The organism is Streptomyces sp. NPDC104226 (genome assembly GCF_055584085.1).
In genome coordinates this window covers 1-451200 of record NZ_JBVJMS010000008.1, presented here as the reverse complement: position 1 = coordinate 451200, position 451200 = coordinate 1, and the positions used below count along the sequence as shown (strand labels likewise).

416 protein-coding genes, 8 tRNA genes, 1 rRNA gene, 3 pseudogenes and 1 riboswitch (1 of these 429 only partly in view) are annotated in these 451200 nt (G+C 72.2%); of the genes and pseudogenes, 146 read left to right on the top strand and 282 right to left on the bottom strand.

The features are described from left to right. Together ACZ60J_RS26440 and ACZ60J_RS26435 are read right to left on the bottom strand one after the other, a co-directional pair. On the bottom strand, positions 1-37 hold the start of the coding sequence (locus ACZ60J_RS26440; protein ID WP_469685518.1) for an SPW repeat protein. 389 nt of this gene lie to the left of the window's left edge; only the first 37 of its 426 coding nucleotides appear in the window; the start codon lies at positions 35-37; the stop codon falls past the left edge of the window. 85 nt (positions 38-122) lie between these two features. After that, positions 123-1520 carry a peptidase C39 family protein gene (locus tag ACZ60J_RS26435; protein WP_469685516.1) on the bottom strand — a complete coding sequence of 466 codons (1398 nt, stop codon included), beginning with the start codon at positions 1518-1520 and terminating at the stop codon, positions 123-125. A 502-nt stretch (positions 1521-2022) separates the two neighbouring features. Here ACZ60J_RS26435 and ACZ60J_RS26430 point away from each other — a divergent pair. The 3 genes from ACZ60J_RS26430 (at position 2023) to ACZ60J_RS26420 (ending at position 6359) form a co-directional block, all read left to right on the top strand. After that, positions 2023-3279, top strand: coding sequence for a serine hydrolase domain-containing protein (locus ACZ60J_RS26430; protein ID WP_469685514.1), 1257 nt, complete (start codon positions 2023-2025; stop codon positions 3277-3279). A 55-nt stretch (positions 3280-3334) separates the two neighbouring features. Next, a complete protein-coding gene (locus tag ACZ60J_RS26425; protein ID WP_469685512.1) occupies positions 3335-4006 on the top strand; it encodes a uridine kinase family protein in 672 nt (223 codons plus the stop codon). A 400-nt stretch (positions 4007-4406) separates the two neighbouring features. Continuing rightward, positions 4407-6359: an AAA family ATPase gene (locus ACZ60J_RS26420; RefSeq protein ID WP_469685510.1), complete on the top strand. Its 1953-nt coding sequence runs from the start codon at positions 4407-4409 to the stop codon at positions 6357-6359. Between the two features lie 7 nt (positions 6360-6366). Here the strand turns inward: ACZ60J_RS26420 and ACZ60J_RS26415 are convergent, their stop codons facing one another. The 11 genes from ACZ60J_RS26415 to ribD all read right to left on the bottom strand — a co-directional run bounded on the left by ACZ60J_RS26415 (position 6367) and on the right by ribD (position 15756). After that, a complete protein-coding gene (locus ACZ60J_RS26415; RefSeq protein WP_469685509.1) occupies positions 6367-6801 on the bottom strand; it encodes a hypothetical protein in 435 nt (144 codons plus the stop codon). Between the two features lie 99 nt (positions 6802-6900). After that, positions 6901-7980: a hemolysin family protein gene (locus ACZ60J_RS26410; protein WP_469685507.1), complete on the bottom strand. Its 1080-nt coding sequence runs from the start codon at positions 7978-7980 to the stop codon at positions 6901-6903. Beyond that, on the bottom strand, positions 7977-9401 hold the full coding sequence (locus tag ACZ60J_RS26405) for a hemolysin family protein (RefSeq protein ID WP_469685506.1): 1425 nt from the start codon (positions 9399-9401) through the stop codon (positions 7977-7979). The genes ACZ60J_RS26410 and ACZ60J_RS26405 overlap by 4 nt, the downstream gene beginning before the upstream one ends. 200 nt (positions 9402-9601) lie before the next feature. Continuing rightward, positions 9602-10066, bottom strand: coding sequence for a PH domain-containing protein (locus ACZ60J_RS26400; protein WP_469685504.1), 465 nt, complete (start codon positions 10064-10066; stop codon positions 9602-9604). Positions 10067-10131: 65 nt separating this feature from the next. Further along, positions 10132-10980 carry an ATP phosphoribosyltransferase gene (gene hisG / locus ACZ60J_RS26395; RefSeq protein WP_469685502.1) on the bottom strand — a complete coding sequence of 283 codons (849 nt, stop codon included), beginning with the start codon at positions 10978-10980 and terminating at the stop codon, positions 10132-10134. Between the two features lie 121 nt (positions 10981-11101). Continuing rightward, positions 11102-11383: a phosphoribosyl-ATP diphosphatase gene (locus tag ACZ60J_RS26390; protein ID WP_250741528.1), complete on the bottom strand. Its 282-nt coding sequence runs from the start codon at positions 11381-11383 to the stop codon at positions 11102-11104. A 46-nt stretch (positions 11384-11429) separates the two neighbouring features. Continuing rightward, positions 11430-11927: a 6,7-dimethyl-8-ribityllumazine synthase gene (ribH, locus tag ACZ60J_RS26385; protein ID WP_250741527.1), complete on the bottom strand. Its 498-nt coding sequence runs from the start codon at positions 11925-11927 to the stop codon at positions 11430-11432. Positions 11928-12020: 93 nt separating this feature from the next. Beyond that, positions 12021-13325, bottom strand: coding sequence for a bifunctional 3,4-dihydroxy-2-butanone-4-phosphate synthase/GTP cyclohydrolase II (locus ACZ60J_RS26380; RefSeq protein ID WP_469685500.1), 1305 nt, complete (start codon positions 13323-13325; stop codon positions 12021-12023). Continuing rightward, on the bottom strand, positions 13322-13978 hold the full coding sequence (locus tag ACZ60J_RS26375) for a nicotinamide mononucleotide transporter family protein (RefSeq protein ID WP_382969785.1): 657 nt from the start codon (positions 13976-13978) through the stop codon (positions 13322-13324). The genes ACZ60J_RS26380 and ACZ60J_RS26375 overlap by 4 nt, the downstream gene beginning before the upstream one ends. Continuing rightward, a complete protein-coding gene (locus tag ACZ60J_RS26370; RefSeq protein ID WP_469685498.1) occupies positions 13975-14598 on the bottom strand; it encodes a riboflavin synthase in 624 nt (207 codons plus the stop codon). Before ACZ60J_RS26370 ends, ACZ60J_RS26375 begins: the two co-directional genes overlap by 4 nt. Further along, positions 14599-15756: a bifunctional diaminohydroxyphosphoribosylaminopyrimidine deaminase/5-amino-6-(5-phosphoribosylamino)uracil reductase RibD gene (ribD, locus tag ACZ60J_RS26365; RefSeq protein WP_469685496.1), complete on the bottom strand. Its 1158-nt coding sequence runs from the start codon at positions 15754-15756 to the stop codon at positions 14599-14601. A 152-nt stretch (positions 15757-15908) separates the two neighbouring features. Continuing rightward, positions 15909-16039: riboswitch (FMN riboswitch) on the bottom strand. 343 nt (positions 16040-16382) lie between these two features. On the opposite strand from ribD, the gene ACZ60J_RS26360 reads away from it, so the two are divergent. Both ACZ60J_RS26360 and ACZ60J_RS26355 read left to right on the top strand, forming a co-directional pair. Then, complete coding sequence (locus ACZ60J_RS26360) at positions 16383-18752, top strand: chitinase C-terminal domain-containing protein (protein ID WP_469685494.1); 2370 nt, start codon at positions 16383-16385, stop codon at positions 18750-18752. A 201-nt stretch (positions 18753-18953) separates the two neighbouring features. Continuing rightward, positions 18954-19700, top strand: coding sequence for an SDR family oxidoreductase (locus ACZ60J_RS26355; RefSeq protein ID WP_469685613.1), 747 nt, complete (start codon positions 18954-18956; stop codon positions 19698-19700). A gap of 37 nt (positions 19701-19737) precedes the next feature. On the opposite strand, the gene ACZ60J_RS26350 is transcribed toward ACZ60J_RS26355, so the two are convergent. Continuing rightward, a complete protein-coding gene (locus ACZ60J_RS26350; RefSeq protein WP_469685492.1) occupies positions 19738-20937 on the bottom strand; it encodes an ROK family transcriptional regulator in 1200 nt (399 codons plus the stop codon). Positions 20938-20991: 54 nt separating this feature from the next. On the opposite strand from ACZ60J_RS26350, the gene ACZ60J_RS26345 reads away from it, so the two are divergent. The 5 genes from ACZ60J_RS26345 to ACZ60J_RS26325 all read left to right on the top strand — a co-directional run bounded on the left by ACZ60J_RS26345 (position 20992) and on the right by ACZ60J_RS26325 (position 25948). After that, positions 20992-22209, top strand: a complete 1218-nt coding sequence (locus ACZ60J_RS26345) for an MFS transporter (RefSeq protein WP_469685490.1) — start codon at positions 20992-20994, stop codon at positions 22207-22209. An 81-nt stretch (positions 22210-22290) separates the two neighbouring features. Beyond that, positions 22291-23694 carry a uracil-xanthine permease family protein gene (locus ACZ60J_RS26340; protein WP_469685489.1) on the top strand — a complete coding sequence of 468 codons (1404 nt, stop codon included), beginning with the start codon at positions 22291-22293 and terminating at the stop codon, positions 23692-23694. Between the two features lie 85 nt (positions 23695-23779). Continuing rightward, positions 23780-24421, top strand: a complete 642-nt coding sequence (locus ACZ60J_RS26335; RefSeq protein ID WP_274551699.1) for a DUF5995 family protein — start codon at positions 23780-23782, stop codon at positions 24419-24421. 42 nt (positions 24422-24463) lie between these two features. Beyond that, positions 24464-25252: an alpha/beta fold hydrolase gene (locus ACZ60J_RS26330; protein WP_469685488.1), complete on the top strand. Its 789-nt coding sequence runs from the start codon at positions 24464-24466 to the stop codon at positions 25250-25252. A 42-nt stretch (positions 25253-25294) separates the two neighbouring features. Continuing rightward, entirely contained in the window at positions 25295-25948 is a 654-nt protein-coding gene (locus ACZ60J_RS26325; RefSeq protein ID WP_469685487.1) for a hypothetical protein, read from the top strand. 69 nt (positions 25949-26017) lie between these two features. Here ACZ60J_RS26325 and ACZ60J_RS26320 read toward each other — a convergent pair whose 3' ends face one another. From ACZ60J_RS26320 to ACZ60J_RS26305, 4 genes are all read right to left on the bottom strand, one after another. Then, complete coding sequence (locus ACZ60J_RS26320; RefSeq protein ID WP_469685486.1) at positions 26018-27715, bottom strand: flavin monoamine oxidase family protein; 1698 nt, start codon at positions 27713-27715, stop codon at positions 26018-26020. An 81-nt stretch (positions 27716-27796) separates the two neighbouring features. Beyond that, the gene (locus ACZ60J_RS26315) at positions 27797-28597 is read right to left on the bottom strand and encodes a carbon-nitrogen hydrolase family protein (protein WP_469685484.1); all 801 of its coding nucleotides are present in this window, start codon (positions 28595-28597) and stop codon (positions 27797-27799) included. Between the two features lie 178 nt (positions 28598-28775). Continuing rightward, a complete protein-coding gene (locus ACZ60J_RS26310; RefSeq protein WP_469685483.1) occupies positions 28776-29258 on the bottom strand; it encodes a hypothetical protein in 483 nt (160 codons plus the stop codon). Positions 29259-29302: 44 nt separating this feature from the next. Then, positions 29303-29473 (bottom strand): hypothetical protein, encoded by a 171-nt coding sequence (locus tag ACZ60J_RS26305; RefSeq protein ID WP_469685481.1) that lies wholly within the window; start codon positions 29471-29473, stop codon positions 29303-29305. Positions 29474-29628: 155 nt separating this feature from the next. Here ACZ60J_RS26305 and ACZ60J_RS26300 point away from each other — a divergent pair, with 155 nt between their 5' ends. The 6 genes from ACZ60J_RS26300 to ACZ60J_RS26275 all read left to right on the top strand — a co-directional run bounded on the left by ACZ60J_RS26300 (position 29629) and on the right by ACZ60J_RS26275 (position 34994). Next, a complete protein-coding gene (locus ACZ60J_RS26300) occupies positions 29629-30336 on the top strand; it encodes a GNAT family N-acetyltransferase (protein WP_469685480.1) in 708 nt (235 codons plus the stop codon). A 105-nt stretch (positions 30337-30441) separates the two neighbouring features. Beyond that, a complete protein-coding gene (locus ACZ60J_RS26295; protein WP_351439380.1) occupies positions 30442-30552 on the top strand; it encodes a putative leader peptide in 111 nt (36 codons plus the stop codon). Between the two features lie 61 nt (positions 30553-30613). Further along, entirely contained in the window at positions 30614-31843 is a 1230-nt protein-coding gene (locus ACZ60J_RS26290; RefSeq protein ID WP_469685478.1) for an LLM class flavin-dependent oxidoreductase, read from the top strand. Between the two features lie 26 nt (positions 31844-31869). Further along, a complete protein-coding gene (locus ACZ60J_RS26285) occupies positions 31870-33237 on the top strand; it encodes an NtaA/DmoA family FMN-dependent monooxygenase (protein ID WP_469685476.1) in 1368 nt (455 codons plus the stop codon). A 97-nt stretch (positions 33238-33334) separates the two neighbouring features. Further along, on the top strand, positions 33335-34480 hold the full coding sequence (locus tag ACZ60J_RS26280; protein ID WP_469685475.1) for an LLM class flavin-dependent oxidoreductase: 1146 nt from the start codon (positions 33335-33337) through the stop codon (positions 34478-34480). Between the two features lie 133 nt (positions 34481-34613). After that, on the top strand, positions 34614-34994 hold the full coding sequence (locus ACZ60J_RS26275) for a WhiB family transcriptional regulator (protein ID WP_469685473.1): 381 nt from the start codon (positions 34614-34616) through the stop codon (positions 34992-34994). Here ACZ60J_RS26275 and ACZ60J_RS26270 read toward each other — a convergent pair. Both ACZ60J_RS26270 and ACZ60J_RS26265 read right to left on the bottom strand, forming a co-directional pair. Beyond that, positions 34972-35427: an Lrp/AsnC family transcriptional regulator gene (locus tag ACZ60J_RS26270; RefSeq protein WP_243334460.1), complete on the bottom strand. Its 456-nt coding sequence runs from the start codon at positions 35425-35427 to the stop codon at positions 34972-34974. The two genes, ACZ60J_RS26275 and ACZ60J_RS26270, sit on opposite strands and share 23 nt — an antisense overlap. A gap of 10 nt (positions 35428-35437) precedes the next feature. After that, positions 35438-36931 (bottom strand): amino acid permease, encoded by a 1494-nt coding sequence (locus tag ACZ60J_RS26265; RefSeq protein WP_469685471.1) that lies wholly within the window; start codon positions 36929-36931, stop codon positions 35438-35440. Between the two features lie 309 nt (positions 36932-37240). On the opposite strand from ACZ60J_RS26265, the gene ACZ60J_RS26260 reads away from it, so the two are divergent. From ACZ60J_RS26260 to ACZ60J_RS26220, 9 genes are all read left to right on the top strand, one after another. After that, positions 37241-38365: an LLM class flavin-dependent oxidoreductase gene (locus ACZ60J_RS26260; protein ID WP_469685469.1), complete on the top strand. Its 1125-nt coding sequence runs from the start codon at positions 37241-37243 to the stop codon at positions 38363-38365. Beyond that, on the top strand, positions 38362-39195 hold the full coding sequence (locus ACZ60J_RS26255; protein WP_469685467.1) for an SDR family NAD(P)-dependent oxidoreductase: 834 nt from the start codon (positions 38362-38364) through the stop codon (positions 39193-39195). The genes ACZ60J_RS26260 and ACZ60J_RS26255 overlap by 4 nt, the downstream gene beginning before the upstream one ends. Continuing rightward, a complete protein-coding gene (locus ACZ60J_RS26250; protein ID WP_469685465.1) occupies positions 39192-40271 on the top strand; it encodes a GDSL-type esterase/lipase family protein in 1080 nt (359 codons plus the stop codon). Before ACZ60J_RS26255 ends, ACZ60J_RS26250 begins: the two co-directional genes overlap by 4 nt. A gap of 138 nt (positions 40272-40409) precedes the next feature. Continuing rightward, positions 40410-41360, top strand: a complete 951-nt coding sequence (locus tag ACZ60J_RS26245; protein ID WP_469685612.1) for an SCO0930 family lipoprotein — start codon at positions 40410-40412, stop codon at positions 41358-41360. Between the two features lie 169 nt (positions 41361-41529). Further along, positions 41530-42384 carry a LytR/AlgR family response regulator transcription factor gene (locus ACZ60J_RS26240; RefSeq protein ID WP_469685464.1) on the top strand — a complete coding sequence of 285 codons (855 nt, stop codon included), beginning with the start codon at positions 41530-41532 and terminating at the stop codon, positions 42382-42384. Between the two features lie 65 nt (positions 42385-42449). Continuing rightward, entirely contained in the window at positions 42450-42611 is a 162-nt protein-coding gene (locus tag ACZ60J_RS26235; RefSeq protein WP_469685462.1) for a carbohydrate-binding protein, read from the top strand. 214 nt (positions 42612-42825) lie between these two features. Then, positions 42826-43101, top strand: coding sequence for a hypothetical protein (locus ACZ60J_RS26230; protein ID WP_469685460.1), 276 nt, complete (start codon positions 42826-42828; stop codon positions 43099-43101). 189 nt (positions 43102-43290) lie between these two features. Continuing rightward, the gene (locus tag ACZ60J_RS26225; RefSeq protein ID WP_469685458.1) at positions 43291-45066 is read left to right on the top strand and encodes a sodium/solute symporter; all 1776 of its coding nucleotides are present in this window, start codon (positions 43291-43293) and stop codon (positions 45064-45066) included. Between the two features lie 178 nt (positions 45067-45244). Further along, positions 45245-46480, top strand: coding sequence for a sensor histidine kinase (locus ACZ60J_RS26220; protein ID WP_469685456.1), 1236 nt, complete (start codon positions 45245-45247; stop codon positions 46478-46480). Here the strand turns inward: ACZ60J_RS26220 and ACZ60J_RS26215 are convergent. The 30 genes from ACZ60J_RS26215 to ACZ60J_RS26070 all read right to left on the bottom strand — a co-directional run bounded on the left by ACZ60J_RS26215 (position 46407) and on the right by ACZ60J_RS26070 (position 76883). After that, a complete protein-coding gene (locus tag ACZ60J_RS26215; RefSeq protein WP_469685454.1) occupies positions 46407-47009 on the bottom strand; it encodes a sigma-70 family RNA polymerase sigma factor in 603 nt (200 codons plus the stop codon). The two genes, ACZ60J_RS26220 and ACZ60J_RS26215, sit on opposite strands and share 74 nt — an antisense overlap. 127 nt (positions 47010-47136) lie before the next feature. Then, positions 47137-47943: a VOC family protein gene (locus tag ACZ60J_RS26210; RefSeq protein WP_469685452.1), complete on the bottom strand. Its 807-nt coding sequence runs from the start codon at positions 47941-47943 to the stop codon at positions 47137-47139. A gap of 127 nt (positions 47944-48070) precedes the next feature. Further along, positions 48071-49513 carry a GuaB1 family IMP dehydrogenase-related protein gene (locus ACZ60J_RS26205; RefSeq protein ID WP_469685451.1) on the bottom strand — a complete coding sequence of 481 codons (1443 nt, stop codon included), beginning with the start codon at positions 49511-49513 and terminating at the stop codon, positions 48071-48073. 136 nt (positions 49514-49649) lie between these two features. Further along, on the bottom strand, positions 49650-50813 hold the full coding sequence (locus tag ACZ60J_RS26200) for an XdhC family protein (RefSeq protein ID WP_469685449.1): 1164 nt from the start codon (positions 50811-50813) through the stop codon (positions 49650-49652). Beyond that, positions 50813-52117, bottom strand: coding sequence for an IS701 family transposase (locus tag ACZ60J_RS26195; RefSeq protein WP_469685447.1), 1305 nt, complete (start codon positions 52115-52117; stop codon positions 50813-50815). The genes ACZ60J_RS26200 and ACZ60J_RS26195 overlap by 1 nt, the downstream gene beginning before the upstream one ends. A gap of 72 nt (positions 52118-52189) precedes the next feature. Then, a complete protein-coding gene (locus ACZ60J_RS26190; RefSeq protein ID WP_469685446.1) occupies positions 52190-52837 on the bottom strand; it encodes a TMEM175 family protein in 648 nt (215 codons plus the stop codon). Between the two features lie 101 nt (positions 52838-52938). After that, positions 52939-53280: a nuclear transport factor 2 family protein gene (locus ACZ60J_RS26185; RefSeq protein WP_243334431.1), complete on the bottom strand. Its 342-nt coding sequence runs from the start codon at positions 53278-53280 to the stop codon at positions 52939-52941. A 26-nt stretch (positions 53281-53306) separates the two neighbouring features. Beyond that, positions 53307-54830, bottom strand: coding sequence for an ATP-binding protein (locus ACZ60J_RS26180; RefSeq protein WP_469685445.1), 1524 nt, complete (start codon positions 54828-54830; stop codon positions 53307-53309). Then, a complete protein-coding gene (locus ACZ60J_RS26175; RefSeq protein ID WP_469685443.1) occupies positions 54827-56134 on the bottom strand; it encodes an MFS transporter in 1308 nt (435 codons plus the stop codon). Before ACZ60J_RS26175 ends, ACZ60J_RS26180 begins: the two co-directional genes overlap by 4 nt. Positions 56135-56169: 35 nt before the next feature. Next, complete coding sequence (locus ACZ60J_RS26170) at positions 56170-56994, bottom strand: FAD binding domain-containing protein (protein WP_469685441.1); 825 nt, start codon at positions 56992-56994, stop codon at positions 56170-56172. Further along, positions 56991-59405 carry a xanthine dehydrogenase family protein molybdopterin-binding subunit gene (locus tag ACZ60J_RS26165; RefSeq protein ID WP_469685439.1) on the bottom strand — a complete coding sequence of 805 codons (2415 nt, stop codon included), beginning with the start codon at positions 59403-59405 and terminating at the stop codon, positions 56991-56993. Before ACZ60J_RS26165 ends, ACZ60J_RS26170 begins: the two co-directional genes overlap by 4 nt. Positions 59406-59410: 5 nt before the next feature. Further along, positions 59411-59959 (bottom strand): (2Fe-2S)-binding protein, encoded by a 549-nt coding sequence (locus ACZ60J_RS26160; RefSeq protein ID WP_469685437.1) that lies wholly within the window; start codon positions 59957-59959, stop codon positions 59411-59413. After that, complete coding sequence (locus tag ACZ60J_RS26155) at positions 59944-60558, bottom strand: NADPH-dependent F420 reductase (RefSeq protein WP_469685435.1); 615 nt, start codon at positions 60556-60558, stop codon at positions 59944-59946. The genes ACZ60J_RS26160 and ACZ60J_RS26155 overlap by 16 nt, the downstream gene beginning before the upstream one ends. A 38-nt stretch (positions 60559-60596) precedes the next feature. Then, positions 60597-62090 carry an aldehyde dehydrogenase family protein gene (locus tag ACZ60J_RS26150; RefSeq protein WP_469685433.1) on the bottom strand — a complete coding sequence of 498 codons (1494 nt, stop codon included), beginning with the start codon at positions 62088-62090 and terminating at the stop codon, positions 60597-60599. Positions 62091-62298: 208 nt separating this feature from the next. Next, positions 62299-63048, bottom strand: a complete 750-nt coding sequence (locus ACZ60J_RS26145; RefSeq protein WP_469685432.1) for a type 1 glutamine amidotransferase domain-containing protein — start codon at positions 63046-63048, stop codon at positions 62299-62301. An 88-nt stretch (positions 63049-63136) separates the two neighbouring features. Further along, positions 63137-63892 carry a MinD/ParA family ATP-binding protein gene (locus tag ACZ60J_RS26140; RefSeq protein WP_469685430.1) on the bottom strand — a complete coding sequence of 252 codons (756 nt, stop codon included), beginning with the start codon at positions 63890-63892 and terminating at the stop codon, positions 63137-63139. After that, positions 63892-65151: a PP2C family protein-serine/threonine phosphatase gene (locus ACZ60J_RS26135; protein WP_469685428.1), complete on the bottom strand. Its 1260-nt coding sequence runs from the start codon at positions 65149-65151 to the stop codon at positions 63892-63894. Before ACZ60J_RS26135 ends, ACZ60J_RS26140 begins: the two co-directional genes overlap by 1 nt. Further along, positions 65133-65597: an ATP-binding protein gene (locus tag ACZ60J_RS26130; protein WP_469685426.1), complete on the bottom strand. Its 465-nt coding sequence runs from the start codon at positions 65595-65597 to the stop codon at positions 65133-65135. The genes ACZ60J_RS26135 and ACZ60J_RS26130 overlap by 19 nt, the downstream gene beginning before the upstream one ends. Before the next feature lie 5 nt (positions 65598-65602). Beyond that, a complete protein-coding gene (locus tag ACZ60J_RS26125) occupies positions 65603-65914 on the bottom strand; it encodes an STAS domain-containing protein (protein WP_469685424.1) in 312 nt (103 codons plus the stop codon). 16 nt (positions 65915-65930) lie between these two features. Further along, positions 65931-68066 carry a glycogen debranching protein GlgX gene (glgX, locus tag ACZ60J_RS26120; protein WP_469685422.1) on the bottom strand — a complete coding sequence of 712 codons (2136 nt, stop codon included), beginning with the start codon at positions 68064-68066 and terminating at the stop codon, positions 65931-65933. Continuing rightward, entirely contained in the window at positions 68063-68437 is a 375-nt protein-coding gene (locus ACZ60J_RS26115; RefSeq protein ID WP_469685421.1) for an STAS domain-containing protein, read from the bottom strand. Before ACZ60J_RS26115 ends, glgX begins: the two co-directional genes overlap by 4 nt. A 36-nt stretch (positions 68438-68473) precedes the next feature. Next, positions 68474-70294, bottom strand: coding sequence for an AGE family epimerase/isomerase (locus ACZ60J_RS26110; RefSeq protein ID WP_469685420.1), 1821 nt, complete (start codon positions 70292-70294; stop codon positions 68474-68476). 1 nt (position 70295) lies between these two features. Then, the gene (locus ACZ60J_RS26105; RefSeq protein ID WP_469685418.1) at positions 70296-70730 is read right to left on the bottom strand and encodes a VOC family protein; all 435 of its coding nucleotides are present in this window, start codon (positions 70728-70730) and stop codon (positions 70296-70298) included. After that, on the bottom strand, positions 70730-71344 hold the full coding sequence (locus ACZ60J_RS26100) for a DJ-1/PfpI family protein (protein WP_469685417.1): 615 nt from the start codon (positions 71342-71344) through the stop codon (positions 70730-70732). The genes ACZ60J_RS26105 and ACZ60J_RS26100 overlap by 1 nt, the downstream gene beginning before the upstream one ends. Further along, the gene (locus ACZ60J_RS26095) at positions 71337-72956 is read right to left on the bottom strand and encodes a GMC family oxidoreductase (RefSeq protein WP_469685416.1); all 1620 of its coding nucleotides are present in this window, start codon (positions 72954-72956) and stop codon (positions 71337-71339) included. The genes ACZ60J_RS26100 and ACZ60J_RS26095 overlap by 8 nt, the downstream gene beginning before the upstream one ends. An 11-nt stretch (positions 72957-72967) precedes the next feature. Beyond that, complete coding sequence (locus ACZ60J_RS26090; protein ID WP_469685414.1) at positions 72968-73348, bottom strand: nuclear transport factor 2 family protein; 381 nt, start codon at positions 73346-73348, stop codon at positions 72968-72970. Between the two features lie 4 nt (positions 73349-73352). Further along, a complete protein-coding gene (locus ACZ60J_RS26085) occupies positions 73353-73808 on the bottom strand; it encodes a nuclear transport factor 2 family protein (RefSeq protein ID WP_274547901.1) in 456 nt (151 codons plus the stop codon). A gap of 20 nt (positions 73809-73828) precedes the next feature. Continuing rightward, positions 73829-74260 (bottom strand): nuclear transport factor 2 family protein, encoded by a 432-nt coding sequence (locus tag ACZ60J_RS26080; RefSeq protein WP_469685413.1) that lies wholly within the window; start codon positions 74258-74260, stop codon positions 73829-73831. Between the two features lie 107 nt (positions 74261-74367). Then, positions 74368-76023: a thiamine pyrophosphate-binding protein gene (locus ACZ60J_RS26075; protein WP_469685412.1), complete on the bottom strand. Its 1656-nt coding sequence runs from the start codon at positions 76021-76023 to the stop codon at positions 74368-74370. Between the two features lie 35 nt (positions 76024-76058). Continuing rightward, positions 76059-76883 carry a type 1 glutamine amidotransferase domain-containing protein gene (locus tag ACZ60J_RS26070; protein ID WP_469685410.1) on the bottom strand — a complete coding sequence of 275 codons (825 nt, stop codon included), beginning with the start codon at positions 76881-76883 and terminating at the stop codon, positions 76059-76061. Positions 76884-77171: 288 nt separating this feature from the next. On the opposite strand from ACZ60J_RS26070, the gene ACZ60J_RS26065 reads away from it, so the two are divergent. The 5 genes from ACZ60J_RS26065 to ACZ60J_RS26045 all read left to right on the top strand — a co-directional run bounded on the left by ACZ60J_RS26065 (position 77172) and on the right by ACZ60J_RS26045 (position 80698). Next, entirely contained in the window at positions 77172-77444 is a 273-nt protein-coding gene (locus tag ACZ60J_RS26065) for a UBP-type zinc finger domain-containing protein (protein WP_469685408.1), read from the top strand. Positions 77445-77551: 107 nt separating this feature from the next. Further along, complete coding sequence (locus tag ACZ60J_RS26060; RefSeq protein ID WP_469685610.1) at positions 77552-79195, top strand: FAD-dependent oxidoreductase; 1644 nt, start codon at positions 77552-77554, stop codon at positions 79193-79195. 88 nt (positions 79196-79283) lie between these two features. Next, a complete protein-coding gene (locus ACZ60J_RS26055; protein WP_469685406.1) occupies positions 79284-79793 on the top strand; it encodes a hypothetical protein in 510 nt (169 codons plus the stop codon). 87 nt (positions 79794-79880) lie between these two features. Further along, positions 79881-80210, top strand: a complete 330-nt coding sequence (locus ACZ60J_RS26050) for a putative quinol monooxygenase (RefSeq protein ID WP_469685404.1) — start codon at positions 79881-79883, stop codon at positions 80208-80210. After that, entirely contained in the window at positions 80207-80698 is a 492-nt protein-coding gene (locus ACZ60J_RS26045) for a group II truncated hemoglobin (RefSeq protein ID WP_469685403.1), read from the top strand. The genes ACZ60J_RS26050 and ACZ60J_RS26045 overlap by 4 nt, the downstream gene beginning before the upstream one ends. 55 nt (positions 80699-80753) lie before the next feature. Here the strand turns inward: ACZ60J_RS26045 and ACZ60J_RS26040 are convergent, their stop codons facing one another. The 6 genes from ACZ60J_RS26040 to rpe form a co-directional block, all read right to left on the bottom strand. Further along, on the bottom strand, positions 80754-82247 hold the full coding sequence (locus ACZ60J_RS26040; RefSeq protein ID WP_469685402.1) for an MFS transporter: 1494 nt from the start codon (positions 82245-82247) through the stop codon (positions 80754-80756). A gap of 133 nt (positions 82248-82380) precedes the next feature. Next, positions 82381-82824, bottom strand: coding sequence for a barstar family protein (locus ACZ60J_RS26035; protein WP_469685401.1), 444 nt, complete (start codon positions 82822-82824; stop codon positions 82381-82383). Next, the gene (locus ACZ60J_RS26030; RefSeq protein ID WP_469685399.1) at positions 82821-83300 is read right to left on the bottom strand and encodes a guanyl-specific ribonuclease; all 480 of its coding nucleotides are present in this window, start codon (positions 83298-83300) and stop codon (positions 82821-82823) included. The genes ACZ60J_RS26035 and ACZ60J_RS26030 overlap by 4 nt, the downstream gene beginning before the upstream one ends. Positions 83301-83349: 49 nt before the next feature. Then, the gene (locus tag ACZ60J_RS26025; RefSeq protein WP_382969930.1) at positions 83350-83574 is read right to left on the bottom strand and encodes a hypothetical protein; all 225 of its coding nucleotides are present in this window, start codon (positions 83572-83574) and stop codon (positions 83350-83352) included. A gap of 136 nt (positions 83575-83710) precedes the next feature. Continuing rightward, positions 83711-84724, bottom strand: coding sequence for a sugar-binding transcriptional regulator (locus tag ACZ60J_RS26020; RefSeq protein ID WP_250741550.1), 1014 nt, complete (start codon positions 84722-84724; stop codon positions 83711-83713). Between the two features lie 138 nt (positions 84725-84862). Continuing rightward, positions 84863-85549, bottom strand: coding sequence for a ribulose-phosphate 3-epimerase (gene rpe, locus ACZ60J_RS26015; protein ID WP_469685397.1), 687 nt, complete (start codon positions 85547-85549; stop codon positions 84863-84865). A 145-nt stretch (positions 85550-85694) separates the two neighbouring features. Here rpe and ACZ60J_RS26010 point away from each other — a divergent pair, with 145 nt between their 5' ends. Continuing rightward, positions 85695-86399, top strand: coding sequence for a bleomycin resistance protein (locus ACZ60J_RS26010; RefSeq protein WP_469685395.1), 705 nt, complete (start codon positions 85695-85697; stop codon positions 86397-86399). A 22-nt stretch (positions 86400-86421) separates the two neighbouring features. Here the strand turns inward: ACZ60J_RS26010 and ACZ60J_RS26005 are convergent, their stop codons facing one another. The 3 genes from ACZ60J_RS26005 to fmt form a co-directional block, all read right to left on the bottom strand. Further along, positions 86422-87396, bottom strand: a complete 975-nt coding sequence (locus ACZ60J_RS26005) for a helix-turn-helix transcriptional regulator (protein WP_469685393.1) — start codon at positions 87394-87396, stop codon at positions 86422-86424. 10 nt (positions 87397-87406) lie between these two features. Next, positions 87407-88873, bottom strand: a complete 1467-nt coding sequence (locus ACZ60J_RS26000) for an RsmB/NOP family class I SAM-dependent RNA methyltransferase (protein ID WP_469685391.1) — start codon at positions 88871-88873, stop codon at positions 87407-87409. A gap of 77 nt (positions 88874-88950) precedes the next feature. Beyond that, positions 88951-89895, bottom strand: coding sequence for a methionyl-tRNA formyltransferase (gene fmt, locus ACZ60J_RS25995; protein ID WP_469685389.1), 945 nt, complete (start codon positions 89893-89895; stop codon positions 88951-88953). Between the two features lie 261 nt (positions 89896-90156). Between fmt and ACZ60J_RS25990 the strand changes: the two genes are divergently transcribed. Then, complete coding sequence (locus ACZ60J_RS25990; protein WP_469685387.1) at positions 90157-90672, top strand: hypothetical protein; 516 nt, start codon at positions 90157-90159, stop codon at positions 90670-90672. A 411-nt stretch (positions 90673-91083) separates the two neighbouring features. Here the strand turns inward: ACZ60J_RS25990 and ACZ60J_RS25985 are convergent, their stop codons facing one another. From ACZ60J_RS25985 to pyrR, 16 genes are all read right to left on the bottom strand, one after another. Next, positions 91084-93207 (bottom strand): primosomal protein N', encoded by a 2124-nt coding sequence (locus ACZ60J_RS25985; RefSeq protein WP_469685385.1) that lies wholly within the window; start codon positions 93205-93207, stop codon positions 91084-91086. Between the two features lie 230 nt (positions 93208-93437). Beyond that, on the bottom strand, positions 93438-94646 hold the full coding sequence (metK, locus tag ACZ60J_RS25980) for a methionine adenosyltransferase (RefSeq protein WP_469685383.1): 1209 nt from the start codon (positions 94644-94646) through the stop codon (positions 93438-93440). Between the two features lie 195 nt (positions 94647-94841). Continuing rightward, positions 94842-96056: a bifunctional phosphopantothenoylcysteine decarboxylase/phosphopantothenate--cysteine ligase CoaBC gene (coaBC, locus tag ACZ60J_RS25975; RefSeq protein WP_469685381.1), complete on the bottom strand. Its 1215-nt coding sequence runs from the start codon at positions 96054-96056 to the stop codon at positions 94842-94844. A gap of 110 nt (positions 96057-96166) precedes the next feature. Continuing rightward, positions 96167-96439, bottom strand: coding sequence for a DNA-directed RNA polymerase subunit omega (gene rpoZ / locus ACZ60J_RS25970; protein WP_004948662.1), 273 nt, complete (start codon positions 96437-96439; stop codon positions 96167-96169). An 80-nt stretch (positions 96440-96519) separates the two neighbouring features. Beyond that, positions 96520-97083 carry a guanylate kinase gene (gene gmk / locus ACZ60J_RS25965; protein ID WP_469685379.1) on the bottom strand — a complete coding sequence of 188 codons (564 nt, stop codon included), beginning with the start codon at positions 97081-97083 and terminating at the stop codon, positions 96520-96522. 61 nt (positions 97084-97144) lie between these two features. Continuing rightward, entirely contained in the window at positions 97145-97468 is a 324-nt protein-coding gene (mihF, locus tag ACZ60J_RS25960) for an integration host factor, actinobacterial type (RefSeq protein WP_243334344.1), read from the bottom strand. A 245-nt stretch (positions 97469-97713) separates the two neighbouring features. Then, positions 97714-98697 carry a dihydroorotate dehydrogenase gene (locus ACZ60J_RS25955; protein ID WP_469685377.1) on the bottom strand — a complete coding sequence of 328 codons (984 nt, stop codon included), beginning with the start codon at positions 98695-98697 and terminating at the stop codon, positions 97714-97716. Next, positions 98694-99551: a dihydroorotate dehydrogenase electron transfer subunit gene (locus ACZ60J_RS25950; RefSeq protein ID WP_469685375.1), complete on the bottom strand. Its 858-nt coding sequence runs from the start codon at positions 99549-99551 to the stop codon at positions 98694-98696. The genes ACZ60J_RS25955 and ACZ60J_RS25950 overlap by 4 nt, the downstream gene beginning before the upstream one ends. Positions 99552-99885: 334 nt before the next feature. Continuing rightward, entirely contained in the window at positions 99886-100728 is an 843-nt protein-coding gene (gene pyrF, locus ACZ60J_RS25945; protein WP_469685374.1) for an orotidine-5'-phosphate decarboxylase, read from the bottom strand. After that, on the bottom strand, positions 100725-101834 hold the full coding sequence (locus ACZ60J_RS25940) for a quinone-dependent dihydroorotate dehydrogenase (RefSeq protein WP_469685372.1): 1110 nt from the start codon (positions 101832-101834) through the stop codon (positions 100725-100727). The genes pyrF and ACZ60J_RS25940 overlap by 4 nt, the downstream gene beginning before the upstream one ends. Before the next feature lie 79 nt (positions 101835-101913). Next, positions 101914-105222, bottom strand: a complete 3309-nt coding sequence (carB, locus tag ACZ60J_RS25935; protein ID WP_469685370.1) for a carbamoyl-phosphate synthase large subunit — start codon at positions 105220-105222, stop codon at positions 101914-101916. Next, positions 105215-106363, bottom strand: a complete 1149-nt coding sequence (gene carA, locus ACZ60J_RS25930; RefSeq protein WP_469685369.1) for a glutamine-hydrolyzing carbamoyl-phosphate synthase small subunit — start codon at positions 106361-106363, stop codon at positions 105215-105217. Before carA ends, carB begins: the two co-directional genes overlap by 8 nt. Then, complete coding sequence (locus ACZ60J_RS25925; protein WP_469685367.1) at positions 106360-106941, bottom strand: PH-like domain-containing protein; 582 nt, start codon at positions 106939-106941, stop codon at positions 106360-106362. Before ACZ60J_RS25925 ends, carA begins: the two co-directional genes overlap by 4 nt. Then, positions 106938-108224: a dihydroorotase gene (locus tag ACZ60J_RS25920; protein ID WP_469685366.1), complete on the bottom strand. Its 1287-nt coding sequence runs from the start codon at positions 108222-108224 to the stop codon at positions 106938-106940. The genes ACZ60J_RS25925 and ACZ60J_RS25920 overlap by 4 nt, the downstream gene beginning before the upstream one ends. 2 nt (positions 108225-108226) lie before the next feature. After that, entirely contained in the window at positions 108227-109216 is a 990-nt protein-coding gene (locus ACZ60J_RS25915) for an aspartate carbamoyltransferase catalytic subunit (RefSeq protein WP_266959199.1), read from the bottom strand. Positions 109217-109322: 106 nt separating this feature from the next. Further along, complete coding sequence (gene pyrR / locus ACZ60J_RS25910) at positions 109323-109916, bottom strand: bifunctional pyr operon transcriptional regulator/uracil phosphoribosyltransferase PyrR (RefSeq protein ID WP_469685364.1); 594 nt, start codon at positions 109914-109916, stop codon at positions 109323-109325. Positions 109917-110156: 240 nt separating this feature from the next. Here pyrR and bldD point away from each other — a divergent pair, with 240 nt between their 5' ends. Beyond that, positions 110157-110657, top strand: coding sequence for a transcriptional regulator BldD (bldD, locus tag ACZ60J_RS25905; RefSeq protein WP_028814075.1), 501 nt, complete (start codon positions 110157-110159; stop codon positions 110655-110657). A 177-nt stretch (positions 110658-110834) separates the two neighbouring features. Here the strand turns inward: bldD and nusB are convergent, their stop codons facing one another. The 13 genes from nusB to ACZ60J_RS25840 all read right to left on the bottom strand — a co-directional run bounded on the left by nusB (position 110835) and on the right by ACZ60J_RS25840 (position 123650). After that, a complete protein-coding gene (nusB, locus tag ACZ60J_RS25900; RefSeq protein WP_469685362.1) occupies positions 110835-111272 on the bottom strand; it encodes a transcription antitermination factor NusB in 438 nt (145 codons plus the stop codon). 2 nt (positions 111273-111274) lie between these two features. After that, positions 111275-111841 (bottom strand): elongation factor P, encoded by a 567-nt coding sequence (efp, locus tag ACZ60J_RS25895; RefSeq protein WP_266876513.1) that lies wholly within the window; start codon positions 111839-111841, stop codon positions 111275-111277. A 59-nt stretch (positions 111842-111900) separates the two neighbouring features. Further along, entirely contained in the window at positions 111901-113010 is a 1110-nt protein-coding gene (locus ACZ60J_RS25890; RefSeq protein ID WP_469685360.1) for a M24 family metallopeptidase, read from the bottom strand. A gap of 104 nt (positions 113011-113114) precedes the next feature. Beyond that, positions 113115-113882: an AAA family ATPase gene (locus ACZ60J_RS25885; protein ID WP_469685359.1), complete on the bottom strand. Its 768-nt coding sequence runs from the start codon at positions 113880-113882 to the stop codon at positions 113115-113117. A 152-nt stretch (positions 113883-114034) separates the two neighbouring features. Then, complete coding sequence (gene aroB, locus ACZ60J_RS25880) at positions 114035-115126, bottom strand: 3-dehydroquinate synthase (RefSeq protein ID WP_469685357.1); 1092 nt, start codon at positions 115124-115126, stop codon at positions 114035-114037. After that, on the bottom strand, positions 115123-115605 hold the full coding sequence (locus ACZ60J_RS25875; RefSeq protein ID WP_469685608.1) for a shikimate kinase: 483 nt from the start codon (positions 115603-115605) through the stop codon (positions 115123-115125). The genes aroB and ACZ60J_RS25875 overlap by 4 nt, the downstream gene beginning before the upstream one ends. A 44-nt stretch (positions 115606-115649) precedes the next feature. Next, positions 115650-116834, bottom strand: coding sequence for a chorismate synthase (aroC, locus tag ACZ60J_RS25870; RefSeq protein WP_469685355.1), 1185 nt, complete (start codon positions 116832-116834; stop codon positions 115650-115652). A gap of 191 nt (positions 116835-117025) precedes the next feature. After that, entirely contained in the window at positions 117026-117853 is an 828-nt protein-coding gene (locus ACZ60J_RS25865; RefSeq protein ID WP_469685354.1) for a shikimate dehydrogenase, read from the bottom strand. Positions 117854-117859: 6 nt separating this feature from the next. Next, positions 117860-119587: an endolytic transglycosylase MltG gene (mltG, locus tag ACZ60J_RS25860; protein WP_469685353.1), complete on the bottom strand. Its 1728-nt coding sequence runs from the start codon at positions 119585-119587 to the stop codon at positions 117860-117862. A 127-nt stretch (positions 119588-119714) separates the two neighbouring features. After that, positions 119715-120185, bottom strand: coding sequence for a Holliday junction resolvase RuvX (gene ruvX, locus ACZ60J_RS25855; protein ID WP_469685351.1), 471 nt, complete (start codon positions 120183-120185; stop codon positions 119715-119717). A gap of 2 nt (positions 120186-120187) precedes the next feature. Beyond that, positions 120188-122857, bottom strand: coding sequence for an alanine--tRNA ligase (alaS, locus tag ACZ60J_RS25850; RefSeq protein WP_469685349.1), 2670 nt, complete (start codon positions 122855-122857; stop codon positions 120188-120190). Next, complete coding sequence (locus tag ACZ60J_RS25845) at positions 122857-123201, bottom strand: DUF6167 family protein (RefSeq protein WP_469685347.1); 345 nt, start codon at positions 123199-123201, stop codon at positions 122857-122859. Before ACZ60J_RS25845 ends, alaS begins: the two co-directional genes overlap by 1 nt. A gap of 8 nt (positions 123202-123209) precedes the next feature. Next, entirely contained in the window at positions 123210-123650 is a 441-nt protein-coding gene (locus tag ACZ60J_RS25840; RefSeq protein WP_469685345.1) for a DUF948 domain-containing protein, read from the bottom strand. A gap of 169 nt (positions 123651-123819) precedes the next feature. On the opposite strand from ACZ60J_RS25840, the gene ACZ60J_RS25835 reads away from it, so the two are divergent. Further along, positions 123820-126096 (top strand): ATP-binding protein, encoded by a 2277-nt coding sequence (locus ACZ60J_RS25835; RefSeq protein ID WP_469685343.1) that lies wholly within the window; start codon positions 123820-123822, stop codon positions 126094-126096. Between the two features lie 37 nt (positions 126097-126133). Here ACZ60J_RS25835 and rpsD read toward each other — a convergent pair whose 3' ends face one another. Then, positions 126134-126745, bottom strand: a complete 612-nt coding sequence (gene rpsD, locus ACZ60J_RS25830) for a 30S ribosomal protein S4 (RefSeq protein ID WP_008740451.1) — start codon at positions 126743-126745, stop codon at positions 126134-126136. 55 nt (positions 126746-126800) lie between these two features. On the opposite strand from rpsD, the gene ACZ60J_RS25825 reads away from it, so the two are divergent. Next, positions 126801-127691 carry a DUF2470 domain-containing protein gene (locus tag ACZ60J_RS25825; RefSeq protein WP_469685341.1) on the top strand — a complete coding sequence of 297 codons (891 nt, stop codon included), beginning with the start codon at positions 126801-126803 and terminating at the stop codon, positions 127689-127691. Between the two features lie 4 nt (positions 127692-127695). On the opposite strand, the gene ACZ60J_RS25820 is transcribed toward ACZ60J_RS25825, so the two are convergent. The 3 genes from ACZ60J_RS25820 to ACZ60J_RS25810 are packed head-to-tail and all read right to left on the bottom strand — an operon-like array spanning position 127696 to position 130488. Then, the gene (locus tag ACZ60J_RS25820) at positions 127696-128403 is read right to left on the bottom strand and encodes an HNH endonuclease family protein (RefSeq protein WP_469685339.1); all 708 of its coding nucleotides are present in this window, start codon (positions 128401-128403) and stop codon (positions 127696-127698) included. Positions 128404-128458: 55 nt separating this feature from the next. After that, positions 128459-129814 carry a replication-associated recombination protein A gene (locus tag ACZ60J_RS25815; RefSeq protein WP_469685337.1) on the bottom strand — a complete coding sequence of 452 codons (1356 nt, stop codon included), beginning with the start codon at positions 129812-129814 and terminating at the stop codon, positions 128459-128461. Between the two features lie 53 nt (positions 129815-129867). Beyond that, complete coding sequence (locus tag ACZ60J_RS25810; RefSeq protein WP_469685335.1) at positions 129868-130488, bottom strand: vitamin K epoxide reductase family protein; 621 nt, start codon at positions 130486-130488, stop codon at positions 129868-129870. Between the two features lie 136 nt (positions 130489-130624). Here ACZ60J_RS25810 and ACZ60J_RS25805 point away from each other — a divergent pair, with 136 nt between their 5' ends. From ACZ60J_RS25805 to ACZ60J_RS25790, 4 genes are read left to right on the top strand one after another with little or no spacing between them, the layout of a single operon-like run. Further along, positions 130625-131503, top strand: coding sequence for an ABC transporter ATP-binding protein (locus tag ACZ60J_RS25805; protein WP_469685333.1), 879 nt, complete (start codon positions 130625-130627; stop codon positions 131501-131503). Then, positions 131500-132369, top strand: a complete 870-nt coding sequence (locus ACZ60J_RS25800; RefSeq protein WP_469685331.1) for an ABC transporter permease — start codon at positions 131500-131502, stop codon at positions 132367-132369. Before ACZ60J_RS25805 ends, ACZ60J_RS25800 begins: the two co-directional genes overlap by 4 nt. Further along, complete coding sequence (locus ACZ60J_RS25795; RefSeq protein ID WP_469685330.1) at positions 132345-133565, top strand: sensor histidine kinase; 1221 nt, start codon at positions 132345-132347, stop codon at positions 133563-133565. Before ACZ60J_RS25800 ends, ACZ60J_RS25795 begins: the two co-directional genes overlap by 25 nt. Before the next feature lie 13 nt (positions 133566-133578). Then, positions 133579-134211, top strand: coding sequence for a response regulator (locus tag ACZ60J_RS25790; protein ID WP_469685328.1), 633 nt, complete (start codon positions 133579-133581; stop codon positions 134209-134211). Between the two features lie 220 nt (positions 134212-134431). Here the strand turns inward: ACZ60J_RS25790 and hisS are convergent, their stop codons facing one another. Then, positions 134432-135691, bottom strand: coding sequence for a histidine--tRNA ligase (hisS, locus tag ACZ60J_RS25785; protein ID WP_469685327.1), 1260 nt, complete (start codon positions 135689-135691; stop codon positions 134432-134434). A gap of 10 nt (positions 135692-135701) precedes the next feature. Next, the gene (locus ACZ60J_RS25780) at positions 135702-136412 is read right to left on the bottom strand and encodes an MBL fold metallo-hydrolase (RefSeq protein ID WP_469685326.1); all 711 of its coding nucleotides are present in this window, start codon (positions 136410-136412) and stop codon (positions 135702-135704) included. 154 nt (positions 136413-136566) lie between these two features. On the opposite strand from ACZ60J_RS25780, the gene ACZ60J_RS25775 reads away from it, so the two are divergent. After that, the gene (locus ACZ60J_RS25775) at positions 136567-137349 is read left to right on the top strand and encodes a peptidylprolyl isomerase (protein WP_469685324.1); all 783 of its coding nucleotides are present in this window, start codon (positions 136567-136569) and stop codon (positions 137347-137349) included. Positions 137350-137558: 209 nt separating this feature from the next. Beyond that, entirely contained in the window at positions 137559-138788 is a 1230-nt protein-coding gene (locus tag ACZ60J_RS25770; RefSeq protein WP_469685322.1) for a DUF349 domain-containing protein, read from the top strand. A 69-nt stretch (positions 138789-138857) separates the two neighbouring features. On the opposite strand, the gene ACZ60J_RS25765 is transcribed toward ACZ60J_RS25770, so the two are convergent. From ACZ60J_RS25765 to pgsA, 18 genes are all read right to left on the bottom strand, one after another. Next, complete coding sequence (locus ACZ60J_RS25765) at positions 138858-141293, bottom strand: RelA/SpoT family protein (RefSeq protein WP_469685320.1); 2436 nt, start codon at positions 141291-141293, stop codon at positions 138858-138860. A 262-nt stretch (positions 141294-141555) separates the two neighbouring features. Further along, positions 141556-142110, bottom strand: a complete 555-nt coding sequence (locus tag ACZ60J_RS25760; protein ID WP_469685318.1) for an adenine phosphoribosyltransferase — start codon at positions 142108-142110, stop codon at positions 141556-141558. Next, a complete protein-coding gene (gene secF / locus ACZ60J_RS25755; protein ID WP_469685316.1) occupies positions 142107-143159 on the bottom strand; it encodes a protein translocase subunit SecF in 1053 nt (350 codons plus the stop codon). Before secF ends, ACZ60J_RS25760 begins: the two co-directional genes overlap by 4 nt. 3 nt (positions 143160-143162) lie before the next feature. Continuing rightward, entirely contained in the window at positions 143163-144947 is a 1785-nt protein-coding gene (secD, locus tag ACZ60J_RS25750) for a protein translocase subunit SecD (RefSeq protein ID WP_469685314.1), read from the bottom strand. A gap of 153 nt (positions 144948-145100) precedes the next feature. After that, a complete protein-coding gene (gene yajC / locus ACZ60J_RS25745) occupies positions 145101-145568 on the bottom strand; it encodes a preprotein translocase subunit YajC (protein WP_469685312.1) in 468 nt (155 codons plus the stop codon). A 165-nt stretch (positions 145569-145733) separates the two neighbouring features. Further along, entirely contained in the window at positions 145734-146795 is a 1062-nt protein-coding gene (gene ruvB / locus ACZ60J_RS25740) for a Holliday junction branch migration DNA helicase RuvB (protein WP_469685310.1), read from the bottom strand. A 267-nt stretch (positions 146796-147062) separates the two neighbouring features. Next, the gene (gene ruvA, locus ACZ60J_RS25735; protein WP_469685308.1) at positions 147063-147695 is read right to left on the bottom strand and encodes a Holliday junction branch migration protein RuvA; all 633 of its coding nucleotides are present in this window, start codon (positions 147693-147695) and stop codon (positions 147063-147065) included. Further along, positions 147692-148228: a crossover junction endodeoxyribonuclease RuvC gene (gene ruvC, locus ACZ60J_RS25730; RefSeq protein WP_469685307.1), complete on the bottom strand. Its 537-nt coding sequence runs from the start codon at positions 148226-148228 to the stop codon at positions 147692-147694. Before ruvC ends, ruvA begins: the two co-directional genes overlap by 4 nt. Positions 148229-148358: 130 nt before the next feature. Further along, positions 148359-149111 carry a YebC/PmpR family DNA-binding transcriptional regulator gene (locus ACZ60J_RS25725; protein WP_254384884.1) on the bottom strand — a complete coding sequence of 251 codons (753 nt, stop codon included), beginning with the start codon at positions 149109-149111 and terminating at the stop codon, positions 148359-148361. A gap of 57 nt (positions 149112-149168) precedes the next feature. After that, positions 149169-149762: a pyridoxal 5'-phosphate synthase glutaminase subunit PdxT gene (gene pdxT, locus ACZ60J_RS25720; protein WP_469685305.1), complete on the bottom strand. Its 594-nt coding sequence runs from the start codon at positions 149760-149762 to the stop codon at positions 149169-149171. A gap of 8 nt (positions 149763-149770) precedes the next feature. Beyond that, entirely contained in the window at positions 149771-150688 is a 918-nt protein-coding gene (gene pdxS, locus ACZ60J_RS25715) for a pyridoxal 5'-phosphate synthase lyase subunit PdxS (protein WP_469685303.1), read from the bottom strand. Positions 150689-150841: 153 nt separating this feature from the next. Beyond that, the gene (locus ACZ60J_RS25710; protein ID WP_469685301.1) at positions 150842-151381 is read right to left on the bottom strand and encodes a LemA family protein; all 540 of its coding nucleotides are present in this window, start codon (positions 151379-151381) and stop codon (positions 150842-150844) included. An 18-nt stretch (positions 151382-151399) separates the two neighbouring features. Then, positions 151400-152428 carry an aminoglycoside phosphotransferase family protein gene (locus ACZ60J_RS25705; RefSeq protein WP_469685299.1) on the bottom strand — a complete coding sequence of 343 codons (1029 nt, stop codon included), beginning with the start codon at positions 152426-152428 and terminating at the stop codon, positions 151400-151402. Continuing rightward, complete coding sequence (locus ACZ60J_RS25700; RefSeq protein WP_469685297.1) at positions 152416-153423, bottom strand: phosphotransferase family protein; 1008 nt, start codon at positions 153421-153423, stop codon at positions 152416-152418. Before ACZ60J_RS25700 ends, ACZ60J_RS25705 begins: the two co-directional genes overlap by 13 nt. Next, on the bottom strand, positions 153420-155921 hold the full coding sequence (locus ACZ60J_RS25695) for a hypothetical protein (protein ID WP_469685295.1): 2502 nt from the start codon (positions 155919-155921) through the stop codon (positions 153420-153422). The genes ACZ60J_RS25700 and ACZ60J_RS25695 overlap by 4 nt, the downstream gene beginning before the upstream one ends. A gap of 150 nt (positions 155922-156071) precedes the next feature. After that, positions 156072-157235, bottom strand: a complete 1164-nt coding sequence (locus tag ACZ60J_RS25690; protein WP_469685293.1) for a glycosyltransferase family 4 protein — start codon at positions 157233-157235, stop codon at positions 156072-156074. After that, positions 157232-158179 carry a phosphatidylinositol mannoside acyltransferase gene (locus ACZ60J_RS25685; RefSeq protein ID WP_469685291.1) on the bottom strand — a complete coding sequence of 316 codons (948 nt, stop codon included), beginning with the start codon at positions 158177-158179 and terminating at the stop codon, positions 157232-157234. Before ACZ60J_RS25685 ends, ACZ60J_RS25690 begins: the two co-directional genes overlap by 4 nt. Next, positions 158179-158877 carry a phosphatidylinositol phosphate synthase gene (gene pgsA / locus ACZ60J_RS25680; RefSeq protein WP_469685289.1) on the bottom strand — a complete coding sequence of 233 codons (699 nt, stop codon included), beginning with the start codon at positions 158875-158877 and terminating at the stop codon, positions 158179-158181. The genes ACZ60J_RS25685 and pgsA overlap by 1 nt, the downstream gene beginning before the upstream one ends. Before the next feature lie 345 nt (positions 158878-159222). Between pgsA and ACZ60J_RS25675 the strand changes: the two genes are divergently transcribed. Further along, positions 159223-161436: an elongation factor G-like protein EF-G2 gene (locus ACZ60J_RS25675; RefSeq protein WP_469685287.1), complete on the top strand. Its 2214-nt coding sequence runs from the start codon at positions 159223-159225 to the stop codon at positions 161434-161436. A 202-nt stretch (positions 161437-161638) separates the two neighbouring features. After that, the gene (locus tag ACZ60J_RS25670; protein ID WP_469685286.1) at positions 161639-163309 is read left to right on the top strand and encodes a hypothetical protein; all 1671 of its coding nucleotides are present in this window, start codon (positions 161639-161641) and stop codon (positions 163307-163309) included. A gap of 68 nt (positions 163310-163377) precedes the next feature. On the opposite strand, the gene ACZ60J_RS25665 is transcribed toward ACZ60J_RS25670, so the two are convergent. Next, entirely contained in the window at positions 163378-163938 is a 561-nt protein-coding gene (locus tag ACZ60J_RS25665) for an HIT family protein (RefSeq protein WP_469685284.1), read from the bottom strand. Between the two features lie 67 nt (positions 163939-164005). On the opposite strand from ACZ60J_RS25665, the gene ACZ60J_RS25660 reads away from it, so the two are divergent. Further along, positions 164006-164671, top strand: coding sequence for a potassium channel family protein (locus tag ACZ60J_RS25660; RefSeq protein WP_469685282.1), 666 nt, complete (start codon positions 164006-164008; stop codon positions 164669-164671). 39 nt (positions 164672-164710) lie between these two features. Here the strand turns inward: ACZ60J_RS25660 and thrS are convergent, their stop codons facing one another. After that, positions 164711-166687: a threonine--tRNA ligase gene (gene thrS, locus ACZ60J_RS25655; protein ID WP_469685280.1), complete on the bottom strand. Its 1977-nt coding sequence runs from the start codon at positions 166685-166687 to the stop codon at positions 164711-164713. A gap of 169 nt (positions 166688-166856) precedes the next feature. Here thrS and ACZ60J_RS25650 point away from each other — a divergent pair, with 169 nt between their 5' ends. Then, positions 166857-167480, top strand: coding sequence for a histidine phosphatase family protein (locus tag ACZ60J_RS25650; protein ID WP_469685278.1), 624 nt, complete (start codon positions 166857-166859; stop codon positions 167478-167480). 188 nt (positions 167481-167668) lie between these two features. Here the strand turns inward: ACZ60J_RS25650 and ACZ60J_RS25645 are convergent, their stop codons facing one another. Continuing rightward, entirely contained in the window at positions 167669-168889 is a 1221-nt protein-coding gene (locus ACZ60J_RS25645; protein ID WP_469685276.1) for a hypothetical protein, read from the bottom strand. Then, positions 168889-169479, bottom strand: a complete 591-nt coding sequence (locus tag ACZ60J_RS25640) for a DUF4365 domain-containing protein (RefSeq protein WP_469685274.1) — start codon at positions 169477-169479, stop codon at positions 168889-168891. Before ACZ60J_RS25640 ends, ACZ60J_RS25645 begins: the two co-directional genes overlap by 1 nt. 257 nt (positions 169480-169736) lie before the next feature. On the opposite strand from ACZ60J_RS25640, the gene ACZ60J_RS25635 reads away from it, so the two are divergent. After that, a complete protein-coding gene (locus ACZ60J_RS25635; protein ID WP_469685272.1) occupies positions 169737-170462 on the top strand; it encodes an exonuclease domain-containing protein in 726 nt (241 codons plus the stop codon). A 112-nt stretch (positions 170463-170574) separates the two neighbouring features. Here the strand turns inward: ACZ60J_RS25635 and ACZ60J_RS25630 are convergent. Further along, a tRNA-Val gene (locus ACZ60J_RS25630) sits at positions 170575-170646 on the bottom strand. 38 nt (positions 170647-170684) lie between these two features. Further along, positions 170685-171206, bottom strand: coding sequence for an SRPBCC family protein (locus ACZ60J_RS25625; protein ID WP_469685270.1), 522 nt, complete (start codon positions 171204-171206; stop codon positions 170685-170687). Between the two features lie 114 nt (positions 171207-171320). Between ACZ60J_RS25625 and ACZ60J_RS25620 the strand changes: the two genes are divergently transcribed. Continuing rightward, on the top strand, positions 171321-173840 hold the full coding sequence (locus ACZ60J_RS25620; protein WP_469685268.1) for an SCO7613 C-terminal domain-containing membrane protein: 2520 nt from the start codon (positions 171321-171323) through the stop codon (positions 173838-173840). A 136-nt stretch (positions 173841-173976) separates the two neighbouring features. Here ACZ60J_RS25620 and ACZ60J_RS25615 read toward each other — a convergent pair. After that, positions 173977-174048 (bottom strand) — tRNA-Val (locus ACZ60J_RS25615). Positions 174049-174106: 58 nt separating this feature from the next. Further along, positions 174107-174589 (bottom strand): TIGR02611 family protein, encoded by a 483-nt coding sequence (locus ACZ60J_RS25610; protein ID WP_469685266.1) that lies wholly within the window; start codon positions 174587-174589, stop codon positions 174107-174109. 177 nt (positions 174590-174766) lie between these two features. Between ACZ60J_RS25610 and ACZ60J_RS25605 the strand changes: the two genes are divergently transcribed. After that, entirely contained in the window at positions 174767-175180 is a 414-nt protein-coding gene (locus ACZ60J_RS25605; RefSeq protein WP_030011909.1) for an SsgA family sporulation/cell division regulator, read from the top strand. 230 nt (positions 175181-175410) lie between these two features. Next, positions 175411-176037 (top strand): CGNR zinc finger domain-containing protein, encoded by a 627-nt coding sequence (locus ACZ60J_RS25600; protein ID WP_469685264.1) that lies wholly within the window; start codon positions 175411-175413, stop codon positions 176035-176037. Between the two features lie 235 nt (positions 176038-176272). Here ACZ60J_RS25600 and ACZ60J_RS25595 read toward each other — a convergent pair whose 3' ends face one another. Further along, positions 176273-176716: a hypothetical protein gene (locus ACZ60J_RS25595; protein WP_469685262.1), complete on the bottom strand. Its 444-nt coding sequence runs from the start codon at positions 176714-176716 to the stop codon at positions 176273-176275. Positions 176717-176926: 210 nt separating this feature from the next. Here ACZ60J_RS25595 and ACZ60J_RS25590 point away from each other — a divergent pair, with 210 nt between their 5' ends. After that, positions 176927-177424 carry a DsbA family protein gene (locus ACZ60J_RS25590; protein WP_469685260.1) on the top strand — a complete coding sequence of 166 codons (498 nt, stop codon included), beginning with the start codon at positions 176927-176929 and terminating at the stop codon, positions 177422-177424. A gap of 21 nt (positions 177425-177445) precedes the next feature. Here the strand turns inward: ACZ60J_RS25590 and ACZ60J_RS25585 are convergent, their stop codons facing one another. From ACZ60J_RS25585 to ACZ60J_RS25575, 3 genes are read right to left on the bottom strand one after another with little or no spacing between them, the layout of a single operon-like run. Beyond that, complete coding sequence (locus ACZ60J_RS25585; protein WP_469685258.1) at positions 177446-178270, bottom strand: GNAT family N-acetyltransferase; 825 nt, start codon at positions 178268-178270, stop codon at positions 177446-177448. A 57-nt stretch (positions 178271-178327) separates the two neighbouring features. Next, positions 178328-179155 (bottom strand): aminotransferase class IV, encoded by an 828-nt coding sequence (locus ACZ60J_RS25580; RefSeq protein ID WP_469685256.1) that lies wholly within the window; start codon positions 179153-179155, stop codon positions 178328-178330. Next, the gene (locus ACZ60J_RS25575; RefSeq protein WP_469685255.1) at positions 179152-180273 is read right to left on the bottom strand and encodes a chorismate-binding protein; all 1122 of its coding nucleotides are present in this window, start codon (positions 180271-180273) and stop codon (positions 179152-179154) included. Before ACZ60J_RS25575 ends, ACZ60J_RS25580 begins: the two co-directional genes overlap by 4 nt. Before the next feature lie 180 nt (positions 180274-180453). On the opposite strand from ACZ60J_RS25575, the gene ACZ60J_RS25570 reads away from it, so the two are divergent. The 5 genes from ACZ60J_RS25570 to ACZ60J_RS25550 all read left to right on the top strand — a co-directional run bounded on the left by ACZ60J_RS25570 (position 180454) and on the right by ACZ60J_RS25550 (position 180938). Continuing rightward, positions 180454-180526 (top strand) — tRNA-Gly (locus ACZ60J_RS25570). A gap of 45 nt (positions 180527-180571) precedes the next feature. Next, a tRNA-Cys gene (locus tag ACZ60J_RS25565) sits at positions 180572-180645 on the top strand. 1 nt (position 180646) lies between these two features. Next, a tRNA-Val gene (locus ACZ60J_RS25560) sits at positions 180647-180718 on the top strand. Positions 180719-180737: 19 nt separating this feature from the next. Beyond that, positions 180738-180809: transfer RNA gene (locus tag ACZ60J_RS25555), tRNA-Val, on the top strand. 54 nt (positions 180810-180863) lie between these two features. Beyond that, positions 180864-180938: transfer RNA gene (locus tag ACZ60J_RS25550), tRNA-Val, on the top strand. Between the two features lie 60 nt (positions 180939-180998). On the opposite strand, the gene ACZ60J_RS25545 is transcribed toward ACZ60J_RS25550, so the two are convergent. The 3 genes from ACZ60J_RS25545 to ACZ60J_RS25535 all read right to left on the bottom strand — a co-directional run bounded on the left by ACZ60J_RS25545 (position 180999) and on the right by ACZ60J_RS25535 (position 183105). Next, a complete protein-coding gene (locus ACZ60J_RS25545) occupies positions 180999-181319 on the bottom strand; it encodes a TFIIB-type zinc ribbon-containing protein (protein ID WP_382974478.1) in 321 nt (106 codons plus the stop codon). A gap of 65 nt (positions 181320-181384) precedes the next feature. Further along, the gene (locus ACZ60J_RS25540) at positions 181385-182569 is read right to left on the bottom strand and encodes a phosphotransferase family protein (protein WP_469685253.1); all 1185 of its coding nucleotides are present in this window, start codon (positions 182567-182569) and stop codon (positions 181385-181387) included. Between the two features lie 350 nt (positions 182570-182919). Then, a complete protein-coding gene (locus ACZ60J_RS25535; RefSeq protein ID WP_382757518.1) occupies positions 182920-183105 on the bottom strand; it encodes a hypothetical protein in 186 nt (61 codons plus the stop codon). A 553-nt stretch (positions 183106-183658) separates the two neighbouring features. Between ACZ60J_RS25535 and ACZ60J_RS25530 the strand changes: the two genes are divergently transcribed. Then, a complete protein-coding gene (locus ACZ60J_RS25530; RefSeq protein WP_469685251.1) occupies positions 183659-184906 on the top strand; it encodes a serine/threonine-protein kinase in 1248 nt (415 codons plus the stop codon). A 15-nt stretch (positions 184907-184921) separates the two neighbouring features. Here the strand turns inward: ACZ60J_RS25530 and ACZ60J_RS25525 are convergent, their stop codons facing one another. From ACZ60J_RS25525 to ACZ60J_RS25480, 10 genes and pseudogenes are all read right to left on the bottom strand, one after another. After that, positions 184922-185734, bottom strand: coding sequence for a TrmH family RNA methyltransferase (locus ACZ60J_RS25525; RefSeq protein ID WP_469685250.1), 813 nt, complete (start codon positions 185732-185734; stop codon positions 184922-184924). Between the two features lie 66 nt (positions 185735-185800). Then, positions 185801-187015, bottom strand: a complete 1215-nt coding sequence (gene cobA / locus ACZ60J_RS25520; RefSeq protein WP_469685249.1) for a uroporphyrinogen-III C-methyltransferase — start codon at positions 187013-187015, stop codon at positions 185801-185803. A 181-nt stretch (positions 187016-187196) separates the two neighbouring features. Further along, positions 187197-187628 carry a hypothetical protein gene (locus ACZ60J_RS25515; protein WP_469685248.1) on the bottom strand — a complete coding sequence of 144 codons (432 nt, stop codon included), beginning with the start codon at positions 187626-187628 and terminating at the stop codon, positions 187197-187199. A gap of 113 nt (positions 187629-187741) precedes the next feature. Further along, positions 187742-191023 carry a nicotinate-nucleotide--dimethylbenzimidazole phosphoribosyltransferase gene (cobT, locus tag ACZ60J_RS25510; protein ID WP_469685246.1) on the bottom strand — a complete coding sequence of 1094 codons (3282 nt, stop codon included), beginning with the start codon at positions 191021-191023 and terminating at the stop codon, positions 187742-187744. A gap of 229 nt (positions 191024-191252) precedes the next feature. After that, complete coding sequence (gene cbiE / locus ACZ60J_RS25505; RefSeq protein WP_469685244.1) at positions 191253-192470, bottom strand: precorrin-6y C5,15-methyltransferase (decarboxylating) subunit CbiE; 1218 nt, start codon at positions 192468-192470, stop codon at positions 191253-191255. Between the two features lie 269 nt (positions 192471-192739). Continuing rightward, positions 192740-193357: pseudogene (locus ACZ60J_RS25500) on the bottom strand (GNAT family N-acetyltransferase); the annotation flags it as partial. Positions 193358-193599: 242 nt separating this feature from the next. Beyond that, positions 193600-194463, bottom strand: coding sequence for a MetQ/NlpA family ABC transporter substrate-binding protein (locus ACZ60J_RS25495; protein WP_469685242.1), 864 nt, complete (start codon positions 194461-194463; stop codon positions 193600-193602). A gap of 100 nt (positions 194464-194563) precedes the next feature. After that, positions 194564-195232 carry a methionine ABC transporter permease gene (locus ACZ60J_RS25490; RefSeq protein ID WP_469685240.1) on the bottom strand — a complete coding sequence of 223 codons (669 nt, stop codon included), beginning with the start codon at positions 195230-195232 and terminating at the stop codon, positions 194564-194566. Continuing rightward, complete coding sequence (locus ACZ60J_RS25485) at positions 195229-196272, bottom strand: methionine ABC transporter ATP-binding protein (RefSeq protein WP_469685238.1); 1044 nt, start codon at positions 196270-196272, stop codon at positions 195229-195231. Before ACZ60J_RS25485 ends, ACZ60J_RS25490 begins: the two co-directional genes overlap by 4 nt. Before the next feature lie 374 nt (positions 196273-196646). Continuing rightward, positions 196647-197321 (bottom strand): HAD-IA family hydrolase, encoded by a 675-nt coding sequence (locus ACZ60J_RS25480; RefSeq protein ID WP_469685236.1) that lies wholly within the window; start codon positions 197319-197321, stop codon positions 196647-196649. Between the two features lie 68 nt (positions 197322-197389). Between ACZ60J_RS25480 and ACZ60J_RS25475 the strand changes: the two genes are divergently transcribed. Both ACZ60J_RS25475 and ACZ60J_RS25470 read left to right on the top strand, forming a co-directional pair. After that, positions 197390-197758 (top strand): hypothetical protein, encoded by a 369-nt coding sequence (locus ACZ60J_RS25475; RefSeq protein WP_389437424.1) that lies wholly within the window; start codon positions 197390-197392, stop codon positions 197756-197758. Continuing rightward, positions 197751-198185 carry a hypothetical protein gene (locus ACZ60J_RS25470; RefSeq protein WP_469685235.1) on the top strand — a complete coding sequence of 145 codons (435 nt, stop codon included), beginning with the start codon at positions 197751-197753 and terminating at the stop codon, positions 198183-198185. Before ACZ60J_RS25475 ends, ACZ60J_RS25470 begins: the two co-directional genes overlap by 8 nt. Before the next feature lie 17 nt (positions 198186-198202). Here ACZ60J_RS25470 and ACZ60J_RS25465 read toward each other — a convergent pair whose 3' ends face one another. From ACZ60J_RS25465 to ACZ60J_RS25455, 3 genes are all read right to left on the bottom strand, one after another. Further along, positions 198203-198709, bottom strand: a complete 507-nt coding sequence (locus ACZ60J_RS25465; protein ID WP_469685234.1) for a GNAT family N-acetyltransferase — start codon at positions 198707-198709, stop codon at positions 198203-198205. Between the two features lie 37 nt (positions 198710-198746). Beyond that, a complete protein-coding gene (locus tag ACZ60J_RS25460) occupies positions 198747-199271 on the bottom strand; it encodes an RNA polymerase sigma factor (protein ID WP_469685232.1) in 525 nt (174 codons plus the stop codon). A gap of 87 nt (positions 199272-199358) precedes the next feature. Further along, positions 199359-200546 carry a glycerophosphodiester phosphodiesterase gene (locus tag ACZ60J_RS25455; RefSeq protein WP_469685230.1) on the bottom strand — a complete coding sequence of 396 codons (1188 nt, stop codon included), beginning with the start codon at positions 200544-200546 and terminating at the stop codon, positions 199359-199361. A gap of 318 nt (positions 200547-200864) precedes the next feature. Here ACZ60J_RS25455 and ACZ60J_RS25450 point away from each other — a divergent pair, with 318 nt between their 5' ends. Both ACZ60J_RS25450 and ACZ60J_RS25445 read left to right on the top strand, forming a co-directional pair. Further along, positions 200865-201485 (top strand): lysophospholipid acyltransferase family protein, encoded by a 621-nt coding sequence (locus ACZ60J_RS25450; protein WP_267756847.1) that lies wholly within the window; start codon positions 200865-200867, stop codon positions 201483-201485. A 58-nt stretch (positions 201486-201543) separates the two neighbouring features. Next, positions 201544-201954 carry a VOC family protein gene (locus ACZ60J_RS25445; protein WP_469685228.1) on the top strand — a complete coding sequence of 137 codons (411 nt, stop codon included), beginning with the start codon at positions 201544-201546 and terminating at the stop codon, positions 201952-201954. An 8-nt stretch (positions 201955-201962) separates the two neighbouring features. Here ACZ60J_RS25445 and ACZ60J_RS25440 read toward each other — a convergent pair whose 3' ends face one another. The 3 genes from ACZ60J_RS25440 to ACZ60J_RS25430 all read right to left on the bottom strand — a co-directional run bounded on the left by ACZ60J_RS25440 (position 201963) and on the right by ACZ60J_RS25430 (position 205603). Next, on the bottom strand, positions 201963-203441 hold the full coding sequence (locus ACZ60J_RS25440; protein WP_469685226.1) for a membrane-associated oxidoreductase: 1479 nt from the start codon (positions 203439-203441) through the stop codon (positions 201963-201965). Between the two features lie 69 nt (positions 203442-203510). Continuing rightward, on the bottom strand, positions 203511-205055 hold the full coding sequence (locus tag ACZ60J_RS25435) for an MFS transporter (RefSeq protein ID WP_469685225.1): 1545 nt from the start codon (positions 205053-205055) through the stop codon (positions 203511-203513). Continuing rightward, on the bottom strand, positions 205052-205603 hold the full coding sequence (locus ACZ60J_RS25430; RefSeq protein WP_469685224.1) for a TetR/AcrR family transcriptional regulator: 552 nt from the start codon (positions 205601-205603) through the stop codon (positions 205052-205054). Before ACZ60J_RS25430 ends, ACZ60J_RS25435 begins: the two co-directional genes overlap by 4 nt. 85 nt (positions 205604-205688) lie before the next feature. Here ACZ60J_RS25430 and ACZ60J_RS25425 point away from each other — a divergent pair, with 85 nt between their 5' ends. Then, positions 205689-206204 carry an HAD domain-containing protein gene (locus tag ACZ60J_RS25425; RefSeq protein WP_469685223.1) on the top strand — a complete coding sequence of 172 codons (516 nt, stop codon included), beginning with the start codon at positions 205689-205691 and terminating at the stop codon, positions 206202-206204. A 99-nt stretch (positions 206205-206303) separates the two neighbouring features. Here ACZ60J_RS25425 and argH read toward each other — a convergent pair whose 3' ends face one another. Further along, the gene (gene argH, locus ACZ60J_RS25420; RefSeq protein ID WP_469685221.1) at positions 206304-207734 is read right to left on the bottom strand and encodes an argininosuccinate lyase; all 1431 of its coding nucleotides are present in this window, start codon (positions 207732-207734) and stop codon (positions 206304-206306) included. Positions 207735-207829: 95 nt separating this feature from the next. Then, positions 207830-209023 carry an argininosuccinate synthase gene (locus tag ACZ60J_RS25415; RefSeq protein ID WP_469685220.1) on the bottom strand — a complete coding sequence of 398 codons (1194 nt, stop codon included), beginning with the start codon at positions 209021-209023 and terminating at the stop codon, positions 207830-207832. Between the two features lie 110 nt (positions 209024-209133). Here ACZ60J_RS25415 and ACZ60J_RS25410 point away from each other — a divergent pair, with 110 nt between their 5' ends. From ACZ60J_RS25410 to ACZ60J_RS25400, 3 genes are read left to right on the top strand one after another with little or no spacing between them, the layout of a single operon-like run. After that, a complete protein-coding gene (locus ACZ60J_RS25410) occupies positions 209134-212163 on the top strand; it encodes a hypothetical protein (RefSeq protein ID WP_469685218.1) in 3030 nt (1009 codons plus the stop codon). A 44-nt stretch (positions 212164-212207) separates the two neighbouring features. Beyond that, complete coding sequence (locus tag ACZ60J_RS25405; RefSeq protein WP_469685216.1) at positions 212208-212789, top strand: pyridoxamine 5'-phosphate oxidase family protein; 582 nt, start codon at positions 212208-212210, stop codon at positions 212787-212789. A gap of 33 nt (positions 212790-212822) precedes the next feature. Then, entirely contained in the window at positions 212823-213491 is a 669-nt protein-coding gene (locus ACZ60J_RS25400) for a L,D-transpeptidase family protein (RefSeq protein WP_469685607.1), read from the top strand. Here the strand turns inward: ACZ60J_RS25400 and ACZ60J_RS25395 are convergent. The 6 genes from ACZ60J_RS25395 to argC all read right to left on the bottom strand — a co-directional run bounded on the left by ACZ60J_RS25395 (position 213478) and on the right by argC (position 219553). Further along, entirely contained in the window at positions 213478-214404 is a 927-nt protein-coding gene (locus ACZ60J_RS25395; protein WP_469685214.1) for a hypothetical protein, read from the bottom strand. The two genes, ACZ60J_RS25400 and ACZ60J_RS25395, sit on opposite strands and share 14 nt — an antisense overlap. Before the next feature lie 98 nt (positions 214405-214502). Then, positions 214503-215039 (bottom strand): arginine repressor, encoded by a 537-nt coding sequence (locus tag ACZ60J_RS25390; RefSeq protein ID WP_250744663.1) that lies wholly within the window; start codon positions 215037-215039, stop codon positions 214503-214505. Positions 215040-215061: 22 nt separating this feature from the next. After that, a complete protein-coding gene (locus ACZ60J_RS25385) occupies positions 215062-216261 on the bottom strand; it encodes an acetylornithine transaminase (RefSeq protein WP_469685212.1) in 1200 nt (399 codons plus the stop codon). After that, positions 216258-217181, bottom strand: coding sequence for an acetylglutamate kinase (gene argB, locus ACZ60J_RS25380; protein ID WP_469685210.1), 924 nt, complete (start codon positions 217179-217181; stop codon positions 216258-216260). Before argB ends, ACZ60J_RS25385 begins: the two co-directional genes overlap by 4 nt. Next, positions 217178-218344, bottom strand: a complete 1167-nt coding sequence (gene argJ / locus ACZ60J_RS25375; protein WP_469685209.1) for a bifunctional glutamate N-acetyltransferase/amino-acid acetyltransferase ArgJ — start codon at positions 218342-218344, stop codon at positions 217178-217180. Before argJ ends, argB begins: the two co-directional genes overlap by 4 nt. A 180-nt stretch (positions 218345-218524) precedes the next feature. Next, a complete protein-coding gene (gene argC, locus ACZ60J_RS25370; RefSeq protein ID WP_469685208.1) occupies positions 218525-219553 on the bottom strand; it encodes an N-acetyl-gamma-glutamyl-phosphate reductase in 1029 nt (342 codons plus the stop codon). Positions 219554-219711: 158 nt separating this feature from the next. Between argC and ACZ60J_RS25365 the strand changes: the two genes are divergently transcribed. Continuing rightward, positions 219712-220422 (top strand): DUF6215 domain-containing protein, encoded by a 711-nt coding sequence (locus ACZ60J_RS25365; RefSeq protein ID WP_469685206.1) that lies wholly within the window; start codon positions 219712-219714, stop codon positions 220420-220422. A gap of 33 nt (positions 220423-220455) precedes the next feature. On the opposite strand, the gene ACZ60J_RS25360 is transcribed toward ACZ60J_RS25365, so the two are convergent. The 3 genes from ACZ60J_RS25360 to ACZ60J_RS25350 form a co-directional block, all read right to left on the bottom strand. Continuing rightward, the gene (locus ACZ60J_RS25360) at positions 220456-220872 is read right to left on the bottom strand and encodes a VOC family protein (RefSeq protein WP_469685204.1); all 417 of its coding nucleotides are present in this window, start codon (positions 220870-220872) and stop codon (positions 220456-220458) included. A gap of 9 nt (positions 220873-220881) precedes the next feature. After that, on the bottom strand, positions 220882-221313 hold the full coding sequence (locus ACZ60J_RS25355) for a helix-turn-helix domain-containing protein (protein ID WP_469685202.1): 432 nt from the start codon (positions 221311-221313) through the stop codon (positions 220882-220884). Positions 221314-221397: 84 nt separating this feature from the next. Beyond that, positions 221398-221805 carry a DUF5997 family protein gene (locus ACZ60J_RS25350; protein ID WP_469685200.1) on the bottom strand — a complete coding sequence of 136 codons (408 nt, stop codon included), beginning with the start codon at positions 221803-221805 and terminating at the stop codon, positions 221398-221400. A gap of 58 nt (positions 221806-221863) precedes the next feature. Here ACZ60J_RS25350 and ACZ60J_RS25345 point away from each other — a divergent pair, with 58 nt between their 5' ends. Next, on the top strand, positions 221864-222643 hold the full coding sequence (locus ACZ60J_RS25345; protein ID WP_469685198.1) for a LysR family substrate-binding domain-containing protein: 780 nt from the start codon (positions 221864-221866) through the stop codon (positions 222641-222643). 296 nt (positions 222644-222939) lie between these two features. Next, positions 222940-223533: a chitin binding peritrophin-A domain-containing protein gene (locus ACZ60J_RS25340; RefSeq protein ID WP_469685196.1), complete on the top strand. Its 594-nt coding sequence runs from the start codon at positions 222940-222942 to the stop codon at positions 223531-223533. On the opposite strand, the gene ACZ60J_RS25335 is transcribed toward ACZ60J_RS25340, so the two are convergent. The 3 genes from ACZ60J_RS25335 to ACZ60J_RS25325 form a co-directional block, all read right to left on the bottom strand. Beyond that, positions 223530-224312 (bottom strand): N-acetyltransferase, encoded by a 783-nt coding sequence (locus ACZ60J_RS25335; protein ID WP_469685194.1) that lies wholly within the window; start codon positions 224310-224312, stop codon positions 223530-223532. The two genes, ACZ60J_RS25340 and ACZ60J_RS25335, sit on opposite strands and share 4 nt — an antisense overlap. 72 nt (positions 224313-224384) lie before the next feature. Beyond that, on the bottom strand, positions 224385-224960 hold the full coding sequence (locus ACZ60J_RS25330) for a histidine phosphatase family protein (protein ID WP_469685192.1): 576 nt from the start codon (positions 224958-224960) through the stop codon (positions 224385-224387). A 31-nt stretch (positions 224961-224991) separates the two neighbouring features. After that, complete coding sequence (locus ACZ60J_RS25325) at positions 224992-226425, bottom strand: aminotransferase-like domain-containing protein (protein WP_469685190.1); 1434 nt, start codon at positions 226423-226425, stop codon at positions 224992-224994. Here ACZ60J_RS25325 and ACZ60J_RS25320 point away from each other — a divergent pair. After that, positions 226424-227365 (top strand): DMT family transporter, encoded by a 942-nt coding sequence (locus ACZ60J_RS25320; protein ID WP_469685188.1) that lies wholly within the window; start codon positions 226424-226426, stop codon positions 227363-227365. The two genes, ACZ60J_RS25325 and ACZ60J_RS25320, sit on opposite strands and share 2 nt — an antisense overlap. 49 nt (positions 227366-227414) lie before the next feature. After that, positions 227415-227612, top strand: coding sequence for a DUF1918 domain-containing protein (locus tag ACZ60J_RS25315; RefSeq protein ID WP_250744647.1), 198 nt, complete (start codon positions 227415-227417; stop codon positions 227610-227612). Positions 227613-227647: 35 nt separating this feature from the next. Here ACZ60J_RS25315 and ACZ60J_RS25310 read toward each other — a convergent pair whose 3' ends face one another. Continuing rightward, positions 227648-228913 carry a glycoside hydrolase family 10-like protein gene (locus ACZ60J_RS25310; RefSeq protein WP_469685187.1) on the bottom strand — a complete coding sequence of 422 codons (1266 nt, stop codon included), beginning with the start codon at positions 228911-228913 and terminating at the stop codon, positions 227648-227650. Between the two features lie 151 nt (positions 228914-229064). Between ACZ60J_RS25310 and ACZ60J_RS25305 the strand changes: the two genes are divergently transcribed. Further along, positions 229065-229961, top strand: a complete 897-nt coding sequence (locus ACZ60J_RS25305) for a 3-hydroxybutyryl-CoA dehydrogenase (protein WP_469685186.1) — start codon at positions 229065-229067, stop codon at positions 229959-229961. Between the two features lie 24 nt (positions 229962-229985). Here the strand turns inward: ACZ60J_RS25305 and ACZ60J_RS25300 are convergent, their stop codons facing one another. The 9 genes from ACZ60J_RS25300 to infC form a co-directional block, all read right to left on the bottom strand. Then, positions 229986-230507 carry an NUDIX hydrolase gene (locus ACZ60J_RS25300; RefSeq protein WP_383944901.1) on the bottom strand — a complete coding sequence of 174 codons (522 nt, stop codon included), beginning with the start codon at positions 230505-230507 and terminating at the stop codon, positions 229986-229988. A 110-nt stretch (positions 230508-230617) separates the two neighbouring features. Further along, entirely contained in the window at positions 230618-231955 is a 1338-nt protein-coding gene (locus ACZ60J_RS25295) for a tetratricopeptide repeat protein (protein ID WP_469685184.1), read from the bottom strand. 651 nt (positions 231956-232606) lie between these two features. Further along, positions 232607-235135 (bottom strand): phenylalanine--tRNA ligase subunit beta, encoded by a 2529-nt coding sequence (pheT, locus tag ACZ60J_RS25290; RefSeq protein WP_469685183.1) that lies wholly within the window; start codon positions 235133-235135, stop codon positions 232607-232609. Continuing rightward, positions 235135-236262, bottom strand: a complete 1128-nt coding sequence (gene pheS, locus ACZ60J_RS25285) for a phenylalanine--tRNA ligase subunit alpha (protein ID WP_469685181.1) — start codon at positions 236260-236262, stop codon at positions 235135-235137. Before pheS ends, pheT begins: the two co-directional genes overlap by 1 nt. Positions 236263-236413: 151 nt before the next feature. Then, a complete protein-coding gene (locus ACZ60J_RS25280; RefSeq protein ID WP_469685180.1) occupies positions 236414-237667 on the bottom strand; it encodes a sensor histidine kinase in 1254 nt (417 codons plus the stop codon). Positions 237668-237723: 56 nt separating this feature from the next. Beyond that, the gene (locus ACZ60J_RS25275) at positions 237724-238584 is read right to left on the bottom strand and encodes a TrmH family RNA methyltransferase (protein WP_385377318.1); all 861 of its coding nucleotides are present in this window, start codon (positions 238582-238584) and stop codon (positions 237724-237726) included. 135 nt (positions 238585-238719) lie between these two features. Then, entirely contained in the window at positions 238720-239106 is a 387-nt protein-coding gene (gene rplT / locus ACZ60J_RS25270; RefSeq protein ID WP_330295526.1) for a 50S ribosomal protein L20, read from the bottom strand. 103 nt (positions 239107-239209) lie between these two features. Next, positions 239210-239404 carry a 50S ribosomal protein L35 gene (rpmI, locus tag ACZ60J_RS25265; protein ID WP_030157249.1) on the bottom strand — a complete coding sequence of 65 codons (195 nt, stop codon included), beginning with the start codon at positions 239402-239404 and terminating at the stop codon, positions 239210-239212. 104 nt (positions 239405-239508) lie between these two features. Continuing rightward, positions 239509-240282 carry a translation initiation factor IF-3 gene (infC, locus tag ACZ60J_RS25260; protein WP_469685179.1) on the bottom strand — a complete coding sequence of 258 codons (774 nt, stop codon included), beginning with the start codon at positions 240280-240282 and terminating at the stop codon, positions 239509-239511. 323 nt (positions 240283-240605) lie between these two features. Here infC and ACZ60J_RS25255 point away from each other — a divergent pair, with 323 nt between their 5' ends. Beyond that, entirely contained in the window at positions 240606-240995 is a 390-nt protein-coding gene (locus ACZ60J_RS25255; protein ID WP_469685178.1) for a DUF1844 domain-containing protein, read from the top strand. Positions 240996-241089: 94 nt separating this feature from the next. On the opposite strand, the gene ACZ60J_RS25250 is transcribed toward ACZ60J_RS25255, so the two are convergent. The 3 genes from ACZ60J_RS25250 to ACZ60J_RS25240 are packed head-to-tail and all read right to left on the bottom strand — an operon-like array spanning position 241090 to position 243893. Continuing rightward, positions 241090-241830 (bottom strand): SseB family protein, encoded by a 741-nt coding sequence (locus ACZ60J_RS25250; RefSeq protein WP_469685177.1) that lies wholly within the window; start codon positions 241828-241830, stop codon positions 241090-241092. 12 nt (positions 241831-241842) lie between these two features. Then, on the bottom strand, positions 241843-243027 hold the full coding sequence (mycP, locus tag ACZ60J_RS25245; RefSeq protein ID WP_469685176.1) for a type VII secretion-associated serine protease mycosin: 1185 nt from the start codon (positions 243025-243027) through the stop codon (positions 241843-241845). Continuing rightward, on the bottom strand, positions 243024-243893 hold the full coding sequence (locus ACZ60J_RS25240; protein WP_469685175.1) for a hypothetical protein: 870 nt from the start codon (positions 243891-243893) through the stop codon (positions 243024-243026). The genes mycP and ACZ60J_RS25240 overlap by 4 nt, the downstream gene beginning before the upstream one ends. Before the next feature lie 252 nt (positions 243894-244145). Between ACZ60J_RS25240 and ACZ60J_RS25235 the strand changes: the two genes are divergently transcribed. Then, positions 244146-245348, top strand: coding sequence for an amino acid deaminase/aldolase (locus tag ACZ60J_RS25235; RefSeq protein WP_469685173.1), 1203 nt, complete (start codon positions 244146-244148; stop codon positions 245346-245348). Between the two features lie 31 nt (positions 245349-245379). Here the strand turns inward: ACZ60J_RS25235 and ACZ60J_RS25230 are convergent, their stop codons facing one another. The 4 genes from ACZ60J_RS25230 to ACZ60J_RS25215 form a co-directional block, all read right to left on the bottom strand. Then, entirely contained in the window at positions 245380-246687 is a 1308-nt protein-coding gene (locus ACZ60J_RS25230; protein ID WP_469685171.1) for a haloacid dehalogenase-like hydrolase, read from the bottom strand. Positions 246688-246796: 109 nt separating this feature from the next. After that, positions 246797-247609, bottom strand: coding sequence for a 3-oxoacyl-ACP reductase (locus tag ACZ60J_RS25225; RefSeq protein ID WP_469685170.1), 813 nt, complete (start codon positions 247607-247609; stop codon positions 246797-246799). 5 nt (positions 247610-247614) lie between these two features. Further along, the gene (locus ACZ60J_RS25220) at positions 247615-248979 is read right to left on the bottom strand and encodes an aldehyde dehydrogenase family protein (protein WP_469685168.1); all 1365 of its coding nucleotides are present in this window, start codon (positions 248977-248979) and stop codon (positions 247615-247617) included. Between the two features lie 102 nt (positions 248980-249081). Beyond that, positions 249082-250461, bottom strand: a complete 1380-nt coding sequence (locus ACZ60J_RS25215) for a glutamine synthetase family protein (protein ID WP_469685166.1) — start codon at positions 250459-250461, stop codon at positions 249082-249084. A gap of 77 nt (positions 250462-250538) precedes the next feature. Between ACZ60J_RS25215 and ACZ60J_RS25210 the strand changes: the two genes are divergently transcribed. The 3 genes from ACZ60J_RS25210 to ACZ60J_RS25200 all read left to right on the top strand — a co-directional run bounded on the left by ACZ60J_RS25210 (position 250539) and on the right by ACZ60J_RS25200 (position 253651). Beyond that, positions 250539-251285 carry a FadR/GntR family transcriptional regulator gene (locus ACZ60J_RS25210; protein ID WP_469685164.1) on the top strand — a complete coding sequence of 249 codons (747 nt, stop codon included), beginning with the start codon at positions 250539-250541 and terminating at the stop codon, positions 251283-251285. Between the two features lie 135 nt (positions 251286-251420). Beyond that, positions 251421-252893: an ethanolamine permease gene (eat, locus tag ACZ60J_RS25205; protein WP_469685162.1), complete on the top strand. Its 1473-nt coding sequence runs from the start codon at positions 251421-251423 to the stop codon at positions 252891-252893. Between the two features lie 47 nt (positions 252894-252940). Further along, the gene (locus ACZ60J_RS25200; protein WP_469685160.1) at positions 252941-253651 is read left to right on the top strand and encodes a gamma-glutamyl-gamma-aminobutyrate hydrolase family protein; all 711 of its coding nucleotides are present in this window, start codon (positions 252941-252943) and stop codon (positions 253649-253651) included. A 591-nt stretch (positions 253652-254242) separates the two neighbouring features. Here ACZ60J_RS25200 and ACZ60J_RS25195 read toward each other — a convergent pair. After that, positions 254243-255184 (bottom strand): LysR family transcriptional regulator, encoded by a 942-nt coding sequence (locus ACZ60J_RS25195; RefSeq protein ID WP_469685158.1) that lies wholly within the window; start codon positions 255182-255184, stop codon positions 254243-254245. Between the two features lie 70 nt (positions 255185-255254). Here ACZ60J_RS25195 and ACZ60J_RS25190 point away from each other — a divergent pair, with 70 nt between their 5' ends. Then, entirely contained in the window at positions 255255-256403 is a 1149-nt protein-coding gene (locus ACZ60J_RS25190; protein WP_469685156.1) for a TDT family transporter, read from the top strand. On the opposite strand, the gene ACZ60J_RS25185 is transcribed toward ACZ60J_RS25190, so the two are convergent. Next, on the bottom strand, positions 256400-257113 hold the full coding sequence (locus tag ACZ60J_RS25185) for a helical backbone metal receptor (RefSeq protein WP_469685155.1): 714 nt from the start codon (positions 257111-257113) through the stop codon (positions 256400-256402). The two genes, ACZ60J_RS25190 and ACZ60J_RS25185, sit on opposite strands and share 4 nt — an antisense overlap. A gap of 4 nt (positions 257114-257117) precedes the next feature. Next, positions 257118-257771, bottom strand: a complete 654-nt coding sequence (locus ACZ60J_RS25180) for a helix-turn-helix domain-containing protein (RefSeq protein ID WP_407839944.1) — start codon at positions 257769-257771, stop codon at positions 257118-257120. A gap of 213 nt (positions 257772-257984) precedes the next feature. On the opposite strand from ACZ60J_RS25180, the gene ACZ60J_RS25175 reads away from it, so the two are divergent. From ACZ60J_RS25175 to ACZ60J_RS25160, 4 genes are all read left to right on the top strand, one after another. Continuing rightward, positions 257985-258890 carry a 5'-3' exonuclease gene (locus ACZ60J_RS25175; protein ID WP_469685605.1) on the top strand — a complete coding sequence of 302 codons (906 nt, stop codon included), beginning with the start codon at positions 257985-257987 and terminating at the stop codon, positions 258888-258890. Positions 258891-258951: 61 nt separating this feature from the next. Next, positions 258952-259800, top strand: a complete 849-nt coding sequence (locus ACZ60J_RS25170; RefSeq protein WP_469685153.1) for a siderophore-interacting protein — start codon at positions 258952-258954, stop codon at positions 259798-259800. A 420-nt stretch (positions 259801-260220) separates the two neighbouring features. Then, on the top strand, positions 260221-261753 hold the full coding sequence (locus ACZ60J_RS25165; RefSeq protein WP_469685152.1) for a serine hydrolase: 1533 nt from the start codon (positions 260221-260223) through the stop codon (positions 261751-261753). 18 nt (positions 261754-261771) lie between these two features. After that, the gene (locus ACZ60J_RS25160; protein ID WP_469685150.1) at positions 261772-262731 is read left to right on the top strand and encodes an RluA family pseudouridine synthase; all 960 of its coding nucleotides are present in this window, start codon (positions 261772-261774) and stop codon (positions 262729-262731) included. A gap of 10 nt (positions 262732-262741) precedes the next feature. Here the strand turns inward: ACZ60J_RS25160 and ACZ60J_RS25155 are convergent, their stop codons facing one another. The 13 genes from ACZ60J_RS25155 to ACZ60J_RS25095 all read right to left on the bottom strand — a co-directional run bounded on the left by ACZ60J_RS25155 (position 262742) and on the right by ACZ60J_RS25095 (position 275899). After that, complete coding sequence (locus ACZ60J_RS25155) at positions 262742-263389, bottom strand: TetR/AcrR family transcriptional regulator (RefSeq protein WP_469685149.1); 648 nt, start codon at positions 263387-263389, stop codon at positions 262742-262744. Positions 263390-263479: 90 nt separating this feature from the next. Then, positions 263480-266326 (bottom strand): DEAD/DEAH box helicase, encoded by a 2847-nt coding sequence (locus ACZ60J_RS25150; RefSeq protein WP_469685148.1) that lies wholly within the window; start codon positions 266324-266326, stop codon positions 263480-263482. A gap of 65 nt (positions 266327-266391) precedes the next feature. Beyond that, positions 266392-267312, bottom strand: a complete 921-nt coding sequence (locus tag ACZ60J_RS25145; protein WP_469685147.1) for a diacylglycerol kinase — start codon at positions 267310-267312, stop codon at positions 266392-266394. A gap of 36 nt (positions 267313-267348) precedes the next feature. Continuing rightward, positions 267349-268314 carry a twin-arginine translocase subunit TatC gene (gene tatC, locus ACZ60J_RS25140; protein WP_469685145.1) on the bottom strand — a complete coding sequence of 322 codons (966 nt, stop codon included), beginning with the start codon at positions 268312-268314 and terminating at the stop codon, positions 267349-267351. 60 nt (positions 268315-268374) lie between these two features. Next, a complete protein-coding gene (gene tatA / locus ACZ60J_RS25135) occupies positions 268375-268671 on the bottom strand; it encodes a Sec-independent protein translocase subunit TatA (RefSeq protein ID WP_469685143.1) in 297 nt (98 codons plus the stop codon). Between the two features lie 169 nt (positions 268672-268840). Then, a complete protein-coding gene (locus tag ACZ60J_RS25130; protein ID WP_250740369.1) occupies positions 268841-269041 on the bottom strand; it encodes a hypothetical protein in 201 nt (66 codons plus the stop codon). Between the two features lie 26 nt (positions 269042-269067). Next, a complete protein-coding gene (locus ACZ60J_RS25125) occupies positions 269068-269280 on the bottom strand; it encodes a CpXC domain-containing protein (RefSeq protein ID WP_243334037.1) in 213 nt (70 codons plus the stop codon). Positions 269281-269303: 23 nt separating this feature from the next. Beyond that, on the bottom strand, positions 269304-270317 hold the full coding sequence (locus ACZ60J_RS25120) for a helix-turn-helix transcriptional regulator (RefSeq protein WP_469685142.1): 1014 nt from the start codon (positions 270315-270317) through the stop codon (positions 269304-269306). A gap of 102 nt (positions 270318-270419) precedes the next feature. Continuing rightward, a complete protein-coding gene (locus ACZ60J_RS25115; protein ID WP_469685140.1) occupies positions 270420-271382 on the bottom strand; it encodes a helix-turn-helix transcriptional regulator in 963 nt (320 codons plus the stop codon). A gap of 158 nt (positions 271383-271540) precedes the next feature. Further along, positions 271541-271918, bottom strand: coding sequence for an FKBP-type peptidyl-prolyl cis-trans isomerase (locus ACZ60J_RS25110; RefSeq protein ID WP_469685138.1), 378 nt, complete (start codon positions 271916-271918; stop codon positions 271541-271543). Positions 271919-271967: 49 nt separating this feature from the next. Then, positions 271968-272906 carry an FKBP-type peptidyl-prolyl cis-trans isomerase gene (locus tag ACZ60J_RS25105; RefSeq protein ID WP_469685136.1) on the bottom strand — a complete coding sequence of 313 codons (939 nt, stop codon included), beginning with the start codon at positions 272904-272906 and terminating at the stop codon, positions 271968-271970. 125 nt (positions 272907-273031) lie between these two features. Beyond that, a complete protein-coding gene (gene pafA, locus ACZ60J_RS25100; protein ID WP_371615091.1) occupies positions 273032-274393 on the bottom strand; it encodes a Pup--protein ligase in 1362 nt (453 codons plus the stop codon). A gap of 201 nt (positions 274394-274594) precedes the next feature. Next, positions 274595-275899 carry an MFS transporter gene (locus ACZ60J_RS25095; RefSeq protein ID WP_469685135.1) on the bottom strand — a complete coding sequence of 435 codons (1305 nt, stop codon included), beginning with the start codon at positions 275897-275899 and terminating at the stop codon, positions 274595-274597. A 145-nt stretch (positions 275900-276044) separates the two neighbouring features. On the opposite strand from ACZ60J_RS25095, the gene ACZ60J_RS25090 reads away from it, so the two are divergent. Then, positions 276045-277055 (top strand): LacI family DNA-binding transcriptional regulator, encoded by a 1011-nt coding sequence (locus ACZ60J_RS25090; protein WP_469685134.1) that lies wholly within the window; start codon positions 276045-276047, stop codon positions 277053-277055. Positions 277056-277121: 66 nt separating this feature from the next. Here ACZ60J_RS25090 and prcA read toward each other — a convergent pair whose 3' ends face one another. The 6 genes from prcA to arc form a co-directional block, all read right to left on the bottom strand. Next, on the bottom strand, positions 277122-277886 hold the full coding sequence (gene prcA, locus ACZ60J_RS25085) for a proteasome subunit alpha (protein ID WP_469685132.1): 765 nt from the start codon (positions 277884-277886) through the stop codon (positions 277122-277124). Between the two features lie 51 nt (positions 277887-277937). Next, positions 277938-278777 (bottom strand): proteasome subunit beta, encoded by an 840-nt coding sequence (gene prcB / locus ACZ60J_RS25080; RefSeq protein WP_469685131.1) that lies wholly within the window; start codon positions 278775-278777, stop codon positions 277938-277940. Then, complete coding sequence (locus ACZ60J_RS25075) at positions 278729-279328, bottom strand: endonuclease VII domain-containing protein (protein ID WP_469685129.1); 600 nt, start codon at positions 279326-279328, stop codon at positions 278729-278731. The genes prcB and ACZ60J_RS25075 overlap by 49 nt, the downstream gene beginning before the upstream one ends. Before the next feature lie 46 nt (positions 279329-279374). Next, on the bottom strand, positions 279375-279587 hold the full coding sequence (locus ACZ60J_RS25070; RefSeq protein WP_133898495.1) for a ubiquitin-like protein Pup: 213 nt from the start codon (positions 279585-279587) through the stop codon (positions 279375-279377). Between the two features lie 193 nt (positions 279588-279780). After that, positions 279781-281292 (bottom strand): depupylase/deamidase Dop, encoded by a 1512-nt coding sequence (gene dop, locus ACZ60J_RS25065; RefSeq protein WP_469685127.1) that lies wholly within the window; start codon positions 281290-281292, stop codon positions 279781-279783. Positions 281293-281573: 281 nt separating this feature from the next. After that, on the bottom strand, positions 281574-283340 hold the full coding sequence (gene arc / locus ACZ60J_RS25060; RefSeq protein WP_469685125.1) for a proteasome ATPase: 1767 nt from the start codon (positions 283338-283340) through the stop codon (positions 281574-281576). Positions 283341-283604: 264 nt separating this feature from the next. Here arc and ACZ60J_RS25055 point away from each other — a divergent pair, with 264 nt between their 5' ends. After that, entirely contained in the window at positions 283605-283937 is a 333-nt protein-coding gene (locus ACZ60J_RS25055; protein ID WP_469685123.1) for a ferredoxin, read from the top strand. A 4-nt stretch (positions 283938-283941) separates the two neighbouring features. Here the strand turns inward: ACZ60J_RS25055 and ACZ60J_RS25050 are convergent, their stop codons facing one another. From ACZ60J_RS25050 to ACZ60J_RS25040, 3 genes are all read right to left on the bottom strand, one after another. Further along, the gene (locus ACZ60J_RS25050) at positions 283942-284568 is read right to left on the bottom strand and encodes a hypothetical protein (protein ID WP_469685121.1); all 627 of its coding nucleotides are present in this window, start codon (positions 284566-284568) and stop codon (positions 283942-283944) included. 243 nt (positions 284569-284811) lie between these two features. Continuing rightward, positions 284812-285744 carry a tRNA (adenine-N1)-methyltransferase gene (locus ACZ60J_RS25045; RefSeq protein ID WP_469685119.1) on the bottom strand — a complete coding sequence of 311 codons (933 nt, stop codon included), beginning with the start codon at positions 285742-285744 and terminating at the stop codon, positions 284812-284814. Between the two features lie 18 nt (positions 285745-285762). Next, positions 285763-286962 (bottom strand): site-2 protease family protein, encoded by a 1200-nt coding sequence (locus ACZ60J_RS25040; RefSeq protein ID WP_469685117.1) that lies wholly within the window; start codon positions 286960-286962, stop codon positions 285763-285765. 176 nt (positions 286963-287138) lie between these two features. On the opposite strand from ACZ60J_RS25040, the gene ACZ60J_RS25035 reads away from it, so the two are divergent. Both ACZ60J_RS25035 and ACZ60J_RS25030 read left to right on the top strand, forming a co-directional pair. Next, positions 287139-288068, top strand: coding sequence for a RecB family exonuclease (locus ACZ60J_RS25035; RefSeq protein WP_469685115.1), 930 nt, complete (start codon positions 287139-287141; stop codon positions 288066-288068). A gap of 76 nt (positions 288069-288144) precedes the next feature. Next, positions 288145-288819, top strand: coding sequence for a response regulator (locus tag ACZ60J_RS25030; protein ID WP_469685113.1), 675 nt, complete (start codon positions 288145-288147; stop codon positions 288817-288819). A 107-nt stretch (positions 288820-288926) separates the two neighbouring features. Here the strand turns inward: ACZ60J_RS25030 and ACZ60J_RS25025 are convergent, their stop codons facing one another. The 4 genes from ACZ60J_RS25025 to metH all read right to left on the bottom strand — a co-directional run bounded on the left by ACZ60J_RS25025 (position 288927) and on the right by metH (position 297046). Further along, positions 288927-290507, bottom strand: a complete 1581-nt coding sequence (locus tag ACZ60J_RS25025) for an ABC transporter substrate-binding protein (protein WP_469685111.1) — start codon at positions 290505-290507, stop codon at positions 288927-288929. Positions 290508-290584: 77 nt separating this feature from the next. Then, on the bottom strand, positions 290585-292189 hold the full coding sequence (locus ACZ60J_RS25020; RefSeq protein ID WP_469685109.1) for an ABC transporter substrate-binding protein: 1605 nt from the start codon (positions 292187-292189) through the stop codon (positions 290585-290587). Between the two features lie 482 nt (positions 292190-292671). Then, the gene (locus ACZ60J_RS25015; protein ID WP_469685107.1) at positions 292672-293373 is read right to left on the bottom strand and encodes an HAD family hydrolase; all 702 of its coding nucleotides are present in this window, start codon (positions 293371-293373) and stop codon (positions 292672-292674) included. Positions 293374-293536: 163 nt separating this feature from the next. Next, the gene (metH, locus tag ACZ60J_RS25010; protein WP_469685105.1) at positions 293537-297046 is read right to left on the bottom strand and encodes a methionine synthase; all 3510 of its coding nucleotides are present in this window, start codon (positions 297044-297046) and stop codon (positions 293537-293539) included. A 298-nt stretch (positions 297047-297344) separates the two neighbouring features. Between metH and ACZ60J_RS25005 the strand changes: the two genes are divergently transcribed. The 5 genes from ACZ60J_RS25005 to ACZ60J_RS24985 all read left to right on the top strand — a co-directional run bounded on the left by ACZ60J_RS25005 (position 297345) and on the right by ACZ60J_RS24985 (position 303608). After that, positions 297345-298112, top strand: a complete 768-nt coding sequence (locus ACZ60J_RS25005) for an IclR family transcriptional regulator (RefSeq protein WP_469685103.1) — start codon at positions 297345-297347, stop codon at positions 298110-298112. 329 nt (positions 298113-298441) lie between these two features. Beyond that, a complete protein-coding gene (locus ACZ60J_RS25000) occupies positions 298442-299224 on the top strand; it encodes an MIP/aquaporin family protein (RefSeq protein ID WP_469685102.1) in 783 nt (260 codons plus the stop codon). 78 nt (positions 299225-299302) lie between these two features. Continuing rightward, on the top strand, positions 299303-300829 hold the full coding sequence (gene glpK / locus ACZ60J_RS24995) for a glycerol kinase GlpK (RefSeq protein WP_469685101.1): 1527 nt from the start codon (positions 299303-299305) through the stop codon (positions 300827-300829). A gap of 44 nt (positions 300830-300873) precedes the next feature. After that, on the top strand, positions 300874-302481 hold the full coding sequence (locus tag ACZ60J_RS24990) for a glycerol-3-phosphate dehydrogenase/oxidase (RefSeq protein WP_469685099.1): 1608 nt from the start codon (positions 300874-300876) through the stop codon (positions 302479-302481). Positions 302482-302609: 128 nt separating this feature from the next. After that, the gene (locus ACZ60J_RS24985; protein WP_469685097.1) at positions 302610-303608 is read left to right on the top strand and encodes a PAC2 family protein; all 999 of its coding nucleotides are present in this window, start codon (positions 302610-302612) and stop codon (positions 303606-303608) included. Positions 303609-303684: 76 nt separating this feature from the next. On the opposite strand, the gene mshC is transcribed toward ACZ60J_RS24985, so the two are convergent. The 4 genes from mshC to ACZ60J_RS24965 all read right to left on the bottom strand — a co-directional run bounded on the left by mshC (position 303685) and on the right by ACZ60J_RS24965 (position 307234). Continuing rightward, positions 303685-304914: a cysteine--1-D-myo-inosityl 2-amino-2-deoxy-alpha-D-glucopyranoside ligase gene (gene mshC, locus ACZ60J_RS24980; protein WP_469685095.1), complete on the bottom strand. Its 1230-nt coding sequence runs from the start codon at positions 304912-304914 to the stop codon at positions 303685-303687. Positions 304915-305034: 120 nt separating this feature from the next. Further along, the gene (locus ACZ60J_RS24975) at positions 305035-305847 is read right to left on the bottom strand and encodes an SCO1664 family protein (protein ID WP_469685093.1); all 813 of its coding nucleotides are present in this window, start codon (positions 305845-305847) and stop codon (positions 305035-305037) included. Beyond that, a complete protein-coding gene (locus tag ACZ60J_RS24970) occupies positions 305844-306434 on the bottom strand; it encodes a DUF3090 domain-containing protein (protein ID WP_243333987.1) in 591 nt (196 codons plus the stop codon). The genes ACZ60J_RS24975 and ACZ60J_RS24970 overlap by 4 nt, the downstream gene beginning before the upstream one ends. A gap of 77 nt (positions 306435-306511) precedes the next feature. Beyond that, the gene (locus ACZ60J_RS24965) at positions 306512-307234 is read right to left on the bottom strand and encodes a histidine phosphatase family protein (RefSeq protein ID WP_469685092.1); all 723 of its coding nucleotides are present in this window, start codon (positions 307232-307234) and stop codon (positions 306512-306514) included. 62 nt (positions 307235-307296) lie between these two features. Here ACZ60J_RS24965 and corA point away from each other — a divergent pair, with 62 nt between their 5' ends. Next, positions 307297-308280: a magnesium/cobalt transporter CorA gene (corA, locus tag ACZ60J_RS24960; protein ID WP_469685090.1), complete on the top strand. Its 984-nt coding sequence runs from the start codon at positions 307297-307299 to the stop codon at positions 308278-308280. A 103-nt stretch (positions 308281-308383) separates the two neighbouring features. Here corA and ACZ60J_RS24955 read toward each other — a convergent pair whose 3' ends face one another. Together ACZ60J_RS24955 and ACZ60J_RS24950 are read right to left on the bottom strand one after the other, a co-directional pair. Further along, complete coding sequence (locus ACZ60J_RS24955) at positions 308384-309172, bottom strand: ferritin-like domain-containing protein (RefSeq protein WP_469685089.1); 789 nt, start codon at positions 309170-309172, stop codon at positions 308384-308386. A 212-nt stretch (positions 309173-309384) separates the two neighbouring features. Further along, positions 309385-310434, bottom strand: coding sequence for an LLM class F420-dependent oxidoreductase (locus ACZ60J_RS24950; RefSeq protein ID WP_469685088.1), 1050 nt, complete (start codon positions 310432-310434; stop codon positions 309385-309387). A gap of 100 nt (positions 310435-310534) precedes the next feature. On the opposite strand from ACZ60J_RS24950, the gene ACZ60J_RS24945 reads away from it, so the two are divergent. Together ACZ60J_RS24945 and ACZ60J_RS24940 are read left to right on the top strand one after the other, a co-directional pair. After that, complete coding sequence (locus ACZ60J_RS24945) at positions 310535-311527, top strand: aldo/keto reductase (protein ID WP_250740338.1); 993 nt, start codon at positions 310535-310537, stop codon at positions 311525-311527. 437 nt (positions 311528-311964) lie between these two features. After that, positions 311965-314127 (top strand): helix-hairpin-helix domain-containing protein, encoded by a 2163-nt coding sequence (locus ACZ60J_RS24940; RefSeq protein ID WP_469685603.1) that lies wholly within the window; start codon positions 311965-311967, stop codon positions 314125-314127. Between the two features lie 93 nt (positions 314128-314220). On the opposite strand, the gene ACZ60J_RS24935 is transcribed toward ACZ60J_RS24940, so the two are convergent. Next, positions 314221-314883, bottom strand: coding sequence for a hypothetical protein (locus ACZ60J_RS24935; RefSeq protein ID WP_469685086.1), 663 nt, complete (start codon positions 314881-314883; stop codon positions 314221-314223). Between the two features lie 236 nt (positions 314884-315119). Here ACZ60J_RS24935 and ACZ60J_RS24930 point away from each other — a divergent pair, with 236 nt between their 5' ends. Further along, a complete protein-coding gene (locus ACZ60J_RS24930; protein WP_469685084.1) occupies positions 315120-315308 on the top strand; it encodes a DUF5703 family protein in 189 nt (62 codons plus the stop codon). 39 nt (positions 315309-315347) lie between these two features. On the opposite strand, the gene ACZ60J_RS24925 is transcribed toward ACZ60J_RS24930, so the two are convergent. From ACZ60J_RS24925 to ACZ60J_RS24910, 4 genes and pseudogenes are all read right to left on the bottom strand, one after another. Beyond that, positions 315348-315512 (bottom strand): hypothetical protein, encoded by a 165-nt coding sequence (locus tag ACZ60J_RS24925; RefSeq protein ID WP_469685617.1) that lies wholly within the window; start codon positions 315510-315512, stop codon positions 315348-315350. A 465-nt stretch (positions 315513-315977) separates the two neighbouring features. Continuing rightward, positions 315978-316169: pseudogene (locus ACZ60J_RS24920) on the bottom strand (chaplin); the annotation flags it as partial. Positions 316170-316395: 226 nt separating this feature from the next. Then, the gene (gene chpH, locus ACZ60J_RS24915; RefSeq protein ID WP_250740333.1) at positions 316396-316629 is read right to left on the bottom strand and encodes a chaplin ChpH; all 234 of its coding nucleotides are present in this window, start codon (positions 316627-316629) and stop codon (positions 316396-316398) included. Positions 316630-316799: 170 nt separating this feature from the next. Beyond that, entirely contained in the window at positions 316800-318125 is a 1326-nt protein-coding gene (locus ACZ60J_RS24910) for a M20/M25/M40 family metallo-hydrolase (protein ID WP_469685082.1), read from the bottom strand. A gap of 168 nt (positions 318126-318293) precedes the next feature. Between ACZ60J_RS24910 and ACZ60J_RS24905 the strand changes: the two genes are divergently transcribed. After that, a tRNA-Leu gene (locus ACZ60J_RS24905) sits at positions 318294-318381 on the top strand. A 91-nt stretch (positions 318382-318472) separates the two neighbouring features. Continuing rightward, the gene (locus ACZ60J_RS24900) at positions 318473-318832 is read left to right on the top strand and encodes a zinc ribbon domain-containing protein YjdM (protein WP_469685080.1); all 360 of its coding nucleotides are present in this window, start codon (positions 318473-318475) and stop codon (positions 318830-318832) included. A gap of 71 nt (positions 318833-318903) precedes the next feature. On the opposite strand, the gene ACZ60J_RS24895 is transcribed toward ACZ60J_RS24900, so the two are convergent. Further along, positions 318904-320475, bottom strand: a complete 1572-nt coding sequence (locus tag ACZ60J_RS24895) for an APC family permease (protein WP_469685078.1) — start codon at positions 320473-320475, stop codon at positions 318904-318906. A gap of 124 nt (positions 320476-320599) precedes the next feature. Beyond that, entirely contained in the window at positions 320600-321547 is a 948-nt protein-coding gene (locus ACZ60J_RS24890; RefSeq protein WP_469685076.1) for a hypothetical protein, read from the bottom strand. Positions 321548-321784: 237 nt separating this feature from the next. Here ACZ60J_RS24890 and ACZ60J_RS24885 point away from each other — a divergent pair, with 237 nt between their 5' ends. Further along, a complete protein-coding gene (locus tag ACZ60J_RS24885; protein ID WP_469685074.1) occupies positions 321785-322210 on the top strand; it encodes an ASCH domain-containing protein in 426 nt (141 codons plus the stop codon). An 87-nt stretch (positions 322211-322297) separates the two neighbouring features. On the opposite strand, the gene ACZ60J_RS24880 is transcribed toward ACZ60J_RS24885, so the two are convergent. Together ACZ60J_RS24880 and ACZ60J_RS24875 are read right to left on the bottom strand one after the other, a co-directional pair. Continuing rightward, complete coding sequence (locus ACZ60J_RS24880) at positions 322298-322513, bottom strand: DUF6243 family protein (RefSeq protein ID WP_469685072.1); 216 nt, start codon at positions 322511-322513, stop codon at positions 322298-322300. A gap of 10 nt (positions 322514-322523) precedes the next feature. Further along, positions 322524-324176, bottom strand: coding sequence for an FAD-binding dehydrogenase (locus ACZ60J_RS24875; protein WP_469685070.1), 1653 nt, complete (start codon positions 324174-324176; stop codon positions 322524-322526). Positions 324177-324258: 82 nt separating this feature from the next. Here ACZ60J_RS24875 and ACZ60J_RS24870 point away from each other — a divergent pair, with 82 nt between their 5' ends. From ACZ60J_RS24870 to ACZ60J_RS24835, 8 genes are all read left to right on the top strand, one after another. After that, the gene (locus ACZ60J_RS24870; protein WP_469685068.1) at positions 324259-324780 is read left to right on the top strand and encodes an NUDIX domain-containing protein; all 522 of its coding nucleotides are present in this window, start codon (positions 324259-324261) and stop codon (positions 324778-324780) included. 118 nt (positions 324781-324898) lie between these two features. Next, positions 324899-325297 (top strand): YidH family protein, encoded by a 399-nt coding sequence (locus ACZ60J_RS24865; RefSeq protein ID WP_450908426.1) that lies wholly within the window; start codon positions 324899-324901, stop codon positions 325295-325297. Then, positions 325294-325635, top strand: coding sequence for a DUF202 domain-containing protein (locus ACZ60J_RS24860; protein ID WP_469685066.1), 342 nt, complete (start codon positions 325294-325296; stop codon positions 325633-325635). Before ACZ60J_RS24865 ends, ACZ60J_RS24860 begins: the two co-directional genes overlap by 4 nt. 92 nt (positions 325636-325727) lie before the next feature. Then, positions 325728-326030 (top strand): hypothetical protein, encoded by a 303-nt coding sequence (locus ACZ60J_RS24855; protein WP_469685064.1) that lies wholly within the window; start codon positions 325728-325730, stop codon positions 326028-326030. A 131-nt stretch (positions 326031-326161) separates the two neighbouring features. Beyond that, positions 326162-327073 (top strand): MBL fold metallo-hydrolase, encoded by a 912-nt coding sequence (locus ACZ60J_RS24850; protein ID WP_469685063.1) that lies wholly within the window; start codon positions 326162-326164, stop codon positions 327071-327073. A 111-nt stretch (positions 327074-327184) separates the two neighbouring features. After that, positions 327185-328294, top strand: a complete 1110-nt coding sequence (locus ACZ60J_RS24845; RefSeq protein WP_469685061.1) for a phosphotransferase family protein — start codon at positions 327185-327187, stop codon at positions 328292-328294. Between the two features lie 10 nt (positions 328295-328304). Beyond that, positions 328305-329525 (top strand): acyl-CoA dehydrogenase family protein, encoded by a 1221-nt coding sequence (locus ACZ60J_RS24840; RefSeq protein ID WP_469685060.1) that lies wholly within the window; start codon positions 328305-328307, stop codon positions 329523-329525. A 155-nt stretch (positions 329526-329680) separates the two neighbouring features. Further along, positions 329681-330310: an acetate uptake transporter gene (locus ACZ60J_RS24835; protein WP_469685058.1), complete on the top strand. Its 630-nt coding sequence runs from the start codon at positions 329681-329683 to the stop codon at positions 330308-330310. A gap of 15 nt (positions 330311-330325) precedes the next feature. On the opposite strand, the gene ACZ60J_RS24830 is transcribed toward ACZ60J_RS24835, so the two are convergent. Further along, positions 330326-330697, bottom strand: coding sequence for a MerR family transcriptional regulator (locus ACZ60J_RS24830; protein ID WP_469685056.1), 372 nt, complete (start codon positions 330695-330697; stop codon positions 330326-330328). 63 nt (positions 330698-330760) lie between these two features. On the opposite strand from ACZ60J_RS24830, the gene ACZ60J_RS24825 reads away from it, so the two are divergent. Beyond that, positions 330761-331939, top strand: a complete 1179-nt coding sequence (locus ACZ60J_RS24825; protein ID WP_469685054.1) for an alkene reductase — start codon at positions 330761-330763, stop codon at positions 331937-331939. Here the strand turns inward: ACZ60J_RS24825 and ACZ60J_RS24820 are convergent. From ACZ60J_RS24820 to ACZ60J_RS24810, 3 genes are all read right to left on the bottom strand, one after another. Continuing rightward, positions 331878-332486: a TetR/AcrR family transcriptional regulator gene (locus tag ACZ60J_RS24820; RefSeq protein WP_469685052.1), complete on the bottom strand. Its 609-nt coding sequence runs from the start codon at positions 332484-332486 to the stop codon at positions 331878-331880. The genes ACZ60J_RS24825 and ACZ60J_RS24820 overlap by 62 nt on opposite strands. 64 nt (positions 332487-332550) lie before the next feature. Then, entirely contained in the window at positions 332551-334353 is a 1803-nt protein-coding gene (locus ACZ60J_RS24815) for a class I adenylate-forming enzyme family protein (RefSeq protein WP_469685602.1), read from the bottom strand. Positions 334354-334397: 44 nt separating this feature from the next. After that, on the bottom strand, positions 334398-335162 hold the full coding sequence (locus ACZ60J_RS24810; protein WP_469685050.1) for an SDR family oxidoreductase: 765 nt from the start codon (positions 335160-335162) through the stop codon (positions 334398-334400). Between the two features lie 143 nt (positions 335163-335305). Here ACZ60J_RS24810 and ACZ60J_RS24805 point away from each other — a divergent pair, with 143 nt between their 5' ends. The 4 genes from ACZ60J_RS24805 (at position 335306) to ACZ60J_RS24790 (ending at position 339705) form a co-directional block, all read left to right on the top strand. Next, complete coding sequence (locus ACZ60J_RS24805; protein WP_469685048.1) at positions 335306-336598, top strand: exo-beta-N-acetylmuramidase NamZ family protein; 1293 nt, start codon at positions 335306-335308, stop codon at positions 336596-336598. A gap of 81 nt (positions 336599-336679) precedes the next feature. Beyond that, on the top strand, positions 336680-338038 hold the full coding sequence (locus tag ACZ60J_RS24800; protein WP_469685046.1) for a serine-threonine protein kinase: 1359 nt from the start codon (positions 336680-336682) through the stop codon (positions 338036-338038). A 165-nt stretch (positions 338039-338203) separates the two neighbouring features. After that, on the top strand, positions 338204-338926 hold the full coding sequence (locus ACZ60J_RS24795) for a hypothetical protein (RefSeq protein WP_469685045.1): 723 nt from the start codon (positions 338204-338206) through the stop codon (positions 338924-338926). After that, positions 338923-339705 carry a 3-keto-5-aminohexanoate cleavage protein gene (locus tag ACZ60J_RS24790; protein ID WP_469685043.1) on the top strand — a complete coding sequence of 261 codons (783 nt, stop codon included), beginning with the start codon at positions 338923-338925 and terminating at the stop codon, positions 339703-339705. The genes ACZ60J_RS24795 and ACZ60J_RS24790 overlap by 4 nt, the downstream gene beginning before the upstream one ends. Here ACZ60J_RS24790 and soxR read toward each other — a convergent pair. After that, positions 339683-340129: a redox-sensitive transcriptional activator SoxR gene (gene soxR, locus ACZ60J_RS24785; protein ID WP_469685041.1), complete on the bottom strand. Its 447-nt coding sequence runs from the start codon at positions 340127-340129 to the stop codon at positions 339683-339685. The two genes, ACZ60J_RS24790 and soxR, sit on opposite strands and share 23 nt — an antisense overlap. Before the next feature lie 123 nt (positions 340130-340252). On the opposite strand from soxR, the gene ACZ60J_RS24780 reads away from it, so the two are divergent. Beyond that, the gene (locus ACZ60J_RS24780; protein ID WP_469685039.1) at positions 340253-340714 is read left to right on the top strand and encodes a MaoC family dehydratase; all 462 of its coding nucleotides are present in this window, start codon (positions 340253-340255) and stop codon (positions 340712-340714) included. Here ACZ60J_RS24780 and ACZ60J_RS24775 read toward each other — a convergent pair. The 3 genes from ACZ60J_RS24775 to ACZ60J_RS24765 form a co-directional block, all read right to left on the bottom strand. Further along, the gene (locus ACZ60J_RS24775) at positions 340705-341340 is read right to left on the bottom strand and encodes a TetR/AcrR family transcriptional regulator (protein ID WP_469685037.1); all 636 of its coding nucleotides are present in this window, start codon (positions 341338-341340) and stop codon (positions 340705-340707) included. The two genes, ACZ60J_RS24780 and ACZ60J_RS24775, sit on opposite strands and share 10 nt — an antisense overlap. A gap of 63 nt (positions 341341-341403) precedes the next feature. Then, a complete protein-coding gene (locus tag ACZ60J_RS24770) occupies positions 341404-341715 on the bottom strand; it encodes a YiaA/YiaB family inner membrane protein (RefSeq protein WP_469685035.1) in 312 nt (103 codons plus the stop codon). A 94-nt stretch (positions 341716-341809) separates the two neighbouring features. Next, positions 341810-342961: an acyl-CoA dehydrogenase family protein gene (locus ACZ60J_RS24765; RefSeq protein ID WP_469685034.1), complete on the bottom strand. Its 1152-nt coding sequence runs from the start codon at positions 342959-342961 to the stop codon at positions 341810-341812. Between the two features lie 94 nt (positions 342962-343055). Here ACZ60J_RS24765 and ACZ60J_RS24760 point away from each other — a divergent pair, with 94 nt between their 5' ends. After that, positions 343056-343703, top strand: coding sequence for a TetR/AcrR family transcriptional regulator (locus ACZ60J_RS24760; protein ID WP_469685032.1), 648 nt, complete (start codon positions 343056-343058; stop codon positions 343701-343703). Between the two features lie 43 nt (positions 343704-343746). Here the strand turns inward: ACZ60J_RS24760 and ACZ60J_RS24755 are convergent, their stop codons facing one another. The 4 genes from ACZ60J_RS24755 to ACZ60J_RS24740 form a co-directional block, all read right to left on the bottom strand. Further along, positions 343747-344826 (bottom strand): zinc-binding dehydrogenase, encoded by a 1080-nt coding sequence (locus ACZ60J_RS24755; RefSeq protein ID WP_469685030.1) that lies wholly within the window; start codon positions 344824-344826, stop codon positions 343747-343749. Between the two features lie 29 nt (positions 344827-344855). Further along, the gene (locus ACZ60J_RS24750) at positions 344856-346268 is read right to left on the bottom strand and encodes an aldehyde dehydrogenase family protein (RefSeq protein ID WP_469685028.1); all 1413 of its coding nucleotides are present in this window, start codon (positions 346266-346268) and stop codon (positions 344856-344858) included. 89 nt (positions 346269-346357) lie between these two features. Next, a complete protein-coding gene (locus ACZ60J_RS24745) occupies positions 346358-347788 on the bottom strand; it encodes a CitMHS family transporter (RefSeq protein WP_469685026.1) in 1431 nt (476 codons plus the stop codon). 74 nt (positions 347789-347862) lie between these two features. Then, entirely contained in the window at positions 347863-350193 is a 2331-nt protein-coding gene (locus ACZ60J_RS24740; protein ID WP_469685024.1) for a molybdopterin oxidoreductase family protein, read from the bottom strand. A gap of 414 nt (positions 350194-350607) precedes the next feature. On the opposite strand from ACZ60J_RS24740, the gene ACZ60J_RS24735 reads away from it, so the two are divergent. Continuing rightward, positions 350608-351987: an AMP-binding protein gene (locus ACZ60J_RS24735; RefSeq protein ID WP_469685022.1), complete on the top strand. Its 1380-nt coding sequence runs from the start codon at positions 350608-350610 to the stop codon at positions 351985-351987. Between the two features lie 55 nt (positions 351988-352042). Here the strand turns inward: ACZ60J_RS24735 and ACZ60J_RS24730 are convergent, their stop codons facing one another. From ACZ60J_RS24730 to ACZ60J_RS24715, 4 genes are all read right to left on the bottom strand, one after another. Beyond that, entirely contained in the window at positions 352043-352663 is a 621-nt protein-coding gene (locus tag ACZ60J_RS24730; RefSeq protein ID WP_469685600.1) for a TetR/AcrR family transcriptional regulator, read from the bottom strand. 49 nt (positions 352664-352712) lie between these two features. Then, positions 352713-353987, bottom strand: coding sequence for a hypothetical protein (locus ACZ60J_RS24725; protein ID WP_469685020.1), 1275 nt, complete (start codon positions 353985-353987; stop codon positions 352713-352715). Beyond that, positions 353984-354799, bottom strand: a complete 816-nt coding sequence (locus tag ACZ60J_RS24720) for a cupredoxin domain-containing protein (protein ID WP_469685598.1) — start codon at positions 354797-354799, stop codon at positions 353984-353986. Before ACZ60J_RS24720 ends, ACZ60J_RS24725 begins: the two co-directional genes overlap by 4 nt. 242 nt (positions 354800-355041) lie before the next feature. Continuing rightward, positions 355042-357189: a right-handed parallel beta-helix repeat-containing protein gene (locus tag ACZ60J_RS24715; RefSeq protein WP_469685018.1), complete on the bottom strand. Its 2148-nt coding sequence runs from the start codon at positions 357187-357189 to the stop codon at positions 355042-355044. A gap of 238 nt (positions 357190-357427) precedes the next feature. Between ACZ60J_RS24715 and hmgA the strand changes: the two genes are divergently transcribed. After that, positions 357428-358750, top strand: a complete 1323-nt coding sequence (gene hmgA / locus ACZ60J_RS24710; protein WP_469685016.1) for a homogentisate 1,2-dioxygenase — start codon at positions 357428-357430, stop codon at positions 358748-358750. Positions 358751-358760: 10 nt separating this feature from the next. Further along, positions 358761-359564: a GntR family transcriptional regulator gene (locus ACZ60J_RS24705; protein WP_469685014.1), complete on the top strand. Its 804-nt coding sequence runs from the start codon at positions 358761-358763 to the stop codon at positions 359562-359564. A 52-nt stretch (positions 359565-359616) separates the two neighbouring features. Here ACZ60J_RS24705 and ACZ60J_RS24700 read toward each other — a convergent pair whose 3' ends face one another. Continuing rightward, the gene (locus ACZ60J_RS24700) at positions 359617-359778 is read right to left on the bottom strand and encodes a hypothetical protein (protein WP_469685012.1); all 162 of its coding nucleotides are present in this window, start codon (positions 359776-359778) and stop codon (positions 359617-359619) included. A 192-nt stretch (positions 359779-359970) separates the two neighbouring features. Here ACZ60J_RS24700 and ACZ60J_RS24695 point away from each other — a divergent pair, with 192 nt between their 5' ends. Then, entirely contained in the window at positions 359971-361116 is a 1146-nt protein-coding gene (locus ACZ60J_RS24695) for a type ISP restriction/modification enzyme (protein ID WP_469685596.1), read from the top strand. A gap of 277 nt (positions 361117-361393) precedes the next feature. Next, entirely contained in the window at positions 361394-362602 is a 1209-nt protein-coding gene (locus tag ACZ60J_RS24690) for a CaiB/BaiF CoA transferase family protein (RefSeq protein ID WP_469685011.1), read from the top strand. 72 nt (positions 362603-362674) lie between these two features. Here ACZ60J_RS24690 and ACZ60J_RS24685 read toward each other — a convergent pair whose 3' ends face one another. Further along, entirely contained in the window at positions 362675-362944 is a 270-nt protein-coding gene (locus ACZ60J_RS24685) for a hypothetical protein (protein ID WP_030720225.1), read from the bottom strand. A 299-nt stretch (positions 362945-363243) separates the two neighbouring features. Here ACZ60J_RS24685 and ACZ60J_RS24680 point away from each other — a divergent pair, with 299 nt between their 5' ends. After that, entirely contained in the window at positions 363244-364944 is a 1701-nt protein-coding gene (locus ACZ60J_RS24680; protein ID WP_469685009.1) for a serine/threonine-protein kinase, read from the top strand. Positions 364945-364993: 49 nt separating this feature from the next. On the opposite strand, the gene ACZ60J_RS24675 is transcribed toward ACZ60J_RS24680, so the two are convergent. Beyond that, positions 364994-365794 (bottom strand): SGNH/GDSL hydrolase family protein, encoded by an 801-nt coding sequence (locus ACZ60J_RS24675; RefSeq protein ID WP_469685595.1) that lies wholly within the window; start codon positions 365792-365794, stop codon positions 364994-364996. A 217-nt stretch (positions 365795-366011) separates the two neighbouring features. Here ACZ60J_RS24675 and ACZ60J_RS24670 point away from each other — a divergent pair, with 217 nt between their 5' ends. Both ACZ60J_RS24670 and ACZ60J_RS24665 read left to right on the top strand, forming a co-directional pair. Beyond that, positions 366012-367112: a DUF5925 domain-containing protein gene (locus ACZ60J_RS24670; RefSeq protein WP_469685008.1), complete on the top strand. Its 1101-nt coding sequence runs from the start codon at positions 366012-366014 to the stop codon at positions 367110-367112. A 155-nt stretch (positions 367113-367267) separates the two neighbouring features. Further along, positions 367268-367810, top strand: a complete 543-nt coding sequence (locus ACZ60J_RS24665; protein ID WP_469685006.1) for a heme-binding beta-barrel domain-containing protein — start codon at positions 367268-367270, stop codon at positions 367808-367810. Between the two features lie 108 nt (positions 367811-367918). Here ACZ60J_RS24665 and ACZ60J_RS24660 read toward each other — a convergent pair whose 3' ends face one another. Further along, positions 367919-368311: a GntR family transcriptional regulator gene (locus ACZ60J_RS24660; protein WP_469685004.1), complete on the bottom strand. Its 393-nt coding sequence runs from the start codon at positions 368309-368311 to the stop codon at positions 367919-367921. A 71-nt stretch (positions 368312-368382) separates the two neighbouring features. Between ACZ60J_RS24660 and ACZ60J_RS24655 the strand changes: the two genes are divergently transcribed. The 3 genes from ACZ60J_RS24655 (at position 368383) to ACZ60J_RS24645 (ending at position 371086) form a co-directional block, all read left to right on the top strand. Further along, positions 368383-369315: a GNAT family N-acetyltransferase gene (locus tag ACZ60J_RS24655; protein ID WP_469685002.1), complete on the top strand. Its 933-nt coding sequence runs from the start codon at positions 368383-368385 to the stop codon at positions 369313-369315. A gap of 25 nt (positions 369316-369340) precedes the next feature. Continuing rightward, positions 369341-369823 (top strand): ribonuclease FAU-1 family protein, encoded by a 483-nt coding sequence (locus ACZ60J_RS24650; RefSeq protein WP_469685000.1) that lies wholly within the window; start codon positions 369341-369343, stop codon positions 369821-369823. Between the two features lie 240 nt (positions 369824-370063). Next, the gene (locus tag ACZ60J_RS24645) at positions 370064-371086 is read left to right on the top strand and encodes a lytic polysaccharide monooxygenase auxiliary activity family 9 protein (RefSeq protein WP_469684999.1); all 1023 of its coding nucleotides are present in this window, start codon (positions 370064-370066) and stop codon (positions 371084-371086) included. Positions 371087-371212: 126 nt separating this feature from the next. On the opposite strand, the gene ACZ60J_RS24640 is transcribed toward ACZ60J_RS24645, so the two are convergent. After that, a complete protein-coding gene (locus tag ACZ60J_RS24640; protein ID WP_469684998.1) occupies positions 371213-372073 on the bottom strand; it encodes an esterase/lipase family protein in 861 nt (286 codons plus the stop codon). Positions 372074-372322: 249 nt separating this feature from the next. On the opposite strand from ACZ60J_RS24640, the gene ACZ60J_RS24635 reads away from it, so the two are divergent. The 3 genes from ACZ60J_RS24635 to ACZ60J_RS24625 are packed head-to-tail and all read left to right on the top strand — an operon-like array spanning position 372323 to position 375280. After that, positions 372323-373426 carry an ABC-2 transporter permease gene (locus ACZ60J_RS24635; RefSeq protein ID WP_469684997.1) on the top strand — a complete coding sequence of 368 codons (1104 nt, stop codon included), beginning with the start codon at positions 372323-372325 and terminating at the stop codon, positions 373424-373426. Beyond that, the gene (locus tag ACZ60J_RS24630) at positions 373423-374088 is read left to right on the top strand and encodes an acetate uptake transporter (protein WP_469684995.1); all 666 of its coding nucleotides are present in this window, start codon (positions 373423-373425) and stop codon (positions 374086-374088) included. The genes ACZ60J_RS24635 and ACZ60J_RS24630 overlap by 4 nt, the downstream gene beginning before the upstream one ends. A gap of 7 nt (positions 374089-374095) precedes the next feature. Beyond that, positions 374096-375280 (top strand): AAA family ATPase, encoded by a 1185-nt coding sequence (locus tag ACZ60J_RS24625; RefSeq protein ID WP_469684993.1) that lies wholly within the window; start codon positions 374096-374098, stop codon positions 375278-375280. A 22-nt stretch (positions 375281-375302) separates the two neighbouring features. Here ACZ60J_RS24625 and ACZ60J_RS24620 read toward each other — a convergent pair whose 3' ends face one another. Next, positions 375303-376958: an amidohydrolase gene (locus ACZ60J_RS24620; RefSeq protein ID WP_469684991.1), complete on the bottom strand. Its 1656-nt coding sequence runs from the start codon at positions 376956-376958 to the stop codon at positions 375303-375305. A 58-nt stretch (positions 376959-377016) separates the two neighbouring features. Next, entirely contained in the window at positions 377017-378414 is a 1398-nt protein-coding gene (locus ACZ60J_RS24615) for a purine-cytosine permease family protein (protein ID WP_469684989.1), read from the bottom strand. A gap of 217 nt (positions 378415-378631) precedes the next feature. Between ACZ60J_RS24615 and ACZ60J_RS24610 the strand changes: the two genes are divergently transcribed. After that, the gene (locus ACZ60J_RS24610; RefSeq protein WP_469685593.1) at positions 378632-379189 is read left to right on the top strand and encodes a TetR/AcrR family transcriptional regulator; all 558 of its coding nucleotides are present in this window, start codon (positions 378632-378634) and stop codon (positions 379187-379189) included. A 116-nt stretch (positions 379190-379305) separates the two neighbouring features. Here the strand turns inward: ACZ60J_RS24610 and adhE are convergent, their stop codons facing one another. After that, complete coding sequence (gene adhE, locus ACZ60J_RS24605; protein ID WP_469684987.1) at positions 379306-381942, bottom strand: bifunctional acetaldehyde-CoA/alcohol dehydrogenase; 2637 nt, start codon at positions 381940-381942, stop codon at positions 379306-379308. 300 nt (positions 381943-382242) lie between these two features. Between adhE and ACZ60J_RS24600 the strand changes: the two genes are divergently transcribed. The 7 genes from ACZ60J_RS24600 to ACZ60J_RS24570 all read left to right on the top strand — a co-directional run bounded on the left by ACZ60J_RS24600 (position 382243) and on the right by ACZ60J_RS24570 (position 393454). After that, entirely contained in the window at positions 382243-383145 is a 903-nt protein-coding gene (locus ACZ60J_RS24600) for an alpha/beta fold hydrolase (protein ID WP_469684985.1), read from the top strand. Between the two features lie 559 nt (positions 383146-383704). Beyond that, entirely contained in the window at positions 383705-383869 is a 165-nt protein-coding gene (fxsA, locus tag ACZ60J_RS24595; protein WP_250740270.1) for an FxSxx-COOH cyclophane-containing RiPP peptide, read from the top strand. A 29-nt stretch (positions 383870-383898) separates the two neighbouring features. Further along, positions 383899-386181, top strand: a complete 2283-nt coding sequence (fxsBH, locus tag ACZ60J_RS24590; protein WP_469684983.1) for a radical SAM/SPASM protein FxsBH, inactivated beta-hydroxylase extension form — start codon at positions 383899-383901, stop codon at positions 386179-386181. Next, entirely contained in the window at positions 386178-386963 is a 786-nt protein-coding gene (locus ACZ60J_RS24585) for an AAC(3) family N-acetyltransferase (protein ID WP_469684981.1), read from the top strand. The genes fxsBH and ACZ60J_RS24585 overlap by 4 nt, the downstream gene beginning before the upstream one ends. Positions 386964-387006: 43 nt before the next feature. Further along, positions 387007-388464, top strand: coding sequence for a TIR-like protein FxsC (locus ACZ60J_RS24580; RefSeq protein ID WP_469685591.1), 1458 nt, complete (start codon positions 387007-387009; stop codon positions 388462-388464). Further along, positions 388448-392464, top strand: coding sequence for an FxSxx-COOH system tetratricopeptide repeat protein (gene fxsT, locus ACZ60J_RS24575; RefSeq protein WP_469684979.1), 4017 nt, complete (start codon positions 388448-388450; stop codon positions 392462-392464). The genes ACZ60J_RS24580 and fxsT overlap by 17 nt, the downstream gene beginning before the upstream one ends. A 93-nt stretch (positions 392465-392557) precedes the next feature. Next, positions 392558-393454, top strand: coding sequence for a DUF4231 domain-containing protein (locus ACZ60J_RS24570; protein WP_469684977.1), 897 nt, complete (start codon positions 392558-392560; stop codon positions 393452-393454). Positions 393455-393474: 20 nt separating this feature from the next. Here the strand turns inward: ACZ60J_RS24570 and ACZ60J_RS24565 are convergent, their stop codons facing one another. The 5 genes from ACZ60J_RS24565 to ACZ60J_RS24545 form a co-directional block, all read right to left on the bottom strand. Then, on the bottom strand, positions 393475-393954 hold the full coding sequence (locus tag ACZ60J_RS24565) for a hypothetical protein (protein ID WP_469684975.1): 480 nt from the start codon (positions 393952-393954) through the stop codon (positions 393475-393477). A 116-nt stretch (positions 393955-394070) separates the two neighbouring features. Beyond that, positions 394071-394895 carry a S1 family peptidase gene (locus tag ACZ60J_RS24560; RefSeq protein ID WP_469685589.1) on the bottom strand — a complete coding sequence of 275 codons (825 nt, stop codon included), beginning with the start codon at positions 394893-394895 and terminating at the stop codon, positions 394071-394073. A gap of 199 nt (positions 394896-395094) precedes the next feature. Beyond that, complete coding sequence (locus ACZ60J_RS24555; RefSeq protein ID WP_469684974.1) at positions 395095-395328, bottom strand: hypothetical protein; 234 nt, start codon at positions 395326-395328, stop codon at positions 395095-395097. A gap of 337 nt (positions 395329-395665) precedes the next feature. Then, on the bottom strand, positions 395666-396499 hold the full coding sequence (locus ACZ60J_RS24550; protein ID WP_469685587.1) for a S1 family peptidase: 834 nt from the start codon (positions 396497-396499) through the stop codon (positions 395666-395668). 446 nt (positions 396500-396945) lie between these two features. After that, positions 396946-398106: a DUF5685 family protein gene (locus ACZ60J_RS24545; RefSeq protein ID WP_469684973.1), complete on the bottom strand. Its 1161-nt coding sequence runs from the start codon at positions 398104-398106 to the stop codon at positions 396946-396948. Between the two features lie 283 nt (positions 398107-398389). On the opposite strand from ACZ60J_RS24545, the gene ACZ60J_RS24540 reads away from it, so the two are divergent. Next, the gene (locus ACZ60J_RS24540; RefSeq protein WP_254384678.1) at positions 398390-398842 is read left to right on the top strand and encodes a cell division protein SepF; all 453 of its coding nucleotides are present in this window, start codon (positions 398390-398392) and stop codon (positions 398840-398842) included. 67 nt (positions 398843-398909) lie between these two features. On the opposite strand, the gene ACZ60J_RS24535 is transcribed toward ACZ60J_RS24540, so the two are convergent. After that, positions 398910-400079: an acyl-CoA dehydrogenase family protein gene (locus ACZ60J_RS24535; protein WP_469684971.1), complete on the bottom strand. Its 1170-nt coding sequence runs from the start codon at positions 400077-400079 to the stop codon at positions 398910-398912. Positions 400080-400199: 120 nt separating this feature from the next. Here ACZ60J_RS24535 and ACZ60J_RS24530 point away from each other — a divergent pair, with 120 nt between their 5' ends. Continuing rightward, complete coding sequence (locus ACZ60J_RS24530) at positions 400200-401192, top strand: helix-turn-helix transcriptional regulator (protein ID WP_469684970.1); 993 nt, start codon at positions 400200-400202, stop codon at positions 401190-401192. Between the two features lie 329 nt (positions 401193-401521). Here the strand turns inward: ACZ60J_RS24530 and ACZ60J_RS24525 are convergent, their stop codons facing one another. Beyond that, positions 401522-402724 carry a phosphatase PAP2 family protein gene (locus ACZ60J_RS24525; RefSeq protein WP_469684968.1) on the bottom strand — a complete coding sequence of 401 codons (1203 nt, stop codon included), beginning with the start codon at positions 402722-402724 and terminating at the stop codon, positions 401522-401524. A gap of 259 nt (positions 402725-402983) precedes the next feature. Further along, the gene (locus ACZ60J_RS24520; protein ID WP_469684966.1) at positions 402984-404099 is read right to left on the bottom strand and encodes a hypothetical protein; all 1116 of its coding nucleotides are present in this window, start codon (positions 404097-404099) and stop codon (positions 402984-402986) included. A gap of 242 nt (positions 404100-404341) precedes the next feature. Between ACZ60J_RS24520 and ACZ60J_RS24515 the strand changes: the two genes are divergently transcribed. Next, a complete protein-coding gene (locus tag ACZ60J_RS24515) occupies positions 404342-406030 on the top strand; it encodes an MFS transporter (RefSeq protein ID WP_469684964.1) in 1689 nt (562 codons plus the stop codon). 379 nt (positions 406031-406409) lie between these two features. Here ACZ60J_RS24515 and ACZ60J_RS24510 read toward each other — a convergent pair whose 3' ends face one another. Then, positions 406410-407222 carry a transglycosylase family protein gene (locus ACZ60J_RS24510; RefSeq protein WP_469684963.1) on the bottom strand — a complete coding sequence of 271 codons (813 nt, stop codon included), beginning with the start codon at positions 407220-407222 and terminating at the stop codon, positions 406410-406412. 284 nt (positions 407223-407506) lie between these two features. Here ACZ60J_RS24510 and ACZ60J_RS24505 point away from each other — a divergent pair, with 284 nt between their 5' ends. Next, positions 407507-408310 (top strand): hypothetical protein, encoded by an 804-nt coding sequence (locus ACZ60J_RS24505; protein ID WP_469684962.1) that lies wholly within the window; start codon positions 407507-407509, stop codon positions 408308-408310. Between the two features lie 223 nt (positions 408311-408533). Next, positions 408534-409019: a hypothetical protein gene (locus ACZ60J_RS24500; RefSeq protein WP_469684961.1), complete on the top strand. Its 486-nt coding sequence runs from the start codon at positions 408534-408536 to the stop codon at positions 409017-409019. Positions 409020-409037: 18 nt separating this feature from the next. On the opposite strand, the gene der is transcribed toward ACZ60J_RS24500, so the two are convergent. From der to ACZ60J_RS24475, 5 genes are all read right to left on the bottom strand, one after another. Then, positions 409038-410495: a ribosome biogenesis GTPase Der gene (gene der, locus ACZ60J_RS24495; protein ID WP_469684959.1), complete on the bottom strand. Its 1458-nt coding sequence runs from the start codon at positions 410493-410495 to the stop codon at positions 409038-409040. Between the two features lie 75 nt (positions 410496-410570). Then, entirely contained in the window at positions 410571-411269 is a 699-nt protein-coding gene (locus ACZ60J_RS24490; RefSeq protein WP_469684958.1) for a lysophospholipid acyltransferase family protein, read from the bottom strand. After that, positions 411215-411931: a (d)CMP kinase gene (gene cmk, locus ACZ60J_RS24485; RefSeq protein ID WP_469684956.1), complete on the bottom strand. Its 717-nt coding sequence runs from the start codon at positions 411929-411931 to the stop codon at positions 411215-411217. Before cmk ends, ACZ60J_RS24490 begins: the two co-directional genes overlap by 55 nt. A gap of 174 nt (positions 411932-412105) precedes the next feature. After that, on the bottom strand, positions 412106-413194 hold the full coding sequence (locus ACZ60J_RS24480) for a prephenate dehydrogenase (protein WP_469684955.1): 1089 nt from the start codon (positions 413192-413194) through the stop codon (positions 412106-412108). 187 nt (positions 413195-413381) lie between these two features. Beyond that, positions 413382-413828: a YidB family protein gene (locus tag ACZ60J_RS24475; RefSeq protein ID WP_469684953.1), complete on the bottom strand. Its 447-nt coding sequence runs from the start codon at positions 413826-413828 to the stop codon at positions 413382-413384. 136 nt (positions 413829-413964) lie between these two features. Between ACZ60J_RS24475 and ACZ60J_RS24470 the strand changes: the two genes are divergently transcribed. From ACZ60J_RS24470 to ACZ60J_RS24460, 3 genes are all read left to right on the top strand, one after another. Next, a complete protein-coding gene (locus ACZ60J_RS24470; protein ID WP_469684951.1) occupies positions 413965-414315 on the top strand; it encodes a DUF952 domain-containing protein in 351 nt (116 codons plus the stop codon). An 83-nt stretch (positions 414316-414398) separates the two neighbouring features. Continuing rightward, a complete protein-coding gene (locus ACZ60J_RS24465) occupies positions 414399-414869 on the top strand; it encodes a Rieske (2Fe-2S) protein (protein ID WP_469684949.1) in 471 nt (156 codons plus the stop codon). A gap of 28 nt (positions 414870-414897) precedes the next feature. Next, the gene (locus ACZ60J_RS24460) at positions 414898-415617 is read left to right on the top strand and encodes a nucleotidyltransferase domain-containing protein (protein ID WP_469684947.1); all 720 of its coding nucleotides are present in this window, start codon (positions 414898-414900) and stop codon (positions 415615-415617) included. Positions 415618-415639: 22 nt separating this feature from the next. On the opposite strand, the gene ACZ60J_RS24455 is transcribed toward ACZ60J_RS24460, so the two are convergent. The 14 genes from ACZ60J_RS24455 to ACZ60J_RS24390 all read right to left on the bottom strand — a co-directional run bounded on the left by ACZ60J_RS24455 (position 415640) and on the right by ACZ60J_RS24390 (position 431112). Beyond that, entirely contained in the window at positions 415640-416392 is a 753-nt protein-coding gene (locus ACZ60J_RS24455; protein ID WP_469684945.1) for a nucleotidyltransferase domain-containing protein, read from the bottom strand. Between the two features lie 3 nt (positions 416393-416395). Next, positions 416396-417418 carry an ADP-ribosylglycohydrolase family protein gene (locus ACZ60J_RS24450; protein WP_469684943.1) on the bottom strand — a complete coding sequence of 341 codons (1023 nt, stop codon included), beginning with the start codon at positions 417416-417418 and terminating at the stop codon, positions 416396-416398. Continuing rightward, positions 417415-418224 carry an NUDIX hydrolase gene (locus tag ACZ60J_RS24445; protein WP_469684942.1) on the bottom strand — a complete coding sequence of 270 codons (810 nt, stop codon included), beginning with the start codon at positions 418222-418224 and terminating at the stop codon, positions 417415-417417. Before ACZ60J_RS24445 ends, ACZ60J_RS24450 begins: the two co-directional genes overlap by 4 nt. Continuing rightward, entirely contained in the window at positions 418221-419369 is a 1149-nt protein-coding gene (locus tag ACZ60J_RS24440) for an AAA family ATPase (RefSeq protein ID WP_469684940.1), read from the bottom strand. The genes ACZ60J_RS24445 and ACZ60J_RS24440 overlap by 4 nt, the downstream gene beginning before the upstream one ends. Continuing rightward, positions 419366-419968 carry a nicotinamide riboside transporter PnuC gene (gene pnuC / locus ACZ60J_RS24435; RefSeq protein ID WP_469684938.1) on the bottom strand — a complete coding sequence of 201 codons (603 nt, stop codon included), beginning with the start codon at positions 419966-419968 and terminating at the stop codon, positions 419366-419368. Before pnuC ends, ACZ60J_RS24440 begins: the two co-directional genes overlap by 4 nt. 140 nt (positions 419969-420108) lie before the next feature. Next, positions 420109-421539: a pseudouridine synthase gene (locus tag ACZ60J_RS24430; protein WP_469684936.1), complete on the bottom strand. Its 1431-nt coding sequence runs from the start codon at positions 421537-421539 to the stop codon at positions 420109-420111. Continuing rightward, entirely contained in the window at positions 421539-422171 is a 633-nt protein-coding gene (scpB, locus tag ACZ60J_RS24425) for an SMC-Scp complex subunit ScpB (RefSeq protein WP_469684934.1), read from the bottom strand. Before scpB ends, ACZ60J_RS24430 begins: the two co-directional genes overlap by 1 nt. Next, on the bottom strand, positions 422168-423172 hold the full coding sequence (locus tag ACZ60J_RS24420) for a segregation and condensation protein A (protein WP_469684933.1): 1005 nt from the start codon (positions 423170-423172) through the stop codon (positions 422168-422170). Before ACZ60J_RS24420 ends, scpB begins: the two co-directional genes overlap by 4 nt. A gap of 170 nt (positions 423173-423342) precedes the next feature. Further along, the gene (locus ACZ60J_RS24415; protein WP_469684931.1) at positions 423343-423834 is read right to left on the bottom strand and encodes a hypothetical protein; all 492 of its coding nucleotides are present in this window, start codon (positions 423832-423834) and stop codon (positions 423343-423345) included. Further along, positions 423819-424856 (bottom strand): ParA family protein, encoded by a 1038-nt coding sequence (locus ACZ60J_RS24410; protein ID WP_243340996.1) that lies wholly within the window; start codon positions 424854-424856, stop codon positions 423819-423821. Before ACZ60J_RS24410 ends, ACZ60J_RS24415 begins: the two co-directional genes overlap by 16 nt. Before the next feature lie 449 nt (positions 424857-425305). Further along, complete coding sequence (gene ald / locus ACZ60J_RS24405; protein WP_266876781.1) at positions 425306-426421, bottom strand: alanine dehydrogenase; 1116 nt, start codon at positions 426419-426421, stop codon at positions 425306-425308. A 152-nt stretch (positions 426422-426573) separates the two neighbouring features. After that, positions 426574-428565: an AAA family ATPase gene (locus ACZ60J_RS24400; protein WP_469684929.1), complete on the bottom strand. Its 1992-nt coding sequence runs from the start codon at positions 428563-428565 to the stop codon at positions 426574-426576. 182 nt (positions 428566-428747) lie between these two features. Beyond that, positions 428748-429380, bottom strand: coding sequence for an NUDIX domain-containing protein (locus tag ACZ60J_RS24395; RefSeq protein WP_250753394.1), 633 nt, complete (start codon positions 429378-429380; stop codon positions 428748-428750). Positions 429381-429459: 79 nt separating this feature from the next. Further along, a complete protein-coding gene (locus tag ACZ60J_RS24390; protein WP_469684927.1) occupies positions 429460-431112 on the bottom strand; it encodes a CTP synthase in 1653 nt (550 codons plus the stop codon). Positions 431113-431583: 471 nt separating this feature from the next. Here ACZ60J_RS24390 and ACZ60J_RS24385 point away from each other — a divergent pair, with 471 nt between their 5' ends. The 3 genes from ACZ60J_RS24385 to ACZ60J_RS24375 all read left to right on the top strand — a co-directional run bounded on the left by ACZ60J_RS24385 (position 431584) and on the right by ACZ60J_RS24375 (position 436668). Beyond that, positions 431584-433389, top strand: a complete 1806-nt coding sequence (locus tag ACZ60J_RS24385; protein ID WP_469684925.1) for a glycoside hydrolase family 15 protein — start codon at positions 431584-431586, stop codon at positions 433387-433389. A 69-nt stretch (positions 433390-433458) separates the two neighbouring features. After that, positions 433459-434841: an FAD-binding protein gene (locus tag ACZ60J_RS24380; RefSeq protein ID WP_469684923.1), complete on the top strand. Its 1383-nt coding sequence runs from the start codon at positions 433459-433461 to the stop codon at positions 434839-434841. Positions 434842-435042: 201 nt separating this feature from the next. Continuing rightward, positions 435043-436668, top strand: a complete 1626-nt coding sequence (locus ACZ60J_RS24375; protein WP_469684921.1) for a PucR family transcriptional regulator — start codon at positions 435043-435045, stop codon at positions 436666-436668. A 492-nt stretch (positions 436669-437160) separates the two neighbouring features. Here the strand turns inward: ACZ60J_RS24375 and ACZ60J_RS24370 are convergent, their stop codons facing one another. The 5 genes from ACZ60J_RS24370 to ACZ60J_RS24350 all read right to left on the bottom strand — a co-directional run bounded on the left by ACZ60J_RS24370 (position 437161) and on the right by ACZ60J_RS24350 (position 442340). After that, positions 437161-438267 (bottom strand): glycosyltransferase family 4 protein, encoded by a 1107-nt coding sequence (locus ACZ60J_RS24370; protein WP_469684919.1) that lies wholly within the window; start codon positions 438265-438267, stop codon positions 437161-437163. Between the two features lie 169 nt (positions 438268-438436). Then, entirely contained in the window at positions 438437-440164 is a 1728-nt protein-coding gene (gene recN, locus ACZ60J_RS24365) for a DNA repair protein RecN (RefSeq protein ID WP_469685585.1), read from the bottom strand. Positions 440165-440285: 121 nt separating this feature from the next. After that, entirely contained in the window at positions 440286-441254 is a 969-nt protein-coding gene (locus tag ACZ60J_RS24360; protein WP_469684918.1) for an NAD kinase, read from the bottom strand. Further along, positions 441251-442066: a TlyA family RNA methyltransferase gene (locus tag ACZ60J_RS24355; protein WP_469684916.1), complete on the bottom strand. Its 816-nt coding sequence runs from the start codon at positions 442064-442066 to the stop codon at positions 441251-441253. The genes ACZ60J_RS24360 and ACZ60J_RS24355 overlap by 4 nt, the downstream gene beginning before the upstream one ends. Before the next feature lie 7 nt (positions 442067-442073). After that, positions 442074-442340 carry a hypothetical protein gene (locus ACZ60J_RS24350; protein ID WP_469684914.1) on the bottom strand — a complete coding sequence of 89 codons (267 nt, stop codon included), beginning with the start codon at positions 442338-442340 and terminating at the stop codon, positions 442074-442076. Between the two features lie 66 nt (positions 442341-442406). On the opposite strand from ACZ60J_RS24350, the gene ACZ60J_RS24345 reads away from it, so the two are divergent. Continuing rightward, positions 442407-442754, top strand: a complete 348-nt coding sequence (locus ACZ60J_RS24345; RefSeq protein ID WP_469684912.1) for an SCP2 sterol-binding domain-containing protein — start codon at positions 442407-442409, stop codon at positions 442752-442754. A gap of 104 nt (positions 442755-442858) precedes the next feature. On the opposite strand, the gene ACZ60J_RS24340 is transcribed toward ACZ60J_RS24345, so the two are convergent. From ACZ60J_RS24340 to ACZ60J_RS24325, 4 genes are all read right to left on the bottom strand, one after another. Beyond that, on the bottom strand, positions 442859-443680 hold the full coding sequence (locus tag ACZ60J_RS24340; protein ID WP_469684910.1) for an ABC transporter ATP-binding protein: 822 nt from the start codon (positions 443678-443680) through the stop codon (positions 442859-442861). Positions 443681-443730: 50 nt separating this feature from the next. Then, a complete protein-coding gene (locus tag ACZ60J_RS24335) occupies positions 443731-444732 on the bottom strand; it encodes a FecCD family ABC transporter permease (RefSeq protein WP_469685583.1) in 1002 nt (333 codons plus the stop codon). Positions 444733-444803: 71 nt separating this feature from the next. Beyond that, positions 444804-445847: a FecCD family ABC transporter permease gene (locus ACZ60J_RS24330; RefSeq protein ID WP_469685582.1), complete on the bottom strand. Its 1044-nt coding sequence runs from the start codon at positions 445845-445847 to the stop codon at positions 444804-444806. Between the two features lie 168 nt (positions 445848-446015). Then, positions 446016-447077: an HAD-IIA family hydrolase gene (locus ACZ60J_RS24325; protein ID WP_469684909.1), complete on the bottom strand. Its 1062-nt coding sequence runs from the start codon at positions 447075-447077 to the stop codon at positions 446016-446018. Between the two features lie 88 nt (positions 447078-447165). On the opposite strand from ACZ60J_RS24325, the gene ACZ60J_RS24320 reads away from it, so the two are divergent. Next, positions 447166-448437 carry a DUF1015 family protein gene (locus tag ACZ60J_RS24320; RefSeq protein ID WP_469684907.1) on the top strand — a complete coding sequence of 424 codons (1272 nt, stop codon included), beginning with the start codon at positions 447166-447168 and terminating at the stop codon, positions 448435-448437. Between the two features lie 82 nt (positions 448438-448519). Here ACZ60J_RS24320 and ACZ60J_RS24315 read toward each other — a convergent pair whose 3' ends face one another. The 3 genes and pseudogenes from ACZ60J_RS24315 to rrf form a co-directional block, all read right to left on the bottom strand. Then, positions 448520-449374 carry a tetratricopeptide repeat protein gene (locus ACZ60J_RS24315; RefSeq protein ID WP_469685581.1) on the bottom strand — a complete coding sequence of 285 codons (855 nt, stop codon included), beginning with the start codon at positions 449372-449374 and terminating at the stop codon, positions 448520-448522. Positions 449375-449671: 297 nt separating this feature from the next. Next, positions 449672-450772 (bottom strand): annotated as a pseudogene (locus ACZ60J_RS24310) (hypothetical protein); the annotation flags it as partial. A gap of 141 nt (positions 450773-450913) precedes the next feature. Continuing rightward, a 5S ribosomal RNA gene (gene rrf / locus ACZ60J_RS24305) occupies positions 450914-451030 on the bottom strand. Positions 451031-451200 lie beyond the last annotated feature (170 nt).

Below are 451200 nucleotides of genomic sequence, written 5' to 3'. Positions count from 1 at the left end.
CGTCGGGGTGGTGTTCGATTCTCGGTTGGGTGGTCATGGCGGGCTGCCTCCTATGAGAAGCTCCTAATGCCCTTTTGCCCTTTATGTTCCACTTACATGCCGTTCCGGTCAACGGCAAAATCTCAGAGCACGCCGACCGCCCGCAGCGCGAGGACCTGGGCCGCGTTGGGCCGGATCGGACCGTAGAGGTAGCAGACGCCTCCGGTGCCGGAGACGACCTTGCCCGCGGCGTTGTGGCGCTTGGTCCGGAGCCAGTTGTTCTCGAACTGGCGGCGGGCGTAGACACGGCGCACCGCGGCGTTGTCGGCCGAGTTCGGGTCGTTGGCGATCACGTCGCCCGAGGCGGTGAAGCCGATGACGGTCATCAGGTGGCCGGCCGTACCGTAGCCCGCGCCCGTGAGCTCCTCGGCCGTGAAGGACTGCGAGGTGATGACGGGGACTCCGGCCCGCACCAGGGTCTCCAGGTCCGCGAGGGAGCCGAGGCGGGTGACGACGCCGGCCATCTGCCGGTACGTGGCGGCGTAGGCGGCGTTGAAGGGCCAGTTTCCGCAGCCCTTGTAGGCGGCGTCGTAGGTGGAGCGGGCGGCGTGGCAGACCTGGGGGTCCGCGTAGTCCTTCTTCACCCAGGCCACCGAGGAGGCGCTGGCCCTGCGGCCCCAGAACTCGATGATCATCTGCGAGGAGGTGGGGCTGCACCAGGCCTCGCCGCCGTTGTCGTACTCGGGGTACTGGCCCGCATGCGTCTCCTGCGAGTACCTCGGCACCTTCAGCTCGTGGGCCCCGGCAGCGGAAGGGACGGACGCCGGGACCGAGAACCGGTCCGGGACGTCCGAGGCCATGGCGCCGGCCAGCCACACCGTGGGGCCCCGGCTCGCGCCGGGCTTGCGGTACAGGGTCAGGCGCAGCCGCCAGTCCTTGATCCGCAGCCCGCTCGCGGGGGCGTCCACGGCCAGGGTGTCGGTCCAGACGGTGGACTTGCCGTCGGTCTGCCCGTCCACGGAGGTGCGCCGGATGTCCCCGTCGCCGGAGGCCCAGCGGCCCATCACGTACCAGGGGGTGGCGGCGCCGTCGGTGTAGGTGCCGCGCAGTTCGGCCTGGATCCAGGTGCCGGCCGGGGTGCGGGCGTTCCAGGAGGCGATGGCCTCGGTGGCGGGGACGGTCGAGGTGTGGACCGGGGAGGTCCACGTGGCGTACTCCCAGGTGCTCTTCCTGGCGGTGTGCGGGTCCGTGTACTCGGTACGGCCCGTCGGGGTCTTGATCTCCAGGCCGGGGCGGGCGCCGCCGATGGCGGTGGTGCCCTGGTGTTGGCCTGCGGTCCAGTGGGCGTACGAGTACCAGAAGCGGTTGTCCACCGTCTTGCGGGTGGCTTCGGCGGCGGCCTCGGAGGCGGCGGCTCCGGCCGGGGGCGGGGTGGCGGGCTTCGGCCCGGCGGCGGAGGCACGGCCGCCGGGGACGGTGGCGGCGGTGGCTGCCGCCAGGGCTACCGCCAGGAGGGCGCGGCGGGGTGTGGGTGCGGTCATCGGCGTGGCCCCCAGGGGTCGGTGCGGCGGGTCGGCTCCCGCCCACCCTTCCAGTTCCCGCGTCCGGGGCCGTGAAGCCGGGGCGCCGTGTCGGGGTGACGGGGCGCGGCCCCCGCTCCCCCGGTCGGTCCCTGCGGGGCCGTCCCCTCTCCACCCTTCCACCGTTCCCCGGGGCTCCGCCCCGGACCCGCTGCCGGGGGCCCGGCAGCGGTGCCGGGGGCGGCGCCGAGGTCCCGCCGTTGCCGAGGGCCGCACCGCGGCCAGGGGACGCATCGCTGCCGGGGGGGGCGCCGTTGCCGGGGGCCGCACCGCTGCCGGGAGGGGGGACCGCTGCCGGGAGGGGGGACCGCTGCCGGGAGGCGGCAGCGGCGGCGGCCCCGGGCGCCCGCTGCTCGGGTGGCGGAGGGGCTGGACGTGCCTGCGGCGTGGGTGGCCGGGGGGCGGGAGCGTTCCTACGATGGTGGGAGTGGACTCGGGGTGCCGCGTTCAGGGGTGATGCGTGATGCGCAGCTTCCGGGCCGCCGCCGTGGCGGCCGCCGCTTCCCTGCTGTTGACCGGGCTGTGTGCGGCGGCCCCGCCCGAGCGCGCGACGGCGGACGTCGACGCCGCCACCGCCGAGCGCCTCGACGAGGCGATCACCGCGGCCATGAAGAAGGCGGACATCCCGGGGGTCGGCGTCGGCCTGTGGTTCGAGGGCGGGGGTTCCTACGAGCGCGCCTTCGGCACCGCCGACACCGCCACGGGCACGCCGATGAAGACCGACCTCCACACCCGGATCGGCAGCGTCACCAAGACCTTCACGATCACTGCCGTCCTCCAGCTCGTCGACGCGGGCAAGCTCCGGCTCGACGCACCCGTCCTGGAGTACCTCCGTGGACCGCTCGCCACCCGGCTGGAGCGGGTGGCCGGCGCGGAGCGGGTCACCGTGCGCCAGCTCGCGGAGATGCGCAGCGGGCTCTTCGACTACACCTCGGACACCGCCTGGCTGGCCGAACTGCAAGCCGATCCGACCCGTGAATGGACCCCGCAGGAGGTCCTGGACATTGCGTTCGCGCACCCCATGGACTTCGCGCCGGGTGCCAAGTGGGAGTACAGCAACACCAACACGGTGCTGCTCGGCGTGCTCGTCGAGCAGCTCAGCGGCCAGAGCCTGACCGACTACCTGCACGACCACGTGCTCCGACCGGTCGGCCTGGCGGACACCACACTGCCGAAGGGCGCCGAGATCCCGAGCCCGTACGCCCACGGCTACACGACGTTCTCGCCCGGCGGGAAGGTCGTCGACGCCTCCTCGTGGAACCCCTCGTGGGGCTGGGCCGCCGGGGCCATGACCTCCACCCTGGACGATCTGCACACCTGGGTGCCCGCGCTGACCGGGGGGCGGACGGCGGACGGCGCCGCGCTCCTGCGGCCGGACACCCAGGCGGACCGCATGCGGGTCCTGCCCACCGGCTATCCCGGCGTGGCCTACGGCCTCGGGATCGCCGAGGTGAACGGCTGGCTCGGGCACAACGGCGAGCTCCCGGGCTACGAGACGATCGCCGCCGGGCTCCCGAAGGAGCGCGCGGTGCTCGTCGTCATCGTCAACTCCGACGAGGACGGGCCGGCCGGGGACGAGGGGAGCCTCAGCACCATCATCGGCAGGACCGTCACCGAGATCGCCACTCCGGACCACGTGTGGTCCCTCCCGGCCGCCGCGCAGCCCAACGCCACACCCGACGCGACGTCCGGCGCCTCCGCCCCCGCCTCCGGTGGATGAGAGCGGCCGAAGGGCAGCCGAGGGCGACTGCGGGCCGAAGCCATAGGCTGGGTCCGTGGAGAACCAGCCCGCGCTTCCGTCGCTTCCGTCGCCTTCGCCCCTCCCCTCGCTGCTGCCCCTGGCGCGCGAGCTCGCCGCGCTGCCTCCCTCCCTCGGGCCAGTCCGGGTGATCGGGATCGACGGGCACGCCGGGTCCGGGAAGAGCACCTTCGCGGGGGCGCTCGCCGAGGCCCTGGGCGGGGTTCCCGTGCTGCGGCTGGACGACGTGGCCAGCCACGAGGAGCTCTTCGAGTGGGTCGGGCGGCTGCGCGCGCAGGTGCTGGAGCCGCTCGCCGCGGGGCGGGCCGCGCACTGGGCCGCGTACGACTGGGTCGAGCGGCGGTTCGGGCCGGAGCGGGTGCTGGAGCCCGGTCCGGTGCTGCTCGTCGAGGGGGTCGGTGCCGGGCGGCGCGCCCTGCGCCCGTGCCTGGCGCGGCTGCTGTGGATGGAGACTCCGCGTGCGAAGTCCTGGGGGCGCGGGCGCAACCGGGACGGGCGCGAACTTTCCGACTTCTGGGACGGATGGGAGCGCGCGGAGCTCGCGCACTTCTCGGATGATCCTTCGCGCCCCTTCGCCGACACCCTGGTGCGGCAGAGCAGTACGGGATACGAGTGGACTTCCGGGGCGTCCGGGGCGGCGGGAACCGGCGCTTGCGTGACGGAGGGTGACGAGGCCCCCCACGCCTGAAGGACGGGCGAGAGGCCCTCTCCGCGGGTGCCTCCGGGCCGCTTGACCCGGGGCCCGGGGCGGCCTTACGTTCTGAACAGGCGGCCCTCACCGGCCGTCACGGACGCGAAGCCCCCGATTGTTCCCCCGTGATCGGGGGCTTCGTTCTGTCCCCCGGCCCCCCGCGCGTCCCCGTCCGGCACTCCTCCGCCCTGGCGTCGCACAGGGCGCATCCCGGCCGTTTTCTCACCCTGAGTCACCGTGGATCGTCCGGATCGGCGCCCGGCCGGTCTTCGACGCACCCTACGTAAGGTGCGTAACCGCAGGTACGATGCACCCCTGATTTCATCGGCGCAGGAACAACTCGCGGATGCATCGCGGGGGTTGCTGGGCACCACGGGGGCAGCTTGTGGGGGATGTGATGGACTTCGCCGCGCACGGAAGCAGCGCGCACGCCCCGGCCGAACTCGCCTGGCTGCGCGGAGTGGACGCCTGCACGATGGGCGCCTACCCGCAGGCCGAGGAGGAGTTCCGGGCGGCCGTACGGCTCGATCCCGGGATGGCCGATGCCTGGCTGGGCCTGCACGCGCTCCGCGTCGACACCACCAACGCGTTATTGCGCATGTACGCCCACCGGGACCGCTTCGGGGAACAGCGGGCCCGCCACCGGCGGACGCTGAACTCCTGGTACTGGCTGGGCTGGTGGGTGCAGCCGGTACTGGAGACCCGCCGGGACCTGCTGCTGGCGCACGCCTCGCACTGGCTGGACGGGCGCCACGTCCCCGAGCTGGACCAGGCGCTGGCCGCTCTGCCGCCCGTGGACACCGACCCCCAGGTGCGCTTCCTGCACGCCTGCCGGGCGTACCTGGTCAAGGACTGGGAGCAGTTGGTGCGCTCCACGGAATCGCTGGTCGACGATCCGCTCCTGGGCATCGAGGCGGGCCTGTTCGGCGGAATGGCCCGGGTCCGGCTGGAGATGTACGGGCAGGCCGAGCCGCTGCTGGCGGCCTCGCTGATGCGCTGCCGCAGCGAGCAGCCGCAGCGCAAGGAGCTGCGGTACTGGCTGGCGCGGGCGCACGAGGGGACCGGGCGCAGCGCGGCGGCCCTGCCGCTGTACCGGGCGGTGCACCGGGTGGACCCGGCGTTCATGGACACGGCGGCCCGGCTGACGGCGATCGAGGACAGCGAGGACGCCGACGGCCTGGCCGGGTACGCGAGCGGCGCGGGCTACGAGGCCTTCGGCGGGCACGGACCGGCCCCTTCGGGCGGCGACTTCGCGGCGGTGGCGCTGGGCGGAGGCGGTCCGGTCCAGGGGATCGCCGCCGACGGGCAGCCGGATACGGACCCGCCGGCGGCGGCCGACCCGCCGGAACCGCGGCACGGCCCGGGGTCGCCGGGGCCCGGCGCGGGTCTGCCGGCCGGGGTGCGGCGCAAGGCCTCGCTGCCCGCGCAGCCGGGGCCGGTGGGCCTGCCGGCCGGGCCGGCGGATCCGGCGGCGCTGGCCGAGGCGCTCGCGGAGCTGGAGCGGATGGTGGGCCTGGAGCCGGTCAAGCGGCAGGTGAAGGCGCTCTCCGCGCAGCTCCACATGGCCAGGCTGCGGACGGGGCAGGGGCTGCCGGTGCAGCCGCCGAAACGGCACTTCGTCTTCTCCGGGCCTTCGGGCACGGGGAAGACCACGGTGGCGCGGATCCTGGGCCGGGTCTTCTACGCGCTGGGCCTGCTCGGAGGCGACCATCTGGTGGAGGCCGGGCGCGCCGACCTGGTCGGCGAGTTCCTCGGGCAGACCGCGGTGAAGGCGAACGAGCTGATCGACTCGGCGATCGGCGGGGTGCTGTTCGTGGACGAGGCGTACAGCCTCTCCAACTCCGGCTACAGCAAGGGCGACGCGTACGGCGACGAGGCCCTGCAGGTGCTCCTGAAGCGGGCTGAGGACAACCGCGACCACCTCGTCGTCATCCTCGCGGGCTATCCGGCGGGGATGGACCGGCTGCTCGCCACGAATCCGGGGCTGTCCTCGCGGTTCACCACGCGGGTGGACTTCCCCAGCTACCGGCCGCCGGAACTCACGTCGATCGGCGGGGTGCTGGCGGACGCCAACGGCGACCGGTGGGACGAGGAGGCCCTGGACGAGCTGCGGAGCATCAGCGGGCACGTGGTGGAGCAGGGGTGGATCGACGAGCTGGGCAACGGCCGGTTCCTGCGCACGCTGTACGAGAAGAGCTGCGCGTACCGGGACCTGCGGCTGTCGGGCTTCGCCGGTGATCCGTCGCGGGAGGACCTGTCCACCCTGCGGCTGGCGGACCTGATGCAGGCGTACGGGGAGGTCCTGTCGGGCCGCGGCCCCCAGGAGCGGCAGGAGCCGCCACCGCTGTGAGGGCTCCCTAGGGTATGTCCGGCGGCGGGCCTGAGCAGGCCGCGAAGGCGGAGAGGACCAGGAAGGCGAGGGCCGCGGCGATGAAGAACCAGCCCGCCCAGAGGGGCCGTCCGCCGTACTGCTCGGCCCACCGCTCGTCCGCCTCGCCGTCGCCGAGCCCGCCTTGCAGCAGGGCCCGGACGCGGCCCTCGAACTCGGGGTCCGCCGCCGCGCGCCGTGTCAGGACCTCTTCGAGGGCCTGGGCCTCGGCCGGTGCGTGCTCGAAGGCGGCGACGACGGCCACCTGTTCGGGCGGCAGCCCGTCGAGGAGGATCTCGCGCAGCCGGCGTGCCACCGGGGAGGGGGCGTCGGGGTCCTCCGTCAGCCGGTCCAGCACCTCGCGGGCCGCGTCCCGGAAGTCCGGTTCCCCGTCTTCGTGTTCGTCCTGTTCACCGGATCGCATGAACGCCCCTCCCGCCGCCTCCTCACGAGTATGGCGGCACGACGCCGCCGCCGGACCCGTCGTGCGAAGGGTCCGGCGGCGGCGGGTCCGGCGGGCGCCTCAGCCGGCGAGCGCGCCCTCCGAACGGAGTTCGGCCGTCCGGGAGTGCGGTGCCGTGCGGTGCGCGGGGTCGCGCACCTCACCCACCAGCGTTTCCAGTACGTCCTCCATGGCGACCAGGCCGAGGACCCTGCCCGAGGGATCGGCGACCTGCGCCAGGTGCGTCGCATCGCGGCGCATCACCGTCAGGGCATCGTCCAGCGGGAGCGTGGAGCAGACCGTGGTCATCCGGCGCCAGACCCGCTGGGGCACGGCCCGTTCCCGGTCTTCCAGGTCCAGGACGTCCTTCACGTGCAGGTAGCCCATGAAGGCACCGCTGTCGGCGCGGACGGGGAACCGGGAGTACCCGGTGCGGACCGTCAGCTGCTCGATCTGGCGCGGGGTGACGGCCGGTCCGACCGTGACCAGCCGGGCCGGGGCGAGGAGGACGTCGGTGACCGGGCGGCTGCCCAGTTCCAGCGCGTCCTCCAGGCGCTCCTGCTCGACCGGCTCCAGCAGGCCGGCCTGCCGGGAGTCCTTGAGCAGGCGGCCGAGCTGGGCGGAGGTGTAGACGGCCTCGACCTCGTCCTTGGGCTCCACCTTGAAGAGCCGCAGGATCAGCGTGGCACAGGCGCCCAGCGCGGTGGTGACCGGTCCGCAGACCCGTGCGAAGGCGACCAGTCCGGGGCTGAACCACAGGGCCGTCTTCTCGGGGGCGGCCATGGCGAGGTTCTTGGGGACCATCTCGCCGATGACCAGGTGGAGGAAGATCACCGCGGTGAGGGCCACCGCGTAGCCCAGCGGATGGATCAGCCCCTCGGGCACGTGGGCGGCGTGGAAGAGGGGCTCCAGGAGCCGGGCCACGGTGGGTTCGGCCACGGCTCCGAGGGTGAGCGAGCACACGGTGATGCCGAACTGTGCGGCGGCCATCATGCGCGGCAGGTTCTCCAGGCCGTGGAGCACCTGGCGGGCCCGCTTGGATTCGGCGGCCAGGGGCTCGATCTGGCTGCGGCGGACGGAGACGAGTGCGAACTCGGCGCCGACGAAGAAGCCGTTGGCCAGGACGAGGAGCAGGGCGAACAGCAGTTGGAGCGCGTTCACCGGCCACCCACCTGAGCCAGCTCGGAGGACGCCGCGGCGTCCGGGGCCAACCCGTAGGAGCCCTGCCCGTAGAGGCCCGGCCCGTCGGAGCCCGGCGTGCCGGGGCCCGCGGGAGCGGTGCGCACGAGGCGGACCCGCTCGGCGCGGTAGCGGCGGACCTGGCGCACGGAGAGCTTCCAGCCGGGGAGTTCGGCGCGGTCCCCGGGGGCGGGGATCCGGCCGAGCAGGTCGGCGACGAGGCCGGCGACGGTCTCGTACGGGCCTTCGGGGACCTCCAGGCCTATCCGGCGCAGGGTCTGCACGCGGCAGCTGCCGTCGGCCTCCCAGGAGGGGCGGCCGTCCTCGGCGGGTACGGCGGCCAGTTCGGGGCTGCCGTCCTCGGCGAGGTCGTGCTCGTCGCGGACTTCGCCGACGAGCTCTTCCACGATGTCCTCCAGGGTGACGACGCCGGCGGTGCCGCCATACTCGTCGACGACCACGGCCATGGGCTGTTCGCTGCGCAGCCGTTCCAGCAGCGGCTGCACCGGCAGGGAGCCGGGCACCAGCAGGGGGGCCACGCAGATCCCGCCGACGCTGGTGCGGGCGCGCTCGGACTCGGGCACGGCGAGGGCGTCCTTGAGGTGGACGACCCCGGTGATCTCGTCGATGCGCTCGCGGTAGACGGGGAAGCGGGACAGGCCCGTGGCGCGGGTCAGGTTGAGCACGTCGGCCGCGGTGGCCGTGTGCTGGAGGGCGCTGACCTTGACCCGGGGGGTCATGACCAGCTGCGCCGTGAGCTCGCCCAGCGACAGGGTCCGTACGAAGAGGTCTGCGGTGTCCTGTTCCAGGGCTCCGGCCTGGGCCGAATGGCGGACCAGGGAGACCAGTTCGCCGGGGGTGCGGGCGGAGGCCATCTCTTCGGTGGGCTCCACGCCGAGCGACCGGACGAGCCGGTTGGCGACGGCGTTGAGGCCCGCGATGACGGGCCGGAAGACCCGGGAGAAGACGTGCTGCGGGCCGGCCACGAAGCGGGCCACCTGGAGCGGCCGGGAGACGGCCCAGTTCTTCGGGACGAGCTCGCCGACGACCATCTGGACGGCGGAGGCGAGCAGCATGCCGATGACGACGGCCGCGCCGGGTACGGCGCCCTTGGGGAGGCCGGCCGCTTCGAGCGGCCCGGCCAGCAGGGCGGCGAGGGCGGGTTCGGCGAGCATGCCGACCACGAGGGAGGTGATGGTGATGCCGAGCTGGGTGCCGGAGAGCTGGAAGGACAGCTCCCGAAGGGCTGCGACGACCGTGCGGGCACGGCGGTCGCCCTCGGCCGCGGCGCGTTCGGCCTCGGGTCTCTCGACGGTGACGAGGCCGAATTCGGCTGCCACGAAGAAGCCGTTGGCGAGGATCAGGGCGAATGCCGCCACGAGCAGAAGTAGCGGGATGGTCATGCCGCCGCCCCTGTGGGGAGGGCGGCGCGTGTACTACCGGACGATCCGTCCATTGCTGGAGGGAGTCACTCCTCGAGTCGCAGGTGCCCACGGGCCTCGGGGTCCCGGGGCCGGTGGGAGGGCGCACGGTCGCGCCCCCACACCAGGTTAGTCATTGAGATCGCCGCCGCAATGGGACGCAGCGACGAGGTCGGCCGGGCTCAGTCGTTCTTTGAGCCGGTTCCGTGGGCTTCGGCCAGGGCGCGCAGGGCGCGGGCGTCGGCGATCGCCTGGGCCTTGGCGACCCCGGGCTGGATGCCGAGGGCGGGCAGGCTGGTGCCGTCGCTCAGGTCGAGGAACACCCAGGCGTCGCCGGGGCGGAGGTTGACGCGCAGGATCTGCGCCCACTCCAGGCGGCGGGTGGTGGTGAGGTTGACGACCGTGACCCCGGTCTCCTCGGCGACCACCTTGGGGCGGCTGAGGAGGACGAGGACGGAGGAGAGCAGGACGGCGACGAAGACGAAGCTGATCCGCTCGCCGGGCTGCAGGCGCTCCAGCATCACGGCGATGGCCGTGATGGTGAGGAACATGGCGGCGCCCACGCCCAGCAGGACGGCCCGGGTGCGGGTCGGCCGGAAGGTGACCGGCAGGGCGGGCGGTGCGGGCTGGGCGGTGGCGTCGGCCATGTTCTTCGGTGCCTTCGGGTGGTGCCGGCTGGTGGGGGTACGTGCGGCGGGTGCCGTCGTACGCGTCAGAGGCGGCAGGCGTGGATCGAGGTGGTGAGGATCGCCCGCGCGCCGAGCTCGTACAGGTCGTCCATGATCCGCTGGGCCTCCTTGGCGGGGACCATGGCGCGGACGGCGACCCAGCCCTCGTTGTGCAGCGGGGAGACGGTCGGCGACTCCAGGCCCGGGGTGAGGGCGACCGCGCGCTCCAGGTGCTCGGCGCGGCAGTCGTAGTCCATCATCACGTAGCTGCGGGCGACCAGGACGCCCTGGAGGCGGCGCAGGAACTGCTGGGCCCGGGGGTCTTCGGGGTCGGCGGCGTTGCCGCGGATGACGACGGCCTCGGAGGTCATGATCGGCTCGCCGATGACCTCCAGTCCGGCGTTGCGCAGGCTGGTGCCGGTCTCGACGACGTCGGCGATGATCTGGGCGACGCCGAGCTGGATGGCGGTCTCGACCGCGCCGTCGAGGTGGACGACGGAGGCTTCGATGCCCTTGTCGGCGAGGTGCTTCGCGACGATTCCCTCGTACGAGGTCGCGATGGTCATCCCGTGGAAGTCCTCGGGGCCCTTCGCGGTGCCGGGGATGGTGGCGTAGCGGAAGGTGGAGCGGCCGAAGTTCAGCGGCAGGATCTCCTCGGCGCTGGCGCCGGAGTCGAGCAGCAGGTCACGGCCGGTGATGCCGATGTCGAGCTTGCCGGAGGACACGTAGATCGCGATGTCCTTGGGGCGGAGGTAGAAGAACTCCACCTCGTTCTCGGGGTCGACGACCACGAGCTCCTTGGACTCCTTGCGCATCCGGTAGCCGGCCTCATGGAGCATCGCCGACGCCGGTCCGGAGAGTGAACCCTTGTTGGGGACGGCGATGCGCAGCATGGGGCTTCCTTTGGTGCGTAGGTGCGAAAGGGTGTGCTGGTGTACGGGTACCGGGCGCGCGGACGCCCCGGCAGTGTGTGCCGGGGCCCGCGCGGAACTGCTGGGGTCCGAGGACCGCGGCCTAGAGGTGCGCGTAGACGTCGTCGAGGGAGATCCCGCGCGCCACCATCATCACCTGGACGTGGTAGAGCAGCTGGGAGATTTCCTCGGCGGCGGCTTCCTTGCTCTCGTACTCGGCGGCCATCCAGACCTCGGCGGCCTCCTCGACGACCTTCTTGCCGATGGCATGGACGCCCTTGCCGACCAGCTCGGCGGTTCGGGAGGTGCTGGGGTCGCCGTTGGCGGCCTTGAGCTGGAGCTCGGTGAAGAGCTCTTCGAAACTCTTGGAGGGTGTGTTCGCCATGATGTCCCTAGGGTACGGGCTCACCCCGGTGTCCCAGCGCCTGGGTTCACCCCTTGGACTGGCGCCAGGGTTCGCTGACGGTCCGCAGGGTCATGGCGGTGGACACGGCGGCGGTGACCGCTTCGTGCCCCTTGTCCTCGTTCGACCCCTCGAGTCCGGCGCGGTCCAGCGCCTGCTCGTCGTTGTCGCAGGTCAGTACGCCGAAGCCGACGGGGACTCCGGTGTCGATCGACACCTGGACCAGGCCCTGGGTGACGCCCTGGCAGACGTAGTCGAAGTGCGGGGTTCCGCCGCGGATGACCACGCCGAGGGCGACGATGGCATCGTAGCCGCGCCCGGCCAGGACCTTCGCCACGACCGGGAGCTCGAAGCTGCCCGGGACGCGCAGCAGGGTGGGCTCGTCGATGCCCAGCTCGTGCAGGGCCCGCAGGGCGCCGTCCACCAGGCCGTCCATGACCTTCTCGTGCCACTGGGCCGCGATCACTGCGACACGCAGGTCTCCGCAGTTCTTCACGCTCAGTTCGGGTGCGCCCTTGCCGCTCACAGCTCTGCTCCTCGGTGCGATTCGTGTGGTGTGGTGTGGTGTGTGATGGTGTGTGGTGCTTGGGGATGGTGCTACTGGTTCGCCGGCCGCCGGCTACTGGTTGCCGCAGGCGGACGTGGTGACGGTCCCTTCGAGCCACGGCAGGTCGTGGCCCATCCGGTCCCGCTTGGTGCGGAGGTAGCGCAGGTTGTGCTCGCCCGCCTCCATGGGCATCGACTCCCGGTCGGAAACCTTGATGCCGTGGTCGACGAGGGCTTCCGCCTTCTCGGGGTTGTTGGTCAGCAGCCGGACGCTGTGGACGCCGAGGTCAGCGAGCATCTGGGCGCCGGCCCCGTAGTCGCGGGCGTCGGCCGGCAGACCCAGTTCGAGGTTGGCGTCGAGGGTGTCGCGGCCGCGCTCCTGGAGCTCGTACGCGCGCAGCTTGGACAGCAGTCCGATGCCGCGGCCCTCGTGACCGCGCAGGTAGACGATCACACCGCGGCCGGCGGCCTGGACCCGCTCCATGGCGGCGTGCAGCTGGGGGCCGCAGTCGCAGCGCTGCGACTGGAAGATGTCCCCGGTCAGGCACTCGGAGTGCATGCGGACCAGGACGTCCTCGCCGTCGCCGATCTCGCCGTGGACGAGGGCGACGTGCTCGACGCCGTCGACGGTGGAGCGGTAGCCGTACGCGGTGAAGTGGCCGAACGTGGTCGGCAGGCTGACCTGGGCCTCGCGGCGCACGGTCGGCTCGGCGGAGCGGCGGTAGGCGATCAGGTCCTCGATGGAGATGATCGTCAGGCCGTGCTTGCGGGCGAAGGGGATCAGCTCGGGCAGTCGCAGCATCACCCCGTCCTCGCCGGCGATCTCCACGATGGCGCCGGCGGGGCGCAGGCCCGCGAGGCGGGCGAGGTCGACCGCGGCCTCGGTGTGGCCGTTGCGGACCAGGACGCCGCCGGGCTTGGCGCGCAGCGGGAAGATGTGGCCGGGGCGGACGAAGTCGGCGGGGCCGGAGACCCCGTCGGCCAGCAGCCGCAGGGTGGTGGCGCGGTCGGCGGCGGAGATGCCGGTGGTGACGCCGTGGGCGCCGCTCGCGTCGACCGACACGGTGAAGGCGGTCTGCATCGACTCGGTGTTGTGCTGGACCATCTGCGGCAGTTCGAGGCGCTCCAGCTCGTCGCCCTCCATCGGGGCGCAGATCAGGCCGCGGCACTCGCTCATCATGAACGCGATGATCTCGGGGGTGGCCTTCTCGGCCGCGATGACGAGGTCGCCCTCGTTCTCGCGGTCCTCGTCGTCGACGACGACCACGGGACGCCCGGCCGCGATGTCGCGGATGGCCTGCTCGACGGGGTCGAGGCGGAAGATCTCTTCGTGCTCGACGTCGGGCACGGGCTTCAGGACGGGGTTCGGGGTGTTCATGCCGTTGCTCCTTCCAGAGCCGGGGCGGTGGTGGTGGTGCGCGAACGCTGGTACCAGTCGTAGGCGCCCCAGACGACGAGGGCGAAGTAGACGACGTAGACGAGGCCGGAGAAGGCCAGTCCGCTGTTGAAGGCGAGGGGGACGCCGACCAGGTCGACGAGGAGCCAGGCGAACCAGAACTCGACCAGGCCCCGGGCCTGGGCGACCATCGCGACGATGGTGCCGACGAAGATGTAGGCGTCGGCCCACGGGCTCCACGACAGGCTCGGGTAGAGGGTGAACAGTCCGCCGACGGCCAGGGTCCCGGCGGCCGCGCCGGCCAGCAGCAGCCCGCGCTCCTTCCAGGAGGCGGTGCGGACGGCGATGGAGCCGTCCTGGGCGTCCTGCTTGCCGCGCTGCCAGGCGCGCCAGCCCCAGACGGCCACACCGATGACGAGGAGCTGCTTGCCGACCCCGCCCGCGAGGTGGGCGGAGGCGTAGGCGCCGACGAGGATCAGGCCGGAGAGGAGCTGGGCGGGCCAGGTCCATATGGAGCGCCGCCAGCCGAGCGCGAGGGCGCCCAGGCCGATCAGGTTGCCGATCATGTCGGACCAGATGACCTTCTGGCCGAAGACCTCGAAGGCCTCGGTGTTGAGCCAGGTCAGGGCGCTCACTGGGCCGTCTCCTGGGGGTGCAGGGGGTCGACGCCGGCGGCCAGCAGCCGCTCCACGTACTTCGCCAGGACGTCGACCTCGAGGTTGACCGGGTCGCCGGGCTTCTTGATGCCCAGGGTGGTCAGCGCGAGGGTGGTGGGGATGAGGCTGATGGTGAACCAGTCCGCGGCGGCCTCGACCACGGTGAGGCTGACGCCGTCGACCGTGATGGAGCCCTTCTCGACGACGTACCGGGAGAGGTTCTGCGGGAGGGCGACCTTGACGATCTCCCAGTGCTCGGAGGGGGTCCGCGAGAGGATCTCGCCGGTACCGTCCACGTGCCCCTGCACCAGGTGGCCGCCGAGCCGTCCGCCGAGCGCCATCGGGCGCTCCAGGTTGACCCGGGAGCCCTGGGTGAGGGCGCCGAGGCTGGAGCGGTTCAGGGTCTCCTGCATGACGTCGGCGGTGAACTCTCCGTCACCGGTCTCCACGACCGTCAGGCAGACGCCGTTCACGGCGATGGAGTCGCCGTGCTTGGCGTCGTCGGTGACGACGGGGCCGCGCAGGCGGAAGCGGGAGGCTTCGGCGAGCTCCTCGACGGCGACGACCTCGCCCAGTTCTTCGACGATTCCGGTGAACACTCAGTGCTCCTTGAGGGCTGTGGGGGCGGTGGGGGCCGGCGCGGGGACGGCGGTGACGCGGATGTCCGTGCCGATGCGGACGGTTTCGGTGATCCGGAGCCGGAGCGCATCGGCGAGGGTGCCGATGCCGGCGTCGGCGAGGGCCAGGGGGCCCGCGCCGAGGAGGACGGGGGCCAGGTAGCCGACGACCTTGTCGACGGCCCCGGCGGCGACGAAGGCGCCGGCCAGGGTGGGGCCGCCTTCGAGGAGGACGGAGCGGATGCCGCGTCCGTACAGCTCGCGCAGCAGGGCGTCCACGGAGATCCCGTACTTGTCGTACGGGAGCCGGGCCAGCTCCACTCCGGCGAGGTGGCGGGTGTCGGCATCCTCGGCGACGACGATCAGGGTGGGTGCGGCCTCGTCCAGGACCCGGGCGGTGGGCCGGATCGTGGCGTGGGTGTCCAGGACCACGCGCAGCGGCTGGTCGGCGGCGGTGAAGCCGTCGATCCCCCGTACGGCGAGGTGCGGGTCGTCGGCGCGCAGGGTGCCGGAGCCGACGACGACGGCGTCGGACTCGGCGCGCAGCCGGTGGACGTCGGCGCGGGACTCGGGGGAGCTGATCCAGCGGCTGGTGCCGTCGGCGGCCGCGATGCGGCCGTCGAGGGTCGCGGCGTACTTCCACAGGATGTACGGGCGGCCCAGGCGTACGGAGGTCAGCCAGGCGGCGTTGCCCGCCTCGGCCTCCTCGCGGAGCAGTCCGGCCGCGGTGTCGATCCCGGCGGCGCGCAGGGTGGCTCCGCCGCCGCTGGCCTGCGGGTTCGGGTCGGAGACCGCGTAGACCACGCGGGTGATCCCGGCGGCGATGAGCGCCTGCGCGCAGGGTCCCGTACGGCCGGTGTGGTTGCAGGGTTCGAGGGTGACGTAGGCGGTGCCGCCGCGGGCTGCGGCGCCGGCCGCGTTCAGGGCGTGGACCTCGGCGTGCGGGCCGCCGGCCCGCTCGTGCCAGCCTTCGCCCACCACGGTGCCCGAGGCGTCGGTGATGACGCAGCCGACGACGGGGTTGGGGCTGGTGGAGCCGAGTCCGCGGGCGGCGAGCTCGATGGCTCGGCGCATGGCGCGGATGCCCGCGTCGGGTGCTGCGTGCGCGGCGTGTGTCGCCACCGGGTCCTCCTGCCTCATCGGGCACGGACTCCGGGGCCTGTCGGGATACGACAGATGAAGCGGGTAGCACACGCGGGGACGCCGAAGCCGGAAGAACGGTCCGTTCGACGGCACGTCCCGAGGGATGTGCCCGATGGACCGCCGACGGCGGCGTACCGGTGACTGGCCCGCCGCGCACTGCCTCCCATCCGGACTTTAACCGTCGGTCCAGGAATTTCACCTGGTCAACCGGCCGCTGGCTGCGGACGGGTCGCGGACTATAACCGCCGGTTCGGAATTACACCGACCCCGGAGTGCGCTGCTACTGGTACTGAAACCAGTGTGCCACGGGTGATCCTCGGCCATACAGGTGAGTCAACGTGTCCTGGGTCACACATTCGACGGGTTTCAAGTGCACCTGCTGCGCCACTCGGCCGATTCACTCCCCCATGCGCACCCGGAGGCCCCCGACGGGTGGAACGCGCGCCAAACCTTGCCGGATCGCGCACTTTGGTCCAGACCTATTGACGGGTTGGTCTAGTCCTCTTAACGTTCCCTTCATCTTCCCCGGGAGACAGCCCGTCAGATGTGCGCACGTCACGGGCCAACACGCACCACCTTTCAGCCTGTTGTGTCCTGCCATCCTCCCCTCCCCAGGAGGCACAATGCTGTCCCCCACCAAGACGAGGGCCATGCTCCTGACGTCCGGCGCCGCAATCGCCGGGCTGTTGGTCGCGGGGCTCTCGGCGGGCGTCTCGCACGCCGCCGACAACGAGTCCTGTCGCCCCGACGGTCTGTACAAGACCCCGGGCGTCGACGTCCCGTACTGCTCGGTCTACGACACCGAGGGCCGCGAGAAGATGGGCGCCGACCACCAGCGCCGCGTCATCGGCTACTTCACGGGCTGGCGCACGGGCAAGGACGGCACGCCCGCCTACCTGCCCAACAACATCCCGTGGTCCAAGGTCACCCACCTGAACTACGCCTTCGCCCACGTCGACGGCAACAACAAGATCTCGGTCGGCTCGGACAACGCGAACAACTCCGCCACCGGGATGACCTGGCCGGGCGTCGCGGGTGCCGAGATGGACCCCGCCCTGCCGTACAAGGGCAACTTCAACCTGCTGAACAAATTCAAGAAGCAGTACCCGAACGTCAAGACGCTGATCTCGGTCGGCGGCTGGGCGGAGACCGGCGGCTACTTCGGCGACGACGGCAACCGCGTCGCGTCGGGCGGCTTCTACTCGATGGCCACCAACGCCGACGGCTCGGTCAACACGGCCGGCATCAACACCTTCGCGGACTCCTCGGTCGAGTTCATCCGCAAGTACGGGTTCAACGGCGTCGACATCGACTACGAGTACCCGACCACGATGAAGGACGCGGGCAACCCGCTCGACTGGCAGCTCTCCAACGCCCGCCGGGCCGGACTGGTCCAGGGCTACGACGTCCTGATGAAGTCCCTGCGCGAGAAGCTCGACAAGGCCGGCGCCGCCGACGGCAAGCACTACCTGCTGACCGTCGCCGCCCCCTCCTCCGGCTACCTGCTGCGCGGCATGGAGACCTTCCAGATGCAGAAGTATCTGGACTACGTCAACATCATGTCCTACGACCTGCACGGCGCCTGGAACGAGTACGTCGGTCCCAACGCCTCGCTCTTCGACGACGGCAAGGACGCCGAGCTGGCGGCCGCCAACGTCTACGGCAGCTCGCAGTACGGCAACATCGGCTACCTCAACACCGACTGGGCCTACCACTACTTCCGCGGCTCCATGCCGGCCGGCCGCATCAACATCGGCCTGCCCTACTACACCCGCGGCTTCAAGAACGTCCAGGGCGGCACCGACGGCCTGTGGGGCAAGGCGGCGGCGACCACCTGCCCGGCCGGCGCGGGTCTGACCAAGTGCGGTGACGGCGCGGTCGGCATCGACAACCTGTGGCACGACAAGGACACCAACGGGGTCGAGTCCCCCGCCGGTTCCAACCCGATGTGGCACGCCAAGAACCTCGAGAAGGGGATCGTCGGCGACTACGTCACCAAGTACGGCTTCCCGGCGAACACCACGCTGACCGGCACCTACGTCCGCAAGTACGACGCGAACCTGGTCGCCCCGTGGCTGTGGAACGCGCAGAAGAAGGTCTTCCTCTCCACCGAGGACGAGCAGTCGGTGGCGGCCAAGGCCGACTACGTGGTCGACCGTGGCATCGGCGGCACCATGGTCTGGGAGATGGCCGGCGACTACGGCTGGAACGCCGCCAAGGGCCAGTACGAGATCGGCGACACGCTGACCTCCGTGATGTACGACAAGTTCAAGGCGGCCGCCCCGTACGGCGCCAAGAAGTCCAACACCGCGCTGCCGACCCAGGCCGTGGACATCAAGACGGAGTTCAACGAGTTCAAGCTCGGCGACTCCAACTACCCGATCACCCCGAAGCTCAAGATCACCAACAACACGAACACGACGCTTCCGGGCGGCACGGAGTTCCAGTTCGACTACTCGACGGCGGCTCCGGCCAACGCCTCCGACCAGTCGGGCTTCGGCACCAAGGCGATCAAGAGCGACCACACCGGCAGCAACGTCGGCGGCCTGAAGGGCGACTTCCACCGGGTCTCGCTGAAGCTCCCGGCCTGGCAGACGCTCGCCCCGGGCGCCTCGGTCGACCTGGCCTTCAACTACTACCTGCCGGTCTCGACGCCCTCCAACTGGACGGTGAACATCTCCGGCACGACGTACGCCCTCGCCGGTGACCTGGCGCGCGGCACGACGGTGGTCCAGCCGGGCAGCACCACGCCGCCCACGACCCCGCCGACCACGCCGCCGACGACTCCCCCGACCACGCCGCCGACCACCCCGCCCACGACCCCTCCGGGCGGCACGTGCACCAACCCCGCGTACGTGGCGGGCACGGTCTACAACAGCGGCAACGTCGTCTCGCACCAGGGCCGCAACTGGAAGGCCCAGTGGTGGACGCAGAACGAGACGCCCGGCACCACGGGCGAGTGGGGCGTCTGGAAGGACCAGGGCGCCTGCTGACACCCCACGGGGTGACCGCGTAGGTGAACAGACGTGAGGACCCGGTGGCCCGGCGGCCACCGGGTCCTCGCACGTCCCGGACCGCCCGGCGATCTTGCCGCGTCCCGCCAACTCCCCTGTTTCCGCAGGCTGTACGGTCCCACGTGGCGGGCTCGCACGGGAGCGCGCCGGCCTGCGAAGGGAGCGGACACCATGGGCGGCATCGGCGGCATCCTGGTCACGGGAGGCACGGGGAACCTGGGGGCGCTGGTCGTCGCCCGGCTGCGGGAGGCGGGGCACGAGGACGTCCGCGTGCTCAGCCGGCACGCACCCGTGTACCCGGTGGACCTGACGAACGGCGCCGGACTCGACGCGGCGATGGCCGGCGCCGAGGTGGTCGTGCACTGCGCGACCGCGACGCGCGGCGGTGACGAGGTGGCCGCCGGGCACCTGATCGAGGCGGCCCGGAGGGCCGGGACGGTCCGGAACATCGTCTACATCTCGATCGTGGGGGTGGACGAGGTCCCGCTCGGCTACTACCGGAGCAAGCTGGCGGTGGAGCGGCTGCTGGAGGCCTCCGGGCTCGGCGTGACGATTCTGCGGACCACGCAGTTCCACGACCTGGTGGCCCGGGTGTCCGCAACGGCGGCGAAGCTGCCGGTGGTCCTGCTGCCGAAGGGGGTGCGGGTGCAGCCGATCGCCGCCGGGGAGGTCGCGGACCGGCTCGCGGGCCTCTCGGTACCGGATCCGGCGGGCCGGGTCCCCGACATGGGCGGCCCCGAGACCCACGCGCTGACGGACCTGGGTCGCGCTTACCTGGCGGCGCGGGGCAGCCACCGGCGCGTCGTACCGCTCCCCCTGGCCGGCAAGGCGTACGCCGGGTTCGTCCGCGGCGGCAACCTGGCACCCGCGCACGCCGTGGGCACGCAGACCTTCGCGCAGTTCCTGGCCGGCCGCGGAGCCCGCTGAGGGCGGTCGGCCGTCCGGGGTCCGGGTCAGGCCCGGGTCAGGCCGTGAAGAGGACGGCCTGGGCCGACTCGCGGGCGGCGAGCCGCGCCCCCGTGAGCACCGCCGCGCCGCCGAGGGCCCCGGCGCGGACCTCGGTCGGGACGGGGCTCAGGGTGCCGAGGCGGCGGGCGACCCGGTCCGCCAGGGCGGGGCCTCCCGCGCAGCCGAGCTCCCCGCCGAGCACGACGCAGCCCGGGTCCAGGATCGCCGCGACGGCCGCCGCCCCGACGGCCAGCCGCTCGGCCAGGGCGTCGAGGAACTCCGGCCCGGCCGCGCCCGCTACGGCCGCCTCGACCGGCCCGTCGTAGCCGTGGGCGCGGGCGAGCGCGGCCACCGCGGACCGCCCGGTGAGCTGGTGGAAGCCGCCGTCGCAGTTCGTGGCCGAGGGGAGGCCGCCCGTCCCGGGCACCGGCAGGAAGCCGATCTCGCCCGCTCCGCCGGAGGCGCCCCGGCGCAGCCGCCCGTCCAGGACCACGGCGGCGCCGACGCCTTCGCCGAGCCACAGCAGGACGAAGGAGTCCAGGTCCCGGGCCGCGCCCGCCCGCTGTTCGGCCAGGGCGGCCAGGTTGGTCTCGTTCTCCACCACGACGACCGCGGGCAGCCGCCGCTGCACGGCAGCCACCAGGTCCCGGTGCCAGGCGGGCAGGCCCGCGGTGTCGCGGAGCTCCCCGGTGCCCGGGGCCACCAGCCCCGGCGCTCCGATCACCACCGTGTGGAGCCGGTCGGCGTCCGCTTCCCCGACGAGCTGCTCCAGCCGGTCCACCGCTTCCTCCACGGCGTCCACCGGCAGGTCGGCCTGGGCCAGCGGCCGGCCGAGGAGGTCGGCGACGACCGCCGTGGCGCTGTCCGTGCGTACGTCGAGCGCGGCGAGGTACGCCCGGCGCGCGACGATCCCGTAGAGCTTGGCGTTGGGTCCGCGCCGCTGTTCGCCGGATTCCCCGACGACCTCGATCAGTCCGGCGCCGGTGAGCCGTTCCACCAGGTCGGCCACGGAGGGGCGGGACAGGCCCGTCAGCTCCTTGAGCTGGGGCGCCGTCAGGGGTCCCTCCTCCTGGAGGAGTTCGAGGGCGAGCCGGTCGTTGATGGCCCGGGCCGTGCTGGGCGAGGCGGGGGACGGGGCGGGGGACGCGGCTCGGACGGTGGCGGCAGCGGTGGCGGCGGTGGCGGTCAGGGCCTTGGCAAGGGTCACGGCGCCCATCCTATGAGTTCCGGGGACTAACTATCAGGCAGGCTCCCTGATAGTTTACGTGTCATGACCGGGGAAACCGACCTCAGCCCGGCGCGACTGCGCCACGCCCGCTTCGCCATCGCCGGCGCCTTCTGCGCGCACGGCGCCGTCACCGGCTCCTTCGCCACCCGCATCCCCTGGATCCAGGAACACGCGCAGCTCAGCGCGGGCGCCCTGGGCCTGGCCCTCGCCTTCCCCGCGCTCGGCGCGGCCTTCACGATGCCGCTGGCCGGCCGCATCAACCACCGGTTCGGCGCACGCGCCGCCCTGCGGATGCTGCTGTCCCTCTGGACGCTCGCCCTCATCCTGCCGAGCCTGGCCCCGAACCTGTGGACGCTCTGCTTCGTGCTCTTCGTCTACGGAGCCACCGCCGGCATGTCGGACGTGGCGATGAACGCGCTGGGCGTGGAGACCGAGAACCGGCTCGGGCGCTCGATCATGTCCTCGCTGCACGGCATGTGGAGCGTGGGCGCCCTGATCGGCTCCGCCGCCGGCACGCTCGCCGCGCACTCCGGCGTCGACGCCCGCCTGCACCACCTGGCGGCCGCGCTCACCCTGACGCTGGTCGCGCTGCTCGTCGTACGGCGCGTCCTGGACCTGCGGACCGACACCGGTGGGGAGGAGGCGCCGCCGCACTTCGCGCTGCCCCCGAAGTCCGCGCTGTTCATCGGCGCGATCGGCTTCTGCGCGGTCTTCGCCGAGGGCGCCAGCCTCGACTGGTCCGCGGTGTACCTGCGGGACGTGCTGCACACGGACGCCGGCCTGGCCGCCGCCTCGACCACGGCCTTCGCGCTGACGATGGCGCTCGCCCGGCTGGCCGGGGACAAGGTCGTGGACCGGTTCGGAGCCGTACGCACGGTCCGCGCGGGCGGCGCCCTGGCCACCGCGGGCGGGCTGCTCGTGGTCCTGGTCCACCAGCCGGCCGCGGCCCTGGCCGGGTTCGGGCTGATCGGGCTCGGCATCGCGGTGGTGGTCCCGCTGGCCTTCGCGGCGGCCGCGCGCAGCGGGCCGGCCCCGGCGCAGGCCATCGCCGGTGTCGCGACGATCACGTACACCTCGGGGCTGATCGCCCCCTCGGCGATCGGCGCGGTGGCCGACGCGACCTCGCTGGTGGTCTCCTTCGGCCTGGTCACGCTGCTGTCGTTCGCGCTGATCGCGGGGGCGACCGTACTGCGGCAGCGGCCCGTGGCGGCCGGGGCCCCGGCCGCCAACCGGGACGAACCTGCCCCTATCCGGCCGTAATATGGCGCCTGGTCACCTACGGCCTCGTGGCGTGACCACGCTCCCGACGAACGACGCAGTACGAACGAAAAGCGGTGGAACATGGGCCTCGGCGTGCGCTGGACCCTGCACGGAGACGGGCGGACCCCCGCCCCCGGCGCGGTGGTGCGGCCGGACGAGCGGCTGTCGTGGCCGCGGACCGCCGGGCTGGGCGCCCAGCACGTCGTGGCCATGTTCGGGGCGAGCTTCGTGGCCCCGGTCCTCATGGGGCTGGACCCGAACCTCGCCATCATGATGTCCGGCGTCGCCACCGTCATCTTCCTGCTGGCCACCCGTGGCCGGGTCCCCTCGTACCTGGGCTGCTCGCTCTCCTTCGTGGGGGTCGCGGCGGCGATCCGGGCGAGCGGCGGCGACAGCGCGACGGTCACGGGCGCGGTCTTCGTCGTCGGTGCGGCCCTCTTCCTGGCGGGGCTGGCGGTCCAGCGGTTCGGGGCCCGGATCATCCACGCGGCGATGCCGCCGGTGGTCACGGGCGCGGTCGTGATGCTGATCGGTTTCAACCTGGCGCCCGTGACGGCGTCCACGTACTGGCCGCAGGACCAGTGGACGGCCCTGCTGACGATGCTGTTCACCGGGCTGGCCGTGGTCTGCCTGCGGGGCTTCTGGTCGCGGATCGCGATCTTCCTCGGCCTGATCTTCGGGTACGGCATCTCCTGGGTCTTCGACCTCGTCTTCGGCAAGATCCACTCGACGACGGGCGGCCCCGAGGCCGTGGACCACTGGCGGCTCGACCTGTCGGGGGTCGCCAAGGCCGACTGGATCGGACTGCCGACCTTCCACGCGCCGCAGTTCGAATGGTCGGCGATCCTGATCGCGCTGCCGGTGGTCATCGCACTGATCGCGGAGAACGCCGGACACATCAAGGCCGTCGGCGAGATGACGGGCGACCCGCTCGACGACAAGCTGGGCACGGCCATCGCGGCCGACGGCGCCGCGTCGATGCTGTCCACGGCGGTGGGCGGCCCGCCGAACACCACCTACTCCGAGAACATCGGCGTCATGGCCGCCACCCGCGTCTACTCCACGGCGGCCTACTGGGCGGCGGCCGGCTTCGCCCTCCTCTTCGGCCTGTGCCCGAAGTTCGGCGCGGTCGTCGCCGCGATCCCCGGCGGGGTGCTGGGCGGGATCACCGTGATCCTGTACGGCATGATCGGCCTGCTCGGCGCGCAGATCTGGATCAACGGCCGGGTGGACCTGCGCAATCCGCTGAACCTGGTGCCGGCCGCGGCGGGCATCATCATCGGCGTCGGCGGGGTCAAGCTGAACATCACCGACAGCTTCGAGCTCGGCGGGATCGCGCTCGGCACGATCGTCGTGATCACCGGCTACCACGCCCTGCGGTACTTCGCCCCGGCGCACCTGAAGCAGCAGGAACCGCTGCTGGACTCGGGCACCTCCGCGTACGACGACACGGCTGCCGGGGAGCCCGGCGACAAGCGGGGTTGACGGAGTTTCGCCCGAACCGGGGAAGCGTACGGCCAAGTTCCCCTGATCCCGGCCCGCGGCTGCGACGCTGCGTCCCATGGTCCCCATGGAAGCGGTGCTGGCGCGGATGCGCGCCCTGGACGAGCGGCTCCCCGAGCGGGACGGCGTCGCCGTCTTCAACCGGGTGTACCTCACGGTGACGCAGACCCTGCACGAGGGGATCGCGCACGGCGCGTTCCCCTCGCCCCGCCGGGCGGAAGCGCTCAGCGTCCGCTTCGCCGAGCGCTACCTGACGGCGGTGGAGGCCGACCGGGCCCCGGCGTGCTGGCGGCCGCTCCTCCAGTACCGCCGCCACCCCGGGATCCGGCCCCTCCAGCACGCACTGGCCGGGATCAACGCGCACATCGGCCACGACCTGGCCCTGGCGGTGGTCGCCACCTGCCGCTCGCTCGACTGCGAACCGGCCGCGCTCGAAGCGGACTTCGACCGGGTCGGAGACACCCTGGTCTCCCTGGAGGAACACATCCGGGAGGACCTGATGCCGGGCCCGGACCTGCTGGAGATCGCGGACCCCCTGACGCACCTGCTGGGCGCCTGGAGCCTGGACCGGGCCCGCGCGGGGGCCTGGGCGTCGGCCCGCCTGCTCTGGTCGCTGCGCCGCTCCCCCGACCTGGCGGAGGAGTTCACCGAGTCCCTCGACGCGGGCGTCGGCCTGGTCGGCCGCTGCCTGCTGACACCGACGGGCTGAAGCCCGGGCGCACACCCAGGGGATCCGGCCTAGCCTGGTGGCATGGCTACGGTGCGGGTCGGCGGGGTCGAGGTCGCCTATGCGCGTACGGGGCAGGGCCCGCCCCTGGTCCTCGTGCACGGAGCGGGCCTGGACGGCCGCATGTGGCAGCCGCAACTCGACGGCCTCGCAGATGAGTTCACCGTCGTGGCCTGGGACGAGCCGGGCGCGGGGAACTCCTCGGACCTGCCGGCCGGCTTCGGCTTGGCGGACTTCGCGCACTGCCTCGCCGCGGTGATCGAGGCGCTGCGGCTCGGCCCGGCCCACGTGGCCGGGCTCTCCTGGGGCGGGACGGTCGCCCTGGAGCTGTACCGCCACTGTCCGGAGCTGGTCAGGACGCTGCTCCTGGTCGACACGTACGCCGGGTGGAAGGGCTCGCTGCCGCCGGAGGAGGTGGCGGCCCGGGTCGCGGGGACCGAGCGGATGCTCGCGGCGCCCCGGGAGCAGTTCGATCCGGCACTGCCGGGGCTGTTCGCCGGTGACCCGCCCGCGGCGTTCGTCCCCCTGCTCGACGCGATGGCCGCCGCGGTGCGGCCGGAGACCATGGGGGCGGAGCTGTCCATGATGGCCGGGGCCGACCAGCGCGACCTGCTGCCCACGATCACGGCGGCGACCCTGCTCCTCTGGGGCGAGCTCGACGTGCGGTCGCCCTTGAGCGTCGCCCGCGCCTTCGAGGACGCGATCCCGGACGCCGAGCTCGTGGTGCTCCCCGGCGCGGGCCACATCAGCAACCTCGAAACACCGGACCGCTTCAACCACGCCGTCCGCACCTTCTGCCGCGCCCACCCGTGACCGGGCGCCCCTGGGGGTGTCGTACCCCCTAGGGTCGACCGCATGACCAGCTTCGCCACGCACCGGCTCCGCGTGCACGACGCCGCGCTGCCGGCCCACCGGCGGATGTCGGCCCTGCGCACCTGCCTGACCGAATTCGCACCGTACGGGCTTCGCGCGACCTTCCACCACCTGCGCGGCAGTGCGGGGATCCCCCGGGACCTTGCCCGGGATCCCGAATCGCTGGTGCGGGCGGTGGAGGAGCTGCAGGCCGCCCGGGAGCTCTGGCTGGCTGCCCTGCGGCCGTGGCAGAAAGCGCGCCGGCTCCAGAAGCATGCCGGGATCCGGGTGCCGGACCCGGCCGAGCCGCCGAGACGCGTGTGGTGCCCGAACCCGGAGTTCCATCCGCTGGGAACGCTCACCGAGGTGATGCCCCGCATCGTGCGGGCCCGGCAGTACGCGGGCCCCGGCTGCGCGGTGTGCGGGGCCGACCACGGGGAAGTGGGTTGGGCCGACGGCCATCAGATGCACTGGCTCTGCGCGCACTGCGGGGTCGAGCGCGGCCCGGTGGAGTGGACGCCCGACGATCCCGGCCTGGCACGGCTGCGCGCCGGGCGGTGGCAGGCCGTGTGGCGCGGCGACGCGGAGTGGGACAGGCCCGGCGCGGCGAGTCCTCCGCTGCTGACCCGGGCGGGCCGCCCGGCGGCGCGGGCATGAGTACGGGCCGCCCCCGCGCTCGCGCACGCGGGGGCGGCCCGTGGTCACGGGGCCGGAGGGCCTGGGAGGTCAGTCCTCCGGGAGTTCGACCGGGGCTATCTCGTCGTAGACGTCGCCCGGGCCGGGGTTGGTGGAGTCCGTGGAGCCGCCGAGGTGGTGCATGACGCCCCAGACGGCGTTGAGGGCCGTCTGGACCGCGCCCTCCGCCCAGCCCGCCGTCCAGGAGATGTCGTCGCCCGCGAGGAAGATGCCGCGCTTGTCCTCGGGGAGGCGGTCCTGCATGAAGTGGGTGAACAGGCGCCGCTGGTAGCGGTAGTGGCCCGGCAGGTTGGCCTTGAACGCGCCCATGAAGTAGGGCTCGTTCTCCCAGGACACGGTCACCGGGTTGCCGATGATGTGACGGCGGATGTCGACCTTGGGGTAGATCTCGCCGAGGGACTTCAGCATGACCTCCATCCGCTCGTTCGCGGACAGCGGCAGCCACTTGAGGCTGTCGTCGCACCAGGTGTAGGAGAGGCAGATGACGGCCGGCTTGTCGGGGCCGTTGTCGAGGAGGTACGTGCCTCGGGTCATGCGGTCGGTCAGGGTCATCGACATGACGTCGCGGCCCGTCTCCTCGTCCTTGTCCAGCCAGAAGGGACGGTCGACCGGGATGAAGAGCTTCGACGACTCCATGTAGTGGGTGCGCTCGATCGCCGTCCAGTGGTCGATCGGGAAGAGCGTGTCGTCGCACGCGATCTTCGAGAGCAGCATCCAGGACTGGGCCGTGAAGATCGCGGCGCGGTACGTGCGGATGTCGCCGGTGGCGTCCGTGACCGTGATGCGGTTGCCCGCCGTGCGGTGCAGGCGGGTGACCGCCGGGCGCGGGGCGCCCCCGTGCAGGGAGGAGAGGGAGGTGCCCTGGGCCCAGTGCACGATCTTCTCCGGCTCGCGGTCCCACATGCGCAGCGGGAGCTGCTGCGAGCCGCCCACGATGCCGCGGTGGTGGTCGTCGGCCTCGGTGTAGACGACGCGCAGGATCTCCAGGATGGAGTTCGGGAAGTCGGTGTCCCAGCCGCCCGTGCCGAAGCCGACCTGGCCGAAGATCTCGCGCTTGCGGAAGGACTTGAAGGCCTCGGACTTGCAGAGGAACCCGTAGAAGGTCTCGTCGTCGAGCTTCTCGACGAGCTTCGCCCAGATCTCGCGGATGCGCGGGACGTCCCGCTCGCGCATCGCGGTGTTCATGTCGGAGAAGTCGGCGCCCTCGTCCAGGCAGGCGTTCCACGCGGCGGACACGTCGCGGTAGACCTGCGGGAGGTCGGCGATGGTCTCGGCGTAGTGGGTCTCGCCCTTGAGGTCGACGACCGTCGAGGGGGTGGCCTCGGCGAGCGGGTTCGGGAAGGGCTCGGTGACCAGGCCGACGAGGTCGATGTAGTGCTGCAGGGCCGTGGAGGACGGCGGGAAGCGCATGGCGCCCATCTCCGCGGTCAGCTCCTCGGTGCCCGCGCCCTCGAAGCCCACGGTGCGCAGCCGGCCGCCGATCTGGTCGGCCTCGTAGACGACGGGCTTGAGGCCCATCTTCATCAGCTCGTAGGCGGAGATGATGCCGGACAGCCCGCCGCCGATGACGGCGACCTCGGTGCCGTGCTCGGTCGCCGGTATCTGGCCGAGGCCCGCCGGGTGCGCGAGGAAGTCGTCGTACGCGTAGGGGAAGTCCGGGCCGAACATCGTGATCGGCTTCGATCCGTCGCTGTGCGGGACGGCGGTGGTGGGCACCGTGGACGTCATGGGGTACGACTCCTAGCGGGGTGGGGCAGGGGGGAAGGGCAGGCGGGGCGGGAGGTTCCCGGGGCGGGCGCGGGGCCGCGGTCAGACGAGCGAGGCGTACAGACCGGGGCGGCGGTCGCGCAGGTACGGGTTGGTCTCGCGCGAGACGCGCAGCAGCTCGGGATCGGCCTCGCCGAACACCAGCTCCTCGCCGCGGCCGGCCCGGGTCCGGGTGATCCCGTCGGGGCTCGCCAGGCAGCTGAGGCCGACGAACTCGAACTCGCCTTCCGGGCCGGTGCGGTTGACGTACGCGATGTACATCTGGTTCTCGAAGGCCCGTACGGGTACCAGCTGTTCGGCGACGAACTGGAACGGGTGCATCTGCGCGGTCGGCACCAGGAGGAGGTCGGTGCCGGCGAGCGCGTGCGCCCGGACGTTCTCGGGGAACTCCACGTCGTAGCAGATCATCACGCCGACGCGCAGGCCGCCGAGGTCCGCCTGGACCACCGGGGTGTCGCCGGGGGCGAACGCCGCCTGCTCGAAACAGCCGAAGAGGTGGGTCTTGCGGTAGTTCGCGAGCCGTTCCCCGTCGGGGCCGACGAGCTGCGCCGCGTTGTAGACGGCGTCCCCGTCCCGCTCGGGGTAGCCGTAGAGCACGGCCACCCCGTGGCGGCGGGCGATCTCGCCGATGGCGCGGGCGGACATGCCGTCGGCGGGTTCGGCGAGCCGGGAGATGTCCTCGAGCTCCAGCGCGTAGCCGGTCAGGAACATCTCCGAGGTCACGAGGAGCCCGGCCCCCGCCTGTGCGGCGCGGACCGCGGCCTCTTCGAGCGCCTTCAGGTTGTCGGCGGTGTCGCCGAGCCGTCCGGAACTCTGGAGGAGGGCGGTGCGCAGCGGGGGCATGGGCGTACCTCTGTGGCAGGAGGGGTGGGGGTCCCTCAACGGTACGTTCGCGCGTTCGACCGGGACAAGGCGTGACCGTTGCGCTCGGCGCATCGATTCGTTGCGTATCGGCGGGGGGAAACGGCGATTCGTTGCGCGAGCGCCGTACGAACGGTCCGAAAGGCCTCTCGGCCGGGGCCTACCGGCCCGGGCGGAAGGCCGGGTGAACGCTCAGCCTGCGCAGGTCTTCCAGGATGTCGGGAGCGTGGTTCGAGACCACCCGGCCGCTCCAGCCGTCGCAGAGGGCGGGGACCGTGAGCGTGCCGTCGTGGCCGTGCCCGGCGGCCTCGTAGGCGCGGCGGAGCGCGTCGTGCCCCGCCGGGTCGGAGCCGGGCCGCAGGACGGTCAGGGCCACGGTGTCCCGCAGGCCCAGGTCGGCGAAGGCGGCGGTGACGCCGAGGCAGCTCGGACAGTCGTCGGCGGCGACGTACAGCCGGTACCGGTGCGGCTCGGGCGAGAACCCGGTCCCGATGCGGCCCCGGAGGACGGCGGCCGCGGCGAGGCTCCGGGCGGGCACCGGGACGCGGCTCTGGGGAGGGGCAGGGAGGGGGGTGTGGGGAGGCGTCTGGGCAGGGGCCTGGAGGTGCGCCTGGGCAGGGGGCTGGACACGGGTCTGGGGCATGGCTCTCCTCGGTCTGTGTGCGTACGCGCGTGCTCGGCGGGGCCTCAGGAGGCCGGGGCCGTGGCACTGCAGACGCGGAGGAGATCTATGTGCAGCCGGCGGGTGAGCCAGGAGCGGCGCAGCGGGGTCGTGACGGAGCAAGGTGCGAGGGCGGAGGGTGTGGTTTCGGAGGGTGCGGCGAGCTGGTCCACCGGGCCCCCCTTCCTGTCCGCCACCCCCGTTAGGCTGGCGTTCGCAGTCTCATGGCACCGCCAGGGGCCGTCAAGACCGCCCGCACGACTCCGTACGCGTGCTCGTACGGGCAGCCGTACGACGGCCCGCGCACGTGCCCGTACGCGCGCCCGCGCCCGATGGAAGGAAGCTCCCGCCCATGTCCCGTGAGTCCCGGCCCGGTGCCGTCCTCGACAATCCCGTCTGGGCCGCGCTCGACGGCCCGCACCGGGGCTTCGCCGAGACCGGCCCCGCCGGGCTCGCCGCCCGATACGCGGCCGGGGTGTCGCCCTTCGCCGCGCTCGGCGACCCGGAGGATCCGCGGGCCTGGGCGGACCTGGCCGAGCTCGCCGGCCCCGGCCAGGAGGTCTGGGTGACCGGGCTGCCGACGCCGCCCGCGGACTGGGAGACCCTGATGTCGATACCTGGCGTACAGCTCGACGGCCGGGCCGTCCGGGGCAAGGAGGAGCCGGAGGCGGTCCTGCTGGGGCCGGCCGACGTGCCCGAGATGCTGGAGCTGGTCGAGCTGACCCGGCCCGGCCCGTTCGGGAAGCGCACCGTCGAGCTGGGCACGTACCTCGGGATCCGCCGCGGCGGCCGGCTCGTCGCGATGGCGGGCGAGCGGATGCGGCCGCCGGGCTGGTCGGAGATCAGCGCCGTCTGCACGCACCCCGAGCACCGGGGCGAGGGGCTCGCCGGGCGGCTGATCCGCGCGGTCGTGGCCGCCGTGGAGGAGCGCGGAGACTCCGCGTTCCTGCACGCCGCGGCGGAGAACCGCGGGGCCGTGGGGCTGTACCTCTCGATGGGGTTCACCCTGCGCCGCGAGCCGGTGTTCATCGGGCTTCGTACGCCCGACACGAAGGCTTAACACGGATTGACATGCGATCCGTTGTGGCCCGGCCCCTCCTGATCTAGCGTCGGAAGCACGACCGTGGGCACGACCGCGGACCGACGAGCGAGGGGGTGGCCCGGCATGACCGTACGAACCGCCGCTGCCGCCCTCACCCCGCGCCGTGCCGTCCGGCTGCACTCCCGCGCGCACATCGACCTCCTGCGCGTCGCCGGCTCCCTCTGTCGTTCCTGATCAGCGTTTCGCGATCCGCTCCGCCTTTCGCCGCGCCGCCCGATCAGGAGGCAGTTCCGCCATGCCCGTGCACCCTTCGCCGTCCCCGTCCCCGTCCCCGTCCCCGTCCTCTGCGTCCTCCCCCGCGCTCCGTCTCGCCGTGGCCCTCGACGGTGCCGGCTGGCATCCCGCCGCCTGGCGCGAACCGGGTGCGGAGGCCGGCCGGCTGTTCACCGCCGGTTACTGGGCCGCGCTCGCCGTCGAGGCCGAGGCCGGGCTGCTGGACTTCGTCACCTTCGAGGACTCGCTGAGCCTGCAGTCCACCGATCCGGCCGGGCCCGACGGCCGCACCGACCTGGTGCGGGGCCGGCTCGACGCGGTGCTGGTCGCCGCCCGGGTGGCGCCGCTGACCCGGCACATCGGGCTGGTGCCGAGCGTGGTGGCCACCCACACGGAGCCGTTCCACGTCTCCAAGGCGCTCGCGACCCTGGACCACGTGAGCCGCGGGCGCGCCGGGCTGCGCATCCAGATCTCCGAACGGCCCGACGAGGTACGCCACTTCGGGCGCCGTACGGCTCCGCCGGCCCGGGCCGAGCTGTACGGGGAGGCGGCCGACCACGTCGAGGTGGTGCGGCGGCTGTGGGACAGCTGGGAGGACGGCGCCGAGATCCGCGACGTGGCCACGGGACGGTTCATCGACCGCACCAAGCTGCACTACATCGACTTCGAGGGCCCCCGGTTCAGCGTGAAGGGCCCCTCGATCACCCCGCGGCCGCCCCAGGGCCTGCCCCCGGTGAGCGCGCTCGCCTCGGACGCCGCCGTGTATCCCTTCCTCGCCCGGTCGGCCGACATCGGCTACCTGCCCGCGCACGATGCCGGCGAGATCCGCGCCGCCGTCGCCGCGCTCCCCGGCACCCCGCACCTGTTCGGCGAGCTGACGGTCTTCCTCGACGAGCGGCCGGCCGCGGCGGAGCGCCGGCTCCAGCGGCTGGACGCCGCGTACGGGGCCGCGTACACGAGTGACGCCCCCGCCTTCGCGGGGACTCCGGCGGGCCTCGCCGACCTGCTTCTGGAGGGTCGGGAGGCCGGGCTGACGGGCTTCCGGCTGCGGCCGGGGGTGCTCGCCCACGACCTTCCGGCGATCACCCGCGGCCTGGTGCCGGAGCTCCAGCGGCGCGGGGCGTTCCGGCGGGCCTACGAGGCCTCCTCGCTCCGCGGCCTGCTGGGGCTGCCGCGCCCGGCGAACCGGTACGCCGCCGGCCGGCCGGCCCCTGCCGGGTCCCCCGACGCCCCTGCTTCCCCTGCCGCCTGATCCCCCAGGAAGGACCGACAGCACCCATGAGCAAGCCGCTCAAGCAGATCCATCTCGCGGCGCACTTCCCCGGGGTCAACAGCACCACCGTGTGGAGCGACCCCGCCGCCGGGAGCCAGATCGACTTCGATTCCTTCGTCCATTTCGCGCGGACCGCCGAGCGCGCGAAGTTCGACTTCCTCTTCCTCGCCGAGGGCCTGCGCCTGCGCGAACAGGGAGGCGAGATCTACGACTTGGACGTGGTGGGCCGCCCGGACACCTTCACCGTGCTGGCGGCGCTCGCCGCCGTCACCGAACACCTCGGGCTGACCGGCACCATCAACTCCACCTTCAACGAACCGTACGAGGTGGCCCGCCAGTTCGCCTCCCTCGACCACCTGTCGGGTGGCCGCGCCGCCTGGAACGTGGTCACCTCCTGGGACGCCTTCACCGGGGAGAACTTCCGGCGCGGCGGTTTCCTGCCGCGCGAAGAACGCTACGAGCGGGCAAGGGAGTTCCTCGACACCGCCCACGAGCTCTTCGACTCCTGGGACGGCGGCGAGATCCTCGCCGACCCGGCCTCCGGGGAGTTCCTGCGGGACGCGGACCCCGGCGCCTTCGCCCACCGCGGCAAGCAGTTCGACATCTCCGGGCACTTCAACGTGCCGCGCAGCCCCCAGGGCCGGCCGGTGATCTTCCAGGCGGGCGATTCGGACGAGGGGCGGGAGTTCGCCGCGGCCTCCGCGGATGCCATCTTCGGCCGGTACGGCACGCTGGACGAGGGCCGCGCCTTCTACGCGGACGTCAAGGGGCGCCTGGCCCGGTACGGGCGCACCCCCGACGACCTGAAGATCCTCCCGGCGGCGACCTTCGTGCTCGGCGACACGGACGCCGAGGCGCGGGAGCTGGCCCACGAGGTGCGGCGCCTGCAGGTCAGCGGGGCGACCGCGATCAAGTACCTGGAGCACGTGTGGAACCGGGACCTGTCGGGCTACGACCCGGACGGACCGCTGCCGGACGTGGATCCCGAGCCCGGGGAGAACACCATCGCGCTGGGCCGGGCGAGCGTGCGGATGAACCGCGACCCGGTGGCCGTCGCGCGGGAGTGGCGGGAGCGGGCGGCCGCCGGGGGCCTGTCGATCCGGGAACTGGTGATCGAGACGACCGCCCGGCAGTCCTTCGTGGGCTCGCCGCTGACCGTCGCCCAGGCCATCGACGCCCTGGTCCAGGCGGACGCGGCCGACGGGTTCATCCTGGTCCCGCACCTGACCCCGGGCGGGCTCGACGCCTTCGCGGACACCGTCGTCCCGCTGCTCCAGGAGCGCGGGGTGTTCCGCCGGGAGTACGCCGGCCCGACGCTGCGCGACCACCTCGGGCTGGCCGCGCCCCGCGCGCTCGCCCCCGTCCGCGGCTGACTCCGGCCGCGGCCGACCCCGGCCCCGGCCCCGCAGGACCCCGCCCGAAGCCCGTCCCGGGCCCGTCCTGAGCACGTCCCACAGAAGGGGGAACACCATGCCCGGCATCCCGCTCGGGGTCCTCGACCTCGTCCCGGTCCCGTCCGGCTCCACGGCGGCCGAGGCCCTGCGCAGCAGCGTCGACCTGGCCCGGCAGAGCGAACGGTTCGGCTACGTCCGCTACTGGTTCGCCGAGCACCACCTGAATCCGGGGGTCGCGGGGACCTCGCCCGCCGTGGTGCTGGCGCTGACCGCCTCGGCCACCTCCACGATCCGGATCGGCTCGGGGGCCGTCCAGCTCGGGCACCGCACGGCCCTGTCGACGGTCGAGGAGTTCGGCCTGCTGGACGCGGTGCACCCGGGGCGGATCGACCTGGGTCTGGGGCGCTCGGCGGGCGGCCCGCCGGCGCGCCGTGCCGGGGCCGCGCCGCCGGTGGCGTACACCACGGCGAACGGCCTGCGGATACCGAAGCCCTTCTCCTTCGCCCACCTGCGCGATCATCCGCGGATCGCGCTCCAGCAGCGGCTGTTGCAGCTGCCGGGGGCCACGGCGCAGGAGTATGCCGAGCAAGTGGGCGACGTACTGGCCCTGTTGCGCGGGGAGTACCGCTCGCCGGACGGGGTGGAAGCGCATGCCGTGCCCGGGGAGGGCGCCGATGTGCAGGTGTGGGTGCTGGGGAGCAGCGCGGGGGTGAGCGCGGAGACGGCCGGGGCGAACGGGCTCCGGTTCGCGGCGAACTACCACGTCAGCCCGGCGAGCGTGCTGGAGGCGGCCGAGGCCTACCGGGCCGCGTTCAAGCCCTCGGCCGGGCCGGGCGGGCTGGACCGGCCGCACCTGACGGTGTCCGCCGATGTCGTGGTGGCCCCGGACGACGCCGAGGCGCAGGAGCTGGCCGCCGGGTACGCGCCGTGGGTGCACAGCATCCGGTCCGGTGAAGGTGCGATCCCCTTCCCCTCGCCGGAGGAGGCCCGCGCCCTGACCCGGGGCTGGTCCACGGCGGAGCACGAGCTGGTCGCGGACCGGGTGGAGACGCAGTTCGCCGGTTCGCCGGCCACCGTCGCCGACCAGCTGGAGCGGCTGCGGGAGGCGACCGGTGCGGACGAGCTGCTGATCACCACGATCACGCACGGGCACGCCGACCGGGTGCGCTCGTACCGGCTGCTGGCCGGGGAGTGGGCGCGGCGGGGGCATCTGCGCTGGTAGGCAGGGCCGTTGTGGGGATGTCCGCGGGTGGGGACGTCGCGGGCCGGGATGTCCGCGGGCGGGTTTGGCGCGGAGCGGAGCGGTCAGACGCTGGGGAGGACAGTCTGCGACCTCACCGCGAAAGGGAACCGTCATGAACCGCAGCCCCTCCAGGGCCACCGCGTCCACCGCACCTCCCGCGACTCCCCGCATCCCGGCGGCCCGCGTCGCCCGGCTGCCCGGGTCCGCCGGACACCACTGGCAGTGGCAGTCGCGGGCCGCCTGCCGCGAGCTCGGCTCGACGCGGTTCTTCCATCCCGCGGACGAGCGGGGCGAGGACCGGGAGCAGCGTGACGAGGCCGCGAAGCGGGTCTGCGCCGGCTGCCCGGTGCGCACGGAGTGCATGGAGCACGCCCTGCGCACGCGGGAGCCGTACGGGGTGTGGGGCGGTCTGACCGAGGAGGAGCGCCGCGTCCTGCTGCGCAAGCGCGGGAAGCGGGCGGTGGGGACCCCTACGCCGGCGCGCCGGAGGTGAAGCGGCGCAGGAGCGGGGAGAGGACGAGGACGGATTTGGTGCGCTCCACGAAGGGCTCGCCCGCGATCCGCTCCAGCACCCGCTCGAAGTGCCGCATGTCGGAGGCGAAGATCTGGACGAGGGCGTCCGCGTCGCCGGTGACGGTCGACGCGGACACCACCTCGGGGTAGCGCTCCAGCCCCCGCCGGATGTCGTCCGGCGAGGTGTTGTGGCGGCAGTACATCTCGATGAAGCCCTCGGTCTCCCAGCCCATCGAGGCGGGGTCCACGCGGACGGTGAAGCCGGTGATGGCTCCCTCGGCGCGCAGCCGGTCCACACGCCGTTTGACGGCGGGGGCCGAGAGTCCGACCTCGGAGCCGATGTCCGCGAAGGAGCGGCGGGCGTCCTTGGCCAGGGCGTGCACGATGCGTTCGTCGAGATCGTTCAGTCGCACTACGGGTGGATCACTTTTCTGCTGTGGCCGGCTGCGTGGCGGTCGGCCGGTCCGTGGCCAGTCGGGAGCGGCGGATGCCGTACTGGAAGTAGACCACGAGGCCAACGGCCATCCAGCCACCGAAGACGATCCAGGTGGCGGTGTCCAGGCTGAACATCATGTAGCCGCAGGCGAGCAGGCCCAGGATCGGCGTGATCGGGAAGAGCGCCACCTTGAAGGTGCGCGGCATGTCGGGGCGGGTCTTGCGCAGGATGACGACGGCGACGTTGACGAGGCCGAAGGCGAAGAGGGTGCCGATGCTGGTGGCGTCCGCCAGCTTGCCGAGCGGGATGAAGGCGGCGAGCGTTCCGCAGAAGAGGGAGACGATCACCACGTTGGCGCGGGGGGCGCCGCTCTTGGCGTCGACCCGGGCGAAGACCTTGGGCACGAGGCCGTCGCGGGACATGGCGAAGAGGATGCGGGTCTGGCCGTAGAGGACGGCGAAGACGACGGAGGCGATGGCCACGACGGCGCCGGCGGCCAGGACGACGCCCCAGAAGGTGTGGCCGGAGACGTCGGTCATGATCTGGGCGAGCGCGGCCTCGGTGCCCTCGAAGTCCTGCCACGGCATGGCGCCGACGGCGACGAAGGCGACGAGGACGTAGAGCACGGTCACGATCAGCAGCGAGAGCATGATCGCGCGGGGCAGGTCGCGCTTGGGGTTCTTCGCCTCTTCACCGGCGGTGGAGGCGGCGTCGAAGCCGATGTACGAGAAGAAGAGCGTGGCGGCGCCGGCGCTGATGCCGGTGATGCCGAGCGGCGCGAGCGGGGCGTAGTTGCCGGCCTTGATGCCCATGAAGCCGATGCCGATGAAGAGCAGCAGGGTGACGATCTTCACGCCGACCATGATCGAGTTGATCCGGGCGCTCTCCTTGGCGCCGCGCATCAGGAAGACCATGGCGAGCAGGACGACGACCAGGGCCGGCAGGTTGATGAAGCCGCCCTCACCCAGCGGGGCCGAGACGGCGTCGGGGATGGTGACGCCTATGGTCCCGTCGAGGAGCTCGTTGAGGTACTCGCCCCAGCCGACGGCGACGGCTGCGACGGAGACCCCGTACTCCAGGACCAGGCACCAGCCGCAGACCCAGGCGACGAGCTCGCCCATGGTGGCGTACGAGTACGAGTACGAGGATCCGGAGACCGGCACCGATCCGGCCAGCTCCGCGTAGGAGAGGGCCGAGAAGAGGGCGGTCAGGCCCGCGATGACGAAGGAGATCGTGACGGCGGGGCCGGCCTTGGGGGCCGCGGTGCCGAGGACGACGAAGATGCCGGTGCCGAGCGTCGCACCGATGCTGATCATGGTCAGCTGCCACATGGTGAGCGAGCGGCGCAGGATGCCGCCCTCGCCCTGGCCGCCCTCGGCGACCAGCTGCTCCACCGGCTTGCGGCGCAGGAGCGGGTGGGCGGGCTTGCGCGGCGCCCCGGGGGCGGGAGCGAGCGGGGGCGCCTGGCCGTGATCGAGCACGAGGGGACTCCTTAGTCACTGCGGGTGGGGTTGTCTGGCATCGACCGCAGCGGTCCGGAGCAGGAGCAGGCCGGGAAGGCCTGGGCATGGGGACCGCCGAGCAGGCGGTCCACGCCACTCCACGTACAGCGAGTGAGCCTACGAGCTGAGTGATACCGCCCGTAATGCACCATCCTTGCACATAGGCGACTGATCGTTGCGCGGATGCGTCCTGAATGGTCCTTTGTTGCGCGGGGATGATCGATCAGTGCGCAGGTGATCCCGACCCGCATTCTTGACACTTCGTCAGATCTGGCGCAGCGTGCCGCCATGGACCTGGACGTGCTCTACGAGATCGACGTGCCGCGGCCCTGGCGGGGAGCCCACCCCCACGGCCAGCGGGCCGCCGAGCAGCGCGCCTACCGGGAGGCGGTGGAACAGATCCGGCTCGCCGACCGGATGGGCTTCCGTACCGTCTGGGCGGTCGAGCACCACTTCCGCGAGGGCCGCTCGCACTGCCCGGCCCCCGAGGTCCTCCTCGGGCACCTGGCCGGGCTCACCGAGCGGATCCGGCTGGGCTTCGGCGTGACCCTGACCCCCTTCGCCTTCACCCCGCCGCAGCGCATCGCGGAGAAGGTCGCCACCGTCGACGTGCTCTCCGGGGGCCGGGTGGAGTGGGGCACCGGCCGGTCCACGCCCATGGAACAGGCGGCCTTCGGGGTGGACCGGGAGAAGTCCCGGGACGACTGGCGCGAGGCCATAGAAATCGTGACCGGAATGTGGCGCGAGGAGTACTTCGCGTACGCATCGGAGCGTTTTTCCTTCCCGCGCCGCATGGTCACCCCCAAGCCCGTGCAGGATCCGCACCCGCCCGCCTGGATGGCGGCCACCTCCCCCGGCTCCGCGGAGGTCGCGGGCGGGCACGGCCTCGGGCTGCTGTCCTTCTCGATCATGCAGCCCCTGGAGGCGATGGCCGCCCAGGTGGCCGCCTACCGGGCCGCGGCCGCCGCCCCGAGCCCCCTCACCGACGTCACCACGAACCGGGTCGCCGCCTACACCCTCGTCCACGCCACCCCGCCGCGCACCGAGCCGGACCCCCGGGTCTGGGACTCGGTCGCCTGGTGGTACTCCAACCTGGCGCAGTTCACCCTGGACTGGGAGCTGCCGCACCTGAGCCCCGAGGAACGCGAGCGCACCTTTCCGCTGCTCACACCGATCCTCGAAGGGAACGTACCCGTACGGGAGTTCAGCGACGGGGACATGATCCTCATCGGGGACGCGGAGACGATCGTCGCCAAGGCCAAGCGGTACGCGGACCTCGGCGTCGACCAGCTCATCTGCTACGTCCAGTGGGGGTACCTGGAGCACCGGGAGATCCTGCGGACCCTGGAGATCCTGGGCAAGGAAGTCATCCCGGAGCTGGCCCGGTACACCCCGCGGAAGGCCTCCGCGTGAGCGGGGGCCCGGCCACCGCGTCCGACCCCGACACCTCCCCCGTCCCCGACTACGCCGCCCTGTGCCGGCTCGACGGCCGCGCCCTGGTCCTGCTCGGCGCGGGCAACGGCATCGGCCGCCAGACCGCCCACGCGCTCGCCGCGGGCGGAGCCCGCGTGCTGTGCGTGGACGTGGACGAGGAGCGGGCCCGGGCGGTCGCCGCCGAGACCGGGGGCGTCCCGTACGCCGCCGACGTCACGCGGCGCGAGGCCGTACGGGAACTCTTCGCCGCGGCGCCGGAGCTGCTCGGGGGCCGCCCGGTCGGCGGGGTCGTCGACATCGTCGGCATGGCCCGGTACGCCGCGCTGCCCGAGCTGGACGACGAGGGCTGGGACTGGCATTTCGACCTGGTGCTGCGGCACGCCTGGCTGGCCGTCCAGTACGGCGGCGAGGCCGTCGCCGCCGCCGGCGGCGGACCGCTGGTCTTCGTCGCCTCCGTGTCCGGGCTCACCGCCGCCCCGCTGCACGCCGCGTACGGGGCCGCGAAGGCCGGCCTGATCTCCCTGGTGCGCTCGGCGGCGGTAGAGCTGGGCCCGCGCGGGGTACGGGTCAACGCGGTGGCACCGGGGGTGGTGTGGACCCCGCGGGTGGCCGCCCTGCTGGGTCCCGAGGGGCGCAGGCTGAACGCGGAGAACGCCCCGCTGGGCCGGGTCGCGGAGACCGGGGACATCGCGGCCGCGCTGTACTTCCTGGCTTCGCCGCAGTCCTCGTACATGACGGGCCAGACGCTGGTCGTGGACGGCGGCGTCGGCGTGAAGTTCCCGTACCCGACGGTCGGAGGCGCACGATGAGCACACGGGAAGCCGGGCCGGACACCGGCTCGGACACAGGCGTCGGCACGGGCCTCGGCACGGGCGCGGCCGCGGAGGCCGGGCCCTGGCTGGACCCCGCGCCCTTCCTGCGCGGGGTGGCCTGGCTGGACGGGGGCGGCCGGCCCGTGCGGGCCGACCCGGCCGACACCATGCGGCTGCCCTGGGACACCGGGGAGCGGGCCACGCTGCCCATCGGGGTGCGCCTGGAGTTCACCGCGCCCGGCACCCGCGCGGTGGAGATCCACTACCGGGCGACCGTGCCCGGCCCCACCGACGCACTGCGCGACCTGGCCCACGGGTTCGCCCTGTGGGACCGGCACGGGGTGGTCACCGAGCTGTACACCGAGCCCGCCGCCGAGGCCGTCGTACGCATCGAACTGCCGGGCGGTTCCGGCCCGTTCACCATCCACCCGCCCGAGACCCAGTCCCCGCTGATCCTCGCCCTGCGCGGGATCGGCGGCCCGCTCGCCCCCGCACCGCCCGCCACCCGCTGGGTGGTGCACGGCGACTCCATCACCGAGGGCTGGTGGTCCACCCGGCCAGCGCACGGCTGGCCCGCGGTCGCCGGGCGGGCGCTCGGCTGGGACACCGTCAACCTCGGCTACGCCGGCGCCGCGCGCGGGGAGCTGGCCTGCGCCGAACAGCTCGCGGGACTCCCCGCCGACGTCCTCGCCCTCGCCTTCGGCACCAACTGCTGGTCCCGCGTGCCCTTTTCGGCTCCCCTGCTGTACGAGACCACCCGCGCGTTCCTCGAACTGGTCCGCCAGGGCCACCCCCGGACACCGCTGCTCCTCCTCTCCCCCGTGCTGCGCCCGGACGCGGAGCGCACCCCGAACAAGCTGGGCGCCACCCTGGGCGCCCTGCGCGACGCGATGGAGCGCGCCACCCGGGAGCGGATCGCCGCCGGGGACGAGCGGCTGGTGCTGCTGCCGGGGCGGGAGCTGCTGGGCCCCGAGCACTTGGCGGACGGGCTGCACCCCAACGACGCCGGGCACCGCACGCTCGGCCTCGCTGTGGCCACGGCCGTGAAGCGGGCCGGGTTCGACTTCGGCTGAGTGAAACAGCCCACACCGGAGGGATTGAACAGACCGGCCCCGCCCGGGCGTGTCCTGCACAAGTTGCCGCCGCTCCGCTCCACTCGGATGGATGGATGCGGCGGCGCAGGCAGGGACACACACGTGGGAGAGATCACGATGGGCATCAAGCTCGGAACCACCCTGGCGGCCGTGGCGGTCGTCGTCGCACTCACCGCGACCGCGTGCGGCGGGAGCGACTCGGCGGGCGACAACGCCCAGCCGGCCGGAGCCGTCGCCGCTCCCTCCCAGGCCCCGTCCTCGGGCGACGGCTACGGCTACGGCTCGGGCTCCGACGCCGACACGGCCGGCGCCGCCCGGCCCGGCGGCCAACTGGCCGTCGCCCAGGACGAGAAGCTCGGCCCCGTCCTCGCCGACAGTGCGGGCTTCACCCTCTACCGCTTCGACAAGGACACCGCGAAGCCGTCCAAGTCCTCCTGCGACGGGGACTGCGCGAAGGTCTGGCCGGTGGTCGCGGCCGGCGACGCCACCGCCGCGGCGGGCACGGACCCGTCGCTGCTGGGCGAGGTGGTCCGTAGCGACGGCAGCAAGCAGCTGACGGTGGCGGGCTGGCCCGTGTACCGGTACAGCAAGGACACCGAGGCGGGCGACACCAACGGGCAGGGCGTCGGCGGCACCTGGTTCGCGGCGGCGCCCGACGGCAAGAAGGCGGCGAAGGGAGCCCCCGCGCCCGGCGGCGCCGGCCAGGCCGCCGGCGCGCTGACCGTGGCCAAGGACCCGAAGCTCGGCGACCACATCGTCGACGGCAACGGGATGACGGTCTACCGGTTCAAGCCCGACACCGCGTGGCCCATGGTCTCCAAGTGCGAGGGCGACTGCGTGGCCAAGTGGCCGGTGGTGCCGCCGGTGGACCAGGCGAACGCCAAGGGGATCATCCAGAAGAACTACCTGGTGCTCGACCGCCCCGACGGCAAGAAGCAGCAGACGGTGAACTGCTGGCCCGTCTACACCTTCACCGGCGACAAGAAGGCCGGCGACGTCAACGGGCAGGGCGTCGGCGGCACCTGGTACGCGGTCGCCCCCGACGGCAAGCTCATCACCGTGCAGTAGGCCGGCCCCTGAGACCGGCCCCTGAGACCGGCCCCCGAGACCAGCCCCGAGATCGGCCCCTGCGACCGGTCCTCCGAACCAACCGACCGCGCGGCCCCCGCCTCCCCTCCCCCCGGGCGGGGGCCGCGCACCGTTCCGCCCCGGCCGGGCGGAACCTAGACTCCGCATCATGCTGCGCGTACTGGCCGTCGACGATGAGAAGCCCCTGCTCGAAGAGCTCCTCTACCTGCTGCGCTCGGACCCCCGGGTGCTCAGCGCCGAAGGCGCCTCGGACGCCACCGAGGCGCTGCGCCGGATCACCCGGGCGCTGGAGAGCGGCCCGGACGGGGCCGACGTCATCGACGTGGTCTTCCTCGACATCCACATGGCGGGGCTGACCGGTCTGGACATCGCCCGGCTGCTGGCCGGGTTCGCGCGGCCGCCACTGATCGTGTTCGTCACCGCGCACGAGGGGTTCGCCGTACAGGCCTTCGACCTCAAGGCCGTGGACTACGTGCTCAAGCCGGTCCGGCCGGAGCGGCTGGCCGAGGCCGTGCGGCGGGCCTGGGCGCAGTCCGGCCGGTCCGGTGAGCAGCCCGCTCCGGCCGCCCCCGAGGCCGGGCCCGCCGGAGCGTCGGCCCGCACGGCCGCCTCCGAGACCGCCGGGGCGCCCGTCGCGCCCTCCGCGGCCGTCCGCGGCGCGGACCGGGCGCCCGAGCAGATCGCCGTCGAACTGGGCGGAGTCACCCGCTTCGTGGCGATCGCGGACATCGCGTACGTGGAGGCCCAGGGCGACTACGCCCGGCTGCACACCGACGAGGGCAGCCACCTGGTACGGATTCCGCTGTCCACACTGGAGGAGCGGTGGGCGGCCCGCGGATTCGTCCGCATTCACCGCCGCCACCTGGTCGCGCTGGCCCGCATCGACGAACTGCGCCTGGACTCGGGCACCACCACGGTCCGCGTCGGCGCGGCCGAGCTCCAGGTGAGCCGCAGGCACGCGCGGGAGCTGAGGGACCTGCTGATGCGCCAGGCGATGGGCTGACCCCACGACGTGCGAGGATTCGGGCGGACCCGGCGGTGGGCCGGTCCGATGAAAGGTACCGCGACATGGCAGCAGGATTTTCGGACTGGAAAGTCAACCGGCAGTACGCCCAGGGCGACAGGGTCTCCTACCAGGGGAAGCAGTACCGCTGCCTGGAGGCGAACAAGTCCAACTCCGCGACCAACCCGAAGACGGCCGTGAAGCTCTGGCAGCAGTACCGCGTCTGAACGCCCTCCGAAGGCCGACCGAAGGCCGACCGCCGGCCGTCGCCGGGCCGTCCGAACGCGCCCGGCCGACCGTCCGGCGCGCGGACGGGCCGTTCACCGCTCCCACAGGGGCGTACGGCGACCGGGCCCGGCCGTCGGCCGCAGCGGTGGCCGGGACACCCACCCGGGCGGGCCCCCGCGGGTATCGTGGATCTTCGGCCAGGGGAGGAAGCGGATGTCCGAAATCCAGGCGCTGCTCGACGCGCTGACCGGACTGCCCCGCACCCGGCCGGCCGGTCCCGCCGAAGCCGAGGTGCTGCTGGCCCGCCTGCGGAGCGCGGCCGCCCGCTGGGCCGACGTCCTCTACGAGGCCCACGAGGGCGCGTACGGGCACCTGCCGCCGCGGGCCGAGGCGGCCCTGACGCTGGCCTTCCGGCGCGCGGAGGAATCGTACGTGGAGCTGGAGATCGCCCTGCGGGACTGCGCCGGGCACCGCGATCCCGCCCGCTGAGGCATATCCGGCCCGGCCTGCGGGCGGGCCTGTCGCCGCTCGGGGCGCGTGCGTAGACTCCCGTGACCCCGGCACGCGGCCCGGGCCCCCGGCACCCACCCGCCGGCCCCGGCGCGCGACCGGTACCCGACACCCGACTCCCGACACCCGCGCAGGGCCGCGCCCGCGCCCCAGCCGAAGGACCCGCCGGTGAACCAGACGTACGCGCTGACCGCCGTCGCCGTCGTCGTCCTGGCCACGGTGCTCGTCGGCGCACTGGGCCTGCGGATCTCCCGGACCACCTCGGACTTCTACGTGGCTTCGCGCACGGTCGGCCCGCGCCTCAACGCGGCGGCCATCAGCGGCGAGTACCTCTCGGCGGCCTCCTTCCTCGGCGTGGCCGGGCTGGTGCTGCTCCAGGGGCCGCAGATGCTCTGGTACCCGGTGGGCTACACCGCCGGGTACCTGGTGCTGCTGGTGCTGGTCGCCGCCCCGCTGCGGCGGTCGGGGGCGTACACCCTGCCCGACTTCGCCGAGGCCCGGCTCGAATCGCAGGCGGTGCGCCGGATCGCGGTGCTGTTCGTACTCGGCGTCGGCTGGCTGTACCTGCTGCCGCAGCTCCAGGGCGCGGGCCTGACCCTGGAGATCCTGACCGGGGCCCCGCACTGGGTGGGCGGGGTGGTCGTCGCCTGCGTGGTGACCGCGGCGGTGGCGGCCGGCGGGATGCGGTCCGTCACCTTCGTACAGGCCTTCCAGTACTGGCTGAAGCTCACCGCCCTGCTGGTGCCCGCGTTCTTCCTGCTGGCCGCCTGGGCGGGCGACGGCGCCCCGCGCGCCTCCTTCGACGCCCCGGCGGTGTTCCGCGAGCACACCGCGGTCACGCTGGCCGAGGACGTACGGCTGTCCCTGGACGCGCCGCTGACGGTGACGGTGACCGGCCAGGTGGACGGGCAGGCGTACGCGGGGCAGCCCGTGACCCTGGGCGCCGGGCAGCATTCCGTACGGGCGCACGCGCGGCTGGAGTTCGCCCCGGACTCCGCGGTGCCGCAGGGCCGGGCGGAGGCCGGACCCGGCGTGTCGAGCTGGTCGGAGCCGCTGTCCGGGGACCGGCCCGAGCTGCGGCTGTACGCGACGTACGGGCTGATCCTCGCCACCTTCCTCGGGACCATGGGGCTGCCGCACGTGGCGGTGCGCTTCTACACGAGCCCGAACGGGAGGGCGGCGCGGCGCACCACCCTGGTGGTGCTCGGCCTGGTCGGCGCCTTCTATTTGCTGCCGCCGGTGTACGGCGCGCTGGGCCGTATCTACGCCCCGGAGCTGGCCCTGACCGGGGAGGCGGACGCGGCGGTGCTGGTGCTGCCGGCCCGGGTGGTGGGCGGGGTTGCCGGGGAGCTGCTCGGGGCGTTGCTGGCGGGGGGCGCGTTCGCGGCGTTCCTGTCCACGGCTTCGGGGCTGACGATGGCGGTGGCGGGGGTGCTGCACCAGGACGTGCTGCCTTCGCGCGGGGTGCGCAGTTTCCGGGTCGCGGTGCTGGTCGCGATCCTGGTGCCGCTGGCCGGGACCGTGGCCGTGCCGGAGGTGCCGGTGGCGGACGCGGTGGGGCTGGCCTTCGCGGTGTCGGCGTCGTCCTTCTGTCCGCTGCTGGTGCTGGGGATCTGGTGGCGCGGGCTGACGCCGCCGGGGGCGGTGGCCGGGCTGGTGACGGGGGGCGGGGCGGCCTTGAGCGCGGTGCTGGCGACGCGGGCCGGGCTGGCTCCGGCGGGGTGGGCGAACACGCTGCTGGCATGGCCGGCGGTGTGGTCCGTCCCGCTCGGCTTCCTGACGATGGTGCTGGTGTCGCTGGGCACGCGCGGGCGGATCCCGCCGGGGACCGCGGCGACGCTGGCGCGGCTGCACCTGCCGGAGGACGTGGCGGAGTCGGCCCCCGCGGGCGGCGGAGCCGGGGGCGCGGCTGTCGCTGCCGCCGGGAAGGGCGATGCTCTGTGACCGGAGCAGCGCATCGGGACGAGAGCGGCGCTCTGATCGTGGCGCGGTGCTCCAAGGCCGGAGCGGAGCTCACGGCCGTCGGCGGGGCGTCGCCCTGGAGCACCTCCCGGAGCACCGCTCACAGCCGCGCCCGGTGCACTCCGACCGGAGCAGTGCTCTCGACGAAGGGCGGCACACCATGAACGGAGCACTGCTCCCGATGCTCGTCGCGGCCGGCGGGGCGCTGTTGCTGGGGCTCGGCTGGGCCGGAGGCCGGTGGCACGCCCGCCAGGGCGAGCGCGCCCTCGGCCTCGACCTCGGCAGCCCCGTCGAACGGGCCACCTTCCACACCCTGCACACCGCCTCCCTCGCCGCTCCCCCGCTGCGCGCCGGCCTCACCGAGGACGCCGCCCGCAAGGCCGCCCGGCGCCTGCGCTCCCTCCTCGGGACCGAGGCCCTGTGCCTGACGGACCGCGAGAGCGTCCTCGCCTGGGACGGCCCGGGCGCCGACCACCACGAACGCCGTGCGATGGCCCGGGTCGCGGTGATGCTGGACTCGGGGCGCAGCCAGAGCGTGCGCACCGAGTGCGAGCGGCCCGACTGCCCCCTCAAGTGGGCCGTGATCGCCCCGCTGACCGGGGAGGACGGCATGCTGGGCGCGCTGGTGGCCTACGGGTCGCGGGAGTCGGCGGTGCTGGTGCGGGCCGCCACCGAGGTGGCGCGCTGGGTGTCCGTGCAGCTGGAGCTGTCCGAGCTGGACCGTTCGCGGACCCGGCTGATGGAGGCCGAGATCAAGGCGCTGCGCGCGCAGATCTCCCCGCACTTCATCTTCAACTCCCTGGCGGCGATCGCCTCGTTCGTGCGCACCGATCCGGAGCGGGCCCGGGACCTGCTGCTGGAGTTCGCGGACTTCACGCGCTACTCCTTCCGGCGGCACGGGGAGTTCACCACGCTGGCCGAGGAGTTGCGGTCCATCGAGCAGTACCTGGCGCTGGCCGGGGCCCGGTTCGGGGAGCGGCTCAAGCTGACCTTGCAGGTGGCGCCCGAGGTGCTGCCGGTGGCGCTGCCCTTCCTGTGCCTGCAGCCGCTGGTGGAGAACGCGGTCAAGCACGGGCTGGAGGACTCCACGCAGGAGTGCCGGATCACCATCGCGGCCCGGGACGCGGGCGCGGAGGCGCTGATCACGATCGAGGACAACGGCGTCGGGATGGATCCGTCCCTGCTGCGCCGGATCCTGGCCGGCGAGCAGCCGGGCTCCTCCTCGGGCATCGGGCTGCCCAATGTGGACGAGCGGCTGCGGCAGGTCTACGGGGACGGCCACGGGCTCGTCATCGAGACGGGCGTGGGCGCCGGCATGAAGATCACGGTCCGGATTCCCAAGTACCGTGCGGGGGTGCACAGTTCGGCCCCGCCTGGCCGAATCCCCCGGCGCTGACCGGACCCCGGGCTGCCATCCGCAGGAGGGTGCGCAGGGCCCGCAGAGCGCGGTACGTACGGGATGTGACCGTGCCGGCGGGTACTCCGAGCTCCTGGGCGGCCTCGCAGACGCCGGCCCCGCGGAAGTAGATGGGCAGGAGCACGGCCCGGTGTTCGGGGCTCAGTAGGCGCAGGGCTTCGCGGACGTCGAGGACGGCGACCGACCGCTCGGTGCGGTCCTCGACGGCCGGCGACTGCTCCAGCCCGTCGGGGCCGACCTCGGCCGGGCGCGACCGGCGGGCCCGGCGGGCGTCGATGGCCACCCGCCGGGCGACGGTGTACAGCCAGGGCCGCATGGAGGCGTGGGCGCTGCTCTCCAGGGCTTCGGGATGCTTCCACGCGCGGAACAGGGTCTCCTGGACGAGGTCCTCGGCGCGGTGGCGTTCACCGAAGGTGAGGCCGAGGAGGAAGCCGCGGAGCGCCTTGCCGTGCTCCTTCTCCAGCCGGGCGAGGGCGTACGCGTCGGTGCGGCGGCGGCACGGCGGCACGCGAACGGCCCCGCCGCCCGTCCGGGCGGACGGCGGCGGGGCCGCGCGGGAGGGGCCGGGGCCGTGGGAAGCGGCCCGGGCGGGGCTCAGCCCTGTGGCTCAGCCCTGGGAGACTCAGCCCCGGGACTCAGTCCTGGGACGGGGTCAGCACCACGAAGTCGGCGTTCGACGGGTCGAGGCAGACGGCCAGCCGGCCGACGCCCTCGGCGTCCGCGGGCCCCATCTGCACGCTGCCGCCGCGCGCGGTGACCTCGGCGACCGCCGCGTCACAGTCTGTGACGTGGAAGACCGGGTGCCAGTACGGCCGTCCGCCCGCCACGGCCAGGTCCTCGGCGGTGAGTTCCATGAGCCCGCCCTGCATGCGCCCCTCGGGCAGCCCGGCAGGGGTGATCAGGGTGTACGTGCCCTCGCCGCCCGGCATCTGCATATCGCTGAACTGCCAGCCGAAGACGCCGCCGTAGAACTCCCGGGCGGCCGCTGCGTCGCTCGTGTACAGCTCGGTCCAGGACAGGGAGCCCGGCTGGTCCACGAGGTCGACGCCCTTGTTCTGTCCGGGCTGCCAGACGGCGAACTGGCCCCCCATCGGGTCGTCGTACTGCGCCATCGTGCCCCACTCGTCGAGCTGCCTCGGCTCGACCCGGACGGCGCCTCCGGCGTCCCGGACGGCGCGGGTCGTGGCTTCGGCGTCGGGGACGCTGTAGTAGATCATCCAGGCCGGGCGGGCGCCCTCCTCGGTGAGCTTGCCCAGTCCGGCGACGATCTTGCCGTCCTTCCTGAACATGCCGCCTTCCCCGCCGTCGGGGGCTTCCCCCTCGCCCATGGACTCGTACTCCCACCCGAGGACGGCTCCGTAGAAGGCCGCCGCGGCGGGGACGTCGGGTGCGCCGAGGTCCAGCCAGCAGGGGGAGCCGGGGACGAAGTCAGTGGTGATCATGACGGGCTGCCTTTCGCGGTTCGGGTACGACCAGCGTGGCACCGCGCACCTGCCCCCGCCCGCTGTGACGGCGGACAGCACTGCGCCGGGGCCCCACGGGGACCCCGGCGCAGTGGTGTGGCAGTGACTAGCTCCAGCTGGCGTGCAGCGGCTTGCCCTCGGCGTAGCCCGCCGCGGACTGGATGCCGACGACGGCCTTCTCCTCGAACTCCGCGAGGGAGGCGGCACCGGCGTAGGTGCAGGAGGAGCGGACGCCCGCGATGATCGAGTCGATCAGGTCCTCGACGCCCGGGCGGGCCGGGTCAAGGAACATCCGCGAGGTGGAGATGCCCTCCTCGAAGAGACCCTTGCGGGCGCGGTCGTAGGAGGACTCCTCCGAGGTGCGGTTCTGGACCGCGCGGGCGGAGGCCATGCCGAAGGACTCCTTGTACAGGCGGCCGTCGGCGGCCTGCTGGAGGTCGCCCGGGGACTCGTACGTACCGGCGAACCAGGAGCCGATCATGACGTTGGAGGCACCGGCGGCCAGGGCCATCGCCACGTCGCGCGGGTGGCGGACGCCGCCGTCGGCCCACACGTGCTTGCCGTACTTCTTCGCCTCGGCCGCGCACTCCAGCACCGCGGAGAACTGCGGGCGGCCCACACCGGTCATCATGCGGGTGGTGCACATGGCGCCCGGGCCCACACCGACCTTGATGATGTCGGCGCCGGCGTCGATCAGGTCCTTGACGCCTTCGGCGGCGACGATGTTGCCGGCCACGATCGGGACCTGCGGGTCGAGGGCGCGGACGGCCTTGATCGCGTTGATCATCGATTCCTGGTGGCCGTGCGCGGTGTCGATGACGAGCGTGTCCACGCCCGCGTCGAGCAGCTGCTTGGCCTTGGCCACGAAGTCGCCGTTGATGCCGACGGCGGCGGCGATGCGCAGCTTGCCGTTGGCGTCGGTGGCGGGGGTGTACAGGGTCGCGCGCAGCGCGGCCTTGCGGGTGAGGATGCCGACGAGCTTGCCGTCCTTGTCGACGGCGGGGGCCAGCTTGCGGTGGCCGGCGTCGAGCTTGTTGAAGGCCTCGCGGGGGTCGATGTCGGCGTCGATGAGCAGGAGCTCCTTCGACATGACCTCGGAGAGCTGGGTGAAGCGGTCCACGCCGGTCAGGTCGTGGTCGGTGACGACGCCCACCGGGCGGCCGTCGGCGTCGACGACCACGCCGGCGCCGTGGGCGCGCTTGGGCAGCAGCGACAGCGCGTCGGCGACGGTCTGGGTGGGGGCCAGCGTGATCGGGGTGTCGAGCACGAGGTGGCGGGTCTTCACCCAGGAGATCACGTCGGTGACGACGTCGATCGGGATGTCCTGCGGGATGACGACGATGCCGCCGCGGCGGGCGACCGTCTCGGCCATCCGGCGTCCGGCGATGGCGGTCATGTTGGCCACGACCAGCGGAATGGTGGTGCCGGTGCCGTCAGGCGCGGAAAGGTCGACGCCCTGGCGGGAACCGACCGCGGAGCGGCTCGGCACCATGAATACGTCGTCGTACGTCAGGTCGTACGGCGGCTTCAGGTCATTGAGAAAACGCACGTGCTGAACATCCCAGTCGATCGGAGGTGACCCCGACAGGGCAGTCGAGGAACGCACGTACTTCATTCTCACACGACCTGGAGTTCACACCGCCCCGGCGAAACGTCCATGACATGTGGGGCCGGATGGTCGGTTCCTACGGGACCTTCGTCCTGCGGTCGGGTGCGGGCGGGGCCGCCCGGCCGTGGACGGCGCCCTTGCTCCAGGCGAGCGGGAGAATCGTTCCGGCGTACCGCACGGCCGTGAACTCGGCGGCGATGGCGAGCGCGGTCTCCTCGGGGGTCGCCCCGCCGAGGTCCAGGCCGATCGGTGAGCGCAGCCGGGCCAGCGCGGCCGCCGGCACGCCCTCCGCCCGCAGCCGCCGCGCCCGCTCCTCGTGGGTGCGGCGCGAGCCCATGGCTCCCACGTACCCGAGGGGCAGCCGCAGCGCGAGCGTCAGCAGCGGGACGTCGAACTTGGCGTCGTGGGTGAGGACGCACACGGCCGTACGGGAATCCAGGCGGCCCGCTTCCCACTCCGCGGCCAGGTGCCGGTGCGGCCAGTCCACGACCACCTCGTCCGCGTCGGGGAACCGGGCGGGGGTGACGAAGACGGGCCGGGCGTCGCACACCGTGACCCGGTAGCCGAGGAAGGCGCCGATGCGGGTGAGGGCGGCGGCGAAGTCGATGGCCCCGTACACCAGCAGCCGGGGCCGCTCGGCGGCCGATTCGACGAGCAGGGTCAGCGGCTGCCCGCAGAGCCCGCCGGCCGTGCCCAGCTCGGCGGTGCCGGTGCGGCCGGCGGCGAGCCAGCCCCGGACCCGCTCGGCGGCGGCCCGGTCCAGTTCGGCGCCCCCGCCGAGGCGGCCCTCGTAGGAGCCGTCGGCGTGCACGGCGATGGCCCGCCCGAGCTGCTCCGGCGCCCCCTGGACCACCCGGCCGAGCGCGGAGCGGGCTCCGCGGCAGGCGGCGTCGAGGACGGCGCCGATGACGGGCCGCACGGGGTCGTGCCGGCGCACCGGGGTGATCAGGACGTCGAGGACTCCCCCGCAGGTCAGCCCCACTGCGAAGGCGTCGTCGTCGCTGTATCCGAAGCGGTGCACGCCGCTCTGCCCGGAGGTGATCGCCTCCAGGCACAGCTCGTGCACGGCGGATTCGACGCAGCCCCCGGAGAGGGAGCCGAGCGCGGTCCCCCCGGTGTCGACGGCCAGGGAGGCGCCCGGGCCGCGCGGTGCGCTGCCGCTGACGGCGACCACCGTGGCCACCGCGAAGTCCCGTCCGGCGGCGCACCACGCGCGTAGTTCTTCGGCGATGTCGAGCATCAGCGGATGTACTCGCGGCGCGGGCTCTGCCCGGGGATGACCGGTCTCGGCGGCAGCACCGGCGGGCCGGCGGCGTGGGCGGCGACCGTAGGGACGGTCCGGGCCGGGCCGGGGTACGGCGCGGGCGGGGACGGGTGGGGTCCGCGCCCGCGCGCGCCCAGCAGCATCGCGGCGTGGGCGACGCTGGCGAGGGTGGCGTGGTGGTGCCAGCCGCGGAAGGAGCGGCCTTCGAAGTCGCGGATCCCGGCGGGTTCGCAGACCTCGGTGAAGTCGAGCGCCACCCGGTCGGTGAGTTTGGCGAGGAGGAACAGCTGCGCGAGCGGCCGGTCTCCGATGTTGGTGATCCAGAACTCCGAGGGCAGCAGGGCGGCCTCGGTCCAGGCCCCGACGAGCAGCAGCGGGGTGGGCGGCGCCGGTACGAGGCGGTCCTCGCCGGGGGTGGCGAAGATGGCGGCCGAGGTGAGCAGGGTGACCGCTCCCTCGGCGCGGCCGTGCCGGGTCCATTCGACGACGCGGCGCTGGGAGCGCAGGGAGTCGATGAGCTCGCGGGCCGGCGCGGTGTGCGGGCCGGGTTTGTGCCGTCCCGCCCCGCCGAAGGAGACGGGCAGGGTGCCGTCCACTTTGAATACGAAGGGGATGTCCTGCACGGCGAACGATTCGATGCACTGAGGCAGTTCGCTGTTGGAGACTTCCATCACCACGGGCCTGCGCTGGAGTTGCCAGGTGGCGGCCATCCGCTGGACCGCGTGTACCGCGTCCTGGGCGGGGGTGAGGGAGCGGGCCGTGTCGGGGATGCCGGCCCGTCGGCGCCGCAGCAGTTCCGCCGTCCAGGGACCGGGGAGGGTGAGGGTCCATTCGACGGGGAAGCCTGCATCGCTGGAGGTGAGCCAGATGCCGCTGGCCTGCTGGCAGTTGGCGGTGCGGCCCAGCTGGGGGACGAACTGTCTCCCCACTCCGACCGATCGGTCGCCGGCCTTCTCGATGACCATGGGCTGCACCACCCAGGCCAGCGGGCGCTGCGCGGTCCGTTCGAGGTGCTGGGCGAGGGAGCGGCGGACGGGGGTCCAGTCCCAGGGGGACTTGCTGATGAACTGCTGGAGGCTCTGCTCGACGGAACTGGCTCCGGTTCCGGCGATGTTACGAATTGTTTTCTTGCCGTTGGTCCGCACGAGCCCGTTCAGGTATACGCGGGCCCAGTTTCGCTGGTCCCGCCGGGGTAACGACTCGAAGAAGAGCGAGATCAGAACATCGATCAATTCGGAGATTTCCTTCGTGGATTCCTCCGGCAGGACTACGCGAGCCATCTGGGCCTCCCCCGCGACCAGCTAGATCCATGACCCTACTTGACCGCGGATAACGGCCGTAGGTCCCGGCGGCTACTTCCTGAGGTCGCTGGCAGTTTCGAGCCGCTCTTCCTCTACCACGAGGGGGATGGGGATCTGGTTCGCCGCATAGTAGAGCGCGATCAGGAAGTGGGCGACGAGAGTGAGCGGAGCGGAGACGAAGGCCAGGACGACGGTCAATGGGTAGGCGATCGCACCCAGACCGAAGCGGACCCTGGTGGCCCGGGCGCCGGCCTTGTCCACCTGATCGTGGAAGAGGTGTCCGAGCCGGGTGACATACCACCAGAAGGCCAGGAACGCCAAGGCGTAGGCCACCGTCAGCAGACTGTAGAGGACGGCCGCCGCATTGGCCGATCCGCCCTCCTCCATGAGGTGTTCGGCGAGCACGTTGGTCGTGTACGGGACCACGGAGACGACCATCAGGACCAGGAGGTTCAGGAAGAGCAAAGGACGGTCGACGCGCTTGATGTGACTGAAGATGGTGTGGTGGTTCACCCACATGACGCCGATGATGAGGAAACTCACGACATAGGCGGCATAGTGCGGCCACTGCTCGCGCACTCCGTGCCAGAAGTCGGATCCGGTTTCTTCCGGAACTTTCAACTCCAGGACAAGGATGGTGATGATGACGGCGAATACGCCATCACTGAATGCCTCGACCCGGCCGGTTTCCGTTTCCATGACCTCCCCTTCACGCTTCTTGCATATATCTACGGCTGCCGCACATACGGGGAGGGCGTGCATCCCCACCCTCCCCGCACACGCTACCCAGATTTCTCCAATCAGCCGCCGAATCCGGCGGTCTGCCGCCAGATCCGGCCATCGCGGACGACGAGCGTCCCGAACGCGTGCTCCGGTTCTCCGTTCAGATTCATGATCGCCCGGTAGAAGATGGTGTCGTCGGTCTCGACGTACTCCTGGAGCTCCACGAGCGTGGGCTTCACCGTCAGGTATCCGGTGAACGTCTCGCGCACCGCGTCGATGCCGACGGAGACGCCCTCGAAGCGCAACAGCACGGCGTCGTCGGTGTAGTTCTTCATCACCGCCTCGATGTCCAGGGCGGCGAGCGCGTCCATCTGCCGGACGAACACCGGGTGCAGCGTGGAGATGTCGTACTTGGGCATGTCGACTCCCTTTCAACTCTTCGACGTCAACTCTTCGATGGAGATGGATCGGTGGAATCCGCCGGCTCCCCGGCCGGCACGGCACAGGACGCATCGGTCCCGGTCAGCGGCAGCCGGACGGTCATCCGGGTCTCCCCCGGGCGCGAACGGGCCGTGATCGAGCCGTGGTGGCGCTGGGTCACGATGCGGTAGCTGAGGTGCAGGCCGAGGCCCGTGCCCTTGCCCACGTCCTTGGTCGTGTAGAAGGGTTCGAAGATCCTCGGGAGGGATTCCTCGGGGATGCCCGAGCCGGTGTCGGCGATCTCCACCACCAGGCAGACGCCTTCGACCCGGGCGCGCAGGGTGAGGGTTCCGGCGCCCTCCATGGCGGCCGCGGCGTTGTCCACCAGGTTCGTCCACACCTGGTTCAGCTCGCTCGGGTAGCCCGTCAGTTCGGGCAGGTCCGGTTCGTACGAGCGCACGATCCCGATCCCGGCGAGCTTGGCGCGCAGCACGACCAGCGTGTTCTCCAGTCCCTCGGTCACGGCGAAGCGCTGCTCGGGGGCCCGGTCGAGATTGGCGTAATCCCGGGTGGCCGAGACGAGCTGGGAGATCCGCGGACCGGCCGCCCGCAGCTCGGCGGCGAGCGACCGGACCTCCAGGAGGGACGCCAGGTGGTCCAGGGCCGCCGGCAGGGCCCGCTCGCCGATCCCCTCCAGCCGCTCCAGCAGCCCGCCCAGGTCCAGTCCGAGGTCGGAGACCCCGGAGCCGAGCAGCCAGGCCCGTTCCGCACCCGCCTCCTCGGCCCAGTCGGCGATCTCCTCCTCCGCGTCCGCCTGGGCCAGCGGATCGGTGACCACCGGCGGCGCCGCCTTGTCCAGCTCGTCGGCGAGCTGTCCGAGGACGGAGCGCTCGGCACCGGTGGCGGCCGCGCCCCAGGCCTGGGCGGTGCGCGTGAGCTGGTCCAGGGCGGGCGCCAGCTCCTGCGCGGCCCGGGCCACGGCGGCGGCGGGATTGTTCAGCTCGTGCGCGAGGCCCGCCGCGAGGGTGCCCAGCGCTTCGACGGTGGCCCGTTTGCGGGCCTGGACCTCGGAGGACTTGATGCGCCAGGCCAGTACCGGGATCAGGACGGCGGCCACCCCGTGGCAGCGGGTCAGCATCTCGAAGAAGACCGGCTTCCCGTACGCCACCACGGTGGTGGCCGGTCCGCTCGCCGCGGCCGTGGCCACGTACGCCCCGTCCGTCAGCAGCGGCAGCTCGCCGGTGAACCGGTGGGCGGCCGAGGGTTTGCCGTCGTGGTCCTCGGCGGCCGCGCTCTCCTCCTCGGTGGAGTGCCGGGTCAGGACCTCCTCGCGGCCGTCGACCACCTTGGTGACCACCAGCCCTCCGGAGAGCAGGACGTGGAAGCCCGTGGCCTCCTCGCCGTCCCGGAAGAGGACCTCGCCGTCGGCGAGCACCCGGGGTTCGGAGACCGAGACCAGCCAGTCCAGCTGCTCCTCGGTGAGCCCCTCGAAGATCTCCAGCCCGCGCAGGGCGGTGCGCAGCGCGGGCGCGTCCGGGATCCCGCTCATGCGGTCCTCCCCTGCGTCCTGTTGCGGGCCGCCAGCCGCAGGGTGGCCAGGAGGGCGAGCGCGCACACCGCGGCGACGGTGGCCATGAAGCCGACCGAGGTGCGGTGCAGCCCGTGGATGTTGGTGAGCAGTCCGGCGAGCACGGCCGGGACGCTCATCGCGAGGTACGCGAACACGTAGACGGCGGCGGTCAGTTCGCCCCGGTGCGCGGGCTCTGCCAGGGCGCTCAGCGCGCGGAAGGAGCCGAGGAAGGCCGCGCCCCAGCCGGCTCCGAGCACCGCGGTGGCCACGAGGAACACGGGGGCCGAGCCGAGCCCGAGTGCGAGGAGCACCAGGGCCAGTCCGCCGAGCAGGCCGAGCAGGCCGAGGACGGCGGTGCGCAGCGCCTCGGTGCGGCCCAGCAGGAGCTGCGCGGCGGTGGCGGCGCCGGCGAGGAGGGCCACGGTGGCTCCGCCGACGAGGTAGTTGGCGCTCTGGAGCAGGGAGAGGGCCAGGTGCGGGCCGAGCGAGAGGTAGAAGCCGCCGACCGACCAGACGGCCACGATGGTCAGGATCAGCACGGCGAAGCGGCCGCGGACGGCGGCGGGGATGTGGATCCGGTGCGGGGCCAGCTTGAAGCGGCCCCCCTCCGCCCGGCCCGCCTCCCCCCGGCCCCCCTCCGCCCGCCCCGGGGCGCTCTCCGGCATCCGGGCCACGCCGACCAGCGAGACGGCGAAGGCCCCCACGAGCAGCAGGTAGGTCAGGACGGTCGGGGCGGGCGCGTACTGCACCAGCAGCCCGGCCCCGATGCCGCCGAGGCCGATGCCGACGGTCGGCCCGGCGCTGTTGACCTGGGCGCCGAGGGCGGGCCGGGAGCGCGGGGCGAGTTCCAGCAGGGCGGCGCCCACGGCCCCGGTGGCCAGGCCCACCGCGAGCCCCTGCACGGCGCGGGCGGCGAGCAGCAGGCCGAGCCCCCGGGCCGAGGCGAACAGCCCCATGGAGACGATCGCGAGGACCAGCCCCGTGGCGAGTACGGGCCGTCGGCCGAGGGTGTCGGACAGCGAGCCGAACAGCAGGAGTCCGGCGAGCACGGTGACGGCGTACAGGGCGAAGACCACCGTGATCGTGCCGGAGGACAGGCCCCACTCCTGCTGGTAGAGCACGTAGAGGGCGGAGGGGACGGAGGAGGAGAGCATCAGCAGGACGAGGACCGCGCCCACCACCCAGAAGCCGGAGCTTCCCGGTGCGTCTGCGGCGCCGGCGGCTGGACGCAAGGTGACCCCCGTGGTGGTCGCGGACGGCGCGGTCCGCGCTGTCGTGGGCAACGGTTCCACTGCTTCAACTCCCCCGTCGTGGGCCGTCAGGCGGGTGCCTGCACGGCCCTCGTGAGCGCGCGGGCGGTGAGTACGCCCGCGAGGTGGCCGAGGTACTCGGCCGAGGTGCCGCGCCCCGGGACGAACAGCTCCCGGGGCTCGGCGCGGAAGGCCGCGAGCACGTTCTCGGTGGTGTATGGGCCCCCGCCGAGGCGTTCCTCGACCCCGCGCAGCCGCAGCGCGCGGGCGGTGGCTCCGGTGACCGCGATGCGCGGCCCGTCGGGGGTGATCCGTACGGCGGCGGCGCAGACCGGGTAGCGAGTCGCCCGGTCGGCGGTCTTCTCGAAGGCCCCGGCAGGGCCCGCGGCCGGGACGAGCAGGGCGGTGATGACGGTGCCCGCCGGGACTCCTGAGGCGGCCAGCTCCTCGGCGGTGACCATCGACGCCCCGCCGGGGCCGGCCAGTTCGGCCGTGGCTCCGGCGGCCATGGCGGCGACGGGCAGGTCGGTGGCCCTGCCGGTGGCGGCGAGGTTGCCGCCCGCGGTGCCGAGGTTGCGGACCTGGGGGTCTCCGTTGGCGCGGGCCGCGGCGGCGAGTTCCGGCGCCTCGGCCAGCACCAGGGGGTCCGCGGCCAGTTCGGCCAGGGTGGTCAGCGCACCGATCCGGATCCCCGCGGAGGTCCGCTCGATCCCCCGGAGCTCGTCGAGCCGGCGCAGGTCGACGAGCAGGGAGGCCCGGTCCCCGCCGCTGCGCAGACCGGGCAGCAGGCTCTGCCCGCCGGCCAGTACGCGGGCGCCGGGGCGGCCGGCCAGCAGGGTCAGGGCCTCGTCGAGGCCGACGGGGCGTACGTAGTCGAAGTCGGCGAGGATCACTGGGATTCCCCTCTCAGGCGGCGCCAGACCTTCTCGGGGGTGACGGGCATGTCGATGTGCCGGACGCCCAGGTCGGACAGGGCGTCGACGACGGCGTTGACGACGGCCGCGGCGGGCGGCACGGTGGCGATCTCCCCCGCACCCTTGGCTCCCAGCGGGTTGTGCGGGGAGGGCGTGGTGGTCTTGTCGAGGGTGAAGAAGGGTGCGTCGACGGCGCGCGGCAGCGCGTAGTGGCCCAGGTCGCGGCTGACGAGCCGCCCGTCGGGGTCGTACTCCGCGTGCTCCATGAGGGCCTGCCCGAGGCCGTGCAGGATGCTGCCCTCGATCTGGCCTAGGACGATCTTCGGGTTGCCGATGTGGCCCGCGTCGTCGACGGCGGTGTAGGCCACCACCTCGGTCTCGCCGGTCAGTTCGTCGATCTCGACGACGGCGACGTGCGTCCCGAAGGGGTAGTTGAAGTCCGGCGGGTCGAAGTGGGTGGTCTCGTCGAGGGCGGGTTCGATCTCGGGCGGGAGCCCCCAGCCGTACCACATGGCCATCGCCAGGTCGGCGAAGGTCTTGGTCTTCTCGGGGTCGTCCTCGTGCCCGGCTTCGAAGACCTTGCCGTTCGCGTAGACGACCTTCTCCTCGGGGACGCCGAGGAAGACGGCCCCGGCCTTGATCAGCTTGTTCTTCAGCTTGCGTGCGGTGAGGGCGACGGCCGGCGCGGCCATGCTGTAGGAGCGCGAGCCGTACGTCCCCTGCCCGTACGGAGCCTTGAGCGTGTCCCCCTCGTACACCTGGACCGTCGCCGGGTCGATGCCGAGCTCGTCGGCGGCGACCTGCGCGAAGACGGTGCCGTGGCTCTGGCCGGTGGAGGCGGAGCCGACGGTGACGGTGACCTCGCCGGTCGGGTGGACGCGGATGTTCGCGCTCTCCCAGGTGCCGCCGAGCATGCCCTCCTTGGACATCCGGGTGGAGGGGCCGACCCCGCAGATCGCCACGTAGGAGGCGATGCCGACGCCGAGCCGTTTGCCGCGGGCGCGGGCCTCGGTCTTGCGGGCGGGCATGTCGGCGTAGCCCGAGAGCTCGATCGCCCGGTCGAAGTTGAGCTGGTAGTCGCCCGAGTCGTAGGTCCAGCCGAGGCCGTTGTCGTACGGGAACTTCTCCTTCGGCACCAGGTTCATGCGGCGCACCGCCGCCGGGTCCATGCCGATCTCGGAGGCGTACCGGTCGACGAGCCGCTCCATCAGGAACGCGGCCTCGGCGCGCCCGCTGCCGCGCTGGGCGCCGAGCGGGACGGTGTTGGTGAAGACGGCGTAGACCTCGCAGAAGGCGGCGTCGATGTCGTACATGCCGCTGATGGAGCGGCCCATCAGGGCGGTGGCGACGCCGGGGCCGATGGTGGAGGGGTAGGCGCCGAGGTTGGCGTGGCTCGTGCAGCGCACGGCGGTGATCCGGCCGTCGCGGGTGCCGGCCAGGGTGACGTGCTGGCGGTGGTCGCGGCCCTGGACGGTGGAGTTCATCAGCCCGGTGCGGGTGTCGACCCATTTCACGGGCCGGCCGAGCGCCTTGGAGAGCAGCAGGACCAGCGGCATGTCGGGGTACAGGTACCCCTTGGTGCCGAAGCTGCCGCCGACGGTCGGGGCCACGACGCGGAGCTTGTTGAAGGGGATGCCGAGGACCAGCGCGGAGAGCAGGAAGCGGTGGTTGTGCGGGCCCTGGGTGGAGGCGTACAGCGTGTACTCGCCGGTGGCGGCGTTGTAGTCGCCGACCGCGCCGCGCGGCTCGATGGGGCTGTTGATGGTGCGCTGGTTGACGAGGTCGAGCTCGACGGTGACCTCGGCCGCGGCGATGGCCGCGTCGGTGCGGTCCTTGTCGCCGCAGGTCCAGTACGCGTTCAGGTTGCCGGGTACGGCCTCGTGGAGCTGCGGGGCGCCTTCGGCGAGGGCCTCGTCGGCGCGGGTCACCACGGTCAGCGGCTCGTACTCGACGGAGATGGCGGCGAGCGCCGAGGCGGCCTGGCGCGGGGTCTCGGCGACGACCACGGCAAGGGGATCGCCGACGTGGCGCACGGTGTCGCCGGACAGCACCGGGCGGGAGCCGGGAAGTCCGTAGGGGTGGGGCGGGAAGTGGCTTTCGACCCCGCCGGGTATCCAGATGCAGGGCAGCGGCATGACGTCGGTGAAGTCGGCCGCGGTGGCCACCTTCAGCACGCCCGGCAGCTGCTCGGCGGCCTGGGTGTCGATGGACAGGATCCTCGCGTGGGCGACGGGGCTGCCGAGGATCGCCATGTGGGCGGTGCCCGGCAGGTCGATGTCGCCCACGTACGTGGCCTCGCCGCGCAGGAGCTGCGGGTCCTCACGGCTGTCCAGCGGCTGTCCGAGCAGGCCGTTGCCCTGGAGCGGGGTCTCCCCCGTGACTGCGGTCATCTCCCTCACCCCTCCTGTCCGGACACGGCGGCGGCCGACAGCTGCTCGGCGGCGGCGGCCGGCTGCACCGCGGGCGCGTCCTCGCGGGCCGCGGAGCAGGCGCGCTGCACTCCTCGTACGACGCTGTGGTAGCCCGTGCAGCGGCACAGGTTTCCGGTGAGCCACTCGCGGATCTCGGGCTCGGTGGGGGCCTCGCGGTCGCACGTGTTCTGCACGAGCTCGCCGAGGGCCATGACCATCCCGGGGGTGCAGAAGCCGCACTGGGTGCCGTGCTCCTGGCGCAAGGCCTCCTGCAGGCCGGTGAGTTCACCGCCGGGGGTGGTGACTCCCTCGATGGTGGTCACCTCGGAGCCGGCGGCCGCCGCGGTGAGGATCAGGCAGCTCTTGACGGAGCGGCCGTCGAGGCGGACGACGCAGGTTCCGCACTGGCCGGTGTCGCAGCCGACCTTGGTGCCGGTGAGTCCGAGGCCGTCGCGGAGCCGTTCCACGAGCAGTTCGTTCGGCTGCGCCGAGAACTGCTCGGGTCTTCCGTTGACGTTCAGTGAGAGGTCCATGCCAGCGCCTGCGCTTCCGTGAGCGGCCGGTTGAAGAGGGGCCCGCCGGGCTGCTGGAGAATTCCTCCGGAGTGCAGCGGACCGGTGTCCACGGGAGCGAATCCGAGATCCGTGATGATTCCCGCGACTATTTCCTTGGCTTTCCCGTCGTCGCCCGCCGTGAAATGGGCCAGACGCGGGCCCGGGGCGGTGCCGGCGACGGCGAGCGTCTCGAAATGCATGGTGTTCAGGGATTTCACGATCCGGGTCCCCGGATACCATTCGGCGACGAGTTCACTGGATCCCCGGCCGCCGAGGTCCCGGGCGTTGCCCGGGCCGTCGAACGCGTTGGTGGCGTCCACCAGCACGGTGTCCCGTACGGCGTCCTGCGGCAGCAGCCCCTGGACACCGTCGAACGGCACCATCAGGACGAGGACTTCGGACCGGGCCGCGGTCTCGGCGGGGTACGCCGCCGAGGCCGCGGGGCCCAGTTCGGCCAGCAGGTCCGCGAGGCTCCGCGGGCCCCGGGCGTTGGCGAGGACGACCTGGTGGTCCGCCGCCACGAGGATCCTGGCCAGGGTCGATCCGATCCGGCCCGTTCCGATGATGCCGATCCGCATGGGGGCTCCTCAGGTGGGTGCGGGGGGCAGCCGGGTGTTCAGTCCATTCCGATCCAGACCGACTTGGTCTGGGTGTAGCTCTCCAGGGACTCGGGGCCGCACTCGCGCCCGTAGCCGGAGGCCTTGTAGCCGCCGTAGGGCACGGCGGGGTCGTACTGGTTGTAGCAATTGACCCAGACGGTCCCGGCCTTGATCTGCGAGGCGACCCGGTGGGCGCGCCGCAGGTCCTTGGTGTGGACGCCGGCGGCGAGGCCGTACGCGCTGTCGTTGGCGATGCGCACGGCGTCCTCCTCGGTGTCGAAGGGGATGATCGACAGGACGGGTCCGAAGATCTCCTCCTGGGCGATCCGCATGCCGTTGTCCACGCCGGTGAAGACGGTCGGCAGGAAGTACAGACCCGCCGAGAGCTCGGAGGAGGCCCCTTCGGGGGTCCAGCCGGTGCCGCCGGTGCGCAGGACTGCGCCTTCCTTCTCGCCGACCTCGATGTACGAGCTGACCTTGTCGAACTGCCCGCGGTGGGCGAGCGGTCCGAAGAGGGTGTCCGGGTCGCGCGGGTCTCCGGGCCGCAGGGCGGCCGCGCGGGCCACGAGCCGTTCGACCATCTCGTCGTGGATGGGGCGCTGCAGCAGCAGCCGGGAGCCGGCGGTGCAGATCTCGCCCTTGTTGTAGTAGATGCCGAAGAAGGCGAGTTCCTCGGCGGCGTCGAGGTCGGCGTCGGCGAAGACGATGTTGGCGGACTTGCCGCCGAGCTCCATCGTCACCTTCTTCAGGGTGCCGGCCGCCTTGCGGATGATGGACTGGCCGACGGAGGTGGACCCGGTGAAGGCGATCTTGTCGATCCCGGGGTGGCCGGTGAGGGTCTCGCCCAGTTCCACGCCCGGACCGGTGATGACGTTCAGCACTCCGTCCGGGATCTCCGCCTCCTGGAACAGCTCGGCGATCTTCAGGGCGGTGAGCGGGGTGGCGGGCGAGGGCTTGTGGACCACCGTGTTCCCGGCCGCGAGGGCCGGGGCGATCTTCGTCATCGACAGCAGGAGCGGGAAGTTGAAGGGGGTGATGGCGCAGACCACGCCCAGCGGTTCGCGCAGGGTGTACGCGAGCTGCCCGCCGGCCGGGGCCCGGGAGGAGCCGTCGACGCGGGTCACGGCTCCGGCGTAGTAGTGCATGAGCTGGGCGGCCATGGGGGCGTCGACCGTGGAGGAGAAGGCGTACGGCTTGCCCATGTCCACCGTTTCCAGCAGGGCGATCTCCTCCAGGTCGCGCTCGATGAGCTCCCCGACCCGGTTCAGCCGCAGCGCGCGCTCCTGGGCGGACAGTCTGCTCCAGGGACCTTCCTCGTACGCCGTACGGGCGGCGGCCACGGCCGCGTCCGCGTCGGCGGCGGCCGCCTGGGCCACCGGCACGATCTCCTGGCCGTCCACGGGGCTGATGTCCGGTTCGGTACGGCCGTCCCGGGCCGGGACCCAGGTGCCGCCGATGAACAGCTTCCCGGGGTTGGCCAAGGGCTGGTCGCTGAGCGCGCGCTTGGTCATGGCTGTGGCTGCCTTCCGGTTTCGGGTACGAGGGGCAGGGCGCTCAGGCCGTCTCTTTCGGATCTTGTCGGCCGAGCTCGCGGTGTCCGGTGCCGTGCCCGGGCGTGCTGTCGGGGCGCTCGCGTACTGGGTGTACGTGGTCGTCTCGGCAGTGCGGCCGGGCGCGGTGCCGGGCGCCGCGGGCCCGGCAGGATCCGAAAGAGACGGCCTAGGCCGTCTCGCCCTGCGCGAGCTGACGTAGGAACGTCTCCGCGAGGGCCTTGGAGGAGTACGGGTTCTGGCCGGTGGTGAGCCTCCGGTCCACCACCACGTGCGAGTCCCAGATCGCGTCGGCCTTCTCGTAGCGGGCTCCGAGGCGGGTGAGTTCGGCCTCCAGGATCAGCGGGAGCCGGCCCGCCATGTTGGTGACGAGCTCCTCGCTGTGCGAGAAGGCGGTCATCCGGTAGCCCGCGAAGGGCCACTGGCCCTCGCCGTCGCGCAGGGCGAGCAGGGCGGTGTGTCCGTGGCAGACGGTGGCCAGGGGCTTGTCCTGCGCGATGGCCCAGCGCAGGATCTGCGCGAGCTCGTCGGACTTGGGCAGGTCGCCGATGGCCCCGTGGCCGCCGCTGATGTAGATGCCGTCGTAGTCGGCGACGTCCTTCTCGCCCAGGGTCTCCAGGGCGATCGGGTTCCTCAGCTGCGGGGTGTTCTCGATGACACGGCTGTACTCCAGGGCGCTGGCCGCGTCGGTGTCGGCGGAGCCCTGAGGGCGGACCCACTGGAGGAACTGGGGGTCGATGCTGGTCGCGTCGACGGTCGGGGTCCGTCCCCCGATCGTCGCCACGTCCACGGTGTGGCCGGCGTTCTTGAAGAGGGTGTAGGGAACGGCGAATTCCTCGGCCCAGAAACCCGAGGGGTGTTGTTCTCCGTCCAGCAGATGAAGCGTGGCCTTGGCCGTCATGACGACGAGAATCTTCATGACTCTTCTCCTTCTTCCGGATGTTCCGGCGGCGCTGGATTCGCTGCCGATTCAACACGCCCCCCGCTAGGGGCGTAAGGGGGAGACGTCAGGCACGTGATACTTCGTCACGTGCGTCCAACGCCGAGATGATGGTGCGGAATTCACCGACCAGAGGATGGTCGGGATGGGCTTCGGAGAATATGCGCTCCCCGTAGAGCGCGGCCATTTCCGGAACGTAGGGAAGCATTCCGGCCAGCGGGGTGCGGTAGACCTCCTCGGCCCGGCGCCGGGCCGCCTGCCGGTCGATGCCCTCGGGCGCCATGCTCATCACCAGGGTCCGCCGGCAGGTGAGGCGGCCGGTCAGGGCGATGGTCTCCTCGACGCCGAGGAGGTCGATCCGGTCGGCCCGGGCCATGATCAGCAGGACGTCGGCGCTGGCCATCGCGGTGACGGACTCGTTGTTGAGCCCGGCATGGGTGTCGAGCAGCAGGACGTCCAGGGCGTGGTGCAGGGCCAGCCGGTCGAAGCCCTCGGGCAGCAGCCCCACGTCGTAGCCGGTGGTCATGAGCTCGCGGAGGGCCGCCGTCCCGGTCCGGGCCGGTACGACGTACAGGCTCCCGCGGCCGCAGCCCGTGACGACCTCCTGGGCGGCGGCCTCGATCTCGCACCGGCCGAGCAGGTAGTCGGCGAGCGAGGGCCCGGGGCCGAGCCGGAAGAGCAGGTCCAGGGTGGGCGACTGGATGTCCGTGTCGATCACCCCTACCCGGCGCCCCTCGGCCGCGAGGAGCAGCGCCAGGTTCGCCAGTACCGAGGACTTCCCGGTACCGCCGCGGTACGAGTGCACCACGATGGTCCGGGCCATCAGGCCACGACCTGGCGATCGGTGCCGCCCGCGCGCGGCCCCCGCGCCGCGCGTGGCCGGTGCAGGGCCAGCATGGTGACGTCGTCGTGCTGTTCGGCCGTTCCGGTGTGTTCGCGTACCGCCGTGTCCATGCGCCGGACCACCTCCCCGCCGCTCACCGGAGGACCGGAGAGCAGCTGCAGCATCCGCTCGTCGCCGAAGAAGCCGCCGCTGGGGCAGCGCGCCTCGGGCACTCCGTCGGTGAACACGAAGAGCGTGTCGCCCGGGTTCACCTGGGCGTACCCGAGCGTGTACACACAGTCGGGGAGCACCCCGACGGCCGGTCCGGTCACCTCCAGCGTGCGCGGCTCGCCGCCGTCGGCGTCGAGCAGCAGCGGCGGGTTGTGGCCGCCGTTGATGTAGACGAGGGAGCCGGTGAGCGGGTCGAGCACCCCGAAGAAGAGGGTGGCGAAGTAGCCCTGCCGCAGGTGGTTGCGGGTCAGGTAGCCGTTGGTGGCGGTGACCGCGTTGAGCAGCGGCGTGGCGCCCACCACGGGGATGCGCCGGCTGTTGCCGGTGCGGCCGGCGGCCACCAGGTGCTCGAGGCCGCTGTTCTCGGCGGTGTGCCGCAGCAGGGAGCGGATGAGCGCCATGAAGAGCGCGGCTCCGACCCCCTTGTCGCAGACGTCGGCGACCACGAAGGCCAGGCGCCTGCCGCGGGACAGCTCGAAGACGTCGTAGAAGTCCCCGGCGACCTGCCGGGCGGGCCGGAAGCACACGTCGATCTCCCAGCCCTCGGGGACCGGCAGTGATTCCGGCAGGAAGCCGGCCTGGATCTCGCGGCCGATCTCCAGTTCCTTCTCGTAGCCCATGAGTTCGGCGCGGGCATCGGCTTCGCGCAGGGTGCGGCCGAGTCCGGCGCGCTCCGAGCAGCTGTGCAGCCGTGCCCCGACGAGGGCGGGCAGGAAGGGGGGTACGAGGTAGTCGTGACCGATCCGGACGTGCTGCTCCAGGGCGGCGAACTCCGTCACGGTCCAGACGACCACGATGGGGGCGCCGGCCCAGCGGCGCAGCCGGCGCACGGCGGTCCGTACGGACTCTCCGTCGGCCTGGGCCGGGGCGAGCAGCACGTCCGCTTCGGGCAGCTCCTCCAGTGGGCCGGCCAGCAGTTCGGCCAGCGTGCGCGGGACGAGTTCCGCACCCATCTCCCCCAGTGCTCCGAGGAGTTCGAGGGGTGGCGGCGGGTACGCGTCGAGGATGATCACGGTCGTGGAGGGCATGGGTCCGTCCCCTCAGCCATCACAGTCAGCGTGCTGATGTTGCGGCCGTCCCTGCGTACGTAGTCGAACTCGTCCACGCTGGTCAGTGCGAGGTGGATGCCGAGTCCGCCGATCCGCCGCCGCTCGGGAGCGGTGTGCGGCTCGGGCGGCAGTCGCCCCCGGGCGGGGTCGAAGGCCGGGGCCCGGTCCTCCAGGGAGATCCGCACCCGGCCCGGACCGGAGCGGCCCCGGACGGTGATCCGTCCGTCGCCGCCCCGGTACCCGTGCATCACGATGTTGGTGGCCAGCTCGTCCACCGCCAGCCGGATGCGGTACGAGGCTCCCTTGCCCAGTCCCGCGTTCCCGGCCAGCCGCAGCACCAGGGCGGCGATGTCGTCCAGGGCCCCCAGGGTGGCGGGCACTTCCATCTCGGCGGACATCCTCGCCGTCTTGACGGCCTCGTCCATCGGACTCAGTCGTCGCAGAGCACGATGCTGCGGTCGAGGCCGGCCGTCCGGATGGTCCGGGACACGGGCTCGATGGCGCCGACCACCTTGATGGTGACGTGCTCCCCCACCTTCTGCTGGGCGAAGACCAGGGAGCGCAGTCCGGCGCTGGCCATGTAGCCGAGGCCGGCCATGCGGATCTCGACGGTGCTGGTGCCGTGGCCGGCGGCCTTCTCGATGGTCTGGTGGAAGTCCGGCGCGGTCTTGGCGTCCAGTTCGCCCTCCAGCTCGATCACGGTGGTGTCGCCCTCGATGCTCAGGGACACGGAAAGCGGCATGTCAGGTCTCCTTGGGCTAGAGCTCGGCGTCGGGCGTGCGGCCGACCAGGATCACGACCGAGCGCGGACCGATCAGGTACTTCCCGGCGTTCTCCAGTTCGAGTTCGGCGCCGGGGGTGCGGATGTCGTACGGTGCCTCGGCCCCGCTGTCCGCGAAGAGGTGCCAGCTGCGGCCGCCCGGGAGGGCGGGCAGTTCCAGGTCGTGCGCTTCCCAGTGGGAGTTCATGGCCACGTACACCACGTCGTCGTCACCGGTGCCGCAGCGGGCGACCGCCAGCAGCCGGCTCTCCGGCGACCAGTCGGGCTGCCAGGCCCGCTCCCCGTGCCAGCTGATGTCGGGCAGCCCCAGGCTGTCGCGGAGCTGTCCGGTGGGGTGCGAGGTGGAGCGCAGCTCGCGGTGGTGTTTGCGGAAGGCGATCATCTCCCGGGTGAACCTGAGCAGTTCGGAGTTCTCGTCGACCTGGCTCCAGTCGAACCAGGACAGTTCGTTGTCCTGGCAGTACGTGTTGTTGTTGCCCTGCTGGGTGCGCGCCACCTCGTCGCCGGACAGCAGCATCGGGATGCCCTGGCTGGTGAAGAGGATGGCCAGGGCGTTCTTCATCTGGCGCAGCCGCAGCGCACCCACCTCGGGGTCGTCGGTCGGTCCCTCGGCGCCGCAGTTCCAGCTCGCGTTGTCGTTGCCGCCGTCGTTGTTGCCCTCGCCGTTGGCCTCGTTGTGCTTGTCGTTGTAGGAGACCAGGTCGGCCAGGCTGAAACCGTCGTGCGCGGTCAGGAAGTTGACCGATGCCGAGGTCCCGCGGGTGGAGTAGAGGTCCGGCGAGCCGGCGATGCGGGTGGCGAGTTCCCCGGTGATCCCGGGGTCGCCCTTGAGGAAGCTGCGTACGGTGTCGCGGTACTTGCCGTTCCACTCCGCCCAGCGGCCGTACGCCGGGAAGTTGCCGACCTCGTAGAGGCCGCCGGCGTCCCAGGCCTCGGCGATGAGCTTGGTGTGCCGCAGCACCGGGTCGTAGGCGAGCAGTTCCAGCAGCGGCGGGTTGGGCAGCGGGGTGCCGTCCGGGGAGCGGCCGAGGATGGCCGCGAGGTCGAAGCGGAAGCCGTCGATGTGGTAGTCGGCGACCCAGTGGCGCAGGCAGTCGAGGACGAAGTTGCGCACGACGGGGTGGTTGCAGTTGACGGTGTTGCCGGTGCCGCTGAAGTTGAAGTAGTACCCCTCGGGCGTGAGCATGTAGTACGTGGCGTTGTCGAGGCCCTTGAAGGAGATGGTGGGGCCCTGCTCGTTGCCCTCGGCGGTGTGGTTGAAGACCACGTCGAGGATGACTTCGATGCCGGCCGCGTGCAGGTCCTTGATCAGGGTGCGGAACTCGTCGCCCTGCATGCCGTAGCGTCCGGTGGCCGCGTAGCCGGCCTTGGGGGCGAAGAAGGAGACGGTGTTGTAGCCCCAGTAGTCGAAGAGCTGCTCGCCGGTCTCCGGATTGGTGCGCGGGTTGTCGCTCTCGTCGAACTCGAACACCGGCAGCAGCTCGATGCAGTTGATCCCGAGCTCCTTCAGGTACGGGATCTTCTCCCGCAGCCCCGCGAAGGTGCCGGGGGCCGTGACCTGTGAGGAGGGGTGCCGGGTGAAGCCGCGCACGTGGGTCTCGTACACGACGAGGTCCTCGGCGGGGATGCCCAGCGGGGTGTCGTCGCCCCAGTCGAAGTCCTGGAGGCAGACGCGGGAGCGGTACTGGTAGCCGCGGCTGCGGTCGGGCTCCACGCCCCACACGTCGCGGCCGGCGATCAGCCGGGCGTACGGGTCGGAGAGCACCTGGCGGGCGTCGAAGCGGTGGCCGGTGACGGGGTCGTAGGGTCCGTCGGCCCGGTAGCCGTACTCGATGTTCTCGTGGTCGAGGCCGAAGACCGTCATGGCGAAGACGCTGCCGGTGCGGAATTCCTGGGGGAACTCCAGTTCGGCCATCGGCTCGGGCTCTCCCCGGCGGTAGATGACCAGGGTCATCGAGGTGGCCTGGTCGGAGAAGACGGAGAAGCTGACCCCGCCGGGGACCACGTTGGCCCCGAAGGGGAACGGTTTGCCGGCGCGGACCCGGTAGCCGCCCACCTCGTGGGTCGGGTACGCGTCGACGCGCAGCACCTGTTCGGACGCCGGCTCGGTCATCGCGCGGCCCTGGCGGTGGCCTTGGGGGTGGTCTTCTCGGCCGTCCTGGCGGCGGCCGCCTCGGCCTCGCCGGTGGAGAAGAAGTCGAGGAAGCCGGTGGCCGACATGACGAACCGGACTTCCTCGCTCACCCCGTAGAGGGTGACGGCGACCCCGGCGTGCTGGGCCTCGCGGTAGACGACGAGCAGGGTGCGCAGCCCGGCGCTGGAGACGTAGGTGACGGCCGTCAGGTCGATGCGCAGCGGCCTGCCCTCGCGGACCAGCGGCAGCAGGTGCTGGAGCAGCGATCCGGAGGTCTCGCTGTTGATCTCGCCGATGGCGACGAGTACGGTGCCCGCCTTGTTGCGGCGTTCCTTCACGTTCAGGGTCATTGCTTTCCCCTCTGGGTGGGGCGCCCCCGTTGAGCGCTAGTGGGCGGTCGGGCGCAGCCGGACCTTGACCTTGACCCGGCCCTGGACGTCGGGGAGCCGGACGGTGAGTGCGTCGGCGTCGAAGTCCGTGTACGGCTTCTCGTCGATCTCGACGGACGCGATCCGCACCGAGCCGGCGGGGAGCAGGTCGGGCGAGACACGCAGCACGCGGTCGGGCAGGTTCGTCGGGTCGGGCTGGAAGTGGAAGTCCATCTCCCGGCCGTTGATGAGCAGGTTGTTGTAGACGGCGGACAGGTAGCAGAGCTCCGCCGAGTGGTACATGGACATCGAGTGGCTGCCCTTGAGCCGCTCGGTCCCGAGCAGGTACGGAGTCCCGCTCGCAAGGACGTTGAAGTAGACGGCGCCCTCGTCGTGGTCGAGGAAGAAGGTGTTGTAGAAGGCCTCCGCCTGGCGGGCCTCGCGCAGGAAGCCGTCACCGCCGACGGTGCCGTTCAGGATGAGGTAGGCGAGGATCGCCTGCTCCTGCTGCCACCAGGCCTTGCGGTCGTGCCAGGCGAAACGATACGTCTCCTCGTCGCCCGACTTCACGCGCTCGACCACGTCGTACCAGCCGCCGCGCTGCACGTCGCTGCCGACGGCCGGCATGATCTCGCCGATCTTGCGGGCGAGCTCCTCGTAGGCCGGCTTGGCCTTCAGCGAGTTCATCCGCATCAGGTTCCAGGCGATCTTGAGGTTGTGGCCTACGACCGCGCGGTTCTGCTGCCAGCTGTGCGCGGTGTCGTGGGACCAGTCGCGGAAGAAGCGCTCCTGGACGAAGGGGCTGTTCTCGTAGTCCGGGAACTTGTCCGCGATCGTGTCGAAGGTGTACTCGAGGAAGTCCGCGTAGCGCTGCTCCCCGGTCGCGAGGTACAGGTTGATCAGGTACGCGGGGGCGTGGTCGCCGACCGAGTTCCAGTTCTTGCGCTCCGCGTTCTCCCCGAGGGACTCGTGGTCGGCGCTGAAGAGGATCGGGTCGATGTGCGAGTAGTAGCCGCCCTGCTCCGGGTCCTTGAAGAACTTGTCGAACAGCCGGATGGTGGCGTCCGCGTCGTTCTTGATCCGGATGTCGCCGGTGACCCGGTAGGTCTGGATCGGGCCGGCCAGCGCGTAGATCTGCTCGTACATCGGGATCGCGTCGTAGTCGTCGGAGAACTCCGAGGTGAACAGCTTGCGTTCGCTGTCCCCGTCGACGCTGATGCCGTGGTACCAGAAGACCACGTCCTCCTCGCCGTCCACGACGCGCATGTGCTTGCGCAGGTACTCGGTGCCGCGCTCGGCGACCTCCAGGTACTCGTCCTTTCCGGTCAGCAGGTAGGCCGAGGCCATGCCGTAGACCAGGCGGGAGATCGTGTCGGTCTCCTGGACGTGGCTGGCGGTCTTGTCACCGCCGAGCCGGATCTCGGTGCGGTACTCGGTGAAGTCCACCGGCCCGTCGCCGAACTGCGCCCGCTTGTAGAAGTCGGCCAGCGACTCGATCTGCTTGATCCACCAGCTGGGCTCCTCGAAGCGGTAGTCCTCGGCCCCGCGGCCCAGGAACACCAGGCGCTTGGCCTCGAAGCGGCCGCCCTGCCCGGGGTAGTGCACCCCGTAGACGTAGAGGAACCGTCCCGGCGAGAGCATCTCGTCGATGTGCCCGGAGGCATCGATGTACGGCTCGTCCAGGTTGCGGACCAGCTCGGCACTGGGGTCCCCGGCCAGGGAGACGTCGAACTCGCGGCCGTCCGAGGTCTTCAGCCGCAGCAGCCGGGACCCGGAGTCGAAGCGGCCGACGTAGCCGGCGATCGTGTCGGAGAAGGAGAAGCTCACGGCGTCCGCCATGTCATGCACCGTCCTTGTCGTGTTGACCGTGTTCGTCCTCGAATCCCTGGCTGACCTCGACGATCACCCCGTCGGGATCGCGGACCCACACGGTCCGCCACCCGCAGATGAAGTCGTCGAAGTCCAGTGGCCCCAGGGTCACTTCGGCCGCTTCGCCGAGCGTGGCCAGGAAGGCGTCCACGCTGTCGGTCTGGAAGGCCAGGTGCCGCATCCGGCCGGGCGCCGCCGGCCCGTCGTGGAGGGCGGGGTCGGCCCGCTCGGTGCCCGCCGCGAAGAGCTCCAGGTACACGTCCCCCTGGCGCAGGAAGATGATCTGCGTCTCTCCGAGGTCGACCACCCGGGCCCGGGTGAAGCCGAAGTACCGGGTGTAGAACTCCTCGGTGGTCTTCTGGTCGTCGCAGTTCAGGCCCACGTGCGACCAGACCATGGGGGCCATCAGGCGGCGCCCCGCGCGCGCCGGTCGGCGGCGATCAGCTCGATGATCCGGCGGGCGAACAGGTGGTGGTGGGCCCCGGTGCGACCGGTGACCAGGTCTCCGTCGACCACCACGTCCTCGTCCACGTACTCGCCGCCCATGTTCCGGACGTCGCCGATGAGGTTGTTGTGGCAGACGACCTTGCGGCCGCGCACCTTGTCCGGGATCGAGGCGGCCAGCCACATGCCGTGGCAGATGATCCCCTTGAGGACGGTCGGCTCCTCGAAGGCCCGGCGCAGCAGCTCCGTCGCCGGGGCCAGTACGTCCACGTCCTCGGTGTAGCGCAGCCGGTCGGCCACCATGCCCGAGGGCACGATGATCGCCGCGTACCGGCGCAGTTCCTCGTCGCTCAGCCCCTCCAGGGACTTCTCGGCGGTGAACGGCGCCCGGTACTCGTGCCCGGAGAAGGTGATGGAGTCGTTGCCCCACAGCCGGGTCAGGAAGTCGACCTCGGCGCCCTCCTCCGCGAACCGGTGGCCGTAGTAGAAGATCTCCGGCTCGTAGAAGTCGCTCTCGACCAGGACCGCGATCCGGGTTCCGGTCAGTGCGCCCTCGCGCAGGACCGCATCAGGCACGGGACACCCCCTTCAGGAAGTCCGCCGCGCGCTCGGCGATCATCGCGATGGCGGTGTGGCAGTTGCCCGACGGGACGGCGGGCATCACGCTTGCGTCGACGACCCGCAGGTTCCGTACGCCGTGCACCCGCAGCTCGGGGTCGACGACGGAGAGGTCGTCGATGCCCATGCGGCAGGAGCCGGCCTGGTGGTGGTAGCTCTCCGACTTCTGCTTGACGAAGGTGCGCAGTTCCTCGTCGGACACGTGGCCGGGTCCGGGCTGGAGCTCCTGCTTGTACCAGGGCGAGAAGGCGGAGGTCGCGAAGAGCTCCCGGGCGGTCTTGACGCCCTGGACCATCCGTTCCAGGTCCCAGCGGTCGCCCAGGTAGTTCGGGTGGATCAGCGGGTGGGCCAGCGGATCGGCGCTCGCCAGCCTGATCCAGCCCCGCGAGACGGGACGGACCACGCCCGGCAGGATGGAGACGGTGTTCGGGTGGTCCTGGCCGACGATCACGTCGAACGGCACGTGGACGAAGGCGATCTGCAGGTCCGGCGCGGGCAGTCCCGGCCGGGAGGAGAGGAACAGCGCGCTCTCGGACAAGTTCTGTGCGGGCGGCGGCAGTTCCTGGGTGACCTCGGCCATCAGCCCGGTCAGTACGTGGTTGTGGAAGTTCTCGCCGACCCCGGGCAGCTCCGCGACCGTCCCGATGCCGTGCTCGCGCAGCTGCCCGGGGTGCCCGATCCCGGAGAGCAGCAGCAGCTTCGGCGATTCGATCGCCCCGGCGGCCACGATCACCTCCCGGCGGGCCCGTACGGTGTGCAGCCCGGGCGCGGACGCGGTGCTGTGCCCGTCGCGCACCGTCCGGCCCGGTCCGTCGCCGTCCGCGAGCGCGGCGGGGGGCTGGAGCTGGACGTACTCCACTCCCGTGCAGGTGTCCCCGTCGAAGAGCAGCCGGGTGCTCTGCGCACTGGTGCGCAGGGTCAGGTTGGAGCGGTCCAGGGCCGGTTCCAGATAGGCGGCGAGGACGCCCTGGCGGCGGCCGTCGGCCACGTCGATGTGGTGCCAGCCGGTGCCGAAGAGTCCGCGCCGCGGCCCGTCTGTGTTGAAGTCGGCGATCTCCTCGTGGCCGAGCTCGACGGCGGCGTCGATGAAAGCGCGGGAGACCGGGTTGGGGCCGTGCCGCCCGGCGTGGGTGATCCGCTGCGGCCCGCGGGTGCCGGTGGTCGGCGCGGTGGCGTCCTCCTGGCCCTCCAGCAGCGAGAAGTAGGGCAGTACGTCCTCGTGCGCCCAGCCGGCCGCGCCCTGGTAGGCCCAGTTGTCGAAGTCCGAGGCGTGGCCCCGGATGTGCATCATGATGTAGAGGTTGCTGCTGCCGCCGGGGGCCTTGCCGCGCGGTTCGTAGGTGCGGCGGCCGTCCAGGCCGGGCTGGGGGACGCTGGTGTAGCCCCAGTCGACGGGCCCGCCGAGCAGCTTGTACCAGGAGGACGGATCGTCCACCTCGGGAGGGATGCGGCCCGCTCCCGCCTCCAGGACCAGGACGCTGACGTCCGGGTCCTCGGAGAGGCGGTTCGCGAGGACGCTGCCGGCAGTGCCGGATCCCACGACGACGTAGTCGTACTCATCCACGGCCATCGCGCGCCCCCTCAGCCCTGGCCGAGAACCTGGAAGGGAACCGTGTCGTGGTGGTTCGCCATGTAGGCGATCCTTCCGTCCACGATCCGGAAGAAGTTCATGACCTCGGCCTCGATCTCCTCCCCTGAGGGGGTGACCGCGGTGAGGTGGGAGACGGCCGCGGCCTTCTCCCCGTCGACGAGGAAGTGCACGGGCTCGTTGCGGAAGACCCGGTACATGGTCCCCATGCCCTTCATCATCGACCGCAGCGTCTCCAGGCCCTCGATGTGGCCGGCGAGCTGCTCGTCCATGACCTGGTCCTCGGCGAACAGGTCGCACCAGCTGTCCCAGTCACCGGCGTTGGCGTACTCGTAGTACTTCTGCAAGATCTGCCGCGCGTCCATGGCGCTCATCCCCCTACTGGTCCCTGCGGGTTCCGTCCGGGGCGAAGGGCGCCCAGAACTGGCTGAAGGCCGTGGCCGTGTCGCCGAAGAGTCCGTCGTGGCCCTCGACGATCCGGCCGTCGCGCCAGCGCATGAAGTGGAAGACCGGGTAGTCCATCCGCTCGTACGGGGACCCGCTCGACGCGTCGGCGCCGCCGCGCACGGCGACGTTGCGGCAGACGTCCGCGCTGCAGTCCTCGCCGACGAGGACGGCTTCGATGTCCATGCGGAAGGTGCCGCCCGTGAGCTTGTGGGTCTGGCCCATCAGCTCCAGGAAGGCGTCCAGACTCTCGTACCAGCCGGCGAGCGGGTGGTTCCCGGGGACCTGCCAGCGGAGGTCCTCGGCGTAGTACTCCAGGATCCTGGCCCGGTCGCCGGAGCCGAGGGCGCGGTACGCCGCTTCGACCCGCTCCCGTGTCACTTCGGTCATCGTCGCTTCTCCTTCGGCGCTCAGAGGGAGGCGGAACCGGGCATGGGCGCCAGTTCGTTGACGGTGTACTGCCGGATCAGCGGTCCGTCGGGGCCGGCGACCACGGTCCAGGTCTGGTCGGCGTCGAAGCCCAGCCACACGCTGCGGGCGGCCGGCGGGTCCCAGATCCTGGCCTGCCAGTTGACGAGGACCCGGACGATCGCCCGGTCGCCCTCGATGACGGGCTCCACCTTGGTGACCGTGTGCACCTCGTCGAAGAAGCGGTTCGTGACCGCCTCGTACCAGCGGCCGAAGCCCTGGTGGCCGAGGAAGGTGTCCTCGGGGACCTTGAACTCCAGGTCCTCGGTGATCAGGGCCAGCACCTGGTCCGGCCGGACGTGCTGGTCCAGGGCCACGTACCAGTTCTCGGCGAAGGCGCGGATCGCGTCCTCGGTCAGCCGCTCGGCGGGCATGCGGTCTCCTCCTGTCTGTCCGTGCTCGGGGTGAGGTCCGTGCGGGGTGCGGTCCGTGCTCCGGGTGAGGTCCGTGCTCCGGGTGCGGTCTCCGCGGGCGCGGTGCGTCAGATCTGCACGTCGACCAGGAACGGCCCGGGGTGGGCGAGCATCCGGCCCACGGCGGCGATCGCCTCGTCGGGCTTCTCCACGCGCATCCCGCCCGCCCCGAGGGACCGGGCCAGGGCGGCGAAGTCGATCTCGGGGTGCGAGAGGTCGAAGGATCCCGGGAAGCCGTGCTGCGGGATCCCCCGCTCCCGCCAGTACTGGGCGATGTTGTCGTCCAGCAGCCGGTACTTGCGGTTGTTGCAGACCACGAACTTGGCCTCGATGCCGTGCCGGGCCGCGGTCCACAGCGCCTGGTAGGTGTACATCGAGCCGCCGTCGCCGGCGAAGCCGACGACGAGCCGCTCCGGCCGGGCCAGCTTCACACCGACCGCGCCCGGGAAGCCCACGCCCAGCGAACCGCCCCGGGTGAGGTGGTAGTCGCCCGGCCGCTCCGGCGGCAGGTACCGGGTGACCAGCGGGGAGGTGGTCAGCGCCTCGTCGAAGACGATCAGGTCCCCGCCCGTGCGCTCGGCCAGGGTCCGCAGGAAGACGGCCATCGGCGTACCGTCCGCCTCCCCGGCCTCCCGCTCGGCCAGGCCCGCCCGCACCCGCTCCCGGGTCCGTGCGTCCAGCCGCCCGGCCGCCGCCGCCCGCTGTGCGGGGGTGAGCAGCCGTTCCAGTACGCCGGCCAGCGCGCGCAGCGCCTGCCGGGGGTCGGCGGCGAGCCCGAGGTCCACCGGATGGTTCTTGGCGATCTCGTAGGCGTTCAGGTCGATGTGCACGACCCGCGCGCCGGCCCGGAAGGGGCTCTCCAGCTCCGGGAACACCTCGGGGAAGACGTAGGTGCCGACGATCAGCACCCCGTCCGCGTTCCCGATCAGCTCCTTGCTGTGCGGGCCGAACATGTGGCCCGTCTGACCGCGGCGCAGCGGGTGCGAGGCCGCGATGTTCACCTCGGAGGAGTCGACCTCGTACACGTCGGCGCCGAGCAGCTCGGCGACGGCGACGAGTTCGCGCTGCGCCCCGGAGAGCGCGACCCCGTCCCCGACGAGGACGACCGGCCGTTCGGCGGCGGCCAGCAGTTCGGCCGCCCGCCCCACCGAGGCGGGCGAGGGGGCCACGTCCGTGAGCGGCACCGTGGCGGGCAGCACGGGCTCGGAGTTGAGCTCGTCCAGCACGTCCATCGGCAGCGCCACGAACACCGGGCCGCGCGGCGGGGTCAGGGCGATCTTCACCGCCCGGCGGATCGTGCGCAGTACGGAGTGCCGGTCGGTGACCCGGGTCGCGTACTTGGTCACCGGCTTCGCCATCGCCACCAGGTCGGACGCCATCTGCGCGTCCATGGCGTCGTAGCGCACCCCGGCGTCACCGGCGACCACGACGAGCGGGGTGTGTCCGCGCAGCGACTGGTAGAGCATCCCGATGCCGTTGCCCAGCCCCACCCCGGAGTGGAGCTGGAGCAGCGCCGCCCCGCCGGTGGCGCGGGCGTAGCCGTCGGCGATCCCGGCGGCCACCGTCTCCTGGAGGGCGAGGACGTAGTGGAAGTCCTCCGCCGCGTCGACCGCGTCGAGGAATCCCTGTTCCACCGTCCCCGGATTTCCGAACATGACGTTCAGGCCGTCGGCCTTGAACTGGTCGATCAGCCTTTCCCGTCCGGGAGTGGCTCCAGAACCCATCGAAATCCCCCTCCTCTTCCCGCGGGTGTCGTGAATTACCAGCCGTACCGGGTGAGACCGTTCTCCAGGACTTCCACGATCTTCTGCCCCGTCAGATACGAGTCGGGGGTCGAACGACCGGTCACGAAGGGGAAGTCGACGATGACGGAAAGGGGATGGCCGAAATTCCCGATGTACGCGCCGCGCGGCCCGGTGGCATCGCGCAGGATGTACTCCAGCGGATACGGCGGCGGCCCCATGTTGAAATCGGTGCCGAGGAATCCGGTGCCGTCCTTGTAGTCGTACTCCTTGCAGTGGCCGGTCACGTGCTTGCCCCAGATGATGCTGCGGCGGTCGCCCCAGTCCCGGGCGAAGGCCAGGCAGGCGACGCCGTAGCACTCGGCCGCGACCACCTTGCCCGCGTTCTTGAAGGCGAGGATCAGGGCGTGCACGCGCTCGTTGTTGGCGAGGTCGACGATCGGACCGCTGCCGCCCACGACGAGCACCGCGTCGAAACCGGCGATGTCGGCCTGGAGCTTGTCCAGATCGCGGTGGTACTGCTCCAGCTTGGGCAGATAGGCCGAGTCGCTCGTGTACGGGCGCTCGGGGGCCCACGCTTCGATGTCGAGGGGGGAGTCGAGCCGGCTCGACTGCTCGAACTCCCGGCCCAGCCGGGCGTTCTCCTCGGTCGTGACCGAGCGTCCCAGCGGAGGATCGATGTAGTTCGCGTCGAGGCTCGGCGGGAGAGCGTGGGCACGCTTTCCGGTCGGCGTGGCGAATACGACTTCATAGCCCTGCTCGTCGAACCGGGACACGGGGCCGATCAGTTCTTCGGCCCAGTAACCGTGTTCGGAGACAATGACCAGAATCTTTCTGCTCACGGATTCCTCCAGGCGCCGCCTGTTGTCGTTGGCGTCCCCCACACTGGCCGCGCCCGGGCCTGCCGTCAAAGCGCTGGTATGCGACTTCGTGAGGTAGTCGGCCAGGTCGTGGGGGCACCTCAGGAAGTCGTCCGGCGAGGTCATGAAGTAGCCGGCGGACTAGGTGACTTCGGCCGAATACCTGAACCGCCGCCGGGGCCCCGCCTTATGGTCTGGACGCGCCGTGAATCGCGGGCGCGCTGCAATCACGGGCGCGAAGCACGAGAGCGCCAGAGAGGGGCGGGGACGATGACGATGGACCTGTTGTGCACCCACATCGAATCGATACGTCCGGTGAAACCCGGCACCGAGGGCTGCGAGGAGTGCCTCGTCTCCGGTGACACCTGGGTGCACCTGCGGATGTGCCTGAGCTGTGGGCACGTCGGCTGCTGCGACTCCTCGAAGAACCGTCACGCCACCCGGCACTACGGGACCACCGCACACCCCATCGCGGCCTCCCACGAGCCCGGCGAGGAATGGGCCTGGTGCTACGCCGACAAGCTGATGCTGGACCCGGCGTGAGCGCGGCACCGGAGAGCGCCGCCGACACGGCGCCCACGAGCGCCGCCACCGCGAGCGCCCCGACCGCCGAAGCCGCGGCGCGCGCGGAGAGCCGCAAGCCCGTCATCCTGGCCGTGGACGACGACCCGCAGGTGCTGCGCGCCGTCCGCCGCGACCTGCGCAGCGCGTACGGTGACCGCTACCGGGTGCTCGGCGCCTCCTCGGCCGCCGACGCCCTCAAGATCCTGGACTCCCTCGACGAGCGCGGCCACGACCCGGCGCTCTTCCTCGTCGACCAGCGGATGCCGGACGTCACCGGGGTCGAGTTCCTGCTGGAGGCGGTCAGCCGCTTCCCCGACGCCCGCCGCGTGCTCCTCACCGCGTACGCCGAGACCGACGCGGCGATCACCGCCATCAACCGGGTCCGCCTGGACTACTACCTGCTCAAGCCCTGGGACCCGCCGCACGAGCGGCTCTTCCCGGTCCTGGACGATCTGCTCTCCGACTGGCTCGCCACCTACCGCCCGGCGTACGACGGGATCATCGTCGCGGGCCACCTGGTCTCCCCCGGCACCCACGCCGTCCGCGACTTCTTCACCCGCAACGGCCAGCCCTTCCGCTTCCTCAACGTCGAGCGGGACCCCGAGGCGCTGACCGTGATCGCCGCCGCCCAGCCCGACGCCGCGCTGCCCCTGGTCCGCTTCCCGGACGGCTCGGTGCTCTCCGCGCCGACCGACACGCAGCTCGCCCAGCGCCTGGGGCTGGCCACCACCGCCTCGCGCCCGCACTACGAGTGCGTCATCGTCGGCGCGGGCCCGGCGGGCCTGGCGGCCGGCGTCTACTCCGCCTCGGAGGGCCTGTCCACGCTCATGCTGGACTCTCGCGCCCCGGGCGGCCAGGCGGGCACCTCCAGCCTGATCGAGAACTACCTCGGCTTCCCCTCGGGCCTCTCCGGCGGCGACCTGACCCGCCGCGCCACCATCCAGGCCTCCCGCTTCGGAGCCGAGATCCTGCACCCGGTGGAGGTGACCTCGCTGACCCGCGACGACCCGGCGAAGATCCTGACCCTGGCGGACGGTACGGAGATCAGCGCCGAGACGGTGCTCCTGGCGACCGGGGTCGCGTACAACCGCCTGGACGCCCCGGGCGCCGACCGCTTCGAGGGCGCCGGGCTCTACTACGGCGCGGCGACCACGGAGAGCTCCGCGTGCATCTCGCAGCACGTGTTCATCGTGGGCGGGGCCAACTCGGCCGGCCAGGCCGCCGTGCACTTCGCCAAGTACGCCGCCCGGGTCACGATCCTGGTCCGCGCGGCCTCGCTCGACGACAGCATGTCCCGCTACCTGATCGACGAGATCGAGCGCACCCCCAACATCGAGGTGCGGGTCCGCACGACGGTCGTCCGCCTGGACGGCGAGGACCACCTCGAACGCCTGACCCTCCACGACGCCGGGACCGGCGAGGACAAGGAGGTCCCGGCCCGCTTCATGTTCACCTTCATCGGCGCCCGTCCGCACACGGGGTGGCTGGCCGGGGTGGTGGAGCGGGACGAGTACGGCTTCGTGCTCACCGGCTCGGACCTGATCTCCAACGGCGGCGAACTCCCGGAGGAATGGAGCCTGGAGCGCGCCCCGTACCCGCTGGAGACCAGCGTCCCCGGGGTCTTCGCTGCGGGGGACGTACGGGCCCACTCGGTCAAGCGCGTCGCCTCGGGCGTGGGCGAGGGAGCCATGGCGGTCTCCCTGATCCACCGCTACCGCTCGATGGGCTGACCCCTGTGGGCTGATCCCTGTGGGCTGAGAGCGAACAGCGGCCGGACCCCCTTGCGATCAAGGAAGCACCGGACGCACCGTTGATTACATGATTACATCCGAGCAGAACGAGCAGCTCCGCTCCTGGTTCGCCGAGCGGCTGCCGGTGGACGTCTACGCGTCGCTCCTCTCGGTCACGGTCGACCGGGAGGAGATCACCGTCGTCGGTGAGATACCCGCGACCGAATCGGTGGCGGCCTTCCGCGAGCGCACCCGGGAACAGCGCGTCGAGGTGGCCCGGGAAGCGGAGGAGCTCTACCGCCGCAAGGTGTCCTGGGCCGCCCAGTCGGGCGAGGAGCGGACGCTCTTCACCCACCTCGCGGCCCCCGTCATGACCCGCCTGCGCCAGCCCGAGCGGCAGGTCCTGGACACCCTGGTCGCGGGCGGCGTCGCCCGCAGCCGCGCCGACGCCCTGGCCTGGTGCGTCCGCCTGGTCGGCCGCAACACCGACACCTGGCTGACGGACCTGCGGGAGTCCCTGGACCGGGTGCAGCAGGTCCGCGCGGAAGGTCCCGATGTCTCCGACTCCCGATCCGACTCCCAGAAGTCCGGGTCATAACGGCGAAAGATCTCCCGGCGCCCGCAAGATCGCGCAAGCCTGGCACGGACCACCGGCGATCGACGCCCGACCCGAGAGGCCCGCACCATGACGACCACCGTCGAGTACATCCGTTACCGGATCTCCTTGGAAGATCAGCCGGCTTTCGAAGACGCGTACGTCAGGGCCTCCGAGTCCCTGGCCGCCTCGCCGGAGTGCATCGACTACGAGCTCGCCCGCTGCGACGAAGAGCCCGAGCGCTACATCCTCCGCATCCGCTGGACCTCGATCGACGCCCACCTGAACGGTTTCCGCAAGGGCGAGCACTTCCCCGCGTTCTTCAGCGCGATCCGCCCGTACGTCACGGCCATCGAGGAGATGCAGCACTACCTCGTCACCGAGGTGGCCGGCCCCGGAAAGGCTTCCACCCCGTCATGAGCACCACACCCGGCACCACACCGGACACCACGCCGACGATCTACGAGTGGATGGGCGGCGAGGAGGCGATGAACCGCCTCACGGACGTCTTCTACTCCCACGCCCTGCAGGACGAGATCCTGGCCCCGGTCTTCGCGGGCATGGACTCCGAGCACCCCCGGCACGTGGCGGTCTGGCTGGCGGAGGTCTTCGGCGGCCCGAAGCAGTACACCGCCTCCCACGGCGGCCACCGGCACATGGCCACCAAGCACCTGGGCCGCGGCATCACCGAACAGCAGCGCCGCCGCTGGGTGGACCTCCTGACCGACACGGCCGACGAGGTGGGCCTGCCCACGGACCCGGAGTTCCGCGCGGTCTTCGCGTACTACATCGAGTGGGGCACCCGCATGGCCCTGATCTACTCGGGCCCCACCCCACCCCCGGTCGACGCGGCGGACATCCCGGTCTGGTCCTGGGGCCAGACACCCCCCTGGATCCCGAAGCCCTGACCCCGACACCCCCGCACCCCGGCGGAGCCACCGGGCTCCGCCGGGCCCGGCCCGGTCAGAACCTCGGGTCCGGGGAGCGGGCCGCGCACAGCTCCGCGGCCTCCTCCTGCGTCTCGACGGAGGGAGGCGAGCCGTCGAGCGGTCGGCGCGCGCTCTCCTTCATGCAGGCCACGGCGATGATGCCGACCAGCGCCGCCCCCATCGAGTAGTAGGCGGGCACCAGGTTCGAGCCGCTCCAGCCGATCAGGGCGGTGACCACCAGCGGGGTCGTCCCGCCGAAGAGCGAGGTCGACAGGTTGTAGCCGACCGACAGGGAGCCGTACCGGACCCGGGTGGGGAACAGGGCGGGCAGGGCTGCGGACATCGTGGCGAGCAGGCAGACCAGCGACAGCCCCAGCGCGAGCGTGCCGAGCGAGACCGCGAGGACACTGCCCTGGCCGATCAGGAGGAACGCGGGCAGGGAGAGCACGAGGAACCCCGCCATGCCCGAGGTCAGCACCGGCTTGCGGCCGAACCGGTCGGAGAGCCTGCCCACCCGGCTGATCACCAGCATCAGGAAGACCATCATGCCCAGCAGGACGAGCAGTCCGTGCGTCTCGCTGTATCCCAGCTCGTCCGACAGGTAGGTCGGCAGGTATGACAGCACCAGGTAGACGTTGATGTTGTACGCGCCGACCAGGCAGACGCACAGGACCAGGGCCGGCCAGTGGTCTCGGAAGATCTTCGCGAGGTCGCCCTTGGTGGTGCCCTCCCCGGCGTCCGCGGCCTCCGTGGCCGGCGCCGTGCCGCCGTCCAGCTTCCGGAAGGCGGGGGTCTCCTCCAGACGCAGCCGCAGGTAGAGGCCGACCAGGCCCAGCGGCCCGGCGACGAGGAAGGGGATGCGCCAGCCCCAGGCCTCCATCTGCCCGTCGTCCAGCAGGGCGTACAGCGTGGTGACGAGGCCGGCCGCGCCGACGTACCCGGCCAGGGTGCCGAACTCCAGGAAGCTGCCGAAGAACCCGCGGCGCTTGTCGGGCGCGTACTCGGCGATGAAGGTGGAGGCGCCGCCGTATTCGCCGCCGGTCGAGAAGCCCTGGACCATGCGGAAGAGGATCAGCAGGGCGGGGGCCCACAGGCCGATCGCCTCGTGCGAAGGGATGAGCCCGATCGCGAACGTGCCCGCGGCCATCATGATCATGGTGAGTGCCAGGACCCGCTTGCGGCCCAGGCGGTCGCCCATCGGGCCGAAGAACATCCCGCCCAGCGGCCTGACCAGGAAGGCCACGGCGAAGGTCGCAAAGGACGACAGCAGCTGGGTGGTGTCGTTCCCCGACGGGAAGAACACGTGCCCGAGGGTGACGGCCAGGTAGGAGTAGATGCCGAAGTCGAACCACTCCATGGCGTTGCCGAGCGAGGCCGCCTTGACGGCGCGCATGACCGTCGCCCCGTCCGTGACGGTGATGTCCGTCCTGCGGAGTCTGGGATTCCTGCGCTGCCTGACGGCCCGGAAGAGAATGGGGTGGCGCTTCACCGCTTCGGGATCGGCCACCTGCGGGGGATGGGGGGCCACGACGGGCCGTCCTTTCCTCGGTGGGTGCTCCAGCCATCCCGTCTGCACGATCACCGGGCTCCCAAACGGCCCGACCGGCCGATTGCGACCTGGATCACACCGAGGCGGCCCCGTCCCGAGCGTGCCCTGGGCTTCAGCCCCGCCGGCGTTTGACGCGCGGGGTCCGGGTCTGAGCCCCGGCCGCGGGCCCCGGGTCGGCCTCGGCGAGCAGCACCGTCAGCCCCGGCACGGGCTCACCGTCCTCGTCCTCGGACTCGGCCCGCCAGAAGTCGACGGCCTCCTCCAGGACCTCGCGCAGCGTCTCCCAGTCCCCGGGCCGCACCTGCGCATAGCCCTGCCAGGAAGTCACGGCCAGCAGCCGCCCCGGCGCCGCGGGCAGCCAGGACAGATCCCGCAGCGCGTCGGCCAGCGCGTCCCAGTTCCCCCCGACGTACTCGGGCGCCTCCAGCGCGGCCCCGAACCTCCGCATCAGCTCCGCCTTGGTCCGTACCCCGTCCAGGTCCAGCCGTACGGTCGCCCAGCCGGCGGCCTCGGCCGCTCGGAGCGCGGGTGTCAGAGGCCGCGGGTCCAGGGTCATCGGAGAACCGCCTTGAAGGTCTCGTAGTGGTCGGCCGTGTAGTAGAACTCCCCGCCCCCACCGGTCACGATCCGCCGGGCCCCACGGTCCCGCTCACCGGGCGTCTTCACGGTGAACTCGTGGTAGTAGCCGCGCTTCTTCTGCGGCAGGACCTTCTCGAAATTGCCGAAGACGGTCCCGTCCTGGCGGTACTGGTACGGCCCGCCCTTGTCGATCAGCGCCAGCACGTCCCGGGCCTGCTGCGGCAGCGCCGAGGCCCGTACCGTCGCCATGCCCTTCGCCCATCCGGGCGTCGGCACGGCGGAACTCGCCGCCCCGCTCGGGGCGACGTCAACGCCGGAGCCGGCGCTCGCGCTGGCGGCCGCGGCAGGCGCGGGTTTCTTCCCGCTGCAGCCCACCGCACCGACCAGCGCCGCGCAGAGGAACACGGCCCCCAGCACACGCAGCAACGATCGGGGCACGTTCCGAAAGATCATGCACCGATCGTGCCAAATATCCGATTCTCCCGCGAATTGCGCGGTGTCTTCAGAGGGCGGACATCTTCGTGTACGGACTCAGGATGCGCTTGCGGACCTCAGGCCCGAATTCGACGAGGACAGCGATCCCCTCCTCAATGGCGACGACACGGCCGAGGCCGTGCTCGTCGTGAGAAACCCGGTCGCCGACGTTGAAGTGCCGGAGCGGCGCTTCCACGGGGGCCTTGAACGGGCTGGACGGCAGATGGCGGCGAGGTACTGCGGACTTTGTCATTGAACCCAGTATGCGCCCAGCAGGCCGCCGAACGGTCCGCCGTTCGGATCTCAATTACGGCACCATCCGCATCGGCGAACCTCACGTGCCCGCGTTTGACCGGCATTCGTCCGGACAATCGGATCAATCCGAACAATCACTCGTCGGGGTCGGCCCGCTCCAGCGCCGGCCGCAGTCCCGGCTCCGATTCGGTCAGCAGGTAATCCGCCACGGCGGTGTCGGTGACCAGGCTGGTCACCAGCCCCGAGCGCAGTACCGCCCCGATCGCGGAGGCCTTGCGCAGCCCGCCCGCGATGGCGACGACCTCGGGGATCCGGCGCAGCCGGTCCGCCTCCACGGTGATGCAGCGCTCGCCGAGGTCCCGCCCGACCCGGCGCCCCTCGGCGTCGAACAGGTGGGCCGACATCTCGGCGGCGACGCCCAGCGAGGCGTAGTGCGCCCGCTCCTCGTCGCTCAGCATGTCGTGGACGGTCGAGATGCCCGGCTCCCAGGAGCCGATGGAGACGGCGGCGACGGTCACCTTGTCGAAGTACTCGAAGGCCCGCGCGATCCCCGTCTGGCTCCGCAGGGCGGCCGCGGTGGCCGGATCGGGCAGCAGCATCGGCGCGTAGATGGGGTGGGCGTCCCCGCCCGACACCTGCGCGGCCCTGCGCACGGCCTCCACCGATCCGCGTTCGGCCGTCCCGGCGTCGTACACGCCCGTCAGCTGGACGACGGTGCAGGGAGGCAGCCGGTGCAGGGAGGCGGCCATGTGGATGGTCGACCGCCCCCAGGCGAGGCCCAGCACGTCGCCCTCGTTGACGAGTTCGCCCAGCAGGTCGGCGGCGACTGCACCCAGGTTCTCCGGGTCCGGCGCGTCCTCGGTGGCATCGGCGGGAGACTCCACGACCACGGCGTGCCGCAGCCCGTACCGGGCGCGCAGCGCGTCGGACCGCTCCGCGTCCAGCTCGGCCGGTACGCGGATCTCGATGCGCACGAGGTCGCGCTCCAGGGCGGTCTCCAGGACCCGGGCCACCTTGAAGCGGCTCACGCCGAACTCCTCGGCGATCTGGATCTTGGACTTCCCCTCCAGGTAGAAACGGCGCGCCATGGCCGCCGCCTGCACCAGCTCCGCGGGTCCCATCCGCAGGGCTGACCGTCCCGCCGACATTGCAGACACCGCGCTCTCCTCACTGCTGTTCACACCATCGTGTTCACACTCTCGACTCGCCGTTCATCCTGTCAGATCCGACGGCCGTTGATCAGCCTGGACAGCTCCCGTTCACCGAGCTGTTCACCAAGCCTTGTTTCAGTGGTTGCAAGCCCAGGGCGCAGCGGCGATCGCCGCATCCGCCTGGTCACGCAGCGTGCGTACGGCCGCCGCCGGATCGACCGCTCCGTAGACCGCGCTGCCCGCCACGAACACGTCGGCGCCGGCCTCGGCGCACCGCTCGATGGTCGTCGCGGAGACGCCTCCGTCGACCTGGAGCCACAGCTCCAGACCGTGCCTGGAGATGAGCTCCCGGGTCCGGCGGATCTTGGGGAGCATGATGTCGAGGAAGGGCTGACCGCCGAAGCCGGGCTCCACGGTCATGATCAGCAGCATGTCGAGCTCGGGGAGGATGTCCTCGTACTGCTCGATGGGCGTCGCGGGCTTCAGCGCCATGGACGCCCGCGCCCCCTTGGCCCGGATCTCCCGCGCGAGCCGTACGGGCGCCGCGGCGGCCTCGGCGTGGAAGGTCACGGAACCCGCGCCGGCCTCGATGTACTGGGGAGCCCAGCGGTCGGGGTCTTCGATCATGAGGTGCAGGTCGAGCGGGATGTCCGTCGCCCGGCTGAGCGACTCCACGATCGGCATGCCGAGGGTGAGGTTCGGGACGAAGTGGTTGTCCATGACGTCGACGTGCAGCCAGTCGGCGCCCTGGACGGCCTTCGCCTCCTCGGCGAGCCGGGCGAAGTCGGCGGACAAGATGCTGGGATTGATCTGAACGGCCATGCCCCAAGCGTGCCATGCCGCAATCGCCTTCCGGCCACTACCCCGGAAGTGGGGTGCAGAGGGCCTCTCCCGGGGGGAGGAGAAGAGGGACACAGCATGCTATTCAAGTTTGACTAGTTGGGTCGGACGGTCCTACGGTCGGAGGATGAGCGAGAAACTGGCGGCGATACTCCCCTGCAGGTCCGTCCCCGAGACGGTCGGCTTCTACAAGGCGATCGGCTTCGAGGTCACGTTCCACCAAGAACGCCCCTACGCCTACGCCGTCGTGCGGCACGGTGACGTCGAGTTGCAGTTCGCGGCGCTGAAGGGCTTCGATCCGGCCGGGTCGTACGGCGCGTGCTACATCACGACCGACGACGTCGACGGGCTGTACGCGAAGTTCCGCGCCGGTCTGAAGCAGGAGCTGGGCAGGATCCCGACCCGCGGCCTGCCCCGGATCGGTCCGCTGAAGGACACCACCTACGGGGTGCGGCAGTTCATCATGGCCGACCCTGGCGGCAACAGCATTCGCATCGGCCAACCGATCAGCGAGGACCTCCGCCACGCACCGGTCCCGAAGGAACCGGTGGCCAAGGCCCTCCACATGGCCTCCCTGCTCGGCGATTCCAAGGAGGACCACCGGGCCGCCGCCAAGATCCTCGACCGCCTCCTCTCCTCCGAGACGCTCGACGTCCCTCCCCCGGCCCGGGTCAAGGCCCTCGTCCTGCGCGCCGCCATGGCCGTCCACCTGGACGACGGCCCCCTCGCCGCCCGGCTGCTGTCCGAGGCCGACCGGATCCCGCTCTCGGCCTCCGACCGCGCCACCCTCGCCGACGACCTCCGCCGCGCGGAGGACCTCCGCGCCGGCTGACCCGGAGGCCGGCGCGGAGCCCTCACCCCGGGTCGCCGTAGCGCGCCGCGATCGCCGCGCCACGGTCCCGCAGCCACGTGCGCAGTGACTGCGGGGCCAGGGCCTCCCCGTCCATGCCGAGCTGCCACAGCGCCCACCGGGCGTGCCGGGCGTCCTGGAAGGTGACCTCCAGGCGCAGCCAGCCGTCCGCGTCGGGTTCCTCCGCGCGGACCGCCAGTGCGGTGTCGAACAGGTCCTCCCGCCGGGCCGGGTTGACCCGGAGCAGCACGGCGACGTGGTCGCCGCCGGAGAGGAACCGCGCGGAGCGCTCCCGCCAGATCCGGTCCAGATCGACCCGGCCCGGGCGCTCGGCCGCTTCGGGGAGTTCCTCGGCGGCCAGCACCCGCGACAGCCGGTAGGTGCGGTCCTCGCCGGATCGCGTGGCCAGCAGGTAGGCCCGGTCCCGTACGGTGACCAGCCCGATCGGGTCCACCGTGCGCCACTGCGGCGGCTCGCCCGTGGCCGCGTAGCGGATCCGCAGCTTGTGTCCGGCGAGGACCGCGCGCCGGACCTCGATCATCGTGCCGCCGGGCACCTCCTCGGTGACCAGGCGGCGCGAGAGCAGGTCGGCCTCCGGGTCGACGAGGAACCGCTGGGCTGCGTCGTTGGCGGCGGCCAGGTGGCTCACGGGCAGCGCGTCGACCACCTTGCGCATCGCCGAAGCGAGCTGCGGGCCCAGGCCGAACGCCTGCTCGCCGCGCCCCGGTCCGGCCGTCAGCAGGGCGAGGGTCTCGTCGTGGTTCAGACCGGTGAGCTCGGTGCGGAACCCGGGCGACAGCGCGAACCCGCCGTGCCGGCCGCGCTCCGCGTAGACCGGGACCCCCGCGGCCGACAGCGCCTCGATGTCGCGCAGCACCGTACGGGGGGACACCTCCAGCTCGCGGGCGAGCGTGTCCGCGGTCAGCCGGCCGCGCTGACGCAACAGCAGCACCAGCGAGACCAACCGGTCTGCGCGCATGCGGAAACCGCTAGCCGGTCCGGCGGATCAGCGCCAGGTACATCGCGTCCGTGCCGTGCAAGTGCGGCCACAGCTGTACGTCCGGCCCGTCGCCCAGCGCCGGGACGTCCTGCATGTACTCCCGCGCGTCGATCAGCTCCGCCTCGATCGGGACCGCACCCGCGCCGCGCCCCTTCAGTACGTCCTCCACCACCACCCGGGTCTCCGCCAGGTGCGGCGAGCAGGTCGCGTAGCCCACGACGCCGCCCACGCGGACGGCCGAGAGCGCCTCGCGCAGCAGTCCCCGCTGGAGCGGCGCGAAGTTCTCCAGGTCCTCCGGCCGGCGGCGCCAGCGCGACTCCGGGCGGCGGCGCAGCGCGCCCAGGCCCGAGCAGGGCACGTCCATCAGGACGCGGTCGAACGAGCCCGGCAGCCACGGCGGACGCGTCCCGTCGGCCGTGATGACCTGGTAGGGCCCCGGGTTGCCGGCGAGCGCACGCTCGACCAGCCGGGCCCGGTGGGGCTGCTTCTCGGAGGCCAGCAGGAACGCACCGCGCTGGGCGGCGAGCGCCGCGAGCAGTGCGGCCTTGCCGCCCGGCCCGGCGCAGCCGTCGAGCCAGCGCTCGTCGCGGCCCTCGACCGGAACGGCCGCCAGGGCCATCGCCACCAGCTGGCTGCCTTCGTCCTGGACACCGGCGCGGCCCTCGCGCACCGCCTCCAGCGCGCCCGGTTCGCCGCCCTCGGCCATCCTGACCGCGTACGGGGACCAGCGTCCCGGCAGCGCCGACTCCTCGCCCACCGCCTCCAGCAGCTCCTGCGCCGTGGACCGCCCGGGCCGTGCCACGAGGGTGACCTCGGGCCGCTCGTTGTCCGCTTCCAGCAGGTCCTCGATCCCGGCCCGGCCGCCGCCCAGCGAGTCCCACAGGGCGCTGACGACCCACCTCGGGTGCGAGTGGTAGACCGCGAGGTGCTCCTCCGCGTCGTCCTCGTACGGCGGGGCGACCTTCTCCAGCCACCCTTCGAGGTCGTGCGCGGAGATCTTGCGCAGGACCGCGTTGACGAACTTCGCCCGCCCGTCGCCGAGCACCACCCGGGCCAGCTCCACGCTCGCGGACACCGCCGCGTGGGTGGGGATCCGGGTCCCGAGCAGCTGGTGCGCGCCGAGCGAGAGCACGTCGAGCACCGGCGGGTCGACCTCGCGCAGCGGGCGGTCGATGCAGGCCTTGATGACCGCGTCGTACGTGCCCTGGCGGCGCAGGGTCCCGTACACGAGCTCGGTGGCCAGCGCCGCGTCCCGCGCCTGGAAGGTCTCGTCCTTGCGGGCCTTCTTCAGCAGCGGCGGCAGCACGAGGTTCGCGTACGCGTCGCGCTCGTCCACCGCCCGCAGCACCTCGAAGGCCAGCATCCGGACGGGGTCCTTCTTGGGCCTGCGGTACGGCTTGGCGGGCTTGCCGTTGGCCTTGGTGGCGGCGGGTCGGCGAGGGGGCTGTTCGCTCACGTGAAAGGTGCTCCGGGATTACGTAACGCTATGACGATGGAACGAAAGAACGAAGGGGACGAAGGCGACTCCGCAGATCAGCGTACGTCGGCCCCGCCCAGCCGCTCACCCGGAGCGATGCGCACCCCGCGCGCCCAGTCGGCGGCCTTCATCGGCTTCTTGCCCTGCGGCTGCACCCAGAGCAGCTCCACGGCGTGCGAGCCGGTGCCGACGTAGACGTTGTTCTTGGCGGCGCCCAGGTCGCCCGGCTCCAGGTCGGTCCGGTCCGCGACCGGCGCGACCGAGACCAGCTTGAGCCGCTCCCCCCGGAAGACCGTCCAGGCGCCCGGCGCCGGAGTGCAGCCGCGCACCAGCCGGTCGACGCGCATCGCGGGCGCGTTCCAGTCGACCCGGGCGTCCTCGACGGTGATCTTCGGCGCCAGCGAGACCCCGTCGGCGGGCTGCTCCACCGCGCGCAGGGTGCCGTCCTCGATGCCGTCCATGGTGGCGACGAGCAGCCCGGAGCCGGCGAAGGCGAGACGGGTCAGCAGGTCGCCGCTGGTGTCGGTGGGCCGGATCTCCTCGGTGAGGATCCCGAAGACGGGCCCGGTGTCGAGCCCCTCCTCGATCCGGAAGGTGGAGGCGCCGGTGACCTGGTCACCCGCCATGATCGACTGCTGCACGGGAGCGGCGCCGCGCCATGCGGGCAGCAGCGAGAAGTGCAGGTTGACCCAGCCGTGCTTCGGGATCTCCAGGGCGTCCTTGGGGATCAGCGCGCCGTACGCGACCACCGGGCAGCAGTCGGGCCCGATCTCCCGCAACCGGGCCTGGAACTCCGGATCGCGCGGCCGGGCCGGCTTCAGCACCTCGATGCCGGCTTCCTCGGCGCGCTCGGCGACGGGGCTGGCGACGAGGCGACGGCCCCGGCCGGCCGGGGCGTCGGGCCGGGTGACGACGGCGGCGACCTCGTGGCGCCCGGAGGCGATCAGAGCGTCCAGGGCGGGCACGGCTACCTCGGGGGTGCCTGCGAAGACGAGCTTCACTGGGGTCTACCTCGCTATCTCGGCTGTCAGCAGCGCATCAGTCTATGCGGTGGCCGCACACCGTCCCACTTGCGAGGCGACGCCCCCACCAGGGGGCGTACGCACACACGCGCGCTCCTCGCATATGCCGACACGCCCCCATAGCGTGACCTGCCCACCGGGTAGCGCGTTGGTCAAAGGAGATTGACCGAAACGGGCCGCGAAACAGAACGGTGTCTGCGGCCCTATCCGCTCTTCAGCACCGGTTCGAGAGGCTTCTTCATGGCCGACCACGCCACCCACGACGCCCAAGCACGGGCCAGCCTGCACCTCCTGGTGCGGGACATCGAGCGGGTTCGCCGGCAGGTGGATGCTCTGCGTACGCTCACCGCCCAGCTCGGCAACGTCTACCGCCCGCGCCGCTCAGGCCCCTCCACGGGATTCGTCGTCTACGGCAGGGCCCCCGCACCCACCGTCCGCCTCGCGCAGGAACTGCGGGACAGCGTCGAGACGCTGGTCACCGCCGCGGTCGACTTCGACCGCTCGCTCGGCTTCTCGTGGGACGCGGTCGGCTCGGCGCTCGGCGTCACCAAGCAGGCCGTCCACCGGCGCTACGGTGCCCGGCGGGCGCAGAGCGCCGATTCCGCCGAGCGGGAGCCGCTGGCCGAGGGCACGACGACCCGGACCCTGGGACCCCTGCCCACCGTCCCGGCGGCGCGCTCGGTGCCGCCGCAGCCGGTGCGCGAGGAGGCGGGCGCACCCCGCCCCGCCGCCTTCCCCGGCCCCCGCAACGGCTGACCCCCGACCGCCGGGGCGCCGACCCCCGACGGCCCAGCCCCCGCCGGAACGATCCGACAGATCACCTCCGGCGGGGGCTCCGTCGTCCCCCGCACACCCAGCCCCGCCGGCGTCTGAGGCGCGGGGTCCGGGGCGCAGCCCCGCAGGGTCCGGGGCGCAGCCCCAGGGGGGTCCGGGGCGCAGCCCCAGGGGGGTCCGGGGCGCAGCCCCAGGGGGGTCCGGGGCGCAGCCCCAGGGGGGTCCGGGGCGCAGCCCCAGGGGGGTCCGGGGCGCAGCCCCAGGGAACGGTGGAAGGGCGGGTAGGGGACCTCGCCCCGCAGGGCCGCCCCGCCCGCCGCCCGAGGCCCGCCCGGTGCCCGGGGCCCATCGCCCTAGGCCCGCCGCCCGGGGCCCGGGGCCCGCCGGATCGGATCAGCCGATGTCCAGCGGGTCGATCCGGATCCGGACCGCCTCCGCCGCCGGAACCCCCCGCGCCAGCCGACCCGCCTGAGCCGACTTGAGCGCGGCAGCCAACGCCGCACCGCTCCCCGGCGGGACCCGGACCAGCGCCCGCTCCCCCGCGGCCGCCTCCCCCCGCCGCCCCGGCACCGGCACGGGCCCCAGCACCTCCGCGTCCCCCGGCAGCCCGGCCCCCGCCAGGAAGGCCGAGACGGCCTCGGCGCTGCCCCCGGCGACCGCCGCCATCCGGGAGACCGGCGGGAACCCGAGCTGCGCCCGCTCCGCCAGCTCCCGCACCGCGTGCCCGACGGGATCCCACCGCACCAGCGCCTGGACCGGCCGCAGCGTCGGCTCGGCGACGACCACCACCTGTCCGTCCCCCCGTACCAGCGAGGCCGCCGCGATCCACCGCCGCAGCGCGTCCTCGCTCGCCCGCAGGTCGGGCCGGCTCAGCATGGCCCAGCCGTCCAGCAGCAGCGCCGCCGCGTATCCGGCTCCCGCCGCGACCGGTTCGGCGCCCGGCGTGGACACCACCAGCGCGGGCCGGTCCGGTACCTCGTCGAGGATGTGGTCGCGCCCGGAGGTCCGCACCGGCACCGCCGGAAAGGCCCGCCCCAGCTCCTCCGCGGTCCGCCGCGCGCCCACCACCTGGGCCCGCAGCCGGAACGATCCGCATTCCTCGCAGTGCCAGGCCGGCTCGGCCCGCCCGCACCACCCGCAGTGCAGGTCCCGCGCGTCGGGCGCCTCCAGGGGCCCCGCGCAGGCCGTGCACCGCGCCGGCGTCCGGCACCGCTCGCAGGCCAGCCGGGGCACGTAGCCGCGCCGGGGCACCTGGACGAGCACGGGCCCGGTCTTCAGGCCCTCCCGTACGGTCTCCCAGGCGAGGCTCGGCAGCCGGGCGGCCCGCGCGGCCCCGTCCCGGGCCAGCAGCTCGTCTCCGACGGTCCGGATCCGGGGCGCGTACGTGCGCACCGTCTCGCGGTCGGCGACCAGCGGCCGGGCCCAGCCGGACTCGACGAGCTGCGCGGCCTCCACCGTGCAGCTGGTGCTGCCCACCAGGAAGCCGCAGCCGTCGGTGACGGCGCGCAGTTCCAGCACCTCCCGCACGTGCGGGAAGGGAGCCCGGTCGTCGCTGTGGCTGGAGTCGCCGTCGTCCCAGACGGCGACGAGCCCGAGGTCCCGTACGGGAGCGAACATCGCGGCCCTGGTGCCGACCACGGCGCGCACCGAGCCCCGGCTGACGGCCAGCCACTGGCGGTAGCGCTTCTCCGGTCCCGACTCGGCGGTCAGCAGCGCGTGCCGCCCCTCGCCGAGCAGGGCGGTGAGCGCCGCGTCGACGCGGGCCGCGGTGCGTCCGTCGGGGACCACCGCCAGGGCCCCGCGTCCGGAGGCGAGGGTGGCGGCCATGGCGCGGGCCAGCTCGTCGGCCCAGCCAGGGCCCGGCAGGGCCGTCCACACGGCGCGCGGGGTCCCGCCGCCCGCCAGGGCGCGCAGGAAGCCGGGGCCGGCTCCGTACCGCTCCCAGCCCGCGGGCTCGGGCGCGGCCGGCGGGGGCAGCGGTTCGGGGGACGGCTTGGACTCGGCGCGGGCGCTGCGCGCGGGCAGGGCGAGCTGGAGCACGTCGGCGAGGCTGCCGGCGTACCGGTCGGCGACGGCGCGGGCGAGGGCGAGCATGCGAGGGCCGAGCACGACCTCGGACGAGACGACCTGGGCGAGGGCCGCGAGGGCTCCGTTGTAGTCGGACTCGGCACGGCGCTCGATGACGAAGCCGTCGATGAGTCCGCCGCCCTCGCGGCGGCCGCCGTGGACGCGGTGGCCGCCCGCGCCGAAGCGGACACGGACGCGGACGCCGGGCTGGGCGGCCTCGGAGAGCTCGGCGGGGACCGCGTAGTCGAAGAGCCGGTCGAGGTGGAGCACGCCCTTGTTCACGAGGACCCGGGCGACGGGCAGTTCCTCGGCGACGGCAGCTCCACGCCAGGTACGGGGCTTGGCCTTGGGCGCCTTGGCCTTCGCCTCGGCGACCATCTCCCGCATCAGCGCGAGCTGCTCCGGGGGGCCGCCGGGGCCGTCTGCGACGGGTTCGTTCTCGCTGCTCACAGCAGCATTCTTACCAAAGGGCACCGACAGGGAGTGCCCTCCCGAGGTCTCGGCGGGCGGCGGCGGTACGGCGGTCCTTCGACACCGGGCCCGCGCCCGGCTCCGGATGGAGCCGTCGTCCCTCGCACCGGGAGGGCCCGGGCGGCCTGTGTTCCGGCCGGCCCGGGCCGCAACGCGATACGGCCCCGGACCAGCAGGTCCGGGGCCGTTCGGTTCAAGCGGTGCGGGTCCTACAGACCGGCGGCGGTGCGCAGGGCGTCGACGCGGTCGGTGCGCTCCCAGGTGAAGTCCGGCAGCTCGCGGCCGAAGTGGCCGTAGGCGGCGGTCTGGGCGTAGATCGGGCGGAGCAGGTCGAGGTCGCGGATGATCGCGGCCGGACGCAGGTCGAAGACCTGGCCGATGGCGTTCTCGATCTTGTCGACGTCGACCTTGTGCGTGCCGAAGGTCTCCACGAACAGACCGACGGGCTCGGCCTTGCCGATCGCGTACGCGACCTGAACCTCGCAACGCGCGGCCAGACCGGCGGCGACCACGTTCTTGGCGACCCAGCGCATGGCGTACGCGGCGGAGCGGTCGACCTTGGACGGGTCCTTGCCCGAGAAGGCGCCGCCGCCGTGACGGGCCATACCGCCGTAGGTGTCGATGATGATCTTGCGGCCGGTGAGGCCGGCGTCGCCCATCGGGCCGCCGATCTCGAAGCGGCCGGTCGGGTTGACCAGCAGGCGGTAGCCCTCGGTCTCCAGCTTGATGCCGTCCTCGACCAGCTGGTTCAGGACGTACTCCACGACGAACTCGCGGATGTCCGGAGCGAGCAGCGAGTCCAGGTCGATGTCCGCGGCGTGCTGCGAGGACACGACGACCGTGTCGAGACGGACGGCCTTGTCGCCGTCGTACTCGATGGTGACCTGGGTCTTGCCGTCGGGACGCAGGTACGGGATGGTCCCGTTCTTGCGGACCTCGGACAGCCGCTTCGAGAGGCGGTGCGCGATGTGGATCGGGAGCGGCATCAGCTCGGGGGTCTCGTCGCAGGCGTACCCGAACATCAGGCCCTGGTCGCCGGCACCCTGCTTGTCGAGCTCGTCCTCGTCGCCCTCGACACGCTTCTCGTAGGCGGTGTCGACACCCTGCGCGATGTCCGGGGACTGCGCACCGATGGACACCGACACGCCGCAGGAGGCGCCGTCGAAGCCCTTCTTCGAGGAGTCGTAGCCGATCTCGAGGATCTTGTCGCGGACGAGCTGCGCGATCGGCGCGTACGCCTTCGTCGTCACCTCTCCCGCGATGTGGACGAGACCGGTGGTGATGAGGGTCTCCACGGCGACGCGCGAGGTCGGGTCCTCGGTGAGGAGCGCGTCGAGAATGGTGTCGCTGATCTGGTCAGCGATCTTGTCGGGGTGACCCTCGGTCACAGACTCCGAGGTGAAGAGACGACGGGACACAACGCTCCCTGGGGTTGCAGCGGCTGCTGGCTGAAATATTGGTGGAACCTCATCGGAGGCTGCGCCCGATCACGTTCCGGCTGCAGTTTATCGGTCGCCACCGTTCGCCGGACCACCCGTCTCGCCTTATGGGAGCCGTGTGACCTGCGACACTCCATTCTTACCCAAGGATCAGCCTGCGGAAAGGGCCTCCGCTCAGGCGCGTCGCGCCGCGAGTCGCGGGGCGACCTGATCCCAAATGACGTCTGCCAGCGATTCCTTCGGACCGTAGGGGACGCCGAGCTCGCTTCCGTCGGAGGACAGGATGACCGCCTCGTTCCCCTCGGAACCAAAGGTCTTCGCCTCACCCACCTCGTTGACGACGAGAAGGTCACATCCCTTGCGGAGGAGCTTGCTCCGCCCGTTGGCGAGTACGTCGTCGGTCTCGGCGGCGAAACCCACCACGACCTGGCCCTCCCGGGCGCGGTCCGCGGAAATCTCCGCGAGAATGTCCGGATTACGCACAAGAATGACCGGCGCGGGCTCCTGCCCGTCCTTCTTCTTGATCTTTCCGCCCGCGTACTCGGCCGGCCGGAAGTCGGCCACGGCGGCGGCCATCACCACCGCGTCGGCGTCCGCGGCGGCCGCGAGCACGGCCTCGCGCATCTGCAGGGCCGTGCCGACCCGTACGAGGTCCACCCCGGCGGGGTCGGCGAGCGCGGTGTTGGCGGAGACCAGGGTGACCCGGGCCCCGCGGGCGACGGCGGTACGGGCGAGGGCGTAGCCCTGCTTGCCGGAGGAGCGGTTGCCGAGGAAGCGGACCGGGTCCAGGGGTTCGCGCGTACCGCCCGCGCTGATCACCACGTGCCGGCCGGCGAGGTCGGGCTCGGCCACCCCGCGGGCCAGGACCCTGGTGCACACCTCGAAGATCTCCTCGGGGTCGGGCAGCCGCCCCTTGCCGGTGTCCTTGCCGGTGAGCCGGCCGACCGCGGGCTCGATGACCACGGCTCCGCGGCGGCGCAGCGTGGCCACGTTCTCCTGGGTGGCCGGGTGCTCCCACATCTCGGTGTGCATCGCGGGTGCGAACACCACCGGGCAGCGGGCGGTGAGCAGGGTGTTGGTGAGCAGGTCGTCGGCCAGCCCGTGGGCGGCCTTGGCCAGCATGTCGGCGGTGGCCGGGGCGACGACCACGAGGTCGGCGGACTGCCCGATGCGCACGTGCGGCACCTCGTGGACGGTCTCCCAGACCTCGGTGGAGGCCGGGTTCCCCGAGAGGGCGGCCCATGTGGCCTCCCCGACGAAGTTCAGCGACGCCGCCGTCGGCACCACGCGCACGTCGTGCCCGGACTCGGTGAGCCGGCGCAGCAGCTCGCACGCCTTGTAGGCGGCGATGCCGCCGCTTACTCCGAGCACGACCTTCGGCTTACCCACCACACACGCCCCTTCGGCTGACGACCGCTACGAACCCAAGACATACCACTGACGCACCACAGGCCCGGCAGATGGTCTGCCGGGCCTGTGGTGAAAGGAAAACTCGTGCCTTACTGAGCCGGGGCCTCGATGGCCTCGGAGGTCAGCAGACCCGCGTTGATCTCGCGCAGCGCGATCGAAAGCGGCTTCTCGTGGACGTGGGTGTCCACCAGCGGGCCGACGTACTCGAGCAGGCCCTCACCGAGCTGCGAGTAGTACGCGTTGATCTGACGCGCGCGCTTGGCCGCGTAGATCACGAGGCTGTACTTCGAGTCCGTGGCCTCGAGCAGCTCGTCGATCGGCGGGTTGATGATGCCCTCGGGCGCAGTAATGGAAGAGGACACGCTCTACCTTCCGAAGATGGGGTTAAGACCTAGAAGTGTCGAATCCGGACCGTCCGGACCGGTTGAACACCGGTCAACGGTCAGACGACATTCATCAAGGCTAGCAGCTCGCGCGCGACGTCCTCGACCGAGGTGTTGACCAGGGTGGTGTCGAACTCGGATTCGGCAGCCAGTTCGATCTTGGCGGCACCGAGCCTGCGCTCGACGACCTCCGCGGTCTCGGTGCCCCGGCCGGTGAGCCGGCGGACCAGCTCGTCCCAGCTCGGAGGCGCCAGGAAGACCAGCTGTGCCTCGGCCATGGACTCGCGTACGAGCCGTGCGCCCTGGAGGTCGATCTCCAGCAGGACCGGCTCGCCGTTCTCCAGGCGTTCCAGCACTGCGCCGCGCGGTGTGCCGTAGCGGTTGCCCGCGAACTCGGCCCACTCCAGCAGCTCGCCATTGGCGATCAGCTTGTCGAACTCGTCGTCGTTGACGAAGAAGTAGTGGACTCCGTGCCGTTCACCAGGCCGCGGCTTGCGGGTGGTGGCCGACACCGAGAGCCAGACCTCGGGGTGAACCTTGCGCATATGCGCGACGACCGTGCTCTTGCCGACCCCCGAAGGGCCGGAGAGCACGGTCAGCCGCGGACGAACCTCTGCTGCCATAGAGCGATTATCCAGCTTCTCGGGACTGCCTGAGAACGCCGGGAGAACTTCGGACGACGCCTTAGGCGGCGTTGCCGCCGAACTCGCGCTCCAGAGAGGCGATCTGGTTGGAACCGAGACCTCGGACACGCCGGGACTCGGAGATGCCGAGGCGCTCCATGAGCTGCTTGGCGCGCACCTTGCCGACGCCGGGCAGGGACTCCAGGAGAGCGGAAACCTTCATCTTGCCGATGACGTCGTTCTCCTGCCCCAGCTTGATGACGTCGTGCAGGGAAGCGCCGGAGTGCTTGAGTCGATTCTTCACCTCGGCCCGCTCCCGGCGAGCCGCGGCGGCCTTTTCGAGCGCTGCTGCGCGCTGTTCAGGGGTAAGGGGCGGAAGAGCCACGCCTACGTCACCTCGGATGTCGAACTGTCGGATACGGACCAGTGAAATGCCGGAAGGCATCACACCAGGCGAGCCTCCGAACAGCGGTGGTGCTCGATCGCTGCTCGTTCACTCTGCTCGGAGACTAGCGGCCATGGCCGCTCTAGTCAGCGAGAACGGACGAAAAGTCCTGGTCAGCCTCCACTGAACCGTACATCACGGACAAACCACCCCGGATTTGTCCGGTGAAAGACGTTCGAATTTCGTCAGAGCGTGCGATGGGAGCGTCCGACGGCGTCCTCGAACGCCCCGATCCCGCGTGCGGCGAGCGCCGCGCGCAGGTCGTCGCGGATCCTCAGGGGCGCGGACGGATCGTTGAACAGGGCGGTCCCGACCGCCACGCCCGAAGCTCCGGCGAGGACGAATTCGAGCGCGTCCCGGCCGGAGGCGATCCCGCCCATTCCGAGGATGGGGACCTGCCGGACGGCGCCGGCCAGCATGGCCCCGTACACCTGGAAGACGCAGCGGACGGCGACCGGCCGGATCGCCGGGCCGGAGAGGCCTCCGGTGACCCCGGCGAGGGCCGGGCGCAGGGTGTCGGTGTCGATGGCCATCCCGAGGACGGTGTTGATCATCGAGAGCCCGTCCGCGCCCGCGTCCGTACACGCGGCCGCGATGTCGGTGATCCGCGTCACGTCGGGGGTCAGCTTGGCGTAGACAGGCAGCGCGGGGTCGGCCGCCGCCTTGACCACCTCGAAGGAGGCCTCGGCGTCGCAGGCGAAGACGAGGCCGCGGTTCGCGACGTTGGGGCAGGAGATGTTGGCCTCGATCCCGACCACGCCGGGCTGCCCGGTCAGCCGGCCGGCCGCCTCGGCGAACTCCTCCGTCCGCTCCCCCGCGACCGATACGAGCACCCGCGCCCCGCGCTCGGCCAGCCAGGGCAGCTCGTGCTCGACGAAGTGGTCGATGCCGGAGCCCTGGAGTCCGATGGAGTTCAGCATCCCGCTGGGGGTCTCGGCCATCCGGGGCGTGGCGCGGCCGGAGCGGACGTACGGCATCACGGTCTTGGTGGTGAGGGTGCCGAGCTCGTGCAGGGGCGTGAACCGGTGCAGCTCGCGGCCGTAGCCGGCGCAGCCCGAGGCGGTGGAGACGGGGTTGGGGAGGGTGACGCGGGCGCCGAGGGGCGCGGACATGTCCACGTCTTCGGGGTTCAGCTGGTTCAGCTGGTTCAGCTGGTTGAGGGGGTTCACCGCTCGCTCGCCTTCGGGGTCATGGCGGCCGCGCCTTCGAGGTCCGAGGGCAGGGTTCCGGCGTCGTCCCAGCGGACGCTGGAACCGTCGAAAACGGGGCCGGATGTGCAGGAGCGAAGGAAACGGGTGACGCCGTCGGGGCCCGTGACGGGCAGGACGCAGCTCATGCAGATCCCGATCCCGCAGGCCATGGCCTCCTCGACGGCGGTGTGGCTGGCGGCTCCGGCGGCGGTGGCGATCTCCGTGACGGCCTTGAGCATCCCCATGGGGCCGCAGGAGTGGACCTCGGTGGCGCCGGTCACCGCGATGGCCTCGGGGAGCACGTCGGTCACCCGGCCCCGCCGTCCGGCCGAACCGTCGTCGGTGACCACGTACACGTGCTCGCCGAGGGCCTCGGCCCGCTCGACTCCGAACAGCCGGTCCTTGGTGGCCGCACCGAGCACGAAGGCGACCCGGCCGCCGCGGCCGAGGATCTCCTCGGCGAGGGCGAACATCGGGGCGCTGCCGTAGCCGCCGGCGACGAGGACCGCGCCGACCGGGCCGTCGGGCAGCGGGAAGGGGGTGCCGAGGGGGGCGATGAGGTCCACGGTGTCGCCGGGGCGGTGTGCGGCCAGCGCCCTGGTTCCGCGGCCGGCCTCGGCGAAGACGAACTCGACGGTGCCGGTCGCCGGGTCGGCGCGGTGGATGGAGAACGCGCGGCGGAGCAGGGTGCTGGTGTCCCGGCCGCCGATGGCGAGGGCGCCGAAGTGGCCCGGGCGCACGCCCGTGACGCCGGGGGCGTCGAGGACCAGGTGGTGGTAGGCCCCGACGGGCGTGATCCGCCGGATGGCGGCGGTGGTCTGTACTGGGGGCACGCGGGGCGCTCCGTCCGGGGTAGGGGCCTTGACCCCCCACCCGATGATCACCCCGGGACCCCCCGCAGCACACCGGTCCGAAGCCCCGACCCTCCGGGCCGTACGCCCCGGGGCACCCTCCGCGGGGCGGAGTTCCCCTACCCGCCCTTCGCCCGTTCCCCGGACTCCGCCCGGACCCCTCCTGGGGCTCCGCCCCAGACCCCGCGCCTCAAACGCCGGCGAGGCTGGATTCATCCAGCCCGTCCGGCGTTTGAGGACCGGGTCCGGGCAGCGCCCGGGGAACGGTGGAAGGGCGGGTAGGGGACTTCGCCCCGCAGGGCTGCGCCGGCGGCGGCTACGCCGCCACGGTCGTGCGGATCTCGTCCGCGAAGGCCTGCGCCGAGGCGCGGAGCGCGCCCGCGTCGGGGCCGTGCCGCAGGACGCCCCGCGACACGTTCGGCACGACGTTGCGCACGGCCTCGCCGAACACCGCCGGCAGGTCCGCCGCGGTGGCGCCCTGCGCGCCGATGCCGGGGGCCAGCAGCGGCCCGTTGATGTCCAGGTCGAAGGAGGACAGGTCCCCCAGCGTCGCCCCGACCACGGCTCCGAAGGAGCCCATCGGCTCGGCTCCCGCGTTCTCCGCCGCGAGGTGCGCCAGCATCGTCGCCCCGATCGTGCGACCGTCCGACCGGACCGCCCGCTGGACCTCCGCACCCTCCGGGTTGGAGGTCAGCGCGAGGACGAACAGGCCGGCCCCGGACTCCCGCGCCAGGTCGACGGCCGGCTTCAGCGAGCCGTAGCCGAGGTACGGGGAGACCGTCAGCGCGTCGGAGAACAGCGGCGAGGAGGGCGAGAGGAAGGTCTCCGCGTACGCGGCCATCGTCGAGCCGATGTCACCCCGCTTCGCGTCCATGACGACCAGCGCGCCCGCCGCACGGGCGTCGGCCACCGTCTGCTCCAGGACCGCGATCCCGCGCGAGCCGAACCGCTCGAAGAACGCCGCCTGCGGCTTGAAGACCGCGACCGAGTCGGCCAGCGCCTCGACCACCGTGCGGGAGAACCTCTCCAGGCCCGCGACGTCGTCGTTCAGGCCCCAGGAGGCCAGCAGCGCGGCGTGCGGGTCGATGCCGACGCAGAGCGGTCCGCGGGTGTCCATGGCCTCGCGCAGCCGCGTACCGAAGGGGATGACAGAGCTCACAGGGCGGCCTTTCGGGTTTCCGCGCCCACCGCTTCGGCGAGCGTCGCGTACGGGCTGGCGGCCAGGCGCGCGGCCAGGCCCTTGTGGATGGCGCGGGCGTAGCAGGGGCCCTCGTAGATGAAGGCGCTGTAGCCCTGGACCAGGCTGGCGCCGGCCAGGATCCGCTGCCAGGCGTCCTCGGCGTTCTCGATGCCGCCGACGCCGACCAGGACCAGCTGGTCGCCCACGCGGGCGTACAGCCGCCGCAGGACCTCCAGCGAGCGCTCCTTGACGGGGGCGCCGGACAGGCCGCCGGTCTCCTTGATCAGCGCGGGGTCGGACTTCAGGCCGAGGCCCTCGCGGGCGATCGTGGTGTTCGTGGCGATGATGCCGTCCAGGCCCAGTTCCAGCGCCAGGTCGGCGACGGCGTCCACGTCCTCGTCGGCGAGGTCCGGCGCGATCTTGACGAGGAGCGGGACCCGCCGGCCGGTCACGGCCCGGTCCGCCGCCTCGCGCACGGCGCTGAGCAGCGGGCGCAGCGACTCGGTGGCCTGGAGGTTGCGCAGGCCCGGGGTGTTCGGGGAGGAGACGTTGACGACGAGGTAGTCCGCGTGCCGGGCGAGGCGCTCGGTGGAGGCGACGTAGTCGGCGACGGCCTCCTCCTCGGGGACGACCTTGGTCTTGCCGATGTTGACGCCGACGACCGTCTTGAAGACGGGGTTGCGGGCGGCCAGGCGGTCGGCGACGGCCGCGGAGCCCTCGTTGTTGAAGCCCATGCGGTTGATCAGCGCGCGGTCGGGGACCAGCCGGAACAGCCGCTTCTTCGGGTTGCCGGGCTGGGCTTCGGCGGTGACGGTGCCGATCTCGATGTGGTCGAAGCCGAGCATCGACATCCCGTCGATGGCGACGGCGTTCTTGTCGAAGCCGGCCGCGAGCCCGAAGGGGCCGTGCATCCGCAGGCCGAGGGCCTCGGTGCGCAGGGATGCGTACCGGGGGGCGAGGTAGGCGGCGACGAAGGTGCGCAGCACCGGGGTGCGGGCCGCGAGGCGGATCCAGCGGAAGGCCATGTAGTGGGCCTGCTCCGGGTCCATCCGCTTGAAGACGAGGTTGAAGAACAGTTTGTACATCGTCCGAAATATCCCTTTGACGCTCATGAAAGGGGGGACACCGGTCGCTGTCGCCGATGCCCCCCTTTCGTACGGGCTGCTAGTCGCGGGCCGCCGTCAGGCGCTCCGCGTGCTCCTGGAGCGAGCGGACGCCCACGTCGCCGCGGTTGAGCGCGTCGATGCCCTGGACGGCCGCGGCGAGCGCCTGGACCGTGGTGAGGCACGGGACCCCGCGGGCCACGGCGGCCGTACGGATCTCGTAGCCGTCGAGGCGGCCACCGGTGCCGTACGGGGTGTTGACGATCAGGTCGACCTGGCCGTCGTGGATGAGCTGGACGACGGTCTTCTCGCCGTCCGGGCCCTCGCCCTCGCTGAGCTTGCGCACGACGGTGGCGTTGATGCCGTTGCGGCGCAGGACCTCGGCGGTGCCGGAGGTGGCCATCAGCTCGAAGCCGTGGGCGACGAGCTCGCGCGCCGGGAAGATCATCGTGCGCTTGTCGCGGTTGGCGACGGAGATGAAGGCGCGGCCCTTGGTGGGCAGCGGGCCGTAGGCGCCGGCCTGCGACTTGGCGTACGCCGTGCCGAAGACGGAGTCGATGCCCATGACCTCGCCGGTGGAGCGCATCTCCGGGCCGAGGACGGTGTCGACGCCGCGGCCGTGGATGTCGCGGAAGCGCGACCACGGCATGACGGCCTCCTTGACGGAGATCGGCGCGTCGAGCGGCAGGGTGCCGCCGTCGCCGGTCTTCGGGAGCATGCCCTCTTCGCGGAGCTCGGCGATGGTGGCGCCGAGCGAGATGCGGGCGGCGGCCTTCGCGAGCGGGACCGCGGTCGCCTTCGAGGTGAAGGGGACCGTCCGGGAGGCGCGCGGGTTGGCCTCCAGGACGTAGAGGATGTCACCCGCCATCGCGAACTGGATGTTGATCAGACCGCGGACGCCGACGCCCTTGGCGATGGCCTCGGTGGAGGCGCGCAGCCGCTTGATGTCGTAGCCGCCGAGGGTGATCGGGGGCAGGGCGCAGGCCGAGTCGCCGGAGTGGATGCCGGCTTCCTCGATGTGCTCCATGACGCCGCCGAGGTAGAGCTCGGTGCCGTCGTAGAGGGCGTCGACGTCGATCTCGATCGCGTCGTCGAGGAACCGGTCGACCAGCACGGGGCGGGTCGGCGAGATCTCGGTGGACTCGGCGATGTACGAGGACAGCCGGTCCTCGTCGTAGACGATCTCCATGCCGCGGCCGCCGAGCACGTACGAGGGGCGTACGAGGACGGGGTAGCCGATCTCGTCGGCGATGGCCTTGGCGCCGGCGAAGGTGGTGGCGGTGCCGTGCTTGGGGGCGGGCAGGCCGGCCTCGGCGAGGACCTGGCCGAAGGCGCCGCGGTCCTCGGCGGCGTGGATGGCCTCCGGCGGGGTGCCGACGACCGGGACGCCGTTGTCCTTGAGGGCCTGCGCGAGGCCCAGCGGGGTCTGGCCGCCGAGCTGGACGACGACGCCGGCGATGGGGCCCGCGAGGGACTCGGCGTGGACGATCTCCAGCACGTCTTCGAGCGTCAGCGGCTCGAAGTACAGGCGGTCGGAGGTGTCGTAGTCCGTGGAGACGGTCTCGGGGTTGCAGTTGACCATCACGGTCTCGTAGCCGGCGTCGCTGAGGGCGAAGGAGGCGTGGACGCAGGAGTAGTCGAACTCGATGCCCTGGCCGATGCGGTTCGGGCCGGAGCCCAGGATGATGACCGCGGGCTTCTCGCGCGGGGCGACCTCGGACTCCTCGTCGTAGGAGGAGTAGAAGTACGGGGTCTTCGCGGCGAACTCGGCGGCGCAGGTGTCGACCGTCTTGTAGACCGGGCGGACGCCGAGCGCGTGGCGGACCTCGCGGACGACGTCCTCGCGCAGGCCGCGGATCTCGGCGATCTGGCTGTCGGAGAAGCCGTGGCGCTTGGCCTCGGCGAGCAGCTCGGGCTCGAGCTTCTCGGCGGCGGCGAGCTCGTCCGCGATCTCCTTGATGAGGAAGAGCTGGTCGACGAACCAGGGGTCGATCTTCGTGTACTCGAAGACCTCTTCCTGGGTGGCGCCGGCGCGGATGGCCTGCATGACGGTGTTGATGCGGCCGTCGGTCGGGCGGACCGCGGTGGCGAGGAGCTCTTCCTTGTCGCCGGTGGGGCCGACGAAGGTGAACTGCGAGCCCTTCTTCTCCAGCGAGCGCAGGGCCTTCTGCAGGGCCTCGGTGAAGTTGCGGCCGATGGCCATGGCCTCGCCCACCGACTTCATGGTGGTGGTGAGGGTGGCGTCGGCCAGCGGGAACTTCTCGAAGGCGAAGCGCGGGGCCTTGACGACGACGTAGTCGAGGGACGGCTCGAAGGAGGCCGGCGTCTTCTCGGTGATGTCGTTGGGGACCTCGTCGAGCGTGTAGCCGATGGCCAGCTTGGCGGCGATCTTGGCGATCGGGAAGCCGGTGGCCTTCGACGCGAGCGCGGAGGACCGGGACACGCGCGGGTTCATCTCGATGACGATGACGCGGCCGTCGACCGGGTCGATCGCGAACTGGATGTTGCAGCCGCCGGTGTCGACGCCGACCTCGCGGATGATCGCGATGCCGATGTCGCGCAGCCGCTGGTACTCGCGGTCGGTGAGCGTCATCGCCGGGGCGACCGTGATGGAGTCGCCGGTGTGGACGCCCATCGGGTCGAAGTTCTCGATGGAGCAGACGACGACGACGTTGTCCTTGGTGTCGCGCATCAGCTCCAGCTCGTACTCCTTCCAGCCGAGGATGGACTCCTCCAGGAGCACCTCGGTGGTCGGGGAGAGCATGAGGCCCTGGCCGGCGATGCGGCGCAGCTCGTCCTCGTCGTGGGCGAAGCCGGAGCCGGCGCCGCCCATGGTGAAGGAGGGGCGCACGACGACGGGGTAGCCGCCGAGGGTGTCCACACCCTGGATGACGTCGTCCATCGTGTGGCAGATGACCGAGCGGGCGGACTCGCCGTAGCCGATCTTGGCGTTGACGGCCTCGACGACACCCTTGAAGAGGTCGCGGTCCTCGCCCTTGTTGATCGCCTCGACGTTGGCGCCGATGAGCTCGACACCGTACTTCTCCAGCACACCCTGCTCGTGCATGGAGATGGCGGTGTTCAGCGCGGTCTGGCCGCCGAGGGTCGGGAGCAGCGCGTCGGGGCGCTCCTTCGCGATGATCTTCTCGACGAACTCGGGGGTGATCGGCTCGACGTACGTGGCGTCGGCGATCTCCGGGTCGGTCATGATCGTGGCGGGGTTGGAGTTCACCAGGATCACCCGCAGGCCCTCGGCCTTGAGGATGCGGCAGGCCTGGGTCCCGGAGTAGTCGAACTCGGCGGCCTGGCCGATGACGATCGGGCCGGAGCCGATGACCAGGACGGACTGGATATCGGTGCGCTTAGGCACGCTCGGCCTCCATCAGATTCACGAAACGGTCGAAGAGGTACGCGGCGTCGTGCGGGCCGGCAGCTGCCTCGGGGTGGTACTGGACGGAGAAGGCCGGCTGGTCGAGCAGCTGGAGGCCTTCCACGACGTTGTCGTTCAGGCAGACGTGGGAGACCTCGGCGCGGCCGTAGGCGGTGTCCGAGACCTTGTCGAGGGGCGCGTCCACGGCGAAGCCGTGGTTGTGCGCGGTGATCTCGACCTTGCCGGTGGTGCGGTCCTGCACCGGCTGGTTGATGCCGCGGTGGCCGTACTTCAGCTTGTAGGTGCCGAAGCCGAGCGCGCGGCCCAGGATCTGGTTGCCGAAGCAGATGCCGAAGAGCGGGGTCTTGCGGGCGAGGACGCCCTGCATGACGGAGACCGCGTGGTCGGCGGTGGCCGGGTCGCCCGGGCCGTTGGAGAAGAACACGCCGTCGGGGTTGACCGCGTACACGTCCTCCACGGTGGCGGTGGCGGGGAGCACGTGCACCTCGATGCCGCGCTCGGCCATCCGGTGCGGGGTCATGCCCTTGATGCCGAGGTCCACGGCGGCGACGGTGTACTTCTTCTCGCCGATCGCGGGGACGACGTACGTCTCCTTGGTGGCGACCTCGGCGGAGAGGTCGGCGCCCTTCATCTGCGGGGCGGCCTGGACCTTGGCCAGCAGCGCCTCGTCGCGGACGCCCTCCCAGGCCTCGCCCGAGAAGATGCCGACGCGCATGGCGCCGCGCTCGCGCAGGTGGCGGGTGAGGGCGCGGGTGTCGACTCCGGAGATGCCGACGACGCCCTGCTTGACGAGCTCCTCGTCGAGCGAGCGCACGGAGCGCCAGTTGGAGGGGACGCGGGCGGGGTCGCGTACGACGTAGCCGGAGACCCAGATGCGGGAGGACTCGGGGTCCTCGTCGTTGACGCCGGTGTTGCCCACGTGCGGGGCGGTCATCACGACGACCTGCCGGTGGTACGACGGGTCGGTGAGGGTCTCCTGGTAGCCGGTCATGCCGGTGGAGAACACGGCCTCGCCGAAGGTCTCCCCCACAGCGCCGTAGGCGCGGCCGCGGAAGATGCGACCGTCCTCCAGGACGAGTACGGCGGGAGCTTTGGCTGCTCCCCTGGTGGAGGTCGTCATCGTTCGGCGCCTTCCGTCGTGGTGAGTGAGTGGTTCATGTCGTTGATCGCTTCGACCCAGGCGGCGTGTTCCGCCGCACGGTCGGAGCGGAATCCGGAGTCGATCAGCCTGTCGCCGTGCGCCCATGTGACGACGAGGAGACCGCCCTCGGTGAGTACCTTGCCCGCGATTCCCTTGTCGAGGCGGGCGCCGCGCAGCTGCGCGGCCGGTACGAAGAAGTCGGTGGCACCCGGTCGGACCACGTCGAGGCCCGCGTCGGTGAGCGCGAGCTCGACCCGGCTGCGGACGCCCAGTCCGTGGGCGACGATGCGGTCGAGCCACTGCCCGGCGGTGGTGGACCCGTGGTACCGGCCGGTCAGGGCCAGCCGGTGCTCGGGGAGACCGCCGGGGGCGGCGGGCAGCTCCGGCAGATCGCTCTGCAGGGTGCCGCGCCATTTCCAGCCCTGCCGCATCAGCCAGTACACGAAGGCGATGAAGACGAGCAGACCGATCACCCACGCGATGCGGGCGCCCCAGTCCGTCACCTCCGCCGACTGTCGCGTCGCCTCGGCGGCCAGTTGGATTACTGCAGGTGTCACGCCAGCGTCCCGTCCACGACCGTTGCCCGGCCCCGCAGGAAGGTGTGAGTGACGCGACCCGGCAGCTCACGGCCCTCGTAAGGCGTGTTGCGGCTGCGGGAAGCGAAGTGTGCGGGGTCCACGACACCACGGTACGAGGTATCGACCAAGGTCAGGTTCGCGGGTTCACCTGCCGAGACGGGGCGTCCGTGGTTCGGGAGGCTGCCGATGCGCGCCGGGGCGAAGGACATGCGCTCGGCCACGCCCGCCCAGTCGAGCAGTCCGGTCTCCACCATCGTCTGCTGGACGACGGAGAGCGCGGTCTCCAGGCCCACCATGCCCATGGCGGCGGCGGCCCACTCGCAGTCCTTGTCCTCGTGCGGGTGCGGGGCGTGGTCGGTGGCGACGATGTCGATCGTGCCGTCGGCCAGCGCCTCGCGCAGGGCCATGACGTCGGCCTCGGTGCGCAGCGGCGGGTTGACCTTGTAGACCGGGTTGTACGAGCGCACGAGCTCGTCGGTGAGGAGCAGGTGGTGCGGGGTGACCTCGGCGGTCACGTCGATGCCGCGGGACTTGGCCCAGCGGATGATCTCGACGGAGCCGGCGGTGGAGAGGTGGCAGATGTGGACCCGGGAGCCGACGTGCTCGGCGAGCAGGACGTCGCGGGCGATCACCGATTCCTCGGCGACGGCCGGCCAGCCGCCCAGGCCGAGCTCGGCGGAGACGATGCCCTCGTTCATCTGGGCGCCCTCGGTGAGGCGGGGCTCCTGGGCGTGCTGGGCGACGACGCCGCCGAAGGCCTTCACGTACTCCAGGGCGCGGCGCATGATCACCGCGTCGTCCACGCACTTGCCGTCGTCCGAGAAGACGGTGACGCGGGCGGCGGACTCGTGCATGGCGCCCAGCTCGGAGAGCTGCTTGCCTTCGAGGCCGACGGTGACGGCGCCGATGGGCTGGACGTCGCAGTAGCCGGACTCCTTGCCCAGGCGCCACACCTGCTCGACGACGCCGGCGGTGTCGGCGACGGGGAAGGTGTTGGCCATGGCGAAGACGGCGGTGTAGCCGCCGGAGGCGGCGGCGCGGGTGCCGGTGAGGACGGTCTCGGAGTCCTCGCGGCCGGGCTCGCGCAGGTGGGTGTGGAGGTCGACGAGGCCGGGGAGGAGGACCTGGCCCGCGGCTTCGACGACGGTGGCGTCGCCTGCGTCGAGGTCCGTGCCCACGGCGGAGATGGTCTCGCCGTCGATCAGGACGTCCTGGACGTCTCCACCGAGTACCTTCGCGCCACGGATAAGGATCTTGCTCATGGTTACTTGCTCTCCTCGGTGCGGGGCGTGCTGGCGGTGGTGACGGCGGGCTCGGAGCCTCCGAGCAGCAGGTACAGGACGGCCATGCGGATCGAGACGCCGTTGGTGACCTGCTCGATGACCGTGCACCGGTCGGAGTCGGCGACCTCGGCGGTGATCTCCATGCCGCGGACCATCGGGCCGGGGTGCATCACGATGGCGTGCTCGGGCATGCGGGCCATCCTGGCGCCGTCCAGGCCGTAGCGGCGGGAGTACTCGCGCTCCGTCGGGAAGAAGGCGGCGTTCATCCGCTCGCGCTGCACCCGCAGCATCATCACGGCGTCGGACTTCGGCAGCACCTCGTCCAGGCTGTACGAGATCTCGCACGGCCAGGCCTCGACGCCGACGGGCACCAGGGTCGGCGGGGCCACCAGGGTGACCTGGGCGCCGAGGGTGTGCAGCAGGTGGACGTTGGAGCGGGCGACCCGGCTGTGCAGGACGTCGCCGACGATGGTGATCCGGCGGCCGTTCAGGTCCTTGCCGAGCCCGGCGTCCTTGCCGACCAGGCGGCGGCGCATGGTGAAGGCGTCGAGCAGGGCCTGGGTGGGGTGCTCGTGGGTGCCGTCGCCGGCGTTGATCACCGGGGCGTCGATCCAGCCGGAGGTGGCGAGCCGGTAGGGCGCGCCGGAGGCGTGGTGGCGGATGACGACCGCGTCGACGCCCATGGCCTCCAGGGTCTGGGCGGTGTCCTTGAGGGACTCGCCCTTGGAGACGCTGGACCCCTTGGCCGCGAAGTTGATGACGTCGGCGGAGAGGCGCTTCTCGGCGGCCTCGAAGGAGATCCGGGTCCGGGTCGAGTCCTCGAAGAAGAGGTTGCAGATCGTGCGGCCGCGCAGGGTGGGCAGCTTCTTGATCGGCCGGTCCGCGACGCGGGCCATCTCCTCGGCGGTGTCGAGGATCAGGACGGCGTCGTCGCGCGTGAGATCGGCGGCCGAGATGAGGTGGCGCTTCATCCGGGTGCTCCGTAAGTCGGTGGGGCAGACAGGCGGGCTGGCTTGGGGTGCGCAGGGCAGGGCAGGCTGCGGCGCGGACCCGAGGGGCCCGGCCGTAGGCGAGGGGCTACTGCCCGGCTGCCCGGTCGGTCCGCTGGCCGAGCAGCACGGCGTCGCGGCCGTCCTCCTCCTGGACCTGGACCTGGACGTTCTCCCGCAGCGACGTGGGGAGGTTCTTGCCGACGTAGTCGGCGCGGATCGGCAGTTCGCGGTGGCCGCGGTCGACGAGGACCGCGAGCTGCACCGCGCGGGGGCGGCCGATGTCGCCGAGGGCGTCGAGGGCGGCGCGGATGGTGCGGCCGGAGAAGAGGACGTCGTCGACGAGGACGACCAGGCGGCCGTCGATGTCGTCGCCGGGAATCTCGGTGCGGCCGATCGCCCGGGCGGGCTTCATCCGCAGGTCGTCGCGGTACATGGTGATGTCGAGGGAGCCGACCGGGATCTTCACACCGGTGATCTCTTCGAGCTTGGCGGCCAGCCGGCGGGCGAGGAAGACACCGCGGGTGGGAATGCCGAGGAGCACCACGTCGTCGGCGCCCTTGGCGCGTTCGACGATTTCGTGGGCGATGCGGGTCAGAACACGGGCGATGTCCTGCGCTTCGAGAACGGGGCGCATGACGTCGGCATCGGTGCCGCTGTTCCGAGACTGCTGGGTGTCCATGAAAAGGACCTCCTTCTCCGCCTCACGGGACGGACCTTAAAGGACGTCGGATGTACGCGTTCCACGGTACCAGGGGGATTCCCGCGACCGGACATCGGGGCAGCCCAGGACCCCTCTTACGTGGGCGTTGGCGACCATTCGGCTTGACGCATCCAAGTAACGCTGCGTAACCTCACAGTGAGTTACCAGCCGCGCGGCGGAGCCGCACGTGGTCATGTCGTCACAGCGTCCGGGAGCGTTATGTCCAGCGAATACGCCAAGCAGCTCGGGGCCAAGCTCCGCGCCATCCGCACCCAGCAGGGCCTTTCCCTCCACGGTGTCGAGGAGAAGTCCCAGGGCCGGTGGAAGGCCGTGGTGGTCGGTTCCTACGAGCGCGGAGACCGCGCCGTGACCGTCCAGCGTCTCGCCGAGCTGGCGGACTTCTACGGGGTTCCCGTCCAGGAGCTGCTGCCGGGTACGACCCCCGGCGGAGCGGCCGAGCCGCCGCCGAAGCTGCGCCTGGACCTGGAGCGCCTCGCCCACGTCCCCGCCGAGAAGGCCGGCCCGCTGCAGCGTTACGCGGCGACCATCCAGAGCCAGCGCGGCGACTACAACGGCAAGGTGCTCTCGATCCGCCAGGACGACCTGCGCACCCTCGCCGTCATCTACGACCAGTCGCCCTCGGTCCTGACCGAGCAGCTCATCAGCTGGGGCGTCCTGGACGCGGACGCGCGTCGCGCGGTGGCGCACGAGGACGTCTAGTCCCCCGAGCCTCAGCAGAAACGTTTACCGGTGGGTGCCGGGAGCCTGTCAGGCTCCCGGCACCCACCGGCTTTTTCATGCCCGTACACGGGCCCTCGGGCCCCATCGGCGCGTACGACGGAGGGCCCGCAGCGCGCGTGCGCTGCGGGCCCTCCGTTCTCGCCGTACCGGCGCGCGTCAGCTCTCGCTGCGGCGCAGCTTCGGCTTGAGGTCCTTGAAGCGGCCCAGCAGTCCGTTCACGAACGAGGGCGACTCGTCCGTGGAGAACTCCTTGGCCAGCTGGACGGCCTCGTCGATGGCCACGGCGTCCGGGGTTCCGTCGACCCAGATCAGCTCGTAGGCACCGAGACGCACGATGTTCCGGTCCACGACCGGCATGCGGTCGAGGTCCCAGTCCACGGCGTAGGTGGCGATCAGATCGTCGATGCGGTCCACCTTGTCGGCGTACCCCTCGACGAGCTCCATGGTGAACTCGTTCACCGGGGGCTGACGGTCGGTGTCCGACCGCGAGTGGCGGACCCAGTCCGCGAGGACCTCCCGCACGGAGACCCCGCGCTGGTCGGCCTCGAACAGGATCTGGAAAGCGCGCTTGCGCGCGTTGCTCCGGGCAGCCACGGTTAGCTGTTCACCCGGCCGAGGTAGTCGCTGGTGCGGGTGTCGACCTTGATCTTCTCGCCGGTGTTGATGAAGAGCGGGACCTGGATCTCGTGGCCCGTCTCCAGCGTCGCCGGCTTGGTGCCACCGGTGGAGCGGTCGCCCTGGACGCCCGGGTCGGTGTGCTCGATGGTCAGCTCGACGGCGGCCGGGAGCTCGACGTAGAGCACCTCGCCCTCGTGGCGGGCCACGGAGGCGGTGAAGCCCTCGATCAGGAAGTTGGCGGCGTCGCCGACGGCCTTCTTGTCGACCATCAGCTGGTCGAAGTCCTCCATGTCCATGAAGACGAAGTACTCGCCGTCCATGTAGGAGAACTGCATGTCGCGGCGGTCGATGGTGGCCGTCTCGACCTTGGTGCCGGCGTTGAACGTCTTGTCGACGACCTTGCCGGACATGACGCTCTTCAGCTTGGTGCGCACGAAGGCCGGGCCCTTGCCGGGCTTGACGTGCTGGAACTCGACGACGGACCAGAGCTGGCCACCTTCGAGCTTGAGCACCATGCCGTTCTTGAGGTCGTTCGTGGAAGCCACGGTTAGGAAATCTCCTGCACTGGAAGACCACGGGTGCGCGCACAGCCCGGCGGTGCGGGCTAGAGCGCGAGCAGCTCCTTGGTCGTAATGGTGAGTAGCTCGGGACCGCCGTCCGCCTCGGGGCGCACGACGAGCGTGTCATCGATCCGGACACCGCCCCGGCCGGGGAGGTGAACCCCCGGTTCGACGGTGACCGGCACGCAAGCGTCCAGTTTACCCATGGCCGTAGGTGCAAGCTGCGGGTCCTCGTCGATTTCGAGCCCGACTCCGTGTCCGGTCCACGCCGCGAGGGCCTCGCCGTGACCTGCGGAGTCGAGGACGGAGCGGGCCGCATGATCCACGTCGCGGTACGCGGCCCCGGGCAGCAGGGCCTCCCGGCCCGCCCGCTGGGCGGCGAAGACCAGGTCGTAGAGCTCGATCTGCCAGTCGGCGGGGGTCGTGCCGATCACGAAGGTGCGGCCGATCTCGCACCGGTAGCCCCGGTAGTTCGCACCGAGGCAGACGGAGAGGAAATCACCCTCCTCGACCCGCCGGTCCGAGGGCCGGTGCCGGGAGCGGCCGGAGTGCGGGCCCGTGCCGACGGAGGTCGGGAAGGCGGGACCGTCCGCCCCGTGGTCCACGAGCCGGCGTTCCAGCTCCAGGGCGAGGTGCCGTTCGGTGCGGCCCACGAGGATCGATTCCAGCAGCTCCCCGAGGGCCTGGTCGGCGATCTCGGCGGCGATCCGCAGGCAGGCGATCTCCTCCTCGTCCTTGACGAGGCGCTGCTGCTCCACGGCGGTGCCCAGATCGGCGAGGCGCAGTCGGGGGGCCACCGAGCCGATGGCCCGGTGCCGGCCGACGGTGAGGTGGTGTTCCTCGACGGCGAGGGAGTCGGCGCGGGCGGCGGAGGCCGCGTCGGCCGCCGCGACGGCGGGATCCGATCCCGGGCCGGCCAGCACGGAGAGCCGCAGGTTCTCGTCGAGCCGTCCCTCGTCTGCCTCCCCGGAGGGCTGCCCGGCGCAGAACAGCATGTCCTCGCCGCTCGGACCGACCAGCAGGACCGCACCCAGCGGCGACGCCCCGGAGAGGTAGCGGACGTTCGCCGGACGCGTGATGAGTGCGGCGGCGTTTCCGGCGGCCGCACAGCGGTCGCGAAGCAGGCCCCGGCGGGCCGCGTACACGTCTGACATGTTTCCGAGCCTACGAGCGCTGCGCCCATCCGGCCTGGTGAGCGCCGCCGTACGGGGGCCGGGCGCGGCCCCGCGGGCGCCGTGGGCGCGCGCGGGCGCGGATGTCAGTAGGCGGGTTGCGAGATGACCCGGGCCAGGGTCTCGTCCAGGGCGCGGGCGGTGCCCTCGACGTCCAGGTGGGAGTTGTCGATGATCGGCAGCCCGGATCCGTACCAGCCGGCCATGCGGCCGTGGATCCGCGCGACCTCCTCGTCGGAGAGGCGCCGGTTCCCGGAGCGGGCGGCGTTGCGTTCCAGGACGATCTCCAGGCCGGGCAGCAGCACGACGGGCAGCAGCGCGGGTCCCACGTGGCGCTTCCAGCCGCCGAGGCCCACCACCGGCCGGTCCGGGAACACGGCGTCGTCGAGGATGCACGAGATGCCGTTGGCCAGGAAGTTCCGGGCGGCGAAGCCGCAGGTGCGGCGGGCCAGGCGGTACTGGGCCTCGGAGTGGTCGTTCCATCCGGCCTGCGGGTCCGCGAAGCCCGAGCACACCCATTCCCGTACGTCGTCCAGGCTGATGTGCGCGGTGGGGACGGGCCGGGTGCCGGCCCAGTGGCGGGCCACCGTGGTCTTGCCGGCGCCCGCGGGGCCGATCAGCAGGACCGCGAGGACGGCTCCGCCGGTGCCGGGAGCGGCGGGAGGCAGCGGGACGTGCCCGGTGAACCCGTCCGGCGGACCCGGCGCGGCCTGCGGCGGAGCGGGCACGGAGGGCAGGGGAGGCACGGCCGGCACGGGCCAGCCGGTCACGGGCGGCACCACCGGCTGCGGGGGCGCCGCCGGGTGACGACTCCCCTGCGGCTCCCAGCCGCCGCCTCCCACTCCCTGCTGCATCCGCTGCCACTCCGTCTCGTTCCACCACGACTGATGCGAGAACGTTATATGACCCCGGCGGCCTGCCGGGTCACACGGTCGAGAGGTGGTCCGGTTCAAGCCGGTTCGGGCTGGTTCACACCGCCCCGAACCGGCTCGCACAGTGACCCGGATCAGGCGGTGACCTCGCCGAACGCCGCCACGAGGACGGCCGGGTCGGGACCCTCCAGGACGGTCGGCTTCGCCAGCCCGTCCAGGACGATGAAGCGCAGCAGGTCGCCGCGGGACTTCTTGTCGAGCTTCATGGTCTCCAGCAGCTTGGGCCACTGGTCGCCGCGGTAGGTCAGCGGCAGCCCCACCGAGGCGAGGACGGCCTTGTGCCGGTCCGCGGTCGCGTCGTCGAGCCGGCCAGCGAGCCGGCCCAGTTCGGCGGCGAAGACCATGCCGATCGAGACGGCCGCACCGTGGCGCCACTTGTAGCGCTCGTTCTTCTCGATGGCGTGCGCGAGGGTGTGCCCGTAGTTGAGGATCTCCCGCAGGCCCGATTCCTTGAGGTCGCTGGAGACCACGTCGGCCTTGACCTGGATGGAGCGGCAGATCAGCTCGGCCGTGTGCGGGCCGGCGGGCGTGCGCGCCGCTTCGGGGTCCGCCTCGATCAGGTCGAGGATCACCGGGTCGGAGATGAATCCGGCCTTGATGATCTCGGCGAGCCCGCTGACGTAGTCGTTAACCGGCAGCGAGTCCAGCGCCGCCAGGTCGCAGAGCACTCCGGCCGGCGGGTGGAAGGCGCCGACGAGGTTCTTGCCCTCGGCGGTGTTGATGCCGGTCTTGCCGCCGACGGCCGCGTCCACCATCGCCAGGATGGTGGTCGGGACGGCGATCCAGCGCACCCCGCGCAGCCAGGAGGCCGCGACGAAGCCCGCGAGGTCGGTGGTGGCTCCGCCGCCGACGCCGACGACGGCGTCGCTGCGGGTGAAGCCGGACTGGCCCAGCGCCTTCCAGCAGTACGCCGCCACCTCGGCCGTCTTGGCCTCTTCGGCGTTCGGCACCTGGATGGCGATGGCCTCGTACCCCTGCGCGGCGAGGTCGTCCCGCAGGGCCTCACCGGTCGAGGCGAGCGCCTCGGGGTGGATCACGGCGACCCGCTGGGCCTTCGTACCGATCAGGGAGCCGAGCTCGCCGAGCAGCTGCCGGCCGACCAGCACCTCGTACGCGTCGTGCCCGGCGCTCGCGCCGACCTGGATCCGCGTCACCTGGTCTGTCATGCGTTCTTCAACTCCAGAGCGTCGAGGACCGCCTGGGCGACCTCTTCGGGGGTACGGGCGTCGGTGGCCACCACGACGCGCGCGACTTCGGTGTACAGGTGCTGCCGGGCCTCCATCAGCTCGCGCCACTGGCGGCGCGGGTTGACGGCGAGCAGCGGGCGCGCGGCGCCGAGGCCCACACGCTTGACGGCTTCCTCGACGTCCATCGAGAGGTAGGCGACGGGCAGCCCGGTCAGCAGTCCGCGCGTCTTCTCGTCGAGGACGGCGCCGCCGCCGAGGGCGAGGACTCCCTCGTGTCCGGCGACGGCCGCGGCGACCGCCTCCCGCTCCAGCTCGCGGAAGTACGGTTCGCCCTCGTCCACGAAGATGTCGGAGATCTCCCGGCCCTGGGCCGCCACGATGTCGGCGTCGGTGTCCCGGTAGGAGACTCCGAGCCGCTGGGCGATCAGCTCGCCCACGGTGGACTTGCCGGACCCCATGGGGCCGACGAGGACCACCAGGGGTCCGTCCGCACGGGCGCCGGTCACCGGATCTGCAGGTTGTCGAGGTACGACTGGACGTTGCGGCGGGTCTCGGGGACCGAGTCGCCGCCGAACTTCTCGACGACGGCGTCAGCCAGCACCAGGGCGACCATGGCCTCGGCGACGATGCCCGCGGCGGGCACCGCACAGACGTCGGAGCGCTGGTGGTGCGCGACGGTGGCCTCGCCGGTGGCGACGTCCACGGTCGCGAGGGCCTTCGGCACGGTCGCGATCGGCTTCATCGCGGCGCGCACGCGCAGCAGCTCGCCGGTGGTGAGCCCGCCCTCGGTGCCGCCGGCGCGACCGGAGGTCCGCTTGAGGCCCTCGGGGGTGGAGACGATCTCGTCGTGGGCCTTGGAGCCGGGCACGCGGGCCAGCTCGAAGCCGTCGCCGACCTCGACGCCCTTGATGGCCTGGATGCCCATGAGCGCGGCCGCGAGGCGCGCGTCGAGGCGGCGGTCCCAGTGCACGTGCGAGCCGAGGCCGACGGGCACCCCGTAGGCGAGGACCTCCACGACGCCGCCGAGGGTGTCGCCGTCCTTGTGGGCCTGGTCGATCTCCGCGACCATCTGCTTCGACGCGTCGGCGTCGAGGCAGCGCACCGGGTCGGCGTCGAGCTTCTCGACGTCGGCGGGGGTCGGGTAGACGCCGTACGGGGCCTTGGCCGCGGCCAGCTCCACCACGTGGGAGACGATCTCGATGCCGGCCACCTCCTTGATGAAGGACCGGGCGACGGCGCCGAGGGCGACGCGGGCGGCGGTCTCCCGGGCGCTGGCGCGCTCCAGGATCGGCCGGGCCTCGGAGAAGCCGTACTTCTGCATGCCCGCGAGGTCGGCGTGACCGGGGCGGGGGCGGGTGAGCGCGGCGTTGCGGCCGGTCTCCTTCAGGAGCGAGGGGTCGACCGGGTCGGCCGACATCACGGTCTCCCACTTGGGCCACTCGCTGTTGCCGATCATGACGGCGACGGGGCCGCCCTGGGACAGGCCGTGGCGGACACCGCCGAGGATGGTGACCTCGTCCTGCTCGAACTTCATCCGGGCACCGCGGCCGTAGCCGAGCCGGCGCCGGGCCAGGTGTTCGGCCACCAGCTCCGTGGTGACCGGGACGCCGGCGGGAAGACCCTCCAGCGTCGCCACCAGCGCCGGGCCGTGCGATTCCCCGGCCGTCAGCCAACGCAACCTGCTCAACGATGCTCCTCGTGCTCGCGCCTGATCCGTCGATGGCGCGATCGGGTGCGCGGCCCTGACCCGCCTTCACCCGATCCTCCCATGTCCGGGCCCGGACACCGCCCTCCGGTCCAGCTATCGGACGGCGGCGCACCTCTGCCCGGGGCGAGATGTGGATCTAGGAAGCGATCGCGCAGGCGTTCCCGTGCCGCTCAGTGGCGGGCGCGCAGTGCCGCCTCGCCCGCGGCGCGCATCGCGGCGAGCGGGGCGGTGGGGCAGCCGGTCATCAGCTCGACCTGGAGGACCGCCTGGTGGACCAGGAGGTCGAGGCCGCCGAGGAGCTTGCCGCCCCGCTGCGTCCAGGCCGCCGCCAGGGGCGTGGGCCAGGGGTCGTACAGGACGTCGAAGAGGGTGCCCGTGGCGGCGGGCACGGAGCCGACCAGCTCGTCCGTGGCCCCGGCCGGGGTGGTGGCGATGACCAGCGGCGCGGCCAGCGCCTCGGCCGCCCGCGACCAGTCGGCCGTACGGACGTCCACGCCGAGCCGCTCGCCCCACTCGCGCATCTCCGCGGCGCGGGCCTCGGAGCGTACGTACGCCGTCACCTCGCCGGTGCAGATCCGGGCGAGTGCGGCGAGCGCCGAGGAGGCGGTGGCGCCCGCGCCGAGGACGGCGGCGGACTCCACCTTCTGGATGCCCTGCTCGCCCAGGGCGGCGAGCAGGCCGGGGATGTCGGTGTTGTCACCGACCCTGCGGCCGTCCTCGGTGAAGACGACGGTGTTGACGGTCTCCACGGAGGCGGCCGTGTCGCTGATCTCGTCGAGCAGCGGGATGACCGCCCGCTTGAGCGGCATGGTCAGCGACAGCCCGGCCCACTCGGGGCCGAGCTGTGCCATGAATCCGGGGAGCGCGGCCTCGTCGATCTCGAAGCGGTCGTACGACCGCTCCCCGAGGCCGAGCTCCTGGTACGCGGCGCGGTGCAGCACCGGCGAGAGGGAGTGCTCGATGGGCGAACCCAGCACCGCGGCCCGTATCCGTGACATGTCCTGCTACCCGCCGTTCTTCTGCTTCTGTCGTTCCTGGAACTCGGCCACGAGCTTGAGGTGCTCGTCGTAGGTCTTGGTGAAGGTCGTCGTGTTGCCGTCGACCGACACGAAGAACATCCAGCCGCCGTGGTCCGGGCTGAGCGTAGCGGTCAGCGCGTCCATACCGGGGTTCCCGATCGGGCCGGGCGGCAGCCCCTTGACGTTGTGCGTGTTGTACGGGTTGACGAAGGCCTTGGCTTCCTTGAGGTTGAAGTTGATCTCGCTCTGGTTCTTGACGTAGTTGTACGTCGAGTCGAACTCGATCTTCTGGTTGGTGACGTCGTTGGTCTTCTTGAGGCGGTTGTAGACCACCTCCGACATCTTCCGGAAGTCGTCGTGGTTCTTGCCCTCGGCGTTGACGAGGCTGGCGACCGTGATCACCTGGAGCGGGTTCTCCAGGCCCAGCTCCTTGGCCTTGCCCTCGACCCCGAGCTCCGTGTACTTGTCGGTCGCGTTCTTGACCATCTGCTTGAGCAGGGACTCGGGAGTGCTGTCCTTGGTCAGGTCGTAGCGCATCGGGTACAGGAACCCCTCGAGGGGGTCGATGATCTTCGGGTCGTTGTTCGCCCATGCCGGCAGGCCGAGGGTCTTGGCCTGCTTGAAGGCGATGTCCTTGGTGGTGCCGGCCGGCTTCTCGAGCTTCTTGTCGATCGCGTCGTAGACCGTGCTGTTGCGCATGCCCTCGGTGACGGTGAGCACGTGCAGCTTGGAGGGGTCGATCATGACCTGGACCGCCGCGGCCGCCGACATCTTCTTCTTCAGCGGATAGACGCCGGGCTGGATCGCCTTGCCCTTGCCGTCCGGGGCGGCGTTGGCGGCGTCCACGAACGCCTGGGCGCTCGCGACGACGCCCGCCTCCTTGAGGATGCGGCCCATCTGGCCCAGGCCCGCGCCCTTGGGGATCTCGACGTCGATCGTCTCGTCGATGCCGTCGCCCGCGAAGTCCTCGGCCGCGCCGAACTTGTCCTTGATGAAGTTGTAGCCGTAGTAGCCGCCACCGCCGAGCACGCCGACGATGACCACGGCCGCGATGAGGCAGGCCATGCCGCTGCGCTTCTTCGGCTGACCGCCGGAGCGGCCCGACCGGCGGCCGCCTCGCCCGCCGTCGTCGCCGTCACCGTCGTCCTCGCCACCGTCTCCGCCGGCCAGGAAGGTGTCCGCGGCCTGGTCGGCCTTGGAGTCCTCTTCCGGCCAGTCCGCCTCCGTGTCGAGATGCCGCTGGCTCGGGGGCCGCGGCGGCGGGAAGGCCTCGGAGGTGCCGTAGAGGTCGGGGGCCTCGCCGGGGTAGCCGCTCGTCTGCTGCTGCGCGTACGGATCCGCACCCGCGTACGGGTCGGCAGCCTGCGGTGCCCCGGCGTAGTGGCCCTGCCCGGTGTCCCAGACCTGGCCCTGACCGCCGTACGAGTCGTGCTGTTGCGGGTGCTGCGGGTGCTGCTGGTACTGCTGCGGCTGCTGGGGATACGGCACCTGCTGCTGTTGCTGCGGGTACGGCATCTGCTGGGCCTGGGGGTACTGGCCCTGCTGCTGGTAGTAGCCCTGCTGGGGCGCAGGCTCCTGCTGGTACTGCTGCGGGTCACCGACGTAGGGCATCTGACCCTGCTGGGCCTCGTGCCCGGTCCACCCCTGGTCCCCGTACTGCGGGTCCTCGGGGTGCCACGGTTCGGGGCCAGGGCCCCGGCCATACTCAGTCATCGATCCCCTAGCGCGCCGCAGGGCGTTGGCCGCGGCTCCGTCTGCCACGACACACGGTGCCGCCTCGTCTGGTGGGCGACGGCTGTTCGAATGCCGTCACATGGCGCGGAACGTTACCGTATCGCGATCAGACAACCACTTCGACGCACTCACCGGGCGGATTACCTGATACCCGTTCGGTCTCCAGAGCGTTCTGCAGGATCACCACGGCGGCCGCCTGGTCGATGACCGACCGGCCCTTCTTCGCGTTCTTCCCCGAGGCCCGCAGGCCCTGGGCCGCGGTGACCGTGGTCATCCGCTCGTCCACCAGACGGACCGTCACGGGCTTGATCCCCTTGGCGAGTTCCGTGGCGAAGGCGCGGCACTTGGCCGCGGCCGGCCCCTCCCGCCCGCTGAGCGAGCGGGGCAGGCCGACCACCACCTCGATGGGCTCGTACTCCGCGACGAGCTGCCGCAGCCGCCGGTGGGCGAAGGGGATGTCCCGGCCCGGAACGGTCTCCACCGGTGTGGCCAACACCCCATCGGGGTCGCACGAGGCGACCCCGATCCGGGCGTCACCGACATCGATGGCCAGACGGCGGCCGCGGCGCAGTGTCATCTTCAGACCGTCTCTACGACGAGGCGCTCGACCGCGGCGATGGCCTCGGGGACGGCGGCCGGGTTCTGGCCACCGCCCTGGGCCACGTCCGGCTTGCCGCCACCGCCGCCACCGAGGGTCTTGGCGGCCGTACGGACCAGGTCACCGGCCTTGAGGCCGCGCTCGCGGGCGGCCTCGTTGGTGGCGATCACGGTCAGCGGGCGGTCGTTCGCCGTGGTGAACAGGGCCACGACGGCCGGGCGGTCGCCCTGGATGCGGCCGCGGACGTCGAGGACCAGCTTGCGCAGGTCGTCGGCGCCGGTGCCGTCCGGGACGGTGCCCACGACGAGGGCGACGCCCTTGATGTCCTGGGCGCCCGCGGCGAGACCGGCGGCGGCCTGGAGGACCTTCTCCGCGCGGAACTTCTCGATCTCCTTCTCGGCGTCCTTCAGCTTGCCGAGCATGGAGGCGATCTTCTCCGGCAGCTCCTCCGGACGGCCCTTGACCAGCTCCTGGAGCTGGGCGACGACCGTGTGCTCCTTGGCGAGGAAGTTGTACGCGTCCACGCCCACGAGGGCCTCGACGCGGCGCACGCCGGAGCCGATGGAGGACTCGCCGAGCAGCTTCACCAGGCCCAGCTGGGCGGTGTTGCCGACGTGCGTGCCGCCGCACAGCTCCTTGGAGAAGTCGCCGATGGTCACGACGCGCACGCGCTCGCCGTACTTCTCGCCGAACTCGGCGATGGCGCCCTGCTTCTTCGCCTCGTCGATGCTCATGATCTCGGCGGTGACCTCGAGCTCGCGGGAGAGCACGTCGTTGATCTTCTGCTCGACGTCGGTGAGCACCGAGCCGGGGACGGCGTTCGGCGAGCCGAAGTCGAAGCGGAAGCGGCCGGGCGAGTTCTCGGAGCCGGCCTGGGCGGCCGTCGGGCCGAGGGCGTCGCGCAGGGCCTGGTGCGTCAGGTGCGTGGCCGAGTGGGCGCGGGCGATGGCCCGGCGGCGGGTGACGTCGATGGCGGCGTACGCGGAGGCGCCCACCGTCACCTCGCCGACCTGGACGGAACCCTTGTGCACGGAGACGCCCGGGACCGGCTGCTGCACGTCGCGGACGACGATGACGGCGCCCGAGTCGAGCTTGATGCGGCCCTGGTCGGCGAGCTGGCCGCCGCCCTCGGCGTAGAAGGGGGTGCGGTCCAGGACGACCTCGACCTCGTCGCCCTCGGAGGCGGCGGGCGCGGAGACGCCGTTGACCAGGAGGCCGACGATGGTGGACTCGCCCTGGTTGGTGGCGTAGCCGGTGAACTCGGTGGCGCCGGAGCCGTCGGCGATCTCCCGGTAGGCGGACATGTCCGCGTGGCCGGTCTTCTTGGCCTTGGCGTCGGCCTTGGCCCGGTCGCGCTGCTCCTGCATCAGGCGGCGGAAGCCGGGCTCGTCCACGGCGAGGCCCTGCTCGGCGGCCATCTCCAGGGTGAGGTCGATCGGGAAGCCCCAGGTGTCGTGGAGCAGGAACGCCTTGTCGCCGGCCAGGACCGTGCCGCCGGCGGCCTTGGTCTCGCTGACGGCGGTGTCGAGGATGTTGGTGCCGCCCTTGATGGCCTTGAGGAAGGCGGCCTCTTCGGCGAGCGCGACGGTCTCGATGCGCTTGCGGTCGGTCACGAGCTCCGGGTACTGCTGCCCCATCGTCTCGATGACCACGTTGACCAGGTCCTGGACGACCGGGCCGGTGGCGCCCATGAGGCGCATGTTGCGGATGGCGCGGCGCATGATGCGGCGCAGCACGTAGCCGCGGCCCTCGTTGCCGGGGGTGACGCCGTCGCCGATGAGCATGGTCGAGGTGCGGATGTGGTCGGCGACCACGCGCAGCGAGACGTCCGTGCCCTGTTCGGCGCCGTAGCGCACGCCGGTCAGCTCGGTGGCCTTGTCCATGACCACGCGCAGGGTGTCGGTCTCGTACATGTTCTGTACGCCCTGCAGGATCATGGCGAGGCGCTCGAGGCCGAGACCCGTGTCGATGTTCTTCGACGGCAGGTCGCCGAGGATCGGGAAGTCTTCCTTCCCGTCGCCGGCGCCGCGCTCGTACTGCATGAAGACCAGGTTCCAGATCTCCACGTAGCGCTCGTCGTTGACGGCGGGGCCGCCCTCGACGCCGAACTCGGGGCCGCGGTCGTAGTTGATCTCCGAGCAGGGACCGCAGGGGCCCGGGACGCCCATGGACCAGAAGTTGTCCTTCTTGCCCAGGCGCTGGATGCGCTCCTGCGGGACGCCGATCTTGTCGCGCCAGATGGCCTCGGCCTCGTCGTCGTCGAGGTAGACCGTGATCCAGAGCTTCTCGGGCTCCAGGCCGTAGCCACCGTCCGCCACGGAGCTGGTGAGCAGCTCCCAGGCGTACTTGATGGCGCCTTCCTTGAAGTAGTCCCCGAAGGAGAAGTTGCCGCACATCTGGAAGAACGTGCCGTGGCGGGTGGTCTTGCCGACCTCTTCGATGTCCGGCGTACGGACGCACTTCTGCACGCTGGTGAGCGTGGGCGCGGGCGGCTTGACCTCGCCGAGGAAGTACGGCTTGAACGGCACCATGCCCGCGGGCACGAGCAGCAGAGTCGGGTCGTCCGCGATGAGCGACGCCGAAGGGACAACGGTGTGACCGCGCTCCTCGAAGAAGCTCAGCCAGCGGCGGCGGATTTCAGCCGACTCCATCAGTGGTCCTCATTCCGGTTGTACGAAAACTGTGTGGTTGGGTCGTTCTGGTCGTGCTCGATGGCCCGCAGCCGCCGCGGCCCGGGAAGGGCGGTGACGTTGGCGGGCAGCTCGGGATCCTGATGGAGTCCCAGTGCGTCGTTCAGCTCGTCCTCGCGCTGCGACATTCCCGACTTGACGTCGAGGGCGAAGTCCTTGAGGCGGTGGCCCGCCTCGATCGCCTTGTCGGCGGCCTGGGCGGCGAGGCTCTCCGGCGTCAGCTTCTTGAGCTGCCGGTTGACCTTGGTGGTGGCCCACACGCCGGCGGCTGCGCCGGCGGTGAACCAGAAGGCTCGGCGGAACATCGGAGATCTCAGCCCTTCTGCTTCCGGCGCCGGGCCGCCGGCACGGTACGGCCGACGATCACGGTCCGCCGGGGGGTCCTGCCCGGCGCGTCCTGCGGGGTCGCGCCGCCCTTGCCGAGCGCCTTGCGGACGCCGTAGCCGAAGGCGGCGACCTTGACGAGCGGGCCGCCGAAGGTGGACGCGACGGTGGAGGACAGCGCGGAGGCGTTGGAGGTGACTTCCTGTACGTCGCTCGCGATGGCGTCGACCCGGTCGAGCTGGGTGCGGGCGGAGCGGACCGTGGTGGAGGCGTCCGCGAGCAGCGGAACGGCCTGCTCGGTCACGTCGGCCACCAGCTTGGTGGTCGCCTTGAGCACCTGGGCCAGCCTCACCAGCACCACGGCGAGGAACGAGACCAGGATGGCCCAGAAGACGGCCACGAGGATCCCGGCCACCTCTCCACCGGACACGTTCACACCGCTCTCTACAGATTGATCACCAAGCGAAAAAGTCGTCCTCCGACCCTATCGCGCCGGAGATCCGCCGCAGTACCGGAAATCCGGGGCGCCGCGCCCGCCTTGTGTCCGGAACCGGCCCGCCTTGTACGCAGCGCACGCGGACCAGTACGCTCCGTGTGCCATGCGACAAAGACCCATTCCACGAAGGACGCCGGGCAATCTTCCCTCGGACCTGAGCGGCTTTGTCGGGCGGGGCGGGGAACTCTCCGAGCTGGCGCGGCTGCTCGACGCATCGCGGCTGGTCACGGTGACCGGCGCGGGCGGAGTCGGCAAGACCCGCCTGGTGCTGGCGGCGGCCAGGGCGGCCGCCGACGCGGCAGCCGGCCCCGTCGGCCCTTCCGGCGCGAGCGGTCCCGCCGACCCGGCGCAGGAACGCTACTGCGACGGGGTGTGGCTGGCCGAGCTGGCCTCCGTACGGGATCCGGCGCTGCTGGAGCTGACGCTCGCCGAGGCGCTCGGGCTGACCGACCACACCACCAGGCCGCCCCGGACCGTCCTTGCCGAGCACCTGGCCGAGCGGCGGCTCCTGCTGGTCCTGGACGGCTTCGAGCAGCTGGTCGACGAGACCGCGGACCTCGTACGGGACCTCCTGCGCCGCTCCCCCGGCCTGCGCGTGCTCGCGGCCGGCCGGCGGCCGCTGACCCTCGACGGGGAGCTGTCCTGGCCGCTCGCCCCGCTGGATCCGGAGGAGGCCCTGGCCCTGCTGATCGAGCGGACCTCGGCGGCCGATCCGGCCTTCGCCCTGACGGAGGCCAACCGTGCGGTGCTGGCCGAGCTGTGCGCCCGCCTCGACGGCCTGCCGCTGGCGCTGGAGCTGGCGGCGGGCCGGCTGCGCACCCTGTCGCCGGAGCAGGTGCTGTCCCGGCTGGATGACCGCTTCGCCCTGCTGACGGGCGGTTCGCGCGGCGCGCTGCCCCGGCACCGGGCGCTGCGCACGGCGATCGGTTGGAGCCACGAGCTGTGCACGACCGGGGAGCGGCTGCTGTGGGCACGGCTCTCGGTGTTCGCCGGGCAGTTCGACCTGGACGCCGCCGAGTACGTGTGCGCGGGGCCGGACCTGCCGGTGGATTCGGTGCTGGACCTGGTCGGGGAGCTGCTGGGGCAGTCCCTGCTGGTCCGGGAGGAGACGGCGGCCGGGGTCCGCTACCGGATGCTGGAGAGCGTACGGATCTACGGGGCGGGCTGGCTGGAGTCGCTGGGCGACGCCCGGCGGCTGCGGCGCCGGCACCGGGACTGGTACATGGGCCTGGCGACCTGGTGCGAGCTGGACTGGTTCAGCCCGCGCCAGGAAGAGGTGGCCGCACTGGTGGAGGCGGAGCTGCCGAACCTGCGGCTCGCGCTGGAGTGCTGCCTGGACGAGCCGGAGGAGATCCACCTGGGCCAGTACCTGGCGGGCACCCTGTGGTTCTTCTGGGCCGGCTGCGGCCGGCTCACCGAGGGCCGGCACTGGCTGGACCGGACGCTGGAGGGCGGCCCCGAATCTCCGGGGTCCGCCGGGTCGGAGTACGAGAGCTCCCGGCTGAAGGCGCTGTGGGTGCTCGGGTACGTCGCGGCCCTGCAGGGCGACTCGGTGGCCTCGATGAGCGCGCTGTACGAGTGCCGGGACGGGGCCGCGCGGAGCGAGAACCCGGTGGCGGGCGCGTACGCCGTGCACCGGATGGGCTGTCTGGCCCTGGTCTCGGACGACATGGCCCGGGCCGGGGAGCTGCTGGGCTCGGCGCTGGAGCGCTACCGGGAGGCCGGGGAGCTCAACAGCAACGTGCTGATGTGCCAGGTGGAACTGGCGATGGCGCTGGCCTTCCAGGGGGACCTGTCGGGCGCGCTCTCCCTGTGCCGGGAGGTCCGGGACATCTGCGAGGAGCGCGGGGAGCGCTGGACCAAGGCGTACGCCCTGTACGTCCTGGCGTACGCGGCCCTGGACACCGGGGGCACGGCCGAGGCGCGGCGGCTGCTGGCCGAGTGCGTGGCCATCAACCACGTCTTCCGCGATCTGGTCGGGCTGGTGCTCGCGGTGGAGCTGCTCGCGCTGGTCACGGTGGCCGAGGGGCATCCGGCGGAGGCGGCGGTGCTCCAGGGCGCGGCCGAGCCCCTGTGGGACGGGGTGGGCATGCGGCTGTTCGGCTCGGGGTACTTCAACGCCCCGCGGCTGATGTGCCAGGAGCGGGCGGGCGAACTGCTGGGCGCCGAGCGGTACGCGTCCTGCGCCCGGCACGGCCGGACCCTGTCCCTGGACGCCCTCGTGGAGCGCGCCCTGCGGGGACCGGAGCCCGCGCCGGTGCCGGCGGGGCCGCTGCCGAGGCCGCGGGGCGCGACCGAGCGGGCGGAGCGGGCGATGGCGCACCCGGGGGTGAAAAGCAGGAAACCCGCCGGCTCCCCCGAAGGGGAACCGGCGGGCTGACCAGCCTGTGAGGGCTACGTCCGCTGGTGGAGCTGGATCAGCGGGCGTAGTACTCGACGACGAGCTGCTCGTCGCAGATGACCGGGATTTCCTTGCGGTTCGGGTCGCGGTCCAGGCGGAAGGCCAGGGCCTTCAGGTTGACCTGCAGGTAACGGGGGGTCTCGCCCTCGCCTGCGTAGCCACCCTCACGGGCAACCTGGAACGGAACCTTCTCGCGGCTGCGCTCGCGCACCGTGATGACGTCGTCCGGACGGACGCGGAACGACGGCTTGTCGACCTTGTCGCCGTTGACCTCGATGTGGCCGTGAACGACCATCTGGCGAGCCTGGTAGATGGTGCGGGCGATGCCCGAACGCAGGACCAGGGCGTCGAGGCGACGCTCGAGCTCGACGACCAGCGCCTCGCCCGTCTTGCCTTCGGCCTTCTTGGCGCGGTCGTACGCGCGGGCCATCTGACGCTCAGAGATGTCGTACTGAGCGCGCAGACGCTGCTTCTCGAGCAGACGAACCTTGTAGTCCGAGTTCTGCTTGCGGCCACGGCCGTGCTCGCCCGGCGGGTAGGGGCGGGCCTCGAAGTACTTGACGGCCTTCGGGGTCAGCGCAATGCCGAGGGCACGCGACTTCTTGACCTTGGGTCGCTTCTGGTTCACGGGGAACCTACCTCCATGTAAGTTAGGTGAGGCTTACCTTAGCGAGGAGGACGTAATGTCTCGACCACATGGGATCCCCCTGCCCAGTGCGCACCGAAGTTCAGATCCAAACGAAACAGGATCTGCTTTCGGCGACGATAGGCAAGGTCAGCCGCGTCCCAGGGAAGGCGTTCGGCAGCTCACCGGAGCCGAACGCGTACGAACCCTCGTAGAGTCCAACGCCTCAGTATCCCTCACGCTCCCCGGTGCTCTTGACCAGGGGGAGTTCGGGACAGGGATGCCGGCCGCACGGACCGTCACCCCGGACGGGGACGTGATCCTCCTGGTATCAGGGGAATCCGCGGCTGCCAGGGCAGCCGCTCACGCCCAGGACGACGACCTCACCGCCGTGATCGAGATCACGGATGTGGCGCCGGTGTCCGTGCCCCATCGTATCCGAGGCCGCGCCTGGCTCGCCGGGTGGCTCACTCCGGTGCGCGGTGCCGCCGAACGGGCCGCCTGCGCGGCACTGCTGGCCGAGCGGCACCCGGTCGGAGAGCTCCTCGGCCTCTCCGAATCGCTCGGGTCCCCGTCCGCCGGCCGGCCCGCGTGGATGCTGCTGCGCCTGGAGGTCGGCGAGATCTCGGTCGACGACCTGTGGGGCGCCGAGCACGTGGACCCGGAGCTGCTGGCCGCGGCCGAGCCCGACCCGATGGTGGCCCACGAGACGGAGCTCCTCCAGCACCTGGCCTCCTCGCACGGAGACCGGATGGGTGATCTGTGCGGCCTGCTGGGCACCCGGGAGACGGCGGACCTGACCGCAGTCCCCCTCGCCCTGGACCGGCTGGGCCTGCGCGTGCGCTTCATCCGCGGCGCCACCGCCTTCGACGCCCGCTTCGACTTCCCGGAGCCGGTGACCGACGTCTGCGGCCTGCGCCGGGCCATGAGCACCCTGTTCTCCGGCTGAACCGCTAGGGGCAGGTGCCGAGCATCTCCTCCAGCGCCTGCTTCTCCGGCGGGGTCACGGAGAGCCCGTACTTGGCCTTGATCCCGGTGTACCGGCGCGCGTACTCGCACCAGTAGCCCTTCTGGGGCGGCTTCCACTTGTCCGCGGTCTTGCTGCTCTTGTCGTAGTTCGTCTGCTTGTCCACGGCGAGCAGCACGTCCAGGTCGTTGGCGTACTCCAGGCGCCGCTGCGGGGTCCAGGCGTACGCGCCCCCGCGCCAGGCGGCGCCGAGGGCAACGACGTGGTCGGTCTGGATCTGCGAGGCGCGGCGGTAGTAGTAGGGGAGCTCCTTCCCCGTGTACGGGTCCTTCAGCACTCCGGAGAGCACGACGCAGGGGTTCCTGTCGCCCTCGCGCAGCTCCCGTAGGTCCCGGCGCAGGACGTCGTCGCGGGTGTCGCACCCGTTGCGGCCGCCGACGGCGTCCGTCTCGTCGGACCAGTACCTGCCGAAGTTCTCGCGCTTGTACGTCTCCCAATTCTTGCCCCACTCGACCTTGAGCCTGCCCAGCTCGGCCTTGGCGGCCGCCGCGGCGGGCGGGAACCCGGCGCTCGCGAGGGGCACCTGGGCGACGAGTGCGGCGGCGCTGGCCTGCGCCCTTTCGGCGTCTTCGTGGTGGCATCCACTGAGCAGCAGTACTGCCGTCACGGCGATGAGCGAAGCCCTGCGTCCCATGGCCGGAGCCTAGGCCCGGCTTCCCCGCCCCGCAGCGCCGACACGGCGCCGCCCGTCAGGACCCGCCGCCCCGGAGCCGCTCGCGGACCTTCTCCACCACGTCCGCGTAGCGGGCTTCGGCCCCGTACCGGGTCGGTTCGTAGTACCGCTTGCCGTGCACCGCATCCGGCGCGTACTGCTGCGCGGCGATCGCGCCGGGCACGTCGTGCGGGTACACGTACCCCACCGCGTGCCCCAGCTTCGCCGCCCCCTTGTAGTGCCCGTCCCTCAGGTGCGCCGGCACGGTCCCCGCCAGCCCCGCCCGGACATCGGCCAGCGCCGCGCCGATCGCCGTCGTCGCGGTGTTCGACTTCGGGGCCAGCGCCAGTGCGATCGTCACGTGCGACAGCGTGAGCGAGGCCTCCGGGAAGCCGATCATCGCCACCGCCTGAGCGGCCGCCACCGCGAGGGGCAGGGCCGTCGGATCGGCCAGCCCGATGTCCTCGCTCGCCGAGATCATCAGCCGGCGGGCGATGAACCGGGGGTCCTCCCCCGCTTCGATCATGCGGGCCAGATAGTGCAGCGCCGCGTCCACGTCCGAGCCCCGGATCGACTTGATCAGCGCGCTGGCCACGTCGTAGTGCTGGTCGCCGTCGCGGTCGTACTTCACCGCGGCCCGGTCGACGGCCTCCTCCACCGTCTGGAGGCTGATCTCGGGCTCGCCCTTGGCGATCGCCGAGCCCGCGCCCGCCTCCAGGGCCGTCAGCGCGCGCCGTGCGTCGCCGCCGGCGATCCGCAGCAGGTGCGCCTCCGCGTCCGCCGGCAGGGTGACCGCGCCGCCCAGGCCCCGCTCCTCCGTCAGCGCCCGGTGCATCAGGCCGCTCAGGTCCTCGTCCGTCAGCGGCTCCAGCGTCAGCAGCAGCGAGCGCGACAGCAGCGGGGAGATGATCGAGAAGTACGGGTTCTCCGTGGTCGCGGCGATCAGGGTGACCCAGCGGTTCTCCACCGCCGGCAGCAGCGAGTCCTGCTGCGCCTTGCTGAAGCGGTGGATCTCGTCGAGGAAGAGGACCGTGTCCTTGCCGTATCCGCCGGCCGCCCGCTTGGCGCCCTCGATGACGGCCCGAACTTCCTTCACCCCGGCGGTGATCGCGGACAGTTCGACGAACCGCTTCTTCGTCGCCTGGCTCACCACGTACGCGAGCGTGGTCTTCCCGATGCCCGGCGGACCCCAGAGGATCACCGAGGAGGCGCCGGCGGGACCGCCCGCCCCTTCCCCGACGAGCCGCCTGAGCGGGGAGCCGGGCTTCAGCAGGTGCTGCTGACCGACGACCTCGTCCAGGGTGCGCGGGCGCATCCGGACGGCGAGCGGAGAACTGGAGGGGTCCTTCGCCTGGCGGTCTTCGGCGGCTGCGGTGAAGAGGTCTGGTTCCACACCGGAAGCCTATGCGAGGCCACCGACACTCCCTCCCGCCCGGCCGTCCGGGCTCAGGAGGTCCAGAAGTCCCACCAGCGGGTCAGGATCAGCATGCCGATGATCCCGATGTGCAGGACGGGCAGCACCCAGGTGAACTCGTCGAGGAAGGCGCGCAGCCAGCCGGGGGCGGGCAGCAGCCGGTTGCGGACGTTGTGCGAGGTGACGTACCAGAACATGACGATGGTGGCGACCCAGGCCAGGCAGCACCACAGGCACAGGGAGTTGATGTTGTACAGGGACTGGTACATCAGCCAGGTGCAGAAGCCGATGCCGAAGAGCATCCCGGCGTTCAGGGTGAGCCAGTACCAGCGGGGGAAGCGCGCCCGCGCGAGCAGGCTCATGCCGACGCACACGACCATGCCGTAGGCGACCAGCCCCAGCATCGGGTTCGGGAAGCCGAAGACCGAGGCCTGGTCGCTCTTCATGATGTTGCCGCAGGAGACGATCGGGTTGAGGCTGCAGCCCGGTACGAAGTCCGGGTCCTCCAGCAGCTTGAACTTGTCGATCGTGATGACCCAGGCGGCGAGCAGTCCCGCGGCTCCCGTGATCACCAGCAGCAGGGCGAGCGCCCGGCTGCCGCCGACGGCCGTCCGCGGCTCGGCGGTGGTCGTATCGGTCCCTCGTGTCGTCATCCCGCCCGCTCCACATCTGCAAGGTCACCAAGCACCGGCCATTGTGCCGTACCCGACCGCTGTCCACCGTTCGACGGACAGCGGAAGGTACGCACGGGGGGACCGGTGGACGGGCTTCCGCCACACCATGGGAGGCATGACACAGAACGCGGTGGAAGTACGGGGGCTCCGCAAGCAGTACGGCGAAGTCACCGCAGTGGACGGACTGGACCTGACGATCCGGCGGGGCGAGGTCTTCGGCCTCCTGGGGCCCAACGGCGCCGGCAAGAGCACCACGGTGGAAATACTCCAGGGGCACCGGGAGCGTGACGGCGGGGAGGTGCTCGTCCTCGGCGCGGACCCCGCGACTGCCGGCCGGGCCTGGCGCTCGCGCGTCGGCATCGTCTGGCAGGACGAGTCGGCGCCCGCCGAACTGACGGTACGGGAGACGGTCGAGCACTTCGCCCGCTACTACCCGGCCCCGCGCGACCCGGCCGAGGTGATCGCCCTGGTCGGCCTGGAGGACAAGCGCGGCCACCGGCTGAAGAGCCTCTCCGGCGGGCAGCGGCGCCGCCTCGACGTGGCGCTCGGGGTGATCGGCGACCCCGAACTGCTGCTCCTGGACGAGCCCACGACCGGCTTCGACCCGGCGGCCCGGCGGCAGTTCTGGGACCTGATCCGGTTGTTGTCCGACTCGGGCACCACCATCGTGCTCACCACCCACTACCTGGAGGAGGCCGAGGCCCTCGCCGACCGGCTCGCGGTCGTCGCCCGCGGCAAGGTCGTGGCCGAGGGCGAACCGGCCGCGCTGCGCGCCCGGCTCGGGACCAGCGCCACCGTCGAGTGGACGGACCGGGACGGCAGCCCGCGCAGCGCCGCCACCGAGACGCCCACCCGTACGGTCGCCGAGCTGGCGGCCCGCTTCGACGGGGAGGTCCCCGACCTGAGGATCACCCGCCCCACCCTGGAGGACGTGTACCTGCGCCTCACGGGCCAGCTCGACCCGAACCCGACGCGGCAGGAGGAGTCCCGATGAGCACGGAGACCGGTACGGGCAAGGCCACGGGCACCCGGACGCGCGCGGGCACGGGAGGGGCAGGGGCACTGCCAGGCGCCTGGTCCCTCGGTGCGAGCCGCGGAGCGCTGGAGATCCGGCAGTTCGTCCGCCAGCGCGACGCGGTGATCTTCACCTTCGCCTTCCCCATCGTCTTCCTCGCGCTCTTCGCCTCGATCTTCAGCGACGGCATGGAGGGCACGGGGGTCACCGCCTCCCAGATGTACGCGGCCGGCATGGTCGCCGCGGGCATCATGTCCACCAGCTTCCAGTCCCTCGGCATCTCCATCGCCGTCGAACGCGACGAGAAGGTGCTGCGCCGGCTGCGCGGGACGCCGATGCCGCCGGCGGCGTACTTCCTCGGCAAGGTGTGGATGGTGCTGGCCACCGGCCTCGCCGAGACCGCGATCCTGCTGCTGGTCGGCTCCACCCTGTTCGACCTCGATCTGCCGACGTCCGCCTCCAAGTGGCTGACCTTCGCCTGGATCTTCGTCCTGGGCCTGGCCGGCTGCGCCCTGCTCGGCATCGCCATCAGCAGCCTGCCCAAGTCCGGCAAGAGCGCCAGCTCGGTCGTGGTCCTGCCGTTCCTGATCCTGCAGTTCGTCTCGGGCGTCTTCATCCCGGTCCACCAGATCCCGGACTGGCTGCTGAACATCGGTGCGCTGTTCCCCCTCAAGTGGATGTGCCAGGGGCTGCGCGGGGTGTTCCTGCCGGAGTCCGCGGCCGTTCTCGAACAGGCCGGCGGCTGGGAGTATGGCAAGGTCGCCCTGGTCCTGGGTGCCTGGGTCGTGGGGGGTCTGGTCCTGTGTCTGATGACCTTCAAGTGGAAGAACCGCCGCGACGGCTGACCGCCTTCGCCAAGGCGGCCGGGGCGCGCGAGTCCCACGTCTGGGACCGCGCGTTCGGGCCGTGGATCCTCTACTTCGCGGTCGTGTGGGTCGCGACGGCGGCCTTCGTTCTCGGGGCGGACTTCCCCGCGCTGCCGTACCGGGTCCTCGCCGTGAGCCTGCTCGCCCTCCTGGTCCCGTGGTTCCTGCGCGCCGGACGCCCGCTGCTCGTGCAGGAGCCCGGCGCCGCACCGCGCTCGTCCGCCCGCTACCTGGGGGTGGCGCTGGCCCTCTTCCTGCCCGCCGCCTCCCTCGTCGGCGAGACCCGGCTGATCACCTTCGCCCTCGCCCCGCAGTGCTTCATGCTGCTGCCCCTGCGGCGCGCGATCGCAGCGGTGGGCCTGGTGTCGCTGCTGCCGGTGGCCGGCTGGGTCGTGGTGTGGCGGCCGGAGGGGAGCCACGTCTTCGTGAGCGCGATCAGCGCGCTCGTCACCTTCGCCTTCTCCGCCTTCTTCGGTGCCTGGACCGTCCGGATCATCGAGCAGAGCCAGGACCGGGCCTCCCTCATCGCGGAACTCGACGCCAGCCGGGAGGAGGTGGCCCGGCTCTCCGCCGAACGCGGCGCCCACGCCGAAAGGGAACGCATGTCCCGCGAGATCCACGACACCCTCGCCCAGGGCTTCACCAGTCTGCTGATGCTCGTACAGGCCGTGCAGTCGGAGCTGGACACCGATCCGGAGCGGGCCCGGCGCCATCTGGAGCTGATGGCCGTCACCGCCCGGCAGAACCTGGCCGAGGCCCGCGCCCTGGTGGCGGGCGGCGCGCCCGCGGACCTCGACGGCGGTTCGCTGCCCGACGCGGTACGGCGCCTCGCGGCCCGGCAGGATCCGCCGGCGGCGGTCTCGGTGACCGGGGAGGTCCGGCCGCTGGCCGCAGCGCTGGAGGTGGTGGCCCTGCGGTCCTGCCAGGAGTCCCTGTCGAACGCCGCCAAGCACGCCGGGCCGCGGGCGCGCTGCACGGTGTCCCTCGCCTACGGCGGATCCGGCCTGACCCTCACGGTCCGGGACACCGGCCGGGGCTTCGACCCGGCGGCCCCCGCACCGGGCTACGGCCTGCGGGGCCTGTTCGCCCGCGCGGCCGAGGTGGGCGGCACGGCGGCGGTCGACAGCGCCGCCTCGGCCGGCACCACCGTCACCGTCACACTCCCGATCCGCTGAGGAGCCGTACGAGATGATCCGCATCCTGCTGGCCGACGACCACCCGGTGGTACGGGAGGGGCTGCGCGGCATGCTCAGCGCCGAACCGGACCTGGAGGTCGTCGCGGAGGCCGCGAACGGCCCCGAGGCGGAGGCGCTGGCCGCGCGGCTGGTCCCCGAAGGGGGCCTGGACCTGATCCTGATGGACCTGCGGATGCCGGGCGGCGACGGAGTCGAATCGATCGCCCGCATCACGGCGGCCCGACTGCCGGTGCGGGTGGTGGTGCTGACCACGTACGAGGAGGACCGGGACATCCTGCGGGCGGTGGAGGCGGGGGCTGCGGGCTACCTGCTGAAGGACATGGCGCGGGCGGAACTGGCGGCCGCGGTCCGGGCGGCCGTGCGCGGCGAGACGGTCCTCGCCCCGACGGTGGCCGGCCGCCTGGTCGACCGGCTCCGCACCCGCCCGTCGCTGCCGCGGCTCTCGGAGCGCGAGGTGGCAGTGCTCCGCCTGGTCGCGGAGGGCGCGACCAATGCCGACATCGGCCGCCGCCTGTTCGTGGCGGAGTCCACGGTCAAGACTCACATGCTCCGCATCTTCGGAAAGCTGGAGGTCACGGACCGCACGGCGGCGGTCACCACGGCCATGCGGCACGGCCTGCTGTGACCCCACCCCGCCCCTTCCCGAAACCGGGCTCCGCCCGGACCCCGCGCCTCAAACGCCGGCGGGGCTGATTCCAGCCCCGCCGGCGTTTGAGGCGATCTTCCAGCCCCGCCGGCGTTTGAGGCGCGGGGCCGGGGCTGAGCCCCGGGAAACGGCGAAAGGGCGGGGCGGGGAGAGCTCCGCGCAGCGGCTCCCCCGGCCCCGCCCCACCGGGCGGCGTCCGTCAGGCCAGCTTCGCCCGGACCGTGTCCACGAGCTCGGCGACGGCCACCGGGGTCTGCTCCCCGGACTGCATGTCCTTCAGCTGGACCACGCCCTCTTCGAGGTCACGGTCCCCCGCGACCACCGCGAAGCGTGCCCCGCTGCGGTTCGCGTCCTTCATGGCGCCCTTGAGGCCCTTGCCCCCGTAGGAGATGTCCGCCGCGACACCGGCCCGCCGCAGCTCGGTCACCAGACCGAACAGCACCGGCTTCGCCGCACCGAGCGCGACCGCGAAGACGGAGGTGGAGGCGGGGATGTCCAGCTCGACACCCTCGGCCTCCAGCGCCAGCACCGTACGGTCCACGCCCAGCGCCCAGCCCACCGACGGCAGCGCCGGTCCGCCGATCATCTCGGAGAGGCCGTCGTAGCGGCCGCCGCCGCCCACCGCGGACTGGGAGCCCAGACCGTCGTGGACGAACTCGAAGGTGGTGCGGGTGTAGTAGTCCAGGCCGCGCACGAGCTTCTCGTCGTCCTCGAAGGCGACCCCGGCCGCCGTCACCAGCGCCCGCACCTCCTCGTGGTACGCCTTGCAGGCGTCGCAGAGGTAGTCGCGCAGCATCGGCGCACCGACGAGCTGCTTCTGTACGTCGGCCCGCTTGTCGTCGAGCACGCGCAGCGGGTTGATCTCGGCACGGCGCACGGTCTCCGCGTCGAGGTCGAGCCCGCGCAGGAAGGCTTGGAGGGCCTCCCGGTACACCGGGCGGCACTCCTTGTCGCCGAGCGAGTTCAGCAGGATGCGGAAGTTGCGCAGCCCCAGCGAGCGGTACGCCTGGTCGGCCAGGATGATCAGCTCGGCGTCCAGCGCCGGGTCCTCGGCTCCGATGGCCTCGGCGCCGACCTGGGAGAAGTGGCGGTAGCGGCCCGCCTGGGCCCGCTCGTAGCGGTAGTACGAACCGGAGTACCAGAGCTTGACGGGCAGGCCGCCGAGCTTGTGCAGGTTGCCCTGCAGGGCGGCGCGGAGCACGGAGGCGGTGCCCTCGGGGCGCAGGGCGAGCTGGTCGCCGCCCTTCGTGGTGAGGGTGTACATCTCCTTGCTGACGATGTCGGTGGACTCGCCGACGCCGCGCGAGAAGAGCTCGACGTTCTCGAAGCCGGGGGTCTCCACGTATCCGTAGCCGGAGTTCTTCAGGGGCGCGGAGATCGCCTCGCGCACCGCCAGGAAGGTCGCGGAGCGGGGCGGCAGCAGGTCGTACGTGCCCTTGGGGGCCTGAAAAGTACTCACGAAACTCTCGTCACATTCCTCGTCGTGGAGACGTGAAACCGTCTCCCAGGCCGGCGGCCACCTGCCGCAGGTACGGGTTGGTGGCTCGCTCACGGCCAATGGTCGTGTGCTCGTTGTGTCCGGGCAGCACCACGGTCGAATCGTCGAGCGGCAGGCACACGCGGGCCAGCGATTCGAGCATGTCGGCGTGGCTGCCGCCGGGGAAGTCGGTACGCCCGATGGAGCCGGCGAAGAGCAGGTCGCCCGAGAACAGCAGCGGCGGGATGTCCGCCGCCGCGGGCATCCCGAAGGTCACCGACCCCTTGGTATGCCCGGGGGCGTGCGACACGGTGAGCTCCATGCCGGCCAGGGCGAGCCGCGCACCGTCGGTGAGCTCCTTCACGTCGGAGGGCTCCCCCACCGTGAGCTCGCCCATGAGCTGGGCGCCGAGCGAACGGCCGAGGGCCTTCTCCGGGTCGCTCATCATGAAGCGGTCCTCGGGGTGGATCCAGGCCGGTACGTCGTGTGCTCCGCACACCGGGACCACCGATGCCACATGATCGATGTGGCCATGGGTGAGGACGACCGCGACGGGCTTGAGCCGATGCTTCTTCAGCGTCTCCTCGACACCCTGGGTGGCCTGGTGGCCCGGGTCGATGATGACGCACTCCTCACCGGCGGCGGGGGCGACCACGTAACAGTTGGTCCCCCAGGCCCCGGCGGGGAATCCGGCAATCAGCACGTTCGTCCTCAATCGTCGTCCGGCGGGAGGCTTGCAGATCGGAATGCTGCTGCTCAGAGCCTACCGGCGCCGCTCATTACACAGCGAACCCATATACGGTACGGCCTAACCCAGCCCGGACAGTGGTACCAGATACGCACAAGGAGACGACCCGGTGGTCACGAGCGATCAGCGGCGGCGCCAGCTCGCCAGGGAGAAGTACGAACGCCAGCAGAAGCGGCGTGCCGAAGCGCGGCAGAAGTCGCGCAAGCGGATGGCCGTGATCGGTGCGGCGGTGGCCGTGGTGGTCGCGGCGCTGGTCGGCCTGGTGGCCGGCGGTGTGTTCGACAAGGACAAGAAGGACGAGGCGGCCGACCCGGCCGCGAACCCTTCGGCCTCGCCCACCCCGCAGCAGTCCCCCTCCCCGGCGATGGCGATCGACGCCAAGGCGAAGTACACCTTCGACCTGAAGACCAGCGCGGGCGACGTCAAGTTCGAGATGGACGCGGCGAAGACCCCGCAGACCGTCAACTCGTTCAAGTCGCTCGCCGACAAGAACTTCTTCGACAACACCAAGTGCCACCGCCTGACCACCGGCGGGATCTTCGTCCTGCAGTGCGGTGACCCGCAGGGCACCGGCATGGGCGGCCCCGGCTACACCATCGCGGACGAGAACCTCGACGCGCTGGGCAAGCCCAACGAGACGGGCCAGGTCATCTACCCTGCGGGCACGGTGGCGATGGCCAACACGGGCAAGCCCGGCTCGGGCGGCAGCCAGTTCTTCCTGGTCTACAAGGACAGCCCGCTGGCGCCCTCGTACACCCCCTTCGGCAAGATCGACGCGGCCGGTCTGAAGGTGCTCGAAGAGGTGGCCAAGGCCGGTACGGCCGACGGAGGCCAGGACGGGGCCCCCAAGACCCCCGTGACCATCGAGAAGGCCACGGTCACCCAGAACTGACCGGGACCGGGCGCCCCGGGCCCGGGCTGTCTCCTCGATTTCCTCGACGGCACTCCGGTACGGCGATATTCCGTCGTGCTGGATGCGGACAGCCGGCCCGGCGGTCGCCTATGTTGGCGTTGTGCAGGGCGGGCGCGGCCCGCCCCAGGAAACTGTGGACGATGCCCAGGGGGTGAACCCCTCGCAAGGCATCAGGTGGAGGAGGCGCTGTGAGCAGCGACCCGTGGGGCCGAGTCGACGAGACCGGCACCGTGTACGTGCGTACTGCCGATGGCGAGAAGGTCGTCGGCTCGTGGCAGGCCGGCACCCCGGAGGAGGCCCTGGCCTACTTCGAGCGCAAGTACGAGGGCCTGGTGGTCGAGATCGGCCTCCTCGAACGACGGGTGCGGACCACCGATCTGGCCGCCAAGGACGCCCAGACGGCCATCGAGCACCTGCGCACGCAGGTGGACGAGCACCACGCCGTCGGCGACCTCGACGCGCTGCGCGTCCGGCTCGACAAGCTGGTGTCGACCGTGGACTCGCGCCGTGAGGAGCGCAAGGTCGCCAAGGCCAAGCAGACGGACGAGGCCCGTGCGGCCAAGGACGCGCTGGTGGCCGAGGCCGAGCAGCTGGCGCAGAGCGACCAGTGGCGCAGTGCCGGCGAGCGGCTGCGGGCCCTGGTGGACATCTGGAAGGGTCTGCCCCGCCTCGACCGCAAGTCGGACGACGAGCTGTGGCACCGCTTCTCGCACGCCCGCTCCGCCTTCTCCAAGCGCCGCAAGGCCCACTTCGCCTCGCTCGACGCGCAGCGCGAGGACGCCCGCAAGGTCAAGGAGAAGCTGGTCGCGGAGGCCGAGTCGCTGTCGAAGTCGACCGACTGGGGTCCGACGGCCGCGCGCTACCGCGAGCTGATGGAGAGCTGGAAGGCCGCGGGCCGCGCACAGCGCGAGTCCGAGGACGACCTGTGGAACCGCTTCCGCGGCGCCCAGGACGTGTTCTTCGCGGCGCGCAGCGAGGTCTTCGCGGAGCGCGACGCGGAGCAGGTGGAGAACCTGAAGCTGAAGGAGGAGCTGGCCGACGAGGCCGAGAAGCTCGTCCCGGTCACGGACCTGAAGGCGGCCCGTGCCGCGTTCCGCTCCCTGAACGAGCGCTGGGAGGCCATCGGCCACGTACCGCGGGACGCGCGTCCCAAGGTCGAGGGCCGGATGCACACCGTCGAGCGGGCCATCCAGGAGGCCGAGGAAGGCGAGTGGCGCCGTACGAACCCGGAGGCGCGGGCCCGTGCGGCCGGTCTGACGGGTCAGCTGCAGGCGGCGGTCGACAAGCTGCGCGGCCAGATCGACGCGGCGCGCGCGCAGGGCAACAACTCCAAGGCCGACAAGCTGTCCCGGGAGCTGGAGGGCCGTCAGGCCCTGCTGGACCAGGCGCTGAAGGGCCTGGAGGAGTTCGGCGGCTGACGCCCCGGACCCCCGGCACGTGAAAGGACCCCGGTACGCGGTGCGTACCGGGGTCCTTCGCTGTGCGGCCTAGGGCCTGCGGGCCGAGGTCACGCGGTAGACGTCGTAGACGCCCTCGACGCCCCGTACGGCCTTCAGGACGTGGCCCAGGTGCTTCGGGTCGCCCATCTCGAAGGTGAACCGGGAGGTGGCCACCCGGTCGCGCGAGGTCTGCACGGCCGCCGACAGGATGTTCACGTGCTGGTCCGACAGGACCCGGGTGACGTCGGAGAGCAGCCGGGACCGGTCCAGCGCCTCGACCTGGATGGCGACCAGGAAGACGGAGGACTGGGTGGGCGCCCACTCGACCTCCAGCATCCGCTCGGGCTGCTGGGAGAGGGAGTCCACGTTGACGCAGTCGGCGCGGTGGACCGATACGCCGCTGCCGCGGGTGACGAAGCCGATGATGGGGTCGCCCGGCACCGGGGTGCAGCAGCGGGCCAGCTTGACCCACACGTCCTCGACGCCCTTGACCACCACGCCGGGGTCCGCGTTGCCGCGGCGGGTGCTGCGGCCGCGGGCGGGCGGGATGGTCTCCTCGATGTCCTCGTTGGCCGCGTCCTCGCCGCCGAGGGCCTGGACCAGCTTCTGGACGACGTTCTGCGCGGTGACGTGGCCTTCGCCGATCGCCGCGTAGAGCGAGGAGATGTCGGGGTAGCGCATCTCGTGCGCGAGGGTGACGAGGGAGTCCCCGGTCAGGATGCGCTGGATCGGCAGGTTCTGCTTGCGCATGGCCCGCGCGATGGCGTCCTTGCCGTGCTCGATCGCCTCGTCGCGGCGCTCCTTGGAGAACCAGGCACGGATCTTGTTGCGGGCTCGGGGGGACTTGACGAAGCCCAGCCAGTCGCGGGACGGGCCGGCGCCCTCGGCCTTGGAGGTGAAGACCTCGACCAGGTCGCCGTTGTCGAGGGTCGATTCGAGCGGTACGAGCCGTCCGTTGACCCGCGCCCCTATGGTCCGGTGGCCGACCTCGGTGTGGACGGCGTACGAGAAGTCGACGGGGGTGGCCCCGGCCGGCAGGGCGATGACGTCGCCCTTGGGCGTGAAGACGAAGACCTCGTTGCGCGAGAGGTCGAAGCGCAGCGAGTCGAGGAACTCGCCCGGGTCCTCGGTCTCCTTCTGCCAGTCCAGGAGCTGGCGCAGCCAGGCCATGTCGTTGACGGTGTCGTGGCCCGCGGTGCCCTTGGCCGCCTGCGGCACGTCGGTGCGCACCTTCGAGGCGCCGGCGACGGTCTGCTGCTTGTACTTCCAGTGCGCGGCGATGCCGTACTCGGCGCGGCGGTGCATGTCGAAGGTGCGGATCTGCAGCTCGACGGGCTTGCCGCTGGGTCCGATGACCGTCGTGTGGAGCGACTGGTACATGTTGAACTTCGGCATCGCGATGTAGTCCTTGAACCGGCCGGGGACCGGGTTCCATCGCGCGTGCACGGTGCCGAGGGCGGCGTAGCAGTCCCGGACGGTGTCGACGAGGACCCGGATGCCGACCAGGTCGTAGATCTCGGCGAAGTCGCGGCCGCGCACGATCATCTTCTGGTAGACGCTGTAGTAGTGCTTGGGGCGTCCGGTGACGGTGGCCTTGATGCGGGCGGCCCGCAGGTCGGCCTGCACTTCGTCGGTGACGACGGTGAGGTACTCGTCGCGCTTGGGGGCCCTTTCGGCCACCAGCCGCACGATCTCGTCGTACATCTTGGGGTAGAGGATCGCGAAGGCGAGGTCCTCGAGCTCCCACTTGATGGTGTTCATGCCCAGCCGGTGCGCCAGCGGGGCGTAGATCTCGAGGGTCTCGCGGGCCTTCTTCTCCTGCTTCTCCCGCTTGAGGTAGCGCATGGTGCGCATGTTGTGCAGGCGGTCGGCGAGCTTGATGACCAGGACCCGGGGGTCCTTGGCCATGGCCACGACCATCTTGCGGACGGTCTCGGCCTGCGCGGCCTCGCCGAACTTGACGCGGTCGAGCTTGGTGACCCCGTCGACGAGCAGGGTCACCGCGTCGCCGAAGTCGCGCCGCAGGTCCTCCAGCCCGTACTCGGTGTCCTCGACGGTGTCGTGGAGCAGCCCCGCCATCAGCGTGGCCGGATCCATGCCCAGCTCGGCGAGGATCGTGGTCACCGCGAGCGGGTGGGTGATGTACGGGTCGCCGCTCTTGCGCTTCTGGCCGCGGTGCCAGCGCTCGGCGACCTGGTACGCCTGCTCGATCTGGCGCAGGGTGGCCGTCTCGATCTTCGGGTCGTTGCTGCGGACTATGCGGAGCAGCGGTTCCAGGACCGGGTTGTACGGGTTGGAACGCTGGACGCCGAGGCGGGCCAGCCGGGCGCGCACCCGATTGGAGGACCCGGCCGGCTTCGCGGACGCGGGCTTGACCGGCGGGGCCGGCGGAGCGGGCGGGGGCGTGGCGGCGGCGGCCGCGGCCGGCTGCTCGGCCTCCGGGTCGGGCTGCGCGGCGGAGATGGGCTGGACCTCGTCTGGCAAGAGCGCTCCTCAGCGGGATCCGGTGCCCGTGTCCGGTCCGGATAACCCATCGTAGCGAGGGTTCCGCCACGCCGTTCCCCGAGTCCATCCCCGACTCCTGCCGGGCCGGGCCACATCCAGCCCGTCCGGCGTTCGAGGACCGGGGTACGAGGGATGGGGCGAAGGGCGGGCAGGGGATTCGGCCCCGCGCAGCGGCCCGCACACGCCGAAGCGGGCGCGCTCCGGGATGTCCCGGTGCACGCCCGCTTCGGGGAAAGCAGGGTCAGACCACGATCAGCGCGTCCAGCGGGGCATCGCCCAGCGTCGGCGCCAGCCGGTCACGGCCCGGCAGGAACGACAGTTCCATCAGGACCGCGACCCCGGCGACCTGCGCCCCGGCCCGCCGGATCAGCTCCAGCGAGGCGGCGGCGGTGCCACCCGTGGCCAGTACGTCGTCGATGACCATGACCCGGTCGTCGGCGCACAGCGCCTCCGCGTGGATCTCGATCTCCGCCGACCCGTACTCCAGGTCGTAGGACTGCAGGAGCGTCGCCCCGGGCAGCTTCCCGGCCTTGCGGACCGGCACGAAGCCGATGCCCGCCTGCACGGCCACGGGAGCCGCCAGGATGAATCCCCGCGCCTCCAGCCCGACGATCTTCGTCGCTCCGTACTGCCCGGCCAGGGCCACCAGCGCGTCCGTGAGGGCGCCGAACGCCTTCGGGTCGGCCAGCAGCGGGGTGATGTCCTTGAACATCACGCCCGGCTTCGGGTAGTCCGCCACGTCCGTGATCCGGCTGAGCAGCAGGTCCCGTACGCCGGAGGGCAGCTCCGCGGTCACCGGCGCCGTCCCGAACGGCCCTGCGCCACTACCTCGGGCGCGTCCTCGGAGCCGTTGCCCTCGGGCGACTCGCCCTTGGCCTCGGCCGACGCCCGCTTGGCGAGCACCCGCTTCTTCAGCGCCTTCATCGCCGGCTCGCGCTCCTTCAGGTCCACGACCAGCGGGGTCGCGATGAAGATCGACGAGTAGGCACCGGCGGCGAGGCCGACGAAGAGCGACAGCGAGATGTCGTTCAGCATGCCGGCGCCCAGGAAGCCGCCACCGATGAAGAGCAGCGCCGCGACGGGGAGCAGGGCCACGACGGTGGTGTTGATCGAGCGGACCAGGGTGCCGTTGATGCTGCGGTTGGCGATCTCGCTGTACGTGTACCGGGTCTGCTTGGTGATGTCCTTCGAGCCCTCCTTGAGACCGTCGAAGACGACGACGGTGTCGTAGAGGGAGTAACCGAGGATGGTCAGCAGGCCGATGACCGTACCGGGGGTGACCTCGAAGCCGACCAGCGCGTACACGCCGACGGTGATGGTGAGGTCGTGGATCAGTGCGATGAGCGCCGCGATCGCCATCCGCCACTCGAAGGCGATGGCCAGGTAGATCACCACGAGGACCATGAACACGCCGAGGCCGGTCCACGCCTTGTTGGCGATCTGCTCGCCCCAGCTGGGGCCGACCAGGTCCGCGTTGATCTGGGCCGCGTCGATCTTGAAGTCGGTGGCGAGCTTCGCCTTCACGTCGGCCGCCGCGTTGGTGTCCAGATCCGAGATCTGGATGCGCAGCGCACCGGTGCCGAGCTTCTGGACGACCGCGTCGTGGCCCGAGGCCTTCTCCGCGGCCTCGCGGGCGTGGGTCTCCGAGATGGAGGACTTCGGGGTGGTGAAGACGGCACCACCCTTGAACTCGATGCCCATGTTGAGGCCCTGGACGGCCAGGGCGACGATCGCCGTGATGGTGATCAGGATGGAAACGCCGTACCAGACGAAGCGCTTGCCGACGAAGTCGTAGCCGACCTCACCCCGGTACAGCTTGGCGCCGAGATCTCCGAGCTTCGACATCTCTCACGCCTCCTTTGCGTCGACGGGAACGGAGACGGTCGCGGCGGCCGCGTCGGAGCCGGTACGACGCGAGCGTCGCAGCGGCGGCTTCGCGCCCAGTCGCTTCGGGTCCAGCCCGGACCACGGGTGACCGCTGGCGAAGAAGTTCGTGCGGGCCAGCAGCGTCATGACGGGCTTGGTGAAGAGGAACACCACGACCACGTCGAGCAGGGTCGTCAGACCCAGGGTGAAGGCGAAGCCCTGCACCTTGCCGACGGTGACGATGAACAGGACCGCGGCCGCCAGGAACGACACGAAGTCGGAGACCAGGATGGTGCGACGGGCACGGGGCCAGGCGCGCTCGACGGCCGGACGCAGGGTGCGGCCCTCGCGGATCTCGTCACGGATGCGTTCGAAGTACACGATGAACGAGTCGGCGGTGATGCCGATCGCGACGATCGCACCACAGACGGCCGGCAGGTTCAGTGCGAAGCCGATGCCCTTGCCGAGCAGCGCCATGATCGTGTACGTGAGGATGCCGGAGACGATGAGGCTGATGATGGCGACGAACGCCAGGCCCCGGTAGTACGCCAGCAGGTAGATCACGACGAGGGCGAGGCCGATGGCGCCGGCGATGAGGCCGGCCTTCAGCTGCTCGCCGCCGAGCGCGGCGGAGACGGTGGTGACGCTGTCCTCCTGGAAGGACAGGGGCAGGGCGCCGTACGAGAGCATGTTGCCCAGGTCCATCGCGGACTGCTGGGTGAAGCCGCCGGAGATCTCGGCGTTGCCGCCGGTCAGCGCCTGGCTGACGGACGGGTCGGAGATGACCTCGCCGTCGAGCACGATGGCGAACTGGTTCTGCGGGGACTGCTTGGCGGCGAGCTCACCGGTGATCTTGGCGAACTTGTCGGCGCCCTTGTCGGTGAACTGCATCGTGACGATCCAGATGCCGCGCTGCTGGTCGATGATGCCCTTGGCGTCCTTGACGTCCTGGCCGTTGACCTGGGCCGGACCGAGCACCCACTTGTACCAGACGTCGCCGCGCTTGCCGCAGGCGAGCGTCGGGTCCTCGGGCTTCACGTTCTTGCTGACAGCGGTGCGCTGCGCCTCGTTGCTGCAGTCCAGCGCGGCGAACTTGGCCTGCAGGTCCGCGGCTGCGGCCTGGTCGGCGGACGGCGCGGACGGCGACGTGGAGGGGGCGGCCTTGTCGTCTGCCTTCTTCGACTCGCTCGCCGAGGGCGAGGGAGAGGGGGCGTTCGGGGCCTTGAGGGCCTCACTGACCGCACGGCCCTGGGAAGTGGCGCTGGACGACGGGGTGGCACTGGCGGACGGGCTGCCGGAGCCGCTCGGCGCGGCGCTCGGGGAGCCGCTCGGGTTGGCCTCGGGGGCGACCGGGGCACCCTCCGCCGTGGCGAGCACGGGGCGGAAGTACAGCTGCGCGGTGGTGCCGACCTGGTCGCGCGCCTGCTGCTCGTTCGTCCCCTTGGGGATGTTCACGATGATGTGGTCCGTGCCCTGCTTCTGGACCTCGGCCTCGGAGACGCCCAGACCGTTGACGCGGCGTTCGATGATGCCGATCGCCGTGTTCATGTTGGTCTCGTTGATCGCGTCCGGCTTACCGGGCTCGCTCTTGGCCTTGAGCGTGATGCTCGTACCGCCGGCGAGGTCGATGCCGAGTCGCGGCGTCGTCTGCTTCGTGAGGAACATCCCCGCGGTGAGCGCCACCATCGCGATCAGGATGATGGCCAGGGAACGCCCCGGCCTCCCCTGAGCCCCCGTGGGCCGCCGGCCCTTCTTCGGTGCTGCCACCTTGTCGTATCTCCCTGTCCAACCGCCCCGCGCCGGGTCAGCGCGTGGACGGCCACGAAATGTGTGTGGGGACCCCTGCCCCCCGCAGAAGGGTCACTGGCGGGGGCCGCCGGAGCTGCCGGTCAGGCGCCCCGCACGGTCCCCGGCCCAGCGCTACTTCGCGCCGGGCTCGCCGTCGCTCTTGCCGTCCTTGGGCTCGTCGCCCTTGGACTCCTCCGCCGCGGGCTCGTCGGCCTTGGGCTCGTCCTTCTTGCCCAGGTCGAGCTTGGGGGCCTCGTCCCCGGTCAGGGAGGACGCGTCGTCCGGTACGACCGGCGTGTCGATCGTCAGATCATCGGTGATGCCGTGGACGATGCGGTTGTACTCCTCGTCCTCCAGCACGGCGCCGATGGCGTTCTTCGCGTAGATCGCGTGGACGCCGGGGGCCACCTCCAGCGTGACGGTGTCTTCGCCGATCTCCTTCACCGTGGCGTACATGCCGCCGATGGTGCGGACGCCGGTGCCGGCCGTCATCTGGTCGCGCATCTGAACGGCCTGCTGCTGCTTCTTCTTCTGGCTGCGGGTCAGCAGGAACATCGCCCCGATGATCAGCACGAACGGAAGGAGGGACATGATATTCACGGGACGCAGGTCCTTCGCATCGACCGCACAAGCGCACGGCCTTTGTACGGGGGGTGGGTACGCCGACCGTAAGGGTCGGCATCGGCGGAGTCTAGGCGAGTCCGCACCGATGGAACAACGCCCAGCATGTCACCGCAGTTCCTGAGGGGGCGAACCTCCGCGCCGTCAGGTCCCGAACAGGCCCTGTTGTCCGCTTGATCCGTTCCCGCCGTGCTGTGGCGGAACAAGTCCCAGGTGAACCCATGCGGCCGGGGTCGCGACCCGCCCCCGGGGGGTCCGGGCCAGCAGCCCTTCCCGGACGAGGAACGGCTCGGCCACCTCTTCCACGGTCTCCCGCTCCTCGCCGACGGCGACCGCGAGCGTCGACAGGCCGACGGGGCCCCCGCCGAAGAGCTTCAGGAGCGCCTCCAGGACGGCCCGGTCCAGCCGGTCGAGCCCGCGCTCGTCGACCTCGTAGACCTTCAGGGCGGTGCCGGCGACCTCGCGGTTGATCACCCCGTCGGCCCTGACCTGGGCGTAGTCGCGGACGCGGCGCAGCAGCCGGTTGGCGATACGGGGGGTTCCGCGCGAGCGGCCGGCGATCTCGGCGGCTCCGGCGGTGTCGATCTCCACGTCGAGGAGCCGCGCGGAGCGGTGGACGACCCGCTCCAGCTCCTCGGGGGCGTAGAACTCCATGTGGCCGGTGAAGCCGAAGCGGTCGCGCAGCGGGGGCGGGAGCAGACCGGCCCGGGTCGTGGCCCCTACGAGGGTGAACGGGGGCAGTTCCAGCGGGATGGCGGTGGCTCCCGGGCCCTTGCCCACGATCACGTCGACGCGGAAGTCCTCCATGGCCATGTAGAGCATTTCCTCGGCGGGCCGGGACATCCGGTGGATCTCGTCGAGGAAGAGGACCTCTCCTTCCTGGAGGGAGGAGAGGATGGCCGCGAGGTCGCCCGCGTGCTGGATGGCGGGGCCGGAGGTGATCCGGATGGGCGCGCCCATCTCGGCCGCGATGATCATGGACAGGGTGGTCTTGCCCAGGCCCGGGGCGCCCGACAGCAGTACGTGGTCGGCGGTGGCGCCGCGCTGGCGGGCCGCCTTCAGGACGAGGTCGAGCTGCTGGCGGACCTTCTCCTGCCCGACGAACTCGCCGAGGTCCTTGGGCCGCAGGGCCGCCTCGACGGCGGTGTCCTCGCCGTCCGCCGCGGCTGCGACGATCCGGTCGTCGCTCTCGTCATCCCAGTTCACTGTGCCAGTCTGCCTTCTCGGTCGGTACGTCTGGTGCGGCGGCCGCGCCGGGCACCGGGGCGGGCCGCTGCCCCGGAGGGCCAGCCCCCGGCCCCCGGCCCCCGGCCCCCCGTGCCTCGAACGCCTGCGGAGCCGGAAAATCCGGCCTCGCCGGCGTTTGAGGCGCGGGGTCTGGGGCGGAGCCCCAGGAGGGGTCCGGGCGCAGCCCCGGGGAACGGTGGAAGGGCGGGTAGGGGACCTCGCCCCGCCCAGCGGGAGGGGGCCGGGTCAGCGGGCCCGGTTCAGGGACTGGAGGGCTGCCCGCAGGAGCTGCGGAACCGGGGCCGAGCCGCCGGCGGCGATGGCCTCCTCCGCCTGCGGGGTCACCGCAGCGACGGCCTCGTCCGCGTCCCGCGGGGCGTAGCCCAGGCCGATGAGGGCCGCGGACAGCTGCTCCGACCACGGGGCCGGACCGGACGCCGCCGCACGCTGGGCACCGACCATCCCGCTCGACCCCAGCGGCGCGCCGAGCTTGTCCTTCAGGTCCAGCAGGAGCTTCTGCGCGCCCTTCTTCCCGATGCCGGAGACGGCCATCAGGGCCTTCTCGTCCCCCGTGGAGACGGCGAGCCGCAGCGCGTCCGGGCTGTGCACCCCGAGCATCGCCTGGGCGAGCTTCGGCCCGACCCCGCTGGCGGTCTGCAGGAGCTCGAAGACCTGGCGCTCGTCGTCGTCGGCGAAGCCGTACAGCGTCAGCGAGTCCTCCCGTACGACCAGGGACGTCGCCAGCCGGGCCGGCTCACCGGTGCGCAGGCCCGCGATGGTGTTCGGCGTGCAGTGCACGGCCATGCCCACTCCCCCGACCTCGATGACGGCCAGGGTGGGGGCGAGCGCGGCGACCGGGCCGCTGACGAAGGCGATCATGTGGTGCGGCCTTTCAGGGCGCTGGCATGCCGGTTGACGGCCTGCTGGAGGCGGTTCTGCGCGGGGGCGCGCCAGATGTGACAGATGGCGAGGGCGAGGGCGTCCGCGGCGTCGGCGGGCTTGGGCGGGGCGGACAGCCGCAGCAGCCGGGTGACCATGGCTCCGACCTGCGCCTTGTCGGCGCGACCGCTGCCGGTGACGGCGGCCTTGACCTCGCTCGGGGTGTGCAGCGCGACCGGTATGCCGCGGCGCGCGGCGCACAGCATGGCGACGGCACTGGCCTGGGCGGTGCCCATCACCGTGCTGACGTTGTGCTGGCTGAACACCCGCTCCACGGCGACGACTTCGGGCCCGTACCGGTCGAGCCACTCCTCGATGCCCTGCTCGATCGCGACGAGCCGGTGGCCCAACTCGGCGTCCGCGGGCGTCCGTACGACTCCCACGCCCAGCATCGTCAGGGGGCGGCCCGCCACCCCTTCGACGACACCGACACCGCATCGGGTCAGCCCCGGGTCAACGCCCAGTACGCGCACCGGCCCTCCTCCCTCGATCTCCTGTACGTGCAGCTTCGCAGGTTATCGGGCGGCACTGACAAAGCAGCGGGCCGACGGGGTGTGTCCCCGTCGGCCCGCTGCCCGACACTGTGAGCGTTCGGCGCCTCGATCAGGCGTCGACCTTCTCCATGACCTCGTCCGAGACGTCGAAGTTGGCGAAGACGTTCTGCACGTCGTCGCTGTCCTCCAGCGCGTCGATCAGCTTGAAGATCTTGCGCGCGCCCTCTTCGTCCAGCTCGACCTGCATGGTCGGCAGGAAGTTGGAGTCGGCCGAGTCGTAGTCGATGCCGGCCTCCTGGAGGGCGGTACGGACCGCGACCATGTCGGTGGCCTCGCTGATGATCTCGAACTGCTCGCCGAGGTCGTTGACCTCTTCGGCACCAGCCTCCAGCACCGTCTCCAGGACGTCGTCCTCGGACAGCTCGCCCTTGGGCAGCAGCACGACGCCCTTGCGGTTGAACAGGTACGAGACCGAGCCCGGGTCGGCCATCGAACCGCCGTTGCGGGTCATGGCGACGCGGACGTCGGACGCGGCACGGTTGCGGTTGTCGGTGAGGCACTCGATGAGCACCGCGACGCCGTTCGGGCCGTAGCCTTCGTACATGATCGTCTCGTAGTCGGCGCCGCCGGCCTCGAGGCCGCCGCCGCGCTTGACCGCGGAGTCGATGTTCTTGTTCGGAACCGAGCTCTTCTTCGCCTTCTGGATGGCGTCGAAGAGGGTCGGGTTGCCATCGATGTCGGCGCCGCCCATACGGGCCGCGACCTCGATGTTCTTGATCAGCTTCGCGAAGAGCTTGCCGCGCTTGGCGTCAACCACGGCCTTCTTGTGCTTCGTCGTAGCCCATTTAGAGTGGCCGGACATCTGCCTGTCTCCTTCGCGTCACCAACAATGTTCGCCTCAGATCCTACCGGGACGCCGTTACAGCCCCGCGCGCACCATGTCGACGAAGTACGCGTGGACCCGCTCGTCACCCGTGAGCTCCGGGTGGAACGAGGTGGCGAGGACATTGCCCTGGCGCACGGCGACGGTGTGGCCGTCGTACGTGGCGAGCACCTCGGCGGCGCCGCCGACGGACTCGACCCAGGGTGCGCGGATGAAGACGCCCTCGACGGGGCCGCCCTCGATGCCCGCGAAGTCGACCTGCGCCTCGAAGGACTCGTTCTGCCGGCCGAAGGCGTTGCGGCGCACGATCATGTCGATGCCGCCCAGGGTCTCCTGGTCCTCACGGCCGTCCAGCAGCTTGTCGGCGAGCATGATCATGCCGGCGCAGGTGCCGTAGACCGGCATCCCGGACCGTACGCGCTCGCGCAGCGGCTCCAGCATGCCGAACAGCACGGCGAGCTTCGACATGGTCGTGGACTCGCCGCCGGGGATCACCAGGGCGTCGACCTCGGCGAGCTCCTCGGGCCGCCGGACCGGCCTGGCCACGGCATCAGCCGAGGCCAGGGCGATCAGGTGCTCCCGTACGTCGCCCTGGAGTGCCAGGACACCAATCACGGGGGTGTTCGTCATGGTGATGACTACCAGCCGCGGTTGGCGTAGCGCTCGGACTCGGGGAGGGTGTCGCAGTTGATGCCGACCATGGCCTCGCCCAGGTTGCGGGAGGCGTCCGCGATGATCTTCGGGTCGTCGAAGAAGGTGGTGGCCTTCACGATGGCGGCGGCGCGCTTGGCCGGGTCGCCCGACTTGAAGATGCCGGAGCCGACGAAGACGCCCTCGGCGCCGAGCTGGCGCATCAGCGCGGCGTCGGCGGGGGTGGCGACGCCACCGGCGGAGAACAGCACGACCGGGAGCTTGCCGAGCTCGGCGACTTCCTTGACCAGCTCGTACGGGGCGCGCAGCTCCTTGGCGGCGGCGTACAGCTCGTTGTTGTCGTAGCCGCGCAGGCGGGCGATCTCGTTCTTGATCTGGCGCAGGTGACGGACGGCCTCGACGACGTTGCCGGTGCCGGCCTCGCCCTTCGAACGGATCATGGCCGCGCCCTCGGCGATGCGGCGCAGGGCCTCGCCCAGGTTGGTGGCGCCACAGACGAAGGGGGTGGTGAAGGCGAACTTGTCGCTGTGGTTGACCTCGTCGGCCGGGGTCAGGACCTCGGACTCGTCGATGTAGTCGACGCCGAGGGACTGGAGGACCTGGGCCTCGACGAAGTGGCCGATGCGGGACTTCGCCATGACCGGGATGGAGACGGCCTCGATGATCTCTTCGATCATGTTCGGGTCGGACATCCGCGCGACGCCGCCGTCCTTGCGGATGTCGGCGGGAACCCGCTCCAGGGCCATGACGGCCACGGCGCCGGCGTCCTCGGCGATCTTCGCCTGCTCGGCGTTGACCACATCCATGATCACGCCGCCCTTGAGCTGCTCGGCCATGCCGCGCTTGACGCGGGAGGTGCCGATCGCCGACTCAGCGGACTGCGGGGTGGAGGGAAGCGTGCTCACGGATTGACCTCACTCGAAAGGAAGATTCAGGCGCTACTGGTGATCGCTACGGGCGACCTGGTGGTACTGGACCGAGGAAACCTTCTGGACCAGTCCACGGCAAGGGCCAATGTGCAGCCGGTGGCCCTTTGCGATTTGGCCATTGGGTACAAGTTACGGCCGCTCGGCCAGATCCACCGGAGGCTCGTCGTCCATCTCGAAGGCCAGCGGGAACGCCGCGTGGCCCGCCAGCCGGAACCAGCGGACCTTGCGGTGACGGCGCAGGGCGCGGGCCGCGCGGACGGCGTCGTTGAGGAACCGCCGCGCCATCGGCACCCGGCGGACCGCCGCAGCGAGCTCCTCGGCGGCCTCCGCCCCGCCCGGGGCGGCCTTGAGCTCGTCGACCTGCTCCGCATCGGCGAAAACGGCGCGCAGGGCCTGGCTGAGCTCGCTCTCGGCAACCTCGCGGTGCTCCTCCTCCGCCTGCCGGGCGGCGTGCGCGGCCTCGTACAGCACGAGGGAGGAGGCCGGGTCCAGCACCCCGGAGGTCGCCACCTCCAGCACCACGGAGGCCCGCCGCACGAGCTGCGCGTCGAGCGCGGCACGCGCGGCGTCCATCCGCGAATGCAGCCGGTCGAGCCGCCCGGCGGTCCAACTGAGGTACACGCCGACAAGGCCGAGGCCAAGAGCAATCCAGACAAGGGTTTCGATCACGGGCGGCGACTTTACCCCTCAGTCGTTCTCCCCCGGCCTCCTGCCTTGTACGAGCCACCGGTCGACCGCCTTCTCGATCTCCCAGGGCTCGGGCACGCGGGGTGTCCCGGTGCTCCAGGATGCGCAGCCGACGGCAAGCTTCTCCGCCAGTTCCCGGCTGAGGGCGCGCCGCACGTCGCCGTCCTGCGTCGCGGCGATGCGCCGCCCCCAGCGCGCAGTGTCGACGACTGCGGACTTCACCGCCTCGTAGGCGGCGTAGTAGTCGAGATCGGCCCGCCATCCGGTCCGGCAGTCCACAGGCGCCGACCGCTCCCATCCCTCCGTCACCGTGCGCCGCTCGGCGGGCGTGTAGGACATTTTGTGCAGGTGGTCGGCGAGGTCGTACACGGGATCGCCCCACAGGGCGAGCTCCCAGTCCAAGAAGGCCACCCGCCCTTGGTCGGTCAGGATCATGTTCTTCCGGTGGATGTCCGCGTGCAGCAGCCGGAAGCTGCGCCCGGCCATCCGCCTTGCCCGGTCAGCGAGCGGGCCGCACGGGTCCCGGGGGACCCCGAGCTCGTCGTACAGCCCCTGGAGTCCCTCGTCCCCCCTCCCTCGGATCTCGCGCACCAAGGCGAGCAAGCGCTCGGCGAAACCCCTTGAGTCCCGGTCCGACGGCCAGTCCGGGGGGAGGGCGGGCAGCGCGGACAGCGGTACCCGCAACAGCTCCGCGAAGAACCCTTCGATGCCCTTCAGGACGATCTCGGGAAGCGGCTCGCCGTCCGCGGCGATCGCGTCCGTCCTCCTGCCTGCGATGAAGCCGTGGATCTGGAAGTCGGGCTCCGTTCCCGCGTAAAGCAGGCGCGGGGCGGACGCCACCAGGGGGCCGATCGCCTCGAGCACCTCGGCCTCCGGCCAGAGCGTCAGGTCCATGGCATCCGAGCCGCCCGCCTTGATCCGGACGATGACGGGACCGGTATCGGTCTCCACCCTCACGTTCCGGTTGTAGTACCCGGCCAGCGCGGTACCCCGTGTACAGGCCTCTTCGTACAGGGCTACGGCGTCCATGACTCTTCCTCCCACCAGGCGGCAAGGCTGAGCGCGACCCGCTCGGGGGTCAGGTCCGGAGGCGATCCCCATACCCGGCGGGCCGCATTGACCTTCTTGGCCAGGCGGCCGATGAGGAAGTCCCGCTCGGGTTGTGCCGCCGCCCGCAGCTGCTTCGAGTAGCGGACCGTGTCGACGATCGCCGACTTGATCCGCTCGTGCGCCACGTAGAGATCGAGGTCGTCGAGCGGTCCGTCGGTGAAGCGCGGCTGCAGTCTGTCCTTCCATCGGCCGAGCACCGCGGCGCGCTGGTCCTCCGGGTAGTCCATCTTGTGGAAGTGGATCCCGACCTCGTACATCGGATCTCCCCACAAGGCCAGTTCCCAGTCGAGGAACCAGGTGGCCCCGTCGGCCACGATCATGTTCTTACGGTGGAGATCGGCGTGGAGAACGGCGAACGGGCGCGGCGTGAGAGTGCCCCACAGCGGTTCGACCACCGCCAGGGGGTCGTCCGGAATGCCGAGCTCCGCGAATACGTCCCGGTACTCGTCCAGGTACGTGGAGTGGACGTCCTGAGTGAGACCGGCCAGGAGGCGTCCGAATCCCGGGCTGTCGCCCGACGCGGGCCAGTGCGCCGGCACCTTGGGGGTTTTCTCCTGCGGGATGCGCGCCAGTTGGTCCATCAGCGTGACCACGTCGTCCAGGACGTTCGTGGGGACGGAACTGCCCCGGGGCGAGAAGCTGTCCAGAACGGGCCCCTCGATGAAGTGGTGCACCTGGAACCGGGGATCCTCGGACACGTGCCGCAGCTCCGGCACCCTGCCCACGTAGGGGCGGATGGAGCTGAGGACCTCCTCCTCCCTCCACAGGCGCAGATCCATGACGTCGGCGGCCGCCAGCGGGATGCGCACATTGACCTTGCCGTCGGGCGTCGGCACACCCACGTTCCGGTTGTAGTACCCGGCAGCGGACTCCGTCGCCGCGAGTGCGCGGTCGTAGAGCTCCAGCCATGTCACGAGGCCACCTCGATGAACATCGACAGGACGTCCTCCGTCCGCTGCTCGAGTTCCGCCGCCGTACCCGGCAGCCGGAGGGTGGGCTGGGCCCGTTCGGCCAGCGCCGCGATCTCCTGGTCCTGCCATCCGATCCGTTCGGATGCTCGGTGGATGGCCAGGATCAGCGAAGGATAGACCTGACAGGCCTCGAACTCGCGGGCCGCGTGGAGCAGGAGTGCCCGTGTCGCCTCCCGCTCCCCCTGCTGCAGGAGCAGGAACGCCCGGAACATGTCGGCCCTGGCCCGGCCCGACCGGTAGCCGGCCCGGTCGAGCGCTGCGTTGGCGTTCTCGAAGGAGTGGTGCGCCCTGTCCAGCTGACCCAGTCGGATCTGAGCGATGCCCATGGCGGTGTAGACCTTCCCGATCTCGTGTTGGGCGCCGAGGTCGCGTTGTACGTCGAGTGCCGCGCCCGCCTCCCTTACGGCTGCCTCGGGGTCGGTGAAGGCGAGCAGCTCGGCCCGGTTCGTGCGGATGTTGGCCAGGCCCATGACGGCGCCTCCGGCGCGGTACTCCGCTTCCGCCTGGTCCATGAGCTCCGCCGCACGGCCGAAGTCCATCAGGAACCGGTGTCCGAGGTGCATCAGGCGTTTCAGGTCGCCCCGGAGCACTCGCTCTGCGGGGGAAGACGACCCGTGGACCTCCTCGGCCAGAGCGAAGGCTCCCTCGAAGTCGCCCTGCCACATCCGGATGTCCGCCACGCACAGGCCCGCCGAAGTCCGCGCCTCGCCGTCGTGTTCCTCCCAGACCTGCTCGAAGATACTCGCGGCCAGGCTGCTCTCCCCGGCGATGCGCCGCGCGTTGGCCCCGGCCAGCGCCAGCCGGGCCGAGACCACCGACCGGACCGGCGTGTCGCGCACCGGCGTGAGCACTATCGCCGCGCTCGTGTCTCCGAGTTCCAGCCTGGACTCGGCCTCGAGGCAGTCGGCGGCGTCGCGGATGCCGGCAAGAGCGTCCGGGGCCGTGTCCGTGCCGCCGCCCGCCCCCAGGTGGTCCCGCAGATCCTTGACCATGCCGTCGACCGCCTGCCGGCTGCTCATGCCGAGCGCGCGGTCGGCATGCTTGAAGATCTGCTCGGGGGACAGGTTCCCGGCGTGCAGGCCGTGGTAGACCGCCTCGCGCAAGGGGGAGGAACGGGCGACCCCCACGCTCTCCACACCAGCCTCCACCCGATCGGCAAGGCCCTCCCAATGCTGCCGCAGCACTGCGTGGACCCGACGCTTGACCGCCGGGGAGAGATGCCCCTGGAGCGCCGCGATCATCAGCTGGTGCAGGCGGTACCAGCCCTGTGACAGCGGGTACGCGAAGGAGTAGGCCGTCAGCGATTCCCAGGTCAACAAGTTCGTCGGAAGATCGAAGTCCTTGCCGATGGTCCGGAACACTTCCAGGTCGAAAGTGCGCGCGATGCTGAGCAGCTCCAGGATCCTGACCTCGTCGGGTGCCACGTGCTGGAGGAACCTCTGGACGATCTCCTCCGACGTCCCCGCGTCCTCCATCCGGCCGGGGTTCTGCACGTGGGTGTCCACGGCGAGGTGGAGGTAGAAGGGCACACCCGCGCTGGCCTCGGCAATGGACCGCTGCCGCGGGATTTCCGTGATCCCCGCCTGGCCCAGCAGAGCGAGCCGGGCCTCCATCGGCAGGCCCCCGACCTCGGCCTTGCGGATCACGGTCTCCCACTCCCTGTCATAGGCCGCCCAGGGCAGGGCCTCCCGGGACGCGAGCACCGTCAGCCCGCCGTGCAGCTGGCCGAGCAGATCGCGCACCCACGCATCGGTGGCGAAGCTGCGTCCTCCGGGCAGTGGCGTGGGCACCATGGCTTCGTAGGCGTCCACGAACAAGACGTACCGCCGGTCCGCGGCCGACTCGCGCATCTCCTCCGCGAACAGGTACGTCACCGCGTGGCCCAGTTCGGCGTTCGAGAGGCTGTCGAGCTCCTGGAGGGTCGGGTCCGCCTCGATCCGGTGCCGGCGCTGCCGGTTGGCCATCGCCCGTCCCGTGAGCCGCACGAGCCCCGTGGCGGTACCGATGACCGGCAGCCCCATGGCATCGTCCAGGACCTGCTTCAGGATCTCGCTCTCCTCCGCGAAGGGCGTGTTCCTCCGGTCCATCTGCAGTTGAGGGTGGACGCGCTGCCAAAGAACGGCGTAGGCGATGTCGAAGCGGTCGAACTTCACGCCCTGCGCCCCGAGCTCCGTACGCAGGACGGCCAGGGCGTCCTCCTGCTGCCGGAGGGTGGGCAGCTGTAGATCCAGCCGGGCCGTCCGGAAAGTATCCGGCGTACGTTGGCGCAGCTCCTGGAGCAGCCTAGATTTGCCGATCCCCCCGACGCCCACGAGGTTGAGGATCCTGGGCCCCGAGGAGATCCCCCGCAGCTCCTCGTCGTACGTGGCGAGCAGTCCCTCACGATTGAAGAACTGCCGCTGTAATGCCGAGACCCTTCGGTAACGCGGCCTGATGGACATGGCGACTCCCCCCGATACTCCTGTGGTACCGAGGCGAGGTTACCCACACTCCGCGAGCGCATACGGGCGGCATTGCGTACCGAACAGCCCTGTCTCGTACCTGAGTTCGCCTGCGCAGCGGAATACCGGCATCCCCCGCGCACGGGGCGACTACCCGCCCCGGGTCAGGCCCAGGCGGGTGCGGAGGGGGGTTCGGTCGTCCTCCCCGACCGCCGCCGCACCGTCGGTCACCGTTTCGTAGACGGCCAGGATGTCCGCCGCCACCGTCGACCAGTCGAAGCGGCGGACGTGGGCGGAGCCGCGGGTGCTCAGTTCCGTGCGGCGGGCGGGGTCGCCGAGGAGGGCGATCGCCGCGGTGGCCAGGGAGTCGGGGTCCTCGTTCGCGAAGAGTTCGCCCGCCGCGCCCTGGTCCAGGACCTGCGCGAAGGCGTCCAGGTCCGCGGCGAGGACCGCCGCGCCTGCCGAGAGGGCTTCCACCAGGATGATGCCGAAGCTCTCGCCGCCCGTGTTCGGGGCCACGTACACGTCGACGCTGCGCAGCAGCCGTGCCTTGTCCTCGTCCGAGACCATGCCGAGGAACTCGACGCGGGAGCGGAGTTCGGCGGGCAGCGAGGCGACCGCCTCCTCCTCGTCGCCGCGGCCCGCCACCAGGAGGCGTACGTCCGGGCAGGCCGCCACGATGGCCGGGAAGGCCGCCATCAGCACCGGCAGGCCCTTGCGGGGTTCGTCGATCCGGCCGATGAAGCCGAGGGTCTGGCCCGACCAGGCCGGATTCGGGTCGGCTTTGGCGAAGAAGTCCACGTCCACGCCGTTGGGGATGACCACCGCGTCCCCGCCGAGGTGCTCGACCAGCGTGCGCCGAGCGTACTCGCTCACCGCGATCCGGGCGCTGATCTTCTCCAGCGCCGGCTGCAGGATCGGGTACGCCGCGAGCATGGCCCGGGAGCGCGGGTTGGAGGTGTGGAAGGTGGCCACGATGGGGCCCTGCGCCGCCCAGCAGGTCAGCAGGCCCAGCGAGGGGGCGGTCGGCTCGTGGATGTGGACCACGTCGAAGACCCCGTCGTGCAGCCAGCGCCGTACGCGGGCCGCCGACAGGAACCCGAAGTTGAGGCGGGCCACCGACCCGTTGTACGGCACCGGCACCGCCCGGCCCGCCGAGACCACGTAGGGCGGCAGGCCGGTCTCGTCGTCCGACGGGGCCAGGACCGACACCTCGTGGCCGAGGCCGATGAGGTGTTCCGCCAGGTCCCGGATGTGGAACTGGACCCCGCCGGGCACGTCCCAGGAGTACGGGCAGACGATGCCGATCTTCACGCGGAGTGCTCCTCGGGCCGGCCGGCGCCGTGACCGGCGGGCTCTGCGGTCTGTTGCAGGTCCTCCAGCCACAGCCGCTGGAGCATGTGCCAGTCCTGCGGGTGTTCGGCGATGCCCTCGGCGAAGGCGTCGGCGACCGCCTGCGTCATGACGGCCGTCTTCTCCTGCCGGGTGCCCTGCTCGGGCACCTCCACCGGGGAGTGGATCCGGCCGTACATCTTCGGCGCGTCCCCGTAGTACAGGGTGGCCGGGAGCAGGATCGCGCCGGTCTGCTGGGCGAGCAGCGCCGGACCGGCCGGCATCCGCGCCGCCGAGCCGAAGAAGTCCACCTCGACGCCCGAGGCCGACAGGTCCCGGTCCGCGACCAGGCAGACGAGCCCGCCGGAGCGGAGCCGTCGCGCGAGGGTGCCGAAGGCGGCGCCGCCGTTGTGCGGGAGCACCTCCATGCCCAGGCTCTCGCGGTAGGCGACGAAGCGGTCGTAGAGGGTCTCCGGCTTGAGCCGCTCGGCGACGGTGGTGAAGGGGACTCCGATGTGGGTGACGGCCCAGGCGCCGGCGAGGTCCCAGTTGGCCAGGTGCGGGAGGGCGACGACCACTCCGCGTCCGGAGGCCAGCGCCTCGCGCAGGATGTGGTCGTCCTTCATCTGCACGTCGGCGCTGAATCGTTCCTTGGCCATGGCCGGCAGGCGGAAGGACTCCATCCAGTACCGCATGTAGGAGCGCATGCCCGCGTGCGACAGCTCGCGCAGCCGCTCGGGCGTGGCGTCCGGCACCACCCGGGCCAGGTTCGACTCCAGGCGCAGCACGCTCTTGCCGCGCCGCTTCCAGGTGAAGTCGGCGATCCGCCGTCCGAGGGCGGCCGCGGCCGGCTCGGGCAGCTTCTTGACCCCGGCCCAGCCGAGCCCGTAGAGCCCGTCGACCAGCTTGTCCTGTGCCTTGCCCATCAGGGCGTACCGCCTTCGGAGGTCGCCCCGGCGGCACCGGCACCGGCGGCATCGGCGGCCGCAGCGGCGTCGGCCTCCGCCGATTCGCGCCGTACGGTCACCACGCGCTGGATCAGGGTCACGAGCGAGCCCGCCGCGACCACCCACAGCGCGATCGGCAGCAGCACGCCGATCCACGAGGGGACGCCGAAGGTCTCCAGCCCGGACAGGCCGGCCGCGACCAGCGTGATCACCAGGCGTTCGGCGCGTTCGATGAGCCCGTTGACGGCGACCGGCAGGCCGATCGACTCGCCGCGGGCCTTGGTGTACGAGACCACCTGACCGCTGGCCAGGCAGAAGATGGCGACCGCGCACAGTGCGTTGTCGTTCCCGGAACCCGCGTACCAGAGCGCGAGCCCGCCGAAGATCGCCGCGTCCGCCACCCGGTCGAGGGTGGAGTCGAGGAACGCGCCCCACCGGCTGGAGACGCCGGCCTGGCGGGCCATGTTCCCGTCCACCAGGTCGGAGAAGACGAAGAGCGTGATGGTGATCGTGCCCCAGAAGAACTCGCCCATGGGGAAGAAGACCAGGGCTCCGGCCACCACTCCGGCCGTGCCGATGAGGGTGACCGCGTCGGGACTCACTCCCATCCGGAGCAGAAATGCGGCGAATGGCGTGAGAACACGCGTGAAGAATGCACGCGCGTACTTGTTCAGCATGGCCTTCCCGGAGGGTCGCTGGGCCGCACGGCCACCACGGCCACCGGCTGGCCCATCGTAGCCACGGCCCCGGGCCATCGGCGCCGCGCACCCACCGGTTCACACGACGCGGGCCGTTCTCGGGCCGTTCGCCACGTTCCGCATGCCCGGTCGGACCTGTTTCCGGGCACGTTTCCGGACACCTCCCCCGGCGTCGCACCCGGCACGCTCCCCCCGGCCGCCTCCCCCGCCGCCGCGCCGTCCCAGCGCCTCCGGTACGACGTATGGACGGGGTGTGACGGCAGTGCAAAGCTCGTAGAAGGCATTTTCCTCTCCATCCCCTCCACATCGGGAGGCACGAACATCGTGGGAGCCGCATCACACCAATCCGGAGCCGCCGGAAGAGCACCGACGGCCGACCACCCGTCCTCCGTACGGAACGTCGTGCTGGTCGGCCACAGCGGATCCGGCAAGACCACCCTGGTCGAAGCCCTGGCCCTGACCGCCGGCGCCGTGAAGCGCGCCGGGCGCGTCGAGGACGGCGCCACCGTCTCCGACTACGACGAGATCGAGCAGCGCCGCCAGCGCTCGATCCAGCTCTCCCTGGTCCCCGTGGAGTGGGCCGGAGTCAAGATCAACATCCTGGACACCCCCGGGTACGCCGACTTCGTCGGCGAGCTCCGGGCCGGACTGCGCGCCGCCGACGCGGCCCTGTTCGTGGTGTCGGCCGCCGAGGACGGCGACGGGCTCTCCGGGGCCACCCGGATGGTCTGGGACGAATGCGCCGCCGTCGGCATGCCGCGCGCCATCGTCGTGACCCACCTGGAAGCCGCCCGAGCCGACTACACGCAGATGACCACAGTGTGCGGCGACGCCTTCGGGGCGGACGACCCCGATGCCGTGCGCCCGCTCTACCTGCCCCTGCACGGCCCCGCCGGCCCCGACGGCCACGCCCCGGTGGCCGGACTGCTCGGGCTGCTCTCCCAGCGCGTCTACGACTACACCTCCGGCGACCGCGTCGAACGCGACCCGGACCCCGGCGAGCTCGCCCTGATCACCGACGCCCGCGCCCGGCTGATCGAGGGGATCATCGCCGAGAGCGAGGACGAGACCCTCATGGACCGCTACCTCGGCGGCGAGGACATCGACCTGAAGACGCTGGTCGACGACCTGGAGCGCGCCGTCGCCCGCGGCACCTTCCACCCCGTCCTGATGGCCGCTCCCGCCGCCGACGGCGCCCGCAAGGGCCTGGGCACCGTGGAACTCCTCGAACTGATCACCGGCGGCTTCCCCACCCCGCTGGAGCGCGCGCCCGTCACCGTGACCACCCCCGACGGCGCGGCCCGCCCCGCGGTCACCTGCGATCCCGGCGGACCGCTCGTCGCCGAGGTGGTGAAGACCTCCTCCGACCCCTACGTCGGACGCGTCTCGCTGGTCCGCGTCTTCTCCGGCACCCTGCGCCCCGACGAGACGGTGCACGTGAGCGGGCACGGCCTCACCGACCGCGGACACGAGGACCACGATGTGGACGAGCGCATCGGCGCCCTCACCTCCCCCTTCGGCAAGCAGCAGCGCACCCTCGCCCAGTGCATCGCCGGCGATCTGGCCTGCGTGGCCAAACTCACCCGCGCCGAGACCGGAGACACCCTCTCCGCCAAGGACGACCCCCTCCTCATGGAGGCCTGGTCGATGCCCGACCCGCTGCTCCCCCTCGCCATCGAGGCGCACAGCAAGGCGGACGAGGACAAGCTCTCCCAGGGCCTGGCCCGGCTGGTCGCCGAAGACCCGACCATGCGGCTCGAACAGAACCCGCACACCCGCCAGCTCGTCCTGTGGTGCCTCGGCGAAGCCCACCAGGACCTCGCCCTCGAACGACTGCGCACCCGGTACGGGGTCCAGGTCGACCCGGTCGCGCACAAGGTCAGCCTCCGCGAGACCTTCGGCGCCAAGGCCGGCGGCCGCGGACGGCACGTGAAGCAGTCCGGCGGGCACGGCCAGTTCGCCATCTGCGAGATCGAGGTCGAGCCGCTGCCGCCGGGCAGCGGCATCGAGTTCGTCGACAAGGTCGTCGGCGGAGCGGTTCCGCGCCAGTTCATCCCGTCCGTGGAGAAGGGCGTCCGGGCGCAGGCGGCCCGCGGGCTCGCGGCCGGCTACCCGCTGGTCGACGTACGCATCACCCTGCTCGACGGCAAGGCCCACTCGGTGGACTCCTCCGACGCCGCCTTCCAGACCGCGGGCGCCCTCGCCCTGCGCGAAGCCGCCGCCGGGGCGTCCGTCCAGCTCCTCGAACCGGTCGCCGAGCTCGCCGTCCTCGTTCCCGACGAGTACGTCGGCTCCGTCATGAGCGACCTCGCCGGCCGCCGGGGCCGCGTCGTGGGCACCGACGCGGCGGGCGCCGGCCGCACCCGGGTCCTCGCCGAGATCCCCGAGATCGAGATCGGCCGGTACGCCGTGGAGCTGCGCTCCGTGTCGCACGGCACGGGCCTGTTCAGCCGTACGTACGCGCGGCACGAGCCGATGCCGCAGCAGATAGCGGACAAGATGCGCGAACAGTCCGAGAAGGGAAGTCAGCTGACATAGCGTCACCCGTGCCGCCCGTCCAACCCGCTTGCGATGGGCGGCATTTACCTGTCCCATGACCACGGGGAGGAATCGGCCGATAGGCTCGTCCGCGCGTGAGACGGGCAGGACGAACGGGTAGACCGACCGGGACACCACCCGGAGCGGGCGGCATCGCGGGCAGGCCCGCACACGAGCACGACGCACAGCGATGGGGGCAGCGGTGGCGGACGACGGATTCGACTTCAGGCCCGGGGCACAGATCCCGCTCCAGGGCGGCGGCGGCCAGACCGCCGCGACCAACGCCCTCGCGTCCGCCGCCTACCGGGACGGCGGACGCGACACCAAGCTGGACGAGATACTCAAGGCCAACAACGAGCACCACGAGTCCGTCGTCAAACCGGCCAAGGTGTCCCTGCTCGCCCCGAACCTCGGCGAGGCCTTCTGCCGCGCCGTCGAGGCGCGCACCGTCCCTGCCACCCGCAAGCCCCTGATCCAGTCCTTCGGCGCCGACCCGCAGACCGTCGTCGAGCACTGTCTGGCCGCCTCCCGCATCCGCAAGGAGCGCGACCGCAAGCTCCGCCTGATCATGCTCGTCTGCGGGGTCGTGTTCCTCCCCGGCCTGCTGCTGTGGCTCGGCCTGTTCTGGGCCCGCAAGGCCCTGGCCGACTCCGACGCCAAGCGGGCCTCCTGGATGGGCACGGCGCTCCTGGTCGGCGTGGGCGTGGTGGTCGCCGTACTCATGTTCCGGCTCCCCGTGACCGGCGTGCTGGGCATCTACGTCCGCGCCATGGTCATCGCCCCGGTCGTCGGCTGGTTCCTCGCCCGCCGGCTCTGCGAGGCCACCGCCGAAGACCTGCGCTCCCGCTGGGACGGGCTCCTCGCGGGCGGCGGCGGGGTGGCCGCCAAGATTCCGGAGGCCGTCCCCGGCAACCCCGACGAGAAGGCGCGCGAGGACCTGCGCCACTCCCTGGCCAAGCTCACCGCCGAGGACCGCAGCAACGCCGTCTTCTACGCGGGCCCCAAGGGCATACTCGGCATGGGCACCCGCTGGGGAAGCTGGCAGATGGCCGAGGAGCTCGCCCCCAGGACCGAGGGCTCCGAGATCCACCCGTTCCGCAGCTGGGACGTCATACGCGCGATCGACACCCAGCTGCGCAAGCTGGAGCGCGGCCCCCTGCACACCGGCGGGCTGCCGCCCGCGTCGATCCAGCACTGGATCGTCTCCCCGGTCGGCGAGGGCGCCAAGGAAGTGACCCGCCCCAGCGGAGCGGACGTGGACACCTTCCTGGTCAAGCCGCACGAGATCACCCGGATCTGCAACGAGCAGCAGTTCAGCGCCGGCAACCGGCACTACCTCGGCATCCAGTACCCGCTCTGGGACGGCCAGCTCGTGATCACCATGCTGGTCACGGTCACCGTGCTCTACAAGACCCTGCGCGTGGAGGTCACCGGGCACGCGCTCGGCCCGGTGCACGGCCTGTTCACCACCAAGTCGGCGGCGCCCGTCGACGAGGTCGCCAAGTCCGTGCGCTTCTGGGAGACCGTGGAGCTCAAGCGGCCCGTGGTCGACACGAGCGAGGTCGTACGCCTCGCCGTGCGCGCGCCCTTCACCTGGTACCCGCCGCTCCTGGACTTCCTGGGCGGCAAGCTCGTCCTCCCGGAGCCGTTCGGCGTCCGCCACGTCTGGGCCGGCCAGCCGTGGCGCCACCGCTTCATGGCGGACGACGCGATGCGCGCCGCGACCCCGGTCCTGCGGGCGGTGCACACCGCGGCGATGCGGGTCCTGGAGGAGAACGGGGTCGACACCGAACGCTTCAGCAACCGTTCGATGATCGTCAGCGGCCTGGTCCAGGACGCCGCACCGCGCAAGGCGGACGTCTACGACGCGTGAGCCCGCGCGGACGTCCGCCGGGCACGCCGGAGGCGTACCCACGTACCCAAGGCGTGCCCGAGGCTCCCCTAGTCGGTGGGCCAGGCGTCGGCGAGCATCTGGCGGGTGTCCGCGAGGAGTTGGGGAAGCACCTTGGTGTGGCCCACGACCGGCATGAAGTTCGTGTCCCCGCCCCAGCGGGGCACGATGTGCTGGTGCAGGTGCGCGGCGATGCCGGCGCCGGCGGCCTGGCCCTGGTTCATGCCGATGTTGAACCCGTGCGCACCGGAGGCCTTGCGCAGCGCGACCATCGCCCGCTTCGTGAGGTCCGCCAGCTCGAGGGTCTCGGCGGCGTCCAGGTCCGTGTAGTCGGCGACGTGCCGGTAGGGCACGACCATCAGGTGGCCGCCGTTGTACGGGTAGAGGTTCAGCACGGCGTAGACGTGCTTGCCCCGGGCCACGACCAGTCCGTCCTGGTCCGACATCTCCGGAATCCCGCAGAAGGGACAGCCGTCCCCGGCCTCCGGCCCGGTCGGCTTGTTCTCCCCCTGGATGTAGGCCATCCGGTGGGGCGTCCACAGACGCTGGAACGCGTCCTGCGTGCCCACACCGATCTGCTGCTCCGGCTCAATCGTCATGGGAGGCAGCATATGACCTTGACCCGGAGCGGCGTGTCGCCGGGGCGGAGACCAGGTGCGGGACGGCGATGCTGGGCCCATGCACGATGCACCCGTGACCCGCGACCAGGCCTGGGAACAGCGGACCGAACTGCCACTGCTCTGCGCTTCGCTGATCTTCCTCGGCGCCTACGCGGTCTCCGTACTGACCTACCACACCCACCCCCTGGTACGGGGCATCGCGCTCACGGTCGTCGCGCTCGCCTGGGCCTGTTTCCTCGTGGACTACGTGGCCCGGCTGCACCTGAGCGGCATGCGCACCCTGCGCTTCGTCCGCGCGCACTGGCTGGACACCCTGATCCTGCTGGTGCCGATCCTGCGGCCGCTGCGCATCATCAAGGTCCACGACGCCATCCAGGCCAAGCAGCGGGGTCCCCGCTGGGGGCTCTACGCGCGGGTGATGTCCTACGCCGGCCTCACGGCCGTCCTGCTCGGCTTCGGCGGCGCGCTCGGGGTGTACCACTTCGAGCGCCGGGCCCCTGACGCCACGATCCGCACCTTCGGGGACGCCGTCTGGTGGGTCTGCGAGACGCTGACGACGGTGGGCTACGGGGACGTGGCTCCGGTCACTCCGGCGGGGCGCACGCTGGCCGCCCTCATGATGGTGGGCGGGCTGGGCCTGCTCGGCGCCGTGACCGGCTCGTTCTCGTCCTGGATGCTCCAGGCCTTCCGGCGCCAGGACGACGAGGAGCCCCCGAGGATCTGAGTTCCCCGGGGGCCCACCCGTTCACTGCTTCGCGGGGCGTCAGACCTGGACGCGGCGCTCCACGACGTCCACGAGCTTCGCCAGCGCCTGGTCGCGCGGGACGCCGTTCTCCTGCGAACCGTCGCGGTAGCGGAAGGAGACGGTGCCCGCGGCCATGTCCTCGTCACCGACGATGATCATGAAGGGGACCTTCAGCTTCTGCTGGTTGCGGATCTTCTTCTGCATGCGGTCGGAGGAGGCGTCCACCTCGACGCGCAGGCCCTTCTTCTTCGCCTCGGCGGCGAACTCCTGCAGGTACTCGACGTGCGAGTCGCCGATCGGGATGCCGACCGCCTGGACCGGGGCGAGCCACGGCGGCATGACGCCCGCGTAGTGCTCCAGCAGGACGGCGAAGAACCGCTCGATGGAACCGAACAGCGCACGGTGGATCATGACCGGACGCTGCTTGGTGCCGTCGGGGCCGGTGTACTCCAGGTTGAAGCGCTCCGGCAGGTTGAAGTCGAGCTGCACGGTCGACATCTGCCAGGTGCGGCCGATCGCGTCACGGCACTGGACGGAGATCTTCGGACCGTAGAAGGCGGCGCCGCCCGGGTCCGGGACCAGGGGCAGGCCCTGCTTCTCGGCGACCTGCTGGAGGGTGGCGGTGGCCTCTTCCCAGATCTCGTCCGAGCCGACGAACTTCTCCGGGTCCTTGGTCGACAGCTCCAGGTAGAAGTCGGTCAGACCGTAGTCGCGGAGCAGGTTCAGCACGAAGGTCAGCGTGCGGTCGAGCTCCTCCGCCATCTGCTCCTTGGTGCAGTAGATGTGCGCGTCGTCCTGGGTGAAACCGCGCGAGCGGGTCAGGCCGTGCACGACGCCGGACTTCTCGTACCGGTACACGGTGCCGAACTCGAAGAGGCGCAGGGGCAGTTCACGGTAGGAGCGGCCGCGCGCATCGAAGATCAGGTTGTGCATCGGGCAGTTCATGGGCTTGAGGTAGTAGTCGGTACCACCGTCGAGCTGCATGGGGGGGTACATGCCCTCCGCGTACCAGTCCAGGTGGCCGCTCTTCTCGAAGAGGGTGCCCTTGGTGGCGTGCGGGGTGTAGACGAACTCGTAGCCCTCTTCCTCGTGCCGCTTGCGCGAGTAGTCCTCCATGGTGCGGCGGATGACGCCGCCCCGCGGGTGGAAGACGGCCAGGCCGGAGCCGATCTCGTCCTGTACGGAGAACAGGTCGAGCTCCACGCCGAGCTTGCGGTGGTCGCGCTTCTCGGCCTCCACGAGGAAGTCGAGGTGGGCCTTCAGCTCCTCCTTCGACGGCCACGCGGTGCCGTAGATGCGCTGGAGCATCGGGTTCTTCTCGCTGCCGCGCCAGTAGGCGGCGGCGTTGCGCATCAGCTTGAACGCGGGGATGTTGCGGGTGGTCGGCAGGTGGGGACCGCGGCAGAGGTCCTTCCAGCACAGGTCGCCGGTCTTGGCGTCGAAGTTGTCGTAGATGGTCAGCTCGCCGCCGCCCACCTCGACGTTCGCACCGTCGTCGGTCGAGGCCGAGCCCTTGATGCCGATGAGCTCCAGCTTGTACGGCTCGTCCTTGAGCTCCTCGCGGGCCGCCTCGTCGGTGACGACGCGGCGGGCGAAGCGCTGGCCGCGCTTCTGGATCTCCTGCATCTTCTTCTCGATGGCCTTGAGGTCATCGGGGGTGAAGGGCTTCGCGACGTCGAAGTCGTAGTAGAAGCCGTCCCGGACCGGCGGGCCGATGCCCAGCTTGGCCTCGGGGAAGAGCTCCTGCACGGCCTGCGCCATGACGTGCGCGGTGGAGTGGCGCAGGATGTCGAGGCCGTCGGGAGAGGAGATCTCCACGGGCTCGACGGTCTCGCCGTCCTTCACCTCGTACGCGAGGTCCTTCAGCTCACCTGCGATGCGCGCGGCGACGATGGTGCGCTCGCCGGCGAAGAGCTCGGCCGCCGTAGTGCCCGTGGCCACCACGCGCTCGTCCCGCTCGGAATCGCGTTGGATGAACACACGGACGTCTGACACCGGTCTCTCCTGACTCAGGGGGTGCGCGAGCGAACACTGCGCGCCTGAATCGTACCGAGCGGATGGGCCGCGCCGCTAAACGGTTACCGCCGGGCCGGTGGGAACCGCCGACGGGGGCGGCGGCGTCCCTGGCCGTACAAGATCATTGATGGGCGTGGAGGAGCATGTGATGACCGGTACGGCTACCCGTTACCTCTATCTGGTGCGGCACGGCGAGGCGGCGTCGGAGGAGGGCGGGCTGACGGAGGCCGGCCGCCGGCAGGCCGTGCTGCTCGGCCGCCGCCTGCGCGAGGTCCCCCTCGCGGCCGTGCACCACGGTCCGCTGCCCCGGGCGGAGCAGACCGCACGTCTGATCGGCGAGCAGCTGGAGGACGTCCCCCTGCACGTGTCGGACGCGGCCGGCGACTACGTCCCCTACGTGCCGCCGAAGGAGGAGCTCCCGGCGGAATCCGCGGACCTCTTCCTCCGTTTCCTCGCCGGCGCCTCCGAGGAGGAACGGGAGCAGGGACCCGTACTGGCCCGGCGGGCGCTCGATCTGTTCACCGGGCCGGTGGACGGCGAGCGGGACCGGCACGAGCTGGTCGTCACCCACAACTTCCTGGTCGCCTGGCTCGTCCGGGACGCCATGGACGCACCGCACTGGCGCTGGCTCGGCCTCAACCACGCCAACGCCGCGCTCACGGTCATCCGGTACGCGCCCGGCCGGCCGGCCTCCGTCCTCGTCTCCAACGACATGCGGCACCTGCCGGCCGAGCTGCGCTGGACCGGCTTCCCCCCGGAGCTGCACGTCTAGGCCGTCTCTTTCGGATCTTGCCGGGCCCGCGACGCCCGGCACCGCGCCTGGCCGCACTGCCGAGGCGACCGAGTACGCCCAGTACGCGAGCGCCCCGACAGCACGCCCAGGCACGGCACCGGACACCGCGGACTCGGCCGACAAGATCCGAAAGAGACGGCCTAGGCCGTGTCACCGCCCCGCACGTCCTACTCGTCCGACGGCAGCACGTCCCCGGCGTCGAGGGACTCGTCCAGGGACTTCATCAGCCGGTCCCGTTCGACCTCGTCCAGCGGCACCGGCCGCACGTCCGCGGCGCCCGTGAGCCGGCGGAACCCGCCCCGGCGCTGCAGGCTCCCGCTGACCCGGATCGGCAGTCCGACCAGGTGCGCGTGGCCCGCCACCCGGTACGACTCCTCGTCGAGCACGACCCGGACGTACGGGATCTCCGCCCCGGCCAGGACCCGCAGCCGGACCGTGCCCCCGCCGCCCGGGGCGGACCTCCGCATCCGGACCACCGCTCCCGCCACCCTGACGGGCACGGCGGGTTCGTCCCGCGTGTACCGCGCGGCCGCCTCCCGGAGCACCGGGAGGTCGCCGGGCGAGAACTCCACGGGCTCCGGGCGGGCCGCGCACCCCGCCGGGACCCCCGCCGCCGGGGCCCATGCCAGGGCCACCCGGGCCCCCTCCGAGCCGTGGACCAGCGAGATGAGGGCTTCGGCGAGCTCCCGGCTGACCCCGGCCTCGACCGCGGCGTCGAAGGCTTCCATGCCGCCGGTGGCCCGCTGGTAGTCCACGGCCTCGCGGGCGGCGTGCAGCGCGTGGTGGAGCCGGATCACCGTCCCCCGTCCCCCGTCGACGGGGACGTACGCGGTCAGCCGCCGGCCGCCCGGAGCCGGCCCGACCAGGACGCCGTCCAGGGCCCGCTCCGCCTGGCCGCGGTGCCGGGCTCCGTAGTACCCGGCCCGTGCCCGGTCGGCCAGTGCCCCGGCGAGGAGCAGCTGGCGGGCGGCCGAGCGGAGCTGCTCCTGGACGGTCCAGTCGGCCTCGCCCTGGAGTCCGTACGCCCCTCGCGGGATCTCGCGTTCCCAGCGGATCTCGTCGCTCGGCACGCTGAGCCCGTACAGCACCTCGCGCGCCGACGGCAGGGCGCTGCGCGCGAGCGCGGTGAGCGCCTCTTCGAGCAGGTCGGCGCAGTCGGGGAAGGCCCGGCTCTCGGGGACGAGGAGGCTGGTGCCGCCGCTGCCCGCGGCGTACGGGGCGGGCGGCGTCCAGCGCCCGTACCGCCCGGCCGCGCCGCCGCGGCGCAGCCAGCCGTGCCGGTGCAGCAGGGCGCCGAGCACGACCGGATCGACCTGCGCGGGATCGGGGGCTCCCGCGGCGAACTCCGGTGCGGAGAGCGGCTCCAGGTGCGGTGACTGCCAGTTCATCAAGGTGTCCCTCCCGACCCGACCCGGGTCATGATCTCGCAGAGCGCCCGGTCGTCGAAGATCCGCGTGGTCGGGATCCGTACGGTGGTCCGGCGCCGGCCGGTCACGGGGTGCCCGGCGAGATTGGTCCAGTAGCAGCAGTGCCGCAGGTCGAGCCGGTCGTGGCCGGCGCTCAGCCATTGGTCGCGTTCCCGCGGGACGAGCATCACGACGAGGATCTTGTGCACGGCGACCGGGGTGCGGGCCAGCTTCACCAGGTGCTCGTTGTCGAGGGTGAAGCCGAAGGTGGGCCCGGCCGGTCTGGGCGGTATCTGGTAGGTCGCCTTGAGCTGGACCTTGATGGTCACCTCGTCGTCGATGACGTGCTCGGGGGCGCCGTGGCTGACGTGCCAGTCGATGCCGTTGTCGGGAAAGGGCTGGGACAGCGAGCATCCGGCCGCGGCGGCGACGGCGTGCAGGTATCCCACCTGAAGGGTTTCCATGCAGGCGGTGGTGGCGAGTGTGCCGCGCAGCGGTCCGCTCCGCGGGTCGGTCCGCGGATCGATCTGCCCCGCGAGCACCCCGCCCGGTTCGGGCTGCGCGAGCGCCATGGCAGGCTCCCCATGCCTTCCGGGCTGTCCCCGATGTTCGAGCGGCCGCACGGGGCCGCATCAGGTCCGTGTCAGGGTGTCGGGGTTGACGACCGGTCATGTGTGCGGTCCCCCAGTTGAGTTGTCTCCGCAGTCGGCGTCCCGCAAACGGCGTACGGGGCAAAGAGCCCGGGTATCACCGTTTCGGGCAGGGTGGCGGGCCTGGGGCGCGGTGTCCGGGCGGGGGCCATCTGCCGACGGGTGACGAGGAGTTCGCCATGACACGCTGGTACGAGGGCCCGCTGGCCGCATTCGACACGGAGACGACCGGGGTGGACGTGGAACAGGACCGGATCGTGTCCGCCGCGCTCATCGTGCAGGAGTGCGCGGGCGGCCGGGTCCGCTCGACGCGCTGGCTGGTCAATCCCGGCATCCCGGTACCCCCGGGGGCCACGGAAGTGCACGGTCTGACCGATGAGCACCTCCAGCGCAACGGGCGGTGGCCCGCGCCGGTGGTGGAGGAGATAGCCCGCGCGCTCGGGGAGCAGCAGATGGCGGGGAGGCCGGTGGTGGTGATGAACGCGCCGTTCGATCTGACGCTGCTGGACCGGGAGTTGCGCCGCCACCGGGCGTCCTCGCTGGCCCGGTACCTGGACAACCGGCCGCTGACGGTGCTGGATCCGCGGGTGCTGGACAAGCATCTGGACCGCTACCGCAAGGGGCGCCGGACCCTGACGGATCTGTGCGCGCACTACGGGATAGAGCTGGAGGGGGCCCATGACGCGGGCGCGGACGCGCTGGCTTCCCTGGAGCTCGTACGGGCCGTGGGGCGCAGGTTCGCGGGCCGGCTGGAGCGGCTGACGCCGGCGGAGCTGCACACGCTCCAGCAGGTGTGGCACGCGGCGCAGGCGCGGGGACTCCAGGCGTGGTTCGCCCGGCAGGGCACACCGGAGCCGGTGGATCCGCACTGGCCGCTGCGGCCGGAGCTGCCCGCGGCGGCGTGAGCGGGGGCTTCCCGCGGTGCGGGGGTGCCCGCCACACGAAGGGTCCCGGCGCGCTGAGGGGCCCGTACATGCGGAAGGCCGGTCAGTCATAAGACGGACCGGCCTGTCCCGGTGGGCGATACTGGGATCGAACCAGTGACCCCTTCGGTGTGAACGAAGTGCTCTCCCGCTGAGCTAATCGCCCGGGAACGGTGTGAACAATACAGAAGGCTCGGGGCTGGTTCAAACCGCTTCGGGCCGGGCCGCCAGATGGGCGGCGAGCCCGCGTCTCCCGGCCCGCATCATCAGGGTGTGGTTGAGCCGGAACACCGGACGCCCGGGGAAGGCGAGGAGGCGCATCAGGGGGCGGCGCACCTCGACCTCCTGCTCGTACAGGGCCCGCGTGCCGCCGGGCCGCGACCGCACGGTCCAGCGGGCCCAGCCCTCCAGGTCACCGAGCAGGGCGACCTCCAGGATTCCGCGCACGGGGTCCCGCAGGAGCTCGGCCGCGCTCACGCGCAGGGTGTACGGGAGGGCGGAGCGGATGAAGGCGGTGCCGCCGGTCCCGTCGACGGCGGGGGCGACGGCGCGGATCTGGGGCCACCACAGGGGGTAGGACTCGGGGTGTTCCAGGGCGGCGTAGACGCGGGCGGGTGCGGCGTCGAGGTCCCAGACGCTGCGGAAGCGGTAACGGGTCCACCGGTCGGCGTGGTTGGCGGGGGCGGCACTGCCTCCGGGGCTGCCGATGCGGCTGCTTCGGTCCATGCCTCCAGTCTTGCGCGCGGCGGGTTCCCGTACCCCGTACTCAGCCGGAACTCACCCGGAGATGAGTACGCGCACCCATGTCCTGACGGGGTGACGGGCGCCACACTCCGAACCATGACCAACCCCCTGCCGCCGGCCGAGGAGCTCGTGCTCATCGACCGCGAACTGATCCAACTCGACGCCCGGCGCCACTTCCTGCTGAGTCGCCGTGCGTGGCTGCTGGGCGCCCAGGCACCCCACGCGTGGGGTGCGCCGGCCAGGCCGCCGGTGCCCGGGCAGGGAGCGGAGGCCTCGGCGCCCGGCGCGCAGAACGTGCTGCTGGTCCTGGGCGCGGTGCTGCTGGCCGTCGCGGCGCTGGCGTTCACGCTGGTCAGTTGGGGCTCCCTGGGGATCGCCGGGCGCAGCGCGGTGCTCGCCGTGGTCACGGCGGCGGCGCTGGGCGCGCCGGTGGCGCTGCTGCGCCGGGGGCTGCGCTCGACCGCCGAGGCGGTGGGCGCCGTCGGTCTGCTGCTGACGGTGCTGGACGCGTACGCGCTGTACGCGGTCGGCATGCCGGAGGTGGACGGCACCGCGTACGCGGCCGGTGCCGCCGCGGTCCTGGCGGCGGGGTGGGCGGGGTACGGGCGCTCCCTGCCGGCGCTGCGGATCCCGGTCCCCGCGGCGCTGCTGACGGCGCAGCTCCCGCTGCCACTGGCCGCGCTGTCCGCCGGGGCGGCGGGGCTGGACCTGGCCTGGGCCCTGCTGGGGACGGCGGCGCTGGACGCGGGGCTCGTGCTGCTGCGGCCCGGGCGCTGGTCCCGCTGGGCGGGCGCGGCGGGCTCGGTGGCGGGCGGGGCCGCGCTGCTGACGGGGCTGGTGGAGTCCGCGGCGGCGGAATCGACGGGCGCGGCACTGGCGCCTTCGGTGCGGCTGGCGGCGGTGGCCGTGCTCGCGCTGGTGGTGGCGTGGCGGGCTGCCGCGATGCGAGCGGCCTTCGCCGCGGCCGGCGCCCTCGCGGCGGTGGCGGCGCTGGGCGGCCTGGTCCGGCCCGAGCTGAGCCCGCCCTGGGCGGCGGTCGCGTACCTCGTGGTGGCCCTGCCACTGCTGGGAGCCCTACGGGTCTCCGCGCTCCCGGAGCCGGTCCGCCGCGGCCTCGCCCTGGCCGGTGCGGGGGTGGCCGTCCTGCAGGCGGTGGCCTCCGTGGCGTGGGTGGCGACGGTGCTGGTGGGCCGGCTGCGGGTGCTGGAGGAGGTCTGGTCGGTGACGACGCCCGCGTCGGCGGCCGCGGACGGCCCGGGGCTCGCGGCGCCGGTGTCGCTGCTGCTGACGGCCGGGGCGGCGTGGTGGCTGGTCCGGGTGGTCCCGGGGCGGCCGGAGCCGGGGGTGGCGGCGGTGGCCCTGGGCTGGGCGGCACTGTTCACGGCCCCCGTGGTCCTCGAGGCGGCCCCGGGCGCGGTCCTCGCGACGCAGCTCGCGGTGACGCTGGCGGCGGGCCTGCTCGCGCTGCGCTCCGCGGTGACGCCGATCGCCGACGCCCCCGCGAAGACCGCGGCGGGCGCCGCGACGGCCGGCGGCAACCCGGCGGCCTCCGGGACCGGGACCGCCGACGACGGCCGCCTCGCGGGCCCGTGGTCCGCGGCGGTCCGCGACGGCAGCCCCACGGGCTCCGGGACCGCGCCCGCCGCCCGTCTCGGGCTCGTCGGGGTCACCGCGGGCGTGTGTGCGCTGGTGGGGGCCCTGAGCGTGTCCGTGGCGGCTCTGGACGGCCGGCTGGCGACCTTCGGGGTGCTCGGCCTGCTGGGGGCCGCCTGCGCGGCGGGAGCGGCGTACGGGCGCGCTCCGGAGTGGGCCCGCGCGGGGGCCGCGGCGCTCGCCGTCGGGTACGCGGCGCTGCTCGCGGTGGCGCTGGGTGCGCTGCTGGAGCGGCCGGTGGCCTGGTGGGCGCCGCCGGTGCTGGTGGTCCCGGCGGCGGTGGCGGCGCTCGGGCCGCGGCTGGGCGTCGTACGGGTCCCGGCCGAGGTCGCGGCGGCCGCCTCGGGCCTCCTCGCGGTGGCCCTGGCCACCGGGGACGCTCCGGTGCTCGCGCTGGTCCTGGCGCTGGCCGGGGTGGTGTGCGCGGCGGCGGCGGTGCGGCCCGAGCGCCGGTCGGCGGCGGGCTGGCCGGCCGGGGTGCTCTTCCTCGCGGCGACCTGGGTACGGCTGGCGGCTTCGGAGGTGACGGTGCCCGAGGCGTACACCCTGCCGGTGACGGCGGCGGCGCTGGCCGTGGGATTCCTGCGGCGGCGGCGCGATCCGCTGGCCGGCTCCTGGACGGCGTACGGGCCGGGTCTGGCGGCGACGCTGCTGCCGAGCACCCTCGCGGTGTGGGGCGATCCGCACTGGCTGCGGCCGCTGCTGCTGGGGACGGCCGCGCTCGGGGTGACCCTGGCCGGTGCCCGCGGCCGGCTCCGCGCGCCGCTGTTGCTGGGCGGGGCGACGCTGACGGCGGTGGCACTGCACGAGCTGACCCCGTACGTGGTCCAGGTCGTGGACGCGCTGCCGCGCTGGCTGCCGCCGGCCCTGGCCGGGGTGCTGCTGCTGGCGGTGGGGGCCACCTACGAGAAGCGGCTGCGCGACGCCCGTCGGCTGCGGGAGGCGATCGGGCGCCTGAAGTAGCCCGGCCCCGGGACCCGGTCTCGGGTCCCGCCGTCCGGCCCGGGCTCCAGGGCCGGACGGGTGCGGGCCTTGGGCCGGACGGGGGAAAACGCCAGAGGCCCGGAGACTGTGAAAGTCTCCGGGCCTCTGGTCCGGGTGGGCGATACTGGGTTCGAACCAGTGACCCCTTCGGTGTGAACGAAGTGCTCTCCCACTGAGCTAATCGCCCGGACGCACCGCAAACATTACCGCATGTCAGCGGTGCTCTCCGCCATGGTCCGGCGGGCTCACTGGTCCTTGAGGTTCCAGGGCAGCACGAGCCCGTACTTCCACAGGTAGAAGCCGATCAGGACGCCCGCGATCACGAGCCCGACGCTGGTCAGGATGATGTTGCGGCGGCGGACCTTGGGGTCCAGGGCCTTCTGGGCGGCTTCGCTGACCTTGCGCTTGGTCCAGCGCAGGGCGAGGTGGGCCCAGGCGAATTCGGTGGCCCAGATCGCCAGGCCCGCGAAGATCGCCACCCAGCCCGGTCCGGGCAGGACCAGCATGGCGACGCCGGCGCCGATGACGGCGAGGCCGACGACGAAGACGCCGACCTGCCAGCTCAGGTGCAGGCTCCGGTTGGCCTTGATGAAGGCCGGCGCCTTCGAAACGTGCGGCGCCTCCTCGGCGGCGGATTCCGCTGCGGCTCCCTCTGCGGATTCGGCGGCGGAATCGGCTGCGGATCCGGCGGCGGACTCGTTGGTCTCGCGGTTACTCCCCGTGTTCATGGGGTCGAATCTACCGGAGGTCCCAGCACACGTGAATGGTCGTTTGGATCCGCCGTCCGAGGGACCCAGAGGTCCGCAAAACGGTCAGAGGGGTTTACAACGGCACCGTAGGTGGCATGTCGATTTCGCCGACGTGCGAATCCCCGAGCGCACACTGAGCGAAAGGCCCTGGCGCTTATGAACACCACGGTCAGCTGCGAGCTGCACCTGCGCCTCGTTGTGTCGAGCGAGTCCTCACTGCCTGTTCCCGCGGGCCTGCGGTATGACACGGCCGACCCCTACGCCGTGCACGCCACCTTCCACACCGGCGCCGAGGAGACGGTCGAATGGGTATTCGCCCGCGACCTCCTCGCCGAGGGCCTTCACCGGCCCACCGGTACCGGCGACGTCCGTGTCTGGCCGTCCCGCAGTCACGGTCAGGGGGTCGTCTGCATCGCCCTGAGCTCACCGGAGGGAGAAGCACTGCTCGAAGCACCCGCCCGAGCACTGGAGTCGTTCCTCAAGCGGACGGACGCCGCGGTCCCACCCGGGACCGAACACCGGCACTTCGACCTCGACAAGGAGCTCTCCCACATCCTGGCCGAATCCTGAGCCAGGCCTACAGAGGGAACCCTCCCCCGGCTGAGCCCGGGGGCCGTACGACACCGTCCGACTCGGGGCGACGGTGCACGGCGGACAACCACATACGGAAGTACCGGCGCTGTTCATGCGGGAGCCACCCGCATGGACGGCGCCGGTGCGCTTTCGGGTGACCCGCTAGAGTCGGCCACCAGCGGCGGCAGCAGACCGTCACCGCAGGCCCGGCCCTTGAGGGAGACCCCGTGCAGATCCCCCACGACACCCGTCGCGCGCTCGACGTCGTCGTCGCGCTGGTGAACACCTCGGCCGAGACCGAGCAGCCCGACGGGCTGGCTGACGTGAACGCGCTGCGCGGCTTCGTCCACGAGTACGCGATCAGCGACGTCGGCGAGCTCAGCGCCCGCGACCTCGCCGGCGTGCGCACGGTCCGCGGCAAGTTCGCCCAGATCTTCGCGGCGCCCACCGCGCGCGCGGCCTCCGTGCTGATCAACGAGCTGGTCGCGACGGCGGGCACCACCCCGCAGCTGACGAACCACGACGGCTACGACTGGCACGTGCACTACTTCGCCCCGGGCGCCTCGGTGGGCGACCACCTGGCGGCCGACGGCGGCATGGCGCTGGCCTTCATCGTGGTCTCGGGCGAGCAGGAGCGGCTGCGCCGCTGCGAGGCCCCGGACTGCCGGCGGGCCTTCGTCGACCTGTCCCGCAACCGCTCCCGGCGCTACTGCGACAGCCGTACCTGCGGGAACCGGCTGCACGTGGCGGCGTACCGGGCCCGGCGCAAGTCGGAGCTGGGCACGGAGCCGGGCTCAGAGCAGGAAGAGATCGTGCACGGCGGCGAGCAGCAGCAAGCCGCCGATCACGCCTAGGAAGATCATCAAGGGCGGCTGGGAGAGCGCGAAGAGGCAGCCTCGCGGCTCCTCGGCGACGGGAACGGTGGCCGGCACGGAAACGGCGGGCTCACCCGATGAAGTGTCGGGCATGTCGGGGCGATGATGGCCCAGCGGGCCCGCACGCGCCCCTCAACACGCCAGACGGAGCACGTGAGTTCACCGGATCCCATCAGATCAGGTGGTTCCCGTCCCGGATCGCCCCGCGGCCGGGTCAGATGCCGTGCTTCTTCAGGATCGCCTCGATGTCGGAGAAGTCCTCGGCGGGAGCGGCGGCCGGGGCGGGCCGCGAGCGGGCACCGTCGCCCAGCGAGGGCGCGGAAGCAGCCGGGGCGACGGCCTCCTGCGCCGGGCGGCCCTTGGCGGCCTTCGGCCGCTTCTGCCTCCCCTCCCCCGCGCCCGCTCCGCGCCGTTCTATCGCGCGGGTGGTCACGAAGAGGAGCCAGGCCAGCCCCAGCACGGCGAAGCCGGCCCAGACGGTGGGCTTGAAGACGATCCCGGTGGCCCACGCCACGACGCCCGTCATCACGAGGCCGACGGGTACCAGCGAGTACGCCGCGATCCTCGTGGCCGCGAGGAATCGCTTGCGGTAGGCGGTCAGCGCGGCGATGCCCAGGCCCGCCGCGGACACCGCGGAGCAGATGGTCTCGGCGAGCATGCGGGGCCTCCAGGGGCGGGACGGCCACAGCGGCCGCGGCGGACCCGGCCGACGGGCCGGGCGTTCTGTCCCCATCCATCCTGCACCGGCCACCCTCGCCCTGGCCACGTCCGGAGCCCCCCGCGGGCGGATCTCCGGGACATCTCCGGGTCCCGTCTCCTCCCCAGGTCCCGGTCCCTGCCCATCCCTCCGGACTGGGAGACTGTCCACATGACCGATTCCGTGATCCTCGACGTCTGGTGCGAACTTCAGTGCCCGGACTGCCACAGCGCCCTGGACGACGTGCGCGCCCTGCGGGCCCGCTACGGCGACCGGCTGGACATCCGGCTGCGCCACTTCCCGCTGGAGAAGCACAAGCACGCCTTCGCCGCCGCGCAGGCCGCGGAGGAGGCCGCCGAGCAGGGGCAGGCCTGGCCCTACGTGGAGGCCGTCCTCGCCCGCACCGCGGAGCTCGCGAAGTCCGGCGAATCGGTACTGGTCGAGGTCGCGCGTGAACTGGGCCTGGACTCCGAGGAGTTCGACACCGCCCTGATCGACGGCCGGCACATCCTGATCGTGGACGCCGACCAGGCCGAGGGCAAGGCGATCGGCGTGACCGGAACCCCGACGTACGTGATCGACGGGCAGCGCCTCGACGGCGGCAAGAGCCAGGAGGGCCTGCGCGAGCGCATCGAGGAGATCGCCGACCGGCTGCTCGGCGCCGCCTAGGCCGTCTCCGCAAGCGGCGGCCTAGACGAGGTCCTTGGCGTAGTTGAAGTTCGTCGTCCGGTAGCCGAGGGACTCGTAGAGCCGCAGGGCCGGGACGTTGTCCGTGAAGACGTGCAGGGCGAGCACCCGGTGGCCGGCGGCGAGGGCGGTGCCCTCCGCGAGGAGCATCAGGTCCCGGCCGTGGCCGCGGCCCCGGTGCTCCTCGGCGACCGCGACGTCGTAGACGTACGAGTCCCCGCCGTTCGGCGCGACCCAGACGGTGCCCACGGGGACACCGGCCGCCTCCAGCACGGAGAAGCTGACACCCGGCGAGGCAAGGCCCTGGGGCAGCATGGACGCGTGGTCGCTCACCGACTTCGCCCGTGCGGCCTCGGCCGGCATGCCACGGCTGACCCAGTCCTGCGCGTAGCCCTCCAGGGCCTGCGCGTGCCAGCGCTCGAACTCGGGCTCCGTCATCGGGCGCCCGGCCACCCCCTCGGACAGGGCGGGCGGCCCGGCCGGGAGCTCCTTGGCCATGTTGCGGCTGTACTCGGCGTACCCGAGGGAGCCCGCCAGCCGCAGGCCGCCCTCCGAGCCGGCCGGCACCGAGACGCGGATCCGGCGGCAGCCCCAGCCGCGCAGCACTTCCTCGGCGGCGAGCGCGGCGACCGTGGCACGGCCGCGCCGCCGGTCGGGCTCCTCGACGGCGAGGTCGCGGATCTCGGCGACCGTCGGCCCGAAGGGGGTGTCCGCGGCGAGCAGCAGGGCGCCGACGCGCCTGCTGTTGACGCGGATCTCGTACGGGCGCGAGCGCGCCCCGCCGGTGCTCTGCTGAAGCGGCCCGCTCGGCCGCAGGGTGGTGGTCATCAGTCGAGTTCTACCCGCCCTGCGGCCCGAAGCACAGCAGATATGTCCGGCCCCCGGTCAGGAGCGGGGGTCGGCGTCCTCGGCGGAGCGGGCGTCGAAGATCCGCATGGCCTCGGCCGTGACGGGGCCGGGGGCGGTGCCCAGCTCGCGCCCGTCGATCCGTACGACGGCCTGGACGTCGCGCAGGGAGGAGGTCAGGAAGACCTCCTCCGCCTGCTCCAGCGCTTCGAAGGGCAGGTCGGTCTCCTTGGCCCCGCACCATTCGGTGACGAGCGCGCGGGTGATGCCCGCGAGGCAGCCGGAGGCCACGGGCGGAGTGTGCAGCTGTCCGTCGAGGACGACGAACACGTTGGAGCCGGTGCCCTCGCAGAGCCGCCCGACGGTATTGGCGAAGAGGGCCTCGGAGGCGCCGGCCCGGTGGGCGGCGGCGAGCGCGACGACGTTCTCGGCGTACGAGGTGGTCTTCAGGCCCGCCACGGCGGAGCGCTCGTTGCGCACCCACGGCACGGTGACCACGGCGGTGGTGTCGGGGCGGCGCGTGGCCCCGGCCAGCGCGACGATCAGCGTCGGGCCGGCCTCGCCGCGGTCGGAGCCGAGCGGGGAGACGCCCCCGGTGTAGGTGACGCGGAGCCGGCCGAGCGGGACCGGATTGGCCTCCAGTACGGCGGCGCAGGCGCGGCGCACCTCGTCCAGGTCCGGGTCCGGGAGTCCGAGCCCCCGGGCCGAGCGGGTCAGCCGCTCCAGGTGCCGGGTGAGTGCGAAGGTCGCGCCGCGCTCCGCCTTGAGCGTCTCGAAGACCCCGTCGCCGACGGTGAGGCCGTGGTCGAACACGGACACCTTCGCTTCGTCGGCGTCCCGCAGTGTTCCGTCGAGCCAGATCCTCACCGTACGGTTCTCCCTCTTTCGTCGGTCTGTACTTCCGTCGGGCCCGCCGCGGCGCCCGCACCGGTGGGACCGGCCGCGTGCGCCTCGACGGCTCCCGACGCTACCCGCAGCAGGCGGGCGGCCTTCAGCTCGGTCTCCGCCCACTCGCGGTCGGGGTCGGAGCCCCAGGTGATCCCGGCACCGGTGCCGAAGAGCAGCCGGGGTCCCCCGGGGGCCGTGCGGTCGATCCAGAAGGTCCGGATGCCGACGGCGAGTTCGGCCGTACCCCGGTCGGCGTCGACCCAGCCGATGCCTCCGCAGTAGGGGCCGCGCGGGGCGGTCTCCAGGGCCTCGATGATCCGCAGGGCGGAGGATTTGGGGGCTCCGGTGACGGAGCCGGGCGGGAAGGTCGCGGCGAGCAGCTCGGGCCAGCCGGCGCCCTCGGCGAGCTCCCCGGCGACGGTGGAGACGAGGTGGACGAGGCCCGGGTGCTCTTCGAGCGCGCACAGCTCCGGGACGGTCACCGAGCCGGTGGCGCAGACCCGTCCGAGGTCGTTGCGTACGAGGTCCACGATCATCACGTTCTCGGCGTGGTCCTTGGGCAGCAGGTCGGCGGCGGTGCGGCCGGTGCCCTTGATCGGGCCCGACTCGACGCGACGGCCGGTGCGGCGCAGGTAGAGCTCGGGCGACGCGGTGGCGATCTCGACGCCGTGGGCCGGCAGCCGAATCGTTCCTGCGTACGGGGCGGGGTTGCCGCGGGCGAGCAGCGCGGTCAGGGCGTCCACATCGGCGCCCACCGGGTCGGGGAGCGGCGCGGACATCACGCGGCAGAGGTTCGCCTGGTAGACCTCCCCCGCCTCGATGTGCTCGCGGATGCGGCGTACGCCCGCGGTGTACGCGGCGCGGCCGAGGGAGGAACTCCACTCGTCGGCGTCGGGGCCGCGCCACGCCCCGGGGACGGGGACGGGCACCGGGTCGGGGCGTACGTCCCCGAAGCGCGCACAGACGAGACGGCCTTCGAAATCGGCCGTCACCGCCCAGAAGCCGGTGGAGTCGAGGGCACCAGGATCACTGGTGACGTCTCGGAGGTCGGTCGCGAGAAGGCCGCCGAAGCGGGCGAGGGGAGGCAGGTCGTGCACGGCTGCGAGTCTATGACCGGTGACGCCCGGGCGCCGGTGAGGCGTCCGCCGGGTGACCGGCGGTGATCGGGCGGCAGCACGCTGCGGAAACGCGTTTTTGAGCTGGCCCGGGAATCCGCTAGAGTTCAACACGTCGCCAGGGAGCGAAGGGGAAAAACCCCGGAGCGAACACGGTGACCTGCGGACGTAGCTCAGTTGGTAGAGCACCACCTTGCCAAGGTGGATGTCGCGAGTTCGAGTCTCGTCGTCCGCTCTGAGGTGGGGGATCATCTTCCCGAGGACCCCCTGCTTGCTCCATGGTGGAGTGGCCGAGAGGCGAGGCAACGGCCTGCAAAGCCGTCTACACGGGTTCAAATCCCGTCTCCACCTCCAAGGACGATTAGCTCAGCGGGAGAGCGCTTCCCTGACACGGAAGAGGTCACTGGTTCAATCCCAGTATCGTCCACTGGTCCGCAAGGATCCCCGCGCGATTAGCTCAGCGGGAGAGCGCTTCCCTGACACGGAAGAGGTCACTGGTTCAATCCCAGTATCGCGCACGCAGTATGCTTCACACCTGCCACCTGCGGTGCTCGCACCGTGAACGTGGTCCCGCGCGATTAGCTCAGCGGGAGAGCGCTTCCCTGACACGGAAGAGGTCACTGGTTCAATCCCAGTATCGCGCACCAGATGTCCGAAAGCCCCGGCCGTTCCCACGGCCGGGGCTTTCGCGTGTGCGCGGTCCGAGCTCAGGAGGAGAAGAGCATCCGGCCGAAGCCGCCCTTGCGGTGGCCGTGACCGTGGCCGTGGCCGTAGCCGCCGTGCTGCGGGGCACCCCAGGCGGGCGCGGGGGCCGCGTGCTGCTGCGGGTACGCGACCGGGGCGGGCGCCGGCGGGGCGGCCGGGGGCGGGACCTGGCCGTACTGGGCGGTGTACTGGGACTCCAGGCGGGTCAGCGCCTCCAGCTCGCCGTAGTCGAGGAAGATCCCCCGGCAGCCGCTGCACTGCTCGATCTGGACACCGTTGCGGTTGTACGTGTGCATCATCGCGTGACACTTCGGACACTGCATGACCGGATCAACTCCTCGCCGTTCGCGTCGACACCGGATGCGTACCCGGTGGCGTGAGGCTCACCCTACGACGGAGGCTTCGGCTCCAAGTCGGGCGGGAGGGAGGCAATTCGGGCACAGGCCTCCACCATCAGCCGCTCCACGTCGTCGAGTCGGCGCCGCTCGCCGGCGGCCTTGGCGAGGGCCAGCGCGGCCGTCTGCACGGTGAGCGCGCGGGCCGCGAGGTCGAGTTCCGGCCAGGGGTCGCTGCCGGGTGGACCGGCCGCCGGGCCGCCCGCGGCGCGGTACGCGTCGAGGAAGCGCAGCCAGGTCCCGGTGTCCAGCAGCCCGGCGGCGTACCAGGCCGCGGGCCGGGCGAGGTCCCAGGCGGGCGTGCCGAGTCCCAGGTCGTCCACGTCGATCAGCCGCCAGCCCCCGGCCGGGCCCCGGACCAGCTGCCCGAGGTGCAGGTCCCCGTGGCAGAGCGCCCCGCCGGACGGCGCCGGGCCCTCCCCCCGGGCCCACCCCGGAAGCGTGGCCGCGGCGGCCCGTACGAGCCGCGCCAGCTCCGCGGCGTCGGGATCCGGGCCCGTCGGCCCGGCCGGGACCGCCTGCCCGGCGGGAATGGCCAGGACGGCCCGGCGGGCCCGGTCGGCGCGGCCGGAGGAGGACCCGGCGGCGAGCGCGGCAGCCGCCCCGGCCCGGGGCGGGGCGCCGCCGGAGCCGTGGCCGTCGTCGGAGGGGCGTTCCCGGGCCGGGCGCCCCGGCCGTACGCCGCTCGGCCCGTCGGCCCCGGCACCCGCGGGCACCGGCGCGGGCGCGGCGCGCCCCGCCACGGCCGGGGCCCCCGGCGGGTGCGCCGCGGCGAGGCGGTGGAGGGCGCGGGCGAGTTTCGCCGGGCCGCGCATCGGGGGGAGCGGGTACGGGAGGTGGTGGAGCGGGGTCCGGTGGAGGGCGGCCAGGAGCTCCGCGGCGGGCTCCCAGGGGGCCTCATCGGGGCGGTCCGGGGCGACCGGAGCACCGTAGGGCCACAGGGAGACGGGCCGGGAGCCGACCAAGCCGAGCCCGGTGCGCAGCGGGGGCAGCAGGACCCCGGCCAGCGCGGGGTCCCCGGCCACGCGGATCCGTACCGCCAGGGCGTCGGGATCGCTGTCGCCCGCGTGCGCCTTGGCCACGACGTCCCCGCAGCGGACCACGGTGCCGTCGTCGCGGTCCGCGAGGAGCACGTACTCCACCGCGCCCGCGTACGCGGCGAGCTCGGCCGCGCTCACTCGCTCCAGCGGAACCACGCCTCGGCTCTCCCCGCGCTCCGCACCCGGGCGGGTGCTCCTCGGGACGAGGGTACGCAGCACGGGGCCGGGCGGCAGTGGCGGCGCCGCCGTCCGTGCACCGCAGGCCGCCACCGGGGCGAATCCGGTGCCGAGCGGCGCGCAGGGGGGCGTCAGGAAGGGGTGTACGCGGGCATGAACAAGCGGGCATGAAAAAGGGTGCTGCGCGTCCGGCTCCCCAGCCGTACGCGCAGCACCCTTCACCTGCCGTCCGTCGACCGCTCCCCCGTCCCCACGGGGTTCGGTCGGTGACAGTCCCGGCCCAGGCCGCTCTCCTGGGCCCGGGGCGCCGCTCAGCGCCCCAGCATCACGCTTACGGACGACGCCTGCGCCGCCACCTGGTCGAAGCCTCCGAAGAGGAAGAGCAGGACGGCGGCCAGGGGGAGCACCATGGCCGCGGCCACCAGTGGATGGCGACGACCGGACTCATGGCTGTTGAACGCGAATGCCTTGCGTCCCTGCCGTGCGATGTCCGCCATGGTCCTCTCCCTGTCGTTTGGCAGCGGCGGGTTCATGACCTCGGGGGACGAGTGACTCCACCCGCCGCTTGTCTTCAACACTAGGTGCGGGAAAGGCTTGTGGCCTCATGCCTTCGTACCCATTGCCTGGCCTCCAGGAGGATGACGAGCCCACCCCGCGCGTACTCCCCTGGGTGGAGACCCGTCCCCCGGTCTGAGGGTCATCCCGGAGGGGATGACCGGAGCGTAGTGACTTCGCTCACTTCCGTCACTCACCGCACACACGAGGCCCCCGACCAGGCGCTCCCAAGATCAACCGGACGGGTCCGCTCCGACCGGCGGCCGCCGCTCCCCCACTACCCCGCCCCGGACCCCAATTCCCTTGCGTCCGGCCCGGCTTGGCCGAACGGCCCCGCTCCGCACATGCGTCCTACCGGTGGTCCGGCAACTCCCCAAGTGGACCGCCCCGTACTGACAATCGAATCCCCCGGCGAGGGCGCGGCCTCTGAGCGCGCATGCCGGATGGTCCGTAAGCTGTGCCACGTCAACAGGACGACCGGTCAGCGGGGTGGACATGGCGATGATGCGGCTCCGGCGCGAGGACCCGCGTGTCGTCGGCTCGTTCAGGCTGCACCGGCGCCTCGGCGCCGGCGGCATGGGCGTCGTCTATCTGGGCTCCGACCGGCGCGGACAGCGCGTCGCGCTCAAGGTGATCCGGCCGGACCTGGCCGAGGACCAGGAGTTCCGTTCGCGCTTCGCGCGCGAGGTCTCCGCCGCCCGGCGGATCCGCGGCGGGTGCACCGCGCGGCTGGTCGCCGCGGACCTGGAGGCGGAGCGCCCCTGGTTCGCCACGCAGTACGTGCCCGGCCCCTCCCTGCACGACAAGGTGGCCGAGGAAGGCCCCCTGACGGCTTCGGCCATCGCCGCCATCGGCGCCGCGCTCTCCGAGGGACTGGTCGCCGTACACGAGGCCGGGGTGGTCCACCGCGACCTCAAGCCCTCGAACATCCTGCTGTCGCCCAAGGGCCCGCGCATCATCGACTTCGGGATCGCCTGGGCCACCGGCGCCAGTACCCTCACGCACGTGGGAACGGCCGTGGGCTCCCCCGGCTTCCTCGCTCCCGAGCAGGTGCGCGGCGCCGCCGTCACCCCCGCCACGGACGTCTTCTCCCTCGGCGCCACCCTCGCCTACGCGGCCACCGCCGACTCGCCCTTCGGGCACGGCAGTTCCGAGGTCATGCTGTACCGGGTGGTGCACGAGGAGCCCCACCTCCAGGGTGTTCCCGACGCGCTCGCACCCCTCGTACGGGCCTGCCTGGCGAAGGACCCCGAAGAGCGGCCGACCACGCTCCAGCTGTCGATGCGGCTCAAGGAGATCGCGGCCCGCGAGGCGCACGGGATGGGCGACGTCCGCCCGCCGGCGCAGCGTGCGCGGACCGAGCGGCCGACGGGGCGGCTGCCCGAGGGGTACCTGGAGGACGCCGAAGGGTACGCCGGCCAGCGCACGGAGCGCCGCAGCGCCGGCACCCCCCTTCCGGGGCGTCCGGGCACGGGCACCGGAGCGGGGCAGGGCAAGGCGCAGGCCAAGGGCCAGGGACCGCGCGGCGGTCCGGACTCGCGGCCCTCCTCGGCCCGGGGCACCGGCTCGCGGGGCCCCGGCTCCACCGCCGGGCGTACGGGCGGCCGCCCGGCTCCCCGTACGACGGGCACCGGACGGCGGCCGTCCCGGCCGGACCCCAAGCTGATGCGCCAGCGCCTGATCGTCTTCGTCGTGGTGACGTTGCTCGTGGCGCTGGGCATCGCCCTGGCCCAGAAGCTGTAGGCCGCGTCCGGGACCCTACGGGCGGCCGCTGGCCACCGCGTAGAAGGCGACGGCCGCGGCCGCGCCCACGTTCAGCGAGTCCACGCCGGCCGCCATGGGGATCCGTACCCACTCGTCCGCGGCGACCAGCGCCTGGGTCGACAGGCCGTCCCCCTCCGCGCCCAGCATCAGCGCGACCCGCTCCAGCGACTGCGGGGCGGCCTCGTCGATCGGCGAGGCCTTCTGGTGCGGGGTGAGGGCGAGCAGCTTGAAGCCGGCCTCGCGGACCGAGTCCAGGCCCTTGGGCCAGGCGTCCAGGCGGGCGTACGGGACGGAGAACACCGCGCCCATGGAGACCTTGACGGAGCGCCGGTAGAGCGGGTCCGCGCAGTCGGGCGAGAGCAGCACCGCGTCCATGCCGAGCGCGGCCGCGCTGCGGAAGATGGCGCCGATGTTGGTGTGGTCGTTCACCGCTTCCATGATGACCACGCGCCGGGTGGTGGCGAGCAGCTCCTCGGCCGTGGGCAGCGGCTTGCGCTGCATGGAGGCGAGGGCGCCGCGGTGCACGTGGTAGCCGGTGACGCGCTCGGCGAGCTCCGGGCTGACGGCGTAGACCGGGGCCGGGAGCTCGTCGATGACGTCGCGCATGACGTCGACCCACTTCGCGGAGAGCAGCATCGAGCGCATCTCGTAGCCGGCGTCCTTGGCGCGTCTGATCACCTTCTCGCCCTCGGCGATGAAGAGACCTTCCGCGGGCTCGCGCCTGCGCCGGAGTTCTACGTCGGTCAGGCCCGTGTAGTCGCGCAGGCGCGGGTCGTCGGGGTCCTCGACGGTGATGAGATCAGCCACAGGGTGATACTGCCTTGTCCTGGGTGCGGTGCCAACGGCTCTGCGGGGTTGCGGGATTGCGGGGTGTCACTCGGCGTCGGGCCGGTGCACCTTCACCACGTCACCGATCACGATGACGGCGGGCGGCCTGACGTCCTGGGCCTTGACCGTCTCCCCGACCGTGGCCAGGGTGGCGTCCACCCGGCGCTGGGAGGCGGTGGTGCCCTCCTGGACGACGGCGACGGCGGTGTCGGCGGAGCGGCCGTGACGCACCAGCGCCTCGGCGATCAGACCGATCTTGTCGACGCCCATCAGGACGACCAGGGTGCCGGTGAGCCTGGCCAGCGAGGCCCAGTCCACCAGCGAACGCGGGTCGTCGGGGCCGACGTGCCCGCTGACCACGGTGAACTCGTGGGCCACGCCCCGGTGCGTGACCGGGATGCCGGCCGCGCCGGGCACCGAGATGGAGCTGGAGATGCCGGGCACCACGGTGCAGGGGATGCCGGCCTCGGCGAGGGCCTGGAGCTCCTCCATGCCGCGGCCGAACACGTACGGGTCCCCGCCCTTGAGCCGGACCACGGCCTTGCCGGCCTTGGCGTGGGTGATGAGGGCGTCGTTGATGGCCTCCTGGGCCATGAAACGGCCGTACGGGATCTTCGCGGCGTCGATGACCTCGACGTGCGGCGGGAGCTCGTCCAGGAGGTCACGGGGGCCGAGCCGGTCCGCGATGACCACGTCGGCCCCGGCGAGGAGGCGGCGGCCGCGGACCGTGATCAGGTCCGGGTCGCCGGGCCCGCCGCCGACGAGGGCCACGCCCGGCGTGTGCGGGCGTGCGGCGGTCAGGGAGCCGTCCCGCAGCCCCTCGACGACCGCGTCGCGGACGGCGGCGGAGCGGCGGGGGTCGTTGCCGCTCAGCACGGCGACGGTGACGCCCTCGACCCGGCCGGTGGCCGGGGTCCAGGCGCTCGCGGCCTCGGCGTCGTCCGCGCGGACGCACCAGATCCGCTCGCGCTCCGCCTCGGCGGAGGCGGTGTCGTTGGCGGCGCGGTCCCGGGTGGCCACCAGGGCGTACCAGGCGCCGGCCAGGTCGCCGTCCTCGTAACGGCGGCGCTCCCAGCGGATCTCGCCGGTCTCCGCCATGGCGTCCACGGAGGGGGTCGCGGAGGGCGAGATCAGGACGATGTCGGCGCCGGCCGCGATGAGCGCGGGCAGCCGGCGCTGGGCGACCTGCCCACCGCCGATCACGACGACGCGGCGGCCGGCGAGCCGGAGTCCTACGGGGTACGCGGGGGTGTCGGCCATGGCGGGGCTGCTCCTGAGGGCGGCGGGGTGGGCCGCTGCGGCATTGGAGCGGCGAGGTGGGTGCGTGCAGTGCGGTACTGCTGCTCCAAGATACGGCCCCACCTGGGCGGAAGCATGCCCCGGGGTCCGCAATGGCCGGTGGACGTCCCGGCCGGAGCGGCCGGTTCAGCCCTCTTCGTCGTCACGGGGACCGGTCATGGCCGGGTCGTCCCGGGCGGGCGGGGCCTGCGGGGAGGCCGGCGAGCCGACGGGGACGCGGGAGATCCGGGACGTCTCGGTCGCGCATCCGTACCGGTCCCCGGGCTCCGGGCGGGCGACCAGCCGTCCCCTGCTGTCGAGGGGGGGTGATCCCGGCATCGATCTCCACGTTGGCACCACCGGGCTCCTGGGCGGCGGTCAGCCGCCTGCGCAGGGGCCGGTCCGGCCGCTGGTCCTCGCCCAGGCCCTCGTAGCGGACGGCGTCCGGGCCGGGCGCGCCTTCGGCACGCCGGAGCAGCCTGCGCAGTTCCCGCCGCGACCAGACCGTGCCGAGGGGCACACCGCCCTGGGTGACGGTGCGAAGGCCCCGGTCGTTCGGTGCGTGGACGACCACGATCGGGGTGGTGTCTGCCATGGGACCAGACTCGGTGCGCCCACGGCGTCCCGCACCGCGGATTGCGCCGTTGAGCCGACCCCGCCGCAACCTGCCGGCGGGCCCGTACGAGCGGGCCCGCCGGCAGGTCCGGGTTACTTCTCGGTGACGCCCGCCGAGTCGAAGGTGGCGACCTCGTGCATCGCGCGGGCCGCGCTCTGCACCAGCGGCAGCGCCAGCAGCGCCCCCGTACCCTCGCCGAGGCGCAGGTCCAGGTCGACCAGCGGACGCAGGCCGAGCTTGTTCAGGGCCGCCACGTGGCCCGGCTCCGCGCTGCGGTGGCCGGCGATGCAGGCCGAGAGGGACTCGGGGGCGATGGCGCGGGCCACCAGGGCGGCCGCACCTGCGCTGACGCCGTCCAGGATCACCGGGGTGCGCAGGGAGGCGCCGCCGAGCAGGAGGCCCACGATCGCCGCGTGCTCCAGGCCGCCGACGGCCGCCAGGACGCCGATCGGGTCCGCCGGGTCCGGCTGGTGGAGTTCCAGCGCGCGGCGCACGACCTCGACCTTGCGGGTGTGGGTCTCGTCGTTGATGCCCGTGCCGCGGCCGGTGACCTCGGACGGGTCGACCCCGGTGAAGACCGAGATGAGGGCCGCCGACACCGTGGTGTTGGCGATGCCCATCTCGCCTGTCAGGAGCGCCTTGTTGCCCGCCGCGACCAGGTCGCGGGCCGTCTCGATGCCGACCTCGATGGCGGCGACGGCTTCCTCGCGGGTCATCGCCGCCCCGACCGACAGGTCGGCCGTGCCCGGGCGGACCTTGCGGGGCAGGAGGCCCGGGGTCGCGGGCAGGTCGCCGGCGACGCCGACGTCGATCACGCAGACCTCGGCGCCCACCTGGTTCGCGAACGCGTTGCACACGGCGCCGCCGCCCAGGAAGTTGGCCACCATCTGCGTGGTGACCTCCTGGGGCCACGGGGTGACCCCCTGGGCGTGCACGCCGTGGTCACCCGCGAAGATCGCAACCGCGGCGGGCTCCGGGATCGGCGGCGGGCAGACCCGCGAGAGGCCGGACAGCTGGGCCGAGATGATTTCGAGCATGCCCAGGGCCCCGGCGGGCTTGGTCATGCGCTTCTGCCGCTCCCACGCCTCGCCGAGCGCCTTCGCGTCGAGCGGGCGGATGCTGGCGACCGTCTCGGAGAGCAGGTCGTGCGGCTCCTCGCCGGGCAGCGCGCGGCGCCCGTACGTCTCCTCGTGCACGACCCAGGAGAGCGGACGGCGCTGCGACCAGCCGGCCTGCGCGAGCTCGGGCTCGTCGGGGAACTCGTCCACGTACCCGATGCACAGGTACGCGACGACCTCCAGGTGCTCCGGCAGGCCGAGCTCGCGGACCATCTCGCGCTCGTCGAAGAAGCTGACCCAGCCGACGCCCAGCCCCTCGGCGCGCGCGGCGAGCCAGAGGTTCTCCACGGCGAGGGCCGAGGAGTACGGGGCCATCTGCGGCTGGGTGTGCCGGCCCAGGGTGTGGCGGCCGCCGCGGGTGGGGTCGGCGGTGACCACGATGTTCACCGGCGTGTCGAGGATGGCCTCGATCTTGATTTCCTTGAACTGCTTGGCGCGGCCCTTGGGCAGCGACTTCGCGTAGGCCTCGCGCTGGCGCTCCGCGAGCTCGTGCATGGTCCGGCGGGTCTCGGCGGACTTGATGACGACGAAGTCCCACGGCTGGGAGTGGCCGACGCTGGGCGCCGTGTGGGCCGCCTCCAGGACGCGCAGCAGCACCTCGTGCGGGATGGGGTCCCGGCGGAAGCCCTTGCGGATGTCACGGCGCTCGCGCATGACGCGCAGGACGGCCTCGCGCTCGGCGTCGGCGTATCCGGGGGCCGCCTCGGTCACCGGGGCCTCGGGCTCCGCTTCCGGCTCGGGCTGCGGCTCGATCCCCGCCTCGGGAGCCTCAGGGGCCTCGGCGGCCTCGGCGGCCTCGGCGGCCTCCGGCTCCAGCGGTACGTCGGCCTGCGCGTCGGCGGCCGGCTCGGGCTCGGCGGCCACGGCGACGGGCTCGGGCAGGGGCTCCGCCTCCTCGGCCTGAACCACCGTTTCTGCGGGCTGCGGCTCGGGCTGCGGCTCCACGACCGGCTCGGGCGCGGGCTCGACGGCGGCCGGGGCCTCGGGAACCGCGACGGGCTCGGGCTCCGGTACGGCGACGGCCTCGGGCTCGACGGCGGCGGGCTCGGCGACGGCGGGCTCGGCGACGGGCTCCGGCGCGGGCTCCACGACCACCGGCTCGGCGACGGCCGCATCCACCGGCACCGGCTCCGGCTCCGCTGCGGGTACGGACTCCTGCACGGGGCCCGGCTCGGGCTCCGCGAAGGCGACGGGCGCCACGACGCTCTCGGCGACGGGCTCGCCGACGGGCGGGGCCACGGGCTCGACGGCGGCCACGGGCTCGGCCGCGGCCGCGGACTCCACCGCGTCTCCCGGAGCAGGCTCCGCGGCCCACGGCGTACCGGCCTGCACCGGGATCTCGGCCGACTGCTGCGCCGGGCCCGGCACGTGCTCGGCCCCGGCCTGCGTGAAGTCGAAGTACTCGGGCCCCGTGGTGGGCGGCCCGGACTGGCGCATCGGGATGGGAGTCGCCGGGGTGCTCAGGGCCGGGGCCACGGGCTCGGGGACCTCGGGGGAAGCGGGTACGGAGGCGACCGGTACGGCAACGGGCGCGACCGGCGCGTGCACCGGGGCCTGCACGGGCGCCGCGGCGGGGCCCCGGTCCGCGAGGGACCGTACGACTCCGCCGGTGGCCTCGGGCACGGGCGGACCCATGTGCAGCGGCCGCCGCACCGGGGCCGCGGCGACGGGCGCCACCGGGGGCTGGGGCTGGGACGCGGCCTGCGGGGCCACGAGGCCGCCGAGGTCGAGCGCGCCGGAGTCCCGGCCGCCGGCCTCGTGCGCACCGGCGCCGTAGGAGGCGTCGGCGTAGGGGGCTTCGGCGAAGGACGGCTGCCCCGCGAACTGCTGCTCCGCGAACTGCTGCCCGTCGAAGGACTGCTGCGGGTAACCGGCGGGCTCGAAGACGGGCGGCGCCTCGGGGACCGGGAGCCCGCCCGGGTGGGGCTGCTGGTACTCCGGGGCACCCGCGAAGTCGGCGTAGGGGCCGTCCGCGTACGGGGCGTCCGCGTACGCGGAGGGCTCGGGGAACTCGGGGAAGGCGGGCACCGGCGGGACGACCTGGGGGTCGCTCCACGCGCCCTGGCTGCTCGGCATCAGCAGCAGTTCCTCGTCCTCCGGCTCGGCCGGGTTGTCCACGAGGTCCTGGAAGGCGTAGCTCCCGGTCGCCGGGGAAGCCGCGGGAACCGGCGGAACCGGGGCGGGGACGCCCTGCTGATCCACCATGCCCGTGCTGTCCGGGAGACCCTCGCCCGGAACCTGGCCGGTGTCAGTCATGCGTACCCCTCGCCCATCGGTGTTGCCTCTTCGACTGCCCGGTCGCCCGCGAGGCCTCACGTACGCCCGCACGACAACCAGTAAGTATTGTCCTGCCCGTTCGCCACCGTGTCGGCCATAACCGCCACGGTCCTCTGTGGACTGCGCCACGTCGCGCGTCCAGCCGGAGCCGCGTGCCCGAATCGTCCGGGCGGTGTGACGATCGGCCAGCCTACCCCGGGGCTCGCGGCTAGGTACGGTCCGGGCGGTGAACCGGGCGTTCGGCGGCCAGCAGGAACACCACGGAGCGCCGTTGTTCGGTCCAGGTACGGGTGTCCAGGGCGACGGACTGGAGCAGCGCGCACTCCACGGCGTACCCGCCCTCGGCCAGGACCCGGCCGATGGCCTCCGCCTCGTCGCGCGTGGAGGCGTGGCTGACGATCCGTTCGGGGCGGCGGTCGGCGACGGCCGCGACGACCGCGGCTCCTCCGCCGCCGACGCGGACGACGTCGGGTTCGGGCAGGGTCTCCAGGACGTGCGGGGCACGGCCGTTGACGACCTGGAGCTGTACGCCCCGGGCCCGGGCGGCGGCGGTCGTCCGTGCGCAGGCCTGGCGGTCGGCGTCGACGGCGATGACGGCGGCGCCGAGGGCGGCGGCGTCCACGGCGAGGGCTCCGGAGCCCGAGCCGATGTCCCAGACGAGGTCTCCGGTGCGCGGGCCGAGCCGGGCGAGCTGGGCGGCGCGCAGCTGCGTGGACTCCCCTTCTCCCACGTCGATCTGCGGGTGGGCCCACCCGCGGCCGCCGGCCGGTGCCGTGCCGCGGCCGAGCAGCCAGGCCGGTTCGGCTGCGGTCGCGGCCGGTCCGGTACCGCCGATGACGATGACCACGTTGGGGTCGCGCCAGCTGTGGTCGGCGGCCTTGTCGGAGGTGAGGACCGTGACCTGCTCCTTGTCGGTGCCGAGTTCCTCGCAGATGACGAAGGTGCGGTGGACGCCTTCGAGCAGCAGGGCGAGTTCGGCGGGGCCGGCGCCGGGCGAGGTGATGACGGCGACCTTGGAGTGGGCGCGGCAGACGTTGACGGCCCGGCGCAGGGTGCGGCTGTGGGCGACGACGACCTGGGCGTCGTCCCAGGGCATTCCAGCGCGGGCGAAGGCGGCGGCGACGGCGGAGACGGCCGGGACGACCTCCACTTCCAGGCCGTGTTCCGGGGCGCGCAGGGTCCGTACGACGCCGAAGAAGCCGGGGTCCCCGTCGGCGAGGACGACGGCGGTGCCGCGGTGGCCGGCGATCCGGCGGGCGGCGAGGGGCAGGCTGCCCAGGCGCACGCGTTCGGCGGTGGGCGGGACTTCGGGGAGTGCGAGGTGGTGGGCGGCGCCGGCCACCAGGGTGGCGGCGGAGAGCGCGGACCGGGCTGCCGCGGTCAGGGGGGAGCCGTCCCAGCCGATCACCGTGACCCGGTCGGCCATCGTCGTCAGTGTCCTGGTGTGGGAGGGGGCCCTTCCCGGCGGTGGCCGGGGCAGGGCGAAGCTTCGTCGAGGGGGGTCGGGCTTCGTGAGACTACCCGGTCATCCGGTCAGTTCCGGTCCGAGAAGAGGGCGTAGCCGTTCGCGTCGTTCGCGTTGGCGCTCGGGACGCGGTGGGCGTCGCCGGCGTCGGTGCGGGGGTCCGCGTAGCCCACGGAGTAGCCGTCCGAGTAGCCGTCCCCGTAGGTGTCCGAGTAGCCGCCTGCGTAGGTGTCGTAGTCGTCGTATCCGCCGTAGCCGTCGGCGTCCTCGTCGAGGTCCTCGGGGACCAGGCCCCAGACGATGAGGTCGCTGCGGGTGTCGGACCAGGAGCCGTCGGGGTTCTGGGTGCGCACTATGCAGGCGTTGCGCAGGACGCCTTCGCTGATGCAACCGGTCTTCTGTGCCACTTGCTGCGAGGCCGTGTTGTCGGCGGCGGTGCGCAGTTCGAGGCGTTCGAAGCGCTGGTCGGTGAAGAGCCAGCGGGCCACGGCGCGGACGGACTCGCTGGCGTATCCCTCGCCGCGGGCCCAGGGGGCGGTGACGTAGCCGACCTCGGTGGTGCGGGTGCGCCAGTCGGTGTCCTGGAGGTGCACGATGCCGACGAGCCGGTGGGTGAGGAACTCGGTGACGGCGAAGACGATGCCGCGGCCCTCGGTGCGCTCCGCGTGAGCGGTCTTGGTGGCCCAGGTGAGCGCGTCGGCGTAGGTGTAGGGGTGGGGGACGGAGGTCCAGGCGGTGACGTGTTCGTCGTTCATCATCTCGGCGAGCGCGGTGACGTCCTCTTCCTCGAAGGGGCGCAGCACCAGCCGGTCCGTGCTGATGGTGACGTCCGGGAAGGTGGTAGTCATGCGCAGCTCCAAGCCTGAGACCGTGGTGCGACCGTGTTGCGAGGCGCCCGTTGCGCGGGACGGTATGCACGGTGCACACGGTCCGCTGCCGCGGGTCTTAGGCCACAGCATGCAGCATCGGCCTGGTGATGTGCAGGGCCGGGCTGCCCGGAAGCGGGCAGCAGCAGGCCCCGTACACCGGTGGGGTGTACGGGGCCGGACGGGCCGGCCCGATCGGGCCGGCCCGGTGCCGCCGGCCCGGTCTAGGCGGCCGGCTTGCCGAAGGCCGGGATGACCGAGCCCTGGTACTTGTCGTCGATGAACTTCTTGACCTCGTCGGAGTTGAGGAGCTTGGCGAGCTTCTGGATCCGCGGGTCGTCCTGGTTGCCGTTCTTGACGGCCAGGATGTTGGCGTACGGGTTGCCCTCGGCCTTCTCCAGGACGATCGCGTCCTTGGCCGGGACGAGCTTGGCCTCGATGGCGTAGTTGCCGTTGATGACGGCGGCGTCCACGTCGTTCAGGGCGCGCGGGACCGTGGCGGCCTCCAGCTCCTTGAACTCCAGGCCCTTCTTGTCGGTGATGTCGGACAGCTTGGCGCCGGTGCCGACACCCTCCTTGAGGGTGATGAGCTTGTTCGCGGCGAGCAGCTGGAGCGCGCGGCCCTCGTTGGTGGGGTCGTTCGGGACGGCGATGGTCTGGCCGGCCTTGATGTCCGTGAGCGCCTTGAACTTCTTGGAGTACAGGCCCAGGGGCTCCAGGTGCACGTTCACGACGGGCACGATGTCGGTGCCGTTCTTCTTGTTGAAGTCGTCGAGGTACGGCACGTGCTGGAAGTAGTTGGCGTCGACCTGGCCCTGCTGGGTGGCGGTGTTCGGCAGGACGTAGTCCGTGAACTCCTTGACGTCCAGCTTGAGGCCCGCCTTGGCCGCGAGGTTGTCCTGGACGAACTTCAGGATGTCGGCGTGCGGGGAGGGCGACGCCGCGACGATCAGGGGCTTGCTCTCGTCGGTCTTGCCGCCGTCGGCCTTGGTGGAGGACGGGTCCGAGGAGCTGCCGCAGGCCGTGAGGCCGAGGGCGAGCGCCGAGACGGAGGCGGCGAGGGCGGTGAGCTTGATGTTCTTGCGCACGAAGAGTGCCTTTCTTGCGTCTTGCTTCATGGATGAGGCCCAAGCACGACAAGTGCGGGCTTTCTTGGGGGAAAGTGGTTCATGTCCGGCTCGGGCCGGTTCAGGCTGTCCGACCGCGCCGGGCGAGGAGGCGTACCACGCCGTCGCCGATGAGCTGGATCACCGTGACGAGCACGATCAGCACCACGACGGTCGCGACCATGAAGCCGGTCTCGAAGCGCTGGAAGCCGTACGTGATGGCCTTGGAGCCGAGCCCTTCGCCGCCGACCGCGCCGGCCATGGCCGAGTAGCCGATCAGCGTGATCACGGTGGTGGTGGCGGCCGCGATCAGCGAGGGCAGCGCCTGCGGGAGGAGCACCTTGCCGACGAGGGTCGGGATGCCGCCGCCCATGGACTCGACGGCCTCGATCAGGCCGTGGTCCACCTCGCGGACGGCGGTCTCGACGAGCCGGGCGAAGAAGGGGATGGCGCCGATGGCGAGCGGGACGATCATGGCCGTGGGGCCGATGAACGTGCCGACGATCGCCGTGGTGACCGGGATCAGGAAGATCAGCAGGATGATGAACGGCAGCGAGCGGCCGATGTTCACGATCACGCCGAGGATCTTGTTGACCGCGCGGTTCTGGAGCAGGCCGCCCTTGTCGGTCAGGACGAGCAGGATGCCGATGGGCAGTCCGCCCAGGATGGTCACCAGGGCGGACCACAACACCATGTAGAGGGTGTCGAAGGTGCCCTGCGTGAGCAGCGGCTGCATTTCGGACCAGGTCACTTCGCACCATCCTTGACCAGCTCGGCCAGTTCGCCGTCGATTTCCACGACGTCCACCTGCAGGCCCTGCTCGCGCAGGAAGCCGACGGGTACGACGTTGTCCTCGTAGCGGCCGGGCAGCTCGATGCGCATGCGGCCGATCTGCCGGCCTGCGACGGTGTCCATCGCGGCGCCGAGGATCGATATGTCGATGTTGTAGGTGCGTGCCAGCTGGGAGATGACCGGCTGGGTGGCGGTCTCGCCGTGGAAGGTCACGTCGATGACCGTGTGCTCCGCGGTGGTCGCGGCCCCGGTCAGCGGGAACAGTTCGTGGGCGAGCTCGGAGCCGGGGGTGGCCAGCAGCTCGGTGACGGTACCGGCTTCGATGATCCGGCCCCCCTTCATCAGCGCGGCCGAGTCGCAGACGGACTTGACCACGTCCATCTCGTGCGTGATCAGCAGGACGGTCAGGCCCAGCCGGCGGTTGAGGTCGCGCAGCAGCTGGAGGATCTGGCGGGTGGTCTCGGGGTCCAGGGCGCTGGTGGCCTCGTCGGAGAGCAGCACCTTCGGGTCGCCGGCCAGGGCGCGGGCGATGCCGACGCGCTGCTTCTGGCCGCCGGAGAGCTGACCGGGGTAGGACTTGGCCTTGTCGGCGAGGCCGACGAGGTCGAGCAGTTCGGCGGCCTTGCGGGAGCGCTCGCGGCCGGAGATCCCGAGGATCTCCAGGGGCAGCTCGATGTTGCCCTGGACGGTGCGCGAGGACAGCAGGTTGAAGTGCTGGAAGACCATGCCGATGCGGCTGCGGGCCTCGCGGAGCTCCTTGCCCGCGCGGCGGCCCCGGCCGGCGAGGGCGGTGAGGTCGACGCCGTCCACGGTTACGGTGCCGGCGGTGGGGCGCTCGAGCAGGTTCACGCAGCGGATCAGGGAGGACTTTCCGGCGCCGCTCTGGCCGATGACTCCGTAGACCTCGCCCTCGCGGACGTGCAGGTCGACGCCGTCCAGGGCGGTGACCTCGCGGCCACGGGACTGGTAGACCTTCGTGAGGCCCGATGTGGTGATCACAGGATTTCCGTCGCTGTCGAGTGCGCGGCGCAGCGGGTGCCGGGCACGGGGCAAACATCTGGGGACGCGATACGGGGCGAACCATCAGAAATCGACGGTTGCGGCGCATGCGCGGGGCAGGAGCGTTCCGGGTTCACACGGGGGTGCCGGGAGTTGCTCGGCCGGTCTCGCTTCGGGGCGTGAGACCTGGGGCAGGGGCCCTCAGAAGGCGCGCATTCGACACATACAACGAGCACCGGGCGTCATCGTCGCCTCGGTCGCAAGGGTGCGGCTGCTCGTCGTGGTCATGGGCCCAGTAAACCAGACGTTCCCCGTCAGCGATCAAAGGCGTCCGAATAGCGGACGGATTTCGGCCGCATAGCGGACAACACCGGTCAGGGCCGATCGTCCGTCTCGATCCGCACACCATCGGCTCCGACCAGCACGGACACGGCCGAGAGGTCCCGTACGACCACGTCCGCGTCGAGCTCCCCGGCCGGGTGCGTTGTGGTCAAGGCCACGGTGGTCATCCCGGCCGCACGGCCCGCGGCCAGACCGGCGGGGGCGTCCTCGAAGACCACGCAGCGGGCCGGGTCCACGCCGAGCCGGGCGGCCGCCAGGAGGAAGGGCTCCGGGTCGGGCTTGCCCCGGGTGATGTCGTCGGCGGCCACCAGCTCGGCGAAGTCGATGCCGACCTCCCGCAGCCGCGCCTCGGCCAGCGGACGGGTCGCGGAGGTGACCACGGCCCAGCGGCCCGCGGGAAGGGCCGACAGCAGTTCCTTGGTGCCGGGGAGCAGCACCACGCCGCCCGCCACGTCCTCGGTCTCCAGCACCTCGATGCGGGCGAGCGCCGCGGCCCGTACGTCCTCGGGCAGCAGGTCGGCGATGATCTCCGCGGCCGGGCGGCCGTGGAGTTCCACCGCGGCGAACTCCTCCTCGGTGATCCCGTACTCCCGGGCCCAGCGGGTCCAGCAGCGGTGCACCGACTCCATCGAGGAGACGAGCGTGCCGTCGTTGTCGAACAGCAGCGCGTCGAATTGCGGGCCGAGCTTCCCGTGCAGCAGGTTCATACCTTCCAGGAAAGCCCGGGGGCAGGGGTGAGCGCATCGGGTCTTTCGGCCCGTAATACCCTCGCTGCATGCTCGACGCCCTGACGGTCGCCATCGGCGTGGCCGCACTCGCCCTCGCCGCCTGGTGCGGTTTCGCCGCCTCGCGGGACCAGCCGACCAAGGACTGGCACTTCATCGGCATGGCCGTGGTGACCGTCCTGGTCCTGGCCCAGCTGGTGATCGGCCTGGTCCAGCTCGCACGCGGCGAGAAGCCCGGCCAGGGCACGGTGCTCTTCCTCGCCTACCTGGTGGGCGCCTTCGCGACCATCCCGGCGGCGGGGCTGCTCTCGCTGAGCGAGCGGACCAAATGGGGTTCGGTGACGGTGGCCGCGGGAGCGGTCGTCCTCGCCGTGCTCGAAGTACGGCTCTACGACATCTGGGGAAACACCGGTGCCTGATACCGACACGGACGCCACGGCCGCCGCCACCCCGCCGGCCGGGCGCAAGCGGCTGGTGACCGGGCCCGGGGTGCTGCTGGTCTGGTTCTACGGAGTGATCACCGTCGGCGCGGTCTCGCGCTCGATCTACCAGATCTCCACCGAGTTCGACCGGGCTCCGCTCGCGTACTCGCTGTCGGCCGTGGCCGCGCTCGTCTACGCCTTCATCACGTACTCGCTCGTGCGCGGCGGCGAGACGGCCCGCAAGGCGGCGCGGATCTGCTGCGCCGCCGAGCTGGCCGGCGTACTCGTCGTGGGCACCTGGACCCTGGCGCGGCCCAAGGCCTTCCCCGACGCGACCGTGTGGTCGGACTTCGGGATGGGCTACCTGTTCATCCCGGTGATCCTGCCGATCACCGGGATGCTCTGGCTCAGGAACAGGCGTTAGGGGCTCAGGAACAGGCGTCAGGCGCTGACCGCGAAGTCGGTGGCCTCCTTGGCCTCCTTCTCCAGGATCACCAGGAGGACGCCGTCGGACGCGGTGCGCCCGCCGACCTGGGTGTAGCCGGCCTTGCGGTAGAGCCGCAGGTTCGACTCGCTCTTGTGGCCGGTGTGCAGCCGGAAGCGGGTGGTCGCGTCGTTGCCGGACAGGGCCGCCTCGACCGCGTTCAGCAGCCGGGCGCCGAGGCCGTGGCCCTGGAGCCGGGGGTGGACGCAGAGCTTGGCGATCCGCCCGGTGCCCTCTTCGTCGACGGTTCCGCGCACGGCGCCGACGATCTCCTCGCCGAGGCGGGCCACCAGAACGGTGTCCGAGGCCAGTTCGGCCTTGAGGGAGTCCAGGGACTGGGTGAGCGGCTGGATGCGGTAGTTGCCGTACAGCTCGGCCTCGCTCTGGAACGCCAGATACTGCAGCTTGATGATCTGCTCGGCATCCTCGGCAGTTGCCGCCGAAATGGTCACGCTCATGCCCATGTGCGCATGCCTCCCGCTCACCTGGTGGCCTGTTGGTCTACCGCTCCATTCCCCGCAGGGCGGGAGCCGCAACCTCTACGGCCAGCATTCTGCGCAGACATCCCAGGCAACGGGAACGGACGGGCCCCAAACTTCCTTGTGAGATACCCAACTCTCCTGCGATTTCACGGTAAGTGAGGTCCCTGGGTGACAGAAGTGCCTTCATCAGCTCCGGACACCTTCCGGGCAATCGGGCGACCGCCGATCGGAGGGCCCGGTTCTCCTCGCCGTGCAGGAGGGCGTCTTCCGGTTCCACGCCCGTGCTGGTACGGGTCCCCGCGCCGTACGGGACTTCGCGCCGGGCCCGGCGCCGCGCCCGGCGGGCCTCCCCGCGGACCGCACGGCGCAGCCAGTCGGCGGGTTCCGCGGGGATGCGCCGGTGCTCCAGCAGCCTGACCCAGACGGCTTGTTCCACATCGTCGGCATCCACCCCGGTGCCGGCGCTCTCGGCCGCCGCCTCGGCCGCGAGCAGCGGGCGGAGCGTTTCGAACAGGTCGGGGAGATCAGCCTTCAGCAGGTCCATGCCGGGCTGGACGCGAAGGCCGCGCCGGGCGGTTTCCCCGCCGGGCACGGCCCACTCGTACGAGAAGCCCGGGTCGGGCGTTGACGCCTAGGCCGTGTCACCGCGTCCCGGGCGGAAGGCCTCCGCCGCGAGCAGTCCGGTGTCGGGCTGGTCGGTGAAGATGCCGTCGATGCCCTGTTCGAAGTAGGCCTTGAAGGCGCCGAAGGCATCGCCGTACGCCGTCGGGTCGGTGCCCTTGTGGTAGTCGGCCGGCAGGAAGCTGTTCTCGTTGCGCGCGGTGTAGGGGTGCAGGATCAGCCCCCGCGCGTGGGCGTCCGCGACCAGGGTGGTCGGGGCGCCGAGCTTGCCCGCGGCGTCGCGCGGCAGGATCAGGTCCATGGTCGGCCCGATGCCCTGGGCGAAGCCGGCGATCCACCGGAGCCCCTCGGGCTTGACCAGATCGGCGACCGTCCGCGGATCCTTGGCCAGCTCGAAGTCCCACGGGCGGGTGCCCGCCGCAGAAAGGAGCACCACGCGCGGGGCGGAGACCAGCCGGGAGAGCCGCTGGATGCTGGAGGGTTCGAAGGACTGCAGGAAGAGCGGGGCGCCCCGGCCGTCGCGCCCGTAGCGGCGCAGCAGCTTGGCGAGGGGCTCCTCCAGCCCGAGGCCGAGGCCGCGGAAGTAGCTGGGGTGCTTGGTCTCCACGTGCAGCCACACGCGCTTCCCGCGTCGGCGGCCCTCGCGGTCGGCCCAGCGGAGCACCTCTTCGAAGGTGGGGACGTCCCAGCGGCCGTCGTAGAGGGTGTTGCGCTGCCGGAGGGCGGGGATGCGTTCCTTCGCGCGCAGGGTCTTCAGCTCGGCGAGGGTGAAGTCCTCGGTGAACCAGCCGGTGACGGCGACCCCGTCGACCGTCTTGGTGGTCCTGCGCGACGCGAAGCCGGGGTGGTCGGCGACGTCCGTCGTGCCGCCGATCTCGTTCTCGTGGCGGCACACCAGGTGGCCGTCCTTGGTGGGCACGAGGTCCTGTTCGACGACGTCGGCGCCGAGGTCGAGCGCGAGCTGGTAGGAGCCGAGCGTGTGTTCGGGCCGGTAGCCGCTGGCTCCCCGGTGTCCGATGACCGTCGGCACCGGCAGGTCCCGGTAGCCGCCGCCCGGCCGGCCTCCCTGGCCTTCGCCGTGACCGCTCTCCGCCGCCGCGGCCGAACCAACGCCCGCCGCGAGTCCGCCGAAGGCTCCGCCGGCCGCGACGACGGCCGCCCCCAGGACCGTGCGCCGTGCTGCCCCACCCTGCGTCATGAGCGTTCCTCCCCCTCGGACAAGGGCCGGGCGTCCCGGGATCTCCGGGGCCTCGGGCCCGAATCCGCGTGCCGATGGTAGGCAAGCTCCGGTGGCGGGCGGGGGTGCGCGGACGGAACGTGGCGGAAACGTGCGTCAACACTGCGTATCCACCTCGTGAACCCGATGTGCGATCAGAGCGGACCCGCGAGTATCGTCCTCACCTGCACTACCGCCGCCGCGTGGTAGGGGCGAGAACCCTAGCTTTTCGATGCCGGAGGGCCCACGTTGTTCCGTACGCGCCTGATCAAAGCCACTGTCGGACCCATCATGCGCCTGATGTTCCGCACCCGCGTGGAGGGCATCGAGAACATTCCGGGCACCGGGCCGGTGATCCTCGCGGGCAACCACCTCACCTTCATCGACTCGATGATCCTGCCGCTGGTGTGCGACCGCACGGTCCACTTCATCGGCAAGGACGAGTACGTGACCGGCAAGGGCATCAAGGGCCGGGCGATGGCCTGGTTCTTCACCGGCGCCGGCATGATCCCGGTGGACCGCGACGGGGCCAACGGCGGGGTCGCCGCCCTGATGACCGGCCGCCGGATCCTCGAAGAGGGCAAGATCTTCGGCATCTACCCCGAGGGCACCCGCTCCCCCGACGGCCGCCTCTACCGGGGCCGCACCGGCATCGCCCGCCTGACCCTGATGACCGGCGCGCCCGTCGTCCCCTTCGCGATGATCGGCACCGACAAGCTCCAGCCCGGCGGCGCCGGCATGCCGCGGCCGGGCCGGGTCACCGTCCGCTTCGGCGAGCCGATGGAGTTCTCCCGGTACGAGGGCATGGACCGCGACCGCTACGTGCTGCGCGCCGTCACCGACTCGGTGATGGCCGAGGTCATGCGGCTCTCCGGCCAGGAGTACGTGGACATGTACGCGACCAAGGCCAAGGCCGCGTAGCCCGTCTCGTCCGGATCGTGCCACGAGGGGGCGTGCGCCCTCGTGGCAAGATCCCAGGATGCTACGACTCACCGATTTCATCATCGACTGCCCGGACACGATGGAGCTGGCCTCCTTCTATTCCGGGGTGACCGGTCTCCCGGTCAAGAAGGACAGCACCGAGGACTGGGCCGGCATCGTCGTCGGCTCGATCGAACTGGCCTTCATCCGGGTGGAGGACTACCGCGCCCCGCAATGGCCCGACGGCGAACACCCCAAGCAGTTCCACCTGGACTTCGAGGTCGACGACATCGAGGCCGAACAGCTGCGCGTCCTGGCCCTCGGCGCGACCCTGCAGCAGGACCGCATCGGCCCCGAAGGGTACGGCTGGCGCGTCTACACCGACCCGATCGGCCACCCCTTCTGCCTCTGCCGCAACAAGGGCGTCGTCTGGACCGACGAGGGCCCCACCTGGCCCGAGCGCGACTAGGGCCCCTGCTACTGGCGTTGCAGTGACCGGCTGACGCCCGCCGCGGTCGTCGTGGCGAGGACCCAGCCGGTCACGATCAGCAGGTACGACAGCCACTGGTACCAGCCGTCGGGCGCGAACGGCCCCTCCTGCCCGAAGCCGATGATCGGCAGCATCAGGTCGATCGTGTAGAACACCGGGTTGAATTCCGGCGCCTCCCCCTGCTTCAGCTCCCGGGGCGGGTGGAGCCCGTACGCGACGGTTCCCGTGACCAGCAGGGCCAGCAGCCAGCCCGCGGCGCGCAGCGGCCGGAACCCGTAGCCCACCGTGACGTCCTGGAGCAGGCCCCAGACCCTGGCGGCGCGGGGCAGGGTGCGGCGGTGCCGCCGCAGTTTGGCGAGCAGGACGGTCCGCGCCGCCGCCTCGTCGCCCGCCGTGCGGTAGGCCGTGGCGAGCTGTTCGTAGGCGTGCGGAAGGTAGCCCGATTCCTCGCGCTCCAGCACGGGCAGCCGCTGCTCGGCGGGAACGTGCGGGCTGAGGGCGCGGTAGACGAGCCCCGCGATGCGGATCTGCGGCGGCCAGGTCTCGGGCGTGATGTGGAGCAGGTCGAACTGGGAGCGGCGCAGGTTCACCCCGCCCTGGATGGCCGGGCAGTTGCGCAGCCACACCTCGCCGGCGACGCAGCTGGAGGCGCGCAGGGCGACCCCGCCGGGGTTGACGAGGCGGGCGTAGGCGAGGTTGAGCTGGCCCGGTATCCGGGAGCCGGTGAGGTTGACCCGGCCGCGGGCCTCCAGCCGCATGGCGCGCAGGTCCGTGCCGACGGTGAGGATCTCGGCGTGCAGGGCGGTCGCGCCGGGGGCGAGGAGCCGGGCGTCGTCGAAGTTGATCTGGCCGCCGACGGTCGCGCCGTTGATGCGGGTCTGGCCGTGGACGGTGAGCTCCATGGCGATGACGTCGGTTCCGATGTCGGCGTGGTTGAACTGGAGCGCCGCTTCCTGGCCTTCCTCGGCCGGGCCCGCGATGCCGATGACCGCCTTCCGCAGGAAGAGTCCGCCGGCTATCCGGGCACCCGCGAGGCGCACCGGCCCGCTGATGCGGCAGCAGGACAGCTTCAGTGCGATGTCGACGGTGACGGTGGAGGCGGTCAGGCCGGGCAGGGCCGAGTCGCTCAGTGAAACGATCCTGAGCCGGGCCCCGTAGAGGAGGGGTTTGCGCTCGAACCAGCAGGCCCGCAGCCGGATCGCGTGCTCGATGTCGGCGTACTTGAGGTTGAGCTTGCCGGTGATCCGGGCGCCCCGGACGTTGAGTCCGGGCACCTGTCCGTCGAGCGGGACGGCGCCGCGCAGCAGCAGGTGGGCGAGGACTTCGGCGCGTACGGTCCGCTCGGGGCCCCACGAGGCGCCGTCGGTGGCCTCTTCGCCGCGGTCCTCACGGAAGTCGACGCCTTCCCCGCGGGGGAAGGCGTCCCATACGCGGCGCTCCGCCGGGGTCAGGTCGTTGATCTCCATCGCCGGGATGGTGTCCCGCGTGCCGACGGACTGTCAACTCCGTGCGGGACACCGCTCCCTGGAGTGACGTCAGTGCTCGATGCCTTCCTGGAGCTCCTGCCCCTTGAGCAGGAACCAGGCGGCCACGGCGGTGGCCAGCAGGACGGCCGCGCCCACTCCGGAGGCCAGCCGCAGGCCGTCCACGAAGGCCTCCTGGGCGGCGCCGACCATCTGCTGGGCGGTCTGCGGGTCCAGTGACTTGGCCGCTTCGACGGCGCCGCCGAGGGATTCGTGGGCGGCGTCGGCGACGGGGCCGCTGACGGAGGCCGGGGCGGTGAAGCCCTGGTAGACGCCGGTGACGACCGAGCCGAGCAGGGCGATGCCGAGGGCGGCGCCGAGTTCGTACGCGGTCTCGGAGACGGCCGAGGCGGAACCGGCCTGCTCCTTGGGGACGCTGGAGAGGATCACGTCGGCGGTGACCGTGAAGGAGAAGCCGGCGCCGAGGCCGACGACGAGCAGGGCCGCGCCGAGCAGCGGGTAGCCGGTCTCCTTGTGGATCACGGTCAGTGCGGCCAGGGCGATGCCGATGGCGGCGAGGCCTCCGCTCACGATGATCCGTACCCCGTACTTGCGGGCGTACCGGCCCGCGACCAGGCCGGTGACCACGGCGCCGACGGCGGCGGGCAGTTCCGCGAGGCCCGCTTCGAGCGGGTCGCGGCCCTGGACGAGCTGGAGGAACTGGGAGAGGAAGAAGACCAGTCCGGACAGGCCGAAGACGGTGAGCAGGTCGGCGAGGACCGCGCCGGAGAAGCCGCGGTGCTTGAAGAGCCGCATGTCGAGGAGCGGGGAGGTCAGTGCGAACTGGCGTCGTACGAAGGTGTAGAGCGCGCCGGCTCCGATGGCGGCGGCCACCCACACCTCCCAGCCCATGCCGTGGGTGGCGACCTGCTTGACGGCGTAGACCACGCCGATGATCCCGACGAGGGAGAGGGCGACGCTGAACAGGTCCCAGGGGCCGGCGACCGGGTTCTTGGACTCGGGCAGCAGCTTGATGCCGACGATGACCAGGACGATCATCACGGGGAGGTTGATGAGGAAGACCGAGCCCCACCAGAAGTGCTGGAGCAGGGCTCCGCCGACCACCGGGCCGACGGCCGCGCCGGCCGAGGCGGTGGCGCCCCAGATGCCGATGGCGAGGCTGCGTTCCTTGGGGTCGTGGAAGATGTTGCGGATCAGCGCGAGGGTGGAGGGCATCAGGGTCGCGCCGGCCACGCCGAGCAGGGCCCGGGCGATGATCATCATCTCGGGGCTGGTGGCGTAGGCGTTGAGGACCGAGACGGCGCCGAAGGCGGTCGCGCCGACGAGGAGGAGCTTCTTGCGGCCGATCCGGTCGCCGAGGGAGCCCATGGAGACGAGCAGGCCGGCGATGACGAAGGAGTAGATGTCGCCGATCCACAGGAGCTGGGTGCCCGAGGGCTTCAGGTCCTCGCTGAGGGCGGGCGTGGCGAGACCCAGCACGGTGGCGTCGACGGCGACCAGCAGGACGGCCAGCACGAGCACGGAGAGCGCGAGCCAGCGCCCCCGCTTCTTCCCCTCCGCCCCCTTCGCGTGCGTCAGCTGTTCGGTTCGGGTCATTTCTCCACACTCCGTCGTGCGCCACCGAGCAGCAACTCGGTGATCATGTACTGAAAGTCCTTGGCCGCGACCCGGCCGTCCATGACGGCCCAGGCGCAGGTGCCGATGAGCCCGTAGAGGGCCTCGGTGAGCCAGGCGGGGCTCAGGTCGATGCGGATGTCGCCCTCGCTCTGGCCGCGCCGGAAGAGGGCGCCGACGCGGGCGTCGAGGCGGGCCCAGCCCTCGTTGACCTGGTCTCCCTCGAACAGCTGGTTCTCGGTGACGAGGAAGGCCAGCAGCTCGGCGTTGGGCTCCGCTCCGGCGACGAGCCTGCGGAGCGCCTCGATGGCCGTGCCCTCGTCGAGGCGGGCCTCGTCGAAGGCCACCTCGAACTCCCGGATGCCGAGCTCTTCGAGCGCCCGTACGAGGGCGTCGCGCCCGGCGAAGTGCCGGTGGAGGGTCGCGCGGCCGATGCCGGCGGCCTTCGCGACCTCGTCCATCGTGGCGGTCGATTTGCGGGAGAGCAGGGCGGCGGCGGCGCGGAGCACCTGATCACGATCCATGGCCATGAGACAAGCATAGCCCGAATGAGACGTCAGTGTCTCATCAAATAAATGAGGTGCCCCCTCGGGCACCGAAAGGAATCCTGCCGTGATGAACCCGAAGCCACTGCTGCTGATCGACGTGGACGGACCGCTGAACCCCTACGCGGCCAAGCCCCAGCGGCGCCCCGAGGGCTACCGCACGCACCGGATGCGGCCCACGGGCTGGACGCAGACGGAGAGCGCGAAGCCGCTGCGGGTCTGGCTGAATCCGGACCACGGGACGGAGCTGCTCGCGCTCGCGGATGCGTACGAGCTCGTCTGGGCCACCACGTGGAAGGGCGAGGCGAACGAGTGGATAGGCCCGCACCTCGGCCTGCCCGACCTCCCCTGGATCGACTGGCCGCAGATGCACGGGCGCGCACCGCGCGGGACGTTCTGGAAGACCCAGTACGTCCTGGAGTACGCGGGCGAGCGGCCCTTCGCCTGGATCGACGACGACATCACGGACATGGACCGCGCGTACGTGGAGCAGCGCCACCCCGCACACGCGCTGCTCATGCGGATCGACGAGCGGATCGGACTGCTCCGGGCCGACTTCGACGCACTGGCGGACTGGGTCCGGTGACCGGCCCTTCTCGACCACCGTCGTCCGCGCCCGACCCGGGACGCACCGCAGGGGCGGTCGGGGCCCTGGAGGCTCCGGCCGCCCCTGCGGGCACCACCGTCAGTTCTTGTGCGCCGCCCAGGCGTGCTGGATGACCAGGTCGGCCTTCAGCTCCGTGAGCTGGATCGCGACCGCCGACGGGGCGGTGCCGCCGCGGCCGTTGCGGGAGGCCAGCGCGCCCTTGACGTTGAGGACCGTACGGACCTCCGGGGTCAGGTGCTCCGAGATCTTCGCGAACTGCTCGTCCGTCAGCTCGTCGAGCTCGATGCCGAGCCCCTCGCACTCCTTGACGCAGCCGCCGGCCACCTCGTGCGCCACCCGGAACGGCACGCCCTGCTTGACCAGCCACTCCGCGATGTCGGTGGCGAGCGAGAAGCCGGCCGGGGCCAGCTCCTCCATCCGGTCCCGGTTGACCGTGAGAGTGGCCATCATCCCGGTGAAGGCCGGCAGCAGGACTTCGAGGGTGTCGCAGGAGTCGAAGACCGGCTCCTTGTCCTCCTGGAGGTCCCGGTTGTAGGCCAGGGGAAGGGCCTTCAGGGTGGCCAGCAGGCCCGTCAGGTTGCCGATGAGGCGGCCCGACTTGCCGCGCGCCAGCTCCGCGATGTCCGGGTTCTTCTTCTGCGGCATGATCGACGACCCGGTGGAGAAGGCGTCGTGCAGGGTCACGAAGGAGAACTCCTTCGTGTTCCAGATGATGATCTCCTCCGCGATCCGGGACAGGTTGATCCCGATCATCGCGGTGACGAAGGCGAACTCGGCGACGAAGTCGCGCGAGGCCGTGCCGTCGATGGAGTTGCCGACCGAGCCGCGCTCGAAGCCCAGTTCGGCGGCGACCGCCTCCGGGTCCAGGCCGAGCGAGGAGCCCGCGAGGGCGCCGGAGCCGTACGGGGACACCGCGGTCCGGGTGTCCCACTGCCGCAGCCGCTCCGCGTCCCGGGACAGGGCCTGCACGTGGGCCAGTACGTGATGGGCGAAGAGCACCGGCTGCGCGTGCTGCAGGTGGGTCCGGCCCGGCATGGCCACGTCGGCGTGGTGCTCGGCGAGGCCGACCAGCGCGTCCTGGAGATCGGCGACGAGGCCGCCGATGATCCGGGCGTGGTCGCGCAGGTACATGCGGAAGAGGGTGGCGATCTGGTCGTTGCGCGACCGGCCGGCGCGCAGCTTGCCGCCGAGGTCGGCGCCGAGCCGCTCCAGCAGGCCCCGCTCCAGCGCGGTGTGGACGTCCTCGTCGGCGATGGTGCCGGTGAAGGAGCCGTCCTCCACGTCGGCCGCGAGCTGGTCCAGGCCGGCGATCATGCGGCCGAGCTCGTCGGCCGTGAGCAGGCCCGCCTTGGCGAGCACGCGGGCGTGGGCCTTGGAGCCGGCGATGTCGTACGGGGCCAGGCGCCAGTCGAAGTGGACCGACGCGGACAGCTTCGCGAGGGCCTCGGCGGGACCGTCGGCGAACCGGGCGCCCCAGAGCCGGACGTCGCCACCGTTGTTGCTGCTCACAGCTACTGCTCCTCAAGAACGTGCATGGCTTCGGATGTGCAACCGCCTCCCCGTCGCGGAGGTAACGGGGAGACGGTTCGTACTACGGTGTCAGATCAGGCGAGGTCGCGACGGGCCGCGATCTTCGAGGACAGGCCGAAGATCTCGATGAAGCCCTGGGCCTTCGACTGGTCGAAGGTGTCGCCCGAGTCGTAGGTCGCGAGGTTGAAGTCGTACAGCGACTGGTCCGACTTGCGGCCGGTGACGACCGCGCGGCCGCCGTGCAGGGTCATCCGGATGTCGCCGCTGACGTGCTGGTTGGCCTCGTTGACGAAGCCGTCCAGCGCCCGCTTCAGCGGGGAGAACCACAGGCCGTCGTAGACCATCTCGCCCCAGCGCTGCTCGACCTGCCGCTTGTAGCGGGCCAGTTCGCGCTCGACGGTGACGTTCTCCAGCTCCTGGTGGGCGGTGATCAGCGCGATCGCGCCCGGCGCCTCGTACACCTCGCGGGACTTGATGCCCACGAGGCGGTCCTCGACGATGTCGATCCGGCCGATCCCCTGGGCCCCGGCGCGCTCGTTGAGCTGCTGGATGGCCTGGAGCACGGTGACGGGCTTGCCGTCGACGGCGACCGGGACGCCCTCCTTGAAGGAGATGACGACCTCGTCGGCCTCGCGCGGGAGGGCGGGGTCCGCGGTGTACTCGTAGATGTCCTCGATCGGCGCGTTCCAGATGTCCTCCAGGAAGCCCGTCTCGACGGCGCGCCCGAAGACGTTCTGGTCGATGGAGTACGGGGACTTCTTGGTCGTCGCGATCGGCAGGTCGGCCTTCTCGGCGAAGGCGATGGCCTTGTCGCGGGTCATCGCGTAGTCGCGGACCGGGGCGATGCACGTGAGGTCGGGGCCGAGGGCGGCGATGCCGGCCTCGAAGCGGACCTGGTCGTTGCCCTTGCCGGTGCAGCCGTGGGCGACGGTGGTGGCGCCGTGCTTGCGGGCGGCGGCCACGAGGTGCTTGACGATGGCCGGCCGCGAGAGGGCCGAGACCAGCGGGTAGCGGTCCATGTAGAGGGCGTTCGCCTTGATCGCCGGGAGGCAGTACTCGTTCGCGAACTCGTCCTTGGCGTCGGCGACCTCGGCCTCGACCGCACCGCAGGCGAGCGCCCGCTTGCGGATGACGTCCAGGTCCTCGCCGCCCTGACCGACGTCCACGGCGACCGCGATGACCTCTGCGCCCGTCACCTCGGCGATCCAGCCGATGGCGACGGAGGTGTCCAGGCCGCCTGAATAGGCGAGTACGACGCGCTCGGTCACGGGTTTCTCCTTACACGGTGCATCCAGCGATAGGCATAACTATGCATTGCTCTGCATGATTCGTCAATCAAGGGTGGGGGTGGTGCGAATAACAGGAGGTCAGCGCGGTGATGAGCACCTACAGTGCCCGGATGGAGATACTGCCGCCCCTGTCCAAGACCACGTTCCTGTCACCCGCCGAGCGCCTGCTGCACGGCAAGGAGCCCGCGCGCGCCCTCGACGGCGACGGTCCGCAGGCCTGGGCGCGGCTCGACGTGGGCGTCAACATGGCCACCTTCTTCTCCTCCGGGCGGTGGACCTACTCCGGCACCGTCCGGGTGGGCCCGCACTGGTTCGACGACCGGGAGCTCGCCGACTGGAGCACCGCCCCGCACTGGCACGACGGACACGGAGTGACCTGGAGCGCCGCTCCCCCGGCCGCCGCCGAGCTCGCGCTCTGCCTGTGCCATGCCGACCCCCGGGTGCGGGAGGCCGCCCTCGGCCGGGCGAGCGGGCGGCCCGAGGTCCTGGCGCTGGTGCTGATCCGGTGCGCCGACACGGAGGAGGCCGTACGGGAGCGGGCGCGGTCGGTGCTGGCCCGGGAACTGGACGCGGCACGTACGGCGCACGCTGCCGGCGCAGCCGCCGGCGACACCGCGGCCGGCACCGCTCCCGACGCCGTCCCGGCGGACCTCGTACGCGCCCTGGCGCCCCTCGCCCTGCTCCTGAGCCCGCGCCCGCACGGCGCCTGGGCCTGGGAGCTGTGCCGCAACCGGCTCGGGCCGCCCTCCACCGACCTGGTCCTCGCGCTGGCCGAGGACCAGGACCCGGAGACCCGCCACGCCGCCGTCCGGGCCGCGCTGGCCCAGGACTTGCTCCCGGCTGACCGCGTCGCGGAGCTCATCTGCGACCCCGACTCCCGCATCAGCCACACGGCGCTGCGCTCCGGGCTGCTCGCGGCCGACCGGGCCGCCGGGCTCGTCCTCACCGGACGGACCCCCGAGGTCCGGCGGGAGGCCCTCCGGCTGGCCCTGGAGACCGGGAGCCTGACGCCCGAACTGCTGCTGGGGACCGCCGCCGTGACCCGGGACCGCGTGGTGCGCAGGCGCTGCGAGGAAGCCGCCCGGTCCGCGCTGGAGACCCGGCCGGGCGCCCTGCCGGAGCCCCTCGTCGACTCCCTGCTCTCCCAGGGCCGCGCCTCCCTGCGGGTGACCGCCGTCCATGCCCTGTGCCGGGCCGGACGGGCCGGCGGGGCGGCCCCGTACCTGGCGGACCCCTCGGCGCGGGTGCGGGAGGCCGCCCGCCAGGAGGTGCGCGCCGCCGGGCAGGACCCGCTCGCCCTCTACCGCGCGCTGTGCGCGGACTCCCCCACGGCCGGGGCGGTGTTCGGACTGGCCGAAGCCGGGGACGGCACGGACCTGCCCCTGCTGCGACTCCTCTCCCGGGCCCCCGACGGACGCGTGCGGGCCGCGGCCGTCCACGGCCTGCGCCGGCACGGCGCCGCCACGCCGGAGGAACTGCTGCCGTACCTGGCCGACCCGCATCGGCCCGCCGCCCGGGCGGCACGCCCGCTGGTGGTCCCGTACGCCCGCACGCGGCCGGAGTCCTGGCTGCTCGAGCTGTTCGCGCCCGGCCGCCCGCAGCCCGTCCGGGCCGCGGGACTGGCCCTGCTGGAGCTGCGGCCGCCGGTGGTCCGGCGCCGGATCGCCCGGTCCCTGACCTCCCACCGCGACCCCGCCGTGCGCGGCTGGGCCCGCAAGCTGCTGCAGGAGCGGCCGCGGTGGGCGCTGTACGAGGGCCGGGACGCCGCAGTGAAGCTCACCGACGGCACGCAACCCCCGCTCGACGAGGTGCTCGACACCGACGACCCGGCCGCCTGGGCCGCACTGGACATCGGGGTGCGGTACCTGGCCCCGTACGAGCCCGAAGTGTTCGGCGCGCACCCCGCGACCGCGCTGTGCCACTGGGACGGCCGGATCCGGGAGCGCGCCCTCGCCGGGGCCGCGGGCGTGCCCGGACTGCTGCCGCTGGTCGTCCTGCGCTGCACCGACTGGTCCCCGCAGGTCCGCGAGGCCGCCCGGCGCGTCCTCGGCGGCGCGCTCCGCGACACCGGGGAGGACGCCCTGCGCACCCTGACCCCGATGGTGCTGCGCCTGGCGGAGCGCCATGAGGGCCGCTGGGCCGTCGCGGAGTTCGAGGCGGCCCTGCGCGCGCCCCGGTACGCGGCCGTCCTGGCGGAGCTGTGCACCCACCGCGACCTGCGGACCCGCCGCGCGGCCGTACGGATCCGCCTGGAAGAGCCGGAGGCCTTCACTGCTCCCGAGCTGGCCCGCCGCGCCGCCGGGGAGTCCGACGCGGTCGTACGGGACCTGTGGATGCGGGCCGCGACGGCCACCCTGGCCGCGCACGGGCCCGACGACTCCGCGGTCGACACCCTGCTGGCCTCCCGCGTCGGCTCCGTACGGGCCGCGGGCGTCACCGGCCTGCGCGCGGCCGGCCGGACCGCGGAGGCCCACCGGTACCTCGCCGACCCCTCGGGGAGTGTGCGGGCCTGCGCCCGGTGGCTGCTCCGGCGGGACGGGGCCGACGCACGCGCTGCGTACCTCCTCCTGTGCGCCGCGGACTCCCCGGAGCCGGGGGCCCTCCTCGGGCTCGCGGAGTGCGGCGAGCGGGCGGACGCGGTCGTGGCGGCCGGGCTGCTCGGCCACCGTGACGACCGGGTCCGGGCGGCTGCGGTTGCGGCACTGCGGCTGCTCGGCGGGCCCGCGTCCGTACCGGAGGCTCTGGTCCCGCTGCTGGACGACCCGTCACCGGCGGTGGTCCGCGAGGTGACCCGGTCGCTGCGCAACGACGCCGGCCGGCTGGCGACGGACCCCCTGGTCGCTCGGTCCGGGGCGGACCGCCCTGCGCACGTCCGGCGGTCCGCCCTGCGGCTGCTCGCGGCCCGGGCCGCCGACGAGGCCTTGCCCGTACTGACCGCCGCACTGGACGACCCGGACCCGCACCTGCGGCGCGTGGCGCTGGGCCTGCTGCGGACCTGGGACTGGCGGGCGACGGTCCGTCGGGGGGCTCTCGAGCCCGCCCGGCTGCGGGCCCTGTACCGGCGGTACTACGTCGAGCTCAGCTGGGGTGAGATGCGCCATGCACGTCTCACCTGGTGAAAATGCGGTCCTGGCCCACCCCTGGACACGCCGATAATCGGACCATGGGAAAGCTCTATGACCGCATCGACAGCCGCATGCGCACCTTCATCGAGGAGCAGCCGGTCTTCTTCACCGCGACCGCTCCGCTCGACGGTGACGGGCACGTCAACCTGTCCCCCAAGGGCCGCGCCGGGACGCTCGTCGTCATCGACGAGACGACCCTCGCCTACCTGGACTTCGGCGGCAGCGGCGCCGAGACCATCGCGCACGTCCGCGAGAACGGCCGCATCACGCTGATGTGGTGCGCGTTCAGCGGGCCGCCGAACATCGTGCGCATCCACGGCGACGGCGAGGCCGTCTTCCGCGACGACCCGCGCTGGGACGGGCTGCTCGAACGGTTCGGGGACGCGGACGGGCCCTCGGCCCGCGCCGTCATCCTCGTGCGGACCCGGCGGATAGCCACCGTGTGCGGGTTCGCCGTCCCCTTCATGGACTACCAGGGCGAGCGCACGCTGCACGCGGAGTACTTCGGCCGCAAGACGGACGAGGAGTTCAGCGAGTACTGCGAGAAGAAGGAACACATCGCGGTGAGCATCGACGGCCTGCCGGGCCTGCCGTTGCCCCTTCCGCCCCGTACCGTCTGACATGTGCTGCGTACCGCGCTCCTCGCCGCCTCACTGACCGTCACCAGCCTGCTGCTCCAGGGCCCCCAGGGTGCCCCGCCGCTGCCCGCCCGACTCGCGGACACCGGCGGCGGCAGCCAGCTGATCACCGCCGTGGCTCCGGCCCCCGGCTCCACGACCGGGCGCCTGACCTGGTGGGACCGGTGGGCAGGGCGCTGGCACGCGGTGGGGAGCGCGCCCGCCCGCTTCGGCGCGAACGGGCTGACCGAGGGCGCGAGCAGGGTCCAGGGGACGAACACGACCCCGGCCGGCCTGTACGCGCTCCCCTACGCCTTCGGCATCGCGGACGCCCCGGCCGGTACCGCGTACCGCTACCGGGAGGTGACCCCCGACTCCTGGTGGTGCCAGGACAACTCCTCGGCGAGCTACAACCGCTGGGTGGAGCCGCTGCCCGCGGACTGCGCGCCGGGCGAGGCGGAGCACCTGACCACGTACGAGAAGCAGTACGCGCACGCCCTGGTCATCGCCTTCAACTACGAGGAGCCGGTACGGGGCCGGGGCGCGGGCATCTTCCTGCACGTCGACGGCAAGGGCGCGACGGCCGGCTGCGTCTCGGTCCCCGAGTACGCGATGCGCGCGGTGCTGCGCTGGGCGGACCCGCGCAGGCGGCCGCACATCGCGATCGGCACCGCGGACGGACCGCTCGCGGTCACCCGCTACTAGGAAGGGCGCCGGGGCCCGCCTCTCCGGCGGGCTCGTCGGAGGCCCGGTAGTGGTAGGCGTCCTCCCACCCGTCGTCCCCGCCGCCCCAGCCCCAGCCCCAGTCCTCGTCCCCGTCGTCGTCCCCGTCCTCGGAGACCACCCGGTCCGCCCCGCGCCAGCGGCCGTGGTCGTCGGCGCTGCGGAGCACGCGGACCCGCTGCTCCTCGTCCAGCGCGGCCACGGCGGGGTGGACCTCGGCCCGCATCCGGTCGCCCAAGGGGTCGCCGCACTCCGTGCGGGCCAGGACGGCCCGGCGGGCGGCTTCGGCGTAGCAGAGCGACACCAGGCCCAGCGCGGTCACGGCGGCCGCCGCCCATTGCGCCGGTCCGTGCGGGCGGGAGAACACCAGCAGCTCGGCCACCACCATCCAGCACACCAGGAGCAGGATCAGGCCCGCGCAGCCGCAGCAGCCCCGCAGGCACCCGGGCTCCTCGTCCGGCGGCATGCGCGGGAGCTCGGGCAGCAGGGCGTCCGCTTCGGCACGGTGGGCTCGGCGCCGGGCCCCGTACTCCTCGTCGTTCCGGTCGATCCAGCCGATCGACACCGGCTCGGGATCGTGTCGCCGCACCGCCTCCAGCAGGGCTGCGGGCAGCGGGTGGGAGGGGGTCCGGGCGGGATCGCGGCCCGTCTCCGTCAGGAGCACGGCGCCCTCGCCGTCGATGCCGAGGTATCCGTCGAGGAGGAGTTCGGCGGCGGCCGCCACCGCCTGCCCGTGCGCCATCGCGGCGACCTGGTACGGCCCGAGGCGCAGGCCTGCGACCAGCCGGAGGACCTCGCGCCGGATCCGGGCCCGGCGCCGCCACCGCCGGGCGAGGGGCCCGTAGACGGCGGCGTTCATGACGAACACCGCGAGTACGAGGACGAGTTGGAGCACGCCCCGAGGCTACGTGCGGCGGCGCCGGACCGGCACCGTGTTTCCGACGAACCGCCGGACCGACGGACCGGCGCCCCCGCACACCGGGAGCCGTCGGCTCAGCCCTCCTTCTGGGCCAGCCTCAGCAGGTGGTCGGCGAGGGCCTGACCGCCCGCCGGGTCGCGGCTGATCAGCATCAGGGTGTCGTCGCCCGCGATCGTGCCGAGGATGGCCTGGAGTTCGGCCTGGTCGATCGCCGAGGCGAGGAACTGGGCCGCGCCGGGCGGGGTGCGCAGGACCACGAGGTTCGCGGAGGCCTCCGCGGAGATCAGCAGTTCGCCGGAGAGGCGCCGCATGCGCTCCTCCTTCGCCGACTCGCCGAGCGGCGCCTGCGGGGTGCGGAAGCCGCCCTCGCTGGGTACCGCGTAGATCAGCTCGCCCCCGGTGTTGCGGATCTTCACCGCGCCGAGCTCGTCGAGGTCGCGGCTGAGCGTCGCCTGGGTGACGCTCAGCCCGTCGTCGGCGAGCAGCTTGGCCAGCTGGCTCTGGGAGCGGACCGGCTGCCGGTTGAGGATGTCCACGATCCGGCGGTGGCGGGCGGTGCGGGTCTGCGGAACGGACTGCCCGTTCGGCTCGTGTTCCTGCGCCTGGCTCATCGTCGTCCCATTCCCCGTTTGATCATCCGTCCACGCCTGCGGCGGACTTCGCTGCGTCGAGCACGCCGGGCAGGGCCTCCAGGAACGCGTCCACCTCGGCCTCGGAGAGCACGTACGGGGGCATGAGCCGTACGACGTCGGGGGCGGGCGCGTTGACCAGGAAGCCGGCGTCCTGAGCCGCGCGCTGGACCTGCGCTGCGAGCGGCTCGGTCAGCACGATACCCAGCAGGAGGCCCGCTCCGCGGACGTGCGAGACGAGCGGGTGTGCGAATCCTTCGATTCCGCCCCGCAAGCGCTCGCCGCGCTCCTTGACCTGGTCGAGGAGACCGTCGGCCGCGACGGTGTCGATCACGGCGAGGCCGGCGGCGCACGCGATCGGGTTGCCGCCGAAGGTGGTGCCGTGCTGGCCGGGCTGGAGCAGGTCGGCCACGGGCCCGAAGGCGGCCACGGCGCCGATCGGCAGACCGCCGCCGAGCCCCTTGGCGAGGGTGACGACGTCGGGCTCGACGCCCTCGTGGGCCTGATGCTCGAACCACTGGCCGCAGCGCCCGATGCCGGTCTGCACCTCGTCGAGGACGAGCAGGGTGCCGGTGGCCCGGGTGATCTCACGGGCGGCCGTCAGGTATCCGGCCGGGGGGACGACCACGCCGTTCTCGCCCTGGATCGGCTCGATGATCACGAGCGCGGTCTCCTCGGTGACGGCGGCCCGCAGGGCCTCCACGTCGCCGTACGGGACGTGCGTGACGTCTCCGGGGAGCGGCAGGAACGGGCCCTGCTTCGCGGGCTGCCCGGTGAGCGCCAGGGCGCCCATGGTGCGGCCGTGGAAGCCGCCGGTGGTGGAGACCATGTGGGTCCGGCCGGTCAGCCGGCCGATCTTGAAGGCGGCCTCGACGGCCTCGGCACCGGAGTTACAGAAGAAGACCTTGCCGGGGCGGCCGAAGAGCTGGAGCAGCCGCTCGCCGAGCGCGAGGACCGGCTCGGAGGCGTAGAGGTTGGACACGTGGCCCAGGGTGGAGATCTGCTCGGTCACGGCGGTGACGATGGCCGGGTGCGCGTGCCCGAGGGCGTTGACCGCGATCCCGCCGACGAAGTCGGTGTACTGCTTGCCGTCCGCGTCCCAGACCTGCGCGCCCTCTCCGCGTACGAGCGCCAGCGCGGGGGTGCCGTAGTTGTTGGTCAGCGCGCCCTGCCAGCGGGCGGCGAACTCCTGGTTGCCGGTCATGCGGGGTCCCCTCCCTGGGTGTCTGCTGCCTGTGCGTCGGGCACGACCATCGTGCCGATGCCCTCGTCCGTGAAGATCTCCAGCAGGATCGAGTGCTGGACCCGCCCGTCGATCACCCGGGCGGTGGTCACCCCGTTGCGGACGGCGTGCAGGCAGCCCTCCATCTTCGGGACCATGCCGCTGGACAGCTCGGGCAGCAGCTTCTCCAGCTGGCTGACGGTGAGCCGGCTGATGACCTCGTCGCTGTTGGGCCAGTCCGCGTAGAGCCCCTCCACGTCGGTGAGGACCATCAGCGTCTCGGCGCCGAGTGCGGCGGCGAGCGCCGCGGCGGCCGTGTCCGCGTTCACGTTGTACACGTGGTGGTCGTCGGCGCTGCGCGCGATGGAGGAGATGACCGGGATCCGGCCGTCCGCCAGCAGCGCTTCGATCGCGCCGGTGTCGATGGCGGTGATCTCGCCGACCCGCCCGATGTCCACGCTCTCGCCCTCGATCTCGGGCAGGTGCTTGGTGGCGGTGATGGTGTGGGCGTCCTCGCCGGTCATGCCGACGGCCAGCGGCCCGTGCTGGTTGAGCAGCCCGACCAGCTCGCGCTGGACCTGCCCGGCCAGGACCATCCGTACGACGTCCATCGCCTCGGGCGTGGTGACGCGCAGACCCGCCTTGAACTCGCTGACCAGGCCCTGCTTGTCGAGCTGGGCGTTGATCTGCGGGCCGCCGCCGTGGACGACGACCGGCTTCAGGCCGGCCTGGCGCAGGAAGACGACGTCCTGGGCGAAGGCGGCCTTCAGGTCCTCGTCGATCATGGCGTTGCCGCCGAACTTGATGACGACGACCTTGCCGTTGTGCCGGGTCAGCCAGGGCAGGGCCTCGATGAGGATCTCGGCCTTGGGCAGGGCGGTGTGCCTGCGTGCAGTGCTCATGAGGAGTAGGCGCTGTTCTCGTGAACGTACTCGGCGGTCAGGTCGTTGGCCCAGATGACGGCGGACTGCGAACCGGTGGACAGGTCGGCGGTGATGCGGACCTCGCGGCCCTTCATGCTCACCAGGTCGCGGTCCTCGCCGACCGAGCCGTTCTTGCACACCCAGACGTCGTTGATGGCGACGTTCAGCCGGTCCGGGTCGAAGGCGGCCTGCGTGGTGCCGATCGCGGACAGGACGCGGCCCCAGTTCGGGTCCTCGCCGTGGATGGCGCACTTGAGCAGGTTGTTCCGGGCGATGGACCGGCCGACCTCGACCGCGTCCTCCTCGGTGGCCGCGCCGATGACCTCGATGCGGATGTCCTTGCTGGCGCCCTCGGCGTCGCCGATCAGCTGGCGGGCCAGGTCGTCGCAGACCGTGCGCACGGCCTCCGCGAACGCCTCGTACGCCGGCACCCGGCCGGACGCGCCGGAGGCGAGCAGCAGCACCGTGTCGTTGGTGGACATGCAGCCGTCGGAGTCGACCCGGTCGAAGGTGGTGCGGGTCGCGGCGCGCAGCGCCCGGTCGAGGGTGGCGCCGTCCAGGTCGGCGTCGGTGGTGAGGACGACGAGCATGGTGGCCAGGCCCGGGGCGAGCATGCCGGCACCCTTGGCCATGCCGCCGACGGTCCAGCCGTCCTGGGCGACCGTGGCCGTCTTGTGCACGGTGTCGGTGGTCTTGATGGCGATGGCCGCGGCCTCGCCGCCGTCCGCGGAGAGCGCGGCGGCCGCGGTCTCGATGCCGGGCAGCAGCTTGTCCATGGGGAGCAGGACGCCGATCAGGCCGGTGGACGCGACGGCGACCTCGCCGGCGTTGACCTCGCCGCCGAGCCCGTTCAGGACGTCGGCGACCTTCTCCGCGGTGGCGTGGGTGTCCTGGAACCCCTTGGGGCCGGTACAGGCGTTGGCGCCGCCGGAGTTGAGGACGACCGCGCTGACCGTGCCGCCGCGCAGGACCTGCTCGGACCAGTGGACGGGCGCGGCCTTGACCCGGTTGGAGGTGAAGACGCCGGCCGCGGCCAGGCGCGGCCCGTTGTTGACCACGAGGGCCAGGTCGGGATTGCCGTTCGCCTTGATCCCGGCGGCGATGCCCGCCGCCGTGAACCCCTGTGCTGCCGTGACGCTCACTGCATCTCCTCGTTCGCTTCTCCGCCCGCGCAGCGCGCCCGTGCGGCCATCGTCGTCGTCTGCAGCCGAGTGGCTGCCCGTGCGACGCTCACGGCATCTCCTCGTTCGCTTCTCCGCCCGCGCAGCGCGCCCGTGCGGCCATCGTCGTCGTCTGCAGCCGAGTGGCTGCCCGTGCGACGCTCACGGGGCGACTCCGATCGTGGAAAGACCCAGGCTCTCGTGGAGGCCGAGGGCGATGTTCATGCTCTGGACCGCGCCGCCGGCGGTCCCCTTGGTGAGGTTGTCGATGGCGCTGATCGCGATGATCCGCTGCGCGGTCTCGTCGTACGCGACCTGGACCTGAACGGCGTTGGAACCGTAGACGGAGGCGGTCGCCGGCCACTGGCCCTCGGGCAGCAGGTGCACGAAGGGCTCGTCCGCGTACGCCTTCTCGTACGCGGCGCGGACCGCGTCGGCCGTGGTGCCCGGCAGCGCCTTGGCGGAGCAGGTGGCCAGGATGCCGCGGGGCATCGGCGCCAGCGTGGGCGTGAAGGAGACGGACACCCGCTGGCCGGCCACGGGGCTGAGGTTCTGCACCATCTCGGGCGTGTGGCGGTGGCCGCCGCCGACCCCGTACGGGCTCATGGAGCCCATGACCTCGGAGCCCAGCAGGTTCGGCTTGAGCGCCTTGCCGGCGCCGGAGGTGCCGGAGGCGGCGACGATCACGGCCTCGGGCTCGGCGAGCTGCGCGGCGTAGGCCGGGAACAGCGCGAGCGAGACGGCGGTCGGGTAGCAGCCGGGGACGGCGATGCGCTTGGAGCCGGCCAGGGCGGCGCGGGCGCCCGGCAGCTCGGGAAGGCCGTAGGGCCAGGTCCCGGCGTGCGGGGCGCCGTAGAACGTGTCCCAGTCGGCGGAGTTCTGGAGCCGGTGGTCGGCGCCCATGTCGACGACGAGGACCTCTTCGCCGAGCTGGGCGGCCACGGCGGCGGACTGGCCGTGCGGCAGGGCGAGAAAGACGACATCATGACCGGAGAGCACCTCGGGCGTGGTCGCCTCCAGAACGCGTCCGGCCAGCGGCACCAGGTGCGGCTGGAGCGCACCGAGCGGCTGCCCGGCGTTGGAGTTGGCGGTCAGTGCGCCGATCTCGACCTCGGGGTGGGCCAGCAGCAGGCGCAGCACCTCCCCGCCCGCGTATCCGCTCGCACCGGCCACCGCTACACGTACCACCATCGGACCCTCCTCCTCGATGGCATGACTATACGTACGAGCGCACGTTTATGCAAAGCAATCATCCGGCCTTGCTCCCCCAGTGTTACTCGCTTGTCCGCCCGGTGATCACGGGTTACGTTCCCCGGGCACATATCGGGGGAACACAGCAGGTGGGGGACATGGGCGGGGACGGTCTGACGATCAGCAAGGGCGCCGCGATAGGCCAGGGCCTCACAGCCGTGGCGCTGTTCGGGGCCGTGGGAATCGGCCTCTGGGCAAACGACCGGGCGGCGAGTGCGGGCGTCGAGCCCAAGCCCGTCACCTGTTCGCACGGGCAGTCGGAGAAGACGCCCGCGGAGGCGGTGACCGAGGCGGCGGACGTGTCCGGGGACCAGCTGTGCGCCGCGCTGCACCGCCCCGACCTCGCGGACCTGCTGGGTACTCCGGGGGAGGCCGTGAAGAACGCGAACGGCGGCGGCAGCACCTTCAAGCCCGTCGGCGGCGACACCGCGATCCACACCCCTTCGGGCAGGGTCGACCTCGAGACCTACACCGTGCACCTGAGGGCCTCGGACGACGGGCTGAAGATCGCGACCGTGGCCGAACTCCTCGGGGGCGGCGCGCCGACGGTGACCGTCCTGGGGCATCCGGCCGCCTTCTACTCGGACCGCACCCTCAGCATCAGCTTCAGGCTGGACGGCAGCAATACCAGCACCGGCACCGGCGTCCCGACCCGCACCCTGGTGGTGGCCCGGGGCCCGCAGGACGACGGCAGCTCCTACGAGCTGACCCTGTGGCGCTCCGACGGCAGGGTGCCCGACGACGCGGTCGTGCGGCGCGTCGCCGAGACGGTGCTGCCGACGGTCCCGGGGTGGGCCGCCGCCGGGTGAGGCCCCGCGGGAGCGCGGGTCAGCCGCTGCGGGTCAGCTGCTGCGGGGCTGGTTGAAGCGGAGCATGTTGCCGGACGGATCGCGGAAGGCGCAGTCGCGGACCCCGTACGGCTGGTCGACGGGCTCCTGGAGCACCTCTGCGCCGGTGGCCCGGATGCGCTCGAACGTCGCGTCCACGTCGTCCGTCGCGAAGATCACCCCGCGGAGCACGCCCTTGGCCAGCATTTCCGCCATCGCCTGGCGGTCGGCCGGCGAGGCGCCGGGATCGGCGAGCGGCGGTTCGAGGACGATCTCCACGTCGGGCTGCTCGGGCGAGCCGACGGTCACCCAGCGCATCCCCTCGAAGGCGACGTCGTTGCGCACTTCCATGCCGAGGGCGTCACGGTAGAAGGCGAGCGCCTTGTCGTGGTCGTCGACGGCGATGAAGCACTGCGAGATCTTGATGGTCATGCCCCGACGCTACGACGCGGCCGCGGATCCCGCTCCCCCGTTGCCCGCGGAGTTCCGCACGGGCCGGGTGAAGACCTTCGCCACACAGGCCGGGATGGCGGCGCCGGCCTCGTGCCGGCGGGCCCGGTAGGCGCTGGGCGTCTCGCCGACCAGCTCCGTGAAGCGCGAGCTGAACGACCCGAGCGAGGTGCATCCGACCGCGAAGCAGACCTCGGTCACGCTCAGGTCGCCCCGGCGCAGCAGCGCCTTGGCCCGCTCGACGCGGCGGGTCATCAGGTAGCTGTACGGGGTCTCTCCGAAGGCCGCCCGGAAGCTGCGGGAGAAGTGCCCGGGCGACATGAGGGCGACGGAGGCCAGCGCCGGTACGTCCAGCGGCTCGGCGTAGTCGCGGTCCATCACGTCCCGGGCCCGCCGCAGCCGCACCAGGTCCTCGATCGTCACGCGCACCAGCATCTCACGGCCGGTGCGGGCCACGGGGGGCCGCAAGGAAGCCCGCAGGCCGCCCGAAGGAGACCGGACGGGAGACTACTTCCCGGCCTTCTCGGCGGCCTTCGCGGCCTTCTCCGCCTGCATCTGCTTGATGCGGACGGTCTCCTTGCGGACGTCGGACTGGGTGGCGCGCTCCTTCGCGAGCCACTCCGGCATCTCCTGCTTGAGGGCCTCGATCTGCTCCGTGGTGAGCGGCTCGGTGACACCGCCGCGCGCCAGACCGGCGATCGAGATGCCGAGCTTCGACGCGACCACCGGACGGGGGTGCGGGCCGTTCGCCCGGAGGTCCTGCAGCCACTGCGGCGGCTCGGCCTGGAGGGCGGTCAGCTCGGTGCGCGAGACGACACCCTCCTGGAACTCTGCGGGGGTGGCCTCGAGGTACACACCCAGCTTCTTCGCCGCGGTAGCGGGCTTCATGGTCTGGGTGGTCTGGTGCGACGTCATGAGGTCAAGGGTATCGAGCATGTGCGCCCCCTCCGACCACGGCCGGTAATCTGGCCGGGTGACAGACTCCCGGACACCCCCGTCGTTCCAGCTCGCATACGTCCCCGGGGTGACTCCCACGAAGTGGGTCCGGATCTGGAAGGAGCGTCTGCCCGACGTTCCGCTGACCCTCGTCCAGGTCGCTCCGGCCGAAGCCCCCGCCCTGCTGCGCGGCGGCGGCGCCGACGCCGGGTTCGTCCGGCTGCCGATCGACCGCACGGACCTCAGCGCGATCCCGCTCTACACCGAGACCACGGTCGTGGTGATCCCGAAGGACCACCCCATGGCCGCGGCCGAGGAGCTGTCGATCGCGGAGCTGGCCGACGAGATCGTGCTGCACCCGCTGGACGACACCCTCGGGTGGGAGCAGCTGCCGGGCAAGGCCGCGTTCCAGCGCCCGGAGACCACGGCCGACGCGATCGAGCTGGTGGCCGCGGGCATCGGGGTGCTGATCGTGCCCCAGTCGCTGGCGCGGCTGCACCACCGCAAGGACCTCACCTACCGCACCCTGCTGGACGCCCCCGAGTCGCGCGTCGCGCTGTCGTGGCCCGAGGCGGAGGAGACTCCCGACCTGGTGGAGGAGTTCATCGGGATCGTGCGCGGGCGGACCGTCAACAGCTCGCGCGGCCGCGGCCGCACCCAGCCGGAGCCCGAGCAGAAGAAGGCGAAGCCGGCCCGTAAGCCCGCTCCCAAGTCGGGCGGCAAGCCGGCCGCGAGGAACCCGCGGTCCGGTGCCCCCAAGGGCGGCAAGGCCACGGCCAAGTCCACCGGCAAGCGCGGTAAGCCCCGGGGCCGCTAGTCCGTCTCCTTCGGATCCTGCCCGGCTCCCCGCGAGGGGCACCGGGATGATCAGCGCGGCCAGGGCGTTCCCCCACTGCCACGGGTGAGCGCCCGTCGTGCCCGCAGCCATGCCCCATGTCCGTACCCCTGGTCCGTCCCGTGGTCCCGTGACCGGACTCCGTCGGCTTGAACGCGTTCAAGCCGACGGATATTCGCACTCTCTGGCGATGCCCTGAGAGCGTTGCGCCCGCCACACGGCCGTCCCTATAGTCACTTCGTATTCATTTCGTCACAGTGAGTGAGCTGGGGGCAAGGGTGTTACGTATCGGCAAGGGTCCGGCCGGCAAGGGATGGGCCGCCTCGTTCGCCGCGCTGGCCGCCGGGGCGGTCCTCGCGCTGGGAGTGGGGGCCGCACCCGTGAGCGCCGCCGAGGGCTCGTGCGCGGGCGGCGCCACCGGGCGACTGCCGCGCCTGCAGGACCAGCGGTTCTACGTCCAGTGCGCGGGCGGGGTCGCCACCGTCGTGGCCTGCCCCACCGGGCAGGTCTACGCCCCTGGCACCCAGCTCTGCGCGGCGCCCGAGCAGGTCCGGCCCGCCGTGGCCACGCTCACCACGGCCGGGCCGGCGAAGCTGAACGGGCTGCTCTTCGGGGTCAGGAACCTCAGCACCACCGTGCGGATCGCGGACGCCCCGGCCGGGCTGGACGGCGTACCGGTCACCTTCACCACCGTCGGCGGCCGGCCCCTGTGCACCGCGGTCACCGACCAGTTCGGAGCCGCCCGCTGCGACACCCCGGCCCGGCCGACGATCCCGCTGGACGAACTCCTGCGCGGCTACCGGGCCACCTACGCCGGCGTCGGCGGGATCTACCTCCCCTCCTCGGCCACCGCGCCCATCGCGCTGCTCTAGGCCGTCCGGGCGAGGGCGTGCCGGACCCAGACGTTCGGCTCGACGTAGACCGCGAAGCCCTGCTCCGGTTCGCAGTGGACCGGGGACAGGGCGCCCGGCACCCGGACCGGGCCGGCCGTGTCGAAGGGCAGGCCGGTCCACTCCCGCCACTGGGCGACGGAGCCGGTGATCGTCATCGACAGCGGGGCCACCGAGTCGATGACGCCGCCCGCCCGGACGTGGACCCGTAGCCACGGGTCGTGCGGGAGGCCGTCCTCGCGGGTGCGGTACGCGTACTCGTGGATCGAGGTGTCCGGCTCGGCCGGCTTTCCGCTGGGCCGCACCGGCGCCACCGCCTCGGCGAAGCCGCGCGCGCGGGCGTTCTCCCGCATTGCGGCGAGCATCCGGCCGGAGAGGCCCTCGCCCTGCCGGCCGGTGGCGACGCTGATCTCGATCGCGCTCACGGTGTCGGGCTCGACCCCGCGCCGTCGGTCGGAGAAGGCCCACATCAGGATCCGGTCCCAGCCCTGCGCGGGGAGCACCCCGTCACGGCCGGGCGCGTGCTGCGCGAAGGGCACGCTGAAGCCCCGGGCGACCACCGTGTCGCCGTCCGTGGCGATCAGGACGTACTCCGGGAACTCGGCCACCATCCGCGGGTACAACAGCCAGGCCAGCGCGTCGTGCTGGGCGAACTCCGGCCACGAGTCCTTCATGTCCCAGAGCCGGTCCGCCAGTTCGGGCCGCTCGGCGAGCGTGGTGATCCGAATGCCCGAGCCGTTCGCGTCTGTGCTGTCGTCCATGCCCGCAGGCTAAGCACGCCCCACCTGCGCTTCAACCGATTAAATGATCTAGTGCCGTGGCCGGTCACGCCACTAGACCGGCGCCGGGAGGGAGAGGCTCCAGCGGTGCGGGCGGCCGGCGAGGGTGAGCGTGGACAGGGGGCGGACGTCCACGTTCCAGTAGGTCAGCGGCGGCGCGTTCAGCGCGTAGACGAGCGCCGCCCGGACCACCGAAGGCTCCGCCACCGCCACGATCGCTCCCCCGTCGTCGGCCGGCCGGGTGTCGAGCCAGCCGCCGATCCGGGCGATGAAGGCGAGCAGGGACTCCCCGCCGTGCGGCGCGGCTCGCGGGTCGGTCAGCCAGAGGTCCACGGCCGCGGGGTCCCGAGCCGCCACCTCGGCCAGGGTGAGTCCGCGCCAGTGGCCCATGTCGCACTCCCGCAGGGCGGGTTGCGCCATCGGGGCGTAGCCGAGGGCGGTACCGGTGGCCCGGCTGCGCGAGGTCGGCGAACAGTAGCGGAGCTCGGCCGAGCCCAGGGGTACGAGCCCGCGCGCGGCGGATTCCACCGCGCGCCAGCCGTCTACGTCGAGGGGGCGGTCGTCGTCGAAGCGCTCGGCGAGCAGCGAGGTACTACGGGCTGCTGCGACTAGCGAAACCCGAACATGCATGCGGCGATGGTGATCCGCGTGTCGCACGAGGTCAAGCGTCGAGACGAAGCCCGGCGCGCAGCCGCCGGACGGCCTCGGTCAGTTCGCCCGCGCCGGACACCCCGGCGAAGCTCAGCCGGACGAACGGACCGGGAGGTTCCGCGCAGAAGTACGGCCGTCCCGGCGCGACCGCGACCCCGGCCCGCAGGGCGGCCGCCACGAAGGCCGCGTCGTCGCCGCCCCCGCCGGGCCGCGCCCACAACTGGTAGCCGCCGCGCGGCGGATGGGGCACCTCCAGCTCCGGCAGCTCCCGCCGCAGCGCCCCCGCGAGGACGTCCCGGCGGTGGCGCAGCTCGGCGGCCACGGTCTTGAGGTGGCGCGGCCAGGCGGGTGCGCCCACCAGTTCCAGGGCGGCCTCCTGGAGGGGCCGGGGCACGAAGAAGCTGTCCACGACCTGGATGGCGCGCAGCCGGTCGAAGACCGGGCCGCGGGCCGTCAGTGCTCCCACGCGCAGGCTGGGCGAGGTGACCTTGGTCAGGGAGCGCACGTGGACGACGACCCCGTCCGGGTCCTCGGCGGCGAGCGGCGCGGGCAGCGGGCCCGAGTCCTCGTGGGCCAGGGACCGCGCGTAGTCGTCCTCCAGCACGAACGCCCCGGCGGCGCGGGCGATCCGCAGGACCTCTCCCCGCCGCTCGCCGGACAGGACGGCCCCGGTCGGGTTCTGGAACAGCGGCTGGCATACGAACACCCGCGCCCCGGTGGCTTCGAAGGCGGCGGCCAGCAGCTCCGGCCGGACCCCGTCCGCGTCCACCGGGACCGGCACGGGCCGGCACCCGGCGGCCCGCGCGAGAGCCAGCAGTCCCGGGTAGGTCGGGGATTCGACGAGGATCGGCGCCCCCGGCGGGGCGAGCGCCCGCAGGGCGGTGGCGAGTGCGCTCTGACCGCCCGCGGTCACCAGGACGTCCCCGGCTGCGACCGCCCCGCCGATCTCCCGCGCGAACCAGTCCCGCAGCTCCGGCAGCCCCTCCACGGGCGGCCGCCCCCACACCCCGGGCCGTCGGCCGGCCCGGGCGAGGGCCGCCGCCATGGCCCGCTCGGGCTGGAGCGCCGGATGCAGGTAGCCGCTGTGCAGTTCGATGACCCCGACGGGCGGGGCGGCCAGGGTGACCAGCACTCCGGAGGCGTCCACGGAGCGCGGGACCACCTCCCCTGCGTCCTCGGCGCTCAGGGCGACGGCCTGCCAGGAGGTGTCGCCGGGCGCGGGGGCCTGGGCCCGGGGCTGCGCGCGGTAGACCCCGGCTCCGGGGCGGGTGACCACCAGGCCTTCGGCGGCGAGCTGGGCGAGGGCCCGGGACACGGTGACGGGACTGACCCGGTATTCCTCGACCAGGGCCCTGCTCGACGGGAGCTTTCCACCCACCGAGTAGCGGTTCAACTCGACTCGAAGGGATTCCGCCAGTTCCGCGACACTGCTACGCTCGTACATGACAGCACAGAATAGCGCTACTCTCCCCAACGCGATAGCAGTTCGAGGAACCGGCACCGGGATCCGCCGCCCCGCCCTCGGGGGCACCACCCTCGCCGCGGCCGGAGTCGTCACCTTCTCTCTGACCTTCCCCGGCACCGCCTGGGGCCTGGAGAGCTTCGGCCCCTGGTCCCTGTTCGGCCTGCGCTGTCTGCTCGCGGGCCTGACGGCCGCCGCCTTCCTGGTGGCCCTGCGCGTCCCGGTGCCCGCCCGCGCCCACTGGGCGGGGCTGGCGGTCGTCGCCGGCGGTGTGGTCGTCGGCTTCCCGCTGCTGACCACCCTGGCCCTGCAGACCTCCACCACCTCGCACGCCGCCGTGGTGGTCGGCCTGCTGCCGCTCACCACGGCCGTCGTCTCCTCGCTGCGCACCGGGGCCCGGCCCTCGCGCCGCTTCTGGTCCGCGGCCGTGGCCGGCGCCGTCGTCGTCCTCGGGTTCACCGTGGCCCAGAGCGGCGGCGCCCTCTCTGCCGGAGACGCCTTCCTCTTCGCCGCACTGCTGGTGTGCGCGGCCGGGTACACCGAGGGCGGGCGCCTGGCCCGGCTGCTGCCCGGCTGGCAGGTGATCGCCTGGGCGCTGGTGCTGTGCCTGCCCATCGGCCTCGTCGGCTCCGCGCTCGGGCTCGCGTACGAGCCGGTGGAGTTGACCGGCCGCGGGGTGGCCGGGCTGGTCTGGGTGGCGGTCGGCTCCTCCTTCCTCGGCCTGTACGTCTGGTACCGCGGCATGGCCGAGATCGGCGCGGCCCGCGCGAGCCAGCTCCAGCTCGCGCAGCCGCTGCTGACCCTGCTGTGGTCGGTGCTGCTGCTCGGCGAGGAGCTGTCCCCGGCCGCGCCCGTCGCCGCCTGCGCGGTGCTCGTCTGCATCGCGGTCACGCAGCGGCCCGATGGGCCAAAAAGGGGCTGAACGACCTAAACTGCTAGCACCGGAACGGACCGCCACCGAGGAGGTCAGCATGCGCGCGACCGAGGGCGACCAGCTGGTTCAGCACGGCAGGATCGTGGGCCAGCACGACAAGGTCGGTGAGATCACCCAGGTCCTGGGAGAGAACGGCACCCCTCCCTACCGCGTCCGCTTCACGGACGGACACGAGGCCGTCATGTCCCCCGGCCCCGACTGCGTCGTGAAGCACCCCGCCGACCACGACCACTGACGGGCCGCCCCTGAGGGCCCCCGAAGACGGCCCGGTCAGCGCGGTGGCACGGCCACCGCCGTCGGATAGTGGTCGGCGACCACCCGGGCCATCGCCCCGTTGGGGTCCGTGACCACCTGCTTCGCGGAGAAGTAGACGTGGCCGCGGACCTCCGGGTACCCGGCGGCGAACCTCAGGTGCCGGGACAGCTCGCGCGGATCGCGCCAGGCGGCCGTGGAGCTCTGCGCGTCGCAGCGGTACAGCGCCTCCCCCACGTAGAGCTGGACGCGCGTGCCGGCGACGGTCCGCGCCCACCAGGGGACGATCGCGGCGTAGTCGGCGGACGGGTGGCCGATCTGCCAGTACGCCTGGGGCACGATGTAGTCGATCCAGCCCTCGCGCACCCACTTGCGGGTGTCCGCGTACAGGTCGTCGTACGTGCCGACGCCCGCCTGGGTCTGCGAACCGAGCGGATCCCGGTCGGAGTTGCGCCAGACGGCGAAGGGGCTGATGCCGAAGCGCGTCGCGGGGCGCAGCGCCCGCAGCCGCTCGGACATCTCGCGGACCAGGGTGTCGGTGTTGTGCCGGCGCCAGTCGGCACGGGTCGCGAAGGCCCGGCCGTACTGCTCGTAGGCGGCGTCGTCGTCGAAATCGCGGCCCTCGACGGGGTACGGGTAGAAGTAGTCGTCCCAGTGCACCCCGTCCAGGGGGTAGCGGGCGACGGCGTCGAGCATGGCGTCCTGCACGAAGCGGCGGACCTCCGGCAGCCCGGGGTTGTAGTACAGCTTGCCGCCGTAGGCCACGGTCCAGCCCCGGTTCCGGCGGGCCGGGTGTTCGGGGACGAGCAGGCTCCGGTCGGTGTGGTTGGCCACCCGGTACGGGTTGAACCAGGCGTGCAGTTCCAGCCCGCGGGCGTGCGCTTCGGCGACCGCCGTGCCGAGCGGGTCCCAGCCGGGGTCGACCCCCTGCTCGCCGGTGAGCCACTGGGACCAGGGCTCGCGCGCCGAGGGCCACATCGCGTCGGCGGTCGGCCGGACCTGGAGGATCACCGCGTTGAGGCGGCGGGCGACGGCGGTGTCGAGGAGACCCAGCAGCTCGGCGCGCTGCTCCCGCGCGGAGAGCCCGCTCTGCGAGGGCCAGTCCACGTTCTGCACGGAGGCGACCCACATCCCGCGGAACGCGGGCGCACCCGCCCCCTCCGCCCGCTCCTCCCGGCCGGTCCCGTCCGCCTCCGGCCCGGCCGCTTGCGCGGGGGCCGCCGCCACCGCCGCCAGCACCCCCGCCGCCGCGGCGAGCACCCTCCGCCTCCCGATGGACGCCATGTGACGACTCCGTTCCGTTCCGTGACATTGCCTCGTGTCCGCCCAGCATGCCCGCCCCGGCCCGACACGCCGGGCAACGACGGGGGTAACGTCGGGGATCGTGGCGGGCGCCGGAACGCAGTTACCACTGCACGAGTACGGGGGACCCGCGATGGAGAGCAGCGAAAGGCACGATGTGACGGACCTCCCAGACGACATCGCACGCGTCGGCGTAGTGGGCTGTGGCCAGATGGGCGCGGGCATCGCTGAGGTGTTCGCCCGGAGCGGGCTCGAGGTGATGGTCGCCGAAACCACCGGCGAGGCCCTCGAACTCGGGCGGACCCGGCTGCACACCTCTCTGACCAGGGCCGCCGAACGCGGCAAGATCAGCGAGGAGGAGCGGGACGCGACCCTGGCCCGCCTGTCGTTCACCACCGATCTCGGCGAGTTCGCCGACCGCGACCTGGTCATCGAGGCGGTCGTCGAGAACGAGCAGGTCAAGACGGAGATCTTCCAGGTCCTCGACCAGGTGATCACCCGCCCGGACGCGATCCTCGCCTCCAACACCTCCTCGATCCCGCTGGTCAAGCTGGCCGTCGCGACCTCGCGTCCCGACCAGGTCATCGGCATCCACTTCTTCAACCCGGCCCCGGTGCAGCAGCTCGTCGAGCTGATCCCGGCGCTGACCACGAGCGACGAGACCGTCAAGCGCTCCGAGGCCCTGGTCGGCCAGGTGCTGGGCAAGCACGCGATCCGCGCCCAGGACCGCTCCGGCTTCGTCGTCAACGCGCTGCTCATCCCGTACCTGCTGTCCGCGATCCGGATGTTCGAGTCGGGCATCGCGAGCCGCGAGGACATCGACAACGGCATGGAGCTGGGCTGCGCCCACCCGATGGGCCCGCTGAAGCTCGCGGACCTCATCGGTCTGGACACGGTGGCCTCGGTGGCCGACTCGATGTACGCGGAGTTCAAGGAGCCCCTGTACGCGGCTCCCCCGCTGCTCCAGCGCATGGTCGACGCCGGCCGTCTCGGCCGCAAGACCGGCTCGGGCTTCTACCCGTACAGCTGACCCGTACGGCCGGCCACCTGCGGCTCAGCCGAGCCGCAGGTGGTGCAGGAGCAACAGTCCGGCCGCCATGTTGGCGGCCGGGATCTCGCCGCGCGCGATCATGTCGGGGACCAGCTTGAGCGGTACCCACTCGCGGCGCGAGGACTCGAAGTCGTCCTCGGGGTGGCCCGTGTACGTGGCCCCGTCCGCCCAGTAGAGGTGGTGGCGGGCGTCGGTCAGCCCGTTGGACGGCTCGACGGTCATCAGGTGGTGCAGGGGTCCGGGCCGCCAGCCCGACTCCTCCTCCATCTCGCGGGCGGCCGCCCGCTCCACGGACTCCCCGTCCTCGACGACCCCGGCGGGCAGTTCCCAGCCCCAGCTGTCGGTGATGAAGCGGTGGCGCCACAGCAGCAGCACCTCGTTGGCCTCGTTGACGGCCGTGGCGACGGCAACCGGGCGCAGCCGGATGACGAAGTGGTCCAGGTGCCGGCCGTCGGGGAGCTCCACATCGGCGAGATTCACGTCGAACCAGCGGTTCGTGTACACGGTTTGCTCACTCAGGTTCATCCACTGCACGGTTCTACCACCTTCCGATCGAGTAGGTGGCAACATGGCAGCAGTTCACCCGGGCCCAGGGGAACGCGCAAAGGGCGGCGCAGAGAACGCCACGGGGGATGTCACAGCGGAACGCGCAGCGCCCCGTCGATGAGCTCGGCCGTCTCCTGCGCACCCGAACAACCGCTGGTCAGCAGCTGTTCCCGGACCGCCCGCAGCCGGTCGCGCAGGCGCAGGGACTCCATCCCCTTGGCCCGCTCGGCCATTTCGGCCGCCGCGGCCACCGCCTGATCGGCCTCGCCCTGGCGCAGCTGGATCTCGCACAGCATCGCGAGCCGGTGCACCCGGCCCCGGTCGTGCGCGGGCGTCCCGACCGCCGCCACGGCCTGCTCGTGGGCCGCCCGCAGGTCCCCCATCCCCAGCAGCGCCTCGGCCACCTGTACGTTGACCAGCCCGGGCTGCACGTACCCCGTCTCGTCCGGCTCCGTACCGGGCCGGATCCGCTCCGCCGCCTCCTCCGCCTTGCGGATGCAGGCCAACGCGGCCGCCGAGTCGCCGAGTTGGGCATAGGCCTTGGCCTGCATGGCGTACAGGTCCGCGGCCAGCGCCGGGGTGGTGTGCCGGCCGGCGGTGCGCAGGGCCGCCTCGGCGAAGGCCACGGCCTGGCGGAACTCCCGCAGGTGCAGGCACTGGTTGACGATCAGCGCGATCACATAGGCCCCGAGCCCCCGGTCCCCGCTCGCCTTGGCCAGCCTCAGCGCCTGGTGGAAGTAGCGCTGGGCCAGCCCGTGCGCGTCCGAGTCGTAGGCGCAGATCCCCGCCACGGCCACCAGGGAGCCCCCGGCCCGGTGCAGGCTGCGGCCGAGACCGTCGGAGTAGCTGCCGCGCAGCAGGGGGGCGGTCTCGGTGCCGAGGAAGCGGACGACCCGGTCACGGGTGGCCACGCCGCCGGCCCTGCGGTACATCAGCTCGTAGTGCGCGCGGGCGGCCTTGAGGATCTCCACGTGCTCGGGTCCGACGCGGGTCGGCCCCGCGCGGGACACGTCGGCGTCCTCCGGCGGGTTCTCCCACTCCCACACCGGGATCACGGCGGGGGTACCGGTGACCGCCCCGGCGTCGGGCCCGTGGCGCCCGTTGCCGTCGGAGCGCCACAGGGCGGCCGCCCGGTCGACGAAGCCGCTGAGCGGGGACCCGCTGGCGTCGGCGGGCTGCCCCGGCACCCCGAAGCCGACGTCGTCGAGGGAGAGCGGCCGCCGCAGCCGGCCCCCGATGACCTCGCAGATCAGGTCCGGGACCTGCCCGCGCGGGCGCTGCCCCTTCAACCACCGCGTCACGGCGGTGTGTTCGTACCTCAGGGCGAGTCCGCGGGTGCGGCCCGCCTGGTTCACGTGCGCGGCGAGTCCGGCGTGGGACATGCCCGCCTCGGCGAGGAGGGCGTCGAGCAGGGCGTTGGGCTGCATGGGCCCCTCCAAGGGCTCGTCGCAACCAGGCTAGTGGGTGCGGGGTTCACACGGGGTGTGAACGGAGTACGCGCATAAATGCGATACGCACCCTGCCGCGGGGGCCCCGGCGAGCGCTTCACTTAAGGGCCTCGCCAAGAGGTAGCTCGGGTCGTCGGCTCCCCCTCGTACAGTGCGACGACCCGTCAACCGCGCCGCCCGTCCTGTTGTCTGCCCGACACTCCACGGCAGGCGGGCGGCGCGCTTCGGCTCCGCCGGGTCCTGGTTGGTCGCCGGGCCCCGGCCGAGCCGGACCGAACGCGCGCCGGGCCCACCCACCGGGCCCGGCCCGCGTGGCCCCCGGCCTCCGCCCGGACCCTTGCCGCGTGCGGCGCCGTTCCCGGGGGCCGGCCCCCGGACCCCCGCTCCTCAAACGCCGGAGGGGCTGGATTTCGCCCGGCGGGGCCGGATATATCCAGCCTCGCCGGCGTTTGAGGCGCGGGGTCTGGGGCGGAGCCCCAGGAGGGGTCCGGGCGCAGCCCGGGGAACGGGCGAAGGGCGGGTAGGGGACAGCCGGCCCCGCAGGGGCCACACGGCGCCGGGTACGGGTGAGGGGGTGCACCCCCTGATCGGGATGCACCCCCTCGGTGCCACGAAGAGCGGCGGCAGCGGCTACGCGCCGCGCAGCACCGCCCCCGTACGCTCGCCCGCGAGGGCGACCGCCGCGTCACGGGCGGCCGTGGACTCCTCCGCGGTCAGCGTCCGGTCCGCCGCACGGAAGCGCAGCGCGTACGCGAGGGACTTCTTCCCCTCGCCCACCTGCTCGCCCTCGAACACGTCGAACAGCCGCAGGGACTCCAGCAGTTCACCCGCGCCCTTGTGCAGCGCCTCCTCGACGGCCGAAGCCGGCACGGACGCGTCCACGATCAGCGCGACGTCCTGGGTCGCCACCGGGAAGGAGGAGATCCGGGGCGCCTGGAGGGCCTCGCCGCCGGCCGCCGCGAGGCGGTCCAGGTCGAGCTCCATGGCGCTGGTGCGGGCCGGCAGGCCCATCGCCTTGACCACGCGCGGGTGCAGCTCACCGGCGTGGCCGATGACCGTCTCCACCCCGTCCAGGGTGACGATCAGCTCGGCGCACCGGCCCGGGTGCCAGGGACCGTACTGGCCCTGGCGCACGACGAGCTCCGCACCGGCCTCGACGGCCAGCGAGCGCGCCGCCTGGACCGCGTCCGCCCAGTCGGCCGGACGGCCCTTGCCCCACCAGCCGGCCTGCTCGCGGGCACCGGCCAGCACGACCGCGGCGTAGCGCGGCTGCGCGGGCAGGGCCGCGTTCAGGGTGGCGATCTCCTCGTCGGTGGGACGCCGGTCGACGCCGAGGCGTACGGCGACGCCCGGCTGCGCGGCGGCCCGGAAGACCGAGCCGGTCTCGAAGAGGGCGAGGTCGTGGCTGCCCCGGCTGTCGTTGCGGCGCAGCGCGCCGAGCAGACCCGGCAGCAGCGTGGTGCGCAGCGCCGGCTCCTCGTCGGAGATCGGGTTGACCAGCTTGACGACCTGGCGGGAGGCGTCGTGCGCGGACAGCTGGAGCTGGTCGAAGACGCCCTCCCCGATGAAGGGGTAGCTGAGCGCCTCGACGTAGCCCGCGCCGGCCAGCGCGCGGCCCACCCGGCGGTGCAGCTGCTGCCGGGCGGTCAGGCCTCGGCCGGAGGGCACCTGCGGGAGGGTGGAGGGAAGGTTCCCGTAGCCCTCCAGCCGGATGACTTCCTCGGCGAGGTCGTTGGGCTCGGCGAGGTCGGGCCGCCACGAGGGCGCCGTGACGACGAGCTCGTCCTGGCCGTAGACGTCGCAGCCGACCTCCTGCAGGCGGCGTACGACGGTCTCCCGGCCGTACTCCATGCCCGCGACCTTGTCGGGGTGGTCCGCGCTCATCGCGATGGTGCGCGGGGCGCCCGGGGCGGTGAGCTCGGTGACGCCGGCCTCGGCCGTGCCGCCCGCGAGCAGCACGAGCAGGTCGACGGTGCGCTGGGCGGCAGCGGCGGCGGCCTGCGGGTCGACGCCGCGCTCGAAGCGCTTGGACGCCTCGGAGGACAGCTTGAGGCGGCGGGCGGTGCGCGAGATCGACACGGAGTCGAAGTGCGCGGCCTCGACGACCACGTCGGTGGTGCCGGTGACGGCGCCCGTCTCGGGGTCGGTGACGGAGTCGGCGATCTCGGTGTTGGCACCGCCCATGACACCGGCGAGCCCGATCGGGCCGCTGTTGTCGGTGATCACCAGGTCCTCGGCGTCGAGCGTGCGCTTGACCCCGTCCAGGGTGGTGAACTTCTCGCCCTGCTCGGCCCGGCGGACGCCGATGGCGCCGTCGATCCGCGAGCGGTCGTAGGCGTGCAGCGGCTGGCCGAGTTCGAGCATCACGTAGTTGGTGATGTCGACGGCGAGCGAGATCGGGCGCATGCCGGCCTTCTGGAGGCGGCGCGTGAGCCAGATCGGGGAGCGTGCCTCGGGGTCGAGGCCGGTCACCGTGCGCGCGGTGAAGCGGTCGCAGCCCTGCGGGTCGTCGATCTTGACCTCGTAGCCGTACGAGTTCGGCTGGGGCACGTCGAGCAGTGCCGGGTCGCGCAGCGGCAGGCCGTACGCGGTGGCGGCCTCGCGGGCCACACCGCGCATGGACATGCAGTAGCCGCGGTCCGGGGTGATGTCGATGTCCAGGACCTCGTCGACCAGCTCCAGGAGCTTGATCGCGTCGGTGCCGGCCTCGTGCTCGGGCGGCAGCACGATGATGCCGTGCGTGCCGTCGTCGCCCATGCCCAGCTCGTCGCCGGAGCAGATCATGCCGTGGGAGGTGCGGCCGTACGTCTCGCGCGCGGCGATCGCGAAGTCTCCGGGCAGCACCGCGCCCGGCAGGACCACGACGACCTTGTCGCCGACGGAGAAGTTCCGGGCGCCGCAGACGATCTCCTGCGGCTCACCGGTGCCGTTGGCCGAGCCGACGTCCACCGTGCAGAAGCGGATCGGCTTGCGGAAGCCTTCGAGCTCCTCGATGGTCAGCACCTGGCCGACGACGAGCGGGCCCTTGAGCCCGCCGCCGAGCTGCTCGACGGTCTCGACCTCGAGGCCGGCGTCGACGAGCTTGGCCGCGACGTCGCGACCGGTTTCACCTGCGGGGAGGTCGACGTACTCCCGCAGCCAAGAAAGCGGGACCCGCATCAGATCTCCATCCCGAACGGCCGGGTGAAACGGATGTCACCCTCGACCATGTCTCGCATGTCTTCGACGTTGTGCCGGAACATCAGCATCCGCTCGATGCCGAAACCGAAGGCGAACCCGCTGTACTTCTCCGGGTCCACACCGCAGGCGATGAGCACCTTCGGGTTGACCATGCCGCAGCCGCCGAGCTCGATCCAGCCCTCGCTGGAGCAGGTACGGCACGGGCGGTCGGGGTTGCCCACCGACTCGCCGCGGCACACGTAGCACTGCATGTCCATCTCGGCGGACGGCTCGGTGAAGGGGAAGAAGTGCGGGCGCAGGCGCGTGGTGGTGCCCTCGCCGAACAGCTCCTGGACCATGTGGTCCATGGTGCCCTTGAGGTCCGCCATGGTCAGGCCCTCGTCCACGGCGAGCAGCTCGACCTGGTGGAAGACCGGGGTGTGCGTCGCGTCGAGCTCGTCGGTGCGGTAGACCCGCCCCGGGCACACGATGTAGACGGGGGGCTTGCGCTCCAGCAGCGAGCGCGCCTGCACCGGGGAGGTGTGGGTGCGCAGCACGACGCCGGACTCGTCGCCTTCGGTGCCCTCGGGGCCCTTGACGAAGAAGGTGTCCTGCATCTGGCGAGCCGGGTGGTCGGGCGTGAAGTTGAGGGCGTCGAAGTTGAACCACTCCGCCTCGACCTCGGGGCCCTCCGCGACCTCGTACCCCATGGCCACGAAGATGTCCGCGATGCGGTCCATCAGCGTGGTCAGGGGGTGCCGGGCGCCGGCGGGCACGCGGTCGTAGGGCAGCGTGACGTCCACCGCCTCCTCGACCAGCACCCGCTCGTCGCGCTCGGCTTCGAGCGCGACGGTGCGGGCCCCGAACGCCTTGTTCACGGCGCCGCGGGCCTGGCCCACGATCTTGCCCGCGGCGGCCTTGGCCTGCGGGGGCAGCGCGCCGATCTCGCGGTTGGCGAGCGCCAGGGGCGAGCGGTCGCCCATGTGCGCCGTCTTCGCCTCGCGCAGCTCGTCGAGGTCGCCGGCGGCGGCGAAGGCGGCGAGCGCCTCGTCCCGCATGCGCTCGATCTCTTCCGGTTTCAGTGCCTCGACCTCGACAGGGTCGTACGACTTGTTCGGTGCCGACATCTCTTCCCGTACTTCCGATGGCTGGCTGGTGGTCCCCCGCGCGACGCGCAGGACGCGCTCGGCACTAGGACACAAAGGTGCCAAAGGTCGAGTCTAAAGGTCGCCGGGGGTGAAGGAGCCCGTGGGCCGCCTGGCGAGACCCTCCGCAGGTCTACTGCGTGAGGTACGCGGGCGCGCCGACGGGCAGGATAAATCGGAACTCGGCGCCGCCGCCGGGGCCGCGGCCGACCGTGATGGTGCCGCCGTGGGCTTCGACAATGCCCTTGACGATGTAGAGGCCCAGGCCCGTGCCGCCGCGCTTGCTGCCGCGCCAGAAGCGCGTGAAGACGCGCTTCATCGACTCTTCGGGGATACCAGGGCCTTCATCGGTCACGGTGACGGCGGTTCCCTTCTCGGTCTTCCCCGCGGCGTTCGCGAAGCTGGTCGGCGTCACGTCGATGGTGACGGTTCCCTCACCGTGGCGCACCGCATTTTCGAGCAGGTTGCCGAGGATCTGGTCGATCTTGTCCGGGTCCGCCCACAGGTCGGGCAGCGGCCGGCTCACACTGACCAGGAACCGCTCCGGGGCCTGCCCGTTCGCGGTGAGCGCCTGGACGTGCCGTCCCACGGCCGTGGTGATGTCGACCGGCTGGCGGCGCACCTCCAGGCGGCCCGAGTCGATGCGGGAGATGTCCAGGAGCTCGGCGATGAGCCGGGTGACGCGGTTCGCGTCGGCGTCGACGGTCTCCAGCATCAGGCGCTTCTGGTCGTCGGTGAACCGCTCCCACTTGGCGAGCAGGGTCGCCGTGAACCCCTTCACGGAGGTGAGCGGGGAGCGGAGCTCGTGCGCGACGGTGGCGATCAGCTCGGCGTGGCTGCGCTCGGTGCGCCGCCGGGCCTCGGTGCCCCGCAGGGTGATCACGAGTCGGCGCACCGGGCCCCTGGGGTGGGTGCGTACGTAGCTGGCGGAGACGAGCACCTCGCGGCCGCCGGGGAGCAGCAGGTTGCGCTCGGGCTGTCCGCGCCGGGTGGCGAGGCCTCCGTAGGGGTCGGTCAGCGCCCACCAGCGGCGGCCTTCGAGGTCCTCCAGCGGGAGGGCGCGCTCGATGTCGAGGCCGAGGGCCCGGGCCGCCGAGAGGGCGGTGATCCGGGCGGCGGCGGAGTTGAAGCAGACGACCCGGCCTGCGGCGTCGGCGATGACGAGCCCGTCGGGCAGGTCGTCGGGGTCGATCCCGAGCGCGGCGTACTCGCCGTGGCCGTCCGCCTCCTGCGGGGCGCTCCGATCGCGCGCGGGCGGGGCAGGGGCTCCCTGGGGCTGCTGCACGGGCAACGGGGCGGCGGGGGCGGCCGGCTGGGGCACGGACTCCAGGACGGGTGCACCGGCCGCCTTGGCGGCACCTGGTGAGCTGTTCGTACCGACGGTCATGTCCCCGTACCCCACATCTCCGAGTACCACAGTGGGCCCCTCGGGCCGCCACATTACTAGCTGGGGGTCACGGAGCGGCACCCTCCGGGCGCCCGCTGTGCACGCGCGGAGGCGTACAGGCACACGGCGGCGGCCGTGGCGAGGTTGAGGCTCTCGGCCTTTCCGTGGATCGGGACCCGTACGACCGCGTCGGCGAGCGCCCTGGTCTCCTCGGGCAGGCCCCAGGCCTCGTTGCCGAAGATCCAGGCCGAGGGGGTGCCCATGGTGCCCGCGTCGAGTTCGGCGTCGAGGTCGTCCGTGCCGGCCCCGTCGGCGGCGAGGATCCGCACGCCGGCCGCGCGCAGCCCCTCGACGGCCTGCTCCACGGGTACGCCGACGGCCACCGGGAGGTGGAAGAGGGAGCCCACGGAGGCGCGTACGGACTTGGGGTTGTACAGGTCCACGGAGGCGTCGGTCAGCACGACCGCGTCGGCTCCGGCGGCGTCCGCGCAGCGCAGCACCGTACCGGCGTTGCCGGGGTCGCGGACGTGCGCGAGGACGGCGACGAGCTTGGGCCGGGCCCCCAGGATCTCCTCGAACGGCGAGTCGAGGAAGTGGCAGACGCCGACCAGGCCCTGCGGGGTGACCGTCTGCGAGACCTCAGCGAGCACCTCGTCGGAGGCGTAGTGGACGCGGGCCCCGGCGGCGTACGCGGCGTCGACGATGTCGGCGTAGCGCTCGGCGGCCTCGACGGTCGCGAACAGCTCGATGAGCGTGGACTCGCCGCCGGCGCCGCGGTGCTCCACGGCCTCGCGCACGGCCTGCGGGCCCTCGGCGATGAAGCGGCGCTCCTTGGTGCGGAAATTGCGTCGCGCCAGGCGCCTGGCGGCGGCCACCCGGGTGGACCGGGGGGAGATCAGCTCGGCGGGGGTGCCCATGCGGTCGGCTCGCTTCCGTGCGTACAGCGGGTGGAACTCAGTCGAACTCGGTGATCAACGCACCGGACCCGCAGGCGCGAGGCCTGCGGGTCCGGGCAAAGTACTGCGGTTACTGCGGCCTTGAGGGCGTGCTGCTTAGGCAGCGACCTTCGGGGCGTTGACGTCGGCCGGGAGGGCCTTCTGCGCAACCTCGACCAGCGCGGCGAACGCGTTGGCGTCGTTGACGGCCAGCTCGGCGAGGATCTTGCGGTCCACCTCGATGTTGGCGGCCTTCAGACCCTGGATGAGGCGGTTGTACGTCATGCCGTTCTGGCGGGCAGCAGCGTTGATGCGCTGGATCCACAGCTGACGGAAGTCGCCCTTGCGCTTCTTGCGGTCGTTGAAGTTGTAGACCAGCGAGTGGGTGACCTGCTCCTTGGCCTTGCGGTACAGGCGCGAACGCTGACCGCGGTAGCCCTTGGCAGCCTCGAGGATTGCCCGGCGCTTCTTGTGGGCGTTGATTGCCCGCTTGACGCGTGCCACTTTTAACTCCTTGTAGCGGGGCCGTGGTTGTCTTCACACGGCCCGAATTCGATGGGGTCCCGGTCTTGACGTGCTCCCGCTCCCGGCAAGGGAGCGGAGGACGTCACTTGCCGAGAAGCTTCTTGATCTTCGCGGCGTCGCCGGGGGCCATCTCCGCGGTGCCGGTCAGGCGGCGGGTGACACGGGACGACTTGTGCTCGAGCAGGTGGCGCTTGCCGGCGCGCTCGCGGAGCACCTTGCCGGAGCCGGTGATCTTGAAGCGCTTCTTGGTCCCGGAGTGCGTCTTGTTCTTCGGCATAGCGCCGTTATCTCCTCGTCGGTGGCGCTCCCACCGGCCCTGGTGGGGGCCGGCTCGCGGGAGCGTCATGTTGTATCGGTGATCCGAGACGGGCTGCCTCGGAATCAGGCCTGGGCAGAGGCCTCGTCCGAGGCGGCTGCCTCGTCGGTGCCGGCCTCGGCCGCGTCGGCCGCTTCGTCGGAAGCGCCCTGCACGTCCTCGGCTTCGAGTGCGGCGTTCTCAGCCTCGAGCGCGGCGTCCGCGGCCAGGGCCTCGGCACCACTCTCGTCGCTGACCGCAGCACCCTGGCGCTCGGCCTTGCGGGCGGCCTGCGCCTCGCGGGCTTCGGCCATCGCCTCGGTCTTCTTCTTGTGCGGACCGAGAACCATGATCATGTTTCGGCCGTCCTGCTTCGGGTTCGACTCGATGAAGCCGAGCTCCTCGACGTCCGAAGCGAGACGCTGCAGCAGTCGGTAGCCGAGTTCCGGCCTGGACTGCTCGCGACCACGGAACATGATCGTGATCTTGACCTTGTCGCCCTGCTTGAGGAACCGAACGACGTGACCCTTCTTGGTGTCATAGTCGTGCGGGTCGATCTTCGGCCGGAGCTTCATTTCCTTGATGACCGTGTGCGCCTGGTTCTTGCGCGCCTCACGGGCCTTCATGGCCGACTCGTACTTGAACTTGCCGTAGTCCATGAGCTTGCAGACCGGCGGGCGTGCGGACGCCGCGACCTCGACCAGGTCGAGGTCGTACTCCTGCGCGAGCTCAAGCGCCTTGGCAAGCGGCACGATGCCGACCTGCTCGCCACTCGGGCCGACGAGTCGTACCTCGGGAACGCGAATCCGGTCGTTGATGCGGGGCTCGGTGCTGATGGATCCTCCTCGGTAGCACCACACGGCTGCCTGGAGGGCAGCCGCTGACGTTTTTCCGTCAGACCGACCGCGGCGGAGTATGAAAAAAGCCCCGCCGGGCACAGACGAGGGCTCCAATACAACCGGAGCACCGTCGCGTGCGAACCGCGGGGCGCAAAATCGGGCAGCTTTCCATCGTCCGTACGGAACGATGGATACCGCCTGACCGGTGACCCGCCTCCCGTGAGGGTGGTCGGGTGGGAGAATCGGAGCCTCCACTTGTGGGCCGGGCACAGGAGTGTCCGGCCGGTCGAAGTACATACTAGCACCCGCGTTGCAAGCCCGCCGCACGGCATATCGTGTGGCACATGACTGACGCGACACCCTCCGGTTCCACGCCCGAATCCGCCGAGTCCCCGGCCGCTCCCGACTACGACGACCTGACCCGCGACATCGCGGACGTGCCGGCCGTCGAGGTCATCACCACCGTGGCCGTCCACCTGCTCAGCGCGGCCGCGGTCAACCTGGGTCTGGACAAGCCCGACTCCGAGTACAAGGACCTCGACGAGGCCCGCAAGCTGATCACCGCCCTGGCCGGGCTGGTCACCGCGAGCGCCACCGAGATCAGCTCCTTCCACGCCGCCCCGCTGCGCGACGGCCTGAAGTCCCTCCAGCTCGCCTTCCGCGAGGCCTCGCTGGTGCAGGACGAGCCGGGGCAGGGCCCGGGCGAGAAGTTCACGGGTCCCGTGTACGCGTAGCCCCTGTACGCGTGACCCCGCTGTCGCGCGTGACTCCGCGGACAGCAGGAAGGGCGCCTCCCGATGCCGGGAGGCGCCCTCGTGCGTTCCGGGGTCAGCGCGTGAAGAGCGGCTCGCCGGGCGGGACCGGGGCCCCCTCCGGGAGCAGCGCCAGGTCCAGTCCGCCTACGAGGCGTGCGCGCAGGGTCTCGTCGGCCGCCAGGGCCTCGGCCACCCGGCGGGCCGCCGCCGCGGCCTGCGGCCCGGCCGCCAGCACGATCGCCAGGGTTCCGTCGGCGTCCGCGCCGCCCGGGCCCAGGTGGGCGCCGAGCACGGCCGGTTCGGCGGTCACGACGGCCCGTACGGCCTCGCGCACGGCGGGGTCGGCGAGCGGACCGGCGTCCGTGCGGCCCTCGGCGAGCGCGAGCAGCGCGGGGCCCGCGAGCTGGTACGGGACCGGTCCGGCGAGGTCGAGGACGACGGTGTCGGCCTTCTCGTGCACGGCGGCGGCCAGGGCCTGGTGCAGCGGTACCGCCACCGGGCGGGCGGCCGGGTCCCACAGGGCCAGCGAGGCGATGGAGGTGAAGGCGGGCAGCGCCCGCCGGTCCCCCGCCTGCAGGGTGGGGACGGCCATGTCGCTGGTCTTCTCGCGCTTGAGTCCGGTCTCGGGGTCGGTCTCGACCTCGCCGAGGACGGCCACGACGGGAACCAGCAGGCGGGCGCCCTTGAGGGCCGCCAGCACCTCCGGCTCCTTGGCTCTGTCCTCGGCCCAGGCGGCCAGGGCCGCGCTCAGCCGGGGGTCGGCGGAGCCGTCGTCGTCGGAGAAACCGGGGTCGGGAATGTTTTTGTTCGCCACAGTTCACCGAGCCTATCCCGCATCGGGATCCCACCGTCCGGCCCGGGGCCGCCGGGCCAGTACGCCGGCCACCACGAGCAGGGCCAGCCCGCCGGCCACGCCCGCCGGGGCTCCGAAGCGGGCCCACGGCCCGCGGTCGGGCACCGGGTCGGGGCCGGCACCGAAGTAGCGGCTCGCGGCCGCGACGGGTACGGGCAGCACCGGTTCGGGGGCCATCCCGTCCGCGGCCTGGAGGGCGGCGGCCGGGTCCACCAGGCCGAAGCCGCGGGAGTCGTCGCGGCCGCCGGGCGGGGAGCTGGAGGCGGTGTCCTCCAGCAGGTTCTTGACCTGCGCCGGGGACAGGTCGGGGTGGGCCGCCTTGAGCAGGGCGACCGCGCCGGAGACGAAGGCGGAGGCGGCGCTGGTGCCCCAGCCCTCGTAGTAGAGGCGGTTGGGGTCGGCGATGACCACGTCGACGCCCGGGGCGCTGACGGTGGCGTACCAGTTGCGGGTGGAGAAGGGGGCCTTCTTGTTCTTGCGGTCGACGGCCGTGACGGCGATGACCCCGGGGTAGGCGGCCGGGTAAGAGATGCGGTCGCCGTCCTCGCCGCCGTTGCCGGCGGAGGCGACGAGGACCGCTCCCTTGCCCAGGGCGTACTGGACGGCCTCGTCCTCGGCGGCCTCGTGGTGGGCGGAGCTGCTGTCGTCGCCGAGCGAGAGGTTGATCACGTCGGCGCCGTGGTCGGCGGCCCAGCGGATGCCCTCGGCGAGGGCGCCGCCCTTGTTCTCCCGGGCCTGGTCCCGCTTGGGGTCCTTCTCCTCCAGGATCACCCGGACCGGAAGGATCTTCGCCTGGGGGGCTATGCCGAGGACGCCTCCGAGGCCGAGGGAGCCGTGGCCGTGCCCGGCGATGATCCCCGCCATGGCCGTACCGTGGCGGGCCCATTCCGGGTCGCCCTTTCCGGCGCCCATGCCGACGAGGTCGGCGCCCTCCAGGACCTGGCCGACCAGGTCGGGGTGGGTCGGGTCGACCCCGGTGTCGAGGACGGCCACGGTCACCCCGTCGCCCTTGGTGGTGCCCCAGGCCTCCTCGGCGCGCAGGGCGGTCAGCCCCCATTGGCGGTCGCGGATGGCGTCGGCGGCGGCCGGCGGCGCGGCGGTGACGGCGAACAGGGCTCCGAGCGCGAGGGCGGCCGGGAGCAGGGCTCGGCGGGTCATCGAGCGGCCTCCCGGGTCGCCGTCGGGGACTGCGGGTCCGAAGCCTGCGGATCCGCGGACGGATCCTGTGACGTCGGTGACGTCGGTGACGTCTGCGGGACCGGCCGGCCCTGCGGGGAGAGCGCGAGGCCGCGCACGGTCCGTTCGATCAGGTCGGCGACGGCCTTGGCCTCGTGGCCGAGGCCCGCCTTGGCCACGCGTCCCCTGGCGTCCTCGGCCATCTTGTCCTCGGCGGGGCTGGGTGCACCGAGACGGCGGCCGTCGGCGAAGGCGGAGACGGCGTAGACGACGACCGGGGCCTCGGCGAGCACGGAGGCGGTCCAGGCGGCGCGGCGGTTGTCGGGGAACCCGTAGCCGGTCGGTGCGGTCAGGCGGCCGCGCAGCGCGTCCATGGCGGTGGCGTCCGCGGGGGTGAAGACCATGCCGACGGTGACGAGGGAGCTGCGGGTGGCGTCGGTGTAGGTCGCGCGGAGCACACGGGTGCACCCGGTTCCGGCGAACAGCGCCTGCCAGTCGGCCGCGAGCGCCTCGGCGCAGCCGGCGTCGGCGGCGGGGGTGATCCGGGTCCAGGTGCGGTCGGCGCCCCCCGGCCCGGCGTCCTGGCCGTCGAGGACGGGCGGGAACAGGGTGTCCACGGGGGTGCTGTGCCAGAGGGACGCGGCCTTGCGGTACGCGGCTTCGGGGGTCAGGGCCCGCTGGGCGGCCCGGTGGTCGGAGACGGCCTTGTAGCCGGCCGCACCGGTGAGACCGAGGCCGAGGAGGCCGCACAGGGCGGCGGCGAGGACCGTTCCGCGGCGCCGCCGTGGCGGCACCGGGCTCCGGTCGGGCGCGGTCAGGACCCCGCCGTGCGGTGTGGACGTACTCATCCGGCGGCTCAGCCCCCCGTTCCCGTCGGCTGCCTGCCTTTACTTTACGCGCCCGTCAGGGCCGGAACGCCGCCCGGTGAGGAGCGACGGGACACACGGGCGCACTGCCGCGCCCCCGTCCCGAAGGGGGCCCGGGCCGGCCGGAAGCGAACTGTGACGCCGGCGACTCTCCCGCCCCTGACCTGGCCGGTGGTCCCACGGCCTGCCCGAAACCCCTACCCACGGGTACACCCATCTGGCAGGCTGCCGCCCATGAACTCCCCCGCCGCCGACCGGGCCCGTTACGACCGGGCCACCGCCCATCTCGACGCTCCGCTCGCCCTCGTGGATCTGGAGGCGTTCGACGCGAACGCCGACGACCTCGTGCGTCGCGCCGGCGGGAAGCCGGTCCGGGTGGCGAGCAAGTCCGTACGGTGCCGCGCGCTGCTCGAACGGGTCCTCGCGCGGCCCGGGTTCGCCGGAATCATGTCCTACACCCTCGCCGAGTCGATCTGGCTGGCCCGCTCGGGCTTCGAGGACGTGCTGCTCGCCTACCCGTCCGCCGACCGGGCCGGCTTCGCCGAGCTCGCCGCGGATCCGAAGCTGGCCGGCGCGGTCACCGTGATGGTCGACGACCTCGCGCAGCTGGAGCTCGTGGACCGGGCCCGCGACGGCGGCGCCCAGGAGATCCGGGTCTGCCTGGAGCTGGACACCGCCCTGCACCTCTTCGGGGGCAGGGTGCGCGTCGGCGCCCGCCGCTCCCCGCTGCGCGAGCCCGCGCAGCTCGCCGAGCTGGCCCGCGCGGTGAGCGCCCGGCCCGGCTTCCGTGTGGTCGGACTGATGGGCTACGAGGGCCACGTGGCCGGGGTCGGCGACGCGCTCGCGGGGCGCCCGCTGAGGTCGCGCGCCATCCGGCTGATGCAGGGCGCGGCCCGCAGGGAGCTGGCCGCCCGGCGGGCCGAGGCCGTACGGGCCGTGCGCGCGGTGGTGCCGGACCTGGAGTTCGTCAACGGCGGCGGCACCGGCAGCGTCCAGCAGACCGCCGCCGAGGACGCGGTCACGGAGATCGCCGCCGGGTCGGGGCTCTACGTGCCGCGGCTGTTCGACAACTACACCTCGTTCACCGGCCGCCCCGCGGCGCTCTTCGCCCAGCCGGTGGTCCGCCGCCCCGGCGTCGGGGTGGTCACGGTGCTCGGCGGCGGGTACCCGGCCTCGGGCGCACCGGGCCCGGACCGGCTGCCGGTCCCGTACCTGCCCCAGGGTCTGCGCTACGACCCGCAGGAGGGGGCCGGCGAGGTGCAGACCCCGCTGCTCGGCAGCCCGGCCGACGATCTGCTGATCGGCGACCGGGTCTGGTTCCGGCACGCTAAGGCCGGTGAGCTGTGCGAGCGCTTCGACACCCTGCACCTGGTCGAGGGCGACCGGGTGACGGCCACCGCCCCGACCTACCGGGGCGAGGGCCGCACCTTCCTGTAGGCCTCGGGCCTCGGGCTTCAGGCCCCGGGCCTTAGAAGACGGAGTCCGTCTGGTCCGGGATGACGCTGCTGTCACCCCGGAGCACGGGCCCCGGGGTGCCGTCACGGCCGGTGAAGCCGGTGGTCGCGCACGGGTAGGGCGCGGCCTTCTGCTTCTTGGGCTGGATGAACATCGGGTTCACGATCCACTTGCCGTCGCTGTTGTCGTACGCGCGGCACATCAGCTCGTTCTTGTTGCGGTTCACGACGAGCCGCAGCACGGTCGCGTCGCGCAGGAACGAGATGTCGGTGTCGGAGTCGCCCGCGGCGAACACCTGGCGGCGGGCGGCCGGCTGGACCTTCTCGGCCGCGGCGCCGCGGACCCCGAAGATCTCCTTGTTGATCCAGCAGCGCTTGCCGTCGATGTACGTGATCATCGTGTCGGCGCCGTCCGCGACGGACCCGCAGCCCTGCAGGTGGGAGGTGAACTTCCCGCCGTACGTGGTGGTGTTGCGGATGCCGATGACGTGCCGGGCGTCGATGCCCACGCCCTCGGCCCACACCTCGACGACCGGCTGCGGCGAGGCCGAGCTGATCCAGACGTCGAAGCCGGCCTTCTGCAGACCGGCGATGAGCTCCTTCTGCTGGTCGTAGTAGCGCACCCAGCCGGTGGCGGTGGTGGAGCCGACCTGCTGCTTGGCGTCGACCGGGGCGGCCAGGTTCTCGGCCCGCGCGGCGGCGGCGAAGCCGCGGATCTCGCGCGCGGTCCAGCCCTGCATGAGCTGCGGCAGCCAGGCGTAGGCGGGCTCGGTCGTACGGCGGTCCCAGCCGGCGAAGGCGGGGGCTGCCGCGCGGGTGGCGGCGGTGCCGTAGACGGCGTTGATCTCGTCGGCGCAGCCGGCTCCCTCGGGGGTGCCCGTGGGCAGCGGGGCTCCGGGCTTCGCGAGGGAGCCGCAGGCCTCGGCCAGGGCCTGCGCGGCGGCCGGGGTCAGGAAGCGGCTGGTGCCGGCCCAGTCGCCCCGGGCGGGCTGGCGGATCTTGCCGTTGCGCAGCAGCCAGAACATCTGCGCGTCGCCCACGTCGTTCTTGACGACTGTGTTGTCCCAGTCGAAGACCGCGACGGGCTTGTTGCGGTTCGGCCGGTACGGGTTGCAGGTGCCGTAGTCGTCGATGAGCTGCTGCAGCCGGGCCTGGTTGTCTGCGTACCAAGGGGCCCCGGCGCCCTTGAGCCGGGGGGTGGTGCAGTGCCCGCCGGGGCGGGCCGCCTGGGCGGCGGGAGCGGCGGCCACGAGGGTGCCGGCGGCTATCGCGACGGCGGCGCAGACGGCCTGGAGCCGCCGCGCGGAACTGGGTCGGGTCACTGAGGTGGGTTCTCCTGGTTCTTCTTCAAGATCGTCGCGGACGGTAGAGCACGACAGCCGGGCGTCGTGCGACGCCCGGCTGTCGGGTGGGTGGTGGGGAGGTGAACGTTTAGAGAGGGGTGACGTACGCGCCGGAGATTCCGCCGTCGACCAGGAAGTCGGTGGCGTTGATGAAGGAGGAGTCGTCGCTCGCGAGGAAGGCGACGGCGGCGGCGATCTCGGTGGGCTCGGCGAACCGGCCCAGCGGGATGTGCACGATCCGGCGGGCGGCGCGCTCGGGGTCCTTGGCGAACAGCTCCTGCAGGAGCGGGGTGTTCACGGGCCCCGGGCAGAGGGCGTTGACGCGGATGCCCTCGCGGGCGAACTGCACGCCGAGCTCGCGGGACATGGCGAGCACGCCGCCCTTGGAGGCGGTGTAGGAGATCTGCGAGGTGGCGGCGCCCATCCGGGCCACGAAGGAGGCGGTGTTGATGATGGAGCCCCGGCCCTGGCGCTGCATGTAGGGCAGGGCGGCCTTGCAGCAGAGGTAGACGGAGGTCAGGTTGACGTCCTGGACCCGCTTCCAGGCCTCCAGGCCGGTGGTGAGGATCGAGTCGTCGTCCGGGGGCGAGATGCCGGCGTTGTTGAAGGCGATGTCCACGGAGCCGTATGTGTCGAAGGCCGTCTTGAAGAGGGCCTCGACCTCCTCGGGGCTGGTGACGTCGACCTTGACGTAGGTGCCGCCGACCTCTTCGGCCGCGGCCTTGCCCGCGGTCTCGTCGATGTCGCCGCAGACGACGTTGGCGCCTTCCGAGGCCAGCCGGCGGGCGGTGGCGAGGCCGATGCCGCTGCCGGCTCCGGTGATGACGGCGGTCCGTCCGACCAGGCGGCGGCAGACGATCTCTTCGGCGGAGCCGGTGGAGGGGGTGGAGTCGGTGGTCATGTGTGTCAGGCCTCCGTGCTGATGAAGACGTTCTTGGTCTCGGTGAAAGCGGTGAGGGAGTCGGGTCCGAGCTCGCGCCCGAGTCCGGACTGCTTGTAGCCGCCGAAGGGGGTCCAGTAGCGGACGCTGCTGTGGGAGTTGACCGACAGGTTGCCCGCGGCGACGGCGCGCGAGACGCGCAGCGCGCGGCCCACGTCGCGGGTCCACAGGGAGCCGGCGAGGCCGTAGTCGGTGGCGTTGGCCAGGCGTACGGCGTCCTCCTCGTCCTCGAAGGGCAGGACGACGGCGACCGGTCCGAAGACCTCCTCGGTGGCCACGGCGGCGGTGGGGTCGACGCCGGTGACGAGGGTCGGGGGGTACCAGAAGCCGGGGCCCTCGGGGGCGGTGCCCCGGACGACCGTGAGGTCATCGGTGACGTAGGACCGTACGCGGTCCAGCTGCACCCGCGAGATCAGCGGTCCGATCTGCGTGTTCTCGTCGTACGGGTCCCCCACGACCACCTTCTCGACGGCGGGGGCGAGCAGCTCCATGAACCGGTCGTACGCGGAGCGCTGTACGAGGATCCGCGTGCGGGCGCAGCAGTCCTGCCCGGTGTTGTCCAGGAAGGACATCGGGGCCGAGGCCGCCGCCGCCTCCAGGTCCGCGTCGGCGAAGACGATGTTGGGGTTCTTGCCGCCGAGTTCGAGGGTGAGGCGCTTCACCCGGTCGGCGCACTTGGCCATGATCCGCTTGCCGATCCGGGTGGAGCCGGTGAACACGATCTTGGCCACCCCCGGGTGCTCGACGAGGGCGTCGCCCGCCACCTCGCCCCGGCCGGGCAGCACCTGGAACAGGTGCTCGGGGAGTCCGGCCTCCAGGGCGAGCTCGGCGAGGCGCAGCGCGGTGAGCGGGGTGGTCTCCGCGGGCTTGAGGATGACCGCGTTGCCGGCGGCCAGCGCCGGGGCCAGGCCCCAGGCGGCGATCGGCATGGGGAAGTTCCAGGGCGCGATCACGCCGATGACGCCGAGGGGTTCGAGGAACGTGACGTCGATGCCGCCGGCGACGGGGATCTGACGGCCGGAGAGGCGTTCCACGCCCCCGGCGGCGAAGTCGAGCACGTCACGGACGTTGCCGGCTTCCCAGCGGGCGTTCCCGATGGTGTGGCCCGCCTCCCGGACCTCCAGCAGGGCCAGTTCCTCGATGTGCCCGTCGACGACGGCGGCGAAGCGGCGCAGCAGCCTGGCCCGGTCGGCGGGCGCGGCCGCCGCCCAGGCCCGCTGGGCGGCGGTGGCCCGTACGACGGCGGCGTCGACGTCGTCCCGTGTGGCGGCCGGGACGACGGCGACGAGTTCCTCGGTGGCCGGATTCAAGACTTCCAGCGCATCGGACACGTGGTGGCCTTTCAGACGTTCGGGTGCGGTGGGTGCGGTGGTTCCGGTAAAGGGGGGCGCGCGGGGTCCGTGGGGCGGGTCCCGGGCTCCGGGCCCGGGTTCCTAGAGGCGTTCGAAGGAGCGGCGCAGTTCCCAGTCGGTCACGGCGGAGTCGTAGGCGTCCAGTTCGACGCGGGCCATGTTCCGGTAGTGGGCGACGACCTCGGGGCCGAAGGCGGCCTTGGCGATCTCGCTGTTCTCCCAGAGCTCGGCGGCCTCGCGCAGGGTGGTGGGCACGTGCGCGAAGTCGGCCGTGTAGGCGTTGCCGGCGCAGGGCTCGGGCAGCTCCAGGCGGTTCTCGATGCCGTAGATCCCGGCCGCGACCAGGCCGGAGACGGCGAGGTACGGGTTGACGTCGCCGCCGGGCAGGCGGTTCTCGAAGCGCATGGAGCGGCCGTGGCCGACCACCCGGAGCGCGCAGGTCCGGTTGTCCACGCCCCAGGCGACGGCGGTCGGCGCGAAGGATCCCGGCCGGAAACGCTTGTAGGAGTTGATGTTGGGGGCGTAGAGAAGGGAGAAGTCGCGCAGCGCGGCGAGCTGGCCGGCCAGGAAGTGCCGCATCACGGGGGACATGCCGCCGTGGTCGTGCGCGTCCGGTCCTTCACCGGCCATCGCGTTGCGTCCGTCGGCATCGGTGAGCGAGAGGTGGATGTGGCAGGAGTTGCCCTCGCGCTCGTCGTACTTGGCCATGAAGGTGAGCGAGACGCCCTCCTGCGCGGCGATCTCCTTGGCGCCCGTCTTGTAGACGGAGTGCTGGTCACAGGTGGTCAGCGCCTCGTCGTAGCGGAAGACGATCTCGTGCTGGCCGAGGTTGCACTCGCCCTTGGCCGACTCCACGACCAGGCCGGCGGCCTGCATCTCGTTGCGGATGCGGCGCAGCAGGGGCTCGACGCGGCCGGTGCCGAGGATGGAGTAGTCGGTGTTGTACTGGTTGGCGGGGGTCAGACCGCGGTAGTCGGAGTTCCAGGCCTGCTCGTAGGTGTCCAGGAAGACCATGAACTCCAGCTCGGTGCCCACCATCGCGGTGTACCCGAGCTCTCCGAGGCGTTCGAGCTGGCGGCGCAGGATCTGCCGGGGCGCGGCGACCACGGGCGAGCCGTCGTTCCAGGCCAGGTCGGCGAGGACGAAGGCGCTGCCCGGGTTCCAGGGGATCCGGCGCAGGGTGGAGAGGTCGGGGTGCATGGCGAAGTCGCCGTAGCCCCGGTCCCAGGAGGACATCTCGTACCCGTCGACGGTGTTCATGTCCGTGTCGACGGCAAGGAGGTAGTTGCAGCCCTCGGTTCCGTGGGCGAGGACCTCGTCGAGGAAGAACTGTGCGGCGAACCGCTTGCCCTGGAGGCGCCCCTGCATGTCGGGGAAGGCCAGGACCACTGTGTCGATTTCACCGCTGGCGACGAGAGCGCGGAGCTCCTCGGGCGAAAGCGGCGGCTTGCGGTCTACCACGGGATTCTCTCCTTCGGTGAGCCGAGGGGGCCTAAGGTATTGAATAGAACCATTGCTTGGGAAGGGGAGGAGGCGAGATGACCGATACGGCGAGCGAGGACGAGGCCGGCAGGCGGCTCAATCCCGTACTGCGACAGGTGCGGGCGGGCAACGGTTTCGAGGAGGCGCTGGAGCAGATCCTCCAGGTGGTCCGGCTCGGACTGGTACCGGGCGGGGAACGGCTGCCGCCGGAGCGCGAGTTGGCCGAGCGGATGGGGATCAGCCGGGTGACGCTCCGCGAGGTGCTGAAGGTACTGCAGGACCAGGGCCTGGTGGAGGCCCGGCGCGGACGGTACGGCGGAACGTTTGTGCTGCCCCGCCCCGACACGCCGGCCGGGGGCACCGAGGAGGAGCTGCGGCGCCGGGTCGCGGGCGTGGACATCGAGGACGTGCTGCGCTTCCGCGAGGTCCTGGAGGTGGGCGCGGCCGGCCTGTGCGCCTCCCAGGGGCTGTCGGAGCGGGACACCGACCGGCTGCTCGGCGCGCTGACCGCCACCCACGACGCCCCGCTGCCCGACTACCGCCGCCAGGACACGCTCTTCCACCTGACCCTGTGCGAGCTCGCCGGATCCGCCACCCTGACGGCCCAGTACGCGGCCGTCCGGGCCACCGTGAACGACCTGCTGGACTGCATCCCGCTGCTGGTGCGCAACCTGGAGCACTCGCAGCAGCAGCACAGCACGCTGGTGGAGGCGGTGCTGGACCGGGACCCGGAGGCGGCCCGCGCGGTGATGCGCGAGCACTGCTGCGGCACGGCCGCGCTGCTGCGGGGGTTCCTGGCCTGACGGAGCGCCCGCGGCGGGGCGCCCCGCCGCGGCCGAGAGCCTTTCGTAACCCCCGTTTAACGCAGGGGTCTTGCGCCCGCCACGCCCGAGCGGCAAAGGTACGCCCCACAACCATTGCCCTAGGCAGGAGCGCACATGGCCGACGACACCGGCGCACGGCTGGCAGCCGTACCCGAAACAGCACAGTCCCCCGAGAACGGCACCGACGGCTACCTGGAGCGCCGCACCCTGCGCCGCGGCAGCGCCGGCTGGCTGCTGCTGACCGGTCTCGGCGTCGCGTACGTGGTCTCCGGCGACTTCTCCGGCTGGAACATCGGACTCGCCCAGGGCGGTTTCGGCGGCCTCGCCATCGCCACCGTCCTGATGGGCGCGATGTACGCGTGCCTGGTCTACTCCCTCGCCGAACTGTCGGCGATCCTGCCCACCGCGGGCGGCGGCTACGGCTTCGCCCGCCGGGCGCTCGGCACCTGGGGCGGCTTCCTCACCGGCACCGCGATCCTCATCGAGTACATCCTCGCCCCGGCCGCCATCGCCATCTTCATCGGCGACTACGTGGAGTCGCTCAACCTCTTCGGCCTCACCTCGGGCTGGCCGGTCTACCTCGCCTGCTTCGCCGTCTTCATCGGCATCCACCTGTGGGGCGTGGGCGAGGCCCTGAGCTTCTCCCTGATCGTCACCGCCATCGCCGTGATAGCGCTGGTCGTCTTCGCCGTCGGCGCGTTCACCCAGTTCGACCCCGCCAACCTCGACAACATCGCCGTCGACACCACCGCCGCCGGCGCGAGCTCCTGGCTGCCGCTGGGCATCCTCGGCATCTGGGCCGCCTTCCCCTTCGGCATGTGGTTCTTCCTCGGCGTCGAGGGCGTGCCGCTGGCCGCCGAGGAGGCCAAGGACCCGGTCCGCTCCGTACCGCGCGCCCTGTCGATCTCCATGGGCATCCTGGTCCTGCTCGCCCTGGTCACCTTCCTCGCCTCGACCGGTGCGCGCGGAGCCGACGCCATCAAGGACGCGGGCAACCCGCTGGTCGTCGCCCTGGAGGGCGACCCCGGGCTCTCCTGGCTGAAGACCTTCGTCAACTACGCGGGCCTGGCCGGGCTGGTGGCCTCCTTCTTCTCCCTCATCTACGCCGGCTCCCGCCAGCTGTTCGCCCTGTCCCGGGCGGGCTACCTCCCGCGCTTCCTGTCCCTGACCTCGAAGCGCAAGGCCCCGTACCTCGGCCTGCTCATCCCCGGCGCCATCGGCTTCGCCCTGGCCGCCGCCACCGGCAACGGCCCGCGCATGCTGAACATGGCGGTCTTCGGCGCGACCATCAGCTACGCCCTCATGGCCCTCTCCCACATCGTGCTGCGGCGCCGCGAGCCCGGCCTGGAGCGCCCGTACCGCACTCCGGGCGGCATCGTCACGTCCTCGATCGCCTTCGCCCTCGCCCTCTCGGCCCTGGTCGCCACCTTCCTGGTGGACAAGGACGCGGCATTCATCGCCCTGGCCGTGTACGCCGTCGCCCTCGCCTACTTCGCGTTCTACAGTCGGCACCACCTGGTGGCCTCCGCCCCGGAGGAGGAGTTCGCGGCACTCGCGGAAGCGGAGGCCGAGCTCTCCCGCGACTGACCCACCGCCCTCCCCTCGCACCGCCCGCTCCTCCCGGAGGTACTCCCTTGCCCAGGCCGCTCATCGGCATCACCACCTACGTCGAGAAGTCCACCCGCTACGGGGTGTGGGACGTCCCCACCGCCCTCATCCCCACCGGGTACTACGAGCTCGTCCAGGCCTCGGGCGGCACCGCCGTCCTGCTCCCGCCGGACGAACCGGAGACGGCGGCGGAGGTGCTGAGCCGGCTGGACGGCCTGGTCGTCGCGGGCGGCCCGGACGTGGACCCGGTCCGGTACGGGGCTCCGCGCGACCCCCGTACCGGACCGGCGGCCACCGTCCGCGACGCCTGGGAGCTCGCGCTCATCACGGCGGCGCTGGCCTCGGGAACCCCCCTCCTGGGCATCTGCCGCGGCATGCAGGCGCTGAACGTGGCCCTGGGCGGCACGCTGATCCAGCACATCGACGGCCACGTGCTGAGCCCCGGCGTGGTCTCCTGGCACCCGGTCCGCCCGGTCCCCGGCACGCTGTACGCGGCCCTGGTCCCGGAGGAGTCGGAGGTCCCGACCTACCACCACCAGGCCGTCGACCGCCTGGGCCGGGGCCTGATCGCCTCCTCCCACGCCACCGACGGCACGGTGGAGTCCATCGAACTCCCCGACGCCCCCTGGACCCTGGGCGTCCAATGGCACCCGGAACTGGACAAGGACACCCGCGTCATGTCGGCCCTGATCACAGCAGCCTCCGACACCCGGGCCTCCCAACCACCCGCCGCTTGAGGGTCTTTCAGCCGTCCGGCGTTTGAGGGCCTTTCAGCCGTCCGGCGCTGAGAGCCTTTCAGCCGCCCGGCGCTGAGGGCCTTTCAGCCGCCCGGCGTTTGAGGACCGGGGTCTGGGGCGGAGCCCCAGGGGGTCCGGGCGCAGCCCGGCACCCCTCCAGCCCGTCCGGCGCTTGAGGACCGGGTCCCGGCAGCACCCGGAGCCTCCCCCAGCCCCGCCGGCGTTTGAGGCGCGGGGTCCGGGCAGCGCCCGGGGCCCCACCCAGCCCCGCCGGCGTTTGAGGCGCAGGGTCCGGGCAGCGCCCGGGGCCCCACCCAGCCCCGCCGGCGCTTGAGGCACGGGGTCCGGGCAGAGCCCGGGGCCCCACCCAGCCCCGCCGGCGCTTGAGGCACGGGGTCCGGGCAGAGCCCGGGGCCCCACCCAGCCCCGCCGGCGTTTGAGGCGCGGGGTCCGGGCAGAGCCCGGGGAACGGTGGAAGGGCGGGTAGGGGACTCCGCCCCGCAGGGCCGCCTGCACGCCATCGCCGGCTCCGCGTCAGCGGGTCAGCGCCACCGGGCGCCACCGGGCCAGCGCCGGCTCCGCGCCGGCGGGTCAGCGCCGGGTCAGCGCGAGCAGATCCCGCGCGGGCCCCGCCGGCCGGGCCCCCGCGGGCCACACCGCCCGGAGCTCCCGCTCCAGCCCCGCCCCGAGCACCGGCACGGACACCAGCCGCCGCCCCGCCATCTCGTCCCCGACCGCCAGCTCCGACAGCACGCACGGCCCGGCCCCGCTCACCGCCGCCGCCTTCACCGCGGTGGTGGAGGCCAGTTCCAGCAGCGGCTCCGCCAGCCCCCCGCTCCCGGCCAGCGCCGCGTCCAGGACCTGCCGGGTCCCCGACCCCCGCTCCCGCAGGATCAGCGGGGTCGCCGCCAGCTCCGCCGGCTCCACCCCGCGCGAGCGCCGCGCCCACGGATGCCCGGGAGCCACCGCCACCACGAGCCGGTCCTGTGCGATCACCACCGAGTCGAGCCCCTCCGGCACGCTCAGCCCCTCCACGAACCCGAGGTCCGCCTCGTGCGCGAGCACCTGCTCCGCCACCACCGCCGAGTTCCCCGCGTGCAGCGACACCGCCGTGTCCGGCCGCTGCCCGCGCAGGGCGATCAGCCAGCCGGGCAGCAGGTACTCCGCGATGGTCATGCTGGCGGCGACCCGCAGCCGGGAGTCGCGGCGGCCCCGCAGTGCCTGCGCGCCCGCGTCGAAGGCCTCGGCCGCCTCCACCACCCGCCGGGCCCAGTCCGTGACCAGCGCACCCTCCGCGGTCAGCGTCGATCCGCGCGGGGAGCGGTCCACGAGCGCGACCCCGAGCCGGGTCTCCATCGCCCGGATCCGGCTGCTGGCGGCGGGCTGGGTGATCCCGAGCCGGCGCGCGGCGGCGCTCAGGCTGCCGACGCGGGCGACCGCGAGCAGCAGCTCCATGGCCCCCAGGTCCGGGACCCGGTGTGCCAGGGGAAGCTGCCCCTCGACCCACTCTTCACTACCCTGCGCATTGCCCATAACTTCAGTTTATGCCCTCATAGGAAGATCACCTCTGCCGTCCGGCCCCGCCCGGCGGGACGCTGGACCCATGGCCACCACCCTCGTACGCCCCGGTCCCACCACCCCCGGAACCCCCGCTGCCCCCGCGACCCCCGGCGCCGGTACCCGCAAGGCCCCCTCCCTGCGGCATCTCGGCCCCAACTGGTACGCCTCCGTCATGGGCACGGCGATCATCGCCAATGCCGGCGCGACCCTCCCGTACCAGCTCCCCGGCCAGCGCGTGGCCTGCCAGATCTTCTGGGTGCTGGCCACCGCCGCCCTCGCGGTCCTGCTGACCGCGCGGGCCGGCCACTGGCTCCACCACCGCGACCAGGCCCGCGCCCACCTCCTGGACCCCGCCGTGGCCCCCTTCTACGGCTGCCTGTCGATGGCGCTACTGGCCGTCGGCGGCGGTGCGCTCATCGTGGGCAAGGACCTCATCGGCGTCCCCGCCGCCATCGCCGTGGACACGGTCCTGTTCACCGCGGGCACCGCGATAGGCCTCCTCGCGGCCGTGGCCGTCCCCTACCTGATGGTGGTGCGGCACAAGGTCGAGGCCCACCAGGCCACCCCCGTCTGGCTGCTGCCGGTGGTAGCGCCCATGGTCTCCGCCGCACTCGGCCCCCTGCTCATCCCCCACCTCCCCGCCGGCCAGGCCCGCGAGGCCATGCTGCTCGGCTGCTACGCGATGTTCGGCCTCAGCCTGCTCGCGACCCTGCTGCTGCTCCCCCTGGTGTTCGGCCGGCTGATCGTCAGCGGCCCCCTCCCCCTGGCCCTCACCCCGACCCTGTTCCTGGTCCTGGGCCCCCTCGGGCAGTCGACCACCGCGGTGAACTCGCTGGCCGACATGGCTCCCGAGTCGAACACCGGTGCCTACTCCGGCGCCTTCTCCGCCTTTGCGGTCGTCTACGGAGTCCCCGTGATGGGATTCGCCCTGATGTGGCTGGCGCTGGCCGCGGCGATGCTGGTGCGGGCCGCCCGGGACGGCATGGGGTTCGCGATGACCTGGTGGGCGCTGACCTTCCCCGTCGGCACCTGCGTCACCGGCGCCGCCGGACTGGCCCGGCACACCGGCCTCACCGCCTTCTCCTGGCTGGCCGCGGCCCTCTTCCTGGCCCTGCTGACCGCCTGGTTCCTGGCCGCCGCGAACACCCTGCGCGGCCTCGCCGCCGGCCGCCTGCTGGCCGCACCCCGCTAGGCCCGCAGGGCCGCCCCCAGCACCTCCGGGGCCGCGGCCAGCGAGGGGCCGTACCAGGTCAGGTGGCGGCCGTCGACGAACGCCGCCGGGATGCCGGGGAAGGCCTCGGGCCCGTCCCCGGGCGTGAAGCGGTACGGCTCGTCCGGGAACACCACGAGCTCGCAGCCGGCGGCGGCCAGCTCGGCCGCCGGGATCCTCGGGTACCGCTCCTGGTGCCCGGCGTAGGCGTTGCGCACGCCGAGGCGGGCCAGCAGGTCCCCCGCGAAGGTGTCACGGCCCAGCACCATCCAGGGCCTCCGCCAGACCGGCACGAAGGCCGTCCGCCACTCTCCGGCCGGCTCCGCGCGGGCCCAGGCGGCCTCCGCTTCCGCCAGCCACCGGGGCCGCTCCAGCCCCATGGCCCCCACCAGGACCCGGTCCAGCTCGGTGAACGCCTGCGGGAGATCCCGTACCTCGGTGACCAGGACCTCCAGCCCGGCCTCCCGCAGCGCCGCCAGGTCGGGGGCCCGGTTCTCCTCCTCGTTGGCGAGGACCAGGTCCGGGCGCAGCTCCGCGATCGCCCGTACGTCGGGGTTCTTCGTGCCCCCGATGCGCACCGCGTCCCCCAGGGCGGCCGGGTGTGTGCACCAGTCGGTCACCCCGGCCAGCGACCCGGGCGCGCTCACGGCCACCGCCTCGGTCAGCGACGGCACCAGCGAAACGACCCGCATCCGGTCAGTGTCCCGGCGAGGGCGGCTCGGAGGTCGCGTGGATGTGTTCGCCGACCGCGACGATCAGGATCCGGGTGTCCTCGGTGACGGCCCGCCAGCGGTGGCGCACCCCGCCGGACAGGAACAGCGCGTCGCCGTTCTCCAGCCGGTACGCCCGCCCCTCGGCCTCCACCTGGCAGGCGCCCGAGACCACGTACATCAGCTCGTCGTTGCGGTGCTGGTACTCGCGGCCCGCGTCCTGGTCCCCCGTGAACTCCAGGGCGTGCAGCTGGTGGTGCCCGCGCACGAGGGGCCGTACGCCCGGGACGGGGGTCAGCGCGGAATCGTCGCCGGCCCGTACGAGGTCCACGGTGCGCGCGGTGTCGGAGGCGGCCAGCAGATCGACGGCCGTGGTCTCCAGCGCGTCCGCGACCCGTTCGAGTGACCGCATGCTGGGCCTGGCCCGCTCGTTCTCTATCTGGCTCAGGAAGGGGACCGACAGTCCGCTGCGCGCGGACACCGCGGCGAGGGTCAGGTGCAGGGCCCGGCGCCTCTTGCGCACGGCCACGCCCACCCGGAGCGGTTCCTTGGAGTCCTTGTCCCGGTCCCGCTCCTTGTCGTCCGCGCCGGTCGTCGCGCTGGTGCCGTGCTTGCCGTCGGTGCCGTCCCTGTCGTCCATGGCGGGGCTGCCCTCCCCTTGTTTCGGTTGGCCCGGCCCTGTTTCGATCGGCCCGGTGCCTCGCACATCCCACTTCGCACATCGGTGTGCTGTAAGCACCTTACGCAGCAACCGCCCCCGGTTTCGCGCTCACGGGCAGAGCAGGCCGTACCTGCGCCACTTTCCGTTTGCCCTCAGTGCATCATCGTGACCGTGACGACGACACGACGCCTGATGCTCCTGGACACCGCTTCCCTCTACTACCGCGCGTACTTCGGCGTGCCGGACTCCGTGAAGGCCCCCGACGGCACTCCGGTCAACGCCGTCCGCGGCCTGCTCGACTTCATCGGCCGCCTCGTGCAGGACCACCGGCCCGACGACCTGGTGGCCTGCATGGACGCCGACTGGCGGCCCCACTGGCGGGTGGAGCTGATCCCGTCCTACAAGGCCCACCGGGTCGCGCAGGAGACGGAAAGCGGCCCGGACGTGGAGGAGACCCCGGACACCCTGGCCCCGCAGGTCCCGATCATCGAGGCGGCCCTGGACGCCTTCGGCATCGCCCGGGTGGGGGTCCCCGGCTACGAGGCCGACGACGTGATCGGCACCCTGACCGGCCGCGCGACCGGCCCGGTGGACATCGTCACGGGCGACCGGGACCTGTACCAGCTGGTCGACGACGCGAAGCGGCGCCGGGTGCTGTACCCGCTCAAGGGCGTGGGCACCCTCCAGGTGACCGACGAGGCGTGGCTCCGCGAGAAGTACGGGGTGGACGGCCCCGGATACGCCGACCTGGCGCTGCTGCGCGGGGACCCGAGCGACGGTCTGCCGGGCGTCCCCGGCATCGGCGAGAAGACGGCGGCGAAGCTGCTGGACGCCTACGGGAACCTGGCCGGGATCATCGCCGCGATCGAGGACCCGAAGTCGAAGCTGACCCCCACACAGCGCAAGCGGCTGGACGAATCAAGGCCCTATCTGGCCGTTGCCCCCAAGGTCGTCCAGGTCGCCTCGGACGTTCCGCTTCCGGCGTTCGACCCGGCGCTCCCGGCCGTCCCGGCCCAGCCGGATCTGGTGGCCGCGCTCGCCCACCGGTGGGGCCTGAGTGGAGCCGTGGAACGTCTGGGCAGCGCACTCCGCCCCTGAGGTGCTAACTTAGGTAATCCTAAGCTTCACGGAGTCAGGGTCGGAAAGTCAGGGAGACGTCGTGGCAGAAGGACGCGCCCGCAAGGTCGGCACCGCAGTCGTCGTGCGGACCGAGCGGTTGAGTCCGCACATGGTGCGGATCGTGTTGGGCGGTGCCGGTCTGGCCGGATTCGGTGCGGGCACGTACACCGACCACTACGTGAAACTGCTCTTCGCACCGGACGGCGTCACGTACACCACCCCCTGGGACCTGGACCGGATCCGGGCGGACCACCCCCGCGAGGAGTGGCCGCGCCAGCGCGCGTACACGGTGCGCGCCTGGGACCCGGCCCACCTGGAACTGACCCTCGACTTCGTGGTCCACGGCGACGAAGGACTGGCCGGCCCCTGGGCCGCCCGCGTCCAACCGGGTGAACTCGTACGCTTCCTCGGGCCGGGCGGGGCCTACGCCCCGGACCCGGTCGCGGGCTGGCACCTCCTGGTCGGCGACGAGAGCGCCCTGCCGGCGATCGGCGCGGCGATGGAGCGGATGCCCGCCGGGGCGCTGGTCCACGCGCTCGTGGAGGTCGAGGGCCCGGACGACGAGCTGAAGATCGCCACTCCCGACGGCATCGTCCCGGTCTGGATCCACCGCGGCTCCCGCCCGATCGGGGAAGCGCTGACCGAGGCCGTCCAGGCCCTGGCCTTCCCCTCCACCGACGTCCACGCCTTCGTGCACGGCGAGGCCGGCTTCGTCAGATCCCTGCGCCACCACCTGCGCATCGACCGCGGCATCCCGCGCGAACGCCTGTCGATCTCCGGCTATTGGCGCCTGGGCCAGACGGACGAGGGCTGGCGCGCGATCAAGCGGGACTGGAACGCGGAAGTGGAAGCCGAACAGGAACGCCCCCTGGCCGGCGCCGCATCCTGACCCGGCACCGGGCTCCGGCCCAGCGGAGTTCCAGCCCGCCCGACGTGTGAGGGCACGGCCGCGGAGCGCACGCACGGGCCCCGGGTTGAGCCCGGGGAACGGCGCTGCGCAGCGGCGCATCCAGCCCCGCCGGCCGCGGAGCGCACGTACGTGTCCGGGTTGAGCCCGGGGAACGGTGCTGCGCAGCGGCACATCCAGCCCCGTCGGCATGTGAGGCGCGGGGTCCGGGGCCGAGCCCCGGGGAACGGCGGAAGGGCGGGCAGGGACGAGCCCACCCCGCCCGCACGGGCACCCCGCGGCGGGCGTCCACCGCGTCCAGGCCGGGCCTCCGGGGCACTGGGCGGCCCGGATCCCGGCCCCCGGCCGCCGCCAGGCGGCCCACGCGAGGCGGGATCGCCCGTTCGGCCGCACAATGGCTCCATGCGTACGCTCCGCGCACTCACGGCAGCCGGAGCAGCCGCCCTCCTGGCCACGGCCGGGACCGCGACCGCCGCGCCGACCCCGCCGCCCGCGCCCACCGCCCAGATCACCGACGCCCAGGTCGACGCGGCGGTGCGGCGCCTCGACGCCACCGTCGCCGACATGATGCGCCGCACCGGGGTCCCCGGTGTCTCCGTCGCCGTCGTCCACGACGACAAGGTCGTCTACCTCAAGGGCTTCGGCCTGCGCCGCGTCGGCGACCCGGCGCCGGTGGGACCGGACACCGTCTTCCAGGTCGCCTCGGTCTCCAAGCCGATCACCTCCACCGTCGTCGCCGGCGCCCTCGAGGCCCCCGGCGACTTCGACCGCAGGGTCGAGCTGCCCGGGTTCGCCCTGAAAGACCCGTGGGTCACCGACCACGTCACCACCGCGGACCTGCTGTCGCACCGCAGCGGCCTGCCCGACCACGCCGGCGACCTCCTCGAGGACCTCGGCTACGACCAGTCGTACATCCTCGACCACCTGCGCCTGGAGCCCCTCTCCCCGTTCCGGGCCAGCTACAACTACACCAACTTCGGCTTCACCGCCGCCGCCGAGGCCGTCGCCCGGGAACGCGGCGCGAGCTGGCAGAAGCTGTCCGAGGACGTCCTGTTCAAGCCCGCCGGAATGACCCGCACCAGCACCGAGTTCTCCGCCTACGAGCGGGCCGCCGACCGGGCCGCCATCCACACCGAGAACCCCGACGGCACCTGGAGCCCGAGCTTCGTCCGCAACCCCGACGCCCAGGCTCCGGCGGGCGGGGTCAGCTCCACCGCCCGCGACATGGCCCGCTGGCTGCGGCTCCAGCTCGGCGACGGCAAGCTCGACGGGAAGCAGGTCGTCCCGGCCGACAACCTCGCGCGCACCCACCTTCCCGAGATCGTCTCGGTGCCGGTCACCCCGACCGGGACCAGCGGCTTCTACGGACTCGGCTGGAACGTCAGCTACGACCAGGCGGGCCGGCTCCGCCTGAGCCACTCGGGCGCCTTCCTGCTCGGCGCGAACACCAACGTCACGATGCTCCCCCTGGAGAAGCTCGGCATCGTCGTCCTGACCAACGGCTCCCCGGTGGGTCTGCCCGACGCGGTGGCCCTGGACTTCTTCGACGTCGCCGAGTACGGCAAGGCCCGCACCGACTGGCTCCCGCTCACCGCCTCCCTCTACGCCGGGCTCGAAGGCCACTCCCCCACCGACTACGCGAAGCCGCCCGCCGGCGCGAAGCCCGCCAAGGCGGACAGTGCGTACACCGGGACGTACGACAACCCGTACTACGGCAAGGCGACCGTCACCACGGACCCCGACGGCGGCGGGCTCGTCCTCTCGCTGGGCCCCGCACCCCAGCGCTATCCGCTCACCCACTACGACGGCGACGTCTTCAGCTTCCAGACGGTGGGCGAGAACAGGGCCGGCCGCACCGGGGTGACCTTCGGCGACGGCACCCTGCGCGTGGAGTACCTGGACGCCGACCACCTGGGCACCTTCACCCGCCCGTAGCCGCTTAGCCTGTACCCGGTGAAGCGCAGATCCCACATCCCCGACGCGCCCCTGCCCCAGGTCTCCGGCATCGACCCGGTCCGCATGCGGCTGCCCCCCGACCCGGACGGGACCTGGCCGGACCTGGGCTCGTACCTCACGGCACGCTACGAGGGCACGCGCGGCGCCGAGTCCATGGACCGCCTGCTGCGCGACGGCCGGGTGCTGGGCGTCGGCGGCCGGGTGCTGCGGCCGCAGGACCCGTACGAGCCCGGCGGCTTCCTCTGGTTCCACCGGGACATGCCGCCCGAGCCCGTGGTGCCCTTCCCCATCGGGGTCGTGTACCGCGACGAGCACCTGCTGGTGGCCGACAAGCCGCACTTCCTGGCCACCACCCCGCGCGGCAGCCACGTCTTCCAGACGGCCCTGGCCCGGCTCCGGGTGGAGCTCGGCCTGCCCGCGCTGAGCCCCGCGCACCGGCTGGACCGGATGACCGCCGGGCTGGTGCTGTTCAGCATCCGGCCCGAGGACCGGGGCGCCTACCAGCTGATGTTCCAGGAGCGGCGGATCCGCAAGGAGTACGAGGCGCTCGCGCCCCACGACCCGGCGGTGCAGTTCCCCCGGACCCTGCGCAGCCACATCGAGAAGGTCCGCGGGGTGATGGCGGCGACGGAGGTCGCGGGAGCCGAGCCCAATGCGGAGACCCTGGCCGAACTCCTGGCGGTCCGGGGAGGCACCGGGCGCTACCGGCTTACCCCGCACACCGGGCGCACCCACCAGCTGCGGGTGCACATGAACAGCCTGGGCCTGCCGATCCTGGGCGACCCGGTCTATCCGCTGGTCCGCGATCCGGCGCCCGAGGACTACCGGCGCCCGCTCCAGCTCCTGGCCCGCACCCTGGAGTTCACCGATCCCGTCACCGGGATCGCGCACCGCATCGAGAGCGCCCGCAGCCTGCAGGCCTGGGAGGACCGGCCCGGCTGGGAGGCGGGTCCCTAGGGGGTGCGGCCTAGTCGACGCCCGCGATCCGCAGGGCCGCGTCGGCGGTGGCCTCCGCGAAGGAGGCCACCGGGCGCCCCGGATCGCAGCGGTGGATCAGCATGACGCCTTCGATGAGACCGAAGACGAGGTCGTTGCGGAGCACCAGCCCGGCCCGATCATCGGCGAGTTCGGCCCCGACGCCCGTGCCGTCGAGCAACTCCCGGTAGATGTCCTTGAGTTCCTGGCGCATCCGGCGGAAGCGGGCGAAGCGGGCACCGGCGACCTCCGGCAACAGGTAGAGCGCGCCCAGGTTGTACGGCCCCCCGCACAGCAGCATCACGTCGGAGCGGCACAGCTCCCAGAGCCGGCGTCCGGCGGGCCGCCCCGCATCCCGGGCCAGCCGGCGGGCCAGCTCCAGGGAGGGTGCGACCGTGGACTCCAGGAGTTCGGCGAGGAGTTCCTCCTTGCCCCCGAAGTAGTGGTACATCGTGGCCTGGCGCATCCCGGCCCGTTCGGCCACGGCGCGCGTGGTGGTGGCCGCGTACCCCTGGACCGTGAACAACTCGGCCGCCGCATAGAGGAGTTCCTCGCGCGGCGGCCGGCCGCTCACCGGTCTCTGCTGATCGGCCCGCGGACGACCGACCCGTCTCGGCCCTTCGTCCGTTCCCCCAGTCATGTTCCGATTTTCTCACGGGACACACCGAAGTGATCATGGCAAGAGATGAGATCCGGCCATGACCACTTCTGGAGGAAACCACAAGTCCGGCTAACCCACCGAACTGTAGGCCACCACACCACGCAGCAGCGCGTCCACCGCCTTGCGGGCGTTGCGGGCCACCGTGCTGCCCCCCTCCGGGGAGGAAGCGGCGGAGGGCGCCGCGGCGGCCACCTGCCCCAGCACGTCGATGACCTGCTTGCACCAGCGCACGAAGTCACCGGCCGGCATCTCCGCCTCGCGCAGCACCTCGTCCAGGCTCTTGTCGGAGGCCCACTGGTACACCGCCCACGCGAAGCCGAGGTCCGGCTCGCGCTGGCCCACGCCCTCCGCCTGGTTGATGCCGTGCTCCTCCTCCAGCGCGTCGAGCCGGCCCCAGATGTGGACCATCTCGCCGAGCGCGGCCTTCGCCGCGCCGCCTGGCACCTTCGGCGCCACCGCATCGTCGGACTGCCGCGCCTCGAAGACCAGCGCCGAGACGCAGGAGGCCAGTTCGGCCGGGCTCAGCCCCTCCCAGACACCGGCCCGCAGGCACTCCGACGCCAGCAGGTCGAGCTCTCCGTAGAGCCGCGCGAGCCGCCGCCCGTGCGGGGTCACCTCGTCCTCGCGCAGGTAGTCCAGATCCGTCAGCAGTGCGTGGATCCGGTCGAAGGTACGGGCGATGGTGTTCGTCCGGCCCTCGATGCGCTGCTCCAGCTGCCGCGTGTCCCGCTGCAGCCGGTAGTAGCGCTCCGCCCAGCGCGCGTGGTCCTCGCGCTCGTCGCAGCCGTGACACGGGTGCGCCCGCAGTGCGGTCCGCAGCCTCGTGATCTCCCGGTCGTCGGCCGCGGCCGCCCGCCCGCGCGCGTGCCGCTCCACCGTGATGTGCCCCGCCTTGGACCGCAGCTGGGACGCCAGGTCCCGACGGGACTGCGGGGAACGGGCGTTGAACGTCTTGGGGATCCGCATCCGCTCGATGGCCTCGACCGGCACCGGGAAATCGATCCCGGCGAGCCGCTTGACCTGCCGCTCCACGGTGAGCACCAGCGGGCGCGGACCCTCGGTGTACTCGTGCCCGCGGTGCCCGTTGGAACGCCCGGCCGGCACCCCCGGATCCAGCACCAGCGCCAGCCCGGCGAACTTGCCCGTCGGCACGTGGATGATGTCGCCCGGCTTGAGCTTCTCCAGCGAGCTGGCCGCCTGCGCCCGCCGCTGGGCCGCGCCCTGCTTCGCCAGGTCGTTCTCGCGGTCCTTGAGGTCGCGGCGCAGCCGCGCGTACTCCTCGAAGTCCCCCAGGTGGCAGGTCATGCCCTCCCGGTAACCGTCCAGGCCCTCCTCGTTGCGCTGCACCTGCCGGGAGATCCCGACGACCGAGCGGTCGGCCTGGAACTGCGCGAAGGAGGTCTCCAGCAGCTCCCGCGAACGGTGCCGCCCGAACTGCTGGACCAGGTTGACGGCCATGTTGTACGAGGGCTTGAAGCTGGAGCGCAGCGGATACGTACGGGTACCCGCGAGCCCGGCCAGGCCCGCCGGGTCCATGCCCCGCTGCCACAGCACCACCGCGTGGCCCTCGACGTCGATGCCGCGCCGCCCGGCCCGCCCGGTGAGCTGCGTGTACTCACCGGGGGTGATGTCGGCGTGCTGCTCGCCGTTCCACTTGACGAGCTTCTCCAGGATCACCGTGCGCGCCGGCATGTTGATGCCCAGGGCCAGGGTCTCCGTGGCGAACACGGCCTTCACCAGGCCCCGTACGAACAGCTCCTCGACGACTTCCTTGAAGGTGGGCAGCATGCCCGCGTGGTGCGCGGCGATGCCCCGCTCCAGCCCTTCGAGCCATTCGTAGTAGCCCAGGACGTGCAGGTCCTCCGTGGGGATGGAGGCGGTCCGCTCCTCCACGATCTCGCGCACCTTGAGCCGCGCCGTGTCGTCGTTGAGCCGCAGCCCCGCGTACAGGCACTGCTGGACGGCGGCCTCGCAGCCGGCCCTGCTGAAGATGAAGTTGATGGCGGGCAGCAGCCCGTCGTTGTCCAGCCGGGCGATGACCTCGGGGCGCGACGGGGTCCAGATCCGGCCGCGGGAGCGCCGCTCGCGCTCCCGGTCGGCCTCGCGGACCATCTTTCCGCGCCGCCGGTCCTTCGGGTTGTACCGGCTGGAGTTCTCCTCGCGCGCCATCCGCAGCAGGTCGGGATTGACCTCGCGGCGCGCGGAGCCGCGGCCGCCGTGGTCGGACCCCTCCTCGAAGAGGTCGTAGATCCGCCGGCCGGCCATGACGTGCTGCCACAGCGGTACGGGCCGCTCCTCGGAGACGATCACTTCGGTGTCGCCGCGCACGGTGTCGAGCCAGTCGCCGAACTCCTCGGCGTTGGAGACGGTGGCGGACAGCGAGACCAGGGTCACCGACTCGGGGAGGTGGATGATCACTTCCTCCCAGACGGCTCCGCGGAACCGGTCGGAGAGGTAGTGCACCTCGTCCATCACCACGTGGCCCAGGCCGTTCAGCGCCTGCGAGCCCGCGTACAGCATGTTGCGGAGCACCTCGGTGGTCATCACGACCACCGGAGCATCGGCGTTGACGCTGTTGTCGCCGGTGAGCAGGCCGACCTTGTCGGCGCCGTAGCGCTTGGCGAGGTCGGCGTACTTCTGGTTCGACAGGGCCTTGATGGGCGTGGTGTAGAAGCACTTGCGGCCCTGTTGGAGGGCCAGGTGCACGGCGAACTCGCCGACGATGGTCTTGCCCGAGCCGGTCGGCGCGGCGACGAGGACGCCCTTGCCGGCCTCCAGTGCCTTGCAGGCCTCGATCTGGTAGGGATCCAGGTCGAATTCGTACATCTCGCGGAAGGGCGCCAGGGCCGAGGCCTCTTCGGCGGCGCGGATCCGGGCAGCGGCGTACCGCTCGGCGGGAGAGAGTTCTTCGGTCATCTTGTCTTCGAGCCTACCCGTCGCCTCTGACAACAGTCGCGATCTTTTGCGCGGGCCCGGACGCCCTACGCCAGGAGCCGCAGGGCCGCCGGGACGCACTGCGCGGTCACCGGGAGGGGGCCCAGCGGCTCGCCGTCCGCGTAGGCCGTGATGCCGGCCGCTTCCAGGGTCACCTCCGCGGCCCGGTGGACGGTGACCTTCGGATGGCCGAGGTGGGTGCCCTTGTAGACCCGGGGGAAGACCTTCAGCAGCGTGGTCCGGCTGCAGTCGCCGACGACTATGACGTCGAACAGCCCGTCGTCGGGCACCGCGTCCGCGCAGATGCGCATGCCGCCACCGTAGGAGGAGCCGTTGCCGACGGCCACCAGCGTGGCCTCGGTCTCCAGGACCCGGCCGCCGTCCAGGGTGATCCGGTACGGGAAGGGCCGGAAGGCGGCGAGTTCCAGAGCCATCGCCAGGTCGTACTTGAACCGGCCCAGCGGCAGCCGCATCCGGTTGCCCCGGTCGTTGACCCGCGAGTCGAAGCCGGAGCACAGCACGGTCCCGTACCAGGTCCCACCGGCGCCCTCCCCGGCGCCGGCCCCTTCCCCGGCCACCCGGCCGAGGTCGATCTCGCGGACCCGGCCCTCCTTGAGGGCCTCGGCGGCCAGCCGGCCCGCCCGCGCGGGTTCCCGTACGGGCAGTCCCATCGCGCGCGCGAAATCGTTCCCGGTGCCCACCGCGACCACCCCGAGCGGCACCAGCGTGCCCGCGAGCGCCTGCAGTGCGAGGGAGACCATCCCGTCCCCGCCGACCGCGATCACCGCGCCGGTGCCCTCGCGCACCGCGGCGCGCAGCCGCGCCAGGGCGTCGGGGGCATCGCCCCCGACGACGGTCCGCACCGAGAAGCCGGCCCCGCGAAGCGCGGAAGCGGCCGGCTGCGCGGCGTGCGCGGCCCGGCCGCCTCCTGCGGTGGGATTGACGAAGAGGGTGATCTCAGCACTCACCCGCGGGAATGTACCCCCCGATGCGGCCCGCGTCGATCAGGTGGCGTCGTCGTAGCCGTTGATCCGCTGGCGTCCGCCGTCGGCCTGCTCGGGCAGGGCGCCCGGAGCCGCCACGGGCTCGACCTCACCCACCGCCGCCGGCGTCAGGTCCACCTCGGAGGCCTCGTCGTCGTCGAGACCCGCGTCCGGGTTGTTCCGCACCCGCCTGCGGTCGTTGAGGTAGCAGATCACCAGGGCGATGAAGTACAGCGCGACGATGGGAGCGGCCAGCGCCAGCATCGTCAGCGGGTCACCGGTGGGCGTCGCGAAGGCGGCGAAGATCGTGATGCCCAGCACCATCGCCCGCCACCAGCTCGCCAGCCGCTTCGCGGTCAGCACCCCGGTGACGTTCAGCAGGATCAGCAGCAGCGGCAGCTCGAAGGCGAGACCGAAGACCACGACCATGCGCGTGATCAGGTCGAGGTAGTCGTCGACCGGCAGCAGGTTGGCCGCGTTCTCCGGCGTGAACTCCAGCAGGATCACCGCGGTCTGCGGCAGGACCTTGTACGCCAGGACCGCGCCGGCGCCGAACAGCGGTGCGCCGACCCCCACGAAGGCCACGGCGTACTTCTTCTCGTGGTTGTGCAGGCCCGGGGCCACGAAGCCCCACAGCTGGTACAGCCACACCGGCGCGGAGAGCACCACGCCGGCGGTGAGCGAGACCTTGAGGGCGATGGAGAAGGGCGCGATCAGACCGTTGACCGTCATGGCGGCGCAGGGCTTCCCGTTGCGCTGCGTGACCACGCCGTTGGTGCAGCCGACGGATTCCAGGATCGGCTTCATCATGAAGTCGATCAGGTCCTTGTAGAAGAACGCGGCCACGATGGTGACCACGAGGATCCCGAGGACCGCCTTCAGCAGCCGGTTTCTCAGCTCACGCAGGTGCTCGACGAGAGGCATCCGCCCTTCGGCGTCCTTTGCCTTCCGGTCCTGCTTCTCCTGCTTGCGGGCAGACTTGAGCAACCCACGTCCCTTGTCTCGTTGCAGTTGACTGGTGGAGCGCGACCGGCGAAGCGGCCGCGGTCAGCCCTGCTTGGTGTGGTTGGGCTCGTTCACGGGGCGGGCGCTGGTGACGTCGCCGGGCGACGCCTGGATCGTGCGCGGGGCCGTGGCCTGCTGGGGTGCCGGGTCGGCGACGGAAGCGGCGGCGGCGGCGTCCTCCGCCTCCCCCTCCTTCTTCATCGCCTTCGCCTCGCTCTTGAGGATCCGGGCGGACTTGCCGAGCGAGCGGGCCATGTCGGGAAGCTTCTTGGCACCGAACAGCAGGAAGATCACGGCGACGATCAGGAGGATCTCGAGGGGCTTCAGGTTGCCGATCATGTGTGTCTTCCTTCTCACCGAAACGGCTGGTTGTGGTGGTCAAGACGGCCCGACCGAGACCGGTAAGCCGTTCTGACAAGGATCGTAACCCCCGGGGGTTAACGCCGGGCAATGCCCCGGGGCATCACCGATTGCGTGGTCAGACAGTACGACGGTTGCCCGACGATGGCTATGGCCGCACCGAGCGCCCCGCCCTGGCCAGGCCCGTGGCGGCCCGCTCCAGGTCGGCGGAGGCCTCCGAGATCCGCCGACCGGCGTCCGCGACCTGGACGGACAGCCTGCGCACCTCCACGAAGACCCGCACGGCGAGCACCCCGAGGACGGCGAGCCCGAGGAAACCCAGAGCGATTGCGAACATCGGCCACAGCATGCGACGAGCCTAGGCCACCGCGCGGCTCACACGCTGCGCAGGGTGCTCACGCCGCCACCGGTCAGCAGTTCCACGATGCGCTCACCGGCCGGCTTGCGGACCGGAGCCCCGCACTCGGGACAGGTGAAGGAGTAGAAGGTCGTACGCCGGCTGCCGCCGATGGCCAGCCGCAGGGAACCCGCGTCCAGCTCGAAGCGGGCCCGGCAGTCGGGACAGGACGCCTTGAACGCGACCGACATCGCGCGGATCCCCCCTCGGCCCCTCAGCCCCGTTCCCCGCCGGCGCCGCTCCCGGCCGCCACGTCCACGGCCGCACCGTCCTCGTACGCCGCGAGCGCCTCACGGGCCGCCCGCCGGGCACTGTCCGCCAGCTCCACCGGGGCGACGATCCGCCCCTCGCGGCCCAGCCGCAGCGCCAGACGCCGCAGAGAGCCCGGGTCGGGGGTGCGCAAAGTGATCCGCAGACCCCCCTCGGGCAGCTCCTCGGCACTGTCGTGCGGGTAGTACTCCGCCACCCAGCGCCCGCCCGGACCGACCTCCACCACGACCTCCGGATCCTCGGCGGCCGGCTGGACCAGCCCCTCGGACAGATCACGGGGCTCGATGGCGGGCGGATCCGCCCGCTCGTCCAGCAGCCGGATCTCGGCCACCCGGTCCAGCCGGAAGGTCCGCCGGGCCTCCGACAGGTGGCACCACCCCTCCAGGTAGGTGTGCCCCACCGCGAACAGCCGGATCGGATCGACCTCGCGCTCGGTGAGCTCGTCGCGCGCCGGCGAGTAGTAGCGCAGCCACAGCCGGCGCCGCTCGGAGATGGCCCGGTCCACATCGGCGAAGACCCCGCCCTCGGACTCGAAGGTCACCGACAGCCGGGAACTGGCCCCGGCCACCTCGCCCGCGGCCGCCTCCAGCTTCGCGGTGGCCCGCAGCAGCGCCTGACGGTCCCCCTCGCGCAGCCCGGGCAGCGTCGCCACGGCCCTGGCGGCCACCAGCAGCGCCGTCGCCTCGTCGGCGGCCAGCCGCAGCGGCTCGGCGGTGGACTCCCCCGAGGCATCGGGGTTGCGCCACCAGATGCGCTCCCCGTCGGTGTCGATGTCGAGCAGGTCACCGCCCCGGAAACTGGTCCCGCACATGGGCAGCACGTCGAGGTCCGAGATCAGCTCGTCCTCGGTGATCCCGAAGGCCCGGGCCACGTCCGCGATGTGCGCACCCGGGCGCTCGCGCAGATAGGTCACCAGGGACAGCATCCGGCGCGTCTGGTCGATGGCGTTGGCAGCCATGCTGGTACGTCTCCCCCTCAGGGCGTTGCTCGATGTTCTTGCCCGGTCCACCCGGTCCACCCGCTCCCGCGCGGCTCCCCGCACGGATCCCGCGCGGCCGGATCAGCCCTTGGCCACGGCCCGCAGCCGGTCCACCACGTCGGCCCGCAGATCGGCCGGCTCCAGCACCACGACATCGGGACCGAACTCCACCAGCCAGGCGTCCAGCCCGTGCCCGTACGGGATCTCCAGCTCGTCCCAGCCCTCGCCGCCGGCCCCCTCCCGCACCGCCGTGGCACGGGACCGCAGCGGATAGCCCGCCCCCGCCCGCAGCCGGATCAGCGCGGAACGCTCCGCGCTCTCCCCGGCCCACCGCGCCACGGTCTCCCGTACGGTCACCACGTCCGGGACCTCGGCCGTGTACCTGGCCGCCCGCGACCGGACCTTGCCCGTGATCCGCGAAAGCCGGAACACGCGCTCCGCCCCGCGGTCGCGGTCGAAGCCCGCCAGGTACCAGTGGCCGCGCCAGCACTCCAGGGCCCACGGCTCCACCTGCCGGGCCTCGGGACGGGCCGCGGTGGACTTGCGGTAGTCGAACACCACCGGCCGGCGATCACGACAGGCCAGCATCAGCGGCTCGAAGGCCGCCTCGTGCACCGGGATCCGCGGCTCGATGGCACTGTGCTGCCCCTCGAACGGGTCCGAGGCCTCCGGCATGCCGCCGGCCCGCAGCTTCTGCAGCGCCCCACTGGCCGCCCCGGCGAGCCGCGCCTGCTGCCACACCTTGGCCGCGACCCCCAGGGCCGCGGCCTCCTCGGCGTCCAGCGCCACGGGAGGCAGCCGGTTGGAATCACGGCGGGCCAGATAGCCGGTCTCGCCCTCCAGGTTCTCGACGGTCTCGATGACCAGCCCGAGCTCCCGCAGATCATCCTTGTCCCGCTCGAACATGCGGTTGAAGGACTCGTCGTTCCCGGCTTCCATGTAGGCCTCGATGGAACCGCGCAGTTCCCGCTTGCTGAGCGGCCGACGCGTCCCCAGCAGACACAGCGCCAGATTCATCAGCCGCTCGGCCTTGGCAATCGCCATCGACGCCCATCCGCCCTTCCAGACCTTCGAGTCGTGTCCCCGGTACACCCTCGTGACCGCTGACCGTACCGCCCCGACGGTCCTGGGCAAAAGCGAGGGCCCCTGCCTCGAAGACAGGGGCCCCGCACGCCTCACGGCGTCACATCACAGCGAACCGGTCAGGCGCCCATCAGGTCGCACACGAAGATCAGCGTCTCGCCCGGCTTGATCGCGCCACCGGCGCCACGGTCGCCGTAGGCGAGGTGGGGCGGGATGACCAGCTTGCGGCGGCCGCCGACCTTCATGCCCTGGATGCCGGTGTCCCAGCCGGAGATGACCTGACCGATGCCGAGCTGGAACTGAAGCGGCGCGCCGCGGCCCCAGGAGGCGTCGAACTCCTCACCGGTCGAGTAGGCCACGCCCACGTAGTGAACGGAAACCGGGGAACCGGCCTTGGCCTCGGCGCCCTCGCCCTCCCAGATGTCCTCGATCACGAGGTCCGCCGGGACCGGGAAATCGGGGAAGTCGATCTCGGGCTTCTCGAGCTTGTCGCTCACGGAACTGCTCCTCAAAAACTTACGAACAGGGGGTACAACCCGGACAGTCTTACACCACGGCCAGGATGTCGAGGCTGAAGACCAGCGTCGAGTTGGCCGGGATGGTGCCCTGCTCCTTGTCGCCGAAGCCCTGGTCCGGCGGGATGACCAGCAGGATGCGGCTGCCGGCCTTCTTGCCGACGATCCCGTCCTTCAGACCCTTGACCGACAGCTCCGACAGCGGCCACGTCACCGACTGGTCGGAGCTGTAGGTGCTCTCGAAGGTCTTGTCGTCCTTCCACGTCTTGCCGTGGAACTTGACCACCACGCTGTCGGTGTCCTTCACGACCGCGCCGTCGCCCTCCAGGACGTAGTTCGACACGAGCTTCGTCGGCGCCGCACCGTCCTTCGGGACGGTCACGGTCACCTCCTTGCCGTCCGTGTTCGTACCGACCTTCGGCAGGGCGGCGTCCGTCTGCGGGACCTCCTTGCCCGTGGCCGAAACCGGCACGGAGGTGGCCTTGACGATGTCCACGACGAAGACCAGCGTGGCGTTCGGCTTGATCTTGTCGCCCGAGCCCTGCTCGCCGTAACCGAGCGCCGGCGGAATCACCAGCTCCAGTCGGCTGCCGACCTTCTTGCCCTCGAGGCCCTGGTCCCAGCCCTTGATGACCTGGCCGGCACCGATGGTCACGTCGAACGGCTTGCCCTTGCCGAAGCTCTGGTCGAACGGCTCCTTGCCGTCCCAGACCTGCCCCAGGTAGTTGACCTGGGCGATGTCGCCCTTCTTCAGCGCCGGGCCGTCACCCTCGCTGACGGTCACCACCTTCAGTTCCTTCGGCGGGGTACCCGCCCCCTTCGCCAGGGTGGGGGTCTCACCGAACTTGGCACCCTTCGTGATCGCGGGCGCCCCGTTCTTCATCTCGGCGGAGTCGGAGCCGCTGTCGCCACAGGCCGCTGTCGACAGCAGCAGAAGGGGTACGACAAGCAGGCCGGCAAGTCGGCGCACGTGTTCCTCAGATCTCAGACGGCACATAGGTCATCGCCACTCTAAGGCGTGGACAGGGCCCCGTACGAGATCCGTACGAGGCCCTGGCCAAGATCAGTGCGATGCACGCGACGCCGCGCGCCGCCCTACATCCCCGCGATCAGCTTCTCCACCCGGTCGTCCACCGACCGGAACGGGTCCTTGCACAGCACCGTGCGCTGCGCCTGGTCGTTCAGCTTCAGATGCACCCAGTCGACCGTGAAGTCCCGCCGCTGCTCCTGCGCACGACGGATGAAATCACCCCGCAGCCGCGCCCTCGTCGTCTGCGGAGGCACCGACTTGCCCTCGAAGATCTTGAGGTCGTTGCAGATCCGCGCCGCCTGCCCCTTGCGCTCCAGCAGGTAGTACAGCCCGCGCCTGCGGTGGATGTCGTGATACGCGAGGTCTATCTGAGCCACCCGCGGGTTCGACATCGTCATGTTGTGCTTCGCCCGGTACCGCTCGATCAGCTGGTACTTCATCACCCAGTCGATCTCGGTCCCGATCCGGTCCAGGTCCTCCGCCTCGATCGCGTCCAGCGTCCGGCCCCACAGCTCCAGCACCTGGTCCACGACACCCTCGCGGATGCCCCGGCGCTCCGCGAAGTCCACCGCCTTGTCGTAGTACTCCCGCTGGATCTCCAGCGCGGAAGCCTCCCGGCCGCTCGCGAGCCGCACCTTGCGCTGACCCGTGATGTCGTGACTGACCTCCCGGATCGCCCGGATCGGGTTCTCCAGCGTCAGGTCCCGCATCACCGTGCCCGCCTCGATCATGCGCAGCACCAGATCGGTCGCCCCGACCTTCAGCAGCATGGTCGTCTCGGACATGTTCGAGTCGCCCACGATCACGTGCAGACGCCGGTACCGCTCCGCGTCCGCGTGCGGCTCGTCCCGGGTGTTGATGATCGGCCGCGAACGGGTCGTGGCCGAACTGACACCCTCCCAGATGTGCTCGGCCCGCTGGCTCACGCAGTAGACCGCGCCCCGGGGCGTCTGCAGCACCTTGCCCGCACCGCAGATCAGCTGCCGCGTGACGAGGAACGGGATCAGAATGTCCGCCAGCCGGGAGAATTCCCCGTGCCGGGCCACCAGGTAGTTCTCGTGGCAGCCGTACGAGTTTCCCGCCGAGTCGGTGTTGTTCTTGAACAGATAGACGTCGCCCGCGATTCCCTCCTCGTGCAGGCGGCGTTCGGCGTCGACGAGCAGGCCTTCGAGAATGCGCTCGCCGGCCTTGTCGTGGGTGACCAGTTCGATCAGGTTGTCGCATTCGGGAGTTGCATACTCCGGATGCGAACCCACGTCGAGGTAGAGGCGGGCGCCGTTCCGCAGGAAGACATTGCTACTGCGGCCCCATGACACAACACGGCGGAAGAGGTAGCGCGCCACTTCGTCAGGAGACAGTCGGCGCTGTCCCCTGAACGTGCACGTGACGCCGTACTCGTTCTCCAGCCCGAAAATGCGGCGGTCCATGACTGAACATTACGCCTTCTGCTCTGTTCTGAAACCGAGTTCGCAGGCGCCGTTTCGATCATTTTCCCGAGGGGCCACCCCACCGACCGCCCGCCGACCACCCGTCCACCGCCCTCCGACCGCCGCCGGACCGCCCCCACACGCCCCCTCCGCGCCCCTCAGCCGCCCCCCAGTCGCCCCTCGGACGCCCGCAGGCCCCGCCTAAGACCCCGTCGCCGACGCCTCCGCAGAGCCCTCCAACGGCCCCGCCGAACCCGCCGCGACCCCCGCCGCCGAACCGGGCTCAGACCCCGGCCCCGGCACAGCCCCCGCCACCGCGCGGCTCGCACCCGGACGCGCCAGCACCCGCTGAGTCACCGTCAGCACCAGCAGCGCCGCGGCCCCCGCCACGCTCGCCACCGCGAACCCCGCCGCCGTACCCCCCGCCTCCACCGAAGGACCCGCCGCCGCCGTACCGATCGCCGCACCCACCCCGAAGAACGTCACCAGCCACGAGAACGCCTCCGTCACCGTGCCCACCGGAGCGTGCCGGTCCACCACGATGAACGCACACGCCAGAGCCGGAGCCAGGAACACCCCCGCCAGCGCCGCGAACCCCGTCATCGCCACCACACCCGGCACCAGCATCAACGGCAGGTAACACACCGCCAGCAACGCCACCAGCACACGCAGCCGCCGCTCCGGCGCACCCGCCCACTGCCGCGCCCCGTACAGCACCCCACCGCACAGCGCACCCAGACCCAGCGCCGCCATCAGCCAGCCGTACACCGCCTGACCACCGTGCTCGTCCGCGTACGCCACACCCGCCACCGTGATCGACCCCAGCGCCGTCCCCACGAAGAAGAACGCCCCCAGCAACGCCAGCAGACCCGGCGAGCGCAGCGCTCCCAGCCAGTGCGCCTCCCGCGGCTCCGAACGCCACGTACGCGAAGGCTCCGACACCACGACCGACAGCGCACCCAGCACCCCGATCCCGTTCAGCACCAGCAGCGCCACCGCCGGATCCCACAGCGCCACGCACAGCGTCACCAGCAGCGGCCCCACCGTGAACATGACCTCCTGGGCCACCGCGTCCATCGCGTACGCCGCGTGCACGCGCTCCTCCTTGCCGCCCAGCACGCTCGGCCACAGCGCCCGCAGCCCGCCCTCCAGCGGCGGCGTGAAGAGACCCGCGATCACCACCGCCGCGTACGCCACCACCGCCGACCCGGTACCGGCCAGCGCCAGCCACACCATGCCCAGCGCCGACACCACCGCCGCCGGCAACTGCACCCGCGGCTGCCCGAACAGGTCCACCGCCCGCCCCAGCAGCGGCTGCCCCACCGCGTTCGACACCCCGTACGCGGCCGCGAGCGCTCCCGCCAGGCTGTAGCTGCCCCCCTCCGCCCGGGTGAACAGCACGATCGCGATCGGCCCCGTCCCGTTCGGCAGCCGGCCTATGAGCGTGCCCACCAGCAGCCTCGCGGCATGCCGGGTCCTGAGCAGCTCCGCGTAACCCGCGGCCATGTCCGCCCCCTTCTGCCCGGACCCAGCCGGGAGTCATCCAAGTAATACGTATAACGTAACCGGTCATACGTACCATGACCACAGTCGGACGGTCCACCCACCCGACACCCACACCCCCCGCGACCTCGCACTACAGGAGCACCGTGTGACGAGACCCACCAGCCGCGACGTGGCCACCGCCGCCGGGGTCTCCCAGGCCACCGTCTCCCTCGTCCTCGGCGACAAATGGCGCGGCCGCGTCTCCGAACGCACCGCCGACCACGTCCGCCACACCGCCACCGAACTCGGCTACCGCCCCAACCTCGCCGCCCGCAACCTCCGCCTCGGCTCCACCCGCACCGCCCTCCTCGTCGTCCCCGCCCTCACCAACGAGTTCTTCGCCCGCGTCTACACCGGCGCCGCCCGCATCGCCGCCGAACACGGCTTCGGCGTCGTCCTCTACCCCTCCCCCGACGGCACCGGCCCCGCCCGCGACCCCTTCGCCTCCGCCCGCGCCGCCCTCGACGGAGTCATCGCCTCCTCCATGGCCGCCGACGCCCTCCACGCCCTCGGCGGCGACGGACTCCCCCTCGTCATGCTCGACAGCGACCCCACCGCCGACACCGCCGACGCCCACGTCAACCTCGCCATCGCCGACGGCATGCGCCAGACCGCCGAACACCTCCTCGCCCACGGCCACCACCGCTTCCTCCACCTCGCCTCCGCCATCGACTCCTGGACCTTCGACGTCCGCGCGGACGCCCTGGCCGCCCACCTGCCGCCCGGCACCGAGCTGCGCACCGTACGGGCCGACCTCAGCGTGGAAGCCGCCCGTACGGCCATGGAAGCCGCCCTCGACACCCCCGCGGACCGCCGCCCCACCGCCGTCGTCTGCGACGACGACATCCTGGCCGCCGGCGCCTGCAAAGCCGCCCGCCGCCTCGGCCTGCGCATCCCCGAGGACCTCTCCGTATCCGGCTTCGACGACCTCGCCCTCGCCACCGCCGTCGAACCGGAACTCACCACCGTCCACCTCCCCGCCGAACGCGTCGGCGAACAGGGCATGACCGCCCTCCTCGCCGTCCTCGAAGGCACCCCCCGCACCCCCGCGCCACCCGTCGACATCCCGGTCCACCTCGTCGTACGCGACTCCACGGGCCCGGCACCGCGCATCTGAGCCCCCGGGAACGCGAAAGCGCCCCCGGCCCGAAGGCCAGGGGCGCTCACGCACACACGTCCCGCTCTACTCGGCTTCCTCTTCGGGAGCCTCGTCGTTCGACACGGCATCCGCCTGGACGGCCGCCGGAACGTCCGCCTCCAGCAGCCGCGACAGCTGCCGGCCGCGGATCCGCTTGAACTTGCGCTGCTGGGCCCGCGTACGGTCCAGCACCGCCACCTCCAAGCGCTCCGCCGGAATCGACTTGTCGGCACCGTTCGCCTGGCTCGACAGCGCCTGCACCGCCAGCTTCAGCGCCTCGGACAGGGTCATCCCGTCCTGGTGCCGCTGATCGAGGTAGGTACTGATCTGCTCGGCGTTGCCGCCCACGGCCACGGACCCGTGCTCGTCGACGATCGACCCGTCGTGCGGCAGCCGGTAGATCTGGTCCCCGGCCGCCGTCGCGCCGACCTCGGCCACGACCAGCTCCACCTCGTACGGCTTCTCCCCCGCACTCGAGAAGATCGTGCCGAGCGTCTGCGCGTAGACGTTCGCCAGCCCACGGGCCGTCACATCGTCGCGGTCGTAGGTGTATCCGCGCAGATCCGCGTAGCGCACACCGCCGATCCGCAGGTTCTCGTACTCGTTGTACTTGCCGGCGGCCGCGAAGCCGATCCGGTCGTAGATCTCGCTGAACTTGTGCAGCGCGCGGGACGGGTTCTCACCGACGAACACGATGCCGTCGGCGTACTGGATCACAACAAGGCTGCGACCACGGGCGATGCCCTTGCGGGCGTATTCCGCCCGGTCGGCCATGGCCTGCTGGGGTGACACATAGAACGGAGTCGACACCGGCTTTCCGTCCCTTTCTTCTGGACGACGAGGAGGTCAGGGCGGGACGGGTCAGAGCAGTGCGGCGCGCGGACCGTCGGGCTGCTCCAGCCGACGGTTCGTGATCTTGCGGGCCAGCTCCGAGGACTCCTCGTCCGACAGCCTGCGGAATCCCTCTTCCGTCATCACGCTGACGATGGGGTAGATGTGGCGGTAGAGGTCCGGGCCGCCCGTCGCCGAGTCGTCGTCGGCGGCGTCGTACAGCGCCTGGATGACGAGCGTCGTCGCCTCCTCCTCCGTCAGCTTGGAGTGGTACAGCTTCTTCATCGAGCCACGGGCGAAGATCGAACCCGACCCGGTCGCGGCGTACCCGTGCTCCTCGGAGCGGCCGCCGGTCACGTCGTAGGAGAAGATCCGCCCCTTCTCCTTGGCCTCGTCGTACCCCGCGAAGAGCGGCACGACGGCCAGCCCCTGCATGGCCATGCCCAGATTGCTCCGGATCATGGTCGACAGCCGGTTCGCCTTGCCCTCGAGGCTGAGGGTCGCGCCCTCCACCTTCTCGAAGTGCTCCAGCTCCAGCTGGAACAGCTTCACCATCTCCACGGCCAGACCGGCGGTGCCGGCGATGCCGACGGCGGAGTACTCGTCCGCCGGGAACACCTTCTCGATGTCCCGCTGCGCGATCATGTTCCCCATGGTCGCCCGCCGGTCACCGGCGAGCACCACCCCGCCGGGGAAGGTGACGGCCACGATGGTCGTCCCGTGCGGCGCCTCGACGACCCCGTCGGGCAGCTTCCGGTTGCCCGGGAGCATCTCGGGCTGGTGCGCGCCCAAGAAGTCCATGAAGGACGACGACCCCGGCGTCAGGAAGGCTGCCGGTAGACGCCCTGTGCTACGAGTGTTGGGTTCCACAGGTTTCCTTCCACGTAAGCGGCTGCACGCCTCAAGACGTCCGGCCGATCCTTGAGTTGCCCGATTCCTGCGTTACAGCCGAAGCAAAGTACGCCTCGGACCTTACCCGTCCGGTGATCGTGATCCACATGCTCCGCCGGACTCTCTTGGCAGAGGATGCAGACACCGCCCTGAGCTTCGATCATCGCGTCCCGCTCGGCCTCGGTGATCCCGTAGGACCGCTTGAGATGCCCCGCTCGCCCACGAGCCGCTTTGCAGGGCTTACAGCAAGTAGCGAGCCCGTCAGGCGCAGTTGCATTCTTGTGCCACTCGCTATGCGGCTTGACTTCGCCACATGAACGACACTGCTTCCACCCCGACGGGACTTCCGCCCTCTCCCAAACCTGTTTGCCCTTTTCTGCCCGGCGCCGCCGGTAGTAGTCGGCTCCGTACGCCGCCACGCACTCCCGGCATCGGGCCTGCAGGCCGTCCTTGGTGGCGCGGTTCGCAGCGAATGAGCTGAGCGGCTGCTGGCGGCCACATCCACGACATAGCTTCGTTTCCGTAGACATGACCCAAGCCCAGCAGGCTCACCTTCACTTCGAAGGCAAAAGGGCCTTACTGACCACCCTTTTGAACGAAGCTTCGAACAAAATCCTCGGCGTTCTCTTCGAGCACATCATCGATTTCATCGAGTACCGAGTCGACGTCGTCGGAGAGCTTTTCCTGTCGCTCCTTGAGGTCGGTCGATTCTTCGACCGCGGCCTCCTCGACCTCCTCGGTCGAGCGCTGCGCCTTCTGCTGTCCGCCGCCGGTGTCCTTGGTCGCCATGTCTAGCTCACCCCGCTCGGTTCGCACGCTCACGTGAAAGACCCCGCGAATTCGGGATCCCTCAAGATCAGACTCTACGTCGGACCCTACAAGGAGGTCCCGACATCCGTCCCGGTACTTTCATAACGTCCGGGTGTCTTCATGATTCCCGGGCCGGAGGCCTTTCAGCCCCCGCCCGGGGGGCCGGCAAGGCCTACCGTCCCGACAGCACCCGCACCAGGTCCTCCGCCGTGCGGCAGCGGTCCAGGAGCTCCTTCACGTGGGCCCGGGTGCCCCGCAGGGGCTCCAGGGTCGGGACCCGCTGGAGGGAGTCGTGGCCCGGCAGGTCGAAGATCACCGAGTCCCACGAGGCCGCCGCCACGTCGTCCGCGTACTGCTCCAGGCACCGGCCCCGGAAATAGGCCCGGGTGTCCTCCGGAGGCTTGCTCTGCGCCCGGTCCACATCCGCCTCGTCCAGTAGCCGCTTCATCTTGCCGCGGGCCACCAGGCGGTTGTACAGCCCCTTCTCGGGCCGTACGTCCGCGTACTGGAGGTCCACCAGGTGGAGCCGGGCCGCGTCCCATTCGAGGCCGTCCCGGCGCCGGTAGCCCTCCAGGATCTCCCGCTTCGCGATCCAGTCGAGCTCCCCCGACAGGCTCATCGGGTCGGTCTCCAGCCGGCCCAGTACGTCCTCCCAGCGGGCCAGTACATCCTTGGTCTGCTCGTCCGCATCGGAGCCGAAACGCTCCTCCACGTACTTCCTGGCCAGCTCGCAGTACTCCATCTGGAGCTGTACGGCGGTCAGCGTCCGCCCGCTGCGCAGCGTGATGAGGTGCTGGAGGTCGGGGTCGTGGGAGACCTGGTGGAGGGTGCGTACGGGCTGGTCCACGGCGAGGTCGACGTTGATGTAGCCGTCTTCGATCATGGAGAGGACGAGCGCGGTGGTGCCGAGCTTGAGGTAGGTGGAGATCTCGGAGAGGTTGGCGTCGCCGATGATCACGTGGAGCCGGCGGTACTTCTCGGCGTCCGAGTGCGGCTCGTCCCTCGTGTTGATGATGGGGCGCTTGAGGGTGGTCTCCAGGCCGACCTCGACTTCGAAGTAGTCGGCGCGCTGGCTGATCTGGAAGCCGTGTTCGCGACCGTCCTGGCCGATGCCGACGCGGCCGGCGCCGGTGAAGACGAGGCGCGAGACGAAGAAGGGGGTGAGGTGGCGCACGATGTCCGAGAAGGGGGTTTCCCGCTTCATCAGGTAGTTCTCGTGCGTGCCGTAGGAGGCGCCCTTGTTGTCGGTGTTGTTCTTGTAGAGGTGGATGGGCTGGGCCCCGGGGAGCTGGGCGGCCCTGACGGCCGCTTCGGCCATGATCCGCTCGCCGGCCTTGTCCCAGAGGACGGCGTCGAGCGGGTTGGTGATCTCCGGGGAGCTGTATTCGGGGTGTGCGTGGTCGACGTAGAGGCGTGCGCCGTTGGTGAGGATGACGTTGGCGAGGCCGATGTCCTCGTCGGTGAGCTGGCTGTTGTCGGCGGCCTCGCGGGCGAGGTCGAAGCCGCGGGCGTCCCGCAGCGGGTTCTCTTCCTCGAAGTCCCAGCGGGCGCGTCGCGCCCGGTGCATCGCCGCCGCGTAGGCGTTGACGATCTGGGACGAGGTGAGCATGGCATTGGCGTTCGGGTGCCCCGGGACGGAGATCCCGTACTCCGTCTCGATCCCCATTACTCGCCGTACGGTCATGCGGCCCTCCTTGCCCGGCGGCGCTCCCGTTCGGGAGCGGCGCTCAAGTACCGCTGGTGCTCCGGTGCGTCGTGTGCGGTGCCCGTCCCCGCACTGCGCGACCTGCGGTATGGAAGAGCCTAGAACCACTCCGCGCTGGTGGGGAGATCATTTCAGTCATTGACTTTGCCCTGTCACCGGCTGAAAAGAGCTGGGAAGTGCTGAGAAGTGCTGGGAAGTGCTGTGGGTAAAGCAGTCGGCTGCGGGTGCCCTTGCCGGGCGCCCGCAGCCGGCCCGCTTTGTCAGAGGTACTGACCGGTGTTGGCCACCGTGTCGATGGAGCGTCCGGTGTCCGCGCCTTGCTTTCCGGTGACGAGGGTGCGGATGAATACGATCCGCTCTCCCTTCTTTCCGGAGATTCGGGCCCAGTCGTCGGGGTTGGTGGTGTTGGGCAGGTCTTCGTTCTCCTTGAACTCGTCCACGCAAGCCTGGAGGAGATGGGCGACGCGAAGGCCCTTCTGGTTGTGCTCGAGGAAGGCCTTGATGGCCATCTTCTTCGCACGGTCCACGATGTTCTGGATCATCGCGCCCGAGTTGAAGTCCTTGAAGTAGAGGACTTCCTTGTCGCCGTTGGCGTACGTGACCTCGAGGAAGCGGTTCTCCTCGGTTTCGGCGTACATCTGCTCGACGACGGTCTGGATCATGCTGTGGACGGTTTCCGCGGTGGATCCCTGGTGCTCGCCGAGGTCGTCGGTGTGCAGGGGCAGGGTGGCCTTGAGGTACTTCGCGAAGATGTCCTTGGCGGCCTCGGCGCCGGGGCGCTCGATCTTGATCTTCACGTCGAGCCGGCCGGGGCGCAGGATGGCCGGGTCGATCATGTCCTCGCGGTTGGAGGCGCCGATGACGATGACGTTCTCCAGGCCTTCCACGCCGTCGATCTCGGCGAGCAGCTGGGGGACGATGGTGTTCTCCACGTCCGAGCTGACTCCGGATCCGCGGGTGCGGAAGAGGGATTCCATCTCGTCGAAGAAGACGATGACGGGGGTGCCCTCGCTCGCCTTCTCCCTCGCACGCTGGAAGACGAGGCGGATGTGCCGCTCGGTCTCGCCGACGTACTTGTTGAGGAGTTCGGGGCCCTTGATGTTCAGGAAGTAGGACTTACCGGCGGCCTTGCCGGTCACCTCGGCGACCTTCTTGGCAAGGGAGTTGGCCACGGCCTTGGCGATGAGCGTTTTGCCACAGCCGGGAGGGCCGTAGAGCAGGATGCCCTTCGGGGGCCGCAGTTCGTGTTCCTTGAAGAGGTCGGGGTAGAGGTAGGGGAGCTCGACTGCGTCGCGGATCAGTTCGATCTGGTCGCCCAGGCCGCCGATCTTGTCGTAGTCGATGTCCGGGACCTCTTCGAGGACGAGGTCTTCGACCTCGCTCTTGGGGACGATCTCGTAGACGTAGCCGGAGCGGGGTTCGAGCAGCAGGGAGTCGCCGGGGCGGATGGTGACGTCCAGGAGCGGCTCGGCGAGCCTCACCACCCTTTCCTCGTCGGTGTGCCCTACCACCAGGGCGCGCTCGCCGTCCTCGAGGATTTCCTTGAGGGTGACGATGTCCCCGGCCCGTTCGAACTCCATGGCCTCGACCACGTTGAGGGCCTCGTTGAGCATGACCTCCTGGCCGCGCCGGAGGTCTTCCGGTTCGACGCTGGGGCTCACGTTCACGCGGAGCTTTCGGCCGCCGGTGAAGATGTCGACGGTTCCGTCTTCGTTCGACTGCAGGAAGACTCCGAAGCCGGCCGGCGGCTGTGCGAGCCGGTCGACTTCTTCTTTGAGGGCCACGATCTGGTCGCGGGCCTCACGCAGGGTGTTCGCCAGCCGCTCGTTCTGTGCGGAGACGCCTGCCAGGTTTGTCTGGAGCTCGACGATCCGCTCTTCGAGAATCCTCGTGTGTCGCGGAGAGTCGGCGAGCTTACGTCGCAGGACGGCGATTTCCTGCTCGAGATAGGCAACCTGGCCGGCGGGGTCCTCAGACCCTCGCCCGGGCCGGATGCCGCGGTTGATGTCGTCGTCGTGGGCTGCCACGGTCCTCACCTCCTCCAAGGGGAGCTGGACGCTTTCTGACCCTACCTGGGCTGGTGGTGATTGAAACCCCTAGATCACAAAGACGGTAGGGGTGTGTCCGATCTTCACCCTTGCGTACTCCCTCCCGTCAAGGAAATACCCACCCATCAACATCGGAAAGCAGCCGGTTGTAAGGTCGAACTGTTCAACACCCGTCAGAGCTCGTGCGACTTGCTGCGCGTTGTGACCGGGATGGATCACTCAGAGCAGGGAACGGCAGGAGATATGACCGTGCAGCAGGAGGCGGCCACCGGGCAGGAAGCGGGCGCCGGCGGCGTGGCCGGAGAGCCGCTCGAGGTCTGGATCGACCAGGACCTCTGCACTGGCGACGGCATCTGTGTGCAGTACGCACCGGAGGTGTTCGAGCTGGACATCGATGGTCTGGCGTACGTGAAGAGCCCGGCTGACGAGTTGCTCGTGGAGGCGGGGGCGACCACTCCGGTTCCGCTGGTGCTGCTGCAGGACGTGGTGGATTCCGCGAAGGAATGTCCCGGGGATTGCATCCACGTAAGGCGGGTTTCGGACAGGGTCGAGGTTTTCGGTCCGGACGCGGAGTGACGGTTCAAACACCTGTGGGGGTCGAGTTCGTAAGCTCCTGGCGGAATTTTCCGCCGGTCCAGCGCCACTTGGCGAGCTGCTTGGTGTCGGGGCTGTAGCGGGGCACTTCGGGCGAGGAGTACCCGAGGAGGGCGGCGGTGACGGCTCCGTCGCGGACGGTGAGGTCGGTCGCGGTCTGCTTGCGGCCGGCTTCGAGGAGTGTGGCGACGACGCGGGGGCTCGCGGGCTTCGCCGGGTCCCGGGCGAGGACGTAGATCGCGTGCGGCGGGGTGCCCGAGCCGGCGTCGCAGCGGACGGCCGCGACCGTTTCGGGGCGGCCGTCGCCGTCGAGGTCGCCTTCCGCGGTGGCCGTGACGGCTTGCGGGGCGCCCTTGCAGTCCAGGGGGTACGTGACGGCGTGCGCGTCGGGAGCGGCCTCTTCGGGGCCGTTGGCGGGGCTCGTGGGGCCCGCGGCGCTGGTTCCGCGTACGGGGCCCGCGGAGGCTCCGGTGGCGGGGTCGGGCTGCAGGAGTCCGGCGGCGGCCACTACGGCGGCCAGGGCCGAGGCGGTGGCCAGCCAGTGGACGGGCCGGGCCCGGTGGTGCGCCGGGGCGGGGGTGCTCTGCGCCGGCTCGGCGGGGCTGTGCGGCACGCGGGGTGTCTCCTGTGCGAAGGGTGACGGGGAGCCAGCATCGTGCCACACCTCACATCGGGGTGGAACGGGTGGGTCCGGGCCGGCCGGGGTGCTTGTGCGGGGCCGTCCCGCAGGACAACGAAAAGACGCTGTGGCGCAGTTCCCGGTTGTTCGGGGGGAACTGCGCCACAGCGTCTGTTTGTTGGTGGGGCGGGTCGGCCCGCCGGGTGGCGGGCCGGTCCTGGTCGTCAGCTGCGGTCGTCAGCCGCGGTCGGCGGCTTCGGCCGTGTCGGCGGTCTTGGCGGCGGACTGGCTGCCGGGGCCTTCGTAGTCCTCGCCGTAGGCGCCCTTGGAGGGGCGGCGGCGGCGCATGGGCGGCTCGACGCCGTCGGCGAGGCGCCGGGCGGTGACGAGGAAGCCGGTGTGGCCGATCATGCGGTGGTCCGGGCGGACGGCCAGGCCCTCGACGTGCCAGTTGCGGATCATCGATTCCCAGGGCTGCGGTTCGGCGTAGCAGCCGAATTCGCGGATGGATTCGACGGTGCGGGAGAGCTGGGTGGTGGTGGCCACGTAGCAGCAGAGGATGCCGCCGGGGACCAGCGCCTTGGAGACGGCCTCCAGGCACTCCCAGGGGGCGAGCATGTCGAGGATCACGCGGTCGACGTCCGTGTCGGACAGGTTGTCCTGGAGGTCGCCCACGGTCAGCTGCCACGCGGGGTGGGGGCCGCCGAAGTAGCGCTCGACGTTGGCCGTGGCGATCTCGGCGAAGTCGGGGCGGCGCTCGTAGCTGTGGAGCATGCCCTGGTCGCCGATGGCGCGCAGCAGGAAGCTGCTCAGGGAGCCGGAGCCCACGCCTGCTTCCACGACGCGGGCGCCGGGGAAGATGTCGGCGAAGGCCAGGATCTGGCCTGCGTCCTTGGGGTAGACCACGGCGGCACCGCGGGGCATGGACAGGACATAGTCGGGGAGCAGGGGACGCAGCGCGAGGTAGGCGACGTTGCCCGTGGTGCGGACAACGCTTCCCTCGGGGGAGCCGATCAGCTCGTCGTGCGGGAAGGAACCCTTGTGGGTGTGGAAATTCTTCCCGGCTTCGAGCGTGAACGTGTAGTGGCGGCCCTTGGGGTCGGTGAGCTGTACCTGGTCCCCGACCTCGAAGGGCCCGCGTCGGCGGGCGGCACCGGTCGGTTCGGACATGTGACCAGTGTATTGGCTTCAGGACTGGGGCCGTGCCATGGCCTTCACGAAGGCCTTCTCGACGTCGAGGGTGGAGAGGACGCCGTAGATGGCGCCGTCGGGCTGGAGGACGAGGTATTCGGTGGCGGGGGTGGTGCGGAGGTGGTCGAGGAGTTCTTCGCCGGTGAGGTCCGCTGAAACCTTCATGCCGTCGGTGAGGTCCTGGGCGAGGGTGCCGGCGGCGACCCAGGGGCGGCGGTGTTCGGGGACGGAGGCGATGGCGCTCTCGCGGACGATGCCGGTGGGGTCTCCGAGTCCGTCGACGATGACGAGGGCGCGGGCGCCGGCTTCGTTGGCGCGGCGGAGGGCTTCGGAGAGGGGGGTGGCGTTTTCCACGGGGATGGCGCGGCGGGTGAGTTTGCGGGCGTGGAGTTCCGGGAGGTGTTCGCGGAGGCGGGCGACGCGGAGGCTGTTGCCGGCGCCGGTCCAGATGATGGCGGCGAGGATGGCGGCGAGGAGGGCGTCCATGACGGTGTCCATGCCGCCGATGCCGCCGGTGCGGTTGCCGAGGGTCCCGGTGGAGTTCAGGAGGGGCAGGCCGAGGAGGACGGCGACGGCGAGGGCGCGGCCGACCCAGGCGGCGGCGATGGTGCCGGTCATGGGTTTGCCGGTGATGCCCCAGATGACGGCGCGGAGCATGCGGCCGCCGTCGAGGGGGAGGCCGGGGAGGAGGTTGAAGGCGGCGACGAGGAGGTTGGAGATCATGAGGCCGGCGAGGAGGACGCCGGGGACGCTGGCGGGTTCCACGGATTTCATGCCGAGGTAGAAGGCGCCGGCGAGGAGGAGGGAGAGGAGGGGGCCGACGAAGGCGAGGACGAATTCGCGGCCGGGGGTTTCGGATTCCTTCTCGATCTCGGAGACGCCGCCGAAGAACTGGAGCTGGATGCGGCGTACGGGGAGTTTGAAGCGGAGGGCGGCGATGGTGTGGGCGAGTTCGTGGACGAGGACCGAGGCGTAGAAGGCGACGGCGAAGAAGAGGGCCACGAGGTAGCGCAGGATGCCGAGGTCGGGGAGGATCCGGTCGAGCTGGTCGCCGAAGACCCAGGTGATGAGGGCGGCGACGAGGAACCAGCTGGGCGAGACGTAGACGGGTACGCCGAAGGGGCGGCCCATGAGGAGTCCGCCGCCCGGTCCTGAGCGCCGGCCCGCGCGCTCGCCGGTTTCGTCGGTGTCTGCCACGGTTGTCCTTCGTTCGCTGCTGTCCGGTGCGGTGGTGCGCCGGTGGTTCCGGTGTCTTTTTCCCGTGGTGCCGGGGTGCGCCGTTGCGCGGTGTGATGCTCCGATCATGCAGTGCGAGGGGGGTCGGCGTCGATGGTATGCGCGTGCTGTCGGTGGCGGGTCGTAGGGTTTTGTCTATGACGACGAGCCCCGGCAGCGGTCCGGACGATGCAGTGACCTCTCCGGTGCCCGGTGTGGTGCCCGGTTCGGTGCCCGGTGGTGTGCCCGCGCAGGCGGTGGCCGTGGCGCCTTCTTCGCTGTCGCCTTCGCGGGCGAGCGATTTCATGCGGTGTCCGTTGTTGTACCGGTTCCGTGTGATCGACAAGTTGCCGGAGAAGCCGAGTGCGGCGGCGACGCGGGGGACGTTGGTGCACGCGGTGCTGGAGCGGCTCTTCGATCATCCGGCGGCGGAGCGGACGGCGCCGCGGGCGAAGGCGCTGATTCCGGGGCAGTGGGACCGGCTGGTGGAGTCGAAGCCGGAGTTGCTGGAGCTGTTCCCGGGGGGTGACGAGGGGGCGGGGCTGGCGCGCTGGCTCGACGAGGCCGAGGCGTTGGTGGACCGGTGGTTCACGTTGGAGGACCCGACGCGGCTGGAGCCGGTGGAGCGGGAGTTCTTCGTGGAGACGGAGCTGGAGTCGGGGCTTCGGCTGCGCGGGATCATCGACCGGGTGGACGTGGCGCCGACGGGTGAGGTGCGGATCGTCGACTACAAGACGGGCAAGGCGCCGCGGCCGGAGTATGCGGAGGGTGCGCTGTTCCAGATGAAGTTCTACGCGCTGGTGGTGTGGCGGTTGAAGCGGGTGGTGCCGCGGCGGCTGCAGCTGGTGTATCTGGGCAGTGGGGACGTGCTGACGTACGACCCGGTGATCGAGGACCTGGAGCGGATGGAGCGCAAGCTGCTGGCGCTGTGGGAGGCGATCCGGGAGGCGACGGAGACGGGTGACTGGCGGCCGCGGCAGTCGAAGCTGTGCGGCTGGTGTGATCATCAGGCGGTGTGTCCGGAGTTCGGTGGTACTCCCCCGGTCTATCCGCTGGCGCTGCCGTCCGCCGGGCGGGGCGAGTCCTGATCTCGGGGGCAGGGCAGAATGGGCGGGGTTCCCCCGTTGGGGTCCGACCGATTCCGATGAACGCGAGGTAGACCCCGTGGCGATCCGCGTACTGCTGGTCGACGATCAGCCGCTGCTGCGCACCGGTTTCCGGATGATCCTGGAGGCCGAGGAGGACGTGGCGGTGGTCGGCGAGGCCGGGGACGGTCTGCAGGCGCTGGACCAGGTGCGGGCGTTGCAGCCCGATGTGGTGCTGATGGACATCCGGATGCCGCGGATGGACGGGGTGGAGGCGACGCGGCAGATCACGGGTCCGGGGCGGGACGGTCCGGCGAAGGTGCTGGTGCTGACGACGTTCGATCTGGACGAGTACGTGGTGGAGGCGCTGCGGGCGGGGGCCAGTGGGTTCCTGCTGAAGGATGCGCCGGCGGCGGAGCTGGTGCAGGCGATCCGGGTGGTGGCGGGTGGCGAGGCGATGCTGGCGCCGAGCATCACTCGGCGGTTGCTGGACAAGTACGCGGGGCATCTGCCGTCGGGTGAGGATGCCGTTCCGGACATGATCGCTTCGTTGACGGAGCGTGAGGTCGAGGTGTTGAAGCTGGTGGCCCGGGGGCTGTCGAATGCGGAGATCGCGGCGGATCTGTTCGTGAGCGAGACGACGGTGAAGACGCATGTGGGTCACGTGCTGACGAAGCTGGGTCTGCGTGACCGGGTGCAGGCGGCGGTGTACGCGTACGAGAGCGGTCTGGTGCGTCCGGGGGCCGGTCAGTAGGCGGCTCGGGTCGCTGCGGGCCGGCGGCCTCGGGCGTTTTTCGCAGGTACGGGTTCGGGCCCGCTTCCGCTGGTGCGGAGGCGGGCCCGTTGTCGTGCCGGTGGTGCTCAGCCCTTGCTGATCTCCCAGAAGCGGAAGACGGTGGAGGCGTCGAGGGACCACTGCAGGCCGGTCACGTTCTGTCGGGTGACGGCGTACTGCTTGCTCTGCCAGAGCGGGAGGAGCGGGATCTCGTCGGCGACGATGTCCTGGAGGCGGGCGTAGTCGCCGCTGGCGGTGGAGCGGTCGGACTTGGCGGAGGTCGACGGGATGATGGTCCCGGTGATCTCCTTGTTGTCGTAGTTGTTGTGCAGGACGTTGTCGGGGCCGAAGAAGGGCTGCGTGAAGTTGTCGGCGTCGGGGTAGTCGGGGACCCAGCCCTTGACGTAGACGCCGTACTTGCCGTCCTGGATGTCCTTCTCGTACTGCTCGAACTCGACCGATTTGACGTCGGCTTCGAAGAGGCCGCTGTCGTTGAGCTGCTTGGCGATGAGCTGGAATTCCTGGTCGGTCGAGGGGCCGTAGCGGCTGGGCGTCGAGTACAGGGTGATCTTGACCTTGTCCTTGATGCCGGCGGTGCGCAGGACGGCCTTGGCCTTCTCGGGCTGGGGGGTGCCGCCGTAGCGGTCGAAGAAGGCGGTGGTGTGGGAGGCGATGCCGGCCGGGACGATGGAGTAGAGCGGGGTGGCGGTGCCGTCGTAGACCTCTCGGACCAGGGCTTCGCGGTCGACGAGGTAGGCGATGGCCTTGCGGACGGGGAGCTTCCCGGCGACGGGGTCGGCCGTGTTGAAGACGAGGTGTTCGACTTCGGCGCCGGCGCCCTGGACGACCTCGACCTTCTGGTCTCCGGTCTGGGAGGCGAGGCCGGCGATGTCCTTGGCGGCGAGGCCGCGGAAGGCGAAGTCGACGTCTCCGCTTTCGAGGACCTTCCTGAGGGCGGCCTGGTCCTCGTTGAAGAACTTCATGGTGACGCCGTTGTTCTTCGGCTTGGCCTTGCCGCTGTAGCTGTCGTTGACGGAGAAGGAGGCGCTCTTGTCGTTGATGGAGTCCAGCTTGTAGACGCCGGAGCCGAAGGCCTTGCCGTCGGTGCGGAGCTTGTCGGCGGGGTACTGGGTGTGGTCGACGATGGAGCCGGCGCCGGAGGCGATCTTGCTGGGGAAGGTCGCGTCGGGGGCCTTGAGGTGGAAGACGACGGTCTTGTCGTCGGGGGTGTCGATGCTGCCGATCGACGCGAGCATGACGGCGGGGCCGTTCTCGTCGTTGATCTTGAGGGTGCGCTCGAAGGAGTACTTGACGTCCTTGGAGGTGAGGCTGTTGCCGTTGCTGAACTTCAGGCCGCCGCGCAGGGTGCAGGTGAAGGTCTTGCTCTCGCCGCCGACGAAGCCGCAGGACTGTGCGGCGTCGGGTTCGGGGTTGGTGCCGCCCTTGGGGAAGCTGAGCAGGGACTGGAAGACGTTGTTGAAGAGCAGCCAGGAGCCGGGGTCGTAGCCCGAGGCGGGGTCGGTGGCCTTCACCTTGTCGGATATGCCCATGACGACGCCCTTGCCGCTGCCGGCGTTGGAGCCGTCGGTCGCACCGCAACCGCTCAGCAGCGCGGCGGCGGTGGCCGCTCCGAGGGGGGCTGCCAACCACTGGTTCCGTGTCTTCACGCGAACATCCTTCTCAGTCTTACTGGCTCGTCTGGTTCTGGTGCCGGGAGGTGGCACCGGGGCCTGGCGGGCGGGTGTCAGCCGCTGACGCCGCGGCCGAGTTCCCACAGCTGGAGGTCGGAGATGGCGTTGACCGACCACTCCACTCCGGTGATCCCGTCGCGTGCGGCGACGTACTGCTTGCCCTGCCACAGGGGCAGGACGGGTACGTCCTCGGCGACGATGTCCTGCATCTCCGCGATCGCGGGTCCGGCGACGCCCCGGTCGACGGCGCGGCGCGATTCGGGGATGAGCTTGGTGCGCACCGTGGTGTTGGCGTACGGGGTGCCGAGGAAGTTGTCCTGCTCCAGGAAGGGGGCGAGGAAGTTGTCGGCGTCGGGGTAGTCGGGGAACCAGCCGAGGCCGTAGGCGGCGTAGTCGCCCTTCTTCTGGGCGGGCCTGAAGGCGGCCCAGTCGGCGCCCTGGACGGTGATGTCGAAGAGCTGGGTGGAGTTCAGCTGGGCCTTGAGGGCTTCGAACTCGGCCGCGGTGCCGTCGCCGTAGTGGTCGTTGGTGTAGTTGAGGGTCAGCTTGACGGGGGTTTTGATCCCGGCGGCCTTCAGCAGGTCGGCGGCCTTGGCGGTGTTGGCTTCGCCGTACTTGTTGAAGAAGGAGTTGACGTGGCCGCTCACGGTGGTGGGGACCAGTGAGTACAGGGGCTGCGCGGACTTGCCGTAGACCTTGGTGATGAGGGCGTTGCGGTCGACGGCCGCGGCGAGGGCCTGGCGTACGGCCTTGTCCTTGACTGCGGGGGCGTCGGTGTTGAAGCCGATGTAGCGGATCTCCAGGCCGGGCATGGGGACGAGCTTGATGCCCTTGGGGGGCTTGGCGGAGAGTTCGGTGATCTGGGCGGGCGACAGGGTGCGGGAGACCATGTGGACGGCGCCGCGCTCCAGGGCCTTGCCCATGGCGTCGGAGTCGTCGAAGGTTCGCAGTTCGGCCTTGTCGTTCTGGAGCTTGAGGTCGCCCTTGTAGTGCGGGTTCTTGGTGAAGACGGCGCGGACGAGGCGGTTGTCCTTGACTTCGGCCTTCATCGTGTAGGGGCCGGAGCCGTCGACGGTGAAGCCGGTGCGGAGCTTCTTGGCGTCGTACTTCTTGGCGCTGACGATGCCCGCGGCGGGGGTGGAGAGCTTCTGCGGGAAGGTGGCGTCGGCGGTCTTGAGGTGGAAGACGACGGTGTCGGTGCCCTTGGTCTCGACGGTGTCGACGGTGGAGAGCAGCGAGGAGGGGCCGTTCTCGTCCTTGATGGCGAGGACGCGTTCGATGGAGAACTTGACGTCCTGGGCGGTGAGGGGGCTGCCGTCGGCGAAGGTGAGGCCGGTGCGCAGGACGCAGCGGTAGCTTTCGTTGCCGGTGTCGGTGAAGCGGCAGTCGTGTGCTGCTTCGGGGACGGGCTGGCCGCCGCCTCGCGGGGTGTGCATCAGGGTCTGGACGGTCTGGCGGAGGATGTTCCAGGTGCCGGCGTCGTAGGCGTAGGCGGGGTCGAGCGGGGCGGGGGCGTAGTCGGCTGCCTCGAACCGGTCGGTGGTGCCGACGACGATCGTTCCGGATCCTGCTCCGGTCCCGCCGGTGCTGCCGCAGGCGGTCAGCGCGGGGGTGAGCAGTCCGGCGGCTGCCGTCAGCGCCATGGTCTTGCGGTTCATGCTGGAAGTACTCCCTCGACCCGGCACTTGTTCAAAGCTGGCGTGGAGGGCATCGCGGCGGTCGCCCGTTCTGGGCGGAACGATCGGGCCGGTGGTGTGACGATCGGTCCACGCGGTTCCGGATACAGGGGTGTGTGTCCGGGACGGCTGAGGTGCGGCGCAGTGCCCGGATCGACATTAGTGGCCTGCGGAGGGGTGGCTTGAACCGTGTGGCGCGGGGGTGTTGTCGCTCTGTTGCGGGAGTTGACCGGGGGGTGTGCGCGGGGTGGTGCGCAGATTCGGTCAGGTGCTGATCAATGGGGACACAAGGGGTGGTGTGGGAGGGCGCGCAGTGGTGCGAAGGGGGCTTTGCGGGTGACAAAGGTCACCTGGGACAACTCCCCCGGCCGGGATGGAATTTCGGCCTCCGGGGAAATGCGCGGGAGCCCCGCTCCCGGGACCTTGGTCCTGGGGGCGGGGCTCCCGGTACGGAGCGTGCGCGGTCAGTTCAGCGGAGTGATGAGGGAGCGCAGGAAGGGCAGGTCGACGTCTTCGAGGGAGCCGACGACGGTGCGGCCGGGGGCGGGTGCGATGTGCCCCACGGAGGGGATGGCGACGACCCGGCATCCGGCGGCTTCGGCGGCGGCGACGCCGGTGGCGGTGTCCTCGATGACGGCGCAGCGGGAGGGGTGGGCGCCGAGGGTGCGGGCGGCGAGGAGGTAGGGGTCGGGGTGGGGCTTGGTGCGGGCGACCTCGTCGCCGGCGACGGTCAGGGTGAAGCGGTCGCGGCCCAGGGTGAGCAGGACCCGGTCGATGACGCGGCGGTGGGAGGCGGAGACCAGGGCGGTGGGCACGTTGTGGCGGGCGAGTTCGGCGAGGAGGCGTTCGGCGCCGGGCATGAGGGGGACGCGGTCGGCGATGCGGGCTTCGAAGCGCTCGTTGAGCAGGACGCTGAGCTCCGCGAGGCCGATCTGTGCGCCGGTGGATTCGATGAGGAATCCGGCGCTGCGGGTCATGGGGCCGCCGACGACGATGTCGCGCCAGGATTCGTCGAGGCGGTGGCCGAGTTCGCCGAAGACGTCGACTTCGATGTCCCACCAGAAGCCCTCGGTGTCGACGAGGGTGCCGTCCATGTCGAGCAGCACCGCCTGCAGGGCGTGTCCGTCGGCCGTACGGGCGACGGGGGCGGGGACTGTGCTCGTCATGCGCGCACCTTTCGACAGGTCCTCGGGGGACGACAAGGCCGGTCACCTCACCTCCGGGGGCGTGCCCGGGGGAACAGGTGACCGGCCTGTATGGGACCGACTAGTGTACGCCGGTCCGTCTCGATGTGCGCTGAATTACGTCTCGGTGTGCTTTCGGGACGTCTCAGCGTGCGTTGAAGTACTTCGCTTCGGGGTGGTGGATGACGATGGCGTCGGTGGACTGCTCGGGGTGGAGCTGGAACTCCTCGGAGAGGTGGACGCCGATGCGCTCGGGCTGGAGGAGGTCGGCGATCTTGGCGCGGTCCTCCAGGTCGGGGCAGGCGCCGTAGCCGAGGGAGAAGCGGGCTCCGCGGTACTTCAGGTCGAACATGTCCTCGACCTTGGCGGGGTCCTCGCCGCCGAATCCGAGTTCGGCGCGGACGCGGGCGTGCCAGTACTCGGCCATGGCTTCGGCGAGCTGGACGGAGAGGCCGTGGAGCTCCAGGTAGTCGCGGTAGGAGTCGGATTCGAACAGCTTGGCCGTGGCTTCGCCGATCTTGGAGCCGACGGTGACGACCTGGAGGCCGACGACGTCGGTCTCGCCGGATTCCTCGGGGCGGAAGAAGTCGGCGAGGCACAGGCGGCGGCCGCGGCGCTGGCGCGGGAAGGTGAAGCGGGTCCGCTCGTTGCCGGCGTCGTCGAGGATGATCAGGTCCTCGCCCTTGGAGACGCAGGGGAAGTAGCCGTAGACGACGGCGGCTTCGAGGAGGTTCTCCGTGTGCAGCTTGTCGAGGAGGCCGCGCAGGCGGGGGCGTCCTTCGCTCTCGACGAGTTCCTCGTAGGTGGCTCCGCCGGCGCGGGCCTGCTTGAGGCCCCACTGGCCCTTGAAGAGGGCGCCTTCGTCGAGCCAGGAGGCGTAGTCCTTGAGCGGGATGCCCTTGACGACGCGGGTGCCCCAGAACGGCGGGGTGGGGACGGGGTTGTCGGTGGAGGTGTCGGAGCGGCCGCCGGGCTCTTCGGTCTCCTCGACGAGGGCCGGGGTGGCGCGCTTGGCGACGCGGCGCTGCTTGAGTTCGGGGAGGGTGGCGCCGGGGACTCCGCGCTTGACGGCGATGAGGGCGTCCATGAGGCGCAGGCCTTCGAAGGCGTCGCGGGCGTAGCGGACCTCGCCCTCGTAGATCTCGTGGAGGTCCTGTTCGACGTAGGCGCGGGTGAGGGCGGCGCCGCCGAGGATGACCGGGTAGTCGGCTGCCAGCTTGCGCTGGTTGAGCTCTTCCAGGTTCTCCTTCATGATCACGGTGGACTTGACCAGCAGGCCGGACATGCCGATGACGTCGGCCTTGTGTTCCTGGGCGGCTTCCAGGATCGCGGAGACCGGCTGCTTGATGCCGATGTTGACGACGTTGTAGCCGTTGTTGGTGAGGATGATGTCGACGAGGTTCTTGCCGATGTCGTGGACGTCGCCGCGGACGGTGGCGAGGACGATGGTGCCCTTGCCCTCGTCGTCGCTCTTCTCCATGTGGGGTTCCAGGTGCGCCACGGCGGTCTTCATGACCTCGGCGGACTGGAGGACGAAGGGCAGCTGCATCTGGCCGGAGCCGAACAGCTCGCCGACGACCTTCATGCCCTCCAGGAGGGTGTCGTTGACGATGTCGAGGGCGGGGCGGGTCTGGAGGGCCTCGTCGAGGTCGGCGTCCAGGCCGTTCTTCTCGCCGTCGATGATGCGGCGCCGCAGGCGCTCTTCCAGCGGCAGGGCGAGGAGTTCCTCCGCGCGGCCGGCCTTCATGGACTTGGTGTTGACGCCCTCGAAGAGGGCCATCAGCTTCTGCAGCGGGTCGTAGTCGCCGTCGCGGCGGTCGTAGATCAGGTCGAGGGCGGTGGTGACCTGTTCCTCGTCGAATCGGGCGATCGGCAGGATCTTGGAGGCGTGCACGATCGCGGAGTCGAGGCCGGCCTTGACGCACTCGTCGAGGAAGACGGAGTTCAGCAGGACGCGGGCGGCCGGGTTGAGGCCGAAGGAGATGTTGGAGAGGCCGAGCGTGGTCTGGACGTCGGGGTGGCGGCGCTTGAGCTCGCGGATCGACTCGATCGTGGCGATGCCGTCCTTGCGGGACTCCTCCTGGCCCGTGCAGATGGTGAAGGTCAGGGTGTCGATGAGGATGTCCGACTCACGGATCCCCCAGTTCCCGGTGAGGTCCTCGATGAGCCGTTCGGCGATGGCGACCTTGTGCTCGACGGTGCGGGCCTGGCCCTCCTCGTCGATGGTCAGCGCGATCAGTGCGGCGCCGTGCTCCTGGGCGAGGCGGGTGACCTTCGCGAAGCGGGACTCCGGGCCGTCGCCGTCCTCGTAGTTCACCGAGTTGATGACGGCGCGGCCGCCGAGCTTCTCCAGACCGGCCTGCAGGACGGGGACCTCGGTGGAGTCCAGCACGATGGGCAGGGTGGAGGCGGTCGCGAAGCGTCCGGCGAGCTCCTGCATGTCGGCGACGCCGTCGCGGCCGACGTAGTCCACGCAGAGGTCGAGCATGTGCGCGCCCTCGCGGATCTGGTCGCGGACCATTTCCACGCAGTCGTCCCAGCGGGCTTCGAGCATGGCCTCGCGGAACTTCTTGGAGCCGTTGGCGTTGGTGCGCTCGCCGATGGCCATGTACGAGATGTCCTGGCGGAACGGGACCGTCTGGTAGAGCGAGGAGGCGCCGGGCTCGGGGCTGGGCTCGCGGACGGCCGGGTTCAGGCCGCGGACGCGCTCCACGACCTGGCGCAGGTGTTCGGGGGTGGTGCCGCAGCAGCCGCCGACGAGGGAGAGGCCGTACTCGCGGACGAAGGTCTCCTGGGCGTCGGCGAGCTCGGCGGCGGACAGCGGGTAGTGCGCGCCGTTCTTGCCGAGGACGGGCAGGCCGGCGTTGGGCATGCAGGAGAGCGGGATGCGGGAGTTGCGCGCGAGGTAGCGCAGGTGCTCGCTCATCTCGGCGGGGCCGGTGGCGCAGTTCAGGCCGATCATGTCGATGCCCAGGGGCTCCAGCGCGGTGAGCGCGGCGCCGATCTCCGAGCCGAGGAGCATCGTGCCGGTGGTCTCCACGGTCACGGAGCAGATCAGCGGGACGGAGACGCCGAGGGCCTCCATGGCGCGGCGGGCGCCGACGATGGAGGACTTCGTCTGCAGCAGGTCCTGGGTGGTCTCCACGAGGAGCGCGTCGGCACCGCCGGTGATCAGGCCCTCGGCGTTGATCTGGTAGGCGTCGCGGATGGTTCCGTAGTCGATGTGGCCCAGGGTGGGCAGCTTGGTGCCGGGGCCCATGGAGCCGAGGACCCAGCGCTGCTGCCCGGTGGAGGCGGTGAACTCGTCGGCGATCTCGCGGGCGATGCGGGCGCCGGCCACCGACAGCTCGTGGTTGCGCTCGGCGATGTCGTACTCGGCGAGGGCGGCGTAGTTGGTGCCGAAGGTGTTGGTCTCGACGCAGTCGACGCCGGCCTCGAAGTACTCACGGTGCACGTTGGCCACGATGTCGGGGCGGGTGACGTTGAGGACCTCGTTGCAGCCTTCGAGCTGCTGGAAGTCGTCCAGGGTGGGGTCCTGGGCCTGGAGCATGGTTCCCATGGCTCCGTCGGCGACGACCACGCGGGTCTTCAGTGCCTGACGGAGGGCATCGGCCCGGGTCTGGGTGTCAGCGGGCGGGTTCGGCAACGAGGCCATGGTTGAGCTCCCTGGGATGCGACGGCTGTCGGCTTTGCACCCCCTCTGTGTCAAGGGTGCACGCGGCCAGGGTAACGGTGCACATCCCGCCCCGGTGAGGGCGTCCCACGTGGCGGACTGCATTCTGTGCGCGGGGGACGGCGACTTTCGGCCGGGCCCTGCTGGACGACGGCCGGGACGGCACCTTGGACGACGCCTGGGACGACGCGCCCTCGGGGTGTCGCCCTCGTCATGCAGGAAGTCGGCATCGACCGATAGTGTTCAGCATTGTCGAACTACGTCAGCAGGAGGCTGCGCGATGGCACGGAACATCCAGTCGCTCGAACGAGCCGCTGCGATGCTGCGGCTCCTGGCGGGCGGCGAGCGCCGGCTGGGGCTCTCGGACGTGGCCTCCGCCCTGGGCCTGGCCAAGGGCACGGCGCACGGGATCCTGCGCACGCTGCAGGCCGAGGGCTTCGTGGAGCAGGACGCGGCCTCGGGCCGCTACCAGCTCGGTGCGGAGCTGCTGCGCCTGGGCAACAGCTATCTGGACGTCCACGAGCTGCGGGCGCGCGCCCTGGTGTGGACGGACGACCTGGCCCGCGCGAGCGGGGAGAGCGTGTACGTGGGGGTCCTGCACCAGAGCGGGGTGCTGATCATGCACCACGTGTTCCGCCCCGACGACAGCCGTCAGGTGCTGGAGGTGGGGGCCATGCAGCCGCTGCACTCCACGGCCCTGGGCAAGGTGCTGTCCGCGTACGACCCGGTGGCGCACACGCAGGCGCTGGAGGTGGAGCGGGAGGCGTTCACGCCCCGTACGGTCACCGACGGCGGCGCCTTCGAGGAGGTGCTGGCGCTGATCCGGGCCCGCGGCTGGGCGGGCGACGTGGAGGAGACCTGGGAGGGGATCGCCTCGGTGGCGGCCCCCATCCACGACCGCCGCAGGATGCCGGTGGGCGCGGTGGCCGTCGCGGGCGCGGTGGAACGCGTGTGCGGGGAGTCCGGGGAGCCGCGGGCGTCCCTGGTGGCCTCCGTACGGGACTGCGCGCGGTCGGTTTCGCGCGATCTCGGGGCGGGCCGCTTCTGACACCCGCCTGACCCGGACGGCTCGTTCCTGACCACCCAATGGCCACGCCAAGTGGCAATTGGGTGGTTTTTGGCGTTTTATGATCATCCGATGGCCTAATTTAGGCGATCCTACTGTCTGGTAACGATCCGGTTCTTTGCCTGGTCAACCCTTGACGCCCGCTTCACCCGGGCGGAAAACTGCCGTTCATCGGTCGGCATTGCCGAACACCTAACGGCAATAGGCGTTAGGGTGTGGCGAGGCAACGACCGGTGCAGCACTCACCGAGTGCGTGGGCCACCGGAGGGACCCGGTGGTTCACCGCCCCCTGAACGACAAAGGAGTCGCGGGTGTCCAGCTCCGACATCTTCATCGGCGAGACCATCGGTACCGCCCTGCTCACCCTGCTCGGTGGCGGCGTGTGCGCCGCCCTGACGCTCAAGAGCTCCAAGGCGCGGGGCGCCGGCTGGCTCGCGATCACCTTCGGCTGGGGTTTCGCGGTACTGATCGCCGCATACGTCTCGGCGCCGCTCTCCGGTGCGCACCTCAACCCGGCGGTCACCGTCGGCATCGCGATCAAGGACGGCGCCTGGGGCGACGTCCCGGTCTACTTCGCCGGCCAGCTGCTCGGCGCCATGATCGGTTCGGTCCTGATGTGGCTCGCCTACTACGGCCAGTTCCGGGCGCACCTGTCCGACCCGGAGCACATCCGTGACGCCAAGCTCGGCCCCGAGGACCCGCACCCGCACGACGTGGCCGGCCCGGTGCTCGGCATCTTCTCCACGGGCCCCGAGATCCGCAACGTCGTCCAGAACCTCACCACCGAGATCATCGGCACCGCCGTCCTGGTCCTGGCCATCCTGACCCAGGGCCTCCAGGACAACGGCAAGGGCCTCGGCGTGATCGGCGTCCTGATCACCTCGTTCGTCGTCGTCGGCATCGGCCTCTCGCTGGGCGGCCCGACCGGTTACGCGATCAACCCGGTCCGCGACCTCGGCCCGCGCATCGTCCACGCCCTGCTGCCGCTCCCCAACAAGGGCGGCTCCGACTGGGGCTACTCCTGGATCCCGGTCCTCGGCCCGCTGGCCGGCGCCGCACTCGCCGGCGGTCTGTACAACATCGCGTTCGCCTGATCAGCAATCGGCACCACGGCACCACCCGCACCGCCATTCTGATTCCGCCTACTTCGACACTTGCCAGGAGCAGCCACCATGACCAGCAGCACCGGCCCCTTCATCGCCGCGATCGACCAGGGCACCACCTCCTCCCGCTGCATCGTCTTCGACCGTGACGGGCGCATCGTCTCGGTCGACCAGAAGGAGCACGCGCAGATCCTCCCGCAGCCGGGCTGGGTCGAGCACGACGCCGCCGAGATCTGGACCAACGTCCAGGAGGTCGTCGCCGGGGCCCTCGCCAAGGGCGAGATCGACCCGGCCGACGTCAAGGCCGTCGGCATCACCAACCAGCGCGAGACCACCGTCCTGTGGGACCGCCACACCGGCGAGCCGGTGCACAACGCGCTGGTCTGGCAGGACACCCGCACCGACGCCCTGTGCAAGGAGCTCGGCCGCAACGTCGGCCAGGACCGCTTCCGCCGCGAGACCGGCCTGCCGCTGGCCAGCTACTTCGCCGGCCCGAAGATCCGCTGGCTGCTCGACAACGTCGAGGGCCTGCGCGAGCGCGCCGAGGCCGGGGACATCCTCTTCGGCACGATGGACTCCTGGGTCATCTGGAACCTGACCGGCGGCGCCCAGGGCGGCGTGCACGTCACCGACGTCACCAACGCCTCGCGCACCATGCTGTTCAACCTGCACACCCTGTCGTGGGACGAGCGCATCGCGGAGTCCATGGAGGTGCCGATGGGCGTCCTCCCGGAGATCAAGTCCTCCGCCGAGGTGTACGGCCACGTCAAGGACGGCGTCCTCGCCGGCGTCCCGGTCGCCTCGGCGCTCGGCGACCAGCAGGCCGCGCTGTTCGGCCAGACCTGTTTCGCCGAGGGCGAGGCGAAGTCCACGTACGGCACCGGAACGTTCATGCTGATGAACACCGGCGACAAGATCATCAACTCCTACAGCGGCCTGCTGACCACGGTCGGCTACCAGATCGGCGACCAGAAGCCGGTCTACGCCCTGGAGGGCTCCATCGCCGTCACCGGCTCGCTCGTCCAGTGGATGCGCGACCAGATGGGCATGATCAAGACCGCGGCCGAGATCGAGACGCTGGCCTCCTCCGTCGAGGACAACGGCGGCGCCTACTTCGTGCCCGCCTTCTCCGGCCTGTTCGCCCCGTACTGGCGCTCCGACGCCCGCGGTGTGATCGCCGGCCTCACCCGGTACGTCACCAAGGCGCACATCGCCCGTGCCGTCCTGGAGGCCACCGCCTGGCAGACCCGCGAGATCACCGACGCCATGACCAAGGACTCGGGCGTCGAGCTCGCCGCCCTGAAGGTCGACGGCGGCATGACCTCCAACAACCTGCTGATGCAGACCCTCTCCGACTTCGTGGACGCCCCCGTGGTGCGCCCGATGGTCGCCGAGACCACCTGCCTCGGCGCCGCCTACGCCGCCGGCCTGGCCGTCGGCTTCTGGCCCGACACCGACGCCCTGCGCGCCAACTGGCGCCGCGCGGCCGAGTGGACCCCGCGGATGCCCGCCGAGCAGCGGGAGCGCGAGTACAAGAGCTGGCTCAAGGCCGTCGAGCGGTCCATGGGCTGGGTCGACGACGAAGACGCCAGCTGACCGCACGGCCGGCGCAATCGACGAGTAAGTAGGAGTCACGAGATATGAGCACCCTGCAGAGCGTCCCCACGCTGGGTACGCACCCGACCGCCGGTTCGAACGCGAGCCGTGCCGAGACCCGTGAGCAGCTGGCGAAGGCCACGTACGACCTGCTGGTCATCGGTGGTGGAATCCTGGGCACCTCCGTGGCCTGGCACGCCGCGCAGTCGGGGCTGCGGGTGGCCATGGTGGACGCCGGCGACTTCGCCGGCGCCACCTCCTCGGCCTCCTCCAAGCTCGTCCACGGCGGCCTGCGCTACCTGCAGACCGGTTCGGTCAAGCTGGTCGCCGAGAACCACCACGAGCGCCGGGTGCTGGCCAAGGACGTGGCCCCGCACCTGGTCAACCCGCTCACCTTCTACCTCCCGGTCTACAAGGGCGGTCCGGTGGGTGCGGCGAAGCTGGGCGCGGGCGTGTTCGCGTACTCGGCGCTGTCGGCCTTCGGCGACGGCATGGGCAAGATCATCTCTCCGGCCCGTGCCGCCGCCGACAACCCGGGCCTGAAGACGGACGACCTCAAGGCCGTCGCGGTCTACTACGACCACCAGATGAACGATTCGCGCGTCGCCGTGATGACGGTCCGCGCGGCCGTCGAGTCGGGCGCGGTCGTCCTGAACCACGCCGAGGTCACGGGCTTGCGCATGACGCGCGGCCGGGTCTCGGGCGCCGAGCTCAAGGACCGCCTGGACGGCACCGAGTTCGGTGTGGACGCCCGGGTCGTGCTGAACGCCACCGGCCCGTGGGTGGACCACCTGCGGCGCATGGAGGACAAGCACTCGATGCCGTCCATCCGCCTTTCCAAGGGCGCGCACATCGTGATGAAGCGCAAGTCGCCGTGGAAGGCCGCCATGGCCACCCCGATCGACAAGTACCGCATCACCTTCGCCCTGCCGTGGGAGGACCAGCTGCTCCTGGGCACCACGGACGAGGTGTACGAGGGCGACCCGGCGGACGTGCGCGCCACCGAGGCCGACATCCAGCAGATCCTGGACGAGGCGGCCTTCTCGGTGAAGGACGCGGATCTGGACCGCTCCCTGATGACGTACGCCTTCGCGGGCCTGCGGGTGCTGCCCGGCGGCCCCGGCGGGGTGGAGAAGGCCAAGCGCGAGACGGTCGTCTCCGAGGGCGCGGGCGGCATGCTGTCGGTGGCCGGCGGCAAGTGGACCACCTACCGGCACATCGGCCGCGTGGTCATGGAGAAGCTGGCCAAGCTGCCGGGCAGCCCGCTGACCGAGGACATGGAGCCGGTGAAGTCGCTCGTACGCCGGATCGCGCTGCCCGGTGTCGCCAACCCGAACGCGGTGGCGCACCGGCTGCTCGTGGACCGTGAGCCGGGCTCCCGGATGGACCCGCTGACCGCGCGCCACCTGGCCTCGCACTACGGTTCGCTGGCCTTCGACATCGCGCGCCTGGCGAACGAGGACCCGGCGCTGGCCGAGCGGATCCACCCGGACGGGCCGGAGATCTGGGCGCAGGTCGCCTACGCCCGGGACAACGAGTGGGCCGAGACGGCGGACGACGTGCTGCGCCGCCGTACGACGGTGACGGTCCGGGGTCTGGACAGCGCCGAAGTGCGCGGCCGGGTCGAGGAGATGCTGGCCGACAAGGCATAAGCGGTGGCGTGAGTGGGCAGAGGGGCGGTTCCAGGGGGGAACCGCCCCTCTGTCGTGGGCTGTGGCCGGTGCCTCATCAAGGCTTAGGCTGGCCCACGTACACAAGGGAACTTCGGAAGGAGACCTGGGTGATCGAGCTTGAGGGCGTGCCCGAGCTGATCGACCCGGTCATGGTGGCCGCGTTCGAGGGCTGGAACGACGCGGGTGACGCGGCCTCCGGTGCGGTCGCACACCTGGACCGGGAGTGGAAGGGCGAGGTCTTCGCGGCTCTGGACGCCGAGGACTACTACGACTTCCAGGTCAACCGGCCGACGGTGTGGCTGGACAACGGGGTACGCAAGATCACGTGGCCGACGACCCGGCTGTCGGTGGTCCGGATCGGCGGGACCAAACCGCGCGACCTGGTGCTGGTGCGGGGCATCGAACCGTCCATGCGGTGGCGTTCGTTCTGCAACGAGATCCTGGGCTTCGCCCACGAGCTGGGCGTGGAGATGGTCGTCATCCTGGGGGCGCTGCTGGGCGACACCCCGCACACCCGCCCGGTGCCGGTCAGCGGGGTGACCTCGGACGCGGATCTGGCGCGGACGATGGACCTGGAGGAGACCAAGTACGAGGGCCCGACGGGGATCGTGGGCATCCTGCAGGAGGCCTGCACCCACGCCGGGGTGCCGGCGGTGTCCCTGTGGGCGGCGGTGCCGCACTACGTGTCGCAGCCGCCGAACCCGAAGGCGACGCTGGCGCTGCTGAACCGGCTGGAGGACCTGATCGACATCCGGATCCCGCTGGGCGAACTCCCCGAGGACGCGCGGGCGTGGCAGCTGGGCGTGGACCAACTGGCCGCCGAGGACAGCGAGGTGGCGGAGTACGTCCAGACGCTGGAGGAGGCGCGGGACACCGCGGACCTGCCCGAGGCGTCCGGGGACGCGATCGCCCGCGAGTTCGAGCGGTACTTGCGGCGGCGGGATCCGTCCGGCGCGGAGCCGGGGGACGGGTCGTACCTGCGGGACACCTCCGGCGGGCTGACACGGCCGCCGAAGCGGAAGCCGGAGCCGTCCGGTTCCGGGGACGAGCCCCCGGCCCCTCCGGCAGCCTCGCCGGACGAGGAGGGAACGCCTCCGGAGGCGTAGCCGTACGACGAGGGCGGGGCGGGGGATCTTCTCCCCGCCCCGCCCTTTCGCCATGCCCCGGACTTCGCCCGGGTGCTTACAGGGCCACGCCCAGCAGGGCGTCGACCGTGCGGGAGACGAGGCCCGGCGCCGACTCGTCGTCGCCGTCGGTGACGAGCTGTCGCTCGACCCAGCGGTCCACCGCCGCGAGGGCGGCAGGCGCGTTCAGGTCGTCGGAGAGGGCCTCGCGGACCTCCTCGACCAGGTCGTCGGCCGGGATGCCGTCGGGGCGGGAGACGGCCGCGCGCCAGCGCCCCAGCCGGGCCACCGCCTCCGCGAGGACCTCGTCGGTCCACTCCCAGTCCGCGCGGTAGTGGTGCGAGAGCAGGGCCAGGCGGATCGCCGCCGGGTCCACGCCGGCCCGGCGCAGCGCCGACACGAAGACCAGGTTGCCCTTGGACTTCGACATCTTCTCGCCGTGCAGGGCGACCATCCCGGCGTGTACGTACGCCTTGGCCATCGGGAACTCGCCCGTCAGGACCTGGGCGTGCGAGGCGCCCATCTCGTGGTGCGGGAAGGCCAGGTCGGAGCCGCCGCCCTGGATGTCGAAGGTCATCCCCAGGTGGTCCAGGGCGATGGCCACGCACTCGATGTGCCAACCGGGCCGGCCGCGGCCCAGCGAGCCGCCGTCCCAGCTCGGCTCGCCCGGGCGGGCCGCCATCCAGAGCATCGGGTCGAGGGGGTTCTTCTTGCCCGCGCGGTCGGGGTCGCCGCCGCGCTCGGCCGAAAGCAGCCGCATCGCCTCGGCGTCCAGGTTGGACACCTTGCCGAAGTTCGGGTCGGACTCGATCGAGAAGTAGACGTCGCCGTCGAGCTCGTAGGCGGCGCCCGCGTCGCGCAGCCGCTCGACCAGCGGCACGATGCCGGGTATGGCCTCGACGGCGCCGATGTAGTGCTGGGGCGGCAGCATCCGCAGGGCGGTCATGTCCTCGCGGAAGAGGGCCGTCTCGCGTTCCGCGAGCTCGGTCCAGTCCTGGTTGTCGCGCAGGGCCCGCTCCAGCAGGGGATCGTCGACGTCCGTGACGTTCTGGACGTAGATGACCTGCCGCTTGGTGTCGAGCCACACGCGCTGCACGAGGTCGAACGCGTTGTAGGTCGCCGCGTGACCGATGTGGGTCGCGTCGTACGGGGTGATCCCGCAGACGTAGATACGGGCGACGGGACCGGGGGCGAGGGTGATCGTCCCCTGGGTCGCGGTGTCGTGGATCTGGAGGTCGCGGCCCTTGCCAGGCAGGGCGGGGACCTCAGAAGCGGGCCAGGCATGCATGTCTCGAGCCTAACCGGACGGGTGTTCCGAAAACGAACCGGACCTGCACTGTTGTCCGGATCGGCGCTCTTGCGCCATGGCCGGTTCTGTGCGTGTGGCCCGCTGCGTGCCCCGGCCCGGTCAGACGGGCGGCCAGGGGATCGCGGGCCACTGCCCCGAGGGCTGCGGATGCTTCCCGGTGCGCAGCAGCAGGGCCACGCGGGCCCGTACGGCGGCCAGCTCGGCGGTGGTGACCAGTTCGGCCAGTCGGGTGGCGAGGGGCTGCCCGGCGGCCAGTGCGGCCTCCAGGGCGGTCAGGACCGTCCCCGCTTCCTCCGTCAGAGGCTCCCCCGCCCAGCCCCAGAGCAGGGTGCGCAGTTTGTCCTCGGTGTGGAAGGTCACGCCGTGGTCGATGCCGTAGATGCGTCCGTCGGGGGCGGGCAGCAGGTGGCCGCCCTTGCGGTCGCCGTTGTTGACCACGGCGTCGAGGACGGACATCCGGCGCAGCCGCTCGTCGTCGGCGTGCACGAGGAGCGCGGTGCGGCCCTCGCCGACCTCGGCGAAGGCGACGGGCTTCCAGCCCTCCCCCGCCTCCTCGCCGTCCACGAGGCCGAGCAGCTCGGCCTCCGGGGACTCCCCGGTCTCGATCCACTGCTGGACCATGCCCTCGCCGTACGGTCCGTCGCGCAGCACGGTCGGGGGCACGAGCCCCCAGCCGGTGGCCTCGGAGACCAGGTAGGCGGCGACTTCGCGCTGGGCGAGGTTGCCGTCGGGGAAGTCCCACAGCGGGCGCTCGCCCTTGACCGGCTTGTACACGCAGTCGGTGCTGGCGCCGTCGTGCGTGACGGTGCAGAGCAGGACGGCGTTGGACGCCTCCCGGATCCGGCCGACGACGGTGAGTTCCCCGTGGGCCAGCAGTGCTTCCCGTTCCGCCGTTTCCCCCGTCGTGTTCACGCTTGGCGCCGGTAGCCGTTCTGGCGCGGGCAGACGTGCCCTTCGGGGTCCAGCGGGAGGCTGCACAGCGGGCACGGCGGCCTGCCCGCGTTGACCACGTCCAGGGCCCGCTTGGTGAAGGCCCGGGCCTGGGCGCCGGTGAGGCGGACCCGGAGCATCGGCGGACCGTTCTCCTCGTCCTGGAGCAGCCGCTCCTCCGCCTCGGCGAGGTCTTCCTCGGAGTCGGCGTCGAGTTCCACCAGGGCCTGCGCCTCGACGATCATGCGCTGGTCCTCGCCGTCCCAGGCCAGGGCCATGGTGCCGACGCGGAACTCCTCCTCGACGGGGACGTCGAGGGGCGCGGTGTCGGTCGCCTCGGCGGGGGCCACGGCCGGGACGGGGGCATTGCCCCCGGTGCGCCGTACGACCTCGTCCAGCAGCTCTTCCATCCGCTCCGCGAGCGCCGCCACCTGGGTCTTCTCCAGGGAGACGGAGGTGACGCGGGGGCCGGTGGAGGCCTGCAGGAAGAACGTACGGCGTCCAGGCAGGCCGACCGTGCCGGCCACGAAACGGTCCGGTGGGTCGTAGAGGAACACCTGACGGGGCACGTCCAGTCTCCAAGCGTCGGCAGCAGGGGCAGGGCTGCGCCCATGGGTTGGCCCGTCCACCCTACTGCGCCGTTCGATCACACCGCGCCCGCACCACCCCCTACGACCGCCTCGCCGCCCGCTTCCGCGGCGTCCTGGGCCGCCGCGGCGTCCGGGGAGGCCTTTTCGCGGGGTGCGAACGAGGCGAAGTCGCCGGTGTCGCCGAGCCGGAGCAGGAAGGGCCGGGTCGGCGTGTAGCGGATCGCGGTGACCGAGCAGGGGTCGACGTGGATCCGCTGGAAGAGGTCGAGGTGCATGCCGAGGGCGTCCGCGACAAGGGACTTGATGATGTCCCCGTGCGAGCACATCAGGAACACGGCGTCGGTGCCGTGCTCCTCCTCGATCCGCGCGTTCCAGTCGCGGACGGCGTCCACGGCGCGGGCCTGCATGGCGCGCATGGACTCGCCGCCGGGGAAGGCGGCGGCCGAGGGGTGCTGCTGGACGATGCGCATCAGCGGTTCCTCGGACAGTTCGGAGAGTTTGCGGCCCGACCAGTCGCCGTAGTGGCACTCGCCGATCCGCTCGTCGGTGTGCAGGGCGAGTCCGGGCCGGGCCGCGAGCAGCGGGGCCAGGGTCTCGGCGCACCGCTCCAGCGGGCTGGTGACGGCTGCGGCGAGGGGCACGGCGGCGAGCCGCCCGGGCAGCGCGGCGGCCTGTGCGGCTCCGTGCTCGTCGAGGGTCACCCCCGGGGTCCATCCGGCGAGCAGCCCTGCGGTGTTGGCGGTGGACCGCCCGTGTCGTACGAGGATCAGCGTGGCCATGGCAGAAGGGTATGCGGTGCCGTCGGCGTGCGGTCGGGGCCGGGGCAGGGAACAATGCGCGGGTGATTGTGGACTGCGCCATGTACCGCGAAGGCCGCCGCTCCGCGGCGCCCGACGACTTCTCCGATGCCCTCGAAGAGGCGCGTGCCACCGGTGACGCCTTCCTCTGGGTGGGCATGTACGAACCGACGGAGAAGGAGTTCGAGCACGTCAGCCACGAGTTCGGGCTGCACCCGCTGGCAGTGGAGGACGCGCTGACCGCGCACCAGCGGCCGAAGATGGAGGTCTACGACGATTCGCTGTTCGTGGTCCTCAAGCCGGTGATGTACGACGACGCCTCGGACACGGTGAGCACGGGCGAGCTGATGGTCTTCATCGGCGATTCCTTCGTCGTCACCGTCCGGCACGGCGAGGGGGCCGCGCTGGCCGCGGTGCGGCACCGGCTGGAGCACGAGCCCGAGGTGCTCAAGCACGGCCCCACGGCGGTGCTGTACGCGGTCGCGGACGCGGTGGTGGACCACTACATCGAGGTGGCCGCCGAGCTCCAGGCGGATCTGGAGGAGCTGGAGGCGGAGGTCTTCGCTCCGAACCCCTCGGACAGCAAGAACACCGCCGCCCGGATCTACGGGTTCAAGCGGCAGGTCCTGGAGTTCCGCCGGGCCACGAGTCCGCTGCTCGCGCCGATGGACCGGCTCGCCTTCGGGAACGTGCCCTTCGTGCACGAGCACGCCCAGCCGTTCTTCCGCGACGTCGCCGACCATCTGACCAAGGCGAACGAGTACATCGAGGGCCTGGACCGGCTGCTCTCGGACGCGCTGGCCGCGCACCTGGCACAGATGGGCGTCCGGCAGAACGACGACATGCGCAAGATCTCGGCCTGGGCCGCCATGGCGGCGGTGCCGACGATGGTGGCGGGGATCTACGGGATGAACTTCGAGCACATGCCGGAGCTCAAGCACCGGTGGGGCTATCCGCTGGTGGTACTGGTGATGGTGGCCCTGTGTCTGGGCCTGCACCGGATGTTCAAGCGCCGCGGCTGGCTCTGACCCGCGGCCGGCTCCGACCCGCGGTGGGCTCCGACCCGCGGCTGGTTCTGACCTGCGGCCGGCTCCGACCCGCGGTGGGCTCCGACCGCCCCCGGCCGGTCCGCTACGCGAACTCGGCCGCCGTGGTCACCGGGCCGCCCAGCGCGTTCGAGCGGGCCGGCCGGCGCAGGGAGACCATCCGGTGCCAGCCGGCCAGCCGCTCGTACGCGTACATGCCCCGGATCCCGGCGGCCAGCGCGGCCGCCTTCGGTGCGGGCCAGTGCAGGATCCGCCCCATGTGACCCATCACGGCCAGGCTCACGTCCCGGTAGACGCCGATCTCGACGAGCGCGCTCTCCCGCAGCACCTGCTGGATGGTGCGGCCGTGGCCCCCGCGGGCGAGGCGCAGCAGCTCCTCGTGGCAGTAGGCCAGGTGGTTGTCCTCGTCGTGGCTGATCATGCGAATGGCCTTGCCGAGCTCGGGGTGGTCCCCGAAGTGCCTGACCAGCATGTCCATCTGGTCGGCGGCGCGCTGTTCGGTGACCCGGCTGTGCGCGAGGTAGACGGTGATGTCGCGCTCGGTCAGGGGCTCGTCGCGGCGGAGCTTGTCGTGTGCGAGGCCGATGCCGCGGCGCTCCAGCAGCATCGTGTAGTCGGTCTCGGGCGGGACCGGGACGGGCGGCAGGCCGCGCTTGCGCAGCAGGGCGTTGAAGATCCGGCCGTGTTTGTCCTCGTCGGCCCCGTGCCGGGTGATCTTGGGTCCGAGATCGCGCATGCCTTCGGGCACCAGGGCCGCGATCCGGGCGTTCTCCCAGCCGCCCTGGGACTCCCCGCTGGCGGCGATGGAACAGAACAGCTGGAAGGACTCGTCGTTCTCGACGATCTCCTGGAACAGGCTGCGCGCAGAGAGCATGCATCGAGTCAAACGCCGCCTGCCCGGGCGGGCAACCCGCGGGGCGCGCCGCTCGTCCGAATGAACGAAGCCCCGAGATGACGCCCGGTGCGTAACCCGGGGGTCGTCCGGTGCGTTGTTGGCTGTGTCGGCCGTGGCGGGGAAGACCCCCCGAGCCCCCACCACGGCCGCAGACCTCCGGGCCCGGGCTTGCTCCGGCCCCGCTGCTCCGCTCAGGCCAGTCCGGCGAGCTCCATGGCCTCGACGCCCGCCCGCAGTGCGGCGGTGCGCTCCTCCAGGGTGAAGCCGGCCGGGGCGAGCGTCAGGGTGGTGACACCCGCCTCCGCGTAGGCCTTCATCCCGTCGGCGATGCGCTCCACCGGGCCCAGCAGGGTGGTGGAGTCGATCAGCGAGTGCGGGACCGCGGCGGCCGCGCCCTGCTTGTCGCCGGCCAGGTACTTGTCCTGGATCTCGGCGGCCTCCTTCTCGTAGCCCATGCGCTGGGCGAGCTGGTTGTAGAAGTTCTGCTTGCGGCTGCCCATGCCGCCCACGTACAGGGCGGTGTACGGGCGGAACATGTCGGCGAGGCCTGCCACGTCCTCGCCGAGGGCCAGCGGCACGGTCGGGCAGACGTCGAAGCCGTCCATCGTCAGGCCGGCCTTCTCGCGGCCCGCCCGGATGTGGGTGAGGGCGGTGGCCTCCAGGTGCTCGGCGGCCGGGAAGATCAGCAGGGCGCCGTCGGCGATCTCGCCGGTCTGCTCCAGGTTCTTCGGCCCGATGGCGGCGATGTAGAGCGGAATGTGCTCGCGCTCGGGGTGCACGGTCAGCTTGAGCGGCTTGCCCGGCCCGCCGGGCAGCGGCAGCGTCCAGTGCTCGCCCTCGTACGAGAGCCGCTCGCGGGTCATGGCCTTGCGGACGATCTCCACGTACTCGCGGGTCCGCGCGAGCGGCTTGTCGAACTTCACGCCGTACCAGCCTTCGGACACCTGCGGTCCGGAGACGCCGAGGCCGAGCCGGAAGCGGCCCTTGGTGAGGGAGTCGAGGGTGGCGGCCGTCATGGCCGTCATGGCCGGCTGACGGGCCGGGATCTGCAGGATCGCGGAGCCGACGTCGATGCGCTCGGTCTGGGCCGCGACCCAGGCGAGCACGGTCGGCGCGTCGGAGCCGTAGGCCTCCGCGGCCCAGCAGACGTCGTAGCCGAGCCGGTCGGCCTCCTGCGCGACGGCCAGGTTGTCGGCGTCCATGCCAGCGCCCCAGTAGCCGAGATTGATGCCGAGCCGCATGTGTGGTCCCCTTGCCTGTTTACCGATCAGTAACGTGGGTCTGCGGGGACTGTAGCGCGCCCAGGTGCCCCGCGTCAGCGCCGCAGTAGTCTCAGCCCTCATGGAGCAGAGGCATCTCGGCCGCACCGGACTGCGCGTCTCCCGGATCGGTCTCGGCACACTGACCTGGGGCCGGTCGGCGGACGGACCGGACGAGGCGGAAGCGGCCGCGCAGTTGAAGACGTTCTGGAACGCGGGCGGCACGCTCGTGGACACCGCCGACGTGTACGGGGGCGGGGAGGCCGAGTACCTCCTCGGGCAGTTGATCGGTTCCGTGGTCCCGCGGCGGGATCTGGTGATCGCGACGAAGGCGGGCGGGGTCGCGGATCCGGACCGCCGTTTCGATGCCTCGCGCGGCCATCTCCTCGCCGCCCTGGACGACTCCCTGTCCCGGCTGGACACGGACTACGTCGACCTCTGGCAGGTCCACGCCTTCGACCCCTGGACCCCGCTGGAGGAGACCCTCCAGGCCCTGGACATCGCGGTGAGCAGCGGCCGGGCCCGGTACGCGGGCGTGTCGAACTTCAGCGGCTGGCAGCTCGCGAAGGCGGCGACCTGGCAGCTCGCGGCGCCGGGGGTACGGACCCGGCTGGCCTCGACACAGATGGAGTACTCCCTGCTCCAGCGCGGCGTGGAGCGCGAGGTGGTCCCGGCGGCGCTGGACCTGGGCCTGTCCCTCCTCCCGTCCTCCCCCCTCGGCCGGGGCGTCCTGACGGGCAAGTACCGGTCGGGCACCCCCGCGGACTCCCGGGGCGCCTCGGAGACCCTGGCCGCCTTCGTGGACCCCTACCTGGACGAGGCGGCGAGCCGGATCGTGGACGCGGTGGCCACGGCCGCCCACGGCCTCGCGGTGACCCCGCTGCACGTGGCCCTGGCCTGGGTCCGGGACCGCCCCGGGGTGGCCGCGCCGATCGTCGGCGCGCGCACGTCGGCGCAGCTCGGGCAGGCCCTGTCGGTGGAGGCCCTTAGTCTTCCGGAGGAGATCCGCCAAGCGCTGGACGACGTCTCGGCGCCCGTCCACCGCTACCCCGATCAGGACTGGAGCACCTTGTGAGCGACCCCGCTGCCGCGGCAGAACCGGCCGACGCCGCTGCCCCGGCGCCCCCGGCCGAAGCCGACGCGGCCCCGGCACCGGACGCCCCGCAGGACGCCCCCACCGAGCCCGAGGCCGAAGCCCAGGCCGTCGACGCCGCCGAAGCCGGGGGACAGGACAGCCCCGCCGAGGGCGAAACGCAGGCCGACGGAGCCGGCGGAGCCGGGGGGCAGGACAGCCCCGCCGAGCCCAAGGCCGAAGCCCAGGCCGGCGACGCCGACGGAGCCGGGGGGCAGGACAGCCCCGCCGAGCCCAAGGCCGAAGCCCAGGCCGGCGACGCCGACGGAGCCGGGGGGCAGGACAGCCCCGCCGAGGCCGAGGGCGAGGCCCAGGCCGGCGGAGCCGGGGAACCGGCCGGGGGTCCGGGGGCGGAGCACCCGGTTTCGGGAAGGGGCGGGGTGGGGGAAAGCCCCGCAGGGCTCACCACCGCCGACGCCGACGCCGCAGCGGAGCCCGGGACGGACCCGGAAGCGGACGCCGATGAGGAAGCCGACACCGCCCCGGAAGCGGAAGCCGACCCGGAGGCGGAAGCGGACTCCGCCGCGGACCCGGAAGCGGAGGCAGGAGCCGCCGCCGGCGCGGACGGGGCCGCCGAGGCCGCACCTCAGCTCAGCGAAGCCGCCGCGGAACTGGCCGCCCAGAAGATCGAGCGGGAGCGCATCGCCCGCCGCAAGGCGGAACGCGAAGCCCCCGTCGAGTCCGGCGCCAAGCTCAGCGGCACGGCCGCCGACCTGCTGGCCGCCGTACGGGCCGTGGAGAGCGGCGGCAAGCCCCCGGCCGCGTTCAGCGCGCCCCCGGCGCCCCGCACGCCGCTCTCCACCCCCGCGCCCGCCCCGGCGCGCACCCCGGCGTCCGCCCCCACCCCCGCACCCGCGCCGCAGGCGACCGCCCCCTCCCCCGACGCCGTCCAGGCGATCCGCGCCGTCCTGGCGCGCGGCGGAGCCCCCGAGGCCCTCGCCCCGCAGGCCGCCCTCGCGCTCGGCGAGGACGCCGCCGAGCAGCTCGCCGAGTCCCCGTGGCGGCTGCTGGCCGTGGCCGGGGTCCGGCCGACCCAGGCCGACGGGTTCGCCCGCGCCCTGCTCGGCGCCGGGGCGACCGGCCCCGGGGACGAGCGGCGGGCCGCGGCCCTGGTGAGCTGGCTGCTGGCCCAGGCCGCCGCCAAGGGCCACACCGTGCTGGAGGCCCCCACCCTGGAGTCGGCCCTGGCCCAGTACGGCGTTCCGGACCCCGCGCAGGCCCTGGAGGCGGCCGTCGGCGAGGGCGCCGCGCTGGCCTTCGAGGAGCCGGTCGGACCGCCCGTCGGCGAGTCCGCCGAGGACGAGGAGCAGCCGGTACGGATCCTGGTGGGCCTGGAGGGCTCCGCCATGGCCGAGGAGAGCCTCGCCGAGGGCCTGGCCCGCATCGCCAACACCTTCACGGACCCCGCCGACTGGGACAAGGCCGCCACCGGCCCCGGCGCCGAACTGGTCCGCGCCGCCGCCGGGCACGGTCTGGTCACCCACACCGGCGGGGAGGCCGCCCGCGCCGAGCCCCGCGCACTGGCCGCGGCCGCGCGGGAGTTCGGCCTGCGGGTCTGCCTGGCCGCGCACGCCCCGGCCGAGGGGGCCGTCACCGTGGCGGGCCTGCTGTCCGGCGCCGAGGGCCCGGGGCGGGACGCGGACGGGCAGTTCGCGCTGGACCTGCTCATCGTCCTGGACGCCCCCCAGCTGGACGTGGAGACGGCCGCCCTGCTGGTGGAGTCCGTCCCCGACGGGGCCCGCCTGGTGCTGTCCGGGGACCCCGCGGTGCTCGGCTCCGCGGGTCCCGGCCGGGTCTTCGCCGATGTGCTCGCGGCGCGTGCCTGCCCGCAGCTCGTCTCCCGGATCCCGGACCCGGGCCCGATCGGCGAGCTGGTCTCCTCCATCGCGGTCGGCGAGCTGAACCAGGTCGACGCACCCGGCAAGGAGGTCGTCATCGTCCCGGTCCGCGACGCCGGGGAGGCGGTGCACCGGACCGTGCAGCTGGTCGCCGAGTCGGTGCCCCGCGCCTTCGGCATCCCGGCGGACGCCGTCCAGGTGATCACCCCGGGCCACGGCGGCGCGGCGGGCACCCGCGCGCTCAACGCGGCCCTCAAGGAGCGGCTGAACCCGGGCCCCGGCCGGTTCGGCGGCTTCGACCCCGGTGACCGGGTGGTGCACGTGCCCTCCGCCGGGCGGGCGCTGCCGGCCCGGGTGGTGTCGGCGGACGCGCAGGGGCTGCACCTGGCCGGAGCCGCGGGCGCGCGGATCGTCGTACCGAAGGAGCGGGTGGAGTCGCAGGTGCGGCACGGCTGGGCGGTGACGGCGCACCAGGCCGTCGGCTCGCGCTGGCCCGCGGCGGTCGTCGTGCTGCCCGGGGACGCGGCTCAGGCCCTGTCCCGGGACTGGGTGTACACGGCCTTCGGCCGGGCCGAGCGGCACCTGTCCGTGGTGCACGGGGTGGACCAGGCGCTGCCCCGCGCGGTCGCGGAGGTGCCGGCGAAGCCCCGTACGACCCGCCTGACGGTGCTGCTGCGGGGACTCCTCGCATCCGAGTCCGTGTAGGCGCGGCCCGGGTCGACGCGACGCACGGCGGCCCCCGTCCCACCCGGGACGGGGGCCGCCGTGCGTTCCGTACGAGGTCTTGCGCGGGCGGGGTCAGGCCGTGGTCAGGCCCCGCTCGGCGCGCTCGCCGTCCCCGGCCTCGTCCTCGTCCCCGCCCTCTTCGTCGTCGAAGACGGAGCTGACGTCGAAGCGGTGCATGACGTCCTGCGGATCGATGTGCGCGAAGGGTGCACTGAGCCACTCCCCCGGTTCCGCGACCTCCTCCGAGGCGGCGATCCACAGCGTGGAATCGCCCTCCTCCAGCCCGAAGTCCTTGGCGCGGGAGGCGATTTCATCCGGCTCGTACTCGCCGAAGAGCACGCCGAGGGCGTCGGCGGTGCCGCCGTCGTGGGCGAGTTCGGCCTCGCGGTCGTGCGCGACGACGCGTTCGGCCTGGGCGATCAGGCGCGCCGGTTCGACGACGGCGTAGTCGCGGCGGATGAGCACGCTGAAGGCGGCGGGCTCGGCCGGGCCGGTGTACGGGAGCCCGTCCTCGGGAGTGGGGATCTCGAACGGGGTGACCTCGTCGTACCGGTCGTAGAGGAGTTCGTCGTACTCCTCGGCGGCGGCGGCGAGTTCGTTGAACGCGGCGTAGACGTCCGGATCATCGTCCCCGGTCCTGCTCTCGACCGCGGCGAGGTGACGGTCGAGCGCGGCCTTGACCGCCTCGGCGGCGGCGCGTACCTCGGCAACAGTGGGCAGAGCGGCATCAGACATAGTGCAAAAGCTATCCGTAGCAGGGCTCTGCCCGCACGCAGAATCCGAGTGAGCTGGCGCTCAGGAGCGCAGCGCCGCCTGCGGATCCGCGTTCGGGCCGTCGGCGCATCCCGCCATGAGGGAGTCCAACCGGGGCTGATCTGGGTATGGATCCCGCAGGACTTCGACCTTCCTGCACTGCGCCACGTCGTCCACGCCACCGGCGCACCCTTGACACCCCGAGCAGAATGGACGCGATGACGGAATACGAATTCGTCGACCTGTACGTGCCCCGCGGGGTTCCACGTCAGGAAACGACCCGCCTGCTGACCGAACACGCCGAGTACGGGCACTGGGAGCTCGACCGGCTGACCCTGCTTCGGGACGGCAGTCGCCGCGTGCGACTGCGCCGCCGGATCATCCGTCAGGTCCGCGCGACCTGGTGACGCGGGCCCCCCGGGAGGGACCCGCGTCATGAAGGGCCGTCAGGCCGCGCTGCGCGCCCGGCGGTAGAGCACGGCGCCGGCCAGCAGCATGCCCGCGGCCAGGGGCAGTCCGGCGGTGAGGACGTCACCGGAGCCCGTGGCGGCGAGTCCCCCGGCCGGGGCCGGGCCGGTTCCGGTGCCGGTCCCCTGGCCGGGGTGCGTCACCGGGGTCACCGATCCGGTGCCGGGAGCCGTACCGGTACCCGCCCCGGGTCCGGAGGGAGTTCCGGGCTGCTGCCCGGTACCCGGACCGCCGGGGTTGCCGTTGCCACCCGGCCCTCCCGGGGTTCCGTTACCGCCGGGACCGCCCGGGTTGCCGTTCCCACCCGGACCACCCGGATTCCCGTTCCCACCCGGACCACCCGGATTCCCGTTCCCACCCGGACCACCCGGATTCCCGTTCCCACCCGGTCCACCCGGATTCCCGTGGCCACCCGGACCACCCGGGTTGCCGCTCCCACCCGGTCCACCCGGATTCCCGTGGCCGCCGGGACCGCCCGGGTGACCCGGGCCGGTGTCCTCGTCGCACGGCTCGTCCGGGTTGCCCGGGTGTTCGGGGTGGGTCGGGGGCTGGGGGTGGGTCGGGTGCTGCGGGCGGCCCGGGCCGCGGCCGGAGAGGTTCGCGCAGTGGTTTCCGAAGGCCGGGTTCAGGGCCCCCACCACCGTCACCGTGTTCCCGCAGGCGTTCAGCGGCGCGTCCACGGGGGCCTCGAGGGCGTTCCCGGACAGCAGTCCCGGTGAGTGGGCGGCACGGCCGGAAGCGCCGGAGTCCGCGTGTGCGTAACCCCCTCCGAGCGCGAGCAGACCCCCCGCGGCCGCCATGGTGATCAAGGTCTTCCTGCCGGTGACCTGTACCTGTCGTCGCATCTGTACTTCGTCCCCTGGTGTGTGCGTCGTGCACGCACGCGCTCCGCACGTGCACTCACGGTCGGCGCACAGGCTGCTCAGGCTCCCCCGCCTGGTACGCCGAAAGATCGTCATCGGGCCCTTAAAGCCCGGCAGCCCCGGAGCGCTGGAATGCGCTCCGGGGCCGAGAACTTCAGAAACGTCAGGCGTTGACGCAGGTGTTGCCGAAGGCCGGGTTCAGCAGGCCGATCACGGAGATCGTGTTACCGCAGACGTTCACGGGAACGTGGACCGGAACCTGGACGACGTTGCCGGACAGGACACCGGGCGAACCGATGGCCGCACCCTGGGCACCAGCGTCGGCGACGGCCAGACCCGCACCCGCGAGAACCAGACCACCGGTGACAGCCGCAGCGGCGGCAACCTTCTTGAGCATTGTTCCTCCTAGTAGGCAAGCGCGGTCCCAGCCGCGGACCGCACCACCTGTAACGAGGAGGGATCACCGGGGCTACGAGCGTATGAGTGCATTCACTCTTCTCAGTGGATTCCGCACACCTTCCCGATTCCCGCGCGTTAGCTACGCCCTCATCGATCGCCCCGCGCGCCTCAGGACTCGCCGATGAACCGGTCGAGCACCCGGACGCCGAACTTCAGACCCTCCACCGGCACCCGCTCGTCCACCCCGTGGAACATCCCGGCGAAGTCCAGCTCCGGCGGAAGCTGGAGCGGGGCGAAGCCGAAGCAGCGGATCCCGAGGTCGTCGAAGGACTTGGCGTCCGTACCGCCGGAGAGCATGTACGGGACCGCGCGGGCGATCGGGTCGTGCGCCTTCAGGGCGGTCTGCATGGCGTCCACGAGCTTGCCGTCGAAGGCCGTCTCCAGCGCCTTGTCCGCGTGGACGTCCTCGCGCTTCACGCGCGGCCCGAGGATCCGGTCGAGGTCGGCGAAGAACTCCTCCTCGTAGCCCGGCAGGAAGCGGCCGTCCACGTGGGCGGTGGCCTGGCCGGGGATGACGTTGACCTTGTAGCCGGCGCCGAGCATGGTCGGGGCGGCGGAGTTGCGCAGGGTCGCGCCGACCATCTTGGCGATGCCGCCGAGCTTGGCGAGCGTGGCGTCCATGTCGTCCGGGTCCAGCGGGGTGCCCAGCGCGTCCGAGAGCTCGTCCAGGAAGTGCCGGACGGTCTTGGTGACCCGGACGGGCCAGGTGTGGCGGCCCAGGCGCCCCACGGCCTCGCAGAGCTCCGTGATGGCGTTGTCGTTGTTGGTCATGGATCCGTGGCCGGCGGTGCCCTCCACCGTCAGGCGCATCCAGTGCATGCCCTTCTGGGCGGTCTCCACCAGGTACAGCCGCAGGTTCTCGTTCACCGTGAACGAGAAGCCGCCGACCTCGCCGATCGCCTCCGTCACCCCCTCGAAGAGGTCGGGGTGCTTGTCGACGAGGTACCGGGCGCCGTAGGTGCCGCCCGCCTCCTCGTCCGCGAGGAAGGCCAGCACGATGTCGCGCGGGGGCTTGCGGCCGCTGCGCATGCGGTCGCGCACGACGGCCAGCGTCATCGCGTCCATGTCCTTCATGTCGACCGCGCCGCGGCCCCACACGCAGCCGTCGGCGATCTCGCCCGCGAAGGGGTCGTAGGTCCAGTCGGCGGCGTTGGCCGGGACCACGTCGGTGTGCCCGTGGATCAGCAGCGCCGGACGGGAGGGGTCCTCGCCCTCGATCCGCGCCACGGTCGAGGCGCGGCCCTTGTGCGATTCGAAGATCTGCGGCTCCAGCCCGACCTCGGCGAGCTGCTCGGCGACCCACTCGGCCGCCTTGCGCTCGCCGGGCCCCGAGTGGTCGCCGTAGTTGCTGGTGTCGATCCGGATGAGGTCCCGGCAGAGGTCGACGACCTCGTCCTCGCCGGAGACGGTCCTGCCCGCGCCCGATTCGCTCACGCTGCTTCCTCCCACTGATCAGTTCCGAACTGCCTCCATCCTCGCGCCCCGGACCGCTTCCCCCAAGGGCGATCCCCGGCCGCCGGGGGGTGTGATCGAGGACCCCGGAATGTTTGGTAATGTTTTCCACGTCGGAACGGCCCGCGAGGGACGCGAGACAGACACCTTGTCCGGGTGGCGGAATGGCAGACGCGCTAGCTTGAGGTGCTAGTGCCCTTTATCGGGCGTGGGGGTTCAAGTCCCCCCTCGGACACCAAGCAAAAACCCCACTTCACGTGGGGTTTTTTGCGTTGGGGGCAGGTTCGGCACAGAGGATCCCGATGGTCCGTTCGGGATATTCTGTCCGGATGAACGAGAACCTCCCTCCTTGTCCGAAATGCTCCTGTGAGTACACCTACGAGATGAACGCACTCGTGGTGTGCCCCGAGTGCGGGCACGAGTGGGTGCCCGCCGAGGGTGGCGCCGAGGACGGCGCGGACGCCGGCGAGCAGGTCGTGAAGGACGCCGTCGGGAACGTGCTGAGCGACGGCGACACCGTGACCGTCGTCAAGGCGCTCAAGGTCAAGGGCAGCCCCTCGGGGATCAAGGCCGGTACCAAGGTGCGCAACATCCGGCTCATCGACGGGGTCGACGGGCACGACATCGACTGCAAGATCGACGGCTTCGGTGCCATGCAGCTGAAGTCCGGCGTGGTCAAGAAGGCCTGACCCGTAGGGGATGCGCGAAGAGGGGCCCCGCCGTGGCGGGGCCCCTCTTCGTACGTACGGAACAGGTCGGGTCAGCCGCGCGGGGCCGGGATCGCGGCTTCGGCCGACTCCGCCGCCTGGTCGAGGCGGAAGGCCTCGTTGCCCAGGCCGATGCGGGCGTGCACCGCGGGGCGGCCGGAGCGCAGGAAGAGGCCGTACGCCAGGCCCACGAGGGCGGCGGCGGCGATGATGCCGGGCAGGGCCCAGCTCAGCGCGGAGCCCTCCTGGGCGCCGACCAGGACGCCGAAGTCCTTGACCGTGTAGACGACGATGGCGAGCAGCGCGAGGCCGGCCAGGCCCGCCGCGCCGAGCCGCCAGAGCTGGGCGCCGGCGGTGCCGCGGCGGACGAAGAAGGCGATGACCGCGAAGGAGGCGGTGGCCATGAGGAGGGTCACGCCGAGGGCGCCGACGCTGCCCATCCAGGTGAACAGGTGCAGGACGGGCACGGTGGGGTCGCCGGCCGGCGTGCCGTCGGTGAACGCGAAGGCCAGGACCACCACGACGGAGACCACCGTCTGCAGGAGCGAGCCGGTGGCGGGGGCGCCGGTGCCCTTGTTGGTGCGGCCGAAGGCTGCCGGGAGCAGTCCCTCGCGGCCCATGGCGAAGGCGTAGCGGGCGACGACGTTGTGGAAGCTGAGCATCGCCGCGAACATGCCGGACACGAACAGGACGTGCAGGACGTCGGTGAAGGCGGTGCCCAGCCGGGCCTCGGTGAGCTGGAAGAGCAGGCCGGGACCGGCTTCGGCGGAGGCCTTGACCACTTCGCCGGGCCCGGTGGCAACCGAGAGGGCCCAGGCGCTGAGGGCGAAGAAGAGGGCGACGAAGCCGACGGCGAGGAACATCACCCGGGAGACGACGATGTGCGGCTTGCTGGTCTCCTCGGCGTACACCGGGGACTGCTCGAAGCCGACGAAGGCGGCGATGCAGAAGCACAGGGCGGTGCCGAGGCCCGCGCCGGTGAGGGTCTCGGGGTTGAAGGCGTGCAGCGAGAGGCCGTCGGGGCCGGGCTTGCCGAGGGCGGCGACGTCGAAGACGACGACGAGGAGGACCTCGATGAGCAGGAGGACGCCGAGGACCTTGGCGTTGAGGTCGATCTTCAGCCAGCCGAGCGCGCCGGTGAGGACGACGGCGGCCAGGGCCGGTATCCACCAGGCGAGTTCGGTGTCGAGGTAGGTGGCGAAGAGGCCGGAGATCTCGAAGCCGAGGATGCCGTAGACGCCGACCTGCATGGCGCTGTAGGCGACGAGGGCGACGAACGAGGCGCCCGCGCCCGCGGTGGGGCCCAGTCCGCGCGCGATGTAGGCGTAGAAGGCGCCGGCATTGTGGACGTGCCGGCTCATCTCGGCGTAGCCGACGCTGAAGAGGGCGAGGACGGCGCCGAGGATCACGAACAGCAGGGGCTGCCCGACGATGCCCATGACCCCGAAGGTGGTGGGCATGACCCCCGCGACGACCATCAGGGGCGCGCTCGCGGCGAGCACGGAGAGCAGCAGGCCCGCGGTGCCGAGGCGGTCGGCGCGCAGGGCCCGGTCCTGGCCCTTGTACGTACGGATCTCGGCCTGGCCGGCCGGGTCGGTGAGCGTGGTGGATCTGCCCGTCGGCATGGCGGGGGTGTCCTTTCAGGCGGGGACTGGGCGGCACTTTCTGAGCGGTACGTGCTGGGCGGTACGGGCTGGAGCTCTTCGTGCCGGCCGGTACGGGCCTGTACGGGCCCCGGCCGGGCCGGGGTCAGGCGGTGCCGAGCGCGGCGCTGCGTGCGGCGAGGAAGGCCTTGTGCGGGTCGCGGTCCGGGTAGGACCAGGGGGCCTGGGTGGCGTGGCTGCCGATGCGCTGGAAGAGGGCGGCGGCCTCGGCGGGGCGGCCCTCGCAGAGCTTGGCGTGGGCGAGGTAGTTGAGGTCCACCCGGTTGCGGGGGTGGTCCTCGCGCTCCCACTCCAGCCACCAGTCGAAGGCGGAGCGCAGCACCTGGCGGGCGCGGCGGCCGGACCAGTGCTCGGCTCCGGCGCCGGGGCCGCGGCCCTGCCCTGTGGCGAGGACGCGGTAGCGCTCGGCGTGCGCGATGACGGGGAGGACGGCGAGCGGGGAGTCGGCCGGGGACTCCTCGGCGGCCCAGGCGGCGAAGTCGTAGACCTCGTGGAGCGGGTCGCTGCCGGCGGCGGGTGCCCGTTCGGCCAGTCGGGAGACCATCAGGTGGTGGGCGTGGTGGTGCTCGCGGTGGCGGGCCCGGACCTGGTCGAAGTGGCGGCTGAACTCCTCCTCGGTGCCGAAGGCCCGGGTGAGGAGCAGCAGGCCGAGCCAGGGGGTGGGGTCGGCCGGGAGCAGGGCCGCGGCGCGGCGGCAGGCCTCCTCGGCGGCCTCGGGGGTGCCCTTGCGGCGCAGGGCGCCGAAGACGGCCGCGCAGGCGAGGAGGGTGACGGCGTCGGCGCTCTCCGGTTCGGCGAGGAGCCATTCGCGCGCCCAGGCGGTGGCGGCCGGGGTTTCGGCGAGGACCACGAGGCGGTGCCCGCGGCGGTCCCAGTCGTCCCCCGTGGTGACGAGGAGGGAGCGCGCCTTGGCCCAGCGGCCCTGGGTGAACTGTGCGCGCACGTCGACGAGTTCGGTGTCACAGAGGGCGGGGTCGAAGAGCTGGGCGTCCCGCTTGCGGGCGCGGCCGAGGGGCGGCGGAGGGGGCGGCATCCGCGGGTTTCCCTCCAGGACGCGGGCAGTTGGTCGGAGTGGCTGGAAGATCACGCACAGCAAAGCGGTACGCACAGCTCCGAGTCAAGGTCCAGTCCACTGCGTGGCTCGTTTCAACTGGTCTTCCAGGAGAGCGAGTTGGTGTGGTTGTTCCGGTTCGCGGCAGGTTGTCGGCGGCCCGCCGGCGCGGGCGCCCGCAGCCGGGCCGGATCGCGCGCCGGTTCGTAGACTGGGGGCGTGACGGATTACGAGGATCTCCCGCCCATCGAGTTCGCCTTCCCCGGGCCGCTGCGCGACCAGCTGGTGGCGGCCGTCCTGAGCGGCGCCAAGACCACGACCACGGGCGTCCTGGCCGACTACGAGGCGGCCGGGGATCCGCTGCCCGTGGCGGGCGAGCGTTTCGTGATCGTGGACTCCGCCGGGCGTCCGGTGGGTGTCCTGGAGGTGACGGACGTACGGGTCCTGCGGCTGGCGGACGTGGACCTGCGGCACGCGCTGGACGAGGGCGAGGGATTCGCGTCAGTGGCCGAATGGCGCTCGGGGCACGAGGCCTTCTGGCACGGCCCGCAGATGCGGGAGGCCGTCGGCGACCCGCACTTCACGGTCGACGACGACACCCCGGTCGTGGCGGAGCGGTTCCGTCTGGTGGCCCGCCTGCCCTGAGGAGCCCGGAACGGCGGCAGGGCCCGGAGCGCGCGTCGCGCTCCGGGCCCTGCCGCATGCCGTGCCGCCCCGCGGCGGCGCCGGCTGTCAGCTCTTCGGGGTCTCGTCGTCCGTCTGCTCGGCGGCGGCTGCCGCGGCGGCCTTCTCGCGCATCTTGCGCAGGATCTCCGCCTTGCGGTCCTCGGCGCCCTGGCGGTCGAGGTTGCGGTGCGGGCCGTTGTTCTGGCGCTCGGCGCGGGACTGCTTCTTGCGCTGGCCGCCGCCCTGGCCCACCGGGTTGTTGATGTTCTTGCTGTCGGTCACGTCAACGACGTTACACGGCGGCTGCGGCCGCGCGACCTGCCGCCCGGCCCGAGAAGATGCAGCCCCCGAGGAAGGTGCCCTCCAGGGCCCGGTAGCCGTGGACGCCGCCGCCGCCGAAGCCGGCGGCCTCGCCCGCCGCGTAGAGGCCCGGGAGGGGTTCTCCCGTGGCGGTCAGGACCCGGGAGGAGAGGTCGGTCTCCAGGCCGCCGAGGGACTTGCGGGTCAGGATCGAGAGCCGGACGGCGATCAGCGGGCCCGCCGCGGGGTCCAGGATCCGGTGCGGGGCGGCGGTGCGGATCAGTTTGTCGCCGAGGTACTTGCGGGCGCCGTGGATCGCCGTGACCTGGAGGTCCTTGGTGAAGGGGTTGGCGATCTCCCGGTCGCGGGCGACGATCTCGCGGCGGACCGTCTCCTCGTCGAGGAGTCCGTCCTTGGTGATCGCGTTCATGCCGCGCACCAGCGCGGAGAGGTCCTTCTCCACGACGAAGTCGGCGCCGTTGTCCATGAAGGCCTTCACCGGGCCCGGGACGGCCTGGCGCGCCCGGTCGATGACCCCGCGGACCGATTTGCCCGTCAGGTCCGGGTTCTGCTCGGATCCGGAGAGGCCGAACTCCTTGCCGATGATCCGCTGGTTCAGGACGAACCACGTGTGGTCGTGGCCGGTCTTCATGATGTGGTCGAGGGTGCCGAGGGTGTCGAAGCCCGGGAACAGCGGTACGGGCAGCCGCTTGCCGGTGGCGTCCAGCCAGAGCGAGGACGGGCCGGGCAGGATGCGGATGCCGTGCCGGGCCCAGATCGGGTCCCAGTTCTCGATGCCCTCGGTGTAGTGCCACATCCGGTCCTTGTTGATGTGGCTGGCGCCCGCCCCTTCCGCGATGCCGAGCATCAGGCCGTCCACGTGGGCCGGGACCCCGGAGAGCATCCGTGCGGGCGGGTTGCCGAGGCGGGCGGGCCACTGGGCCCGTACGAGGTCGTGGTTGCCGCCGATGCCGCCGCTGGTCACGATCACGGCCTGGGCGCGCAGGGAGAACTCCCCGGTGGCCTCGCGGCCGCTCGCGGTGCCGCGTACGGCGTCGGAGGGGGCCAGGACCTCGCCGGTCACGGTGTCGAGGGTGCCCGCCGTACGCGCGAGCCCGGTGACCCGGTGGCGGAACTTCAGCTGGACCAGCCCGCGGGCCACCCCGGCCCGCACCCGGCGCTCGAAGGGCGCGACGAGGCCGGGGCCGGTGCCCCAGGTGATGTGGAAGCGGGGGACGGAGTTGCCGTGGCCGTTCGCGTCGTAGCCGCCGCGCTCCGCCCAGCCGACGACGGGGAAGAAGCGGACGCCCTGGGCGTGCAGCCAGGGGCGCTTCTCGCCGGCCGCGAAGTCCACGTAGGCCTCGGCCCAGCGGCGCGGCCAGGCGTCCTCCTCGCGGTCGAAGCCGGCGGTGCCGGACCAGTCCTGGAGGGCCAGCTCGCGGGTGTCCTTGATCCGCATCCGGCGCTGTTCGGGCGAGTCGACGAAGAACAGGCCGCCGAAGGACCAGTGGGCCTGGCCGCCGATGGACTGCTCGGGCTCCTGGTCGAGCAGGATGACCTTGCGGCCGGCGTCGACGAGCTCGGCGGTGGCCACGAGGCCCGCGAGCCCGGCCCCGATCACGATCACGTCTGCGTCGTACGTCATGTGGAACCCGTCCTCCGTCGATGGTGGGGCGATCCTTAGCTACGGAGCAGTAACCAGTCAACAGGCACGGAAGGATCACGGTATGGGCGCGGCCGACGAGGTACTGGACGTGGTGGACCGGGAGGACCGGGTGACGGGGCGCGCGCCGCGGGGCGAGGTGTACGCGGGCGGGCTGATCCACCGCTGCGTGTTCGTGCTGGCGCGGGACGGGGAGGGGCGGATCTTCACGCACCGGCGGACGGCTTCGAAGCTGGTCTTCCCCTCGTGCTACGACATGTTCGTGGGCGGGGTGGTCGGCGCCGGCGAGAGCTACGCGGAGGCGGCGCTGCGGGAGGCGGAGGAGGAACTGGGGGTGGCGGGGCTGGAGCAGCCCGAGCCGCTGTTCAAGTTCCTGCACGAGGGCCCGGGCGGGGCCTGGTGGAGCTACGTGCACGAGGTCCGCTGCGAGCTGCCGGTCCGGCCGCAGGCCTCGGAGGTGGCCTGGCACACGTGGCTGCCCGAGGACGAGGTGGACCGGCGGGTCGCGGACGGCTCCTGGCCGTGGGTCCCGGACGGGCTGGATGCGTACCGCAGGCTCCGGGAGTTCCGCGCCGGGCAGGGGTAGGCCGCCTCTCGCGGGCCCGGCAGGATCCGAAGGAGACGGCCCGGGGGCCGGTGCGGGCGGGCGCGGCCGGCCCGGTGCCGCAGAGGCCGCCGGAGGGGGACGCCAGTAGATTGGCCTGGTGATCGACTTCGTCAAGGACGTGCGGCTGTGGTTCGCACCGGCTCGGGTGAGGGACGAGGGCGAGACCCCCGACTACCGCTTCTCGCTGGCCAACGAGCGGACCTTCCTCGCCTGGATCAGGACCGCCCTGGCCCTGATCGGCGGCGGGTTCGCCGTGGACCAGTTCCTGCCCGACCTGCGGTGGGGGGTGCGCGTGGCGATGGCCTTCGCGCTGCTCGCGGTGGGCGCGGCCTGCTCCCTGCGCGCGGTGAACCACTGGGTGCGGTGCGAGCGGGCCATGCGGCGCGGCGAGGACCTGCCGATGTCCCGGTTCCCGGTGGTGCTGAGCCTGGGGGTCGGGCTGGTCGCGGTGGCCATGGTGGTGGTCGTCCTGCTCGGCTGGACGAAGGGGCGGTGAGCGCCCCGGCCGACGCCGCCGACCGCGAGGGCCCCGGCGGCCGTGACGCGGGGCTGCAGCCCGAGCGGACCCGGCTCGCATGGCGGCGTACGACCCTGTCCTGCGCGGTGGTGGCCGTACTGGCGCTGCGCCAGGCCCTGCACGGGTCCGGCTCCCTGGTGGCGGTCGCCGGGTGCGCGGTGGTCGCGCTGCTCTGGCTCGCCTTCATGGGGGTGGCGCACCGTCGGGTGCGGGAGCTGGCGGCGGCGCGGCCGGCCGGGCTCGCGATGGGTGCGGCGCTGGCCGCGACGGCGTGCGCGGTGGGCCTGGCCGTGTGCGCGATGGCGCTCATCGTGTGAGCCGACGAACCGATGGTCCGCCTTCTGACGCCACCGCGGCGCGTAGCGGACACAAGGGGTGAACCGGGGTGTTCCGCACTAGCGTCGGGGTCATGACGACTCTGCACCAGGAACACCCCGCACAGGAGCACGCCCACGCCCACGGGCCCGACTGCGGACACCAGGCGGTCGAGCACGGCGACCACGTCGACTACGCGCACGACGGCCATCTGCACCGCGAGCACTCCGGACACTGGGACGAATGCGAGCCCTCCGGGCACGCCCCGCACACCGCGCACGAGCACGCCCACGGCGCGGACTGCGGCCACGCCTCGGTCCGGCACGGCGACCACGTCGACTACCTGCACGACGGGCACCGGCATGCGGAGCACGACGACCACTACGACGAACACTGACGACCACTGACGAACACTGACGGCCACTGACGACCACCGACGAACGCTGACGACCGAACCCCCTCTCCCCCCGGGCCGCCGTGACTGGCAGGATGCCGAAGGCCCGTCACAGCAACCCGGGGAGAGCGCAGATGCCCGCCGCAGAGCCGTACGTCGTCCAGCCCGCTCCCGGGGTCTACGCCTACGTGCAGCCGGACGGCGGCTGGTGCCTCAACAACGCCGGTTTCGTGACCGGCGGCGGCCGGACGCTGCTCGTCGACACGGCGGCCACCGAGCGGCGGGCGCTGGCCCTGCGCGCGGCGGTGCTGGCCGCGGGGGCGCCGCTCCCCCGCACGGTGGTCAACACCCACCACCACGGCGACCACACCTACGGCAACGGCGTGTTCGCCCCGGAGGCTCTGGTCCTGGGACACGAGAACGCGCGTTCCGAGCAGCTCGCCGCCGGGCGCCAGCTGGAGCTGATCTGGCCGGCGACCGACTTCGGCTCGCTGGACATCACCGCGCCCGATCTGACGTACGGCGACCGGATGACGCTGTACGTCGGGGAGACCGAGGTGCGGGTCCTCCACCCGGGCGTCGCGCACACCACGGGCGATTCCGTCGTGTGGCTGCCCGAGCAGCGGATCGTCTTCACCGGTGACCTGGTCTTCGCGGAGGGCACGCCGTTCCTGGCGATGGGCTCGCTGGCCGGTTCGCTGCGGGCGCTGGAGCTGTTGCGCTCGCTGGGCGCGGAGACGGTCGTACCGGGCCACGGTCCGCTGACGGATCCCGGTGCGTACGAGGCCACCGAGCGCTATCTGCGGTACGTGGCCGAGCTGGCCCGGGAGGGCCGCGCGAAGGGGCTGACCCCACTGGAGACGGCGCGGCAGGCCGATCTCGGGGAGTTCGCCGGCTGGCGGGAGAGCGAGCGGCTGGTGGCCAACCTGCACCGGGCGTACGCGGAGCTGGCCGGGGAGCCCGAGGGGGTCCCGCTGGACATCCTGGCGGTGCTGCGGGACATGACCGTGATGAACGGCGGTACGCCGATCCTCTGCCACGCGTGACCGGGCCGGCCGGAGGCCGCTTCGGCTCGGGCACTGGACGGCATACCGACTGGTCGGCATCATGGGTCGCGATCGTTCCGTCGTCGTCAACCCCGCACGGAGGCGCGCACCATGACCTCAGCCCCGGACCCGGCCCCCGACCCGGTCCCCGCACCGGATCGCCCCGCCGCTCCTTCCGCGGCCCCCGCCGGCCCGCGGGGCCTCGATCTGGAGCGGCTGCGCGGCCATCTCGACCGGGCGCTGCCGGGTCTCGTGGGCGGGCCGCTGACCGGCCGGCTGATCGAAGGCGGCCGCTCGAACCTCACGTACGAGGTGGGCGACGGGAGCTCCCGGTGGGTGGTGCGCCGGCCGCCGCTGGGGCACGTACTGGCCACCGCGCACGACATGCGGCGCGAGCACCGGGTGATCGCGGCGCTGCACGGCACGGCGGTTCCGGTGCCCGAGCCGCTGCTGCTGTGCGAGGACGAGGGCGTGCTGGGCGCGCCGTTCTACGTGATGGAGTACGTGGACGGGGTGCCGTTCCGGACGGCCGGCCAGCTCGCCGCGCTCGGTCCCGAGCGGACCCGGCGGGCGGTGCTGGGCCTGGTGGACACCCTGGTCGATCTGCACGCCGTGGACCCGGAGGCGGTGGGCCTGGGCGATTTCGGGCGGCCCGAGGGCTTCCTGGACCGGCAGCTGCGCCGCTGGGGCAAGCAGCTCGCGGCGTCCCGGGGGCGGGAGCTCGCCGGGATCGACGAGCTGCACGGGGCGCTCGGGAGCGCCCTGCCCGGCTCCCCGCCGCCCACGGTGGTGCACGGGGACTTCCGGCTGGACAACGTGCTGATCGCGGGAACCTCCTCCGGCACCGATGAGATCCGGGCGGTGCTGGACTGGGAGATGTCCACGCTCGGCGATCCGCTGACGGACCTCGGGCTGCTGGTGATGTACAGCTCCGACCTGGGGCTGACCGACTCCCCCGTCAGCACGACCAGTGCGGCCCCCGGCCATCCGGCTCCCGCCGAGCTGATCGAGCGGTACGCGGCCCGCTCGGGCCGGGACGTCTCGCAGGTCTCCTGGTACACGGCCTTCGCCTGGTTCAAGCTCGCGGTGATCCTCGAAGGCATCCACTACCGCTTCACGCTCGGGCAGACCGTGGGCGCGGGCTTCGACCGGATCGGCGAGCTGGTCCCGGTCTTCATCGAGCACGGTCTGACCACACTCCGGCAACCGCACGAAGGCTGAGGAACCCCCGATGGACTTCGCATTCGACGCCCGTACCGAGGAACTCCGGGGACGGCTCCTCGCGTTCATGGACGAGTACGTCCACCCGGCGGAAGCCGTCGCCGCCGAGCAGCGCGCGCGGCTGGCCTCGCCCTGGGACACCCCGGCCGTGTTCGGCGAACTGAAGGCCGAGGCGCGCCGGCAGGGGCTGTGGAACCTCTTCCTGCCCGACCGCGAGTACGGCGCCGGGCTGACCAACCTCCAGTACGCCCCGCTGGCCGAGATCACCGGCCGCAGCCCGCACCTGGCGCCGACGGCGACGAACTGCGCGGCTCCGGACACCGGGAACATGGAGCTGCTCGCGCAGTTCGGGAACGAGGAGCAGAAGAAGCAGTGGCTGGAGCCGCTGCTGGCCGGGGAGATCCGGTCCGCGTTCGCGATGACGGAGCCCGAGGTGGCCTCCTCGGACGCCACGAACATCGAGACCCGGATCGAGCGTTCCGGGAGCGGCGACGAGTACGTGATCACGGGGCGCAAGTGGTTCATCTCCGGGGCGATGAACCCGGACTGCAAGGTCTTCATCGTCATGGGCAAGACCGATCCGCAGGGCGCCGACCCGCGCCGCCAGCAGTCCATGGTCCTGGTCCCCCGGGACGCTCCGGGGGTCGAGATCCGGCGGGCGATGACGGTGTACGGCTACGAGGACCACGACCACGGCGGTCATGCCGAGGTCGTCTTCGACGGGGTCCGGGTCCCGGCGGGGAACCTGATCGGCGAGGAGGGCGGGGGCTTCGCCATCGCCCAGGCCCGGCTCGGGCCGGGGCGGATCCACCACTGCATGCGGCTCATCGGCATGGCGGAGCGGGCCATCGAGCTGATGTGCCGGCGCGCGGTGGGGCGTACCGCCTTCGGCAAGGAGCTGGCCGCGCAGGGCGTCGTGCAGAACTGGATCGCGGACGCCCGGGTCACCGTGGAACAGCTGCGGCTGCTGGTGCTGAAGACGGCCTGGCTGATGGACACGGTCGGCAACCGGGGTGCGCACACCGAGATCCAGGCCATCAAGATCGCGACTCCGCGGGCGGTGGTGCGGATCCTGGACGACGCGGTGCAGCTGCACGGTGCGGGCGGGGTGAGCCAGGACTTCCCGCTGGCGGAGCTGTGGGCGGCGGCGCGGACGCTGCGGCTGGCGGACGGGCCGGACGAGGTGCACCAGCGCTCGCTGGCGCACCGGGAGCTCAAGCGGTACCGGTAGCCGCCCGAAGGCGGCGGGCGGCGGGCGGCGGGCTGGGACGGGTCCATCGGCCCGCCGCCGGGGGTCCATCGGCTCGCCCGGGACGGCCGTAAGTGGTCCAGACCAGCCCGAGATGTCCGATATCTTGGAATGTCCCCCACCGAAAGTGCCCCGTCATGCCCAGCACCACCCTGCCCGCTCCCGCGCCGACCGCCCCGCAGGTCACGGCCGCCCCCGCCGCCGCGCCGCAGGCCATGGCCAACCCCGGCCCGCTGGGCCTGGCGGCGTTCGCCCTCACCACCTTCGTGCTCAGCCTCTTCAACTCGGGGCTGATCTCGAACGCCGCGCTGAGCGCCGTCGTCCTGCCGCTGGCGCTGTTCTACGGCGGTCTCGCGCAGTTCGTCGCGGGCGTCATGGAGTTCCGCCGCGGCAACACCTTCGGGACCACGGCGTTCGTCTCGTACGGCGCGTTCTGGATGTCCTTCGCCGGCTACGTGAAGTTCGTCGTCCCGACGCTGCCGGCCGACCAGGCGCACGTGGCGACCGGCTGGTTCCTGGTGGCCTGGTTCATCTTCACCGCGTACATGTCGATCGCCGCCATGAAGCTGGACGTCGCGCACCGCGTGCTGTTCGTCTCGCTCGCGCTGACCTTCCTGTTCCTCGCCCTCGGCGACCTGGCGCAGAGCACCGCGCTGGGCCACACCGGCGGCTTCCTCGGCCTCTTCACGGCGGGCGTCGCCTGGTACGTCTCCTTCGCCGTGGTCGCCAAGGAGACCTGGGGCCGCAAGGTCGCACCCCTCGGCTAGGCCGTCTCTTTCGCCCTAGGGCGTCACGGTGCGGCCCGCCGCCGCGTCGATGACCTCGTCCAGCACCTCACGGGACCGGAGCAGATCGGCGATCAGCCGGTCGATCCGGTCCCGTTCCGCGCTCAGCTCGGCGACGAGCGCGGGCGTGGCCCGTACGTTCGGCCCGCCGTCCGCATCGCGCATGCAGGGCAGGATCTGCCCGATCTTCGTGCTGTGCAGGCCGGCCGCGTAGAGCTCCTGGATCCGGATGACCCGGTCCACCGCCCGCTCCGTGTAGTCGCGGTGGCCGCCGGGCGTCCGGTCGGAGACCAGCAGCCCCTGGGTCTCGTAGTAGCGCAGCGAACGCTCGCTGACCCCGGTGCGCGCCGCCAACTCCCCGATCCTCATGTGCACTCCGTCCCGAGTCCCGCCTTGAACCTGACATCGGCGTCAGGTTCTACGGTACCCGGCATGACGCAGACACAGCAGGCCCCCACCGCATCCCCGCTCTTCCGGTCCGCCACCCTCGGCGGGCTCGAACTCCCCAACCGCCTGGTGATGGCGCCCCTGACCCGCAACCGGGCGGGCGCCGACGGAGTCCCCGGGCAGCTGATGGCCGTCCACTACGCCCAGCGCGCCTCGGCCGGCCTGATCATCGCCGAGGGCACCGCTCCGAGCGCCGTGGGGCAGGCCTATCCGAACATCCCCGGCATCCACACCGCGGAGCAGATCGCCGGCTGGCGCCGCGTCACCGACGCGGTGCGCGCGGGCACCGGCACCCCGGGCGGCGGCGCGGCGATGTTCCTCCAGCTCGAACACGGCGGCCGGGTCGGTCACCCCGACACCAGCGGGCACGTCCCGCTCGCGCCCTCCGCCGTACGGCTCCCCGAGCAGCTGCACACCCCCGGCGGGCTGCGGGACGCCGCCGCTCCGCGCGCCATGACGACCGAGGACATCCATGCCACCGTCGCCGACTTCCGGGCCGCGGCCCGCAACGCCGTGGAGGCCGGTTTCGCAGGGGTGGAGGTGCACGCCGCCAACGGCTTCCTGCCCCACCAGTTCCTGGCGCAGGGCACCAACCTGCGGACCGACGCGTGGGGCGGCCCGGTGGAGAACCGGATCCGGTTCACCGTCGAGGTGGTCCGGGCCGTCGCCGAAGCCGTCGGCCGGGACCGGGTCGGCGTACGGATCTCGCCCGGAGTGACGGTCAACGGCATCGAGGAGGGCGACACCGAGGAGATCTATCCCGCACTGCTGGCCGCCCTGGCGGAGATCGACCCGGTCTACCTCCACGTCCTCTACGCCGGCGAGCAGCGGGACCGCTTCCAGGAGCACCGCAAGGCCTGGCCCGGCACGCTGATCGCCAACCAGCTGCTCTCCCGGGAGCAGTTCGCGGCCGACGGCGGCAAGAGCGCCGCCGAACGGCTCCTGGCCGAGGGCGCCGACCTGGTCTCGCTGGGCCGGGGCTTCCTCGCCAACCCCGATTTCGTGGAGCGGCTGCGCGTGGACGCCCCGCTCAACGAGATCCGCTCCGAGTTCCTGATGCACGTACAGGGGGCGGAGGGGTACAACGACTACCCCGTGCTCGCTACGGGCGCAGCGCCCGCAGCAGCAGGTCCGCGAGGTGGTCGGCTACCTGCTGCGGCGTGAGCGGGCCGTCCTCGTGGTACCAGGTCGACAGGTGGTGGACGGAGCCGAAGTGGTAGTCCACCACCAGGTCGGCCGGGGTGGCGTCGGAGAAGACCCCGCTGCGCTGGCCCTCCTCGACGAGGGCGCGGAAGCGCTCGTGGTAGCGCCGGCGCTCCGCCCGGACCTGCTTGGACTTCTCCGGGCTCAGCTGGTGCATGGAGCGGAAGAAGATCGCCGCGTCGTCCAGGTTCTCGATCGTGGTGACCACCACGTCGGCGGCCGCGGCGCGCAGCCGCTCCTCCACCGGGGCGTCGGAATCGGCCACCGCGTCGAGCCGCTGCTGCTGGAGCCGCAGCATGCGCGCGTACACCTCGTGCAGCAGGTCGTCCTTGGATCCGAAGTAGTGGTAGAGCGCGCCCTTGGTGACCCCGGCCGCCTCCACGATCTCCTGGACCGAGGTGCGGTCGTAGCCGCGTTCGGCGAACAGCCTGGTCGCGACGGCGAGCAGCCGGCGCGGTACCGGGGCCTCGTGCGCCCCGACGGTCTCCGTCGTGGTCTTGGCGGCCATGGCTGTCGCCTCCCTTTCGTGGTCCTCGCGGGTGGGGTGCCGTGCGGACGCGGTCCGGCCGTTTTCAGCCGAGGTCGCGTTCGCGCAGTTCCCGTCGCAGGATCTTGCCACTGGTCGTCTTCGGAAGGACAGGCAGGATCTCCACCCGGCGCGGGTATTTGTACGCGGCGAGGCGTTCGGCGCAGTACGCGGACAGTTCCGCCGGGTCGGTCTCGGCCCCGGGGCGCAGGCTGACGTAGGCCTTCACGCTCTCCCCGCGGTAGGGGTCGGGGATGCCGACGACCGCCGCCTCGCGCACGGCGGGGTGGGTGTAGAGCACGTCCTCCACCTCGCGCGGCCAGACCTTGAAACCGGAGGCGTTGATCATGTCCTTCTTGCGGTCGACCACGTAGAGCCAGCCCTCGGGGTCCATGAACCCGACGTCTCCGGTGCGCAGTTCGCCGTCCGGGAAGGCCTTGGCGGTGTCCTCGGGCAGGCCCCAGTAGCCGGGGACGACCTGGGGTCCGCGTACGGCGATCTCCCCGGTCTCGCCGAAGGGGACCTCGGCGCCGCTCTCGTCGAGGATCCGTACGAGGGTGTCGGCGCCGGGCACGCCCACGGAGAGGGTGCCCGAGGCCGGGTCCACGGGGGCTTCGAGGTGGACGGGTACCGAGGCGCAGGGGGCGGTGCATTCGGTGAGGCCGTAGCCGTTGCGCAGGTAGAAGCCGTAGGCGGCGTGCAGCCGCGCGACCAGGGCGGGCGGCAGCGGGGCGCCGCCGGAGGAGACCACCCGGAACGAGGCGAAGTGGTCGGGGGTGGCCCCGGGGTGCGCGGCGAGCGCCATGAAGGCGGTGGCCGGGCCCACGGTGTAGGCGGGGCGGTGTTCGAGGAAGGCGTCGAGGACGGCTCCGGCGTCGAACCGGTGGGCCAGGACCAGGGTGCCGGCGTTGGTGAAGCAGGCGGCGAGCTCGCACACCATCCCGGTGATGTGGAAGAGCGGGGCGAGCGCGAAGTAGCCGGACCCTTCGGGGAGGGGGTGGCCGGTCACCTGGCGGACGGCGTTGTGGGTGAGCGCGCCGTGCGGGTTCATGGCGCCCTTGGGGGTGCCGCTGGTGCCGGAGGTGTAGCTGATGAGGGCGGTGTCGGCGGCCGCGAGGTCCGGGTCGGGCGGGGCGGGGTGGCCCTGGTGGGCCACGGTGTGGAGGTCGGCGGGGTGCACCCCGTCGGGCCCCGGTGCCTCGGCGGACACCGGTGCGCCGGTGGGCCCCGGTGCGCCGGCGGACACCGGGAAGATCCGGGGGTCGTTGCGGGTCTGGAAGTCCGTGTCGTGCGCCGTCAGGGCGACCCGTACGCCCGTCCCGCGGACTGCCCCGGCCAGGTACGCCTCCCAGGCGCCGGCCTCGCAGACCAGGGCGGTGGCGCCGGAGTCGCGCAGGATGTGGCCGACCTCGCCGGACTTGTACATGGGGTTGAGCGGGACCACGACCGCTCCGGCCTTCCAGGCGGCCAGGACGGCGAGGACGAAGTGCGGGGTGTTCTGGAGCATGACGGCGACCCGGTCCCCGCGGCGGGTGCCGTGGGCGGCGAGGTGGCCGGCGAGGGAGTCGGAGAGCGCGTCGGCCTCGGCGTAGGTGAGGCGGCCGTCGAAGTAGGCGAGCGCGGTGTGCCGGGGCGCGCGGGCGACGGCGGCCCGGAAGGCGTGCAGCACGCTGGGCGGGGGCGCGATCGGGGCCCGCTGGACCGGGGTGAGCAGACCGAGCCAGGGCTTGGCGGCGTAGCGGGAGGGCGGGGCCGGGGCCGAGGCGGACGGGTCCGGGGCCGACGGGGACGGGTCCGAGGCGGACGGGTCCGAGGCCGACGTGGACGGGTCCGGGGTCGAGGTGGACAGGTCCGGGGTCGAGGTGGACAGGTCCGGCGACGGGGTGGGGGTGGTCACCGGGTCTCCCATGTGCGCTGGAGGTGGTTCATGCCGCTCAGCCAGCGGTCCGGGTCGGTGGCCCGGGTCGCGTAGTAGTCCGCGACCTCGGGGTGCGGGAGGATCAAGAACCGGCCCTTCTCCATGCCGTCGAACAGTGCGTCCGCGACCGCTTCCGGCTCGATCGCGGTCGGCGCGAGGACCAGCTCGCCCGCCGATCCGGCGGCGGTGAGCATGTCGGTCCGGACCCCCTGCGGGCAGATGGCGTGGACCTGGAGCCCGCGGTGGCGGTAGGTCAGCGAGAGCCACTCCGCGAAGGCGAGCGCGCCGTGCTTGGTGACACTGTACGGGGCCGCTCCGATCATGGTCAGCAGACCGGCGGCCGAGACGGTGGACACGAACCGGCCGCTCCCCCGCTCCAGCCAGTCGGGCAGCAGCAGCCGGGCGGCGCGGACGTGGGCCATGACGTTGACGTCCCAGGCCGACTCCCAGACGGCCTCCTCGGCGAAGGCGTCGCCGCCGGAGGCGAGGCCCGCGTTGGCGCAGTAGACGTCCACGGTGCCGCCGAGCGCCTCGCGGGCCTGCGCGGCCACGGCCGAGGCGTCGCCGGGCACCGCGACGGCACGGCCGCCGATCGCGTCCGCGACCGCGGCGGCCTTGGCGGGGTCGAGGTCGTTGACCGCCACGGTCGCCCCCTCCGCGGCGAAGCGGTGGGCGAGGGCGGCGCCGATGCCGCCGCCCGCGCCGGTGACGACGACTCGCTGGTCCTGGAACGCGTTCACGGGTCCGCCCTTCGTGTGGTGGTGCCTCGTCGTCTGCGCGGCGTCGGCGCAGCGTGCCGGTGCCGGCCGGTGCCTGCCGGATCCGGGCAGACTAACCAGTCGGTATGTCCGGGCGGAAGGGTGCGGAGCCCTACTTTGGCCCGATGACGCTGTCGCGACGCGGGTTGCTGGGTCTGGCGGGGGCGGCCGGCGCCGCGGGCACCTTGGGGGCGGGCGCCCCGGGAACGGGAGCCTTCGGGCCTGGTGTCCCCGGAGCCGGCGCCCCGGGCGGGCGTGCCGGGCGGGTGCGGACCGGGTTCGAGGGGCTCGCCGCGGACGGGTACGCCGTACTGGCCGGTCAGCGGGTCGGCGTGGTCACCAACCCGACGGGGATCACCGCGGACGCCCGCCACCTGGTCGACGTCCTGCACGCGGACCGCCGCGTGGACCTGGTCGCGGTGTTCGGCCCCGAGCACGGCTTCCGGGGCACGGCCCAGGCGGGCGGTTCGGAGGGGGCCGGGCGGGATCCGGCGACCGGCCTGCCCGTGTACGACACGTACGACAAGAGCGGGCAGCGCCTCGCGGACGTCTTCACGGCGGCCGGCGTCGACACCGTCGTCTTCGACATCCAGGACGTCGGCGCCCGCTTCTACACCTACATCTGGACCCTCTACGACTGCATGCGCGCGGCCGCCCTCGCCGGCAAGGCGGTGGTGGTGCTGGACCGCCCCAACCCGGTGGGCGCCCGGCGCGCGGCCGGGCCCGTCCTGCAGCGCCCGTACGCGAGCTTCGTGGGCCGGGAGCCGATCGCGCTGGCGCACGGGATGACGGCGGGCGAGCTGGCCGGGCTCTTCGCGGGCGAGTTCCTCCGGGGAGCCGGCGCGGCCCCGCGGCTGGAGGTGGTGCGGATGGCCGGGTGGCGGCGGGAGTCCTTCTTCGAGGGGACCGGGCTGCCCTGGGTGCCGCCGAGCCCGAACATGCCGACGCCGGGCACGGCCCTGGCCTACGCCGGGACCTGCCTGTTCGAGGGGACGAACCTGTCGGAGGGGCGCGGCACCACCACCCCCTTCGAGCTGGTCGGCGCGGAGGGCGTGGACCGGAGGTGGGCGGAGGCGGCGAACGCCCTGGAGCTGCCCGGGGTCTGGTTCCGGGAGGCCTATTTCACGCCTTCCTTCTCCAAGTACGCCGGGAAGACCTGCGGCGGGGTCCGGCTGCTCGTCCACGACCGGGAGGCCTTCGATCCGGTACGGGCCGGCATCGGGCTGCTGGTCACCGCCCGGCAGGTGTGGAGCGGCTTCGCCTGGCGCTCCGACCAGTGGATCGACCGGCTGACGGGCTCGGACCGGGTCCGGCGGATGGTCGACGCGGGGGCGGGCGTGGAGGAGATCGCGGCGGACTGGGCGGCGGGGCTGGCGGGGTTCGCGGCGGCACGGGAGCAGTACCTGCTGTATCCGTGAACCGGTGGGTGCGCAGGGGCTGTTCGGGCGGCCCGTTCCGCAGGATGCTGCGGACAGGGACACGGCGTGGAGGGGGGCGTCATGGTGCACATCGGCGGGGCGGTGCCCGTGGGGGCTGCGGGGGCGGCGGGGATCGGGGCCCGTCCGTACGTGGAGCTGACCTTCGACGCGCAGGGCGACGCGGGCCCGGGCTCCCGGGAGGCGGTCTTCGGGATCGAGGCCACGGACCTGCTGGTCTTCGCCCACGGATGGAACTCCGACCGGTCCACCGCGGTCCGGCTCTTCGACCGGTTCTACACCCCCTTCGCGGACCTGGTGGGGACCGGGGTGCGGCTGGGGTACGTGGGGGTCGTGTGGCCCTCGATCCGGTTCGCGGACGAGCCGATACCCGACTTCGACGCCCGCGGCGCCGTGGAGGGGGCCGGGGAGGCTGTCGGGAGGCCGGGGCACGGAACGGCTCTGGACCCGGTCACCCGGCGGGCCCTCGGCGCGTTCTGGCCGGGACGGGCGGCGGAGCTGGACCGGATCGCCGAGCTGCTGGAGGAACGGCCCACCCGGGAGGGCGACTTCACCGAGTTCGGTGCGCTCGTACGGGAGCTGGCCGGGGTGGACGGGGTGGGTACGGGCGACGATCTGGCGGCGGCCTTCGCCCCGCGCGAGGTGCCGGACTTCCTCAGCGGGGACGTGCTGCGGGTGTGCCGGGAGTTCACCGACGCCCTGGCCGAGGCGGGCGCCACCTTCCCCGGGGACTCCCCCGGCTTCTCGGCCGGCGGCGGCCTGCGGACGCTGTGGAACGGCGCCAAGGAGGTGCTGCGCCAGGCCACGTACTACCAGATGAAGGCCCGGGCCGGGGTGGTCGGCGAGCACGGCCTGGGGCCGCTGCTGGCGGAGCTGGCCGGCCGCCGCCCGGCCCTGCGGGTGCACCTCATCGGCCACAGCTTCGGCGGCCGGGTGGTCTCCTTCTCCTTGCGCGCACTGCCGTCCGGGGCGCGGAACGTGAAGTCCCTGACCGTCCTCCAAGGGGCCTTCTCGCACTACGCGTTCGCCGACAGCCTGCCGCACGACCGGGGACGCGGGGGCGCCCTGCGCGGGTTGCAGGCCAGGGTCGACGGTCCGCTGACGGCCTGCCACTCCCCCTACGACTCCTCCCTCAAGGTGTTCTACCCGCTGGCCTCCCGGATGGCCGGCGATTCGGCCGGTCTGCTCGGTTTCGACGAGCGGTGGGGCGCGATCGGGCACGACGGGGTACGGGGCGTGCCGGGGACCCCGCGACTGACGCTGGACGCGGCCCTGCGCGACGGCCTGCCCGCCGCGGGCTGCGTCAGCGTCGACGCGGGCTCCGTGGTCCGCCGCGGCGGGGCTCCGTCGGGGGCGCACAGCGACATCTGCCACGAGGAGCTGGCCCGGCTGGTGGTGGCCGCGGGGCGCATGGGGCGCTGAGTTCCGGCCATGTGCCACCCGTACGCCTCGACCGCCCCCGCATGCGCCCGCACCGGGCCGGGCATGTTGGGCACACAGCGCCGGTCCTGTGTCGCACACACGCGGCGAACACAGCGCGGCGGGCACGGCGCCCGGTGCCGGGCGCTCTGCGGAGGTGAAGGTGTGATGGCGGGATTCCGGAGTCTGGCCCATCAGGTGCGCGACGCGCGCAACGACAGGGCCCTGCGGCGCCATTCGCTGCGGCGCTGCCTGGAGCGGTTCGCCCCGTACGGGCACCGCGCGACCTGGTGGCACCTGTGCGACCGGCACGGCATCGGGCCCGAGGACCGGGCGGCGGACCCCTCGCGGCTGGTGGCCGCGCTGGAGGAGCTGGAGGAGGCGCGCGCGGTCTGGCTGGAGTACGAACGGCAGTTCGCGGCGCGCCGTCGGCGCGAGAAGCACGACGGGCTGCGGCGGCCCGAGTGGGCGTGGAGCGGCAGCGGGGACGCGGTGGTGCGGTGCGCCGACCCGGGCGTGCGACCACAGGGGGCGCTGGGCGAGGTGCTCAGACGGCTGGTGGACGCGCTGGAGTCGGAGCCGGGGACGGGGTGTCCCGTGTGCGGGGAGCGGGAACTGCACTGGCCGGTGGCGGCGGTGGCCGCCGGAACCCGGGTGGGCGGGCCGGGCGGACCGGGCGGGGGCAGCGGCGGGGCCGCCGGTGCCGGGTCCGAGCTGCCGGGCGGGGGCAGCGGTCGGTCCGACGGGCCCGGGTCCGACCCCGGCAGGGCTGCGGCCGGTGCCGGGTGGGCGTGGGACGGGCCGGTGTGCGCGGGCTGCGGAATCGTGGTGCCGAGACCGGCGCTCGCGGAGACGGCGCTCCACGGGGCCGATCTGGCGGGCGCGGCGTGAGCACGGCCTCGGCGGGGACCGGAGCGGGAGCGGCGCCGACTCTGGTGGTGGCGCTCAACGGGTCTCGGAATGCTGCCGACGGACCGGCCGTGCCGATGAGCCCCGCGGATCTGGTGGATGCCGCACGGGCCGCGGTGGCCGCGGGGGGCCGCGAGGTGCTGGTCCATGCGCGCACGCCGTGCGGCCGCGAGAGCCTCTCGCCGCGGGTGGTGGGGCCGCTGCTGGAGGCCCTGCGCGAGGCGGGCCTCGGGGCCGGGACCGGCGGCGGGGCGGCCGTCTCCGTGGCCGTGAGCGCGGGGGCCGAGCCGGATCACGCGGGGCGGTCGGCGCGGGTGCGGAGCTGGGCGGTGCTGCCCGACCGGGCGGTGGTGCCGTTCGCGGAGCCGGGAGCCCGGGAACTCGCCGAAGAGCTGCTGGAGCGCGGGGTGGCGGTGGACGCGGAGGTCCCGGTGGGCGGGTCGCCGGAACCGCTGGCGCGGTTCCTGGCCTGGCCGGTACGGGACCCCGCGCGGGTGCGGCTCGTCGCCGAGCCGGCCTGCGCCGACCCGGGGCCGGTGGCCGAGCTGCTGCGCCGGCTGCCCCCGGTGCCGGTGCTGCTGTTCGGGCGGGGGACGGCGGCCTGGCCGGTGCTGCGGCTGGCCGCGCGGTACGGCACCGGGGCGCGGATCGGCGTAGGAGACGTGCTGCACCTGCCGGACGGGCGGGCGGCGCGGTCCAACGCCGAGCTGGTCGCGGCGGCGGTCCGCGCGCGGAACCTCACATCAGCCGGGAGCCGGTGAGGCGTTCGCCGAAGACGTCGTCGGGGTTGGAGAGCGCGCAGTTCTCCAGGGAGAGGCATCCGCAGCCGATGCAGTCGGTCAGATGGTCGCGCAGACGGCCGAGTTGGGCTATCCGCTGGTCGAGCTCGGTGCGCCAGCTCTCGGAGAGCCGGGCCCAGTCCTCGCGGTTGGGCGTGCGGCCCTCGGGGAGCTGGGCGAGTGCGTCGCCGATGCTGGCGAGGGGGATGCCGACCCGCTGGGCGGCCCGTACGAACGCCACGCGGCGCAGGGCGTCGCGGGTGTAGCGGCGCTGGTTGCCGGAGGTGCGGCGGCTGCTGATCAGGCCCTTGGCCTCGTAGAAGTGCAGCGCTGAGACGGCCGCGCCGCTGCGCGCGGACAGCTGGCCGACGGTGAGTTCATGGACCTTCTCGGGAATCTGCGGCACACCGCCGAGGGTAATCGGCCGGGCCGGGATTCGGTGCCCGGTACCTCGTTGACAGATCCACGACGGCCCCAGCATGCTGAGCAGCGCTGAGCAAGCGCTTATTCGCCAGGGAGAGGTACGGGTATGTCCGAGCCGAGGATCTTCACGTCCGCCGAGGAGCTCACCGCCGGGATCGGCGCACCGCTCGGCCCGAGCGACTGGCTGGAGGTGGACCAGAAGCGGATCGACCTCTTCGCGGACGCCACCGGGGACCACCAGTGGATCCACGTGGACCCGGAGCGGGCGGCGTCCGGACCCTTCGGCTCCACGATCGCGCACGGATACCTCACGCTGTCGCTGCTCCCGAGCCTGGTACCGCAGATCATGCGGGTCGAGGGCATGCGCATGGGCATCAACTACGGGGTGAACAAGGTGCGTTTCCCGGCGCCGGTGCCGGTCGGTTCGCGGCTGCGCGCGACGGCGCTGATCACCGAGGTGACGGAGGCGGGCGGCGGAGTCCAGGTGTCGGCCACCGTCACGGTCGAGCGCGAGGGCGGCGACAAGCCGGTGTGCGTGGCCGAGTCGGTGTCCCGCTACTACTTCTGAACTTCCTCCGCTCCCGCGCCCACCATGCGCAGCACGAGGCCGGCGTAGAGCGCGCCGACCTCGTCGGGCGTGCGGCGGCCGTCCGCACTGAACCAGCGGGCGACGTCGATGCAGAGCGACAGCACGGCGAGGGTGGTGCCGGGGACGTCCGGGACGAAGAACTCACCGGACGCGACGCCGTCGGCGAGGATGCGGCGGATGGCCGCGTCGCTCCGCCGGCGCAGGGCCACGATGTCGGAGCGGTGCTCCGGAGCGAGGGCATCGAGCTCGTACTGGACCACGCGCGCGGTGGTGTGATGGGCCGCGTGCCAGCGCACGAAGGACCGTACGGCCGCGTCGAGCCGCTCCGCGGCGCTGCCGGGGCCGGAGGCCGCGGTGTCCAGGATCTCCAGGGCCTTGTCGTGGCCGATCCGGCTGATCCGGTGGAGCAGCTCTTCCTTGGTCTTGTAGTGGATGTAGAGCGCGGCCGGGCTCATGCCGGCCCGCCCCGCGATGTCCCGCGTGGTGGTGGCGTGGTACCCGCGCTCCGCGAAGGCCTCCACGGCGGCGACGAGCAGTCGCCGCGCCGCGTCGGGGGTGACCTCCGACCACGGCCGGTAGCCGCCGATCTCCTCCACGCTGTCCATCACTCGCTCACCCTCGTCGGCCTGTAGGAATGAACAGCTTACCGGAGGGTGGTGAGCAAGCGCTTAGCGATCCTGGGGAGCGGGCTGCTTCGGGACGGCGAAGGGGTCGTAGCCCGTCATGATCTTCTCCATCCTGGCCTGGTCGACCCGGGTGACGATCTGGGTGACCTCCTGGCGGTCGCGGATCACCTTGGCGAGGGTGAAGGCCGAGGTGGTGAGGTAGAGGACGGCGATGCCGAGGAAGGCGCGGACCCAGCCGTTCGCCTCCAGGTTGTAGATCCCCAGGGCGACCGCGGCGATGGCGATGCCGAAGGAGGCGACGGCCTGGCCGTAGTAGGCGCCCGTGTTCTGCTGCTTGACCGGTGTCTCGTTCATGGGTCCAGCTTCGGGCGGGCGGGGGCGCGGCACATCCGTGCACGTACTCACGTACGTACTCAGGAACTTCGGTGCGCCCTCGGGAAGTTCGGGCTCAGAAGGCGGAAACCCCCGTGCGGGCGCGGCCGATGAGGAGCTTCTGGATCTGGCTGGTGCCCTCGTAGAGGGTCATCACGCGGGCGTCGCGCAGCAGCTTGCCGGCCGGGTACTCGTCGATGTAGCCGTAACCGCCGTGCACCTGGAGGGCGTTGCTCGCGGCGCGGACGGCGGCCTCGGAGGCGAAGAGCTTGGCGGTGGAGGACTCGGTGGCGAAGGGCAGACCGCGGTCGATCAGATCGGCGACCCGCCAGGTGAGCAGCCGGGCGGCGTCCACGTCCACGGAGATGTCGGCGATCAGCTCCTGGACCAGCTGGTGGTGGGCGATCGGCTTGCCGAACTGCTCGCGCTGGGCCGCGTAGGAGACGGCCGCGTCCAGCGCGGCCTGGGCGATGCCGACACAGCCTGCGGCCACGGACATCCGGCCCTTGGCGAGGGCCGACATGGCGACGGAGAAGCCCTTGCCCTCGGGGCCGAGCATCGCGGAGGCGGGCACGCGTACGCCGTCGAGGGCGAGTTCGGCGGTGGCCTGGCCGCGCAGGCCCAGCTTGCCGTGGACCTCGCGGCGGGTCAGGCCCGGGGAGTCGGCGGGCACGAGGAAGGCGGAGATCCCGCGGTGGCCGGGGTCCTCGTTCGTCCGGGCGAAGAGCAGGACCACGTCGGCCCAGGTGCCGTTGGTGATGAACATCTTGCTGCCGCTGATCACGTACGAGTCCCCCTCGCGCCGGGCGCGCGTGGTGAGGGCGGCGGCGTCGGAGCCGGTGCCGGGCTCGGTGAGCCCGAAACAGCCGAGGGCTTCGCCCGAGCACAGGCGGGGCAGCCAGGCGCGCTTCTGCTCCTCGCTCCCCCAGGCGGCGACGGTCTTGGCGACCAGGCCCAGGGAGACGGAGACGATGCCGCGCACGGCGGAGTCCCCGCGGCCGAGTTCCTCGGTGACCAGGACGTAGGAGAGGTGGTCTCCGCCGGAGCCGCCGTACTCCTCGGGGACGGTCAGGCCGAGGAAGCCGACGGAGCCGAGCTTCTTCACGATGGCCCGGTCCACGCTCTCGGCGCGGTCCCACTCGGCGGCGTACGGGGCGATCTCGCGCTCGGTGAACGCGCGGGCGAGATCGCGGACGGCGGACTGCTCCTCGCTGAGCTCCAGATTCACCGGGCACCTCCGGGTGGGGACGGGATGGGGTCGGTCGGGGCAGGTCGTTAATTACCACCGCTAGTTTAAATGCGGCAGGCTTACTATGTGGCGCATGGCCAGACCGCGCAAGCCCCTCCTCAGCAGATCCCGCATCGTCGAGGCGGCCGGCGCTCTGGTGGACGGCGAGGGACTGGAGGCGGTCTCGACGCGGCGGCTGGCGGCGGCGCTCGGGGTCAGCGGGCCTTCGCTCTACAACCACTTCCGCACGAAGGACGAGATCCTGGACGCGGTCGCGGACGCGGTGAGCGCGCGGGTCGACCTGTCGATGTTCGACGCCGGGGACGGCCGGGAGTGGCGGGTCGCCCTGCACGACTGGGCACACTCGTACCGGGCCGCGCTGTCCGACCATCCGAACATCGTGCCGGTGCTGGCGCGCGGGCCGGGCCGCAGGCCGGCCGGACTGCGGGTGGCCGACGCCGTCTTCGGCGCCATGACCGCGGCCGGCTGGCCGCCGGCGCAGGCGACCCGGATCGGTGCGCTGATGCGGTACTTCATCCTCGGCTCGGCGGTGGCCTCCTTCGCCGGTGGTTTCGTCGACGACGAGACGGCATACGACCCGTCGGACTACCCGCACCTGGGCCAGGCCCACCTGCTGGCGGAACGCCGGCTCGAAGTCGACGAGGGCGCCTTCGAGACGGGCCTGGCGGCCCTACTGGACGGCCTGGCCCTCCAGTACGCGGCCCTCCACGAAACCCCCTGACGCCCGGACCCCCCGGCCAGCCCCGGACGGGGCCCGCCCGGGGCTAGAAGATGACCAGGGAGCGGCCGCCCTTGCCCGCCAGCATCGCGTCGAACGCCGCCGGGATGCCGTCGAGGGTGATGCGGTCGGTGACGAGCGCGCCGAGGTCGATGCGGCCCGCCAAGACGTGGGCGGCGATCACCGGGAGGTCCCGCGCGGGGTCGCTGTTGCCGTAGACGCAGCCGGTGAGCGTACGGGCGAAGTGGAAGATCTCCAGGGCGTTGAAGGTGACCTGCTGCTCCTTGCCGCCGATGCCGACGACCGTCGTACGGCCCCCGCGCCGGGTGGATTCCCAGGCGGCCCGGATGCTCGCGGCCCGGCCCGCGCATTCGACGGCCACGTCCGCGCCGTGGCCGCCGGTGAGCGCGCGGATCTCCTTGGCGGTCGTCTCGGAGGCGAGCAGGAACTCCGTGGCCCCCGCCGCCCGGGCCAGTTCCTCCTTGTCCGGGGAGACGTCCACGGCCACGATCGGCCCCGCCGTCGCGATCCGGGCCGCCTGGAGGGCGGCCAGCCCCACGCCGCCGACGCCGAAGACGGCCACCGACTCGCCGGGGCGGACCTGGGCGCTGTGGTGGACCGCTCCGTAGCCGGTGAGGACCGCGCAGCCGAGCAGCGCGGCCTCGGCGAGCGGGATCCCGGCGGGGGCGGGCAGCACGCAGTTGGCCGCGACGACCGTCTCCTCGGCGAAGGCGGCCACGTTCAGCCCGGGGTGCAGCTCGGCGCCCAGGGCGTCGTGGGCGTACACGGCGCCGACCCCGGTGAGCGCCTTGGCGCAGAGCCAGACCTCGCCGATCGCGCAGTGGTGGCACTGCCCGCAGGACGGGGCCCAGTTGAGCACCACGGCGTCGCCGGGGGCGATGTGGGTGACCCCTTCGCCGACGGCGAGGACCGTGCCCGCGCCCTCGTGGCCGAGGACGGCGGGTACGGGGACCCGCATGGTGCCGTTGGTGAGGGAGAGGTCGGAGTGGCAGACACCCGCGGCGGCGAGCCGCACCCGGACCTGGCCGGGGCCGGGTTCGGGCAGCACGATGTCCCGTATCTCCAGGGGGGCTCCGACGGCGGGCAGGATGGCGGCGCGGACCATGTTCGTCGTCTCCGGGTGTTCGAGGTCGGCTAGAACTGCAGGGACTTGGTCTGGAGGTACTCGGTGAGGCCGTGCGGGCCCAGCTCGCGCCCCACGCCCGACTTCTTGTACCCGCCGAAGGGCGCGAGCGGGTTGAAGCGGCCGCCGTTGATGTCGACCTGGCCGGTGTCCATCAGGCGGGCGAAGGCCACGGCCGTCGCCTCGTCGCCGGCCCAGACCGCCCCGCCCAGCCCGTAGTCCGTGCCGTTCGCGATGGCCAGGGCCTCGTCCTGGTCCGCGTAGGGCAGGATCGACAGCACGGGGCCGAAGATCTCCTCCTGGGCGATGGTCATCTCGGGCGTGACGTCGGCGAACACGGTCGGGGCGATGAAGTACCCCTGCTCGTGCGGCGCCTCGGGCCCGCCCGCGACGAGGCGCGCACCCTCCTCGAGGCCCTTGGTGATGAAGCCCCGGACGCGGTCGCGCTGCTTGGCGCTGACGACCGGGCCGAGGCGGGTGCCCGGGTCGAGGGGGTCGCCGGAGGCGTACTTGGCCGCGGCGGCGGCCGCGAGGGAGACCGCCTCCTCGTACTCGTCCCGGTGGACGAGCATGCGGGTGAGCGCGTTGCAGCTCTGGCCGGCGTTGTTCATGACGTGGCCCACGCCCGCGGCGACGGCCTTGGCGAGGTCGGCGCCGGGCAGGATGACATTGGCCGATTTGCCGCCCAGTTCCAGGGCGACCCGCTTGACGGCGGCGCCGGCCGTGGCGCCGATCTGCTTGCCGACGGCGGTGGATCCGGTGAAGGAGACGAGGTCGACCCCCTCGTGCGCGGCCAGCGCCTGGCCGGTGACCGGGCCGGTGCCGGTCACCAGGTTGAAGACCCCGGCGGGGATCCCCGCCTCGTGCACGGCTTCGGCGAAGAGCTGTGCGGTCAGCGGCGTGTCCTCGGCGGGCTTGAGGACGATGGTGCAGCCTGCGGCGAGAGCGGGCGCCACCTTGGCAACGATCTGGTGCAGCGGGTAGTTCCAGGGGGTGATCGCCCCGACGACGCCGACCGGCTCCAGCAGCACGGTCGAGTTCCCGATCCGCTCTTCGAAGGCGTACGAGGCCCCGAGCTCGGCGTAGGAGGAGGCCACGGCGATCGGCGCCCCGACGTGGACCATCTCCGAGAACCCGAGCGGCGAGCCGAGCTCGGCGGTGATGGTCTCGGCTATCTCCCCCTTGCGGGCGACCAGCACGTCGCGCAGGGCCCCGATGAGGGCCGCCCGCTCGGCCGGAGCCGTGGCCGCCCAGGCGGGGAAGGCCGCGCGGGCCGCCCGTACGGCCGCGTCCACGTCCTCTGGCGTCCCTGCCGGGACCGAGGCGATGGGCCGCTCGTCGGCCGGGTTCAGGACCTCGATGCGGTCGTGGCCGAGGGCGGCCCGCCACTCGCCGCCGATGTACATCCCGTCATGGGCCTTCATGGCAATCCTCCCGAGCACGCACGATCCTGACGTCGCCAACACCCTACAAACTAGCGTCGGTAGTTTTGTGTCGCCAGGGGCGGGCGCGGTCAGATGATGCCGAAAAGCATCCCTGCCGCCAGGACCACCAGGGAGGTCAGGGCCGCCCATTTCACGGTGAACCGGGTGTGGTCGCCGAACTCGACCTTGGCCATGCCCACCAGGACGTAGACGGCCGGAACGAGCGGGCTCGACATGTGCAGGGCCTGGCCGACCAGGGAGGCGCGGGCGATTTCGAGCGGGGAGACCCCGTGGGCGGCTCCGGCCTCGGCGAGGACCGGCAGGACGCCGAAGTAGAAGCCGTCGTTGGACATGAAGTAGGTGAGGGGCAGGCTGAGCAGGCCGGTGACCAGGGCCATGTGCGGGCCCATGCCCTCGGGGATCGCGCCGACGAGCCAGTCGGCCACGTGCTTGACCATGCCGGTGCCGGTGAGCACGCCGGTGAAGACGGCGGCGGCGAAGACCATTCCGGCGACGTTCAGGACGTTCTCGGCGTGGGCGGCGATCCGGGCCTTCTGGTCGGGCATGTGGGGGAAGTTGACGGTGAGGGCGAGGGCGGCCCCGAGGAGGAAGAGCACCGGGATCGGGAGCAGTTCCATGATCATGGCGGTGAGCAGGGCGACGGTGAGGCCCGCGTTGAACCAGTAGAGGCGGGGCCGCAGGGTCGGGCGGTGCGGGTCGAGGCCCTGGAAGCCGTCCTCGGCGGGGGTGGCGCCGTCGGCGGGGGCGTGCGGGGCGGGTCCCGTGGAGCGGGGGGACGGGAGGGAGGCCTCGGGGCTTCCGGCGGCGGCCGGGCCGGTCCCGGCCGCGACCAGGAGTTCCTCGGCCGGCTCCGCCGACCGCCCGGCGCCGGCGGGGAGGGTCAGCAGGCCGAGGCGGCGGCGTTCCTTGAGGCCGAGGGCGTAGGCCAGGACGAAGACGAAGAGCAGGCCCACCGCGAGCGCGGGGATCATCGGTACGAAGATGTCGGCGGCGTCGAGCTTGAGCGCGGTGGCGGCGCGGGCCGTGGGGCCGCCCCAGGGCAGGGTGTTCATGACGCCGTTGGCGGTGGCCGCGACCCCGGTCATGACCACCAGGCTCATCCCGAGGCGCTTGTAGAGCGGGTACATCGCCGAGACGGTGATCATGAAGGTGGTCGAGCCGTCGCCGTCGAGCGAGACGACGGCGGCGAGGACGGCGGTGCCGACCACGACGCGCATCGGGTCGGCCCTGCAGAAGCGCAGGATGCCGCGCACGATCGGGTCGAAGAGGCCGACGTCGATCATCACGCCGAAGTAGACGATGGCGAACATCAGCATGGCGGCGGTCGGCGCGAGCTTGCCGACTCCGTCGATGACGTAGCCGCCGAGCTGCGCGCCCTGTCCGGCGAACACGCAGAAGAGCGCGGGGATGAGGACGAGCGCCGCGATGGGCGACATTTTCTTCAGCATGATCAGGACCAGGAAGGTCGCGATCATGGCGAAGCCGAGGAAGGTCAGCATGTGGGGGAACCTAGGCGCCCCCTCCAGCGGCCAACAAGACGTTCACGCGTGAGCAATACGAGCAAAACCCCAGCTCAGGGGATGGGTGTCAGTTCGACGGGGAATCCGTTGAGTACGGCCGTACCGGAGAGCGGGTCGAGGCGGCTGCCGTCGAGGAGCTGGTTGACGTTGACTCCGGGCACGGCCGCGGCCACCGCCAGGCGGGTGCCGGGGCGGTCGTGGCCCCAGCCGTGCGGGAGGCTCACGACTCCGGTGCGGACGGTGTCGGTGACCTCCACGGGGACCTCCAGGCTGCCGCCGTCGGCGGTGACCCGGACCGGACGGCCGTCGGCGAGGCCGAGCCGGGCGGCATCGTCGGGGTGGACCTGCAGGGTGCAGCGGTTGGAACCTCCGGCGAGGGCCGGGACGTTGTGCAGCCAGCTGTTGTTGGACCGCAGGTGGCGGCGGCCCACGAGCACCAGGGCGGCGGGACGGTCGGCGAGCGTCCCGCGCAGCCTGGGGAGTTCGGCCGCGATCGGGTCCGGGAGGAGCTCGATCCTGCCGCTGCGCGTCCTCAGCAGGCCCGGGAGCCGGGGCCGCAGCGGGCCCAGGTCGATTCCGTGCGGATGGGCGCGGAGCCGGTCCAGTCCGAGGCCGTCGCCGCCCGGAGCCGCCGGCGTCGCGGGGGCGGGGGCCGGGTCGGGGCCGGCCGCGCCGTCGGGTGCGCCCGCGCCGGTTTCCGTAGCAGCGCTCCCGGAGAGGTCCGCGGCCGCGGCGAACCGGTCTCCGTAGGGGCCGAGCCGGAGCATCAGGTCGAGGCGGCGCTCGGGGCCGGTGCCGCCCGCGAGCAGCCCGGCGAGGCGCGCCGGGTCCTGCCCGCGCAGCGGGGAGTCCGGGTCGGCGCACTCCCGGGCGAGGGTGGCCCCGATGGCCAGGTCGTCCACGGCTCCCGGGTCGGTTCCGTGCATGCCGGAGACGGCGAGGACGAGACGGGCGTGGATCTCGCACTCGTCCATGCGCCCGTCTTCGAGCGGAACGGCGGGCGGCGAATAGCGCACCTGGTTGCGGATGGCGAAGGTGTTGAAGGCGAAGTCGAAGTGGGCGCTCTGCGAGGGCGGCGCGGGGGGCAGGACCACGTGGGCGTGGCGGGAGGTCTCGTTGAGGTAGGGATCGATGCTGACCATGAAGTCGAGCCCGGCCAGGGCCGCGTCGAGGCGCCGGCCGTCGGGGGCGGACAGCACGGGGTTCGCCGCGATGGAGACGAGGGCCCGGATCCGCCCCTCCCCCGGGGTGTCGATCTCCTCCGCCAGCGCGGCCAGCGGGAGTTCGGCCTTGGCCTCGGGGTGGCCGCTGACCCGGCTGTGCCAGCGGCCGAGGCCGAAGCCCTTGCCGGGTCCGGCCGGCCGGGGTGCGCGGTCGGTCGCGGAGAGCGGGAACAGGGCTCCGCCCGGCCGGTCGAGATTGCCCGTCAGGATGTTCAGTACGTCGACCAGCCAGCTGGCGAGCGTGCCGTACTCCACGGTGCAGCTGCCGATCCGGCCGTAGACGGCGGCGGTCGGCGCGGCCGCGAGGTCCCGGGCGAGCGCGCGGATCTCCTCGGCCGTGAGGTCGCAGGCGGGGGCGACGGCCTCGGGAGTGAAACGGTCGAGTGCTTCGCCGAGTTCCCCGATGCCCTGCGTGTGTTCCGCGAGCACGCCGGGATCGGTCAGCTCCTCGGCGAGCAGGGTGTGGGCGAGGGCTGCGAGCAGCAGCGCGTCGCTGCCGGGGCGCGGCGCGAGGTGGCGGTCGGCGAGCTTGGCGGTGCGGGTGCGGCGCGGGTCGACGACGACGAGGGTGCCGCCCCGTGCGCGCAGCGCCTTGAGCCGGCCGGGGAAGTCGGGTGCGGTGCACAGGGAGCCGTTGGACTCCACCGGGTTCGCCCCGAGGAGCAGGAGGAAGTCCGTGCGGTCGAGGTCCGGGACGGGAATGGCGAAGGGATCCCCGAAGAGCAGGCCGCTGGAGACGTGTTTGGGCATCTGGTCGAGGGTGCTGGCGGTGAAGAGGTTGCGGGTGCCGAGGGCCTTGAGGAGCAGGGGCGGGTAGAGCTGGCCGGCCATGGTGTGGACGTTCGGGTTGCCGAGGACGACGCCGACGGACTGGGGTCCGTACGCCTGCACGAGGGCGGGTACCGCATCGGCGACGGCCTGGAAGGCCTCCTCCCAGGTGGCCTCGCGGAGCCGGCCGTCGCGTCGCACGAGGGGGGTGCGCAGCCGGTCGGGGTCGGCGTCGAGGCCACCGAGGGCGGCGCCCTTGGGGCAGATGAATCCGCGGCTGAACACGTCGTCACGGTCGCCTCGGGCCCCGGTGACGGTGGTGCCTTCGATGGTGAGCGTGAGGCCGCAAGTGGCCTCGCAGAGGGGGCAGATGCGCAGGGCGGTGCGGGGCATGGGCCCTCCAGGGGGCAGCAGGCTGCGGCACGGGGCACGGGCGCCGGACCCGCGCGAGCGGCACCGAGCATACCGACCGGTAGGCACGGTGGGGAGGGTCCGCGGCACACGGAATCCGGGGAGGGGGTGCGGCCAAGGGCGGGGCGGGGCTCCGGTACGGGGCGGCGGGCCGGGCCCGGCCCGGATCCGGGGCGGCGGGCCGGATTCCCGGACTGCGGACGCGCATCAGGCGGTCGGGGCCGGACACCCCGCGCAGGCCCGCCCCGACCCGTCGCACATGCGCACCGGCCCCTGTGCGCCGCGACCGTTCTCCCTGGTCAGCGGCGCCGATTGGGCCTTCGGCCGACGCGTTTCAGCGCCCTTGGTCGGGAAAGCACATTGCCCCCCGCGGGGAGGGGCGGTTTGGATTGACGGATGACATCCACGCTCGACGGCTGTACGCCCTGGCCCGAGGAATTCGCCGACTACTACTGGGCGTCCGGCCACTGGCGGGGCAACACGCTGGACAACCTGCTGCGCGGCTGGGCCCTGCAGTACGGACCGCGGACCGCGCTGGTCCACGGCGACACCCGCATCACGTACGCGGCCCTGAACCGCCGCGTGGGCCGGATGGCCGCCGGGCTCCGGCTGCGGGGCCTGCGGTCCGGGCAGCGGGTCCTCGTCCAGCTGCCCGCCGTTCCCGAGCTCGTCGTCACCGTGTTCGCCCTGATGCGGGCCGGCGCGGTGCCCGTCCTCTGCCCGGTCTCGCACCGCGCGCCCGAGGTGTCCCACGTGGTCCAGGTCTCCGAGGCCACCGGCTACGTCGGCCCGGCGACGTACCGGGGCTTCGACCACACGGCGATGGCATCGGGGATCGCGGCGCAGGGCCCCTTCCTGCGCCGGGTGTTCACCTTCGAACCGCCGGGCACCTCGGACCCGTACGGCGGCTTCAGGACCGACACGGCGGGCTGCCACTACTTCCCGCTGGACTCCCTCGACTCACCGCCCGAACCGGCGCTCGCACTGACCGCCGGCCAGGTGGCGTTCTTCCTGCTCTCCGGTGGTCCCGGCGAGGCGCCCGAGCTGGTTCCGCGCACCCACAACGACTACGCCTACCAGGCGCGGGCCGCGGCCGAGCTGGTCTCGCTCACCCAGGACGACGTGTACCTCGCCGCGCTGCCCTCCGACCTCAACCTCGCCTTCGGCGGCCCCGGCATCATCGGCACCCTGACCGTGGGCGGCACCGTCGTCCTGGTCGAGGACGAGGAACCCGCCGCCCACTGGGAGGCCGTCGCGCGCGAGCGGGTCACCGTCGCCGCGCTGACGCCGGCCGCAGCCCGGCTCTGGCTCGACGCGGGTGCAGGGGCCGGGGCCGACGTGAGCAGCCTGCGCCTCGTACAGGTCGGCGGCAACACCCCGCCCCTGGAGCCCGCGACCGCCGAACGGGTGACCGCCGAGTGGGACTGCAGCCTCCAGCAGGTCTTCGCCGCGCCCGAGGGGATGCTCACGCTCACCCGGCCCGACGATCCGGACGAGGCCGTGCTCACGACGCAGGGCCGTCCGCTCTCCCCCGACGACCAGATCCGTGTCGTCGACGCCGACGGCAAGGAACTCCCGGACGGGGAGCCGGGCGAACTCCTGGCCCGCGGCCCCTACACCGTCCGCGGCTACTACCGGGCCCCCGGCCGCAACGCGCGCTCCTTCACTCCCGACGGGTACCTGCGCACGGGCGTCCTCGCGCGGCGCACGCCGGACGGCGGCCTGGTGGTGGTTGGCCGCCTCGAAGGCACAGCGCAGCCGCTCGGCCAGGGGTGATCCCCGTCCGGGGCGGGGCCCGGAGCCCGGGGCCCGCGCCTCGGACCTCGGGCCGTCAGTCCAGGACGCGTGCGAGGTACGCGTGCATCATCGCGCGCGTTTCGGCGACGATGGCGGCGTCGCCGTCCGGATCGTTGCGGAAGGCCAGCTGGATCAGGGCGTCGGTGGCCTCGACCGCGACCAGGACGGCCCGTTCCAGGGTGGCGTCCGGGGTGCGGGCGAGGTGGGCGCCGAGGAGTTCGGTGAGGCGGACCGCCACCAGGTGGTTGGGGTCGGAGGCCGGCCCCTCGGACGGTGGCGCCGGCACCCCGAAGTCGACGAGGGCGAAGCCGGGCACGCTCCGCTTCATGACCAGGTACTCGTCCAGCACCGCATCGACCACCGGGCGCCAGTCGGTGTCCGCGAGGTCCGCGAGACGCTGCTCGATGCCGTCGGCGTAGCGGTCCAGGTTGCGGTGGGCCAGGGCGATGGCCATGGCCCGCTTGTTGCCGAAGAACCGGTAGACCGAACCGATCGGCACACCGGCCCGCAGGGCAACGGCCCGGGTACTGAGGTTCTCGTACCCGGTCTCGTCGAGGAGCTCCGCGCAGGCGTCGAGGATCCGGGCGAGGCGGTCGGCGCTGCGCTGCTGGATCGGCGTCCGGCGCAGGGAGTGGGCTGGGGGCACGGGGTCCATCATGCCGCTCCCGGGTTCCCGGTTGGGCGGCGGTACCGGTTCGGCCGCCTCAGTTCAGCAGCAGGCTGAGGCCGCCCACGGTGTACGTGATCATCAGCGCGAGCAGCGGGAGTTGCCCGGCGACGGCTTTCGCGGGCGGGAAGAGGCGTACGGAGCGGTCGTGTGCGGCGATCACGCCGAGGACGTGGCCGGTCACCACGGCGATCACCTGGAGGGCGGCGAGGCCGCCGGGACCCAAGGGGGACAAGGGTTCCGGGGCGTTGTCAGTGCCCACTGCCATGATGACTGTGCGTGGCCCTTCGGTTACCAGGAGGGAGAAGTAGTGGGCGACGAGATAGCCGAGGGCGATCGGCACGAGTGAGTGGGCGAAGGCGGTCAGCGGGCCGGGGTGCGGGCCGCAGACGAGGCGGGTGACCGCCGCGCAGAGGCAGTAGAGGGCGGCGACGAGGGCGACGGCGCCGACGAGTCCGAGGGTGGCGGCCGGGGTGCGTCCGAGGGGGGAGGTCTGGATCGCGTTGATCCACGCGGGGTTGTCGGAGAAGCCGTCGTAGGCGGTGGATCCCAGCAGGACGCAGACGGTGGCGACGAGTCCGGGCCGCTCGGGTGTCGCGTCGAGTCCGTGGAAGGGGTTACGGAGGACCAGGCGGCCGTCGCTGCGACGGCCGAGGGGGGAGAGCCGGGCCAGGAGGGCGGAGTACGCCTCGAAGGCGTCTGCGTCGGCGAACCAGCGTTCGCCGTAGCGGGCGGCGCACAGGAGGTGGACGGTGGCGTAGGCGGTCAGGGCGATCAGGAGGGTGGTGGTGGAGGCGGGATCGGGAGAGACGAGTTCGAGCCAGGTGAAGGCGAAGAGCCCGGCGGCGGCCGGCCATTGCCCGAGCCGGGCGGGGAGCGGGCGGTGCGGTCGGGACTTCCCCGGCAGTCGGGCGAGCAGGCGGTGCAGGGTGCGCAGGGGGTTGAGGAGGCGCCAGACGGGGCCGAAGAGGAGGGAGGCGGGGACCAGGCCGACCCAGAGCAGGACGTAGACGGCGCCGGGAGCGGGATTGCGGGCGGGGTCGTCGGGGCCGAGGAGGAGGTGCAGGAGGACGGCGAGCGAGGCCGCGAGGCCGAGCCCGCGCAGGGCGGTGCGGGTGGCCGGCGCGTCGGCCACCCGCTGGATCCCTGCGGGCAGGGCCGCGCCCGAGCGGTCGCCGCGGAAGCGGGAGGCCGACCAGAGGAGGCCCAGCGCGAGGAAGGAGACGAACAGTGCGGTGAAGGCGCCGGCGAAGGCGTAGAAGGGAGAGATGGGCAGATCGTGCTGCGAGCCGATGCCGTGCGCGAGCGTCATCGGACGAGGAGCTGGGTCAGGACGAGGCCGGACTCGTGGGTCTCGACCTCGAAGAGGCCCGTGCGGTCGGCCGTCAGGATCAGGGTGGCCTCCTGGCCTGCCGGCAGGGCGAGTTCCTTGTCGAAGCCGTGGACGTGCAGGGTGTCGGCGCGGTCGCTGGTGACCCGTAGGGCCACGCGGTCGCCGCGCGTCAGCTCGACCCGGCCCGGGGCCGGGCTGACCTTGCCGTCCCGCACGGTGATGGTCACCGTGCGGTCCGCGTCCTGCGCGGCCTCCGGGGCCGTGGGGGACGGTGCGGTCGGGGAGTGCGAGTGGGTGGACTGGCCTGATCCGGCGGCGAGTTCGAGGGCCGCTTCGACCGGTTTGCCCGCCACCGCCCAGGCCGTGTGGTCGTCGGCGTAGAGGCGGACGGTCAGGGTGTGCGGGCCGCCCGCGGGTACCTGCGCGGCGGGCAGGTGGAACCAAGGGCCGTACAGGCGCGCCAGTTTGCGGCCGTCCAGCTCCAGGTGCGCGTGGCCGGCACCCGGGAGGGCGGCGCCGCCGGCGCTGTCGGGGGTGAAGCGGAAGTTCGTCACCGTCAGTTGGAGGTTCCAGCCGTCCTCGGAGTCCGGCCGGGCGGCGAGCCGGACTTCCGGCGCGCCCTCGGCCGGGACCTCGCGGAGCCGGTGGCCGGCGCCGTCGTCGGCGGTGAGGAGGGTGCCGACCTTGCCGGAGGCCTGCTCGTGGGTGGTGCCGGGCTTGTGGTGGGTGGTGGCCCGCCCCCCGCAGCCCGTCGCCGCGCCGCCCGCCAGGAGCAGGGCCAGGGCGAGCAGCGTCGCCGCGCGGCCCGTCCGGCGCGACGGGCGGGAGGGGCGGGAGGGGCGGTAGGGGCGGTAGGGGCGGGACCGCCCCGGCGGCGTACCGCAGACGTCGCACCGGATCCGCTGCTCGGAGCGGCCGCCGACCTGGTGGTCCGCGTGGCCTTGGTGTTCCGCATGGCCCTGGTGATCCGGGGTGCCACGGTGGTCCGGGTTGCTCGGGGTGCCCGGGGTGCCCGGGTTGCTCGGGTTGCTCGTCACGGCTGGTCTCCCCCGGCAGCGGCGCCGCCCTCGGACTCGGCTTCGGCGCTGCGGGTCGGGGCCGGGCCTGCGGGGACGGGGACCCGGTCGCCGGCCGGGTCCGGGCCGGGGCCTGCCGGGCGGGCCGGGGTGCCTCCGGGGCGGGCTGCGGCGACGACGGCCCAGAGGATCCACAGCACCGCGACGAGGGACCGGATCCAGGCGGGGCTGAGCGGGATCCAGGGGACCATCAGCACGGCCTTGTCGAAGGCGTCGAGGAGGGTGAGCGCGCCCAGCAGCAGGGTCAGGCGGGCCAGCCAGGGCCGGGTGGGGCGCAGGGCGAGGCCGGTGCCGGTCCACCACAGGCCGAGGCAGAGCAGGGCCAGCGCCGGGACGAAGGTGCCGACCAGGCCCATCGTGGAGCCGGCCACGTCCAGGGCCAGGCCCGCGAGGCCGAGCAGCGCGGCCACCCCGGCCGGGCGGGAGTGGCGCAGGCGGCGCCACCACAGGAGGCCGCCGACGAGGAGGAGGACCGCCGCGACGGCGAGGGCGAGCTGGGTCTCCACCCGCTGGAGGCCCCGGGAGCCGTACCAGTCGCAGCCGGCCGGAAGCTTGCGCGCCTGGACGCTGTAGTCGGCGCAGACCATGAGCTGGGCCAGCTTCACCGGTTCGCCGGCGAGCCGGGCCGAGCTGCCGGAGACCGCTCCGCGGCGCTCGCCGCACTGCGGGAGCGTGCCCGGGGTGGAGCCGTCCGGGCCCTGCTGCCAGCAGTTGCCCCGGCCCTGGCCGTCCCACCACACGTCCATGCCGTTGGGGCGGGAGGCACCGGACTTGTCCTTGCCCAGGATGTTGCCGGCGTAGCGGTTGTGGTGGGAGGTGTCGGTCTGCTTGGAGAGCTCTTCCTCGCCGCGGATGAAGGCGGGCACGGCCGAGAGGAAGAAGCCCGCGCGCTGGTGCCCGTACACCCAGTTGTTCTCGTAGAGGTTCCAGTTGCCGCCGGCCGTGATGATGCCGGTGCCGGGGGGCATGGAGATCTGCGGGCAGACCACGCCCTGCTCGTAGCCGCGCTCCGCGGGCGGTTTGGCGCAGGTGCCGTCGGCGACGAAGTGGTAGTAGTCGGCGTTGTTGTCGTGGATCAGGTTGCGTTCGAAGCGGGCGTGGTTCTGCGGGAGTCCGGGGTGGCCGGGGAAGGCGCTGTCCATCGAGGCGCCGCCCATGTTCTGGTCGAACTCGTTGTCGTGCACGTACACCGAGTCGCCCGCGGTGCCGGAGTAGCCGACCATGTTGTGGTGGCTGCGGCAGCCGGTGATCTCGATGGAGTAGCGGGGGACGTCGTAGCCGCGGCCGTCGTTGATGTTCGAGGCGCTGCCCGGGTAGATGCCGGAGTCGCCGTTGCCGTAGGACTCGCAGTTCTTGTACAGGCCGTGGTCGCTGGCGAAGGTCAGGAAGCCGTACTCGTCGTTCCAGCGGGTCAGCACGTCGTCGATGACGAAGCCGTCGCCCGCGAGGACGTACAGCGAGTTGAAGGTGGTGCGCTGGGCGGTGAAGTTGCGGAAGTAGATGCCGTTGGACTTGTCCGCTCGGATCGCGTTCAGCTTCTGGTACTTGGCGTCGATGACCACGTCCTCGCGGGAGGCTCCGGTGCCTTCGATCTGGAGGTCGGTCTTGCCGAGGATGGCGACGAGGTTCTGGTTGTGGCGGCAGGCCACCTGCTGCTCGTACGTCAGGATCTGGTAGCCGAGCGAGGAGTTGGGCGCCTTGAGCGAGGCGCACTCCCCGGTCGGCTTGGGGAGCGAGGGCTCCTCCTCGTAGAGGCCGGGGAGGATCGCGATGTTCATGCCCGGGCGGTCCACGGCGTCGACGGCGGCCTGGAGGTCGCGGAAGCCGTTCTTCTCGCAGCGCTCGTAGAGGACGAGGTTGCGCTGCTTGAGGGGGTCGGGGAAGGCGGATATCCGGCGTTCGAAGGCGGGCCGGTCGGTCTTGCAGACGATCAGGTCGGGCTCGCCCGTGCGGTAGGCGGGGACGGAGCCGGTGCCGTCGGGGAGGTCGACGGGGCGCTCCTCGTGCGCGTGCGCGGCGGGCGCGGCGACGAGGAGGGACAGGAGCGCTAGGAGGGCGGCGAGGAGCGCCGCCGGCACGGCAGGAAACCTGCGGGTCCACGACATGCGCGTGAGAGTAGAGGAATGTTCATCTTTTGGGATCCCCTCGCGCAGGAATAGGACCCCGGCGAGCCAAGTCGTGACCCGGAACCCACCGGAGCCCGGCCAGTACCCGGCCGTCGCGGGGCGAGGACCCTGCTACCGCCCGCCCGGCGGCCGACTGATCGGAATCCCCCCGTTGACGCGCGAGCCGAGGAATCCTACTGTCAGGCATAGGATTCCTTCGGCAGACCGGGAGCGTGCAATGAGCGGCGGCAGCGAGCAGGCCAGGAAGACGGCGGAGGGGCTGGAGTACCTCACCGGCTTCGGCAACGAGCACAGCTCGGAGGCCGTGCCCGGCGCGCTGCCGATCGGCCGGAACTCCCCCCAGCGCTCCCCCCTCGGCCTGTACGCGGAGCAGCTCAGCGGCAGCGCGTTCACCGAGCCGCGTTCCCACAACCGCCGCTCCTGGCTCTACCGGATCCGCCCCTCGGCCGCGCACCCGCCGTTCACCCGGACCGACAACGGCGCCCTGCGCAGCGCGCCCTTCACGGAGGCGCCGGCCGACCCGAACCGGCTCCGCTGGAACCCGCTGCCCGACCCGGCCCCCGGTACGGACTTCCTGGCGGGCCTGTGGACCCTGGGCGGAAACGGCGACGCCACCCAGCGGTCCGGCATGGCCATCCACCTGTACTCCGCCGACGCCTCCATGACCGACCGGGTGTTCAGCGACTCCGACGGCGAGCTGCTGATCGTCCCCGAGCGCGGCGGGCTGCTGCTGCGCACCGAGTTCGGCCTGCTGAGCGCCCGGCCGGGCGAGATGGCGCTGATCCCGCGCGGGGTCCGCTTCCGCGTGGAGCTCCAGGACGAGACCGCCCGCGGATACGTCTGCGAGAACTACGGCCGCCCCTTCGAGCTCCCGGACCTCGGCCCCATCGGCGCCAACGGGCTCGCCGCCGCCCGCGATTTCCGGGCGCCGGTCGCCGCGTACGAGGACGCCGACCGGCCGACCGAGGTGGTGAACAAGTTCTGCGGCAACCTCTGGACCGCCACCTACGACCACTCCCCGCTCGACGTGGTCGCCTGGCACGGCACGCACGTCCCGTACGTCTACGACCTGCGCAGCTTCAACGTCCTCGGTTCCATCAGCTACGACCACCCCGACCCGTCCATCTTCACGGTCCTGACCTCGCCCTCCGACACGGCGGGCCTGGCGGGCGTGGACTTCGTGGTCTTCGCGCCGCGCTGGCTGGTCGGCGAGGACACCTTCCGCCCGCCGTACTTCCACCGCAACGTGATGAGCGAGTACATGGGGCTCATCGACGGCGCCTACGACGCCAAGGCGGAAGGCTTCGTGCCCGGCGGCGGCTCCCTGCACAACATGATGTCCGCGCACGGCCCCGACCGGGAGACCTTCGACCGGGCGAGCGCCGCCGAGCTGAAGCCGCAGAAGATCGACGACGGCCTGGCCTTCATGTTCGAGACCCGCTGGCCGATCACCGCCACCGCCCAGGCCGCCGGCGCGGACCACCTCCAGAGCGGTTACGACGACGTCTGGGAGGGGCTGGAGCGCCACTTCCGCGCCTAACATCACGAGCATGCCGCGCGGCGCCGCCACCGCCGCGCCCACACCGTCCTACGGAGAACCACCCGTGACCGCCTTCGCCCCCGACTCGCTGGTACTGAACCGGAAGCTGCCGCTCTGGTACCAGGTCTCCCAGTCGCTGCGCGCCTCGATACTCGGGCGCACCGCGGACGCCTCGCTGCGCCTGCCCACCGAGGAGCAGCTCGCCGAGCACTACGGGGTGAGCGTGCTGACCATGCGGCAGGCGCTCAAGGAGCTGGAGAGCGAGGGGCTCATCAGCCGCCACCGGCGGCGCGGGACCTTCATCGAGCCGGGGGCGCTGCGCGGGGCCCCGGTCCGGCTGCTCGGCTCGGTCGACGCCATCGTGGCGCAGCAGTCGGGCGACCGTACGACGATCCTCGGGCACGAGCGGACGGCGGTGTCCGGGGAGCTGCTGGAGCACTTCCCGGACACCGCCGAGGTGGTCACGTACCGCAGGCTCCGCCGCGACAGCGAGAGCGGCGAGCCGACCAACTGGGCGGAGAATGCGGTGCGTCCGGAGCTCGCCGACGCCATCGACCTGGCGGATCTGGAGCGCTGGCCGATGACGAAGGTGCTGCGCGACATCGCGAAGGTGGACATCAGCCGGATCACCGACACCGTGGAGGCGCGGCTCGCCGACCCGCTCACGGCCGAGCTGCTCGACGTGCCGTTGCTGAGCCCGATCCTGCACTACACGGGCGTCACCTACGACGGCTCCGGCCGGGTGGTCGACGTGGCGCGGATCCGGTACCGCGGGGACCGGTTCTCCTTCACCGTGACCGTCGACGCGCACTGAGGCCCGACCGCGGCGCTCACTGAGCGGTGACCGCGCTGTCGGCGGGGGGCGGCTACTTCCGGTCGTCCTCCATTCCGCGCTCGCCCTCCGCCTGGGACGGCGTGGTCCGCTGCGTCTGGGCGTGGCGGAGCTTCTTCTGCTTCTCGTCCAGGTCCTCGTCGAGCCGCTCCCCCTCGGCCTGCGACGGGGTCGAGTACTCGTCGTACTGACTCATGTCCGCCTCCCGGTGCGTCCGGTCGGCCCGGCTCCGTCCGGATCCGGGCAGATCCCTACATAGGGAGCCTAACTCTCCGGCCTGGACGCGGCCCGGTCACCGGGTGGCGTCGCTACCATCGGCCGGGTGAGCGCTGACGCATCCCCGCGGGACCGGCTGCCGGACGGTCCGCACCCGCTGCTGGACGATCTGATGCCCTGGGCCGTGGGCTCCCTGCGCCTGGGCCGGGCCTGGGTCGCGGCCCCCGATCCGGCGACCCTGCGCGCCCGGTGGGCGGCCCTGGCCGCGGCCGAGGGCGCCGAGCGGGAGCGGCTGTTCCGCCCCACCCGGGCCCGCAGCACGGGCGCCGGGGCGGCGGCGCTGCCGGGTCAGCGCGCCGGTTCCACGGCCCGCTTCGCGGACACGCCCGGGCCGCGCCCCGACCCCGTACGGATCCTGCGCGAGCCCTTCGACGAGCAGTGGCTGCTGCCCGACCAGCGGCTCATCGACCTGGCCCGCCCCGAGCTGTGGCGGGTGCTGGACGAGCACCAGCTGTTCGCCGTGGAGCCGGCGCAGTCGGCGGCGCTGCTGGTCACCGCGCACCTCCCGGCCGGCCGGCTCGGCCGGATCCGCCCGCTGCACCGCCGCCCGGGCGGCGCCGAGCCCAATCTCGCCCCGGGGCTCCAGCACCTCCTCGGGGAGCGGTACGGCACCTGGGTCACCCCCGAGGACGTGCTCTGCTGGATCCTCACCGCCGGCCGCACCGGCCCCCGGGGGTACGAGGTCCCGCTCACCGCCGACGCCACGCGCTGGCGGGCCGGGCTGGAGCTGGGCCACCGGCTGCTCTCCGTGCAGCTGCGCGGGGCCCGCGGCGGCGAGGCGCCCCGGCTGCCCGGCGGGCGCCGGCCGTACGTCCGCTCGGCGCTGCCGGCGTGGCCGCGCGAGCTCGCGTACGACCCGGAGAGCGAGACCCTGACGGTCGGGGGCGGCTCGGGCAGCGGCACCGTGTCGCCCGTACCGGCCGGGGCGTGGGAGTACGAGGTCCAGGGGGTCCGCGTGCTGGAGACCTGGTTCGCCGCCCGGCTCGCGCACCGGGATCCGGAGGCCGAGGGGCTGGACGCGGTGGGTCCGGCGGAGTGGCCGCAGGGCTGGACCTCGGAGCTGCTGACCCTGGTGACCACCCTGGCACTGCTGGCCGAACTGGAGCCGGAGCGGGCGGCGTTCGAGGCGGGGCCGGTACTGACCCCCGCCGAGCTGCGGGCGGCCGGGGTGCTGCCGCCTCCGGACTGGGCCCGGCGTCCGGCCTCGGTCCTGGACCACCAGGAGGAGGGGCCGGGCGGGCAGTTCGCACTGCTCTGAGGCGCGGGGGCCGCGGGGCGGGTGGCCCTGCGGGGCAGCCCCCGACCCGCCCTTCCACCGTTCCCCGGGCCGGGCCGGCCCCGGTCCTCAAACGCCGGACGGGCTGAGAGAACCCGGAGCTCCGCCCCGGGGTCCGCGCCTCAAGCGCCGGCGAGGCTGGATGTGCATCCGCCGGCATGTTAAGCGCGGGGTCCGGGGCGCGCCCGATCGGTCCGGCCGGCCGGAGCGGCGACCCGGCGCGCGTGACAGCCCGGTCGGGATCGAGTAGGCAGGGGCCATGGCTACCGATGCGCTCACCGACCCCCTCCCCCTAGACGGCATCACCGTCGTCTCCGTCGAGCAGGCCGTCTCCGCACCCTTCGCCACCCGCCAGCTCGCCGACCTCGGCGCCCGGGTGATCAAGGTCGAGCGGCCCGACGGCGGAGACTTCGCGCGCGGCTACGACACCGCCGCGCATGGTCTCGCCTCGCATTTCGTGTGGGCCAACCGGGGGAAGGAGTCGCTCGCGCTCGACCTGAAGGACCCGCGCGGGCGGGAGGTCCTGCACCGGCTGCTCGACGGGGCCGACGTGTTCGTGCAGAACCTCGCCCAGGGGGCCGCCGCCCGGCTCGGGCTCGACTCCGCCGCCCTGTGCGCCCGCTACCCCCGGCTGGTCGCCGTGGACGTCTCCGGATACGGTCCCGAAGGCCCGTACGCCCACAAGCGCGCCTACGACATGCTCGTCCAGTGCGAGGCCGGCCTGGTCTCGGTGACCGGCACCCCGGAGCAGCCGGTCAAGGCGGGCATCCCGGCGGCGGACATCGCGGCCGCCATGTACGCCTTCTCGGGCGTGCTCGCCGCCCTGCTGCGCCGCGGGATCACCGGGCGCGGCGGCCGGGTGGAGGTGTCGATGCTCGACGCGCTCGCCGAGTGGATGGGGCATCCGCTGCACCACACCATGCACGGCGGGGAGCAGCCGGTGCGGACGGGCCTCGCACACGCCGTGATCGCGCCCTACGACGCCTACGCGACGGCGGACGGCGACCGGGTGCTGCTGTCGGTGCAGAACGACCGGGAGTGGCGGCGGCTGGCCGAACGGCTCCTGGAGCGTCCGGAGCTGGCCGATGATCCGGGATTCGCGACGAACTCCGCGCGGACCGCGAACCGGGAGAAGACCGACGCGGTGGTCGCCGAGGCGCTGGGCCGGCTCGGCTCGGACGAGGCGATCGAGCGGCTGGAGGCGGCGGGCATCGCCTGCGCACGGCTGAACTCGGTGGCACAGCTGGCCGCGCACCCGCAGCTGGAGGCCCGGGACCGCTGGCGGGAGGTGGGCTCGCCTGCGGGCCCGCTGCGGGCCCTGCTGCCGCCGATCGGACTGCCCGGCGGCGCGGCACCGCACATGGGTGCGGTGCCGGCGCTCGGCGAACACACCGAAGCCCTGCTGCACGCCCTGGGGATGACGGGCGAACAGATCACGGCATTGCGCCGGGACGGTGTGGTCCGCTGACTGGGCAGGGTTGATCAGGCCGGGTACTGAGCGGCGGCGCTGCGGGGGCGGGTACACCCCCCGGACGGACGGTTACGAACGGCGGCTGCCGAAGAGGGTGCGCCGGAGCCTCCGCAGCGGCGCGAAGAGCGATACGCGCGCGCTCCGGCTCCGCAGCCGGTGCGTGTGGTCGCGCGAGGTGAGCTCACGCATGAGCAGCGTCGCCTCGGCGGTCTCGCGGTGCGGGACGGCCGGACCGCCGAGCACCGCGAGGTGGCGGTCGAGGCGCGAACTGGTCGCACCACTGCCGCAGGTGATGGCAGGCACGCGGGGCGGCCTGCTGCGCATTGCTATCTGTTCCATGTCTCTCCCCACCCGTATGAGGGCACCCGGCCCACCGGGCAGGGTAACCCTATCGTCCCCACGTCGCGCACGGGTATCCCGGTGGTGTGAATTGCCCGTGTGGCGAGCGGGAGTTGACGATTACTCAGCGGAGTCGATCGTCACTCTCCGCTAAATCCACCGGGGTTCGGCGGCGCTGGAACCGCATCGGCGCCGACTGCGTGACTCCTGTCGTGACCGGAGCCACGGCGCACGCTCTGCGCTAACTTGGAGTGATCGTCCGGTAACACCCCTGGGGGCGCGCGTGAATGAGGCTTTCGGTGACTGAGTCCGCGTCGAACGGGGACGGGGCCGGCGACCGCGTCGTCGCCGGACGCTACCGCCTGCTGGGTCCGCTCGGCCGCGGCGGGATGGGGATGGTGTGGCGGGCCCGGGACGAGGTCCTGGGGCGCGAGGTCGCCGTCAAGGAAGTGCGCGCCCCGGCCGGGATGGACGCGGACGAGGTGGATCGGATGTACCGGCGCCTGGAGCGGGAGGCCTGGGCCGCGGCCCGCGTCTCGCACCGGGGCGTGGTCACCGTCTACGACGTGGCCACCGAGGACGGCCGGCCCTGGATCGTGATGGAGATCGTACGGGGACTCTCCCTCGCGGAGGTCCTGGAGGGCGACGGGCCGCTCACCCCGCAGCGGACCGCGCACATCGGCGAACAGGTGCTGGCCGCACTGCGCTCCGCACACGAGGCGGGGGTGCTGCACCGGGACGTCAAACCGGGCAATGTGCTGATCGCCAACGACGGCCGCGTGGTGCTCGGCGACTTCGGAATCGCGAGCCTGGAGGGCTCCACCGCCATCACCATGACGGGCGAGGTCGTCGGGTCCCCCGAATTCCTGCCGCCCGAGCGGGCGTTGGGGCGCGAGCCGGGTCCCGGGTCGGACCTGTGGGCGCTCGGGGTGATGCTGTACCTGGCTGTGGAGGGGGTCTCCCCGTTCCACCGGGATTCCCCGGTGGCCACGCTGCGGGCGGTCGTGGACGAGGACGTCCCGGCGCCGCGGCGCGCCGGGCCGCTGACGCCCGTCCTGGAGGGGCTGCTGGTCAAGGATCCCGCGGAGCGGCTGTCCGCGGCCGAGGCGGCCCGGATGCTGCGCATCGTCGGCGCGGGAGGGACCGTACGCGCCTCCGGCGGGCCGGTGTCGGGCCCCGCGACGGCTTCGGCGACGGGGGCGGGCATCGGCGCGGACGACCCGACCTCCGTGATGCAGAACCGGTACGGACACCCCACCCCGCCGCTGCCGCCGGCCGGTACCGGGTCGGCGCGGGCGCTGCCCCCGGACACCGGGGGGAACGGGGCGACCGGGGGCAACGGGGCCGGGCTGGTGCTGGGCGGCGGGATCGTGGTGCTGCTCGTGGTGGTGCTGCTGCTGGGATGGCTGCTGCTGAAGAACCGCGACACGGGCGGCGACGGCGACGGGGGTGCGACGACCGCACCGCCGGTGACGCAGAGCGCTTCGCCTTCCCCGACCCCCTCGCCGAGCGGATCCCCCTCGCCCTCCGCCTCCCCTTCCCCCTCCCCCTCTCCTTCGGCGACGCCGCCGCCGGGCATCACCCTGTCCGCCGTCCAGGCCCTCCGGGACACCTACCGCGGCGAGTGCCCGGCGCCCGCCGGCGAGGCGCCCTCCTTCACCGCCACCGTGACGGTGGAGCGGACCCCGGCGATGGTGGAGTACCGGTGGGCCACGCGCAGCGGCAGGACCTCGGGCCCCGACTGGCGGACCCTCGCGTACCCGGCGGGCGGGCCGACGAGCGTACGGCTGGACCACACGGAGCTGACGAACGACCCGGACGCGACCTTCGAGGATGCCGTCCGGCTGGAGGTCCGGGCGCCGTCGGAGGCGGCTTCGGCCTGGCTGGAGTTCTCGGTGACGTGCGAGGAGGAGACCCCGACGGGCGGGGCCTCCTCTCCGAGCACGTCCGGACCCACCTCTTCCCCGTCACCGAACCCGGGTCCGACGGCCAGTCCGTGACGCACCGGGCCGTGACGCGTCGGGCAGCAACACGCCGGGCCCTGACGCGTCAGGCAGCGCTGGTGAAGACGGGCAGGTAGCCGCCGGACTGTCCGGCGGCGGTCGGGTGGTAGGACTCGCCGATGTTCAGCCAGTTGAGGCTGTGCAGCCACTCGCTGCCGGAGCAGATCTCGTGCCCGGTGAAAGCACCGGCGACCGAGGCGAAGGCGAAGCCGTGGTTGGCGGCGCGTTTGGCGATGGCGGCGTTGAGGTAATCGGAGGCGCCGTTGATGGCCTTGCGCTCGCCTTCCGAGAGCCCGGCCACGCAGTTTCCGTTCAGCTTGTAGAAGCGGGGATAGCCGAGGACGACCACGCGGGCGCCCGGGGAACGGCTGTGGATCGCGTTGTAGACCTGGTCGAGCTGGCCGGGGAGGGTGGAGTCGACGTACGCCTTGGCCTGGTTGACCCGGCTGACGCAGGTGGCTTCGGACTGGAGCACACAGGTGGTCATGACGTCGGAGAATCCCGCGTCGTTGCCGCCGATGGTGATGCTGACGAGGTCGGTGCCGGCGTTCAGCGAGGTGAGCTGGCTGCTCATCACATCACCCGTACGAGCACCCGAGCAGGCGGCGAAGGAGAAGGTCTGGGGGGAGTGCGCGGCGGCCCAGAGGGCCGGGTAGGCGCGGGGGGTGCGCTTGCAGTTCCCGCTAGCACTGTCGTAGTTGCCGGCACCGACGCCGGAGGAGTAGGAGTCGCCGAGGGCGACGTAGCCGAAGTCGGCGGCGGCGGTGGCCGGACCGGCTCCGAACAGGGCTGCGCCCGCAGCGAGTAACAGGGCGGAGGCCAGTGCAGCGAAACGAGGCATTCTCATGCTCATGTGTGCGGCTCCTTGTGGGGGTTACTCAGGAGTTACTCCTGAGTCCGTGGTACAAGGAACCGAGGCCTTCTGGAAGTGTCCATGCCAAGAATGTTCGGGGTGGACCTGCGGCGCGAATCTTCACCCGCACGGCGTTTGAAGAGGGAATCCCGCCACTCGATCCAGCGAAACACGGGTGCATGAGGCCAGTTCGTGCCGGATCATGGGCGCCATGCCAGCCAACCCTCAGGACGCGCTGCCGATCCGGCTCAACGTCGACGACAGCGACTCCCCGTCGGACGTGGTCGACGCACTGTTCCTCGGCCGCTTCGCGTCCGGCGAGCAGCCCCACTCGCACAGCGTGTCGATCGACCGGGTCAAGCCGGGCGCGACCCTGCTGCCGTCCGGGGCCACGGTGTTGCGCTCCGCCCGCGACAGCGACCGCAGCGCGACGCTCGCGGAGGGCGAGGGCTGGACCATGCTCGTCTCCCGCTGGAGCCGGGGAGCGGACGTCACGGTGACGGCGGTCAGCGAGGAACTCGCCGCCGGTGTGCTGGGCGAGGCCACCGAGGGCGCGCAGGACGAGCCCGAACCGCAGCCCGAGAACGTCGCGATGGGCTTCTGGTACGTCTCCCCGCGCCGCGGCCCCTACCGCACGACCCGGCAGATCGCGGCCGGCACCTGGGAAGAGGTGCGGCCCAACTACACGGCTCCCGTGGCCGGGGCGATGGACCGGCTGATGAAGATCACCCCAGACGACATCGCCGGCCGGCTGCTCCTGCTGCACGGCCCCCCGGGCACCGGGAAGACCTCCGCCCTGCGCACGCTCGCCCGGTCCTGGCGGGACTGGTGCCAGGTGGACTGCGTCCTGGACCCGGAGCGGCTGTTCAACGACATCGGCTACCTGATGGACATCGCGATCGGCGAGGACGAGGGCACGGCGAAGAGCCGCTGGCGGCTGCTGCTCCTGGAGGACTGCGACGAGTTGATCCGCGGCGAGGCCCGGCACACCGCCGGGCAGGCGCTGTCACGGCTGCTGAACCTCACGGACGGCCTCCTCGGCCAGGGCCGCAACGTCCTGGTGGGCGTCACGACCAACGAGGACCTGGAGCGGCTCCACCCCGCGGTGGTCCGGCCGGGGCGGTGCCTCGCCCGCATCGAGATCGGCCGGCTGACGCACCGCGAGGCGGTGGACTGGCTCGGCACCGACGAGGGCGTCTCCCGCGAGGGCGCGACGCTGGCGGAGCTCTTCGCCCTGCGCCGCGGTGCATCGGGCCCCACCGCGCTGCTGCCGACGCAGGGCCACGACACGGAGGCCGGGCTGTACTTGTAGGTGCGGGGCGCGCATGGGCGGCGGCCCGGCCCACGGGTCCCACCGCGCGGGGCGCGCACGGGTCCGGCGCGTACGCCGAGGAGAATGGGGGCGCGGCCGAAGGCCCCCGCCGGCCGTCCGCACCTCCGGGGGACCCACGAACAGGAGAACGCACCGTGCTCGAACCGGCGCAGGAGAATCCCTTCCCCGACAGCCACGTCCTCGGCGAGGGCCCCGAGCCGCACCCGCAGCTCCAGCCGGTGCTCGGCCTCGTCGGACGCTGGCACGGACGGGGCAGCGGCGAGTACCCGACCCTGGAGCACGGGTTCCGGTACGAGCAGGAGATCACCTTCAGCCACGACGGCCGGCCCTTCCTCGTCTACGAGTCCCGCGCGTGGCTGATCGACGACTCCGGCACGGCCGTGCGCCCCGCCGGCCGGGAGACCGGATGGTGGCGCATCCTCCCGGACGCCTCGGTCGAGGTCACGCTCGCCCACCCGACGGGCATCGTCGAGACGTACGTCGGACGGGTCTCCGGTACGGAGATCGAGATGGCCACCGACACGGTGGGGCTGACCCCGCGGGCCAAGGAGGTCACCGGCATGCGACGCCGGTACGCCCTCCAGGAGGGCGGGCTGACGATCGTGCAGGAGATGGCCGCGGTGGGCCAGCCCATGCAGCACCACCTCCAGGCCCGGCTGTTCCCGCGCAAGGACTGACCCGCGGGGCACGGCCGGGCAGGGGGCGCCACCAGGCAGCGCCGCCGCCGGACAGGGGCGCCGTCCGGCGGCGGCGACCAGGCCGACAGGGCGACAGGGCCCGGGGTGTCAGTCCGCGTACCGGGCCCGCAGCGCGTCCAGCGCCGCGGCGGTGGCCTCGTCGAAGGTGAGGCCGAGCCGTCGCGCCCGCTCCGCGTAGGCCTGCGCGGCGGTGGCCGCCTCCCGGGCCGGACCGTCACCAGACGCCGCCACGAAGCTGCCCGCCCGGCCGCGCGTCTCGATCACGCCGTCCGACTCCAGCGCCCGGTACGCCTTCGCGACCGTGTTCGCCGCCAGCCCCAGGTCCTCCGCGAGCCCGCGGACCGTCGGCAGTTTGAACCCGGCGGGCAGCCGGCCCGCCCGCGCCCCGGAGGCGATCTGGGAGCGCAACTGCTCGTACGGGGCGGCGGCGCCCGGAGCGCCGTCGATGCGGATCTTCAGCTGCGGAGAAGTCGAGGTCACGCGGCCGATTGTCCCCCATCCGCCGGGAAATTCGCAGGCGCTGGGCGCTCTGCCGCCCTACCGTCGCACAGGTGATCACCACCATTCGCGAGGTGCGCCCCGCCGACCCGCGGGACGCCGAGTCCGTCGTACGGGTGCGCCGCGCCGCCCTCCCCTTCATGATCGGCACGGTCGACGGCGTGGCCCACGAGCTCGCCTCGGCCCACCCCGACAAGCGCTACCGCCTCCTCGTCGCCGAGAACTCCGACGGCCTGGTCGTCGGCACCGCCCAGGTCGGCATCGCCCACGAGAGCCCCGAGCCGGGACAGGGCTTCGTCAACGCCTACGTGGACCCCGCCCACCGCGGCCTGGGGGCCGGAAGCGCGCTGCTCGACGCGGCCGAGGAGCATCTCGGGGCCGCGCGCGCACGGGCCGCGTTCGCCTGGGTGCTCGACGAGCCGGCGCACCGCGCCTTCGCCGAGCGCCGCGGCTACCGGCCCTCCCGCTCGGCGCACTTCCTGCGGCTCGACCTCGTCACGGCCGACCTGCCGGCGCTGCCCGGGGAGCTGCCGGACGGAGTGGAGCTGCGCACCGGCTCGGCCTTCGCCGCCGATCCGCGCCCGCTCTTCGAGGCGGACGCGGCGGCGACCCTGGACGAACCGGGCGATGTTCCGGTGGAGTTCGACGACTACGAGGACTGGCTGCGGGGCACCTGGGAGCACCCGTACCTCGACCGGGAGCTCACCACCGTGGTCCTGGTGGACGGCCGGGTGGCGGGCTTCACCGCCGCGCACACCGACGGGGCCGGGCGGTACTCCTCCGCCATGACCGCCACCCTGCGCCCGTTCCGCGGCCGGGGACTGGCCGGACTGGCCAAGATCGATTCGCTGCTGCGGGCCCGCGCGGCCGGCTGCACGGAGGCGTTCACCGGAAACGACACCGGCAATGCTCCGATGCTCGCCGTCAACGCCCGTTTCGGGTACGAGGTGTGCGCCACGGAGACCCGCTACGCCAAGCAGCTGTGAGACCAGGGGAACAGGGGAGAGCACGATGACCGACCGACTGACCGTCACCCTCACCAAGGCGGGCCGTACGAAGATCAGTTACCCGGCCGAGCTGGTGGCCGACACCGGCACCCGGATCACCGTACGGGCCCCCTGGGCCGCCCCCGGGGTACGCGACTTCGGCTTCGTCCGCTTCGAACCGGGCGACGTGTTCACCGAGCACTTCTGGCGCGACCGCTGGTACGCGGTCAAGGAGGTGCGGACGGGCGAGGGCGTCCTCAAGGGCTGGTACTGCGACGTCACCCGCCCGGCGTCGGTGCGGGACGGGGTGATCCTGATCGAGGACCTGGACCTCGACCTGTGGGTGTCGGCCGACGGGAGCACGGTGCTGCGGCTCGACGAGGACGAGTTCGCCGAGAGCGGGCTCGCCGACACCGACCCCGAAGCGGCCGCCCAGGCGGTACGGGCTCTCGACGCCCTGGACGCCCAGGCCCGCTCGACGGCCGGTCTGGGCGCCCTGATGGCCTGATCCAGGGCCTCGCCGGGCGCTTTCTGTAGGGCCCGCTTAGTGGCTCCTTAACGGGGCCCTAAGGATCGGCTCCAGGGGCCGGAACCCGGGGGAACCCGGGTGCAGGGCGGTTAGTTTGGCTGAGCCAGGGAGGGCCGGGGGCGGCGCCGCGAACCCGTGAGGGGCGGCGCCGCACAGCCCCGGTCCTCCGGCGCACCCACGACTCGCGCAGCCCTGTGCCGTGCCCAGAGGAGATCCACCATGCCCGCACGCCGTACCGCCGCCCGCATCGCAGCCGGTCTCGCCCCGCTCGCGGTGGCCGCGTACGCCGTCGCCCCGGCGGCCGCCCACGGTTCGATGACGGACCCGGTCAGCCGGGTGGCGGCGTGCTACGCGGAGGGACCGGAGTCCCCGAAGTCGGCTGCCTGCAAGGCGGCGGTCGCGGCGAGCGGGGCGCAGGCGTTCTACGACTGGAACGCGGTGAACATCGCCAACGCGGCCGGCAAGAGCAGGGCGCTGATCCCGGACGGACAGCTGTGCTCGGCTGGCAACGACAAGTACCGGGGGCTGGACCTGGCGCGCGCCGACTGGCCGGCGAGCCCGATGGCATCGGGCGCGCACACCTTCCGCTACAAGGGGACCGCCCCGCACAAGGGCTCCTTCGAGCTGTACGTGACGAAGGACGGCTACGACCCGTCGAAGCCGCTGAAGTGGTCCGACCTGGAGCCGGCGCCCTTCGTGAAGGTCACCGACCCGGGGATGCAGAACGGCGACTACGTCTTCTCCGGCACCGTCCCGAACAAGACCGGCCGGCACCTGATCTACAGCGTCTGGCAGCGCTCGGACAGCCCGGAGGCCTTCTACTCCTGCTCCGACGTGGTGTTCGGGAAGGACAACGGCGGCAAGCCCAGTGCCGAGCCGAGCGCGAAGCCGAGCTCGAAGCCGAGTTCCAGGCCCAGCTCGAAGCCGAGTTCCGTGCCCTCGCAGCAGCCGTCCACGCTCCCCTCGGAGGTCCCGTCGGCTCCCACCGACGAGCAGATCTCCGCGGGCGCCGGCAAGTCCACGGTGGAGCACAACGGGCACGGGGACAACGACCCGAAGACCAACGGCGCCGGAGCCCCGTCCCCGATCCCCTCGACGAGCGGGACCGGTCTCGCGGAGACGGGCGGCAGCAGCACGACCCCGCTGATCGCGATCGGTGGGGCCGGCATCCTGGCCGCCGGTGCGGCCGTGCTGTTCGGGCTGGCCCGCCGCCGTGCGACTCCGGGCCGCCACGGCCGCTGACGAGCGGGGCGGGCGGCCCGTCGGGGCCGCCCGCCGTCGCGGTATCAGCAGCCGCTTCAGCTGCCGTTGCCGTTGCCGTTGCCGTTGCCGTTGCCGTTGCCGTTGCCGTTGCCGTTGCCGTTGCCGTCAGGAGAAGACGGACGCGCAGGTGGTCCGCTCGGCGTGCGCCGGGTCGAGGGCGTTGACGGCCTCGTGCCAGGCGATCCGGTCGGTGAGCCCGATGGCCACGTGCTCCGAGAGGTCCACCGCGCACAGGTCCTGGAGCAGCACGTTGCGGACGTTCGGCCCGGTGAGGAACTGGCTCCGGTACGGGGTGACCACCTCGTCGTACCGGGTGGCGATCACCGTGTACGCGACTCCGGGGACGGTGTCCCCGCCCGCGTTGAGCTTGTTCTGGAAGGGCGATCCGGCGATCTGGTCGGCGAGGCCCGGGGTGGCCTCGCTGATCAGGTCCCCGGCCCCGGGGAAGTACGGGAGGAGCTTGGTGAGGCCGAGCAGGGTGGTCCCGTGGTTGTCGGGGGCGAGCCCGACCAGGGCGTTGACCTTGGCGGCACCGCCGAGGAACTTCAGGTAGTAGCGCGGCATCATGCCGCCCTGGGAGTGGCCGACGATGTCGGTCTCGGCGGCCCCCGTGGCGGCGAGGACCTTGTCCACGAAGACGTCGAGCTGTCCGGCGGACTGCTCGATCGGGCCGAGGCCGTTGAAGAAGGGGACGCCGGGCAGCTGCCCGTAGTCGAGGGAGTAGACGCAGTAGCCCCGGTGGACGAGGTACGGGGCGAAGCCGAGCCAGTTGTCGACGGAGTTCCCGAAGGTTCCGTGGACCAGGACGACGGGCCGGGGGTGGGCGGCGGACGGTTTGCAGGACCAGTTGTTCCAGCCGCTGCTCGGCGCCGATGCGGCCTGGGCCGCTCCGGTGGGGGCGACGAGCGCGGCGGCGGTCAGGGTGAGGACGGCCAGCGGGCGGAGCAGGCGTCTCCAGGGCAGCATCGTGTGATCTCCTCGCGGTTCAAGGGGGGGATGACGAGGGACGGCGCGGGACGTGCGTGGGGGTGCATCCCGTGATCCGGATCACAAGGGGAGTGCTGCAGCCGTCAAATTACGGGCGAGTAGCAAAACTGGGAAGTTACGCGGCGGTAAAAAATCCGCGGTGCACCCTGGTGGCCCAGCCCCGACGGCCGTCATCCGTTCGGCCCACCCCTGCTGCGCCGGGCGCCCGGTACGCCGAGCGTGTGAGACATGACCCAGCCCACTCCCGCAGACCAAGGGCAGTCCGGCGGCTTCCTCGCCGAGATCAAGGACGCCGTCACCGCCCGGGCCGCTCTCCTGGTCCTGGGCGTACTGGCGCTCCAGCTCGCCTTCATCACCTCCTACATCGGGGCCTTCCATCACCCCAAGCCGAGCGAGATCCCGATCGCCGTGGCCGCGCCCGCCGCACCGATCGCCGCACAGACGGCGAAACAGCTCTCCGCGCTGCCCGGCAAGCCGCTCGACCCGCGTGCCGTACAGGACGAGGCGACGGCGCTGCGGCAGATCCAGAACCGGGACGTGGACGGCGCGCTGATCGTCGACCCGGCCGGCACCACCGACAAGCTGCTGGTCGCGAGCGGCGCCGGGGCCTCCCTGTCCCAGGCCGTCGAGGAGATCGTCGGCCGCGTCGAGAAGGCCCAGGGGCGGACCGTCCGCGTCGTGGACGTGGCCCCGGTGGCCGCCGGCGACGGGCGCGGACTGAGCTCGTTCTACCTGGTCGTGGGCTGGTGCGTGGGCGGGTACCTGTGCGCCGCGATCCTCGCGATCAGCGCGGGCGCCCGGCCCGCGAACATCCACCGCGGCATCATCCGGCTCGGCACCCTGCTGGCGTACTCCATCGCGGCCGGGCTGCTCGGCGCGGTGATCGCCGACCCGGTCCTGGACGCCCTGCCCGGCAGCATCTGGGCCCTGTGGGGGCTCGGCACCCTCGTCGTCTTCTCCGTCGGCGCGATCACCCTGGCCTTCCAGGGCCTCGCGGGCGTCGTCGGCATCGGCCTGGCGATCCTGCTGGTGGTGGTGTTCGGCAACCCGAGCGCCGGCGGCGCCTACCCGTACCCGCTGCTGCCGCCGTTCTGGAAGGCCATCGGCCCGTGGCTGCCGCCGGGCGCGGGCACGTACGCCGCGCGCTCGATCGCGTACTTCAAGGGCAATGACATCACCGGTCCGCTGCTGGTCCTGAGCGGCTGGGCGGTGCTCGGCTCCGCGATCACGATGGCCTGTGCGGCGGGCCGCAAGGGCAAGGCGGGCCCCCCGGTGGGCAGCGGGCTCCCCGAAGGTCCGGACACCCTGCCGGAGCGGGAAGCCGCGCGATGAACAACCCCGTGCACCTCCGCAACCGCCAGGGCCCCGCCGAACAGGCCGTCTCCGTCAAGCGGATGGAGCCCAGCGCGCAGGCCCAGCTGGGCGCCCTCGGCCTCACCGGCTTCATCGTCGTCACCGTCATCGCCACCGGCATCGACGCGGGCGTCTTCCCCGAGAAGCTCGGTCACTCCGTGCTGCCGCTGGTCGGTTTCTTCATCGGCGGGCTCGCCCAGCTGCTGGCCGGGCTCTTCCAGGCGCAGCGCGGCGACACCTGGCACGCCACGGTCTTCGGCGGCTTCGGGCTGTTCTGGATGGCGAAGGCCTGTCTGCTCCAGTGGGTGCTCCCGGCCACCGATCCGGCGCTGCGCGGGGACGTGAGCGGGCTGTTCACGCTGCCGTGGGTGTTCGTGGTGTTCGTGCTGTGGATCGGCAGCTGGCGGATCCACCTGGTGCTGCTGTCCACGTTCACCTGCGTGCTGGTGGTCTTCGTGGCGATGACCGTCAGCGGGTTCACCGGCTCGGTGGTCTGGAACCGGATCACCGGCTGGAGCGGGCTGCTGGCCGCGCTCGGAGCCACGTACCTGCTCGCCGGGCAGATCATGGCGAGCACCTGGGGCCGCCAGGTGCTGCCGATGGGCCGCTTCCTGGCCCCCGAAGAGCACCCGGAGGCCTGACCGCCGCATGATCACGACGCTCGCGGTGGAGAACTACCGCTCCCTGCGCAGGCTCATCGTCCCCCTCGGCCGGCTCACCGTGGTGACGGGCGCCAACGGCACCGGCAAGTCCAGCCTGTACCGGTCCCTGCGGCTGCTGGCGGACTCCGCGCGGGGCGGCGCCGTCGCGGCGCTGGCCCGGGAGGGCGGTCTGCCCTCCACCCTGTGGGCCGGCCCGGAGAAGACCGGCCGGGCGGTACGCGAAGGCCGGTACGCGGTCGAGCCGACCGTGCGCTCCGAACCGGTGAGCCTGCGGCTCGGCTTCGCCGGGGACGAGTTCGGCTACGCGGTGGACTTCGGCCACCCCTCCCCCGTCCCCGACTCGCTCTTCGGCCTGGACCCGGAGATCAAACGGGAATGCACCTGGGCCGGGCCGGTGCTGCGCCCCGCCGCCCTGCTCTCGGACCGCGCCGGGCCCGCCGTGCGCACCCGCACCGCCGACGGCGGCTGGCACCGCACCCAGGGCGCCCTGCGCCCGTACGACTCCATGCTCAGCGAGCTCGCGGACCCGCAACTGGCCCCCGACCTGCTGGCCCTGCGCGAGCTGATCCGCTCCTGGCGGTTCTACGACCACGTCCGCACGGACGCCGACGCGCCGGCCCGCACCCCGCGCGTCGGAACCCGTACGCCGGTGCTCGCCGCGGACGGCTCCGACCTGCCGGCCGCGCTCCAGACGATCCGGGAGACCGGCGACCACGCGGCCCTCGACACGGCCGTCGAGGCGGCCTTCCCCGGCAGCTCCGTGGCCGTCTCCGACCGGGACGGCCGCTTCGCCCTGGAGCTCCACCAGCACGGGCTGCTGCGCCCGCTGGGCGCGGCGGAACTCTCCGACGGAACGCTGCGCTACCTCCTGTGGACGGCAGCCCTGCTGACCCCGCGCCCGCCCGCCCTGATGGTGCTCAACGAGCCGGAGACCAGCCTCCACCCCGACCTGCTGGGCCCTCTCGCGGACCTGATCCTGACGGTGGCCCGGACCACCCAGACGGTGGTGGTCACCCACGCGGCCCCCCTGGCCGACGCCCTGGCCTCGGGCGTCCACCGCCACCGCGTGGACCTGCGGACCATCACCCTGCTCAAGGACTTCGGCCAAACCGAGGTGGCCGACCGCGAGGGCCCCCTGGACGAACCCCTCTGGTACTGGCCGAAGCGGTAGGCCGGCCACGCACCGCCGGGCCCTACCCCGCCCGGTGGACGACCTCGCCCGCCACCACCACCGTTTCGGCGACCGTGCCGGGGATCTGTTCCGGGGCCACCGCGAGGATGTCCCGGGACAGGATCACGAAGTCGGCCGCCTTGCCGACCGTGAGGGAACCCCGGTCCTGTTCGAGGAAGTTGGCGTACGCGGAGCCCATCGTGTAGCCGTACACCGCCGTGCGGGCGTCCACCGTCTCCTGCTCCTGCCACGGGTCTCCGCCGTCCAGCGGGCGCCGGGTCAGTGCCGTGTAGATGCCGATCATGGGGTCCATCTCGGCGACGTTCCAGTCGCTGGAGAAGGCCAGGACGGCGCCCGCGTCGGCGAGGCTCCGCATCGGCCACGCCTTGTGCCAGCGGTCCTCCCCCACGTTCTCCGCCCAGTCCTGGCCCGGACCGGCGATCTCCGGCGCGCAGTGCCGGGGCTGCATGCAGGCCACCACGCCGAGCTGCGCGAAGCGGGGTACGTCCTCGGGGTCCAGGCATTCCACGTGCACCACCTGGTGGCGGGCGTCGCGCGGGCCGTTCACGGCCCGGGCGTGCTCGACGGCGTCGAGGACGGTGCGGATGCCCCGGTCGCCCGTGGCGTGGACGAAGCACTGGAAGCCGCGCGCGTCGAGCCGGGCGAGGAGCCCGGCGAACTCCTCCGCCGGGTAGAAGGTCTCGCCGCGGTGCGCTCCGCAGCCGGTGTACGGCTCCAGCAGCGCGGCCGTGCGCGGTTCGACCACGTCGTCGATGTAGAGCTTGAGGGGGCCGACCCGGAAGCGGTCCCCCGCGTGGACCTTGGCCGCGGCCTCGAAGAGGTCGAGGTCCTCCTCGGTCGTGCCGCGCGGGTGGAACAGTGCGGCGACGATCCGCGAGCGAAGCCGGCCCTCGGCGCGGGCCCGGTCGTACAGTTCCAGGTCGTCGAGGGAGTTCTGCGGCTCCACGACGGTGGTGATCCCGAAGCCGATCGCGTCGTCGAGGCTCTTGGCGAGGCGCCCGTACTGGCGGTCCGGGGAGGCCCACGGGACGCCCAGGTCGCGCAGGGCGCGGTGGCCGTCGCGGGAGAGCCCCTTGATGGCGAAGTCCTTGACGAAACCGGTGGGTTCACCGGTCTCCGGGTCCACGGCCGCCGTGCCGAAGGGCAGGTCGGTACGGTCCTTCGCGACGCCGAGCCGGTGCATGGCCGCTGTGTTCAGCCAGGCCGTGTGGACGTCGTACGAGAGCACGATCGCGGGGGTGTCCCCGGTGACCGGGTCCAGGTCGGCGGCGGTGGGCATGCGGCCGCCGGGGATCGCGGAGTAGTCGAAGGCCTCGGCCTCGATCCAGTCGGCCTCGGGGTTGGCCTCCCGCCACGCGCCGATGCGGTCGAGGATCGCTTCGAGCGTCCGCACCCCGGCGAGCTGGACGCATGCGTCGTCGGAGCCGAGCCGGACGTGGTTGTGGGCGTCGATGAACCCCGGCAGCACGAGCCGGCCGCCCGCGTTGATCCGCTCGGTGTCCGGGCCCGCCCAGTCGGCGGCCTCCGCGTCCGGGCCGACCCAGACGATCCGCCCGTCGCGCACGGCGAGGGCTTCGGCCTCGGGCAGCTCGGGGTCGACGGTGTGGATGCGGGCTCCGGTGAGGAGCAGATCGGCGGGGGCGGCGGCGTACGGCATGGGGTGGTGCTCCTGTGCAGAGGGGATGCGGGCGAGGGAACGCGGCGAGAGGGGCGGCCTAGGCCGCCGGGACGTAGGCGGGGGTCCGCCGGGCGAGGGCCCAGTACGTGAGCCCGGAGACCACCGAGCCGAGCAGGGTGAGGTCGGCGCCGCCGAGCGGGGCCACGAGGGGTCCGGTCCACAGCTCGGAGTCGCAGGTCAGGGCCGCGAAGGCCATGCCGGCGAGCAGGGCCGTCATGCCGGCCGGGTGGTAGCCGGAGCGGTACCAGTAGGCGCCCGCGCTCCCGGCGTGCAGCGCGTCGGAGTCGTAGCGGCAGCGGCGCAGCAGCATGTCGGCGAGGAAGACGCCGCCCCAGGGGGCGAACACGATGATCAGGAGGGAGAGGAAGGACAGCAGCGAGGTGGTGAAGTCGGTGAGGAAGAGCGCGGCGAGCGATCCGGCGGCGGTCACGGCGGCGCTGATGACGATGGCCCGGGCGCGGCTCCACGGGATGCCGAGGACCTGGAGGTTCAGGCTGGAGGAGTAGAGCGTGATGATCGAGTTGGTGACGGAGCCGCCCAGCACCAGGGCCAGGAACAGCGGCTGGAACCAGCCGGGCAGCAGGCTCTCCGCGCCGGCGACGGCGTCGGTCATGTCGGTCTGGGTGGCGGCCGCCACACCGGCGATCCCGAGGGCGACGGAGGAGACGAACCCGCCGAGCGCGCCCATCCAGGTGATCGACTTCAGCGAGGTGGTGCGGGGCAGGTAGCGGGTGTAGTCGGCGGGCATCGGCAGGTACGAGAAGGGGCCGGCGAGCATGACGACGAAGGCCAGGCTCCAGCCGGACAGGCCCGGGGCCAGGGCGTCGGCCGGGGCGGTGGTCTCGGCGCCGGGCAGGACGAAGACCAGCAGGGCGCCGAAGCCGACGGCCAGGACGTAGGCCATCCAGCGCTCGGCGAACTGCACCGTGGCGTGTCCCCACATGGCGACGGCGAAGGTGAGCGCGAGGGTGATGCCGAGCGCGACGGCCCTGATCAGGGTGCCTTCGCCCAGGCCCGTCTCGGCGAAGAAGACCTCCAGCGCCAGGGTGCCGACGACCGTGTTGACGATGGTGTAGCCGATGCTCACCACCCAGTTGAGGACGCCGGCCGGCCAGTTGCCCCGGACGCCGAAGGCGGCCCGGGAGATGACCAGGGTGGCGGTGCCGGTGCGGATGCCGCTGAGGCCTGCGGCGCTGATCGCGAAGAAGGACAGGCCGCTGAGCACGACCACGGCGGTGGCCTGCCAGAAGCTGAGGCCGAAGGCGACGGCGAGGGCTCCGTTGATCACGTAGGTGAAGGTCAGGTTCGACCCGAACCAGAGCCAGAAGAGGTCCTTGGCCCCACCGTGCCGCTCGGCGTCGGGGATGGGGTCGATGCCGTGGGTCTCGACTCTGAAGACCTCGTCGACGTCGGCCGTCGTCTCCTGCTGTGCCATGCGCGCTGCCCCTGACCTTCGTCCCGGTGACCTGTCGAACCGCCGCAGGAATCTTGAACGGCGTTCTAAGTTCTTGAATGGCATTCAAGATGCGCCCCCGACCGGGACCCCGTCAAGACCCTGTCCGGGATAGGGTCGGCCCACGAAGATCGGGAAGGCGGCACACGTGGCAGCGGGAGCGGCACGGCGGCGCGACGGGCAGATCGCCCAGGAGCGGATGCTGGAAGAGGCCATGGCGGCGATCGCCGAGGACGGGCTGGCGACGCTCACCATGTCCGCGCTCGCCGAACGGCTCGGCACCAGCGGCGGCCACATCCTGTACTACTTCGGCAGCAAGGACCGGCTCCTGCTGGCCGCCCTGCACTGGAGCGAGCGCCAACTGGCCGAAGAGCGGAACGAATTGCTGGCACGCCGGGTCACCGCCCACCGCAAGCTCGCACTCTTCCTGGAGCTCTACCTGCCCCGCGGCCCCCGCGATCCGCGCTGGACGCTCTGGATCGAGCTGTGGGCCCGCATCCCCTCGAACGAGCCGCTGCGCGCCGCCCAGCAGGAGATCGACGACGGCTGGCAGCGGGACCTGGAGGCGCTCCTCGCCAAGGGGGTGGAGCAGGGCCGCTTCGCCGCCGGCCTGGACGTCCCCGCCCGGGCCTCGGAGCTGCTGGCGCTGCTGGACGGGCTGAGCACCCGGGTGGTGCTGGGCGAGCGCGGCGCCGACCGGGCGACCTCCCTGGAGCGCGCCCGCTCCGCCGCAGCCCTGCTGATCCCGCACGCCTGACCGCTCACCCGCCCGGACATGTGGAAAGCCCGCCCGGGCCTTAGCGTCCCGGGCGGGCTTTTCCGCTCCTTAGCGGAGGTTCTCGGTGGGAAGAAGGGTTGCCTCTTCCTGAAGGGCTACTTCTTCTTGGCGGCGGCCTTCTTGGCCGGGGCGCCCTCGGCGTTGCCGTAGTACGCCTGGCGCATCAGCTGCTTCAGGTCGTCGATCATCGGCATCCGCGGGTTGGCGGGGGCGCACTGGTCGGCGTAGGCGTTCATGGCCTGGGTGGGCAGGGCCTCGATGAAGGCCTGCTCGTCCACGCCCTCCTCGGCGAAGGAGGCGGGGATGCCGCACTTGGTGCGCAGCTCCTCGACGGCCTTGGCGTAGGACTCGACGCCCTCGGCGGCCGTGGCGGCCGGCAGGCCCAGCATCTTCGCGATCTCCTGGAAGCGCTCCGGCGCCCGGTAGACCTCGGCCTTGGGCCACGGGGTGGCCTTGTGGGTGACCGTGCCGTTGTGGCGGATCACGTGGGGCAGGAGCAGCGCGTTGGTGCGGCCGTGGGCGACGTGGAAGGTGTTGCCCAGGGTGTGCGCCATGGCGTGGACCATGCCCAGGAAGGCGTTGGCGAAGGCCATGCCCGCGACCGTGGAGGCGTTGTGCATCTTCTCGCGGGCCTCGAAGTCGTTCGGACCGTCGACCACGCAGCGCTGCAGGTTCTCGAAGATGAGCTTGATGGCCTGGAGGCACAGACCGTCGGTGTAGTCGTTCGAGTAGGCGGAGACGTAGGCCTCGGTGGCGTGCGTCAGGGCGTCGAAGCCGGAGTCGGCGGTCACCTTGGGCGGGAGGCCCATCGGCAGCATCGGGTCGACGATGGCGACGTTCGGGGTCAGCGCGTAGTCGGCGAGCGGGTACTTCTGGGCCGCGGCCGGGTCGGAGATGACGGCGAACGGGGTGACTTCGGAGCCCGTGCCCGAGGTGGTCGGGATGGCGACCATCTTGGCCTTCTCGCCGAGCGAGGGGAACTTGTAGGCGCGCTTGCGGACGTCGAAGAACTTCTCCTTCGTGTCGGCGAACTCGACCTCCGGGCGCTCGTACATCAGCCACATGATCTTCGCGGCGTCCATCGGCGAGCCGCCGCCGAGGCCGATGATCGTGTCGGGCTTGAAGTCGCGCATCATCGCGGCTCCGGCCTGGACGGTGGAGAGCTCCGGGTTGGGCTCGACGTTGTCGATGATCTGGATCGACACGGCACCCTCGCGGGCCTGCAGGATGTCGACGACCTTCTGCACGAAGCCGATGGAGACCATCGTCTTGTCGGTGACGATCGAGACGCGGCTGATGCCGTCCATCTCACCGAGGTAGCGGATGGAGTTGCGCTCGAAGTAGATCTTCGGCGGGACCTTGAACCACTGCATGTTGGTGTTGCGCCGTCCGATCCGCTTGACGTTGATCAGGTTGACCGCGGTGACGTTGTTCGACACCGAGTTGTGTCCGTACGAGCCGCAGCCCAGGGTGAGCGAGGGGAGGAAGGCGTTGTAGACGTCGCCGATGCCGCCGAAGGTGGAGGGCGAGTTGGCGATGACGCGGATCGCCTTGACCTTCTTGCCGAACTCCTCGACGAGCTCCTCGTCCTCGGCGTGGATCGCGGCACTGTGGCCCAGTCCGTGGAACTCGACCATCGCGGCGGCCAGTTCGAGGCCGTGATCGGTGTCCGAGGCCTTCAGGCAGGCCAGGATCGGGGACAGCTTCTCGCGGGTCAGCGGCTCGTTCGCGCCGACCTCGTTGCACTCCGCGAGGAGGATCGAGGCGCCGTCCGGGACGGTGAAGCCGGCCTGCTCGGCGATCCACTGCGGGGACTTGCCGACGACCGCCGGGTTCAGCTTGGCGCCGTCGGTGTCGGCCGCGTAGGCGGTGGTGCCGAAGACGAACTGCTCCAGCTTGGTCTTCTCGGCGGCGGAGAGCACGTGGGCGCCGAGCCGCTTGAACTCGGCGAGGCCCGCTTCGTAGATCTCGGTGTCGAGGATGACGGCCTGCTCGGAGGCGCAGATCATGCCGTTGTCGAAGGCCTTGGAGAGCACGATGTCGTGGATCGCGCGGCCGAGCTTGGCGCTCTTGTGGACGTACGCCGGGACGTTGCCCGCGCCGACGCCCAGGGCCGGCTTGCCGCACGAGTAGGCGGCCTTGACCATGGCGTTTCCGCCGGTCGCGAGGATCGTGGAGACGCCCGGGTGGTTCATGAGGGCGCCGGTGGCCTCCATGGAGGGGGCGGTGACCCACTGGACGCAGTCGGCGGGGGCGCCGGCGGCGACGGCGGCGTCGCGGACGATGCGGGCGGCCTCGGCGGAGCAGTTCTGCGCGGAGGGGTGGAAGGCGAAGATGATCGGGTTGCGGGTCTTCAGGGCGATCAGGGCCTTGAAGATCGTGGTGGAGGTCGGGTTGGTGACCGGGGTCATCGCGCAGACGACGCCGACGGGCTCGGCGATCTCCGTGATGCCGTTCAGCTCGTCGCGGCGGATGACGCCGGCGGTCTTGAGCCCGCGCATCGAGTTCACGACGTGCTCGCAGGCGAAGAGGTTCTTGACGGCCTTGTCCTCGAAGAGGCCGCGGCCCGTCTCCTCGACGGCCAGCTGGGCGAGCTCGCCGTGCTGGCTCAGCGCGGCCAGCGAGGCCTTCTTGACGATGTGGTCGACCTGCTCCTGGTTGAACGACGAGAACTGGTCGAGCGCCGTGAGCGCCCCCTGGACCAGTCCATCCACCATCTCGTTCGCCTGCATGGCAGGAACTCCTTCATTTCGACTCAACCTGAACCGCTTTCCTGATGACTCAATTCGACACCCAAAAGCGGAAGCCGCGCCGCCGAAAAAGCCCTTTACCGCCGGGTCGAAGGGCCGTTCACACCTGTTCACCCCTCCCCCATCACCCCTCTGACCTGCGCAAATACTCAAGGACCTAAGACCCCTGTGCGCTTGTGAAAACTTTCACAAGAATTTCTGACGAAGTGCGCCCTACCGCACTCCGCCCCCAGCGAGCACAATCACGATGACGAGTCGCTTCGACCGTGAGGGAGGGAGCGCGTGCGCAGTCAGGTGCGCGTCGCGGACGGACGGAATCTGACGGTGGAGCGCTGGGGCGACCCGCACGGCAAACCCGTCTTCCTGCTCCACGGCACGCCCGGCAGCCGCCTGGGCCCCGCCCCCCGGGGCATGGTCCTCTACCAGCGCCGGGTGCAGCTCATCGCCTACGACCGCCCCGGCTATGGCGGCTCCGACCGCCATCCGGGCCGCACCGTCGCCGACGTGGCCACCGAGGTCGCCGCCATCGCCGATTCCCTGGGCCTGGAGCACTTCGCCGTGGCCGGCCGCTCCGGCGGCGCCCCCGGCGCGCTGGCCTGCGCCGCCCTGCTCCCCCACCGGGTCCTGCGGACCGCGGCCCTGGTCTCCCTGGCACCGCGGGACGCGGAGGACCTGGACTGGTTCGAGGGCATGTCCCCCTCGAACATCCGGGAGCACTCCACCGCGGGCCGCGACCCCGAGGAACTCGCCGCCCGGCTGATCCCGCGCGCCGCCGGGATCGCGGAGGACCCGGGCCGGCTCCTGGACGAACTGCGCCGCGAGCTGACCGACAGCGACCGCATGATCGTCGCCGACGTGGGTCTGCGGGCCATGCTGCTGCGCAACTACCGCGAGGGGGTCCGCACCTCCGCCTACGGCTGGATCGACGACGCCATCGCCTTCAGCGGCCCCTGGGGCTTCGACCCGGCGGACATCCGCTGCCCCGTGCTGATCTGGCACGGGGAGCTCGACGTGTTCTCCCCCGTGGGCCACTCCCGCTGGCTGGCCGGCCGCATCCCGGGCGCCACCACGAACATCGACCCGGCCGCCGCGCACTTCGCGGCGCTGCGCGCCCTGCCCGACGTACTGACCTGGCTGCTCCGGGAAGTCCCCGCACCTCCCGTCAACGAGCAGCAGCCGGCGTAGGAGGGGGAGCCCCGCCGCGTCCGTTTCCCCTTGCCCTTCCATGACCCCTCGTGCCCGTCACATCGGTGCGGCTGGGCTGGGCTGGGCACAGCCCGGCTTCAACTCGACGCTCCGGCAAAGCAGTACGCGCTCCAGACCGGCGGAAGGACGACCAGGCCCCTGCCGGGTCCCGGCCCGCCGGCCCCCGTACCCGACCCCGCTCCGCGCCGGCCGGCTCCGGGGATGCAGGGGCATGCAGCCAGGTCGGAGGCCTGGAACCGGCCGCAGCGCCGGGGCGCGCGGCCGCCGCCATATCGGGGTGAAGTCCGGGGGCGGCAGCAGGCCCGCAAACGGAAAGAATCCCCCGTGAGGCAAACGGGCGAACGCCGGGAGCGAGCGAATTCGATCGCGTTTGCCACTGCCGCCCGATCGGCCCTGACCAGGACATCATCCTGTAACAATGACCTGCGCAGTTCGGCAAGCCGATCACCGGTCGGGCAGGTAAAGTCCGCGCCAGACAGTGGCTCTCCTCGCCATTGTCCTCCTCCCATTTCCCCATGACCTCCCCGAGGACGGCGTCATGAACACCTCCGCAACCCACCCGGCCAGCACCGTCACGGCCACCCGCGTCCCGCTCGACCGGATCGACGTCCGCGGTGCGCGCGCGGCCGCGAGCCTGGGTCGCGTCCTCCCGACGGAATCCGGTCGAAAGGTTCAGACGCCCATCTTCAACTCTGCACTCTGACGAGGAAGTCGGCGCTCTAGACTGGTGGAATGACCGGCCTGATCGCTTTTCGCGAGATCGTCCTGAAAGTTCACAGCAGATGCGATCTTGCTTGTGATCATTGCTATGTCTACGAACACGCAGATCAGAGCTGGCGCGCCCGGCCCAAAGTGATCTCCCCCGAGGTGATCACCCGCACCGCGTCGCGTCTCGCCGAACACGCAAAGTCCCACGCACTCCCCTCCGTCACGGTCATCCTTCACGGAGGGGAACCGCTTCTCGCGGGCACCGCCCGGCTCCGGCTCGTGTGCGAGGAATTCACCCGCGCCCTCGACGGCATCGCCTCCCTCGACCTGCGCATGCACACCAACGGCCTTCAGCTCAGCCGCCGTTATCTGGACCTCTTCGCGGAGTTCGGCGTCAGCGTGAGCGTCTCCCTCGACGGGGACCGCGCCGCCAACGACCGCCACCGGCGCTTCGCCGACGGGCGCACCAGCCACCCCCTGGTCCTGGCCGCCGTGGACCTCCTGCGCACCGAGCCCTACCGCCACCTCTACCAGGGCCTGCTCTGCACCATCGACGTGGCCAACGATCCGGTGGCCGTCCTCGACGCCCTCGTCGAACTGGACCCGCCGCGCGTGGACTTCCTCCTCCCGCACGCCACCTGGCAGACGCCCCCGGTCCGCCCCGACGAGGCCCCCGACACCTACGCGCGCTGGCTGCTGCGGGTCTTCGACCACTGGGACCGCCGCGGCCGCCCGGTGCCCGTCCGGCTCTTCGACTCGCTGTTCTCCACCCTGGCCGGCGGCCCCAGCCTCACCGAGTCCCTCGGCCTCGCGCCCACCGATCTCGTCGTGGTGGAGACCGACGGGAACCTCGAACAGGTCGACTCCCTCAAGAGCGCCTTCGAGGGCGCCGCAGCCACCGGGTTCAACGTCTTCGACCACCCCTTCGACCTGGTCGCGGCCCATCCCGGAGTCCGTGCGCGCCAGTTGGGACTGGCCGGCGTCAGCGACACGTGCCGCCGGTGCCCCGTCGTACGCTCGTGCGGAGGCGGGCTCTACACGCACCGCTACAAGGCCGGTCCGGTCGATCCGTCCGGCGCGGAAGCCCCCGGCACCTTCGACAACCCCTCCGTCTACTGCACCGACCTGCGCGAGCTCGTCGACGGCGTGGAGGGGCGTACGAGTGCCCGCGCGAGCGCGCCGGAACTGTCCGACCCGGCCGAGCTGGCCGGGTCCCAGGAGCAGCTGACCCGGGACCTGCTCGCCCTCCTGAACGACCGCCGCACGGGTGATTCCGACTGGGACCGGGCCTGGCGGGTGCTGGGCGCCGTGGAGCGGGCCGGGCGCGCGGGCGCGGACGCGCTGGACGCCGTACTGGCCCACCCCTTCACCCGGACCTGGGTCATGGCCTGCCTCGACCCCGGCCAGGAAGGCCCCGACGCCACCCGGGCGGCCCGCCGGCTGACCGCGCTGGCCGCCGCCGCCGTACTGCGCGGCGGGCTCGACCTGCCCGCCGAGGTCGTCTACCGGGACGGCGAGGTGTACCTGCCGACGCTCGGCCTGCTGCGCCTGGGCGAGCCCGGCACCGAGGGCCGGGCCACCCTGCACGCCGCCGACGGCGGGTACGCCGTCCGCGAGGAGGGCCGCCCCGAGCACCGCTTCGGCCCGGCGGCGGGTGACGCGCGCTGGCAGCCCGTACGCACCTGGTCGCCGGGGCCGGACGCGGTCCCGGTGGCACTGGAGGACCTGGATCCGCACCGCAACTGCTTCGCCCGCCCGCCCCGGCTGCGGCTCGGCGCCGGGGAGGCCGGGGAGTGGCGCGAGCGCCTCGACGCGGCGTGGGCCCTGCTGCACGCCTCGGTGCCCGAGTTCGCGCGGGCGGCCGCCACCGGGCTGACCACCCTGACGCCCCTCGCGGGCGGGCCCCGGGCCCGCGGCTGGGGCGAGGCCGGGCGGCACGGTCCGGGCGCGCTCGGCGTGCCGTACGCGGCGGGGGTGGCGGAGACCGCGCTCGCGCTGCTGACGGGGCGGCGGCGGGCGGGCCTCCAGGCGCTGACCGAGGTGGCCGACCTGTACGCGCTGGACGGGGAATGGCAGCACCCCTCGCCGTGGCGGGAGCGCCCGGTCCCGGTGTCCCGGCTGCTGGCCGACGTCCACGAGCGGGTGGCCGTCGAGGCCTACCGGCGGGCGACCGCCACCGCCGAGCCGGGCGGGCTGGACCGGATCAACCGGGCGCTGGACCGGCTGTCGGGGGCGGCGGAGCTGACGAGCACCGGAAAGCGGCTCGTGGAGCAGCTCCGCTGGGAACTGAAGACGGTCGACGCGTGACCGGCCCCCTCCACGCGCTCGGTGTCCGCCCCGGCATGCGCCTCCTGGTGCACGCCTCGCTCGGCGGCACCGGTCTGCGCGCCGAGGAGCTGCGCGACGCCCTCGTGGCCGCCGTCGGTCCGGGCGGCACCCTCGCGGCGCCGGCCTTCACCCCGCAGAACTCCAAGACCTCCAGCGCGCACCTGGCACGGATCGCCGGCCTCACCGAGGAGGGCGTACGGGCCTTCCGCGCGCGCATGCCCGCCTTCGACCCGGCGCGCACCCCGAGCCAGGGCATGGGGGTCCTCGCCGAAGCCGTGCGCACCGCCCCGGGTGCGGCGCGCAGCGGGCATCCGCAGACCTCCTTCTCCGCGGTCGGTGAAGGCGCCCGGAAGCTGTGCGCGGCACATCCGCTGACCAGCCATTTGGGCGAGGAATCACCCCTGGGAAAGATGTGCGGGGAGGGGTGGAAGGTACTCATGATCAATGTGGGATTTTCTGTCTGCACCGCTTTCCATCTCGCGGAGTATCGAATTCCGAAGCCCCCCTTGCGCATGTACGAGTGTGTGGTGAAGGTGAACCAACCGGGGTCTTCAGGGGGGCAGCCTGAAGGTCCGAAGCGGGAAGGGTGGACCGCGTACGAGGACATCGCGCTGGATGACAGCGATTTCGCCGAGATCGGCAGGGCGTTCCCGGAAGAAGGGATTCGCCGGGGGCGGATCGGCGGGGCGTCGACCATGCTCTTCGCCCTTCCGCATGCCGTCGATCACGCGCTTGAATGGATGACCGAAAACAGACGCTGATTGACTGAACGATGAGGGGATGTGGCGGAGCAGCTCCGGAATGATGTTTCTTCGCTCGCATCTTCGGGACGGGGGTCGTGTGCCCGCATCAGTGCAGCCGTACTTTTTTCTCAGTTATGCGCATACACCGAGGTTCGGAGCGGGAGGACCGGACCCGGACATGTGGGTGGAGCGGCTTTTCCGCGACCTCTGCAGCCATGTCATGGCATTGACGAATCTGCCCGCGGGAGCCGAGGCCGGCTTCATGGACCGGGAGATACGCAGCGGTGAGGGCTGGTCGGAACGGCTCGGGGCGGCGCTCGCCACCTGCCGGGTCTTCGTCCCCCTGTTCTCGCCGCGCTACTTCGCCAGCGAAATGTGCGGGAAGGAGTGGTTCGCCTTCGCGCAGCGCACCATCCACCACGTGGCGCTCAGCAACCAGCCGGCCGAGGCCATCGTGCCCGCATTATGGGTACCGGTACCCCCCTCCCAACTACCGCTTCCCGCCGAGCGGTTGCAGTTCAACCACAACACCTTCGGCGAGCGGTACGTCACCGACGGGCTCTACGGGCTGATCAAACTGCGGGGCTACGCCGAGCAGTACGAGAGCGCCGTGTACGAACTCGCCAAGCGGATCGTCCGGGTCGCCGAAACCGTCCGGCTCGATCCGATCCGGCCACTCGACTACCGCCTCGTGCCCAGCGCCTTCGGCTCACCGAACGGCACCCCCAGCGCCACCGCGCGCACCCTGCACGTCACCGTGGCCGCCGCCTCCCGGCACGACCTGCCCGAGGGCCGCAGCCCCGAGTACTACGGGGACAGCGCGCTGGACTGGAACCCGTACCACCCGGTCTCGCAGCGGCCCATCGCCTACGTCGCCGAGGACCTGGTCCGCAACCTCAACTACCAGACGTCCGTGGGGTCGTTCGACGACGAGGCCGGGCACTTCGACTCCAAACAGCCGCCGACCCGGCCCGAGATCCTCATCGTGGACCGGTGGGCGGTGGAGGACGAACAGCGCCGCCTGCGCCTCGCCGCCTTCGACCAGGAGTCCCGGCCGTGGATCAACGTGGTCGTGCCGTGGAACCGGTACGACCACCAGAGCCGCGCCAAGGAGAGCGAGCTGGCCCACCGGCTCGAGGACACCATGCCCGTCAAGATGAGCCAGGGCCGGGCCGCCTGCCGGGCCGCCGCCAACGGCGTGGCCAACATGGAGACGCTCGGTCAGATCCTGCCGCAGGTGGTGGAGGCCGCCGCCCAGCAGTTCCTCAGACACGCCCAGGTCTATCCGCCGGCGGGCAGCCCCGCGGCCGGCACCGAGCGGCCCCGGCTGCTCGGCCCGATGGGGATGAACGGGCCTCCGGCCCCACCGCCCGCCCCCTTCCCGCCCACCGCCGGCGACACGGGCAACGGGTACGGCAGGCCCAACGGGCCCATCGGGTCCAGAGGGCCCACCGGGCCCAACGGGCCCATCGACAACAACGACAACGACCGGGGGGACACGGATGACAGCGAGTCGTGACAGCCAGAGCCGTGACGGCGAGCACAGCAGCCGTGACGAGCACCGCGAGGGGCGCATCGTCACCTTCTACTCCTACAAGGGCGGCACCGGCCGCACGATGGCGCTCGCCAACACCGCCTGGATCCTCGCCGCCAACGGCAAGCGGGTCCTCGCCGTGGACTGGGACCTGGAGGCTCCCGGCCTGCACCGCTTCTTCCACCCCTTCCTGGACCCCTCCACCCTCGGCGCCACCACCGGTGTCATCGACCTGATCAGCGAGTACGCGTGGGCGGCCACCAGCCCGGTGCAGCGCGCCGACGACTGGCACAAGGACTACGCGCGGATCCAGCCGCACGCCGTCTCGCTCACCCCCGAGACCCTCGGCTGGGAGTTCCCCGACGGCGGGACGCTCGACTTCGTCTCGGCGGGCCGCCAGAACCGCGAGTACTCGGCGACCGTCTCCACCTTCGACTGGGACAACTTCTACGACCGGCTCGGCGGCGGGCTCTTCTTCGACGCCTTACGGGCGGACATGAAGCGGAACTACGACTACGTCCTGATCGACAGCCGCACCGGCCTCTCCGACATCGCGGACATATGCACCGTCCACCTGCCGGACGTCCTGGTCGACTGCTTCACCCTGTCCGACCAGTCCATCGACGGCGCGGCCTCCGTGGCCCGGCAGATCGACGAGCGGTTCAACGACCGCGGCATCAAGATCTACCCGGTCCCGATGCGCATCGACGAGGGCGAGAAGGAGAAGGCCGACGCCGGCCGCGCGCTGGCCCGGATCAAGTTCGACCGCTTCCCCAACGGCCTGATCGGGGACGACCTCACCTCCTACTGGGGCGCGGTGGAGATCCCGTACCGCCCCTACTACGCCTACGAGGAGACCCTGGCCACCTTCGGGGACGAGGCCGGGCTCACCAACTCCCTGCTCTCCGCCTTCGAACGGCTCACCACCGTCGTCACCGAGGGCGACGTCACCTCGATGCCGGCCATCGGCGAGGAGGTGCGCCTGCGGATCCGCGACGCCTTCACCCGGCGCCGCCCCGCCCTGCCCGCGGACCTCTTCCTCTCCTACGTCGCCGAGAACCGCATGTGGGCCGACTGGATCGAATCGGTGCTCACCCGGGCCGGCTTCCGGGTCGTCCCCCGGGACGTCTCCGCCGAACGGACCCCGGCCACCGCCGGCGGGGACACCCTGGGCGGAAACGGAATCAGCGTCGACACCGCCGCGCGGACCGTGGTGCTGCTCTCCAGCGCCTACCTCAAGTCCGCCCGCGCGGTGGACGTGTGGGAGCGGGCCGCCGCCGAGGACCCGACCGGGGGCCGCCGCCAGCTGGTGCCGCTGCGCGTGGGCGACGTACGCCTGTCCACCCCGTACATCGACCGCAATCCGGTGGACCTGTTCCGCCTCGACGAGGTGCACGCCACGACCGCGCTGCTGCGCGCGGTGGAGCGGCCGATGGCGCTGCCCGACACCGTGGCCAGCGCCTCCGCGCCCGGCCCCCGCTTCCCGGGGACGGTCCCGAAGATCTGGAACGCGCCGCCCCGCAACCCCGGATTCACCGGCCGCTCCATCGTGCTGGAGCGGATGCGCGACCAGCTCGGCGGCGGCATATCCGTGGTGCTTCCGCAGCCGCAGACCCTGTTCGGGCTCGGCGGAGTGGGCAAGACCCAGGTGGCGCTGGAGTACGTGCACCGGTTCATGGCCGACTACGACCTGGTCTGGTGGATCTCCGCCGAGCAGACCGACGACGTGGTCGCCGCCCTCGCGGAACTGGCCGTACGGCTCGGCGCGCAGACCGGCGAGGACATGTCGGCCGCCTCCCAGGAGGCGATCGACCTGCTGCGGCGCGGGGTCCCCTCCTCGCGCTGGCTGCTGGTCTTCGACAACGCCGACGATCCCGAGACGCTCAAGCGGTACTTCCCGCCGGGCGGCCCGGGGCACGTGCTGGTCACCTCCCGCAACCAGTCCTGGTCCCAGTACGGCGACGCCCTCCCGGTGGACGTGTTCCTGCGCGAGGAGTCCATCGAGCACCTCCAGCGCCGGGCCCCCGGGCTGAGCAAGGACGACGCCGAGCAGGTGGCCGTCGCGGTCGGCGACCTGCCGCTGGCCGTCGAGCAGGCGGGCGCCTGGATCGCGGAGACCGCGACCCCGGTGTCCGCGTACATCGAGCAACTGGCCCAGCAGGCCGCCCGGGTACTGGCGCTGAACCAGCCGCCCGGCTACCCGGAGCCCGTGGCCGCCACCTGGAACGTCTCCATAGAACGGCTGCAGTCCCGCTCCCCCGCGGCCGTGCGGCTGCTCCAGCTGTGCGCCTTCTTCGCACCCGAGCCGATCTCGGCGAACCTGCTGTACAGCAAGGAGATGATCGACGCCCTCAAGCCGTACGACTCCTCCCTCCAGGAGAAGCTCGTCCTGGGCCGCGTCATCCGGGAGATCGGCCGCTTCGCCCTCGCCAAGGTCGACCAGGTCAGCAACAGCATCCAGGTGCACCGCCTGGTACAGGCCGTGATCCGGGCGCAGCTCTCCGAGGAGGAGCAGCGCGAGGCCCGGCACGCGGTGCACCGGATCCTGGCGGGTGCCCGGCCGGACGACGACGAGCCGATAGACAACCCCGAGACCTGGCCGCGGTTCAACACCATCTGGCCGCACCTGACCCCGTCGGAGGCCCGGTACTGCAAGGAGCCGGAGACCCGCCGGCTGCTGATCGACCGCGTCCGCTACCTCTGGAAGCGCGGCGACTTCAAGGCCGCGTACGCGCTGGGCGAGGAGTTGCGCGAGACCTGGCGCGAGACCCTGGGCGGCGACGACCTCCAGTACCTCTACCTGCGCTTCCACCTCTCCAACATCCTGCGCTCGCAGGGCCGGTTCGTGGAGGCGATGGAGCTGGACGAGGGCACGCTGGAGCGCCAGCAGGCGGCGCTGGGCGCCTCGCACCCGCACACGTACATGACCACCAGCGGTCTGGCGATGGACCTGGGGGCGCTGGGCCGCTACGGCGAGGCGATGGAACTGGCCAACGCCGCGCACGAGGGCTTCGGGCAGATCTTCCACGAGGCCCACCCGCGGACCCTGGCCGCGGCGAACAACCTCGCGCTGAACCTGCGCATGATCGGGCAGTACGCGCGGGCCAGGGAGATCGACCAGGAGGTCTTCGACCGGCGCACCGAGGTGCTGGGCACGGACCACCCGTACACCCTGTCCTCGGCGCAGAACCTGGCGCGCGACCTGCGCGAGGTCGGCCGGTACGACGACTCGGTGCAGCTGCTGAGCCGCACGTACGAGATCTACAAGCGGACCCTGGGCCGGGCCTTCCCCGGCACCCTGTCGGCGGCCAAGAACCTCGCGGTCTCGCTGCGCAGGGCCGGGGACGTGGAGGACGCGCTGCGGCTGACCACGGCGACCCGCAACCGGTACCGGGCCAAGTACACCTCGGTCAACCCCGACCTGCTGGCCTGTGAACTGAACCTGGCCGCCGACCTGTTCGCGACCGGGGACCCGGGCGGGGCGCGGGACCTGGCCCAGGAGGTGGTGGACGAGTACGTGAAGGTGCCGGGCGAGCGGCATCCGTACACCCTGGCCGCCGTCAACAACCTCGCGGTGTTCCACTGGGGCACGGGGGCGGCGGACACCGCCGAGACGATGCTGCGCCAGACCATCCGGCACATGCGCGAGGTGCTCGGAGACAACCATCCGCACACCATCTTCGCCCACCTCAACCTGGCCAACGCCCGGGCCGACCTGGGCGATCCGGAGGGCGCCCTGGAGCTGGAGCGGATCTCGGTGATGCGGCTGCGCGAGGCGCTGGGCGTGCACCATCCGGAAACCCTGGCCAGCTCCTCCAACATGGCGGTCAGCCTGGACATGATGGGCCGCAAGGAGGAGGCGAACCGGCTGCGGTCCGAGGCGGTGGCCGAGCTGACCCGGCTGCTCGGCGAGGACCACGGGCTGACCCGGTACGCACGCGACGAGCGCCGGGTCCACCGGGACCTGGAGCCCCTGGCGGTGTGATCCGCGGGGGCGGCTCCCGCCGGGCGCCGCCCCCGCATCTCCCCTGTAGACGCAGAAGAACAGCAGACTGGGGGGTTCGCTGTGAGTGACAGCATGACCTTTCGCAACGAGGACCTGCCGGCCCTCTTCCACCACACCGACCAGGCGGCGATCTCCCGGCAGCGGGAGTCCACCCAGGCCACCCGCGCGCAGCTGCTGCTGCTCGTGGTGGCCGCCGCGATCGCCGCACTGCCCGAGGGGCCGAAGGTCGGCTCCGCCTACCTGTCCGGGCTGCTGAGCGTGCTCGCCTACGCCGGGGTGCTGGGCGTGGGCGTACGGGCCACCCGGCGCCGGGCCCGTCCGCAGTGGCAACTGAACCGCAGTGCGGCCGAGTTCATCAAATCGCTGGCCTGGCGGTACGCCGTCCACGGCGCGCCCTTCGGCAGCGACGTCCCGGGTGCCGAGGAGACGTACCGGACCCGGCTGGAGGCGGGACTGAACGAACTGCGGAAGATGGGCTGGGAGGATCCGCGGACCGCCGGTCTGGTGCCGGAGGGCGGGGAGATCACCGGTGCGATGTTCCGGCTGCGGGGGCTCGACTACCAGGTCCGCAGGGAGACCTACGTCCGTGACCGGCTGATCGAGCAGCGCAACTGGTACCAGCGCAAGACGGAGGTGTCCCGGCGGGCGACGGCCCTGTGGTCGTGGTCGATCGTGCTGCTGACCCTGCTGGCGCTGCTGTTCGCCCTCTTCGGGGCGTTCGGTTCGGGGCCGGGGCCGGCGCTGACCGGGCTGCTGAGCGCGGCGGCGATAGCCGGGATCGCCTGGAACGAGGTGCGGCGTCACCATCCGCTGATCGAGGCGCACACCCTGATCGAGCAGGACCTCTCCGCGATGATGGTCGTGATGCAGACGACGATCACCGAGACGCAGTGGCCGAGCGCGGTCTACGAGACCGAGCGGTACGTGTCCCCGCAACACACGGACTGGCTGGCCCGGCACAGCAGTTGACCTGGCGGGAGGGCGTGGCCTCAGTCCCGGGCCACGCCCTCCCGCCAGATCACGGTGACCGGTTTGCCGAGCGCGCGGGCGTAGGCGACGATCTCGGCCGTGCCGCCGTGCCCCCGGGCGGGCAGGCCGTCCCAGACGGCGACGAGGCGGTCGCAGGAATCGGCGATGTAGGTGCCGGCCGCGTAGTAGGCCGCGTCGGTGGAGCGGGCGAAGTCCATCCGGATCTCCTGGGCGGCCCGGCGCTTGAGCCCCAGGTACCGGTCCAGCGCGCCGGCGGCCTCGAAGCCCTCCTCGTAGTCCCCGCTGGGGATGACCACGGTGAGGTCGGCGCCGTACTCCAGCGCGATGGCGGCGAACAGCTGGTCCGCTCCCTCGGCGAGGCTGGAGAGGGCCTCCAACGGCCCTTCGTGGCCTCCGAGCACGGCCCGCAGGCCCTCCTCCACATGGCCGAGCAGCTCGTCCGGAATCGACCGGTGCCCGGTCACGCCGATTCGCTTCATGCAGAAACCCGCTCCCCCCGTGGACACGAACGCCCTGGACATCCTCCCAGAAGGCGGGAGGACGTCCAGGGGTGCGGCGGGGGCGCACGGGTCCGTGGCGCGGCCCCGGAGCGGGGCTAGTACACGCTCACGCCGTAGGCGTTGAGCGCCTCGACGACGGGCTGGAAGAACGTGGTGCCGCCCGAGGAGCAGTTGCCGCTGCCGCCGGAGGTGAGGCCGACCGCGCGGGTGCCGGAGTAGAGCGGGCCGCCGCTGTCACCGGGCTCGGCGCAGACGTTGGTCCGGATCATCCCGTAGACGACGTCGCCGCCGCCGTAGTTCACGGTGGCGTTGAGTCCGGTCACCGTGCCGCTGTGGATGCCGGTGGTGGAGCCGCGGCGGGTGACGGCCAGGCCGTTGGTGGCGTTGATGGCGCTGGTGATGTCCTGGTTGCCGACGGTCCCGGGGTGGGCGACGGCGGCGTTGTCGTAGCGGATGAGCCCGTAGTCGTTGTTCGGGAAGCTGGAGCCGACGGTGGGGCCGATGACGGTGGTGTGGGCGGAGTTGGTCCACCAGGTGCCCGCGCCGTCGGTGCAGTGGCCGGCGGTCAGGATGTAGTACGTGTTTCCGCTGCGCACGTTGAATCCGGCCGAGCAGCGCCAGCCGGAGGCGTAGATGGCGTCGCCGCCGGAGACCAGCTTCCTGAGCTTGCCGGGGGTGCGCTCGATGCGCAGGGCGGCCGCGTTCGTTCCGGCCTCGCTGCGGATCCTGGCGATGTCGGCCGCCGAGACGGTGGAGTCGGCGGTGACCACGAGGGTGCCGGAGGCGGGGTCGGTATGCCAGGCGGTGCCGGCGACGTCGGCGCGCAGGACCGAGGCGCCGGCGGAGGCGAGCCGGTCCGCGCTGAAGCCGCCGTCGGCGTGCGCGGCGGTGGGCGCCGCGAGGGCGGCCAGGGCGGCCATGCCGGTGGCCACGGCGAAGAGCCTGGAACGGATGAGGGTCTTGATCGTCACTTGTCGTCCTCCCGAGTGGGGATCGGAGGCCCGGCGGGGTGGGTGGTTGCCGGAGCCCGTGGAGGGCGGCCGGGAGCACGGCGGAAGAGGATGCCGTTCGACGTGCCCCTGACAAGCCCCGAGAGACGCTGACGGGAGTCTCCTGGCGTCAGATACCGCTAGCAAGGGCGCCTTTCGGCCGCCCCTCGCCCGCAGCGGTCACGAACGGCAGGGTGTCGCCCGGCGGGATGGAGAGGCATGCGAAGGGGTCCGCGAAGGTGCGCGCCGGGTGCCGGCCCCGGTCGAGGTCCACGGTGACGGAGCCGCCGGCGGTGGGGAGGGGCTCGCCGTCCAGGGTGATCCCGCCCGCGCGCCCGGCGGTCGGGGTCAGACCTCCGGGCACGGCCCGCCGGCACCCCGGAACGGCCGGAATTCGACCTTCCGGGTCGCCGGCGCGCCCGTGACGGCCCGTCAGTGCGAGGGGTCCGCACGGTGCGGGGGCGGTGTCCACCCGATGCTCGTGCCGCCGCTTCCGGGCGGCGATCGGATCTTCTGCGTCAGCGCTCATGCCGCTGAAACCTTCCACACCGGCCGGGCCGGAAACCGAAAGGAGCGCCAATGGCCACGAACGCACGCATACACCAACGCACTGGACCCCCACCCGGCAGGCGGGAGGGGGTCCAGCGATGAAGCGGTGGAGCTGTGGAGCTGTGGAGCTGTGGAGCTGTGGAGCGTGCGGCTTAGTAGACGCTCACGCCGTAACGGGACAGCGCTTCCTTGACGGGCTGGAAGTAGGTGGTACCACCCGACGTGCAGTTGCCGCTACCGCCGGAGGTCAGACCGACCGCGCGGGTGCCCGAGTAGAGCGCGCCGCCGCTGTCGCCGGGCTCGGCGCAGACGTTGGTCCGGATCAGACCGGTGACGGTCTCACCGCTGGTGTAGTGCACGGTGTAGTTCAGGCCGGTCACCTTGCCGCCGTGGATGCCGGTGGTGTAGCCGCGGCGCTTGACGCTCAGGCCCACGGTGGCGTTGATGGCGGAGCTGATGTCCTGGCTGCCGACGCTGCCGTACTTCTTGATGGCCTTGTTGTCGTACCGGATGAGACCGTAGTCGTTGCCCGGGAAGCTGCCGCTGACGGCCGGACCGATCTTGGTGGTACGCGCCGCGTTGGTGTACCAGGCACCCGAGCCCTTGACGCAGTGACCCGCGGTCAGGGCGTAGTACGTGCTGCCCTTGCGCACGTTGAAGCCGATGGAGCAGCGCCACTGCGTGGTCCAGATGCCGTCGCCACCGCTGGCCAGCGTCGTCAGCTTGCCGTGGGTGCGCTCGATCTGCACCACCGAGGCGTTCGCCCCGGCTTCCTTCTTGATCTTCTCTATGCTCGCGTCCGAGACCGTGGAGTCCACGGTCACCTTGACGGTCCCCGTGGACGGGTCGGCGGCCCAGGCAGTGCCCGGGACGTCGGCCCGCAGGACCGAGGCATCCGCCGCGGCGAGGCGCTCGGCCATGACGCTGCTGCCGCCCGGGGCCTCTGCCGCCGACGCGGGAACCGCGATGGTGGCCACGGCGGTCATGCCTGCGGCCACGGCGACGAACCGGGAACGGTAGTTGCGCTTGATCGTCACTTATTGTCCTCCCGAAGGAAATCGAAGCCCGGGGCACGTGCGACGCCCCGGCTTGTCTGGTCGTCAGGACCACGGCAGGCGGATCGCCGTTCGCCGTGACCCTGACAAACCCCGTAAATGCTATCGAAGGTTTTCCGGCGACAGCCTTGCGGGGCAAGGGCTGTTTCCGGCCACTGTCCGCTCCGCGTGGGCCGTCTCGGCCGAAGCGCTCCCTTGCCGCAGCCCAGGCCGTGCTGCCGGCCGGCGCACACCGATTCACGGAACGGCCGGAAATCGCCCCAACCTATCGACGGCTTGAAGCGTCGGTCCGAGCCCGGACCAACCCGGAACCAAGCCGGAACCAAGCCGAAACCAATCCGGCCGAACCGGGGGCCGAAAACGGAGCCCGGACCTCCTCAGCAGCCGTCGCAGGGACAGCAGCAGCAGTCGCCGCACCCACAGTCACAGTCGCAGTTCGGACCGCAGTCGCAGTTGTTGCACCACGGCTCCTTCTTCTCCCGGGACCACGGGCCCTCGTGCTCCGTGCAGCACAGCTGGCAGGTGCAGAACAGCCCCAGGGCCACCGCGCAGCCCGGCAGCAGGTCGCGGCGCGGCTTGCGCGGGGGCGCCGGCGGCGGGCCGAAGTCCACCGGGGGCGGCCCGAACGAACCCTCCGGCCCGGCGGCAGCCGCGCCCGCCGCCGGATGGGAGTGGGCGCAGCCGGCCGTCCCGAAGGCCCGGTCCACCGAGGTGCGCAGCTCGTGCACGAGCAGCCGGTGGGCGAGCCCCGCGTCGGCGAACTCCACCTCCCGAAGCGCCAGCCGGATCCCCCGCAGCGCGTCGTCGCACAGCCTGCGGGCCTCGGCGCGGGGGGTCCCGGTGGCGGTCAGCGGGTTCCAGGCACCCGCCGCCGCGTCCGCGGCCTGGTCCTCGACGGCGTCCAGCAGGTGCGCGAGCCGCCCGAAGTAGCGCCCCGCCTCCGCGAGCGCGGGGGCGTTGCCTGGCCGACCCGCGAGGGTCGCGGTATGGGCGAAGGCGGCGGCCGTCGCGGTCTCGGTCGGCTCGGTCACCACGAGCACCGGCGTGCCGGCTCCGGCGAGCGTCTCGATGCCCGCCTGCCGGTCCACGGCGTCGACGAGCACGGCCGTGTCGAAGCCGAGCGAGGCCCCGGTACGGGCACCCGCCCGGTCCCAGCCCCGGGCCACCCGGCGCGCCGCGAGGGCGATCGGGGCGCGGGCCAACAGGCCGTCGCGGTCGGCCACGTGGTCGCGCACCTTCGCGGAGGCCAGGACCAGCGAGACGGCGGCGGCGAGCCGCGCACCCTCGCCGTTGGCCACGGCCGCGGTGCGCATCCCGCGCAGTGGACAGGGCCCGGCGGTGCGCCGGGAGCCCGGGGCGGGACCGGACTGAGCCTCCGTCAGAACGGAGACGAGCAGCCCGTCGTAGTTGGTGACGATCCTCGCGAACTGGCCGTGGTCCCCCCGAAGTGCCAGGCACAGCCCGCAGAGATGGGCCATCCACTCCGTCTTGAACCGCTCTCCGAGCCGATGCGTGCAGGGTCTGACGATGCCGAACAAAACGATTCCCCCGTGTGTCATACGCGTGCTGACGGGCATGGTAGCGAGACCGGCCGTCACCCGTACGCCCCCGTCCCTCACCCGTACGGATGCACCGGTCGTATTTTCACTCAGTCAGCAGCGGTACCCGCCGGGATCCTTGACCGTGCAACGGATGTTCTGCACCAGTACCGTCACGAAACCCCTGCGCGGCGGCTATCCACTTGGCGCGTTGTCAGCATCATGGACGACGATAGGGACGCGGAAGACAAGACAGAACTGACCGCGATGAAAGGAGGCGTCCATGGGTTCGGTGCGCAAGGCGAGTGCCTGGCTGGGTCTCGTAGAGGACAGCGACGACGAGCGTTACTACGACGACGACTACGCGGAGGCCCCGCAGGGGGGTTCGGTGGTCGGCCCCGGCGAGCAGTGGGTCACGGACCCGCGCGTCAAGGTGGCCTCGGAGTCCGCCGTCGAGCAGGGCCGCCGCATCGCGACGGTCACCCCGGACGGCTTCCGCGATGCCCGTGGCATCGGCGAGCTGTTCCGCGACGGTGTCCCGGTCATCGTGAACCTGTCCTCGATGGACCCGGGCGACGCGAAGCGCGTGGTCGACTTCGCGGCCGGTCTGACCTTCGGTCTGCGCGGTTCGATCGAGCGGGTGGCGACCAGGGTCTTCCTGCTGACCCCGGCCGACACCCAGATCGTGAGCGGCGAGCCCGGCGGCCGCTCGCGCGACTTCTTCAACCAGAGCTGAGCAAGGCCCTCACCGGCCGCCCGCGGTTCCTTCCGGCCCTCCCGGCGATCCTGTGGCCCCACCCGGCCTAGCGGAAGGCGTCGAGCCCGGTGAGCGCCTTGCCCAGCACGAGTTGGTGCATCTCGACGGTGCCCTCGTAGGTGAGGACCGATTCGAGGTTGGTGGCGTGCCGCATGACGGGGTATTCGAGGGAGATCCCGTTGGCACCGAGGATCGTCCGCGCGGTGCGACAGATCTCGATGGCCTCGCGGACGTTGTTGAGCTTGCCGAAACTGATCTGCTCCGGCCGCAGGGTCCCCGCGTCCATCCGCCGCCCCAGGTGGTGGGCGAGCAGGATGCCCTTGTGGAGCTCCAGCGCCATGTCCGCGAGCTTGGCCTGGGTGAGCTGGAAGCCGCCGATCGGCCGTCCGAACTGCTCGCGCGTCTTCGCGTAGTCCAGCGCCGACTCGAAGCTGGCGCGCGCCGCGCCCATGGATCCCCAGACGATCCCGTACCGCGCGTGGCTGAGACAGCCGAGCGGCCCCTTGAGTCCGGTGACGCCCGGGAGCACCGCGTCGGCGGGCAGCCGTACGTCGTCCATGACCAGCTCGCTGGTCACCGAGGCGCGCAGGGACCACTTGTGCTTGATCTCCGGGGCGGAGAATCCGGCGCTGTCCGTGGGGACGGCGAACCCTCGGATCCCCTCCTCGGTCTGCGCCCAGACGACGGCCACGGAGGCCACCGAGCCGTTGGTGATCCACATCTTGCGGCCGCTCAGCACCCAGTCCGAGCCGTCCCGCTTGGCGTGCGTGCGCATCGCGCCCGGGTCCGAGCCGACGTCCGGCTCGGTCAGCCCGAAGCAGCCGATGAGCTCGCCCGCGGCCATGCCGGGCAGCCACCGCTGCTTCTGCTCCTCGGAGCCGTACTTCCAGATCGCGTACATCGCCAGCGAGCCCTGTACGGAGACCAGCGAGCGGATCCCCGAGTCCGCGGCCTCCAGTTCCAGGCAGGCGAGCCCGTACTGGACGGCGCTCGCGCCCGCGCAGCCGTATCCCTGGAGCGACATCCCGAGGGCGCCGAGGGCGCCGAGCTCCTTGGCGATCTCCCGGATCCCGGGCAGCTCGCCGTTCTCGTACCACTCGGCGATGTTCGGCAGGACCCGGTCGGCGGCCCAGCCGCGGACGGTGTCGCGGATGGCGAGGTCCTCGGGCGTGAGGAGTTCGTCGAGCCCGAGCGGGTCGGTGGGAACGAAGGACACTGCGCCTCCTGGCAGACCGGGATCACAAAACCTAGCGCCGCAAGTTTGTCGGTCCGCCGGTCCGCGGTCCACCCGCTGCCGGTGTGACCCCGGTCCCGGTCCTGCGGGCAGACTGCGGACATGCTTGATACTTCCGCGCGGCTGCTGCGCCTGTTGTCCCTGTTGCAGGCCCACAGGGAATGGACCGGGGCCGACCTTGCCGGCCGGCTCGGCGTGACGGCGCGGACCGTGCGCCGCGACGTGGACCGGTTGCGGGAGCTCGGTTACCCCGTGAACGCAAGTCCGGGCACCGGCGGCGGGTACCAGTTGGGGGCCGGGGCCGAGATGCCGCCCCTGCTCCTCGACGACGACGAGGCCGTCGCGGTGGCCGTGGGGCTGCGGACCGCCGCCGGGAACGGCGTGGAGGGCATCGGCGAGGCATCCGTACGGGCGTTGGCGAAGCTGGAGCAGGTGCTGCCGTCGCGGCTGCGCTCCCGGGTGTCCGCGCTGAACCGGTTCACCGTGCCCATGTTCCGCGGGGCGGGCGCCTCCACCGTCGAATCCTCCGTGCTGACCGAGCTGGCCGGCGTCTGCCGCGACGCCGAGCGGCTGCGCTTCGGCTACCGGGACCACGGGGGGACCGTCACCCGCAGGACCGTCGAGCCGCACCGGCTGGTGTGCAGCGAGCGCCGCTGGTACCTCGTCGCCTGGGATCTGGACCGGGAGGACTGGCGGACCTTCCGGGTGGACCGGATCGAGCCGAGGCCCCCGCACGGACCTCGCTTCACCCCGCGCCCGCCGCCCGCCGAGGACCTCGCCGCGTACGTCGCCCGGGGCATCTCCCAGCGGGTGTACGCGGCCCGCGCGGTCGTCCGGCTGCGGGTGTCCGAGCAGGAGGCGGCGCGGGTCGTCGGGCCGGCTGACGGGACCCTGGAGCCGCTCGACGAGCAGAGCTGCATCCTGCGCACCGGAGCGGTCAACCTCGATGTCCTCGTGATTCACATCATGATGCTCGGTTGTGAGTTCGAGGTCGTCGAGCCGGCCGAGCTGACGGACCGGATCCGGGCCGCGCGAGATCGGCTCGGCAGGTCACTGGAACCGCGTGAAGCGACCGCGGAAGTGAAGGATTTGTGAGGAAGCGGAGGGCGCCCGGAGTGCGCTCCGCCCACAATTCCGCGAAGTTGCGGGGGAATTCGAAACAGAATTCCCCCCGGGCGTGTCGCGGGACGGGAAATAAAAGGTCCGGACGAACTCCGCCGTGGGGGACTGTGGACAATCCGTGACACAAGCGTGACCCGGTATGGAGGAACGTCCGGGCGCGCCGCTGACGTACCGGGCCTTTCGCCGTGGGTCCGGCGGCGCAATGGCCCGCGGCCGCCGGCCCGGACGCACGACGGCGGGCCCCGGTCGTCGACCGGGGCCCGCCGTGGACGTGCGAGCGGAGGGGGTGCGTACCGTCCGGCTCAGCCGCCGGTGGCCGGGCGGGGCGCCGCGCCGCGCGCCGGGGCGCGCTCCGCGTGGGCCGGACGGCGGCTGCCGGCCGGGGCGCCCGGGGTCCGCTCGGAACGGATCAGGTGCGGACGGCCGGAGAGGTGGGCGGCGGGCCGGGCGGCCGGCTGGTGCCCGGCGGCCTGCACGGAAGCGGAAGCGGGTCCGGCGGAAGCGGAGGCGGCAGCCGATGCGGACGCCGGAACCGGAACCTGTGCGGCCTCCGCCGCCCCCGGCTGCCGCAGCACGACGACGGGCTGTACGGACTGCGCGGGGTGTACGGACTGCGCAGGCTGTACGGACTGCGCCGGCTGACGCCCCGACGGCTCCGCGGCGGCCCGCTCGAGCCGCCACTTGCCGCCGGCCGAGAGCAGCGGGACCAGCAGCCCGGTGAGGCCCTCGGGCACCTGCCCGGCCTCCACGCGGCTGCGCAGCCGTGCGCGCAGGTCGAAGACGTAGGCCTCGGCCCTGGCGATGGCGGGCTCGAACCACGGCAGCGCAAGCAGCACGAGCAGGCCGGCGAGCCAGCCGAGCAGCACGTCGCTGACCCAGTGGGTGCCGAGGTAGACGGTGGTGGCGCCGACGCTCAGGGAGACCACGGCGGAGACCAGGGAGAGCACCCGGCGGGTGACCACCGTGGAGGCCAGGTAGGCCAGGATTCCCCAGGTCACCACGGCGTTGGCGGTATGGCCGGAGGGAAATATATCGCCGCCGGCGAAGAGCTCGGCTGAGCCGATCTCGGTGGCGTAGTGCGGACCGAGCCGGCCCAGGCCGAGCTTGACGGCGCCCACGGTGATGTTGAGCAGCAGCAGTGCCACGCCGAGGGTGATCAGCGGGCGGAGGGTGTGCTGCCTCCAGGACCGCCAGCCGAGCCAGGCCGCGACCATGACCGCGGTGGGGCCGCGCTGTCCGAGGACGACGAGGTAGTCGAGGAAGGCGTGCAGCTGCGGCCACTGCTCGTACGGCCGGAAGAACATGATCTGCCAGTCGAGGCGGACGAGCCAGGAAGTGGTCAGGACCGCGACCACGATCGCCAGGTAGATGCCGAGGGTCGCTCCGAGGAGCACGACGCGGTGCCGGCTCATCCGCGGTGTTTGCAGATGAGCCGGTCGCTCTGGTTCCCGGTCCAGCCGGGCGAACACCCGCTCCAGTCTGGGCAGGATTTGATCGGTACGCACTCAATCGACGTTACCGCGCGCCGATGGGCGCCCCGGTCGAATCACGGGCTTTGTGATGACCATGTGATGTGGAGTTGGTCTCACGCGGGACTTAATTCCCGGTATTCGGCCTTTGGTTGGAGCGGGGAACGTCCCTTCCTCCGACCATTTCCCCACACGCTTAGGCCGCCTTTATCAGTCCTGGTCAATTCGTTTGCCGAAAGATGGAGTGGAACGCTCCATTCCGTGACCTCGGGCCTCCGGACCCTCCCGCCACGGCCTACGGCGGCCCCGACCCGTTGAGCCAGAAGGCCCCGTACCCCGCCGACGCCGCGGCCAGCGCGCCCAGGACGGCGGCCGCCCGGCCCGTCCGCCACCGGGCCAGCGCCACCGCCGGCGGGAACACCAGCGGGAAGGCCGGCAGCAGCAGCCGCGGCTTGGAGCCGAAGTACCCGGAGGCGCACAGGGCGAGCGCCACCACGATCCCGGCGTACACGAGCAGCGGTACCGGCTGGCGCCGCCGCACGCAGAGCGCGTACAGCCACAGCACCAGTGCGACCCCGGCGATCAGCCCGATCCCGGCGGGGAAGGCCGGGGAGGCCAGCCGCTCCCCGATGAACCGGGCGAAGGCCAGGCCGCCGTCGAAGCCGTTGCCCCAGCCGCCCTGCACGTCGAGGTAACCCGTCAGGCCGCCGCCCGTGCGCGCGCCCACCCACAGCACGTACGCCGCCGCGCCGAGCGGCGCCAGCAGCGCCCCCGCCACCGGCCGCCAGGAGCGTTCCCCGGCCCGCAGGGCCAGGGCGGCAGCCACCCACACCGCCGCGACCACGGCGGCGCCGACCGGGCGGGTCAGCCCCGCCCCGGCCGCGAGCAGACCGGCGATGAGCCAGTGCCCGCGCAGGACCCCGTACAGGCTCCAGGCGGCCAGTGCGGTGAACAGCGATTCGCTGTACGCCATCGACTGCACGATCCCGACGGGCAGCGCGGCCCAGACCGCGACGGCGAACACCCCGGCCCGGCGGCCGTGGACGAGCTCGGCGACCGCGAAGATCCCCCAGGCCGCGGCGAGCCCGGCGAGCGCCGACACCACCAGGCCCGCGGAGCCGTACCCGAGCCCGGTGACGGCCGAGACCAGCCGCTCCAGCCAGGGCAGCAGCGGGAAGAAGGCCAGGTTGGAGTGGACGTCGCCGTTGGGGAGCGCCACCTCGTACCCGTACCCCTCGGCGGCGATGCGGGCGTACCAGAGGGAGTCCCAGCGGGCCGAGAGCAGCGTGTGCGCACTGCTGCCGGCCACCGCCCCCCACACCGCGAGCACGGTCAGCCCGAGCAGCCTTACCGCCACGAACACGGTCAGAGCGGGCGCGGCCCGGCGAAATCCAAGATCCTTCACGGGCATGATTATCGAGGTCCGGGGCAATCGCGCCCGGACAGGAAGGGCCGAGGTGGAACGAGTGGCGCACACCACAGCGCAGCCGGCGGCGGGATGAGAGCTTGACCACGTGTCGGACAGCCGAACTCGCGTACGCTGACTGTTCACTCGCGTGTCGACGCCGGACCCCGTAGGACGCCGCCCTCCCCATCCGCGGCTCCGAGAACGCTGGTCCGCCGAGTGCGAGGGATCACCTGGGAGGTACATGCATGTCGGGGACGAACGTGACCGGCGACAGGAACCCTTCCCCCTGGCAGCGACTGCGGCGACTCGGCGCGGGCTCCGGCGGGGCCAACCGCTGGGCCGTCCTCGCGGTCCTCTGCGTGAGCCTGGTGCTCGTCGCACTCGACGCGACGATCCTGCACGTCGCCGTTCCCTCCGTCACCGAAGACCTGCGTCCCGGCCCGATGGAACTCCTCTGGATCGTCGACGCCTACCCGCTGGTCTGCGCCTCCCTCCTCATCCTCTTCGGCACGCTCGGTGACCGCGTCGGCCGCCGCCGCATCCTGCTGCTCGGCTACGGGCTCTTCGGCGCGGCCTCGGCCCTGGCCGCCCTCGCCGACAACGCCCAGGTCCTGATCGCCGCCCGCGCCCTGCTGGGCGTCGGCGGCGCGATGATCATGCCGGCCACCCTGTCGATCCTGCGCCAGGTCTTCCCCGACCGGCGCGAGCGGGCCCTGGCCATCGGCATCTGGACGGCCGTGGCCGCCGTCGGCGCCGCCAGCGGCCCCGTCCTCGGCGGCTTCCTGGTCCAGCACTTCTGGTGGGGCTCGGTCTTCCTCATCAACATCCCGCTCATGATCATGATCCTGCCGCTGGGCCGGTGGCTGCTGCCCGAGTCCAAGGGCTCCTCCGACGGGCCCTGGGACGTGCTCGGCGCGCTCATGGCCGCGGGCGGTGTGCTCGGCGCGGTCCTCGGCATCAAGCGGCTCGGCGCGGAGCGCCATCTCGCCGACCCGCAGGCACTGGTCCCCCTCGTCATCGGCGCGGCGCTCCTCGTGCTCTTCGTCCGCCGCCAGAAGCGGCGCCCGCACCCGCTCATCGACATGCGGATGTTCTCCCGGCCGGCCTTCACCACCTCCGTGGGCTGCATCGTGCTGGCCATGCTGGCGCTGGTCGGCCTGGAGCTCATCGCCGTCCAGTACCTCCAGCTCGTACTGCACCTGAGCCCGCTGGAGACCGGGCTGCGCCTGCTGCCGCTCACCTTCGCCGCGATGGCCGCGGGCGCGACCGGCTCGTACACGCTGGCCCGGACCGGGCCGCGCAGGATGGTCTCGCTGGGCTTCGTCCTGACGGCGTTCGCGGTGCTCCTCCTGACCCTCATGGGTCAGCACGACCGCCCGGTCCTGCTGACCGTGGGCTTCGTCCTCCTCGGCTTCGGCCTCCAGACCACCCTGTTCGCGGCCTACGAGTCCATGCTGAGCGAGGCCCCGGCCGCGACGGCCGGCGGCGCCGCCTCCATCGGGGAGACCTCCTACCAGCTGGGCGCGGGCATGGGCATCGCCCTGCTCGGCAGCGTGATGAACGCGGCCTACGCGCCCGGCCTGGCCTCCGTCCCCGGCGTGTCGCAGGCCGACTCGGCCGGCGCCTCGCACTCGCTGGGCGAGGCCTACCAGATCGCGGCGCGGCTCGGCGGCCCGGCGGGCGAGTCCCTCTTCTCGGCCGCCCGCCACTCCTTCGTCCACGGGCTGCACGTGACCCTGGTCGTCAGCGCGGGCCTGCTCCTGGCGGGCGCGGCCATGGCCCTGAAGCTCCCCCGCACGATGGAGAGCCCGGACCCCGAGGCCACCGCGGTGCACCTCCCCGCCCAGCCCGCATCCGAACCCACCCCGGCCGGAGCCCGCATCCCCTCCCAGCCCACCCCGGACCACGACCCAGCCCTGGGCCACCCGGCCTGACCCCCGGCCCACGTGGCCGTTCGAGACCCGGGGTCTGTGCCTCCCAGCCGCCCGGCACCTGAGGACCGGGGTCCGACCTCTCGCCCGTCCGGCGCCCAAGGCCCGGAGCCCGGCCTCTCAGCCGCCCTCGCTTGAGGCCCGGGCTCCGGCATTTCAGCCGTCCGGCGTTTGAGGCCCGGGGGCCGGGCGCAGCGAATCCAGCCGTCCGGCGTTTGAGGACCGGGGTCTGGGGCGGAGCCCCCAGGGGGTCCGGGCGCAGCCCGGTACCCCTCCCAGCCCCGCCGCCGTTTGAGGCGCGGGGTCCGGGCAGCGCCCGGGGAACGGTGGAAGGGCGGGTAGGGGACCTCGCCCCGCAGGGACGACCACCCGCGCCGGCCCGCTACGGCCGCGGCCCCGCCGCCCCCGAGCGGCTCGGCGCAACGGACGGCCCGGCGGCCGGAACCGTACCCGGGGCCGGGGCCGGGGCCGGGGCCGTGGCCGGAGTCGGGGTCGTGGCCGGAGCCGGGGCAGTGGCCGGAGTCAGGGTCGTGGCCGAGGTCGTGGCCGGAGCCGGGGTCGTGGCCGGAGCCGGAGCCGGTGACGTCGGGGCCGGGCCGGCCGGGGCCTCCTTCCGCGCGGACGGCGGGAGCGTCAGCAGCGTCCCGATCCGCAACACCTCCGGCCGCGGCCCGACCACCCCCCGGTTCGCCGCGTAGAGCGCCTGCCACCCACCCCGCACCGCATGCCTCCGCGCGATCCCCACCAGGGTGTCCCCCGACCGCACCACGTGCATCCGCCCCGCCAGCCCGTACCGCTTCGCGCACACGGGCCACGCCTCCCAGCCCTGGCTGCCGAGCAGCTCCTCGCCGACCCGGATCTGCTGCTCCCGCGTGGCGAGGTCCGCCCTCGGGGCGAAGGCCAGCCCCCCGTGCTCCTCCCACGTCGGCTGCCAGAACTGCAGTCCGCCGTAGAAGCCGTTCCCCGTGTTCACCGCCCAGCGGCCCCCGCTCTCGCAGTCGGCCACGCAGTCCCAGGGCCACGTCCCGCCGGGCCCGCAGTCCACTGCCCGCCCGGGCGCCCCCGGCCGCGGCGGAGGCGGCGCCACGACCGCCGCCGACGCCGACGAAACCGAAGCCAAAGCCGACGCCGAAACCACCGCGACCAGCACCAGCGCCGCCGCGCCCACCCCACCCGGAACCCCGAAGTTGCGCATCGCGTCACGCTACGCAGCCCCGTACCGCCCCCCGCGCGCGCCACACCGCGCCCCGCGCGCCCCCACCCGCTCGGCCCACCTCCCAAACGGCCAGCACCGACCATCAACTGCGCACAACCAAAAAAGAGTTGGCACGAAAACAACGGCCCGGTCGGACCGTTCACTCCTTCGGGGGTCCGGTTCGATTCCGTTCCCTCAAACGGCGTGACCCCGGCCGCCACTCCCCCGTTGAGCCCGGCGAGCCGGAACCCCCCGGCCCCGCACGCCTACCGAGGAGCCACCCCGTGCCGCGCATGCTCGAAGTCAGTGATGAGGTACGTGCCGAGATCGGCGACGAGGAGGCCGAGCGGCTGCTCGCGGGTGACGGGTCCCCGGGCAGTTACGACTGCACGTCCTGCCGCACCCCCGGCGACTCCGAGCGCGAGCAGACCAGCACGGTGCTGTTCGTCGGCGACGAGACGGCCGTCCTGGCCTTCGCCCACGCCGGCTGCATCCCCTCGCAGGTCGTCTCCGTCCCCGAGGCGGACCTCCAGGGCGCCGTCCGCTCCATCACGGGCGACAGCCCCGCCCCGGCGGCCGCGGCCGCCCCCGCCGGCGACGTCCCGCAGTCGGTGCCCGGCGGCCAGGCCGTCCTCGGCATCACCAGCGGCCTGATCCTGATCAACGGCGAGCTGCACCCCGCCCTCGTGGTGGAGCCGACCGCGCCCATCGCGCGCCCCGGCACCACCGGTCCCGGCGACGACTTCCTCCCGCTCCTCATCGAGCAGGGCTTCATCCCCATGACCGAGACCGAAGAGGTCCCGCAGGCCCTGAGCGGCTGGTCGATCCTGCTCGCCGCCGGCCAGCTGCACTCGGTGCTCCAGCCCGGTCAGATCGCCTGGTGGCAGGCGCACCGGCCGCTGTCGGTGACCGACGGCTGGCGGGCCGCCGTCAACAAGACGCAGCGCGTCCTGGTGTACGCGGCCCCCGTCGGCACCATCGGCCAGCAGCCCCGCGAGGACCTGCTGCGCGACGCCCTGGACAAGGCCGCCCGCAACGGCAAGCTGGTCGCCGCCTCGATGCCGCTGGCGGGCACCCCGGGCGCCTGAGGCCCCGGCACCCGGGAGCCTTCCCCGGGCTCCCCGCCCCGGGCCTTCCCGGGCTCCCGCTCCCCGTTCTGCCTTCCGTCCCCGAGACTGCCGTCCGACCCCCGCCACGGGGGCCGGGCGGCGTGCGCCGGGGGTGCGCGGTCCGTCCCGCGCACCCCCGGCGATCTGCGTTTTCCGCCCCGCGACCCCGCATCCGCGAGCCGCCCGTTTCGTTGGCTGATACGTGCATTCCTACGATGTCTCCCGCGCCCCGTCCTATCCGAGCAGCGTCCCCCCGATGCGCCCCGTACGGGAGCTGGGGAGCTCTCCTGCCGCCTCGCACACCCCCATCTACGACAGGCTGTGCTCGGAGTACCTGCGCGCCTTCCGGGCCCTGCCCGGCGACCGCACGGGCGAGGAGGACCTCGGCTTTACGGCGTTCTCGTACGGGGGCCCCTACAGCGGCGCGTACACCGGCGGCGCGGGCTCGTACGGCAGCGGCTCCGGGACGGGCTCCGCCGGTTCCTACGGGAGTGGCTGGAACGGTTCCTCATGGCAGCCGACGGGTCAGCACGCCGGCCAGCACGCGGACGCCTGGCAGCCGTCCACCCCCGCCCCGCAGCCGCAGTACTCGTACGCCGGCGCCGGATACGCGAACGGGCGGCAGCACCAGACCGGGATGCAGCACATCCCGGCGGCCCTGCCGCCCGCTCCGCGCCGGGGCTACTAGCCCGGCAGCGCCCTGCTGCTACTTCTTCTTGTGCTGCGCACCGCGCTTCTCGCGGACGCGGACCGAGATGTGGATCGGGGTCCCCTCGAAGCCGAACTCCTCGCGCAGGCGGCGCTCGACGAAGCGGCGGTAGCCGTGCTCCAGGAAGCCCGAGGCGAAGAGGACGAACCGCGGCGGCTTGCTGCCCGCCTGCGTACCGAACAGGATGCGCGGCTGCTTGCCGCCACGGATCGGGTGCGGGTGGGCGGCGACGATCTCGCCGAGGAAGGCGTTCAGACGGCCGGTCGGGACGCGCGTCTCCCAGCCGGCGAGCGCGGTCTCGATGGCCGGGACCAGCTTCTCCATGTGACGGCCGGTGAGCGCCGAGACGTTCACCCGGGGCGCCCAGGCGACCTGCTGCATCTCGGTCTCGATCTCGCGCTCGAGGTAGTAGCGGCGCTCCTCGTCGAGCTGGTCCCACTTGTTGTACGCGATCACGATCGCGCGGCCCGCCTCGACGGCCATGGTGATGATGCGCTGGTCCTGGACGGAGATGTTCTCCGTCGTGTCGATCAGGATGACCGCGACCTCGGCCTTCTCCACGGCGGCGGCCGTACGCAGCGAGGCGTAGTAGTCGGCGCCCTGCTGGAGGTGGACCTTCTTGCGGATGCCCGCGGTGTCGATGAACTTCCAGGTGATCCCGCCGAGCGTGATCAGCTCGTCGACCGGGTCGCGGGTGGTGCCGGCCAGCTCGTTGACGACGACGCGGTCCTCCTTGGCCACCTTGTTCAGGAGGGAGGACTTGCCGACGTTCGGACGGCCGATGAGCGCGATCCGGCGCGGACCGCCGACGGCGGTGCCGAAGCGCTGCTCGGGGGCCTCGGGCAGGGCCTCCAGGACGGCGTCGAGCATGTCGCCGGTGCCGCGGCCGTGCAGGGAGGAGACCGGGTGCGGGTAGCCGAGGCCCAGCGACCACAGCGAGGCCGCGTCGGACTCGCCGCTCTGGCCGTCGACCTTGTTGGCGCACAGCACGACGGGCTTGCCGGCCTTGCGCAGCAGGCGGACGACGGCCTCGTCGGTGTCGGTGGCGCCGACCTTGGCGTCCACGACGAAGACGACCGCGTCGCAGGCCTCGATGGCGTACTCGGCCTGGGCGGCGACGGAGGCGTCGATGCCGAGGACGTCCTGCTCCCAGCCGCCGGTGTCGACGACCTTGAACCGGCGGCCGGCCCACTCGGCCTCGTAGGTGACGCGGTCGCGGGTGACGCCGGGCTTGTCCTCGACGACCGCCTCGCGGCGGCCGATGATGCGGTTCACCAGGGTCGACTTGCCGACGTTCGGGCGGCCGACGACGGCGAGGACGGGCAGCGGGCCGTGACCGGCTTCCTCTAGCGCGCCTTCGACATCCTCGATGTCGAAGCCCTCTTCCGCGGCGAGCTCCATGAACTCCGCGTACTCGGCATCGCCAAGTGCTCCGTGGTCGTGCTGGTCGTTCATGAAGTCCGTTCCTCGTCGTTCGTGGTGATCGGTGGGGCCCGCGCAGCGCGGTTCCACTACTAGGTCAAGTCTCGCTCAGCGCCCGGTCAGGCGCTTGGCGTCGGCCAGGTGGGCGGTGAGCCGGTCCTGGATGCGTACGGTGGCCTGGTCCAGCGCGGTGCGGGTACGGCGGCCACTGCCGTCCCCGGCGTCGAAGGCATCGCCGAAGACGATGTCGACCCTGCTCTTCAGCCGCGGCAGCGCCTTCACGACGCGGCCGGAACGCTCGGTGCTGCCCAGGACGGCGACCGGCACGATGGGGGCGCCGGAGCGGACCGCGAAGTACGCGAGCCCTGCGCGCAGCGAGGCGAAGTCTCCCTCGCCCCGGGTGCCCTCGGGGAAGATCCCCAGGGCTCCGCCGTTCTCCAGGACTCCCAGCGCGCGGCTGATGGCTCCCCGGTCGGCGCCGGAGCGGTCCACCTTCACCTGCCCGATCCGGTCGAGGAAGGGGCCGAGCGGGCCGACGTACGCCTCCTTCTTGATCAGGAAGTGCAGCGGTCGCGGTGCGGTGCCCATGACCATGGGGCCGTCTATGTTGTGCGAGTGGTTCACGGCCAGGATCACGGGGCCGGTGGCGGGTACCTTCCAGGCTCCCAGCACGCGCGGCTTCCAGAGGCCGTACATGAGCCCGATGCCGATCCGCCGGCCGACCGCCGCACCCTTGAGGGAGGGCGTATCGCTCACGCGCGGCCCCGCTTCTCTGTGCGCCGCTCTTCCACGAGGGTGACCACGCATTCGATGACCCGGTCCAGCGTGAGCTCGGTGGTGTCCACCTCGACCGCGTCGCCGGCCTTGGCCAGCGGGGAGGTCTTGCGGCCGGAGTCGGCGGCGTCGCGCTTGATCAGCGCCTCCTTGGTGGCCGCGAGGTCCGCGGCCTCCTTGCCCCGCAGCTCGCCGCTGCGACGGGCCGCACGGGCCTCGGCGGAAGCGGTGAGGAAGATCTTCAGGTCGGCGTCGGGCAGCACGGTGGTGCCGATGTCCCGGCCCTCGACGACGATGCCGTCGGCCTCGTCGGCCGCCTCGGCGGCGATGGAGCGCTGGAGCTCGGTGATCAGGGTGCGCACCTCGGGGACGGCGCTCACGGCGCTGACCTTGGAGGTGACCTCCTGGGTCCGGATCGGGCCGGAGGCGTCCTGGCCGTCGACGGTGATGGTGGGGGCGGAGGGATCGGTGCCGGACACGATGACGGGCTTGCCCGCCGCGAGGGCGATCGCCTGCGGGTCCTCGATGTCGATGCCGTTGGTGATCATCCACCAGGTGATGGCCCGGTACTGGGCACCGGTGTCCAGGTAGCGCAGCCCGAGCTTGGCGGCCACGGCCTTGGAAGTGCTGGACTTGCCCGTGCCGGAGGGACCGTCGATGGCGACGATCACGGCGGTCGGAGCTGCGGTTTCCACGGTGCGGGCACCTTCCTGGTTGCGCGTACGTGTCCGGGCGCGCCAATAGCGCCCCTCCTCCAGGTTACCGGGCTTTTCGCCGCCGCCCACCGGGGCGGCGGCGGGCGGGCCCGGGGCGGGCGTGGGCCCGCTTCCGAGGCCTACGGGCCCTGCGGCGCTGTGGCGGCCACGGCGCTACGGCTGGCGCAGCGCCCAGCCGCGTTCGCGCAGCTCGGCCTGGAGGCCGGCCACGGCCCGGGGCTCGACCATCAGCTGGACCAGGCCCGCCTGCTGGCCCGTCGCGTGCTCGATCCGCACGTCCTCGATGTTGACCCCGGCCCGGCCGGCGTCGGCGAAGATCCGGGCGAGCTCGCCCGGCTGGTCGGAGATGAGGACGGCCACCGTCTCGTAGACCGCGGGCGCGGCACCGTGCTTGCCCGGGACCCGGACCCGTCCCGCGTTGCCGCGGCGCAGTACGTCCTCGATGCCCGCCGCCCCGTCCAGGCGCTTGTCCTCGTCGGCCGACTGCAGGCCCCGCAGGGCTTCCACGGTCTCCTCCAGGTCGGCCGCGATCCCGGCGAGCACGTCCGCCACCGGTCCCGGGTTGGCCGAGAGGATCTCCACCCACATCCGCGGGTCGGAGGCGGCGATCCGGGTCACGTCGCGGATGCCCTGCCCGCACAGCCGCACCGCGGTCTCGTCGGCCTCCTCCAGCCGGGCCGCGACCATGCTGGAGACGAGCTGCGGGGTGTGGGAGACCAGCGCGACGGCCCGGTCGTGCGCGTCCGCGTCCATGACGACCGGGACGGCCCGGCACAGCGCCACCAGCTCCAGTGCCAGGTTCAGCACCTCGTGGTCGGTCTCCCGGGTCGGCGTGAGCACCCAGGGCCGGCCCTCGAAGAGGTCGGCGGAGGCGGCGAGCGGTCCGGACTGCTCCTTGCCCGCCATGGGGTGGGTGCCGATGTACGGCCTCGTGTCCACGCCCAGCGCTTCCAGCTCCCGGCGCGGTCCGCCCTTGACGCTGGCCACGTCCACGTAGGCGCGGGCCAGGTCCCGTCCAATGGCGTCGGCGAGAGCGGCGGCCACGTGCGCGGGCGGTACGGCGATGACCGCGAGGTCGGCCTTGCCCTGGTAGGGCTCCTCCGTGCCGGCGCCCAGCGCGGCGGCCGTACGGGCCTGCCCCTGGTCGCGGTCGTACAGGTGGACGGCGATGCCGCGGGCGGCAAGGGCGAGCGCCGCGGAGGTGCCGATCAGTCCGGTTCCGATGACGACGGCAGTTCTCACGGGGTGCTCTCCAGGTGTACAAGGGGCGGGACGGCGGTACGTGCCACAGGGTAACCAGCAGGAATGCCCCGAGGGCCCGGCGGCCCGTCCGCTGGGACGGGGCCGCCGGGCCCTCGGGAACCGCTCCCGGAAAGGACCGGGGTCGCACGGTGCTGTGCGACGGCCGCGCGATGCCGCGCGGGGTGGGTCAGAGGTTCTGCTGCTTGATGATGTCCTCCAGCGAGCCGCTCGGGACCGAGCCCTCGGGGGTCAGCTGGTCCACGGCCTGCGGGAGCGACTGTGCGATCTGGTCGGCGGCGACCTCGGGGGTGACGCCCGCCTGCTCGGCGACCTTGGCCAGGGTCTCGTCCGGCAGGGCCTTGGCGATCTCCGCGCCGCTGACGGGCTGGTTCTCGCCGGTGCCGACCCAGGACTGGGCCTGGTCGGTCAGACCCGACTTGGTCAGCATGTCGAGCAGCCCGCCGAGCGGGTTGTTCCCCGCCCCTCCGGCCGCCTGGGCGCCGCCGGCACCGCCGCCGCCCATGAGGGCGCCGAGGAGGGAGCCCAGGATGTTGCCGCCGCCACTGCCGCCCTGTCCACCGCTGCCGCCGCCGAGGAGGGAGCCGAGGAGGGAGCCGAGGTCGTTGCCCGCCATGGTGATGCCTTTCGAAGAGGGACCGGGCACGCGGACATCGGCGCACCCGGCTTCGAGATACGGACAATGTCACCCAACTCGGGCGCGTCTGCCACTTGGCGCAGTGCCGTGCACCGACTGCGGTAGAACGATCGGCATGATCTTCCACCTCGTACCGCTCTCCGACTGGACCGCCGACCCCGCGCGCCCGTACGCCCCGCCCTCCCTCGACTCCGAGGGTTTCGTGCACTGTTCGGCGGATCCGGAGACGGTGCTCGCGATCGCCGGCACGCACTACTCCGACTACTCGGACGTACCGGGGACCCTGCTCGCCGTGGAGCTCGACGAGCGCGCCCTCACCTCCGAGGTCCGCCGGGAGGGTGAAGCCGGCCTGCGCTACCCGCACGTCCACGGACCGCTGAACCGGGAGGCCGTGGTGCGCGTGTGGGAGGTGGTACGCGCCCCCGGCACGCCGACGGAACTGGTTCCCTGGCTGCCGGAGGGCTGAGTCAAGGCGTGGCGGGGTGTTCCTGGAGCCCGTCACGCGCCAGGATGCCTCTCGCCATCCCGGCGATCACCCGAGGAGAAGTCATGAGCGACCCCACCCCCGCCGCCCGGCGCACGGTACTGGCGGCCGGCGCGAGCGTCCTGGCAGGCGGCGTGCTGACCGCTTGCGGCGGAGCCGACGAGCCGAAGCCTTCGGCCGAGGGCGGCAGCGCGCCCACGGCGCAGACCTCCGCGTCCGCCTCGTCCTCGGCTCCGGCATCCGATGCGAAGGCCCTGATCAAGGCCTCGGAGGTGCCGGTCGGCGGCGGCACGGTCATCAAGGACCAGAAGCTGGTCGTCACCCAGCCGACCGCGGGCTCCTTCCGCTGCTTCACGGCGGTCTGCCCCCACCAGGGATGCCTCGTGAACAAGGTCGAGGCCGGCACCATCGACTGCCCGTGCCACGGCAGCAAGTTCAAGGACACGGACGGCGCGGTGACCAAGGGCCCGGCCACCAAGCCGCTGGAGGAGAAGAAGATCACCGTCTCCCCGGCGGGCGAAATCTCGCTCGCCTAGCCCCGGGCCCGGACACTAGCCTCACCGGATGAACGAGGCGCACGCGAACGAACCGACCCCCGAACCGCTCGAACTCACCCTGGTCAGGGACCACACGGTCTACTCGTGCGTGATCGGTTCGAGGGCGTTCGGTCTGGCGACGGAGGCGAGCGACACCGACCGGCGCGGTGTCTACCTCGCCCCGACGCCTCTGTTCTGGCGCTTCGAGAAGCCGCCGACGCACGTGGACGGGCCCCGGGACGAGGAGTTCTCGTGGGAGCTGGAGCGCTTCTGCGAGCTCGCGCTGCGCGCCAACCCGAACATCCTGGAGGTCCTCCACTCCCCTCTCGTGGAGGACCTCACCCCGGTCGGCGAGGAACTCCTCTCGCTCCGCGGTGCGTTCCTCTCCCGCCGGGCCCACGCCACCTTCAGCCGGTACGCCGTCTCCCAGCGCGGCAAACTCCTCGGCGACCTCCGCAACCACGGCGCCCCGCGCTGGAAGCACGCCATGCACCTGCTGCGCCTGCTCCTGTCCTGCCGCGACCTGCTCCGCACGGGCCGCCTGGTGATCGACGCGACCCCCTACCGCGAGCGCCTCCTCGCGGTCCGCCGCGGCGAGCTCACCTGGGAGGAGGTCGACGCCTGGATGACCCTCCTCCAGGAACAGAGCGAAGCCGCCCTCACCACGACCCCCCTCCCCGAATCCCCGGACCTCCCCCGGGTCGAGGACTTCCTCCTCCGCACCCGCCGGACATCGGCCCTGGCCTGACCGGCCCGGGCCGGGCCGGCTCCTACCCCGCCCGGCGCCGTACGACGAACTCGTCGAGCGCGTCGAAGGCGTCCGCGTGCTCCGGCAGCCGCGAAGCGCCCTGGGCGTCCTCCAGGACCGCGTGCAGGGCCTCGAAGTCCCGCTCCACCCGCCCGGCGGCGATGCCGTCGGCCGCACCGTGCTCGGCCTCGACCTTGGCCTCGATCAGCCCGGCCAGATGGGCCGGGGCCTCCGGCACCTCGTCGAGCAGCGTGGGCAGGTGGGCCTGCACCCTCCCCGAGCGCATCAGGTGGACGCCGGTGAGCAGCGCCCGGAAGGTGCAGAGCAGCGGCTTGAGCTCGCCCGTCTTCCCGTAGAGGCGCCACTGCGTGTTCGCGAAACCCCGGTAGTGGTGGGCGTGGTGCGAGGTCAGGACCCCGGGCGCCAGCGAGACCAGCTCCTCGTGCGCCGGCGTCGTGTGCACCACCAGGGGGGACAGCAGCTGCTCCAGGACGTAGCCGTTGCGGTTCAGCATGAGCCGGACGAACTTGCGCAGGTCATGGGTGACCAGGTCCATCTCGGTGCCGTCCCGGAACCACATCCGGCTGCGGGTCTCCTCCGGGTCGCGCAGCGAGAGCAGCTGCGCGGCCGGCAGCAGGTGCGCTCCGCGCAGGTCGACGTCGGAGTCCTTGGAGGGGAACCCGTACAGGTGGGCTCCCGAGACCGTCGCGAAGAGCAGGGGGTCGGGCTGCTCCTCGACGACGGAGGTCAGGTCGGCGGCCATCGCGTCCAGCATGGTTCACGCGTCCCAGAGGGTGCCGAAGGACAGGAGTTCCGCGCGGTACTCGATGCGGCCCTCCCAGTCGCGGGGCCAGGCGTCCGCGCCGAGGTGGGCGCCGGCGAAGGCGCCGGCCAGGCAGGCGATGGAGTCGGAGTCGCCCGCCGTGCAGGCCGCGCGGCGCAGGGCCAGGAGGGGTTCCTCCGGGAAGAGCAGGAAGCACTGGAGGGCGGTGGCCAGGGCCTCCTCGGCGATCCAGCCGTCGCCGGTCGTCAGGCACGGGTCGGTTTCCGGGGACGGGGTGCGCAGGGCTGCCGCGAGGCGGTCCAGGACCTCCAGGCACTCGTCCCAGCCGCGCGCCATGAAGGACTCCGCAGAGGCGTCGGAGGCCGTCCGCGTCCAGAGGTCGCCGAGCCAGCGCTCGTGGTAGCGGGTGCGGTTCTCCAGGGCGTACGAGCGCAGTTGGCCGACCAGGCCGGTCACCTCGGTGCCCTGCGCCAGCAGGAACACCGCCCGCGCCGTCAGGTCGGAGGCCGCCAGTGCGGTCGGGTGGCCGTGGGTGAGGGCCGACTGGAGCTGGGCCGCGCCGGCCCGCTCCTCCTCCGTCCAGCCGGGCACCAGGCCGACCGGGGCCACCCGCATGTTCGCCCCGCAGCCCTTGGAGCCGAGCTGGCTGGCGTCGCGCCAGTCCCGTTCGGGATGGTTGAGGAGGCTGCAGGCCTTCAGGCAGGTGCGGCCCGGGGCCCGGTTGTTCTCCGGGGAGTGGTACCAGTCCACGAACTCCTCCCGGACCGGGCGGGCGAGCCGCAGCGGCCCCACCCGGCCCCGCTCCGCGGCGGTCCGTATGCCCCGGGCGAGGGCCAGCGTCATCTGGGTGTCGTCCGTGACGATGGCCGGCCGGGGCAGGTCCATCTGCCGCCAGGGGCCGGTCTTCGCCAGGATCCGGGGCACGTCGTTGAACTCCGTCGGGAAGCCGAGGGCGTCTCCCAGGGCCAGTCCCAGGAGCGCTCCGGTGGCCGCCCTCTTGCCGGTGGTCGTCGTCATCGTGTGTGTCCTTCCGTGGGGCGCAGCAGGGGCGGGTGGAGGGTGGTCGCGGGTCCGGGCCGGTAGAGCGCGGCCGGTTTGCCGCGGCCGCCGGTGAGCCGGGCGGCTCCGGGCACGGCTTCGACGAAGCCGGGCGTGGCCAGGACCTTGCGGCGGAAGTTGGGGCGGTCCAGGGCGGTGTCCCAGACGGTCTCGTAGACGGCCTGGAGCTCGCCGAGGGTGAACTCGGGCGGGCAGAAGGCGGTGGCGAGGCAGCTGTACTCCAGCTTCGAGCCCACGCGGGCACGGGCGTCCGCGAGGATCTCCGCGTGGTCGAAGGCCAGTCCGAAGGACGGCGCGCCGGCCTCGCCCACCGGCACCCAGCGGGCCCGGTCCGCGTCCCCGCCGCCTCCGGCCGCCGGTTCCGGCAGGTCGGGGACGAGCGCGGTGAAGGCCACCGAGACCACCCGCATGCGGGGGTCCCGGTCCGGTTCGCTGTAGGTGCGCAGCTGGTCCAGGTGCAGGGCGTCGATCACCTGCGCCGACAGGCCGGTCTCCTCGGCCAGTTCGCGCCGGGCGGCCGTCTCGGCCGACTCCCGCGGCAGCAGGAAGCCGCCGGGCAGCGCCCAGGCGCCCGCGTACGGTTCCTGCGCGCGCCGGATCAGCAGCACGTGCAGGATCCCGCCGCGCACGGTGAGGACGGCGAGGTCGACGGTCACCGCGAAGGGTGCGAAGGCGTGCGGGTCGTACTTCCCCGCGGGCCCGGCTCCGGTTCCGCCGCGTCCCGGTCCGCTGTGTCCCGGTCCGCTGTGTCCTGTGTCACTCATCGGCTCCGCTCCCCCGCTCGCCGGGTCTGCCCGGGCACGTGCTGCACCTGGTTCCGGTCCTGCCCGGCCACCCGCTCCGGCAGCGGGTCCGCGAACTGCCAGCCTTCCGCCAGGAGTCCGTCGACCGCGGCCACCGCCGCCGCCAGCCGCGTCGCGCGGTCCCCGCGGACCACCAGGAAGCGCCTTCCGGTCCGTTCCAGTTCCTCCAGGAACCGCCCGGTCATCCACGGCCTCACCTCCTCCCCGTCCCGCAGCCCGTCGTCCTCGAAGGGAACGCCCTCGTGGTCGGTGAGCAGGTACAGGTCCCGCCGCGTCCCGGCGGCGATCCGCTCGACCTCCGCGCTGCGTGCGCCCGTGTACCGCTCGTGCCAGATGCCGGTGGCGAAGGAGTCGGTGTCGCAGAAGAGCACCGGTGATCCCAGCCGGGCCGCCCGCTCCTCGTCCGCGTCCTGCCGCCGTGCGATCACCGGGAACTCCGCCGAGGTGAAGGCGATGTCGGCCCAGGTCGCCGCCGGGTCCGCCGCGCGGGCGGCCGCGAGCCGCTCCTCGCTGTAGCGCCGCCCGTACTCCGCGACCCAGCCCGTCTTCGCCCACACCCCGCCGCGCCCGCGCCAGTGCTCGGCCAGGGCCCGCGAGAGCGTGGTCGTGCCGGTGGATTCGGCGCCGAGTACGACGATCCGCCGGGTCAGCGCCGCCCGTACGGCGGGTCCCAGGAACTCCCAGGTCCCGGCGGGGTCGGCCCGTACGGCCGTGCCGGACACCGGGAACAGGGTGCGGCTGGGGTCCACGCAGACCTCCTCGGCGCCGAACCTCCGTGCCAGCTCGGTCCCGTAGGCCTCGGAGGTGAAGACGGCGTCGACCGGGCCGCGCACCGCGCGCCGGAAGATCGCCATGTGCGCCTCCCAGACGGCCGGGTCCTGGAGGTCGACCGGGATGTCGTCGACCGCGCCGACCACCTCGGCCCCCGGGTGCGCCTCGCGCATCCAGGCGACCCGGTCGGCGAGCGGTACGGACTCCACCGAGGCCGCGCAGACCAGTACGGTCAGCCGCTCGCACTGGTCCTGGGCGGTGCGCACCAGGTGGTGGTGGCCGGCGTGCGGCGGATAGAACTTGCCGAGGACCAGCCCGTGGCCGTGGCGCTTCACGCCGTCACCGCCGCCGGTGCCACGCGGGCCGGGAGCGCCCGGCGCCAGCCGAGCAGTCCGGCGACGCACAGGGCGAGGAAGCCGACGTAGAGCAGGGAGGTCAGGTACAGCCCCTTGTAGGCGTACAGGGGGATGTAGACGAGGTCCGCCGCGATCCACAGCCACCAGGACTCGACGAGCTTGCGGCACTGGCCGTACGTGGCCGCGAGCGAGAGCCCGGTCGTGAGCGCGTCCCAGAACGGGACGGTGGAGTCGGTGGCCCGGCTCAGCAGGAGGGTCAGGCCGAGCACCGCGACCGCTCCCGCGGCCGCCAGTGCGGCCCACTCGGCGGTGGTGGTGCGGCGCACCGGCAGGGCCGCGACGGAGCCCGGGCCGTTCCCGTGGGTCCAGGACCACCAGCCGTACGCGGCGAGGGCGATGAAGACGATCTGCAGCCCGGCGTCGGCGTACAGGCCGGCCTGGGTGAAGAGCACGATGAAGAAGACGTTGTTGGCGATGCCGATCGGCCAGTTGGCGATGTGCTGCCGGGCGACCAGCCAGACGCACACGGCGCCCGTGCCGAACCCGAGGATCTCGGTCCAGCTCGTCTGCCATCCCATGACGCCCCCGCTCTCCGCTCTCTTTATGGTCAGATTGACTATAAACAGGGTCCGGGGGGCGGCACAACCAAAAAACCCGCGGCGCCCGAAGGCACCGCGGGTTCTGGAGGCCCGAGTGGGGCCGTGCTACCGGCCGGGTCCTAGAGACCGACCTCGCGCATGAGCATGCCGACCTCGGTGTTGGTCAGGCGGCGCAGCCAGCCGGACTTCTGGTCGCCGAGCTCGATCGGGCCGAAGGAGGTCCGCACGAGCTTCTCGACCGGGAAGCCGGCCTCGGCCAGCATGCGGCGGACGATGTGCTTGCGGCCCTCGTGGAGGGTCACCTCGACCAGGTAGTTCTTGCCGAGCTGGTCGACGACGCGGAAGTGGTCGGCGCGGGCGTAGCCGTCCTCCAGCTCGATGCCGTCCTTGAGGCGCTTGCCGATGTCGCGCGGCAGCGGGCCGGTGATCGCGGCGACGTAGGTCTTCTTCACGCCGTACTTCGGGTGCGTGAGGCGGTGGGCCAGTTCACCGTGGTTGGTGAGCAGGATGATGCCCTCGGTCTCGGTGTCGAGCCGGCCGACGTGGAACAGGCGCGTCTCACGGTTGGTGACGTAGTCGCCGAGGCACTGGCGGCCGTCCGGGTCCTCCATGGTGGAGACGACGCCGGCCGGCTTGTTCAGCGCGAAGAACAGGTACGACTGGGTGGCGACGGTCAGGCCGTCCACCTTGATCTCGTCCGAGGGCTTCACGCGCTTGCCCTGCTCCAGGACGATCTCGCCGTTGACCTCGACGCGCGCCTGCTCGATGAGCTCCTCGCACGCACGGCGCGAACCCATGCCGGCCCGGGCGAGCACCTTCTGCAGACGCTCGCCCTCCTCCTCGGCGCCCGGGAAGGTCTTCGGGGTCTTGATCACGGGCTTGTCGGCGTACCGGTCGCGCACGCGCTCCTCGATCCGCGCCTCCAGCTCGCGCGGCTTGGCACGGCCGCTGCGGGAGCCGGGGCCGATGCGCGGGCCGCCGGCGCCGCCGATGCCGGGGGTACGGGAGACCTTCGGGCCGCCCTTGGCACCACCGCGGGCCGCAGCGCCGCGGGCGCCGCCACCGCGGTTGCCGTCGGCCGCGCCGCGGGCACCGCCGCCGCCCGCCTTGGCACCGCCACGGCCGTTGCGCTCGCCCTCGGGGCCCACGTCGTAGCGACGCTGCTCGGGGCGGGGGTTGCGGATGCGGGGCTCCGGCTCGCGGTCGCGGTCGTAGCCGCCGCCCTGGTAGCCGCCGCCGGAGGAGCCGCCACGGGAGCCGCCGCCCTGGTAACCGCCACCGGAGGAGCCACCGCGCGAGCCGCCGCCCTGGTAGCCGCCGCCCGAGGAGCCGCCACGGGAGCCGCCGCCCTGGTAACCGCCACCGGACGAGCCACCGCGCGAGCCACCGCCCTGGTAGCCGCCACCGGAGGAGCCGCCGCGGGAGCCGGAGCCACCACCGCGGTAGCCGCCACCGCCGCCGGAGCCGCCGCGGGGGGCGCTACCGCGCCCGCCGCCACCGCCGCCGCTGTTCCTGTTGCCGCCACCGTTGCCGTTGCCGCTGCTTCGCATCAAAGTTCCGTCGTCTTGTCGTCTTCATCGGTATCCGGAGAGTCCGGATCGAACGACGGAACACCCTCTTGCGTCTCGGCTTCGATCGCGTCCGCCTCGGGGAGGAAGGGCGCGAGCTCCGGGAGCTCGTCCAGGCCGCGCAGGCCCATCCGCTCCAGAAAGTAGTTCGTCGTCCTGTACAGGATCGCACCTGTTTCGGGTTCCGTCCCCGCCTCCTCCACCAGACCCCGCTGGAGGAGGGTGCGCATGACCCCGTCGCAGTTGACTCCGCGGACCGCCGAGACCCGCGACCGGCTGACCGGCTGGCGGTACGCGACGACGGCCATGGTCTCCAGGGCCGCCTGGGTGAGGCGGGCCTGCTGGCCGTCCAGTACGAAGGCCTCGACGGCCGGCGCGCAGTCCGCCCGGCTGTAGAACCGCCAGCCCCCGGCGACGAGCCGCAGGTCGAAGCCGCGGCCCTGGACCTCGTACTCCTGCGCCAGCTCGCGCAGCGCCACCGCGACCTCGCGGGGGGTCCGCTCCAGCACCTTGGCCAGGTGCGCCTCGGTGGCCGGCTCGTCCACGACCATGAGGACGGCCTCCAGGGCCGGCTTCAGCGCCAGCGCGGCCACGGGGGTCGTCACGTCGTTCATTCCTTGACCTCCACGATCCGATCGAACTCGTCCGTCACCGTCGGCATGCCGTCCCCGTCCCCGCCGCTCCAGCGCACCGTGAGCGTCTTCAGCGCCTCCTCCTGGTCCAGGACCACCGCCTTCTCCCGGTAGAGCTCCAGGAGGGCCAGGAAGCGCGCCACGACGGTCAGGGTGTCGGGGGCGTCCTCGGTGAGCTCCTGGAAGGTGGCCTCGCCCCTGGCCTTGAGCAGCGCGACGACCAGCCCGGCCTGCTCCCGGACGCTCACGAGGGGCGCGTGGATGTGGTCCACGTACACCTGCGGTTTCGCCCGGGGCTGCATGGCCTTGACCGCGAGCCGCGCCAGCCCCTCGCCGCCGATGCCGATGACCACCTCGGGGAGCAGCTCGGCGAGGTGGGGCTCCAGCCCGACGGTGCGCGGGTAGCGCTTGCCCTCGGCCTCGGCGCGGTCCTGGAAGATCTCGGCGATCCGCTTGTACGCCCGGTACTGCAGCAGCCGCGCGAACAGCAGGTCCCGGGCCTCCAGCAGGGCGAGGTCCGCCTCGTCCTCGACCTCGGCGACGGGCAGCAGCCGGGCCGCCTTCAGGTCGAGCAGGGTGGCGGCGACGACGAGGAACTCGGTCGTCTGGTCGAGGTCCCAGTCGGGCCCCATGGCACGGATGTGCGCCATGAACTCGTTGGTGACCTCCGACAGCGCGACCTCGGTGACGTCCATCTTGTGCCGGGAGATCAGCTGCAGCAGCAGGTCGAAGGGCCCCTCGAAGTTCTCGAGCCGCACGGTGAACCGCCCGTCCCCGACGGGGTCCGCCACGGCTTCACCCGCTGCGGGAGCCGAAGAAGGAGCCTCTACGGGCTCCTCGGCCTCCCCGGGCCCCTGGGGGCCGCCGGGGGGCTCCGAGTCCTCCACGGCCCCACCCGGAGCCCCTGGGGCCGGTACGGGAGCACCTGGGCCGCGGCCCAGGGAGCGGCGGGGCGGCTGGCCGGGTTCGGCAGGAGAGGGCATCGCGGTCCAGGGTGGTGCGGAGGAAGCATCTGACCGGGCGGGCGACCCGGCCCCCAAGGCTCCCACGTGCGCCGGCGAATCCAGCCGTCCGGCGCTTGAGGACCGGGGTCGCCGCACGCGGCAGGGCCGCCGGAAGCCGACGGGACGAGCCCGCCCGGCCCCCGCAGGGCTCAGCGGCCCCGCAGCCGCCGCACCAGGATGCTCGCGTCACCGCGGGACTCCAGGTCCGCCAGGACCACCGCGACGGCCTCCCGCACGATCCGCCCGCGGTCGACCGCGAGCCCGTGCTCCCCGCGCAGCACCAGCCGCGCGTGCTCCAGGTCCATGAGCTCCTCCGCGGAGACGTAGACCGTGATCTTCTCGTCGTGCCGCTCGCGCCCGCTGGGCCGCCGGTTCGCACCGCGGCCCGGCCCCTTGCCCCGACCGGGGGTGGGGGCGGGGACGGCGTTACCGGAACCTTCCTGCGGACGCCGCTGCGGTCCGACGCCCGGCTCCGTGCCGGCCTCAGCCTCCCGGCTGCGGCCCTCTCCCGCCGTGCCCTCCGCGGCCGCCGCCGCGTGCTCCACGCCCCGCGCCGAGTTCGGCGAGGAGGAGGTCAGCGCCATCCCCCCGGTCGTACGGAACAGTTCGTCGGCTCCGGGCAGACTCACTCGGCGGGACACCGGGCGAGCACCTCCCTGGCCAGCTGGCGGTAGGCGGCGGCGCCGACGGAGTTGGAGGCGTACGTGGTGATCGGCTCGCCGGCGACCGTGGTCTCCGGGAACCGCACCGTGCGGCCGATGACCGTGTGGTAGACGTGGTCGTCGAAGGCCTCGACGACGCGCGCCAGCACCTCACGGCTGTGCACCGTGCGGGAGTCGTACATCGTGGCGAGGATGCCGTCGAGCTCCAGCTCCGGGTTGAGCCGCTCCTGCACCTTCTCGATGGTCTCGGTCAGCAGAGCCACACCGCGCAGTGCGAAGAACTCGCACTCCAGCGGCACGATGACCTTGTGAGCCGCCGTCAGGGCGTTCACGGTCAGCAGACCGAGCGAGGGCTGACAGTCGATCACGATGTAGTCGTAGTCGGGCAGCAGGGGCTTCAGGGCCCGCTGCAGCGTCGACTCGCGCGCGACCTCGCTGACCAACTGCACTTCGGCGGCGGACAGGTCGATGTTGCTCGGCAGCAGGTCCATGTTGGGGACCGCCGTCTTCAGCAGCACCTCGTCGGCCGACATGCCCCGCTCCATGAGCAGGTTGTAGACCGTCAGGTCGAGTTCCATCGGGTTGACCCCGAGGCCGACCGACAGCGCGCCCTGCGGGTCGAAGTCGACGAGCAGCACGCGGCGCCCGTACTCCGCGAGCGCCGCACCCAGGTTGATGGTCGACGTGGTCTTGCCCACGCCGCCCTTCTGGTTGCACATCGCGATGATCGTCGCCGGACCGTGGTCGGTCAGCGGACCCGGGATCGGGAAGTACGGCAGCGGCCGTCCGGTCGGGCCGATCCGCTCACGGCGCTGGCGGGCAGCGTCGGGGGCGAGAGTGGCCGCGTACTCGGGGTCGGGCTCGTACTCCGCGTCGGGGTCGTAGAAGTGCCCCTCGGGCACCTGTTCGTAGTCGGCGAAACCCACGGGCTTGTCGCCGCTCGGGTCGCCGGCCCTGGAGTTCACGTCTAGGCCGTCCATGCTCTTTTGGGGCGTCGTCATGTGCTGGTGGTTTGCGAAGGTGCGGACCGCTACGGATCCCACGGCTTCGATTCCGGCAGGACCCTGGCCCTGCGCAGGCCCTCCTGCTCGACCACCTCCAGGAGCAAATGTCGACTCATTCACAAGTCGTCTTACCTCCTCGGACGTGACCAGGACACTTATCGATAGGTCAGCGTGGCACCATGCCGACGGTTGGCGACTCTATGGCGTGTCACCACTCAGCGGCAACACAATCCACCGGACCCGCCGCGATGTGTCGGCAAGCGAACACCACTCTGTCAAGGGCGTACGAGCTGTCGCCGGGAAGTTTCGCGGGTGCGCGAAAGGGTTAAAGGGTTACGTTCGAGGCGAGTTGAGCGGCCTCGCGGACGACCCCGGGAACGCCTCCGGCCGGACCTCGCGAGCAAGGTCCGGCCGGATACGTGAGATTGACGTCAGTCGTTGACGAATCAGCCGAGCAGCGTGCTCAGCTCGAGGGTCTCGAGACCGTGGGCCTCGGCGACCTCGCGGTAAACGACCTGCCCGTCATGGGTGTTGAGGCCCAGCGCGAGCGCCGGGTCACGACGCAGCGCCTCGACCCAGCCGAGGTTCGCGAGCTGCACGATGTAGGGCAGCGTGGCGTTGGTCAGGGCGTAGGTGGAGGTGTTCGGCACCGCGCCCGGCATGTTGGCGACGCAGTAGAAGACCGAGTTGTGGACCTGGAAGGTCGGCTCGGCGTGAGTGGTCGCGCGGGAGTCCTCGAAGCAGCCGCCCTGGTCGATCGCAATGTCGACAAGGACACTTCCGGGCTTCATCTTGGCGACGAGCTCGTTGGTGACCAGCTTCGGGGCCTTCGCACCCGGGATCAGCACCGCGCCGATGACGAGGTCGGCCTCGATGACGGCCTTCTCCAGCTCGAAGGCGTTGGAGACGATCGTCTTGATCTTCGTGCCGAAGATCTTGTCGGCCTCGCGGAGCTTGTTGATGTCGCGGTCCAGCAGGGTCACGTGGAAGCCCATGCCGACGGCGATCTGCACGGCGTTCCAGCCGGAGACGCCGCCGCCGATGACCACGCACTCGCCGGCGTGGGTGCCGGGGACGCCGCCGGGGAGCACGCCGCGGCCGCCGACCGAGCGCATCAGGTGGTAGGCGCCGACCTGCGGGGCCAGGCGGCCCGCGACCTCGGACATCGGGGCGAGCAGCGGGAGGGCGCGGTTCGCCGTCTCGACCGTCTCGTACGCGATGGCGGTGGTGCCGGACTCGAGCAGGGCGTCCGTGCACTCGCGGGAGGCCGCGAGGTGCAGGTAGGTGAAGAGGGTCTGGTCCTTGCGGAGGCGGTGGTACTCCTCGGCGATGGGCTCCTTGACCTTCAGCAGCAGGTCGGCGGTGGCCCAGACCTCGTCGGCGGTGCCCAGGATCTCGGCGCCGGCGGAGACGTACTCCGCGTCCGTGATCGAGGAGCCCACACCGGCGTTCTGCTCGACGAAGACCTGGTGGCCGTTGCGGACCAGCTCATGCACGCCGGCAGGCGTGATGGCGACCCGGAACTCGTTGTTCTTGACCTCGCGGGGGATGCCGACCTTCATCGTGGCTCACGGTCCTTGGCTCAGGGGATGTTTCGGGCTACTTCAATACAAACCCGTCCACAAGAACGCGCAACGGGATGCACCAGAGGATGACCTGGTGAAGCCAGTCTAATGAAGGATGAGCGGCTGTCTAGCCTTGCAAACCAATAATCTCAGTCGGAATCGCTGCGGATTTCGCAGGCTGCGGGATCGTCTCCCAGCAATCTGTCGGCCGCGGACCTGTGCAGCCTGGCAGCCGCGGGATCGCCGAGCCGGTCCAGCGTGTCCGCCAGCCGCACCTGGAGCGCGGCCTGAAGCCGCAGGTCGCCGGCCTTGCGCGCGAGCTCCACCGCCTCGCGGCAGGTGTGCAGCGATTCCTCGGGCCGCCCCGCGTACTCCTGGATCCGCGCCATCTCGCTCAACGCCTTTGCCTGGCCGGGGACATCGGCCAGTTTCCGGTAGCCGGCCGAGGCCGCCCGCCAGCTCCGCAGCGCCTCCCCGTACCGGCCCGCGTACGTGTGCACGTTCCCCAGCCGCCCGTACAGCCGCGCCTCGTCCGCACGCTCCCCCCGTGCGAGGGCGTGGGACAGCGCCCGGCCGAACCAGTCGGAGGCCCGGTGCCAGTCGCCCAGCTCCTGGTGCGCGCCGCCTACGGATTCCATCGCGCGGCCCGAGGCGTACGGGTCGTTCGCCGCCTTTCCCGCGTCCAGCGCGGCCCGGTACCGCTCCAGCGCCTCCCGGGTCCGGCCGGTCCCGGCGTCCAGATCGGCCAGGTTCAGCAGCGCGGCGGCCTGCTCCCGGTGCAGATCGCGCCGCTCGGCCACGTCCAGCACGAGCCGGTGCAGCCCGTACAGCTCCGGCGCGGCCGCGGCGGTGCCGCGGTGCTCCGACAGGGCCCGGGCCAGCGCCGCCACGAACCTGCGCGCCAGGGTGTCCAGCTCCCCGTCGGCCACGGCCAGCGAGGCGGCGGCCAGCAGTGCGGGCAGCCGGGTGTCCAGCCAGGTCTCGGCCGCCCGCCGGTCGGCGAAGCGCAGGGCGCGCGGCACCCCGTCGAGCTTCTCCGGCAGGCCGACGGCGCCGCCGAGCCCGTCGTTGCCGTCCTCGTCCGGCTCGGCCATGGCCCGGCAGGAGAGCAGCAGCCGTACGGTGCGCTCCAGCATCCGGGCCCGGGCCAGCTGGACCTCGGCGGGCCGTTCCTTGGCCTCCAGCAGGGCCTGGAGCAGCGGCGCGAGGCAGCCGGGCAGCAGGTACAGCCCGTCGTGGGCGGGCCTGAGCAGGCCCAGCGCGGCGAAGTCCTCCAGGGTCGACTGCGCGGCGGCCACGGAGCAGCCGGCCAGTGCGGAGGCGACGTGGGAGTCGACGAGGCCCGCGGGGGCAAGCGGAAGCAGTCGCAGGGTCCGCTGGGCGGGCTGCGGGAGGGATTCGTAGACGAGCCTGAAGGTCTTGGCGAGCGGGCCGCCGACCCCGGCGGGCATGTCGTGCAGCTGCTTGCCCACGTCCGCCACGGAGGCCTTGGGGCGTGCGGCGAGCCAGCCGCCCGCGAGGGCGAGCGCGGCGGGCTGGCCGCCGCACTCCTCGGCGAGGGCTTCGGCCGCGCGCGGGTCGTTGGCCGCGCGGACGTCGCCGATGCGCTGGACCAGCATGCGGACGGCCGAGGGGGTGTCGAGGCCGCCGAGGGTGCAGGGGCGGACATCCGGAATCCCGGTCAGGGGGCCCTCCGCGGTGACGACGACCAGGCACTCGGGGGTGTCCGGGAGCAGGGCGTCGACCTGGTGCGGATCGCAGGCGTCGTCGACGAGCAGGACCATGCGGCGGCCGGCCAAGGCGGTGCGCAGGGCGGAGCTGAGATCGTCCTCGCCGGCGCCGGGCGGGGTGGGCTGCCCGAGTCCCTCCAGGAGGGTGCGGACGGCACGCTCGGTGGCGACGGCCTCGCCCGTGGGGGCGGTGAGCCGGACCTTCAGCACCCCGTCGGGATAGTCGTCGGCGATCTCGCGCACCAGCGCCTCGGCGAGTGCGGTCCGGCCGGAGCCGGGGCGCCCCGCGACGAGGAGCACCCGGGCGCGCGGGGCCTTGGCCTTGCGGCCGGAGAGGGTGTCGAGCCCGGTTCGCGCGATGTCCTCGCGGAGCTCCTTGAGCTCACGCCGCCGCCCGACGAAATCCGTCACGGATCCGCTCCTCTCGCTGCCTTCGGATTGCGAGCGTAGTTCACGCAGAGCGACGGACAGGGTGGAGCGCGGCGGACAAATCGCCCGATCGGATCAGCGGATGGGCAGCTTGTCCGACGTGCCGCGCGCGCGGCACGTCGGAACGTCACGCCGCGGGCCCGGCAGGATCCGGAAGGGACGGCCTACGCCTCGTACGGGCGGGCCTGCCACGGGGCGTCCGCCGGGCGCAGCGAGGTCAGGGGCGGGTCGGCGGCCAGGGCCGCCGAGAGGGCCAGGGCTCCCGTGACGAGCCCGGGGTTGCCCAGCTCGCCCGCCAGGACGCCCCGTACCAGCTCGGGCAGCGGGACCCACGCCACCTCCATGTCCGCCTCCTCCGAGCCGGACTCCGCGTAGCGTTCGCCGTCGGCCTCCGAGACGCCGCGCGCGAGGAAGATCCGGGTGGCCTCGTCCGAGCCGCCGGGGGACGCGTAGAAGTCGGCCAGCACCCGCCAGTCCTCGGCCTTGACGTGCGCCTCCTCGTACAGCTCGCGCTGCGCCCCGTGCAGCGGGTTCTCCCCCACCACGTCCAGGAGCCCCGCCGGGAGCTCCCACAGCCGCCGCCGCACCGGGTGGCGGTACTGGCTGAGCACCAGCACCCGTCCCGCATCGTCCAGGGCGAGCACGCACACCGACCCGGGGTGCACCTGGTAGTCGCGGCGGGCCACGGACCCGTCGGGCATCCGCACCTCGTCGGAAGCCACCGCCGTCTTCGCGCCCTGGAACGGCCGCTGGGTCGACACCGTCTCCCAGGATTCCGACGTGTCCTTGATCTCCATGCCCCGAAGCCCTCCACAACGCGCGACAGCCGGGGTACGGATCTCCGTACCCCGGCTGTCTACGGTATGTGCCGTACGACTACTTCGCGGCCTGCTGCCGCTCCACGGCCGCCTTGACCAGACCCGCGAACAGCGGGTGCGGGCGCGTGGGGCGCGAGCGCAGCTCCGGGTGGGCCTGGGTGGCCACCAGGTAGGGGTGGACCTCGCGCGGGTACTCGACGTACTCGACGAGCTTGTTGTCCGGGGAGGTGCCGGAGAAGACCAGACCGGCCTTCTTCTCCAGCTCGCCGCGGTAGGAGTTGTTGACCTCGTAGCGGTGGCGGTGGCGCTCGTCCACGTACGCCTGGTCGCCGTAGACCTCGCGCACGATGGAGCCCTCGGCGAGCTTCGCCGGGTACATGCCCAGGCGCATGGTGCCGCCCAGGTCGCCCGCGCCCTCGACGAAGGCCAGCTGCTCCTCCATCGTGGAGATCACCGGGTTGGCGGTGGAGGCGTCGAACTCGGTGGAGTTCGCGTCCTCGATGCCCGCCAGGTTCCGCGCGGCCTCGATGACCACGCACTGCAGACCCAGGCACAGGCCGAGCAGCGGGACCTTGTTCTCGCGGGCGTAGGTGATCGCGCCGACCTTGCCGTTGACACCGCGGTCGCCGAAGCCGCCGGGCACGCAGATCGCGTCCACGTCGGACAGCTGCGCCGCGGCGCCCGCCTGGGTCTTGCAGTCGTCGGAGGTGACCCACTTGATCTGCACGCGGGCCCTGTTGGCGAAGCCGCCGGCGCGCAGCGCCTCGGTCACCGACAGGTAGGCGTCGGGCAGGTCGATGTACTTGCCGACGAGCGCGACCTTGACCTCGTGGTCGGGGTTGTGGACCCGGTCCAGGAGGTCCTCCCAGACGGTCCAGTTGACGTCGCGGAAGGGCAGGTCGAGCTTGCGCACGACGTACGCGTCCAGGCCCTCGGTGTGCAGCACCTTGGGGATGTCGTAGATCGACTTGGCGTCGATCGCGGCGACCACGGCCTCCTCGTCGACGTCGCACATCAGCGAGATCTTGCGCTTGATCGAGGTGGGGACCTCGCGGTCGGCGCGCAGCACGATCGCGTCGGGCTGGATGCCGATGTTGCGCAGCGCCGCCACCGAGTGCTGGGTCGGCTTGGTCTTCAGCTCGCCGGAGGGGCCGATGTAGGGCAGCAGCGAGATGTGCACGACGAAGACGTTGTCGCGGCCGACCTCGTGGCGGACCTGGCGGACGGTCTCCAGGAACGGCAGGGACTCGATGTCGCCGACGGTGCCGCCGACCTCGGTGATGACGACGTCGACGTCGTCGGTCGCCATGCGGCGGATGCGGTGCTTGATCTCGTTGGTGATGTGCGGGATGACCTGCACGGTGTCACCGAGGTACTCGCCGCGCCGCTCCTTGGCGATGACCTGCGAGTAGACCTGGCCGGTGGTGACGTTGGCCGAGCCGTCGAGGTCGACGTCGAGGAAGCGCTCGTAGTGGCCGATGTCCAGGTCGGTCTCGGCGCCGTCGTTGGTGACGAACACCTCACCGTGCTGGAACGGGTTCATCGTGCCGGGGTCGACGTTGAGGTATGGGTCGAGCTTCTGCATCGTGACCCGAAGACCGCGCGCCTTCAGCAGCGCACCCAGGCTGGAGGCCGTCAGGCCCTTGCCGAGGGAGGAAGCGACACCCCCGGTGACGAAGATGTGCTTGGTCGTCATGGATTTGGGCGGCATCGCCAAGAGGGGGCTCCCGTGGTCGCGAGGTGAGGTGCGTCCGGCGCCGGCCACCATCGAACCGGAAGGTCTCAGGGGGCGCCGAAGCTGCGGTTTCGGGGCTCCTGATTCGCACAGGCAGACCACCGGTCCACGGGATACCAGCCTATCAGCGCCCGGGCCGGTCCGCCTCCGGCCACGCGGCGGGGGCGTCCTCGGGGGCCTGCGCGCGGTCCGTCACGCCGGCATCGCCGCCCCTCACCCGTTCGGCCGAACCTCATTGTCCCCAAGCTGACGGGGATCACTAGGGTGCCGTCTTGTCCCGCTCGGATATCGATCACATCCCTGCCGAGCGGCCCCGCGAACGGCGTAACCCGTCCGGTTCCGGAATCATGGGCTGGACGCGGTCATCCACATCACCGGAGAATCCGCGGCATCGCGCAATGCAAGCGCCCTTCGGGGCGGACGTGGCTGTTCGACTGGAGATGCAACGTGTCCGGGCGCATCGAGGATTACGCACTGATCGGCGACATGCAGACCGCGGCTTTGGTCTGCCGGGACGGGGCGGTGGACTGGCTGTGCCTGCCACGCTTCGATTCCCATGCCGTCTTCGCGAGCATTCTCGGCACCGAGGAACACGGGTTCTGGCGGATCGGCCCGACGTTCCCGGCCGGCGCCGAGGCCCCGCGTGCCACCCGGCGCCGCTACCGCGGTGACTCGCTGGTCCTGGAATCCGAGTGGGACACCCCGCGCGGCACGGTCCGCGTGATCGACTTCATGCCGCCCCGCGAGCACCACGCCCCGCAGATCATCCGCATCGTGGAGGGCATCAGCGGGCGCGTGCCCATGCGCTCGGCCCTGCGCATGCGCTTCAGCTACGGCCGGGTGGTGCCCTGGGTGCACCGGGTCGACGACCGCACCGTGGCCGTGGCGGGACCCGACTCGGTCTGGCTGGACACCGAGGCGCAGACGTACGGCAAGGACCTGACCACGTACTCCGACTTCACCGTCGGACCGGGCGACCGGAAGGCCTTCTGCATCAGCTGGCAGCCCTCGCACAAGGACGCCCCGCAGCCGCCCGACGCCGAGGAGGCCTTGGAGGCCACCACCGAGTTCTGGCGGGACTGGGTCGAGCAGTGCACGTACCACGGCCCCTACCGGGAGGCGGTGATCCGCTCGCTGATCACCCTCAAGGCGCTCACGTACGCCCCCACCGGCGGGATCGTCGCCGCGCCCACCACCTCCCTCCCGGAGGAGATCGGCGGGGTCCGCAACTGGGACTACCGCTACACCTGGCTGCGCGACGCCGCCATCACCCTGTCCTCGCTGCTGCGCACCGGCTACCGCGAGGAGGCCCGCGCCTGGCGCGAGTGGCTGCTGCGGGCGGTGGCCGGCGACCCGGAGAACCTGCAGATCATGTACGGGATCGCGGGCGAGCGGGAGCTCGGCGAGACCGAGCTCGACTGGCTGCCCGGGTACGAGAACTCCCGGCCGGTCCGGGTCGGCAACGGCGCCGCGGGCCAGCTCCAGCTCGACGTGTACGGCGAGGTCACCGAGGCCCTGCACCTGGGCCACATGACCGGCCTGGCGCGCAACGACTACGCCTCGCTGCTCCAGCTGAAGCTGATCCGCTACCTGGAGACCCACTGGGACCAGCCCGACGAGGGCATCTGGGAGGTGCGCGGCCCGCGCCGGCACTTCGTGCACTCGAAGGTGATGGCGTGGGTGGCCGTGGACCGCACGATCAAGCTGATCGAGAGCGGGGACGCGGACGGGCCCCTGGAGCGGTGGCGCGAGCTGCGCGACGAGATCCACCAGGACGTCTGCGAGAAGGGCTACGACAAGGAACGCAACACCTTCACGCAGTCCTACGGGTCCAAGGAGCTGGACGCCTCCCTCCTGCTGATCCCGCAGATGGGCTTCCTGCCGCCGGACGACAAGCGGGTGATCGGCACGATCGAGGCGATCCAGCGCGAGCTGTCGACCCCCGACGGCTTCATCCTGCGCTACCCGACCTCGGGCGAGGAGGCGGGCGTGGACGGTCTGCAGGGCGACGAGGGCGCCTTCCTGGCGTGCTCGTTCTGGATGGCGGACGACCTGGCGATGATCGGCCGGGTCGACGAGGCCCGGCGCCTCTTCGAGAAGCTGCTCGCGCTCCGCAACGACCTGGGCCTGCTGGCGGAGGAATGGGATCCGAAGCTCCAGCGCCAGGTGGGCAACTTCCCGCAGGCCTTCAGCCACGTCCCCCTGATCGACACGGCCCTGCGGCTGACGGCGAGCGGGGCGTACGGGGGCTGACTAACCTGGAGGAGTCGTAGGCCTTTCCGTACCTTCCGCACCTTCCGCACCTCCCGGAAGGGGGCAGCCATGGCTCCCCTGTCGAAGGCGGGCACGGCACTTGCCGAGCTCCGCGAGGATCTGTCCGGCGCCGTCCTGGTTCCGGAGGATCCGGGGTACGACGAGGCCCGCAGCCTCTACAACGGGATGATCGACCGCAGGCCGGCCGTCATCGCGCAGTGCGAGAGTGCGGTGGACGTGGCGACCGCCGTGCGCTTCGCCCGGCGGCTCGACCTGCCGGTCGCGGTGCGCGGCGGCGGCCACAGCGTGGCCGGGATGTCCCTGAACGACGGCGGCCTGGTCGTGGACCTGCGCCGGATGCAGGGGGTGACGGTCCATCCCGGGGCCTCGGCCGTCCGCGTCGAGGGCGGGGCCACGATGAGCCACCTGGACCGGGCCTGCGAGCGGTACGGGCTGGCGACCACCGGCGGCCGCGTCTCCACCACCGGGGTCGGCGGCTTCGTGCTGGGCGGCGGCACCGGGTGGCTGGACCGGAAGTTCGGCCTGGCGGTGGACAACCTGCTCGCCGTGGACCTGGTCACGGCCGACGGGGAGATGCTGACGGCGACCGAGGAGGACCACCCCGAGCTGTTCTGGGGGCTGCACGGCGGCGGCGGGAACTTCGGCGTCGCCACCGCGCTGACCCTGCGGCTGCACGAACTGCCGGCCATGTCCGTCGCGCTCCTGCTGTACCTGCCCGAGCACGGGCCCGAGATGGTCCGTACGTACCGGGACGTCATGGAGGACGGGCCGCGCGAGGCCGGCGGCGGCGCCATCTACCTGACCGGACCGCCCGAGGAGTTCGTCCCGCCGCACCTGGTCGGCCTGCTGCTGGCGGGCGCACTGGTCACCTACGCGGGGCCCGTGGAGGAGCTGCGCCGCCTCATCGCGCCGCTGCTGGCCGTTCCGCACGAGGCGGAGATGGTGACGGACATCCCCTACGCGGACCTCCAGTGCATGCTCGACGATCCGCCGGGCCTGCGGAACTACTGGTCGGCGGAGTACCTGACCGGTGCGCCCGACGCGTTCGTGGACGTGTTCTGCGCCCGCGCGGACTCCATGCCGGTGCCGAGCGGCACCCAGCACGTGGTGTGGCCCCAGGGCGGCGCGATCGCCGAGGGCCCGGCCGACTATCCGGTGTCCTTCCGCGACGCGCCCTGGGCGGTGCACCCGTTCGCCGCCTGGGAGGACCCGGCCGACGACGACCGCTGCCGCCAGTGGGTCAAGGACGTCCGCGCCGACGTCCGGCCCTGGAGCACCGGCGCGGTCTACCTCAACTTCACCGGGGACGAGGGCGGTGACCGGGTCGCGGCCGGCCTCGGTCCCGAGAACATGCGGCGGCTGGGCCGGCTGAAGCGGGAGTACGACCCGGACAACGTCTTCCGCTTCAACCACAACATCGCGCCCGCCTGAGGCCCCTCGGCCCGGAGGCGGAGCGCTCCACGGACGCGCCGAGGCACTCGCCCCCACCCCGGGTGACGTACGCCACAATCGACATGCGGTCCGATAATCGCCCTGCGGGGCCGACGAGTTGTCGGGCCGGACGGGGGGAGATGGAACCCCGTGACCGCCCGGTGATGTGCACGGAACAAGAGCCCCGGTAGCGTCCGGCATATGGACAATCAGGGCGGGATCACGGTTCAGCGGGCACTTGAGCTGCCGGGGCTGCGCAGCGGGCTCCCGGAGGTGGTGGCCTGCGCCGACCGGCTCGGCCGGACCGTGCGCTGGGTGCATGCCGGCGAGGTCCCCAACATCGCCTCCCTGCTCAAGGGCGGCGAGCTGCTGCTGACCACCGGCCTCGGCCTCGGCACCCGCCCCGCCGAGCAACGCGCCTTCGTACGCCGCCTCGCCGACCGGGGCATCGCCGCCCTGGTCGTCGAGCTGGGGCCCCGCTTCACCCGCCTCCCGGCGACCTTGGTGGAGACGGCGCGGACGGTCGGCCTCCCCCTCGTCCAGCTGCACCGGGAAGTCCCCTTCGTGACCGTCACGGAGGAGGTCCACACCGAGATCGTCAACGGGCACTACGCACTGCTCCAGCGGGCCGAGGAAGTCCACCGGCGCTGCACGGAAGCCCTGCTCGACGGCGGCGGCATCCCCCAAGTCCTGCACATCCTGGCCGACTTCACGGCCAACCCGGTCTTCCTGGAAACCCCCGACGGCCAACTGCTGTACGCGGCGGGCCCGGTCGCCGGCGAGGCAGCGGCGGACCCGCTCCAGGTGTGGGAGGGCCTGCGGGGCCAGCGCGACGCGGAGCCCTCCGGCAACTCCGTGGTGGTCGACGTCCCGGGAGGCGGCCGCGGCACCGGCTCGGTACGGGCCCGGCTGGTCCTGCTGGGTGTGTCCGCGCCGCTGCTGCCCGTGCACCGGATGGCGGCGGAGCGGACGGCCGGCGTACTGGCGGTCGTCCTGATGCAGGCCCGGCAGGAGGACGAGCTCGCGGCGCGCGGCCGCGGCGACTTCCTCACCGACCTCGCGGAGGGACGCATCTCGGCGGAGGACGCCCCCGCCCAGGCCCGCGTCCTGGGCTTCAAACCGGGTCCGGGCCCGCTCCTGCCCATCGTCATGCGGCTCTCCTCGGACCTGGCCCCTTCCGGCAACTGGGCCGTCCTGGCCCGGGCCGTCCTGGAGGAACTCGCCTCCGTCGGCGTCCCGGTGCTCCTCGGGGTCCGGCCGGTGGAGGGCCGCGTCCCCCTCCTGGTCTCCCTGCGCTCCGACGCCGAACGCACGACGGTCTCGGACCGGGTCGCGGCGGCCCTGCGGGCCGGCGTGGAGCGGGCGGGCCTGGACCGTGCGGGGGCCGCGCCGGCGGTGGTCGTCGGCGTGTGCGGCAGCTGGGCCACGGTCCCGGCGGGCCTGCGCCACGCCGCCGAGACCGCCACGGCCGCGCACGGCCTGCCGGCCCGCCCCTGGTACGACGCCCGCCGCCTGGACATCGACCTGCTCCTGTGGCGCCTGCGCGAGCACCCCGACCTGGCGGCCTTCGTGGACCGGGCGATCGGCGCCCTGCGCGTGCACGACACGGTCTCCCGCCCGCCGCTCCTGCCCACCCTGGAGACGTACCTGGCCCACGCGGGCCGCAAGGCGGAGACCGCGCGCGAGCTGCACCTGAACCGCCAGACCCTGTACAACCGCCTGGCCCGCATCTCGGAGCTCCTGGGCGCGGACCTGGACGACCCTGAAACCGTCCTCTCCCTGAGCCTGGCCCTCCGCGCCCGCCGCCACACCACGGCGCCTTCTTGACGCGGAGCACACCTCCCTGACGCGGAGCACACCTCCCTGACGCCCCGCACACCTCCCTGACGCGCCGCACCCCTCCCTGACGCGCCGCTCGCACCGCTGCGCGGGCTTCGGGTCGCTGCGCCGGACTCCGTCCGGCGGTGGCCGAGCGGGGTGCTCGCCCCTGCCGTCCCGGCGCGAGGCCCGGTGGGCGCGTGCGGCTGGGTCGGCCCTGCGGGGCGAGGTCCCCTACCCGCCCTTCGCCCGTTCCCCGGGCTGCGCCCGGCCCCCTCCTGGGGCTCCGCCCCAGACCCCGCGCCTCAAACGCCGGCGAGGCTGAATCGTTCCGGCGGAGCCGGACAATCCAGCCCGTCCGGCGTTTGAGGACCGGGGGTCCGGGGGCTGGCCCCCGGCGACGGCGCCGCACGCGGCAACGGGGTCCGGGCGGAGCCCGGGGAACGGTGGAAGGGCAGGTAGGGGACTCGGCGACGCGCAGCGGAACACCCGCAGCCGGGGCTAGCGGCGACGCGAGGTCAGTTCGTCGTACACCGACAGGACTTGCGCCACGGTGTCGTCCTCCGACGGCCACGTCATCGCCTGGGCCCGCCCGGCCAGCGCCAGCTCCCCCCGCCGCACGGGATCCGCCAGCAGCCCGGCCACCCCAGCGGCCAGCGCCCCCGCGTCCCCGTAGGGCACCAGCACACCCGCCGCCCCCACCAGCTCCGGCACGCCGCCCACCGCCGTCGCCACCAGCGGCACGCCCCTCCGCAGAGCCTCCTGCGCGAGCGGCGACCGCGCCTCCCACCGGCTCGGCAGCACGGCGACATCGGCCGCCGCCAGCAGCCGCGCGGCATCCCGCCGCTGCCCGAGCAGCCGCACCGGCAGGCGCTCCGCCTGGATGCGCCGCGTGAGCTCCGCCCGCATCGGCCCCTCTCCGGCGATGACCAGGAGGGGCATCGGGTCCAGGTCGCGCCATTCGCGCGCAGCGTCCAGCAGTACGGAGTACCCGCGCCGCGGCACCAGGCTCCCGACCGCGATCAGCAACGGCCGCTCCACCGCTCCGAGTTCCGCCCGCAGCTTTCCGTGGTCCGGAGCCTCCCAGGACCCGGCGGACCCGGAGGGTCCAGAAGCCCCCGAAGCCCCTTCCGCGGCAGGCACGGCCACCGCCGCCAGCCGCGCGTCCCGCGCCCCCCGCAGCCGGGCCATGTCAACCTGCGCCGAGGAGGCGCCGAGGACGATCGCCGCGGCCCGCGCGACGTGCCGTTCCAGGAGCAGGCTCAGGCGGCTGCTGCCGGGGCCGCCGCCGTGCCAGCTCACGACCAGGGGGACCCGCCGCCCGCGCAGGGCCAGCGCCGCGCGCATGCCCGCCCGTACGCCGTGCGCGTGCACCACGTCGGCCTCGAAGCACGCGGCCCGCAGGGCGCTCACCGCGTCGGGGGTGAACCGCGCCCCGGCGCCGGTGAAGTCGTACTCCCCCTCGGTCTCGACGGGTCCGCACACGGTGACCCGTACGCCGCGCGCGGCGAGCCCGGTGGCCAGCGACCGCACGTGCGCACCACCGCTCGCGCCGCCGAGCACCTGAACGGTGCGAAGGACGGGGACGGGGGCCGGGGAGCTGCTCACGGGCCGAAGCTCCAGGGTGAGGGAGAAGGGCAGGGACGTCGCTCAGAATGCCAGTCCGCACGCGCGTTCCGGGACCATACGGGTACGGATCCCGGGTGAGATACCGCCCCGCACCCCCGATCCTCACCCACACGGGCTAGCCGGGCGTCAGCCTGGTGACGCCCGCGCCCTACTCCGGACCCCGGGCCGCCGCGAGCAGTTCCTCCGCGTGCGCCCGCGCCGACGCCGAGTCCTCGTGGCCGGCCAGCATCCGCGACAGCTCGCGGATCCGGTCCTCGCCCTCCAGGACGGTGACGCCGCTGCGGGTCACGGACCCGTCGTTGGTCTTCTCGACCAGCAGCTGCCGGTCCGCGAAGGCCGCCACCTGCGGCAGGTGCGTGACGACGACCACCTGGGCCGACTTGGCCAGCTTCGCGAGCCGCCGTCCGACCTCGACCGCGGCCTTGCCGCCGACGCCCGCGTCGACCTCGTCGAAGAGGTAGGTGGGCACCGGGTCGGAGCCCGCGAAGACGACCTCGACGGCGAGCATCACCCGGGACAGCTCGCCGCCCGAGGCGCCCTTGGCGATCGGTCGCGGCTGGGCTCCGGGGTGCGGGGCCAGCAGCAGTTCGACCTCGTCGGCGCCGGAGGGCCCGTACGCGACGAGCCGGCCGCCGACCTCGACCCCCTCGGGGTCCTCGGTCTGCCGGACGTCGATGGTGACCCGTGCGTGCGGCATCGCCAGGGAGGCCAGCTCCTCGGTGACCGCCGACGCGAAGCGGGTCGCCGCCTCGTTCCGGGCGTCGGTCAACGCCTGCGCCAGTGCGGAGAGTTCCAGCCGCAGTCCGTCGCGCTCCGCGGTCAGCTCGTCGATCCGCTCGTCGTCGCCGTCGAGCTCCAGCAGCCGTACGGAACCGCGTTCGGCCCACTCCAGCACGGAGTCCACCCCGATCTCGGTGGACCCGTACTTCCGGATCAGCTGGGTCAGCGCCGCCCGCCGCTCCTCCACGGCTGCCAGCCGCAGCGGATCGGCGTCCAGGTCGTCCGCGTACCCGGCGAGTTCCCCGGCCACGTCCCCGAGCAGGATGCCCAGTTCCCCGATCCGCTCGGCGAGCGCGCCGAGCGCCGGGTCGTGGGTGCGTACGGATTCCAGTGCGCGGTGCGCCCCGGCGACGAGCGCGCCCGCGTCGACGCCCTCGGGGTCCTCGACGTTGCCGGCGAGGGCCGCGTGCGCGACCTGGGCGGCCGAGGACAGGGATTCGGCGTGCCCGAGGCGCTCGGCCTCCGCCGCCAGCTCGGTGTCCTCGCCGGAGAGCGGTTCCACGGCGGCGATCTCGTCGAGCCCGAAGCGGAGCAGATCGGCCTCCTGGGCGCGTTCCCGGGCCCGGGTGGTGATCTCCTCCAGCTCTCCCGCGACGGCGCGCAGCCTGCGGTGCGCTGCCGCGTACTTCTCCAGCGGGACGGCGACGGCGTCGCCCGCGTACCGGTCGAGGGCCTGGCGCTGCCGGGCGGGCCGGAGCAGGCCCTGCTGGTCGGTCTGGCCGTGGACGGCGACGAGGTCGTCGGCGAGTTCGGCGAGCAGGCCGACGGGCACGGAGCGGCCGCCGACGTGGGCGCGTGAGCGGCCCTCGGCGGAAACGGTCCGGCTGATCAGCAGGGCGCCGTCGTCGAGCTCGGCACCGGCCTCCTCGGCGCGCAGCGCCGCGGGGGCGTCCGGGCGCATGACGATGCGCCCTTCGACGACCGCCGCCTTGGCCCCGATCCGCACCAGGGCGGGGTCGGCGCGCCCGCCGAGCAGCAGCCCGAGGCTGGTGACGACCATGGTCTTGCCCGCGCCGGTCTCGCCGGTCACCGCGGTGAAACCGGGTGACAGCTCGACCACAGCGTCGTCGATGACCCCGAGCGACCGTATCCGCATCTCCTCAAGCACGGGACGACGATACCGAGGTTTCATGGGTGCCATGTGACGTCACCCGCCCGAACCCGCTCGAACAACCATGCTATTTACGTACGCGCGATGCAGGCAGGCCCCTACGGCCCTAGTGCGGGGCTCCGCGCCATCCGGACACCGGCAGCGCGAACTTCGCGACGAGCCGGTCCGTGAACGACGCGTGGTGCAGCCGGGCGAGCCGCACCGGCACCGTCCCCCGCCGGACCTCCACCCGGGCCCCGGCCGGCAGCTCCACCGTCCGCCGCCCGTCGCACCACAGCACCCCGTGCGGGGTCCCGGTCTGCACCTCCACGGCCAGGACCGAATCCGGCGAGGTCACCAGCGGCTTCGCGAACAGCGCGTGCGCACTGATCGGCACCATCAGCAGCGCCTCCACCTCCGGCCAGACCACCGGCCCGCCGGCCGAGAAGGCGTACGCCGTCGAGCCCGTCGGCGTCGCGCAGACGATCCCGTCGCAGCCGAAGCCGGACACCGGGCGCCCGTCGATCTCCAGGACCACCTCGAGCATCCGCTCCGGGGACACCTTCTGGACGGCCGCCTCGTTCAGCGCCCAGTCCCGGTGCAGCACATCCCCGTTGGTCCGCACGATCACATCGAGGGTCATCCGCTCCTCGACCTCGTAGTCGCGCGTCACGACCCGGTCCACGACCTTGTCCAGGTCGTCCCGCTCCGCCTCCGCGAGGAAGCCCACCCGGCCCAGGTTGACGCCGAGCATCGGCACCCCGGAACCGCGCGCGAACTCCGCGCCGCGCAGCAGCGTCCCGTCGCCGCCGAGCACGATGAGCAGCTCGCACCCGTCGAGCACCTGCGGGGTGCACTCGGACTCGGCCACCAGCTCCACCTCGGGCGGCAGCGGCAGGTCCACCGCCTCGTGCCGCAGCACCCGTACGCCCAGCCCGCTGCGCAGCAGGCCCTGCACCACCAGCTCGGCACTGCGGATGGCCGCGGGCCGCCCGGTGTGCGCGAGCAGGAAGACGGTCCGCCTCCCCGACTTCCCCGGCTCCCCCGGCTTCCGCGACTCCCCCGGCCGTGCCGGGTCCCCCGAAAGATCACTCACTGCGGCCCCTCCGCCACTGCACGGTCAACATCCGCCGGGTCGAGTGCCGGTGCCCCCGCCCGCAGCCACAGAAAATACTCGACGTTGCCCGACGGGCCCGGAAGCGGGCTCGCGGTCACCCCGAGCACGCCCAGGCCCAGCTTCCACGCCTGCGCCGCGACGTCCCGGACGGCCTCGGCGCGCAGCTCCGCACTGCGCACCACGCCACCGCTGCCGAGCCGCTCCTTGCCGACCTCGAACTGCGGCTTGACCATCAGCACCAGATCCGCGTCGGGCGCGCAGCAGCGTACGAGCGCGGGCAGCACCAGCCCGATCGAGATGAAGGAAAGATCGCCGACGACCAGATCGACGGGCACCCCGTCGATCAGCTCCACCGTCAGCTCGCGGACGTTCGTACGGTCCTTGACGGTGACCCGGTCGTCGCTCTGCAGGGACCAGGCGAGCTGCCCGTAGCCCACGTCGACGGCCATCACGTGCGCCACACCGGCGCGCAGCAGCACGTCGGTGAACCCTCCGGTCGAGGCGCCCGCGTCCAGCGCCCGGCGGCCCTCCACGCGCAGCCCCTGGGGCTGGAAGGCCGCGAGCGCCCCCGCCAGCTTGTGGCCGCCCCGGGAGACGTAGTCGGGGTCGCTGTCGTCCTTGAGGACCACGAGGGCCGCGCTGGTCTCGACCTGGGTGGCCGGCTTCGTCGCCGTATTGCCGCCCACGGTCACCCGGCCGGCGGCGATCAGCTGCGCGGCGTGCTCGCGCGAGCGGGCCATGCTGCGGCGTACCAGTTCGGCGTCCAGGCGGCGGCGTGCCACTCCTGCCACGATCGGTTCAGCTCCTGTTTTCGTGCGGACGGGGGCCTTCGGTCGCGTCCAGCGCGGTCAGCGCGGAGCGCAGCCCCCTGTGCACATCCTCGTACACCTCGACGTGTCCGTCCGCCGGGAGGTGGTCCACGTCCGCCAGCCGCTCCAGCGCGGCGTCCGCCCCGGCGTGCCCGGTGGGAGTGCGTACGAGGCCCAGCGCGACCGGCCCGTCGGGCTCGGCCGGGGCTTCGTCCGGCTCCTGGGCCCGGGCCGCGGCGGGTACTTCTTCGTTCATGCCCCCGACGCTACCGCGTAGGGTGCCCGCGACGGCGTGCGGCTCTGCGGTACGGTCGGGATCACGATGGCTACGATCGAGGAGTGCCGTACGGCACTCGACCAACTCTCCGACAACCTGGCGCGGGCCGAAGGCGACGTGCGCGGTGCGACCGCGCTCGACCGCTCGCTGAGCTGCCACATCACCGACCTGGACCGGACCTTCACGGGCCGCCTCGACGGGGGCCGGATCCGCGTGGACGCGGTGGCCCCCGGCCCGCCGTCCGCCAAGGCCGAGATCCGGCTCGCGATGACCGGTGACGATCTCGTCGCCCTGGTCGCCGGCGACCTGAAGTTCCCGAAGGCCTGGGCCTCGGGCCGCGTCCGCCTGGAAGCAGGCTTCCGCGACCTCCTCCGCCTCAAGAGCCTGCTCTGACCCCGAGAACCAGCCCCGTCGGCGTTTGAGGCGCGGGGCCCGGGGCGGAACCCCGGCAACGGCGCCGCACCTGCGCGCCCGCGCCGGCTCGCCGCCGCAGCCACCTACCCCACCGCGCGAGCAACCCTCGCCGCGGGGATCACCAGCGGCGTTCCCGTCTCCGGGTCCGCGATGACCTGGCACCGCAGCCCGAACACCCGCTCCACCAGCTCCGCCGTGACCACCTCGGCCGGCGGCCCCTCCGCCACGACCTTCCCGTCCCGCATCGCGATCAGGTGGGTGGCGTAGCGGGCCGCATGGTTCAGGTCGTGCAGGACGGCGACCAGCGTCCGCCCCTGCTCCTCGTGGAGCTCCGCGCAGAGGTTCAGTACCTCGATCTGGTGCTGGATGTCCAGGTAGGTCGTCGGCTCGTCCAGCAGCAGCAGCGGCGTCTGCTGCGCCAGCGCCATCGCGATCCACACCCGCTGGCGCTGCCCGCCCGACAGCTCGTCCACTGCCCGGTCCGCGAGCTCGGCGACCCCCGTGGAGGCCATCGACTCGTTCACGATGCGCTCGTCGTCCGCCGACCACTGCCGCAGCAGCCCCTGGTGCGGATAGCGGCCGCGCGAGACCAGGTCCGACACGGTGATCCCGTCCGGGGCGATCGAGGACTGCGGCAGCAGCCCCAGCGTCCGGGCCACCTTCTTCGCCGGCATCGACCCGATGGCCTGACCGTCCAGCAGCACCCGTCCCTGCGAAGGCTTCAGCATCCGCGACAGGGCGCGCAGCAGGGTGGACTTGCCGCAGGCGTTGGGCCCGACGATCACCGTGAAGGAGTGGTCGGGTATCTCCACCGACAGGTTCTCGGCGATGACCCGCTGGTCGTAGCCGAGGGTCACGTTCTCCGCGGTCAGCCGCTGCACTTGCCTGCTCCTCTGGTTGCTCATGCCCCTCCGGTCCCCCTGCTCGTTCTGCTCCCCCGACTCCCCCGGCTTCCTCATATGCGTCCCGCCCTGCGCTCGGTGACGAGCAGCCAGAGCAGGTAGCAGCCGCCGACCAGCCCCGTCACCACGCCCACCGGCAACTGGTCGGCGCCGAAGGCCCGCTGTGAGGCCCAGTCGGACACCAGCAGCAGGAGTGCGCCCATCAGCGCGCCGGTCAGCAGGTTCGCCCCGGGCGAGCGGGTCAGCCGGCGGGCGAGCTGCGGCGCGGCCAGCGCGACGAAGCTGATCGGCCCGGCCGCGGCGCTGGCCGCGGTGGTGAGCAGGATCGCCGCCACCATCAGCAGCAGCCGGGTCCGCTCCACCCGCACCCCGACCGCGTACGCCGCGTCGTCGCCCATCTCGATCATCCGCAGGGCCCGGCTCTGGCCGAGGACCAGCGGGAACAGCACCGCGCAGGTCGCCAGCAGCGGCCAGACCTGCGCCCAGTCCCGGCCGGCCAGCGAGCCGGTCAGCCAGACCATCGCGCGGGTGGCCTCGACGAGCTGCGCCTTCGTCAGCAGGTACTGGATGACGGCGGTCAGCATCGCGGAGGCACCGATGCCGACGAGGACCAGCCGGTAGCCCTGGATGCCCTGCTTGTACGCGAGGAGGTACACGGCGATTCCGGCCACCAGCCCGCCCGCGAGGGCCCCGCCGGCCACCTCCGCGGCACTGCCGTGGAACAGCACGATGACGAGCAGCGCGCCGACGGCCGATCCGTAGCCGAAGCCGAGTACGTCGGGCGAGCCGAGCGGGTTGCGCGAGACGGACTGGAAGACGGCGCCGGCCATGCCGAGGGCCGCGCCCACCAGGACGCCGACCAGGACCCGCGGCAGCCGCAGGTCGTTGACGATGAACTCGTGCGCGGGCGCACCGTTGCCCAGCAGTGTCTGTACGACGTCCCACGGGGCGATGTCGAAGTCGCCGGTGCCGATGAGCAGGACGGCCACCGCCAGCGTGAGGACCAGGAGCAGCGCCCCCACGCCGAGCGCGCGCCGCTCCAGGCGCAGCGACATCCCGCCGGGCAGGCGCACCGGCCGGGGCCCGCTCCGGCCCCCGCGCGCCGGGCGGGGTGCGTCGGTCAGTGTCACAGCTGGGCCATCCTCTTGCGCCGGACGAGGTAGATGAAGACGGGGCCGCCGATCAGCGCGGTGACGATGCCGACCTGGAGTTCGGCGGGCCGGGTGACGACCCGGCCGATGACGTCGGCGCCGAGCAGCAGGACGGGCGAGAGCACCGCCGAGTACGCGAGCACCCAGCGCATGTCCGGGCCGGTGAAGAACCGTACGAGGTGCGGGATCATCAGGCCGACGAAGACGATCGGCCCGCAGGCCGCGGTCGCGGCCCCGCAGAGCAGGGTGATGGCGATCATCGCGCCGATCCGGGTCCGCGTCAGGTGCGCGCCGAGCGCCCGCGCGGTGTCGTCGCCCATGGCCATGGCGTTGAGCGGCCGGCCCAGGCAGAGCGCGAGGACCGCGCCGACCACCAGGAAGGGCGCCACCTGACGGACGGTGTCCATGTTCGCGGAGGCCAGCGAGCCCACGGTCCAGAAGCGGAGCTTGTCCAGCGCCTTGCTGTCCATCAGCTGCACGGCGTTGATGTATCCGACGAGGGCCGCGGTGGCCGCCGTACCGGCGAGCGCCAGCCGGACGGGCGTGGCGCTGCGGCTGCCGCCGAGCACGTACACGACCACGGAGACCACGGCGGCGCCGAGGAAGGCCCACCAGACGAACTCGCCGAGCGAGGAGGCCCCGAAGAAGCTGATGGCCGATACGACGGCGGCCGCGGCCCCCGCGTTGACGCCGAGGACGCCCGGTTCCGCCAGCGGGTTGCGGGTCAGGGCCTGCATCACCGCGCCGGAGAGCCCGAGCCCGAGGCCGACGAGCACGCCGAGGAGGGTCCGCGGGACCCTCAGGTCCCGTACGACGACGTCGGAGACCGTCCCGGAGTAGTGGAACAGGCCGTGCCAGACCTCGTGGAGGGGCATCTGCTTGGCGCCGACGGCGATGCTCGCCACCACGACGATCGCGAGCACGCCGAAGGCGGCGAGCAGACCGGCGGCTCGCGCACCGTGGCGCGAGCGGGTGGCGACGGCCGGCGCCGCACTCGGTTCGGGGGGACTCTCAACCAACACAGAGGTTAGGCTAACCTACCTTCCCGGACCCCCAGCTCCCCCGAACAGCCCTCCGGCCAGGCCTTGAGTCCCGACGGTTCACCCCAAGGACCAGCCCAAAGCCCACCCCACGGACCGCCGGGCACCACGGCCGTCCACCGGCCCGGGCAAGGGACCGGCGCCCCCTTACAGCCCGAGCCGGGCCAGCGCCTTCCCCGCGTCCAGCCCGCACGAGCCGTCCCCGGCCTGCGTCCAGGCCGCCGCACACAGCGCCCGCAGCCCGTCCATCGCGCCGTCGGCGCCCGCACCCTCCGGTCCGGCCTCCTCCCCGCGCAGCTCCAGTACGCCGTCCAGCGCCACGGCGGTCCAGCTCCCGCAGCGGAACCCGCCCCCGGGCGCCGCAACCACCTCCGGCTGCCCGGTCAGCAGCCCGCGCAGGTCCCGGTCCACGTACGTCGGCCGGTACTTCGGCTCGGCCCGCAGCAGCTGCGCCCCGTCCGTCACCCCGGTCAGCACCAGCAGCGAGTCCACGTCCCCGTTGAAGGCGCCCTCGATGTCGGTGTCCAGCCGGTCGCCGACCACCAGCGGCCGCTTCGCCCCGGTCCGCAGTACGGTCTCGCGGTGCATGGGGGGCAGCGGCTTGCCCGCCACCTGCGGCTCCGCGCCCGTGGCGATCCGTACGACCTCCACGGCGGCCCCGTTGCCCGGCGCGATCCCCCGCGCCCCGGGAATCGTCAGATCGGTGTTGGAGGCGTACCACGGCACCCCGCGGTTGATCGCGTACGAGGCCTCCGCGAACCGCGACCACTGCAGGTCGGGCCCTCCGTACCCCTGGACCACCGCGGCGAGCCCCTCCTCCTCGGCGGAGTCCACCGGCACCAGCCCGCGTTCGCGCAGGGCGACCCGCAGCCCCTCGCCGCCGATCACCAGCACCTTCGACCCGGGCTCCACCTGCTCGGCGATGAGACGGGCCACCGCCTGCGCGGAGGTGATCACCTCGCCGGCCTCCGTCGGGATCCCCAGCTCGCTCAGGTGCTCGGCGACCGCGTCCGGGGTGCGCAGCGCGTTGTTCGTCACGTACGCCAGGTGCATCCCGTCGGCCCGCGCCGCGGCAAGGGAGTCCACGGCGTGCGCGATGGCCTCACCGCCCGCGTACACCACCCCGTCGAGGTCCAGCAGGGCCGTGTCGTACGCCTGGTGCAGACTCCGCTCGCTGCCCGCGGGAAGGGTCCTGCTCTGCCGCGTCATGGTGTCGGCTCCTCATGCGATCGATCTTGTCCGGTTTCCGTACTCCCCCGATCATCCCGCATGGCGAGACGCGTCTTACGATGCACCAATGACCACATCTGGCACCGCGGACCACGGACTGCGCCTGATCCCGTTCCACGGCCTGCGCTATGTCCCCGAGCGCGTCGGCAGCCTGGCCGCCGTGACCTCGCCGCCGTACGACGTGGTCGTGCGCCCCGACGGACTCAACCACCTGGAGTCCGCCGACCCCCACAACATCGTCCGCCTGATCCTCCCGCAGGCCGACACCCCCGCCGCCCGCAACCAGCAGGCGGCGCACACACTGCGCGACTGGCTCGCGGAGGGCATCCTCAGCGCCGACCCCGTGCCCGCGCTCTACGTCTACGAGCAGCGCCGGGGCGATCTCCTCCAGCGCGGGGTCATCGGGGCCCTCGCCCTCTCCGCCGCCGAAGCCGGGATCGTCCTCCCCCACGAGGACGTCATGCCGCACGTGGTCACCGACCGCGCCGGGCTGATGCGCGCCACCTCGGCCAATCTCGAACCGCTCCTCCTGACCTACCTCGGCGATGATCCGGCGGCGGGCGCGGCCGCGGTCGTCGAGCGCACCGCCCGCTCCACGCCGCTGTTCTCCACCACCACGGAAGACGGCTTCCAGCACCGGCTGTGGGCCGTCACGGACCCCGCCGACCTGGCGGCGATCACCACCGACCTGGGCGACCGCCAGGCCCTGATCGCCGACGGCCACCACCGCTGGGCGACGTACCTGCGCCTCCAGGAGGAGCACGGCTCCCCCACCCCCTGGGACTTCGGCCTGGTCCTCCTCGTCGACACCGTCCGCTACCCGCTCCAGGTCCGCGCGATCCACCGGCTGCTCCGGCGCCTGCCCCCGGCCGACGCGCTGGCCGCCCTCGACGGCCGCTTCCGGGTCCGCACCGTCGAGGGCCCGCTGCCGACGGCCATGGCGGCCCTGGCCGAGGCCGCGGAGCTCGGCAACGCCTTCCTGCTCACCGGCGACGGCAGCTTCCACCTGGTCACCGACCCCGAGCCGGCCCTGATCGAGCGCACGGTCCGCGGCGACCGCCCCGAGGCCTGGCGCCGACTGGACGCCACCGTCCTCCACGCCACCCTGCTCGACACCCTCTGGTCCGTCCCCGACGCCCCCGACCAGATCTCGTACATCCACGACACCGAGGCCACCATCGAGATGGCGGAGCGCCTGGGGGGAACGGCCGTCCTGCTGCACCCCGTACGCGAGTCGGTCGTACGGGAACTGGCCCGCCAGGGCGTGACGATGCCCCGCAAGTCCACCTCCTTCGGCCCCAAGCCGGCCACCGGCCTGGTCCTGCGCAGCGTGGACTGACGGACCCCGCACCAACGAAAAAAGGGCGGTACCCCCATCGGGGGTACCGCCCTTCTCAGTTCACTCGGCCGTCGTCACGGACTCAGGCCTCGCGACGCCCGTCGTCCTGACGGTCGTCGTCCTCGTCCTCGTCGAGAACGACGATCTCGTCGGTGGCGTCGACCTCCGCATCGAGGTCGCCCTCGTACTCGTCGTCGTCCTCGTCGTAGTACTCGGCCTGGTCCGAGGCACGCTCGGCCGCCGCGACCTCGGGGTCGTCGTCGTCCTCGTCGTCGAACTCGTCCTCGACGTCCAGGTCCGAGTCCTCGTGGCCGTCGACGTCGGAGGCGTCGACGAACTCGACACCGTCCAGCTCGGCGAGACGGTCGGAGGCGTCCGTGGCCCCGTCCTTGTCGGCCTCGAGGGTCTTGGCGAACCACTCGCGCGCCTCGTCCTCACGACCGGCCGCCAGCAGGGCGTCGGCGTAGGCGTACCGCAGACGCGCGGTCCACGGCTGCACGGAGTTGGAGGCCAGCTCCGGGCTCTGCAGGGTGACGATGGCAGCGTCCAGCTGGTCCATGTCCCGGCGGGCGCCGGCGGCCACGAGCCGCATCTCGACCTGACCGGCCTTGTCCAGCTTCTGCACCTCGGGCTCGCCGGCCATGGCCAGCGCCCGCTCCGGACGACCGAGGCCGCGCTCGCAGTCGGCGATGACGGGCCACAGCTCGACCGAACCGGTCATCCGCTTGGCGGCGCGGAACTCCGCGATCGCCTCGGCGTACTTCTGGTTGGCGTACGCGGCGAAGCCGGCGGCCTCGCGCACGGCGGCGACACGGGAGGCCAGACGCAGGGCGATGCGCGAGTACGCGTACGCCTTCTCCGGGTCCTCGTCGATCAGCCGGGCCACCATGACCAGGTTCTTGGAGACCTCCTCGGCCAGCCCCTTGGGCAGGCTCAGCAGCTCCTGGCGAACGTCGGAGTCGATCTCGAAACCGGTGACGTCCTCGTCGATGGGAAGCCGCTTGATCGGGTCGCGGTCCGCACGGAAGTCACGGTCGCCACCACGGTCGTCACGACCCCGGAACCCACCCCGGTCGCCGCCCCGGTCGTCACGACGGGGGTAGGAGGGACGGTCGCCACCGCGGTCATCGCGACGGAACCCACCGCGGTCGTCATCACGACGCGGGTAGGACGGACGGTCGTCGCGACGCGGGTACGAGGGACGGTCACCGCGGTCGTTCCCACGGAAGCCACCACCGGAGGGGCGGTCGCCGCGGTCGTCACGGCGGAAGCCACCGCCGGAGGGACGGTCCCCACCACGGTCGTCACGACGGGGGTAGGACGGACGGTCGCCACCGCGGTCATCGCGACGGAACCCACCGCGGTCGTCGTCGCGACGCGGGTACGAGGGACGCTCGCCGCGGTCGTCGCGACGGAAGCCACCACCGGAGGGACGGTCGTCACGACGGGGGTAGGAGGGACGGTCGCCGCCGGAAGGACGGTCATCGCGGCGCGGGTACGACGGACGGTCGCCACCACGGTCGTCACGGCCGCCACGGAACCCACCACGGTCGTCATCACGACGCGGGTACGAGGGGCGGTCGCTCCGGTCGTCGCGACGGAAGCCACCACCGGAGGGACGGTCGTCACGACGCGGGTAGGACGGACGGTCGCCACCGGAGGGGCGGTCGTCACGGCGCGGGTACGACGGACGGTCTCCGCCGCGGTCGTCACGGCCGCCACGGAACCCGCCGCGGTCGTCATCACGACGCGGGTAGGACGGACGGTCGTCGCGACGCGGGTACGAGGGACGGTCACCGCGGTCGTTCCCACGGAAGCCACCACCGGAGGGGCGGTCGCCGCGGTCGTCACGGCGGAAGCCACCGCCGGAGGGACGGTCCCCACCACGGTCGTCACGACGGGGGTAGGAGGGACGGTCGCCGCCACGGTCGTCACGGCCACCACGGAACCCACCGCGGTCGTCATCACGACGGGGGAAGGAGGGGCGGTCGCCGCGGTCGTCGCGACGGAAGCCGCCACCGGAGGGACGGTCGTCACGACGCGGGTAAGACGGACGGTCGCCGGCCGGACGACCGCCACGGTCATCGCGGCGGAAGCCACCACCGGTGGGACGGTCGCCACCACGGTCGTCGCGACGCGGGTACGACGGACGGTCGCCGGCCGGACGGCCACCACGGTCGTCACGACGGAAGCCACCACCGGTGGGACGGTCGTCGCGACGGAACGGCGGACGGTCGCCGCCACGGTCGTCACGGCCCCCGCGGTAGCCGCCCCTGTCACCGCCGTCGTTGCGACGAGGCTCGCGCTCCGGACGATCGTCGGGAGAGTTGGACATGGGTGTGACTCCTGTCTTCGGGGTACCGCTAGTCATTCTCGCGCAACCAACCCATGGCCGCGCTTCGGCGAAAAGCTCTGGAAAACAAAAAGGACCCTTGGTCCAGCGTTGAACGCTGGACCAAGGGTCCTTTGAAAAATTGTTCGGCGGCGTCCTACTCTCCCACAGGGTCCCCCCTGCAGTACCATCGGCGCTGAAAGGCTTAGCTTCCGGGTTCGGAATGTAACCGGGCGTTTCCCTAACGCTATGACCACCGAAACCCTAATCGGTTTCGAGCGAACAAGCACACTTTGTAGTTATGTTCTAGCTCTAGAAACCAGCAACCGTTCGTTGCTTCAGAACTAACACAGTGGACGCGAGCAACTGAGGACAAGCCCTCGGCCTATTAGTACCAGTCAGCTCCACCCGTTACCGGGCTTCCACATCTG

Bases quoted from the DNA above. Each gene is read 5' to 3' on its own strand.
- ACZ60J_RS26435 (WP_469685516.1), bottom strand. From the start codon at position 1,520: ATGACCGCACCCACACCCCGCCGCGCCCTCCTGGCGGTAGCCCTGGCG.
- ACZ60J_RS26430 (WP_469685514.1), top strand. From the start codon at position 2,023: ATGCGCAGCTTCCGGGCCGCCGCCGTGGCGGCCGCCGCTTCCCTGCTG.
- ACZ60J_RS26420 (WP_469685510.1), top strand. From the start codon at position 4,407: ATGGACTTCGCCGCGCACGGAAGCAGCGCGCACGCCCCGGCCGAACTC.
- ACZ60J_RS26415 (WP_469685509.1), bottom strand. From the start codon at position 6,801: ATGCGATCCGGTGAACAGGACGAACACGAAGACGGGGAACCGGACTTC.
- ACZ60J_RS26405 (WP_469685506.1), bottom strand. From the start codon at position 9,401: ATGACCATCCCGCTACTTCTGCTCGTGGCGGCATTCGCCCTGATCCTC.
- ACZ60J_RS26400 (WP_469685504.1), bottom strand. From the start codon at position 10,066: ATGGCCGACGCCACCGCCCAGCCCGCACCGCCCGCCCTGCCGGTCACC.
- hisG (WP_469685502.1), bottom strand. From the start codon at position 10,980: ATGCTGCGCATCGCCGTCCCCAACAAGGGTTCACTCTCCGGACCGGCG.
- ACZ60J_RS26390 (WP_250741528.1), bottom strand. From the start codon at position 11,383: ATGGCGAACACACCCTCCAAGAGTTTCGAAGAGCTCTTCACCGAGCTC.
- ACZ60J_RS26380 (WP_469685500.1), bottom strand. From the start codon at position 13,325: ATGAACACCCCGAACCCCGTCCTGAAGCCCGTGCCCGACGTCGAGCAC.
- ribD (WP_469685496.1), bottom strand. From the start codon at position 15,756: ATGAGGCAGGAGGACCCGGTGGCGACACACGCCGCGCACGCAGCACCC.
- ACZ60J_RS26360 (WP_469685494.1), top strand. From the start codon at position 16,383: ATGCTGTCCCCCACCAAGACGAGGGCCATGCTCCTGACGTCCGGCGCC.
- ACZ60J_RS26350 (WP_469685492.1), bottom strand. From the start codon at position 20,937: ATGGGCGCCGTGACCCTTGCCAAGGCCCTGACCGCCACCGCCGCCACC.
- ACZ60J_RS26345 (WP_469685490.1), top strand. From the start codon at position 20,992: ATGACCGGGGAAACCGACCTCAGCCCGGCGCGACTGCGCCACGCCCGC.
- ACZ60J_RS26340 (WP_469685489.1), top strand. From the start codon at position 22,291: ATGGGCCTCGGCGTGCGCTGGACCCTGCACGGAGACGGGCGGACCCCC.
- ACZ60J_RS26335 (WP_274551699.1), top strand. From the start codon at position 23,780: ATGGAAGCGGTGCTGGCGCGGATGCGCGCCCTGGACGAGCGGCTCCCC.
- ACZ60J_RS26330 (WP_469685488.1), top strand. From the start codon at position 24,464: ATGGCTACGGTGCGGGTCGGCGGGGTCGAGGTCGCCTATGCGCGTACG.
- ACZ60J_RS26325 (WP_469685487.1), top strand. From the start codon at position 25,295: ATGACCAGCTTCGCCACGCACCGGCTCCGCGTGCACGACGCCGCGCTG.
- ACZ60J_RS26320 (WP_469685486.1), bottom strand. From the start codon at position 27,715: ATGACGTCCACGGTGCCCACCACCGCCGTCCCGCACAGCGACGGATCG.
- ACZ60J_RS26315 (WP_469685484.1), bottom strand. From the start codon at position 28,597: ATGCCCCCGCTGCGCACCGCCCTCCTCCAGAGTTCCGGACGGCTCGGC.
- ACZ60J_RS26310 (WP_469685483.1), bottom strand. From the start codon at position 29,258: ATGCCCCAGACCCGTGTCCAGCCCCCTGCCCAGGCGCACCTCCAGGCC.
- ACZ60J_RS26300 (WP_469685480.1), top strand. From the start codon at position 29,629: ATGTCCCGTGAGTCCCGGCCCGGTGCCGTCCTCGACAATCCCGTCTGG.
- ACZ60J_RS26295 (WP_351439380.1), top strand. From the start codon at position 30,442: ATGACCGTACGAACCGCCGCTGCCGCCCTCACCCCGCGCCGTGCCGTC.
- ACZ60J_RS26290 (WP_469685478.1), top strand. From the start codon at position 30,614: ATGCCCGTGCACCCTTCGCCGTCCCCGTCCCCGTCCCCGTCCCCGTCC.
- ACZ60J_RS26285 (WP_469685476.1), top strand. From the start codon at position 31,870: ATGAGCAAGCCGCTCAAGCAGATCCATCTCGCGGCGCACTTCCCCGGG.
- ACZ60J_RS26280 (WP_469685475.1), top strand. From the start codon at position 33,335: ATGCCCGGCATCCCGCTCGGGGTCCTCGACCTCGTCCCGGTCCCGTCC.
- ACZ60J_RS26275 (WP_469685473.1), top strand. From the start codon at position 34,614: ATGAACCGCAGCCCCTCCAGGGCCACCGCGTCCACCGCACCTCCCGCG.
- ACZ60J_RS26260 (WP_469685469.1), top strand. From the start codon at position 37,241: ATGGACCTGGACGTGCTCTACGAGATCGACGTGCCGCGGCCCTGGCGG.
- ACZ60J_RS26250 (WP_469685465.1), top strand. From the start codon at position 39,192: ATGAGCACACGGGAAGCCGGGCCGGACACCGGCTCGGACACAGGCGTC.
- ACZ60J_RS26245 (WP_469685612.1), top strand. From the start codon at position 40,410: ATGGGCATCAAGCTCGGAACCACCCTGGCGGCCGTGGCGGTCGTCGTC.
- ACZ60J_RS26240 (WP_469685464.1), top strand. From the start codon at position 41,530: ATGCTGCGCGTACTGGCCGTCGACGATGAGAAGCCCCTGCTCGAAGAG.
- ACZ60J_RS26235 (WP_469685462.1), top strand. From the start codon at position 42,450: ATGGCAGCAGGATTTTCGGACTGGAAAGTCAACCGGCAGTACGCCCAG.
- ACZ60J_RS26230 (WP_469685460.1), top strand. From the start codon at position 42,826: ATGTCCGAAATCCAGGCGCTGCTCGACGCGCTGACCGGACTGCCCCGC.
- ACZ60J_RS26220 (WP_469685456.1), top strand. From the start codon at position 45,245: ATGAACGGAGCACTGCTCCCGATGCTCGTCGCGGCCGGCGGGGCGCTG.
- ACZ60J_RS26210 (WP_469685452.1), bottom strand. From the start codon at position 47,943: ATGATCACCACTGACTTCGTCCCCGGCTCCCCCTGCTGGCTGGACCTC.
- ACZ60J_RS26200 (WP_469685449.1), bottom strand. From the start codon at position 50,813: ATGCTCGACATCGCCGAAGAACTACGCGCGTGGTGCGCCGCCGGACGG.
- ACZ60J_RS26195 (WP_469685447.1), bottom strand. From the start codon at position 52,117: ATGGCTCGCGTAGTCCTGCCGGAGGAATCCACGAAGGAAATCTCCGAA.
- ACZ60J_RS26190 (WP_469685446.1), bottom strand. From the start codon at position 52,837: ATGGAAACGGAAACCGGCCGGGTCGAGGCATTCAGTGATGGCGTATTC.
- ACZ60J_RS26185 (WP_243334431.1), bottom strand. From the start codon at position 53,280: ATGCCCAAGTACGACATCTCCACGCTGCACCCGGTGTTCGTCCGGCAG.
- ACZ60J_RS26180 (WP_469685445.1), bottom strand. From the start codon at position 54,830: ATGAGCGGGATCCCGGACGCGCCCGCGCTGCGCACCGCCCTGCGCGGG.
- ACZ60J_RS26165 (WP_469685439.1), bottom strand. From the start codon at position 59,405: ATGACCGCAGTCACGGGGGAGACCCCGCTCCAGGGCAACGGCCTGCTC.
- ACZ60J_RS26160 (WP_469685437.1), bottom strand. From the start codon at position 59,959: ATGGACCTCTCACTGAACGTCAACGGAAGACCCGAGCAGTTCTCGGCG.
- ACZ60J_RS26155 (WP_469685435.1), bottom strand. From the start codon at position 60,558: ATGCGGATCGGCATCATCGGAACGGGCCGGATCGGATCGACCCTGGCC.
- ACZ60J_RS26150 (WP_469685433.1), bottom strand. From the start codon at position 62,090: ATGACCAAGCGCGCGCTCAGCGACCAGCCCTTGGCCAACCCCGGGAAG.
- ACZ60J_RS26145 (WP_469685432.1), bottom strand. From the start codon at position 63,048: ATGAAGATTCTCGTCGTCATGACGGCCAAGGCCACGCTTCATCTGCTG.
- ACZ60J_RS26140 (WP_469685430.1), bottom strand. From the start codon at position 63,892: ATGGCCCGGACCATCGTGGTGCACTCGTACCGCGGCGGTACCGGGAAG.
- ACZ60J_RS26135 (WP_469685428.1), bottom strand. From the start codon at position 65,151: ATGCCCTCCACGACCGTGATCATCCTCGACGCGTACCCGCCGCCACCC.
- ACZ60J_RS26130 (WP_469685426.1), bottom strand. From the start codon at position 65,597: ATGGACGAGGCCGTCAAGACGGCGAGGATGTCCGCCGAGATGGAAGTG.
- ACZ60J_RS26125 (WP_469685424.1), bottom strand. From the start codon at position 65,914: ATGCCGCTTTCCGTGTCCCTGAGCATCGAGGGCGACACCACCGTGATC.
- glgX (WP_469685422.1), bottom strand. From the start codon at position 68,066: ATGACCGAGCCGGCGTCCGAACAGGTGCTGCGCGTCGACGCGTACCCG.
- ACZ60J_RS26115 (WP_469685421.1), bottom strand. From the start codon at position 68,437: ATGACCCTGAACGTGAAGGAACGCCGCAACAAGGCGGGCACCGTACTC.
- ACZ60J_RS26110 (WP_469685420.1), bottom strand. From the start codon at position 70,294: ATGGCGGACGCCGTGAGCTTCTCCTTCTCCGACACGATCGCCGGCTAC.
- ACZ60J_RS26105 (WP_469685418.1), bottom strand. From the start codon at position 70,730: ATGGCCCCCATGGTCTGGTCGCACGTGGGCCTGAACTGCGACGACCAG.
- ACZ60J_RS26095 (WP_469685416.1), bottom strand. From the start codon at position 72,956: ATGGCCGTGGATGAGTACGACTACGTCGTCGTGGGATCCGGCACTGCC.
- ACZ60J_RS26090 (WP_469685414.1), bottom strand. From the start codon at position 73,348: ATGAGCGCCATGGACGCGCGGCAGATCTTGCAGAAGTACTACGAGTAC.
- ACZ60J_RS26085 (WP_274547901.1), bottom strand. From the start codon at position 73,808: ATGACCGAAGTGACACGGGAGCGGGTCGAAGCGGCGTACCGCGCCCTC.
- ACZ60J_RS26080 (WP_469685413.1), bottom strand. From the start codon at position 74,260: ATGCCCGCCGAGCGGCTGACCGAGGACGCGATCCGCGCCTTCGCCGAG.
- ACZ60J_RS26075 (WP_469685412.1), bottom strand. From the start codon at position 76,023: ATGGGTTCTGGAGCCACTCCCGGACGGGAAAGGCTGATCGACCAGTTC.
- ACZ60J_RS26065 (WP_469685408.1), top strand. From the start codon at position 77,172: ATGACGATGGACCTGTTGTGCACCCACATCGAATCGATACGTCCGGTG.
- ACZ60J_RS26055 (WP_469685406.1), top strand. From the start codon at position 79,284: ATGATTACATCCGAGCAGAACGAGCAGCTCCGCTCCTGGTTCGCCGAG.
- ACZ60J_RS26050 (WP_469685404.1), top strand. From the start codon at position 79,881: ATGACGACCACCGTCGAGTACATCCGTTACCGGATCTCCTTGGAAGAT.
- ACZ60J_RS26045 (WP_469685403.1), top strand. From the start codon at position 80,207: ATGAGCACCACACCCGGCACCACACCGGACACCACGCCGACGATCTAC.
- ACZ60J_RS26035 (WP_469685401.1), bottom strand. From the start codon at position 82,824: ATGACCCTGGACCCGCGGCCTCTGACACCCGCGCTCCGAGCGGCCGAG.
- ACZ60J_RS26030 (WP_469685399.1), bottom strand. From the start codon at position 83,300: ATGATCTTTCGGAACGTGCCCCGATCGTTGCTGCGTGTGCTGGGGGCC.
- ACZ60J_RS26025 (WP_382969930.1), bottom strand. From the start codon at position 83,574: ATGACAAAGTCCGCAGTACCTCGCCGCCATCTGCCGTCCAGCCCGTTC.
- ACZ60J_RS26020 (WP_250741550.1), bottom strand. From the start codon at position 84,724: ATGTCGGCGGGACGGTCAGCCCTGCGGATGGGACCCGCGGAGCTGGTG.
- rpe (WP_469685397.1), bottom strand. From the start codon at position 85,549: ATGGCCGTTCAGATCAATCCCAGCATCTTGTCCGCCGACTTCGCCCGG.
- ACZ60J_RS26010 (WP_469685395.1), top strand. From the start codon at position 85,695: ATGAGCGAGAAACTGGCGGCGATACTCCCCTGCAGGTCCGTCCCCGAG.
- ACZ60J_RS26005 (WP_469685393.1), bottom strand. From the start codon at position 87,396: ATGCGCGCAGACCGGTTGGTCTCGCTGGTGCTGCTGTTGCGTCAGCGC.
- ACZ60J_RS25990 (WP_469685387.1), top strand. From the start codon at position 90,157: ATGGCCGACCACGCCACCCACGACGCCCAAGCACGGGCCAGCCTGCAC.
- gmk (WP_469685379.1), bottom strand. From the start codon at position 97,083: ATGGCAGCAGAGGTTCGTCCGCGGCTGACCGTGCTCTCCGGCCCTTCG.
- ACZ60J_RS25940 (WP_469685372.1), bottom strand. From the start codon at position 101,834: ATGTACAAACTGTTCTTCAACCTCGTCTTCAAGCGGATGGACCCGGAG.
- carA (WP_469685369.1), bottom strand. From the start codon at position 106,363: ATGACGACCTCCACCAGGGGAGCAGCCAAAGCTCCCGCCGTACTCGTC.
- ACZ60J_RS25920 (WP_469685366.1), bottom strand. From the start codon at position 108,224: ATGAGCAAGATCCTTATCCGTGGCGCGAAGGTACTCGGTGGAGACGTC.
- ACZ60J_RS25915 (WP_266959199.1), bottom strand. From the start codon at position 109,216: ATGAAGCGCCACCTCATCTCGGCCGCCGATCTCACGCGCGACGACGCC.
- pyrR (WP_469685364.1), bottom strand. From the start codon at position 109,916: ATGGACACCCAGCAGTCTCGGAACAGCGGCACCGATGCCGACGTCATG.
- bldD (WP_028814075.1), top strand. From the start codon at position 110,157: ATGTCCAGCGAATACGCCAAGCAGCTCGGGGCCAAGCTCCGCGCCATC.
- ACZ60J_RS25890 (WP_469685360.1), bottom strand. From the start codon at position 113,010: ATGTCAGACGTGTACGCGGCCCGCCGGGGCCTGCTTCGCGACCGCTGT.
- ACZ60J_RS25885 (WP_469685359.1), bottom strand. From the start codon at position 113,882: ATGCAGCAGGGAGTGGGAGGCGGCGGCTGGGAGCCGCAGGGGAGTCGT.
- aroB (WP_469685357.1), bottom strand. From the start codon at position 115,126: ATGACAGACCAGGTGACGCGGATCCAGGTCGGCGCGAGCGCCGGGCAC.
- ACZ60J_RS25875 (WP_469685608.1), bottom strand. From the start codon at position 115,605: ATGGGGTCCGGCAAGTCCACCGTGGGCGAGCTGATCGCCCAGCGGCTC.
- ACZ60J_RS25865 (WP_469685354.1), bottom strand. From the start codon at position 117,853: ATGTCACGGATACGGGCCGCGGTGCTGGGTTCGCCCATCGAGCACTCC.
- mltG (WP_469685353.1), bottom strand. From the start codon at position 119,587: ATGACTGAGTATGGCCGGGGCCCTGGCCCCGAACCGTGGCACCCCGAG.
- ruvX (WP_469685351.1), bottom strand. From the start codon at position 120,185: ATGACACTGCGCCGCGGCCGCCGTCTGGCCATCGATGTCGGTGACGCC.
- alaS (WP_469685349.1), bottom strand. From the start codon at position 122,857: ATGGAGTCGGCTGAAATCCGCCGCCGCTGGCTGAGCTTCTTCGAGGAG.
- ACZ60J_RS25845 (WP_469685347.1), bottom strand. From the start codon at position 123,201: ATGTTCCGCCGAGCCTTCTGGTTCACCGCCGGCGCAGCCGCCGGCGTG.
- ACZ60J_RS25835 (WP_469685343.1), top strand. From the start codon at position 123,820: ATGCGACAAAGACCCATTCCACGAAGGACGCCGGGCAATCTTCCCTCG.
- ACZ60J_RS25825 (WP_469685341.1), top strand. From the start codon at position 126,801: ATGTCTCGACCACATGGGATCCCCCTGCCCAGTGCGCACCGAAGTTCA.
- ACZ60J_RS25820 (WP_469685339.1), bottom strand. From the start codon at position 128,403: ATGGGACGCAGGGCTTCGCTCATCGCCGTGACGGCAGTACTGCTGCTC.
- ACZ60J_RS25810 (WP_469685335.1), bottom strand. From the start codon at position 130,488: ATGACGACACGAGGGACCGATACGACCACCGCCGAGCCGCGGACGGCC.
- ACZ60J_RS25805 (WP_469685333.1), top strand. From the start codon at position 130,625: ATGACACAGAACGCGGTGGAAGTACGGGGGCTCCGCAAGCAGTACGGC.
- ACZ60J_RS25800 (WP_469685331.1), top strand. From the start codon at position 131,500: ATGAGCACGGAGACCGGTACGGGCAAGGCCACGGGCACCCGGACGCGC.
- ACZ60J_RS25790 (WP_469685328.1), top strand. From the start codon at position 133,579: ATGATCCGCATCCTGCTGGCCGACGACCACCCGGTGGTACGGGAGGGG.
- secF (WP_469685316.1), bottom strand. From the start codon at position 143,159: ATGTCGAAGCTCGGAGATCTCGGCGCCAAGCTGTACCGGGGTGAGGTC.
- ruvA (WP_469685308.1), bottom strand. From the start codon at position 147,695: ATGATCGCCTTCGTCAGCGGCCCGGTCGCCGCGCTCGCCCCCACCCTG.
- ACZ60J_RS25725 (WP_254384884.1), bottom strand. From the start codon at position 149,111: ATGTCCGGCCACTCTAAATGGGCTACGACGAAGCACAAGAAGGCCGTG.
- pdxT (WP_469685305.1), bottom strand. From the start codon at position 149,762: ATGACGAACACCCCCGTGATTGGTGTCCTGGCACTCCAGGGCGACGTA.
- ACZ60J_RS25705 (WP_469685299.1), bottom strand. From the start codon at position 152,428: ATGGACGCCGTAGCCCTGTACGAAGAGGCCTGTACACGGGGTACCGCG.
- ACZ60J_RS25695 (WP_469685295.1), bottom strand. From the start codon at position 155,921: ATGTCCATCAGGCCGCGTTACCGAAGGGTCTCGGCATTACAGCGGCAG.
- ACZ60J_RS25685 (WP_469685291.1), bottom strand. From the start codon at position 158,179: ATGGGCAAGGCACAGGACAAGCTGGTCGACGGGCTCTACGGGCTCGGC.
- pgsA (WP_469685289.1), bottom strand. From the start codon at position 158,877: ATGCTGAACAAGTACGCGCGTGCATTCTTCACGCGTGTTCTCACGCCA.
- ACZ60J_RS25665 (WP_469685284.1), bottom strand. From the start codon at position 163,938: ATGCTGCCTCCCATGACGATTGAGCCGGAGCAGCAGATCGGTGTGGGC.
- ACZ60J_RS25660 (WP_469685282.1), top strand. From the start codon at position 164,006: ATGCACGATGCACCCGTGACCCGCGACCAGGCCTGGGAACAGCGGACC.
- ACZ60J_RS25650 (WP_469685278.1), top strand. From the start codon at position 166,857: ATGACCGGTACGGCTACCCGTTACCTCTATCTGGTGCGGCACGGCGAG.
- ACZ60J_RS25645 (WP_469685276.1), bottom strand. From the start codon at position 168,889: ATGAACTGGCAGTCACCGCACCTGGAGCCGCTCTCCGCACCGGAGTTC.
- ACZ60J_RS25640 (WP_469685274.1), bottom strand. From the start codon at position 169,479: ATGGCGCTCGCGCAGCCCGAACCGGGCGGGGTGCTCGCGGGGCAGATC.
- ACZ60J_RS25635 (WP_469685272.1), top strand. From the start codon at position 169,737: ATGACACGCTGGTACGAGGGCCCGCTGGCCGCATTCGACACGGAGACG.
- ACZ60J_RS25625 (WP_469685270.1), bottom strand. From the start codon at position 171,206: ATGGACCGAAGCAGCCGCATCGGCAGCCCCGGAGGCAGTGCCGCCCCC.
- ACZ60J_RS25620 (WP_469685268.1), top strand. From the start codon at position 171,321: ATGACCAACCCCCTGCCGCCGGCCGAGGAGCTCGTGCTCATCGACCGC.
- ACZ60J_RS25610 (WP_469685266.1), bottom strand. From the start codon at position 174,589: ATGAACACGGGGAGTAACCGCGAGACCAACGAGTCCGCCGCCGGATCC.
- ACZ60J_RS25605 (WP_030011909.1), top strand. From the start codon at position 174,767: ATGAACACCACGGTCAGCTGCGAGCTGCACCTGCGCCTCGTTGTGTCG.
- ACZ60J_RS25595 (WP_469685262.1), bottom strand. From the start codon at position 176,716: ATGCTCGCCGAGACCATCTGCTCCGCGGTGTCCGCGGCGGGCCTGGGC.
- ACZ60J_RS25590 (WP_469685260.1), top strand. From the start codon at position 176,927: ATGACCGATTCCGTGATCCTCGACGTCTGGTGCGAACTTCAGTGCCCG.
- ACZ60J_RS25585 (WP_469685258.1), bottom strand. From the start codon at position 178,270: ATGACCACCACCCTGCGGCCGAGCGGGCCGCTTCAGCAGAGCACCGGC.
- ACZ60J_RS25545 (WP_382974478.1), bottom strand. From the start codon at position 181,319: ATGCAGTGTCCGAAGTGTCACGCGATGATGCACACGTACAACCGCAAC.
- ACZ60J_RS25535 (WP_382757518.1), bottom strand. From the start codon at position 183,105: ATGGCGGACATCGCACGGCAGGGACGCAAGGCATTCGCGTTCAACAGC.
- ACZ60J_RS25530 (WP_469685251.1), top strand. From the start codon at position 183,659: ATGGCGATGATGCGGCTCCGGCGCGAGGACCCGCGTGTCGTCGGCTCG.
- cobA (WP_469685249.1), bottom strand. From the start codon at position 187,015: ATGGCCGACACCCCCGCGTACCCCGTAGGACTCCGGCTCGCCGGCCGC.
- ACZ60J_RS25515 (WP_469685248.1), bottom strand. From the start codon at position 187,628: ATGGCAGACACCACCCCGATCGTGGTCGTCCACGCACCGAACGACCGG.
- cobT (WP_469685246.1), bottom strand. From the start codon at position 191,023: ATGACTGACACCGGCCAGGTTCCGGGCGAGGGTCTCCCGGACAGCACG.
- cbiE (WP_469685244.1), bottom strand. From the start codon at position 192,470: ATGGCCGACCGGGTCACGGTGATCGGCTGGGACGGCTCCCCCCTGACC.
- ACZ60J_RS25480 (WP_469685236.1), bottom strand. From the start codon at position 197,321: ATGAACCTGCTGCACGGGAAGCTCGGCCCGCAATTCGACGCGCTGCTG.
- ACZ60J_RS25475 (WP_389437424.1), top strand. From the start codon at position 197,390: ATGCTCGACGCCCTGACGGTCGCCATCGGCGTGGCCGCACTCGCCCTC.
- ACZ60J_RS25465 (WP_469685234.1), bottom strand. From the start codon at position 198,709: ATGGGCATGAGCGTGACCATTTCGGCGGCAACTGCCGAGGATGCCGAG.
- ACZ60J_RS25460 (WP_469685232.1), bottom strand. From the start codon at position 199,271: ATGGACCTGCTGAAGGCTGATCTCCCCGACCTGTTCGAAACGCTCCGC.
- ACZ60J_RS25455 (WP_469685230.1), bottom strand. From the start codon at position 200,546: ATGACGCAGGGTGGGGCAGCACGGCGCACGGTCCTGGGGGCGGCCGTC.
- ACZ60J_RS25450 (WP_267756847.1), top strand. From the start codon at position 200,865: ATGTTCCGCACCCGCGTGGAGGGCATCGAGAACATTCCGGGCACCGGG.
- ACZ60J_RS25445 (WP_469685228.1), top strand. From the start codon at position 201,544: ATGCTACGACTCACCGATTTCATCATCGACTGCCCGGACACGATGGAG.
- ACZ60J_RS25440 (WP_469685226.1), bottom strand. From the start codon at position 203,441: ATGGAGATCAACGACCTGACCCCGGCGGAGCGCCGCGTATGGGACGCC.
- ACZ60J_RS25435 (WP_469685225.1), bottom strand. From the start codon at position 205,055: ATGACCCGAACCGAACAGCTGACGCACGCGAAGGGGGCGGAGGGGAAG.
- ACZ60J_RS25430 (WP_469685224.1), bottom strand. From the start codon at position 205,603: ATGGCCATGGATCGTGATCAGGTGCTCCGCGCCGCCGCCGCCCTGCTC.
- ACZ60J_RS25425 (WP_469685223.1), top strand. From the start codon at position 205,689: ATGAACCCGAAGCCACTGCTGCTGATCGACGTGGACGGACCGCTGAAC.
- ACZ60J_RS25410 (WP_469685218.1), top strand. From the start codon at position 209,134: ATGAGCACCTACAGTGCCCGGATGGAGATACTGCCGCCCCTGTCCAAG.
- ACZ60J_RS25405 (WP_469685216.1), top strand. From the start codon at position 212,208: ATGGGAAAGCTCTATGACCGCATCGACAGCCGCATGCGCACCTTCATC.
- ACZ60J_RS25390 (WP_250744663.1), bottom strand. From the start codon at position 215,039: ATGAGCCAGGCGCAGGAACACGAGCCGAACGGGCAGTCCGTTCCGCAG.
- ACZ60J_RS25385 (WP_469685212.1), bottom strand. From the start codon at position 216,261: ATGACCGGCAACCAGGAGTTCGCCGCCCGCTGGCAGGGCGCGCTGACC.
- argB (WP_469685210.1), bottom strand. From the start codon at position 217,181: ATGAGCACTGCACGCAGGCACACCGCCCTGCCCAAGGCCGAGATCCTC.
- argC (WP_469685208.1), bottom strand. From the start codon at position 219,553: ATGGTGGTACGTGTAGCGGTGGCCGGTGCGAGCGGATACGCGGGCGGG.
- ACZ60J_RS25365 (WP_469685206.1), top strand. From the start codon at position 219,712: ATGGGCGGGGACGGTCTGACGATCAGCAAGGGCGCCGCGATAGGCCAG.
- ACZ60J_RS25360 (WP_469685204.1), bottom strand. From the start codon at position 220,872: ATGACCATCAAGATCTCGCAGTGCTTCATCGCCGTCGACGACCACGAC.
- ACZ60J_RS25350 (WP_469685200.1), bottom strand. From the start codon at position 221,805: ATGACGTCGCACCAGACCACCCAGACCATGAAGCCCGCTACCGCGGCG.
- ACZ60J_RS25335 (WP_469685194.1), bottom strand. From the start codon at position 224,312: ATGGACGACAGCACAGACGCGAACGGCTCGGGCATTCGGATCACCACG.
- ACZ60J_RS25330 (WP_469685192.1), bottom strand. From the start codon at position 224,960: ATGCATGTTCGGGTTTCGCTAGTCGCAGCAGCCCGTAGTACCTCGCTG.
- ACZ60J_RS25320 (WP_469685188.1), top strand. From the start codon at position 226,424: ATGACAGCACAGAATAGCGCTACTCTCCCCAACGCGATAGCAGTTCGA.
- ACZ60J_RS25325 (WP_469685190.1), bottom strand. From the start codon at position 226,425: ATGTACGAGCGTAGCAGTGTCGCGGAACTGGCGGAATCCCTTCGAGTC.
- ACZ60J_RS25315 (WP_250744647.1), top strand. From the start codon at position 227,415: ATGCGCGCGACCGAGGGCGACCAGCTGGTTCAGCACGGCAGGATCGTG.
- ACZ60J_RS25310 (WP_469685187.1), bottom strand. From the start codon at position 228,913: ATGGCGTCCATCGGGAGGCGGAGGGTGCTCGCCGCGGCGGCGGGGGTG.
- ACZ60J_RS25305 (WP_469685186.1), top strand. From the start codon at position 229,065: ATGGAGAGCAGCGAAAGGCACGATGTGACGGACCTCCCAGACGACATC.
- ACZ60J_RS25300 (WP_383944901.1), bottom strand. From the start codon at position 230,507: ATGAACCTGAGTGAGCAAACCGTGTACACGAACCGCTGGTTCGACGTG.
- ACZ60J_RS25295 (WP_469685184.1), bottom strand. From the start codon at position 231,955: ATGCAGCCCAACGCCCTGCTCGACGCCCTCCTCGCCGAGGCGGGCATG.
- pheT (WP_469685183.1), bottom strand. From the start codon at position 235,135: ATGCGGGTCCCGCTTTCTTGGCTGCGGGAGTACGTCGACCTCCCCGCA.
- pheS (WP_469685181.1), bottom strand. From the start codon at position 236,262: ATGTCGGCACCGAACAAGTCGTACGACCCTGTCGAGGTCGAGGCACTG.
- ACZ60J_RS25280 (WP_469685180.1), bottom strand. From the start codon at position 237,667: ATGACCGTCGGTACGAACAGCTCACCAGGTGCCGCCAAGGCGGCCGGT.
- ACZ60J_RS25275 (WP_385377318.1), bottom strand. From the start codon at position 238,584: ATGGGCACCCCCGCCGAGCTGATCTCCCCCCGGTCCACCCGGGTGGCC.
- rpmI (WP_030157249.1), bottom strand. From the start codon at position 239,404: ATGCCGAAGAACAAGACGCACTCCGGGACCAAGAAGCGCTTCAAGATC.
- ACZ60J_RS25255 (WP_469685178.1), top strand. From the start codon at position 240,606: ATGACTGACGCGACACCCTCCGGTTCCACGCCCGAATCCGCCGAGTCC.
- mycP (WP_469685176.1), bottom strand. From the start codon at position 243,027: ATGACCCGCCGAGCCCTGCTCCCGGCCGCCCTCGCGCTCGGAGCCCTG.
- ACZ60J_RS25240 (WP_469685175.1), bottom strand. From the start codon at position 243,893: ATGAGTACGTCCACACCGCACGGCGGGGTCCTGACCGCGCCCGACCGG.
- ACZ60J_RS25235 (WP_469685173.1), top strand. From the start codon at position 244,146: ATGAACTCCCCCGCCGCCGACCGGGCCCGTTACGACCGGGCCACCGCC.
- ACZ60J_RS25225 (WP_469685170.1), bottom strand. From the start codon at position 247,609: ATGACCACCGACTCCACCCCCTCCACCGGCTCCGCCGAAGAGATCGTC.
- ACZ60J_RS25210 (WP_469685164.1), top strand. From the start codon at position 250,539: ATGACCGATACGGCGAGCGAGGACGAGGCCGGCAGGCGGCTCAATCCC.
- eat (WP_469685162.1), top strand. From the start codon at position 251,421: ATGGCCGACGACACCGGCGCACGGCTGGCAGCCGTACCCGAAACAGCA.
- ACZ60J_RS25195 (WP_469685158.1), bottom strand. From the start codon at position 255,184: ATGGGCAATGCGCAGGGTAGTGAAGAGTGGGTCGAGGGGCAGCTTCCC.
- ACZ60J_RS25190 (WP_469685156.1), top strand. From the start codon at position 255,255: ATGGCCACCACCCTCGTACGCCCCGGTCCCACCACCCCCGGAACCCCC.
- ACZ60J_RS25185 (WP_469685155.1), bottom strand. From the start codon at position 257,113: ATGCGGGTCGTTTCGCTGGTGCCGTCGCTGACCGAGGCGGTGGCCGTG.
- ACZ60J_RS25180 (WP_407839944.1), bottom strand. From the start codon at position 257,771: ATGGACGACAGGGACGGCACCGACGGCAAGCACGGCACCAGCGCGACG.
- ACZ60J_RS25175 (WP_469685605.1), top strand. From the start codon at position 257,985: ATGCTCCTGGACACCGCTTCCCTCTACTACCGCGCGTACTTCGGCGTG.
- ACZ60J_RS25165 (WP_469685152.1), top strand. From the start codon at position 260,221: ATGCGTACGCTCCGCGCACTCACGGCAGCCGGAGCAGCCGCCCTCCTG.
- ACZ60J_RS25155 (WP_469685149.1), bottom strand. From the start codon at position 263,389: ATGACTGGGGGAACGGACGAAGGGCCGAGACGGGTCGGTCGTCCGCGG.
- ACZ60J_RS25150 (WP_469685148.1), bottom strand. From the start codon at position 266,326: ATGACCGAAGAACTCTCTCCCGCCGAGCGGTACGCCGCTGCCCGGATC.
- tatA (WP_469685143.1), bottom strand. From the start codon at position 268,671: ATGATCGGCAACCTGAAGCCCCTCGAGATCCTCCTGATCGTCGCCGTG.
- ACZ60J_RS25130 (WP_250740369.1), bottom strand. From the start codon at position 269,041: ATGCTGTGGCCGATGTTCGCAATCGCTCTGGGTTTCCTCGGGCTCGCC.
- ACZ60J_RS25125 (WP_243334037.1), bottom strand. From the start codon at position 269,280: ATGTCGGTCGCGTTCAAGGCGTCCTGTCCCGACTGCCGGGCCCGCTTC.
- ACZ60J_RS25120 (WP_469685142.1), bottom strand. From the start codon at position 270,317: ATGGCTGCCAACGCCATCGACCAGACGCGCCGGATGCTGTCCCTGGTG.
- ACZ60J_RS25115 (WP_469685140.1), bottom strand. From the start codon at position 271,382: ATGGCGATTGCCAAGGCCGAGCGGCTGATGAATCTGGCGCTGTGTCTG.
- pafA (WP_371615091.1), bottom strand. From the start codon at position 274,393: ATGGACCGCCGCATTTTCGGGCTGGAGAACGAGTACGGCGTCACGTGC.
- ACZ60J_RS25095 (WP_469685135.1), bottom strand. From the start codon at position 275,899: ATGGCCGCGGGTTACGCGGAGCTGCTCAGGACCCGGCATGCCGCGAGG.
- ACZ60J_RS25075 (WP_469685129.1), bottom strand. From the start codon at position 279,328: ATGTCTACGGAAACGAAGCTATGTCGTGGATGTGGCCGCCAGCAGCCG.
- ACZ60J_RS25070 (WP_133898495.1), bottom strand. From the start codon at position 279,587: ATGGCGACCAAGGACACCGGCGGCGGACAGCAGAAGGCGCAGCGCTCG.
- dop (WP_469685127.1), bottom strand. From the start codon at position 281,292: ATGACCGTACGGCGAGTAATGGGGATCGAGACGGAGTACGGGATCTCC.
- ACZ60J_RS25055 (WP_469685123.1), top strand. From the start codon at position 283,605: ATGACCGTGCAGCAGGAGGCGGCCACCGGGCAGGAAGCGGGCGCCGGC.
- ACZ60J_RS25045 (WP_469685119.1), bottom strand. From the start codon at position 285,744: ATGTCCGAACCGACCGGTGCCGCCCGCCGACGCGGGCCCTTCGAGGTC.
- ACZ60J_RS25035 (WP_469685115.1), top strand. From the start codon at position 287,139: ATGACGACGAGCCCCGGCAGCGGTCCGGACGATGCAGTGACCTCTCCG.
- ACZ60J_RS25020 (WP_469685109.1), bottom strand. From the start codon at position 292,189: ATGAACCGCAAGACCATGGCGCTGACGGCAGCCGCCGGACTGCTCACC.
- ACZ60J_RS25015 (WP_469685107.1), bottom strand. From the start codon at position 293,373: ATGACGAGCACAGTCCCCGCCCCCGTCGCCCGTACGGCCGACGGACAC.
- metH (WP_469685105.1), bottom strand. From the start codon at position 297,046: ATGGCCTCGTTGCCGAACCCGCCCGCTGACACCCAGACCCGGGCCGAT.
- ACZ60J_RS25005 (WP_469685103.1), top strand. From the start codon at position 297,345: ATGGCACGGAACATCCAGTCGCTCGAACGAGCCGCTGCGATGCTGCGG.
- glpK (WP_469685101.1), top strand. From the start codon at position 299,303: ATGACCAGCAGCACCGGCCCCTTCATCGCCGCGATCGACCAGGGCACC.
- ACZ60J_RS24990 (WP_469685099.1), top strand. From the start codon at position 300,874: ATGAGCACCCTGCAGAGCGTCCCCACGCTGGGTACGCACCCGACCGCC.
- mshC (WP_469685095.1), bottom strand. From the start codon at position 304,914: ATGCATGCCTGGCCCGCTTCTGAGGTCCCCGCCCTGCCTGGCAAGGGC.
- ACZ60J_RS24965 (WP_469685092.1), bottom strand. From the start codon at position 307,234: ATGGCCACGCTGATCCTCGTACGACACGGGCGGTCCACCGCCAACACC.
- ACZ60J_RS24955 (WP_469685089.1), bottom strand. From the start codon at position 309,172: ATGCTCTCTGCGCGCAGCCTGTTCCAGGAGATCGTCGAGAACGACGAG.
- ACZ60J_RS24950 (WP_469685088.1), bottom strand. From the start codon at position 310,434: ATGCGGCTCGGCATCAATCTCGGCTACTGGGGCGCTGGCATGGACGCC.
- ACZ60J_RS24945 (WP_250740338.1), top strand. From the start codon at position 310,535: ATGGAGCAGAGGCATCTCGGCCGCACCGGACTGCGCGTCTCCCGGATC.
- ACZ60J_RS24935 (WP_469685086.1), bottom strand. From the start codon at position 314,883: ATGTCTGATGCCGCTCTGCCCACTGTTGCCGAGGTACGCGCCGCCGCC.
- ACZ60J_RS24930 (WP_469685084.1), top strand. From the start codon at position 315,120: ATGACGGAATACGAATTCGTCGACCTGTACGTGCCCCGCGGGGTTCCA.
- chpH (WP_250740333.1), bottom strand. From the start codon at position 316,629: ATGCTCAAGAAGGTTGCCGCCGCTGCGGCTGTCACCGGTGGTCTGGTT.
- ACZ60J_RS24900 (WP_469685080.1), top strand. From the start codon at position 318,473: ATGAACGAGAACCTCCCTCCTTGTCCGAAATGCTCCTGTGAGTACACC.
- ACZ60J_RS24895 (WP_469685078.1), bottom strand. From the start codon at position 320,475: ATGCCGACGGGCAGATCCACCACGCTCACCGACCCGGCCGGCCAGGCC.
- ACZ60J_RS24890 (WP_469685076.1), bottom strand. From the start codon at position 321,547: ATGCCGCCCCCTCCGCCGCCCCTCGGCCGCGCCCGCAAGCGGGACGCC.
- ACZ60J_RS24875 (WP_469685070.1), bottom strand. From the start codon at position 324,176: ATGACGTACGACGCAGACGTGATCGTGATCGGGGCCGGGCTCGCGGGC.
- ACZ60J_RS24870 (WP_469685068.1), top strand. From the start codon at position 324,259: ATGGGCGCGGCCGACGAGGTACTGGACGTGGTGGACCGGGAGGACCGG.
- ACZ60J_RS24855 (WP_469685064.1), top strand. From the start codon at position 325,728: ATGACGACTCTGCACCAGGAACACCCCGCACAGGAGCACGCCCACGCC.
- ACZ60J_RS24850 (WP_469685063.1), top strand. From the start codon at position 326,162: ATGCCCGCCGCAGAGCCGTACGTCGTCCAGCCCGCTCCCGGGGTCTAC.
- ACZ60J_RS24845 (WP_469685061.1), top strand. From the start codon at position 327,185: ATGACCTCAGCCCCGGACCCGGCCCCCGACCCGGTCCCCGCACCGGAT.
- ACZ60J_RS24840 (WP_469685060.1), top strand. From the start codon at position 328,305: ATGGACTTCGCATTCGACGCCCGTACCGAGGAACTCCGGGGACGGCTC.
- ACZ60J_RS24835 (WP_469685058.1), top strand. From the start codon at position 329,681: ATGCCCAGCACCACCCTGCCCGCTCCCGCGCCGACCGCCCCGCAGGTC.
- ACZ60J_RS24830 (WP_469685056.1), bottom strand. From the start codon at position 330,697: ATGAGGATCGGGGAGTTGGCGGCGCGCACCGGGGTCAGCGAGCGTTCG.
- ACZ60J_RS24825 (WP_469685054.1), top strand. From the start codon at position 330,761: ATGACGCAGACACAGCAGGCCCCCACCGCATCCCCGCTCTTCCGGTCC.
- ACZ60J_RS24820 (WP_469685052.1), bottom strand. From the start codon at position 332,486: ATGGCCGCCAAGACCACGACGGAGACCGTCGGGGCGCACGAGGCCCCG.
- ACZ60J_RS24805 (WP_469685048.1), top strand. From the start codon at position 335,306: ATGACGCTGTCGCGACGCGGGTTGCTGGGTCTGGCGGGGGCGGCCGGC.
- ACZ60J_RS24800 (WP_469685046.1), top strand. From the start codon at position 336,680: ATGGTGCACATCGGCGGGGCGGTGCCCGTGGGGGCTGCGGGGGCGGCG.
- ACZ60J_RS24795 (WP_469685045.1), top strand. From the start codon at position 338,204: ATGGCGGGATTCCGGAGTCTGGCCCATCAGGTGCGCGACGCGCGCAAC.
- ACZ60J_RS24780 (WP_469685039.1), top strand. From the start codon at position 340,253: ATGTCCGAGCCGAGGATCTTCACGTCCGCCGAGGAGCTCACCGCCGGG.
- ACZ60J_RS24775 (WP_469685037.1), bottom strand. From the start codon at position 341,340: ATGGACAGCGTGGAGGAGATCGGCGGCTACCGGCCGTGGTCGGAGGTC.
- ACZ60J_RS24770 (WP_469685035.1), bottom strand. From the start codon at position 341,715: ATGAACGAGACACCGGTCAAGCAGCAGAACACGGGCGCCTACTACGGC.
- ACZ60J_RS24760 (WP_469685032.1), top strand. From the start codon at position 343,056: ATGGCCAGACCGCGCAAGCCCCTCCTCAGCAGATCCCGCATCGTCGAG.
- ACZ60J_RS24755 (WP_469685030.1), bottom strand. From the start codon at position 344,826: ATGGTCCGCGCCGCCATCCTGCCCGCCGTCGGAGCCCCCCTGGAGATA.
- ACZ60J_RS24750 (WP_469685028.1), bottom strand. From the start codon at position 346,268: ATGAAGGCCCATGACGGGATGTACATCGGCGGCGAGTGGCGGGCCGCC.
- ACZ60J_RS24745 (WP_469685026.1), bottom strand. From the start codon at position 347,788: ATGCTGACCTTCCTCGGCTTCGCCATGATCGCGACCTTCCTGGTCCTG.
- ACZ60J_RS24740 (WP_469685024.1), bottom strand. From the start codon at position 350,193: ATGCCCCGCACCGCCCTGCGCATCTGCCCCCTCTGCGAGGCCACTTGC.
- ACZ60J_RS24735 (WP_469685022.1), top strand. From the start codon at position 350,608: ATGACATCCACGCTCGACGGCTGTACGCCCTGGCCCGAGGAATTCGCC.
- ACZ60J_RS24730 (WP_469685600.1), bottom strand. From the start codon at position 352,663: ATGGACCCCGTGCCCCCAGCCCACTCCCTGCGCCGGACGCCGATCCAG.
- ACZ60J_RS24725 (WP_469685020.1), bottom strand. From the start codon at position 353,987: ATGACGCTCGCGCACGGCATCGGCTCGCAGCACGATCTGCCCATCTCT.
- ACZ60J_RS24715 (WP_469685018.1), bottom strand. From the start codon at position 357,189: ATGTCGTGGACCCGCAGGTTTCCTGCCGTGCCGGCGGCGCTCCTCGCC.
- hmgA (WP_469685016.1), top strand. From the start codon at position 357,428: ATGAGCGGCGGCAGCGAGCAGGCCAGGAAGACGGCGGAGGGGCTGGAG.
- ACZ60J_RS24705 (WP_469685014.1), top strand. From the start codon at position 358,761: ATGCCGCGCGGCGCCGCCACCGCCGCGCCCACACCGTCCTACGGAGAA.
- ACZ60J_RS24700 (WP_469685012.1), bottom strand. From the start codon at position 359,778: ATGAGTCAGTACGACGAGTACTCGACCCCGTCGCAGGCCGAGGGGGAG.
- ACZ60J_RS24695 (WP_469685596.1), top strand. From the start codon at position 359,971: ATGCCCTGGGCCGTGGGCTCCCTGCGCCTGGGCCGGGCCTGGGTCGCG.
- ACZ60J_RS24690 (WP_469685011.1), top strand. From the start codon at position 361,394: ATGGCTACCGATGCGCTCACCGACCCCCTCCCCCTAGACGGCATCACC.
- ACZ60J_RS24685 (WP_030720225.1), bottom strand. From the start codon at position 362,944: ATGGAACAGATAGCAATGCGCAGCAGGCCGCCCCGCGTGCCTGCCATC.
- ACZ60J_RS24675 (WP_469685595.1), bottom strand. From the start codon at position 365,794: ATGAGAATGCCTCGTTTCGCTGCACTGGCCTCCGCCCTGTTACTCGCT.
- ACZ60J_RS24670 (WP_469685008.1), top strand. From the start codon at position 366,012: ATGCCAGCCAACCCTCAGGACGCGCTGCCGATCCGGCTCAACGTCGAC.
- ACZ60J_RS24650 (WP_469685000.1), top strand. From the start codon at position 369,341: ATGACCGACCGACTGACCGTCACCCTCACCAAGGCGGGCCGTACGAAG.
- ACZ60J_RS24645 (WP_469684999.1), top strand. From the start codon at position 370,064: ATGCCCGCACGCCGTACCGCCGCCCGCATCGCAGCCGGTCTCGCCCCG.
- ACZ60J_RS24640 (WP_469684998.1), bottom strand. From the start codon at position 372,073: ATGCTGCCCTGGAGACGCCTGCTCCGCCCGCTGGCCGTCCTCACCCTG.
- ACZ60J_RS24635 (WP_469684997.1), top strand. From the start codon at position 372,323: ATGACCCAGCCCACTCCCGCAGACCAAGGGCAGTCCGGCGGCTTCCTC.
- ACZ60J_RS24630 (WP_469684995.1), top strand. From the start codon at position 373,423: ATGAACAACCCCGTGCACCTCCGCAACCGCCAGGGCCCCGCCGAACAG.
- ACZ60J_RS24625 (WP_469684993.1), top strand. From the start codon at position 374,096: ATGATCACGACGCTCGCGGTGGAGAACTACCGCTCCCTGCGCAGGCTC.
- ACZ60J_RS24620 (WP_469684991.1), bottom strand. From the start codon at position 376,958: ATGCCGTACGCCGCCGCCCCCGCCGATCTGCTCCTCACCGGAGCCCGC.
- ACZ60J_RS24615 (WP_469684989.1), bottom strand. From the start codon at position 378,414: ATGGCACAGCAGGAGACGACGGCCGACGTCGACGAGGTCTTCAGAGTC.
- ACZ60J_RS24610 (WP_469685593.1), top strand. From the start codon at position 378,632: ATGCTGGAAGAGGCCATGGCGGCGATCGCCGAGGACGGGCTGGCGACG.
- adhE (WP_469684987.1), bottom strand. From the start codon at position 381,942: ATGCAGGCGAACGAGATGGTGGATGGACTGGTCCAGGGGGCGCTCACG.
- fxsA (WP_250740270.1), top strand. From the start codon at position 383,705: ATGAACACCTCCGCAACCCACCCGGCCAGCACCGTCACGGCCACCCGC.
- fxsBH (WP_469684983.1), top strand. From the start codon at position 383,899: ATGACCGGCCTGATCGCTTTTCGCGAGATCGTCCTGAAAGTTCACAGC.
- ACZ60J_RS24580 (WP_469685591.1), top strand. From the start codon at position 387,007: ATGTTTCTTCGCTCGCATCTTCGGGACGGGGGTCGTGTGCCCGCATCA.
- fxsT (WP_469684979.1), top strand. From the start codon at position 388,448: ATGACAGCGAGTCGTGACAGCCAGAGCCGTGACGGCGAGCACAGCAGC.
- ACZ60J_RS24570 (WP_469684977.1), top strand. From the start codon at position 392,558: ATGACCTTTCGCAACGAGGACCTGCCGGCCCTCTTCCACCACACCGAC.
- ACZ60J_RS24565 (WP_469684975.1), bottom strand. From the start codon at position 393,954: ATGAAGCGAATCGGCGTGACCGGGCACCGGTCGATTCCGGACGAGCTG.
- ACZ60J_RS24560 (WP_469685589.1), bottom strand. From the start codon at position 394,895: ATGGCCGCCCTGGCCGCCCTCGCGGCGCCCACCGCCGCGCACGCCGAC.
- ACZ60J_RS24550 (WP_469685587.1), bottom strand. From the start codon at position 396,499: ATGACCGCCGTGGCCACCATCGCGGTTCCCGCGTCGGCGGCAGAGGCC.
- ACZ60J_RS24540 (WP_254384678.1), top strand. From the start codon at position 398,390: ATGGGTTCGGTGCGCAAGGCGAGTGCCTGGCTGGGTCTCGTAGAGGAC.
- ACZ60J_RS24530 (WP_469684970.1), top strand. From the start codon at position 400,200: ATGCTTGATACTTCCGCGCGGCTGCTGCGCCTGTTGTCCCTGTTGCAG.
- ACZ60J_RS24520 (WP_469684966.1), bottom strand. From the start codon at position 404,099: ATGCCCGTGAAGGATCTTGGATTTCGCCGGGCCGCGCCCGCTCTGACC.
- ACZ60J_RS24515 (WP_469684964.1), top strand. From the start codon at position 404,342: ATGTCGGGGACGAACGTGACCGGCGACAGGAACCCTTCCCCCTGGCAG.
- ACZ60J_RS24510 (WP_469684963.1), bottom strand. From the start codon at position 407,222: ATGCGCAACTTCGGGGTTCCGGGTGGGGTGGGCGCGGCGGCGCTGGTG.
- der (WP_469684959.1), bottom strand. From the start codon at position 410,495: ATGAACGACCAGCACGACCACGGAGCACTTGGCGATGCCGAGTACGCG.
- ACZ60J_RS24490 (WP_469684958.1), bottom strand. From the start codon at position 411,269: ATGCGTGGTCACCCTCGTGGAAGAGCGGCGCACAGAGAAGCGGGGCCG.
- ACZ60J_RS24475 (WP_469684953.1), bottom strand. From the start codon at position 413,828: ATGGCGGGCAACGACCTCGGCTCCCTCCTCGGCTCCCTCCTCGGCGGC.
- ACZ60J_RS24470 (WP_469684951.1), top strand. From the start codon at position 413,965: ATGATCTTCCACCTCGTACCGCTCTCCGACTGGACCGCCGACCCCGCG.
- ACZ60J_RS24465 (WP_469684949.1), top strand. From the start codon at position 414,399: ATGAGCGACCCCACCCCCGCCGCCCGGCGCACGGTACTGGCGGCCGGC.
- ACZ60J_RS24460 (WP_469684947.1), top strand. From the start codon at position 414,898: ATGAACGAGGCGCACGCGAACGAACCGACCCCCGAACCGCTCGAACTC.
- ACZ60J_RS24455 (WP_469684945.1), bottom strand. From the start codon at position 416,392: ATGCTGGACGCGATGGCCGCCGACCTGACCTCCGTCGTCGAGGAGCAG.
- ACZ60J_RS24450 (WP_469684943.1), bottom strand. From the start codon at position 417,418: ATGACGACGACCACCGGCAAGAGGGCGGCCACCGGAGCGCTCCTGGGA.
- ACZ60J_RS24445 (WP_469684942.1), bottom strand. From the start codon at position 418,224: ATGAGTGACACAGGACACAGCGGACCGGGACACAGCGGACCGGGACGC.
- pnuC (WP_469684938.1), bottom strand. From the start codon at position 419,968: ATGGGATGGCAGACGAGCTGGACCGAGATCCTCGGGTTCGGCACGGGC.
- ACZ60J_RS24430 (WP_469684936.1), bottom strand. From the start codon at position 421,539: ATGCGAAGCAGCGGCAACGGCAACGGTGGCGGCAACAGGAACAGCGGC.
- scpB (WP_469684934.1), bottom strand. From the start codon at position 422,171: ATGAACGACGTGACGACCCCCGTGGCCGCGCTGGCGCTGAAGCCGGCC.
- ACZ60J_RS24420 (WP_469684933.1), bottom strand. From the start codon at position 423,172: ATGCCCTCTCCTGCCGAACCCGGCCAGCCGCCCCGCCGCTCCCTGGGC.
- ACZ60J_RS24410 (WP_243340996.1), bottom strand. From the start codon at position 424,856: ATGACGACGCCCCAAAAGAGCATGGACGGCCTAGACGTGAACTCCAGG.
- ald (WP_266876781.1), bottom strand. From the start codon at position 426,421: ATGAAGGTCGGCATCCCCCGCGAGGTCAAGAACAACGAGTTCCGGGTC.
- ACZ60J_RS24395 (WP_250753394.1), bottom strand. From the start codon at position 429,380: ATGGAGATCAAGGACACGTCGGAATCCTGGGAGACGGTGTCGACCCAG.
- ACZ60J_RS24390 (WP_469684927.1), bottom strand. From the start codon at position 431,112: ATGCCGCCCAAATCCATGACGACCAAGCACATCTTCGTCACCGGGGGT.
- ACZ60J_RS24380 (WP_469684923.1), top strand. From the start codon at position 433,459: ATGGCTCCCCTGTCGAAGGCGGGCACGGCACTTGCCGAGCTCCGCGAG.
- ACZ60J_RS24375 (WP_469684921.1), top strand. From the start codon at position 435,043: ATGGACAATCAGGGCGGGATCACGGTTCAGCGGGCACTTGAGCTGCCG.
- recN (WP_469685585.1), bottom strand. From the start codon at position 440,164: ATGCGGATACGGTCGCTCGGGGTCATCGACGACGCTGTGGTCGAGCTG.
- ACZ60J_RS24350 (WP_469684914.1), bottom strand. From the start codon at position 442,340: ATGAACGAAGAAGTACCCGCCGCGGCCCGGGCCCAGGAGCCGGACGAA.
- ACZ60J_RS24345 (WP_469684912.1), top strand. From the start codon at position 442,407: ATGGCTACGATCGAGGAGTGCCGTACGGCACTCGACCAACTCTCCGAC.
- ACZ60J_RS24340 (WP_469684910.1), bottom strand. From the start codon at position 443,680: ATGAGCAACCAGAGGAGCAGGCAAGTGCAGCGGCTGACCGCGGAGAAC.
- ACZ60J_RS24335 (WP_469685583.1), bottom strand. From the start codon at position 444,732: ATGTCGCTGCGCCTGGAGCGGCGCGCGCTCGGCGTGGGGGCGCTGCTC.
- ACZ60J_RS24325 (WP_469684909.1), bottom strand. From the start codon at position 447,077: ATGACGCGGCAGAGCAGGACCCTTCCCGCGGGCAGCGAGCGGAGTCTG.
- ACZ60J_RS24320 (WP_469684907.1), top strand. From the start codon at position 447,166: ATGACCACATCTGGCACCGCGGACCACGGACTGCGCCTGATCCCGTTC.